Origin of the sequence: Streptomyces sp. NPDC051064 (assembly GCF_044455985.1) — a bacterium.
Lineage (GTDB): Bacteria > Actinomycetota > Actinomycetes > Streptomycetales > Streptomycetaceae > Streptomyces.
Genome location: NZ_JBITFK010000009.1, coordinates 1 through 416,329 on the forward strand (window position 1 = coordinate 1; position 416,329 = coordinate 416,329).

Sequence of the window (416,329 nt, forward strand, 5' to 3'; positions counted from 1 at the left end):
GAACGCCGACTACTACACCCGCCTGGAACAAGGCCGCGAGCGCAACCCCTCACCCCAGGTGGTCGACGCGCTCAGCCGCGCGCTGCGCCTCGACGCGGACGCCCGCGCGCACGTGTACCGGCTGGCCGGGGCCACGCCGAACGACCAGCCCTCCGTCCACGCCGCCGAGCGGGTCAGCCCGGCGCTGCGACAGCTGATGGACGGCTACCCGAACACTCCAGCGTTCGTCATGAGCCGGACCCTGGATCTCCTCGCCGTCAACGCCTTGGCCGATGCCCTCTACGCCCCGTTCGAGCCGGCGGACAACGTGGCCCGCATGACCTTCCTCGACCCCGCAGGCCGCAACTTCTACACGGACTGGGACCGGGCAGCACAGGCCACCGTCGCCAACCTCCGCGAGGCAACCGGATTCGACCCGGACAACCCACGGCTGCGCGAACTCGTCCGCACCCTCACTGAGCACAGCGCGGACTTCACCCGCCTGTGGAACACCCACACCGTGCGCGGCAAGACCCAGGACGCCAAACACTTCCTCCACCCGGACGTCGGCCCCCTCACCCTCACCTACCAGGCTTTCGACGTACGCGACGCCCCCGGCCAGCAGCTCGTCATCTACCACGCCGAACCAGGCAGCCCCAGTGCCCAGTCCCTCAATCTGCTCGGTTCCATCCACGCCACCCGGCGCCGGCCCGCCCCCCGGCCCCACCGCTGATCAACCGACGGAACATGGAGATAGGTCGGCAACAGTGCCCGGTCGATTTCGCCACTTCCTCGCCAAGCTGCTGATGACCGAGTGCGACAACCGGTCCCGCGGAGGACGCTCGATCGTGTCGACGTTTACGCCACCGGCCGCCCCGCTTCGGTGTCCAGTCCGGGAGTAGCGGCGCGATACGTGCCTACGGCTGTCAGTTGCGGGTGGTCCCCCGCCTGGCGGGTGGACACACAGGGGTTCCATGGCGCTGCTCACCGCCCTGGGCGGGTTGGCCCGTCCGCCCGATCTGCGGCCGGGGCCCGGAGTGTGTGCCGGGGCCGGCGCGATGGCCGCGGTGGCGTGGCTGCCGCTGGCCGCCATCTACGCCCGCGCCCTGCCGTTCAGCACTGACTATGGTCTGTGGCCCCTGCTCGTACTGGCGGCCACCGGTCTCGCGCTAGCTCTGCGGTCGAAGTCGTCGGGGCTGACCGAGACGGCGGTAATGCACGCAGCCTGCCCGCCGTTCCTTGCCTACGCCTACACCGGAGCCTGGGGGCAGCCGCTTCCCGTCCTGGCGATCGGCGCTGTTGTGCCGCTGGCGGGCGCGTTGGCAGCCTGCGCGCACGCACTTCGCCTTCGCGGCCGGCCCAGCCGGCGCTGACGCACCCTTCATCAGCTGCCGCTTCTTGACGATCTTCGGCTCGAAGGAACCCTCGCGGTCGCGGGGCACAGTTATCTCCACCGGGCCGACCAGTGAGCACGGCCTTGGCGCGGGTGCCGTTGCGGCTGTTGCCGCTGTTCTTCCCGGCGGGATCGTGTTTGTCATAGCCGAGGTGTTCTGTGATCTCACCCTCGAGAGCGGACTCCAGGAGCCGCTTGGTCAGCTGAAGGCCCTCGGCCTGAGCCCGGCCCACCAGCTCGTCAATCAGCCGGTCGTCCACAGGCTTCGACAGCACCGCCTCAGACGGCTCAGCAGACTTGGCCTCAGTCACCTCGCCGCTCGTCACCGATGCATCTTCCATGATCGGGAGTTACACCGAACGTTTCTCAGTCCCGCGCGTCGGGCTACGTGGCGGCGGGGAGGGCTCTGTGAGGCGGTCCGACCGGGTGTAGAGAGCCCGCACGAGTTCGGCGCGGTCCTGGGCGCAGCGAGCAGTGCGTTCCAACGGTGCGGCCAGTCGGCCGTCGGCTTCGCGGAGGACGACTTCGACGAGGGCGCCGCGGCCGTCGTTCTTCGGCAGGGCATGTCCGCTATCGGCGCGATCCAGCAGCGTCGGGGAAGGCCGGCCGAAGTCGGGGGGCTGGAGGCCGCGGCCTTCCGGTCGGGGTCGGCGGGTGTGGGTTCGCTCATGGGCAACGCCTGCGTTGCTGGGTGCGTCGGTGTCGTTCGGCGCTCGGAGGCTGGGGGCCGTTCCTCAAGGACATTGCAGGGAATTGCGGGACTTCACTCCAAGGCGTCGATCGCGGCCGTAACGCCATGATCGCCTCCTCAGCGAGCTGGTTGCGCAAAGTTGCGCATCGACCGTCCCGTGCCGTGCCGTCGGGGGGCAAGAGCACAGACAGCATTACGCCCGGTTCGTGTGACACCGCGGCGGGAGCGTCGTCGGTCTGTGGTGCTGCCGGGCCTGTCCGTGCTTCGGCGTCGATCAGATCGGATGCCTGAATATTCGAATGTGCTCCCACGCTCGGTGACGTGCGTCAGACCGGGTGAGCAGAAGCTGGGTGATTGGTTGATCGCGGCGGCCCCCAGGCTGCTTCCTGAACTCGTTGGTCAGGGTGTGCTGGGTTCGCCGGATCTTCCAGCTGTTCTTCGTTCTGGTCCTGTTGACGGCGAGCTACTCGCTGCGCGGGCAGAGCATGACGTGCACCGGAACGTGGTGATTGAGCTCATCGAGTCCCTGGGGCAGAAGGAGTTGATCGGGGTTGTTCTGGCGGTGGAGCGTCTGCGGCCTGACGATCTGAGTCGAATTCCGGTGGCACCCAAGTGGCTGGTCGATGTGGTGGTGCGCCGTGGTCTGAGCCTGACGGCCGCGCAGCGGCCGGTTGCTGTGATTTCAGGCAGTGTCCGTAGTTATCCGGGATCGGTGGTGATGGGCTCGAATTCTTCGGGTGGGAGGTAGTCGAGCGCGGAATGACCTGGTCGACCAGGGACATGAACGGGGGGATGCCGTGGTCGGCTCGCAGCGGCCGAAGGTCTTCGCGCGATGAACCCGTGTCGGCGCGCCGCGGGGACAAACCACCCAGCTGGTGCCACTCTGTGTGGCACCAGCTGGTGGGTCCATCCCTCTCTAAGGCGCCCATCGCGGCATCCAGGTGAACGCCAGTCCGCTCTGCGCGAAGAGCAGACCAACGGCCACACCGAACACCGCGCCCCCCGGAGAGGGATAGACTGCCCAACCGGTTGGATACTTACAGTCACGCAGGATGTGGCATATGCTGCAAGGGATGTGACAGGCAGTCACTCCATCGGCGGGCGCATATCGGGGGCGCATTCCAAGCTGAAGGTTCGTGACACGATCTGCTGAAACGTCCTGGTGGGTCGTGAGACCCGTGTGAGGATTCGGCCGTTCGTGCGGGCGTGACTACTCGGCCGTGGATCCTGGACGACGACTTGTGGGCCCTGATCGAACCGCTGGTGCTTCAGCGGCCGGAGAGGTCGCCGGGCATCTGCCGGCGGCGGGCCGTCGCTGTCTCCGAGGCATCCCCTGTTGGTTCTCCACAAGGTTCTCTACAACCACATAACCTGTGGTCGGTGATCTGGGCCCGCCGCGGACTTCGAGATGCCGAACAGCGGCGCCAGCTGGCGCTTCGTAAGGTCGTGCGCGAGTACGCCGCGACCAACAGTGCCCTGTCCCTTCAGGAACAGGTCTCAGGCCGACCCCCGCCCGCATCCGCGCCTTCGCGACCACCAGCTTCCCAGAACGCCGCGGACTCAGCGCGGTGGACGGAGCTATCCGGTCGGCTCCGACGGTCGCACCAGCCACAGCGAGATCATTGGGGCTGAAGCTGCTGGAACGGAGGTCCGCCGAGCGCGCGCAGAGGAAGCTCCGGCGCGAGGTCCACCGCTTCGCCCTTGCCCCCGAACACTGAAATCCGAGTCAGGCTTCGCCAACTGGAACAACAGCCCAAGGCCCTTCACCTGACAGAGAACCGCCGGCGATTTTCGAAAAGGTTGCCGCCCACTGCACAAAGAATTCTCGTCGCTGAGCTTGTTCTTCATCTACCAAGTCTTCCGGGTTTGCCGATGGCCTTGGGAGTCTCGGGGCGTTCGACGGTCTTGCCCCTGGCCTGGAGCTGGGGCTATGGGTGGTCCACCACTGGCGCCGGCAGGGGCCGGGATGGCCCCGGTGTCACGGCTGCGGTCCCGCTCGCCGGCTCTGCCGTTCCTCAGCCCAGTGACAGGTCGCCCTGATCGTCCTTGATCTTCACCTTGACCCAGGCAAGGCCGCTGCTGTTGCCGACGCCGACGACGTTGCACTTGAACTCCCGGCCCGCCTCGACGGGGATGGAAGCGGGGCAGCTGACATCGTCGATGGTCGGGGGCTTGGCGAAGGAGTCGTCGGATTCGACGTTGTTGAGCACGGCCCGCGCCAGCGCGTCCTGATCCAGAACGCGCTGCGGCTGCACGGCGGGACTCCCGGTCAGCAGCATGATGGTGAAAGTGAGCGCACAACAGGCGATCACGGCCAGGGAGAGCGCGATGACGGCACGGGCGAAGCTGCGTTGATCAGTCACGAGGACAGTCCTATCCGGCTGTCCGTGCTCATACAACCCGTGTGGTGACGTGAAATCGTCTCTCGCTCCCCCGCGGAGTGCTCCCGCACCACTGCCTGCGCGTCAAGGCTTGACTGAGTGCGGTGGCCGCGCCGATCAGGACGAAGGCCGTGAGGGTGAGTCTGCTGCCTGACGCTGTCCGGAGGGAAGCGTCACGCTTCCGGGGGTGAGTGACGATCAGTAAGCCCCCTTCACGGCTCAGCGCTTCCTCCTGAGTGTCTGACCGCCCGGCGCGACGAGTTCGTATTTCGTTCGAAGACGGTTGACGGCAAGGCCGTATGGGTTAAATTCTGCGGCTCTCTGGCCAATCTGATGAGCGCTGGTGACGTTTGCCTGGGCCCATCAAGTAATCCGCGCTGCCCTGTGGCCTGTTGAGCGGATGCTGCGGGTTACGTGTCCTCGCCGGCACGGGCCAGGGGCAGGTCGTCACCATCTGCCGTGCCCGCGTGGCGGCGCAGAGCCCACAATGCGACGGGTGGCCCGACCGCGACGAGCGCGGACGCAACGTAGAGGCCGGCCTGGTAGCCAGAGAGAAAGGCGTTGGCGGGACTGGCTCCTGCGGATGTCTCAGCGTGCTGCACAAAGGTGACAATCGCCCCTACGAGCGCGATGCCGAAGACTCCGGATGCCTCACGGATGGCGCTGAACAAGCCGGCGGCAATCCCGGAAAGATGGCTTGGAGACGATTCCAGGGCGCGGGTGGTCAGCGGAACAGCCAGAGCCGAACCGAAGCCGATGGATGAAAGGCCCGGCAGGATATGGAATAGGTTTCCCTCGGAACTTCCCCAGGCGATCATCAAAAGGCCGAGGCCCACCATAAGCAGACCCACAGCAGAGAGTCGCCCGTCCCCCCAGCGCCGCGCCATGCGGGCAATAAATGGTGCGGTAGCCAGTAGGGACAAGGCCACTGGGGTGAAGGTCAGTCCGGCTGACGTCGGACTGAGACCCAGGCCGTTCTGCAGAAATTGCGAGGTGAAGAAATAGACGCCGCTCACCCCTAGACCCCACAGCATCTGAGTGATGATTCCTCCGGTGAAGGGCCGCTGTCGAAAGAGTAGCCGCAGTGCAGAACTCCGACGTCGTGTCACCTCGCATGACAAGGCGACAATCGAGATGACGGCGACAATTCCAGAAATGGTCACCGGCAGGCCGGCAAACCCGTTTTCTGGACCTTCGATCAGACAGTAGGCGGTGGCCGCCAGCGAGAAGCACGCCAACGCGACGGTGCGGAGCGACACCGTGGCCAACGGAGTCTTCGGGACGCGGGGCTCGCGGCTGGAGCGGGGAACGGCTGCGGCACCGACGAGAAAACTCGCCAATCCAAGCGGCGTGTTCATGACGAAAAGCCACGTCCAGCCCAGATACTGCGTCATGATGCCTGAGATGACCGGACCGCAGGCCAGCGCCGAGGCCAGAGTAGCGGTCATGGCGCTGAAACCCGCGTTGCGTGCCCGGGGCGGAAGATCATGGGACAGGACCGCCAGGGAGGCGGGCAGGATGAGCGCTGCTCCGACGCCTTGCAGTCCGCGGAAGGCGATCAGCGTCTCCCCTCCGGTCGCTGTACTGCATCCGATCGAGGAGACGGTGAAGAGAGCGACGCCCAGCAACAGCGTCGCGCGCCGTCCGATGGTGTCGGCAAGGTGCCCCCCAAGAAGGAGAAAGCTGGCGAGTGCGAGGGGGTACACGGCTGCAACCCACTTCAAATCAGTACCGCCCAGCTCGAGTTCGGCGCGGATTTGAGGCAGTGCAACATTGACAATTGTGTTGTCCAGTGCCGTCATGAATGACGAAAAAAGGACAGCCATCATGATGGCTAAGGTACGCAGTCGACTCATAGCGCCTGTCTCGGACAGCCGGGGCATGGATGTTCAGTAGTGGGCTGCCTTCCCATCCTGGATACACCAGCCTCGTGGTGCATCAAGCGCAACCCGCTGAGAACGGCAATTACGGCATGCGGCGCGCTGTGAGCCCGCTCCACCTCGTGCCCTCTTCACGCTGGCTGCGGGCGGCTACCACCTCGGCGTGTCACTGGAAGCCCGGGACGACTTCGTGTTTGGCTGATCACGCGCTGCCATCGCCATTCGTGCGAAAGCGGTGAGTGGCGGCGATGGCTGCTATGTAGGCACGCCTGATGGCCTATCGGCCGAAGAGTCCAATCCTTGCACAGCGGAACGAAGGTTCGGTGACTCAGTGCTGTCAACCGTGAGGGAAACTATCAGCCACCATCTCGGTCGGGCCGCAACGCAAACGCCCGACGAGACAGCATTCACCTTCGTGGACTTCAGCACCGACTGCCACGGGGTCGCCTCCAGCCTGACGTGGCGCCAACTCGAGGACCGCGTGCGTGTCACTGCGGCAGGACTGCGTCACGCCGGAGCGGCCGGCGAGCGTGTGGCCATCGTGGCACCGCAGAGCCTGGACTACGTTGTCGGCTTCCTCGCGGCCACCAGTGCCGGCGCCATCGCGGTGCCCTTGTTCCTCCCCTCCCTGCCTGGTCACGCGGAAAAGCTCACCGCCGCGCTCACGGACGCCGACCCGGTGCTCGCCATCACCAGCCCGGAGCACCAGCAGGAGGTGGAGGAATTCTGCGCCGCTCACAAGGCCGGCACCCGCCTGCACGTGGTCACTGAACAGGAACTGCACCCAGTGGACCTGGTGCCGACGGACGGCGAGAACGTTGACGCGCAGCCCGACGACTGTGCCTACCTGCAGTACACGTCCGGCTCCACACGCATGCCGTCCGGTGTGGAGATCACTCACGCCAACGTCTGCGCCAACGCTCGTCAGGCGCTGGAGGCGTACGATATCCGCCCAGGGCGCAACTGCACTGTCGGCTGGCTTCCGCTTTACCATGACATGGGCTTGGTCTTGGCGATCGTCCTGCCGATCGTCGGCCATATCCACTCGGTGCTCATGGATCCTTTGGCCTTCGTGCAGCAGCCTGCCAGGTGGCTGCGCCTGCTCACCCAGCATCGTGGGGCCCTCACAGCCGCCCCCAATTTCGCTTACGACTACTGTGTGCGCCGCGTCTCGGACCTGGAACGCGAGGAGCTGTCGCTGGGCTCGGTCGCCGCCATGGTCAACGGCAGCGAGCCCATCGCAGTGCGGACGCTGCAGCGATTTCAGGAAGCATTCGCCCCGGTCGGCATGGTCAGGACAGCCATGCGCCCGTCCTACGGTCTGGCTGAGGCCACCGTGTTCGTCTCCGCATCGCCGGCCGGGGAGGAACCGGCCGTCACCTGTTTCGATCGGAACGCGCTGGCGGGCGGAACCGCCCGTGTGGTCGAGGTCGAAGACGGAGGAGCCGTGACCCGCCTGGTGGCTTGCGGACGGCCCACCGACCAGCAGATCGCCATCGTCGAACCGGGCAGTCGCGTTCGTCTGGAGGGTGGCCACGTGGGCGAAATCTGGCTTCGCGGACCCAACATCGGGCGCGGCTACTGGGGGCGCCCGGAACAGAGCAAAGACACTTTCCGCGCCACCCTCCACGGTGACGACCCAAGCGACCAGACGCTTCACTGGCTGCGCACCGGTGATCTCGGACTATGGCATGACAAGCAGCTGTACATCACCGGTCGTATCAAAGACCTCGTGATCATTGATGGCACCAATCACTATCCCCAGGACATCGAGCAAACCGTCGATTATGCCCACTCGGTGATCCGCCGTCACCACACTGCGGCATTCTCCGTAGCCGCAGACGACGGAGAGCACCTGGTCGTCGTCGCCGAATACGCCCGTGACTTCACTGAGCCGCCCGGCAGTGGCCTGGTGGAGCAAGCCAGGCGGGCCGTACGCGCGGCAGTTGCTACTGCCCACGCCGTTGCCGTGCACGACTTCATCCTGGTCCAGCCCGGCACCGTACCCCACACCACCAGCGGAAAAGTTGCCCGCAACGCCTGCCGTGAGCACTACCTCCAGGGCACTTGGATTGTCGACACGCAGGCAGAGAAGGGGGTCGGCACCGCATGACTCAGTCGGGCGGGCACCAGGAGCTGGGAGAGGACGCGCCGATTCCCACCTCAGACACGGCCAGTCGGCCTGGACCTGGCGCTGATGAGCTGCGAAGCGCGCTGCGCCGGCTCGCCGGAGAGATCTGCGGCATCCCCCAGGAGCAGCTTGAGGACACACGCCCGCTGGCGGAGTACGGGCTCACCTCCCGCGACGCGGTCGGACTGACTGGGCATCTGGAGCAGATGCTGCACCGGCCGCTGTCCGCCACCTTGCTGTGGGAACACCCCACCATCGAACAGATGGTTAGTGCTCTGATCACTGCGGGCCCGTCCGGAACGGTTCAGCACGACTCGGCACGCGATGCTGCAGCCCTGCCCTGCCCTGGTGACGACGCTGTCGCCATCGTGGGCATCGGCTGCCGCTTGCCCGGTTCCGTCTACGGACCGGACGCGTTCTGGGAGCAGCTGCTCACGGGCACGGACCTGGTGGGTGAGGTGCCCGAGGGGCGATGGAGGAGCTTCTCCGGGGCTGCGCCCGATGCCGTGGCCCTGATGGAGCACACCACGCGGTGGGGCGGGTTCCTCGACGACGTCCAGGGATTCGACGCGGATTTCTTCGGTATCACGCCTCGTGAAGCAGAAGCGATGGACCCTCAGCAACGGTTGCTGCTCGAGGTCACCTGTGAAGCGCTCGATCATGCGGGACTGCCCGCATATTCTCTGAAGGGCACTGATACGGGCGTCTTCGTCGGTCTCAGCGCTCTCGAGTACGGACATTTGACCACGTCCGACCCCGCACGCCTGACTCCGTGGACGGGCACCGGCGCCGCAGGCAGCATCGCCGCCAACCGCGTGTCATACCTGCTCGATCTGCACGGTCCCAGCATGACCATCGACTCCGCCTGCTCGTCGTCGCTCGTGGCCGTGCATCAGGCATGCCGCAGCCTGCGCAGTTACGAGTGCGACGCCGCACTGGCGGCCGGGGTCAATGTGCTGCTCTCTGCGGCGGTCACAGCCTCATTCGAACAGGCTGGTGCTCTGGCCGCGGACGGCAGGTGCAAACCCTTTGATGCTGCGGCGGACGGTATCACCCGTGGCGAAGGTTGCGGTGTCGTCGTACTCAAGCGCCTCGTGGATGCCCAGCGCGACGGAGACAGAGTCATCGCCGTCGTCAGAGGCACAGCCGTCAACCAGGACGGCCGGTCGGCGGGCATCATGGCGCCCAACCCGACAGCGCAAGAAGCGCTGCTGCGCGGCGCTTTGCGCGATGCACGGATCGAATCCGCCGACCTCGACTACGTCGAAACGCACGGAACCGGCACCTTGCTGGGAGACCCCATCGAGGCCAGGGCCCTCGGGGCGGTCGTCGGGCGCGGTAGAGAGCCCGGTCGGCCCCTGCTCATCGGATCAGTCAAAAGCAACCTGGGGCACCTCGAAGGTGCGGCGGGCATCATCGGATTGATCAAGACCGCGCTCTGCCTGCACCACAGCCGCATCCCGGCCAGCCTGCACTTTCGGAGTCCCAACCCTCACATCGATTTTACCGAGCTGGGCCTGCGCGTGGTCACCGAGCCGACTGTCTGGCCCGCCCGGCGTCACCACCCCGGACGCGCTGGTGTGTCCGCCTTTGGATTCGGCGGTACCAACGCCCACGCGATCCTCGAGCAGGCACCGTCGACCGTGCCGTGTCCCGCGGAGCCCCCGTCGGCCGACGACGAGGAGAACGGCGTCCCGCACATCCTGGTGGTGTCCGCCCGTTCCTCGGCCAGGCTTGCCGATGTAGCCGCGAGCCTGGCGCGGTGGGTGGCCGCCGACGAGGCGCCCGCGCTCACCGATATCGCCCACACCCTCGCACATCACCGCCGTGGCCAGTTCTGCGGAGCCGTTGTTGCGCGGACCCACCGTGACGCAGCTGCCAAATTTGCCTCGCTGGCCCGTGACGAGACGGTCCCCGGCGTGGTCGATACGTGCACCGAAGCCAGAGCAACACAGTCCTTCACCGCACCCCGACCGGTCTTCGTCTTCTCCGGCTACGGCTCGCAGTGGAAGGGCATGGGGCAGGGCTTGCTGAGCGGCGATCCCCTCTTCGCCGTCGAGGTGTCCGCGCTCGACCCGGCCTTCCTCACGGTAACGGGCTCTTCACTGACCGACCTGCTCACACGGTCCGATCCCGACCAGACAGTCGACCGGACCCAGCCGCTGCTCTTCGGAATGCAGCTCGCCCTGGCGCGGACCCTGCAGGCGTACGGTGTGCAACCCGCCGCCGTCATCGGCCATTCGATGGGCGAGGTCACCGCTGCCGTAGTCGCTGGTGCTCTGGATGCCTGCGACGGACTTCGCGTCATCGCCCGCCGATCAGCTCACCTCGCCGCGATCGATGCGGAAGACGCCGGTGCGATGGCCGCGGTCGACCTGCCGGCACAGTCCCGGACGGACATCCTCAGCCGCTTCCCCGGCGTCGAGATCGCGGTCCATTCCTCGCCGCAGCGATGCACCGTGGCGGGACCGGCCCAAGCCGTACGCGACCTGGTGGACGAGCTGACCGGGCAAGGCCACCTGGCCCGGCTGCTCGAGGTCGGCGGAGCCGGACATTCAGCCGCAGTCGACCCCATCCTGACGCCACTGCGCGAAGCCCTTACGCCGCTGTGCACGCACACACCCACCACACCCTGGTACAGCACCGTGCTGGAGGATCCCCGGGCACGCCCCGATGCCGATGCGAGTTACTGGTGCGCCAACATCCGCCGCCCGGTGCGCCTGCAACAGGCGGTGACAGCCGCCACCGAGGACGGCTGCAACCTGTTCGTGGAAATCTCGCCCCATCCCATCGCTGTCGTCCCGCTCACCGAAACGCTCAACGAAGCCCCGACGGGCGAACATGCCTTGGTCATTGCGACCTTGCACAAGAACGCGGACGAAGCAGTTGACATGCGCGCTGCGCTGACCAGGCTGCACTTCGCCGGCGTCACGGTGAACGCTGGGCAACTGTGGCCCACGGGTGCACGCACTGCACTGCCCACTCCCGCCTGGCGTCACGAACGCTTCTGGTTCGCCCGCCCCGCCTCCTCCACGACTGCCGGCGGCCATCCCCTGCTGGGCCAGCGCACCGACGATCCGAGGAACGGTGCTGTTCTGTGGCGAGGAGATATCGGCACACGCCAGCACGCCCCCCGGCGCCTGGTCCACGACAGACCGGTACTGACCCTTGCCGCAGCTGCAGAGTTGATGATCGAAGCCGGTCTGGACATGTGGGCAGGAACTGGCGTCGTCAGCCTCGGCATCGACGAACTGAAGATCCATCAGTGGCTCGCCGTCTCCAGTGACACCCCCCTGACCACGGTGTGGGAACCGGACTCCGCCACACGCGGGACCCTCACTCTCCACGCCCGCGGAATTGATACCACGTGGCGCTGCTACGCCTCAGCTCGCCTCGCACTTGACCCCGAGCCTGACAGCGACCGCCGCTCTGATCCGGAACGATCACCGTCCTCAGTCGAGCACTTCGCCCCGGACGACTTGCAGCAGATGCACGGGCCGGCCTACGCACACCTGCTGACTGCCCTGCTGGAAGCCCCTGCCGCTCCCCCTGCAGAGGGCACGCCACCAGACGGTGACCGCGCCGCGCAGCCCACCACTCAGGTCGTCCCGGTAAGCGTGCGGTCTTTGCGCATCACAGCGCCAAGCGCACTCGATCCCAGCTACGACATTTACTGCTCGCCCGCCGCCGACGTGGGCTCCACGGACTCCGAGGCGGGGTGGTGGAACGTCACCGCACAGGGGACCACGACCACGATCGTGGCCCGGAGCGTTGAGACGCGTTGCATCGAGCGACGCGATGTGCCCCGGCTTCTGGAAGCGTTCACCTACGACATCCAGTGGGAGAAGTCCACCGTCCCCTTGCCCTTGGGCCTGCGCCGCGCCCTGCTGATCAGTGACGAGCGCGAACCCGCCGCAAGCGGGCTCACCGCGTTGCTGCAGTCGGCCCTACAGGCCAAGCATGTGCATGTCACGCTGGTCGCCGGTCAGGACAACACCGCCGAAACCGTCTTCAACAGGTGGTTGCAGAGCGCATCGGACGGCCCGTGCGCCGTAGTTCTGATTCCCGCCCCATCAGAACGCGACGACATGCGGCCCCTACGCACGGCAGCATGGGTGGCCCGCTTCCTGGCCAACAGCACGCACCAGCACCCTCCACGCCTGTGGATGGCCACCGTGCTGGCGCAGGCGACAGCACCCGGGGAACCGGGAACACCCCACCTGGCTTGTCTACGTGGACTCGTCCGCGTACTGGCACTCGAGCACCCCCACCTGCAGGCCTCGCTGGTAGACATCGACAACCAGCCCGGAGCGGTCGGAGACCTCGTTCAGGAACTCCTCGCCAACGGCGTGGACGACGAAATTGCCTGGAGGTCCGGCACACGCCTCGCCGCCCGCCTCGCCCGCGCTGACCTCTCCGCACGACCCAGAGACCAGGTGGCATTCGCCCGTTCCGACGGCGCTTACATCATTACCGGTGGCCTGACCGGGCTCGGCCTGGCAACTGCACACCGGCTCGCCAGGCAAGGCGCTGGCCGCCTCATCCTCAACGGACGGCGAGCCCCCGGACCCGAGGCACAGAATGTCCTGGCTGACCTGCACGCGCAGGGCACCTCCGTCGCCGTTGTCCAAGGGGACGTCGCCGACCCGGATGTCGCCACGAGTCTGGTACAGGCCGCCGGCGCCGGGAGCTATACCCTGCGGGGAATCGCGCACTGTGCCGGCGTCCTGCACGACCGCATGATCACCGAGCTTGAACCGGTAGATATCGACACAGTCCTGCGGCCCAAGGTCATCGGCGCCCTGAACCTGGAGGCAGCCACCGCCGGCCTCGACCTCGACTGGTGGGTTACATACAGCTCTGCCGCTGCACTCCTCGGCTCACCCGGCCAGTGCGCCTACGCAGCCGCCAATGCCTGGCTGGACGCCATGGCTCACCACCGCCGGGCGTCGGGACGCCCGGCGACCGCCATCGCCTGGGGCCCTTGGGAAAACGTCGGTGGCGCGCCCAGCAACCCGGCTCTGGCCCTGGAACCCATCAACCTGGCCGAAGGGCTGGACGCCCTGCACGCTCTCGTCGCCCTCGACCGGGCATACACCGGCGTCGTCCACCTCGACACCGACCGTGTGCTGGCAGCATTCCCCGGCCTGTCAGCCATCCCCTTCTTCACCGAGCTTCTGCAGGACAGCACATCCGCCACCGACGACTGGGCCGGCCCCGCCGGCATCGGAGCCCTTGGCAGCTCTGCCACGGACAAGGTGTATGCACGGCTGGTCAAGAGGACGGCGGCGGTCATGGGTTTCAGCGCCCACGACCTCAACGAAACAACCGCGCTGACCGAACTCGGACTCGACTCCCTGATGACGGTGCGTATCCGCAACGCTGTCCGGCAGGACTTCGGCACCGATCTGCCCGCCCCACTCCTCTTGCGCGGGGCCAGCTTGCGAGAACTCGGCAACGCCGTTCTGAAGCAACTCGGCCTTGCCCCCTCTGCGCCGGACGCTGTCTCCGCGTCGGCGCAGCCCTACGCCACCAACGCTCCGCAGGTGTTGTCCGCCGCACCAGCACTGCCACACTCCATCGGCCCCCGGGACGCCGCCGAACGCCTGGTAGCGAGCGCTTGGGCCGAAGTCCTGCACCGCCCGCCCAGCGATATCCGCGAGGGCTTCGCAGCCGCCGGCGGAGACAAACGCGCAGCCCGAACCATGGTGGACGCCATCCGCCAGCGCTTGGGGGGCCAGGCCCGGCTGAACGTGACGGCCGACGCCATCTTGGCCCACCGCACCGTCGCAGCGGTCGCCGATCTGATCCGGCCGGCAGTCAATCAAACCGGCGAGTCGGCTCTCACCCCTCTTCGCCCCGCAACTGCCGGGTCGAAGCGGCCCGGGCTGTTCACCTTCCATCCCGCAGGCGGGCCGACCTCGGTCTACCTGCCCATGACACAGCTGTTCCCAGCCGACCAGCCCGTGTACGGGCTTGAGCGCGTCGACGCGCTGAGCACCATGGAAGAGAAAGCAGCCCACTACCTTTCGCTCATCCGCGACACTCAGCCTGAGGGGCCCTACCACTTGCTCGGGTGGTCCTTCGGCGGATGCCTCGCCTACGAAGCGGCCAGTCAACTGCATCAAGCAGGACAGGCCGTCGGGTTCGTGGGACTGATCGACACCATCCTGCCCGCCGCCCTGCCGGAACAGGAATCACCACAGTTCCTGCTCGATCGTTTCGGCCGCTTCGCCGAATACATCGAGAAGACGTACGGACACCACTTGGATCTGCCCTACGAGGAACTGGCGGCCACCCCGGACGAAGAGCAGATCGACGTGGTCATGCGCCTCGTCGCCGATGCCGGCCTCGATATGAGCCCAGGCATCCTGGAACACCAGCGGACCTCCTACATCGATGCTCGCATCGGCGAGCGGTACGTCCCGCACCCCTTCGACGGCCATGTCGTCCTCTACCGCGCCCAGCAGCACCAGCAGCTCACGACTGCCTTGGATCCGCGCTACCTGCGGCAGGAAGCAGACCTCGGATGGGCGTCGCTGTGCCAGTCCCTCGAGATTGTTTCAGTCGAGGGCGACCACCTGTCCGTCATCGACCCGCCTCACATCCAGACCATCGCACGGCACGTCACCCGGTCCATCGGGCTCCCCACCCAGTGACCTCGCCCCGTCGGGCTGCCCCTCGCGACTCGTCCACCGGATCCTGTCCCTCCTTCCCGGAGCAAGAAACCCTCATGGCCACACGCCCGACGCCCGTCCGCTCACGTCCGTTCAACAACCCCGCACGACGCCCCCGCTATCGCCTACTGGCCTGTTCAGTCCTGCTGGTGTCCCTGTGCACGGGCGGGCACACCGCGGCCGTGGCCGCAGATTCCCCGGTTGCCCGGGCCGAGGACGGCGCGTCGATCAAGGCCGTCAAACGTCTCGACGCCCGCACCTTGGACCTCACCATCTGGTCTCCGGCCATGCGCGCAAACATGCCGGTGCGCATCATCCTGCCGAAAGGCTGGCACGAGAACCCCAAACGCACCTTCCCTGTTCTCTACCTCCTGCAAGGAGCCAGCGACGACTACACCTCCTGGACACGGGAGACCGATGTCGAAAAGCTGGCCAAGAACACCGATGTTCTGGTCGTCATGCCCAGTGGAGGGCGAGCAGGCTTCTACGCCGACTGGTGGGATCATGGCAGCAGCACGGCTCCCCGCTGGGAGACCTTCCACACCGTGGAGGTGCGCCAGCTCATGGAACGCGCCTACCGCGCCGGCGGAAAACGCGCCGTCATCGGACTCTCCGAAGGCGGCCTTGGCGCCCTGAACTACGCCGCGCGCCACCCGGGCACCTACCGATTCTCCGGCTCCTTCAGCGGCATCGTCGATATCGCAGACCCCGTAATGCAGTTCGGTATCGCTGCCACCTGCTTGCGCGAGGGCACCGACCCTCTGCGCGTCTGGGGTCATCCGGATAAACAACGAAAGATCTGGGACGCCCACAATCCGTCCCGAATGGTCAGGAAGTTCCGCGATACGTGGGTACACCTGTACGCTGCAGACGGCATGCGCACCAAGCTCGACAAGACGACGGACCCTCTGGCCGGCCTGCTTGAACAGCCCCTCCCACAGCCAACCGGCCGGTTCGCGAAGAAGCTACGTCGCGCGGGGGTCAAGGTGACCACGAATATCTCCAGCGCAGGTACTCACTCCTGGCCGTACTGGGACCGCGAGTTGCACAACGTGTGGCCTTCGGTGCTGACCGCTCTCAACACCAAATGAGCCACAATCAAAATACCCGCGTGAATGTTCTCCCGTAATCGAGGTCACGACACGAGCTGGAACGACCCGGCCGGAACGTGACCGGCCGTTCACCGCGTCCTCGCTGTTGTTGCCCACCAGACCGGTAAAGGCCGGCAGGCCTTCATCAAAGGAACCACCAGCCTGCCGAAGCAAGCCGGGGGCATGGCTGACCGCAGCGAACAGTTCACCTGCGAAACAGGCTCAACCGCTCTTCACCCACCCGTGCACGGGCCTGCGGGTCGGTGACCCCGAGCCCTGGACGGGGAGCCAAGCACAGCACACCGACTTTTCCGATGTGCTGATTGGTCTGGACGCTCCTGGCAGCCGCCCCGACCTCGGCCAGTGTGTAAATCGTCGACAGGGCCGGACTCAGGTGGCCCAGTGCGAGAAGCCGGTTGACCTCCCACTGCTCATGGAGGTTTGCTCCGTGACTGCCGATGATCCGCTTCAGACGCATCCAGAGATAGCGGTTGTCGTACATGTGCTCGTAACCAGTACTGGACCCGCAGGTAATGACCGTACCGCCGCGCCTGGCCAGGAACACAGATGCAGCAAAGGTCTGCATGCCAACATGTTCGAACACGATGTGCGGATCCTCGCCAACCGCTGCCCGAACCGCCTTTCCCATCTTCCTCCATCCCTCCATTCGCTGCAGGAGCGTGTCGTCCCCGCCGAGGACATCCTGACGGTTGATAACGGCCTCGCAGCCCAGGGATCTGAGCACGTGCGACTTTTCAGCAGAGTTCACCACGCCCACCGGAATCCCGCCCCCGTTGCGCACCAGCTGGACGGCGTAGGAGCCCAGGCCACCGGTCGCGCCCCAGACCAACACGATGTCACCCTGCTTCATCTGGGCGCCCCTGTCACTCACCAGCATGCGGTAAGCAGTGCTGGCACACAGGGGGTTGACGGCCGCCTCCTCCCACGTCAGGGATGCCGGCTTCGGCAGCAACTGGCTTGCCCGAACGACAGCATAATGAGCCAGACCGCCGAAATTCGTCTCGAACCCCCACGCCTTCTGCCCCTGACCGAGCATGCCATCGCGATGGGTATCAGGATCCTGCTCGTCCACATACGCCGGCGCGATGACGACGTGATCACCGACCTTCCACTTACGCACAGAAGACCCTGTCCGGACGATGACGCCGGAAGCATCGGACCCCACAATGTGATATGGCAGATCGTGACGCGCCTCCCACCCACCTGCCTTCCCCATTTCCTCGAGGAATTGGAAGGTGGGCAGCGGCTCAAACATGGCCGTCCAGACCGTGTTGTAGTTGATCGAGCTCGCCATCACCGCGATCAAAGCCTCGTCCGGAGCGAGCTCGGGCATCGGAACATCTTTGACGAACAGGGATTTACGCACATCCTTGTCCTCGACACCCTCGAACATCTTGACATCACAGGCTTGCACGATCGCCGCAGAGAAGTATTCCGGCAGAGAAAGCGATTCGAGGACCGCCGCCTCCGCACCCGCTACGACTGCTTCGGACAGGTGCGATTCCATTGCGACTCCGATGCCGTCTCATCCGACCCAGCCCTGCACTGACCGGCTGAACTGGTCCTACCTTGTTCTCAAGAGAACCGCTGAACTACTCTGACGCAACCCCACACGGCTGCGCGGGTACTTCGACGCATAATCGCCAGAACAAGCGCCCCTCAGGGCCATCCGCCCCTGCCACGGGCCGTACCGTGTCACCGACGAAATATCGCATCCACGACGCAAGACGCAAGCACCGCAGGCCAGAATCACAAGGGCAACCACCGCTTCGGCGGGGCGGTCGTACGCCCCGGGCGTTCATGACCGCGGGCGCCCCCTCACCCGTTCAAGATCCCCCGGCCGAGATCTCGCTCACCCGCCCACCACCTCCCCGGACAGAACACCTGGTCCCCCAGTTCACCCGCATGGATCAGGCACGGAGCCGGCAGGCAGCCACTCCAACCCAGGGGCAGAAGATTCCTCGGCCATCGAGGGCCAGCCCCCTCGCCCGGCACAGCGGTTCTCCCCTACCTGCCGGCGCATCGCCCAGGTCTCGCAGTCTCCACTACAAGCAGGACAGCACAGCGACGTCTCCTACGGCGCCCAGATCATAGAAGCCGTCGAGAACGAGAAAAAACAGACCGCACCGCAGAGGGAAAGGGGTTCATAAACAACCATGCGCCGATACAAGCCTCTGATGATGATTGCCGGCACCACAAACGAGCCGGTACGCGATTGAGGTTGCAGCGGGTTCGGGTACCCGGGCTTGAGATCCCCCCATACGCCTGCCCATACGGGTGGACCGAGATACGCCGACGATGAATCCCCGATCCTCAGGCGCGTTTCTCGTAGCGGGTGGCAACGGCGCAAAAGCCTTTCAGGCGGTTGACGGCCCGTTCGACAGTGTTGCGTTTCTTGCAGCGCTCGCTGTCGAAGCCGGTGGGCCGGCCGCCCCGGGAGCCCCGCCTCTTGCGGTGTCTTTGCTGGTCGAGACGTTCGGGGATGGTGTGCTGGATTCCGCGTCGTCGCAGGTAGCGGCACCTCGCCAGGACGTGTAGGCCTTGTCCGCCAGGACCTGGCCGGGTCGGGTACGACGCCGGCCGACCCCGGCCCGCGGCACGCAGACCAGCCCCCATACCGAACAGACCACCCTCCGGCCCCCGAGACGGCCGACGACGTCGGCTGCCCTCGGCCGGAACATCCGCCACTGTCCGGCCGCGGCACCCGTGCATTTTCACGGCCGGGGCCTCTACACACCTGACTGAGCAGCACCGGATCACCCACGTCACCACCGACGACGAAAGGGCCACACGCCCCACAGTCACACGCAGGCTTCACGTGAAATGACCACTGGGGGCGCCCTGGTGTCCTGCCGCCTGGACGGAGACGGCGACGGCCTGGCGGGCAGGTAGCCGTCCGCCCTGCAGCCTGAGGGTCGGGTGGTGTCCGAAGACCGGCAAGGGTGAGCAGCAGGTGGAGGCCGGGCGTCCGTGCAGAGCACCGGCTTCCCGTGCGGCCGAACAGGGGTGGCCCGGCCGTCGGGCCGGGCCACCTGTCTGTCCGGCGGGGTCACGCGTAGGTGAATCCGCCGGGGACGGTGCTGGTGCCAGCTGCCGTGGTCACGACCACTGCAGCATTGCCCACGGTCCCCGCCGGTGTAACTCCGGCGAGCACCACGCCAGTCGGGTCGATGACGACGTTGGTCGCTGCCGCTCCGCCGATGGTGACGGTGGCACCCACCAGGTGGGAACCCGTGATGGCGAACGGAGTGCCACCAGCGGCCGGCCCGGAGGCCGGCGTGATGGACACGGCCGAGGGCAGGGCCGACCCGACGTAGGTGAATCCGCCGGGCACGGTGGTGGTACCGCCCGCCGTGGTCACCTGGACGGAAACAAGGCCCGCGGGCCCGGGAGGAGTGACACCCGTCAGGAGCACCCCCGCGAGCACGTTGACGTTGGTGGCGGGAACACCACCGAAGCTGACCGACGCGCCGGTCAGGTTGGCCCCGATGATCGTGAACGCACTACCGCCCGCCACGGGTCCGCTCGGAGGGGTGATGGCGAGCACGATGGGCGGCGGCGTGACGACCGCGACGTAGGTGTAGTTGGCCGGCGTGCTCGCCACGGCCCCGGCCGTGACAACGACCGGCACGTTACCGGCCGCGTGTGCCGGGGCGATGACGGTGAGCAGAATACCCAGAGGGTCCTGCGAGACGATGGTGGCGGGCGTACCGCCGAAGGTGACGGAGGTCGCTCCACCCAGGTTGGCCCCGATGAGCAGGACGACATTGCCACCGGTGGTCGGGCCGAACCCCGGGACGGCGGCGAACAGGTTCGGCTGCGTCAGGACAGGGGGAAGCAGAACTGCGACGGACATGAGTGTCTCCTTGTGGAGGAAGAGCCGGTGATGTGCTGCCGCTGCGTGTTCTACCGACACGCATGTTCCTGAGACACAACGGATACAGCCCAATACGGCCGTCGGTTGTGAACTGCGGTCACGGTGAAGGCCGACCACAGGCAGGACCGGACGATAGAGGCAACGGCGGAAAGCAGCGGCCTTCGGGCCGCCTTGCGACCTGCTGTACTCGCTGCTCGGGCGGCGCAGCTCCGACACGGGCTGAAACGCGCTTCAGGACAGGTCGGCGAAACAATGTCGCGCTGTCCGGCTGAATGGGCGGCCTGCCGGTATATCTAGTGATCCATAAGAGTGAAGTAACAGGCAAGAGCCAGGACCGAACACCGCTCGGATGGCGGAGCGCGCGCGTAAGGGCGGTTCGCCCCGGGCGCACCACCCTTTTCCGTACCGACGAGTGACCGTGAGGTTCGGACACCTCTTCCGCCACCCACACACTCGGCGCGGCCACGGCCCCCGGCCGAGCACGTCGAAACCCACCGAGGCAGTACCCGCTCGAGGCCCTACCTGTCCCTGACCTGGCAGGCCCTGTGCATCGACATCTCAGCAGGCCACTGCTGAGACCCCCGGACACCGTCCCTCATTCAACCGACCCGGGCCGTTCCGGACACCCGTGCAACCATAATTCGGCGCGAGCATGTCCACCTCCCTGGAACTCCACAGCGACACCAGTCACAGCGCAGGAGCAACAGACAAAATCAGCCTTGCACATCGAAACGAAACTCTGAGAAGTAGCCACCCCCCAGACCGCACCCAAAACCAGCCCCGCACCTACTGGTCAAGGACCACATGATCTCGACATGTCCGGCGTGATCACCACGTCACAGCCCTCCTGAACAGCCCCCGTTCAGCAGGTTGAGCCCACACCAGCTCGGCAGGCCGGCCACCACCCTCCGACACGAGGGAACACCCGCTCCGCAACAACCCGCCACAGAGTCTGCCGCTACAGAACCACGTCCTGCCGATCACCACCCACCAGCAGAAGTGGAAGCCGGCACGGCCGAACATCTGGCGCTTGACATCCTGATCCGGTCGACATGGCCTTCGACGACGCCCGAGTTCCAGGGAGGGTCAGGCCGGCGAACCCGCAGCCGGCCCGAACACGGCTTACGAACTCGCGCGGCTCCTGGCCCACCACAGCGACGACTGGATTCTCCACATCTTGTCCGAACTGTGCCTCGAACAGGATCGCCCGGCCGACGGCCTGGCCCACCTCGACGCCCTCGACGCTCAGCACGGAGGTGAGGACGAGTGGGAGCTGTACTGGATGCGATTGCCGCTCATCGCGGCCCGCAATGGGGTCGACGACGCGGTCGAACGGGCCCGAGCACACCCCGAAAACAAGTGGGGTGCTGCTTCGTGAGTGTCCGGCCGGGGCCCACCGGGGGCGGCCCGTCCGGTCGACGTGCGAAGGGCGCCGGACGGGCTCCGCATCCCATGATGCCCCTCCGGCGGCGGCATAGAGGCTTGGCAGAGCCGGGGGCTGCTCGGTGGTCTCAGCTCCGCTACAGAGGGGTCAGGATGAATGAGAAATCCGCCGACGCGAGTTCGAGCCGATACTGAGGCAGGACACCGGGTCCCACAGCGGCGGTGCCGAGGCCCTGGACGGCATGGTCGGTGTGGAGGTGGATCACCGGGCCCGGGACGAGATCGCTGTGGTGCCGTGCGGCGTCGAGCTGTCGGTCGGTCCAGCGGCGCGCGGCGAAATGGAACGAATCTTCGCCCACGACGCGCAGTCCGTTCCCGGCTCCGTCAGTGAAGGTGGCCCAGCGGATGTCCGCACGGTTGCCGTTCTCCTGGGGGCGCACGTAGGGCGTCTGCAACTCGTCCACGGTCGCGCGGAAACGTCCTACGCGAACCGCCTGACGCGAGTCGGGGTAGGCCTCGCCCGGGCCCGTACCGAACCACTCCACCTGGGACGACTCGGCGGGGATCTCCCAGTCGAGTCCGATGCGGGCCAGTGAACGGGACCCGTTCCTGCGGACCAGCTCCTGGTACTCCTCCGGCGGAAGTACCGGGTCCACCATGGCGTCGGGGAAGTCGTCGCCTCGCTCCGGCCAGTGGCCGACGGGTTCGGCGTGCACCCGCAGGCGCAGGCTGTCACTGTCGCTGTCCCAGCGGTAGGTGGTGAGGTAGCCGGAGTTGCCCGCGGCGGCGGCGCTGCGGACGACGACGGCCATGCCATGTGCGTCCGGTGTGACGGAGACGGTGCGGTGCCGCAGTCGGTCCAGCCCACGGCCCTTCCAGTAGGCGGCGTCGCGCTGGTGCCAGCCACGGTCGTTGTCGGTGGGGGCGCGCCACAGGTTCAGTCGTGGTCCGCGGAGGGGGAGTCCGCCGATGGAGAGCAGGGCTCCGGTGATCCGGTCGAAGCGGCCGGGGCCGAGCAGAATGTGCTCGCCCTCGCTGCGGGCCGGGCTCGGCAGTCCGATCGGTCGGCGGCGACCCGTCGCGGAGAGCTGGAGCTGTCCCCAGGCGACCACGTGACCTTCGGGAGCCCAGTCGGCGGGCTTGCTCAGCTCCGCCTGGACGGTGAGCCAGAGCTCGCCTCCGTCGTCCTCCCTGCCCGGCGGGTCCAGCCGAGGCAGTGGCAGTCGGCCGGCCTCCCCGGCCGCGAGCTCCGGTGTGGGCAGCACCCCGTGGCCCAGTTCGACCCCTTCGCGGGCCAGCGACCAGGTGAACCGAAGATGGGACAGATCCAGCACCTCGTAGCGGTTCTCCACCGCGAGGGTGTTGGCCTCCGGACCGGGGCCGATCCGGACGGGGGCGATCACCTTCGCGTACTCCGAGAGACCGGGGGAAGGGGTGCGGTCGGGGAGGACCAGACCGTCGCAGATGAAGTTGCCGTCGTGCAGGTCCTCGCCGAAGTCGCCGCCGTAGCCGAAGAACTCGCGTCCCTGGGCGTCGCGGGTACGTAGTCCCTGGTCCATCCACTCCCAGACGTAGCCACCCTGGACCCGCGGGTACTCGCTGCACAGTTGCAGGTATTCGGCGAGCCCGCCGGGCCCGTTTCCCATGGCGTGGGCGAACTCGGTGAGCAGGAAGGGCTTGCGGTTGCGCGGGTCGTCCGCCGGGTCGCCGGAGCCGGCGCGCGCCGGATAGGAGACCTCGCCCGGCAGCAGCTGTCCCCGGCCGATCCGGGCGACGGCGGCGGGCGGCCGGTACATCTCGGCGTGGACGTCGGTGTACTCGCCGAGCCGGTCGCCCCTCGTAGTGGACCGGGCGGGACGAGTCGCGCCGCCGAACCCATTCGGACATGGCCCGAAGGTTGCAGCCGTCCCCGGCCTCGTTGCCGAGCGACCACAGGATGACGCTTGGGTGGTTCTTGTCCCGTTCCACGGTCCGCTCGATGCGGTCCAGGTAGGCGTCGTGCCAGCGAGGGTCGTCGGAGGGGTTGCGCTGCCAGCGCTCCGGGGCGGCGTGCTCGAAGCCATGGGTTTCAAGGTCGCACTCGACCATGACCCACAGACCGAGCTCGTCGCACAGGTCGAGAAACGCGGGGTGCGGCGGGTAGTGCGCGGTGCGCACCGCGTTGATGTTGTGCTGCTTCATCAACTCCACGTCACGGCGCATGGCTTCGAGCGAAAGCGCACGACCGTGATCAGGGTCGAACTCGTGCCGGTTCACGCCGCGCAGCACCACCCGGCGGCCGTTGACCCGGAGCACCCCTGCCTCGTCGACGGCCACGCTGCGGAACCCGACCCGGATCCGGACGCGTTCGCTGCCGGTGGCCAGGTACGCCTCGTAGAGCTGCGGCTCCTCCGCGCTCCAGGGCCGTACCGCCGCGAAGGCGAACTCGGCCGCCGCCGACCGGTCGTGGATCCCGAGGGCCGGGATGTCGATCCGCACCGGCGCGTCCGCGTCGGCCTCCACCCGGAGCCGTCCCCCGCCGGTGTCCGCGTCGTAGTCGGCATGCACGAAGACGTCCCGGATGCCGCCCGTGGGGCGGGCCAGCAGGGACACGTCGCGGAAGATGCCGGACAGGCGCCAGGTGTCCTGGTCCTCGAGGTAGGTGCCTGCGGAGAACTGGTGCACCCGGACCGCCAGCACGTTCCGGCCGGGCCGCAGCAGCTCCGTCACGTCGAACTCGGTCGGCAGGCGGCTGCCGTAAGTGACGCCCAGCTCACGGCCGTTGAGCCAGACCCGGGAGCAAGAGTCCACGCCCTCGAAGCGCAGCACGGCCGGCGTGCTCGCCCAAGTGGCGGGCAGGTCGAAGATCCGGCGGTAGTCCCCGGTCTCGTTCTCGTCCGGGACGAAGGGTGGGTCGACCGGTATCGGGTAGGCGATGTTGACGTAGATGGGCCGGCCGTAGCCATGCAGCTGCCAGTGCGAGGGGACGCGAAGGGCGTCCCAGGAGCCGTCGTCGAAGTCCGGGGCTTCGAATCCGTCCGGTTCCGGGCGCAGGGCAGACGAGAACCGGAACGCCCAGTCCCCGTTGAGGTCGATTCTGGGGGCGTCGGAGTCCAGGGCCGCGCGCGGCGCGGCCCTGCCGTGGCCGGGTGCGAAGTCCTCGAAATAGCGTGCGGACATGCGGAATCCTCCGGCGCTCGTAGGTAATGTGCGCGACCGTACTATCGAAGGTTGCTTGCGGGAAGCGCCGACATCACACGGAGATGTTCCGGGGAGTAGTGGGCCGTGCTGCGCGAATCCGGCGTCGGGAGGCCCCCAGCCCGCGGCGGCAGGTTGTGTCGAAGGCATGCAGGTCACGCCTACAGCGCGGTGAAGCTCCACAGCAAGTTGCAACTGGACTGCGCTGCTGGACCTGATGGAGGTCCAGCGCCATCCGGACGCCATGCGTGGAGCCAGCGGCGCAGTCGAACAGCTCAACGCCCACCGAGGCCACCTACACGGTGCTGACTGAGGAGCGCTACAACTCCACTGACGGTCCCTCTGGTTGACGGGTTCCTCATACGCAGGGGGTTGACGTTGCACATGGGGCTTCTATGATTCAAGGCGTCCTGAGTTTCGTCCAATGTCCGAGATATCGAACCCATAGGCCATTGCGGGCCTCGGACTCCTTGCTCGGCTCCCCCTGACGCCACCGAAAGCTGGGGGCGCTCCCAGTGCTCTGCCGGTTCAGCGACAGCACCCGCAACGCGCAAGGAAGGCGCCATGGTCACGCACAGAACGTCAGGCTCGTCCGCGCCGGGAGACCCCCAGCCCCGACCAATCAGCGCTTCTCGCTCGCCGGCTGCTCCGGCGGCCACGTCCGGCTGATTGGCCAGCCAGCAGCAAGGGGCGCTGAACAGCCTCCCGGTCTCTTCCGGCCGGCCTGGTCCACCATCACCAGGAAGCGTACGGCGCCGAGTTGATCGCCCGGTCAGAAACATGCTGAGGACGAGCGTGTTGACCGTGTTGCGCTGCACCCACTCCACGGTCATGGTGCGGGCGAGGTACTCCGCCCCACCTTGGCGTTCTGGAGGCCGTGGAGCCCGGTGGGTATCCGAAGTCCTCGGGATTGACGCGTGGTCGGCCGCGACCGCTGGGTGAGGTACCCACTCGCAGAAGACCTGCACACCAGCAATCCCCTACCAGCGCATCGAACTTCGACGTGGCTGGGCCCCGCCTCGGGGCGCCTGTCCGGGGCGGGACGGCCATACTCAGTGAAAGGGATACGAATGCAGAGAGACGGCATGCATACCGGATTCAGCGCGTCCTGGTGGGGACGCGGGAGGCGTGCGGGAGTGCTGACCGCGGTGACCGCCCTGATGGCGGCACTCTTGACCGGGCTGGGCGCCGCCGGGACGGCACAGGCGGCCACTGTGGATACGAACGCGTCATACGTGCTGGTCAATCGTGGCAGCGGCAAAGCGCTCGACGTGGCCGGCGCGAACACCGCCGACGGGGCGAGTCTCACGCAGTGGACCCGGACCGGCAGCGCCAACCAGCAGTTCGAGTTCGTAGACTCGGGCGGCGGCTACTACCGGCTCAAGGCGCAGCACTCCGGCAAGGTGCTGGACGTACTCAACCACTCAACCGCCGACCACGCGGGCATCGCGCAGTGGAGCGATGCCAACGGCACCAACCAGCAATTCCGGCTGGCGGACTCGTCAGGCGGTTACATCCGGCTGATCAACCGCAACAGCGGCAAGGCCGTCGAGGTCGACAACGCCTCCACCGCTGATGGCGCCAAGGTCGTACAGTTCACCGACTGGGGTGGGGCCAACCAGCAGTGGCAACTGGTCCGCGCGGCAGGGGTGCTGGCACAGGCGCATACGGCGGGGCGGGTCAAGGACGCCGGAAACACCGTGCAGTACAGCTGGCCCGGCGTCTACTTCGAGGGCCGCGTCAGCGGCACCGGCGTGGGCGTCGTTCTCAACGACTCGGCCGCCGACTACGACGTCCAGGTCGACGGAGCCACCGTCGCCACGCTCGTCACCCCCGGCAACACCACGCACTGGATCAACGGCCTGTCGAACAGCACGCACACCGTCCGGCTCGTCAAGCGCAACGACACCCCGGGGGACACCAGCACCTTCGGAGGCTTCGTCGCCGCACCCGGCGGTGCCGTACTGAGCAGACCGGCCGCCCGCGATCGCCAGATCGAGTTCATCGGCGACTCCCTCACGGTGGGCTACGGCAACCTCTCGACCTCTCGTACCTGCACCTCGGACCAGGTCAGGCGGAACACCAACTCCGATGTGAGCTACGGCGCCCTCACCGCCCGGCGACTCAACGCCGACTACCAGATCAACGGCTACTCGGGCCGTGGCATGGTGCGCAACTACAATGGAAGCTCGCCGGACGTCACGTACCGGACCTTCTATGACCGTGCCCTGCTGAACGTGTCGGGCGACGTCTGGCAGAACCCGGGCACCTGGCACCCCCAGGTCGTAGTGATCAACCTCGGCACCAACGACTTCTCGACCGCCATCAACACCGGCGAGCCGTGGACGCCAGACAGCCTCGCGGCCGCCTACCGCAGCGCCTACGGCGACTTCATTCAGAAGCTGCGCACGCGCTACGGCGCCGACACGACCATCGTGGCGACAGGCGTCAACCCGTACGCCAGCCATGTCCAGCAGGTCGTCAAGGCGCGCAACGACGCCGGCGACAGCCGGGTCCGCTACTGGGGCCTCGACGACTCGGGCCTGGACTTCCTCGGCTGCGACTGGCACTACTCGGCCCACGACGACCGGCTCATCGCCGACCGGCTCACCTCGTACATCGCCGGTCTGCCGACAGGCTGGTGACGGCACCGACCTGAAGCGGTGAGGCAGGGCCGGCCCTGCCTCACCGCGTCGGCACAACGCGGCCACCCCCGGCCTTGATGTCACTGATCACCTCAGTCTTCAACTGTGGTTTTCGGCGGGGGTTACACAGTTCACCAGTGCAGACCCCCAGACCGGATCAGACAGAGACCGTCGTCGATCGCCCGGTAGACCATCTGCTTGGCCCTGTTGATGTACGCGGGGTCGATGGGGTAGTTCAGTGCCGTTGCCTGGTGGTCGCTCCATGTCTTGGGCACACGGATGCTGTTGAGTTCCGCCCGGCTGCCTCGCGGCCACGGCCGCCAAAACGTCGACGGGAACTGGGGCGGCGGCCGCGGACGCCTCGGGCGTGGCGTCGTCGCCGAACGTACCGAAGACCGTGCCGTACGAGCGCGCTCGCGACGACCGCGGCGAGCGGCACTCCCACGGTCAGCCGCAGTCTGCGGCGGCGGTGCTGTGGGGCCTGCTTGTTCTTCAATACCTAGCCGTTTGGAAGACCTGGCCGGTGCCTCCTTGTGAAGTTGTCGGCGAGAGAGCGGAAGTTGCCGTGTTTCACCATGTTTCGCTGACACGTTTCCGGCACGGAAATGCCCTGGTCGCCCGGTGAGAGCCGGGCAACCAGGGCGAGGGGCCGTTCGGTCAGGGCGTCGTTCCGGTGACCGAGCTTCCGGACTTGGTCACGTGGTACGTGACGGTGGCGCCGCTGTAGTAGTGGAAGGTCAGTGTCACTGGCGCGTCGGCGCGCAGCGCGTCCAGAAACTCGGAGGTGAGGATGGTCTTCCCGCCCGGATAGTCGGGCGAGAACGCCTTGTTGAACTCCTGGAACGGAGTCCAGGAGGTCTGGCCGGCGGTGCTGCCGTCGGCGTACTTGGCCTCCATGGTCGCCAGCACGTCACCGCGGTACTGCGTGGGAATGGTGAACGAGCCCGTCGTACCCGTGGACTTCGACAACACCGGAGTGTCGTAGGTGACGATGTCGATGTTCCAGGGCAGTCCGCGGGAGAAGCGTGCCTGGAGCGTCGCGTTGACTCCGTAGTCATGGCTGCCGGTCAGCCGGGTCAGTGCGGCGGCCGTGAGGGTGAGCTGGTTGCCGGAGAGGGTGTAGTCGCGTCCCGCGACGAGCTCGGTGTTGCCTTGCCACAGACCCCGGAAGGTGGTGCCGTTCGGGTTCAGTGTGAGCGACTGGGCCGTGATCGGGTCCGACTTCCGCACGAAGACCTTGTCGAAGGAGGCGGTTCCCGAGCGGGTGGTCCAGCTCGACTTGATCCAGGCGAACAGGGCGGGGTCACGCCACTGCAGGGTGGTGCGGTTGAGGTAGGAGAAGGGGTCCCACAGGGCAGTGGTGACTCCGGCGGCGCGTGCCGCGTTGCTGACCTCCTCGAAGTACTTCAGCGCCTCACCCCGCTCGACGCGCGGGGGATGGTTGTCGTCGGGCCAGCTGAGCAGCCCGTACTCGCCGAGGTAGACGGGGACGCCCTTGGCGATGAACGAGTCGTGCATGCGAGCGAAGGACTCGGTCAGGTTCTTCTGTGCGGCGGCATCATAGTGGGTGCCGCCCGCGATGTTCACGCTGAAGGGGTACCAGCCGTAGAAGTGCACGGTGGCGACCAGATTGGGGTCGTTCAGCGCGCTGATCGTGGCGTTCAGCTCGTCAATGGGCTTCTGGTCGGGCGTGCAGTACTGCGTGGGCAGGACGAGCAGGCGGTTGGTGTTCCCTCCGCCCGATGAGCGCACGATCTTGTGGAAGGAGGTGTTCAGCTCGTTCAGGAGCTGGGCCTTCTGCGTGTCCGTGGCGTCGTCGAAGATCGGCTCGTTGACGCTTTCGAAGAGCAGGCTGCGCGGTGCGTCCCGGAAGGTTGAGGAGATCTGGGTCCAGGAAGCGTCGAAGCGCGCGAGCACCCTGTCGTGGTCGGTGGCCATCTTGTTGATCCACTGCCACGAGTCGTGGTGGACGTTGAGCACGACGTAGAGGCCCTCGGCGAGCGCCTGCTGATGGCGCTGCTCGTCGTCGTGGGTCTGTCCAGCAGCACCGCGATGGCCACGGTCAACAGCGCGGCACACAAGGTCCAATCCAAGGTGAGGGTTCCGGCCGGCGCCATGGACGCCGTCGCCGAGATGCAGCCCAGCTGGAACCTGGGCAACACTCTGGACGCCTTTCCGAACGAGACGTCCTGGGGCAATCCGCCGGCCACCAAAGCACTCTTCGGCACCATCCGCGCACAGGGTTTCCGCAGCGTGCGCATCCCGGTGAGGGCAGCCAGGCGCCCGCGGCGACGGCCGCGGTGGTACTCCGGTTTCCGTATGTCCTTCACGCGTTCGTACCTTTCGGTCGTTCGTGCGGATGCTGGTCGGATCGGTGCTCGTGGTGCGACGGGCCGCCGTGGTGTCACGCGCGGTCCCGAACGATCCCGTCGAGGGAGGAGTCGACTCGCCCCTCGGCGGGATCGCGCTGAGGCGACCGGTTCAGCGGCCGTGGGGCTCGTAGTCGAACCAGTCGAAGTGGGCGGTGCCGCTCACCGCGTACATGCCGATGACGCGACCGGTGAAGCCGCCCGCGACCTCGGTCGACAGGTAGCGGCCGTCGAGGGTGGCGAGCGTGGTGAAGGTGCCGTCGGGCCGTTCGAAGCCGAGGGAGACGGCGTCGGGTCCGGTGCGGGCGTCGTGCGGAGGCGGCGGGTCGGTGATCGTGATGCCCAGGACGACCGGCCCTTCGGGCAGGGGCTCCGTGGCCACGACGGTGTGCAAGGTGCCGACGCGGGCGATCACCCGCACCTCGGTGTCGGACGCCTCGATCGCGTAGTGGTGCCGCTCGTCCAGCCGTACGGCCAGACCCCCGCATCCCTGCGAGGGATCGAGAAGGGTGCGCGCCCTGCACGCCAGGTGCTGCTGACGCCGGCCGGCGAAGATGACGTCGGCCTCGTCCAGGGAGCCGCCCCGAGCGCGGAGCGTCAGCCAGCCCGGGCGTTCCTTGGTGGTGAAGTGCCCGGCCGGGCGCTCACGCAGCGATATCCACGACGGGCGCAGTTCGCTCAGCTCGAAGTCGTCCCGCTGCTCCTCGACGGGACCGGGGGCAAGCGGCCAGGGGAACTCGGGCAGGTTCAGGGCGACTTCGCCGACGACCGGCCAGCCGTCCACCCAGGTCACGGGTGTCAGGAAGGTCTCCCGGCCGAGCACGTGCCAGCCCGGGGTTCCGCCGCCCGGCCGTACCCCGAGCATGACCATCCACCAGGATCCGTCGGGAGCTTGGACCAGATCCGCGTGCCCGGTGTTCTGTACGGGGTGGTCGGTACCGCGGTGGGTGAGGATCGGGTTGGCAGGGCAGGCCTCGAACGGGCCGCTGGGGGTGGGACCGCGGGCTATCGACACACCGTGGCCGTGCTCGGTGCCGCCGACGGCGATGAGCAGGTACCAGTACTCCCCGATGTGGTACAGGTGCGGCGCCTCCGGGGCCTTGGCGCCGGGCGCGCCCGACCACAGCTTCTTCGGCGGCCCGAACGTCTCCCCGGTCTCCAGGTCGATCCTGACCTGCGCGACCCCGGCGACGGTGCACCAGCAGGTGCCGTCCTCGTCCCAGGCCAGATCGGGGTCGATACCGGGTACGCCGGGGAGCCGGACGGGATCCGACCAGGGACCGGCGGGGTCGGTGGCGGAGACGACGATATTGCCGACGCCCTTGCTCACATTGGTGACGATCAGCCAGAAGCGGCCGTCGTGGTGACGCAGGGTGGGGGCGTAGATCCCGGCGGAGGACGGCATGTCGGACGGCAGGCTCAACTGGCTGGGCCTGTCCAGGGCGTTGCCGATCTGCGTCCAGTTAGCCAGGTCGCGGCTGTGGAAGACCGGGATGCCGGGGAAGTACTCGAAGCTGGAGCAGACCAGGTAGTAGTCCTCGCCGACACGGCAGATGCTCGGGTCGGGGTGAAAGCCGGGGATCACGGGATTGGTGGGGCGGGTGGTCACTGACACGCCACGAGTTCCTTTCGGGGACGGGAGATGCGCAGCGGAAGGGCGCGCCGGTCAGGCCTGGCGGCGCGGTTGGGCCGGTCGGACAACTTGCGGGAGTTACGAGCTGCGCAGCACTGCGCAACCGCCGGGGGTCAGTTCATGGGCGATGGTGTCGGTGAGCAGATCGTGGGCCGGGTCCGGCAGGCGTACGGCAGCCGTGCCGTGGTTGATCAGGATCTGCCAGCTGCGGCCGTCGGGCGCGTGCCGCGTGACGGCTTCCACGCCTGCGGGCAGTCCGGGGAGGTCGGGCGTGACTCCGGCCTCGTCGAGCAACCGGCGTACCAGAGCGCCGTAGTCGGCGTCCTCCAGGCGTGTCGAGAGATACCAGCCCTGTCCGCTGCCGAAGCGGTGGCGGGTCAGTGCCGGGCCGGTGTCGAGCATGCCGTGGGTGTACGCGGCGAGCGTCTCGGCGCCCTCCGTGTGCAGCAGTTCGCTCCAGGCGGTGGCCTGCGAGCCATCGGACAACTGGAACAACTCGCCCTGGCCCAGCGGGCGGTACTCCTCGACCCGGATGCCCAGCGCCTCGCGAAGCGGCTGCGCGGGGTAGCCACCGAGGCGGGCCTGCATCCGGTCGTCCACATAGGCGCAGGCGTATTGGACCAGCAGGGTGCCGCCGCCCTCGACGTAACGGCGCAGGTTGGCGGCTGCGGCGTCGGAGAGCAGGAACAGCGCCGGGGCCACGACCAGCCGATAGCGGTCCAGTCCTTGTTGGGGATGGGCGAAGTCGACGGTGACACCGGCGTCCCACAGCGCCCGGTGCGCCCTGCGCAGTGTGCCGGGGTAGTTGAGCTCGGCGGAGGGCAGCCCGTCGGTGTCCATGGCCCACCAGGCGTCGGAGTCGTGCAGCACGGCGACATCGGCGTGGACGGTGGAGCCGGCGAGTTCGCCGAGCCGCGCGACGGCCTCGCCGGTCCCGGTGACCTCGCGGAAGATCCGGCTGTCGGCGCCGACATGCGGCACCATCGCCGAGTGCCACTGCTCGGCGCCCGCACGGGACTGACGCCACTGGAAGAACAGCGCGCCCTCGGAGCCCCTGGCGATATGGCCCAAGCTGTGACGCAGGATCTCACCGGGCTCCTTGCCCAGGGTCCGGTCGCCGGCGTAGACGGTGTTGGTGCCCTGCTCCATCAGCAGCCAGGGGGCGCCCCCGGCGAAGGAACGGGCCCTGTCGGCGCCGAATGCGGTGTCGGCGGCGGCGTCCAGACCCGGCGCGACGGGGTAGTGGTCGATGCTGACGACGTCGACCTCGCGGCCGAAGGCCCACAGGTCGATGGTCTGGTAGCCGGGCAGCATCAGGTTGGTGGTCACCGGGCGGTCGCTGGCGGCGCGGATCGCGTCGCGCTGCTCACGGAAGGCCGCCAGGGTCTCGTCGGACCAGAAGCGGCGGAAGTCGAGCGCCTGCCCGGGGTTCTTGTGCCACTGGGTGGCGCGGGGCGGCTGGATCTCCTCCCAGGAGTGGTAACGCTGGCTCCAGAAGGCTGTCCCCCAGGACTCGTTGAGGGCGTCCAGGGACCCGTGACGGGCTTGGAGCCAGAGCCGGAACGCCTCGGCGGTGTGGTCGCACCAGCAGACTGACGCGTATTCATTGTGGACGTGCCACAGAGCCACCGCGGGGTGGTCGCCGTAGCGCTCGGCCAGTGCGCCGGCTATGCGGCGGGCAGCGGCGCGGTAGGCGGGCGCGGCCAGGCAGTAGGTGTCGCGGCTGCCGTGGGTGAACCGGGTGCCGTCCATCTGGACCGGCAGGGCGTCGGGGTGCGCGAGCGAGAACCACGGGGGCGGGGAGGCGGTCGGGGTGGCCAGGTCCACGGCGACGCCGCCTGCGTGCAGCCTCTCCAGGTGGGCGTCCAGCCAGGCGAAGTCGTAGCGGCCCTCCTCCGGTTCCAGCAGAGCCCAGGAGAAGACCCCCACCGTGGCCAGGTTGACCCTGGCCGTGCGCATCAGCTCGTCGTCCTGCTTCCAGATCTCCTCGGTCCACTGCTCGGGGTTGTAGTCACCGCCGAAGGCGAGACCACCGAGACGGTGCGTCAGCGCATCGGTGGCCGACGGGAGGGTGCTTCGTGAACGGGCGGCAGGTGAACGGGTGTTCATGGTCCGGTCCTCCGGTCAGGGCGTCAGCGGTCGGTTCTGGACGGTTCGGTTCACGCCGGGTAGGGCAGGTCGATCCTGGTGGTGTCAGCCGGATCGGTGTGAAGGGTGGCTTCGGGGGGTCAGGGCTTCGGGGTCAGCCCGCGCCCGTCCAGCCACTCCAGTTGCGCGGGCGGGTTGGATCCGTAGCCGCCGCCGTGGTCGCCGAAGGGCCATACGGTGATGGAGCGGTCCTCGCCGGCGTAGTGGTTGAAGGCGGCGTAGACCGTGGCCGGAGGACAGACCGGGTCCATCAGCCCATCGCTGAACAGAGCCGGTGCGGTGGCCCGCTGGGCGAAGTGGACGCCGTCGAAGTAGTCGAGGGTGGCGAGGGTCTGCTCGACCCGGTGCCGACTGTGCCAGCGCAGGTACTTGACGACTTCCATATAGGGGCCCTCGCCGCTGATCCGGACGGCGCTGCGGAGGTGGCACAGGAACGGCACATCCGGCATGGCCGCCGCGATGCTGTCCCCGCAGAGCCCGGCCGCGGCCAGGGTCAGCCCGCCCCCCTGGCTGCCGCCGGCCAGCACGATCCTGGTGGGGTCGAGGCCGGGGAGCTGCGCCACCGCCTCCACCGCCAGGGCACAGTCGGTGATCAGGCGGCGGTAGTAGTAGGTCTCAGGTGCTTCGATGCCGCGGGTCATCAGTCCCTCGACCCACTGGGTGCCCTCGCCCGCACCCGCACCCCGGTCCGGGGTGTCGTGGCCCTGGCCGCGGCTGTCGACGATCAGCTGGGCATAGCCGGCCGAGGGCCAGAAGAGGTGCTCGGTGGGCAGTCCCCGGCCGCCGCCGTAGCCCTGGTAGGTGACGACGACCGGCAGCGGGCCCTCGGCCCCGCGCGGGCGCAGCAGCCAGGCGGCAACCGGCTCGCCGTTCCAGCCGGGGAGACGGACGTCGTCCACTTCGACGGTCCGCAGCCGGAACTGCTCGGTCACCCGCTGCACCCGCACGTCTCCGGCCTGGGCCCGGGAATCGGCGAGGGTGCGCTCCCAGAACGAGTCGAAGTCGCCGGGCGCGGCCGACTGCGGCCGGTGGCCGACGAGTTCATCAAGTCCGAAGTCCGTCAACGGCATGGGTCTGCTCCAGGACGAGGTGGGTGGTGGGCCGGGCCCGCGTGGCCGCCGGAACCGGCGGGGTTGGTTGCTGGTCGACGGCCACGCGGTGCATCGGAGTTGCCTATCCGCCGACCTGCACGATCTTCTCGAAGAGGAACTCGTGCTTGAGGAAGGAGACGTCGTACTCATGGCCCGGGTAGGGCGGCAGCAGTTGCGACGCCTGGAACAGCCGCCAGCCGTCCCGCAGCGCGTCCGTTCCCGTGGCATACGGAGGCACATCGCTGTCGCCGGTGGTCGGCGAGGTGTCGCCGGTGCCGTCGTAGCGCGACCAGCCGACGACGCGGGCATCCAGGGAGGAGTCCGACAGGAACAGCACCAGCACCAGCTGACGCTGCGTCGAGGTAGAGGTGGTGGTCATATCGCTTCCTTCTGGGGGCGGTTGGCGGTCCTGGTCACCCAGTAGTCGAGGTCGAAGCCGTCGTCGCCGGTGAGCTCCCGCCACAGCAGAGACCGGTTGTAGAGCTCCAGTCGGCCTGTTGCCTGCTCGTACCAGGGGAAGGTCTCGCCCAGTGCGGCCAGGACCTCCGGGGCGTCCAGGTCCGTGGTGTCCCACAGCCGCTGTTGACGGACCGTCGGATTGAATCGGATCTTGAACATGTAGCGCGCCGTGTCGCTCTCGTTGCGACGGCCGCCGTGCCAGATGCCGTGGTGCACGAAGACCACGGTGCCGGCTGGGCAGACCAGCCGGTCCTGGCCGAGCAGGTTCTGGTAGCGGCCCGTGTCCGTCTCGTTGACGCGTCGCAGGTGGCTGCCGGGGACGCTGAGCGTGCCGCCCATCTCCAGCGTCACCTCCTGCGGGTAGTACATGAGCTGTACGTCGAAGGCGTCGGGACGGACGTCGATGATCGCGTCGGCGTGCAGCGACTGGGCCGCCCCGCCGCGAGGTTCGCGTATGTGCACCGCGTCGTGGTCGACGGTGGGATCGGGGCCCACGAGGCTGCGCAGCGCCCCGGCCACCTCAGGGACGTCGAGCAGCTTCCTGGCCAGGGAGTCGTCCGGGTAGGCCTTCGACAGCGGGGTGCCGTACGGGACGTGCGGGCCCAGCGTCACGGTCGCCATAGCCTCGGCGTTGAGCTCCGCCGGGACCACCGCGTCCAGACGCAGCGAACCCCGCGCCACGAACTGTGCCATCTGTACGGAACTGAGCAGTGTCTCGTGTTTATCCATACCTGCCTCGCTCGCTGGTTGTTGTTCTTCACTCATGGGTTTCAGGACTCCGTACGGGTCCTGAGCTCTCCCTGGCCGTGAGTACGGGCCGGAGCAGGACGACCTCCTCCTTGGGCCGGCCGTCGAGCTGGGACATCAGCAGGTCCACGGCGCGGCTGCCGAGTTCCCTGGCCGAGCCGGTGACGGCGGTGAGCTGGGGTGAGTGCTGCTCGGCGAGTTGCTCCGGGCACAGCACCACCACAGAGGCATCGTCAGGGACGACTCGCCCCGAGGTCCGCAGCAGGGACAGCAGCGGACCGATGGCGCCCTCGTTCTGGACCACGAAACCGGTGGTCCCCGGGCGGTCGGCGAGGATACGGGCAAGTGCTCCGGCGGTGGACTTGAAGGTTCCCTCGCAGGGGCGGTGGACCACCCGCAGTCCCTGGTGTCGAGCAGCTTCCCGGAATCCAACGATCGTCCGTTCCGCATAGCCGGAGTGGCGCTGGTACACGGTCGGTGCGTAGCCGATGAAGGCGACCTCCCGGTGTCCCAGGTCGGCCAGGTGCTCGGCGCAGAGCGCCCCGGCGCGGGCGAAGTCGTGGTCCACGCATACCAATCCGCTCGCGTCCGCGGGCAGACCGATCAGCGTGGCCTGGGAATTGTTCTCCCGCAGCACTGCGATGCGCGGGTCGTCGAGCTGGACGTCCATCAGGATCACGCCGTCGGCCAGCCCGCTTCCTGCCACCCGGCGCAGCCCGGCTGGGCCCTCGTCGTTGGTGAGGAGCAGGACGTCGTAGCCGTGCCGGCGGGCCGCAACGGTTACCGCGAGGGCGATCTCCATCATGACCGGCACATAGACGTCGGTGCGCAGCGGAACCACCAGGGCGATGATGTGCGACCGTTTGCCCGCGAGCGCTCTGGCACCGGCGTTGGGGTGGTAGCCCAGTGCTTCGATCGCCTTCTCCACCCGCTCCCGGGTGGGCGGAGAAATCGCCCGCTTGCCGCTGAGCACATAGCTCACCGTGCTCGATGAGACGCCCGCAACCTCGGCCACCTGGGCCAGTGTCACCATGCCGGTCAGCCCTTGACGGCACCGGTGAGCACCCCGGTGCGGAAGTGCTTCTGCATGAACGGGTAGACCATCAGGATGGGCACCAGTGTCAGTACCACCACGGCCATCTGCAGGGACAGCGGCGCGGCCTGGGCGTGCCCGGCGGAGGCGCCGTTGTCGACCGAGCCCGGCATGCCCATCCCCTGGGACACGTACTGCAGCAGCACGTACTGCAGTGGCCACTTTTCGCTCTCGGTCGGCATGTAGAGCATCACGTTGAAGAAGGAGTTCCAGTAGCCGACCCCGTAGAACAGGGTGATCACCGCGGTGACCGCCTTGGAGGTGGGCAGGACCACCGACCACAGGGTGCGCCAGTCACCTGCGCCGTCGATCTTGGCGGCGTCGATGAGCTCGGCCGAGGTGCTGGCGTAGAAGTTGCGCAGTACCAGGATGTTGAACACCGATATCGCGCTCGGCAGGATCAGCGCCCAGTACTGGCCGTAGCCGCCCAGGCCGGTGACCACCAGATAGGTGGGGATCATGCCGCCGCTGAGGAACATGGTCAGGACCAGAACCAGCAGGATCAGCCGGTGACCCAGTGACCCGGACCGGGACAGTCCGTACGCGCAGAGCACCGAGACCACCATGGATACCGCGGTGCCGATCACGGTGACCAGCAGGCTCACCACCAGGGCCTTGACGATCTGCGAGTTGGTCAGCATCTGTGTGTAGGCGTCCAGGGTGAGGCCGTCCGGCCAGATCACCAGGCCGCCGGCCCGGCCGATGGCGCCGGCGGTGGAGAAGCTGGTCAGCACCACCACCCACAGCGGCACCAGAACGGCGGCGAGCATCAGGAAGATGACCGTGCCCTTGCCGACCAGTCCGACCGCGCTGGGCTGCTCCTCCCACGGAGCACGCCCGGAGGTCGTCGCGGTGGGGTTGCGGCGCAGCCGCAGTGTCGTCGCCATGCTCATTTGCGGTACAACCCGTCTTCGCCGAAAACGTGCGCCAACTTGTTCGCGGCCAGGATCATCAGCAGCGAGATGACGCTCTTGAAGAGCCCTGCCGCCGCGCCGTAGCTGTAGTTGTTGGTGGCGAGGCCGTAGTAGAAGGAGAAGGTGTCCAGCACGTCGGCCGCACTGTGGCCGACCGCGTTGCGCTGGATCAGGAACTGCTCGAAACCGACGCTCAGCGCGTTGCCGAGCCGCAGCACCAGCATCAGCACGATCACTCCGCGCAGCCCTGGCAGGGTGATGTGCCACATCCGGCGCCATCTCCCGGCCCCGTCGACGGCCGAGGCCTCGTAGAGGTTGTTGTCGATGGCGGCCAGCGCGGCCAGGAAGACGATGATCCCCCAGCCGGCCTCCTTCCACACCGCCTGGGAGGTGGTCAGCAGCGCGAAGGTGTGCGGGTTGGTCATGAAGTCCCAGGTGCCCATGTCGTGCTGGCGGAGGAACTGGTTGAGGAGGCCCGCGCCGCCGATCATCTGCTGGAAGATCGTGATGGTCAGTACCCAGGAGAAGAAGTGCGGCAGGTAGACCACGGACTGGATGAAATTGCGCAGCCGTTCCTTGATCACCGTATTGAGCAGCAGCGCCAGCAGGATCGGGATGGGGAAGAACAGCACCAGTTGGACCAGGCTGAGGTACAGCGTGTTGCGCATCGCCGCCCAGAACATCGAGTCCTGGAACAGCATCTGGAACTGGTCGATCCCCGCCCAGCTGCTGTGCATGACGCCGACCAGCGGGTCGTAGTACTGGAAGGCGGTGATCAGGCCGAACAGTGGTGCGTAGTTGAAGACCAGCAGCAGCACCACGGCCGGAACGGTCATCAGGATCAGGGACTTGTCCCGGCGCAGTCGGGTCCGCCAGGGGAGTTTGGCGGGCACCGCCTCGGTGCCCTCCTGCGCTGTCTTGCGCCTGCCCCTGCGCGGCCTGTCCGCGTCGGGCTTGGTGGCAAGTGATACTGCCACTTCCTCTTCCTCTCCTCGCCGGGTCGGCCGACTACTGACCGGTGCCGAACTTGGCCAGGACGTTGTCCGAGTACCACTGGATCATCTGGGTACCTCCGCTGGACTTCCACGAGGAGATCGCGGCCTGCACGTCGGATACCTTCTTGATGCCGTGGTAGCAGTCCTTGATGACGTCCTCGACGGCCTGGCCGGCGTCGGCGACGGCGAAGCGCGTCGGGACGGTGATGTTCATGTTGAGGAACACCGGCTTGTACACATGCTGGGCGGCGGCGGCGTTCCAGGCGCAGATGTCCTTGGTGACCTGGCCGGCTCCCGGGTTGCTGATGACGGAGGAGGGGCTGGCCAGAGCCGTGTAGCCCGAGTTCGAGACGTACTTCTTGCCGGCCTCATTGGCGGTGGGGACACCGTTCACCATGGTGTAGTGGGTGCCTTCGACGCCGTAGTTGACCATGGTGTACTCGGCCGAGCCGAAAGGTGCCGCGAGGTAGTTGGCCACCTCCAACAGCTCCAGGATCTGGGCCTTGGAAAGCTTGGCGTTGAGGTAACTGGTCAACGTGGTGGTGGGGCCGAGGAAGGTGCTGGGCTTGGACGTGCCGTCGGCCGCGAAGATGTTGAAGGCGCCGCGGCGGTAGCCCTTGCCGGCCGCGGTACCGGTCTGGGAGTCGCCGAGGTTCCACGCGCCGAGGCCGTCCCCCGCGATCAGGGTGTGGCCCGCGTGGAAGCGGGTTTTGCCGCTGCCGTTGTTGCCGGCCAGCGCGTCGGGGTGCATGAGGCCGGACTTGGACAGCTTGTAGTGCCAGTCCAGGGCTTCCAGGAGCTGGTCCATCTCGTACTTGTGGACCAGCTTGCCGTCGGTGACGGTGAACTTGTAGGGCACACCCCAGAGCGGGCTCGCATAGGTCCAGATGTCGTCGAAGGCCCAGACGCCGCCCTTGGCATCGGTCAGCTCCTTACCCAGGTTGTAGAGGTCGTCGGCGGACTTGACCTGGTCTGCGGTGATGCCCTTGGCGTCGAGGATGTCCCGGCGGTAGAAGGTGGCCCCGGGGAGCGCGAAGCCGCTGGAAAAGCAGGGGATACCGTAGATCTTGTCCCGCCAAGCCCCGTTGGTCCAGCCCCCGGTGGGGATGGCGGCGAGGTTGGGGTACTGCTTGATCTTGTCGCCTGACAGATAGGGCGTCAGGTCGGCCAGCTGGGTGCCGACCAGACCGCCCACGTTGATGCTGCGGTACCAGGTGGGCAGCTGGATCCAGTCCGGCAGCTTCTTCGACGCCGTCATGGTCGGGACGATGGAGCCGTAGTTGATGCCATCGACGGGCTTCATCTTCAGGGTGACGCCCAGGGCCTTGTTCATCGCCTGGTAGAAGGAGTTGCCCGGATCCGGAACCGAGCCGAACAGCGGGGTGATCCCTGTGTAGGTTCCGCCCTTGCCGGGGACTCCGGAGACAGTCCTGACCGGATTGGCCGGGTAGGTGAGGTAGCCGGGGGCGGTCACCGTCCCGACCACGCCGTTCGCCGAGGGGATGTCCGGCTTGGCCGCGCTGCCCGCAACATAGGTGGGCAGGGCGGCCTTCAGGCCCTTCTTGCTGCTGGTTCCGCCCTTGCCGCCGGTGGTGTCGCTGCCGCCGCAGGCTGTCAGCAGCGGGGACAGGGCGGCTGCCCCGGCCACGACGGCGGCGCCGTTCACGAAAGTTCTGCGGTTCATTTCGTTGCGCATGGTGGGCGGCCCTTCGCCTGTTGGGGTGATGTGTCGAGCAGCGGTTCCGGGGGGTGGGAGGCGCACCCTCGGGAACGAAGTTTCGTTCCTGCGGAGTCGTCGAAGCGCTTGAATGTTGCCGAGAGGTTAAGGGCGGTCTCGCTCCCTTCACAAGAGATGCGCCAAGAAACGTGGCGTCAAAATTGAAGCTACGTTTCTTGGAAAGTTTCGCTTGACAGTGTCCTGTCCCCATGTCAGCTTCGAAGCGCGTCACCGCTGATTCCCCGCCTGCCAAGACCTGTAAGGGACTACTACCTGTGAGCACCGCTGCCGCCACGCTGCCCTACCGCGATGCCGGGCTCCCCCTGGGCGAACGCGTCGAGGACCTGCTCTCCCGGCTCACGCGCGAGGAGCGGATCGCGATGCTGCACCAGTACTCGCCGGCGATCCCCCGACTGGCCGTCGAGGAGTTCCGCACCGGCACCGAGACCCTGCACGGCGTCGCCTGGCTGGGCCGGGCCACCACCTTCCCGCAGGCCGTCGGTCTGGGCGCGACCTGGGACGGAACGCTGATCCACGAGGTCGCCGAGGCGGTCTCGGTCGAACAGCGGGCCTTCCACCATCACCGGCCCCCGGCCGTCGGCACCGGCCGCAACAGTCTGCAGGGCTGGGCCCCGGTGGTGAACCTGCTGCGCGACCCGCGCTGGGGCCGCAACGAGGAGGGCTACTCCGAGGACGCCCTGCTCTCCGCCCGACTCGGCAACGCGTTCTGCCGCGGGATGTCCGGCGACCACCCCGAGTACCTGCGCACCGCGCCGGTACTCAAGCACTTCCTCGCCTACAACAACGAGGACGACCGCTGCACCACCTCCTCCGGCGTGCGCCCCCGGGTGCTGCACGAGTACGACCTGGCAGCCTTCCGGCTCGCCATCGCCACCGGCGCCGCCACCGGCGTGATGTCCGCGTACAACCTGGTCAACGGCCGCCCCTGCCACGTCAGCCCGCTGATCGAGCAGCAGCTGCGCCGCTGGGCCGAGCCCTCGGGACATGACCTCTTCGTGGTCTCCGATGCCCAGGCGCCCTCCAATCTCGTCGATCCCGAGCACTACTTCGACGACCACGCCGAATCCCACGCCGCGGCCCTCAGGGCCGGCATCGACTCCTTCACCGACAACGACGCGGACACCCTGACCACGTTCCAGCGCATCAGCACCGCCCTCGAACGGGGCCTGCTCACCATGGACGACGTGGACCGCGCGGTCCACCGGCAACTGTCGATCCGCTTCCGACTGGGCGAGTTCGACCCCGAACGCGACCCCTACGCCGACATCGCCTGGGAGGCCGTCAACTCGCCCGCACACCAGGACCTCTCCCTGCGCGCCGCCACCGAGTCGGTCGTCCTGCTCAAGAACGAAGGGCTGCTACCACTGGCCGCCGAACGCCGCGTGGCCGTCGTCGGGCCACTGGCCAGCACCCTCTACGAGGACTGGTACAGCGGCAACCACCCCTACCGGATCACCGTCGCCGACGGACTCGGCGTCGAGGGCGTCGAGGGCGTGGACCGGATCGCCCTGCACGCCCAGGACGGGCGCACCCTGACCGCGGTGGGCACGGACGGCCTGCTCACCCTGACAAATGCCCAACTCCATGACTCCACCGCCCAGTTCGACCTCTTCGACTGGGACCAGGACGTGCTCACCCTGCGCTCGGCCGCCACTGGCCGCCACGCCTCACTGCGCGGTGCGGACCAGGGCGTGGCCGCCGACCGCGACCAGCCGGGCGAGTGGTTCGTCCACGAAACTTTCGCCTTGGACCGCGCCGAGGGCGGAACCGAACTGCTGCGCAGCGTGCTCACCGGCCGCTGGGCGCAGGCCGACGCCGCAACCGGCGTCATCACCATGACCGCGGACAGCGCCGACCAGGCACTGCGGTTCACCCGCAGCGTCGTCGTCGACGGTACTGCCGCCGCGGTCGCGGCGGCCCGGGCCGCAGACGTCGCGGTGGTCGTCCTCGGCAACGACCCGCACATCAACGGCCGCGAGACCGAGGACCGGGCCTCACTGCGGCTGCCGCCGGCCCAGGAGCGACTGCTGCGCGCCGTCTCCGCGGTACGGCCGGACACCGTCCTGATCGTGATGTCCAGCTACCCCTACGCCGTGGACTGGGCCGACGCCCATCTGCCCGCGGTCCTGTGGACGTCGCACGGCGGCCAGGAGACCGGCCGCGCGCTGGCCCGGGTGCTCCGCGGCGAGGCCGACGCCTCCGGGCGACTGCCGCAGACCTGGTACCGCGGCGACGACGAACTGCCCGGGCGCCTCGACTACGACATCATCAAGGCCGGCTGGACCTACCAGTACCACGATGCCGCACCGCTCTACCCCTTCGGCCACGGGCTCTCCTACACCTCCTTCGCGTACGGGGAACTCAGGGCCCGTACGAGCGAACTGGCCCAGGACGGGGAGATCACCGCGACCGTCACCCTGACCAACAGCGGCACACGGGCCGGCGTGGAGACCGTCCAGCTCTACGCCAGGGCCCTCGGCGCCCGCTATGCGGCGCCGCGGCTGAAGCTGATCGCCTTCCGGAAGGTGCGGCTGGCCGCCGGCGGGACAGTGGAGCTGGAGTTCCGGCTCCCCGCCGCGGAAGCGCTCAGCCACTGGGACGTGGCCACCGGCGCGTTCACCGTGGACCCGGGACGCTACGACCTGCTCGTCGCCCGGTCCGCCGCCAACCCGGTCGCCGGCGCCCGACTGACCGTCACCGGCCCGGCCCCCAGGCCGCGCGGGGTGCTCGGGCTTTCGCTGCGCGCCGTCGATTTCGACGACTACCAGGACATCGTCCTGACCGACGCCGACCGCACCGACGGCGACGCCGTCAGCCCCGACGGCAGCCGCGGCGAGCTGCTGTTCCACAACGTCGACCTGAGCAACACGCACACGGTCACCGCCGAGGTGTCCCGCACCGCCGCCGGCACCGCGATGCTCGAACTCTGGTCAGGCGAGAGACTGCTGATGGCCTTCACCGTGCCCTCGACGGGGGAACGGTACGCCTGGACGACCGTGACGCTCCCCCTCGCCGAGCGGGCCGAGGGGGTGCACGACCTGCGCGTCGTACTCACCGGCGAGCAGCGCCTGACCACGCTGTCCTTCGCCCCCTGAGGCCGGTGGCGGACCCGCTCCTGGTGAGGCCAGGCAGGGCTGCCGCCTCCAGCGCCCTGACCTCTCCGGTGCGGAGCCACTCCCCTGGCCCCGCACCGGAGTTGCCTTCCCCTTCAAACAATCCCCCCGCTCACCGCGTCCACGGAGGCCATCCGATGCCCGCACTACCGTCCCGCGTCCTGTTCGGCGCCGCGTACTACCCCGAGTACCACCGCATGGACCGGGTCGAGGCCGATCTCGACCTGATGGCGGAGGCAGGCTTCAACGTCATCCGTGTGGGCGAGTCGGTGTGGTCCACCTGGGAACCCGAGAACGGACGCTTCGACCTGGACTGGCTGCAGCCGACCCTGGACGCCGCCCGGACCCGCGGCATCTCCGTGGTGCTGGGCACCCCCACCTACGCCGTTCCGCCGTGGCTCGCCCGGCAGTACCCGGAGATCGCCGCCGAGGAAGCCACCGGCCGCCGTGCCAACTGGGGCGGTCGCCAGGAGATGGACTTCACCCACCCCGCCTTCCGCTTCCACGCCGAGCGGGTGATCCGACGCATCCTGGCCCGCTACGCCGCTCACCCGGCGGTGATCGGCTACCAGCTCGACAACGAGCCAGGATGCCGACTGCCGCACAACACCGGCGTCTTCCAGCGCTTCGTCGACGACCTGCGCTCCCGCTACGGCGACGTGGAGACGCTCAACCGCGCATGGGGCCTGGTCTACTGGTCGCACCGCCTTACCGACTGGGCCGACCTGTGGACGCCCGACGGCAACGCCCAGCCCCAGTACGACGTGGCCTGGCGTGCCTTCCAGGCGCGGCAGACCAGCGAGTTCATCGCCTGGCAGGCCGACATCGCCCGGGAGTACGCCCACCCTGACCAGTTCGTCACCACCTGCCTTCACTACAACCACGCGGCCCTGGACGACCAGCAGGTGGCGCAGAGCCTGGACGTGATCGCGGCCAACCCCTACTACGAGATGCAGGACGCGCTCGCCCTGCCCGCCGACCCGGACCGGCCCTCGCACTCCTGGCTGGCCGGCGGGGTCTGGGGGCTGCTCCAGGGCGCGGACCGGGCCTGGGCCACGCGCCAGGAACCCTTCCTGGTCACCGAGACCAACGCACAGAGCGTCGGCGGCACCTCCGACACCGTCCCGCCCTTCGACGGCCAGTGGCGCCAGGCGGCCTGGGCGATGGTGGCGCGGGGCGCGCGGATGGTGGAGTACTGGCACTGGCACACCCTGCACTTCGGCGCCGAGACCTACTGGGGCGGCGTGCTGCCGCACAGCGGCCGTCCAGGACGGGCCTACGCCGAGATCGCGCGTCTGGGGGCGGAGTTCGCGGCGGCCGGGGCGGCTGTCGCCGGGCTGGAGCCCGACTGCGACATCGCCATGGTGTACTCGTTGCCCAGCAAGTGGCTGATGCAGAAGCACCCGCCGCTGTCCGACGCCCACGGCGCTCCCGACGGCGGCTCTTACCACGGACTGTTCGACCCCTTCTACCGGGGCGCGGTCGAGTCCGGGCGGCAGGTGCGGATCCTGCACGCCCGCCAACTGCACGACCCGGCGGACCCGTCGGCGGGCCTGAGCCCCGAACTGGCTGCCCAGCGCCACCCGGTGCTGATCGCCGCCGGACTCTACCTCGCCGAGGACGACATCCTGGACTGGCTCCACGGCTACGCTGAGGCGGGCGGCCACCTGGTGCTCGGCCCCCGCACCGGCTACGCCGACGAGGAGGCCCGGGCCAGGCCCGAACCCGCCCCGGCCAGGCTCGCCGACGCGGCCGGGGTCAGCTACGAGGAGTTCAGCAACCTCTCCGGCGAACTCCCCTTGCACACCCCTGCCGGCAGCCCTCTGACTCTGCCGGCCGAGGCCCGGGCCACCCGCTGGGCAGACGCGCTGATGCCGTCCGACGCCGAGGTGCTGGCCGAGTACCGGCACCCGCACTACGGCCGCTGGCCCGCGATGACCAGCCGCGCCCACGGCCGGGGCCAGGTGACCTACGTCGGCACCGTCCCCGACCCGGACACCGCCCGCGCCCTGGCCCAGTGGCTGGCCCCGGAGCCGCGCGGCGGCTGGCAGCGGCTGCCCGCCTCGGTCACCGCCCTGACCGGCACTGCTCCGGACGGACGCCGCATCCATGTCGTGCACAACTGGAGCTGGGAGCCGGCCGTCGCCTCCGGCCCCTGCGGACTGGTGGACCTCCTCGCCGGCGGTTCCGACCCGGCAGCGAAGGCTGCCCTCCCCACCGGGGCTCCCGTCGAATTGGGGCCGTGGGATGTACGGGTCTTCGCCGCTGAGTGACAGACCGTCATCCCAACGTCCACTGCTGGTCGACGGCACCGGTGCAGGTCCGCAGCTGGACCATGGGTCCGCCGGGGCGGTGCCACCGCCCCGGCGCGCGGGGCAAGCTCCGCCGACGCGCGGATGGTGCCCGTCGACCGCAGTCGTCTGATGGGTGGGTACGCGCAGGCCGCACGGGTATTGGGCCGTGTGGCGAGGGTACGCAGGCGCAGGTGCTCCGGGGAGTGGTGGACGACGAGGCGTGCGTTCGGTCCAGCTTCGAGCTGATCCTCAGCGCCGCCAGACGGCTTCCACGTCCTCGCGACGGCGGTGGGCCGGCGACACCGAGGACACGGTCCGGCGTGAGCGGCCAGGCGTCGTACCGCTCGATGTCCGGCTGTCGGACGTCTAGCGATACGACCGTTACGGCGCGGGATCCGCGCCGTAACCCTCCCTGCCGCGACTGCGCCTCCGGTGGTCGTCCGCCCACTCCCCTTGGCGCATCCTGGTCCCGGCCTGTGCCTGGGACTGATCGCGTCCGCTCTCGGGCTTGCCACGCCCATGGTCGCCAGGTGTTCGACGCGCTCGGCGCGTCCTCCTCCCTGAGGGCCCCGGTAACCACGCTCCTGGTGCTGCTCGTGATCGGGAGCGCGTGCTGCTCCTCGACGAGGCCACCGCCCAGTTGGAAGGGCTGACCGAGGCAGCCGTCCGCGCGTGTATCCGCTCACGCGCGAACACCTGCGTTGTAGTCACGATCGCCCACCGCCTGTCGACCGTGCTCGACGCGGACACCATCGTCGTCATGGGAGCCGGCCGCATTCGCGCCCAAGGCTGCCACGAGGAACTCCTCGCAACGGACCAGTTCTACCGTGCCTGGTCCAGTCGCTGCGCATCGCCGCGCACGCCGGCCCGAGCGCAGCGGACAACGTCGCGACGTCAGCCGGGATCGCCCTGCCCGGTCCCTGCTGAGCGGGCGGGACCGCACCGGGCCGCGCGAACCCGGCGCGGACGGCTTGGCCGGGTCCATAGCATGCGCACGCACACCTACGAAACCACGCCGCCCTTGGCCCGGCTGCCTCACGGCAGGGGCCAGCGGGATACTCAGCCGTACCTCGCGCTTTCCCACACAAGCGACGCCCGAGAGAAAGTTTCCATATTGCCTCCTTTTCATTTCCCTGGAAAGATGTCTCGCGTCAAGCGGCGGTCAACGCTTCGGACACCACTCACGTCGGCCGTGACCTGCAATCCCGGGTCGGGTCCCGCCCGACGAGGCCGCCCGGACATCGTGACTGACGGGCCCCGGGGCAGCCCGGTGGCGCAAGGGAATCTGGAAGGGTGAACGTGACGACGGACTACCGAGCGGGCGAACCGGCGGCTGACGGACAGCGCTCGCAAGGAGAAGGGTCCGGCTCGGTCACGATCGCCTACATCGCGGAAGCCGCAGGCGTCTCCATCCCCACCGTGTCGAAGGTGCTCAACCGGCGCACGGGGGTATCCGACCAGACCCGCGCCCGGGTCGAAGCGCTCATCACTCTCCACGGCTACCGCAAGCCGATCGCCAATCGCAGCAATACGGTGGAGCTGCTGTTCCGCGAGCTGGAGAGCATGTGGGCGACCGAGGTCATCCGAGGCGTGGAACGGGTGGCCCGCAAGCACCGCTTCGGTCTGACGGTCACCGAGCTCGCCTCCCGCGACGGTCAGGCCACGACCGTGGACGACACCATCAACCGTCGCCCCAACTGCGTGGTGTCGGTCGCCCAACTGACGTCGGCCGAACGCGCGCAGCTGCACGCCAAGGGGATTCCCCTGATCGTCTTCGACCCGGTGGACGAACTCCCCGACGACGTTCCCTTCGTCGGCACCACCAACTTTCGAGGCGGCCACACTGCGACCCGGCATCTGCTGGAACTGGGGCACCGCCGCATCGCCATGATCACCGGTCCGGACCACCCCGTTTGCCTGACCCGCAAGGCTGGCTACCTCTCCGCGTTGGCGGATGCCGGCGTGACCGCAGACCCGACGCTGCTGGTCCAGGCCTCTCTGGTCCGTGAGCACGGGCACGCCGCAGCGCTGGAGCTCCTGGCCCGCAGCGACCGGCCCACCGCGATCTGCACCACCAACGACATGCAGGCGCTGGGCGTCTACCAGGCCGCCAGGGAACTCGGTCTCTCCGTTCCCGACGACCTGAGCGTGGTCGGCTTCGACGACCTGCCGATCGTCGCCTGGGTCGAGCCGCCGCTGACCACCGTGCATCAGCCGCTGACCGAGATGGCCGTCGCAGCTACGGAGCTGGCGCTCACGCTGGGCCGGGGCGAGGAGGTCTCGCAGGCCGGGGTCGAGATCGCCACCACGCTCACGGTCCGCGGGAGCACGGCTCCACCGAAGCACGGCATACCCCGGAAGGGTAAGGCGGGGTCGAAGTAGCCCGGTGCCGACGGGTGCGTTTCACCCGTCGGCACCACCGGTCAGCGGGTCAGCGGGTCAGCGGGTCAGCGGGTCAGCTGAGACTCCACTGCTGGTTGCTCCACCCGGTGCAGGTCTACGGTTCGACCTCTTCCGCGCAGCGTTTGCGGCCCTGTGCTCCTACGAGAAACAGATCTGGAGCGGCCGCGCAAACGCCGTCCTCATCACCTGTGCAACAACCTGCGCCCTGACAGCTGTGCAACCTGCTGGGAGACATGGTCGACGGCAAGATCACCAAGGCAACGCGGTGGTGTTGGAGGAGAAGAGGCCGGTCCTTGGCCGGCACGAGAGGGCAGTCGAGCGCTGCGAATATGGGCGGCTCTTGGGCGGGCACCCCGGACGATCGACGCGTACGCGCGGGGCTGGCTGAGTACCTGCTGGTGCAACTCCTCATCATGGAAGATGCGTCGATGACCAGCGACAACGTGGCTGAGGCCAAGTCTGCCGAGCCGTCTGTGGACGATCGGCTGATTGACGAGATGGTGGGCCGGGCTCAGGCCGAGGGTCTGCAGTTGACCGGCGAGGGCGGGCTGCTCCAGCAGCTGACCAAGCGGCTCCTGCGAGTCCGCTCTCGAGGGCGAGATCACCGACCACCTCGGCTATGACAAACACGACCCGGCCGTGAGCGATCCCGTTCACGGCAGTCACGCACACCGCGCGGACACCATCGCCCACCGGATACCCGGCAGGCCGACCGGCTTCACGCCGATTTCCGGTGGGGGCCCGCTCATCAGGCTGACGAAACGCCGGATCGCCAACCGGATCACGAACCCCTGCGCGGGGCAGGGACGGTCGGCCCGGCGAACGGGCCGACCGGTTGAGCCTGCTCACCCGACGGGTGCCTGCCGGCCGTGGTCCCTGACCGACTTCTCGACGGTGCGCGCACACGTGGTGAACATCTCGACCTGGTCAGGGGTCAGATCGCGTACGGAGATCTCCTCCAGGGCGCGCCACATGCCGGCGATGGGCTCCTGCAGGGCGCGGCCGGCATCGGTGAGGGTGACCACCATGACCCGTCGGTCGTGAGGAGCGGGCTCCCGGGCCAGCAGTCCGGCCTCCTGCATGCGGCGCAGCGACTTGGAGACGGTGGAGTGGTCGAGGCCCGCACGCTCCAGGAGTTCTGCCTGTGTCTGGCCGTCGCGGTCGTAGAGCTGCATCAGCAGCAGTTCCTGTCCCGGGTGCAGGTTCAAGGCGCGCAGCATCGCGGCGGCGTGGCCGCGGTGAGCGCGGGCGAGCTGAAAGATGGCGTAGCTCAACCGCCCGTCGCGCGCCGTGTTCGGCAGCTCCGCTGAGGTGGTGTCGGACATTGCTGCTCCCTGGTCACAAGAGTGGGTGATCGGTCAGTTGACGGTGAGGACGATTTTGCCGCGGTTGTGGCCGGCGTCGCTGGCCTGCTGCGCAAGGGCGGCTTGTGCCAGCGGGTAGGTGGCGCTGAGCGTGGTCACCAGGGTGCCGTCGGCGGCCTGCTGGGCGAGTTCGGCCAGCCGCGCGGCGGAGCGGCGCTGCGGACCCTCGGCGAAGACCACGCCGAGCTCGCGGGCGCGGAAGTCGGCAGTGGTGACGATCCGGCCGGTGCCGCCACGCAGGACGATGGAGTCCTCCAGTGCGCCTTTGCCCGCCGCGTCGAAGACAGCGTCCACCCCTTCCGGGGCGAGCTCACGGACCCGCTGGACCAGGTTGTCCCCGTAGACCAGCGCCGTCGCGCCGAGCGAGGTGACGTACTCCTGGTTTGCCGGTCCGGCAGTGCCGATGACGCGGGCGCCGCGTGCGACGGCAAGCTGGACGGCGATGGTACCGAGCGCGCCCGACGCTCCGTGGATCAGCAGCGTCTCACCCGAGGTGACATCGAGCAGGTCCAGCACGCGTTCGGCACCGTCGCTCGCCACGGGCAGGGCGGCGGCGTCCGCCCAGTCCAGACCCGCCGGCTTGCGCGCGAGAACGGCCGCGGGTGCCAGGGCGTACTGGGCGTAGGAGCCGGTGTCGGACCAGCCCAGAACCTCGTCCCCCACCTTCAGGTGATCGATGCCCTCACCGACGGCGTCGACCACACCCGCGATCTCCCCACCCGGCACGGCGGGCAGCACGGTCGGGAAGATGGCCTCCATGACACCGGAGCGGATCTTGCCGTCCACCGGATTGACACCGACAGCCCGTACACGCACACGGACCTGACCGGGGCCGGGCTGAGGAATGCCGATCTCCGCCTCGTACAGAACCTCGGTGCCGCCGAACCTGTCGAAAACAATGGCCTTCATGACTCTGGTCTCCTCGAGTACGACGCCCCACCGACCACTTCTGTGGCTAGCCACATAAAAGTAGCACCGATTAGGTGGCTAGCCAAGTAATCGTTCGAGAAGATCCCACCGCGTCACCCCTCCAGGCCTCCGCCGAGCCCGAAGCCGTTCCCGAGCTTCCGTGACACCAGCACGTACAGGAGCACCGCCGGGACCGAGTACAGGTTCGAGTACGCGGCCAGCCTGGCGTAGACGACCGATCCGTACCGACCGAAGAAGTAGACGACCGATCCGTACCGACCGAAGAAGGTGAACAGGCCGACGGCGGCAGGCTCCTTCTCCGGTGACTGGAGGAGCACGAAGGCAATGAACAAGTTTCCCCACGCTCCTATGAAGGTGAAAACCGCGACGACCGCCATCCCCCGGCGCCGCCATCAGGGGCAGCACCACGTGACGCAGAGACTGCAGGCTGCGTCCACCCAGGCGGCCCCTTCCAGCGGGAGGGGGCGCCTGCCATGAACCCTTGGTCAGCCAGAGCGGGAACGACGATCGTCATCGCGTCGCATTCCGGCTACGGCCACACCGCGCAGATCGCCACGGCCGTCGCGGACGGCGCGGGCTCCGTAGCCGGGACGCAGGTCCACCGCGTGGACGTCGCCTTCCTCAGCGGCAGACTGGGAGCTGATGGACGCGGGCAAGGTGAAGTACTTCGGCCTCAGCGAGGCCGGACCCGAGAAGCTCCGCAAGGCGCACGCCGTGCAGCCGGTCTCCGTCCTGCAGACCGAGTACTCCCTGTTCGAACGGGACGTCGAGCAGCTCTCCCCGTCCTGGACGAACTCGGCATCGGCTTCGTCGCCTACTCCCCCCTCGGCCGCGGGTTCATCACCGGCACCACCAAGCCCGCCGGCCAGTACGAAGCCACCGACATGCGCAACGTCGACCCGCGCTGGCAGCCGGGCAACTTCGAGAAGAACGTCGAAGCCGTCGACCGGCTCGCCGAGCTCGCGGCGGCCAAGGACGCCACCGTCACCCACCTGGATCTGAGACTCCCTGAAACGGATGCGGCGCTGGGCCAGGACTTCCGTACGCGGGAAGAGGATGACCAGCAGATCGAACCGCTCCCCAGGCTGTGAGCGGAGCAGGCAGTCACGTTCGAGGGTGCCTTCGACAATTCGACGGTGCCTTCGACAAGGTGACGGGTGCGGGCCTCGCGCCGCTGCCGGTGCAGCGCCCGATACCCGTGTGGTGCGGAGCCGACTTCCGCTGGTGGTACACAGCGGGTTCTCCTGGGGGCAGCGCCGGTGCACGTCGCAGCTCAGCGCGGTTGTCGAGGATACGTAGCGCAACTGGTGTGGCGGTATCGCCGAACGGCCGGGGTGAGCGCCACGGTGATCCGCGGGGAGATCCGTCAGTCGCTTGCCTGTCCGCCCCGGGGGTACGTCACCTCTACAGACGGATTGCCTACTGAGCGTTACGATCGGCACGACTGGAAGCGCGGCAGACACGATCGCCCTGGCGTGCCCCTCTCCACGAGCGCAAGCTGGTGAGTGAGTGAGCGAAGGGAGCCGGAACCATGATCACCGATCCCAATGGTCTCCTTGTCATCAACCCCGGGGAGGGGGAGAAGACGGATCTCGGCGGCCTGGGCGTCGAGTTCAAAGTCTGGGGCGACGCCACCCATGGCAGTCTCTCCATCGTGGAGCACCCGATGGAGCCCGGGCGCCTGGTGCCTCCCCATGTGCACGAGAACGAGGACGAACTGTCGTACGTCCTCGAGGGTACCTTCGGGGTGAGAGTCGGCGACCGGGTCGCCACCGCCGGGCCGGGGACCTACGTGTTCAAGCCACGCGGAGTGCCGCACACGTTCTGGAATGCGGGCAGCGAGCCCGCACGACTGCTGGAGGTCATCTGGCCTGCCGGGTTCGAGCGATTCTTCCAGTCGCTGGGGAACGCGGCAGAGACGGCGGACAGTCAGGAGGCGTTCGAGGCGCAGCGCGCCGAGTTGGGAGCCCGCTACAATGTCGGGTTCGTCCCCGACTGGGCCGACGAGCTCAAGAAGCAATACGGGCTCAAGCTCCTCGGCGAGCCGTGAGCTGAGCTTGAGCTGTCGTGGACGCCGTCCTCACCGCTCCGGTCGCCGAGGGAGAGCGGGCGGCGATCGTCGGCCACCCCGGCCTGCCCTCCTGTCCACCGATCCGGACCCAGCGGTGCGCGAGAGGATTGCCCACCGCGCGGGCCTCGGACAGGCGAGCGCCGCACGCTCGCCGCGGATCCTGGCCCGTAGGTCCGGCTGGCTCCCTCCGTGCACCCCGAACTGAGCCTCATCCCTGGCCGTCGGAAACGCGCCCAGCGGGCGCGTTTCTGGCAGTTCGACCCGGAAGGGAATTCGCATGACACCGCAGATCCTGCGCGCCGAGGACAGGGCGCCTGCGCCGTGGAGCAACGGCGGAGGCGTGACGTCGGAGGTCGCGGTTCATCCGACGGGCGCGTCGACGGACGACTTCGTGTGGCGTGTCAGCGTCGCCGACGTGGCGCGCGGGGGGCCGTTCTCCGCGTTCCCGGGAGTCGACAGGATCATCACCGTCGCCGACGGGCCGGGCGTGGCCCTCACCGTCGACGGAGCCTCGCACGTGATGGACGCGTCGTACGAGCCGTTCGCGTTGTCCGGTGACGCGGTCACGGAGTGCCGGCTGCTCGGCGGGCCGGTCGTCGCCTTCAACGTGATGGCTCGGCGTGCCGAGATGGCGGCACGGGTTCGCGTGGTGCGCTCCGACACAGCCGTGCGCCCCGTTGCCGGGACCCATGTGCTGGCAATCGTCCTGGACGGGGCCGCGGTGCTCCGGGGGGCTTCGGTCCGCCTCGGCTGCCTCGACGCGGTCCTGCTTTCGGATGGGGACTGCGTCAGCTTCGGCGTCGAGGGGGTTCTGGCGATCGTGGATTTCGTGGCCCGCCCCGGCGGCTGACTGAGCCGGCGTCAGCACCGGAAGGGCCGTGGCCTTCAGGACGGCAACGGGTTCCCGGCACCGCACCGGTGGGACGACGATGGGTGTGGCGAACTCCCAGCTGAGCCACGTGGTTCGATGGCTCTTGCGACGGTAGAGGTGCAGAGACGAGCTGAGCAGCGGGACGGGTCCGGTTCGGGGCCGAACGGTTTCGGTGGTCAGCTCCGCCAGGCCGGCAGGGCCGGCAGCGGACCTTGCGGCTCGACGGTCAGTGCGTGCCCGTCCGTCCGCCCGGTGAGCCAGCCCAGCAGCTCCGCCGCCGGGCCGTTCACGCGAGGTCCCGGGCCGTCGCCGAACACCCGAAGGACCTGGTCCTCGTCGGCGCACAGCACCATGGGCGGGGCGTCGGGGGTGGTGCGCAGTTTCGCGGTGGTCGTCTCCAGTTCGCGGGCGGTGAAGAAGGCGGGCCAGTGGGCCGGTCGGTGTCCGGTGGCCAGGTCGGTGTGGTGCACCTCCACCTCGCGCAGCATGCTGCCGACGACACCGCGCACTGGCCGCAGACCGGCCTCGAGCCAGCGCACCGGCACGTCCCAGGCGTCCTGAGGTTGGTCGTCGGCTGCGGAGAGGAAGCGACGCAGCGCGGCGTCCATGTCGTCGAGGAGGGCGCCGGCGGGCCGTCCGGCGCCCTCCTCGATCTCCCGCGCCCGCTGTTCGTCGTTGGCGTACTGCGGCAGGTCCGTGCCCGTACGGGCGGAGGTGAGCAGCCGGGTGCGTGAGTCGGCACTGCGGGCGAGGTGTGTCAGGACGTGGGCGCGGGTCCAGCCGGGCAGGAGGGAAGGAGCGCGTACGTCCTCGTCCGACAGCGTGGCCGCCGACAACAGCAACCGGTCGGCACAGGTGCGCAGCAGGGGCAGGAGCTCGGCAGGGCTGTCTTCTTCTTCGTGCGGCATGGGTCTCCGATCGGTGTCGACTTGTCGCCTTACCTGTTCCCAGCCTGCGTCGCCTTGCACGCCGACCACCGGTGTTCGGCGGCCCGCTCACCGGCGCCTCGATGCATGCACCGGCCGCGTGCGGCCCGTGCGGTGTCCTGCGCTGCGGTCAGCTCGCCGAGCGCGGGTACGAGGACGTACGGTCGGTGCACGCCTTCGCCCTCCACTCGATCTTGTCTGGCGTCGACAGAATGTCGGTGACGAGACAGGCGGCCGCGAAGACGATCGCCCGCACCGGAGGAACGCAATCACGTGGTGCGCCGGCCTGACTCGGCCGACGTCGGCGGACGCGACTTCGCGTCACCGAGCGCGGACTCGCAATGTTCCGACAGGGCGAAGCGATGTTCGACGAGATGCGTGAGTAGTGGGAGAAGCAGGTGGGTACGGCGTCACTCTGTAGGCGAGGAGCCCCTCCGACCACTGGTCGGGGACGGTGATCCGCCTCGATTCACCGGGCTGGATCGCGCCTGTTGCTCCCGGGTTGACCGCCCACCATCTCCTCGAGCCGCCGACCAGCCAGGGCATCAGCATCGGAACCCCACCTGCCCTGGCCCGCAGCGCCTGGCGCGCGCCGTCGCTGCGCAGCCGGTGTCGTCCGCGTACCTTCCGTACGAGGGAGCTCCGACTTGCGACCTCATGCGCCTGAGCTGCGGGCCGTGCAGTGTGGGATCACTGCCCCTGGAGTGAGCCGATCTCAGCACCGGACAGGACCCCGGCCCAGGTGTGCACTTCGTCGACGTCGCCGTGGAGGTAGTGCGCGCCGTTCCCGTCCGTTGCGGAGTCTCGGCCGACCTGAAGGAACCTCACGGCCTCCCAGACATCGGCTGCCGCGTAGGGCGCGCTGTCGGCGACTTCACCGTCGACGTAGAGCTCGACCCGGCTGGCCTTGGCGTCGTACTGGAGCAGCAGCGTCCGAATTCCGCCCGGCGCCGGCGCAATGAGGTCCGTCGTCTCGGCGTCCGGCTCGTCGGCGTGGGCAAGACTGGCCCGCCATGTCCGGTCCGCGGACTGGTAGCGGAGGGTGAAAGCGTCCGTCCGCAGGCCGGTCTGGGAGAGAACCGCCATGTCCCGGTCAGGAACGCCGCGCAGACGGACCTTCGCGGAAACGGCCCAGCTCTGGCCCGTGTTGAGCGGCGGAATGTCGCTCTCGAGGTAGTCGCCGTCGCCGTCCAGACTGACGCTGCCGCTCCCCGCCAGTGGGGCGTCGGTGGTGACGTGGGTGTCGCCGTAGAGGATGAAGTCCGCCCGGTGGTCCACCTCGGGGATGACCTTAACTCCGTCGCCCCACTCCTCGACAGCCTCCATCTGCCAGTAGGCGGTGGGCCGCGGTTTGCGGCGACCGAGCTCGGCGATCTCGGCGGGCTGGACAGCGGAGTCCCAGACCCTCACGTCCGAAAGGTCTCCCTCCAGCCTGCGGGAGAAGTCGTAACCATCCCGCCCCATCACGAAGGTCCACAAAGCGGTGTCCTGCGGTACCCATGCTTCCTCGACGGCCACCAAAGCACCGTCCACGTAGAGCCTGGCGGTGCCTGCCACAGGGTCGTAGGCCCCGGTGAGGTATGCCCACTCTCCCGCCTGCGGGGTGCCACCAGTGACCTGTGTCTGGCCGACCTCCGAGGGCAGGGCGAAGCTCCAGGTGGGGTTCTTGCCGGCAGTGGTGGTCATGCCGAGGGTGAAATTCGGCGTGCTCGAGATGCCGGACTGGCCGATGGCGATCATGTCGTCGTCGGTATTGTCCGGGCGCACCCACACGCCGGCTGTGAAAGCGTGGGTCGTGTCCACTGCAGTGGCGTCCGTGTTCACGTAACTGTAGGAGCCGCCGTCGAAGGAAGCCGCTCCAGGCATCCTCCCGTCGGGCCCTTGGTCCCCGAACCAGACACCGCTGCCTGCCTGCCCCCGGTAGGGTCCCGCCCAGGGAGCGGCCGTAGAGGAGCGGTAGGGGTCGTCCAGTCTCCAGGCGGCAACGGGCAGGGTCTCCGCCGCGACCGCCGACGTTGGCGCGGCGAGCGAGGTCTGGGATGGTACGTGGTTCTCGGTGGCGGACGCCCAGGGCGTCGCCATGGCGGTCGCCGACGCGAGTGCGGCGACCAAGGCGGTTCGCGCCATGAATCTGATGTGCAAGGTCCCTCCCCATGAGTGATGAGAGAGGTCAGGCACTCCTCCGACGCGCCCCCGGCGCCGAAAGCCGCTGGCGCGGCCCCCAGGCATCCGAAGTCTCGAACCGGGCAATTGGACCGGTTGAGCGACACACGCCGGCCCCCGGCCGACCCCCCGTAACACCTCAGCTTACGAGTTGGTGCGTGATAGCGGATGGGCCGGTTGCGGTGTTCGTGCTGTTGACTGGCATGATCTGGGCGTGGCGATCATGGCCAATCGGGCGGTCCTTGCACCTCGGCTGTCACCGGCGTCTCCCGGCGCCATCTGGTGCGTTTGATCGAGGAGTTGGCCCAGCCCTGGCAGGCCTGCGTTGAAGGACGGCGGCATGCCGCTCGAGGCGGAGAGCGCAAGCGGGCTACGGGGGCCGGTGCCCGGCACCAGTTGGTCTTTGTCGGCCGGCTGGTGGCCACGCTGATCCATCTGCGGCACGACCTCCCGCACGCCGTGCTGGGCCTGCTGTTCGGTGTCGACCGGCAGGGACGCACCCCATGGACCGACGCCCTGCGGCCTGGACGAATACATGATGCGACCGCCGCACGCAACGAAGGACCGCCGCGACCGCCTGCCGCCACCTATCGGGCCATCGCCGGCCTCGTCTCCGACCTCACCGCAAGAATCTGAACGACAGTCCCACAGCAGGTCAGCACGGCCCATCCGCTATCACGCACCAACTCGTTAGAACGGGAGTAGCTCTGGAAGTCGATGGCGCACACGGCCGGCGCCTCCTCCCGGCCCCGCCAATTCCCCCATAGCTGTTCAGAGGAATGCCCCTTTGACGCCGTGCCCCAGTGGATTCGGGGCTTCTGCTCCTGCGCGACCTGCGAGAACTACACCCCGGCGCCGTCGGCAACTCCCTGTAGTGGCAAATGCTGTCCCAGGCCGCGCAGGCGGCCAGGGGCACCCGGCTGGAGGAATGGGCCGCCTATGACCGATCGAAGGCTATAGGAGCCGAGGTCCACATCAGGTGCGGGCCCCGTTGTGCGCTCGGTGTGCAGTGCAAGGTTGCTCCGATGATCAGTGACCGTCCAGACCTTTTCCTGGGCAGGACTCGGTTGGACGTCCGGCTTGGGGGGCCTTTCCGGCTGCTCAGCACCGCCTCGCGCACCGCGTGCAAGCCAGTCAGATCGCCCGGTGGGGCCCGCAGATACCACGGGCCGGCGAAGCCGACAGCGGGGCGCCCCCCACACGCGTCAGGTGACCCACCGGCGCGGGTCCGCTGATACGTCGGCGCCTCGTACCGCGAAGTACAGCGGCCTCGCCCGGGACCAGGAGTGTGTCTGCGCTGATGATCGCAGTGGCCAGGGACCTCGGGACAACTCTCAGGACGAGCCCGGGGCCGAGGGCGCGCGCCCGAGTGCCTGGGCACGGAACGCCGCCGGGGTCGCGCCCGTCCGCAGCCGGAAGAACTTGGTGAAGTCACTCGCGTCCACGAAGCCCAGCCTCCCGGCGACCTCCTTCGCCGGGAGGCGGCTGTGCTGGAGGAGGCGCTTGGCCTCCAGCAGCACTCGCTCGTCGACGAACTGCTTCGCCCCGGCCCCCGTCACCGCACGGGTCGCGCGGGTCAGGGTGCGGGTGCTGTAGCCGAGCGCCGCCGCGTAGTCCTCGACCCGCCGGGTCGTCGTGTAGTCGCGCTCCACCGCGTCGTGAAACCTGCGGAACGCCTCGCTCACCGGGCCAGGCGGTGGTGCCGTGCCCCGCACTGTCGCGAGCCGCAGGGCCAGCACCGACACCAGGTGTCGCAACACTTCGACGTGCGAATCGAGGGGCAAGGTGGCCATCGCGGCGTACTCGTACGCGAGGTGGTCCAGGGCGCGGCCCAGCGCCTCCGCGTCTGTTCCGACGGGCAGCAGCGGTTCCTGCTGGTAAGGGGGGTCCATGCGCGCGGCGGCCACGGTCGCCGGGGGCAGGAAGCCACGCTGGAACAGGACCATCACCCCGTCCGCCGCCACGAGGTCCGAGCCGAACCGCTGCACCTGCCCGGGCCGGATCCAGAGCCAGGAGCCGGGCGGCAGATCGTGTTCGACGAAGTCCACCGCCATCCGCAGCGGGCGGGCGCGGACCGCGATCAGCTGGTGGAAGGCCGGACGCAGCGGGGCGTACGGGTCGTTGCCGTGCCGCCGGGACCGCTCGTAGAGGCCGGCCAGTTCCATCACCTCGACGCCGGTGGGCGCACCCACCGTCGCTGTGTAGTCCAGATCCCTGACCTCAGGGTGTCCGTTTCTTCCCATCGTGAGTCCCGAGCGTACCGCTGCCCCTCCCGAACTGCCTACTAGCGTGGAAAACACCGACCACGCAGGAATTCGCGCAGGTCACCGAGGGCATGAGGAGTGAGCAGTGCGGCTGATCGTGGGCATGACGGGGGCGACAGGGGCCGCAATCGGCGTGCGGTTGCTGGAGAATCTGGCTGAGTTGCCGGACGTCGAGACCCATCTCGTCCTGTCCCGCTGGGCGCGCGCCACGATCGAGCTGGAGACCGGTCGTCCGGTGGCCGAGGTGAACGCGCTCGCGGACGTGGTGCACAGCCCGGACGACCAGGGGGCGACCATCTCCTCCGGTTCGTTCCGCACGGATGGCATGGTCATCGTGCCCTGTTCCATGAAGACCCTGGCGGGCGTCCGGGCCGGTTACGCGGAAGGGCTGGTGGCCCGCGCCGCCGACGTCGTCCTCAAGGAGCGGCGCAGGCTGGTCCTGGTGCCGCGCGAGACGCCGCTGAGCGAGATCCACCTGGAGAACATGCTCGCGCTGGCCCGGCAGGGCGTGCGGATCGTGCCGCCGATGCCCGCCTTCTACAACCACCCCCGGTCTGTCGACGACATCGTCGACCACATCACCGCGCGCATCCTCGACCAGTTCGACCTGTCAGCCCTGGCCGCCAGGCGCTGGGAAGGCATGCGCGCGGCCCGCGCCGCCGCGTCGCACACCGCTCCCTGAGGCCGCCCAGCTCTCACGCCGAGCCCTCCCCTTACGAAGTCATCCACCGACCACTGCTTTGGAGCCCTCATGCCCTACGACGATCTGCGCAGTTTCCTCGCCACGCTGGAGAAGGAGGGACAGCTGCTGCGCATCAACGAAGAAGTGCTGCCCGAGCCCGACCTGGCGGCGGCGGCCAATGCCACGGGACGCATCGGGGAGAACGCCCCGGCCCTGTACTTCGACAACGTCACCGGCTTCACCGACGCCCGCATCGCCATGAACGTGCACGGTTCCTGGGCCAACCACGCCCTGGCACTCGGCCTGCCGAAGAACACACCGGTGAAGGAGCAGGTGGAGACGTTCGCCGCCCGCTGGGACGCCTTCCCCGTGGCCCCCGAGCGCCGCGAGGACGCCCCCTGGCGCGAGAACACTCAGGAGGGCGCGGACGTCGACCTGTTCTCCGTGCTGCCCCTGTTCCGCCTCAATGACGGCGACGGCGGCTTCTACCTCGACAAGGCCGCCGTCGTCTCCCGCGACCCGGAGGCCCCGGACGACTTCGGCAAGCAGAACGTCGGGACCTACCGCATCGAGGTCATCAGCGCCAACCGGCTGGCCTTCCAGCCCGTCCCGATGCACGACATCGCCCAGCACCTACGCAAGGCGGAGGAAAAGGGCGAGGACCTGCCGATCGCGATCACCCTCGGCAACGACCCGGTGATCACCGTGGTGGCCGGCATGCCGATGGCGTACGACCAGAGCGAGTACGAGATGGCAGGCGCACTGCGCGGCGCTCCGGCCCCCATCGCCACCGCGCCGCTGACCGGCTTCGACGTGCCGTGGGGCAGCGAGGTCGTCATCGAGGGCGTCATCGAGTCCCGCAAGCGACAGATCGAGGGCCCGTTCGGCGAGTTCACCGGCCACTACTCGGGCGGGCGCCGTATGCCGGTCATCCGCGTGGACCGGGTCTCCTACCGCACCGACCCCATCTTCGAATCCCTCTACCTGGGCATGCCGTGGACCGAGGTCGACTATCTGGTGGGGCCCAACACCTGCGTCCCGCTGCTGAAGCAGCTCCGCGCCGAGTTCCCCGAGGTGCAGGCCGTCAACGCCATGTACACGCACGGCCTGATGGTCATCATCTCCACCGCCAAGCGGTACGGCGGTTTCGCCAAGGCCGTCGGGATGCGGGCGATGACCACCCCGCACGGCCTGGGCTACGTGGCCCAGGTGATCCTGGTGGACGAGGACGTCGACCCCTTCAACCTGCCGCAGGTGCTCTGGTCCATGTCGGCCAAGGTCAACCCCAAGGACGACGTGGTCATCATCCCCAACCTGTCCGTGCTGGAGCTGGCGCCCGCCGCGCAGCCGGCCGGCATCACCAGCAAGATGATCATCGACGCCACGACGCCGGTCGCCCCCGACGTGCGCGGAAACTTCTCCACGCCGGCCAAGGACCTGCCGGAGACCAAGGAGTGGGCGGCAAAGCTCCAGAAGCTGATCACGGACCGCGGCTGAGCCGCACGGCCCACCGACCCCTGTCTCCCCTCCCCCGGAAGGACCTGTTGTGAACTCCCCCGTCATCTGCCCCCGTTGTGCCTTCGAGACGGTCACCCAGCTCGCCACCTCGCCCGTGCCCAGCGTCTGGGACGTGCTCCAGTGCCAGCAGTGCCTCTACACGTGGCGCACCAGCGAACCGGCCCGGCGCACCCGGCGCGACGCCTATCCGGAGCAGTTCAAGATGACCCTCGCGGACATCGAGAACGCCATCGAGGTCCCGGCGGTCCCGCCGCTGCGCACCGCGGGCTGACGGGTCGGAGCGACCGGTGCCCGTCTCTTCGGACATCTCCCCCCTCCCCCCGTAAAGCTCTCACCCACCAACGCCCCGGACACACAGCCAGGTTGTAGGGACTCACTCTGTCACTCAGGCGGTGCATTGTGCCGGGGCAATTGTCCGGGCCTACCTCGGTCGCGTCATCACTCACGTGGCCGGGCGTCGATGGCGCCCCCTGAGTCTGCGCGCGACTACGAGACCCTCGACGCCGGCTCCGGAGCCATGATCCACATCGCTTCGATCGACAACCTCGCAAAGCACATAACGGACGAAACCACCACCAACCTGGCGAGGGGTCTACTAGGGCATAAGCAGCAATTCGACTCCATCGAACGCCCTCTGAAAGAAGTATGCGCGTGCCGACGCCGTCCGCGTGATCTGAGGACGGGATGGCGTGCGATGTCCATCGCCGTGCCGGCCGGCGTCAGCCGCTGATGCTGGGAGCACCGGTCTCCAGGTGGCCGGTGAACCTGCGGGACCACGTGGCGTCGGAGTCGACCGTGACGGTGAAGTCGTACCAGCCGTTCTGGTAGGCGACAGCGTTGAAGAAATCATCCATCGAGGAGTCGGCCACGACGGTGTAGGTCCATGGGCCGTCGGCGCGGTAGTGGTTGGAGGTGATGGTGAACTTCACCGGGACTGAGCCGGAGTTGGCCAGCTTGAAGTAGAGGGCGAGCTTGCCGGTGCCGGGCTCCGTGGCGTACCGGGTGCTGACCTCCACCGACTTGCCCGCCTTGGTGGCGTCGCCCAGAAAGCGGCGCAGAAAACGGTTGGGGCCGACCATGGTGAGGTCGTACTTCCCGTCTCCGGAGCCCGCGCCGATATTGAAGAAGTCGGTGGCGGTGCCTCCGGCGTCCACCGTGTACTGCCACGGCGTGGTGTCGCGGTAGGCGTTGGGGTGGATGGAGAAGTGGGCCGCCCGCGAGGCCGGCGTGCCCTGGTTCGCCATGGTGAACCAGGCGAGGATCTTCCCGGAGGCTCCGAACTCCAGACGGTCCATGTACCCGTTGGGCTGGTAGGGCAGCGCCCGGGACGGACGGCTACCGGACTCCTGCTTGGGCAGGGCGTTGGTTGTCGGAACGGGGTTGGGCAGCGGGCCGCACGTCGAGGATCCGATGACACTCGTCGTGGGGAGGGAGACGGCGCCGTAGATCGGGTGGGCGAAGTCGAAGACTCCGGTCAGGTCTCCGCTCACCTTCCGCCGCCAGGCGCTGATGTTGGGACAGGCTGCCGACTTGCCGAGAGCGGACGTCCACGTCTCCAGGAAACGGAGGACCGACGTGTGCTCGAAGACCTCCGAGGAGACCCATCCACCGCGTGTCCACGGCGAGATGACGGTCATCGGGACGCGGAAGCCGAAACCGTACGGCACGCCGTTCAGGAATTCGCCTGCGGTGCCGGCGGGCGGTGCCGGAGGCGGCACGTGGTCGAAGCAGCCGTCGTTCTCGTCGTAGTTGAGGAACAAGACCGTGGCGTCGAAGACGTCCGGGCTCGCCGCGAGGGCCCGATAGACCAGGTCGACGAAGTGGGCGCCGTCGCCGGGCGGGGCGTAGGGGTGCTCGGAGAACGCCTGATTCGGGACCACCCAGGAGACCTGCGGCAGTGTGCCCGCGAGAACGTCCGCTTTGATGGCGGCGGCTATGTCGTCCGGGGTGGAACCGGTGACCTTCGGGACAGAGGACATGCCCCGGTCGTACAGCGGATCGCCGGCCTTGGCGGTCGCGAAGGTCTTGAAGTAGGCGCAGCCGTTGTCCCCGTAGTTGTCCTGGGCGTTCTGGTAGACCTTCCAGGTCACTCCGGCCGTCTGCAGGGCCTGGGCGTAGTTCTGCCACGTCAGGCCCGACTCGTCCCCGCCATCGTAGCTGGAGGCGTCGACCTTGCCGCTCCACAGGTAGGTGCGGTTGGGGCCGGTGGCGCTGAGGGTGGAACAGAAGTAGGCGTCGCACACCGTGTAGGCGTCGGCGAGCGCGTAGTGGAAGGGAAGGTCCGAGCGGTCGAGGTAGCCGAGTGAGCGGACGCTGCCGACGCCGGAGACCCAGTTGTCCATACGGCCCTTGTTCCACGCGGAGTGCTGGGAGGACCAGGAGTGCGGCAGATCGCCGTTACACTGCGCCAGGATCTCGCCGTCCTGGCCGCCGGCGGCCGGGGTCGCACTCAGCTTCCAGGGGTACTGGCCCCCGGTGCCGTAGGGCTGGTCGAAGACGGAACGGTTGCCCTTGACGGTGATGCCGCTGCGGTCGTCGAAGCCGCGCACGCCCTTCAGCCGTCCGAAGTAGTGGTCGAAACTGCGGTTCTCCTGCATCAGGATCACCACGTGACGCACGTCCTTGATCGTGCCCGTGGAAGTGGTGCCGGCCGCCACGGCCGGACGCGATCCCGCACCCAGCGTCACGCCGGCCGCCACGGAGGCGCCGAGTCCCACGAAGCCCCTACGGCTGATCGGTGTCATTCGCCCTGCCCTCGTCGTCGCGAGTGCCCCTGAGGCACGCTGCGCGCAAGGGTGCACGAGCCGGAGGGACACTACCGGACCAGCGGATGATCCCCAGGTGAACGGCCCCAGGCCCGCCGGTGCGCGGAGGTGGCATGCCGTCAGGCAATCCTGATGCGCCCTCGCCCGATGGAGGGCGTGCCCCCGCAACCGTGGAGGTGCGAAAAATCAGGACCATGCGCGCGAGCCCAGGCTCCGCTGACTCCTGACAGAAAGCCGAGTGCGACGAGGAGGTGAGTAGATCGTGGCGGAACCGCTGAGCTTCGGCCGTGACCTCGGCATCGAGCCGCGAGAAGTCGGCGAACTCCACATCGGAGAAGGCGATATGCAGGCCATGACCGCGCCGGCCCCCGCCGCTGAAGTAGGCATGCCCCAGCGCGCGGGCAAAGATCACCATCTGCTGCTCGCCCGCGCTGACGTCCCGAGCGGCGAACAGTTCACGGGCCACCTCTCCCGGCAGGAACTGGCGGGTGATCAGGGCGGTCAGCAGCAGCCCTGTCACCGCTGCTGAACACGAGTCTTCACTGAGGCGGGGCACTCGGATGAGTCAGCGCAAAGGCCAGCCAGGCGAGGGCGCAGACGCCGGCCGACAGCAGCAACAACCATCCCGTGTCGGCGGCTGCTGCGGCGCCCATGAGGGCGGCCCCGAGGGTGGCGCCGACCTGGCGCACGGCGTTGAGCAGGCCACCGGCCGCGCCGGTCGTGCCGGACGGGGCGGCGCTGATGATGGCCGCGACGAGGGCCGGTAGAACGGAGGAGATGCCGAAGCCGGTGAGCAGCAGACCCAGCGCGAGCCAGTGATAGGCGCCTTCGGCCAAGACCGTGCGGGCGAGGACCGTGCTGCCCGCGGTTAAGAGTGCCAGCCCGGCAAGGATCGGGCGACGGGGGCCTGTCCGGGCCACGATCTTGCCGGTCAGCGGCGGATTGGCGGCGAAGGGGACGGTCAGCGGCAGGAACGCCAGCCCCGCATCCAAGGCGCTCAGGTGCCGCTCGCGCTGCAGTAGCAGGGGCAGTACGAACAGGGCGCCGGCCAGGGTGAAGTTGGCGATCGCGGCAGCCAGCAGGCCAGCACGTACCCGGGCCGAGCGGAGCAACACCTGGTTGATGACCGGCGCCGGGCTTCGGCGTTCGAGCATAGAAAACGTCAGTACCGCTGTCACGAGTCCGGCCGACGACCAAACGGTATGGGTCCAGGCTCGGGCGCCCGCGGCGATCAGGGCGTCCGTGAGCAGCGCCAGCAGGTCGTGGTCTGGTTCACGGCGTACCACTTTCGTCGCCACCGGGCTCCGCCGGTGCCGCGGCCTGTGGCCGGGACGTAGGATCGATTGCCGATATCGGTTTCGTCACTGCCGGAGGTGGACGGTGCGGGAGTTCCAGCGGGGCGCGGTGCGGCTGCACATCCTTCATCACGCCGCCGAGGAGGAAATCCACGGCGCGTGGATGACCGAGGAACTGGCCTCTCACGGCTACCAGATCAGCCCCGGCACCCTGTATCCCACGCTGCACCGACTGGAGGCGGACGGACTGCTGGTCTCCGAGCAACGGGTGGTCGACGGCCGCACTCGGCGCGTCTACAAGGCGACCGAAGCCGGGGAGCAGGCCCTGGCCGAGGACCGGCGGGCACTCAGGGAGCTGGCCCGTGAGGTTCTGGGCGACGAGGCGCCGTAGCGTACTGGCACGGTCCACGGCATGCTGGATTTCCGTATCAGGAGCGGCGCGGAGTCACCAGGCCGGATTCGTAGGCGAGGACCACGAGCTGGGCGCGGTCGCGGGCGTGGAGCTTGGCCATGGCCCGGTTGATGTGGGTCTTGGCGGTCGCCGGGCTGATGACCAGGCGGTCGGCGATCTCGTCGTTGGACAGACCGTGTGCGGCCAGGGCGACCGCCTCACGTTCGCGGCTGGTCAGCTCCTGCAGCGCGCTGCCGATGCGGGCGGGCGGCGGCTGGGTGACGTATCGATCGATGAGCTTGCGGGTGATGGCGGGCGCGAGCAGGGCGTCGCCGCGGGCGGCGACGCGTACGGCGTGCAGGAAGTCCTCCGGCAGGATGTCCTTGACCAGGAAGCCTGCGGCGCCGGCGCGCAACGCGTCGAAGACGTACTCATCCATGCCGTAGTTGGTCAGCATGATGACGTGTACGTCGGCCAGGGCCGGGTCCGCGGCGATGCGCCGGGTCGCTTCGATGCCGTCCATGAGAGGCATCTGGATGTCGATGAGAGCGACGTCAGGCAGCCGCTCCTTGACGAGGACCAAGCCCTCTTGGCCATCGGCGGCCTCGGCCACCACCTCGATGTCGTCCTCGAGGTCGAGCAGCGCGCGGAAGCCACTGCGGATGAGCGGCTGGTCATCGATCAGCAGGACCCGGATCACGAGGCTCCGTTCGTGGGGAGTTCGGCCTGGACGGTGAAGCCGCCCGCGCTGAGCGGCTCGGTGCGCAGGCGGCCGCCCAGGGCCGTGACGCGTTCGCGCATGCCGAGCAGCCCGAGCCCGGGCATCGGTGAGGGGTGCAAGGTGGCCTTTCCGTTGTCGTCGACGCGGATGGCGAGAGCGTCCGGCCGGTAGTCGATGAACACTGAGGCAGTGGTTGCCGCGGCGTGCCGGGCGACGTTGGTGAGCGACTCCTGAACGATCCGGTAAGCGGTACGGCTCACTGCGGCGGGCACCGCGTGCGGATGTCCTTCTATCGTCAGCGTCGTCTCCAAGCCGGTCCCTTCGAACCGCTTCACCAGGTCGGGGACGTGGTCAAGTCCGTGCGGCGGGGTGGTGTCGTCGTCGCGCAGCGCCTCGAGGGTCGCGCGCAGCTCCCGGCTCGCTTCCCGGCCGGCTTCCTGGATCGCGAGCAGGGCCTCCGGCACCTGCTCGCCGCGGCGCCGGGCCACGTGGACGGCGACCTCGGACTGCACCTTGATGACCGAGATCTGGTGGGTGAGAGAGTCGTGCAGCTCCCGCGCGATGCGCAGCCGCTCCTCGTCGGCCCGGTGGCGCGCGGTCTCCTCGCGGGTGCGCTCGGCTTCGTCCGCCCGCTGTTCGGCCTGCCGCACCGCCTCCCCGGCGGCGAAAGCGGCGATCAGCCAGGCGAGCTCGAGGGTGTTCCGAGCCTGCGCCACGACTTCGCGCAGGGGCCCATCATTTAGGACCAGCGCCGTGAGGTGGAGCACGGCCAGCAAGCCCACGGAGACAGCCAGGGTGACGGCACGGTGCCCGGCGCGTACCGCGCCATAGACCGCGACCAGGTAGGAGACCGCGAGCACCTCGAATCCGGTCCCCAGGTAGCCCACCGCGCACAGCCCGGTGACGGTCAGGACCACGAGCGGCGCCCGGCGCCGCGCGGCCAGGGCCAGCCCGCCGGCCGCCAGCAGCGCGGAGCCGAGCAGTTCGCGTCCCCCGGACGGGTGCGGCCCGGACAGCCCGGTGCCCAGCAGCAGCGCCGCCACGCCCAGGGCGGTTGCCCAGTCGGTGACTCCGGCCGGAACAGCGAACCGTCCTTTGTCCATGGGTGCACCGTAGCCGGACGCGGTTGTGGGCGAGTCCGGCTCGTGGACGAGCGGTCGGCTACCGCGTGTGCGGTACCCGCGCGTCGCCTGCCGCCGCCGCGGTATACGGATGCCGCGGTGGCGGCAGCGGGAAGTGCCTGCATCTGCTGGACGACCGGCAGGAGGGCCGGCGCGCATGCTCGCAGGGCACATCGAACTTCGGAAGCGGCGACGGAGAACAAGGAGAGCGGCATGAACGCTTCAACAGCATTGCTGGCGGCAGCCGAGGGCGGGATCATCGGCGACGGGCGGACCGGCGCCAACCTGGCCCTCGGAGCGGGGGCGCTCGGGATGGCGATCGGCTGGCTGGCCCTGGCCCGGGCCGGCGGCCGGATCAGCACCGGCAACGCGCGCACCGGTGGGATGGCGGCCATCGCGGTGGGAACGGTCGGCACAGTTCTCGCGGTGCTGCACCTGGCCACCGCCAGCGGCGGCCCCGGCACGGGCAACGGACTCGTCGGCGCCATCGTGGCCGTCCCGCTGGGGCTGGGCGCCGTACTCCTCGGCCGCCGGGCTCTGACCCGCTGCCGCCGCGCCGACCGACCCGCCGATCGGATGACCGTCTGACCGCCACCCGGTCACGACGTGCGTGCGGCCACCGCGCGCCGGACCCCGTAGGCGGCGACACCGACGGCCAGCACCGCAGCCCCGGAGACCACCGAGGACAGAGGGAGGGCGAAGGCCAGGAGCAGGCAGCCGGCCATCCCGACAACCGGGACGACCCGCGCCGGGCGGCCCTCGTCCGGCGCGAGGGTCCAGGCGGAGGCGTTGGCGACGGCGTAGTAGACCAGGACTCCGAAGGAGGAGAACCCGATCGCCCCGCGCAGGTCCCCGGTCGCGGCCACCACGGCCACGACGGCGCCGACGAGGAGCTCGGCGCGGTGCGGAACCTGGAACTTCGGGTGGACGGCGGCCAGGGCGTGCGGCAGGTGCCGGTCGCGGGCCATGGCCAGGGTGGTGCGGGAGACTCCGAGGATCAGCGCGAGCAGTGAGCCGAGCGCGGCAACGGCGGCACCGACGCGGACGACGGGGACGAGCCAGCCGGCGCCCGCGGCCCGGACGGCGTCCGACAGCGGCGCGGCCGCCTCGGCCAGCCTGGCCGGCCCCAGCGCCATCAGAACAGCGACGGAGACGAGGGCGTAGACGACCAGGGTGATACCCAGCGCGATCGGGATCGCCCGCGGAATCGTGCGGGCCGGGTCGCGGACCTCCTCGCCCAGAGTGGCGATGCGCGCGTACCCGGCGAAGGCGAAGAACAGCAGGCCCGCCGCCTGGAGCACCCCACCGGCGGTGGCGTCGGAGCCGACGGCCAGCCGGGCCGCGTCCGCCGCGCCGGAGGTGAGGGCGGCGACCACCACAGCGGCGAGGACCGCCAGGACCACGGCCACGATGACCCGGGTCAGCAGCGCGGACCTCTGCACCCCGGCGTAGTTCACCGCCGTCAGGGCCACCACGGCGGCGACCGCGACGGCGTGCGCCTGGCCGGGCCAGACGTACGAGCCGACGGTGAGCGCCATCGCCGCGCAGGAGGCCGTCTTGCCGACGATGAAGCCCCAGCCCGCCAGGTAGCCCCAGAACTCGCCGAGCCGCTCACGGCCGTAGACGTAGGTGCCTCCCGACGCCGGATACCGGGCCGCGAGCCGCGCGGAGGAGGTGGCGTTGCAGTAGGCGACCACGGCCGCCAGGGCCAGACCGATCAACAGCCCGGAACCGGCGGCGCGTGCGGCCGGGGCGAGCGCGGCGAAGATTCCGGCGCCGATCATCGACCCCAGACCGATCATGACGGCGTCGGGCACGCCGAGCGTCCGCCGCAACTCCTCCGGGACGCTGTCGGCGGTCGATGGCTTGCTCATGGGCACACTCCTCAGCGACACGACGTCGCATGCCTTACGGCTTCCGATATCGGTAGACGATATATGAGCGCGGGATGAGGCCCATGCCAGAACCCGACACTGCGCGACTCGCATGAACGGTCCTTCGCCCGAGCGAAATCCATGACGGCATCCCGGTGATCGCGAAGCGCCGGTTCGGTTCGCAGAACTCGTTCTCACTCAAAGGTGGGTTCGGGGACGTCTGCGCATCGTTTGTGACCGCACCCGGGGCGTAACGGCCCCTTGTGGCACGCCCGCAGTCCATAGTGGCGCGTGAACGCGGGCAGGAGCCCTTCTACAGCCACATGTCACTCCGTCCCTCCGGTGTAGCCGACCCGGGCAGCGACGTGGGCACCGCGTGATCCCCTACAGAGACCGGCTACGGCTTGGCGAACGCTTCGGCGTACGAGAAGACCGATAGACGCCCGGGGCCCGTAACGGGACGTACTCGTCTGCCACAGCAGGCTCACCAATAGAATCTGATCTCGACCAACTACAGGCGGGCCAGCCACGGACCTGTAGGCTCCGCGCCCGTGGACGACATACGGCGGACAACCATCACCTTCAGTGGAATTCTGACGCGGGAGGAGTTCGACGAGGCCCTCGCAGCAACCGGGTGGTTCCGACACCTGCGGTGGCTCATCGTCGTGGCCGCGGCCACGATGGCGGTGCTGAGCTTGAAGCCCTCCGCTGACGGCGGGCCGATCAACGCGGGTCTGCTGATGCTCTCTCTTGTCTACGGTGCGCTCGGCGTGTTCCTGCCCCCGATGCTCGCCGGCCGTATGTTCCGTGCCGACCAGGCCACGGGCGAGAAGCAGGCCGTCATCGATGACGCCGGTTGCGTCGTCTCGCGCGGCCCCAAGGAACTCATGCGGGTGCCGTGGCGCAGCATGTACCGCTGTCACGAGACGGAACGGGTCTACGTGGTGACCGGCCGCCTCGGCTGGAAGGTCGGCCTGTTGATGGTGCCCAAGCGGCTACTCACGAAAACCAGCGAGACCGAACTGGTGGGCGTTCTGCTCGAAGCCGGCGTCCCCCGCTCGAAGAGCAAGCGGACTCACGGCCGTTAGCTCTCCCCGCCGCCGGGCCCGGGTTACAGAGATCCGCCCAGGGAGAAGGGTCGTCGGCCGGGATCTCCTCGGCCAGTTCTACTCCAAGTACCGCCTGCTCGACGGGGCTGACGACTGATCGACGCCAGGGAAGGGCCCTCGTCCGCAGTGACCCACGCGGCCGGCAGGCCGGCTGCCAGACAGCGGCGAACAATCCCCCGGGCGAGCTCGCCCTTGGCGGCAAAGCCGCGTTCGTCAGGGATCTTCACCGTCCGGCACCGATCACGGTCGGAGGTCCAGGGCTTCGGCAGGTAGAGCTCCCGGTCGCCCAGGCCCGGCTTGAACCGGTGGTGTAGGTGGCGAACACGCCGATCTGACAATTGTCAATCTTCCCCGGGGCCTGTGTCTGAATAACTGTCAGAGTTGATCTGTGCGGGTCTCGTCGTGTGACGGTAGGCGGGTTTGTAGTTGGGTGAGGGTGCGGGCCGGACTCCGGGTAACGGAGAGACCGCGATGCGGTGCAGGTCCAGGAGCCGGTGGCCATCCTGGAACTGGTTGGACAGGTTGGTGCGGTGGAAAGTGGCAGACCGTGATCTCGAGTCCGCTTTCCAGGGCGACGGCAGCGAGGTGCTTCTTCCATGTCCAACGGCGGGGGTCGTTGGAACCACCGCAGTCTGCGGTGATCAGCAGCCGGCCGGCGTCCGGGTGGTCGCCGCGTCCCCGCTGCTGCCACCATCGGCGGATGGATTCCACCGCGAACTCGGCCGTGTCGTGGTCGGTGCCGACGTTGACCCATCCAGTGTTGCGGGCGATGTCGTAAATCCCGTAGGGGATGATCACGGGCTGGTCACTGGTGATGAACGTGTGGCAGTCCACACGGATGGGCGTCTTGCCCGGCCGCCAGATGCGGCCAGGCCGGTCGCGATTGCCGAGCCACTCCTTGGCCTTGGTGTCGACGCTGATCACCGGCTGGTTGTCTTCGAGGAAGGCCGTGGCGGTGGCGTTGATGCGCGAGAACTGGGCGTCGCGGTCCGGATGACTGGTGCCTTCTGTGGTCTTGGCGGTGCCCTGCAGGCTTTATCCCAAGGCGTGCAGCAAGCGTCCGACGGACGCCGCGCTGACGGGGTGGCCATGAGTGGTCAGCTCCGATGCCAGGGACCGCAGCGAGAGCGTGGTCCAGCGCAACGGCGAGACTGGATCGCCCCGGGTGTGTGGCTCGATCAGCGCCTCCAGCGCGGGCAGCAGACCGGGGTCAGTGACCGTCACCGGCTTACGGCCGGCTCCTGGAGCTCGAATCCGCCCAGCAGGCAAAGGGCGCCCGGACAGCTCGGCAATCCCGCGTGCGATCGTGGCCGCACTGGCTCCAGAAGCGGCCGCCACCATTGTGATCCCGCCGTGGCCAAGCGCGATGGCCTCGCTGACCAGGTAGAACCGCCGGCGCCGCTCATCGACATGAGGAAGGAACTGATCAAACTTCGCCCTCAAAGCCACAACCGAAGCCCGAGCGGCCGTACGTGCACTCACACCTCAGCGTCCCCTCAACACCCGTACACCGAGCAGTAATTGAAATACAGGCCCCGGCGGTACCGGAATATTGCCGTTGCACCCCGGCGGAGACGGTGCCCTTTTTGATGAAGCCGGTGTCGTCCACGATCAGCACACCGTCCGGCTGACCGAGCCGCTCGGCTACGTAATCCTGCAGGTCGTCGCGGATCTCATCCAGATCCCACTGGCACCACGACAGCAGCCGCTGCAGCCCGGGTATGGGGTGTCATGGCCCGCGTGCTCGGCCAGCTGCCAGCTGTTCTTCCGGCCCACCGGCCCCAACAGGCCGCGCACGTAGTCCCGCCTCCGCCGCCGCGGCTCGACGCGGCCGAACCGCTCGCCCACCCGCAGCAGCAACGACTCCAACTCGCCGTCCCACAGACCTACTTCAAGATCGCTCTCCGTTTCCATAACCGGTTCAACGCACCCCGATCGGGTGAGTAACGAACCACCGCCACCCTGACGGGTCGTCAGCCAACTAGACTCCGAAAGGGCCCTTGACCAGCGCGTATGGAGAACTGCAACTGGAGTACTAAGGACTCCTGACGAGTGGTGGACGTGACCTGGTCAGAGGCCGGTGTCGCGCACGAGGCCGCCGGGTGTCGGGACGCAGTCAGCCGCGTAATCGCACACGATAAACCCGGCGACGTCGGCAAACCTCTCCGCGATACTTGTCGCCCATGGATGAGGTCAAAGTCGTTGTCGCCCATTCCGAGCGCGCGACTCTGCGCGTCGGCGACGTGTTCCTGAAGGTGGACGCCGATCAGGCGCGCATCGACGTCGAGGTCGAGGCGATGTCCCTCGCGCCGGTCCCGACCCCGAAGGTCCTGTGGCGCAGGCCGCCCGTGCTCGCGATCGCCGCACTCCCAGGGACGGCGCTTGGGCGCCTCGGCGGGCCGTCGACCGGGTCGCCGGCGGCGTGGGCCGCGGCGGGCGCGGCCATCCGGAAGCTGCACGACGCGCCGCTGCCGCCCCGGCACGGCCGGGCGGGCCGGAGCAGCGGCGCGCTGGCGGCGGAACTCGATGACGAGTGCGAGTTGCTCGTGGCGAACGGCGTCCTGCCCGCCGACCTGGTCACCCGCAACCGCCAGGTCGCCGAGGCCGCGCTCCGGCCGTGGACTCCGGCGTTCACGCACGGCGACCTGCAGATCGCGCACGTCTTCGTCGACGGCGACGAGGTCACGGGCATCATCGACTGGTCCGAAGCGGGCCAGGGGGATGCCCTGTACGACCTCGCCACCTTCGCACTCGGACACGAGGAGCACCTCGACGAGGTCATCGCCGGCTACGGCACCGACGTCGACCTCGAGGTGATCCACGCGTGGTGGTCGTTGCGAAGCCTGCTGGCAGTTCGCTGGCTGATCGAGCACGGCTTCGACCCGTCCGCGCCGGGCTGTGAGGTCGACGTGCTGAGATCCCGGATGTGAGGTTGGGGGCCCGAGTGCCACGAATGCGTGCTGACGCATCGAGCACGCCGCCCCCTGGGGCGCATCGCCTGCCCCCTTATGCTCGACAGAGGGCGGTGCGCAGTCGTCGCCAGCAGATGACGGCGCAGCCGAAGGTGACGCAGGCGGGCGATTTCAGCACAGCGTGTGCCCTCACACCCGTGGCTGCTCGAGGTCCGGTCCCGCCTGACGCTCAGGCAGGCAGGGTTGAGTGGCTGTTAGAGGTCCTAACAGAAGTCACGGATGATGTGACTGTCGGCTTGGATGCTCGTTGGGTTGTTCGTGGGGAAGAGAGAGTCGCGTCCGTGGGTCGTCTCGGATGAACTGTGGTCGCTGATCGAGCCGTTGTTACCTGAGCCGGGGCCGAAACTGGTGGCCGGTCGGCCGAGAGTTCCGGATCGCCAGGCGCTGTGCGGGATCCTGTTTGTGCTGCATACCGGGATCCAGTGGGAGTATCTGCCGCAGGAGCTGGGCTTCGGTTCGGGCATGACGTGCTGGCGTCGACTTGCGGCTTGGAACGAGGCCGGCGTCTGGGATCGGCTCCACCTCGTGCTGCTGGCAAAGCTGCGAGCGGCGAAACAGCTGGACTGGTCGCGGGCGGTGATCGACTCCTCCCACGTGCGGGCCGCTCGGCGAGGCCCAAAAGCGGGCCCAGCCCGGTCGACCGCGCACGGCCGGGCAGCAAGCACCACATCCTCGTCGACGGGCAGGGCATCCCACTGGCAGTGTCTCTGACCGGCGGAAAATCGCAACGACGTCACCCAGCTGATGCCCCTCCTGGCAAAGATTCCCTCCGTCCCCGGACTCGTCGGACGACCACGCCGACGGCCTGACATCCTCCTCGGCGACCGCGGCTACGACCACGACAAGTACCGCCGTCTGGTCTGGGCGCAGGGCATCAAACCGGTCATCGCCCGCCGCGGAGTACCGCACGGCTCCGGCCTTGGTGTTCACCGCTGGGTCGTCGAGCGCACCATCGCCTGGTTCCACGGCTTCCGACGCCTCCGTGTCCGCTGGGAAAGACGCGACGACATCCACGAAGCCTTCCTCGGCCTCGCCACCTGTCTCATCACCCACCGACACGTCCAACGCCTCTGCCAGGATTTTTGATCCTCAATTCGGTCGACAGCTCGGCACGTCCTCAGCAACGATTCGGTGCCGTCGAACCTTCACCAGGAGCCATCCGTGTCATCCAGGACCGCAGACATCGACTTCACCTTCGCCCGCGAGCTCACGGTCCGCGCCACCATCGGGGCCCTGGCCGCCGCAGGTTGGGTGCTGGAGGAGCCGCTCTCGTACATGGTGAACGACGACGACGACCTGTACGACTGGCGGTCTACGACCCGCGACCACACGCAGGAGGTCTTGGCCGACCTTGACGCACCAGAGCATGTGAACCACCACGTCGCAGTCTGCATCTACCACGGAGCGGCGAATACAGGCGGTCAGCTCCTGTTCTTTCCCGGCCGCATGACCTGCAGCTTCATTCCGACCATCAACCGGCGGCGTCTACCTGGCTCAGTCGACTTCACCGACCTGAGCTGGTACATGCACACACTCGTGCCGCCCTTGCTCATGATCGGGCTGAAGAGCTACGAAGCATGCGACATCGGCCACTGAAGCCGCCAAATTGATCAGCTCTCGATCCATGCAGAGCCTTTGTTAGGACCTCTTAGGCGAGTGGGACGAAACGGTTGAGGAGGAACCGGGTCTTGCTGTGCGGTTCGATGACGGTGGACTCAACTCTGTAGCGACCCGCATCAAGATCGTGCGTGATGCCCTCCATGAGGGTGCCCACCTCGGTGCCCAGGTAGGCGGAGTCAAGATGACGACAGGTCCGGTGGTCCTCATCTCCGGCCCGTCGATCCACTCCGTTGCGGCCGGCGAGTCGGTGATCAAGTCGGCGACCCCCTCCTCGGTTACCGCGTAGCACCATCATGTGATGACTGCGTGCTCGGGCAGGACAGTCGTGGACATCGGTTCGTCTCCGAATACGAGGGCTTGGTCGACGCCCACCAGCATCAAGACGGCGACCCCGTCGACGACGTCGCAGGCCCGGTCGTAGTCCTCGCCCTCGGTGCCGGTCCCCTGCGGCAGTGCGGTCGATGGAACGGCGGCAAACGGGCCACCGTTCGTCTCCATGCCAGTCCAGAGTCATTTTCGTCCTCGGGGCAGTTCAGCCGTTTTTCGTGTCAGCGTATGGCTCCATCAAGGGTGCGTGCTCTCACCGCTTCGGCTGTGGGAGGCCCCCATGACGAGCCAAGTCGCGGGCTGGAGACAGGTGCCGTGGTGTGGGCAGTGCTCTCGGCTGCCCACAATTCTCGCGGATCACGCGTTCGGGCAGAGGTCGCGGACAGAGCGGTGCCTCGGCGACGTCCGTCACCGACCGCGTGAGCCCTTGAGCACCTGCAGCAGACCGCACAGGGGGTGGCCCGGCCGGCGGGCGGTGCCCACGCACAGGAAAGCCCCGAAGTCTCGTTCCGTCGGTGTTCACAACCGTGCTTCGCAGAATGCAGGAGTCAACCAGGAGCTTCCTCTACGCCGGCGGCCTTACCCGTAGGCCGTCCGTCCTCAGCAGTCGGCCGATCGTGTCCGAGTCCAGCGCCGCGTTCGCAGCCGCATCGTGGGCCAACTCCTCGTCGTCGAGGAGTACTGCCAGCCGGGTCTGTGGAAGATTCGGGTGGCGCGTCGCCGCAGCCCTCACGGCATATTCCGGGTCCTGGGTGAGCCGCGCCACGGCTGACGGCTGAGTTTCGGGGTCGCGTGCGGCCAAGGCCCGGACCTCAGGGTCCTCGTGGTCGGCGAAGGCGGCCAGTCCGTCGGTCGGGAAGTTCGGCCGGGTGGTGAGGTGGCTGCGCTCGGGGCCGGTGTACTCGAGGAAGCTGCGCAACAGAAGTGCCGCGGGGGCGTCTGGATGGTTCTGGGCCAGCAGGACGCGTACGCCGAGGTCGTCGTCGGCGGCCAGCCGTGCGACGAGGTCCGGTGGCAGCAGGTGGTCCCTGGCTGCCTGTCGGCGCAGCAGTGGGTGGCTGGAGAGCGCGTTTCGGCGGGCGGTCACGGGATCCCGGGGAACCTCGGGCGCAGGGCGGAAAACGGAGGGATGGTCCGGCGACGAGTGCGCGGCGCTCGTCGGGTCCGAGGTCTGCGCGGTGCGCGATCAGGCCCCGTATCTGCGGAACCGGATCGGCGGCCAGGAGGACCACTGCGTCGGGAGGGAGGGTGGGGTTGACGGCGATCATCGCCTTGTCCTCCTTGCCGACAGGCCTGGCCAGGACGCCGTCCACTACAGCTCTGCTGAGGGCGCGGTGGAGCAGCATGTCAGTACGGGCGTGGCACGGTCGGTCAGGGAGCGCGCTCTCCACCCACGCCGGATCCTGCAGGCGCGCATGCCGCTGCGCCGTCTCCCGGACCCCGTCGTCGGGGTCTGCGAGCAGTGCGGCCCGCATGCCTGCGGATAGTGACGCCCACCCACCGACCCCCCAACAGCGGACCTTCGCGATCGGATGTGTGGGCATGGATTCGCGCAGCCTGGTGGAGATCTGCTGGTAGAAGGGGCCGCCCAGGAGTTCGTCGTCATACGTGCTGATCATGTGGACGACGGCCTCGTCGGGCAGGGGCCTGGGCCGGGCGGGGGCGGCCACCCGCGGTCCCTCGGCCAGGTGGGCGCGGACAAACCACTCGGGATCATCCAGCAGTCGAACTCGCTGGGCCGGATCGACATGGGGGTTACGGGCGAAGAAGCTGCGGGTGTAGGTGTCGGGGTGCTCGATCACCGCGTCGACGACGGCGTCGGGCAGGGTCCGGTCCCGGCACAGCACCATGCGTACGGCCAGCGGGGTGTCGGAGAGCAGCCGCAGGAGGACGCTCTCCGATACGGACGGGTTGAGAGCCAGTCCGGCGAGCCGACGGGTGGGGAGATCGGCGTCCGTCCAGATCTGCTCAGGCGTAGGCATGCCTTGTACCCCCAAGGTGTCAACTGGCCTCGTGACGACTTGATCACGACCTTATCCGCCTTGCACAGCGACAAGCCGAGCGTGGGGTAGCGCCGTCCAGGGCCCGTCCAGACGTTCGCGCGCGTGCGAGGCGGGCTTCCCGGGTCCGACGCGCATGGAATACATGCCATGCGAACCGCAGAGTTCACCTCACGTAGGCCTGGTCAGCGCCGAACCGTGGTCACTGAGGTTCCAGGCCTCTTCCGGCCCCACTCTCGCCACCTGAACGCGACAGGGGCGTCCTACGCCTACCGCCTTCGTGTCGCCGCACTGAGCGGCCCCGCCAAGGCGACAGAGTGACAGCGGATACGCGCTCAGCTTGCCGGCCAGTCGAGCGCCGACCCGCTGCGGCTTCCGGAGGGCACCCCATCGAGCTCCCGGCCGTCGCGGCACCAACTGCCGCTTCCCAGCTTCAGCCAGCGGCAACACGCTGTGGCTTCCGGGCCCATGGGCCACACCCCCTACGCAAACCGGAAGCCACAGCACAGCACCACGGCGCCTGTCACAAGCAGCACCGGGAACGGGTGTGCCGGAGTTCAGGGTGCACCGTCACGGCTGCCCTGTGGGGTGGCGGTGTTCAGCGCTGGGCTGCCGCAGCCGCAGCCGCAGCCGCAGCCATGATGCGGTGCAGGACGGGGACCGGGATCGCCGGATTGGTGACCGCCGCGCATGCCGTGTCGCGGTCGTGCAGCAGCCCGGCAAGAACGCGGGCCGGCAGCCGGAGATGGCGCATCGCGGTCTCACGGACGTGGGCGGCTGGGTCGTTCAGCAGCCGCACCGCGTCGGCCGGTGACAGCCGGGTGTCCTCGGCCGCGCGGCGGCGCACCTCGGCTTCCGGGTCGCGGGCGAGACGTGCAACGTCGGCAGGCGTGGACAGCGGATCGTCCAGGGCCAGGCGGCGCATCCTCCCACCCGGGTCGCCGGCATAGCGCAACAGTCCCGCACGGGGGAAGTTTGGGTGGCTGCGGGGGCGGTCGGGGTGGGTGAAGCTGCCGTCCCACCATCGCCAGACCTCGAGCAGCATCTCGGCCGGCGCGTCATCGCACGATTCGGCGAGAAACAGGCGGACCGTCCGGTCCTCGTCCCGCGCCAGACGCTCCACGACCTCCGGTGGAAGATGCCTGGCACGGGCCACACTTCGGCGGATGAGTGGATGGGGCGATACGGCTAGGCGGCGCATCGCGTCGGCGTCATCGTGCAGGCCCTCGACCCAGGGCAGAGTGCGCGACATCGACGTCGGGTCGAAGTCGTAGCGCACCGCGGCACGCTGTTCCTCGTTGAGGTCGGACCGCAGTGCCACCGCCGAGCGGATGTCGTCGTACCGGTCCTCCGCCAGAACGGCGACGCTGTGTGCACTGAGCCGCGCGTTGGCGGCCAGCGCTCGACGTACCTCCGCGTCCCCGCCCCGGGCCAGCTCCGCCTCCAACTCGGGCGAGAGACGGCACTGTTCGAGCGCGCGCCGGGGCTGGGGCAGCACGGCAAAGACCTCACGGGGCATGGGGACCGTGGTGTGGTGGGCGAGCAGCGCCGCCGTTCGGACTGCGTCGTCGGTGTCGGCCAGCAGTCGCGCCCGCAGCGGCGCTGCGAGGTCTTCCCACCGGGCGCAGGCAGTCTCCCGCACCCGGGCATCGGCGTCGGCCGCTAGGTTGGGGAGGTGGTGTGCGGGGAGCCCCGGGAGTTCGGCGGCCTGAGCGCGGGAAGGGCCGGACAGGAGGTCGTCGTACAAGTCCCCGGGAAGTTCGAAGCCCCAGGCGCAGGCACGCTCGGCCCAGAGAACGCGCCGACTCGGCAGCGGTTCGGCGCGGATCAGGCGTATCCACTGATCGGCCGTGAGCTTGGGCCGGAAGGTGTCCGCGGGCCTCGAGCGCACCTGCGGATCGGGATGCGCCACGGCGGCGTCGAGTACGGCGGGCCGGTCGCAGCCGTGCAGGAAGCCCACCTCCACATCCAGCAGCCGGATCAGCAGCTCGTCCGGCGCGGCCGGATTGAACCCGATCCCCTCCGCCCAGTGCAAAGGCCATGCCGGCCGGCCGGGCACCGCTGCCCACACCTCGGCGCGCTCGGCCTCCGTCTCGCGCCCGGCCTCCGCGGCGGCCTCCTCAAGCCGCTCCGGCAGTCGGTCGAGGGCTGTCACCCGAGGCCCGTCCGCGCCGGGCACCTCCGCCAGCAGCACCTGTCCGCCGAGGGAGAGCGCCACGAACCCGGGGCCGCCGGTCAACCCCGGCACACTGTCGCCGGCGTAGCGGACCCGGGTCCACCAGGCGTCGTTGCCGCCGATCCGATGTCCGAGGACGGCCACCAAAAACTCGTCGGTAGCATCTGCAAGGCGGCGCCACCACACGGCGTCGACCGCTTCCCGGACCGCGCCATCCGGCGCCGCGATCCCCCGCGCGATCCGCCAGCCGGCCTCCGGCGGGAAGAGGCTGCCCGGGCGCACGTCCTCGACGACCGTGAGTCCGGCGTGTCGGAGCAGTTCGTGGAGTTCCTCTCGGCATTGCACGCGGTCATGATCCCCGCCGACTCGCGGTGGGACAAGGCCCGCGGCCCAGCCGCCACCAGCCCCCACCCGCGTACACGTCATTGGCCGCGATTCGTTCGGTCCCGCCCGAGCGGCTCGATTTGGCCCCACCAGGGTCTGCCCGGCGGATCATGTGACTTTTCGACTGACTGTCGGTGTCTGAGGCCTGGGCCCGGGGGAACCGACGAATCGAGTGGCCGCTTCTGGAGCCATACCTGCCGCTGTCAGGAGGTCGGGACCCGTAACGACGAAGGAACCTTCGTCTTCCACGGCACAGTTACTGTGGCCGCCACCCGTCTCTGGATCAGACCGTGAACCGAAGAAGCGTCGCCCATCATGTGCACCCCGGCCACCGACGGTACCCACGAGCATGGTCTCTCAGCAGGGCAACGACAGAGTCCGGTCATCACACCACGCACCGCTGACATCACAGTCACTCAGCTCTTCACGGAAGTTGAGCCAGAACCCTCGTTGGCTCTGGCACAACTTCTGTGGACCGACCACGCTGAGTAATCGGTTTGGGATGGTCGTCCTGGCTGTCTAGGCTCCGAGGCATGGGGGACCGGTGTTGGTGATTGAGTTGGCGGAGGAGGTCCCGCGTGCCGCAATTCAGCGACTGCACGAGTTTCTGGTTCGTTCCTCGGCCCGTTTTGAGGAGAAGCGGCTCGGCGAGTACGACCTGAACATCCACGCGGAGAGCCTCGGCATCAAGGACACCGGGGGTGTCGACGGGCGTCGGCCCGTGCTGGTCTCTCTCATGGGGCCCGGTATCGGCGACGAGGCCATCTTCGAGGCCGAACACGCTGACGAAGTTGACCAGGAGCCCCTCATCGGCTTCACCCCGACCTACGCTGTCGATGTCATCGCGTTCTGCAACCGTCCAGTGGACCACATCGTCACAGTCCTGCTGACAGCCGCCGTCATGGACGTGATCGGCGGAGTCGTCAACGCCGAACTACTGGAAGACCAAGTGCCGATCGTCGCCGGCCTCCCGGGCATCGTCGCAACGATGACCGATCCGTGGCCTGCCGCGTACGGCTCGGCGGAATTTCTCAGAGCTTGGGTCCAACAACCCGGCTTCCGGCTCCTGAATTAGCCGGAATCTATTCCCTCGGGTCAGGCGAGTAGTACCCGCTTGCGCAACAGCCTGAAGCCGGCTCGGCCGAACATCTGGCGCTTGAGCATTTTGATCCGGTTGACATGGCCTTCTACGACGCCTGAGCTCCAGGGCAGTGTGAGGCCGGCGATGACGGCGTCGCGGTCGCGGTCGATTCCCTTGGCGAGGGTGTGGAGGCTTGGAAGGTCGTCCTGCCTAACCGCGTCGAGGCCAGTCCGGCAGGTGCTGGCCCTGGCGTTCGGTGAGCATGGTCGCGAAGGACCGGACGTGCCGAGTGAGGGCGTCGAGTTCGGGGCAGTTGGCATGGACGTTCTTGAGTTGGAGCTGTTCGCTTTCGGTGAGGGATTCCGGGCGTCGCAGGATCCATCCGGCGACGGTCCGGGGCGAGGGCGGGCGCGCGGTCACGGATCGTGGCGAGGTGCGCTTCATACGTATGTAGGCGCGAACGCGCTGGTAGCTGCCTTTGTAGCCGAGCGGGACGATCTCCTCCCAGAGCTTCCAGGCGTTGCTGCATCCCTCGTTCCAGCGCTCGTCGAGGTAGGGCTTGTACTCGTCGAGGACTGATTTCCGGTTCTGCCACTGGCCGGTGAACAGCTCCTCCGGCACCGCAGCGTCAGCGAAGCGTTGGACGGTTCGCCAGGTCATGCCGAGCTGACGCTGGATCGAACGGCGGCTATGGCCGGCTTCCAGCAGGGCATGGATGGCGGCGTGCCGGGCCCGCGTTCGGTCGGCGAACCGGTGGCCGGTCGGCCAGGGCGAGTCTGCCGACTCCACCTCCGGACTGGGTTCGGCCTCGTCCTCGGGCGCTTCTGGGACGAGAACCCGCAGGCAGTGTCGATGCTGGGCGACGCTTCGCTCCGCGGCTTCGCTGAGGTTGTGCCACAAGTGCCAGCGGTCGGCGACTTGGACGGCCTGGGGTGCCCCGGCGGTGGCGCCCTCGGCGAAGAACGGGGCCCGGTCCCGGCAGACGACCTCAATTCCGGTCCGCTGGGCCAGCCACGCGGCCAGGCTCGACGCCTCCCGGTCAGGCAGCAGATCGACCGGGCGACGGGTTTCGACGTCCACGAGGACGGTCCCGTAGTGGCGGCCCTTGCGGGTGGCGTACTCATCGACGCCGACCACCCGCGGCGCCGGGACTTCCGGCTCGGGCAGCGCGTCGACCAACCGCAACACCGTGCTGCGGCTGACCGGCATCCCGAGGACACCGGTCAGGCGAGCACCGGCCCGGCCCGCGAGCGCGAGACCGACCGCGGCCAGCACGGACCGCAGCCGCTCGGTCCGCTGACCGTGCCGACGCGTCAGCCCGGGAACCTGCTCCACGAAGGTCCGCCGCTTGCACGCGGCATCCTGGCAGTTGAACCGGCGGACTCTTAACCGCAGTAGAACACTCCGCCCGGCGCTGGGTACATCAGCAGGAAACCGCAGGTAGGAGCCGTGAACACGGCTCGACCACGTCCCGCACCCCGGGCACACGGCACCTGCCGCAGTGCAGCACACGTCAACGTGCACTATCCCGATGTTCACGTCCACCGACAACACCACGACGTCGCCGACGGACGGCAGTAAACAGCTCCTTCACCTGGAGCACGAGTTCATCCACGGCCTCGAACTGTCAGCCACACCGCACAGGCCACCGCTCGTTTTCAGGCAACTTTTCGAGCCGCCCATACGACCTCAGCTGTTACTCAGCGTGCAAGAACCACAAAACCTGAGCCAGAGCCCATTTTTTCGGGTTCTGGCTCAACTTCTATGGTGCAGCCGCGCTGAGTGACCGGTCCTGGATGGATACAGCCGAACGTCTCGCGCTCCTGGAACGCCCCGTACTCGGCGTCCCGCTGCTCCCATGCCACCCGGAGTTGATCGCGGAGCTGGCGACACGCTGGGACGCAGGTCGAAGCACCCGACACGAGCGACGGCACGGAGCTCGGAAGCGGAATGCCGGCGCCGGTCCGAAGTACACGCTGGTCTTCACCGACCGGGTCCTGGTGACGCTCGTCGTCCACCTGTGTACGGGACTGTCCCACAAGGCACTCGGGGTGATCTACGAGGTGGGTTCTTCCACCATCGGGCGGGCGATCAGCGAGATCCGTCGTCCGTTGGCGGCCGCGCGTGGATTCGCGGTGCCGGACCAGCCCGGCTTCGGCTGCGGACACTGGAGGGACGTGTTCGCCCCTGCCGCGGCCGACAACGTCCGTTGGACGCCCAGCATTCCTTTCTCCCCCGATGAGCTCGGCTTTTGCGGCCCGCCGCAACAGCGTGGCCGGATGCGGTGCCACTCAGCAGAGTGGCTCTCACCGTGCACAACAGTCCTAGGGGGAAAACGTGCAGAAGAACCTCAAGACGCTCGCCGTGGCCGCCAGCGGTCTTGCTCTGGCGCTCGGCGGATCGACAGCGGCTGTCGCCGCTCCGCAGGGCGACGTGAGCGCCCAGGTCAGCTGCTACGACGGGGCCTCGTCCTTCTCGAAGGCATCCGGCCGGTACACGACGAGCGTCTTCAAGACGTCGACCAGGTGCAACGACATCAACCTCAAGATGGGCTCCAGCGGCCGCTACGTGAAGGTGTGCTTCAAGCTCAGCAGCGGCTCCTTCGACTGCCAGAGCGACTACGAGTGGGCTCCTTCGGGCTCCTGGAAGGTGATCGCCACCGACGTCCGCGACTCGCAGGAGTTCGTGTTCTTCTTCGAGACCACCAGCTCCGCGTCGGGCTCATACGCCGCCTGACCGCAACAACCGCACTGACTTATCAGAACGTAAGGGGCGGGCCCGCCGGTGAACAGCCGGCGGGCCCGCTTCACGCTCGTGCCGAAGGCGACGGACTACAGCGTGTCTCCCTGGTGTTGTCCGCCGTGCGAAGCTGTTCGCCATGGCACCTTCGATAGTCCGTGGACTTGCCCTGCCGGCCCCGCTGACGTCCCTCATCGATCGCGGCCTCTGGCGTCACCCGGGCGATGCGGTGCTGGCGAAGGTCATCCCGTGGTTCAAGGACCCACTTGCCTTCGTGTCGAGCCCGAGCAGATGGCGTACGCGTCCCAATCAATAGACATGTTCGCCGATGATCCGCACTCCGCCTTCTTTCGCCAGGCACCCGGAAGCAGGGGCGCCGCCCCGCTCGAACTGCCTTGGCTTGACGTTGAACAGGCAGTGCTGATCGCCACCACCCGCAACCCGGCGATGACGGCGCCTTGGCTCTCGACTACCGGACTGACCCCTCAGACCCCCGCATCGTCGGCAGTGAATTCTGGACGGACCCCCTTCTGTGCCAGTGGCGGGTCGTAGCACCTACCTTCTCGGGCTTCGTCTCGAGCTTGGGCCTGTAGCTTCCGCTGTCATGTCACTGGCGCGCCCGGATAAGGACGGCAGCCAGGTGGAGTGCGGCTGGAGTGCGGCCTGGTAGGCGATGGCATACTCGGTCTTCCGAGGCCGTTTCGAGGAACACGAACGCTTGCCATCACGGCCTCGAAGGCCGGGGCATCCGACACAGTTTCCACACGATGGCCTCCAGAGTGCGGCGGTGGTCTGCCCACCGCGCTCCTCGGACCGGACCAGCCGGCATGAGCGGCTTGCTCCGGTCCTTCATCACATCAGTGATCATTAATCGAACAGACACAGCGATCAGCGGCCTGCTCATCAGAGAGACACGTCCTTGGTGCTGGTCACTCCTTCGGGCTCACGGCGCGCAGCAAGGACGCCCCCGCCGGGGTGAGGGTGTGCAGCACGGTCTGGCCATTCCGGATGGTGGTGATGAGGCCTGCGTCGCGCAGCACGGTGGCGTGTCTGCTGGCTGAGGATGCCGAGACTCCGGCGGCACGGGCGATCTCGCCGGTCGTGGCACCGGTGGACGCGGCGCGCAAGGCGACCGCTCGAGCGCGCCCGAGCAGGGTGATCAAGGGCTTCTCGGGGGCATCGACGCCACGCGGGGCACCCGGGGGGCTCGATTCATGGAGGAGCGAGTACCAGAGCACGGGCGGCATTTCCGGGTCGGCGAAGGCGACCGGCTCACCCCAGTTGAAGTACGAAGGGACGAGGGTGAGCCCACGTCCGTTCAGATACAGGTCCCGGTCCTCGACCTGCCTGGGATAGACGACCTCCAGGACCGGAGGGCGCCAGCGCAGCATCGGTCCGAGTCCCGAGAGCATGCCCTCGACTCCGCCGTCCAGAACCCCACGGGCACGCGCCGCTCGCTCCGCCTCGATCCGGGCGTGCGCCTGATCCTCGTACGGGGCGATCACCGCGTCGTGGTACGCCCGCAGCATCCCCACGAACTCCTTGCGCGCCTCCAGCTGGGCCAGCTGCCCGGCCCACGAGGGAGCACCGACGGTCCGGTCGAGGATGGTCACTTCCTTCAGGACTCGTCGCGCAGGCGTGGCCAGAATTGATTCCAGTGCGGCGTCCAAATCACCTACTGCGTCAGCGGGCGTCAGAAAGTCCGGAAAGTAAGCAGCCCTTGGATACAACGGCAGGAAGACGCTCCGCAGGACTCGCCCCAGCCCCCTCTCCCGCGTCTGCTGCCTTGCCATGCGGTACCACCCGGCGTAGGCCCACCGCCCTCTGCGGGACTGTAATCGGTGCATACTCGAGGCGACTTCCCAGAGAGGATCAGGCGCGGCGGCAATCCTGGTTCTCGCCAGATCTGCATCGCTGAAATGAATGCGGAGCATGTCATACCCCGTTCGGTATGGTCGGGAGGGAGATCGTAGGTCGCGGAGATCAATACGCGATAAACGGGGGGTCAACGGCCACGAGTCGCCTGTTTAGTTCTGCCTGGGCTGCAATGGATCGTGCCACCGTTTGGGCGTTCGTCGAATGTTCCGGCCGCCGGCGCCAAAAGCCCACGATGGGGCGCGTACGATTCACCGCTCGAACTGCAACTGCAAGGCACACAGGAGACATGAGCGCCGCGCGCGGCGGTCAGGAAGGCCTCCACCGCCCGGCGCGGGTCGGACCCGTCGGGGTCCGAGGGCGGCGTCGTGCCGCGGACTCTCAGCCGGGCCCCGCTGGCCATTCTTGGCAGCCCCGGGCGTGCGATCGACGATCGGTGCCATCTCCTCGAACGAAAGCCCCAACATGTCGTGGAGCACGAACGCCAGCCGCTCTGCCGGGCTGAGCGATTCCAGCCCCACCATCCGGTGCTCCAGTGGCTCCTCACCTCGCCGTTTCCGGAGACGGAGCATGTCCAGACAGACCCGGCCGGCCCCGATGCCTGGCAACACCTGCGGACACGATCGCCCGCATGGTGCTGTCCTACTGACGACGCCTTGCCACCTGAAGCTCAGGGGACCTGAGGCTCCTGCTCCGGCGGGCCTCAGCTCTGCCGGAGCAGGACCACGACGATCCGGCCCCACCGTGCATCACCTCCCCGTCCGGTACGCACCCCCAGAGCTCCAGCAGCTCTTCCACGATCCCGGGCAGTTCGGAGAGCCACGCCGCTCCGCGTTCCCCTTCGCGCTCGACGGTGCTGCGCGCGAAAGCCTCTGGTGTCTCGAACATCCGGGAACCTTACGCACCAGTCCTGGGCGGCCGCCAGGAACCCGAGCGGGGTCGAAGAGACGGCCGAAGCGATCCTGTCTGCGACTGGTCCGGCTCGGCGGTCAGACGCGTGGACCGAGGAACAGGCCACCGCTCGCATCGATGACCTGACCGGTGATCCAGCGGGCGGCGTCGGAGGCGAGGTAGGTGACCACGTCGGCGACGTCGTCGGGCCCGCCCAGCCGGTCGAGCGCCGTCATGCCGGCGATCTGTTCGGCGAGGCCCGGCACGTCGAAAACGGCTTCGTTGGTCGGCGTCCTGGTGGCTCCGGGAGCGACCGCGTTCACCGTGATCCCTCGCGGACCGAGCTGGTTGGCGAGGGTTCTGCTCATCGTCTCGACCGCGGCTTTCGTCATGGCGAAGGATGTCTGGGCCGGGTTGGCCATCCGGGTCGCCACCGACGAGATCGTGATGATCCGGCCCCTGTCCCCCAGCAGGGGCAACGCGCGCTCGATGATGAAGTACGGCGCTCGCACGTTCACCGCGAACAGGTGGTCGAACTCCGCCCGTGTCGTCGCGCCGAGCGGACCGGCCGGTGGGGCCGCCGCGTTGTTGACCAGGATATCGAGCGGCCGACCGGCCAGGCCGGCCTCGACACCAGCGAAGAGCGTCTCGACATCGCCGTCCGCACCCAGTTCGGCCCTGACGGTGAAGGCGGTCCCACCGGCGCGTTCTACCGCCTCGACTGTCGTCGCCGCCCCTCTCTCGTCCGTGCCGAAATGCACGATGACCAAGGCACCTTCAGCCGCGAGCCGGGCTGCGATCGCCTGCCCGATGCCACGTGAAGCACCTGTCACCAGAGCTGTTCTGCCGACCTGACCACTCATTCCGTCCACCTCGTTTGTTAGTCACTAACATTACGGTAGTGTCTAACACATGAATGAGCGGAAACCGACCCTGCGGAAGCGGCAGCGATCCGAGACCCGGCGCGCGATCCAGGCGCACGCGGTGCGGCTGTTCACCGACCGTGGCTACGACGCCGTGACGGTGGCCGATGTCGCCGACGCCGTCGGCGTTTCGGCTATGACCGTGTACCGGCACTTCCCCACCAAGGAGGACCTCGTCCTGGTGGACCAGCCTGCACTGCTCATCGCCGATCGGGTCGCCGCGTCGTCCGCGACGGACCCCCTGGTGCGCCGCGTCGGCGGTGCGCTCGTCGAGGCGGCCGCGGCACTGACCGGCGGCGACGGGGACGAACCGGCGGCCGACGAGCAATTCCTGCTGGACTGCCTCCGGCTCATGGTCTCGACGCCTGCGCTTCGGGCCCGGCACCTGGACAGCCAGTACGCACTGCAAGAGGCCGTCGTCGACGCCCTCGGGGGCACGACCGACCCTGAGGCCACGTTCCGCGCACGGGCGGCGACCGGCGCATGCCTGGCCGCGATGCACACGGCATTGACGCGCTGGGTCGATGACGACGGACGGACGGGACTGCCCGACCTGATCGCGCGGGCCCTCGCCGCTTCGTTCGGCCACGACGTGATCGCCACCGGCCGTACGAGCTGAGGCGGCCGGCGACCGTTGTCGGGGCGGGTCCGATGCGGCCCACCGCCTCCACCTCGACGCCCCCCTCTCACGACCTGGAGCTGTCATGACCCTGGCGGAACGCGCGATCCACCCCCACAATGCACATGGGAGCGCTCCCATGTGCCGGAGTGCCGATCTCCCACGCCCACCGCCTCTGTCGACGAAAGGCCCTCCCGGTGAATGCCTCACCACCCTCCGCACGGCCCGTGCGCAACCGCCCCCGGTACCGGAGACGCGTGTTCGGGATGTCGGCTGCCGCCTTACTGTTCGCGGCGGCGCTGGCGGTGCCCGGCACGTCCGGTGCCCTGGCAGCCGAACCCGGCCCCGAACAGATCACCAACGGCGACTTCGCCGCCGGTACCGCCCCCTGGTGGTGGACGGCGAACGCTCCGGCGGCCGTGTCGGACGGCCGGCTGTGCGCGGAGGTGCCCGCCGGTACGGCCAACGCCTGGGACGTCATCGTCGGCCAGAACGATGTCCCGATCGTCGCGGGCGAGAGCTACGAGCTTTCCTACACGGCCACTTCGACCGTCCCCCTGACCGTCCAGACCCGGGTCCAGGAGGCGGCGGAGCCGTACACCACGGTGCTCTCCACCGCAGACCCGGTGGGTACGGAGGTCACACAGGTGACTCGTACGTTCACGGCCTCGGTGGACCTGCCGGCCGCCTCGGTGCAGCTGCAGATCGGCGGGGGTGAGCGGGCGACGGACTTCTGTCTGGACGACGTATCGCTGCGGGGCGGGGCCGAACCTCCCGTGTACGTACCGGACACCGGCTCGCCCGTACGCGTCAACCAGGTCGGGTACCTGCCCCACGGTCCCAAGAGCGGCACCGTGGTCACCGACGCCGACGCGCCGCTGACATGGACGGTGAAGGCCGGGGACGGCTCGACGGCCGCCACCGGTACGACGGTTCCGCACGGAGAGGACCCCAGCTCGCGTCAGCGGGTCCACACCTTCGACTTCGACGGCCTCACCACGGCGGGCGACGGCTACACCGTTGAGGTCGACGGTGAGGTGAGCGAGCCGTTCTCGATCCGTGGCGACCTGTACGACGGACTGCGCTCCGACGCGCTGGCGTACTTCTACCACAACCGCAGCGGCACCCCGATCGAGGCGGACCTCGTCGGTGAGGAGTACGCGCGCCCGGCCGGCCACATCGGTGTCGCCCCCAACAAGGGCGACACGGACGTGCCCTGCCGGACGGGGGAATGTGACTACCGGCTGGACGTGTCGGGCGGCTGGTACGACGCGGGCGACCACGGCAAGTACGTGGTCAACGGCGGTATCTCGGTGGCCCAGCTGATGTCCACGTACGAGCGCACCCTGACCGCCCCGAACGCCGAGTCGGCAGAGCTCGGCGACGGTGAGCTGCGGGTGCCCGAACGCGACAACGGAGTGCCGGACATCCTGGACGAGGCGCGCTGGGAGATGGACTTCCTGATCAAGATGCAGGTCCCGGCCGGCGAGCCGCTGGCGGGGATGGCGCACCACAAGATGCATGACGCCGAGTGGACCGGGCTGCCTATGAAGCCACATCTCGATCCGCAGCAGCGTGAGTTGCATGCGCCGTCGACGGCGGCCACGCTGAACCTCGCCGCCTCGGCCGCCCAGTGCGCCCGGCTCTACGCCCCCTTCGACGAGGACTTCGCGGACCGCTGCCTGCGGGCCGCGGAGACCGCGTGGACCGCGGCGGAACAGCACCCGGACGTGCTCGCCGACCCGAACGACGGCACCGGCGGCGGCGCGTACAGCGACAACGACGTCTCGGACGAGTTCTACTGGGCGGCCGCCGAGCTGTTCACCACGACGGGCAAGGACACCTACCGCCAGGCGGTGCTCTCCTCCGACCTGCACGGTGACACGGACGCGGTCTTCCCGGCCGGCGGCGGCATCTCGTGGGGATCCACCGGCGGACTGGGCGTGCTCACCCTGGCCACCGTGCCGAACGGTCTGACGTCGGCGCAGCTCGGCGAGGTCCGCTCGGTGGTCACCGCGGCCGCCGACCGCTACGCCGCTCAGTCCCGCGCGCAGGTGTACGGGCTTCCGTACGCCCCCAAGGGCGAGGACTACGTCTGGGGATCCAACAGTCAGGTCCTGAACAACATGACCGTGCTGGCCACGGCACATGATCTGACCGGTGACTCCGTCTACCAGGACGCCGTGCTGCGGGGCGCCGACTACCTGCTCGGCCGCAACCCCCTCAACCAGTCGTACGTCACCGGCTACGGCGAGCGGGACTCCCGGAACCAGCACCACCGTTTCTGGGCGCATCAGAACGACCCCGCTCTGCCGCACCCGGCAGCCGGTTCCATGGCGGGCGGCCCCAACCTGACCGCGGGAGCATCCGGCGATCCGGTGGCGGCGGAGAAGCTGAGCGGCTGCGCCCCGGCCATGTGCTACATCGACGACATCGGCTCCTGGGCGACCAACGAGATCACCATCAACTGGAACGCGCCGCTGGCCTTCATCGCCTCCTACCTGGACGACGCGGGCGATGGGCAGGCCGACCTGGCCCGTACCTGCAAGGTCGCGTACTCCTCACACCCGTGGAACAGCGGCTCGACGGTGACGGTCCGCGTCGAGAACACCGGCCCGGAACCGGTCTCGCCGTGGTCGCTGACGTGGCTGTTCTCCGGCGAGCAGCGCCTGAGCCACACATGGAGCGCGGAGTTCGGCCAGTCCGGCCGGACGGTCAGCGCGAGGCCGCTCTCGTGGAACCGGGCCCTGGCCCCGGGCGCATCGGTCGACTTCGGCTTCAACACCTCGGCCGCGGGCCCGGCGCCGGATCCGAGGTCGTTCAAGTTGAACGGCCGGGCCTGCACGTCGGGCTGATCGCGATACAGGTGCGTACGAGCCCGGGGGCGGTGACCCTTCGCGGGATGCCGCTCCCGGGCGTACCGGGCGCGGTACCGGGCGCGGTCCCGCGGTGCGGCAGCTCAGCGGCGGGCCGGTACGCCTCGGGCGCGGTCGGTCCGATGCGACCGGCGAGCCGGGGTCCCCTCATCAGGAGCCTCGGGCCGGGTGTCTCTCCTGGCGCCGGGCGGCCGGCCGGTGACGCGGTTGAAGGCCCGGCCGACGTCGGGGAACCGAAGGGGTTGGCGTGCGGGGCCGCCGGAACCGGGTAATGTCTTTGTCATGTTCTTCCAGACGCCGATTTGCGAGTGAGCGCGTGATGGGCCCCTGCTGACGTCTTTCGACGTCGTTGCCCGTCCCCCACCGATGAATCCGTAGATCAATTCACATCATTACCCGGGAGAACCCATGACCGTGAGCAAGAACATCAACAACCCCGTGGGGATGGGCGGCGGCCAGCGCAAGAGGCTGTCGCGCGCCGAACGGCAGAACAACGGTCCGCACCGCAACCTCGACCGCCAGGGTGCAGCCGACCAGAAGGCGGAGCTGGTACGCAAGATGCGCGAGAAGGCAGGCGCAGCTGAGGGCGCCGGGCAGGCGGACGACGACACCGCACAGAGCTGACGCACCGCCGCCGCAGGGCGGCACCGCACAGCAGCAGGGCCCGGTCCGCGACGCGCGGTCCGGGCCCTGCTGCCGCCGTCGGCGATGGTGACCGCACGGCCCCCCACCACCTGAGGGTCGGTGGAGTACCGACAGTTCTCGAACAGCTCGGCCATCGTGCACATCGGCGCCCGCGTCCGCTCCCCTTCCAGCACATCGGCGATGAGCCGCTGAGCCGTCGCGTCGAGCCCGGTGGTGGGCTCGTCGAGCAGCAGTAGATCCGCCTCCTGGGCCAATCCCTGTGCGACGAGAGCGCGCTGGCGCTGGCACGACAGCTCCCCCAGCTGCCGATGGGCGAGGGCGCTGATGCCGAGCCCGCTCATGCTCGCCTCCACGGCGTCCCGGTCCCGCCGGGACGGCCGTCGCCACGGTCCGCTGTGGCTCCGCCTCCCCATCGCCACCGTGTCCCGCACCGTGAGCGGCAGCACATCGGCCGCCCTGCTACGCTGCGTCACGAACGCCACGCGCCTGTCCGTAGGGTGCTGATGCTGTCGCTGGGCGTGATCATCGTCTCGTGCCCGGAGTCGTTCGCGGTCGACCTGACCGGCTTCCTCTTCGGAGATGTGCTCGCCGTGCGCCCTGCAGACCTTGCCTACCTCGGAGGCGCGCTGGTCATCGCGCTGGTGGTCTCCGTACTCGGCTACGCCGATGTCCACCCCACCGGCCGGGCGAACGCGAGACACGGCCCGGGCCCGACGTCCGGCACCGCTCGCGCGGCCCCGGGGCTGTCCCTCTGCGGCAGGCGCCAAACGTCCTTCTCCGTGGCGTATACCACGTCACCGGGTGGATTGCCCCGAGGATCGATCAGGGAAGCCATATGACGCCCAAGATCAGCTCGAAAGGTGGCATGCTCTCGTGACGCTCGTAGCGCCTCCCCCCATACCCAGAGCAGCAGGCTCGGTCCCGCTGCTGGGTCACGCGGTACAGCTCGTACGCGACAACCTCGGCTTCATCGCCTCACTCCGTGCCGATTACGGCCCGCTGGTCGAGATCACTCTCCAGCCCGGCACCCGCACTCTGATCGTCCAGGACCCCGACCTCATCCGCACCATGCTGACCGACCTCGGTCCCGGTCTCGACAAGGGACGCTTCTTCGAGAAGATGGGTCAGCTGCTGGGCGACTCCGTCGTCACCGCCGCGGGCCAGGAGCATGTCCGCAAGCGACGCCAGCTCCAACCCGCCTTCGCCCGGCCGGAGATCGCCCGGTACGTCGACATCATGAGGGACGCGACGACCACCGCCGTCGACTCGTGGGCCCCTGGCCGTCAGCTCGACGTCCGCGAGGCCATGGTCGAGCTCTCCCTCGAGATGCTCGCCAAGACCGTCTTCGCCGGCAGCCTGGATGACGCGACGTTCCGTCAGTTGCGCAAGGACCTCTCGGTCGTCATGAACGGTGTCGGGGCGCGCGTCATGCTGCCCGACTGGGTGGAGAAACTCCCCCTGCCCTTCAACCGCCGGTTCACGGCAGCCCGGGACGCGGTTCGGGCCACCATCGACCGTGCCGTGGCCGAACTCCACGAATCGGGGCAGGAATCCGGTGACATGCTGTCCCTGCTGCTCCGCACCACGGACGAGGAGACCGGCCTTCCGCTGACCGGGCACCAGATCAGTTCGGAGATTCTCACTCTGGCCGTGGCGGGCACGGAGACCACCGCCTCGGTCCTGGCCTGGGCGCTCCACGAGATCGCCCGGGACGCCGATGTCGAACGAAGGGTTCTGGACGAGCTCGACACAGTCCTCGACGGCCGGCCCATCGCGTTCGAGGACCTCCCCCGTCTGCCCTACCTCGGCCGCGTCATCCAGGAAACGCTGCGGTTACACCACACCGGATGGCTCGTCACCCGTCGCACCGTCACCCGGACACAACTGGGGCCGTGGTCCATACCCGCCGGCACCGAACTGGCCTACTGCCAGCACGCGTTGCACCGCGACCCCGCTCTCTTCCCCGACCCGCTCACCTTCGACCCGGACCGCTGGCTGCAAGAAGCGCAGGCCGAGGCTTTCACGCCCGGGGCGTTCCTCCCCTTCGGTGCCGGCAAGCACAAGTGCATCGGAGACCGGTTCGCCCTCACCGAGCTGGTCACCGCCATCGCGACGATCATCAGGCGAGTGCGGTTCGATCTCCCGCCGGGCCGGACGGTCCGGCCCGTGGCCCGGGCCACCGTGCGGCCCAGCACCCTGCTGATGACCACACACCGGCGAACCGGCTCCACGGACCAGGACTGACGGCACCGAGGACCTTCCGGCTCCGGCCGGGACCGGGAACGTCCCGGGCCCGGCCGGCCGGGAGCGTGGCCCTCAGGCGGAACGGCCTCTATCGAATCAGGTTCTAGTATCCTGATTCAATATTCGCCTACCGGCAGGGGGCTCCATGTCCAGGACCGGGGAAGCAGCGGAAGCGGAGCAACTTCGTTACGCATGGCGCGTGTTGTCCGTTGTCAGCATGGCGAGCATTCTCATCGCACTCGGCAGCAGCTCGCTGAACGTCGCGCTCCCGGACGTGGTGAGGCACTTCGACGCCGGTGCTGCGGCCGCGAACTGGATCCTGTTGTCCTACATGCTGGCCAACACGGTGCTCCTGGTCGTGTTCGGCCGGCTGGCGGACATGTTCGGGCGGCGCACCATGTATCTGCTCGGGCTGGCCACGTACACCGCCGCCAGCCTACTTCTCGGTTTCGCCCCGGGGGCGTGGTTCCTGGTGGGCCTGCGGGTGGTCCAGGCCGCCGGGGGCGCGATGCTGCTGGCCAACAGTGCGGCGCTGCTGGCCGACGCGTTCCCGCCCCGGCACATGGCGCGTGGCATGGGGGTCTACATCGCGTCGTTCTCCGTGGCGCAGCTGGTGGGCCCGACTCTGGGCGGATATCTGACGCACCGTTTCGGCTGGGAGTGGGTGTTCTGGTACAACGTGCCGATCGGCCTGGTGTGCCTGGTCCGGGGTGCCGTGGTGTTGCGCAGGGTCGGCGGCCGAGGCGGTGACCGCGGCATCGATCTGCCGGGGAATCTGCTCGTCCTGGTCGGTCTGGGAGGCCTGTTGATCGGCCTGTCGGAGGTCGGCGACCGTAGCTGGGGCGATCCGGTGGTGGTCACCTGCCTGGCACTCTTCGCGCTGCTGGTGCCGTTGTTCCTCGTGGTGGAGCGGCGCAGCGCCCGTCCGGTGGTGGATGTCGGGCTCTTCCGGGACGTGCCGTTCGCGCTGGGCCTTTTGACGTCGTTCCTGAACGCGGTGTCCCGGATGGCCGTGGTCCTGCTGATCGCGCTTTTCTACCAGGCGGTGCACGGGGAGGACCCGGTGTCGGCCGGATTGAAGGTCCTGCCGCTGCCGGTCGCCGCGATGATCGCGTCGGCGTGCTCGGGAATGCTGCACTCGAGGCTGGCACCGCGCACGATCGTGCTGATCAGTACGTCGGTCGGCACTGCGGGGCTGCTGGTTCTTCTCCTGGAGATGTCCGTGGGTGTGGGCTACGCGCCGATCGCCTGCGGGCTGGTGCTCGTCGGGGTGGGCTCGGGGATGTTCATGCCGGCCAACACCACGGCGATGCTGGACGGTATCGCGCCCGACCGGATCGGGATCGTCAACGCGATGCGTCTGATGATCCAGAACACGGGAGTGGTGGTGAGTACGGCGCTGGCCATGTCGCTCGTCACCCGTGCGCTGCCGGCAGGGCTGCGCGACCGGGTCTTCGACGGAACGATCTCCCGTGTGGCTCCGCACTCACTTGGACAGCTGGTCACCGGCTACCGGCTGGCCCTGCTCGTGATGGCGGTCATCTCCGCGCTGGCGGTGCTCGCCTCGCTCGGCCGGCCGCGGTCGGCGGACGATCCCGCCGAGGCTGCCGACCGCACGAGGCGAAGGTCCCCCGCGCCGGACGGTGTCAGTCCGCCGCCGCCCCCGGGGTGACCGGCTCAGGAGCCTTTGCCGGCGCCACGGCGGCGCGTCGCCACGGCCCGTGGAAGAACAGCGTCGCCGGGAGGAACAGCACCATGCAGCCGAGCGCGATGACCATCCACAGGTGCCAGCTCGCGTGCTCGACCACGCGTGGCACGGCGAACAGCGCGAGCACCGCCACGGCCTTGGACGTGAAGCCGAACAGGCCCCACGCGCTGCCCTGAAGCCGGGGGTCGATGTTCTCGGCGTCCTCGGAGAAGTTGGCCATCCAGGGACCGTAGGCCACGCCCATCGCACCGCCGAGCAGAGCGCCGGTGATCATCAGGTGCGGATGCGAGACGTCTTGGCGCCCCATCAGGTGCACGAGGTAACCGGTGACCGCCACCGCCGCGAGCGTTCCGCCCACACAGAGGGGTTTGCGCAGTTGCAGACGGTCGGAGATCCGGCCGCTCACCACGACCGTGACCAGATTGAGCACCCAGAAGACCGACATGATCCCGGCCGCGGTCGACGCGCTCAGGCCGAACGAGTCCCCGAGCATGAGCGGCCCGTACAGAGAGAGCGTAAGGAAGAGCACGAGCCACAGCCCGATGCCGACGACGTGCGCCACCATGTTGCGGTGGGCAAGGAGGCCACGGGCCCTGGGCGGTGTGGTGGGGCCGGCCGTGACGATCGCCCGCTTCTCCGTCTGCTGGATGCGTCCGCGCAGTTCGGGAGAGAGGTCGGCGATGTTGTAAGCGATCACCAGAGAGGCGGCCAGGGACACCACGGCCATGATGACGAACTGGGAGCGCCACGAGTCGTGGAAGAGCGGCAGGGTGGCACTCGCGATCGCGGCGGCCAGGAAGTTGGCGCCGACCGGGCCCCAGGTCCAGAAGCCGAAGGCCTGGGCGCGCCCCATGCGTGGTGAGAAGTCGCGTACGAGCGGCGCGGTGCCCGCGAGCGCCATGCCGTCGATGACCGAGAGCGCGACCCGGGCCAGGAGCAGTTGTGTGGGTGAGTGCACCGTGGTCATCAGTACGCAGCACACCGTGGTGAGCAGCATGAGCGGGATGAGCAGACGCACCCGGCCCAGTGTGTCGGTGAGCCGGCCGCCGGCCATGGAGGCGAGGGCACCGGCGACGGTGGCCAGCGCGGAGACGGTGCCGTAGGTGGACAGCGACATGTCCAGGTCTTCGAGCAGCAAGGGGGCGACGGGGGCGATCTGCCCCTCGTACGATCCGATCAGGACGGCGAGCACGGCCATGCTGAGGATGCGTATCCGGCGTCCGCCGGTGGGGTACTCGTCGAGTTCGCGTACGTAGGAGAGCCTCATTGCCCGGGCCTTTCTGCGAGTGGTGTTCCGCCTCTGTCCGTCGAGCGAGGTGCGGCGTCCTTCGAGCGGCCGTGACCGGCGTGAGGGGACCGAAGGCCGCCGCGGTCGCAGCAGGCGACCGCGGCGGCCTTCGGGTGGCGCCGCGAGGGTGGTTCAGTTCCAGGTGATCAGTGCGTCCAGTGCCTCGACCTCGCTCCCCCGGACGAGGAGGGGGTTGACCTCCAGCGATTCCAGCCGCGGGCCGAGGCTTCCGGCGAGCTCCCCGATCCGGGCGATCACTTCGGCGACCTTGTCGAGGTCTGCGGGCTCCGTCCCGCGTGCCCCTTCGAGCAGTCGGGCGCCACGGAGTTCGCCCAGGGCGCGGCGGATGCCGACGGTGTCCACCGGCATCATCCGCAGCACCGAGTCGCGCAGTACCTCGACCCAGATCCCGCCGAGAGCGACGGCCATGGTCAGTCCCCATGCCGGATCGCGGACCACACCGACGAGCAGTTCCACTCCGCCGCTGCGCTGCGGCTGCACGAGGGTGCCGGCACCGGTCAGTCCGCGGTCGCGCAGGGCGGCACACACCTCGCCGTGAGCCTCGCGCACGGCCTCCGGTCCGGTCAGCCCGAGCCGCACCCCGCCGATGTCGCTCTTGTGCCCGAGTCCCTCGGCGACGGCCTTCAGCACCACGGGGTACCCGAATGCGGCAGCCGCCTCGACCGCCTCGTCCTCGGTGGCGGCCAGGGCGGAAGGGACGACCGGGACACCGTTGTCCGAGAGCAGCCGGGACGCCCGGTGCTCCGCCCAGAGCCCTGTGGTCTCGCCCCGCACGACAGGTGGCACGCCCTTGTCGGCCGGGGCGGTCCCGTCGGTCTCGCCCAGGGCGCGGGACCAGCGGACGGCCGCACCGATCGCGGTCATGGCGTGCTCGATCCCGCCCACCACGTACGGGAATCCCGTCTCCCGCTGGACCTGGCGGCCCACCTCCGTGATGTCGGTGAGCACGTTGCCCGCGACGATCACCGGCCGCCGCGCGTCGCGGATGCGCTGCGCGGTCGCGGCGAAGTGCTGCAGCGTCAGGTTCAGGTCGGCGGGTGGCAGCCGCGGCAGGTCGGTCAGGAGCATGACCGCGTCGACGCCCGGATCGTCGGCCACCACCTCCAGGGCCCGGCTGAGGAGCGTGCGGTCCACGACCACATAGCCGGTGACGTCCAGCGGATTCTGGACGGTGGCGAAGTCCGGCAGGATCTCCTTCAGCCGTGCCACCGTCTCCGGGGCGAACGGAGGCAGTTCCAGTCCTTCCTGCTCGGCACGGTCGGCTATGACCTCGCAGGCCCCGCCGGAAGGGGTCACCACGGCGATCCGTGGTCCCCGTACCGGACCGGTCTGGGCCAGCAGCCCGGCCGTGATGATCAGGTCCTCCAGGGAGCGGACGCGTACCACCCCCAGCTGCCGGAACGCCGCGTCGACGACCGCGTCGTCCCCGACGAGGGCTCCGGTGTGGGCTTGGGCGGTGTGCGAGGCGAGTGCGCTGGATCCGATCTTGAGTGCCACGATCGGTTTGCCGGCCCGGGCGGCGCGGCGGGCGGCGCGGGCGAATTCCTCGGGGCGGCGTACGGACTCCAGGAACAGCGCGATCACCCGGGTGGCGGGATCGTCCACGAGGTGGTCGATGACGTCGGTGACCGAGACCATCGTCTCGTTGCCCATCGAAGTGAGCAGGCTGAGACCGACGTTGCGGGCCTGGGCGAAGGCGAGGATGGAGCTGGCCAGTGCCCCGCTCTGCAGCACCACGCCCACGGGGCCGCTGATCAGCGGGGGCGGGATCGGCAGTCCGTACGGGGTGGTTCCCTCGGTGGCGTTGATGTATCCGTTGCCGTTGGGGCCGAGCACGGTCAGCTGGTTCTCACGTGCGAAGGCGAGGATCTCCTCCTCGAGACGTCTGCCCTCCGGTCCGGTCTCGCCGAAGCCCGCGGTGAGCACGACGTAGCTGCGGATTCCCAGACCCGCGCCCTCTCGCAGTACCGGCAGCACCGCGGGTGTCGGAACCATGACGTAGGCCATGTCGACCGCTTCACCGATGTCCGTGAGGCTGCGGTGGGCGCGCCGGCCGTGCACCACCTCCGTACGGGGATTGACGAGGTGGACCGGGCCGCGGAAGCCGTTGGTGCGCAGGTTGTCGAACGTGGACAGCGACCACCCCGATTTGTCCGTCGCACCCACCAGCGCGATGGAGCGGGGCGCGAAGAGGGCGTGCATCGCCTCGGTGCGGATCTGTGTCGTGGCCGTGCTCATGCGCTCTCCTTCACTCGGAAGCACGGCAGCGCGGGGGACTCCTCGCCGCCCAGCCGGGTGATCTCCAGCTCCACCCGGTCACCGATCCGGACCGGAGCGCCGCTCACGATCCGCGACATCATCCGTACGCCCTCGTCGAGGTCGATGAGGGCGACGGTGTACGGCGGATCGCCGGCGGACGGGCTGAAGGCCCGGTGCGCGACGGTGTACGAGTAGACGGTGCCTGTCCCCGGGGAGGTGACCCAGTCCAGCCGCTCACCGAAGCAGTGCGGGCACAGGGCCCGGGGGTAGAACACGGCACGGTCGCAGTCCGCGCAGTGCTGGAGACGCAGCTCACCGGCTGCGATGCCGTCCCAGAACGGCTGTGTCTCCGCATCCGGCACAAGATCCCCCACGGTGATCAGCTCCTTCCGAGTACAACGGTGGACGTGGACGAGAGGACCCCACCGGTGCCGTGCACCAGGGCCAGTTGTGCCCCGTCGACCTGTCGCGGCGGGTCGGAGGCGAAGTCGTGCCGCAGCTGCCGGGTCGCCTCGATGAGCAGGAAGATGCCGTACATGCCGGGGTGCGTGTAGGACAGTCCGCCGCCGTTCGTGTTCATCGGCATGTCGCCCCCGGGGGCCGTGCGGCCCGAGGCGACGAACTCCCCCGCCTCGCCCGGCTTGCAGAACCCCAGGGACTCGAGGGTGAGCAGCACGGTGATGGTGAAGGAGTCGTAGATCTCCAGCAGGTCGAGATCGTCGTGGGTGACGCCGGCCGTCTTCATCGCGGCCGGGCCTGAGTGCACCGCTCCGGTGACGGTCAGGTCGGGCATCTGGGCGATGGAGCTGTGCGTGGTCGTCTCGCCGTGGCCGAGCACCTCGACCGGGTGGGTGTCGACGTCGGGCCAGCGGTCCTCCGCGGCCACGACCACCGCGCCGCCGCCGTCGGTGACCAGGCAGCAGTCCAGCAGGTGCAGCGGATCGCTGATCATCGGGGAGCCGAGCACATCGTCGACCGTGATCGGCTCGCGGTGGTAGGCGTCCGGATTGAGCGCTGCCCACCGCCGGGCGCTGACCGCGACCTCGGCCAGTTGTTCGCCCGTGGCGCCGTACTGGTGGAAGTAGCGGTTGGCGGCGAGCGCGTAGGCGCCGACCGGTTGCGGCAGCCCGAAGGGCCGGTCGAACTGCTCGGTCAGTGTCGCGGGCGGCCTGGGGGCGGTGCGCGAGCGGTTGCTGCGCTGGGTACTGCCGTAGGTGATCAGCGCGACGTCGATCAGCCCGGCCTCGACGGCCGCGGTCGCATGGCCGAGGTGCGCCTCGAACGACGACCCGCCGATGTTGGTGCCGTCCAGGTAGTCCGGTCGCAGTCCCAGGTATTCCGCCAGGGTCAGCGCCGGCGCCCATGACCAGTTCCCTGCCACGAAGAGCGCGTTCACGTCCTCGGGGCGGAGCCCGGCCTCGGTCAGGGCCGCCTTGCTCGCCCTGGCCTGCTGCGAGAGCACGGTCAGGTGCGGGGTCCTGCCCACCTCCGACTCGGCCACCCCGACGATGGCGGCGCGCCTGCGTCCGGTCATTCGCCGATCCCGCCCAGCCGCACGTGGCCCTTCAGAAGGTTGCGGGCGATGGTGCGGCGCTGGATCTCGTCGGTCCCCTCGAAGATCCGCAGGAGCCGCAGCTCGCGGTACCAGCGCTCGATCGGCAGCTCCTTGGTGTAGCCCATGCCGCCGTGGATCTGCAGGACGCGGTCCACCACCTGATTGGCCATCAGTGCTCCGTTGAGCTTGGCGATGGAGGAGGCGTGCCGGGCGTCCATGCCCTGCTGGACCCGCCAGGCGGCGTACAGGGTGAGCCACTTGGTGGATTCGATCTCGACCTGCGAGTCGGCTATCTGCCATTGGATCGCCTGGTAGTCGCCGATCGGATGACCCATCGAGTACCGGATCTTGGCGTAGTCCACGGCCATCTGCAGCATGCGCTCGGCGGAGCCGATCGCCCGGGCCGGGATCATGTAGCGCCCCTGGCCGATCCAGCGCAGCGCGAGCGCGAATCCCTGGCCCACCTCACCGAGTACGTTCTCGGCGGGGACGCGTACGTCGTCGAACACCAGCGCCGCAGGACCCCACTGGCCCATCGTCGGGATCGGCTCGGACTTCCAGCCCATGGCCCGGTCGACGAGGAAGCACGTGACCCCGCCGTCCGCGCCTGCGTCCGGGTCGGTGACGGCGAACACCATCACGAAGTCGGCCTCGTTGCCGCCGGTGATGAACGTCTTCTCGCCGTTGATCACCCAGTCGCCGCCGTCACGAACGGCGCGGGTGCGGATGTTGCGCGCGTCCGAGCCGGCTCCCGGCTCGGTGATGGCGAAGCAGGAGCGGCGCTCGCCTTCGATGGTCGGGACGAGATAGCGCTGCTTCTGTTCGTCGTTCGCGCTGTAGAGGATGTTGTCCGCCGAGCCGCCGAAGCTGAACGGGACGAACGTCCTTCCGGTCTCCATGGCGAGGATCGCGGACATGACGGCGCCGAGGTTCATCCCTCCGTACTCCTCGAGCGTGTTCATCCCCCAGAAGCCGGCCTTGCGAGCTTTGGCCCGGAGCTCGTCGAGCACATCGAGGGTGATCGCCGGGGCGCCCGCTCGTTCGTTGCGCAGTACGTCCTGTTCCAGTGGCATCACCTCCTTGGAGATGAAGGTGCGCACGGTGTCCCGGATCTGACGTTCCTCGACATTGAGGGAGAAATCGACCATCGAGAGGTGTCCTTTCCTGTTCGGGCGCGCGAGATGAGCAGCTGCACCTTTTTAGAATCGAACTCTAGGAACCAGTTCAGACTGTGCCCGGCCAGAGCGGCGTGTCAAGACACCTGTCACCACCAAGAGGGTCCGGATGTACGGAGCTCAGACGGCATGTGGTGGCACGGGAAGGGTGCGCCGGGGAAACGTCGCCGTCACGGCGGCGTGCCCAATTCTAAGATTGGATTCGGTACGGTGACCGTGTCGACGGCCGTCGACCGCACGGGAGGAGGGTCGTCATGGCGCGAAAGGCGGGCAACGCCGCGTCCGGAGGAAACGCCTGGCAGTGGAGCCGCACGGCGGAGACGCGGCGTGTGCTGCTGAACGCCGCCCGCGAGGTGTTCTGCGAACAGGGCTTCGCCGAGGCGAGTGTCGCGGCGGTGGTGGAGCGTGCCGACTCCAGCGTGGGCAGTCTGTACCACCACTTCGGGGGCAAGACCGAGCTCTTCCTCGCCCTCTGGGAGGAGCACCAGGCCGCCCATGAGCAGAACGCGGTGACCGCGGTCGCCGCGGCGCGGGCCAAGGACAAGGACAAGGACGAGGACGCGCTGGAGCTCTTCATCGCCGGGGCCCGCGCCTTCCTGGAGGGCTCCTGGGAACGCCGCGATCTGGCCCGGCTGTTCATGGACGGCGACGCTCCGCCGGGCTTCGAACTGGTCAGACGCACGCGCAGCCGGGAGTGGGTCCGGCAGAACGGGGTGCTGCTCGGCGCCGGCATCGATTCGGTCGGACGGCTCACCGTCGCCGTGCTGACCACGATCATCGGCGAGGCGGGACGCGAGATCGCCACCAGTTCGTCGAAGCGCCAGGCCAACAAGATCACCGAAGCCGCGATCGTCCTGATCCGCCGGCTCGGCTCCACGAGCATCGACACCTGACCCGGTCAGGCCGACAGAAGGGAAGCACGCGTGGCAGGGACGGAGCAGGAGGAGGCGTTCTTCACTGGCGCGGGTGGCGAGCTGGTGCCCGCCACCCACGCGCGCGGCTGGTGGACGCCGGGCATGATGCACGGGCGGCTGCTCGGGGGCCTCGCGGCCAGGGCGCTGGAGGCGGAACACGCCGCGGAGGGGCTGCACTTCACCCGGCTGACCGTCGACCTGTTCCGCAACGCGCCGATGGCGCCCGTGCGGGTCGAGACGCACCGGGTGCGCGACGGACGCCGGATCAGGGTCGCCGACGCGACCGTCCACGGTGCGAACGGCGTCGTCGCGCGGGCGAGCGCCGTCCTGCTGCGCCGCAGCGAGCAGCCGCCCGGCCGGGTCCCCGCTACGCCGCCCTGGGATGCTCCGCCCCCCGAACAGCTCTTCACCCCACGCGACGGGGCGTGGACGGCTTGGATGTTCGACGAGCACAACGAGTCGGCGAAAGGCGGCTGGCACGGCGACGTCAAGCGCCGGGCATGGCTTCGGGAGGCGCGCGAACTTGTGGCGGGCGAGCCGCTGTCACCGTTCGTACGGGCCGCACTGGCCGCGGACACCGCGAGTCCGCTCGTCCATGCGGGCGACGCGGGTCTCCAGTACATCAACGCCGACTACACCCTGTGCCTGAGCCGGCTGCCGCTCAGTGACGTCATAGGCCTGGAGTCCGGCGCCCACACGAGCGAGGAGGGCGTGGCCGTCGGGCACTGCACGCTGCACGACTCGGCGGGCCCGATCGGTTACTGCATGACCACCGCGGTCGCCAACCCGCAACGCCCCTGACCCTTGCCGCGCGGCGCCGGTGCCGCCTTGCCGCGGGCGGGCACCGGGGCTGTGCCGGCACGGCAGGCGAGGCGAGTCAACGGGGCGGTCCGGGCGCCGCGCGGACGGTGACCCGTCCGCGGTCGATCACGACGGTCCCGTCCGCCTTGGTGGTACGGAACCGTGCGGTGTCTCCGTCCTTCCATACGGAGACGGTCAGCGGCTCGCCGGGGAACACCGGGTTGCTGAAGCGGCCGGACATCGAGGCGAACCGGGACGGATCCGATTCCGCCAGGCTGTGCAGCAACGCACGCCCGGTGAACCCGTAGGTGCACAGGCCGTGCAGGATCGGCCGCTCGAAACCGGCCTTCGCCGCGAAGGCGGGATCGCTGTGCAGGGGGTTGCGGTCACCGGACAGCCGGTAGATCAGCGCCTGTTCGGGTCTCGTCGGGTAGGTGACCGTACGGTCCGGCGCACGGTCAGGTTCCGGCCAGCTGGACTGCGGGCCCCGCCCGCCGCCGAACCCGCCCTCCCCGCGGATGAACACGGAACTGCGCGACGTGATCAGCGGCTCGCCGGTGCCGGGGTCCACGGCCACCGCCTCGCTGGTCACCAGAGCGCCGGAGCCCTTGTCATGGATCCCGGTGACCTTGGATGTGATGCGCACGCTCCCGGCCGGTGCGAGCGGCCGGTGCAGGTCGAACGACTGCTCGGCGTGCACCAGCATCGCCGGGTCGAACACGCCGATGCCGGGGCCGCCGCCTCCCTGGGCGGCCAGTACGGCGAACGTCGGCAACACCTGCTGCTCCACGCCCCGGGTGTTCTCCGTGGTGAAGGGGAGTTCCCGCAGCGGATCGTCCAGCCCGGCGCCGACCCCCACCGCGTACAGCAGGGTGTCCGCGGAGGTCCAGGACCGCTCCACGGGCGCGGACTCGACTCCGATCACGCTGTGGTCGAGGGCCATGTCAGGAGCCCCCTGCCGGCGACAGGCCGTTCTGAAGCGCGTTGGGGCGGGCCTTGCCGACGATGGCAGGGATCACCTCGTCCAGCTCGGGCAGTTCCCAGCGTGCCTCCTTGTCGATCCCGGGCCCGGCGTGCCAGCCCTCCGCGACGCTGATCGTGCCGCCCCGCACGTTGAACACGCGCCCGGTGACACCGCGAGCGGCGGGGCTGCCGAGCCAGACCACCAGAGGGGCTACGTTCTCCGGAGCCGACGCGTCGAAGGCCTCCGGCGCCCGGGCAGGCCGCTCCGGGCGAAGGCCCTCTGTCATACGGGTGAGCGCCGCGGGCGCCACGGCGTTCACCGCGACGCCGTAGCGTTCCAGTTCGCGCGAGGCGATCACGGTCAGTCCGGCGATCCCGGCCTTGGCCGCGCCGTAGTTGGCCTGGCCCGGATTTCCGTAGAGGCCGGACGAGGACGTCGTGTTGATGACGCGCGCGTCGATCCGGACGCCGGCCTTCACCCGAGCCCGCCAGTACGCCGCCGCGTGGCGCAGCGGAGCGAACGTGCCGCCCAGGTGCACCCGTATCACGGCGTCCCACTCGGCGGCGGTCATGTTCACCAGCATCCGGTCGCGCAGGATCCCGGCATTGTTCACGAGTACATGCAGGTCCCCGAAGCGTGCCACCGTGGACTCCACGAGTCTCCGCGCACCCTCGAAGTCGGAGACGTCGTCGCCGTTGGCGACGGCCTCACCACCCGCCTCGCGGATCTCACGGACCACTTCGTCCGCCGGCCCCGAGGCGGCCCCGGTCCCGTCGACCTCCGAGCCCAGATCATTGACCACCACCTTCGCACCCTGCCGCGCGAATTCCAGCGCGTGGCCGCGGCCGATGCCGCGGGCCGCCCCTGTGACGATCACGACCCGGCCGTCCATGACGCCGCCCATAAGCCTCTCCTGTCCGTAACTCCAGCCCGGCCCCGCGGAGTTACGCAGCCGACCAATGTTGGAATCACTTTCTAAAAAGAGTCTCGATGCGGTGGATCGCTGTCAACCCTTCGCGACAGGGCCGCAGTGGCCGGTCGACACCGAGGGCGGACGGAGGGCGGACGGCAGCGACTCGCAAACGGACCCACAGTTCCATTAACCTCGACGATCTGTTACGGTTCCCCTGAACTTAACGGAACCATATTCCCATTAGGAGTCGTCGTGAACATCGTGTCCGTACGCCGCGTCGCCGCACCTCTCTTCGCCGGATCCCTCGCCTTCGGCATCCTGGCCGCCCCGGCCGAGGCGGCACCCGTCGCCTGGACCGCGGCCTGGGGCGCTTCCCCCCAGCTTCCCAGCACCGGCTTCACGCCCAACTGGTCCCAGGAGGGCTTCTCCCACCAGTCCGTACGCCAGGTCGTCCGTGTCACCAAGGGTGGCAGCCTGGCCAGGATCCGGCTCTCCAACGCGTACGGGACCTCGCCACTGCACATCACGGGGGCGGTGATCGCACGCACCACCCGGGGCGCGGCGGTCGAGAAGGGGTCCGTCCGCCCCCTCACCTTCAACGGCGAACGTTCGACGTGGATACCGGCGCACGGGGAACTCCGTAGCGATGCGGCTCAACTGGGCCTGGAGAGCCTGGCGTCGGTGACCGTCACTCTCTATTTCGCGGGGACCACGGGCCCTGCCACCTTCCACTCCCAGGGCTGGGCCGACACCTACCGGGCAGAAGGTGATCACCGCGCCGACACGACGGGCGCCGCGTACACCGGTACGACCCAGTCCTGGTACTACCTCTCCGGTATCGAGGTGGGCGGCGCGTCGAACGCGTTCCCCTCAGGGGCGGCCCGGAAGTACGCCCGAGGCGCGGGCGACGGAGGCGGCGTAGCGGTCTTCGGTGACTCCATCACCGACGGCTTCGGCTCCACGCCCAACACCGACCGGCGCTACTCCGACGCCCTCACCGAGCTGACGGGGCGGCCCGTCGTCAACCAGGGCATCGGCGGCAACCTGGTGCTCAACGACTCCGCCTGGTTCGGCGAGCGCGCCACCGCCCGCTTCAGGCGTGACGTCCTGGACCAGCCGGGCATCTCCACGGTCGTCGTCCTCGAAGGGGTCAACGACATCGGCTTCAGCGAAGCCGCCAAGGGGCCGAATCCGCCCGCCACCTACAAGCCCGCCCCCGTGGTGTCGTCCCGCCAGCTCATCAGCGCCTACCGCACGCTGATCGACGCCGCGCACGACAAGGGCCTCGACGTCATCGGGGCGACCCTGCTGCCCTTCAAGGGCTCGGACCACTGGGGCCCGCACGCGGCGCAGGTCAGCAACGAGGTCAACGACTGGATCCGGCACTCGGGCGAGTTCGACGCGTACGTCGATTTCGACCGGGCGCTCGCCGCCCCCTCGGACCCGGACCGCCTCGATGCCGCCTACGCCTACAAGGACGCGCTGCACCCCAACGACGCCGGCTACCGGGTGATGGCGAATGAGGTGGCCGATGTCCTGGACAGGTGACACCGAGTGGCCGCAAGCCGAGGTCAGGCGGCGAGAGCCCTTCGGAGCGCTGCGAGTCCGTCCGAGAGCCGTAGGTGCGGCCCCTGTCGTCGAAGTCCGCCGTCCAGAACCCGGCGGGGATCCACCCATCCAGCGCGGCGACGTCCTCAGCGATACGGCTGGGCCTGGTGGCGCCGGGAACGGGTGGGCCATGGAGAACTGCAGGGCAGCAGCCTTGACACCGACGCCGTACCGCTGCGCGAGGGCCTTGATGCGCTCCACCCTGCTGATGATCCCGGCGGGCGCCTCCTGGTACTCGAAGTGCGTCCCGCCGGCCAGGAACCCCGAGCTGTAAGGACCGCCGACGACGATGTCGACGTTCCGCTCGGCAGCCGCGGGCAGCAGACGCTGCAGAGCCCGGCCGTGGTCCAGAAGGGTGGAGCGGCAGGCGAGGAGGAAGGCGTCCGGGGTGGGTCGTCGAGATCGAGGGTGAGCTCGAGCGGCTCCACCCGGTTCACACCCAGACCCCAGGCCTTGCTGACGCCCTCGGCGCGCAGCTTCCCCAGCCTGCGGAAGGGGCCTGTGCGGGCGGTCTCGTACTGGCGAGCCATTCGTCACCGTAGAAGTCCTGCGCGATGTCGTGCACTGTTCGGCTTCGGCACCGCTCCGCTGGCGGAACTCACGGCCGACCGCCTCGTTGAACCCCCGGGCTCGGCCGAGCCCGCAGGACGACGCCGTAGAGCAACGGAGACATGATGAGCAATGAGCTGGATCCCGCGGTGGCAAAGTTCATCGACGCGGTGAACGCCGGTGACCGCGATGCTCTCTTCGCGTCACTCACCGATGATGCGACGATGAGTGACGACGGGAGCGAGCGTGACATCGCGGACTGGACCGACAAGGAGATGTTCAGCAGCAACGGCCGGATGAAGGTCGAGTCGGTCAAGGACAAGGGGCGCTCGCTGGTGGTCGACTTCACCAATGACACCTGGGGCACCATGCGAACCGCCTGGCGATTCACCCTGACCGGCGGCCGGATCAGCCACTTCGACACCGGGCAGGCCTGAACCCGGTCGACCGCCGGGACTTGCCCGGCCGGGCGTGCGACGATCGTGGGGACCAACGGCCGACGGCGTCCGGGCCTTTCGCGAACGGAGCCAGGTGAAGGACGACAAGATACGCGCGCCCTCCTCGTCTACGAACGCGACGATTCCCCGCTCGCGCGACGCCGCAACGAGCTGAGCATCGCGCGGCTGCGCGCGGGTGGACCACTGCTGCCGGCGCTGGAGCCGCCTCCTCCTCCGCCTCCGGGCCCGCCGCCGCGGAACAAGGGTTGCGGACGCTGCTGCTACGGAATCCATGGTTCCGGGTCGGCCGCCTTGCCTTCGGTCTGGCCGCACGGAGCTTCGGGAGAGCGCGGGCTGGACGAGGGGCACCGGCTGAGGGGGCGTCGGGACGAGGTAGCTCCCTGACGCCCCGCCAGTCCCCGAAGGTCTGTCCCGCAGATCTGTCCGCACACGGATGGGGGTACCTCCCAGGCGAAGCCCCGGGGGACACGCTCGCCGCCGGCACCGAACAGGTGTCGGGGTTCGAGATGCTGCGGGCGTTCAGACCGCTCTACGGCGCCCCGGCACAAACTGAATGCAGAGCCAGGACCAGGGCCGTCGTATGGACGCGGTCGAGGCGCCATTCGCGCCGGACATGCACCGCGGCGGCGGTCAGCGTGGCGCGGCAGGAAGGGGCCGCCCGTGGCGCCGCCGATGCGGCGATCGCACGGACCAGGGCGAGGTTCAGCCGGTTGATCTTGTCGTGCACCGCGGAGAGGTCCGGGATCTCCTCCGGCGCGTGCGCCGGGTTCGCGTCCCAGCGGCTGTGCAGAGCTCGCTGCACATGCTTGTTCGCCTCGATCTGGTCCCGGAAGATCTTCACCGTCGCCACCGCATCGGCTGGCACTTCGCGCGCCTGGCGCGCCGCCGCGTCGAGGACCTGCTGCTCACGGACGGGGGCGTCCACGGGTTCGCCCGTCCCCCACTTGGCCGCGGCGACCAGTTCGGCCGTGCCGAGGCGCTGGGCCGAGAGGTCGGCGAGTGGGCGGAGCTCGCTGTACGATCCTCGGCCGGTCGTGGGGGCAGGTACCGCGGCTGTGGCCGAGCCGGTGCAGACGACGGCCGCGACCGCACCGGCGGTCGCCGCGCGCCATGCGGACGCGATCGGTTCCATGCGCCGATCGTACGGTCCCGCGTCGGTTTCCCTATGCTCCGCGCGGAGCGTACGGACGAGATGGCACACAAGTGGTCCATGTCCTCCTCGGTGGCCGGGACATGGCCGTCGGCGGCCTCAGAAGCAGAGCCGCTGCACGTCGTGACGGGCGATCAGAGGTCGCTGTCGATCCCGGTGACGGCCGGCGGACCCAGCGGTGCGTCCTCTTCGGAGAAGCCCGTCTCCCGCAGGGCGGCCGACACGAGGCGCACCGCGTCCATTTCCGCCTCGTACCGGTCTGGCGCATCGACTTCCAGCCGGATGGAGAAGGTGGCGTCATCGCCGAGGCTGAGCAGGTCGAGGCCTTCCTTCTCGCTCACGTCCGTGTGCTGGGCGCTCAGTTTGCGCTCCAGGGACGCACGGCGGGATTCCGTGATGTCTGTGACGAATGTGCCCGGCACGGTGATCACAAATGTGGTCATGGCAGCTCCTCACGGGTGCGCGATCGTTCTACGTCCCTTGCGGATACCCCTGATGTGCCGCGGTCACCGGGGACGCCTCGCGCCCAGCTCTCGCACGCGCCGGCCGGGCGCCGGGACCATCCGTACGATGCCGCGGACGAGTGTGTCGATCAGGTCGTCGGAAGGTGCGTCGCTTCCGTGCGTCAAGAGCCGGGCGAGGGTGTGCACCAGAGCGGGCGAGGCCATGACACGACGGCTGAGGAGCGGCCGGTATCCGTAGCGGGCGAGCACCAGCTCGGCGACGGTGTTGCCGAGCCGGTAGTAGCGTCCCCAGCGGCGGTTCACCTCATTCGCGTACTGCTGCAGAGCCTGCTCACGCCCGGGGCCGGCCGGACGGTGCAGGGCGAGAGCGACGGTCTCGGCCGCGACCTCGCCCGCCTCCATGGCCTGGACGATGCCCTCGCCGCTCCATGGACTGACCATGCCCGCGCTGTCGCCGACCAGGAGCAGACCGCGACGGTACTGAGGTCGGCGGTTGAACCCCATGGGCAGCGCGGCGCTGCGCAGTGGCGAGTCGGCGTTCTCCTCCCGCAGATCCCAGTGCTGGGGCACCCGGGTCAGCCACCGGTCCATGGTGGCCCGCAGGTCCACGGATCCGTGACCGCGGTGCGGCAGCGCGCCCAGGCCGACGTTCACGCGGCCGTCGCCGAGTGGGAAGATCCATCCGTATCCAGGCAGGTCACGGCCGGTACGGGAACAGAGGAGGTCGGCCCAGAGCTCCAGGTAGGGGTCATGGGTGCGGGCTTCGCTGCGGTAGTACCGGCGGGCGGCGGTGGCCATGGGCCTGTTCGGGTCGCGCTCCAGGCCCATGGCGAGGGCGGTCCGGGCGGAGGCGCCGTCGGCGGCGATCACCACGGGGGCGTGGTAGTTCCTCGGCTGCTTGTCGGCTCCCGCGACCGTACTCACGCCGACGATGCGGCCGGCACGGTCGGTCAAGGGGCCCGTCGCCTTGGTCTCCAGACACAACCGCGCTCCGGCGGCCACGGCCTGCCGGGCCAGGATGTCGTCGAAGTCGTGCCGGGAGCGGGTGAGGCCGAAGTCCGGGTGGCTGCCGGAGCGAGGCCAGTCGATGTGTACCTGGCGCCCTCCGCAGACCCACCGCATGCCTTTGGTCCGCATCCAGCCGGGAGCGTCGATGTCGACGCCCATGCGCACCAGCTGCTGAACACCTCGCGGTGTGAGACCGTCCCCGCACACCTTGTCCCGGGGGAAGCTGCCCTTCTCAAGGAGCAGTACGTCGACGCCGGCCCGGGCCAGGTGGAGTGCCGCCGCCGAACCCGCGGGCCCCGCACCCACCACGATCACCTGTGCCTGGTGGTCGTCGCTCCCCGCACCGTCGTCTGACTCCACGTGCTGACTCCTCGTTGAGCGTGGCCGGTGCCGGCGAGTTGGGTGTGTGCGAGACGCCAGGCCCCCGGATCGTGCTCCCCGAGGGCCTGGGCGATCTCGACCTGCGTTGTCAGGCAGCCGTGATGTTCTCCGCCTGCGGGCCCTTCTGGCCCTGGGTGACGTCGAAGGTGACGGCCTGGCCTTCCTGGAGCTCACGGAAGCCAGTCGCGTTGATGGCGGAGTAGTGAGCGAAGACGTCCGGCCCGCCGCCGTCCTGCTGGATGAAGCCGAAACCCTTTTCGGCGTTGAACCACTTGACGGTTCCGCTGGCCATGCTGGTGCCTTCCCTTTGATATCCGGATCCGCACCTCGCGGTCCCGGAGGCGCCGTGGGTCCGCACCCATACAGCAAAGCGCCCGCACCGAAGCGCGGGCAGGTACGGCGAACCACGACATCTGGCAGTGACGCTACATGGCGAAACCGGCCCCCACCAGAGAGCAACGGCACGATGTGCGCGTCCGGTGGGCTCCGCTCACTCCTACGGAGCGATTTGGGCGTGAACTGCGGATGTGAGTCACCGGATTGCTCACGTCGGGAAGCCGCGGACGATCCAGGTCCGGTTCCTGGTGATCGCTGCCCTCCAGGCACAACTTCGGGCCAACATCGCGCAGTCACCGCGGCGCGGAAAGTCCGCACACCGGGTGCCGTACGCTCCGGCTCCCCGCGTTCGAGCACATGGACGAGGCCCGTATCCGTGGTAATTCGGTATCCCCTGAGGGGTTACCCACGTTGGTGTCGGTAGCATCAGCCGCCCTAGGTATTTGAGACACACAGCGAAGGACGAGGACTGCATGTCCGAAAACACTCCTACATCCGGCATCAGCGCAGACTACGCACAGCGGATCACCGACGATCTCGCTGCGAACCGAAGTGAGCAGGACCGGACGCGCACCGAGCTGACCCGACTGCAGGACGAGCTCATCCAGTTGGAGGAGGGTGAGCGCATCCTGGTCAAGATGCAAGAGGTGCTCGGCGGCACCGGGAAGCCTGCTGCGCGCAAGGCCAAGGGCGACAAGCCGGCGGCCTCCGTCCCGGCCGCGCGGCGCGCCAAGGGCAGGACCGCGGCCAAGAAGAGCGGCAGCGGCTCGAAGCCTCAGGCAGAGAAGCAGACGTCCACCCCCGACCGGACCACGGCGCCCAAGAAGGCCGGGGAGCCGACGTGGCGCGAGTTGGTCACGGGGTATCTCGCGGATCAGAGGGAGCCGAGGTCCGCCGCCGAGGTGGCAGCCGCCCTGAGCGAGGCCCACCCTCAGCGGACGACCCAGGTCACCGTGGTGCGCAACACCCTTGAGCAAGGGGTCGCGCACGGGCTGCTGGAGCGCTCGAAGCAGGGTCGCTCCGTCTACTACAGCCCTGTCTCTGCCGCGAACGTCGGCGGCGCCGGTACCGCGGCCGAGTAGCCGCGCCTCAAGGGCTGAGGACCCATGCGTCCCGGCCCGTCCCCCAGGCCGTTGACCGCCTGTCCGGTGGTCCGACCGCTCCAACTCGGACATCCGGGCCCGGGCGGTCCGGCACGCACACCTGCGGCGTTGTCGACGAAGCGGCGGCCGGGGAGGCGCGTCTCCCCGCCTCCCGGCTGCCTCGTCCCCACCCTGACTCGCGGCCGTCCCCGCGGGGAACAGATGCCTAGCGCCGTTACGTCCGGCCTGATCCAGAAGAAGCGTGCACCACACAAGATTGGGAGTGTACGTTCGTACGCTCTGACTGTACGGTCCTCCGTATGACTGTTGACGCGCCGAGCCGGCCCGCCCTGGCCGAGCGGCAGGCCCGGGTAGCCGTTGCCGTGCTGTTCTTCACCAACGGGGCCCTCTTCGCCAACCTGCTGCCGAGATACCCGCAGATCAAAGCCGATCTGGACATGAGCAACGCCGTTTACGGGCTGGCCGTCGCGGCCTTCCCGGCGGGGGCCATCGCCGCCGGTCTCGCGGCGGGCGCCGCCATCCGCAGACTTGGTTCGGCGCGGGCGGCGGTGCTGGGCACCCTGCTGACCGGTGCGGGCATTCTCGCCGCGGGCCTGGCCGACTCGGTCGCACTCTTCGCGGGAGCGCTGTTCCTGGCCGGCGCGATGGACGCTGTCACCGATGTCGCGCAGAACGCCCATGGACTGCGGGTGCAGCGCCGCTACGGACGCTCCATCATCAATTCCTTCCACGCGATCTGGTCGATCGGCGCCGTCGCCGGGGGGTCCATGGCCGCCGCCGCGATCGCGCTCGGTCTCCCGAGGGGCCAGCACCTGACGATCTCTGCCGTGGTGTTCGCGGTCGCGGCGTGCGTCGCTCTGCGGTACTGCTTGTCCGGCCCCGAGAGCGAGCCGGCCACTGCGCCCGAGTCCGACGGCCGCGTGTACCGCGCTGCGGGCCATGAGGCCACGGCCCGGCGGCGCACCATCTCCGTGCTGGCTGCCCTCGTCCTCATCGCGACGGCCGGGACCCTCGTCGAGGACGCGGGCAGTTCCTGGGCGACGCTCTACCTGTCCGGATCGCTGCACGCATCGGTCACTCTGGCGGCCTTCGGCTATATCGCCCTGGTGGGAGCCCAGTTCATCGGCCGCATCATCGGCGACCGGCTCGTCGACCGGTTCGGCCAGCGCACCGTGGCTCGGGCCGGCGGCCTGATCACGGCAGCCGGCATGGGCCTCGCACTGGCGGCGCCCTCGGTACCCGGCACGATCCTGGGTTTTGCCGCGGCCGGGTTCGGCGTGGCGACACTCGTACCCGCGGCCATGCACGAAGCCGATGAACTGCCCGGCCTCAAGCCCGGCTCGGGGCTGGCCATCGTCTCCTGGCTCATGCGCCTGGGCTTCCTGGCCTCGCCCCCGATCGTCGGGCTGGTCACCGACGCCACGAGTCTCCGGGTGGGCCTCCTGGTGGTGCCACTCGCCGGGCTGCTCGCGCTCCTCCTCGCAGGAGTGCTGCGGAACGGGGACACGAGCAGCCGGTTGAGCACGTAGCGGATCCGTCTCCGCCCGTCGTCGTCAGTGGCGCGGCGCCGGGTACGCCCTGGGCAGAGGCATGCCACGAGCGGCCATGATGTCCCGTACCCGGTCGGGGTAATCGGTGATGACTCCGTCGACGCCGATGTCCATGAGCGCCTCGACGGTGGCCGGGTCGTCACAGGTCCAGGGGATGACCTCCAGTCCGCGCCGGTGCGCGTCCCGGATCATCTTCCTGTCGGGGTAGAACCGGAAGCCGGGGTCCGCGACCGTTCCGTTCTGCGGGAATCCGTAGTTCGGGGACAGCGCGGTCACCCCGGGGACGGACGCCGCTGCCCTCACGAAGTCACCGTCGTAGTCGTCGGCGTCGATGCCGCCGAGCCAGGGGGAAGCGCCGGGCTCCCCCACTTCGAGGAAGTCGTAGTTCGTCAGCGCCACCAGAGGGTATGCGGGCGCGAGCTCGTGCATCTCCTTGAGCGCCCCCCAGTCGAAGGACTGGACGGACACCTGCTTGCCGATGCCCGACCGGCGGATCTCTTCGTGGACACGGCGCACGAACAACTTGCGCGGAGCGGTCTGCTCCGGCGCCCCGGCCTCCACCTTCGTCTCGATGTTCAGCTTGATCCGCTTGGCGCCGTAGTTCTTCACCAGGTCGAGGACGTCCTTCAGTTCGACCATGCGGTGGCCCTTGATCTGTTCCTGCTCAGGGAAACCGGGCAGCTGCTGGAAGCCGCAGTCCATGCTCTTGATCTGTTCGAGCGTCAGGTCCTTGATGTACTTGCCGACATACGGGTACATCGGGTCGCCGGGTGTGAGCGGGCCGGTGTCCTCGCACTTCTGGGCGCTGACCTGACGGTCGTGAGTCACCACCACCCTCCGGTCCTTGGTGACCTGGGTATCCAGCTCCAGAGTGCTGACGCCCATGCGTATCGCTTTGGCGAAGCCCTCGAGGGACGCCTCCGTGGTCAGTCCGAGGCCTCCGCGGTGGGCCTGCAGGTCGAAGGCGGCCCTGCGAACCGGTTCGTGCTTGAGGGGAGCCGTGGCCGCCTGCGCGGTCGCCGGGACAGCGAGCGCGGGCAGAAGGGCCAGGCCGGCGACTGCGTGCCTCAGGGACATGTATGCCTCGTCTGTTGCGTCGAACTGGACGCCGCGAAGCCAATCCTGGGGGTTCGGCCCGCACGCGGCCCCAAAGCAAGGACATGATGAACGTACGCGTAACGGTCGCTTCCGAGGAAGCCCTGGGCCCTCCGCGACGCCGGCCCCATGGCCCCGTTCGGGTGAATTCCTGGCAGGCGGGGAATAGCGGGTTCAGGTGGCTGTTGACATCACCATGACTTCTGAGACGCGTGAGACATTCGGACGGGTCGGCATCTGGAGCGGTGCGCTGCACGCGTCACGCACGGATGACGCGGGCAGGGACGCGATCGCGGAAGCGGCCGCCGAGCTGGAAGAGCTGAAGTACGGCACTCTCTGGATCGGAGGCAGTCCCTCGGTCGACGACGCCGCGGCTGTCGTCGCCGCCACCCGCACGGTCACCGTGGCGACCGGCATCCTGAGCATCTGGGACCACTCCGCCGAGGAGGTGGCGACGCGGGTCGCCGAGATCGACGCGAGCGCGCGCGGACGGTTCGTGCTCGGCCTGGGCGTCAGCCACGGCCCGATGGTGCCGCAGTACAAGAAGCCGTACAGCGAGATGGTCACCTATCTCGACTCTCTCGACGCCGCGAACCCGCCGGTGGGGCCGGGACGCCGGGTCCTCGCCGCGCTCGGCCCGAAGATGCTGAAGCTCGCCACCGACCGGGCGCTGGGAGCGCACCCCTATCTCGTCACCGCGGAGCACACCGCGGAGGCGCGTACGGCGCTCGGCCCCGACGCGTTGCTCGCCCCGGAACTCTCGGTGGTCCTCGACACCGACACCGACCGGGCCCGCACCACCGCACGCAGCATGCTGGCGATGTACCTCCAGCTGCCCAACTACACGGACAACCTGCTTCGCCTGGGGTTCGCGGAGAGCGACTTCGACGGCGGCGGCAGCGTCCGTCTCCTGGACGCGCTCTTCGCCCTGGGCGACGCCGGGCGTGTGAAGGCCAGGACCCAGGAGTACCTCGACGCGGGCGCCGACCACGTGGCGCTCCAGATCCTCACCGCCGAAGACGGCGGCAGCGGCCTGCCGCGGGCCGAATGGCGCGAGCTGGCAGAGGCGTTCGGCGACGAGCTGTAGCGGGCCGCTCTCGCGTAGGGACGCCGGGCGTCCTCCCGGTTCGAGGGGAGGTCCCGGCTACGCGCGACTCGCAGAGCTCCGTGAACCCGGCGCTCAGGCGAGTGTCATCTGGACGGCCGGGATCGAGGAGGGTTGGAGACCTCCGAGCGGCTCAACCTCGTCGACGCCATCCTGGACCGCCAGAACCGCAACGCCCTCTGTTGGCACCCGTCGTACGACGGGTCGCCCCCACGCGGTTCCCGGGCGCACCGGGTCACAGGACTCTGCGCATGCAGACCCTTGGCCATCGGTCCAGGCCGTGAGCGGCCTCCAGTCGGCGGATTTACCGCAGGTCGGGGCCGATCTCTCTGTCGTCGAGCGAGTGGAAGCCGCAGCGCGCGTAATAGGGCGCGTTCCAGGGGACATCGGCGAACGTGGTGAGGGTGAGAGCCGGCGCGCCGCAGGCCGCGGCATGACCGGCGAGGTGGTCCAGCAACCCGCGTCCGACAGCGCGACGTGCCTGATCCGGGTGGACCGACACCTGCTCGACGTGGAGGTTCCCGTCCACGTGTTCAGCGATGAGGTAGGCCACTGGAGCGTCCTCCGGATCGACGGCGACCCAGGCCGTCCCGTTCCTCAGGTAGCGCGCCAGTTCACCGACCAGGAGTGGCTCGTCCTCGGCGATCTCGGACATGCCGATGTCACGGAAGCACTGTCCGGCGGCTCGCTCGATGTCCTGGAGAAGCGGAAGCTCTTCGACGGTCACGGGGCGGATACGCATGGGGACATTGTCCCCGGCGCCCCGGTCTCCGCGTGCGCCGCCCCGGGCGGACGAGCACGCCGGGCGACGGTCATCGTCGGCCGGCGCGCGGCCCGTTACCGATGCCTGCGACGTGCAGAGCCAGCAGGAGGAGGCCGATGAGAATGACGTCGTGCGTGTCGGCGCCACCGTGCGCCGCCCCACGTCGGCACGCACAGGTTTCGTCGCGACCTGCTGAAGCTGTTCGAGGCAAACGCGCATGGCCCGGCGCACCGCGCTTCCGTGGCATCGGACCCTGGCCATCTCCTGAGGGTCGAGCTCGGCCCGGCCGTCCCGGAACGACACGTAGCGGTGCACGTCGACGCCGTCAGCCCGTCAGCCCGTCAGCGGCATCAAGCCGTGTACTGGTAGGCCGGGTAGGTCAGGTAACCGGCGTCGCCGCCCTGGTAGTACGTGGTCTCGTCGACGGGGGCGATCGGCAGCCGGGAACGCAGCCGCTCCACGAGGTCGGGGTTGGCGATGAACGCGCGGCCGAAGCCGATCAGGTCCGCCCCGAGCTCGAGCCAGTGGTCCGCTTCGGCCCTGCCGGTCTGCTTCGGCCCCATGGGGAACACAGGATTCATGATCAAGGTCCCGGGCCATGCCCGCCTCAGATCCAGCAGCACTTCTTCGCCTGCCGTGGCCTCGAGGTGTACGTACGCGAGGTCCAGCCGCGCCAGCTCGGCAAGCAGCGCCTTGTTGAGCTCAAGGGCATCGGTCTCCTCGACGCCCCAGAAGCCGCCGCCCGGGGACAGGCGTATGCCGGTCCTCGCGCCTCCGACCGCCTGCACCGTCGCGGAGACCGCCTCGACGGCGAACCGGATCCGGTTGGCCACCGAGCCGCCGTACGAGTCCGTACGCAGGTTGGCGTTCGACGAGAGGAACTGGGAGATCAAGTAGCCGTTGGCGCCGTGGAGTTCCACACCGTCGAATCCCGCGTCGATCGCACGGCGGGCGGCGCTCGCGTACGCCAGGGCGTGCTCCCCCACCTCGGCGGTCTCCAGTTCACGCGGGAGCGGGGCGGGCTGGGGGCCCGTGGGGGTGAACACGTCGCCCACCGCGGGGACCGCGGAGGGCCCGACCGGCTGCATACCGGTGGTGTCCGGGTGCGACACCCGGCCGCCGTGCATGATCTGCGCGAAGATACGGCCGCCGTTCGCATGCACCGCGGACGTCACCGGACGCCACGCGGCCACCTGCTCATCGGTGTGCAGTCCCGGTGTGCCGGGATTGGACTGACCGATCAAGCTCGGCTGCACCCCCTCGCTCACGATGAGTCCGGCCGTCGCCCGCTGGGCGTAATAGGCGGCCATGGAGGAGGTCGCGAGACCGCCCGCGGCAGCCCGTACCCGCGTCATCGGGGCCATCACCATCCGGTTGGGCAGCGTCAGATCACCGAGCTGATAGCTGTGGAAGAGGCCGGTCATGTCAAGAACTCCCCTGCGTCGATACTCCGCACCCGGCTGCCGGGCACATCGATTACGCTAAAACCTCACATCAATGTCAGAGGCAAGGCTTGTGACGCACACCACAGACCACAGGGGGTCTCATGCGGATCGGGGAACTCGCGTCACGGACCGGAGCGAGCGTCCGGTCCCTGCGCTACTACGAGGAGCAAGGACTGCTCACCAGCGTCCGCAGCAGCAGCGGGCAACGGCACTACACGGACGACCAGCCCGAGCGGGTCGGATTCATCCAGCGGATGTACGCGGCAGGCCTCTCCAGCCGCACCATCGCCGAGCTGCTCCCCTGCGTCGACTCGCCGAGCCAGGACAACTCCGACTCCGCGCTCGAGCGGATGGCGCTCGAACGAGACAGGCTCACCCGGCATATCGCCGACCTCGCGTCCACCCGGGACGCGCTCGACGGACTCATCTCCACGGCTCGTGCCTACCGGGAACAGCTTCAGGGAACAGCGACCGGCTGAGGCGCACGGAGGCCACGCCGGCCGATGCGTCCTGGTCGCCGTCACCCGCCTCCACAGCGACCGGCCGGAGAAGCGGCGCGGCACCCTGGTCGTCATCCCGGGTGGGCCCGGCTCGTCCGGAGTGCAGCGTTACAGACGGCTCTGGGCGAGGCGTACGACCTCGTCGGCGGGATCGGGGAGGACACCGCACGGTCCCTCCGGACCGCCGAGTCCTGCGCCACCAACGGGGGTGCGGTGCTGCGGTCGTTCACGACCAGGAACGAGGCCCGTGACCTCGACCGCCTCCGACAGGCCCTGGGCGAGCGGAAGCTGTCGGTGTGGGGCACCTCCTACGGGGCGTATCCGGCGCCGTGTACAGGCAGACCCAGCCCGGTCGCGTCGACCGCGTGGTCCTCGACAGCACGGGGGCCCCGATCCCGCACGGGTCGTACGTGGGTGGCTGGAGAACATGTCGCGGGGCTACGCCGACCGCTGCGCGGACTTCGCGGCCCGGTCGGCCGGTCCCGCCCGTGAGGCGGAGGGGCTGCGGCCGGCTCAGCGCGCCGAGGACGTGGAACCACTCTTCCTCGGGCTGGCCGACCAACTGGACCGCGCTCCGCGCGACTCGGGGACGCCGGGCGACCCGCTGACCGGCAACGGGCTGAGGCAGGCGTTCCAGTACGCCCTCTACAGCGACGCCGCGTTCCCGGCGGTGGCCCGCCTGGTCCAGGAGGCCCGACGCGCGGAGGCCGACCGACCCTGCCGCCGGACCTGGCCCAGGTCATCCCGGACGAGGACGCGTCGCTCATGGTCGCGGTGATCTGCAACGACGTGCGCTGGCCGGGTCCCGCTGCCGGGTACGCGGAGCGGGTCGACGCCGACCGGGCCAGGTATCCGCTGACGGCCGGGACGCCCCGCAACATCACCCCGTGCGCTTTCTCGAAGGACGCCCCGGCCGAGAAGCCCGTTGGATCACCGACGAGGGCCCGTCGAACATCCTGATGGTGCAGAGTCTGCGCGATCCGGCGCCCCCCCCTACGCCGGTGCGCTGAAGATGCGTGCGGCGCTCGGCGACCGCGCCAGGATGGTCGCCGAGCGCCGGGGTGGGCACGGGATGCATCTGGGTAACCGCAACAAGTGCGGCGACAGCGCCGTGACCCGGCGCGCTGCATACGGGAGGGCACCCGGCACCGCGGTGACGGGCCCGGCAGTGGAGGCGGACGGCTCAGGGGCTGTCCGCCTCCCAGGCCCAGCGCCTCGGATCGCCGGTCACAGGCCCGTACACGGCACGTCCTCCCGCACCGAACTTCCCGAGCTCCGTGCCCAGTGCGGCCCCGACGGCGAGGCGCTCCTCGGGCCAGCCGGTCACGTCCAGGAGCAGCCCGTCCAGTGGGCCGCCCACCAGCTCCACGTAGACGTGCCCGGCCCGCGGCCCCGGGTCCGGGTCGTCGTGGTCGGCGCCGTAGACGCGGCGCCTCATCAGTTCGTCCATGGCTCCAGCATCACAGCCACCACCGACAATCCCCTCGGCGAGCCGGCGCCACATGGCGGCTCGTCACCTGAGTGTGGGCGGGCGCCAGACCGTGGCCGTGTACTCGATCTCGTACGGGCCGCTGGGCCTGCGGTCGAACCAGACCGTCGCCCCACCGGGTACGTCGATGTCGAGAACACCGTCCGCGGCTGTCACGCTCCCACCCTCCTGGAGCTCGGAGGTCCACCGGCCGGTGCCCGAGCGGAAGGTATCCCGTGCGATCGGGGTCCAGGCGCGGTCCTGGCCGGTGTCCGTCCGGATCGCCGGCCGGGGCGGCCACGGCACTCGCCGCCGCGATTCTGCGGCGCCCGGAGCGGACGGGGAGGATGCTGGGTCCTCCGAAGATGGAAGGCGCTGTCCACGAAGATCCACAGTGCCGCCGCGCATCCATGGTGTCGACGTTTTCCCGCGCGCTGCCACGCGATCGCAATGCGCCGCTCACATTGGACAGTCGTGGGGCCGCGGCCCGGAAGCTGCGCGGGCTTCTCGGCGCGGGCGCGCAGCATGGGGGCGGTACCGGCCGCCGCTCGCGTCGTGTGGCAGCGTGGAGGCGCGCCCTCCGAAACATCCGGTGTGGTTCACCGTCACAGGGAGGGCGCAGCACGAGACAGAGGAGAGAACATGTCGAAACCTCCGCTCCCCGAGGCCGCGGTGGCGATGCTCCGCAAGCCCAACCCGGCTGTGATCGCCACCCTTCGCTCGGACGGACAGCCGGTGTCCACGGCCACCTGGTACCTCTGGGAAGACGGCCGGGTGCTGGTCAACATGGACGAGGGGCGCAAGCGCCTGGAGCACGTACGTCGGGATCCCCGTGTCACCCTGACGGTGCTCGACGACTCCGACTGGTACACCCATGTGACCCTGATCGGGCGCGTCGTCGAGATGAGCGACGACGAGGGTCTGGCCGGCATCGACCGGCTGTCCCAGCAGTACCTCGGCCAGCCCTACGCGGACCGTGACCGTGCCCGGGTCAACGCCTGGATCGAGATCGACCGCTGGCACGGATGGGGCGGCTTCCGGGACAGTTCCCAGGCAGCGACCTGAGGTGTTCTGTCCAGGGCCCGGGCCGAAGGGCACTCCGGGCGTCCCGGCGCCGAGGCCCGGGCTCCCCGGCGGAGTAAATGGTCGAAGTACAGGCCTTGCTGGCGTTTCGGCGTGCGATGCGGCTCCCTCGTGGGTGACGGTGGACCTCCAGGCGCACCGGCTCTGCTGAGGAGGCTCCATGAACTGGACACTCGAGGTCATTCCGATCCCCGTCACCGACATGGACCGGGCGAAAGCGTTCTACTCGGAGAAGGCGGGTTTCACGCTGGACCTGGACGACGAGGTCGCCCCCGGTATGCGCATCATCCAGATGACGCCACCGGGGTCGCGGTGTTCGATCGCCATGCTCAAGGGGATGCCCGCCTTCCCCGGAGAGAAGGTGATGGCTCCCGGCACGCTGCACGGTCTCCAGGTCTGTGTGACGGACATCGAGGCGGCACGCGAGGAGTTGGCGGGCCGGGGCGTGGACGTCTCCCCCATCCGGCATGTCGGCGCGACGGGCTGGGAGGAGGGCAAGGGGGACACCTGGAACTCGTTCATGTCCTTCGCCGATCCGGACGGCAACGGATGGGTGGTCCAGGAGGCACCCTCCGAACTGTCGGCCCGCTGACACTTCGCCGGTGTGGGCCGCGCAGCCACCCGCCCCGCACCGGGGCGGGCTCGCGACGTCGCCCGCTCCTCGTACGTCAGGCGTTGGGGTCGAAGGGGATGCCGGCAGGAAGGGCCTTTTGCAGATGGGCGGCGAAATTTCCGTCCTTGAGGCCGAAGACCGCGCTCCCGAAGTCCGCCTGGACCAGCTTGTCCCGCAGGCCGGCCGGGTAGCCGTTCCAGCCGACGAGAGCCGGGAACCGCCATTCGCCGTAGTGGTTCTCCGGTGGCTCGTCGCCGGAATTCGCGGGGCGGAAGCAGTGGGTGCTCACGCCGTCCTTGTGATAGACGATCTTGGGGTGGGTCCCGTCCCACCGGATCCGGTCACCGGCGTAGACGTCGAAGTCGCCGTGGGCAGAGGTGGATACGTAACGGGCCTCGTTGTTCTGGACCCACACCACGACGTGCTCCCAGTCGTGCCGGTGCCCGCCGAGCCCGCTGCCGGCCACCGCCTGGTCCTTCTCGAAGTAGAGCCCGTACATGACGGCGCACCACCCGTTGTTGCACATGGAGCGTGCGTAGCCGTTGGTGTTGTCCAGGTCCACGGCGTCGCGGCAACTGCCGTTGACCGCCCCGGTGGTGTTGAGGCCGGGTGCGATCGTTCCGTCGGGACCGATCGCCGGTGTGGGGTAGCAGCCGTCGGTGTCGTAGTCGTACGCCGGCTGGAACGCCTGCTCCATCGCGTCCGCGTTCGCCGCCAGCGCGGCCGGCGGGGCGGCGAGCGCGCTGCTCGCGGAGGTGATGACCAGAGCGACGGCACTGGCCAGGACGAGTGCTGCCTTGCGGATCGGTGCGCTGCTTCTCACTGCGTCCTCCCGGTCGGCGCGTGAATGTGGGGGCACGCGCGCTACGCCTGACATGCCCATCACAAGCGTGTTGAACCCTGGAGGTTCACCGGGTCATGCGTCGAAGGGCAACGCCTCAGCGCGTGCGTTCACCCGAGGCCGTCGTCGCCCCTGACGTGCGGGCCAGGGCGGCCTTGCCCGGGCGCAGGGTCCACGGCACCGGATCGGTGTTCATCAGCCAACCGTCGGCGATCAACCGGCGGATGACGTGGATGCGCAGCTCCCGTGACATCTTCCCCCAGCCCAGCGCCTTGCAGAGCTGCTTGACGGAGGGCCCGTGACCGTGCGCGGCGCGGAAGGCGGCGGCGAATTCGGCGGCGGCGGGCCCCTGGTCGGGGTACTTGGCCTCCCAGGCGGCGTAGGCCGCGCGTACCTTCTCCTCGAACTGGGCGGGAACCGCCGTCCGCATGAAGGCCTCCGAGACCCTGGCCGTGGCCAGGGAGCACTCGGGGCAGCGCTCAACCGCTTCGACGTGCCGCCGCAGGGCCACGCTCGCCCGGTCCTTCCACGCGTCCCAGCTCAGCCGCTCCGTCTCCGGCTCGTCGCGGGTCCTGGGCGGGGTGTCCGACGGAGGACGCGTTCCCGACAGGTGACGGACGGCTTCGGAGAGCAGATACCGCTCACCGTCCAACTCGCACAGGAACCCCTTGGCGAGCAGTTCGGGCAGGGCGGCCCGGCAGTCGTCGGGCAGGTGGACAGGCAGCGTGCCGTGCTCGTCGGCCGGGCCGTGGGCGGCCAGGAAAAGAGCGGCCAGTCGCGCGGCGGTCGAGGTCTTCTTGACCGGCTTGGCGGCCATGGTCCGGACCGTCCAGCCCGACACCTTGGACCGCATCACCTTGCCGAAGGGCAGCCGGGGATCAGGCCGGTCGGCGAGGTCCGGCACGGTGACGGCCACGGGGGTGACCATGTCCTCGCCGAGCAGGGCCTCCTGCCCCTGCCACCCCAGTGCGGCGAACGAGGTGACGGCACCCTCCGGGTCGGTGAGCCGCAGCGCACGCAGGTCCTGCCCGGTGAGATTGCCGATTCCTCGCCGGGCCGCCCGGATGGAGACGACGACCGCGAGAAGCTGTGCATCGGCTCCCTGTAGCGGCAGCGAGCCCACATAGGCCATGAGCGCGCGGGCGGCTTCGCCCTGGCGGGGCGTCAGCAGGAAGGGCTTCGGCTTCGCCACCGGCGCGGTCGGGGCGGCGGGCGAGCTGGAGAAAGATGTGGGCATGTCCTGCACAACGCGCGCGAAGGGCCGAGGTCACCGTTCGTACTGAAGTACGCCCCCGGTAAACGATATGTACGCAATCACGGGACCCCGAGCGGATGCCCCGGGCGTGGCTGGCATCGGCCGGCATGCACCGGAGCGAGAAGCCAGGAGGCAGTACCGTGTTCGCCTTTCTCATGAAGCCCCGCTCACTCAGGAGGCTGTCCACGGTGACGGCTACACCGCCACCATCCCCCCACACACGGAACGGTCACGAAGATCCCCGAACGCGACCTCGAATCGCACCTCTCCTTCGCGACCTTCACCTTCCGCGACATCGTTCGACGACTCGGTCCGCGCAGCCCCTTCAGCAACCAACACGTGCGCTACACCGGCTCGCACGACGACGCGGCACTGAACGCCGGGGTCGAGCGGTTCTCCGCCCATGCCTCCGCGTGCGCGACCTGTCGTACGACAGTGATGTGACCGGGGCGGTATCCGTCCCGGTGCTGACCATGCACGCCATCGGCGACCCCACCGCCTTCGCCGAGCACGAGGCGGCGGGAGGGCGCTCACCGCGACCGTCACCTCGTGCAGACCTTCACCCAGGAGCGCGAGCACAGCGGTCTCAGCACGGCGGAGTACGCCGCCGCGGTCTCGGCGCTGTCCGGGTGGGTACGGACGGGCCGTAAGCCGACCCCGTCGTCCGCCGCGTCCTCCTGCCCCGCCTTCGACGCCGATCACGGGACCGGGTGCTTCTTCCGGCCGGACCATCGTCCCGCCGTGGGGATCGCGCCCTGAGGCGTGGGATCCGGGGGCCCCGGTGTGCGCTCGCCCCGAGCGCGACGGCTCCGGGAACGCACATCGGTGGCGCACCACGATGCGGTACGCCACCGATGAGTCCGTCGGTGCTGTGCTCAGCCGTTGTCGACCTGCTCGTCCGTGATCGTGCCCTTGGCCGCGTCCACGTCGAAGGTGGTCTTCTTCCAGTCCTTGGAGACCACGTCGACCTGCCAGACAAGAACATTGCTGTCGTTCTCGTCGAGAGCGATCGAGGTGACCTTGCCGGGCTTCTTGTCCGTGGCGACCTTGGCGGCCTGCTGGGGCGTCTGCGTCGCCTTGGAGAGCTGGTCCGCCAGCCCCTGCTTGTCGGAGGCGCTCTGATCGGCGTCCGGCGCGGAATCGATGACGGCTCCGGACACCGCGTCGATGGTCACGTTGTGGGCGGTACCGTCCTCCTCCACGACCTCCGCGACCCACTTCGGGCTGGTGGGGCTGCCGGTCGGGCTCGGGCTGCCATCGGGACTCGGGCTGGTGCCACCGGTCGGGCTGCCGGTCGGGCTCGGGCTGCCGGTCGCGTCGTCATCGTCCTCGTCGTCGAGGCCTTCGAGGTCCAGATCGGTCAGCTTGCCACCGGACACCTCGCCGACGGCCGTCGTGGCGGCCTTGTCGAAGGTGACCTTGACGGTCGACAGCAGTTCCTTGCGCTCGGCCTGGTCCTTGGTCAACTGGGCCGTCTCGGAGGGGCTGCCCGAACCGTACCCGGAAGGGCTGGTCGTCTGATTCGGAAGGACCTTCGCAGCCTCGGAAGTCGCCGCGGCGGTCTCGTCACCGCTGTCCTGACCACAGCCGGTCACGAGGGTGGCGGCAAGAGCAGCGGCGCACAAGGCGCCGCCGGTGACGCGGAGCCGACGGTTACGCGGGGAAACGGTCTTGTTTCGGCGGGGCTCAAATCTCATGCTTGCATGCCTAGCCGTCGGTGCCGACAGTCATGTTGTCCGACCGGCGGGTGTCACCCGATCGACGGTGCCGTCCGCCCATTCGGCGTGTCGTGCGGTGCCCCCTCCCGGCGTCCCCGCGGACAGCCGAATGGCGCCGGTTCGACGGAACCGGCGCCATTCCTACGGGAGCTGTGCGGCGTCAGGCGGTCAGCTGCACCTGGGCCGGCCCTGGCGCCGGGCCCAGCGAGCCCGCCGACGGGACGGCACGCAACTGGGCCGCCGCGGCAGCCAGGGCGTCGGGCACGGTCCTGGTCCCGGTGGTGACGCAGAGGGTGTAGGAGACGTCTTCGAGTCGACGGCTGCTCTCGGAAGTGCCCAGCCGTGCATGGGAGCTTCGCAGTGTCTCGTAGCGCTTGACGAGATTCCGCAGCGTTGCGGGATTGGCCATCAGCACGGCAGTTCCTCTCCACAGGGCGGCCGGGAGCCCGTGGGCCCCGCGCCAACGAAGTCCGATCGCGCCGGCGGTGCCGCCTGGCGTCACGGGCGGCCGTGCGAAGCTGACAGCACGCGTCCGATCCCTTGCAGATGATGGTCACCCCGCCTCACCCATTCCGCATCCGCAGTCACGGACGGTCACTCGGCCATGCTCCCGGAGCGCCGTGAGCTCCGGTGGGAAACAATGGAGGTGACGGGCGCACGGCTGCTGCCGGGCCCGGTCGGGAGGTGAGTCATGGATTACCCGGAGAGTTACGAGCTCATATTCCAGGCGGGCGGAGCCGAGGACGACGTGGTCGTCGTCCATCTCACGGACCGTTCCGGCGCGGGTGGTTACCCGGTCTACGCGGACGAAACCGGCATCGTGCGTGCCGAGATCAGCGAGCGCGGCGAGGTGCGCATGCAGGCGAGCGGCGGCCATCAGGTCCTTGGGGCGCCTCTGCTGGCCCGGCCGCTGAGCCCGCGAACCGCCACCCACGGCACCGACTGAGGCGTCCCGGGCCGTCGTATCGCCGTTCCCTGAGTCCGTTCATGCCCACTCTTCGCCCGAATGTGTTTACTTTCCTGAGGTGCGACCGTAGTCTGCCGGTGAACCAACAGACTCGGGCATGAAACGGAAACGTAACCACATGTACGCACCGGAGCGGCAGCAAGAGATTCTCCGCATCGCCGGCGAGAGCGGGCGCGTCGATGTGCTGTCCCTGGCCGAGGAGTTCCAGGTGACGGCGGAGACGATTCGGCGTGACCTCAAGACGCTCGACCGGGCGGGACTCCTCCGCCGCGTGCACGGCGGTGCGATTCCGGCCGGGCGGCTCGGCTTCGAGCCGGATCTCGCCGAGCGCGACACCGTGGCGGCCGACGAGAAGGACCGCATCGCCGCCGCCGCCCTGGGCGAACTCCCGGCCGAGGGCAACATCATCATCGACGCCGGGACGACGACCGTCAGGCTGGCCGGCGCCGTCCCCCTCGACTCGTGCCTCACCGTGGTCACCCATGCCCTGCCGGTGGCCGCTCGTCTCTCCGACCACCCGGGGATCGCGCTGCACCTGGTCGGCGGCAGGGTGCGGCATCGCACCCGCGCGGCCGTCGACGCCTGGGCGCTGAGCGCGTACGGCGAGATCAACGCCGATGTCGTCTTCCTCGCCACGAACGGCTTCTCTCCCGACGGCGGCCTGACCACTCCGGATCTGGCCGAGGCCGCCGTGAAGCGTGCCGTGATCGCGGCGGCCCGCAGGGTGGTGCTCCTCGCCGACTCGGGCAAGTCCGGGCAGCAGCACTTCGCGCGCTTCGGCGATCTCTCCCACGTCGACCTGCTGATCACCGATACGGGGCTGAGCCCCGAGGACGCCCGGGCCATCGAGAGCCGGGGCACGGAAGTGGTACGCGCATGATCCTGACCGTCACCCCCAACCCGAGCCTGGACCGCACGTACGAACTCCCCGGGCTCACCCGTGGCGCCGTCCTCCGGGCCACCGCGGACCGTGTCGATCCCGGCGGCAAGGGCGTCAACGTCTCCCGCGCGGTCGCCGCCGCCGGGCACCGTACGGTGGCTGTCGCGCCGCTGGGCGGCCCCGAGGGAGCGCTGCTGGCCCGGCTGCTCGGAGAACACGGCATCGAGTCCGCCGGGGTGCCCATCGCCGGCAGCACCCGTATCAACATCACCCTCGTCGAACCCGACGGCACGCTCACCAAGGTGAACGCGGCGGGTCCCGAGCTCGCCCCCGCCGAGGCCGAGCGCCTGCTGGAGACCGTCCGGGCCCGGTCGGCGGGCGCGGACTGGATCGCCTGCTGCGGAAGCCTGCCGCGCGGACTGCCGCCCCAGTGGTATGCCGAACTGGTCGCCCGCAGCCACCGGGCCGGGGTCCGGATCGCGCTCGACACCTCCGGCGCCGCGCTCGTCGCCGCGTTGAGTGAGCGGCCGGACGTGATCAAGCCGAACGTCCAGGAGCTCGCCGAGGCCGTGGGCCGTCCGCTCGCGACGGTCGGTGACGCGCTCAAGGCGGGGCAGGAGCTGTGCGAGCTCGGAGCACGTTCGGTGCTCGCCAGCCTGGGCGCCGTCGGGCAGCTGCTGGTGGAACCGTCGGGAGCGCACTTCGCCGTGGCGCGGGTGAACGCCGTCCGGAGCGACGTCGGTGCGGGGGACGCCTCGCTCGCGGGGTTCCTGTCCGCCGGCGGAACAGGCCGGGCGGCGCTGTCGGCCGCGGTGGCGCACGGCGCCGCCGCCGTGCAGCTGCCCGGAAGCGCCATGCCGACGCCCGCCGACCTCGATCCGTCCTCGGTGGTCACCACCGCGGACATCCCCATGGACCTGCCTCTCACGGAGCAGGCCGCATGACCGCCCTCCTCCCTGTCCAGTCGTACGAAGCCCCCGTCCCCCGCCCCGTTTCCGGGCGGTCCACGAGCAAGGAGCCCCGCGATGAGTGAGCTCATCACCGCGGAACTGGTCGATCTCGATCTTTCCGCCGAGACGAAGAGCGCGGCCGCCCGTTCACTGGGCGGACGGATGGTCGAGGCCGGCCGCGTCACGGACCTCGACGGTTTTCTCGCCGACGTGGCGGCCCGCGAGGCCCAGATGCCGACCGGCCTGGACGGCGGCATCGGCATTCCGCACTGCCGGAGCGAGCATGTCACCGAGCCGACGCTGGCCTTCGGCCGCAGCGCCGCGGGCATCGACTTCGGTGCTGCGGACGGCCCCGCGGACCTCGTCTTCCTGATAGCCGCGCCCGCGGGTGCGGACGACGATCACCTCACCATCCTGTCGAGCCTGGCTCGCCGGCTGATGGACCCCGGATTCACCGGCGCCCTGCGGGCGGAGGGTGATCCCGCCGCCGCGGCGGCCCTGATCCGCGGCGAAGAGGTCCCCGCGGCGGTGCCGGCCCCGGAGGACACCGAGGCGGAGAAGGAGACGGCCGAACCGTTCCGCATCGTCGCCGTCACGTCCTGTCCGACCGGAATCGCGCACACGTACATGGCCGCCGAGTCGCTGGAGGCGGCCGCGCGCGCCCAGGGTGTCGTCCTGGACGTCGAGACGCAGGGGTCCGCCGGCTTCGAGCGGCTGGATCCGGCGGTGATCGCCGCAGCCGACGCAGTCATCTGGGCGCACGACGTCGACGTACGGGAGAAGGCCCGGTTCGGCGGCAAGCCGGTGGTCGACGCCGGGGTGAAGGCCGGGATCAACCGGCCTGCCGAGCTCATCGCCGAGGCCCGGCGCAAGGCCGAGCGCGGAGAGATCAGCGGGGTCGCCGAAGGTCCCGACGAGCCGGGTTCCGGCACGGGCGGTTCAGCGGGGGCGTCCGGTCACTTCGGTGTCAGGCTCCGTACCTATCTGATGTCCGGCGTCAGTTACATGGTGCCGTTCGTCGCCGCCGGGGGGCTGCTCATCGCCCTCTCGTTCGCGATCGGAGGCTACGAGATCGCGAGCGCGAAGTCGGTGGCCGACCACTTCGTCTGGGGCGAGGCGGCCAGCTGGGCCGCCCTGCTCAACCAGATCGGCACCGCGGCCTTCGGCTTCCTGGTCCCGGTGCTGGCGGGGTACATCGCCTACGGGATGGCGGACCGGCCCGCGCTCGTCCCCGGATTCGTCGGTGGCGCCATCGCGCTCTCCATCGACGCGGGCTTCCTCGGCGGTCTGGTCGCGGGACTGCTGGCCGGTGCGGCGGTGATGGCGATCCAGCGGGTGAAGGTGCATCCCACGCTGCGCGGCATCATGCCGGTGCTGGTGATCCCCCTGCTCGCGTCGATCGCGGTCGGCTTCCTGATGTTCATCGTGGTCGGCAAGCCGATCGCCTCCCTCCAGAACGCCCTCACCGACTGGCTGAACGGGCTGTCCGGTTCCAACGCGGTGATCCTCGGCGTCGTCCTCGGCCTGATGATGTGCTTCGACATGGGCGGCCCGCTGAACAAGGTCGCGTACGCCTTCGCGGTCGGCGGGCTGGCCGACCCGACGCCGGGCAGTCTCAAGGTCATGGCCGCGGTGATGGCGGCCGGCATGGTGCCTCCGCTGGCGATGGCCCTCGCGACGACCGTACGCCGCGGGTTGTTCACCCGGACCGAGCGGGAGAACGGCAGGGCGGCGTGGGTGCTGGGCGCTTCGTTCATCACCGAGGGCGCGATCCCGTTCGCCGCCGCGGACCCCCTGCGGGTGATCCCTTCCGTGATGGCCGGCGGGGCTGTCACGGGCGCGCTGTCCATGGCGTTCGGCTGTACGCTCCGTGCCCCGCACGGTGGTGTCTTCGTCGTGCCGCTCATCGGCGAGCCGTTCCTCTACCTGCTGGCGATCGCCGCCGGCACCGCGGTGTCCACCGCTCTGGTCGTCACCCTCAAGGGCGTGCGGCGGAGCCCTGAGGCCTCCGCCACGGCCGACGACGGGTCCGATGTCGCCGTGGCCGCCTGAACCCTTCCTCTCCCCGAACACACCCTCTTCAACCCTGGAGTGAACCCGTGTACCAGCGCACCGTCTCCGTCGGATCCCGCAGCGGCCTGCACGCCCGTCCCGCCTCGCTCTTCGTCCAGGCGGCCATGCGGCAGCCGGTCCCCGTCACCGTCGCGCGTGAAGGCAGCGCCCCGGTCGACGCCCGGAGCATGCTCTCGGTGCTCGCCCTGGCCGCGCAGCACGGCGATGCGCTCGTTCTGTCAGCCGTGGGCGAAAGCGCGCCGGACGCGGTCGAGGAGCTGGCTAGCCTGCTGTCCCAGGACCTCGACAGCAAGGGCCCCGACAGCAAGGACTGAGCATGACGGAGACCTGGGACCCGGCCGGTGAGGGCGTGATGCGCCTGCCCTCGGACCGGCTGGTCCGTGGCCGCGGTCTGAGACGTCCCCTCCCCGCGGGACCGGAACCCACCTTCGCGGTCCATCTGCTGGGCGGTCCTCCGCCCACGGTGGCCTGGGAGTCGCGGTGGCTGCGCTGGCCCGATTTCCGTCTGCCCTCGGACAGGGGCGCGGCGTTCGCCGCGCTGAAGGAGGCGTGGAACAGGGCGCCGGGTGAGCGGGTCGAGGTCGCGTGCGCGGGCGGCCGCGGACGGACCGGTACTGCTCTGGCCTGCCTGGCCGTACTGGACGGGGTCCCGGCGGAGGAAGCCGTCGCGTTCGTCCGCCGGAACTACCACCCCAAGGCTGTGGAGACGCCTTGGCAGCGGCGGTATGTGGTGCGCTTCGCGGGAGACTGATTCACCTGCCACGCCGGCGGCGCGGTCACTACACCGTGTGCGGAGCCGGAACCGTGGCTCCGCCGCCGGCGCGTACCGCCTCGACGACGCTCTGGTGGAGGGCCCTGCTCGCTTCCTCGGACGGGCAGGGCACCGGACTGCCGGCCAGTGTGAACCAGTCCGAGGCACCGCTGTACTGGACAGCGACCTCGGCCTGATTCTCGGTCCACGTCGTGTGTACGGTCAGATCACCGCTCACGACACCTACCTCTTCAGTGCGCACTCCGCCGGTTCCCGCGAAGACACCGAGGGTGGTCCACGATGCCCAGTTCATGACGCGTCGCCTTTCGGGACAATGACAAGCCTGTCAAGCGGACTTGTCTTGAGTATGGCACCAGGAACCATCACCCGCACGGGTGTGTCCGTGAGTATCCGACCGGTGACGCCCGGGCGCCGGTCAGGGGTGCATGGAGGCACCCTTGAGGATCTTGTCGACGGCGTTGCGCGGGCCGTACACGGCCAGGCCCACCAGATCCATCGCGTCCCTGCGCACCGCCCGGACGGCCGCCCTGTTGGCCTCGTCATGGCCGGTCGCGAAGAGATCGGAAGTGAACACGGCAAGGGTCACGCCCCTGCCGACCGCCTTGGTGTGCGCGGTCGTCAGGAGCTCCTTGGACCCGGCGAACACGAGAACGGGCTGCCGGAACATGGGCAGGTAGGGAGTGTCGTCGGCGTCGGCGTACGGTTCACCGATCACCTCAGGGACCTGCGTGCCGAGGCCGCTCACCAGGAAGGCGGTGACATTGAGGCGCTGCCAGGTCTCGAGGTCGTCGCGGAGCAGCACGGCGATCTTGGTGTCGAAGCGTACGGGGGCGTTTTCGTCGGTCATACCAGGAGTCTGCCGAGCCCGGCAGGCGGCCGTCTTGTACGAAGTTTGCACGTCGCCGGGGTCCCGGCACGCTCTTGTACGCTTCGTACATGGGTGCACGTCCGGACATCACCGCGTGGCGTCCTCGCGTCGAGGGGATCGACGAGGTCTTCCACGCGCACTTCGCCGACCACGCCTATCCCATGCACACGCACGATGCGTGGACGCTGCTCATCGTCGACGAGGGAATGGTCCGCTACGACCTGGACCGCCATGAGCACGGCGCGCCCAGCTCGGTCGTGACGCTGCTGCCTCCGCACGTGCCGCACAACGGCGACGCGGCGACCCCTGGAGGGTTCCGCAAGCGTGTTCTGTACCTGAACACCGCACAGATCGACCCGGATCTCGTCGGGCGCGCGGTCGACCGGCCCGTGCTGCGGGATCCGCGGCTGCGCCTCCGCGTCGACCAGCTGCACCGGACGCTCGAGCGCCCCGGGGACGAGCTGGAGGCCCAGAGCCGTCTCGCGCTCGTCTCCGAGCGTCTCGCGGGGCACCTGCGCGACGAGCCCGTCGCCCCACAGGTGCCCGACAGCCGGATCGCGTACGCCCTCCGGGATCTGCTCGACGAGCACTTCGTGGAAGGGCTGACGCTCCGCGAGGCCGCAGAGCGTCTGCACGCCCATCACACGCATCTGGTCCGTGCCTTCAGCAGGGAGTTCGGCATGGCTCCGCACCAGTACCTGACGGGGCGTCGCGTCGATCTGGCCCGCCGCCTGCTGCTCGGTGGGATGCGCCCGCCGGAGGTCGCGACCTCGGTCGGCTTCTACGACCAGGCCCACTTCTCCCGGCACTTCAAGCGTGTGGTCGGCACGAGTCCGGGCCACTACGCGCGCACCGGTTCCGCGTCCTACTGACGGCGTTCCAGCGCACCACGGACGAACGCGGCCTGCCCGGCGTGCTGCAGATCGTCGGCGATGACGCTGATCAGCCGCACGCCGAGGGTCACCGGCGGCGACCATGCGTCGTCCACGACGCGGTCCAGGGACCGGCCGTCGAGTCCTCGGACGAAGCCGAGGGTCTGCTCGTTCACGGCGTCGAAGTAGCCGAGGAGGAGGTCGCCCGACGCCACCGTCACGGAGCCCACCTGCGCGCTGCTGTGGCCGTAGCCGGTCGAGCCCTTCTCGAGGGGCAGTTCGAAGCGGGACGCCCAGTCCTTCGCGAGCCAGACCTGCTCGGTGCCCGCCGCGTCTGCGACGTGGTCGTCCTGGACGCGGGTGAGATGCCACACGAGCCAGGCGATGGAGTTCGCGTCGTCGTCGAGCCTGGCGTTGAGGTCCTCGGGCGGGAGACCCTCGACCGCAGCGTGCACCGCTTCATGGATGCGTTCGAACGCATCGGCGAGAATGCCTGCACTGTTCATACGACCACCATGGCCGCTCTGCGGACGGGGCCCCGACTTCGACACGCGGCCGTCACGTTCGAGGGCGCCCCGGCGATGCGCCGCTCCCCCGTCAGACGAGCAGACGCAGGAGGTGCGCGCAGGCGGCCGCCTCGTCCGGGTGCCGGGCGATCACCTCGTAGGTGCCGCGCTCGTACGCGCCGGTCTCCCACACCCCGTCGGGCGCCTTCCTCAGGAACAGGAAGTCAGGGGGTGTGGGGGCCGGTTCGTGAACGCCCTCGATCCGGTAGTAGCCGTCGTCCACGCCCGCGGTGTGAAGGGCGGCGCGCAGTTCCTCGCGTTCCACGGCGGTACTACGCGCCGACGGGGGTGAGGTAGGCGTGGTCCAGCAGCCACTTCACGTTGAGGCGCTGGCCCGCGCCCGGGTCGAGGAAGACGGCGTCGAGCTTGATCTGCTGGCCTCCGCCGGGCTGCTCGAACCACGGTGCGATGCTGCCCTGCCAGACCCAGAACGGCTCGGCCACCTTGTAGACGCGATAGTCACAAGGGGCCGCGGCGTCACGGGTGTTGAGGTTCTGCGGAGGCAGGGCACGCTCCTTGTAGGCGTCGCCGGCCGGTGCGAGGTAGGCGCCGTACTCCGATCCGAAGCGGTCCAGGCGCTGGCCGGTACGCAGCTCGGCGGGCTCCTTGTCGACCTCACCGTTGACTTCGGCGAAGCCGTCGTTGGGCGGATACTTCCAGCTGCCCGTGTCCGCCGGTCCCTGCCAGTACTTGTTCAGGAAGGCGGAGGGAGACAGGCCGCCCGTGCGCTGGTACCCCCTGAGCAGCGGGCCGACGGGTGCCTGCTTGGTGGAGGGGAGCCACTGGGGGCCCAGCCGCGCGTCCCCGACGAACTCGCCGGTGCAGGGATCGTGGGCGACTGCCGCCGTGCGGTTCTCGTGCGGTGCGGCGTTGGCGGCGGGAGCGGCCGCCAGGCCTGCGGCGATGCCGACTGCGGCAAGTGCGGTGCGGATACGGTTCATTCGGGGATCCCCTCGGATGACGATGAGTGCTCGTCGAGCTCACGTAGGGTAACCGAACGACTTCTTACCGGCGTTGCGCCATGCCGTTCTGTGCCCGGCCGGGGGGATTTGGCCTGACACCGCCTCCTCAGCGGGCCGTCCCGTCGGGTACGAGACCGTCGGCGGCGAGCCCCTGCAGAACGGCCTCGCCCAGCGCCTGGACCGCGGACATCGGGCGGACCATCACGGTGAACTCGTTGATCCGGCCGTCCTCACCGAACTGGAGGAGGTCGATCCCGTGGATCTCCTTGCCGTCCACCGTCGCCCTGAACAGCAGGATCTCCGAGGGCTCCTGGTCGCCCCCCGCGCTGGTGGAGGCCTCGCCCTCGAAGTGCCCGACGTAGCGGAAGTCCTCGAACGTGCGAAGGAGGACGCCGAAGAGACCGAGCACCATCGGCCTGCCCTCGAAGGGCGTGAATTTCACCGGGCTGAAGAGGCGTACGTCCTCGGTGAACAGCTCTTCGAGTGCCGCGTGGTCCCCCTTCTCGACAGCTGCCCTGAAGCGTTCCGTGGTTTCGGCGGTCATGGTCATCACTCCCCGGCTCCTGACGGTCGCTGAGGCGACCGTTCGTTCAGGCGAGTGTGGCGCAGGGCCGCCGCGCCGGTTCGGGCGGGGCGGCCGGGACAGCGAGGAGGTCAGCCGCGCGGATCGGCGAAGCGGACGGTGACCCTCTCGAATCCGAGTGAACCGAGCAGTCCCTGGAGCATCGAGGTGGTGTTCTTCTCGGCCCGCTTCGTGAGGCCGCTCTCCTCGGCCGCCTCCCCGATGTGCCGCGCGGCCAGCTTGTTGACCGCCTGCTCGCTGCCGGGATTGTCGGAGAAGAGGTCGCCGAGCCGGTCGAGGAGGCCGCGCTGCTTGGACACGGCGTAGGAGCGGTCCGGGTCCAGGGCGGGCTTGCCCAGCACCGCGTGGGGCAGGACGAGTTCGGCCGTGGTGCGGTCCTCGTCGACGGTCACCCCGTCGGCCCCGACCTTGCCGAGATCGACGGAGGCTCCGACGGTGCCCGCGCCGACGTACAGCGTCCGGGTGCCCCGGATGGCGTCGGGCAGGAACTTCGCGTCCTTCTCCAGGTCGACGACGACCTGGAAGTTGCCCGAGGCCGCCTCGTACGCGCTCATGTCCTGGATCGACTTGAGCACCGCGGGGCCGGAGCGGTCGGTGGTCTCCTCGCCGAAGAGGCTGCCGAACCCCGGCAGCAGGCTGAGCCGGGAACCCAGGAGAAGCAGGACCAGCGCCACGGCGCACACGCCCGCGAACGGCAGGCATCCTCGTGTGCGGGCGCGGCGGCGCGGCGTGCCACCGTGGGCGGGGTCCCCGGCGCTGTCTGTCCTTACGTCAGTGGACGTCATACCTTCCGTGTGACCCCGTCCAGGGGTTTCAGTCCGCCTGGGCGGCCGACTACGCCAGATCCTGTACGGGCGGCGGGGTCCTGGGCGGCCTCAGGCCCCCGTGGTGCCGTCCAGCCGCTCCCTCAGCAGGTCGGCGTGGCCGATGTGGCGCGCGTACTCGGCGATCATGTGCACGTACACCGTGCGCAGCGAGTAGACCGAGCCGCGCCGGGTGAAGGTGGTGTCGAGCGGCGCGTCCGCCGCCGCCTCGTCGGCGAGGCGCATCTCCTCGACGAGACGGGCGTAGTCGTCGGGGGCGCCATCCGGTGAGAGGTCCTCGAAGTCGGCGTCCTTGCCCTTCTCCGTGTCGTACATCGAGGGAAGAGCCAGCCCGGCGAGGCCCTCGCGGAACCATATGCGTTCCACCTTGGCCATGTGCCGGACGAGGCCGAGCAGGGTGAGGTTGGACGGCTCGACCGTCTGCTCGGCGAGCTGGCCGCCCGTCAGGCCGGAGCATTTCTGCAGCAGTGTGCTGCGGTAGAACGCGAGGAAGGCGGTCAGTGTCTCGCGCTCGCCGCCTGTGAGCGGTCCGATGGTGCGGGTAGCTTCAGGAGCTGTCCATGTCATCGCATGATCATGCCTCGCACGGGCAGGTTCGCGCGAGGCCCTGTGCGGGACCGGGCGGCACGCGGATCCGGGGCGTGGGCCGGGTATTCACCGCGCGGATTCACCTCATCCAGAGAATCGATTTCCGGGATCCCCGGAAACGGGCCAGGCTGGTCCCGTCACGGCAGGAGGATCCTTCATGACGAAGTCGTCGTCACCGGCTCCGCCCGACGACACCGCCGCTCTGCACCCACGTGAAAGGACCCTCTCTGTGGACACCGCCATACCCCTCCCCCGCCGCACCCGTGTCGGGATCGTCGGAGCGGGCCCTGCCGGCCTGCTCCTGGCCCGGCTGCTGAACGGGAACGGCATCGACTGCGTCGTCCTGGAGAGCCGGGACCGCGCGTACGCCGAGCACCGCCAACGCGCCGGGATCCTGGAGCAGAGCACGGTCGACGCGCTGCGTACGAGCGGTGCGGGCGAGCGTCTGGACCGGGAAGGCATCGCGCACGACGGAGTCGAGCTGCGCTTCGACGGGCGCTCGCACCGGGTGGACTTCCCGTCGCTGACGGGTGGCAGCCGGGTGTGGGTGTACGCGCAGACCGAGGTCGTCAAGGACCTGATCGCGCTTCAGCTGGCCGACGGAGCGCCGTTGCTGTTCGAGGCGGAGGCCCTCTCGGTGGAGGGGGTGGACACGGCACGGCCGGTGATCCACTACCGGCACGACGGCCGTGCGCGGACACTGGAGTGCGACTACGTCGTCGGGTGCGACGGCTTCCACGGGGTGACCCGGCGGTCGGTCCCACAGGGCGCGCTGAGGTCGTACGAACGGACGTATCCGTACGCGTGGCTGGGCATTCTGGCGGACGCGCCCCCGGTGTACGACGAGTTGATCTACGCGCACTCCTCACGTGGCTTCGCGCTGGCCAGCATGCGCTCACCGGAGGTGAGCAGGCTCTACCTCCAGGTCCCCGGGGGCGAGGATCCGGCCGCCTGGCCCGACGAGCGGATCTGGGACGAGCTCGACGTCCGGCTGGCCTCGGCGGGCAGCAGGAAGCTGGAGCGCGGACCCATCACGGCCAGGTCGGTGCTGCCGATGCGCAGCCAGGTGACAGAGCCGATGAGCCACGGCCGCGTCTTCCTCGCCGGCGACGCTGCGCACATCGTGCCCCCGACGGGCGCGAAGGGGCTGAACCTCGCGGCCGCCGATGTCGTCGTGCTCGCCCGCGCGTTCGAGCACCTTGAGCGCGAGGGATCCTCCGAACTGCTCGACGCGTACTCGGACACCTGTCTGCGCAGGGTGTGGCGTGCCGAGCACTTCTCGTACTTCATGACGACGACACTGCACGCGCATCCGGACGGGAGCCCGTTCGACAACCGTCTCCAGCTGTCGCAGCTGCACCGGATCGCGGACTCCCGCCACGCGGCTGCGGAGTTCGCCGAGAACTACACCGGCGCTTTCTCTCGGTGAACTCGGTCAGGGGCGAAACGGTCACAGCTACCGCACTTGGTCCCCGTGGTCGGTCATTGCCGTGCCGGGCCCTTCCCTGAGCGAGCGCTGGTACTGGCCGGGTGTCCGGCCGACGAGCGTGGTGAACGCGTCGATGAAGGCACTCGGGTTCGCCCATCCGCAGGCGGTCGCCGTGTTGATCACCGAGACCTCGCCGGCGAGCAGCAGCAGAGCGTGGTGAACGCGGAGCTGGGTGCGCCATTGGGGAAAGCTCATTCCGGTTTCCTGCTGGAAGAGCCTGCTGAGCGTACGTTCGCTGGCGCCGACTTCATGGCCGAGCCGGCCGAGCGTGAGAGGTTCCGCCATTCCCTCCTCCACGAGAGCGGCAACGGCGCGGAGCCGGTCGTCGTGGGGCTCGGGAAGATGCAGCGGTTGCTCGGGCGCGGTGGTGATGTCGTCGATGATCACCCGGCGCAGACGTGAGCGTGCGCCTGCGGAGCGGCGCTCGGAGCCGGTCAAGGTCAGGGTGGCCTCGCGCGCGAGCGGCGTCATGACGAGCACCGCGGGATGCGCGGGCAGCAGTGCGGCCAGGCTCGGCGCCATGAAGACGATGCGCATGTCGGTACGACCGTGGGCGCGATGCTGATGCTCGAAGCCGGCGGGGATCCAGACGACCCGGTTCGACGGGGCGATCCATGAACCCACCGAGGTCACGAGCGAGAGCACGCCGGTGGCCGGATAGACCAGGTGGCCGCGAGTGTGCTGGTGCTCGGGGGTCTGCTCGTCGTGTCCGAGCTGGAGGACGTGCTCGCGGAGCGCCTGATCGAACCGCGTCGACTCATGGCGGGTTTTGGGCATCTTCTGTCAGGTTACCAGTTGTCCGCCTCCGCAGCCCTCGGATGGACTGTGGCTGTAGCCCGCCGCCGCATGGCCGGCGACGACCTCGCGCTACGCCATGGCCCTCCCCGGCCGACCGGGGACCGAAAGGACAACCGACGTGACCCAACTCCTCCAAGAACCGACGCCGGGGACACGGCGTGGCAGAGGCACCCGCGGCAGGATCGGCACCGCCGTGCTGGCGGTCGGCCTCCTCGCCGCCGCGTTCAACCTGCGGATCGGTGTCGCCTCGGTCGGCCCGGTGCTCTCGGAGGTCCAGGCAGCCCTCGGCCTTTCCGAAGTCGTCGTCAGTCTCCTGACCACCATTCCCGTCGTTGCTTTCGGGGCGTTCGCCTTTGTCACCCCGGCGCTGAGCCGCCGCCTGGGCCTGCACCGGCTCCTCGGAGCGACGATGATCGCGCTCGCTGCCGGCATCGCCCTGCGCCTCCAGCCCGGCCTCGCCGGGCTCTTCATCGGCACCGTCATCATCGGTGCGTCGATCGCGGTTGCCAACGTCATCATGCCGGCCGCGATCAAGCGGGACTTCTCGCACCGTGTCGGACTGATGATGGGTCTGTACTCGACCGCGCTCTCCGCCGGCGCGGCCCTCGCCTCGGGCGCCACGGTGCCGTTGCTCTCGTCGGCCGGTGGCGCTTGGCGGCCCACCCTGGCGCTCTGGGCGATTCCGGCCCTCATCGCCTTCATCATCCTCATCCCGCAGCTGCGGCGCGCTCCCGTCCGTGCTCCTCGGCCCCATGACGTCGCCGATGCCCCCTCCGAGGCCGGCGAGCCCTCCGTCCGCGCTCTTACGCGCGATCCGGTCGCCATCGCCGTGACCGCTCTCATGGGTCTCCAGAGCATGAGCTACTACGCTGCTCTGACCTGGATTCCGACCCTGTTCCAGGACGCGGGTATGGACGCGCATGCGGCCGGCTGGATGCTGTCGTACTCGGCCTTTCCCGGGATCGCCGCCTCGCTCGTGACGCCCGCGATCGCCAGGCGGACCCGCCCGGCGTGGCTCCCCGTGGCGGTCGCCGTCGCGTTGACCGGTGCAGCCTTCGCCGGTCTGGCAGCGGCCCCCATTCCGGGGGCGTATGTATGGCTGACCATGCTCGGGCTCGGCCAAGGTGCTTCCCTCAGCCTGTCCCTCACCTACATCGTCTGGCGCTCACCGGATGCCCGGCACACCGGCCACGTCTCGATGATGGCCCAGGGCCTGGGTTACCTCGTGGCCGGGCTCGGCCCCATCGGCCTCGGCGCGCTCCACACCGCGACACGGGGCTGGAGCATCCCGCTCATGGCGCTCGTCGCCTTGCTCGTCCTGCAGATGTGGGCCGGCGCGCTCGCGAGCCGTGACCGCCATGTTCTCGACGGCCACAGGCATACGCCCTGATGGGATCCCGGCCGCCGACTGCGGACGGCGGCCGGGATCACCGGGTACTGCGGTCACTCACTCCAGGAGGTCTGCATACGCCCCCAGAGCCAGTGCGACGTCGGTCTGTGCCCAGAACCGGTGATAGGTGAAGACCGGTGCGGTCCCGCCGTCCAGATAGGCCTGCACCTTGGGCCAGTTCGGGTCGTCCTTGTAGAATGACCGGATGGAGAGGAACGTCGAGTCGTTGTCGACGGTGTCCCCGTTGGGCATCGCGCCCGTCCAGCCGTTCGGGACGTGGACCGGGTCGTCGAACCGGTTGTAGTCGGCCCGGGTCTCGGGAACGGCGATCCCGGCATCGTCCTGGTAGTGGCTCCACATGCCGTCGAGCAGCCCTTCGGCCGTGGCCTTCGCCTCGGCGTCACCGGACTTGGCGGCGTAGTAGGTCAGTGTCCTGGCATAGGCACCGGCCACCCCGACGTCGTTCGTGTAGTCGGCGACCGTGACGTGGAGCCCGGAGTTCGCGCCGGGGCTCGACGCGTTCCAGGTGTCCGGCGCGCCCGACCACTTGAGGGTGGAGGGCATGAGGTAGGTGCCGTCCGGGTTGATGGTCGTCTCGGACAGGGCCCAGTCGACCCACTTGTCGAGTACCGCCTTGGCCTGTGCGTCTCCGGACTCGTGGTAGTACTCGGCGACGCGCTCCATCGACCATGCCTGGAAGCCGAACCACTGGTTGGACGGCGGGTCGTGGTAGACGGGCTTCTCGTCGTAGAACATGCCGTAGAAGGTCGGCGTCCCGGCCGGCGGCTGGGCGTAACTTCCCTTCCAGCTGTTGGTCGCGCCGCCCGCGATCGCCCCCTCGTCGGACTGGAGCCACTGATAGAAGTCCATCTGACGGTCCAGGCTCTTGGCCCAGTCCTGCTGACCCGTGGCCGACTTGGGCTTGAGATCGGCGACGGAGCTCAGCGCGTAGGCCGCCATCGGGTTCTGGTAGCCGCCGTGTGCGTGACTGGATCCGATCCGCCAGGACCAGCCCGCCGAGGTGTCGGTGGCACCGCCCCAGGCGTAGTACCAGGACATCAGGTAGTGCGCGCTGTCCTTGCCGCTGCCGGCGGGGCAGGTGGTAGGGCCGACGCAGTTGCCGACCTTCTTGAAGTACTTGTCGAACATGGAGTAGCGGAGGTAGTCGCCCATCTTCGCCGCCTTGGCGACGGTCGCGGAGACCTCACCCGACTTGCCCTGCTCCTTCGCCCAGGTGTCCGCCCAGTACGCGGCCTGTACGGCACGGGCGTCCGCGTCCGGAGCGTTGGTGAACTTCCACTGCTTGGCGTAGGAGGCGTCCCCGGTGAACAGGTCCAGGTAGCCGTTGTCCCCGCCGTAGGTGAAGTTGTCGCAGGTGGGGTGGGTGACGGTCTCCCAGACCGACTCCTGCGGCCCCCGCTGGAAGGTGTTGATGTACGACGGCCCGGTCTCGGTGGGACCGGCCGAACACTTACCCGGCGTGTTGCCGTAGCCGTAGACGTTGTCGACGTCCTGGATCCAGTGCATGCCGTAGATGTCGTCGGTGCCGTACGCGCTCTTCAGCTCGGCCGCGATCGGGTCGGAGCCGGAGGTCGCCGATCCGTCGAGGACGGCCGGGTACTCGTTCGGGGTGTCGTGCTCGGGCGCGTAGGTGGCGGGCTTCGACGCGTTGTAGAAGGAGTTCGTGGGCTGGTCGGCGTGCGTGGGGATCATGTACTTCTCCATGGTGTCCCACGCACCGTTGAACTTCGTCCAGTCCCCGGTGAGCTTCCCGTACATCGCCTGGAGCCAGATCAGATAGCTGTACGCCTCCGACGTCGTCTCGTGTCCGTGGTCGGGAGCCTCCACGATCAGCGTCTCGACGGAGTGGTAGGGGATGCCCTCCGAGGAGAAGTAACCGTTCGCCGGGTCGGTGATCTTCCCGTACAGGTCGAGGAAGCGGGCGTCGTACTCCTTCGCCTCCGCGAGCTGGGTGACGGTGACCTCGGACTTGGCGTGGCCGGGGGCCGTCACGGTGAAGGTCGCGGCTCCCGTGCCGGATCCGTCGGCCGAGACCGTCACCTTCTGAGGTGTGGACCAGTTCGACGGGGTGAAGGTGAGGCTCGCGCCACCGGTGACGCTCAGACCGGTGTTGCCGGCGCTCCGCGCCACGGTGGCGGTGACGGACGAGGCGGGGGCAGTGGACAGCGAGACCGCGAAGGTCCCCGACTTCCCCTGCTGCACGCCCAGTTGGGCGGGGGTGGCGACGACGGCCGGACCCGCTGCGACGGTGATGCCGGCCGGGGTCGATTCCGCGGAGGCGCCGAGGCTGTCGTACGCCCTGGCGTACACGGAGTGGCCGCCGGCGGAGAGCCTTTCGGCGTTGAACGTGTAGGGGGACGTCGTGTCCGTGCCGAGCAGCGTCGTGTTGTCGTAGAACTCGACCTTGCTGATCCCCGCGCCGTCGGCGGCCGCGGCCGTCGCGGCCAGGGGAACGGTGTCTCCGGCGGAGAAGACGGCGCCCGCCGCCGGACTGGTGAGGACGGCGATCGGCGGCTGGTGGGCACCGACGCATGCCGTGCCGTTGACGGCGAAGGTGGATGGCGCGGCGTTGGTGCCGCTGTAGCTGAACTGCGCGCCGGTCGTGGCGGCGCCCCCGGCGGCGATGGTGCCGTTCCAGCTCGCGTTCTTGACGGTGACCGTCCTGCCGGACTGGGACCAGGTCCCGTTCCAGCCGTTGGTGAGCTTCTGGCTGCCGGCGTAGTCGTAGCTCAGGGTCCAGCCGTCGATCGCGGTCGAGCTCCTGTTGGTGACGGTGAGTTCGGCACTGAAGCCCGAACCCCAGTCATTGGTCTTGTAGTCGACGCTGCATTGGACGGCGGCGGCCTGGGCCGGCGTACCGGCTGCGGCGGTCATCCCCAGAGGGAGGGCCAGCGCGGCCACCAATGCCGTCCACAACCGTCGGTTTCCGGCTCCGGTTCTGCGTGGTCTTCCGGGTAACCAGGTTCTTCGTGCGCGTCCCGATGGCATGCGCAGTACCTCCTCGCGGCTCGGCGACATGGGGGGTGTGCGGGGCTGAGCACAAGCCTTGAACCAGTGGGAGCGCTCCCAGCATGGGGACGAGGAAAAAGAGAGTCAAGAGACTTGAAGAGTCGAATTATTTCGATACCAAGAGATGAGAACTGGTGTGTTGACCGACACCACTTGACGCTCTAACGTCAAGCCACACCAGTGGGAGCGGTTCCACCAGTCGACGTGCCGTAGGGGGCACGCCCGATCTGCAAGGAGTCGCTCATGCTTCATCCCCCGCACGTGTCGCACCTGTTCAGGCTGCTCCCCGGAGCAGTGATCGGCGTGGCCGGAAGCGCCCTCCCGACCACGGCCACGGCTTCCGGATCCACCCTCGTACGCACGGTGGAGAACAGCACCGCGCAGCATCGGGCCGGCGGTTTCCGGGGATCGGGCATCGCATCGGGCAACGGCCTGAACGGGACTCACGCGAACGGTGCGGGCTCCGCAACGGACTTCCTGGGCCCCGGAGCTGGTCGAGCACACCTCCGTGCCGACGGGCGTCGGCCGGACCCCGCACCGCCCCTGTGCCCCCCGACGAGGAGTACCGGCTTGGCCTGAACCCGAACACATCTGTGTGAACGAGGACCGCTCGAACTCCCCGCTCGACCCGGCGGGCCGAAGTCCCCTCGCCACAGGCGAGTTCGGCCAGAACACTGCCTCCACCGGCTCGTCCGGCCGGGCCGCGCAGGGTTCGTCGACCAGGAACTCTCTTCCCGGACGGACCTGGGAACCACTTGGCACCGCTCCAGCGCCCGTCCTTGATCAGCGACTACGACGGTACCCCCCACCCCGTACGGAATCGGGCTGCGTGATCACCTGCGCGCCCTCGACAGCTGAGGAAACGGAAATCGTATGAGCCGCACGAGCCGCACCACCCTGCGCCGATCCCGAACGGCGCTCATAGCCGCGGGAGCACTCGTCGCCGCAGCCGCAGGATCCGCCGCCGCGGTGGCACCCTTCGGAACCTCCGCCGCAGCGGCCGCAGGCTGCTCCGTCGATTACAAGATCCAGAATCAGTGGAACGGGGGTCTCACCGCCTCGGTGACCGTCAAGAACCTGGGCGACGCCCTATCCGGCTGGCAGCTGCAGTGGTCGTTCGCCGGCGGTGAGAAGGTCAGCCAGGGGTGGAACGCCACCGTCTCGCAGAGCGGCACCGCCGTCACCGCGAAGGACGCCGGCTACAACGCCGCACTGGCCACCGGGTCCTCCGCCACCTTCGGCTTCAACGCGACCGGGAGCGGCAACAGCGCGGTGCCCGCGACGTTCAAGCTGAACGGCGTCACCTGTGACGGAGGCACCACCGGACCGACCGACCCGCCGGACCCGACCGACCCGCCCACCGATCCCACCGACCGGGTCAACAACCCGTACGAGGGCGCCAAGGTCTACGTCAACCCGGAGTGGTCGGCCAACGCCGCCGCGGAGCCGGGCGGAAGCCGGATCTCCAACCAGCCGACGGGTGTCTGGCTCGACCGCATCGCCGCCATCGAGGGCGCCAACGGCGGAATGGGCCTGCGTGACCACTTGGACGAGGCCCTCACGCAGAAGGGCTCCGGCGAACTCGTCGTCCAGCTCGTCATCTACAACCTGCCCGGCCGCGACTGCTCGGCGCTCGCCTCCAACGGTGAGCTCGGCCCCACCGAGATCGGCCGCTACAAGAGCGAGTACATCGACCCGATCGCGGCCGTACTCGCCGACGAGAAGTACGCGGGTCTGCGCATCGTCACCACCGTCGAGATCGACTCACTGCCGAACCTCATCACCAACGCCGGCGGCCGCCCCACCGCCACGCCGGAGTGCGACGTGATGAAGGCCAACGGCAACTACCAGAAGGGTGTCGGCTACGCGCTCAACAAGCTCGGCGACACTCCGAACGTCTACAACTACATCGACGCGGGGCACCACGGCTGGATCGGCTGGGACGACAACTTCGGCCCGACCGCCGACATCTTCAAGCAGGCGGCGACCACCGAGGGCGCGACCGTCGACGACGTGCACGGCTTCATCACCAACACCGCCAACTACGGCGCGACGAAGGAGGATCACTTCTCCATCGGCGACTCCGTCAACGGCACGTCCGTGCGTCAGTCGAAGTGGGTCGACTGGAACCGCTACACGGACGAGCAGTCCTACGCCCAGGCCTTCCGTGAGAAACTGGTTTCGGTGGGCTTCAACTCCGACATCGGCATGCTGATCGACACCTCGCGCAACGGCTGGGGCGGCGCGAACCGGCCGACCGGTCCGGGCGCGAAAACCAGCGTCGACACCTATGTGGACGGCGGCCGGTACGACCGTCGCATCCACCTGGGGAACTGGTGCAACCAGTCCGGAGCCGGTCTCGGCGAACGGCCGAAGGCGGCGCCCGCCGCGGGCATCGACGCGTACGTCTGGATGAAGCCCCCGGGGGAGTCCGACGGCTCCAGCAAGGAGATCCCGAACAACGAGGGCAAGGGCTTCGACCGGATGTGCGACCCGACGTACACGGGTAACGTCCGCAACGGCAACAACATGTCCGGCGCGCTGCCCAATGCCCCGGTCTCCGGCAAGTGGTTCTCCGCCCAGTTCCAGGAGCTCATGAAGAACGCCTACCCGGCGCTCTAGGCTCCACGCCGGCGGGCTCCGGGCGCTCCCCCGCCCGGGCCCTCCCGCCGGCTGCGCCACCTGTCGAGCAGAGCGCGTCCGCGAGCCACCGGCGCGGACGCGCTCCGCCGGGTGGCGGAACCGGACCCGGAGCTGCGGGCGGCCTTCGCCTTGGTCCCGGACTTCGACGCGGCGCCGGGCTCGGCCTTGGTACCGGGTTTCGTCCTGCTCCCGCTCTTCGACGCCGCACCGGGCCTCGCCCTGCTCTTGGCGGCCGGCCCCGCGTCGGCCGGCGTCCGCGGTCCCGACTTCGCCTCGTCCACCGCGGCCGGCTCGTCCGAGAGCGCGTGGTAGCGGTGGCTGATGCGTCGCCCCACGAGCGCGTAGCCCAGCAGCGCGCCGGCCGTATTGAGGATCACGTCGTCGATGTCGAAGGCCCGTCCCGCCACGAGCGCGCCCTGTACGAGCTCGACGACCGCCATGACCAGCACAGTGAGCACGGTCATCCGGATCATCCGGAGCCGACGCGGCACCAGAACCGGCAGCAGCACGCCGAACGGGGCGCCCAGCAGCAGGTTTCCGCCCGCCTGTTTGCACGCTGCGAGAAACGTGTAGTCCTCCGCGTACTGCCGCAGGGACCGCCCCGGCTTCAGATTGGACGTCACGATGTCCTCCGACGCGGGTGACGGTGTGAGCGTCACCTTCGCCAGGACCACGGAGAACGCGACGAGGGCCACGAACGCCGCCGCCAGCACCACCGCGCGCAGCAGTAGATTCCCCACGCCTCTGCGTCGTGCACTACGATCCGCGTCTGCTGTCATGGCGGAACGGATGCCCCCAACCCCGTCTGCCACACCCCCGGGTGGGTGCGACCATGTGCGCATGAGCGCACAGAAGAAGGACGAACTGCTGGCGGAAGCCGTTCGGCTGCGGGAAGAGGGCCATCCCGAACAGGCCAGGGAACTCCTCCTCTCCCTCACGGCCTCGTTCCCCGACACGGCGGACGTCGCCTACCAGACCGCCTGGGTCCACGATGTGCTCGGCCTGGAGGCCGAGGCCGTCCCGTACTACGAGCGGAGCCTGCAGGGCGACGGCCTCACCGAAGAGGAACGCCGGGGTGCACTGCTCGGTCTGGGCAGCACCTATCGCGTCCTGGGCAGGTTCGGTCAGGCCGTCGAGACGCTCCGGCGCGGCGTGTCGGAATTCCCGGACGACGGGGCGCTGAGGACCTTTCTGTCCATGGCCCTGTTCAACACCGGCGAGCACCACGAGGCCATGCAGCTCCTGCTGCGGCTGCTGGCGTCGACGAGCGACAGCCCGGGCGTGCAGCGGTACCGGCCTGCCATCGAGCACTACGCGGCGGATCTCACGCAGACCATGTGAGCCCGTGCGGGTGGGGACTTCGAGCGGGGACCGGTGAGCCCCGGCAGCCTGCGATCGCGCGGCTCGCGGAAGGGGCGGCCCAAGGAGAAGCCCCGGCCGGATCGGGGGAATCCAGCCGGGGCGGCTTGTGTGCGGAGGTGAGGGCTGACTGCCGTCCGACGGCTTTCGGCCGCTCACCCCCGACGCATAGATGAACGATAAACCACCACTCGGCGTTCCCGTGAATCCGCCCCCGTCGTGTGATCCACACCACGACCTCGCAGGCCGGGGGCCCACGGCTACCGGAAGGTGCGGCAGCCGATCGTCAGCGGGCCTCACGGAATGTGACATGACGCCCGGCAGCCGGGTCGAACTTCCGCAGTTCCAGCCGGTCAGGGTCGTTGCGCCTGCTCTTCCGCGTCACATAGGTGTGGCCGGTTCCGGCCGTGGACCGGAGCAGGACGATGGGCCTGGTCTCACTGCGCGCCATGGGACCTCCAGACAGGGATTCCGACCTCACTCCCCAGGGTGGGAATGAGTGTCGTTTTCGTTTCTGGTTCGCACAACACGAACACGTGCTCCACCATTCCCTCCGCCGGACACCCCGGACAGCGGGCCGCGGACCCCTCTGCATGTGGATCTCGAACGGACGGCCGACGTACATCCAGCCGCGATGTCGTACGTTTCATCGACCCCGCGACGGCGCCGGCGGCACGAGCCGTTGATCCACGGCTCGCACGACTCCGCATATGCCCAGATCCCGGCCGGTGCGAGCCGCGCGGGGTCGCACGCGCGGGCGTACGCCGAGTGGCTCGCGCCCGGCGACTTGCGTCAACTCCCCGCCAGAGGAAAGGGTGTTCGGCGGACCCTCGCTCCACCCAGCCGATGGCATATGCCGGAAGCAAGCACGTATCGAGTGTTGCCAAACCCCTTACGTGGCCCCGCAGCCTATGCAACAGTCGTATCCGGTCCACCCCCACGAACCGGCCGTTCCGCCTGTATCGGAGTACCAGATGCCGTCCCATCTGTTTGCGGACCCCCCCGCCCCACAGCCGCCGGTGCGGGACGCCGTCGACGCCCTGATCAACCGGACCCGGATGCTGCGCGGCGACATGGACGCGGTCCGGCGCAACACCTCCGTGATCGACGACGACGATCCCCAGCAGCGCTGGCAGCGGGCGCTCTGCGACCTGGCCGTCCATCAGCTCGACGACCTCGGCGAGCATCTGGGACAGCTGAGGGACGGCATCCCCCGTGTCACGGCCGCGGAGCCCGCGGGAGAGCACCCCTCCGCGCCGGCCGGACCGCCGACCGGTTCACTCCTCAGCAGGGTGGGCAGCGCCGAGTGGAACCTGCTCACGGACGAGGTCAGCTGGTCCGACGAGCTGTACCAGATCTTCGGCAGGGACCCAGGGGCAGGAGGGCTGTCGCTGGACGAGCTGCCGTCCGTGCTTCTCGCGGAGGACCAGCCTCTCCTGACGTCGATGGTGACCGACTGCCTGGTGGACGGACGGCCGATAGACGGCGAATTCCGGATCCTGCTGCCCGACGGTGGAATGCGCACGCTGCACATGATGGGCGAACCCGTTCTCGACGCGGACGGCTGCACGGCATCCATGTGGGCGGTCCTGCGCGACGTCAGCACGTTGCGGCGCAGCCAGCACCTCGTGGGCCGGACCCGGGACACGGCGCGGCGGCAGGAACAGATGGCCCGGGCCGAGCACCGGATGGCGGTGGAACTCCAGGAGGCCGTGCTTCCGCCGTGGCGCGGCTCGCTGCCGATACCCGGTCAGGGCGCGAGCGGCCTGGACATCGCCGCGCACTACCTGCCCTCGGGGTCGAGCGACCTCATCGGCGGCGACTGGTACGACGCGCTGCCGCTCCCTGACGGCAGGACCCTGCTCACCGTCGGCGACCTCACCGGCCACGGGATCCCGGCCACCTCGGCCATGGCGATGCTGCTCGGGGCGCTGCGCGGCATGGCCGTGGCGGGCGTCGGCCCTGGACCGGTCATGGGCCATCTGAACCAGCTGATCGAGTGCTCGGCGCAGCCCGCTCTGGGCAGCGCCGTGTGCTGCCGCTTCGACCCGGCGACCGGCACGCTCGTCTGGGCACAGGCAGGGCACCCCGCGCCGCTGCTGTTCCGCGACGGAGTGGGGCGTCCTCTGCCGGCGCCTGACGGAGTGCTGCTCGGGGCGGCATCCGGAGTCAGCTACGAACAGGACGAGGTGCACCTGTTCCCCGGCGATGTGCTCGTACTGCACACCGACGGACTGACGGACCGGAGCGCCGGCCCGGACATGCTTCTGGGGCTGGCGCCTCGGTTCGCGCAGGCCCGCACCGCGCAGGACTGCGTACGGGCCGTGGTCGAGGAGCTCGGATCGGCCGAACGGCTCGACGATGCCTGCGTGTTGGTGGCCCGCGTCGAGGCATGAGCGAGCCCCGGCCGGCCTGCGGAAGGTCCGCTGCGATGGCGGCCCGGATCAGATCTGGGAGCCCTTGGCCTTCTTCTTGGCTCCGCTCGGGGGCAGGGCGCGCTCGATCTCCTCGCGCAGGTCCTCGATCTTGGCGTAGCCCGCGAACTGGCCGGTGAGCCGGTACATCTCGCGCAGCCGGTCCCAGGTCCGGTGCGAGGACGTCTCCCCCATCGACACCAGGGCCAGCCGCGCGTAGCGATCGGCCTGCTCGGGGTCGTCGGCGATGAAGCACGCCGAGGCGAGTGAGATGTAGTCGAAGATCTTGGACCGCTGGCGGCCGTTGATCCGCAGAGCAAGCGCCTGCTTGGCGTGGCGCTGGGCGGTGGAGGCCGCACCGGGGTCGTGCTCGGCCAGCGTACGAAAAGCCAGTGCCTGCATCCCATGCATGTCCGCCTCGTCGAACATCTGCATCCAGCTCGGCGGCGGCACATCGCCCTTGTCCGAGACGAAGAGCTCCTCCGCCTCGCCGAGGGTGCGCCGCATGGCCTGCCCACGTCCCATCGACGCCTGTGCCCAGGCCTCGATGGTGTGCAGCATCGCCCTCGTACGCGGCAGGGTCTCCTCCCCCGAACCGGACTTGGCGAGCTTCATCAGGTCCAGGGCGTCGTCGGGCCTGCCCAGGTGGACCATCTGGCGGGCGGCACGAGAGAGCGCCTCGCCCGCGCGGGGACGGTCGCCGCCCTCGCGCGCCGCGTGGGCGGCGATCACGAAGTACTTCTGGGCGGTGGGCTCGAGGCCGACGTCGTGGGACATCCAGCCGGCGAGGACCGCGAGGTTGGCGGCGACGCCCCAGAGGCGTCGCTGCAGATGCTCGGGGTGGTTGTAGGCGAGCATGCCGCCCACTTCGTTGAGCTGGCCCACGACGGCCTTGCGCTGGAGCCCGCCGCCTCTGGAGGCGTCCCAGGCCCGGAACACCTCGACCGAGCGCTCGAGTGCCTCGATCTCCTCGGACCCGATGGGTGCGGCCTCGTACAGGTCGAAGCCGGCGTTGTCGGCGTACAGGGGGTCGTTGAGCCGGGAGGCCCGGGCCGCCGGAGCGGGATCTGAATGCAGCCAGTCGTACATGGCGCCGGTGAGAGCTGAGCCAGCGGCGAGCGCGGCGCCCGCGCCCACCAAGCCGCGTCGGTTGAGCATGAGGTCCATTCCCGTGAATTCGGTGAGGACCGCTGCCGTCCGTTCGGGCGCCCACGGCAAACCGTCGGGATTGTCTTCCGTCCCGGCTTTTCGCCGCTTCCCCACACGCCCGCGCCGGCCGAACCCGAGGTCCTCTATGGTCACGACACGGCCGAGCCGCTCGGTGAACAGAGCTGCCAGCACCTCGGGCACGGGATCGCGGGGGGACTCCCCCATGTCGATCCAGCGCCGCACCCGCGAGGTGTCGGTGGCGAGTTGGAGGTGGCCCATGGCCGCCGCCTGCCTGTTCACCATTCTCGCGAGTTCGCCCTTGGACCAGCCGGCCAGGCCGAACAGGTCGGAAAGACGGGTGTTGGGTTCTCCGGTCACGTCAAGCCCCCAGGTTCTCGGCTGACTTGACCCTAGCCCCCCGGCGGATGCCGGGCGAATATTCGCCAGGGTTCGCCAGAGGTCGCTAGATGTTGTGCCACCCGCGGGCCGGTGTCAGGTAGGAAAGCGCCACCCCGCCCGGCAGCCCTAGGTACTCCCCAGGGTGCCGAACGGCCGCCGGCCGGGGCGGCGCACGTAACTTGTCGGCGCACGAAGGGATCTGTCTCGCCCATGTACACAGCATCGTCCTCCGTGTCCGCCCCGCCCCGGCCGCTCCGTCCCTCGGGGGCGGGCGGCGGGCCGTATCTCGACCCCCGCGCCGCGTCACCGGCGTCCGGCACGGGTCGGACCCGGCGGACGGCGGGGCCGGGCTCCCAACCGCTCAGCGGAAGACTGGACCTGTCCGGCGCTCAGGGTGCGCAGCTGCGGATGGCCATCGCCTCCGTGCACCGCATCTGCCCGGAGTTCAATCCCGTGCAGGTGCTGCGCCGCAGCGGGCGCTCGGTGCTGATCGTGGGCACCACCGGCCGAGCGACCGCGGTGGCCAAATGTTTACTCGATCACTCCCCCGCGTGGACGGAGCGGTTCCGGCACGAAATAGCGGCATACCGCGCCTTCGTCAGGCACCGCCCGCCGGTCAGGGCCCCGCGGCTCATCGCAGCCGACCCGGAGAACTGCACCCTGGTGATCGAGCGGATGCCCGGACGGGTCGCGGCGCTGACGAGGCATCCCGCGGAGGCGCCGCCCCGTGCGGATCTGCGGGCCGTGCTCGGAGCCGTCAGCCGGATCAATGCCTGGAGGCCGCCGGCCGGGCTGTTCGACGCCCCGCTGGACTACGCCTCACGCATCGCCCGCTATCACGAGCTGGGTCTCTTCACCGATCGTGATCTGGGTGACCTGCAGAAGCTGCTGCACGGTCTGGCCCACGCGGGCGGCCGGCAGGGCATGGGTCAGTTCTGTCACGGCGACGCCCTGCTCTCGAACATCCTGCTGCCGCCCACCGGGCCCGTGCTGGTCGACTGGGAGCATGCCGGCTGGTATCTGCCGGGATACGACCTGGCGACGCTCTGGGCCGTGCTCGGTGACGCACCGGCGGCGCGGCGCCAGATCAGCCAGCTGGCACAGGCGGCCGGGGCTGCCGCCCGTGACGCCTTCCTGGTGAACCTCATGATCGTGCTGACCCGGGAGATCCGTACGTACGAGACGGCTGTCCAGCGGGCCATGCGCGAAGGGGCGCCGGCCGGGGGCGGCCAGACACGGCAGGGCCTGCTGACCTCCGGCGAGGAACAGAGGCTCCTGCTGCGCAGGCTGCACGACGACTGCGCGATGGCCCGGCGGGCCGTGCGCGCCGCTGTGGGGACACGCTGACCACGCCGGGTACACCGGCCTGACGGACGGGGATGCGCGCTGCGGGACCGGTGCCGACACACGGGTTCCGCAGCGCGCCGTTCGCTGTCTCAGCAGTCGCTCACGATCCGGCTCGCACCACGTCGACGTCGGACGCCTTCACGAAGCCGATCCGGTGGCCGATCTGGACCGTCACGTACTTCTGGCTTCCGCGGAAGTATGTGTGGTCGTACGGCTTCGAGGCGTCGATCGTCGGCGCGTAGTAGTAGCCGGTGGGTGCCTCGCCCCCTCCGGGGAAGGCCTGCCCCGCCTTGATGGTGTAGACGAGCGGGCTGCCCACGGTCGGCTTGGCGAAGTCCGTGGGGTACTCCGCCTTCTCCGGATAGGCGACGCCGTACACCGGCACTTCCTCCTTGCCGGCCTTCGGCCGTACGACGCGACCGGATGTGGGGGTGACGGTCCGGGTCCCGGCCGGGGTGCGGAACCACGCCTTCTCCCCGTACCACCAGATCGCCGTCCAGCCGGGTGCCTTGTCGGCTACGACGGCCTGCTGAGTGGCGCTGATCTTGCTGCCCCAGTCCGCCGCGCAGTTCGTCCCGGGCGAGCCGTCCGGGTGCAGCCCCGGATCGGAGAAGAGCGGGGAGTCCGCGGACGGTCCGGTGTGCAGTGGGACCGCGCTGCTGCCTTGCCGGGGCAGGTCGACGCTCTTCTCGCAGTCGCGGAACTCCTGCTGGTTCTTGGTGAAGTCCGCGCTGACGGTGACCAGTTCACTGCTTCTGGGGGCGCTCGGCACGGTGGGCTCGCCCAGCAGCCCCATGAAGCGGTTCCAGTCCCAGTAGGGGCCCGGGTCCCAGTGCATGTTCTGGGTCCCCGCCGCACTGGTGGGCGGCACGCCGTCGTGGCCGAGGATGTGCTGCCGGTCGAGCGGGATGTCGTACTTCGCCGCCAGGTGACGGACGAGGCGTGCGGTCGAGCGGTACATCTCGGGGGTGTACCACTTGGCGCCCTCGGCCGCGACGCCCTCCTGCTCGATGCCGATGGAGTGGGAGTTGAGGTACCAGTTGCCCGCCTGCCAGGCGACGTCCTTGTTCTTCACCATCTGTGTGACATGACCGTCGGCCGAACGCACCACGTAGTGGGCGGAGGTCTGGTTGGCCGGGTTCTGGAAGATCTTCAGGGTGGTGTCGTAGTCGACCTCGGTGTCGTGCAGGACGATGAACCGGATGGCGTTGCTGTCGGGCCGGTTCGCCGTGTCGTAGTTGCCGTAGGTCTCCTTGTCCGCCGGGTCACCGGTCTGCTGGTAGGCCGCGGGGACCCAGTCGCAGGCGAGCCCGCTCGGGCATTCCGGTCGTACGGTGTCCGCTCCTGCCGCGGCCGGGGAGAGGAGCGCCATGCTCAGCGCCCCTGCCGTGGTCAGTGCGAGCGCGAGTCTGATCCTCTGCTTCGACGTCATGACAACCCTTCTTGGCCCGGTGGCAAAGCGGTTCCCGGGGGAACGCTCCCCGCGTTCATCCGTCGGCGCACACTCTGTGGCGGGAGGTGTTGGTGAGTCAAGAGTGCAGTGTGCCGCCGGTCATGGGTTTGTGTGACTATTTCGCGCTGTGCGTGCCCCGTATGGCCGAGGGGTAGTGCTGGCGCCGACAGGACCGGTCCATATGGATCGCGCGAAGTTCTCGGAAAGGCCGGACGCACATGGCACAGCCCTTCTCACTGCCGGACTTCTACGTGCCGTACCCGGCGCGTCTCAACCCTCATCTGGAGGCTGCCCGGACCCATACCCGGGAGTGGGCGCGCGGAATGGGGATGCTGGAGGGCTCCGGTATCTGGGAGGAGAAGGACCTCGAGTCCCACGACTACGCGCTGCTCTGCGCGTACACCCACCCGGACTGCTCGGCCGAGGCCTTGTCCCTGGTCACCGACTGGTATGTGTGGGTCTTCTTCTTCGACGACCACTTCCTCGAACTGTTCAAACGCACTCCGGACCGTGAGGGCGGGAAGCGGTATCTGGACCGGCTGCCCGCCTTCATGCCGATGGAGCGGGGCGCGGCGACACCGGAGCCGGACAATCCGGTGGAGGCGGGGCTGGCCGATCTCTGGGCGAGGACCGTGCCGGCCATGTCCGACGCCTGGCGGGCGCGGTTCGCCGAGGCGACGGAGAACCTGCTCAACGAGTCCCTGTGGGAGCTCTCGAACATCCACGAGGGGCGGATCGCCAACCCCGTCGAGTACATCGAGATGCGCCGCAAGGTCGGCGGGGCACCGTGGTCGGCGGGGCTGGTGGAGTACGCCGCGAACGCGGAGGTTCCCGACTCGGTGGCGGGTTCGCGCCCGCTGCGCGTGCTGAGGGACGCCTTCTCCGACGGGGTGCATCTGCGCAACGACCTGTTCTCGTACCAGCGCGAGGTCGAGGACGAGGGCGAGAACAGCAACGGTGTCCTGGTCCTGGAGAGGTTCCTGGGCTGCTCGACCCAGGAGGCGGCCGAGGCGGTCAACGATCTGCTCACGTCGCGACTGCAGCAGTTCGAGAACACCGCCCTCACCGAACTCGGGCCGCTCTGCGCGGAGAAGGGTCTCACCCCCGACGGGGCGGCCGCTGTCCTGGCGTACGTCAAGGGGCTTCAGGACTGGCAGTCCGGCGGCCATGAGTGGCACATGCGCTCAAGCCGCTACATGAACGGCGGCGGCGCGGGTGAGGGCGTCCCCGGTTTCGGAATGGCCGCGGCCTCGCTGCGCCTCACCCCCCGGTCCGAATCGCTCCGGCTGCGCAGCCATACACACGTGCCGTTCCAGCGCGTAGGTCCCTCGCTGCTGCCCGACTTCGACATGCCGTTCAGCACGACGCTGAGCCCACACCTGGACGGGGCGCGCGTACGGATCGTGGACTGGTCGCGCCGGATGGGGCTGCTGGAGGCCCAGCCGGGTGTGCCCGGTTCGCACATCTGGGACGAGGAGCGGCTCGTCGCGACCGATCTGCCCCTCTGTGCGGCGGGACTGCATCCGGACGCCACCCCGGACGAGCTCGACCTGTCCTCGGGATGGCTGACCTGGGGAACGTACGGCGACGACTGGTTCCCCGTGGTGCACGGCCGGACGCGTGACCTGGCGGGGGCGCGGCTGGCCAACGAGCGGCTGTCGCTGTTCATGCCGCTGGACGGGTCGTCCGTGCCCGAGCCGGTCAACGCACTGGAGCGCGGCCTGGCGGACCTCTGGCAGCGGACGGCGGGGCCGATGGACGAGGGCGCGCGCCGCACCTTCCGGGAGGCGGTGGAGTCGATGACGGCGAGCTGGCTCTGGGAGCTGGCGAACCAGGCGCAGAACCGGATTCCCGATCCGGTGGACTACATGGAGATGCGCCGGGCGACGTTCGGCTCGGATCTCACGATGAGCCTGTGCCGGCTGGGACACGGCAGGAAGGTGCCGGACGCCGTCTACCGCAGCGGCCCGATGCGTTCCCTGGAGAACGCGGCGGCGGACTACGCGTGCCTGCTGAACGACCTGTTCTCCTACCAGAAGGAGATCGAGTACGAGGGTGAGGTGCACAACGGCGTCCTGGTCGTGCAGAACTTCTTCGGGGTGGACTATCCGACGGGTGTCGCGATCGTGCACGACCTGATGAACTCACGGATGCGCCAGTTCCAGCATGTCGCCGAGCAGGAACTGCCGGTTCTCTACGACGACTTCGACCTGGATGCGGAGGCGAGGGAGGTCCTGGCCGGTTATGTGCTGGAGCTCCAGCACTGGATGGCGGGGATCCTGATCTGGCACCGGGACTGCCGGCGCTACCGCGAGGAGGATCTGCGCCGGGGCACCGGGACCCCGTGGCACATCAGTGGCCCCACGGGGTTCGGGACATCGGCGGCGCGGGTCACACGACTGCTGACGCAGGGACGTTTCAGCCCTGCTGGAACAGCTCCGCGGGAAGTGGCTTCAGCAGGGCGTACAGATCGTCGGTGATCGGCCGGTCCCAGCTGGCGATGGTGACGAGCACGCCGTCGCTGCGGTCGAACTGGACACAGGAGATCCGGCTCTCGGAGAGCTTGACGCGGCGCACGATCAGCAGGCTGTCACCCTGCATGACGGGCACGTCCTCGGTGCCGGTGACCTCGACCGGCTCGTCGTTCTCGAGCGCGAGGAGCAGCTGGGCGACCTCGAAGGGCACCTGGCCCTCCTCGGTCTCGCGGGCCGGTGAGCCCTCCGGCAGATTACCGATGATCATCGCGGGGCCGCGTCCGCCGAACAGGTCGTAACGCAGGAACACGCCCTGACAGCTCCCGTCGGGAGCGGGGAGCAGACCGGCGCCGAGGTTGCCGGGCCAGTCCCCCGGGTCCATGGCCAGGACGTCGAAGTCCGGGCCCGCGGGTGTGGCGGCGCTACGGCGGCGGAGGAAGGACATGGGGGCCATGTTACGTGTCCCGGCTCACGTTGCGGAGCCGGGCACTCCTACGCGGACTCCGCGGCCAGCGCTTCGAGCGCCCGGACCGCGTCGGCCGCACGTGCGTACGGCACGAACAGGTGGTCGTGGTGGAATCCGGCGACGACGTTACAGCTGATCCCCTCGTCCGTGAGGGCCAGGGAGACCGCGGCGGTCAGCCCGACGGCGTCCAGCGCGGAATGCACACGGAGAGTGATCCACGCGGCGACGAAGTGGTACGCGAGCCCTGACTCCTCGGCCTGTGCCTGAGGGACGACGAGCGTCAGCCCTTCCTGCTCGGCGACGGTGACCACCGGGGTGACACCGGTGGGCGCCTCGCCGCCGGGAAGAGTCGTGTAGACGTAGCGGCCGGGCCTGAGCTCCGGTCGCATGCCCCGCAGCAGTGTTCGAAGATCGCGCTCGCCCGTCATGGGCCCACGGTACGGCTGCGGAAGCCGGGGGCGCGGACGCAGTAAGCCATTCAGGCACGCCATGTATCCATACGCTCACCTTGCGTGGCACCGGCGGTTGATCGCCCATAGCTTCGGCTCATGAGCAGAAGACACATGAAATGCCTGGCGGGTATCACCGTCTCCACAGCCACGGCCCTGGGTCTCGCGGCCGTTCCCTCCGCCGCGTCCGGGCACAGTGACCTCGTGGTGCACCCGGGCGAATCGATCCAGAGCGCGGTGGACGCGGCCCGGCCCGGAGACACCGTCGTCGTCCTGGCCGGCACCTACCGCGAGAGCGTCCTGATCAGCAAGCCCGGCCTGACCCTGCGCGGCACCGGTGAGCGGACGGTGATCGCCCCGCCGGCCGCGAAGGGAGCCAAGACCGCCAAGAAGGTCAAGGCCGCCAACGCCTGTGCCGCGGGCGGGAACGGCATCTGCGTCATCGGGACGAAGAGCCGCACGGTCGACGATGTCCGCATCCGTTCACTGACCGTCTCCGGCTTCACCAAGAGCGGTATCTGGGCGTCCTGGACCGACGGGCTCTCCGTCCGCAGGGTGGCAGCCGGCAAGAACGGCACCTGGGGCATCGCCCAGGAGCATTCCACCCGCGGTGACTTCCGGCACAACACCGCCACCGGCAACGGCGACGCGGGCATCTTCGTCGCCAACTCGGTCAGCGAGGAGGGCGGAGCGACCGACACCGGCGGGACCCTGGTCGTCGACAACTCCGTGAGCGGGAACCGCATCGGCGTCACCGCCCGCCGGGTGAGGAACCTCGTCATCGACGGCAACACCCTGACGGGCAACTGCAGCGGGGTCTTCGTCGTGGGCGACGAGTCCAAGCCCGCGGCGGGGGCGATGACCATCAGCGGCAACCGGATCGTCAAGAACAACAAGTTCTGTCCGGCCACCCCGCGTCTGTCCGCGATCCAGGGTTCCGGCATCGTCCTCACCGGCAGCGAGGCCACGACCGTACGTTCCAACGTCATCCGCGACAACGTCGGCTCGACCCCGCTCTCCGGCGGCATCCTGCTCTTCAAGAGCTTCGTGGGCGCGCTCAACACCGACAACACCATCAGCCGCAACCTCGTGCAGGGCAACAAGCCGGCCGACCTCGCCAACCGCGACACCTCGGGTACCGGCAACACCTTCGTCAGCAACACGTGCGGGACGTCCGTCCCGGCCGGGATGTGTGCCGGATGACGGCCCACCGCCGCACAAGGAGAAACGAGACGGTATGACCACCGTGAGTCCCACCCCCGACACCGCCCCCGTCGCGGCCCCTCTCACCGCGCCCCCGGTCTCCGCCGCCCAGAACCCACCGCCGTCCATGCGGCTCCGTGAGCTCGCGTTCGGGGCCGCCTGCGCCGCGGCCGTGCGCGCGGCGGCGAGGCTGCGTGTGGCCGACGCGCTGGGCGAGGCACCGGCATCGGCGGCCGAGCTCGCCCTGATCGTGGACGCCGAGCCCGTACCTCTGCGCCGGCTGCTGCGCGCACTGTGCTGCTACGGGATCTTCGAGGAGGCGGCGGACGGGAAGTTCGTCCACACCGAGATGTCCCGGCTGCTGCGCGAGGACGACCCGAACAGCCTGCGTTACATCTCCCTGTGGTGTACCGAACCCTGGACCTGGGAGGTCTGGCCGCGGCTCGACGACGCGGTGCGCTCCGGCACGAGTGTCTTCCCCGAGACGTTCGGCAAGGGCTTCTTCGAATATCTCCACCAGGACGCGGGCGAGTCCGCGCAGGTGTTCAACCGGGCGATGACCACCTCCAGCGTGCAGTCGGCGCAGGATGTCGCCGACCTCCTGGACCTCACCGGGGTGTCCTCGGTCGCCGACATCGGCGGCGGCCAGGGACATGTTCTCGCGAGTCTGCTGGAGAAGCACCCCTCGGTCCAGGGAACGCTCCTGGACCTGCCGGGTGTCGTGGCCCGTGCGGACGCCAGGCTGCGGGACGGCGGCCGCCTCGCGGACCGCGTACGGATCGTGCCCGGCGACTGCCGTGAGGACATCCCGTTCGAGGTGGACCTGTACATCATCAAGAACATCCTCGAATGGGACGACGAGAGCACCCGCAGGACCCTGCGGAACGTGGTTGCCGCGGCCCGCTCCGGCGCCCGCGTGGTGATCATCGAGAATCTCGTGGACGACACCCCGTCGATGAGGTTCACCACCGCCATGGACCTGCTGCTCCTGCTCAACGTCGGGGGTGCCAAGCACACCCGGGAGAGCCTGGTCGGGCGGATGTCCGACGCCGGCCTGCGGGTCGGCGAGGTCCACCCGGTCAACGCGTATCTGCACGCCTTCGAATGCGTCGTGCCGTAGCGCGGGGCACACGCGGAGCCGCCCCGGGTCCGGCACCTGAGTGCCGGACCCGGGGCGGTCATCTGTGTGTCAGGCGGATCCGTCGCTCTGCCACCGGTAGAACTGCTGCGCCATCGCGTCCTTCGGACCGCGCCAGGTCTCCGGGTCGTACGGGCTCACGAAGGCGGTCAGCCGGTCGCTGATGGCCTTGAACTCCGGGTGCTCCGTCACCTTGGCGATCTCCGGGCCGGGGGGCCGTTCGGATTCGATCAGGTGGAGATACACGTCGCCGAACTGGAACAGGGTGCGCCTGTTGACGCCGACGAGGTGCGGCAGCTCGGTGTTGTCCGAGGCCGCGAACAGCTTCGCGATGTCCGGCGCGGACTTCGGCGCCATCCGGGCGACGATCAGTGCGTGGTGCATCTGGCTGCCTTTCGGGACATCAGTTGGCGGGGACCGAGGCGGAGCGCCGCTCGCGGTCGCGCTGCTCGATCTTGTCGCGGATGAGCTCCAGCTGGACGCGCGAGTTGCGGTTGATGTTGTCGGTCATCCACGCGTCGTCGACCGGTGCGTCGGGGCGCATCGCGAAGTCCTGGCGCCACAGCATGCGCGTGCCGCCCGGGACCTCCGAGTACTCCCACCGGATGTCCATGTGCTGGAACGGTCCGGTCTCGACGCGCCGGGCACGTACGTTGCGTCCCTGGCGGTCCGTGGTGCGCTCGGAGACCCAGCTCCAGACCTTGCCGTTGTCGTCGGGGTGCATGGTGAGGCGGAAGGTCGTCTTCTGGCCCTCCCGCTTCATCACCTCGACGGACGCGTACTCGCTGAACAGCTGCGGCCAGTTCTCGAGATCGTTCGTCATGTCCCAGACGAGGTCCAGCGGGGCGGCGATGGTGATGTCGTTCTCGGTGTGTCCAGTCATGTCAGGCTCCTGTCACGAGAGAGTTGTTCACGAGGTCGAGGAACTCGCCGGGCGTCTTGCACCGGTCGGCGTCGACCGGCAGCGGGTGGCCGTACCGGTTCTCCAGCGCGGCCACGATGCCGAGCAGGCCGAGCGAGTCCAGGCCGTACGCTTCGAAGGCGGAGCCGGGGCGGCTCGCCATCTCCGACGGGTCGACCGTCAGGCCGGCGCCGCTCTTCATCAGCGCGGCCAGTTCTTCGTACGTCAGCTGAGCGGTCATGAGGGGCTACTCCTTCTCAGAGCGAGGTGTCGGTGGGGCGGCGCAGCACCAGGGCCGAGTTCGAGCCCATCAGCCCGCGGCTCAGGACGAGCGCGGTGCGCAGTTCGGCGGGACGGGCGCGCCCGGTGACCACGTCCAGGTCGTGACACACGTCGAAGACGTTGGGCGTCGGCGGGACCATGCCGTGTTCCATGGCGAGTACCGCGGCGGAGGTGTCGAGCACGGGTGCGCCGCAGTAGGCGCGGCCGGTGCCGGTCTTGGGCGCGGTCACCGGGACCCGGCGTCCGTGCGCGCCCAGGGCATCGGCGATGGCGAGTGCCTCGGCCCGGTCCGCCGCAGGCACGCCGAGCGCGTCGGCGAACACGACGTCGATCTCATCCGGCGCGCAGTCCGCCTCGCGGAGCGCGCCTTCGATCGCCCGGGCCAGTCCAGCTCGGGACTCCTCCCAGCGAGCCGCGCCGGTGAAGGTCGCGGCGTGGCCGGCCAGTTCGGCCCGGACCTTCGCGCCGCGTTCGCGGGCCGTCGTCTCCGCCTCGACCACCAGCATGGCGCCGCCCTCGGCGGGCACGAATCCACAGGCGTCCGCGGTGAACGGCCGGTAGGCGCGGGTGGGGTCGTCGCAGAGGCTGAGGTCCTCGTAGCCGAGCTGGCAGACCACCGAGTACGGCGCGAGGGGTGCCTCGGCCGCGCCGACCACGACGGCGTCCGTTCCCCGCCGGATGGACCGCGCGGCGTGCATGAGCGCGTCCAGGCCGCCGGCCTCGTCGCTGGCGACGACGGCGCACGGCCCCTTGAAGCCGCCGCGGATCGAGATCTGGCCGGTGCTGGCCGCGTAGAACCAGGCGATGGACTGGTACGGGCCGACGAACCGGGAGCCCTCGCCCCACAGCCGTTGCAGCTCGCGCTGGCCGAACTCGCCTCCGCCGGAACCGGCGGCGGTGACCACGCCCACCTTGAACGGCGCGCCCTCGTAGTCCGCGCGTCCGAGCCGCGCGTCGGCCAGCGCGAGATCGGCCGCGGCCATCGCGTAGTGCGTGAAGCGGTCGGTCTGGACGAGGAAGCGCTCCTCGATGAAGGCGACCGGGTCGAAGTCCCTGACCTCGCCCGCGACGCGCAGCGGGAGGTTCTCGCAGCCCTCGCGGGACACCAGGTCAAGGACGCTGACCCCTTCCTGGGTCTGCTTCCAGAAAGCACCGGCGCCGGTCCCGTTGGGGGCGACGACACCGATCCCCGTGATGACGGAGCGGCGGTGTGCCGGGGTGTTCATGGGGTCCTCCCGCCTGATCTGGTCATGGCTACGGCGGACTGGAATCCGCCGAAGCCGCTGCCGACCGAGAGCACGCTGCGCAGCTTGAGGGGCCGCGCGGTGCGGGGTACGTAGTCGAGATCGCACTCGGGGTCCGCGGTCTCGTAGTTGGCCGTCGGCGGCACCGTCTGGTGCTTGAGGGCCAGGACGCACGCGGCGATCTCGATCGCGCCGATGGCGCCGAGGGAGTGGCCGACCATCGACTTGATGGAGCTCATCGGAACCTTGTACGCGTGCGCGCCCAGGGCCCGCTTCACCGCTGCCGTCTCGTGCCGGTCGTTCTGCTTGGTGCCCGAGCCGTGCGCGTTGACGTAGTCGACCTGCGATCCGTCGAGCCGGGCGTGCGCGAGGGCGGTGTTGATGGCCTCGGCCATCTCCAGTCCCTCGGTGGTCAGCCCGGTCATGTGGTAGGCGTTGCCGAATGTGGCGTAGCCCGATATCTCGCAGTAGACGGTCGCGCCGCGGGCGCGGGCGTGCTCCAGTTCCTCGAGGATGAGGACGGCGCCGCCCTCGCCCATGACGAAGCCGTCCCTGTGGGCGTCGAACGGCCTGGAGGCGTGCTCCGGGTCGTCGTTGTTCGCCGAGGTCGCCTTGATCGCGTCGAAGCACGCCACCGTGATGGGGGTGATCGGTGTGTCGGACGCTCCGGCGACACAGATGTCCACGCGGCCTTCCTCGACGGAGTGGAAGGCGTACCCGATCGCGTCGAGGCCGGAGGTGCAACCGGTCGAGACCGTCTGCACGGGCCCGTGCGCGCCGACCTCCTCCGCGACCGCGGAGGCGAGGGTGCTGGGCGCGAACGCGCGCTCCAGGTGGGCGCCCGCCGGCCGGTGGTCGACGTCCCAGCGCGCACCGCTGCCGCTGACCGCGACGTAGTCGTGCTCCAGGCGCGTGGTGCCGCCGACCGCGGTCCCGAGGGAGACCCCGATACGCCAGGGGTCCTCCTTCTCGAGGTCCAGTCCGGCGTCGCCCAGCGCCTCCCGGGCCGCCACCAGGGCGAACTGGATGTACCGGTCCGAGCGGGCGATCAGGTCCGCGTCCAGACCGTGGGCGACGGGATCGAAGTCGCACTCGGCGGCGATGCGCGATCGGAACTCCGCCGGGTCGAACAGTGTGATCCCGCGTGTCGCGGTACGGCCGTTGGCGAGCAGGTCCCAGAACGCCGGGGCTCCGATGCCACCGGGCGCGACGACGCCGACCCCGGTGACGGCCACGCGCCGGGTCATGAGGCCGCCCCCGTTCGTTCTGGCGGCGCGTAGCCGTCACTGGGGTCCGCGGTCTCCGTGACCTCGGTGTCCACGTGCCCGAGTTCGGGCCGGGGGGCGAGCGGGCCGAGGTGGAAGACCATGCGCGCCTCCACGTCACCCACGTTGCGGAAGCGGTGACGGACGTGCGGCGGGATCAGCAGGCCCTGGTCGGGCCGCATCGGGTGTGATTCGCCGTCCAGGTCCACTTCGAGGAGCCCGTCCACGACGTACACGAATTCCTCGGAGTACGGGTGGTAGTGCTCGCCGATCCGGTCTCCCGGGGCGACGATGGCCAGCCCCATGAAGCCGCTGGTGGCGCCCACCGCCGTGGGTGTGAGCATGGCGCGCAGGTCGCCTCCGCGCCTGCGGTTGGGCTGAGTCTCGCTGAGGTCCACGATGCGAGGCCGGTGGGTGGTCATGGCTGTTCTCCTCCAGGCACGTTGTGCGGTGTGACGGCAGCAGGGGGTGGCCCCCGCTGCCGGTGACGCGTCAGGACTCGGTGGCCCGACGGTCGGTGATCAGGTTCATCTCGGCCTGCGCGAGGAAGCGCGCGGCCTCCTGGTCGGTCGTCGGCATGCCGTTCGCACCGCCGTCGAGCAGCCGGTCGAGCATGGCCGCCTTGCGGTGGCCGCCGATGCCGAGTGCCTGTGAGGGATGGGCGTCGAGCGGGCCGCTCACCTCGAGAAGCCGCACCACGATGTCGTCGCGCTGGAAGATTGTGCTGCTCTCGATGGGGCTCGACGCGTCGTTCGCCGCTTCCTCGTCCTGGCCGGCGAGCAGCCGGGCCAGTGCCATGCCGCAGCCTTCCTTGGCCTGGTAGAACAGCGAGTGCCGCTGGACGCCCTCGGGGGCGTGCCGGCCCGCTGTCACGTGGTGGACGGTGGGGAGCGCGGCCCTGGTGAAGAACATCCGGGCGGAGTCGGGGTCGCTGAGGTCGCGGTCCTGCTCCAGGTACGGGTTGATGGCCTCCTCGACGGCCCTGACCTCGGGCTGGCGGGAGACGTGGCGCAGAGCCGCCATGAGGTCGCCCTCGACCTCGACCGCCCGCACGACACGGTTTCCGTGCATGAAGAGCGAGGTACGGCGCAGCCGGGTGTTCTCGTCGACGCGGGACTGTGGGGAGTCGTAGTCGGCGAGGATCTTGGCGACCATCTCCTCCGATCCCGGCTTCACCGTGAAGGTGAGCGCGTGGCGTACGACGCCGTCGCCCAGTCGCGGCGCGGCCTGGAGGCGGCCCTTGGCGGACTCGGGTGTGCCCTCGAACGCGGCACCGGTCTCCCGCAGCACGCTGAAGCGCAGGGAGCGTGTGTCGCGTACGCAGCTGTGCAGGGGCTGCACCGTCGCCACGTGCTCCTCGCTGTTCACCCAGGCGAGGAAGGGCGGCGCGCTCTCCCACTCACTGGTGATGAGCCACTGCGAGGGGTTCTCGATGGACTGGCACAGCTGGTCGCTGATGTGTCCGGGGATCGAGGCCACCTGGTTGCGCATGTGTTCGTACGCCTCGAGGAACTGGTTCTGGGCGCCGTCGTGCAGGTCCAGCAGCAGTATGACCCGGAGCCTCGAACCGTCGAAGGCGGACTGAGATATCCGTTCCGAGAGGGTTGTCATCTTTCGCTCTCCTTCGAGACGGCGCGGCGGCCACGTCCCGTGGCCTCTCGTCATCCGTCGGTTTCGGTGGAAGCGGCGCAGGTCGCCCGTCGGCATGAAGTCCACCCCCACATCGCGAGCATCGCTCCCGCGACTGATCGTGGAACGCTGGTACGAGCGGCGCGAGATTTATGAACCGTTCAGGTGAGGCGTCGGCCGAAGCCCGGCCGAAGGCCTCCCGCGAGGGCATGGACACTGCATCCGTCACGTGAGCTGGAGCAACTGATGAACGAGAACGTCGACCTCCGCGTACCGGTCCTCATCGTGGGCGGCTCCCTGGTGGGCCTGTCCGCCTCCCTCTTCCTGAGCCGGCTCGGTGTCCGCCACCTGCTGGTGGAGAAACACAGCAGCACCTCGACCCACCCGCGAGGGCGGGGGAACAACGTCCGGACGATGGAGGTGTTCCGGACCGCGGGGGCGGAGCAGCTGATCCGGGACGCCGCATCCGTGCTGGCGGACAATCACGGAATCCTTCAGGCAGGGTCGCTCACCGGCGACGACCAGGAGTGGCTGTTCAAGGAGATCGACCCGGGCGGCGGGATCGCCAGGTTCAGCCCGAGCGGCTGGTGCCTGTGCAGCCAGAACGACCTGGAGCCGGTGCTGGTGTCCCATGCCCGGGCGCAGGGCAGCGAGCTGCGGTTCTCCACCGAACTGCTCAGCTTCGAGCAGGACGCGGACGGGGTCACCGCCGTGGTCAAGGGCCGGGAGACCGGGGAGCACACCACGGTGCGCGCCGACTATCTCGTCGCGGCCGACGGGCCCCGCAGTCCGATCCGGGAGCAGCTGGGCATCGGCCGGACGGGACCCGGGGACCTCTTCCACAACGTGAGCATCACGTTCCGCTCGCGGCGGCTCGCCTCCGTGGTGGGCGACCGGCGCTTCATCGTCTGCTACCTGACCACCCCGGACGCGGACGGGGCGCTGCTGCCCGTGGACAACGAGGAGCAGTGGGTGTTCCACGCGCCGTGGCAGCCCGAGCGGGGCGAGACGCTGGAAGACTTCACCGACGAGCGGTGCGCGGAGCACATCCGCAGGGCGGTCGGTGCGCCGGACCTGGACGTCGAGATCACGGGCAAGGCGCCGTGGCACGCCGCCGAGCGGGTCGCCGAGCGGTACGGTTCCGGCCGGGTCTTCCTGGCCGGGGACTCGGCGCACGAGATGTCCCCCACCGGGGCGTTCGGCTCCAACACCGGTATCCAGGACGCGCACAACCTGGCGTGGAAGCTGGCTGCCGTGCTCGATGAGGCGGCGGGGCCGGGGCTCCTCCAGACGTACGAGGCGGAGCGGCTGCCCGTGGCGAAGGCCACGAGTGCGCGTGCGTCGGCCCGTTCGGGAGAGCACAGCCACCCGGGGTACGCCGGATCACCCGGCCCGGGCGGCGGCGGCCGCAAGGGCGGCATGCTCACGGTCGCACTCGGCTACCGCTATGTGCGCGGCGCCGTGCTGGACGTCGACCCCGGCCTTCCGGTGGTGCCCGAAGGCATGAGCCTGACGGGTGAACCCGGCACCAGGGCACCGCACATGTGGCTGCGGCGGGACGGCGGGCGTGTGTCGACGCTGGATCTCTACGAGAAGTCGTTCGTGCTGCTGTGCGATGCCAGGTATCCGGACTGGCGTACGGCGGCGGAGCAGGTGGCCAAGCGTCTGTCGGTCCCGCTGGAGGCCTTCGGGGTCGGCGCCGTCCCGGGCGCCGACCTGCAGTCCGAGGAGGGGGCCGACTGGGCCGCCGCCCATGGAACGTCCGCCGAAGGCGCCGTGCTGGTGCGGCCCGACGGCTTCGTGGCCTGGCGTTCGCACGGCGCGGCGGCGGACCCTGAGGCGACGCTGTACGAGGTCATGGTGACTCTGCTCCACCGCGGCTGACGCGGCGGGAGGTGCGGCCGGCGGGCCCCGTGGGGCCCGTCAGCCGACGCCGAATGACCTGAGGGCCTCGATGAACGCCTTTGGATTGTCGGCGTGCACCAAGTGGCCGGCGTCGACGGAGGCGAACCGTCCTCCGGGTATCTGCTCTGCCATCCAGGCCAGTTGCCCCTGGTCGACATGGCTGCGGGACCCTCCGACGACGAGTGCCGGGGCGGTGATCTCGCCCAGGCACTCCCGTGCGGCCGGGTCAGGGGCGTTGAGCTGGGCGTCGATGGACGGTACGACCTGCCAGTCGAAGCCGAGCTCGCCCGGCGGCCGTTCGGGAGGCGCACGGGGCGGGTCGAGCGGGAGCAGGGGCGGGGCGTCCTCGACGACCAGGGCCCCGACCAGTTCCGGGTGCCGCTCGGCCAGCAGCAGGACCGCCGCTCCGCCCATCGAGTGCCCGATCACCGTGGCACCGGAGAGATTGCGGGCCTCCAGGAAGGCGTGCAGGTCGTCACGGAAGAATTCGAAGGAGTAGCGGCCCGGCCAGTCGCTGAGGCCGTGGCCCCGGAAGTCGAGTGCGTATACCCGGTGGCGTGCAGCGAGCTGTTCGGCGATGCCCGTCCAGTCCAGGCTGCTCCCGCCCCGCCCGTGGGCGAGGACGACGGCCGGGGCCGAGGGGTCGCCCCAGGTGCGGTACGCGAGCCGGATCCCGCCCGCCTGCACACTGCTGACGTCGGGCTCGAGGAAGGCCGTGACGGCGCGGACGAAGGCACCGGGGTCGTCCATCCACGGAAAGTGGCCGGCGCCCCGCTGGACGACGAACTCCGAGTGGGGGAAGAGCGCGGCGAGTTCCGCCGCGCGGTCGGGGCTGGGGCCTCCGTCGTACTCCCCCGCGAGGACGAGCACGGGCGCCGGCAGCTCGCGGAGTGCGGCGACCGCGGCGTCGGTCTCGAGGCCGCCCTCCGGGTAGTAGAGCGCCCCGGCCAGGGCGTTCCGCTGCGCGGGGGATTCGGCGGCATGGGCCTGGGCCGCGGCGTCCCAGCGCCCGTACATGAACGGCCGGATCCCCGCCCACGCCTCGGGCGTGGCGCGTCCGGCCTGGATCTCGTCCAGCGCGGCCCTGGCCTCGGCGTACCAGGGCTCGTGGGCGCGCAGCGCTGCGGCGTCGCGCCGGTCCTGGTCGGTGGCGGGAAGGCCCAGGGTGCTCGTCCCGGGCGTGATGAGCGTGAGGGAGCGCAGTCGCCGGGGGTACTTCGCGGCGTAGAGCGCTGCGAGTTCACCGGAGGCGGAGTGGCCCAGCACATCGGCCTGTTCGAGGCCGAGGTGCGCGCGGAGTGCCTCTACGTCCTCGACGAGACGGTCGATCCGGTAGGTCGAGGGATCGTCCGGGACGGCGGATTCCCCGGTGCCCCGCAGATCCAGCAGCACCAGCTGCCGCACCCGGGACAGGCCACCGAGGTCGCCGAGATAGCGGGCCGCCCGCATGGGTCCGCCCGGCAGGCAGATCAGCGGTTCACCCTCGCCCACCAGGTGGTAGGCGAGTCCGGTTCCGTCGTACGTGCTGAAGATCGGCATGGCAGTCATCCAAACAGTGCGGGCGTCCCGTTGCAGGTGCGTACGCCCAGAGCGAATCAGGTGACGGCGGCATCCGACAGGAGCCGTGCGGCCGCCCTCCGGGCCTGGTGTGCGGGCTCGGGCGTTCCGGAGACTGCCGCGGTGACGATCGCGCCTTCGGCGAGCAGCACGTAGGCGACGGCGGATTCCTCGGGCTCTCCCGCGGCCACGACCAGGCTGGTGACGTAGGCACGGAAGGCTTCCTTGTGGAGGCGCGCGATGCCGGCGACGGAGGCGTCCGTCGCACCGATCTCGCCGAAGCTGTTGGTGAAGGCGCAGCCGCGGAAGCCGGGCTCGGAGAACCACAGGTGCAGCCAGTCGAAGACCGCGAGGACCCGGTCCCGGGGCGGGCCCGGGCGGCTGTCCACGTATGCGGCCAGTTGTGCGCGCCACCGGGTGTCCCTGGCTTCGAGGCAGGCACGGACAAGCGCGGACTTGGAGGGGAAGAGCGCGTACAGGCGCTTGAGCGAGACGCCCGAGGCGGCGCGGATCTCGTCCATGGAGACCACTTGGATGCCGCGGGCGTAGAAGAGATCCTCGGCGGCTTCCAACGCCGCGGACCGAGCTTGTGCGGGATCCACCGTGATTCCCTCCGTCGCCGTATGTGCGTGCACGGGGTGCCCCGTGTGCGTGTCCGCCCTGTCGGCGGCCTTGCGGGAGAACGCACGTTCTCCTACAGTACGGCACCATGGGGAGAACGAACGTTCTCCCCATGTCCGGGAGAGTCGTATGAACGCACAGCCGCTCGTTCCGCCGTTCACGCAGGAGTCCGCGGCCGCAAAGGTCCGCCGCGCCGAGGACGCCTGGAACACCCGGGACCCGGAGAAGGTGGCGCTCGCCTATACACCGGACTCCCGCTGGCGCAATCGCGCCGAGTGGGTGACCGGACGGCAGGAGATCATCGGCTTTCTGACACGGAAGTGGGCCCGGGAGCTGGACTACCGCCTCGTCAAGGAACTGTGGGCGCATGACGGCAGCCGGATCGCCGTGCGTTTCGCCTACGAGTGGCACGACGACGGGGGCCGCTGGTACCGGTCCTTCGGCAACGAGAACTGGGAATTCGACAGTGACGGACTCATGCGGGTACGCCACGCGTCGATCAACGACGTCCCGATCGAGGAGTCCGGGCGCCGGTTCCGCTGGACGCCCGGACGGCGGCCGGACGATCACCCCGGGCTCACCGAGCTGGGCTTCTGACCAGGAGTTGTCCACAGGCGGCCCGCACCCCTTGCCAGAACCCCCCACCTCCTGAATTACTGCTCCCAGGAGGCGACCGAATGGTCGGTCGCCGGTGGGCGAGGGGATGATCCGTATGACCGCGCTGCTCGACGCCGGTGAGCGGCTCGGCCGCGACGAGCTCGAGTCCCTGCAGCTGGAGCGGCTCCGGGCCACGCTGCGGCACGCCTACGAGAACGTCGCCTTCTACCGCGCGGCGTTCGACAGAGCAGGGCTGCGCCCCGAGGACTGCCGCACGCTCGCCGATCTCTCCCGCTTCCCGTTCACCGTCAAGGCCGACCTCCGCGACAACTACCCGTTCGGGATGTTCGCCGTTCCCGAGGACCGGGTGCGGCGGATCCACGCGTCCAGCGGCACGACCGGCCGGCCCACGGTGGTCGGGTACACGGAGCGCGACCTGGACACGTGGGCGGACGTGGTCGCCCGGTCGATCAGGGCGGCGGGCGGGCGGCCGGGCCACAAAGCCCACGTGGCCTACGGATACGGCCTGTTCACCGGCGGTCTGGGAGCGCATTACGGGGCGGAGCGCCTCGGCTGCACCGTCATTCCGGCGTCCGGGGGCATGACGGCGCGTCAGGTGCAGCTGATCCAGGACTTCCGGCCGGAGATCATCATGATCACGCCCTCGTACATGCTGACCCTGCTGGACGAGTTCGAACGCCAGGGAGTCGATCCCAGGGCGACATCGCTGAAGGTGGGCATCTTCGGCGCCGAGCCGTGGACCGAGCAGATGCGCGGCGAGATCGAGGAGCGGTTCGCCATCGACGCCGTCGACATCTACGGGCTGTCGGAGGTGATGGGCCCCGGGGTGGCTCAGGAGTGCGTCGAGACCAAGGACGGGCTGCACATCTGGGAGGACCACTTCTATCCGGAGGTCGTCGACCCGTTCACCGGTGAGGTACTGCCGGACGGGGAGGAGGGCGAGCTGGTCTTCACCTCGCTCACCAAGGAGGCCATGCCGGTGATCCGCTACCGCACCCGTGACCTGACGCGGCTGCTGCCGGGGACGGCCCGTGTCTTCCGCCGGATGGAGAAGATCACCGGTCGCAGTGACGACATGGTGATCCTTCGCGGGGTGAATCTCTTTCCCACACAGATCGAGGAGATCGTGCTGCGGACTCCGGGAGTGGCTCCGCACTTCCAGCTGCGACTGACCCGGCAGGGGCGGATGGACGCGCTGACCGTACGGGCGGAGGCACGGGCCGGCGCCTCGACGGCCGAGCGCGAGGAGGCCGCCCGGTCCATCGCGGCGGCGGTGAAGGACGGGGTCGGCGTGAGCGTCGGGGTGGAGATCGTCGATCCGGAGACGCTGGAGCGGTCGGTCGGCAAGATGAAGCGGATCGTCGACCTGAGGGAGGCCCGCTGAGGGGCCGCTATGGATGGTTGTGGGCGGCCGCCGGTTGAGCGAGGTCGCCGGGGGCACGGTGCGGCCCGGGGTGTTCAGCGCGAGGCGGTCATGGAGGCGAAGACCACGACGTTGTCCTGGTAGCCCGTCTTCTTGTTGTAGGCGCCCCCGCAGGTGATCACCCGTAGTTCGGGCCGGTCGGAGGGGCCGTAGACCCTGTCGTCCGGGAAGTTCGTCTTGTTGTATACCGCGACGGCGTAGACGGTGAACACGGCCGTGCGCCGGTCTGCCCGGACGACCTCGATGGTGGCGCCCTTGCGCACGGATCCCAGCTTGTGGAAGACGCCGGGCCCGAGACGGGTGTCCACATGCCCGGCCGCGACGGCCGTGCCAACGGCGCCGGGCACCGTCCCGCCCGCGTACCAGCCGGCGAGTACGGGGTTGTTGTCGGGCGGAGGCTCCAGCGCTCCCGCCGTGTTCAGCGCGAGCTTCATCATGGGCGCGTCCACCTCGAGAACCGGGATCCGAAGCCGGAGCGGAGTCGCGGGCGGAAGCGGCTGTACGGAGGGGGACGGGGCGGAGGCGCCGCCGCCGGCCGCCGGGCTCGTGGAGGCCGGACGGGCGGGGGCTTGATCCGGCGGGCTCACCGGCATGGGGGCCAGTGGGCCCGGGCGGGCGACCGACGGAGCCGGAGGCGCCGGTGCCATGGCGGGGCGGCGCATGTAGGAGGGCGGCCGGGGCACGGGCCGTTCCGGGGCCAGGTAGGCGAGAGCCTGCGCGGGCCTCGTGGGGCGGGCGGTGGACGGGGCCGACGTGGCAAACGGCGCGGCGGCGGGAGCGGCTGTCCCGGCCGCCGGTGGCTGGGGCGGGCGGTCGTCGCCCATTCCGCTGATCACCAGGGCCGTACCCGCCACCAGGGCCCAGACGAGGTGCTTCACCGCTGGGAACGACGGCGGTGTCGTGCTGTTGGTACTCCCGGATTCCATCGCGTGCCTCTGCTTCGCAGCGGGTGGGTGGGGGGTACCGCGGGCCGGGAGCGTACGGCTTCCCGGCCCGCGGACGTGAGCCGTGCGGTCAGGGGCGCGCCGCGGCGGTCCGGCGGCGCATCCTGACCACTCCCCCGGCCGCCGCCGCGGCGAGCAGCACACTGCCGGCGGCGAGCTGCGCGTTCTGGTCGGTGGGCGCTCCGAAGCCGGCGTCGACCCCGCCGGTCGGTGCGCGGTCGGAGATCTGGTAGGTGTCCGTGATCCTGGTCCGGGGCGGGCACTTCACGGTGACGGTGTCGGTGCCCGGCCGGGTCCCCGCCGGGATGTCGAACACGCCGACCAGCACCCCCGCCCGGTCACCCTCGAAGAGGTGAAAGGCCCCTCCTGCCTCCGACGTGCCCTTGCCGTAGGTCTCCTTGCCGCAGGCTCTGGTGACGACGGTGACCTCTGAGCCTGGTGAGGCCTTCGCCGGGCTGATGCGAATGGTCTTTTCACCTGAGGGGTCGGCCGCCGCTCCGGCGGCCGGGGCCGCGAGTGCGAGAGAGCCGACGGCCAGACAGATACCCGCGCCGATGCGTGTGTTGCGCATGTGGATCCTCCAACGGGAGCAGGGTCCGGCCGGTCTGCGCGGCACCTCTGCTGTGTTCCGCTTCCGAGGCAACCGACAGCCCGTCACCCGCGCAACAGGAGGTCCTGCCGCACACGTCACCCGGCCAGGCTCCGGGGTCGGCGGACGGACGACCGTTTCCGCAGGTCACCGGATTCGGGAGGAGAGCTGAAAGGGGATCACACCCGGGACGGCGAACGGGCTAAGACGCACTCTCGGCCGATGGCTCCGCGGCTCCGCGGGAAGGGGCCGCTGCCGCCGGTCGGACCGCGGGCCCGCCCTGCCGACGGCTCACCATCTCGGTGATCCAGACGGGCGCGTACGGAGAGGTGCAGCCCGGAGAGGTCGGGTAGTCCTTGAGCACCTCCAGGCGCTCACCGATGTCCATCGCACGGGCTCGGTGATCGGCGTGTTCGATCCCGATCTGCGCCAGGCAGTGGTTCATCGCCCACTGCAGGCGGGGCGGGGCGCCTTGCATCCGTGCCTCGATGACGTCGAGCAGTCCCGCGAGGTCGAGCCCCTCGGGCTTCTTCGCCACACGTTCGGTGGTCAGCGCCCACCCGGCACTGGCGACCACCGGGTCCGGATCGGCGGACCAGGCCAGACGCAGCTCTTCGGCGTGCGGGTTCTTCTTCACCACGTAGTTCACGAGCCAGCCGTGCACCTTGGGTGTGCGCGCCTGGCGCAGCATGGCGTCCAGTTCGTCACGCCCGAACGCCTTCGGGCGGCAGATCAGGAGCGCCAGCAGCCTCGCCGCGGTGTCATCCGTCTCCCAGAGCCGGCATGCGAGTTCCTGCTGCGTCTTCAGCCGCTTCGCGAGCGCGCGCAGCTTGCCGAGGTTCACACCGTGATCGTCGCCGTGTCTCTCGTTCACCTCGCGTGTCTTCGAGTCCTCGAGCTCGGCGAGCTCGGCCATCACCTCGGCCACCGTCGTCCCGGCCACGCCACTCTCCTGTCCCTCACGTGAAGGTCTCAGCCTACGAAGGGAGCCGGTCCTCCCTCGTACCCGCCGGCGGCGGAGCCGCTGCGGCGTCCTTCTCCGAGAAACGGTCCCGCAGCTCCCTCTTCAGGATCTTGCCGCTGGCGTTGCGTGGGAGTTCGCCGACGAAGAGGACCCTCTTCGGTGCTTTGAAATGGGCGAGTGCCGAGCGGGTGTGCTCGATCAGTTCCGATTCCGAGGTTTCGCCCCGGAGCACCACGATCGCGGTGACGGCCTCGATCCAGCGCGCGTCGGGCAGCCCCACCACGGCGGCCTCGGCCACCGCGGGGTGCGTGTAGAGGGCATCTTCCACCTGCCGGGAGGCGACGAGCACACCTCCCGAGTTGATGACGTCCTTCACCCGGTCGACGACCGTGAAGTAGCCTTCCGGGTCGCGCACGGCGAGGTCACCGGAGTGGAACCATCCGTCGCGGAAGGCCTCTGCGCTCTCCTCCGGTTTGTTCCAGTAACCCTGGCACAGCTGAGGAGAGCGGTAGACCACCTCACCTGCCGTGCCGTCAGGCACCTCCTGGCCGTCCTCGTCGACCACCTTCGCCTCGACGAAGAGCACGGGTCGCCCGCAGGAGTCCATCCGCCCTTCGTGCTCGTCGGGTCCGAGGACGGTGGCGAGGGGGCCGATCTCGCTCTGCCCGAAGCAGTTGTAGAACGCCAGCTCCGGCAGTTGCTCGCGCAGGCGCTCCAGGACGGGCACGGGCATGACGGATGCGCCGTAGTACGCCTTGCGGAGCGCTCCGAGCTCGCGGGTGGCGAACTCCGGATGGTTGGCGAGTCCGATCCAGACGGTCGGCGGCGCGAAGAGGCTGTCAGCCTGACCAGCTTCGACCAAATCGAAGATCCGGCCGGCGTCCGGGGCGTCGAGGATGGTGTTCTCGGCGCCCACGGCGAGATATGGCAGCAGGAACACATGCATCTGCGCGGAGTGGTAGAGGGGCAGTGAGTGCACCGGCCGGTCCGTGGCGCGCAGGTCCAGGGCGGTGACGGCACTGACGTACTCGTGGACCAGTGCGCCGTGCGTCATCATCGCGCCCTTGGGCTGGGCGGTCGTGCCGGAGGTGTAGAGCAGTTGCACCAGGTCGTCGGCGCCGGGTTCGCGTGCGGGGGTGAAGGCGCGCGGGGTGTCCAGCTCGCCAAGGAGGGAGCCCGGCGCGTCGCGTAGCGGCCGTACGTCGTGGCCCGCCGGGACGCGCGGGGCCAGTCCGGGGTCGGTGAGGACGAGTGCGCTGCCGGACTGGCGGAGGATGTACGCCAGGTCCTCGCCGGTCAGGTTCTGGTTGACCGGCACATGGACCAGCCCGGCACGGGCGCAGGCCAGATAGGCGATCAGGTACACGTCCGAGTTGTGGGCGTAGGAGGCCACCCGGTCGCCGGGGCGGAGTCCGTGCGCGGTGGTCAGCACGGCAGCCGCTGTACTGACCGCCTCGTCCAGGGCCGCGTAGGTCCAGGACCGCTCGGCGTACCGCACCGCGGCGCGTTCCGGGGTGCGCCGTGCGCTGCGGGTCAGGACGCCGTCCACTGTGCTGCTGCGTACACCTGTCATGGCGCGATCCTGGGTGGCCGGCCGTCGAGGGTCAAGAGCCCGGAACGCCCGTGTCGGCGTGGACCGGCTCCATCTCCTGACGTTACGTCAGATTCTTTGTTCCGCGAGGGGGCCCTCGGGCGGCAGTGGTGACAGTAATCTCTGCTTCGGCAGGAAGTTTCATGACCGTACGAGATTTCGAAAGTTACTTTCGCGCGGGTGCTTTCGGCGTGAGGGGAAGGGGTTCCGGATGGCCGGAGACGTGTCGGGACGGGGAATGAGCCGCCGGAGGCTGGGCGGCGGGATACTGGCGCTGGGCGGGGCGTTCACTCTCGCCCCGATCCCCTTCGCGGGGGCGGCGGGAGCGGCGGCCGGTGCCGAGCGGGGCGCGGGGCCGCTGGGCGGCGGAGCATCGGAGACCGGGACGGGTATGGGATCAGGGAGGGGGCGGCCGACACTGCGCCGTGGGTCGGCCGCACGTGCGGGGCTGCTGCCGGACCAGCTCGACCTGCTCGTCGCCGATGCGGAGAAGTACCTCGCCGACTCCCCCGCGCACCCCTGGTACGCGGGTGCGGTCCTGCTCGCGGGCCGGGGCGGCACCGTGGCCCTTCACCGGCCGATCGGCCGCGCGGTGCGCTATGCGGCGTACGACGAGAAGACCGACACCGGGGTGGAGTTCCCGCCCGGCCAGCAGATCGCGATGGCCGAAGACACGGTCTTCGACCTGGCCTCGGTGTCCAAGCTGTTCACCTCGATCCTCGCCGTGCAGCAGATCGAGCGAGGCGCGCTGGAGCTCGAGGCGACCGTCGCGACCTACCTCCCCGATTTCGCCGGCGGCGGCAAGCAGGACATCACGGTCCGTCAGCTGCTGACGCACACCTCGGGCTTCCGGTCCTGGATCCCGCTCTACAAGGAGCCGACCCGTGAGGGGAAGCTGCGCCTGCTCTGGGACGAGGTGCCGGCGTCGGCTCCCGGTACGGCGTATCTCTACTCCGATCTCAATCTGATCTCGCTGCAGCTGATCCTGGAGAAGATCACCGGATGCACTCAGGACGCCCTGCTCCGCGACGAGATCACCGCTCCGCTCGGGATGCACCGCACCCGCTACAACCCGCCCGCCTCCTGGAAGCCGAAGATCGCGGCCACCGAGGACGCCCGGCTGCCCTGGTCGGGGCTGGAGCGCGGGCTGGTCTGGGGCGAGGTCCATGACGAGAACGCGTACAGCCTGGGCGGGGTCGCCGGCCACGCGGGTGTCTTCTCGTGCGCCTGGGATCTGGCCGTGCTGGCCCGCACGCTGCTCAACGGCGGAAGCTACGGCACCTCCCGGATCCTGTCCGAGGAGTCCGTGGAGCTGCTGTTCACCGACTTCAACACCGCGTTTCCCGGCGATGAGCACGGCCTGGGCTTCGAGCTCTACCAGCACTGGTACATGGGCGCGATGGCCACCCCGCGCACGGCGGGCCACACCGGATTCACCGGCACGAGTCTGGTCCTCGATCCGACGACGGACTCGTTCCTGATCGTTCTGGGCAACTCCGTCCATCCGGTGCGCACATGGCGCTCCGGCAGTGCTCCGCGGGTGGCGGCGGCCAACCGGATGGCGCGGGCGGTGCCCGTCCGTCCGGCCCGGGGCCGTACCGCCTGGTTCTCCGGTATGGCGAGCGCCGCCACCGCGACGCTCACACTGCCCGCGGTGCGCCCCGTATCCTCCCGCCCGGCGCTGAGCTGCGCGTTGTGGTGGGACACCGAGCCGGCTTCGGACGTGCTCCGCCTTGAGGCGTCGTCGGACTCCGGGACCACATGGCGGCCCGTCCCGTTCACCACCGTACCGACGCACGATGACCGGCCCGGGGAGTCGCTGTCCCACCCGGACGGATCGGCCTCCGGCTGGTCGGGACGCGTCTGGCACCGGCTGGAGGCGGACCTCGAAGCATGGCGGGGCACCGAGGTCCGGCTGCGCTGGCGCTACGTCACCGACCAGTTGTACGTCGGGCGCGGTGTCTACGTGGACGACGTCCGGGTGGAGGACAGCGGCCGCACGCTCTTCGACGGGAACAGACCTCGCGACGCCGGACGCATCGAGGCCGAGGGATGGGCCGTTTCCTCCGACTGAGCCGGCCCGCCTGGTTGGATGACCGGCATGAAGGGAACCCAGTCCACAGACACCCCGTGGGGCGTGTCGGTGTTCGGAGCGGCGAGCGTCGACGCCGCACCCGGCCTGGCACGCCTCCACGTCACGCCGGAGGCCGCCGTGTCGACCTCGAGGCTGAACCTGTCGTCGCAGTGGAGCACGGCAGTGAGCGCACGTTCCTCGGTTACGAGTGCACGGCCTCCTTCGTGATCGAGCTGCGCGAGCTGGATCTCCGGGAGACCGTACTCATCGACGTCGTCGACGCCGGGACCAACGAGGTCAAGGGTGTCGAGTTCGACATACCCGCGAAGAGGGAACTGCGCGCCCGTGCGCGCACGGCGGCCGTGGCCGCGGCGCAGGAGAAGGCGGCTCTGTACGCGGAGGCGGCCGGAGCGCAGCTCGGGCCCGTCATCCACATCAAGGACGTGGACGCGGAACAGGTGCAGAGCTACCGCAGCCACAACAGCCACCGGAGCGGCGGCGGCGAAGGCGATCTGTCACCCGGCAAGGTGACCGTCTCGGCTGGGGTCGTCCTCGGCCTCTCACTCATCGGCGGCTGAGGACACCCGCGCCGGGAAATCCGCACCGGCGCGAGACCAAGCGCGGGCCTCCCCCGGGGGCCCGCGCTTCCTCATTTCCCGCCGGATCCGGAGCATCTTCCCCGCCATGGGAGCGGTTCGAAAGTTTCGCCATGATGTCTGAACGTATTTCGTCATGCCCGAGCTCGATTGCCGGAGTCTTCGCGAATCCGACCCCGAACAGCCTCTCTGATTCCCCGTACATGCAGGCAGAATGGCCAACTGCCCTCAAATGAGCGGGAGTTCACTCGGAAATATTTCGGAAATGCAGCGTTGACGCGACTTCTCACGGGGCGCATACTCTCCCTCGCTCCCCTTGTTCCGCAGCTCGTCCTTCCGTCGACGGACGCCCCACCGGCGTGTACGCCGATGGCTCGACAGCACATCGAACGGTCCGAATCCCCCTGTCCGGGCGTCCAGTTCGACCCGCCCGGCAACCGGAAGAAGAGGCTGGAAACGTGATGGCCCAGATTCCCCCAGGCGGCGCCCCCGCCCGCTCGCACCTGCCGGCCCGTGCCAGACGGGCACTGTCCCTCGTCACGGCGGGCGTCCTCGCCGCAGCCGGTGTCGTCGCGCTCGCCGGCAACGCCCATGCCGTCGGAGCTCTCGGCGACGCCGCGGCGGCGAAGGGCCGCTACTTCGGCACGGCGGTGGCGGCCAACCACCTCGGCGAGGCGGCGTACGCGTCGACGCTCGACGCCCAGTTCGACTCGGTGACGCCCGAGAACGAGATGAAGTGGGACGCCGTAGAGAGCTCCCGCAACTCGTTCAACTTCTCGGCGGCCGACCAGATCGTCAGTCATGCGCAGAGCAAGGGGATGAAGGTCAGGGGCCACACCCTCGTGTGGCATTCGCAGCTGCCGGGCTGGGTGAGCGGCCTGGGCGCCACGGATCTCCGCTCCGCCATGAACAACCACATCACCCAGGTGATGACCCACTACAAGGGCAAGATCCACTCGTGGGACGTGGTGAACGAGGCCTACCAGGACGGCAACAGCGGGGCCCGGCGCAGTTCGCCGTTCCAGGACAAGCTCGGCAACGGCTTCATAGAGGAGGCGTTCCGCACCGCTCGTACGGTCGATGCCGGCGCCAAGCTCTGCTACAACGACTACAACACCGACGGTCAGAACGCGAAGAGCAACGCGGTCTACGACATGGTGAAGGACTTCAAGCAGCGCGGTGTCCCGATCGACTGCGTGGGCTTCCAGTCGCACTTCAACAGCAACTCGCCCGTCCCCTCCGACTTCCAGGCCAACCTGCAGCGCTTCGCCGACCTCGGTGTCGACGTGCAGATCACCGAGCTGGACATCGAGGGCTCCGGATCGGCTCAGGCCGCGAACTACACCAGGGTGGTGAACGCCTGCCTGGCCGTCACGCGGTGCACGGGCATGACCGTCTGGGGGGTCACGGACAAGTACTCGTGGCGCAGCAGCGGCACCCCGCTGCTCTTCGACGGTGACTACAACAAGAAGCCGGCCTACGACGCGGTGCTCGCCGCGCTCGGCGGCTCCGGCGGAGGCGGGAACGACGGCGGTGAGGACGGCGGCGGCACCGGCGCCTGCACGGCGACGTACACCCAGACCTCGACGTGGAACGGGGGCTACAACGGCCAGGTGACCGTCAAGGCCGGCGGGTCGGGCATCAGTGCCTGGACGGTTCCGGTGACCGTGCCCTCGCCCCAGAAGGTCTCCGCCGTCTGGAACGGCACGGCCACCACGTCGGGCGACGTGATGACGGTCAAGCCCGCCTGGAACGGGACGCTGGCGGCAGGCGCCTCGACGAGCTTCGGGTTCACCGTCACGACGAACGGCAACACCTCGGCACCGGTCGTGGGAGCCTGCACCGCTTCCTGACCACCCCGCACCACCTCCTCGTCACCAGGAGGGACCCCGGCCGGAACCGGGCGCGGCGGGGCCGCACCCCCTCCGTCCCCTCCGTCCCCTCCGGCCGGACGGGACGGGGCGTGACGAGCCCGCACTCGCTGCCCCGTCCTCCCACGACGCCCCGCCCCGCCCTGTCGGCCGACGGGGCGGGGCGGGGCGTCGTCCGTCCGGTCACCCTGGGCCCGCGCGGCCGGCTCCCGTGGCGGTGAGTGCCGGCGAGGTGGTGGACGGGGAAGGGACGGTGGAAGCCGACGGGTCGGCGGATCCGGCCGGAATCCCGGCCCCGCCCGGTACCGGTGCCGGTGCCGGTGCCGTCGCTTCGCGCACCACCAGCCGGGGCAGCGGCCGGCCTGCACGGCGCGACCCTGAACCTCACCCTGAAGAGGAGCTAGACCCTTGCTGTTCGACATGCCCCTGGAGAGGCTGCGGGAGTACCGGCCGGAGCCCGAGGAGCCCGCCGACTTCGACACGTTCTGGGAGAAGACGCTCGGCGAGAGCGCACGTCACGGCCTGGACGCCGAGTTCGTCCCGTACGACGCCGGGTTCGCCACCGTGGACGTGTACGACGTGACGTTCACCGGCTGGGGCGGGCAGCCGGTGAAGGCCTGGCTGATGCTGCCGCGCGTCCGCTCGGGTCCGCTGCCGGCCGTGGTGCAGTACATCGGGTAGAACGGCGGCCGGGGCATCCCGTACTCCTGGCTGACCTGGAGCGCTCTCGGCTACGCCCATCTGGTGATGGACAACCGGGGCCAGGGCGGCGGCGGAAAGAACACCGCGGACACCCCGGACCTCGGCCCGGACGGACACGGCTCCTCCTCCCCCGGCTTCCTCACCCGTGGCATCGAGGACCCGTCCCGGCACTACTACCGGCGCCTCATCACCGACGCCGTGCGCGCGGTCGACGCGGTGAGGGCCCACGAGGCCGTGGACCCCTCGCGGGTCGCGGTGCTCGGCGGCAGCCAGGGAGGCGGACTCGCGCTCGCCGTCGCAGGGCTGCGTGACGACGTGACGGCGGCCGTGGCGGATGTGCCGTTCCTCTGCCACTTCCGGCGCGGCTCGCAGATCACGGACTCGGGTCCGTACGCGGAGATCGCGCGCTGGCTGTCCGGGCACCGCTTCCGGATCGAGGAGGCGATGCAGACCCTCTCCTACTTCGACGGGGTCAACTTCGCGGCGAGGGCCACGGCCCCGGCGTGGTTCTCGGTGGGCCTGATGGACCGGATCTGTCCGTCGTCGACGGTGTTCGCGGCGTACCACGCCTACGCGGGCCCCGCCGAGCTGGAGGTGTTCCCGTACAACGGTCACGAGGGCGGCGCCGAGTACGACCTGCCGCGCAAGCTCGGGGCGCTGCGCGGGGTGTTCGGTCAGTAGGGGCTCCGGTCACCGGCCCAGCGCCGCCATGGCGGCGTTGTGGCCGGGCACCCCGCTGACCCCGCCGCCGCGCACGGCGCCCGCCCCGCACAGCAGGACGTTGGCGTGGGCGGTCTCCACGCCCCAGCGGCCCGTCTCCCCGGTGACGTAGGGGAAGGAGAGGTCCCGGTGGAAGATGTGGCCGCCGGGAAGCCTCAGGTCGCGCTCCAGGTCGAGGGGTGTCTTCGCCTCGATGCACGGCCGGCCGTCTGCGTCGAGGGCCAGACACTCGGTGACAGGCTCCTCGAGATGGGCGTCGAGTTCGGCCAGGGTGGCCCCGAGCAGGGCTTCCCGCGTCGCCCTGTTGTCCGCCGCGAACAGCCGGGCGGGGGTGTGCAGGCCGAACAGGGTGAGGGTCTGGTAGCCGCGTGCCGCGAGGTCGGGGCCGAGGATCGAGGGGTCGGTCAGCGAGTGGCAGTAGATCTCGGAGGGCGGGGCGCCGGGCGGACGTCCGGCCGCCGCCTCACGATAGGCGGTGGCCAGTTGCTCGTACCCCTCGGCGATGTGGAAGGTTCCGGCGAACGCCCGGTGCGGGTCGACCGAGTGGTCACGCAGCCTCGGCAGCCGGGTGAGCAGCATGTTCACCTTCAGCTGGGCGCCCTCGGCCGGGGCCGGCGGCACCTCTCCGAGGAGCTCGGCCAGCGCCTGCGGCGACGCGTTGACCAGGACCCGGCGCGCGCCGACGACATGTTCCCCGTCGGGCGAGCGGACGGTGACCTCGGCGCGGGTGCCGTCGGTCTCGATACGGGTCGCCTCGTGCAGCACGCGGATCTCGGCTCCCGCCGCGCGGGCCGCACCGGCCAGGGCGTCGGTGAGCGCGCCCATGCCGCCGACCGGGACGTCCCAGTCCCCCGTGGAATTGCCGATCACGTGGTAGAGGAAGCAGCGGTTCTGGACCAGGGACGGGTCGTGGGCATCGGCGAAGGTCCCGATCAGCGCGTCGGTGAGCACGACTCCGCGGACGAGGTCGTCGGCGAAGTTCTCCTCGACGGCGACGCCGATGGGCTCCTCGAACAGCATGCGCCAGGCATCCGAGTCGTCCACACGTGCCCTCAGGTCCTCGCGGGCCGGCAGGGGTTCGGTGAGCGTGGGGAACACCCGCTCGGCGACGCGGCCCGTCATCCCGTAGAAGCGCTGCCAGGCCTCGTACTCCCGGCCGTCGCCGGTGAGCGCGGCGAAGGACTCCCGGGTGCGGTCACCGCCGACGAGCAGTCCGGTGGGCCGGCCGCCGCGCACCGTCGGGGTGTACGAGGAGACGGTCCGCTTCCGTACGGCGAAGTCGAGGCCGAGCTCGCGGACGATCTTCTGCGGGAGGAGCGAGACGAGGTAGGAGTAGCGGGAGAGCCGGGCGTCGATCCCTTCGAAGGGGCGGGTCGACACGGCCGCTCCCCCGGTGCCGCCGAGACGCTCGAGGACGAGTACGGACTGCCCGGCGCGGGCGAGGTAGGCGGCGGCGACCAGGCCGTTGTGGCCGCCGCCGACGATCACCGCGTCGTAGGAGGGGTGCGCGGGGGTGCCGGGTGAGGACGTCTCGTCTGCGGGCATGCCCCTTCGTAACACGGGATGATCGCCTCTGGACAGGGGTCACGGGTCGGGGCGTGGACGGCGAAAACCCGTGGGGCCCCGGCGAGCTCTGTGGCAGGGTGCTGCCCGGACCCCCGTCTTCCCGCGCCCGGCACAGGAGAAATCGTGAACGCACCCGCCCGTCTGATCCCGTTGCTGGAGCAGTTCGACTGGGCGCGCGAACGGCTCACCCGACGGCTCTCGGGTCCGTTGGTGGACAGCGGCAACGGCACGGACGTGGAGGTCCCCGCGCTGACCGACGAGGAGTACCGGTGGGAGCCGGTGCCGGACTGCTGGTCGGTCCGCCTCCGGAGCGCGGGTCCCGGGCGGGGCGCGACCGTCCTGACCGGTGCGGGTGAGTGGGGACGCGACACGGCGCCCTTCCCGCATCCGTCACCACCGCCCTTCACCACCCTCGCTTGGCGGCTGAGCCACCTCAGCGAGCTGCTGGCGCTGCGCGCCGATCACACGGCGGGGAGCCACAGCCTCACCCGGGAGGACTACCGCGTGGTGGGGGACGCGGCGGGGGCCCTCGATGACTTCGGCGCGTCGGCGGACGCGTGGCGTGCGGCCCTGCTCGGCGCCGACGACGCGGCCCTCGACTCGGTCGGGTACAGCACCTATCCGTACGGCAGCGACCCGGAGGACCCCTTCCTGGACACCGTGTGGTGGGTCAACCAGGAGCTGCTGCACCACGGAGCGGAGATCGCACTGCTGCGGGACCTCTACCGCGTACGGAGCGGCCTGGCCTGACGGCCCGTCGGCCCGCCCGGTCCCCGCGTTCAGTGCGGCGGCATCCCGCGCTGCCTCCGGAGGTCGGCGACCCGCCGGTAGAGGTCCACCGCCTCCGTACTGCGGCCGAGCTGTTCCAGGCAGTGCGCCTCGTCGTTGCGGCCGGCGAGGGTGTCGGGGTGGTCGGCGCCCAGCACCCGTTCGCGGATCTCGGCGACCGTGCGGTAGTCGGTGAGCGCCTCGGCCCAGCGGCCGAGCCAGCCCAGCCCCACGGCCACCTCGCGGCGGCTGACCAGGGTGTCGGGGTGGTCGGGGCCCAGGGTGTGTTCCCGGATCGCGCAGACCTCGCGTGACTCGTCGAGCGCCTCCTCCCAGCGCGCCATCCGCCCCAGGTTGACGCCGAGCCCGTGCCGGGCGCGCAGCGTCTCGGGGTCGGCCGGGCCGCCGACCCGGGTGCGGTCCTCGACCAGGGCGCGGTAGAGCTCCAGCGCCTCGGCGCTGCGGCCCAGCCTGCCGAGGCTGATGCCCACCTCGTAACGCGCGGACAGGGTGTCGGGGTGGTCGGGGCCGAGCGCTGCGGCGCGGCCCTGCGCCACGTCGCGGTAGGTCTGCAGGGCCTCGGTCCAGCGGTCCAGGCGGCCGAGTGTGTACGCCACTTCGTACAACGTGACCAGGGTGTCCGGGTGCGTCGCGCCGAGCAGACGGCCGCGGGCCGCCGCAACCTCGCGGGCCATGCGGTACGAGTCCTCCAGGCGGCCGAGCCTGCTGAGGTTGAAGGCGAGATTGTGGCGGCAGCGCAGGGTGTCGGGGTGCTCCGGCCCCATGGAGCGCTCCCGCGAGGCGAGCACCGAGGCGTAGACCTGGTGGGCCTCGAAGTGGCGGCCGAGCTGGCCGAGGACGTACGCCGTCTCCTGCCGGGCCGCGAGGGTCTCGGGGTGGTCGGGGCCCAGAGTGCGTTCGCGGCCGTCGGCGACCCGGGCGAACTCCCGCAGCGCGTCGGCGGCCCGTCCGGTGCGGCTGAGGGTGAATCCGACCTCGTACCTGCTGGCGAGGGTGTCGGGGTGGTCGGGACCGAGAGCCTGTTCGCGTTCGGTGGCGACCGCTCGGTGTACCTCGCCGGCCTCCTCCCAGTGCCCCAGCCGCGCCAGGTCGAGTCCCGCGCTGTGCCGGCCGGCCAGGGTGGCGAGCAGTCCGGGCGGCGGGGTGGGGCGGCCGCCGGACTGTGGCCCCCCGGCGGGAGCATGACCGGTCCCGGTGGTCCATGCCCCGGTCAGCGCGGCCGCGTGGTCGATGGCGGCCGTGCCCGTGTACGACGCGCCGGTCGCCTTGTGACCGGTGGTCATGTCGCGCGTCCAGGAGGGCAGTCGGGGCGCGCTGCCACCGGGGTGCTGGACCGGGACGGGAGGGGCGAGCCGGACCTGTCCTGTCTCCGGCTGCTCACCGGTGCGCCCGAGTGCGATGCGCTGCCGAAGGTCGCGGGCGTCGGCCGGTCGTCCACCGGGCGTCTTGGCCAGCAGGTCCAGGACGACCCTGTCGAAGAATTTCGGGAGCTCGGCCCGGTGGGTGCGCGGCGGCTCGGGAGCGGTGTCGCGGTGCCCGACGAGCACGGCCCAGGCGTCGTCCATGTCGAACGGCGGTACGCCCGTGGCGATTTCGTACAGCACGCAGCCCAGCGAGTAGAGATCGCTGCGGTGGTCGACCTCCCCGCCGCTGATCTGCTCGGGTGACATGTAGTGCGGGGTACCCATGGCGATGCCGGTACCGGTGAGGCGCGAGCTGAAGCCGATGTCGTGGCCGAGCCTGGCGATGCCGAAGTCGCAGATCTTCACTGCACCGTCGTCGAGCCGCATGATGTTCGCGGGCTTGAGGTCGCGGTGCACGATGCCCTGCTGGTGGGTGTAGCCGAGTGCGTCGGCGACCTGGTCGGCGATGTCCACGACGTCGGCCACCGGCAGCGGGTGCTGCTTGTTGTCCTCCAGAAGCTGGCTGAGGTTGCGTCCCTCCAGGAGCTCCATGACGAGGTAGAGGACGCCGTCCGACTCACCGAAGTCGTGGACGACGGTGACCCCGCGGTGCTGGAGTGCCGCGGCCACCCGCGCCTCCCGGCGGAAGCGCTCGCGCAGTATGCGGGTGAAGGCCTGGTCGTGCTGGGGCCCCATCGGTTTCAGGCACTTGACGGCCACCTGCCGGCCCAGCGATTCGTCGCGCGCGCGCCACACCTCGCCCATGCCTCCGCGCCCGATCAGATCGAGCAGCCGGTACCGGCTCTGGATCAGCCTGGTGTCCGCCATCGCCTGTTGTCGCCCCCGTTTGCTTCGCTGCCCGCTACCGCTGCTGCGCCCTCCCCGGCCCGTCCAGTATGGCTCCCTGTCTGCGGAGTTTGTACGGGGCGGGTCGGCTCCCCGGGCCGAGTCGTGCCATCGCCTTCACAATGTGGCCGGGCGGCAGTCGCCAGCGGAGGCGGGCGGGGACGGCGCGCAGGGCGGTTCCCATGGTGCGCAGGCGGCGGTCGACCGCTGCCGGGGGCGGTGCGGCCCTGCCGTACAGCTCATGGGCGTACGCGGGCAGGGAGTCGTAGGCGAGCGCGGCCACGCGTCGCCAGAGCAGGGCGCGCGCCGGGACCAGCAGGGCGGGTACCGGCGGGTTACGCAGGAAGGCGTCGACGTCCGACGCCTCCCGGCCCGCGGCGAGTTGGGGCCTGACCTGTTCGAAGTAGGCGGCCAGGGCAGCGGTCGTGGCGGGGACGTCGGACGGATCGAGACCGACGAGACGGGCACCCTCACGCTGCTCGTCCACGTAGCGGTCGGCCTGGGCGTCGCTGAGCGGGAAGCCGGAGCGGCGTTCGACCTGGAGGTAGGAGTCGACCTCGGCGCAGTGCACCCAGAGCAGCAGCTGGGGTTCGTCGATGCCGTACACCTCGCCGGTCACCGGGTCGGTGGCCTTGAGGAGCCGATGGATCTTGCGGACGCGCGCCCCGTACTTCTCGGCGTCCCGCGTGCTGTCGTAGGTCAGGGCGCCGACGAAGTCGGCCGTACGCAGCAGACGGCCCCAGGCGTCCTGGCGGAAGTCGGAATTCTGCGTGACGCCGCGCACGGCGCGCGGGTGGAGCGCCTGGAGATGGAGGGCGCGGACACCGGCCACCCACATCATGGGGTCCCCGTGCATCTGCCAGGTGACGGAGCCGGGGCCGAACAGTCCCGGGTCTCGATCGTTCATCGGCTCGTGCCTTCCCGTTCGGCGGCGGAACCGGGCCTCTGGGCCGGGTCGTCGTGCCGGGCGCGGACGTGCCGGGAAGATCGTGACTCGTAGGATGACGTCCCGGCGCTGTTACATGCATACCGCAAGCGCGCACGTCCCGGGGAGGGGTGGGGCCGTGCCCAGGTGGGGGCTGGTGGTGGAGCAGAACCTCGGGTTCTGCCGCCAGGGCGGATGTGCAGCGGCTCCCTAGCCCGCGGCGGAGCTGCCCGGCTCCCCCGGCGAGCGAGCGGGAGGAGCCCGGAGTGCGGGAGCCCGCGCCACGGAAGGGGAAGCCCCCGGAGCCCGAACCCGGACCACCGCCCGACTGGGACGCGCGGGTGCCCGAGGTGCCGTCCGGGCTGGGCCGGGACGACCTCCCCTGACGCCGGTCAGCGCTTGACGGCCCGCAGCACCACGAACTTCGGGTCGCCCGCGACGGTGACGCAGTTGCCGAAGATCCGGCGCAGCTGGGTGTGGTAGGCGAGGTGCCGGTTGCCGACGACCCACAGCTCCCCGCCCTGGCGCAGCGCGGCACGCGCTCCGTGGAACATGTTCCGGGCCGTGGCGTCCGTGACCGCCTGGTGCGAGTGGAACGGCGGGTTGCAGAGGACCAGGTCCACGCTTGCCGGGGACATGTCCGCCATCCCGTCGCCGACCACGAACTCGGCCTTGGCGTCCGCCCCCACGTTGTCGTGGAAGGTCGCCTCGGCGGAGGCGACGGCCTGATACGACTCGTCGACGAAGGTGACCGTGGCGTCGGGGTTGGCGAGCGACGCCGACGTACCCAGGACGCCGTTTCCGCAGCCGAGGTCGACGACGCGGTCGGACCCCGTCCGCTGCGGGAGGTGCTTCAGGAAGAAGCGGGTGCCGATGTCCAGGCGTTCGGCGCAGAAGATCCCGGCGTGATTGGTGACCGTACGGCCCGAGACCGCGCCGACGTCGTCGGGCAGGTCGTAGCGGTGGGGCCAGGGGCTGGGGGTCCTGGGCAGGGACGCGTCCGGGGTGCAGAAGATGAGGCGCGCCTTCTTCACCGCGAGGGAGGTGCGCGTGGGGCCGATGATCCGCTCGAACAGCTTGAGGGTGGAGGTGTGGATCTCCTTCACCATGCCGGTGCCGATGACGACGGTCCCCGCGTGCACGGCGGGCGCGAGCCTGTGGAGCTGGTCCTCCAGGAGCGCGAGGCTCTTGGGGACCCGCACGAGCAGCAGATCGACGCGGTCCGGCGGGGTGTCGCGGACCGACAGCATGCGCACCGAGTCCGGAGCGGCGCCGTTGCGCGCGAGATTGGCCTGGGTGGCCCGCCGGGCGAGGTACGAGTCGGTGATCTGTACGGGGCTGTGCGCGGCCAGCACGGTGGCGAGAGCGCCCCAGCGGTCGCCGACGACGGCCACGGTGCCGGTCGGGCGGACCGGTTCGCTCCCCTCCGCTCCCTCCAGCCGCCGCAGCAGGTACTCGTCGGCGGCGTCCCACGCACGGAACGGGTCGCGCGGGTTCTCGGGAAAGCGGGCGAGATCGAATTCGCCCTGTGACGTCGTCAAACGGTTCATATTGCGTTCAGGCTAACCGAGTGGCGGGGAGCACTCCGCACGCTCCCCGCCCCAACGGTGTCCCACGGGTCCTAGGGGAGCCGCTTGTCCATGGCGGAGCGGCCTTCCTCGGACAGCCTGCGCTGTGCCCACTCCAGGCTCTCGGGGGTCAGATCCCGCCCGGAGGCGAGCACCAGATCCTCCGCGGTGGGCTGATCGCCGCCTCCGGTGTGCAGCAGACGGTCAGGGGTCACCCCCCGCACTTCCGGCACGGATACGGATACGGATTCGGACTCTTCGCTCATACCGCCTCCTCGTCCTTGCGGCAATTCTCGCGCCGGGGCGACATCCCCGCATCCGATGCCCCGGCACGGCCGGAAGAGGTGTCACTTGACCTGCACATGATGAATACGCAACGTTCACACGACCGGCACCGTGCGTGTGGAAGGCTCCCGACCGAGCAGTCAACGTCCGGCCATCACGACAGCGTTCCGCCACCCCGGAGAGGACACCCCACATGTCCAGTCGTCGCCGTTTCTACGCGCGTCCACTACTCGCCACAGCCGCATCGATCGTCGTTCTCACAGGCGTCGCGGCCACCGCGCCCGCCGCGACCCCCACGACCGCCGGATCGTCTTCCCCGGCCGCCACGCTCGACGACACCTACTACCAGGACGCTCTGGGCAAGACGGGCACCGCTCTCAAGAGCTCGCTGCACTCGATCATCAGCGAGCAGACCACGCTCTCCTACAGCCAGGTCTGGGACGCGCTCAAGGCGACCGACGAGGACCCCGCCAACTCCTCAAACGTGATCCTCCTCTACACGGGCCGCTCCCAGTCCAAGAGTGAGAACGGGGGCGACACCGGCGACTGGAACCGGGAGCACGTCTGGGCCAAGTCCCACGGCGACTTCGGCACCGCGACCGGCCCCGGCACCGACATCCACCACCTGCGCCCCGAGGATGTCCAGGTCAACTCCACCCGCGGCAACAAGGACTTCGACAACGGCGGCAGCGCCGTCTCCGGGGCGCCCGGCAACTACACCGACGGTGACTCCTTCGAACCGCGCGACGCGGTCAAGGGTGATGTCGCCCGGATGATCCTCTACATGGCGGTGCGGTACGAGGGCGACGACTCCTTCGCCGACCTGGAGCCGAACGACAGCGTGAGCAACGGGTCGGCCCCGAACATCGGGCGGCTCTCCGTGCTGAAGCAGTGGAGCCAGGAGGACCCGCCGGACAGTTTCGAGCAGAACCGCAACGAGGTCATATTCGACCAGTTCCAGCACAACCGGAACCCGTTCATCGACCACCCCGAGTGGGTCGAGGCCATCTGGTAGAAGGCCGGCAGGGGGCTATCGGGCTCCGCCGGCCACGTCCGGGGCCGCCGGTACGGCGGCTCCGGGCCCCTCCGGCTCCACCGCGGGCCGCCGCCCCCGCTCGATCATGCCCAGCGCCACCCCGGCGATGATGACGGCGCCGCCCACCGCCTGGGCCGGCCGGACCGACTCCCCGTTGATCACGACGGCGCCGATCACGCCGAAGACCGGTACCAGATTGAGGATGTTCACGGCGACGCTCGACGCCATCCTGCGCAGGCCGTAGTTGTAGAGCAGGAAGCCGCCGACCGAGCACGCCACGGCCAGATGGACGAGCAGCGCCGAGGCGGTGAGATCCGGCACGCGCCACTCACCCGCCTCCAGCAGGGAGGCGGCGAGGAAGCCGCCCGCACCCGCCAGGGTCTGGTAGTACGTGACGCTCAGGGCGTCCAGGCCCGCACTCGCGCGCTTGCCGAGCACGTTGTAGCCGGCCCAGGCCAGCCCGCCCAGCAGCAGGAGGACGTCTCCCGCCCACCGTGAACTCCCGCCGACCTGAGCCCCGTTGCGTACGACGAGGAAGGCGCCGACGGTGGCCAGCAGGACGCCCGCCAGGCGCGGCAGCGGCATCCGGGCACGGAGGACGACCAGTTCCAGCAGCATCGTCATCAGCGGATAGGTCGCCACGATCAGCGACGCGTCGGACGCCGTGGACAGATCGACGCCCACGTTCTCCAGGACGAAGTAGACGGTGATTCCGAGGAATCCGCTCAGGTGAAGCTGCCACCGCTGCCGCGCGTCCGGCCGTGCCGGACGACGCCGGCTCAGCCGCACCATGACGCCCAGCAGCAAAGCCGCCAGGGTGAATCTGATCGCGCCGATGCTGAGCGGCCCCACATCGTCCAGCAGTTGCTTCGTCACCGCGTACGAACTGCTCCAGAACAGCGCGGCCACCACGACCGCGACCACCGCCCGCACCCCGGGCCCTCCCTCATGCATCCGAAGTCGCCTCTCTCCCTCACCGGAGACACCGGTCCCCGAACCAACATCGGTCGATCGCGGAGGAGGCTAACAAGATCACCGATGATGTCGCTTAGAATCCGAATTACCTTCGGAAATCGGCAGAGTGAGGCGATCGTGGACGAACTAGATTCGGCGTTGGTACGGATGCTCCAGGAGGACGGTCGGCGCACCAACCGGGACATGGCCCAAGCGCTCGGCATCGCGCCTTCCACCTGTCTGGAGCGGATCCGGTCACTGCGGGAGCGCGGGATCCTGACGGGGTTTCACGCCGAGGCCGACCTCGCGGCGATCGGCCGGGGACTGGAGGCGGTCATCGCCGTACGGGTCCGCCCGCCGACGCGAGCGGTGATCGAGGCCTTCCAGGCCTTCCTGGAGCGGATGCCCGAGGTGATCTCGCTCTTCGTCCTCACCGGGAACGACGACTTCCTTGTGCACGTCGCCGTCCGGGACACCGACCATCTGCACGCGGTGGTCCTCGACAAGCTGACGAAGCGTCCGGAACTCGCCGACGTACGGACATCGGTGGTCTACGCGCACAAGCGCAAGACGGTCGTCGGGCCGATGTGAGGCTCCGCCCCCTCGCCGGGAGGGGCCGCGCCCGGCTCAGCCCGGTCCGGCCATGGCCTGCGCGCCGTGCTCGACGGCCTCCTCGCGGGTGGCGAAGCGCGGCAGGTCCTGGCCGGTCCGCTCCCGGACCAGATCCGGCGGCCCCAGCCGGTCGCCCGGGTCGACGACGGCCGCGCGCCGCCCCTCCCGGGCGAGCCGGGACAGGCCGGAGTGCAGCAGAGCGAGGGCGAGGGAATCGGCGCCGGTCACCTCCCGCAGGTCGAGCACCACCGCCCCGGCCCGCTCCGGGCCCGACTCGTCCAGCGCGTACAGCACGCGCTCGGCGGCGGTGAAATCGAGCGCCCCCTGGGCGGCGACGACGCCCACGCGCTCGTGCAGCGCCCGCTCCCGCCTGCCGGAGGGCGCCGAGGGCAGCACATCGGCGGTGGTGACCAGCGTGACGGTGGACCCGGGCAGCGCCGGGTTCCTCATGAGGTGGAGTCCGAGGCGTTCCGAGAGTTCGCCGAGCGCCGCCCGGCCGCGTACCGACGTGCCTGCCCCGTCGAGCAGCGGACTGTAGGCGGCCAGGCCGAAGCGGGCCGGTCCGGCGGCGATCAGCCCGCCGGACACACCGCTCTTGGCGGGCAGCCCGACCCTCAGCAGCCAGTCGCCGGAGCCGTCGTACATCCCGCAGGTGGCCATGACCGCGAGGACCTGCGCCGCGACCCCCGGGGAGACGACCCTCTCCCCGGTGACCGGATTGACACCGCCGTGCGCCAGGGTGGCGGCCATCACGGCGAGGTCGAGGGCGGTGGCCCGCACCGCGCACTGCCGGAAGTAGGTGTCCACCGCGGCCACCGGGTCGACGGGCAGAGTCCCCGTGCTGCGGACGAGGTAGGCGAGCGCCCGGTTGCGGTCCCCGGTCGCGGCCTCGGAGGCGTACACGTCCTCGTCGACATCCAGCTTCCGCCCGGCGAACCGGCTCAGACAGGTCAGGACGCGCTGGAAGGCGGGCGCCTCGCGGCTGTCGGGGACCAGGGCGGTGGTGACGATGGCGCCGGCGTTGACCATCGCGTTGGCCGGCCGGCCGGTGCCGGGTTCCAGGCTGATGGCGTTGAATGCCTCGCCGCTCGGTTCGGCGCCCACCCAGCGGCCCACCTCGTCGAGGCCGAGGGAGGCGAGGGCGAGGGCGTAGACGAAGGGCTTGGAGACCGACTGCAGGGTGAAGGGGGTGTCCGCCGCACCCGCGCTGTAGGCGTGCCCGTCCATGCTGACGAGGGCGAGCCCGAAGTCGTCGGGGTCGGACCCGGCCAACTCCGGGATGTAGGTGGCGCGCCGCCCTTCGCGTACGCCGGCGAAGCGTCCGTGGAGCTCGCGCAGCGCGTCCGTGACGGCCTCGGAAGCGCTCATCGGGGGCCCGCCGGATGCCGCCCGGGGCCACCGGCGGGCCGTGCGAGGAGCGGCCCCTCCGTCATCATTCCGCGTCGTCGCCGAAGATCTCGCGGAGCTTGGCCTCACGCTCCGCGTCGAGGTTGCTGTGCAGCAGCTCGGCGCCGCCACCGGGCAGCGACTCGCTGATGCGGCTGGGCACCTCGTCCATGGTGAGCAGGAACAGCGCCGAGGTCCCGGGCGTCACCCTCTCCTTGACCTCGGCGATGAACTCGTCGTCGATGCCCACGTCCGCGAGCCTTCCGCCGAGCGCACCGGCGGCGGCTCCGATGGCCGCGCCCAGCAGAGGCATCAGGAAGATGAGCCCGAAGAGCATTCCCCAGAAGGTGCCGCTCAGCGCGCCCGCGCCGACGAGGTTGATCAACTGCTTGGTCTTCGGCTTGGAACGCCCGGCCGGCCAGGTCACGACCGCGGCGTCGAGGATCTTGACCAGGCCCTCCTTCTGGAGGGACTTCAGAGCGGTCTCCACGTTCTCCGCGGCTTCGGCCGTCCGGAACTTCCACACCGTGAGCGTTGACATCGCACCTACCTCCGAAAACACAGGGGACAATTCGCCCATATTAGGATCAAAAGGTATGAATTGACTCGTCGAACGACCGCTCCGCACGAGGGGCGGCTCCAGCACCGCGGACCCCGAACCCTCCGGGAGGGAACGATGGATACGGACGCCCTGACGCCCGGCCTGCTGCAGGAACTTCGCGCGACCAGGCCCTATCCGGCTCTGTCGCTGACGATGCCGACCCACCGACGCGCGCCGGACAACGCCCAGGACGCCGTACGGCTGCGGAATCTCGTGACCGAGGCCGGCAACCGGCTGGACGCCGACCCCCGGGTGACCCACGAGGCCCGGGCAGCGGTGAAGGCGCAACTCGACCGCGCGGTGGCCGAGGTGGACCAGCGCCGCGCCCTCGACGCCCTCGTCATCCTCGCCGACACCGACGAGTACCAGATCTGGCAGCTGCCGCGCACCGCCCCCGAACGAGTGGTCCTGAGCGACAGCTACCTCACCCGCAACCTGGTCGCGGCGAAGGCGGGAGCACAGCTGTTCTGGGTCCTCACCTTGTCCGCGGAGCACGCCTCCCTGTTCTCCGGGACGAACGACGGCCTGCGGCCCGAGAAGAGGGACGGATTCCCGCTCACGGCCCCCCACGAGGAGCCCAACCCGCAGCGCGAGGAGCGGATCGGCGACACCCCGAGCACCTACAGCAGCGAGGACGCGCGCAACTTCCTGCGCACGGTCGACGAGTCGCTGCGCGCGGTCCTGGCGGCGGACCCGCGCCCGCTGTTCCTGGTCGGCCTCGCACCGGCGCTCTCCCTGCTCGACGAGGTGGGCGAGAGCGCGAAGCCGGCCGTCGGCAGGGTCGCGAAGGGGACGACCGCCGACACGACAGCCCCGGAACTGGCCAAGGAGCTGGCACCGGCACTGGCGGACTGGCGGAAGCAGGCCGCGGCGCGGATCAAGGGCAGGCTCGACAAGGCCCACAGCAGCCGCTCCTTCGCCGGCGGACTCGACGAGGTGTGGCTGGCCGTACGGGAGGGCCGGGCGGGCCTGGTCGCCGTCGAGGAGCACTTCGAGCAGACGGTCAGGGTCACCGACGGACACCTGGAGCCGGTGGGTCCTGACGTCACACCGTCGACGGACGGCCAGGTCCGGGAGGACATCGTCGACGAGCTCGTCGAGTCGGCACTGGACAAGGGGTGCGAGGTGGCCTTCGTCGCCGACGACTCCCTCGCGGACCACAACCGGCTCGCAGCGGTCCTTCGCTTCTGACCGCGTGTCCCTACGTGATGATTATGTGAATTTTGTCTAGGTTTGGCACTCCGAAGTTGATCTCGACGCGTTGATCCCATTGATCACGTCGTGCACGAAGGAGAGCCATTCATGGACCGATTCAGGCGCGCATCGGCGGCGGCCCTGCTGACAGCGGTGGCACTGGCCGGCGCGGTGGGCGGGGCCGCGGCGTCGTCCGGGGTCCCCGCCCCGCCGTCCGGGGAGCGCGCGCAGGACATGGCGGCCCGTCCGGCCCTCTCCGCCCACGCGACCGCCCGCACCGTGACGGCATGGGAGGAGTTCCGCATCCACGGCTCCGCCCGGAACGTCGGCGCCCGCACCCCGGTCACCCTTCAGCAGAAGCAGGGCAAGCGCTGGGTGTCCCTGCCCGCCACGATGAGGACCGCCCCCAGCGGCGAGTACACCCTCCGCGTGAAGCTGGGCATCAAGGGCGAGAACGCCCTCCGGATCGTCGGCGGTGGCGCTGTCTCGCCGGTCGTCCGCACGACCGTGAACTGAGCCTCCGCCTCACGCACTCCGGCCGGCCCGCGGGGAAGCGGGCCGGCCGGAGTGCGTCGCCGGGGCACACCGCCCCCGCGTTCAGCCCTCCCAGGTCCAGTCGGCCACCTCGGGCAGGTCCGTTCCGTGCTCCCGGATCCAGTCGTGGTGGCGGGTGCGTACGTCCGCCATCGCCTGCCGGACGGCGACGGCGCGGACCCCCAGACCGGGCACCCGGTCGACCACATCCATGACCAGCCGGTAGCGGTCCAGGTCGTTGCGGACCACCATGTCGAACGGCGTGGTGGTGGTCCCCTCCTCCTTGTAACCCCGGACATGCAGATGGGCGTGGCCCGCTCGCCGGTACGCGAGCCGGTGCACCAGCCAGGGATAGCCGTGGTAGGCGAAGATCACGGGCTTGTCCCGGGTGAAGAGGGAGTCGTACTCCGCGTCCGGCATCCCGTGCGGGTGCTCCTCGTGAGGCAGCAGCCGCGTCATGTCGACCACGTTGACCACACGCACGGCGAGCTCCGGGAGGTGACGCCGCAGCAGCCCGGCCGCGGCCATCGTCTCCAGCGTGGGTACGTCCCCGGCGCAGGCCAGCACGACGTCGGGCTCGCGGCTGCCGTCCTCGGTGCCGGCCCATTCCCACACCCCGGCTCCCCGGGCGCAGTGCGCCCTGGCCTCGTCGAGGGTCAGCCAGTCGAAGCCGGGCTGCTTGCCGGCGACGATCACATTGACGTAGTCGCGGCTGCGCAGCACATGGTCGGCGGTGGACAGCAGCGTGTTGGCGTCCGGCGGCAGATAGACCCGGACGACCTCAGGACTCTTGTTGAGGATGTGGTCGACGAACCCCGGGTCCTGGTGCGAGAAGCCGTTGTGGTCCTGACGCCAGACGTGCGAGGTGAGCAGGTAGTTCAGGGAGGCGATGGGCGCGCGCCAGTGCAGCCTGCGCGAGGTGCGCAGCCACTTGATGTGCTGGTTGACCATCGAGTCGACGATATGGGCGAAGGCCTCGTACGAGGAGAACAGCCCGTGCCGCCCGGTGAGGAGATATCCCTCCAGCCAGCCCTGGCAGAGGTGTTCCGAGAGCACTTCCATCACCCGGCCGTCGCGGGCCAGATGCTCGTCGGTCGGGAGGATCTCCGCCTGCCATGCCTTGCCGGTGGCTTCGTAGAGCGCGCCCAGGCGGTTGGACTCGGTCTCGTCGGGGCCCACCACACGGAAGTTCCTGCGGTCGGCGGTGGCCGCCATGACGTCTTCGAGGAGTCCGCCCAGGACCCGGGTGGGCTCGTGCACGCCGGTTCCCGGCTTGTCGACCCGCACCGCGTGGTCCTCGAGCGGAGGGAGCGGCAGATCGCGCAGGAGCAGCCCGCCGTTGGCGTACGGCGTGGAGCCGAGCCGGGCGGCGCCCTCGGGGACGCAGTCCAGGACCTGGGCGGTGGGGCGGCCCTCGGAGTCGAAGAGCTCCTCGGGCCGGTAGGAGCGCATCCACTCCTCCAGCTGGCGCAGGTGGTCGGGGTTGTCCCGGACCCCGGGCAGCGGGACCTGGTGAGCGCGCCAGGTGTTCTCGACGGGGAGGCCGTCCACCTCCTCGGGCCCTGTCCAGCCCTTGGGGGTGCGCAGCACGATCATCGGCCACCGGGGCCTCGCGGAAACGCCCTCGGCGCGGGCCGCTCGCTGGTACTCCTCGATGCGGGCCACGGCGAGATCCATGGCGGCGGCCAGCGCGCGGTGGACCGCTGCGGGCTCGTCGCCTTCGACGTAGACCGGGTCGTGGCCGTATCCACGCAGGAGCGCGTCGAGTTCGTCCTCGGGCAGCCGGGCGAGCACCGTCGGGTTCGCGATCTTGTATCCGTTGAGATGGAGGATCGGCAGGACGGCACCGTCGTGGACGGGGTCGAGGAACTTGTTCGAGTGCCAGGACGCGGCCAGCGGCCCCGTCTCCGCCTCTCCGTCCCCGACGACGCAGGCGACGAGCAGCTCCGGGTGGTCGAAGGCCGCTCCGTAGGCGTGGGTGAGCGCGTATCCCAGCTCGCCGCCCTCATGGATGGAACCCGGGGTCTCCGGGGCGACGTGGCTGGGCACACCGCCGGGGAAGGAGAACTGCTTGAACAGGGCTCCCATTCCGGCGCGGTCCCGGCTGACGTCGGGGTAGGTCTCCGAATAGCTGCCCTCCAGCCAGGAGTTGGCGAGGACGGCGGGGCCGCCGTGGCCGGGTCCCCAGACACAGAGGGCCTGCCGGTTCCGTGCCTTGACGACCCTGTTGAGATGGGTGTGGACCAGGTTCAGCCCTGGCGAGGTGCCCCAGTGGCCGAGGAGCCTCGGTTTGATGTGCTCGGGGGCCAGTGGCTCCTCGAGGAGGGGGTTGGCCATCAGGTAGATCTGGCCGACGGCGAGATAGTTGGCGGCACGCCAGTGGGCGTCGAGTGCGGCGGTCTCGGTGTCGGACAGGGTGGTTGCCCCGGCCGGTGTTCGGGCATCGGTCATCAGGCGTCTCCCTGGGGCAGGACTAGCGGGCGTCCGGGTCGGGGCCGTACCAGACGGTGGTGGCGTTGCAGAACTCGCGGATGCCGTGTCCCGCCAGCTCCCGCCCGTAGCCGGAGCGCTTCACCCCGCCGAACGGCAGCGCGGGGTGGGAGGCCGTCATGCCGTTGAAGAACACCCCGCCGGCCTCCAGGTCGCGCACGCAGCGGTCCATCTCCCCCTGGTCACGCGTCCAGACGTTGGAGCTGAGCCCGAAGGGTGTGTCGTTGGCGAGATCCACGGCCTCGTCGAGGTCCGTCACCCGGTAGAGCGTGGCGACCGGGCCGAAGGTCTCCTCGCGGTGGATGCGCATGTCCGGGGTGATCCCGGTGAGCACGGTGGGCTCGTAGAACCAGCCGCGGTCCAGCCCGTCGGGCCGGCCGCCGCCGCACAGCGCGGTGGCACCCTTGCCGAGGGCGTCCTCGACGAGCTCCTCCAGGTCGGTGCGGCCCTGTTCGCTGGAGAGGGGCCCCACGTCGGTGGACTCCTCCAGCGGGTCGCCGACGGTCAGCGCGCGCATCCCGGCGGTGAACCGCTCGGTGAAGGCGTCGTAGACGTCCGCGTGGACGATGAAGCGCTTGGCGGCGATACACGACTGGCCGTTGTTCTGGACGCGGGCGGTCACCGCGGTCCCGGCGGCCTTCTCGACGTCCGCGGAGGAAAGGACGACGTAGGGATCGCTTCCTCCGAGTTCCAGCACGGTCTTCTTCACCTCGTCGCCGGCGACGGAGGCGACCGAGCGGCCCGCCGGTTCGCTGCCGGTGAGTGTCGCCGCGGCGACCCGGGGGTCACGCAGGACGGCCTCGACGGCGCCCGAGCCGATGAGGAGCGTCTGGAAGCAGCCGGCGGGGAACCCGGCCCTGGTGAACAGGTCCTCGATGTACAGGGCGGTCTGCGGCACGTTCGATGCGTGCTTGAGGAGGCCGGTGTTGCCCGCCATGAGGGCCGGCGCGGCGAAGCGCATGACCTGCCAGAGCGGGAAGTTCCACGGCATCACAGCGAGCACGACGCCCAGCGGCCGGTGGTGCACCCGGGCGCGGGAGGCACCGGAGTCCTTGACGTCGGTCTCGTCGGGGTGCTCGTCGGCCAGCAGGCGCTCGGCGTTGGCCGCGTACCAGCGCATCGCCTTGGCGCACTTGGCGGCCTCGGCACGGGCGGCCTTGACCGGCTTGCCCATCTCGGTGGTCATGGTGCGGGCGATGTCCTGCTGGTCCTCGTCGAGGAGATCGGCGGCCCGGTTCAGCAGGCGGGCGCGCTCCGCGAAGTCCGTGGTGCGGTAGCTGCGGAACGCGCGGTGCGCGGCGGCGAGCCTGCGCTCGGTCTCCCGCTCGTCCAGCGCGTCGAATGTCCTGAGCGTCTCGCCATTCGCGGGATTGACCGTCGCGATGGGCATGGCAGTGCCTCCTTGCGTTGTTCTTCGACCGTGCCGCGCCACGCCGCAGCGCGCAACGCGACTCCTCACGCACACGTACCCGGCCGGCGCGGATCATGCGTGCCGCGGGCACACCGTCCGCGCCGGCCGGGCCGGCACCGGGCTGTTCGTCACACGAGTTCGGCCACCGGGCCGCTTTCGACCGCCGGGCTGCTCCCGGCAACCTGGCCGCCTACGTCCACAGGGCCGCTGAGGAACGTACGCCCGCCGGGGAGCGGCGTACGCGGCAGCAGTCCGGTGGTGCACGGCGTCTCGGCGTAGCGCGTGAACCACACGACCTTGCCTTCGGTGGTCCGGCAGGTGCCCCAGCTGTCGCTGAGGGCCATGACCCGGCTGAGGCCGCCGCCACCGCCGTCGAGCAGCCGGGGCATCCGGGAATCGTTGTCGGCCACGGACACCGTCAGGTGCCGGCCGCTCCAGCGGAGCTCGACGACGCAGTGGTTGTCGTCGCCGACATGTCGCTGGACGTTCGTCAGAAGCTCCTCCGCGGCCCGGCACACCGGCCGGACGTGCAGGTCGAGACTCCAGTGACGAAGGTGTGCGGCGACTATGCGCCGCAGCTGGGAAATGCGCTCTGCCGACACCTGCAGTTCGACCAGATAGTGCCGGTCGAGTGGAACGGTCATCGTCGAGGCTCCTCACCGCGAGGCTCACGTGCTTCACCCCGTTCGAACCAACGACCCCCGAACACGAAGCGTGAGCAGTAATCACTTCTGGGTCACTCATCAGGGTGACCCGAGGGGGCCGGTTGCGCAACCGAGGGAGCCGGGCACCGGACATCACGGCAGGTAGGGCAGCAGTTTGTCCGGGGTGAGGGGCAGTTCGCGCACCCGGGCGCCGGTGGCGTGACGCACGGCGTTCCCGATCGCGGCCGCGGTTCCGACGATGCCGATCTCGCCGATGCCCTTGCTGCCCATCGGGTTGAGGTGCGGGTCGTCCTCGTCGATCCAGTGCGCCTGGATGTCGGGGACGTCGGCGCAGGACGGCACGTGGTACGAGGCCAGGTCGCTCTCGGTGAAGTCCCCGAAGGCGGGGTCCATGGTGCTGCCCTCGGTGAGGGCCATGCCGAGGCCCATGACCATCCCGCCGATGAACTGGGAGCGTGCCGTACGGGAGTTGAGGATGCGTCCGGCGGCGTACACGCCGAGCAGTCTGCGCACCCGGACCTCGCCGGTGAGGGAGTCGACCGCCACCTCGGCGAAGTGGGCGCCGAAGGCGTGCCGTGCGTACGGGGATTCCTGCGCCGTCTCCTCGCCGGTGTCAGCGGTGACGGTGACGCCCTCCGGCGGGAGCGGGCCGGTGCGCCCTTCGAGCCGGCGCACCAGGGCGGTGGCCGCCTTGTGCACCGCGGAGCCCCAGGAGGCCGTGCCCGAGGAGCCGCCCGCGACGGGTGCACCGGGCAGATCGCTGTTGCCGATGTCGATCGTCACGTTCTCCTGGGGTGTGTCCAGGACCGAGGCGGCGATCTGCGCCAGGACGGTACGGGCGCCGGTGCCGATGTCGGTGGCGTTGACCCCGACGCGGTAGGAGCCGTCGTGAGCGGCCTGCGCCGAGGCTGCCGCCTTCGACACGAGTACGGGGTATGTCGCGCAGGCGACCCCCGTGCCGAGCAGCCAGGGCCCGTCCTCACGGGTGGCGGGCTGCGGGTCCCGGTCGTGCCAGCCGAAGCGCCGGGCGCCCTCACTCAGACAGGCGGCGAGGTTGCGGCTGCTGAACGGGCGCCCGCTGTCGGGCTCGGTCTGCGGTTCGTTGCGCAGCCTGAGCTCGACGGGGTCGAGGCCGAGGGCGTTCGCCAGTTCGTCCATGGCCGACTCCAGGGCGTACATCCCCGAGGCTTCCCCCGGTGCGCGCATCCAGGACGGGCTGGGCACGTCGAGTGCCGCCACCCGGTGCTCCGTGCGGCTGTGGGGCGAGGCGTACATGATGCGGGCGGGTACGGCGGCCTGCTCGACGAACTCCTTGATCCGCGAGGTGTGCGTGACGATCTCGTGGGAGACGCTGGAGAGGACGCCGTCGCGGTCGGCGCCCAGCCGGACCCGCTGCAGGGTGGGGGCCCGGTGCCCGACGATCGCCGGCATGTACCGCCGGGGCAGGGCGAGCTGGACCGGGAGACCGGTGTGGCGCGCGGCCATCGCGGCGAGGACGGCCTGGGGGCGTGGAGTGCCCTTGGAGCCGAAGCCGCCACCGACGTGTTCGGAGATGACGGTGATGCGGTCCGGGTCGAGCCCGAGGGCCGAGGCGAGGCTTTCACGGACGGCGGTCGCTCCCTGGCTGGAGTCGTGGACGGTCAGGTGTCCGTCGGCCCACCGCGCGGTGGAGGCGTGCGGCTCCATGGGGTGGTTGTGCAGCCCCCGCAGTGTGTAGGTGGCGTCGATCCGCACGGGTGCGGCGTCGAAGGCGCGCACGGCGTCGCCGCGTTCGCGAAGAGCCGGGTAGCCGCCGTTCGCCTCCTCCGGGGTGTAGAGGCCCGGGTGGTCCCCGGTGAGGACGACATCGTGCCCGGTGGAGGCGTATTCGACGTGCACGGCCTCCGAGCCGGCCCGCGCGGATTCCAGGCTCTCCGCCAGGACGAGGGCGACGGGCCAGCCCCGGTGCGGCACCCGGTCGTCCTGGAGCACGGCGAGGATCGGGTCGTCGGGCTCCTTCAGCCGCGGCGCGTTGTCCTGGGTCAGGACGGTGTGCACCCCCGGCACCGCGAGCGCGTCGGCGGTACGGATCGCGGTGACGCGCCCGCTCGCGACGGTGGCGGGGACGATCCAGCCGTACAGACAGCCCGGAGCGGTGTGCTCCGCGGCATAAAGTGCGGTGCCGGTGACCTTGTCCCGGCCCTCGCGGCGGACTACGGGCGCGCCCAGCGCCCGGGGGGAGTCGCTCATGACGGAAGTCCTCGGTTCGTGGGGGTGTGCGGGGCGACGGCGGGTCAGCCGGCCGCGGCCTCGGTGGTGAGTTCGGCCAGGGTGCCGACGGCCAGCCGGCGGGCCAGGTCCACCTTGAAACCGTTGTCGCGCAGGGGTCTGGCCGCCGCGAGTTCGGCGTCCACCGCGCGCGTGAAGGTGTCCTCGTTCGCGGGGGCCCCGCGCAGCATGTCCTCGGCCACCCGGGCACGCCACGGCCGGTGCGCGAGCCCGCCGAAGGCGAGCGAGGCATGGTCGACGCGGCCGTCGCGCACACTCAGCACGGCCGCGAGGGAGGCCAGGGCGAAGGCGTACGAGGCGCGGTCCCGGGCCTTGCGGTACAGGGAGACGGCGCCGGCGGGAGGTGGCGGCAGCACCACTTCGGTGATCAGCTCCCCCGGGCGGATCACGGTGTCCTGGTCCGGGTTGTCGCCGGGCAGCCGGTGGAAGTCGGTCACGGGCACGGTCCGCTCTCCCTCGGGTCCGTGCAGCAGGACGGCGGCGTCGAGGGCGGCGAGGGCGACCGCCATGTCCGAGGGGTTGGTGGCGACGCAGTCCTGCGAGTGACCCAGCACCGCGAGATCGCGGTGTGCTCCCTCCCGGGCCGGGCACCCGGAGCCGGGTGTCCGTTTGTTGCAGGGCTTGGTGACGTCCTGGAAGTACGGGCACCGGGTGCGCTGGAGCAGGTTCCCGCCGGTGGTGGCGGTGTTGCGGAGCTGCCCGGACGCACCGGCCAGCAGGGCCTGCGACAGGGCGGGATAGCCGCTCCGTACGTCGGGGTGGGCGGCGAGGTCGCTGTTGCGCACGGTCGCGCCGATCCGGAGACCGCCGTCGTCCGTCCGCGTCACCCGGTCCAGCGGCAGCCGGCTGACGTCGACGAGCAGGCCCGGCGACTCCACCCCGAGTTTCATCAGGTCGACGAGGTTGGTTCCGCCGCCGAGGAACCGTGCGCCGGGGTGTCCGGCGCCCGCCCGGACGGCTTCGGTCACGGTGGCGGGGCGCAGATAGGCGAAGGGTTTCACGGGGCCACGTCCTTGATCGCCTCGACGATGTGGGGGTAGGCGCCGCACCGGCAGAGGTTGCCGCTCATCCGCTCGCGGATCTCGTCCGCGTCGAGCGAGGCCGGTCCCCCGGCGGCGAGCGCCGGCCGCGGGGTGGCGTGGGAGGGGAAGCCGTCCTCGGCCTCCTGAAGCATGCCGGCCGCCGAGCAGATCTGCCCCGGGGTGCAGTAGCCGCACTGGAGCGCGTCCCTCTCCAGGAAGGCCGCCTGCAGGGGATGCAGCCGGTCGCCATCGGCCAGCCCTTCGACGGTGGTGATGTGGGTGTCCTCCTGGGCGACGGCCAGCAGGAGACAGCTGTTGGCGCGCCGGCCGTCGACGAGCACCGTGCAGGCTCCGCACTGGCCGTGGTCGCAGCCCTTCTTCGCGCCCATGAGTCCGAGGTGCTCCCTCAGGGTGTCCAGCAGGGTGGTGCGGTGATCGAGCGTCAGCGTCCGTGCCGTGCCGTTGACGTGCAGGGTGAAGGTGGAACAGTCGTCGGGTGTCGGCACCTGCGCCGCATCCGCGTCGACGGTCCCCGGGGTGGCATTCATGTACGCGTTACCTTCCGGGTTCGGTTCGTGCGGGCGTCACGCGGGACGGTGGCTCTCCAGACGCAGGCGGATCTCCTGCTCCTGGTCGCCGGCCGCTGTTCCTACGAGCTGGACGGTGAACGAGTCCGCCAGCCGCTTGCGGAGCTGGTCGACCGCCCAGTAGCCGCCCTGCGCCTCGACCATCACGGGCTCGGAGAGCCGCGCGGGTCCGGGGCCGGCCTTCGTCTCGGTGACGTCGACGGTCGCCGTCCACACGGTGGGGCGCGTGTCCGACTCGTCCTCCGGGGCGTCGCCCGCCGGACGGTCGGAGACGAAGGAACGGCGCAGCACGTCGAACACGGTGCGCGCGTCCTCCTTCGGGCAGCCGGTCACCGCCACCACGACATCGCCGCTCTCCTGGTGTTCCTGTGTCTGTTCCTGCGTGCTGTTCACCCTGGGTTCCTTTCACTGGGAGCGCTGTGAGCGCTGCTCGGCGGCCTCACGCTGGGGGCCGACCGTGTGTACGGGGTCCTCGGCGGAGGCGATTCCCGCCGCGAAGACCCCGAAGCGTGTGCAGGCCGAGCCCGCGAGCAGCGCGAGGCCCGCGGCTGCGGCGACGGGGCGGCTGCGGTGTCCGAGCAGGAGGGCCGCCGCCGCGCCGGCCGCGGTCAGCCCGCGTGCCGCGCGCATCAGCGTCCCGGCACGGCCCTCACGGCAGGTCACCGCGACGGTGCCGAGACGGTGTTCCATGGCCCGGCTCGCGGCGCCGTCGGCGACGGCCGCGAGTACGGAGGCGTACCGGGCCGGGGCGTTCTCGTGGACGGGCCCGGCGACCAGGGCCATTCCGGCCGCCGCGGCGGTGGCCGACGCCGCGAAGAGATAGGGGAGCTCGCGGTGTGCACCGTGCCAGGCCGGTACGGCGGTGTCGGCGGCCAGGACCGCGGTGTACGTCGCCAGGACGGGCCCCAGGACAGCGGCGGCCGCGGTGGCCGCCGCACCGGTCCTGGGCAGCCGGTCGGTGACCGCGGTGAGGGCGGCCGCACCCGCGGCCGGTCCGTAGCCGGAGAGCAGCCAGGAGCCCATGCTCATCGGGGAGGTCGGCTTGAAGACGCGGAACATGTAGGGGAACCGCGACGGGCGGCCCAGGTCGTGGACGAGCGCCGCCGCGGAGAGGCTGACGGCCGCGAGGGAGGACACTTTCAGGGCCTTGGCGGTGGTGCCACGGCCGGTCAGCTGGGCTCCGGCGGCGACCACGGAACCGGCCCCCGCCAGTCCGCCGAGGAAGAAGTATCCGGCGATGTCCCGGGCGGACCACGACGGTGCTTTGATGACGGGCCTGCCGTAGTAGGAGACGGGCTCGGCACGGCCTGCCTTCCTGCTGGGCGTGCTGCTGGTCATGTCCGGCCGCTCCTTCGGGTGAGTACGGGAAGGGCGAACGAGAGGGCGGCGCCCGTGGCCAGCGACAGTGCGGCGATGCCCGCGTGACGCCACATGGCCGGCAGGTCCCGGGTGGTGACCACGGGGTCCGGGGGCAGGCCGTACACCTCGGGCTCGTCCATGAGGAGGAAGAACGCCCCGTCTCCCCCGACCCCGTTGTCCGGTTCATGGCCGTACAGCCGTGCCTCGGTCACCCCGGCCCCGTGCAGCTGCTCCACCCGAAGCGCGGCGCGTTCCCGCAGTTCGTCCAGCGGGCCGAACTGGATGGACTCGGTGGGGCAGGCCTTGGCGCAGGCCGGCTCCTGCCCGGCGCCGAGACGGTCGTAGCACATGGTGCACTTGAACGCCCGGCCGTCCGCGGGGCGTTGCTCGATCACGCCGTAGGGGCAGGCGGGCACGCAGTAGCCGCAGCCGTTGCAGATGTCCTCCTGGACGACGACCGTGCCGAACTCCGTGCGGAACAGCGATCCGGTCGGGCAGACGTCCAGGCACGCGGCGTGGGTGCAGTGCTTGCAGACGTCCGAGGACATCAGCCACCGGACGCCGGAGGCGTCCTCCGGCTGCCCGGGGCCCGGCTCGACGAGCGGCAGTTCCGTACGTCCGGCGGGCACGGGCTGTTCGATGAAGGCGACGTGGCGCCAGGTGGAGGCGCCCAGGCCGCCGGTGTTGTCGTACGACATACCGGTCAGCGAGAGCCCGTCCTCGGGGAGGGTGTTCCACTCCTTGCAGGCGACCTCGCACGCCTTGCAGCCGATGCAGACGGAGGTGTCGGTGAAGAACCCCACGCGCGGCGGGGCGTTCTCGTGTCCGGCGTCGCCCGCCGGGTCGGGCTCGGGCCCGCTGAAGAGGTTGTTCCTCACGGCGTCTCCTGCGTTCCGGTGGTCTCCGTGATCCCGGCCCGGCGGCGGTACTCCGCGACGAGTTCGGGCAGTGCGGGTCCCCTGGGCCTGCGTCCGGGCCGGATGTCGGCGGTGAGCGCCTTGTCCTCCTGGATCAGGGCGTTGGGGTCGAGCGCGATGGCCACCAGTTCGTTGGCCGCGTCGCCGGTGGAGATGCCGTTGGGGCCCCAGTGGAAGGGCAGGCCGATCTGGTGCACGGTCCGGCCCCTGACGGTCAGGGGCGTGATCCGGCGGGTCACCATGACGCGGGCCTCGACGGCGTTGCGCGCCGTGACGATCGTGGCCCAGCCGCCGTGCTCCAGCCCTCTCTCCGAGGCGAGCAGCGGCGACACCTCGCAGAAGAACTCCGGCTGCAGCTCGGACAGATAGGGCGACCAGCGGCTCATCCCGCCCGCCGTGAAGTGTTCGGTGAGGCGGTGGGTGGTGACGACGTACGGATACACGTCCGCGCCCGGCTCGTCGCCGCTGGGGTGGTAGCGGTTGCCCTCACGGGGGTGCAGCTGCCTGACCGGCGAGCGGGAGCGCGAGGGGTGGAGCGCGTTGGTGAAGGGCGAGTCCTGCGGTTCGTAGTGCGTGGGCAGCGGGCCGTCCTCCAGGCCGGCGGGGGCGTAGAGCCAGCCCTTGCCGTCGGCCTGCATGATGAACGGGTCGTCGCCGCGGAGCGCGTCGGGCCCCTCGGCGCCGGGAGGAGGTACGTGTCCGGGGGCACGGTCCGGGACGAAGTCCGGGACGTCGTGCCCGGTCCACCGGCCTTCGACGTCGTCCCACCAGACGTAGGCCTTGCGGTCGCTCCACGGGCTGCCGTCGGGGGCCGCCGAGGCCCGGTTGTAGAGGATGCGCCGGTTGGCGGGCCAGGCCCAGGCCCATTCGGCCGCCACCCAGTCCTGTTCCGTGTGGGGCTTGCGGCGGGCGGCCTGGTTGACTCCGTCCGCGTACACCCCGCAGTAGATCCAGCACCCGCACCGGGTCGAACCGTCGTCCTTGAGCTCGGTGTAGGCGGAGAGCGGGGCGCCGTCCGGGCCGTGCCCGTTGATCTCGGCCAGGACCGCCGCCGACACCGGTTCGTCGAGCGGCCCGTCGACGGGGTAGTCCCAGGTCAGGTCCTGGACGGCCCTGTCCATCGGATCGGTGGACGCCGCGAGCCGCTCCTTGACGCGCCGGCCCAGGTGGTACATGAACCAGAGGTCGCTGCGCGCGTCGCCCTCGGGCTCGACGGCCGCGTGGTGCCACTGGAGCCACCGGTTGGTGTTGGTGAAGGAGCCGGACTTCTCGGTGTGCGCGGCCGCCGGGAAGAAGAAGACCTCGGTGCCGATCTCCCCGGTGGTCATCTCCCCGGTCTCGGTCTCCGGGCCGTCCTGCCACCAGGTCGCGGACTCGATGAGCGAGAAGTCGCGGACGACCAGCCATTCGAGCTGGGCCATGCCGAGCCGCTGCAGCCGTGTGTTGGCTGACCCGACGGCAGGGTTCTCCCCCATGAGGAAGTAGCCCTTGCACTCCCCCGCCAGTTGCGCCATCACCGTCTCGTACGTGCCGTGGGAGCCGGTGAGGCGGGGCAGGTGGTCGAAGCAGAAGTCGTTCTCGGCCGTCGCCGCGTCGCCGTAGTAGGCCTTGAGCAGGCTGACGAAGTAGGCGCGCATGTTGCCCCAGAAGCCCTTGTCGGTGCGGCTCGCCCGGATGAACGCGTCGAGGTTCTCGTGGGCGTGGGCGTGCGGCATCGGCAGATAGCCCGGCAGCAGGTTGAAGAGGGTCGGGATGTCGCTGGAGCCCTGGATCGACGCGTGTCCGCGCAGGGCCTGGATGCCGCCTCCGGGCCGCCCGACGTTGCCGAGGAGCAGCTGGAGGACGCTCGCCGCGCGGATGCACTGGGCGCCGGTGGTGTGCTGGGTCCAGCCGACGGCGTACGCGAAGGCGGTGGTCCGCTCCCGTCCGGAGTTGGAGGTCAGCGCGTCGCAGACCTCCAGGAAGACCTCGCGCTTCACCCCGGTGATCTCCTCGACCATCTCGGGGGTGTAGCGGGCGTAGTGACGCTTGAGGATCTGGTAGACACAGCGGGGGTCCTGAAGGGTTTCGTCGCGCGGCGGCCACGCGCCCGCCTGCGCGCCTCCCGACCCGTGGGTCTCGGACTCCGCCGCGGCGTGGACCCGTTCGTGCGCGTCGTCGTCTCCCGCGCGCTCCCCGTACTGCTCGTCCACGTCCCCGGAGGGCGCCTGCACCTCGGTGTCCCGGTACTGCCAGGTGCGGGGGTCGTAGTGGCCCCGCTCCTCGTCCAGGCCGGAGAAGACGCCGTCGAGGTCCTCGGTGTCCCTGAAGTCGTCGCCGACCAGCGTGGCGGCGTTGGTGTAGTTGAGGACGTACTCCCGGAAGTCCTTCTCCTCGCTGAGGACGTGGTTGATGATGCCGCCGAGGAACGCGATGTCGCTGCCGGCCCGGATGGGCACGAAAAGGTCGGAGAGTGCGCTCGTGCGGGTGAAGCGCGGGTCCACATGGATGATCCGGGCGCCGCGCGCCTTCGCCTCCATCACCCACTGGAAGCCGACCGGGTGGGCCTCGGCGAAGTTCGACCCCTGGATGATGATGCAGTCCGCGTGCTGGAGGTCCTGCATGAAGGTGGTCGCTCCGCCCCGGCCGAACGAGGTGCCGAGGCCTGACACGGTGGAGCTGTGGCAGACCCGCGCCTGGTTCTCCACCTGCACGATGCCGAGCCCGGTGAAGAGCTTCTTGATCAGGTAGTTCTCTTCGTTGTCCAGGGTGGCGCCGCCGAGGCTGGCGATGCCCAGGGTGCGTGCCGTACGGAGTCCTTCGTGCTCCCACTGCCAGGTCCTGCGCCGGGTCTCGACGACACGGTCCGCGACCATGTCCATCGCCGTCTCCAGGTCGAGCGGCTCCCAGTCGGCTGCGTACGGGCGCCGGTACAGCACCTGGTGGCGGCGGGCCGGGCCGGTGGTGAGCTGGAGCGTCGAGGAGCCCTTGGGACACAGCCTGCCGCGACTGACAGGTGAGTCCGGATCGCCCTCGATCTGGACGACGCGGTCGTCCTTGACGTACACCTGCTGGCCGCAGCCCACGGCGCAGTACGGGCAGACGGACTTGACGACGCGGTCCGCCGTGGCCGTGCGGGGCCGGGCCTCTTCCGTCTCCCGCGACACCACCGCCCGTCCTCTGCCCAGAGGATCACCGCCGGTCAGCTGCCGGAACACGGGCCAGCGGCCGAGCGGGTTACCTGCTCCCATCGCATTTCCTCCAGCGGTCCGGGGACTGACTCCAGGCTCACCCCACGGCTCCGTGTCGGCGACACGAGCGGTGTTCCGACGGGCAGGGCCGCGAAAGATCTCGTACCCGGTGTGCGGCGGGGAAACGTGACCGCCCGCCCGCGCCGTGAACCGGGCCGCCGCCTACAGTTCGCGGAGTGCCGGCAGGAGCGTGCTCCGGGCCCAGTCGATGAAGGGCTGCTGGTGGGCCCCGCCGATCTGGACCAGAGCGACCTCGGTGAAGCCCGCCTCGCTGTAGGGACGTACGGCCTCGACGAACGCCTCGACGTCCGAGCCGCACGGGATCGCTCCGGCGATGTCGTCCTTGCGGACGAACTGGGTCGCCTGCTCGAAGGCGGAGGGGCCGGGCAGCTCCGAGTTGACCTTCCAGCCGCCGAGCGACCAGCGGAACTGGTCGTGGGCGCGGGCGACGGCAGCGTCCCGGTCGGTGTCGTAGCAGACGGGCACCTGTCCCACGCGCGGCTTGCCGGCCCCGCCGTGGCGGTCGAACGCGCTCAGGAGTTCGCTCTTGGGTTCGGTCGCGATGACCAGGTCGCCCAGAGTTCCCGCGAGTGCGCAGGACTTCTCCCCGGAGACCGCGATGCCGATGGGGACACGCTTGTCGGGCAGGTCCCAGAGCGTGGCGTTCTCCACGTCGAAGTGGGTGCCGTGATGGTTGACGTAGCCCCCGTCGAAGAGGGCGCGGATGATCTGGACGGCCTCTTCGAGCATCTCCAGCCGCACATGGGCGGAGGGCCATCCCGCGCCCACGACGTGTTCGTTGAGGCTCTCCCCGGAACCGAGGCCGAGACGGAAGCGGCCCTCGGCGAGGAGTTGGAGCGTCGCCGCCTTCTGCGCGACCACTGCCGGGTGGTAACGGGTGGTCGGGCAGGTCACGTACGTCATCAGCGGGATCCGGGACGTGGCCTGCGCGGCGGCTCCCAGGACCGACCAGGCGTAAGGCGCGTGTCCCTGGGAACCCAACCAGGGGAAGTAGTGGTCGGAGGTGACGGAGAAGTCGAACCCGGCGTCTTCCGCCGCGACCACGTCCCGGACGAGGGCGCGGGGGCCCGCTTGCTCGGTCATCATCGTGTAGCCGATCTGAACCATATGAAACTCTTTTACCGTGACATCGCCATAAAACATGAATTCATGTCAATGGCTGTCTGTGATCGACTCCCCGGGGTATGCGCCATGCATGGACGTAACGCATGGAGCATGGGAATCGCTCGCCAGCACCGGCGACGGTGGCGGGCCGGGCGCGGTAGGCGTAATCATCGGCATCGTCGGTCTGCTGGTGGTGCTTCTGCTGATCGGAGGATTCTGGTTCGGGATGCGCCGCCGGGACAAGGAGTCACGGCCGCCGCGCCCCGATGAGCAGCCGCCGCGTCCGGATCACCGGACGGAGATCCAGGAGAGCGGCCGGCACAGCTCGGACAACTTCCCCGAGAACGGCCGGGCCATGTCGCCGTACGAGCTCGGCGGCCACGGCAATGAGGTGATCCCGCCCGACACCGCCCCGGACACCACCCCCGACCCCGAGCGCCCACGCGACTGACGGAGGCGCAGACGGTTGGGGGGAAAGATGAACCGGTCGAAGTCCGACCGCAGGACCCGGATCACGGTCCTGGTCGCGCTCGCGGCCAATCTTGTCATCGCTGTGGCCAAGGGGGTGGGGGGATTCCTGTCGGGATCCCCCGCCCTCCTGTCCGAGGCCGCCCACTCCGTGGCGGACAGCGTGAACGAAGTCTTCCTGCTGGCCGCGCTGAGGCGCAGCCGCCGCCCTCCCGACGCCCATCACCCCTTCGGGTACGGCAAGGAGCGCTACTTCTGGTCGCTGCTCGCGGCCGTCGGGATCTTCGTCGTGGGGGGCTGTTTCTCGTTCTTCCAGGGCTTCGAGGCACTGGGCCGGGACGAGCAGGAGTCACCCGAGGGATACACCGTGGGCCTGATCGTCCTCGGGGTCGCTTTCCTCGCGGAAGGCGGCTCCCTGGTCCGCGCCCTGCTCCAGCTCCGCGGGGAGAAGGGCGCCGCCCGTGACCCCGCGCTGAGGACGGTGATCGCCGAGGACAGCACTGCGGTGCTGGGTGTGGTGCTGGCCATGGCGGGCATGGTGCTGCACCTGGTCACCGGAGACGTCGTGTGGGAGGCGTCGGCCTCGCTGGCGATCGGCCTGCTGCTGGTCTACGTCGCCTTCCGGCTCGGCAGGGACGCGCGCGACCGGCTGATCGGCGAGTCCGCCGAACCCGGGCTGCGCCGGGGCGTGGAGGACCTCCTCGCCTCCCAGTCCGAGATCGACAACGTCGCGGCCCTGTTCACCATGGGCCTCGGTCTCGACTCGGTGCTGGTGGCGGCCAGGATCGACCTGGCGCCCGGCATCGACAGCGAGGAGGTCGAGCGGGTCGCCGTGCGCATCAAGCGGTCGATCTCCCGGGCATGGCCGGAGGCGGAGCACGTCTTCCTCGACATCACGAACGCGCCGCCCCGGGGCGGGGTGTGACCGAGGCCGCCGCCGCGTGTTGCGGGAGTCGCCGAGGCGGATGAGGCTGGTCCTGGCCGCGCGGCACCGAAGAAGTCATGCCGCAGAACCGATAAGGCAGTGGACCATGACTCCTAGCGATCCGCGGGGCGCGCCGGAACCGGCAGTGCTGAGCGGTGCGAGCGCCCCCTGCTGGGTCCATCTGGTGACCCGCGACCTCGAGGACGCGCGGCGCTTCTACGGCGCCGTTCTCGGCTGGACCTTCCGTCCCGGACCGCTGGGCAGGGACTTCCTGATGGCGCGCTCCGACGGTGTGCCGGTGGCCGGCATCGGCGCGGTCGCGTCCGCCTATCAGGTGGGCGTGGCCTGGATGCCCTACTTCTCGGTCCGGGACGCCGATGTCGTCTCGGACCGCATCCGGGAGCGCAGCGGCACCGTGGCCGTGGGCCCGCTGACGGTCGGGCAGGGACGTGCGGTCCTGGCCGCCGACCGGGACGGAGCGTCTTTCGGCGTCTGGGAGTGGACAGGCCGCGCGGCCACCCTCGCGCCGTCCGGGAACCGGGCACACGCCTGGCTGCGGCTGCGCACCAGGGACGCCTTCGACGCCGCGATCTTCTACGGCGAGGTCCTCGGCTGGGAGAGCGGGGAGCCCGGCGGCTGCGAGGTGGCGTACGTGAAGGAAGAGGTGCTCGTACGCTGCAACGGCCGCCCGCTGGCCCGGATCAGCTCCGGTGCCGTGGAGGCCGCTCCCGATCCGCAGGTGCGTCCGCACTGGCAGGTGCAGTTCCCGGTCCCCGATGTGGGCGCGACCGTCCAGGCGGCGGAGCGGAACGGGGGGACCCTCATGGAGCGGCGCGACGTGCGGTTCGGCGACGAGGCGACGCTGAGGGACCCGGACGGCGGGCTCTTCACCGTGACGGACGTACGCGGCCCGGCGGGCGTGGACGAGGACTGACCGGGGTCAGGGACGCGGGTCCGGGTCCCCGGCGTCAGATGCCTCTCCCCCGTCGACGGGCCGCCGGCCGTTGTCCCGGGCGATGGCCCAGAGCGGGAACACGAACCAGCAGACGAGGAACCACAAGGCCATCCCGCCGACCAGCCACAGTGCCGCCACGTTGTGCAGCGCCACCCTCAGGATGAGCAGCAGCGTGCTGCACATCGTGCAGAAGAGCAGGCCGAGGCCCAGCTTCGTGAGGCGTGAGGCCCAGGTGACCGTCTGCGGCTTCATCCGGCGGCCGGTGAGCAGCCGGTGGTACGACACGGGCCCTATCAGCGCGGCCGCGGTCGCGGACCCCAGCATGACGGTCACGACGTAGATGTTCCGGTCGAGGGTGGAGAGATCGGCGAAGCGGGGCTGGAAGACCACCGCGAGCAGGAAGCCGAACAGGATCTGAACCCCGGTCTGCGCGACCCGGAGCTCCTGGAGCAGGTCGCCCCACCGCCGGTCCGCCCGCTCCTCCTCGGTCTCGTGGCGTCCGCTGCGAGGGTTCGTACCGCTCCCGCCGCTGCCCACCGGTCTCTGTCCCATGGATGCCTCCCCCACCTCGTAGAGGTGGTACTGGTGCCCCGCGAAGCGGCCGTGAATCCTGGCTCACCCGCGTTGCCGGGCGGCCGGTCAGGTGCGGGGCGGCTCGCCGGCCGGTGCTCTCCATGGTGGCAGCCACCGGGAAAACCACCACAGCGGCAGCGGGAGGGGCGGCAACGGCCGCAGGCCAAGGCCAGACCTCGACGCACCGTGACTACTCGCTTAGGATCGTCGTACGGCATCGCGCGTCGGTCACCGGCTGGGTGAGGCGTGGAGGTAGCCCGTGAGATGCCTGTTGGAGGCATTCCACAGTGTCAGTCGAGTTGAATCACACCATCGTTCACAGCCGGGACAACCGCGAGTCCGCCGAGTTCCTGGCGCACATCCTGGGTCTCACCGTCGGAACGGAATGGGGACCCTTCATCCCGGTCGTTCTCGCGAACGGCGTCACGCTGGACTTCGCGACCGTTCCCGCCGATTCGCTCACGGTGCAGCACTACGCGTTCCTCATCTCGGAGGCGGAGTTCGACACGGCCTTCGAACGCATCGAGGCGCAGGGGATCACGTATTACGCCGACCCCCACAAGAAGCACCCCGGCGAGATCAATCACAACGACGGCGGGCGAGGGGTGTACTTCCCCGATCCGAGCGGTCACGGGATGGAGATCATCACCCGCCCGTACGGCGGCTGGTCGTAACCGGCTCCGCCCCCGGCTCGCATGAACGGCCCGGCCCCGAGTCGGGGCCGGGCCGTTCGGCTCAGAGACCGCCGTCGGTCCTCAGCGTCAGCTCGGGCCGGTCCCACATCACCGCGGGAGGGCGGGCCGCGACGGTGCCGGTGCGTTCGGCGCCGACGCTGTGGTAGAAGCCCTCGGCCGGCGGGTGCGCGACCACACGTACGGCGGGGACACCGGCACGGCGCGCCTCCTCGCGCAGGTGGCCGACGAGGAGCCGCCCGATACCCCGCCCCTGGGCATCGTCGGCGACGAACATCAGGTCGAGCTCCGGAGGGGAAAGGACCAAGGCGTAGAAGCCGAGCACGCGGCCCTCGTCGTCCACGGCCACATGGACGACGTGGGCCTCGATGTAGTCGGGGCCGACCTTGTACCCCGCGACCATGGGCGCGTACGGACCCTCGTAGGCGCGTGATGCGGTGACCAGACGGGTGAGCCGCCTGGCGTCCCGCGCGACGGCTCGTCTGACGTGGACGCCGCCGCGCCGGTCCGTAATGCTCGGTCTCATGAGGTGAGTATTACGCACTCCCGGCGCCGGGAGCACATGATGCTCAGCACACGTTTCGTCCGGCGTGCCACTCGGCCACGATCGCGTCGATGTCGAACGGCTCGAGGTTCAGCGGCGGGCCCTCCGGAGGCCGGGCGAGCGCCTCGCGGATCCTCTCGTTCGTCTCGGCCAGGATGCGCCGGACCTCGGCCTCCGACCGTGCCTGCGACGCCTCCTGCCGGGCGTCCTCGGCCGCCTTCCGCAGCGTCAGGGAGGGCGGGAGCGCCGACAGCCCCTCGCGCTCCATCTTCGCCTTGATCCACCACATCGGGTCGTACGGCCTCTCGAGACCGGCAATCGGCTTGCCGGCACCCGGCAGGTCGGTGAAGGCGCCCCGCTCCTCGGCCTCGCGGATCTGCCGGTCGACCCAGGTCTCGAAGTCGACCCCTGCTGGTTTGCGCTCGGTCACCGCACGCCCCTCTCGCAACTCGTCCCGGACGGCACCGTGTTCGGTACGGCACGTCCGGGTCCCCGCATTCCAGGTTACCGGGGAGCGTTCTCGCATGAACGGCGTCCAGGGGGTAACACGCCTGTTGCACACAGCCCGGCCTGTACACCGAACCGGGCCCGAAACGGAAGGGGTTGACGAGAGTGAAACAGCACGACGCACCGACCGCGAACCGACGGGAGCGTCGGCCATGACGACCGTGGTGATCATCGTTGCCGTCGTCCTCGTGGCCGCGCTCGCCTTCTTCCTCGTCCGTGGCCGCAGGACCGGCGGGCGTGGGCTGCAGCGCCGCTTCGGACCCGAGTACGACCGGACGGTCGCCCGTCACGACGGCGACACCGCGGCGGCCGAGCGCGAGCTCTCCGAGCGGGTGAAGCTGCACGGCTCCCTGTCGGAGCGGCCCCTGCGCCCGGAGGCCCGTGAGGCGTACGCCCGCCGCTGGGCAGAGGTACAGGAACAGTTCATCGACTCCCCCCGGGACGCGGTCGTCGAAGCCGACGCGCTCCTGGCACAGCTGGCGCACGACCGGGGCTTCCCGGACGGCGACAGCTTCGAGGAGCAGACGGCCGCCCTCTCCGTCCACCACGCCCACCAGGTCGACGGCTACCGCAGGGTGCACACGGCCGTACGCGGCCAGGGCGGCACGGAGGAGATGAGGAAGGCCCTGATCGAGTCCCGGGCCCTCTTCGACGTACTTCTCGCGGACGCACCGGCCGAGCCGGCCCGGACGGACCGGCACGAGGCGAAAGGCAGTGCAGCAGCATGACGAACCGTACCGAGCACACGACGGAGCCCGTCTCCGCCACGGAACCCCCGCCCGTCGACGCCCCGGTGACCGCACCCGGGAGGGCGCCCGGATCCGCACGGGGCACAGCCCCGGGAACGGCGGCCGGACCCACGCCCGGAGAGAGCTTGGACCGTGAGCGGAGGAGCGGAGGACCGGGCGATCTCAGCGTTCCGCCCGCCCCGCGGACGGCCCCTGCCGTGCCACGGGCCGAGCGGACCGGCCACCACGAGACCACCGGCACCGAGCCGCTGGTCCCCCGGGACCACCAGGACAGGCTGGCGCTCCGCATGCAGCAAGCGGTCACCGACTTCGTCGAGAGCCCCCGGCGGGCGGTCGAGGAGGCGGACAGCACCTTCGACCAGATCGTCTCGGGCCTGACCGAGGCCCTCGCGGAACGCGGGCGCGTCCTGCGCGCGAGCTGGCAGGAGCAGCACACCGAGGCCCAGACGGAGGAGCTGCGCATCGCGCTGCAGCGCTACCGCGACCTCAGCGAACAACTGCTGAAGATCTGAGCGGCGCGGCCGCCGCACACCGGCCCGGTGCCACGTCCCCCGGCGTGGCACCGGGCCGGCCCGTGCCCGGGGCGGCGGTCAGGTCGGGCTGGTCAGGCCGGGACGGCCAGGTCGACGCGCAGCCGCTCGGCCACCGCCGAAGGGAGGCGCAGCGCCTCGCCCAGATAGCCGTCGAGTCCGCCCCAGCGCTCGTCCATCGCGTCCAAGGCCGCCTCGAGATAGCGGGGCCTGGCCTCGATGACGGCGGACGCGATGTCCGGGTCCCCGCCCTCGTCGAGAAAGCGCCGCACCGCGGGCCCGAACGCGGCGCGCACCGCACGGTTCACCGCGAGGAACTCCGCACGTACGACGTCACGGGACGCGCCCGCCATCATCAGCAGCAGCGCGGTGGCCCAGCCCGTCCTGTCCTTCCCGGTCGCGCAGTGGAAGAGCAGCGGTCTCGCGCGCGGATCCGCGACCGTGTCCAGGAAGGCGCGGTAGGCGGCCGCCGCTCCCGGGGAGAGGACCATCTTCCGGTAGGTCTGGGCGAACAGTTCCTCCGCCTTCCCGCCGCCGAGCAGACTGGCTGCTCCGGCCGGGTCACTGAGCAGCGCCTTGAGCCGTGCCGGCGTCACGCCCGGGTTGTCGCCGAGGACGTCGGCGACGAAGAGCCGCGCGCCCGTCGGCAGCCGGTCCGGCGCCCATCGGCGCTCGTCGGCGGTACGCAGGTCGACGACGGTGCGGATGCCGAGCGCGGCCACCGCCATGTCGTGCTCCGCGTCGAAGTCGCTCAGCTGGCCCGAGCGGAGCAGGATTCCCTGTCGCAGGCGGCGGTGGCGCCCCAGGGCGATGCCGCCCAGATCGCGCAGGTTGACAACGGTGGAGGCGGGGACGGCCCGGGCGGTCTGCACGATGAACTGCCTCTTTCCCGACAGACTGCAGGTCGGAATCAACGTCGCACGGCGTGCGAATATCGACAAAGGGAACGTGAGGTACCGGGACACCGGCGGAGGGAAGTCAGTCGGCGAGAATCCTTGTCTTCTGTGCCACGAATTCCGCGTCCGTGAGAACGCCGCGCTGCTTCAGGTCGGCGAGCCTCTCGAGCAGCGTGATGACATCGTCCCCGCCGTCCGCCGGGACGCGCTCGTGCGCCAGGAGAAGGCCACCCGCCTCTTGGACCGCCCGGGTGAGCGGCACCGACCAGAGGTCCTCCCACACGATCAGCGCGGCAGAGCTCTCCTCAGGCAGGTGTTCGAGCACATCGAGACCTGTGATCCGTGGCAGCCCGGCATCCCGGTCGCCCGGCGGTTCGAACGACACAAGCCCCTGGGGGTCCATCTCCCGCAGCTCGACGTACTCGAGGGCGCCGCCCGCACCTCTGTGGGCGAAGGCCAGGTCGAGGATGCGTACCGCCTCGGACGCGACGGCGTCGGCCAGTACGGGCGCGATCGCGTCGGCGAAACGGCCGCCGGGAAAGGTGACGACGAGGTACTCCACGGGTCCCACGGCCATGGTGCGTCCTTCCCCTGCGGTTCTGGATCGACAGCAGCTTAACTTCGGGCAATCCGTTACGCACTGTGAAAATAGATGGCAGAGCAGACATGGGCGGAAGGCGCGCCGCCGTCCGCGCTCGGCGCTCGGCGCTCGGCGCTCGGCGCTCGGCGCTCGGCGCTCGGCGCTCGGCGCTCGGCGCTCGGCGCTCGGCGCTCGTGGGATGGTGGTGGTGTGACCTTGGAAGACCTCGTCCGGCTGCGCCGGGCCCGTGACCGGATGGACCGCGACTACGCGGAGCCACTGGACGTCACCGCGCTCGCCCGCGTCGCCCTCATGTCGCCGGGCCATTTCTCCCGCAGCTTCCGCGCCGCGTTCGGGGAGACCCCGTACAGCTACTTGATGACGCGCCGGATCGAGCGCGCGAAGGCACTGCTGCGGCGGGGCGACCTCACGGTGACGGAGGTCTGCTTCGCGGTCGGCTGCACCTCGCTGGGGTCGTTCAGCTCGCGGTTCACCGAGTTGGTCGGCGAGAGCCCCAGCGCGTACCGGACGCGACCTCATGACGCGGGCGCCGCCGTCCCGGCCTGTGTCGCCAAGATCCACACAAGACCGGTCAGGAATGGAGAAGCGAGAGCTTTCCGCCGCCCGTAGCGTTGTTCGCATGGAAATCAACCTTTCGACGTGCTTCATCGCCGTCGACGACCACGACAAGGCGCTGGCCTTCTACCGGGATGTCCTCGGCCTGGAAGTGCGCAACGACGTCGGCTTCGAGGGGATGCGCTGGGTGACCGTCGGCGCGCCGTCCCAGCCCGGTGTGGAGATCGTCCTCGAGCCGCCGCTCGCGGACCCGAACGCCTCCCCCGCCGACAAGGCGACCATGGCGGAACTGCTGGCCAAGGGCCTGCTGCGCGGTGTCATCTTCAGCACCGACGACTGCGACGCCACCTTCGAGCGCATCCGTGCGGCGGGAGGCGAGGTGCTCCAGGAGCCGGTCGACCAGCCGTACGGCGTCCGCGACTGCGCCTTCCGTGACCCGTCCGGCAACATGCTGCGCTTCAACCAGCCCCGCGGCTGATTCCGCCCCGGGACGAGACCGTCCTCTGATAGACAACGACCGTCGCCGCGACGCGCCGGTGACGCCGACGGTGACCGCGCAGGCGGCCCGTGTGACAGATGGAGAAACGACAAGCATGGCCACGAGGACGGACAGCCGGTCGCCCGCGCCGCACGTTGCCGACAACCACGATCTGATCCGTGTGCACGGCGCGCGCGTGAACAATCTCAAGGACGTCAGCGTCGAGATCCCGAAGCGCCGGCTGACGGTGTTCACCGGTGTCTCCGGCTCGGGCAAGAGTTCCCTGGTGTTCAGCACGATCGCCGCCGAGTCGCAGCGGATGATCAACGAGACCTACAGCGCCTTCCTGCAGGGCTTCATGCCGACGCTGGCGCGCCCCGAGGTCGACGTGCTGGAAGGACTCACCACGGCGATCATCGTCGACCAGCAGCGGATGGGAGCCGACCCGCGTTCCACGGTCGGCACCGCCACCGACGCCAACGCGATGCTGCGCATCCTCTTCAGCCGGCTCGGCAAGCCGCACATCGGTCCGCCCAGCGCGTACTCCTTCAACACCGCGTCGGTCCGGGCGAGCGGCGGGATCACCGTCGAACGCGGCGCGGCCAAGACCAAGACCGTGAAGGCGACCTTCCACCGCACGGGCGGCATGTGTACGCGCTGTGAGGGCCGGGGCTCGGTCTCCGACATCGACCTCACCCAGCTCTACGACGACTCCAAGTCGCTCACCGAGGGCGCGTTCACCATCCCCGGCTGGAAGTCGGACAGCCAGTGGACCGTGCAGGTCTACGCACAGTCGGGCTTCGTCGACCCGGACAAGCCGATCCGCGAGTACACCAAGAAGGAACTGCAGGCCTTCCTCTACGGGGAGCCGGTCAAGGTCAAGGTCAACGGCGTCAACCTCACCTACGAGGGGCTGATCCCCAAGATCCAGAAGTCGTTCCTGTCCAAGGACAAGGAGGCGATGCAGCCGCACATCCGGGCGTTCGTGGAACGCGCGGTCACCTTCACCACCTGCCCCGAGTGCGACGGCACCCGGCTCAGCGAAGCCGCCCGGTCGTCGAAGATCGGGCGGATCGGCATCGCCGACGCCTGCGCGATGCAGATCAGCGATCTGGCCACCTGGGTGAGCACGCTCGAGGAGCCGTCGGTCGCGCCCCTGCTCGCCGCACTGCGGCACACACTCGACTCCTTCGTGCAGATCGGTCTCGGCTACCTCTCGCTCGACCGTCCGGCGGGCACGCTCTCGGGGGGTGAGTCGCAGCGCGTCAAGATGATCCGTCACCTCGGCTCCTCGCTCACGGACGTCACCTACGTCTTCGACGAGCCCACCATCGGCCTGCACCCCCATGACATCCAGCGGATGAACGAACTGCTGCTGCGCCTGCGGGACAAGGGCAACACGGTGCTCGTCGTGGAGCACAAGCCGGAGACGATCGCGATCGCCGACCATGTCGTCGACCTCGGCCCCGGCGCCGGTACTGCGGGTGGCGCCGTCTGCTTCGAGGGAACCGTCGAGGGCCTGCGTAAGAGTTCCACGGTCACGGGCCGCCACTTCGACGACCGGGCCGCCGTCAAGGATTCGGTGCGCAAGCCCACCGGCGCGCTGGAGATCCGCGGGGCTTCGCTGCACAACCTGCGGGACGTCGACGTCGACATCCCGCTCGGGGTGCTGACCGTCCTCACCGGCGTCGCCGGTTCCGGCAAGAGTTCGCTGGTGCACGGCTCGATCCCGGCCGGCGAGAACGTGGTGTCGGTCGACCAGAGCCCGATCAAGGGCTCCCGGCGCAGCAACCCGGCCACGTACACCGGACTGCTCGACCCCATCCGCAAGGCGTTCGCCAAGGCCAACGACGTGAAGCCGGCGCTGTTCAGCGCCAATTCCGAGGGTGCCTGCCCCACGTGCAACGGCGCGGGCGTCATCTACACCGACCTGGGGATGATGGCCGGCACCACGACGATGTGCGAGGACTGCGAGGGCAGGAGGTTCGACGCGTCGGTCCTCGAATACCACTTCGGCGGCCGGGACATCAGCGAGGTGCTCGCGATGTCGGTGGCCGAGGCCGAGGAGTTCTTCGGCACCGGCGAGGCGAGCACGCCGGCCGCACACCGCATCCTCGGCCGGCTCGCCGACGTGGGGCTCGGCTATCTGACCCTCGGCCAGCCGCTCACCACGCTCTCCGGCGGCGAACGGCAGCGGCTCAAGCTCGCCACCCACATGGCCGAGAAGGGCGGTGTCTACGTCCTCGACGAGCCGACGGCGGGTCTGCACCTCGCCGACGTCCAGCAGTTGCTCGGTCTCCTCGACCGGCTCGTCGACTCCGGCAAGTCGGTCATCGTCGTCGAGCACCATCAGGCGGTCATGGCGCACGCGGACTGGATCATCGACCTCGGGCCGGGCGCGGGACACGACGGGGGCCGGATCGTCTTCGAGGGCACACCGGCCGACCTCGTGGCCGGCCGCTCGACCCTCACCGGCGAGCACCTCGCCGCCTACGTCAAGGCCTGACCTGCGCGGCCCTGCGTCGGCCCGGGTGCCGGCGCGGGGCCGCGCGTCGGTTCAAGATCCGCCGGACAAGGCAGCACCACCCAGCGGATCCTGCACATTTCGGAGAGTGCAAGGTCACAGCGAGTGGCCCTGCTGCTCATCGGAGTGCTGACCTAGCATCTGAGCATGACGGTCCTGCCTGCTGACGGGCTTTCCCAGGCCGCCGAGTTCCCCGATCCTTCCCACGACCAGTGGCAGAGCCTTGTCGAAGGCGTACTGCGCAAGTCGGGCAAGGAAGTCACGGGCTCGGCCGCCGAGGAAGCGCTGTCCACCGCGATCGGGGACGGGCTCACAGTCCGCCCCCTGTACACCTCCATCGACGTATCGGCGGACCCCGGTCTGCCCGGCTTCGCGCCCTTCACCCGGGGGAGCAGGCCGACGGGGAACACCACGGACGGCTGGGACGTGCGCCAGCGCCACGCTCTGGCCGATCCGGTGCGCCTCAACGAGGCCGTGCTCGGCGATCTGGAGAACGGCGTCACGTCGCTCTGGCTGGCCGTCGGCGGGCCCGGTGGGGTCCCGGTGTCCGGCCTCGCCCGCGCACTCGAGGGCGTCTATCTCGATCTGGCTCCCGTCGTACTCGACGCGGGCGCCGATCCCGGGCCCGCCGTCCGTGAGTTGCTCGCGCTCTACGAGGCCCGGGGCATCGCGAAGGAGACGGCACGGGGCAGCCTCGGGGTGGATCCGCTCGGGCAGGCCGCGCGCACGGGCACGGAGCCTGAGCTGAGCGACGCCGTCCACTGGGCGCGGCTGTGCTCCCGCGAGTATCCCGGGCTGCGCTCCCTGGCCGTGGACGCTCTGCCGTACCACGAGGCGGGCGGCTCGGCCGCCGAGGAGCTGGGGCTCTCGCTGGCCACCGGTGTCGCCTACCTCCGTGCGCTGACGTCGTCGGGGCTCTCCGTCGAGGAGGCGTGCGCACAGATGGAGTTCCGGTACGCCGCCACGGCGGACCAGTTCCTGACGATCGCGAAGCTGCGCGCCGCACGCCGGCTGTGGGCCCGTGTCGCCGAGGTCTGCGGGGCCCCGGACGCCGGGGCGCAGCGGCAGCACGCCGTGACCTCGTCGGTGATGATGACGCGCCGTGATCCATGGGTGAACATGCTGCGGACGACGCTGGCCTGCCTGGGCGCGGGCGTGGGCGGAGCCGAATCCGTCACCGTACTGCCGTTCGATCACGCACTGGGTCTGCCGGACGCGTTCGCCCGGCGGATCGCCCGCAACACCTCGACGATCCTGATGGAGGAGTCGCATCTGGCCCGGGTCACGGACCCGGCGGGCGGTTCCTGGTACGTCGAGCGGCTGACCGACGAACTCGCCGCTGCCGCCTGGGCGTTCTTCCAGGAGGTCGAGCGGGCCGGCGGCCAGGCCGCCGCCCTCCGGTCCGGCATGGTCCGGGAGCGGCTCGCGGCCACGTGGGCGGCCCGGAGCAGGGATCTGGCCCGGCGCAAGGAGCCGGTGACCGGAGTCAGCGAATTCCCGTCCCTCGACGAGCGGCCCGTGGAGCGCGAGCCCGTGCCCGCCGCGCCGCGGGGCGGCGGGCTGCCCGAGGTCAGGCGCGATGAGGCGTTCGAGGCGCTGCGGTCCAGGTCGGACGCTCACCTCGCGGCCACGGGGAGCCGGCCGAAGGTGTTCCTCGCCGCGCTCGGGCCCGCCTCGGTGCACACCGCTCGGGCCTCCTTCGCCGCGAACCTCTTCCTGTCGGGCGGCATCCAGCCCGTCCACGAGCCTGCTTCGGTGGACGCGTCGACCGCTGCCGAGGCCTTCACGGCCAGTGGGGCGACGATCGCCTGCCTGTGCTCGGCCGACACGCTCTACGCCGAACAGGGCGAGGCCGTCGCCGAGGCCCTCAGGGCCGCGGGCGCCGAACAGATCTTCCTGGCGGGGCGGCCCGGCGAGTACACCGGGGCGGACGTGCATGTGTTCGCCGGCTGCGACGTGGTCTCCGTCCTCTCCTCCGAACTCGACCGCATGGGAGTGGCGTGATGCAGACCCCCGAGACCACGACGTCCCCCGGGACGCCCGTGCCGGACTTCTCCGAGGTGGCGCTGACCGGCGAGCCCCCCGCCGAGGTCTCCGAGGACCAGTGGCAGGCCGCGGTGAAGGAGTCGGCCGACCGGTCCGAGGACGAGCTGCTCTGGGAGACCCCGGAAGGCATCGAGGTCAAACCCCTCTACACCGGGCAGGATCTGGAGGGCCTGGACTTCCTCGGGACCTATCCGGGCATCGCGCCGTACGTGCGCGGCCCGTACCCGACGATGTACGTCAACCAGCCCTGGACGATCCGTCAGTACGCCGGATTCTCCACGGCCGAGGAGTCCAACGCCTTCTACCGGCGGAACCTCGCGGCCGGACAGAAGGGCCTGTCCATCGCGTTCGACCTGCCCACCCACCGCGGCTACGACAGCGACCACCCCCGGGTGACGGGTGACGTCGGCATGGCGGGCGTGGCGATCGACTCGATCTACGACATGCGCCAGCTCTTCGACGGCATCCCGCTGGACCGGATGTCGGTGTCCATGACGATGAACGGCGCCGTGCTGCCCGTGCTCGCGCTCTACATCGTGGCCGCGGAGGAGCAGGGGGTCGCCCCCGAGAAGCTGGCCGGGACCATCCAGAACGACATCCTCAAGGAGTTCATGGTCCGCAACACCTACATCTATCCGCCCGGCCCCTCGATGCGGATCATCTCCGACATCTTCGCGTTCACCTCGCAGAAGATGCCCCGCTACAACTCGATCTCGATCTCCGGCTACCACATCCAGGAGGCGGGAGCGACGGCCGACCTGGAGCTGGCGTACACCCTGGCCGACGGGGTGGAGTATCTGCGGGCCGGTCAGGCGGCGGGCCTGGACGTGGACGCGTTCGCACCGCGCCTCTCCTTCTTCTGGGCGATCGGCATGAACTTCTTCATGGAGATCGCGAAGCTGCGGGCGGCCCGGCTGCTCTGGGCGAGGCTGGTCGGGGAGTTCGGCCCGAAGAACTCCAAGTCCCTCTCGCTGCGCACCCATTCGCAGACTTCCGGCTGGTCCCTGACGGCGCAGGACGTCTTCAACAATGTGACGCGCACCTGCGTCGAGGCGATGGCGGCGACGCAGGGGCACACGCAGTCGCTGCACACCAACGCGCTCGACGAGGCGCTCGCGCTCCCGACGGACTTCTCGGCGCGGATCGCCCGCAACACCCAGCTGCTGCTGCAGCAGGAGTCCGGCACCTGCCGGGTGATCGACCCGTGGGGCGGCAGCGCGTACGTGGAGAAGCTGACCCACGACCTGGCGCGGCGGGCCTGGCAGCACATCGAGGAGGTCGAGGCGGCCGGCGGCATGGCCAAGGCCATCGACGCGGGTATCCCGAAGCTCCGGATCGAGGAGGCCGCGGCGCGTACGCAGGCCCGGATCGATGCCGGGCGCCAGCCCGTCATCGGCGTGAACAAGTACCGGGTGGAGACCGATGAGAAGATCGATGTGCTCAAGGTCGACAACTCCTCGGTGCGCGCCCAGCAGATCGAGAAGCTGCGCCGGCTGCGCGAGGAGCGCGACGAGACGGCCTGCCAGGATGCCCTGCGCGCCCTGACGGCCGCGGCGGAGCGGGACCCGGGGCCGGGGCTCGAGGGCAATCTGCTGGCGCTGGCCGTCGACGCGGCCCGGGCCATGGCCACGGTCGGCGAGATCTCCGACGCGCTGGAGAAGGTGTACGGCAGGCACGCGGGCCAGATCCGTACGATCTCGGGGGTGTACCGCAAAGAGGCAGGAGAGTCCCCGTCAGTGGACCGCACGCGCACACTGGTCGACGACTTCGAGGAGGCGGAGGGGCGGCGTCCGCGCATCCTCGTCGCCAAGATGGGCCAGGACGGTCACGACCGCGGCCAGAAGGTGATCGCGACGGCCTTCGCCGACCTGGGCTTCGACGTCGATGTCGGCCCGCTGTTCCAGACGCCCGGTGAGGTCGCCCGGCAGGCGGTCGAGGCGGACGTGCACGTCGTGGGTGTCTCGTCGCTCGCCGCCGGTCACCTCACGCTCGTGCCCGCGCTGCGCGAGGAGCTGGCCGCCGAGGGCCGGGAGGACATCATGATCGTGGTGGGCGGGGTGATCCCGCCGCAGGACATCGAGGCGCTGCACGAGGCCGGTGCCGCCGCGGTGTTCCCGCCCGGCACCGTGATCCCGGACGCCGCCCACGATCTGGTCACGCGGCTCGGTGCCGCGCTCGGCCACGAGCTGTGAGCCGCTGACGGATGGCGCGAGACATCGACACCGACGCATACGCCAAGGGGGTGCTCGCCGGGAAGCGTGCGTTCGTGGCACGCGCGATCACCCTGGTCGAGTCCACCCGCCCCGATCACCGGACGGCGGCGCAACAGCTGCTGAGCGAGCTGCTGCCGCATTCGGGGCGGGCCAGGCGCATCGGGATCAGCGGGGTGCCGGGCGTGGGGAAGTCCACGTTCATCGACGCGCTCGGCACCATGCTGACGGGGCTCGGTCACCGGGTCGCCGTGCTGGCCGTGGACCCGTCGTCCAGCCGTACGGGCGGTTCCATCCTGGGTGACAAGACCCGGATGGAGCGGCTGGCGGTGGACGCGCGGGCGTTCGTACGCCCCTCCCCCACCGCGGGAACCCTCGGCGGGGTGGCCAAGGCGACCCGCGAGTCCATCGTGGTGATGGAGGCCGCCGGCTACGACGTGGTGCTGGTGGAGACGGTCGGCGTAGGGCAGTCGGAGACGGCGGTCGCCAACATGGTCGACACGTTCCTGCTGCTCACCCTGGCGCGCACGGGCGACCAGCTGCAGGGCATCAAGAAGGGTGTCCTGGAGCTGGCGGACGCCATCGCGGTCAACAAGGCCGACGGCCCGCACGAACGCGACGCCCGCTCCGCGGCACGTGAACTGGCGGGTGCGCTACGGCTGATGCACCCCGTGGACGCGGCCTGGACTCCCCCGGTGCTGACGTGCAGCGCCAGGGAATCGACCGGTCTGGACGCGCTGTGGGAACGGCTGGAGCAGCACCGTGCCCTCCTGGAGTCCACGGGGCGGCTGTCGGTCAAGCGCCGTGAGCAGCAGGTGGACTGGACCTGGGCGATGGTCCGTGACGAACTGCTGGACAGCCTGCGCAGCCACGCGGCGGTGCGTACGCTCGCCCCCGAGCTGGAACAGCGTGTCCGTGGGGGCGAGTTGACGGCGACGCTGGCTGCCGGGCAGATCCTGCGGGCGTTCCGCGGGGAGGACTGAGGGCCGACCGGCCCTGACACGGTTCGAGTCCTTCGTGACCGACCTGAACTCCACCATGGACGCCCGCCTCGCGGAACGGAGCACGAGGACCCCGCGTCCCCCGGCGACTGACCGCCGGGGGCGCACGGGCCCCCGCCCGGCAGACGGGCCGCCGAGTCCGGCCGTCACGCCCCGGGGGTACAGGGCCTTCCCCTCCCCGACCTTGCGTGGTATGTTGCCTTCAGCACACGTGAACGCCCGACTCGGGTGCCGGTGCTTCTCCCCCGCTGTTACGCCCGTCCTTCGACGACCGGCGATCCAGCTTCTCGCACCATCTCTTCCGTCCGGTCCGGGCTTCTCATCCCGTCGCACGAGGCGTGATTCCGCCGCCTTGCCTTCGCCGGACCTCTCATTCGCGATGTCCGCGAAAGGACCCACCATGACCAGCACACTCGAACGCCCCGCAGTCCGGCAGGATCAGCCCGTCCGCACCGTCGGTGTCCTCGACACCACGAACAACGGACACGGCGTACTGCGCACCGACGGCGGCCATCCCTCACCCCGCGACGTCCAGGTGTCGCCCGCACTGATCCGGCGGTACGGCCTGCGCAAGGGCGATGTCGTCGACGGGACGTGCGAGCACCCTCGCGCCCTGACCGGCGTCGACTCCGTCAACGGCCGTGCGGCGCACGAACTCCGGGGCCGTCCGCACTTCCGTGACCTCACCCCGCTCCACCCCCGGGAGCGCCTGCGCCTGGAGAGGCCGGACGGGGGCCCGGCCCCGCGGATCATCGATCTCGTCTCCCCCGTCGGCAAGGGGCAGCGTGGCCTGATCGTCGCGCCTCCCAAGACCGGCAAGACCGTCCTTCTGCAGCAGATCGCCGCGTCGGTCGCCGTCAATCATCCCGAGTGCCACCTGATGGTGGTCCTCCTGGACGAACGCCCCGAAGAGGTCACGGACATGCGCCGTTCCGTGCGCGGGGAGGTGTACGCCTCCACCTTCGACCGGCCCGCCAAGGAGCACATCGCGCTCGCGGACCTCGCCGTGGAACGCGCCAAGCGGCTGGTCGAACAGGGCCGCGACGTCGTCATCCTCCTCGACTCGCTCACCCGGCTGTGCCGCGCTCACAACAACAACGCCGGGGCCGGCGGCCGCACTCTGAGCGGCGGCGTGGACGCGTCGGCGCTCATCGGTCCCAAGAAGCTGTTCGGCGCGGCCCGGCTCGCCGAGGAAGGCGGTTCGCTCACCATTCTGGCCACCGTGCTGGTGGACACCGGCTCCCGCGCCGACGACTACTTCTTCGAGGAACTCAAGAGCACCGGCAACATGGAGCTCCGCCTCGACCGTGCGTCCGCGGACCGGCGGGTCTTCCCCGCGGTCGACATCACGCCTTCGGGCACCCGCCGCGAGGAACTCCTGCTGCCCTCGGGAGAACTGGCCGCCGTACGTGGACTCAGGCGCGCCCTGCGGTCGAGGGACGCCCAGACCATGCTCGAAGCGCTGCTGGACAAGATCCGCAGGACGCCCGACAACGCCGCCTTCCTCCGGCAGGTCCAGCACACCGTCCCTGACGCGTGATCAACACGGTTGCCCGCGCCGGTCGCGAAGGCGGGCGCGCCGGGCACGCCCGCCCGGCCGCTCAGCCCGTGGCACCCAGCGCGTCCGAGACCAGGGCGCGTGCCTCGTCCTGGACCCTGGCCAGGTGTTCGGCGCCCTGGAAGCTTTCCGCGTACACCTTGTAGACGTCCTCGGTGCCGGACGGGCGGGCCGCGAACCACGCGCTGTCGGTGCAGACCTTGAGCCCGCCGACGGCCGCGCCGTTGCCGGGCGCCTCGGTGAGCACGGCGGTGATCGGCTCACCGGCCAGCGTGTCCGCGGAGACCTGTGCCGGGGAGAGCCTGGCCAGCACCGCCTTCTGCTCACGGGTCGCGGGGGCGTCGATCCGGGCGTAGGCCGGATCGCCGAACCGGGCGGTGAGTTCGCCGTAGTGCTGGGAGGGGGTCGAGCCCGTGACGGCCGTGATCTCCGAGGCGAGCAGGGCGAGCAGGATCCCGTCCTTGTCCGTCGTCCACACCCGGCCGTCGCGGCGCAGGAAGGACGCTCCGGCGGACTCCTCGCCGCCGAATCCCAGGGTGCCGCCGAACAGCCCGTCGACGAACCACTTGAAGCCCACGGGGACCTCCACCAGTCGCCGTCCCAGGTCCGAGGCGACCCGGTCGATCATGGAGGAGGAGACCAGGGTCTTGCCGATGCCGGTGCCGGCCGGCCAGTTCTCCCGGTGGGAGTAGAGGTAGCGGATGGCGACGGCCAGGTAGTGGTTCGGGTTCATCAGCCCGCCGTCCGGCGTGACGATGCCGTGCCGGTCGGCGTCCGCGTCATTACCGGTGGCGATGGTGTACGCGTCGCGCTGCTCGATCAGCGAGGCCATGGCGTAGGGCGAGGAGCAGTCCATGCGGATCTTCCCGTCCCAGTCGAGCGTCATGAAACGCCAGGTGGGGTCGGCGAGCGGGTTGACCACCGTGAGATCGAGCCGGTGGCGCTCGGCGATCCGCCCCCAGTACGCGACCGAGGCTCCGCCCAGGGGATCGGCGCCGATCCGGATGCCGGCATCGCGTACGGCGTCCAGGTCGAGGACGGCCGGGAGATCGTCGACGTAACCGGTCAGGAAGTCGTGCCGCCCGGTGGTGTCGGCGGCGAGCGCCCTGGCGTAGGGAATCCGACGGACCTCCTTCAGCCCTCCCTCGATCAGGGCGTTGGCCCGGTCCTGGATCCAGGAGGTGGCGTCCGAGCCGGCCGGCCCGCCGTGCGGCGGGTTGTACTTGAAGCCGCCGTCGGCGGGCGGGTTGTGCGAGGGGGTGACGACGATGCCGTCCGCGAGGCCGCTCTTCCGGTCCCGGTTGTACGTGAGAATCGCGTGCGAGACGGCTGGGGTGGGGGTGTAGCCGTCGTCGCTGTCGATCAGGACGGTGACGCCGTTGGCGGCCAGCACCTCGACGGCCGTGATCCGGGCGGGTTCGGAGAGCGCGTGGGTGTCGGCCCCGAGGAACACCGGCCCGTCCGTGCCCTGCCGCTCCCGGTAGTCGCAGATGGCCTGGGTGGTGGCGGCGATGTGGTCCTCGTTGAACGCAGCCGCGAGCGCCGATCCCCGGTGCCCCGACGTCCCGAAGGCCACACGCTGGCCGGGCTCACCCGGGTCCGGGTGGACCGTGTAATAGGCCGTCACCAGCCGCGCCACGTCCACCAGGTCTCCGGGCTTCGCCGGCTGACCGGCCCGTTCGTGAACCATCGATTCTCCTCTGTCCTCATCGGCCGTTCGCGGACCGCCACCGGGCGGACGATCATCACGAGTTGTACCCGATACTGCCTCCTCGGCCGTACACCCGGGTACGCGGCCTGACCGGCAGTACACCCGGCGCACGGCGGATCCCGGGGCCGTTTCGCCATGGTTGGCCGGTTCGCACGGAAAGGGCGCCGAGACGCGGCGGGGCCCGGAGAATGCCGCACCGAACAGCCGGAACGCGGGCAGCAATTATTCCTGCACCCAACGGGACGAGAATTGCGGCGCATTAACACCTGACGTATCCGGAGCCCTGGGGATACGCCGTCGGAATACTCCCTCGGGATACGAGCGGAGGCGCACGGCACATCATGCGGCACAGCGGCGAACAAAGGCGCACATAGTCGTCTGACACGCCGCAGAACCGAGGAGCGGGAGCTCGGAGGCTTTGCCATGGGTAATCCATTCGGACACGAGCGCGAGTCATGCGTGTTTTCGCACGCATGGTCTGCCACAGTGCAGTTCGGTTTTACCCACTTGATCTCCGCCGCCATATTCCTTGCCGCCGGTGTTTACCCGAACCGGCTCTTCGGGGGCATGTGAAAGAGAGCCGTGCGTGCTGCAGAAGAGTTGCACCGAGGAAAGACAACTGACAGTCCTTCACCTGGTCCAGCCGGTGGAGGGAGGAGTCGCCCGGGTCGTGACCGACCTCGTCGCGGCACAGGTACGGGCAGGGCTGCGGCCCGTCGTGGCCTGCCCGCCGGACGGGGCCCTGGCGGCCGGCGCGTCCACCGCCGGGGCGCGGGTGTGTTCCTGGCCGGCGGAGCGCGCCCCCGGCCCCCGGCTCGGCCGGGAGGTCCTCACGGCCGGCCGTCTGATCCGTGCGTGCGCTCCCGACGTGGTCCATGCCCACAGCGCCAAGGCGGGACTCGCCGGGCGGCTGGCCGTGCGCGGCCGGGTACCGACGGTCTTCCAGCCGCACGCCTGGTCGTTCGAGGCCCTGGAAGGCCGGGCCGCCGGACTGGCAGCGGCGTGGGAGCGGTTCGGGGCGCGGTGGAGCGACCGCATCCTCTGCGTCAGCGAGTCCGAGCGCGTGGCCGGGCAGCGCGCGGGCATCACGGCGCGCTGGTCGGTCATCCACAACGGCATCGATCTCGGCCGTTTCCGGCCTGTCTGCGGGGACGCCGCCGCATCGGCCCGTGGATCGCTCGCGCTGCTCGAAGGAACCCCCACCGAGGTGCCGCTGGTCGTGTGCGTCGGACGCCTGAGCCGGCAGAAGGGCCAGGACGTGCTGCTGCGAGCATGGCGCACGGCGGGGACGGGTGGCGCGCGGCTGGTCCTGGTCGGCGACGGGCCGTACGGGGACGAGCTGCGCCGCACCGCGCCCCCCGGCGTTCTGTTCGCGGGGGAGAGCGCGGACGTACGGCCGTGGCTCCACGCGGCGGACCTTCTGGTCCTCCCTTCGCGGTGGGAGGGGATGGCGCTGGCCCCCCTGGAAGCGATGGCCTGCGGCACGCCGGTCCTGCTGACCGAGGTCGACGGGGCCAGGGAGAGCCTGCCGCCCGGACACCTGCCCCACTGCCTGGTACCGCCCGAGGACCCCGCGGCTCTCGCGGCAGCGCTCACCACGCTGCTGGGCGACCCGGCGCTGCGGGCGCGGCTGGGCCGCACCGCGCAGAGCCGCACCCGGGAGGTCTTCGACGTGACGAAGACCGCTGGAGCGGTCCTGCGCCTCTACGAGGAACTTGTCGGCCAGTCCCGCCCCACGACGAGGAAGCGCACCGAGCGATGACGACGGAGAGTGCACCTGTCCCCCGAGCCGCCCAGGCAACCGCCGTACGGCGCGCCGCTACCGCGATCCGTCCGCCGCGCAGCGGCAGGGAGGACGCTCCCGCCCCACGGACCGCGCCACGCCGACGAGGCCGGGCCCCGGCGGCGCTCGTGGCCTCCGACGTGCTCGCACTCGGCCTGGCCGTGGCCCTCATCGCCCCCGGGCCCTGGCCGGCGGTCGCCACCCTGCTGCAGGCGGCCGTGCAGCTGCTCCTCAACGCGTACCGGGGTCTCTACCGCACCGGACTCTCCCCCTCGGCTCTGGCCGAACTGCCCGCGCTGGCGGGGCTGGCCGTGGTGCAGTGGTACGTCGTCGCCGAGGCGGTGTCCGTGTACGACCCGCGCCTCGCCGCCGGGTGGACGGCGCTCGCCTGCGCAGCCGGCCTCCAGACCCTGGTGAGCTGCGGGGCACGCGCCGTGGTCCACCGGTCCCGGCTGTGGTCGGCCGCACGTAATCCGCGGTCCACCCTGGTGGTGGGCGACGGTCCGTTCGCCGACCGGGTCGTCGCCGTGCTGCAGGAGCACACGCGGTACGGGATGCGGCCGGTCGGCCGGGTGGCGGGATCCGGCCCGGACGTCGACGAGATGGCGGACGCGCCGGCGGGCCGGGCCCCGCTGCCCGTCCTGACGTCGGTGCGGGACGCCGGCCGGGCGGTCATGCGGAACTCCGTGCAGCACGCCGTCTTCACGGTCCCGCCCGAGGCCGCGTCCGACGGGGCGGAGCTCTTCGCCCTGTTCGCGCGGCACGGCTGCCGGGTGTGGCTGATCACCGATCAGGCGCCGGTCGCCCGGTACCGGACCGCGCCCCGGCCGGACCATGTGTGGGGTTTCGCTGCCCACTCGCTGCATGCCGGAGCGCACCGTCCGGTGGCGCACCGGGTGAAACGGGCCATGGACGCCGTCCTGGCCATGGTGGCCCTGGTCGCGGCGTCCCCGGTGATGGCCGCCTGCGCGCTGGCCGTGCGCCTGTGCGACGGCCCGGGCGTCATCTTCCGCCAGGAACGGATCGGCGGATACGGGCGGCCGTTCGTCCTGCTGAAGTTCCGCACGCTGCACCCGGCCGACGCGCACGAGTCGGCCACCCGGTGGAACGTCTCGTCGGACCGGCGCATGAGCCGCGTCGGCAAGTTGCTGCGCAGGACGTCGCTCGATGAGCTGCCGCAGCTGTGGAACGTCGTACGCGGCGACATGAGCCTGGTCGGCCCGCGCCCCGAACGCCCCTACTTCGTGCAGCAGTTCAGTCTCGCGCATCCCGGTTACCGGTCCCGGCACCGGATGCCCGTCGGCATCACGGGACTGGCCCAGGTGCACGGCCTGCGAGGCGACACCTCGATCGAGGACCGGGCGCGCTTCGACAACCGGTACATCGAGACATGGTCGCTCTGGCAGGACATGTGCGTACTGGCGCGTACGGTCGGCTCGGTGTTCCGGCTCGGAGGCAGCTGAACCGTGACCCTCACCGTGGCCTCGCCGCCCGTCGTACCGGCCGCCCAGGAGAAGGCGCCGCCTCGCGGATGGGGCGGTCGTTGGCCGTTGCTGCCGCTGATCGCGACCGTCCTGCTCGTTGCCGTCCCAGCCGATGAGACGTCACCCTGGACGGTGGCGGGCGTGCCTGCGGCCGATCTCCTCTCGGGAGTGGCCGTCCTCGTCTGCGCGGGCTGCCTGCTGTTCCTGCGGCGGCGTCCGCTCTCGCCGGCCGCGGCGGTCGTGCTGGGACTCCCGGCCGTCGGCCTGGCCCTCGCCACGGTCACCGCCACGGACCCGGTGGCGGCCCTGCCGGGGTTCGTGCGGTACCTGCAGATCTTCGTCCTCGTACCGGCCGCCGTCCTTTTGCTGGTCAGGGACGCCGCGGGGTTCCGGGCAGTCGCGGGCGCACTCGTCCTGCTGGCGGTGGTCCAGGGTGCGACGGGGGTGCACCAGTACGTCACCGGCACCGGTGCTTCCTACATGGGGGAGGACATCCGCGCCGTCGGCACGTTCGGCCCCAGCGATGTGATGGGTATGGCAACGGTCGTCGGCTACGGCCTGGTGGCGGCAGCCGCGTACGCGCTCCGCACCCCGGCCGGCACGCCTCGCCGGCTGAGGCCGTGGGCTCCCGTGACCGCCGCGCTGCTGCTCGTCCCGCTCACGCTGTCCTTCAGCCGGGGGGCGTGGATCGCGACGGCCGCCGGGGCCCTCGCCGTGATCACGCTGACCGGGCTCCGGCAGGCCGTCCGCGCGCTGGCGGTGCTAAGCGCCGCCGGGGTCGTCCTGGTGGGTGGTCTCGGCGTCGGGTCCGAGATGATCTCGCAGCGGCTCACCAGCATCACCGAGGTGACCAGCGCCCCCGACCGGTCGGTCAACGACCGCTACGCCATGTGGGCCGCCGCGGCGGGTATGTGGCGCGAGCGGCCCGCGACCGGCGTCGGCCTGAAGGGCTTCCCGGCCCACCGTGACGCGTACGCCTCGATCGGGCTCTCCGCGGGCAGTGACACGGCGGGTGCCGGTCAGGAGTTCCGTAAGCAGCCGCTGCTCTCCCCCCACAACATGTATCTGCTGGTACTCGGCGAGCAGGGGCTCATCGGCTTCACCGCGCTGGTGGGCTCCTGGGCGGCGCTCCTGGTCGGCGGGGTGCGCAGGCTGGTGCTCGCACGGGCACGGGGGGCCGCGGCCGTCGACTGCGGTCTCGCCGCTGTCGGGCTGATGACCTGGCAGACGGTCGACTTCCTGTACGCGGACATCGGGGGCCCCTCGACCGTCCTGACCGGGATCGTGCTCGGCCTCGCCGCGTGGTGGGCGCTGGCCGAGCCGGAGAGGACGTCCGACGCGTGAGCGGGACCGCCACGGAGGCGATGGTCACCGGACCGCCGGCGCCCGACGCTCCGGTACGGCCCGGGCGCTTCCTCGCCCGGGCGGCGGGCGGCGCCGCAGGACTCACCGTGATCGCCGCGCTGCTGGGACTCTTCCGCGACCAGGCCCTCGCCCGGCTGTTCGGCGCCAGCCACGCCAGCGACGCCTTCCTGATCGCGTGGACGGTCCCGGAAATGGCGGCCACGCTGCTGATCGAGGACGGCATGGCGCTGCTGCTCGTGCCGGCGTTCAGCCTGGCCCTGACCCGACGTGCGGCCGGCGGCCACGCCCGGGACCCGGTCCGCGTCCTGGTGGCCGACACCCTCCCCCGGCTGTTCGCCGCGCTGGCCTGCGCGGGAGGGCTGCTGGTCTGGGGGGCGCCCTGGGCCGTCGCCGTCCTGGCTCCCGGGCTGGACGATCCCCGGCTCGCGGTGGACTGCACACGTCTGACGGCCGTCACGGTCCTCACCTTCGGCGTCACGGGGTACTTCAGCGCGGCGCTGCGGGCGCACGGCAGGTTCCTGGCGCCGGCCGGTGTCTACATCGCGTACAACGTCGGCATCATCGGCATGACGCTGGCGCTGCACTCCGTCTGGGGGGTGCGCGCCGCGGCCGCGGGGGTCGCCGTCGGCAGCCTGCTGATGATCCTTACCCTGCTGCCCACGTTCCTGCGGCTGATGCCCGCGCGGCGCGGGAAGCGTGCGTCCCACGAGCGTGGTTCCGGTTCCGCCCTTCTCGGGGCGACGGTCCTGGCGCCGGTCGTCCTGTTCGTGGTGAGCCGTCAGTCGCAGGTCTTCGTCGAGCGGTTCCTCGCGTCGTCGCTGCCTGAGGGGGCCATCTCGCATCTGAACTACGCGCAGAAGGTCGCGCAGCTGCCGATGGTGTTGTCCATGATGATCTGCACGGTGACCTTCCCCGTCGTCGCGCGGGCCATCGCGGCCGGGGACCGGGAGGGCGCCCGGCAGCGGGTCGAACGTGATCTGGCCCTGGCCGGGACCGTGGTGCTGCTGGGCACGGCGATGGTGCTCGGCTGTGCGCCCCGTATCGTCGAAGTCCTCTTCCAGCGCGGCGCCTTCGACGCGGCGGACACCGCCGCCACGGCCGGTGTCATGCGGGTCTACGCGCTGGGCCTGCTCGGTCACACGCTGGTCGGCGCCCTGTGCCGGCCTTTCTTCTCGGCCGGCCGGCCGACCTGGTACCCGCTCGGCGCGATGGCCGCGGGACTCCTCGTCACCACTGTTTCCGGGGTGCTGCTGACCGGCCCCTTCGGTGTCAATGGCATCGCCGCAGCCAATGCCGTCGGCATCAGCACGGCTGCCCTGCTGATGCTGCTGGGGCTGGGCTCGCGGGCGGTGGCCGTACGGCCCGGGGCCGTCGTCCTCTCCCTCGCCCGGCCGGTGGCCGCGGCGGCGGTCGCGGCGGCCGCGGGCCGGCTGACCGCGGAGCTGGCGCCGGGACCGGTGCCGGGTCTGGCGGCGGGCTGTCTGCTCGTACCCCTGGCGTTCCTTCTCACCGGGCTCGTACTCCGGGCCCCGGAAACCGTTCATCTGCTGGCACTTATCCGACAGAGGTTCCCTCATGACCGCTGACACCTCGGCGCCCCCTGCCCGGACGCTCCCTCCCAGGTCCCGGCCGTGGATCCTGACCTATCACTCGGTGAGCGACCCCACGGAGGATCCGTACGGCATCACCGTCTCCGCCGACCGTCTGGACGAGCAGCTCACCTGGCTGCGGCGCCGGGGGCTGACCGGCGTCGGGATCGAGGCGCTGCTGCGCGGTCGGGCCGCCGGGAAACAGGGGCTGGTGGGGCTCACCTTCGACGACGGGTACGCCGACTTCCTCGACGATGCGCTCCCGGTGCTGCGCGCCCACGGCTGCACCGCGACCGTGTTCGTCCTGCCCGGACGGCCCGGCGGCTCCAACGTCTGGGATCCGCTCGGCCCGCGCAGGCCGCTGCTGACCGAGGAAGACGTCCGTACCGTCGCCGCGGCGGGTATGGAGGTCGGCTCGCACGGAATGCTCCACCAGGATCTGACGGCGCTTTCGGACGACGAACTGCGCGAGGAGACCCACGGCAGCCGGGAGGCGCTGCGCCGCATCACCGGGCAGGCGCCGTCCGGGTTCTGCTATCCGTACGGCACGGCCGACCGCCGGGTGGCCGAGTCCGTGCGGGAGGCGGGATACGCGTACGGATGCGCCCTCGTGCCCGGCTCCCTGTCGGGGCCGTTCGCCCTTCCCCGTACGCATGTCAGCCACGCCGACCGGGGCGCCCGTCTGCTGGCCAAGGAGGTACGGCACCGGCTGCGGCACCGCTCCCCCGGCGCCGGGCGGCCGGGGGGTGACGCCGGGTGAGGGCGCTGCACGTCATCACCGGCCTCGGCGTCGGCGGGGCCGAGCAGCAGCTCCGGCTGCTGCTCCGCCATCTGCCGGTGCACTGCGACGTCGTGACGCTCACCAACCCGGGAGCGGTCGCGGAAGGGCTCCGCGCCGACGGCGTCCGTGTCCGGGACCTGGGGATGAGGAACAACAGGGACCTCGGCGCCGTACCCCGGCTGGCCCGGCTCATCCGCCGCGGCTCGTACGACCTCGTGCACACGCACCTCTACCGGGCCTGTGTCTACGGACGGATCGCGGCTCGCCTCGCCGGGACCACCGTGGTGTCGACGGAGCACTCGCTCGGCCGCGCGGAGATCGAGGGGCGGCCCCTCACCCGTGGCAACAGGGAGCTCTACCTGCGCACCGAGCGGCTCGGGGCGGCGACGGTCGCGGTCTCCGACACCGTCGCGGGCAGGCTGCGCGACTGGGGGGTGCCGGCCGCCCGGATCCACACCGTCCCCAACGGCGTCGATGTGGCGGCCTTCCGCTTCGACAGCGCTCAACGGCACGCCACCCGGGCCCTCCTGGGCCTGCCCGACGCGGCGTTCGTGGTGGGGGGCGTGGGCAGGCTGGTTCCCGGCAAACGCTTCGACCTGCTGATCCGTGCCGTCGCCGCCCTCCCCGGTGCCTGGCTGGTCCTGGCCGGGGACGGCCCGGAGGCCGAGGCGCTGCGCGCTCTCGCCGCCCGGCTCGGGGTGGCCGGCCGTGTCAGGTTCCTCGGCGAGTGCGGCACCTCGGGGGCCGGCCCCGGCATCCCCGCCGTGCTCAGTGCCGTCGACACGTTCGTCTCGGCGTCCCGCGAGGAGTCCTTCGGTCTTGCCGTCGTCGAGGCCCTGGCGGCCGGGCTGCCGGTCATGTACGCGGCCTGCCCCGCCATCGAGGACCTCCCGGCGGGCCGGGTGCCGGGCGCCGCCCGTATCGGATCCGGCGCCGGCGCGGCCGATCCCACGGACGAGCTGACGGCCGCGCTCCGGCACCGCATGGAGAGCGGTGCCCGGAGGCTGCCGCCGCCCCCCGCCGTGGACCACTACGACATCAGGCTCAGCAGCCGGCGCCTCATGGACGTCTACGCACAGGCCGTCGACACCACAGCAGTCCCCCCGACCGAGAGAGCACAATCATGACCGACTCGCCCGAGCAGCAGCCGGCCGTCCCCGGACGGTTCCGCAGGCTCCGCCCCGCATTCGTACGGACCGGGTGGTGGTTGCCACTGCCCGCCGGTGTCCTGCTCGGAGCCGCCTGCGGATTCTCGTACGGTCTGCTCGCCACGCCCGAGTACGCAGCCACCAGCTACGCCATGGTCACCGCCGGGAAGGACATCGATCCGGCCGCCGCGCTGGGTTACGCGCAGTCGTACGGCCGCCTGGCCACCAGCGACGCCACCCTCTCCTACGCCAAGGGCGCCGCCGGGGAGCCTGTGCGCGAACTGCGTACACACGTACGGTCCGAGACGTCTCCCGACTCGCCCATGATCTCGGTCACCGGCACGTCGGCCGACCGGGACCGTGCCGCGGACATCGCCAACGCGGTGACGGAGGCGGTGGTCGTCAGCAGCGGGCACGTCGCGAAGGACACCGGTGTGAAGCTGGTCAAGTTCTCTCACGCCGTACCTCCCGTCGACCCCGTGTCCCCGTCCGCGCCGCTCGGAACGGCCGTGGGCGCCAGCGCGGGAGGACTGGCCGGCGGACTGGTCCTGCTCGTCCGCCCCCGCACCGGACGCCGGGGCGCCACGGCCCAGGTGCCGGGCCCCGCCCAGGGCGGCACCACCGGCGAAAGGGAGCTCGTGCGATGAACACGGACCGACACGGGCGGCTCACCGTCACCCTCTGCAGGGACCTGCCGGACTTCGCGGACCTCGCCGCGGAGTGGGACGCGCTGCACCGCCGGTGCCCCACCGCGACGCCGTTCCAGAGCCATGCGTGGCTCCACTCGTGGTGGCTCTCCTACGGGGTCCCCGGCCGTCTCCGGGTCCTCCTCGCGCGCCGGGGAGGACGGCTGATCGGGGCGGCGCCACTGATGCTCGTGCACCGCCCGATGCCTCTGCTGGTGCCGATGGGCGGCGCGATCTCCGACTTCTTCGACATCCTGGTGGACGGCGAGGACGCCCCGGCAGCGGTCACCGCCCTGGAGCACGGGCTCCACCGGGCCGCCGCGCACACGGTCGTGGACCTGCGGGAGGTGCGGCCCGACGCCTCGGCGCACCTGCTGTTCGAGGCGTGGTCCGGTGCTCGGAGCAGCCGCACGGACTCGACCTGCATGGAGCTGCCCGCCGAGCCCATCGACGCCCTCATCGGGCGGATGACCGGTTCCCGCGCCCAGCGGACGCGGGCCAAGCTCCGCAGGATCGACGCGCTCGGCATCGAGTGCCGCACCGCTCCCGTGCACCGGGTGGCGGGGGCCGTCGGGACCCTGTTGAGGCTGCACGAGCTCCAGTGGCTCGGCAGAGGGGTCAATCCGGAGCATCTACGGCCCCGGTTCTGCGCGCATCTGGTGCGCTCCACCCGCCGGATGGTGCGCGACGGCGAGGCCTCGGTCAGGGAGTTCCTGCTCGACGGGGAGGTGGTGGCCGCCGACCTGTCGTTCCGGTCGGCGCGGCTGACGGGGGGTTACCTCTACGGGGCCGATCCCCGGCTCAGGGAGACGAAGGTGGATGTGTCCACGATGCTGCTGCGTGAGATCGCCCGGGAGGCCGGGGCGCTGGACCGCGGTGTGCTGAGCCTGCTGCGCGGGTCGGAGCAGTACAAGAACCACTGGGGTCCCGTGCCGGTCGTCAACCGGCGCCTGATGCTGGCCCGTCCGGCGCTGGAGCCGCTGCTGCGGCTGCGCGAGACGCAGGTGACCGTCCGGGGCCGGGCGGCGGAGACGGTGAAATCCCGCCTTCCCGCAGCGCGGGACTGGCGCGGCCGGCTCAGCGAGCTGCCGGCGGCAGGGGCCGCGTTCATCGGCCTGAGTTGAGCCGTGATGATGAGTTTTGCGGCGATCCGTTACCGTCTGCCGAGTTTCGCGTTGTCAGGGCATACCGGCCGCACGCTCGGCGGCCGGCTTCGACCCTCTCAAGGAGAACTGATGTCGCGTATCTCGAAGGTGGCCGCCGTCATGGCAGGTACCGGTGCCCTGATCGCCGGCGGTGCCGGCATGGCTACCGCCGACTCCGGGGCGGAGGCCGTCGCGGCCCACTCCCCCGGTGTCCTTTCGGGCAACGCCGTCCAGGTGCCGGTCCACATCCCGGTCAACGTGTGCGGCAACACGGTGCACGTGATCGCTCTGCTGAGCCCGGCGTTCGGCAACACCTGCGCCAACGTGTCGGACAGCCACGAGGACAAGGACAAGGGCGAGTACGGCTACGGCCACTGATCTCCCCCGCGCACCGTCCGGGCCTTCCCCCTCCGCGCGCGACGCGGAGGGGGAAGGCCCTGCCCCGTTCGGCAGGCGGCGCTCAGACGTACCGGTAGAGCCGGCTGTGGTCCATGAGCTGTGAGGGCGCCACGTCCCACGGCGGCATGGGCCGGTCGTACGCGAAGATCCGGTCCCCCTGCGGGTCCTCGGCGGGGAGCGCGCGGGCCGGCAGGTAGCGGGAGCGCGGATGCGCCTTCTGCCAGCGGGTCCACAGCAGGTCGATGAAGGCGTGGTGCAGCCAGAAGACGGGGTCGTCGGGTGACGCGGCGCCCGCCATCGACCCGCCGATCCAGCGGTGCACCTGGTTGTGGTTGGCCACGCCGCGGCCGCCCCTGATGCCCCACCCCTCGATCCTGTTGCGGAAGCCGGTGGTGCTGACGCTGTTCCATGGCGCGGCGTCGTACACCGGGTCGCGGAGCGCACGCTCCACGTCCGCCGGCCGGGGCAGTGTGACGGGCGCGGAGGGCCGGCCGAAGTTGCGCCGCAGGAAAGGGTCGTCGGTCACTCCGGCGCGGATCCGCCAGTTCCCCTGCCGGTAGGCGAACGGTCCGGTCATGACCTGCCGGTCGCCCGGCCTGCCGTTGCCGCCGATGAAGTCCTCCGCCCAGAGGGACGCCTTCGCCGTGTTGTCGCGCGTCCAGTCCCAGTACGGGATCGACACGCGGGAATCGACGGCCCGCAGCGCCTTCTCGAACTCCAGGAGGTACCTGCGGTGCCAGGGAAAGAAGGACGGGGTCATGTGGGCGGGCCGGGGCCCGCTCTCCGAGTCGGTGACGTAGAACTCCCGGTGCAAGCTGACGAAGTCGTCGTAGCGGCCCGATCGCTTGAGCTCCAGGATCGCGTCGACCAGACGCTTCTTCTCGGTGCGCGTGAGATCGCGCTGGTTCTTGCGGCTGTACACGCGTGCTCGTCCTTAAGGGCTCAGATGGTGTGCGGGGAGGCTGGCGACAACTGGGCGGTGCCGAGTTCGTCCACCGCCGCGCGGGCCGTCTCGCGGAGTGTGGGGAACGACTCGTAGTGGTTGACGGCGCTCAGATAGCTCCCGTCGGCGCGCCTCATCACGTGCAGCGCCCTCCCGTCGACACTGACCTCGGTGCCGGACACCGCGGCGACGGCTCCGGCCCCGCCGGCGTACGGCTGTGCGCCGGCCGGCACCACGGCCGTGGCCGTGCCCCGGATCTCGCGGCCCTTGTACAGCTCGGAGAAGCGCTCGGGCCCCACTGCTCCGCGCTCCTGGGCAGGGCTCCCGGGATCCGGGTCCTCGATGATCACCGGGGCGAGCGCGCCGCCGGTGCCCGCGATCACGGCCGCGGTGAAGGCGGTGCGCAGCACCGCCCGGCGGGCCGGCCGGGGGGCGCCGGGCGGCTGCCCGATCGTGGCGTCGGTCGGATTCATGGTGGGTCTGCCTCCCTCTCGTCCGCTCCTGCGAGGTGTCCCGAGTGGGCAACGAGACGGAGCGTGAACGGTTCTCGTCCACAGGGCATCACGCGACCGTGGGAATTCCGCGGTGCGGTACGGCCGTGTCGGCCGCCCGGCACCGTCCGCCGGGTCAGCATGGCCGTCCGAACTTCCGGAGGTTGTGCATGAACGCGCCGACACAGGTGCCCACGGTCCGCGTGCGAGGAACGGCCGGTGCCGATCTGGCGGATCCGGCGTTCTGGCGACTGCCACGGTCAGAGCGGCTCTCGGAGTTCGCCCGGCTGAGGGAGCTCGACGCACCGGTCCGCTTCACCCCTCGTACGGGGTCGCGTACGCCCTTCTACGCGCTGGTGAAGCACGCGGACGTGAGGGCGGCGAGCCGGCAGCCGCAGGTCTTCGCCAGCGCCCCCGGCGTCACCACTCCGGAACCGGCGCCCTGGGCCAAGGCGGTGTTCGGCAACTCCATGGTCAATATGGACGGCGTTGAGCACGCGGCGCTGCGCAGGACCATCTCCCGCGCCTTCACACCGAGGCTGCTCGCGGCCGCCGAGGAGAACATCGGCGCCGTCGCCCGGCGGCTGGTGGACGAGGTGATCACGGAAGGACCGGGCGACTTCATGCGCTCGGCACCTTCGCGTATGCCCTTCGAGGTGATCTGCGACCTCATGGGTGTCCCCGCGCGCCACCGGGCCCGCATCGCGGCGCGCATCGACCACGCGTCGGAGTACGTCGGTGTACAGAGGCGTGGCCGTGCGCGGCTCCGTGTCCCGGGGCGCGGCCTGCGCTCCCTGGCCCGCATGCAGCTGGAGATGGCGGGCATCGCCCGTGAGCGGCGCCGTGTCCCGGAGGACGACGTGATCTCGGCGCTCGTCCGCGCGGATGTCGGCGGACAGGCCCTGTCCTCGCGCCAGCTCGGCGCGTTCTTCTCGCTGCTGCTCGTGGCGGGTGTGGAGACCACCCGGAACGCGATCGCCCACGGTTTGGTGCTGCTCACGGCGCATCCGGAGCAGCGGGCCCTCCTGGAGTCCGACTTCGACCGCTACGCCGACGGCGCGGTGGACGAGATCGTCCGTCACTCGACGCCCATCATCCAGTTCCGCCGGACGGTGGCGGCCGAATGCACGCTCGGCGGCCACACCTTTCTGCCCGGGGAGAAGGTCGTGCTCCTCTACGCGTCCGCCAACCGCGACGCGTCCGTCTTCGACGACCCCGGTGCCTTCGACATCACCCGGTCGCCCAATCCGCACCTCGGATACGGAGGCGGAGGCCCCCACCACTGCCTGGGTGCCCATCTGGCGAAACTGGAGATGAAGGCGCTCTTCCGCGAAATGCTCACCCGCCTGGGAGGCGTCCGGACTTCGGGTGAACCGGGCCTGGTCCATTCGAATTTCGACAATCGCGTCCGCTCGCTGCCTTTCACCTTCGAAATGTGTCACCCGAATGGTCCGCTCTGAACCTGCGCGTGTCGCGAATGGGCTATTCACGGGCGGCCCCACAGCCCATCGTTGAATCTTTCTCCTTAGGGTCGGCAGGGTCGGGGACAGGACGCAACCCAAGGAGAAGCCGTGGCCGTACAGCGCCGTCTCATCACATTCGGCGTCGGGGCGACCGCGCTCTGCCTCCTCGTCGGCGGCGCGGTCCTCGCCGACCGTGACACCGCGGACATCCAGGCCGGCAAGGGCACGGCGCAGCAGGCACCGGAGCCGGGGACGACGACCGCCATCGGCGCCTATCTGGACTACGGGCCGAAGGGCGTGCAGCGGATGGGAGAGCTGTCCCGCTGGCTCGGCGGTACGGAGCTGCGTGTCGGACACAGCTATCTGCCGGGCGACCTGTGGGAGAACATCGAGGGCCGCCCCGGCTTCCTCGCCTCGTGGGCGGCCTGGCGGAATGCGGCCGAGGACCGGATGTTCGTGCTCAACACGCCGATGCTGGAGCGGAACGAGGAGCACGTCTCCGACGAGGAGGTCCGCGGTCTGCTGCGGGCCGGCGCCGAGGGGCAGTTCGACGAGCACTTCCGCCGGCTGGCCGAGCGCCTGGTCCTGCTGGGCGTCCCGGACACGGTGATCGTCCTCGGCTGGGAGATGAACGGGACGACGTACACGCACCGGTGCGGTCCCGATCCCGTCGCGTGGAAGGCGTACTGGAACCGCATCGTCACGACGATGCGGTCCGTGTCCGGCCAGGAGTTCCGCTTCGACTTCGCTCCGAGCAGGGGGCGGGACGCCGTGCCCTGGACGGAGTGCTATCCGGGCGATGACGTCGTGGACATCATCGGCATGGACTCCTACGACCAGCCTCCGGCGCGGACCTTCGACGAGCAGGTGAACGAGCCGTACGGTCTGCAGAAGCAGGTCGACTTCGCGGCCGAGCACGGCAAGCCGATCTCGTTCCCGGAGTGGGGGCTCTTCCGCAACGGCGACAACCCCGAGTACATGCGCCGCATGCTGGAGTGGATGGAGCGGCACAAGCCGGTCTACCAGACGATCACGGACTACTGCCCGCACGGGGTGTGGCAGTGTGCCGACAACCCCGAGTCCTCCCGGGTGTTCCGCGAGATGCTGAGCGGGCTGCCGGATGCGACCGGGCCCTCGGCTCCCGCGCCGGACCCGAGCGGGACGCCGGAGACGCCCAAGCCCGACAAGCCGACGCCGACGACGCCCACGCCGGACACGAACGACTCCGGCTGGTGCTTCACCGTCCCGCTGAGCGACTGGTTCGGCCAGTGGCTGGGCGACCGCGAGTTCTGCCTGCGCGACTGAGGGCAGGATACGCGTCCCGGGAAAGCGTTCCCGGGACGCGACGGCGTACCGCGCGACGGGACCGGAGGAGCAGGCGATGCGGGTAGCGGTGGCAGGCGGCACCGGAGCGGTGGGCCGGCCGGTCGTCGAGGAACTGGCCGCGACGGGGCACGAACCGGTCGTGCTGGCACGCTCGCGCGGCGTGGACCTCGTCTCCGGCGCCGGACTGGACGCGGCGCTGGCCGGAGCGGAGGCGGTCATCGACGTGAGCAACAGGTCGGTCCTCGGCCGCGGCAAGGCGGTCGCGTTCTTCGGCTCGGTCAGCCGCAACCTGCTGGACGCGGGCGCACGTGCCGGGGTGCGCCACCATCTGGCGCTGTCGATCGTCGGCATCGACCGGGTCGGTCACGGCTATTACCAGGGGAAGCTCCGCCAGGAGGAGGTCGTGAAGGGCGGGCAGGTGCCCTGGACGGTTCTCCGGGCCACGCAGTTCCACGAATTCGTGCTCCAGACCCTCCAGCAGATGCCGAAGCCGCTCGCCGTGGTCCCCCGGATGAACACCCAGCCGGTGGCGGCGCGGGAGGTGGCGCGCCATCTGGTGGAACTGGTGCTCGCTCCCCCTCGGGGCATGGCGCCGGAGCTCGCCGGACCGAGCGTGGAGCAGCTGGTCGACCTGGTGCGCAGGCTGCTCGAGGCCCGCCACGAGCGGAGGCTGGTGGTGCCGGTGAGGCTGCCCGGCGCCGTCGGAGCCGCGATGGCGGGCGACGGCCAGCTGCCGGCCGGGCCGGGGCCCCGGGGCACGGAGACCTTCGACGAGTGGCTCGCCCGCACTGTCACGCGGGGAGCATGACAGGAACCCGTCCCCCGGGCGCCCGCGCCGTCGCTCACCACCCGGTCCACAGCAGGTGGTTGACGAGCAGCGCGAGGACGGCCTGGGCGGCGAGCCAGCGGCGCGTGCCGATGTCCGGAAGCAGAGCGGCGGCGGGCATCAGCCAGACGACGAACGGCTGCCAGATGCGTTCCGTCTCCGCCTTGCTCATCCCGGACAGGTCCGCGGCGGCAATGGCCAGGAGCGCGGCCAGGATGAGTAGCGCCAGTCGCTGGGCGGCCGTGGTGGTGCCCGGACGCAGTCCGCGTACGGCGGCGGGGGCGGACACTGCCGCACGGCGCAGACCGGCGACGGTGGCGAGTCCCGCGGCGAGTGTGGTGCAGGCGAGGTTCGCCCAGACCCAGTAGGAGTAGGGGCGGGTCCCGCCCGCGCCCTGGTAGTAGCGCTCGACGAGCAGGTGGTAGGCCTCCCACCAGTTGAAACCCGCCAGGGCGAAGGCCACGGGTACGACCGGTGCGCCGAGCGTGAAGGGGCCGAGCGGGCGTGCCGTCCGGGTCAGCACGAGGACGGCTGCCAGCAGGACCGCGATGAGCGTCAGACCGTAACTGAGGTAGCAGGTCAGCCCGAACAGCAGTCCGGAGCCCAGCGCGGCGGCTGCCGGGTGCCGGGCCGTGCGGGTCGCGGCGAGCGCCAGCAGTGCCACGGACCACGCCGCGACGGCGGCGAAGTAGCCGTCCGCCGAGGTGCCGGTCCAGACGGCGAAGGGGGCGAGGACGAGGAACGGAGCCGTGCGCCGGGCGAGGTGTTCACTCGTCAGGGCACGCAGCGCGACCATGACGGCCGCCGCGGCTGAGCCGCCGAGCACGATGCACCACATGCCCGCCCAGGCGCCGCCGCCGAGTCCCGCGCGGTCCAGGCCGACGAAGGTGAGCGTGGCGCCCGGCGGGTGGCCGGCGACGTGGGCGGGCCAGTTGCCCGGCGGACCGATCACGATGTGGTCGGTGAAACCGCGCAGGGCGGCGCCGATGTCGTCGAAGCGGTCGATCACTCGCAGGTATTCGTGCCTGGTGGTCAGCCTGCGCGCGACCCCCCGGTACCAGCCCTCGATGAGGGCGAGCGAGAGGATCCACGCCACCGAGCCGGCCCAGCAGGTGAGCAGCAGCCGCCGCCAGGGGAGCCCGGCCGCGAGCCGTGGCCCGTAGGCGACGACCGCCACCGCCACCGCCACGGCGGCCGGGGTACCGGGGCCGAGGTGCGGATCCCAGGAGGCCAGGAGGGGCGGCCAGTGGACCTGCAGGCTGCCGTCACCCTCCTGGATGACCCATCCGACCGCTATGGCCACGGTCACCAGCAGGATCCCCGCCACGGCCGCCCTCAGGTCCTGACGGTGGCCGGCGGGCCCTGCGGCGGGGGTGGGCACCGTGGGTTCGGGGGGCCGGATGCGGTCACTGCGTTCCTCGGTCGTCACGCAGGCACGCTACGCATCAGGGTGGCGCCGCGGGCGGTGCGACGCCGCCGCGTCACACAACCGTCAGATCCTGCGGCGGGTGATCCGCCCCGCACCGCCGACGTCAGACTTTCGTCAGGAGTCGTACACCCCTGGGAGCGGCGTCTCCGGCATAACGTCGGCACATGCGCGACAGACGCCGGCGAACCGGTGCACACCTCCCCTCCCCCGGACTCCCTCTTCCCACCGAACCCGCCTTCTGGCGCAGTCCGGTGCGCGGGGTCCGGTTCACGGCCGTACTCGGCCTGGTACTCCTCGCCGGCATCACCCTGCTGTTCGTCACGGGCCTTCTGTCGTACGCCGCGTACAACCCGGACCTCGCGGCCGTGAACGACAAGACACCGGCCAAGGGATGGCTGGGCTTCTACCTGTTCGACTGGCCCACCGGGCCTCACTGGCTGTACCGGCTGACCCAGGGGATCCACGTCACCCTCGGGATCGTTCTCGTGCCCGTGCTCCTGGCCAAGCTGTGGTCGGTGATCCCGAAGCTCTTCGCGCTGCCGCCGGCGCGGTCGGCCGGGCATGCCCTGGAGCGCCTGTCGCTGCTGCTGCTCGTGGGCGGGGCGCTCTTCGAATTCGTCACGGGACTGCTCAACATCCAGTTGGAGTACCTGTTCCCCGGATCGTTCTATCCCCTGCACTTCTACGGAGCGTGGGTCTTCTTCGCCGCCTTCCTCGCCCATACCTGCCTCAAGCTCCCCCGGGCGCTACGGGTCCTGCGCCGCGGTCTCCCCACGGCGGAGAGCGACGAACTCGCGTCGCCGCGTCCCGCCCCGCCGACCGTCTCCCGGCGCGGCGCCCTCGCCGTCGTGGGGGCGGGGTCGCTGCTCCTTCTCGTGACCTCCGCCGGCCGGAGCTTCGACGACGGGCTGCGGCGGACCGCCCTGCTGACCCCGCGCGGCGGCGCCGAACCCGGCCCGGGGCCCAACGGCTTCCAGATCAACAAGACGGCCGCGAAGGTGGGCATCGTTCCGGCCGACACGGGGGAACGCTGGCGGCTCACCGTCGTCGGGCCGGCCGGGGAGACCCGGCTGTCCCGGGCGGAGCTCCTGGCCATGGAACAGCACAGCGCGGCGCTGCCCATCGCCTGCGTGGAGGGCTGGTCGACATCCGATCAGTGGTGGCGCGGGGTCCCTCTGCGCGATCTGGCCGCACTCGCCGGCTTCGCGGACGGCCCTCCGGGGGTGCTGGTGGAGTCCCTCCAGCGAAGCGGGCCGTTCCGGAGCGTGGCGCTCAGGGACAACCAGGTGCGCGACCCGCGCTCACTGCTGGCGCTGGACGTCAACGGTGAGCCCCTGTCACCGGACCACGGCTATCCGGCGCGCGTCATCGTGCCGGCCGCCCCCGGCGTGATGAATACCAAATGGGTGAGCCGCCTGACGTTCGGAGAGCTGTGATGCGGATTCTGCGCCGCTGGTACGGGGAAGGGCCGCTTCACCTGCTGCTGATGGTCTCGTCGTCGGCCCTGGCCGGTTACGCGGGGGTGCGGCTGCTCGACGGGGACACACTCATGATCCTGGTGTGGTTCCTCGGCGCCGCGTTGGTGCACGACCTGGTGCTGGTGCCGCTGTACTCGGCGGCGGACCGGGCCCTGCGGATCCCCCTCGCCCGGCGGCCGTCGCTGGTGAACTTCGTACGCGTACCGCTGCTCCTGTCCGGGCTGCTCCTGCTGATGTGGTTCCCTCTGATCACGCGTCACGCGGAGCGCTACGAGCCCGCCAGCGGGATGTCCCCTGACAGGTTCCTCGGGAACTGGCTGCTGATCACGGCCGCGCTGTTCGCCGTGTCGGCGCTCTGGCTGGTCGTACGGACCGTCCTGGCGCGGCGCAGGGCGAGGAACGGGCGGCCGTCGGCCTCCCACTGATCGACTGGCTTCCAGTCCTCCGACCGGGCGTACCCGAGCAGCGCGGACACCCCGGCACGGGCCCAGGGGAAGTGGGGCGCCGCACCGGCGTGCCCCCCGCCGTCGTCGATGCGTACCTGGACCTGCTCGTCCACGTCATGGGGTGCGGCCTCCGTGATGAGCAGTCCCCCTGGCGCCAGCACGGCGGCGACCCGGCGGAGCAGGGCCCGGGGGTCACCGCCGATCCCGATGTTGCCGTCGATGAGCAGAGCCGTCCCCCAGCGGCCTTCACCGGGCAGCGGTTCGAACACGCTGCGGCGGAGCGCCGATCCTCCGATCCGCTGGGTGCGTCCGATGGCGGCCTCGCTCACATCGATGCCCAGCGCGCGGTGTCCGCGCGCGGCCAGCGCTGCCACGAGTCGTCCTGGTCCGCATCCGATGTCGATGACCGGCCCCTCGCTTCGGTGGAGCGCCGACAGGTCGGCGGCGTCGGCGTCAGCGCACCAGCGTTCGATGTCCAGCGGCAGGAGCCATCCGTCCTTCCGCCGGAGGAAGAGCGGGCCGCGGCCGCGGGTCAGCGCTCGCGCGTACGGATCGGCCGCCCAGGGGGCGGGGGACGGGCCTGCCGGCGGCAGCACCGTGCTCATCGGACCGCCGCCCCGTCCAGGCGGGTGAGGGCGTCGGCGAACCGGCCGTGGGGCGCGGCGGCGGCGACGTGCAGCGCGTCCTCAGCGGTGTCCACGTCGCGCAGCTGCGGCAGGTCCCGCACGGTGAGGCCCGCGCCGGTCAGGCGCGCCCGCTGGATCTCGCCCGTATCGGGGCGGGACATCGGCACGCCCCGTACGACGCCGGGGTCGGGCGCCGCCAGGCCCAGAGCCCAGAAGCCGCCGTCCTCGGCCGGTCCGAACCAGGCGTCGCAGCCGTCCCAGCCACCCGGGGAGAGCGCGGGCGCCAGCAGGGACGGGGTGATCTGCGGGGTGTCCATCCCGATGAGGAGGGCCGGCCCGGTACAGGTGCCGAACGCCGCCGCGATGCGCTCGTCCAGGGCGCCCTCGCTCTGCGGCAGCACGTCGTAGCCCCGTGGCATCCAGGGGCCGGGGCGCCCTTCGAGCACCAGGACCCGTCGCAGGGCGGGCAGGGTGAGCACGGTCCGCAGGGTGTCTTCGAGGGCCGCGGCGGCGAGCTCCGCGGCCTCGCCGGGGCTGAACGGCGGCGTGAGCCGCGTCTTGACCCGGCCCGGAACCGGCTCCTTGGCGATGACCAGCAGCGTCGTCGCCCCGGCAGGTGGCATCCGTGCACTCATCGGGACGCCTCCGCCGTGACGCTCCGCAGGGCCGGCGGCTGCGGCTGCCGCAGCACCGCACGCATGTCCCGCACCGCGTGCCAGGTGCCCCGCCACGTGCCGGTGACCTTGGATTTCCCTGTTCGGGGCAGGTACGGCACATCCGTCTCGGCGACGCGCAGTCCGGCGTCCGAGGCGCGCACCACCATCTGGAGCGGGTAGCCGCTGCGACGGTCCGTCAGGTCGAGCGCCAGCAGCGCCTCCCGGCGTACGGCCCGCATCGGACCGAGGTCGTGCAGCCGGAGGCCGGTACGGCGACGGAGCATGCCGGACAGGGCGATGTTGCCCAGTCTGGCGTGCAGGGGCCAGGCGCCGCGGGTCGTGGGGCGGCGCCGGCCGAGAAGGAGGTCGCTCTCCCCCTCGGCGATCCGCCGGACGAAGCCGGGGAGCAGGGCCGGGTCGAGCGAGCCGTCGCAGTCGCAGAAGCAGACGTACTCCGCCTCGGCGGCGAGCAGCCCGGCGTGGCAGGCGGAGCCGAACCCGCGGCGCGGTTCGCGCACGACGGTCGCGCCGAGCGAGCGGGCGACGTCCGCCGAGCCGTCGGTGGACCCGTTGTCGACGACGATGGCCCGCCACCCGTCGGGAACACGGGCCAGTACGCGAGGCAGGGCCTCGGCCTCGTCGAGGCAGGGCAGGACGATGTCGGCGCGGATGGGATCGGCGAGTTCCGCCGGTGCAGATTCGGTCACGTCGATCACCCTACGGAGGGGAATCCGGCATTTCGGGCTTCAGGTTCTTACGAAACGTGGACGTCGACCGTGTGGCGGCCGGAGGCCGTCCGGACGGACGGCCGGTGATGCCACAGTGGGCACCATGCAGAACATCTCCTCCCCTCCGCGCCGCCGTGCCGAATCAACGGACGCACGCGGGGACGGCATGTCGCACGGCCGGATCCTCGTCGTGGACGACGATCCGACGGTCGCGGAGGTCGCCGCCGGGTATCTGGGACGCGCGGGCTACGACGTCGAGCGGGCGGACGACGGCCCGGCGGCACTGGAACGCTTCGGGGCCCTGCGGCCCGATCTGGTGGTGCTCGACCTGATGCTGCCCGGTATGGACGGCTTCGAGGTGTGCCGCCGTATGCGCGCGCAGGGGCCCGTGCCCGTCATCATGCTCACCGCGCGAGGGGACGAGGACGACAGGATCCTCGGTCTGGAGACCGGCGCGGACGACTACGTGACCAAGCCCTTCAGCCCACGTGAGCTCGTGCTGCGTGTGGACGCGGTGCTTCGCCGGGGCCGGCGGGCGGAGGTGTCCTCGCCCACCCGGCTGGGCGGTGCCGGGCTCTGCCTGGAGCCGCTCGCCCGCCGTGCGACCCGTGACGGGAGGGATCTCGCTCTCACACTCCGGGAGTTCGATCTGCTCGCGTTCTTCCTGAGCCACCCGGGACAGGCCTTCGCCCGTGAGGAGCTGATGCGGGAGGTCTGGGGCTGGGACTTCGGCGACCTCTCGACGGTGACGGTCCATGTGCGCAGGCTGCGCGGCAAGGTCGAGAGCGACCCCGCCCGTCCCACTCTGATCCAGACGGTGTGGGGCGTCGGTTACCGCATGGATCTGCCGGACGACGACGCTCCCGGGAACTGAGTACATGTCCGACCTCCTGCTCATCGCCCTCCTCGCCTTTCTGGGCGCCGCCGCGGCAGGGCTGCTGGGCGCCTTGGCCCTGCGGCTGCTCCGGCACCGCCCCCTGGCGGTCTCTCTGGCCGTCGTCGCCGCGGTGGCCGTGACGGCGATGCTCGCCGGGACCCTGACCGTGGCCTGGGCGATGTTCCTCTCCCCGCACGACCTGACGGTGGTGACGACCGTCGTCGCCATGGCCGCCGCCGTCTCCCTCGCGACAGCGATGCTGCTGGGCCGCTGGGTGGCGGCCAGGAGCCGGGACCTCACGCTGGCCGCCCGCGACTTCGGCGAAGGGGGGACGTTCGCGGCCCCGGAGGGGCAGGCCACCGCGGAACTCGCCGCGCTCACCCGTGCACTGGCGGCGACGAGCGCGAAGCTCGAAAGCTCCCGGGAGCGCGAGCGCGCCCTGGAGAGATCACGCCGGGAGCTCGTCGCCTGGATCTCGCACGATCTCCGGACCCCGCTGACCGGGCTGCGCGCCATGTCCGAGGCCCTGGAGGACGGCGTGGCCCCGGACTCCGGCCGCTATCTGCGGCAGATACGCAGGGAGGTTGAGCGCATGAACGACATGGTCGGTGATCTCTTCGAACTCTCCCGGATCCACGCCGGGTCGCTCACGCTGACCCCGGCCCGGGTGTCCGCCCACGACCTGGTCGGCGACGCGCTCGCCGGGGCCCATCCGCTGGCCCGTGAACACGGGGTCCGCCTCGTCGGTGACCGGGTGGACGCCGTCCCCGTGGAGGTCGACACCAAGGAGATGAGCCGGGTCCTGGGCAACCTCCTGATCAACGCGATCCGGCGCACCCCCGCCGACGGAACGGTCGCGGTGGCCGCGCAGCGCTCACCCGACGGTCTCGTGCTCTCGGTGACCGACGGGTGCGGCGGGATCCCCGAGGAGGACCTTGCGCGCGTGTTCGATACGGGATGGAGGGGCAGCCCGGCCCGTACGCCGCCTGCGGGGGCGGGCCTCGGACTTGCCATCGTCCGTGGGATCGTCGAGGCGCACTCCGGCCGCGCGGACGTACGGAACGTGGCGGGTGGCTGCTGCTTCGAAGTCACCCTTCCTGCCGCTTCGGGCTGAGCCGCCCCCGGCCATGCCTCACCGACCCCCTTTCGCCCGCAGCGGCGCCGTGGCGAATTCCCGCATCCCCTCGCCGAACTCCGTCTCAGGCTTCCAGCCGAGCTCGTCGCGGAGGCGGCGCGAATCCGCGGTCACATGGCGGACGTCCCCGAGCCGGTACTCACCGGTGACGACGGGGGCGGGGCCGCCGTGGGCCGCCGCCAGGGCCCGGGCCATCTCGCCGATGGTGTGCGGTGTGCCGCTTCCCGTGTTGTAGGCGTCGAAGCTGCCCGGCTCGCGCTCCCCCAGCGCCGCGAGCGCCACGGCGTTGGCCGCCGCCACGTCCCGTACGTGCACGAAGTCGCGCCGCTGGCCGCCGTCCTCGAACACCCGGGGGGCCTCGCCCCGGGCCAGGGCCGAACGGAAGAAGGACGCGACACCCGCGTACGGGGTGTCCCTCGGCATCCCGGGGCCGTACACGTTGTGGTAGCGCAGCGCGACGGCCCGCCCGCCCGTCGCGCGTGTCCAGGCGGCGGCGAGGTGTTCCTGTGCGAGCTTGGTCGCGGCGTAGACGTTGCGGGGGTCGCCGGCTGCCTCCTCGGTGACCAGACCGGGGACGAGTGCCGCGCCGCAGGCCGGACAGCGCGGCTCGAACCGTCCGGCGTCGAGGTCTGCGACAGCCCTGGGGCCCGGCCTGACGCAGCCGTGCCGGGGGCAGTCGTAACGCCCTTCGCCGTAGACCACCATCGAGCCGGCGAGCACCAGGTCCCGGACCCCGGCCGCCGCCATCCCGGCGAGCAGCACGGCGGTGCCGAGGTCGTTGCACCCGACGTACTCCGGGGCGTCGGCGAAGTCCTTGCCGAGGCCAACCATCGCCGCCTGGTGGCAGACGGCGTCGACCCCGGACAGCGCTCCGGCCACCGCATCCCGGTCGCGTACGTCCGCGACGATCGTCCGGACACCCGGCGGCGGGGGGTGGCCGGCCGCGGGGGTCCCGGACCGGGCGGGTCCGTGGGCGGAGGGCAGCAGTGCGTCGAGGATCACCGGCTCGTGCCCGCCGGAGGCCAGAGTCCGGACGATGTACGACCCGATGAACCCGGCTCCGCCGGTGACCAGTACACGCATGGCCGCCACGCTAGGCCGCCCGGAGACGGGAAAGGCGGTGCGGCACGCGGGCGTCACCGGACCGTAAGACCCTGGGCGGCGGGAGACGCGCGGACGGCCGCCGACGACTCGGTGGTGCGTCCCCCGACGCGTCGCTTCCCGATCACACGGGTCTCTTCGATACTGGGTGCCGTACGCACCTGACCGGTGGACCGGATTCACGCCCACGGCCGGCCGGAATCACCGGCCTGCCGTCGCTCTCCCAGGAGGAACCGTTGCGCATGCTCATCAACGTGCCGGAGACCGTCGTCGCGGACGGACTCCGCGGAATGGCCGCCGCCCATCCGGAACTCGTCGTGGACCCCGAGAACCGTCTCGTGGTCCGGCGCGACGCCCCGATGGCCGGCAAGGTGGGGCTCGTGTCCGGCGGCGGGTCAGGGCACGAGCCGCTGCACGCGGGGTTCGTCGGGCCCGGGATGCTGTCGGCTGCGTGTCCCGGGGAGGTCTTCACCTCGCCGGTGCCTGACCAGATGGTGCGGGCGGCGGCCGCGGTCGACGGCGGTGCGGGCGTGCTGTTCGTCGTGAAGAACTACACGGGGGACGTGCTGAACTTCGACATGGCCGCCGAGCTCGCCGAGGACGAGGGCGTCCAGGTGGCCCGGGTCCTCGTCGACGACGACGTGGCGGTGTCCGACAGCACCTTCACCGCGGGGCGGCGGGGCACGGGGGCGACGCTGTTCGTCGAGAAGCTCGCCGGCGCACTCGCCGACGAGGGTGCGCCGCTGGAGCGGGTGGAGTCCATGGCCCGGCGGGTGAACGAGTCCTCGCGGAGCTTCGGGGTGGCGCTCAGCTCCGTCACCACCCCGGCGAAGGGCACGCCGACCTTCGATCTCCCTCCGGGCGAACTGGAGTTGGGGATCGGCATCCACGGTGAGCCCGGCCGGGAACGCCGCCCGATGATGACCTCCGGGGAGATCGCCGACGTCGCGGTCCACGCCGTGCTGGAGGATCTGCGGCCCAGCGGCCCCGTGCTGGTGCTGGTCAACGGGATGGGCGCGACGCCGCTGCTGGAGCTGTACGGCTTCAATGCCGAGGTGCAGCGGGTGCTGTCGGAACGGGGCGTGACGGTGGCTCGTACGCTGGTGGGCAACTACGTGACGTCGCTCGACATGGCAGGCTGTTCGGTGACGCTCTGCCAGGTGGACGAGGAGATGGTACGGCTCTGGGACGCGCCGGTACAGACGCCCGCGCTCCGCTGGGGCCGGTGAACGGAACATTTCCACCGTGTGTGAGGAACAGGAGAACTTGTGCTCGACACCGATTTCTTCCGTCGCTGGATGGCCGCCACCGCGGCTGCCGTCGACCGTGAGTCGGACCGGCTGACCGAGCTCGACGCCGCGATCGGGGACGCCGATCACGGGAGCAACATGCGGCGCGGTTTCGCGGCGGTGAGCGACGTCCTCGACAAGGAGGCCCCGGCGGCGCCCGGGGCGGTGCTGACGCTGGCCGGCCGTCATCTGATCTCCACGGTCGGCGGGGCGTCGGGGCCGCTGTACGGAACTCTCCTGCGCCGTACCGGAAAGACGCTGGGCGACGCGACGGAGGTGACCCCGGCTCAGCTGGCGGAGGCCCTCGGGGCGGGCGTGGCCGCGGTGGCCCAGCTCGGCGGGGCGCAGGCGGGCGACAAGACGATGCTCGACGCGCTGCTCCCGGCCGTCGAGGTGCTGGGCTCCTCGTTCGAGGAGGCCCGCGACGCGGCGCTGGCCGGTGCTCTGGCGACCGTGCCGCTCCTGGCGCGCAAGGGCAGGGCCAGCTATCTGGGCGAGCGCAGCATCGGGCACCAGGATCCGGGGGCCGCCTCGGCGGCGCTGCTCGTCGGGGCGCTCGTCGAGGCCGCGGAACCGAGCGCCGGGGGCGGCGCATGAGCGACGCGCAGCAGGTGGGGATCGTTCTCGTCTCGCACAGCGGACCGGTGGCGGAGGCCGTCGTCGAGCTGGCCAGGGGGCTCGCGGCCGGTGGCGCGACGGCACCGGTGGCGGCGGCCGGGGGCACCTCGGCCGGAGGCCTGGGGACGAGTGCGGAGCTGATCGCCGAGGCGGCGAGGACGGTCGACAGGGGTGTCGGGGTCGCGCTGCTCGTGGACCTCGGGAGCGCGGTGCTCACCGTGAAGTCCATGCTGGCGGAGGGCGACGAGCTGCCCGACGGGGCACGTCTGGTGGACGCCCCGTTCGTGGAGGGCGCGGTCGCCGCTCTGGTGACGGCGTCGGCGGGGGGCGACCTCGACACCGTGGAGGCGGCGGCCACGGACGCCTACGGCTACCGGAAGGCATGAGGACAGCTGCGCCGGCGCCCCCGTGGGGTGGAGCGCCGGCGCAGGTCCGGCAGCCGGGCTCAGGTCACCGTGCGGGACGCGCCGTCGACCGCTCGGCGCCGGCGGTGTCGACGGTCGAGGAGAAAGAGGTGACGGCGAGGCCGGCTCCGCCCTGCCACGGTTCGAACCCGGCCTGGACGCTGGTGAGATACCAGGAGGGCTGCGCCATGCCCCGGGTGACGGTCTCGTCGACGAAGTCCATGACGTCGAAGCTCCAGCTCGCGATCGCGGAGGGGGCCACGAACGAGATCACGTCGTTGCCGCCGTTGTTGCCCGTCCACACCTCCCAGCCGCGTCCGGCGACCGTGGCGGACCCGGTCCGTGAGCCCACCGGCTGGACGGGTCCCACCCGGTTGAACCAGATCATGATCTCGGTGCGGTTGACGCCGTCCGTACGGGGCGTGGGGTCGAGCCAGATGTCGTAGGCCGCGTCGTAGACCGCGTTGTCGACGTACTTGTACGTGATGCTGGTCGGCGCGCCGCCGACCGAGCTGAGCTGGGCCGGAAGCTTCGTCCCGGGTGAACAGCTCGTGTAGTGGCAGCCGTTGAAGACGGAGGGGTACGACTTCGGCGCCCCGTCGGTCGGCACCGAGCCCTCGGCCCGGGTCACCTCGAAGCCGTTCGCCGTCACGTTGACGCACTGCTCCTCGGCGATGCCCCAACGGTTGTTCTGCACCACGTACCGGCCCTGGACGACGGCCGAACCGTACTGCTCGCAGAGCGGGGTGTCGGCGTGCGCGGGTGCGACCGCGGTGGCGAGGGCCGCGCACGAGGCCAGCGCCACGCAGGCCGCGCCGGCTTTGGTGCTCATGGACCGGAGAAAGCGGATGGGGCTCTTCATGATGTCCCTTCGGTAGGGCCGAGGCGCCTGGGACGACCCGGCAGGGCCGGACTGGGAGCGCTCCCACTCCATTCCAGCGTGGAACCTATGGGGCTGGTGTGATTCCACGCAAGGCTCGGTCACCACCAAATCCCAACACCCTGCGCGTGCCGGAACACCACGGGGAAACACCGCACGGCTCCAGGGCCAGGGCCGGGAGCCGTGCGGTGGCGCGGAGCGCGACAGAGCGTCAGGCGGCGGGCGCCACCGCCCCGGCCCCGATCCGGATCTGCGCCTGCCGGGTGACACCGTTGACGGTCACGGCGAGCGTGACGGCGCCCGGCCGTAGGGCGGTGAGCGTGCCCGTGGCGGGGTCCAGCGTCGCGATGTGGCGGCGGGCGTCATCCGCGTCCCCGACGCGGACGTTGGGCGAACCGGTCCAGTCCGCGCTGAGCGGGAAGCCGACGGGCACGGTCCGCGTGCCCTGGGTGACGTGCGCACTCACCTTCGTCCGCTCCCCCGCGACGAGCGTGGAGGGGGCGTCAAGGGCCAGTGCGTCCACGTGCGCGCGCGTCTGCGCGGAGACCCAGTCGGGTCCGCCCCGCCACGGCCGGTGGCGCGCCGCCGACTGTTCGCCGGGCGAGACGCGGTCGGCGCCGATCAGGGACCAGCCGGTGAAGCCGCCCTCGTCCGCGGGGCCTGCCGGCGACTTGCCGGAGTTCCCGTTGACCAGGTACGGGACCCCGTCCACGTGCGAGGCGTGGAAGACCCCGACGTGGCTGCCGATGAGGGCCGCCCCCTTGCCGGTCGTACGCCGGAAGTCCGCGAGCCACCGTTCGACGAGGGCGGCTTCCTTGCGGTCGCTCAGCTGGCTTCCCTTCTGCACGGTCGGGTCGCGCGGGGGCACGTGCTCGATCAGCATCACGGAGCCCACGGACCGGTCCTTCGCCGCCGCGTCCAACTGGGCGCGCACCTCCTCGATCTGGGCGAAGCCGCCGCCGCGCAGGCTGAGACTCGACGTGTCGAGCGTGAGGACCCGGGTTCCCTTGTGGTCGAACGTCCGCCGGGCCGGGCCGAATTGCTCGATGAAGTTGTCGATCTTCCCGCCCATCACCTCGTGGTTGCCCGGTACGTAGTACCAGGGCAGCGAGTCGCCGAGCTCCTCGTCGAGGACCTGGTGTGCGAAGGCGAGGTCGGCGGGCGACCCCTCGTCGACGAGGTCGCCGTTGACGACCAGGAAGTCGGGCCGCGCCGCCTTGATCTCGCGCAGGGTGCGACGGGCCTGCCGGACGATGGCGCTGTCCGGTTCGCGCGCGACGAACTGGGCGTCCGACATCACCGCGAACTGCCAGTCCCGGGCTTCGGTGACGGCCGCGGGGTCGATCAACGGGTCCGCCGGTCGCGCCTGTTCGGGCAGTTCGACGGTGGGCGGCACCTGGGCGGTCAGGCCGTCGATGACGATCTCGCCGGTGTACTGCTTGGCCGCGGCGGTCTCCGCGAGGTAGAAGCGGGACAAGGACAGCGGCATCACGGCGCCGGCCGGCACGGCGAAGGTGACCTGCCGCCAGCCGGTCCAGGTGATGTACGGCCCCCGCAGCAGCTGGTCGGAGCCTGCGGCGTCCTTGAGGTGCAGGGTCGGCCAGGCGCCGTTGCCGTCTCCCTTGATCCAGAGCGTGTACGCCTGCGGCTGGCCCGGCACGACGACCGGCTCCGGCGGGGTGGCGTAGGCGGCGCGTGTCGCCGTCGAGCGGGTGAAGTCGTAGGTGAGCCGGAGACCGGTGCCGGTGTGCCCGTCCGGCGTCGCGGCGAGCGAACCCTCCGCGCGGGCCTGGCTGAACTTCCAGGATCCGGCGTCCTCGAAGTCCGACACGGTCTGCTCCGTGAGACCGACGCTCACCGCGAGGAGCGTACTGACGCCCGCCACGGTGGCCTTGATCTGTCCCGCTCCGGAGCCGGTGAGTGACCTCACGGTGAAGGACCCGCGGCCGTCGTCGTCGACGGCGAACAACGTGTGGTCGTAGTCGAGGGTGATGTCCCCCGGCTCGACGGGAGCACTCGTGCCGTGGGCGTCGAGTCCTACGATGCCGAAGACGCCGGTGGCCTCCTTGTCCGCCAGGCCGACACGCTCGGTGGTGGAACGGATCCGGGCCAGCCGGTCGAGGACGGTGAGCCGGGTCACGCCGTGGGCGCCCGCCCGTTCCGCCCGGACCTCGGTCGTTCCGCCGCGGCGTGCGGTGAACGTGCCCCGGGCGTCGACGCTGCCCACCGCCCCGTCGACGGCACGCCAGCGCGGTGCGCCCGCTGCGGGGCCGTACGTCTCGTCGTATCCGGCCGCGGTGAGCCGGCGGGTCAGGCCGGGGAAGACCCGCTCGGGGTGACCGCCGGCGACCGGGTCGTCGCCGGGGGCGGCGCCGGCCGGCGTACGGGTCCCGACCCAGAATCCTTCGAGCCGTCCGCTGCCGTCGGGGGCGGTCAGGGCGAGACCGTTGGGGACGGTGCGCTCACTGCCGTCGGACGGGCTGTTCTCCACCTGGAGCGCGTCGCTGCCCGGCTCGCGGGCGACGAGCGTCGACGAACCTCCGCCGTCGAGGTTCAGAGCGCTGTACGAGCCTGCCCTGCGCATCATCTCGCCCAGCTCGGTGAGGGTGACACCGCCGCTGTCGGTCTGCCGGCCGTCGACGGTGATGACCTGCATGGTCCGGCCGTCCTCGGAGAACCCGACAGCGGTGCGGGGCGCCGCGGTGTTGTTGCCCTCACCGTCGTGGTTCTGCGCCGCCCCGTCGACGACGAGCAGCTCCCGGCCGCCCACGGCGGTGCGTGGCACGGCCCCGCCGTCGGTGCGTGCCCGGTATGCGATGCCGGCCGGGTCGCCGGGCTGCAGCGCGGTCAGCAGGGCGGCCCCGGCCTCACGGCCGACGAGGACCACCGTGTCCTCGGGCACGGGTCCCGATCCCGGGGTGTCCGACACGGAGACGACCTTGCCGTCGCGCACGGCCACTTCGGCGACGGGCCGCGCGTCGTCGACGGTCAGCGCGCGGTCGGCGCTGCCCCAGGCGGAGGTGTAGGCACCCACGCCCTGGGCCGGTACGTTCGCGGCGTTGTACGCGGCCAGTGGGTGCGCTCCCGAGGGGAGGGTCAGCGTGCCGTCGAAGTACAGCTCCAGGATCCGGCCCGCGTTCTGCGGCCCGATGCCCACCGCGCGGTTGACCCCCGGGGCCGGGGAGTGGACCGTTTGGCCGTCCTGGACCCCGGGGCCCTGGGGCGCTCCGGTCTGGTTGATGTCGAAGAAGTCCGCGTTGATCGCGGCGACGGTACGGCGGCCCGGCCCCGGATCGTGCCCGGCCGCGAGCTCCGAGACCGTACGCCGGTCCGCGACCTTGCCCGAGGAGAGGTAGTCGGCGCGCACTCCGCTGCCGTCCAGGTCGACGGAGAGGGTGTCGACCCGCAGCCACTTGTCGGACTCGAGGCGGTCGTACGAGCTCAGACGTACGCCGGGGGCGACGGGGCGGGAGGCACGGGCGGTCTCGATGCCGTCGCCGTCCACGACGGATCTCGCCTCGCCGGACGGGCCGCTCGCGGGCGGTGGCGCGACGGGTCTGAGGATCTCGGCGGTGGTGTGAGGGCGGGGGTCCGGGGTGGAGTCGGCTGCCGCGGGTGCGACGACCCCGAGCGCCGTCGCCGCCACGGTCGCCAGCAGCACGAACGGCCGCAGGGCGCTGCGGAAGGTGCCAAGGCCCACAAATCCTCCTGGTGCAGAGCGGATTACGCGTGGAAAGCGCTGTCGGCGGACAGCATGACGGCGCTCGGTGGGACGCACCAGAGGACAACGGGGACATCAGGAGGAACAGGACGCGGCGAAGGGGTGACCCCGGGAGGTCCCGCGCCGCGCCCCCTGCGGGTCCCTGGACCGGTGGCCTTCCGCCCCATCGCCCCGCACACTTGACGACATGTCGACAGTCAAGCGCAGCGCGGGACTTCTGCTCTTCCGGATCGTCGCGGGCGACGACGGCCGACCGGACGCAGAGGTCCTGATCGGCCATATGGGCGGACCGTTCTGGGCTCGTCGCGAGTCGGCGGCCTGGTCCATCCCCAAGGGCGAGTACGAAGCCGACGAGGAGCCCGCCGCCGCCGCGCGCCGGGAGTTCGAGGAGGAACTCGGACTGCCCCTCCCCGACGGCGCCTGGGTACCGCTGGGAGAGACCCGCCAGTTCGGCGGCAAGACCGTGACCGTATGGGCAGTGGAGGCCGAGGTGGACCCTGACGAGGCGACCCCGGGCACGTTCACCATGGAGTGGCCGAGGGGGTCCGGTGTGCTGCGGGAGTTCCCGGAGATGGACAGATTCGCCTGGTGCGCACCGGACGACGCGCTCGAGCGGCTGGTGGCGGGCCAGCGGGTCTTCGTGGAACGGTTGCGTGCCCACGTACGCGAGAGCCGCGCCCACAGGGGTGTGACATAGCGGACCGGAGGGGCTCTGTCGGCATTTCCGGGCGTGGCGCGGCTTCGTCCCGCGGGTCTTGGTGCGCTGGACGTCGGGGCGGTCAGCGGTCCTGTCGACCGGCGGCGCGCAGGTGTGCGATGCCCGCGTCGAGGGCGGCCTCCAGGTGGGTGGAGGCACCCGTGATCATGAGGATCAGCACCCCGCCCTGGATGCCGGCCAGCAGGGCCGCTGCCTCCCGGTCGGCGTCCAGGCCAGGGGCGGTCCCGCCCTCGGCCTGCAGATGGCGGATACCCGCGGCGAGCTGCCGCTGCCACCGGTCGAGCAGTTCACCGGCCACGGCCCCGGTGGCCTCCGTGGCCCCGCCGATCTGAGCGAGAGCGGTGTGCAGGGGGCAGTCGCTGCCCTGGGTGCGGTAGCGCGCGAGGACCTTCTCGCGCCACCGGTACCAGGCGTCCCAGGACGTGAGGGAGCCGAGCTCCGGCTGCTGGTCCTCGATCACCCGGTCCGCCTCGTGCCGGGCCACGGCCAGGAGCAGGTCGTCCTTTCCACCGGGGAAGTAGTGGAAGAGCTGGCTCTTGCTGGTCGCGGTGCGGGCCATGACGTCCTCCAGCCTCACCGCGAACACCCCCTGTTCGCGGATCTGCCCGGCGGCGCCCTCGACGATGCGCTGCCTGGTGGCGGCGCCCTTGCGGGTCAACGGCACGTGTCCGCAGCTTCGACGGCGGCCGCACCTGGGCCGACGGCAGCCGGCTCGGCGACACGACGGTCCCGTCCGGCCGGAGCGGCTGGCGGACCCAGATGTACAACGCGCTCCGTCCCCTCACCGCTCGCCCGGGGGCACGCTCATCGCCAGGAGCGCGGTGTCGTCGTCGAGTCCCTCGCCGAACGAGTCCAGCAGTGCGGTGAGCGCCCTGACGGCACCGGGCGCAGAGGTGGGTGCGAGGGACCGCGCGAAGTCCAGGAGTGCTTCGTCGCCGTAGCGTTCACCCGGGTCCCAGGTACGGGCCTCGGTCAGGCCGTCGGTGTAGAGCAGCAGGGTGTCACCGGGACGCAGGTCCAGGGTGGCCGTGGTGAACTGCGCGTCCGCCACGACCCCGACCAGCTGGCCGCCCGGGGTGGGCAGGTAGTCGGCGCTGCCGTCGGCCCGGAGCAGCACGGCCGGAGGGTGGCCACCGCCGGCCAGGACGACATGGAATCCGACGTCGTCCTCCTCGGGCGTGAGCAGGCCGAAGATCACGGTGCAGAAGAGTGGTTCATCCTCCTGGACCTGGTGGTTGAGCGCGGTGTTGAGGTTGGCCAGGACTCTGGCCGGTACGGGATCGGAGACCGCCGCGGCTCGCAGGGTGTACCGCGCCAACGACGTCACCACGGCCGCGTCCGCGCCCTTGCCGCGCACGTCCCCCATGAAGAATCCCCAGCCTCCGGCCAGCGGGAACAGATCGTAGAAGTCGCCGCCCACCTCGTCGGGGGATGCGAAGTGGTAGTGCGCGGCGGCTTCCATGCCCGGAACCGGTTCGATGGCCGGCGGGATCAGGGTGCGCTGCAGGGTCGTGGCGAGGCGTTGCAGGCGTTCGCGGTCGTGCTCGGCCTCCTGCCGGGCCCGCAGGAGTTCACGCTCGTAGGTACGCCTGTCCCGGGCGTCGAGGAGGGTGGTGCGGATCAGCAGTGGTTCGCCGTCGTCGTCCCGCTTGACGGTGGAGGTGACCAGGACGGGCAGCCGGGTGCCGTCCGCGGCCTTGAGTTCCAGGGCGACGCCGTTGACCTCGCCCTGCATCCGCAGCAGCGGTGAGAAGTGCGTCTCGTGGTACAGCCTGCCGCCGATGGTCAGCAGGTCGGAGAAGTGTCTGTGGCCCACCAGGTCCTCGCGACGGTGGCCGAGCCATTTCAGGAGCGTTCCGTTGATCTTGGCGATCCGCCCGTCCATCAGTGTGGAGAGGTAGCCGCACGGCGCGTTCTCGTACAGGTCCTCCACGCTGTCCTCCAGCAGAGCGGAGAACGCCGGCGATTCCTGGTCACGGTCCTCCGCCGGCCACGATCCGTCGCTCCCGTCGCCGCCCGGGTGCACGGTCACGGCCCCTGCACGAAGGCGATGATCGCCTCGGCAGTCTCCTCGGGGGCACTCAGCTGGGGGCAGTGGCCCGTCGAGTCCAGAGTGACCAGCTCGCTGCCGGGGATCTGTGCGTGGACGAAGGCGCCCACCTCACGCGGGGCGATCGTGTCGCGCGCGCTCTCGGCGATGAACGTCGGGACGGTCACCTTGGGGAGATCCGCCCGGTTGTCGGACAGGAAGGTGGCTCTCGCGAAGACCCGGGCGATCTCGGGATCCGTTCGGCAGAAGCTGTTGGTCAGCTCCTCCCCCAGTTCGGGGCGGTCCGGGTTTCCCATGATCACCGGTGCCATGGTCGCGGACCAGCCCAGGTAGTTGCTGTCCAGTGACTCGAGCAGTTCGTCGATGTCCTGCTCACTGAATCCGCCCCGGTAGTCGCCGTCGTCGATGTACGACGGCGAGGGGGTGAGGAGGATCAGTTTCTCGAACAGCCCGGGCTCCTGCACGGCGGCGAGCACACCGATCATGGAACTGACCGAATGCCCGACGAAGGTCACGGGCCCGAGGCCGAGCTCCTGGCAGATGTCGATGACGTCCTGCGCATAGCCGTCCAGGGTGGAGTACCGCTCGGGGCTCCAGGCCGACGCATCGGAGGCCCCCGCCCCCACATGATCGAACAGGACCACCTGGAAGCGCTTCTCCAGCGCGGGCGCGACAAGACGCCAGAGATTCTGATCGCAGCCGAAACCGTGGGCGAGCATCACCACCGGGCCGCTCTCCCGGCCTGTCACCCGTACCCGGTTTCTCTTTCGCACGTCCATACGGACATCCTGACACCCCCTGCACCTCGCGGCCTGGTCTGCCGGGCGACCGGCGCCCACCAGGGCGGATCACGATTCCGTGGCGGGCAGGCGGTGTCCGTGAGCGTCTGCACACTACGTACGCGAGGGGGCCACCGCCTCCGAGGCGTGGATTCCCGGGTCCGTCACCGCGCGGCCCGACCGGAGTTCCAGGCGTTCGCCGGTGAAGCGGCCGCGGAAGGCCCTGTCGTGCGACACGACCACGACCGCGCCTTCGTACCGGTCGAGCGCGGCCTCCAGCTCCTCGACCAGGTCGAGCGCGATGTGGTTCGTCGGCTCGTCCAGGATCAGCAGGTCCGCCGGGCGGGTCACCAGCCGTGCCAGGGCGAGCCTGCGCTGCTGGCCGATGGAGAGGGCCGCCACGGGCACGGTCAGGTCTTCCGGACGGAAGAGGCCGAGGGCCAGGAGTTCGTCCTCGTACTCGTCGGGGAACCCCGGGCGTCCGGCGGCGAAGGTGGCGAGCAGGGTGCGGCGGGTCGGCCGCGCGGGGAGTTCCTGCGGGAGGTAGCCGATCCTGCCCCGGCGTCGGACCGCTCCGGCGTCCGGTGCGAGGTCACCGGCCAGGACGCGCAGAAGTGTGGTCTTCCCCGCGCCGTTGGGCCCGGTGACCAGGAGCCGTCGGCCCGGCTCGACGCGCAGGGAGGGCAGGTCCAGACGATCGCCGACGAGGACCGCCTCCAGCTCGGCCAGGGGGGACGTGTTGCCGTCCCCGTCCGCCGGGGAGCCTGCCCCGCCGGCCAGAGCGAGGTCGGCGGTGAAGCGCAGCGGCCGGGGTGGCGCCGGGACGGGTGAGCGGCGCAGCGCTTCGAGGCGGGTCCTGGCGGACCTGACCTGGCCCGACAGCTTGGCCTCGTGCGACCTGCGGTGCTTGCCGAAGCCCTGCCCGGGGTCCTTGCCCGTCCCGGCGAGGCGCTGGCCGGCCGCGCTCACGAGTTCTTCGGTGCGGGCCAGTTCGGCCAGCCACTCCTGGTGCTCCTGGGCCCAACGGCGGCGCGCGGCGGCCTTCGCCCTGCGGTAGCCGTCCCATCCGTCGCCGTACCGGGAGACGCTCCGCAGGTCGCGGTCGACCTCCAGGATGACGGTGGTGATCCGCTCGAGGAACGCCCGGTCGTGGGTGACGGCGACAACGGTGCCCCGGTGGGCGCGGAGGTGGTCCTCCAGCCAGGCGACGGCGGCCGCGTCGAGGTGGTTGGTGGGCTCGTCGAGGAGCAGGAGTTCCGGTGCCGCGGCCAGCATGCAGGCCAGGGCCAGCCGGGACTGCTCACCGCCGGACAGCGTCCCGAGCGCGCGGCCCCGGGACAGGTGGCCCAGCCCGAGGCCGTGCAGTGCGGCGTCCGTCCTGGCGTCCGCCTGGTATCCCCCGCGCTCCTCGTACGCCGCCAGCAGGTCCCCGTACGCGGCGAGCTGCGCGTCGGTGGGGTTCCCTTCGGACATCTGCTCCTCCGCCGTGCGGATCAGCCGCTCGAGGGCCCGGAGGCCGGCGAGGGCCGTGTCGACGGCGTCCTGGACCGTGCTGCGGGGGTCGAGGGTGAGGATCTGGGCGAGATACCCGGTGCCGCCGGGGAAGCTGACGGTGATGTCACCGCTGTCCGGGGTCTCGGCTCCGGCCATCAGGCGGAGCAGGGTGGACTTCCCGGAACCGTTCTCGCCGACGACGCCGGCCTTCTCCCCGGGCCGGACGGTGAGGGACACGAGGTCGAGGACGGTCCGGTCGCCGTACGCCTTCGAGACGTCGGTCATGGCCAGTTGGGCGCGGGGGTGCTGAAGAGGCATGGGTGCTTTCCCTGAAATGACAGGTCCTCGGCAGCGCGCACACCGACGTCAGGGACGGAGCGCGCCTGCGGGACGGGGTGTCGGACAGCGGAGAGGACTGCGGCCGATGGCGTGACCGGGTGGGTCACGCGGCGACGGTCAGCGTCGCGCGGCGGCGTCCTGGCCGGGAATCAGAGAAAGAAGTAGTACGAACCCATGGCAGTCATTCTAACCATGCCGCGGCGGCCCCCCGGTGGACCCTGGACGGTCCACCGGGGCCGAGCGGGGTCAGCCTGTCGACTCGTCCGGGGTGGGGTGTTCCGGGTGGACGCCGGCATTGAGGGCGCCGCTGCGGCCCGAGCCGGCCTCGTCGGGGTCCGGCCTGTCGGCGTCGGAACCGGCTTCCGTATCCGCTTCGGGGCGTTCCGCGCCCGGCGGGAGGATCACGTCGAGGGCGTCCTCGCCCTCCTGCGCCTGCTGGTCGGGCATGTCGGCGGGTACCGGCGGCGGGCAGCCCGTCGCCCCCGTGTAGGCGGTTCCCTGGGGCCTGCGGTCGGTCATGTCATCGCTCCCGTCGGTATATGCCCATGCTGGTACGGGCGGGCCGGTCTCGCACCCTCGCGTACCCCCTGCGTCCCGCCCGACGCACACCCGGTCCGCCCGTTCCCCGCAGGTCAGCCGCGGCTGATCTCGAAGTGGTCGACGCGCTCGCCCGACTCGGCGAGCGCCGTGACCTTCATCCGGGGGTGCCTCCCGGCCTCCACCTCCACCGCGAGGAACGAGAAGCCGGTGTAGCGCACCCGGGACCACTCCACGGTCTCGGTCGCCTTTCCGCCGCCCTTGACCACGTGGTAGGTGTTCACGCTCTCGAGGTCCGAGACGTGGCCCTCGTAGCTGTCCGGTGCCGGGAAGTCGTACAGCGCCTTGCCCGCCCCGCCGGCTGTGACGTACACGATGCCGTCCCGCGTCGGGTCGGTGCGCTCCCCGATCGGGACCGCGCGGCGGACCGTGTTCCTGAGGATCGCGTCGGTGCGCTCGTAGACATGGTTGTGGCCGTTGATGACCAGGTCCACCTGGTGCTTCTCGAAGAGCGGCACCCAGGCGTCGCGCACCCCGCCGTCCGAGGCGTGCGCGTTGGTCGTGGAGAACGCGCAGTGGTGGAAGAACACCACGACGAAGTCGATGTCGTCCCGGGCCCTCAGCTCTCCCAGGCGCCGGTCCAGCCAGCGCGTCTGCTTGCCGTCGCTGATACCGAAGTTGGCCGGGATCTCGTACGAGACGTCGTTGGCGTCGAGCGCGATCACGCCCACGTTGCCGTGCGTGAAGGAGTAGGCGCCGGGCTGGCCGACCGGATCCGGGCCGTTGTCCGGCAGCGTCCATCGGGCGTTCTGGCCGCCGTAGCCGTCGGGCGAGTACCAGGCCTCCATGTCGTGGTTCCCCGTGGTCACCATCCACGGCACGGTCTTGGACACCGTCTCGGTCTGGGCCAGGAACTGGTCCCAGGTGCGGGCGTCGTAGGAGTCGGTGGCCTGCCCCGAGCCGGACGGGTCGGCGTAGCAGATGTCGCCCGCGTGCAGGTGGAAGGACGGGTTCTGGCCCAGGATCAGCTGGTCGTTGCCGAGCGCGTGGTAGCTGACGCCCTGGTCGCCGAAGGCCGTGAAGGTGAAGGAGTCGGCGCGCGCGGGCGCGGTGGTGAGGGTGCCGAGCGTGCCGAGGTTACGGGTGTCGGCCGGGTCGAATCCGTCGTGCCCGACGCCGTAGTAGTACGTCGTGCCGGGCTTCAGCCGCTCCAGGGCCGCGTGCACGTAGAACTGCTCGGCGGCCGCGATCTTGCCGTCGTTCAGCAGAGGCGTCGTCAGGTGCCGTATCTCCGCGTCGATCTTGCGGCTGAGCGCCCACGGCTTGAGGCCGATCCGGATGTACGGCCGCTTCACGGCGAAGGGGACCTGCCAGGAAACCGTCATCTGGGTCTTCGCGTCGGCCCCGTAGGCGAGGTGGCGGCCGAAGGGGGCCACCAGCGAGCCGTCCACCTGCGTCGAGCGGACCCGCGACGTGATCACGTCCGGAGCGGCGGCGTACGCGGGCGGAGAGACGAGGCCCGAGGCCAGGCCGGTGCCCGCCACGGCCGCGGTCGCCATGCTCGTACGGAGAACACCGCGCCGAGTGAGCCGGGCGCGCAGGTATTCGTGCTGCTCGGCCATGCTCATGCGGTCGGCGAGCTTCTCGGGGATTCCGAAACGGGGGATGTCCATGGCCGAAAACATCCACGGAATTCCTGACGGCACGCCATCGGATGAGTGAACGCTACACGTACAGAACCCCATGAGTCCCTATGGTGAACATGACGTGTCGTCGGGTGGGACGAGGGGTGGAAACCCGGCACGGTACTGCGGTCGGTGCTCCGTGGCTTCCCACCACTTTCGAGTGACATTCTGTCATGCTTCATATACCCAGAGTTAAGATGTTCCTGCCGGTGAGCGACGCGCGGTGGGCGGCATGGCGCCAGGCACAGTCGATCAGCCGGTCGTCCATCGTCATGGCTCACCGTAAGGAAATCCCGTGAAGCTCTCCCTGCCCCGTTCCCCTCGTGCGGCCCTCGCACTGACGGCGGGCGCGCTCGTCGCGGCCGCGACCGTGGCGTCCGCGGCTCCGGCCTTCCCCGAATCCGCACGCGGTCCGGAGGTGCGGCAGGCGGGCACAGTCTCTGCCGCACAGTGCGGGTTCTTCCGGTACAGCGTCCGCGAGTCCCAGTTCGCCGCGTACAACCACTGCGGTGAGACGACCGTGCTGATCCATGTCGACGTCAGAGGGGGCGGAAGCGGGAACGACTTCCATCTCTGCGTCGGCCCCGGCCCCACGCAGCTGCCCGGTGCCGGTCCGAACTACCTCAACGCGTACTACATCGGCGGCGCCGGATGCCGGGTCGGAGTCCGGAGCGGACACACGCCGCACTGAGGCGGATCGCGACGGCGCGCCACGGTGGGCCGGGGCCGTTCAGGACACCTCGAGGAGGTCAGCCCAGACGCACGGGCAGCGCGTTCGAATCCGTACGCGATGAACGACCCCACCTGGGCGGCGGGGACGGACGGGTCGGCGAGGTGCAGGGAGGGGAAGCGGCCCGGGTCGCGTTTCCGCGCAAGATGTCCTCGAACCTCTTCCTGGCCGACGGCGCCGTCGTCGGGCGGGCGCTGGTCCAGTTCGCCACACCGCCGACGGCTTCACCGCGCACCTGACGGGCTACTTCCCCGTCACGTGCCCGGACGAGGTCCTGGACCACCACCTGCAGCACTACGCCGTCGAGTTCCGGACCTGGATCGTCGCCGCCGCGGCCGCCCGCGCTTGAGATCCCCGGCCGGACGCCGGGGCCGCCCCGGCGTCCGGCCGGCAAGCCGCGCTGACCGCCCATCACTCGCCGCATCCGGCTCGCAGGACGGTACGGCCTGCCTCCCCACAGGCACCCGATCCCCCACCTGACGGTTCTCGGGCACCCAGAACGTACTCCAACCCGCCACGCATCCACCGCTGCTCGATTGGCTTCAACACGCCCATCCAACAGGGAAGTCAACGGCGTTCCGCTGCGGCCAGCCCCACGGGGAGCGCACCGCGATGTCGAGGACGTCGTGGGTCACCCCCCGGCGGGGCCGGAAACTCGGTGAGTACCTTCGCGGCCTGCGAAGACAGGCCCTCCACGGCTCACTGGTCACGGGCGGGCACCCCGTCAGGCGCGGCCGCTCATACTCTGACCAGCCGCTCGGTGAAGGCGTTCCCGAAGACACCGTGGGGATCCAGGCGGTCGAGCATCCCCACGGCCTCCGCCCACTGACCCGGGCCGAACGAGGCCGGGACGGCGGTTCCGATGACCTCCGGATCCGCCCACGCCTCCGTGTCCGTGTACGCCCAGCCCTTGGACCACTCGACGCGGGTGAGGGCGTAGTCCCCGTCGAACGTGGCGAACAGGAAGCGCTCCAGGTCCCGGTAGAACGCGTGGGCCCCGGGGGTCGTCGGCTGGGTGAGGACGTCGATCCACACCGCGCAGTCGAACTCCGGCCGGTCCACGGGCGGCCGTACGACGGAGAGCAGGGGCGGCCTGGCACCGGGAGCCGCCACCTCCTCGGGCCGGTCCAGTCCGCCCACACGGATCTCGACCTGGCCGTTGACGGGGAACTCTCCGCGTGCGGCCCGTGTCTTGAGCTGCTCGCTGTAATAGGCCGCGAACTGCGAGACGACGCGCTGCACGTCGGCGCGCCGCGTGAGGACGGCATACCCGTTGGCGGTCTCCCGGAGTGTCGTGGGGCGGATGTAGAACTGCAGGTTGTGTGCCGCGCCCCACAGGTCCGTGGCGAAGGTGGCGGCCAGCCCGGTCGCCGCCACGGTGTACTGAGCGGCGCCGAAGGCCGGGGCCAGATACCAGGCACCCTCCCCCAGCATGCGACCGACGATGCGGGCGACGGGCGTGGGGACCGAGTCGCTGAACGGATAGTTGTACGGGTGGTACACCGTCCTGGCCGTGGCGGGACGCTCGGGGCTGAGGCTCCACACCTTCAGCCACGGCTTGTCCGTGAAGGCGAACCAGATCGCCTCCACCCGCCCCGAGCGGTCCAGGAAGTCGGCGAAGGTGTTGCCCCGGGCCGCGAGCGCGCTGCCCGGGGCGGCGAACAGTTCGTCACTGGTGAGGTCGACCCGGCTCCGGCACCGCAGGGGGACCTCCTCGCCGGCCTGGAGGACCACTTCGAAGACGAGGGACCGGCCGATGTGCGCGGCCAGCGCCTCGCACTCCTTGTCGGATCCCCGGTGGAAGGTACGCACCACGTACGCGGACCGGGCGGTGTCCCAGACGACGGCGGTGAGCGACAGGACGAGGTTGCTCAGGGTGCCGTAGGTGTGGCCCGGACGCGCGGTCTCCCCCACCGCGGGCACGCTGGTGCCGTGGGCGTCGATGGCCAGCGTGCCGCCGAGCGTCAGCTCGCCCGGTGCGGGGGTGTTGGTGACAGCCAGCCCGTGATCGGCGAGGAAAGCCGTGAGCGTCTCCAGGGTCACCCCGGTCTGAGCCCGGACGGCACCGGGAGCACCGGCCGGCGGATCCGCGAGTTCCATGTGTGTCAGGTGCTTGGTGGTGTCCAGCAGCAGCACCTGCCGGTCCGATTCGGTGGGCCCGGTGATGGTGAGGGGTGACCAGTTGTGCGCCTTGCCACGTGCACGCAGGCGCCAGCCGTTGGCGTGCGCCCAGTTCGCGAGATCGGCGAGGTCCTGACCGGTTCGGGGAGCGCAGGCCCACAGTCCGGCGTGGGTGATCTCGCCGGCCCAGTTGATGTAAGGGGTGCGGTACGCCTCCAGTCCGGAAGGCAGTTCGGGAGGCTCCGACGGGATGAGGGACGGTGCCGCCACGGCGGGCGGCCCGGCCGCGGCATGCACCCCTGCGGGAATCCCGAGGGCTCCGCCGACGACAGCCGCCGCACGCAGCACGCCGCGCCGGGAGGGAGGGAGGGTCGGTGACGTGAAGTCAGGAGAATCAGGCATGGCAATGAACCTAGGCGGCTCCCACGGTGCGCTCGCGCTTACGCCGAAATGCCCGCAGGACTTTCACCGGGGGGTGTATGGACGGGCCCGACCGCATCACCCGCCGGCGCCCGGGGCCGACCGTGCGGGGGCCCCACTTCTTGGCGAGCAGCTGATCGCACACGCGGCCCCGGCCCGCAAGAACGTCACCGCCAGCGCCATGCGGATCGACGATCTCCTCGTCGACGGCCGCCGCTTCGCCGCACGCTGCTGCCTCAGCGCGCAACACTGTCCCATGGGTAACTCCTGCGTGCGGTTCACGGGCCATGGCGACGAGACCGGCTGCTTCGCGGGGTGCTACTCGGTGGAGCTGGTACTCGCGGGATCCTGGGGGGACACGGCCGCGCACCCGCCGTCCGGCGGCCTGCTCAGGATCAGCACGGCGACGTCGTCGCGGCGTACCCCGCCGGAGAAGCTCTCCAGGTCGGCCTGGAGGGCTTCGAGAGCCTGATCCGGCTCACGCCCCGCCCATAGGCGGAGCCGCTCGTCGAGCGGGTAGAAGGCGCCCGCCTCGTCGCGCGCTTCCGTCACCCCGTCGGTGAAGACCAGCAGAGCGGCATCCGGCGGAAACCCGATCCACTCGGCCGCGCGCGCATCGCCGCTGAGGTCCGCCATCCCCAGCGGCACGGACGTCCGGTGCAGGGCGACCACCGACGCTGCCCCGTCGCACAGCAGCCGCGGCGGCAGATGGCCGCAGTTGACGGCCCGCACCCGCTCACCACCGTCGAAACCGAGCAGCAGGGCGGTGACGAAGCGTTCGTCCTCACCGGTCTCGGCGGAGAAGGCGTTGTGCCGGACGACGGCGTCCTCGACGGCGTCGGCCACGGCGGTGAGCTCGGGCTCCCTGATGGCTGCCTCCCTGAACGCTCCGAGGGCTGCGAATCCCGCCCCGATCGCGGGCAGCCCCTTGCCCTGCACATCGCCGATGATCACGCGGGTCCCATGGGGCGACTGCACGACCTCGTAGATGTCGCCGCCGACGAAGCGGTCCTCCTCGATCGGCTCGTAGAGCCCGTGGGCACAGACCTGCCGTGTGACGACGGGGAGCGGGCGCAGTATCTGGCGCTGTAGCGCGACGGCCGCCGAGCGCAGCCTCGCCACCTCGGTGGCGTGCCGGATGCGTGCGGCACAGGCGACGACGCCCAGGGCGCTGGCGAGGACGGTGAAGCCGATGAGGAAGACCACGTCCCAGAAAGCCCCGGTCGAGGCTATCCGGGATCCGACGACGACCAGCGTGACCCATACCGCCATGGCCGCGGTCTGGCGCACCGTGCAGAAGACCGACGCCAGCGCCGGCAGCACCACCATGAGCGGGATGAGAGGGAGGTCGTTGCCGGTGAGGGAGTCGAGGAGGACGACCGCGACGGTCAGCAGGAGGAGCCACAGAGCGAGCGCCCAGTTCCCGATCCGGGAGGCGCCCGCCTCGGTCTCCCCCGGATCGACGCCGGGCAGCGGAAGGCTGCGCGCCGCCGACGGGCGCCGGAGTCCCATGACCACGGCACGCCTCCCGCCTGTTCGTCCCTAACGCCCCACGTGTTCCAAGCTACCCGTCCCCTGGCCCCGGGTCCTGGCGTCGGCGTGCGGCTCCGCCTCCGCCGGGACGAGGGCCGAGAGGAAGGCGGTCCTGCGGCGCAGGGTGAAGCCGAGGGATTCGTAGAGCCGGATTGCGGAGGTGTTCGACGCGGCGGCGTGCAGGAAGGGTGTCTCGCCCCGCTCCCTGATGCCGTGGGCGACCGCCCTGACGAGGCGCGTCGCGAGTCCTTGACCCCGTACGGAGCTGTCTGTGCAGACGCCACTGATCTCCGTCCAGCCGGGTGGGTGCAGCCGCTCCCCCGCCATCGCGACCAGGACTCCTGCGCGGCGGATCCCGAGATAGGTACCGAGCTCCACGGTGCGCGGCAGGAACGGGCCGGGGCGGGTGCGCTCGACCAGGTCCAGCATGTCCGGCACGTCGGCGGGGCCGAGCAGCACGGCCTCCGGATCGGGGGCGGTGTCCACCGAGTCGTCCACCAGCTGGACACCCTCGGCCTGGAAGACGATCTCCCAGTCGGCGGGCGGGGGCTCGCGGAAGGCGGTGAGAGTGACGGGCGCGCCAGGCCCCGCGAGTGCGGCGACGTCGGCCCAGTCCTGGGCGTCGGGCGCGTCCGGCAGAGCGAGCCAAGGGGTGACGTCGGGGCGGTAGCGCAGGATGCGGCCGCGCCGCTCGGCGAAGTGGGAGTGCGGGCCGGTCAGCGAGGCGCGGGCGGGGTTGTCCAGCGGATGGGGCTCTTCGGTCTCCGCACCGGGGCCGGGCACCCTCGCGGTGGACGGCTCCGTCGTACGCGGCGTGGACGGGTGCGTGCTCCGTGACGTGGGCGGGTTCGTGAGCGGGGATGTGGCCTCGGGCATGGACTCTCTCACTCCGTCGGTGTCGGCGGCCGGGGACAGGGTTGGAAGGCCGGCGGGCCCGCTTCTATTCCCGGGCGGCCGGACCGTTCACACACATGCAATCAACGCGCTCACCAGGGCGTCCTGCCGCCGTGGTGTCGCAAAGGAGCCGGGCGGACCGGTGCCTGGGGCGGGGCGTACGAACACGCGGCCGGTCCGGCGAATCGCGCACCACTGCGCGGGATACGGCCCCAACGGACCTCGGCCTGTGGCACTCTGGATACGATCGCCCCACCGGGCTCCCCCGTACCGGTGGGGCGGTTCTGCGTCCCCCCGCAGAGCACGGAGCTCCGCCGTCGTGACCCGGAGGATGATCACGGTCATTTTCGGCCAATCCGGGCATGACTGTGGCTCAAATCGACTTTCGCCCGCATGAGTTGCGGACCATCGGGCAGGCGCATACACCTCAGGGCCCGCAATCTGAGGAGCGTGACGGGATGACCCTGCACACTGCACAGACCGCCGCCGCGGAACGGGCAGGTGCCCCGGACGGGCTCCCCTGGATCGAGGACGCCGGACAGGTCGCCCCCCGGGACGCACGGAAGCTGTCGAAGCTCTTCTTCGACGCCCTGCGGGAGATCGACGAGGGCACTGCCGAGTACCAGTACGCCCGGAACACCCTCATCGAGATGAACCTCTCCCTCGTACGGTTCGCAGCCGGACGCTTCCGTAACCGGGGCAGCGGCGACATGGAGGACATCGTCCAGGTCGGCACCATCGGTCTGATCAAGGCGATCGACCGCTTCGACCTCTCCCGCGAGGTCGAGTTCACCTCGTTCGCCGTGCCCTACATCGTCGGTGAGATCAAGCGCTTCTTCCGGGACACCACCTGGTCCGTGCATGTGCCGCGGCGGCTGCAGGAGTTGCGGGTGGATCTCGCGAAGGCGAAGGAGGCGCTCGCGACGGGCCTCGACCGTGATCCCACGGTGCGGGAGCTCGCCGAGTACCTCGGCCTCGACGAGGAGGAGATCGCCGAGGGCCTCGTCGCGGCCAACGGCTACACGGCGGGGTCGATCGACCTGCCGGCCGACGCCGCGGAACCGGTGGGCCGCGCGTCGGGCGGGCGCACCATGGCGGATGTCCTGGGTGAGCCCGACCCCGCGATGGAGACGGTGGAGAATCTCCAGACGCTCGCCCCGCTGCTGGGTGATCTCGACGCGCGTGAGCGCCGCATCATCGACATGCGGTTCGGCCAGGAGATGACACAGGCTCAGATCGGCGAGGAGCTCGGCATCTCGCAGATGCATGTCTCCCGGCTGCTCAGCCGCATGCTCAGCAAGCTGCGCAGCGGGATGTTCACACAGGACTGACCCACGGCCGACGCCGGGCCGGCTCCGTCGGTGACGGGGCCGACCCGGCGTTGTTGCGGCGGCATGCAGCTTCGTGGCCACGTGCGCGACCGGGCCGGGTGCGCAGACCCCTCCCGGTGGCGAAGGCCCTGGACGACGTCCTCCTGCGCACCCGGTGCGTTCGGTCGAGGTCAGCACCGACGGTGGCGCCGCGCACGGCTGCGCGACGAGCCCCGGGCCGGGAGCGGGGTCCGGTGGACCGCCGGCCGGGTTCCGACGGCGCCCGGCCCGGGGGTGCTGCTCGCGCGGGCCGCGGACCGGGCGGGACGCACCCAGTCGGAGACGACGGCTTACAACACGCAGGGCTGTCTCTTCGACGCGCCGGTGAGGCACCCGGTGACCGTGGTCCGACCGACGAGGGCTGTCAGGACCGGCCCGCGTAGTACGTGGCGATCATGTCCTGGCCGCCGTGTCCGGCCGCCTCCGCCCGGGTGAACCGCTCGGCGGAGGCGGCGACCAGGTCGAGCGTCACTCCGGAGGCCTCGGCCGCGTCGAGGATCAGCCGGGAGTCCTTGAGCGCGGTGGAGAGCGCGAAGCTCGGGCTGAGATCGCCGGAGAGCACCGCCGCGGACTTGCCCTGGAGATACGGCGTGTCCAGCGGGCCGCCCTTCATGGCGTCCAGGAAGAGCTGCGGGTCGAGCCCGAGTCCCTCCGCGAGGTTGAGGCACTCCGCCACGCTGTTGACCATGTTGATCACCCAGGTGTTGGCGACGAGCTTGAGCCGGGTGGCGGCCCCCGGTTCCTCTCCGACCCACACGGTGCGCCGGCCGATGGCCTCCAGGACGGGCAGTGCGGTGGCGCGGGCGCTCGAGGGGCCCGAGACGAACACGGTGAGCGTGCCCTGCTCCGCGGGCTGCTTCGTGCCGGAAACCGGGGCGTCCAGGTAGACCAGCCCCAGCCCGGCGGCCCGGTGGGCGAGGTCGGTCGTGGCGTCGAGGCCCACGGTGGCGCTCTGCAGCCAGACCTGCCCCGGACGCAGACCGGGCGTGGCGGCGGTGAGGGTCTCCGCCACGGCTCGGCCGTCGTTCAGAGCGGTGAGGACGACGTCGGCTCCGCGTACCGCTTCCTCGGGCGTGTCCGTCACGGTGGCGCCGTGGGCGGCCAGCGGTTCGGCCCTGGACCGTGTGCGGTTCCAGACCCTGACGGGGAGCTGCTGCCTGAGCAGGCTGCCGGCCATCCCGGCTCCCATGATCCCGGTGCCGAGGACCGCGACGGTCGGCGTGCCGGGGGCGGCGTCGGCGGGGGATGCGGTGGTCATGGGGAGGTTCCCTTCGTCGGTGCGGGATGGTCTCGGGACCGGTGGGTCTCAAGACTGCCGCAGGGCGCTCTCCAGGGCGGCGCGGTGCACGGCTCTGGCGAGTCGCGCGCCCCAGCGCGAACGCGGTCCGGCGAACGGCTCACCGGGCTGCCCTCCCGGGTCCGGCGCGGCGACGCACACCGCGTCGGTCGGGGTCCCGGAGCAGTCGAGTCCGGCGTCCACGAGCGCCTGGACCTTCGCCTCGGTGGCGGTGGCCACCGCGTTGACCAGGGCGGCGTCGGAGAGCGCCACGGGGAGGGTGACGACGATGTTGACGGTCCCGGGCGGCCGCGGGCCGTCGGTTCCCTCGGCCGGGGCCGCGGCCCATCCCCGTACGCCGAGGCCGCTGGTGACGGTCGCGGTCACTCCGCCGTCGTCGGCGACGGTGTACGCGGTGACATCGGCGGCGGTCATGAGTCCGGCACCCGGCCCGTCGAGCGCCTCGGTCGCCGCGATCTCGGCGAGGTGCCGGTCGGGGTCGAGCCGGGGGTAGCCGCCGGGCACCTGGGCGTTCAGGATCCAGGCCCGCGGGCCGATCCCGCCGCCGAGCACGGCACTGCTGCACACCCGCCACCCGGGCCCCAGCCGCCAGACCATATGGTGCAGCCCGAGGCCGTCCTCCTGCCGGGCCAGCAGCTCGCCCCGCTGCCGAGGCGGACGGATGACTACGGATCCGATGACGCACCCCCGTGACAGGCCTGCCGACCGTCGGCAGCGGCGTCGATCATACGGGCGGGCCAGGACCGCACACCCGGCGCACCCGCGAGAGTGCTCACTCGAATGGCGTAACGCGTGTGGCGGGGCCGATAGCCGCGTGAATCGGGGCCACCGCCCCTCCCCGGTGTCCTGGGCCGCGCGCCGCTCAGGCCGGGAAGTTGCACCGTCCAACCGGGTGAGGCGCGATGGAAGCCGGACGCGCCTCACCTGCTGGACCCAACCGCAGGACGCGCCCGGGCGAGGAGGAATCGGCCATGGGAGCCGCTGACGGTTTCACGGATTCCGGAGAACTCGACGGTCTGACCGTCTACGACAGCGACGGAGAGAAGGTCGGCACAGTGGGGCGGGTGTACGTCGACGACGACACCGGCAAGCCCGACTGGATCACGGTCAAGACCGGCATGTTCGGCATGAAGGAGAGCTTCGTTCCGCTTGCCGGCGCCCGCCGGGTGGGCTCCGACCTGCACGTCTCGCATCCGAAGGACCGCGTCAAGGACGCCCCGCGGGTGGACGCGGACGCGCACCTCTCCGTATCGGAGGAGGAGGAGCTCTACCGGCACTACGGGATGACCAGGAAGGCCACCGGACGCGCCGGAGCGGGCGGCGACGCGCGCACGACGTCCGGGACCGGAACGGGAGCCATGGGTGCCGCGGGGGCAGCCGGTGCGGCCGGCACCGCCCGCACGACCTCCGGCGGCCAGGCGAAGGCCACCGGCACCACCGCCGGCATGGGCACCACCGGTGCCGGCGCGGGCAGGCACCGCGACACGGAGACCTCCTCCACGTCCCGCCCGCTCGCCGGAGCCGGAGCCGAGCGGTCCGCCGCGGGTGCCGGCGGCCGTGAGGAGATGGTCCGGTCCGAGGAGCAGCTCCAGGTCGGCACGGAGGAGTACGAGAGCGGGAGGGCACGCCTGCACAAGTACGTCGTGACCGAGAACGTCACGCGGACGGTGCCGGTGTCCCACGAGGAGGTGCGCGTGGTGCGCGAGCCTCTGCAGCCGGGCGAGAAGGTCACAGGTGTGAAGGGCACGAACGACCTCGGCGAACAGGACGTCGAAGTCACCCTGCACGCCGAACGAGCCACCGTCCGCAAGGAGGCTGTCCCCGTGGAACGGGTCCGTCTCGAAACCAGCAAGGTCACCGAGCAGAAGGAAGTCTCCGCCGAGCTCCGCAAGGAGAAGATCGACTACGCGGACGGCAAGGACGACATGGGCAGCGGCAAGGACATGGGCGGCGAGTTCGGCCAGGGACGTCGTCGCTGACCCCTCACACAGCGGCGAAAGGCCGCGCGACAGTAGCGAGGGGCGGACCCGGGTGGTTCACGGGCCCGCCCTCTCGTGGCGCTGCCGCCGGTGGACGGCCTCTCCCGGCAGGAACCGCACGGAGGGGCGCCCGTCGGGCCCTTCCGGCGTGACCACCGCGCGTACCCGGTAGACATCGGCGATGAGTTCCTCGGTGATCACCTCCGAGGGCGTTCCGCCGGCGACCACCCGGCCTTCCTTCATGACCGTGACCCGGTCGCAGAACATGGCGGCCAGATTGAGGTCGTGCAGCGCGACCACCGCGGTGACGGGCAGCGCGGCGACCAGGGAGAGCAGCTCCAGCTGGTGCTGGATGTCCAGGTGGTTGGTGGGTTCGTCCAGCAGGAGTTCACGCGGCTGCTGGGCGAGGGCGCGGGCGATCTGCACCCGCTGCCGCTCGCCGCCCGACAGGGTGTGCCAGGACTGTGCGGCGCGGTCGGCGAGCCCGGTGCGCGCCAGTGCCTCGCGTACGGCGGCGTCGTCCTCGGGTCCGGGCGCGGACCACGCCCGCCGGTGCGGGATGCGGCCGAGGCGTACGACGTCCAGCACGCTCAGGTCGACCTGGGTGACCGCGTGCTGGTCGACGACGGCCACGCGACGGGCCACGCCTCGCCGGCCGGTCTCGGCGAGCGGGCGGCCGTCGAGGGTGACGACGCCCGCGCCCGGGGCGACTACGCCCGCCATCACCCGCAGCAGCGTGGTCTTGCCGGAGCCGTTGGGCCCCAGGAGCCCGACGGTGGTGCCGGGCGGCGGCGCGATGCTCACTCCGTCGAGGACGATCCGCCCGCCGGCCTCCCTGCTGACCCGGTCGGCCCGCAGGCCTTCGCCGGGGGCCGCTGTCCGGTTCACGCGCTCCTCCGGGTGCGGTGGAGGATGAGGACGAAGACGGGCACCCCGATGAGGGAGGTGACCACACCGACCGGGACCTCCTGCGGGTCGAGGACGGTCCTGGCCAGGGTGTCGACCCAGACCAGGAACACGGCCCCGGCGAGAGCGGTCACCGGCAGCAGCCGCCGGTGCCCCGAACCCGTCAGCGCCCGGGCGGCGTGCGGCAGGACGAGGCCGACGAAGCCGATGGCGCCCGCCGAACTGACCAGCGCCGCCGTCAGGAGCGCGGTGGTGCAGAGCAGCACGATCCGGGTGCGTCCCACGTGCACCCCGAGGGCGGCCGCGGCGTCCTGGCCGAAGGCGAAGGCGTCGAGCGTACGGGCGTGGCCGAGGCAGATCAGCAGCGTCACGGCCAGCACGGCCGAGCACATCCACACATCGCTCCAGCCCACCCCGCTCAGCGAGCCGAGCAGCCAGAAGAGCACGCCCCGGGTCTGCTCGGCGTCGGCGGCGGTCATCACGACGAAGGACGTGAGCGCGGAGAAGAGCTGCATGGCGGCGACCCCGGAGAGGACGACCCGGTCGGTGGATCCGCCGAGGGTGTGGCTGAGCAGCAGGACGAGGGCGAACGAGCACAGTGCCCCGACGAACGCACCGCCGGAGACCGACACCGCTCCCCCGCCGACACCCAGGACGACGACCACGACCGCCCCGGTGGACGCCCCGGAGGAGACGCCGAGGACGAAGGGGTCCGCCAGCGGGTTGCGCAGCAGCGACTGCATCACGGTGCCGCACACCGCGAGCCCGGCCCCGCACACCGCGGCGAGCAGGGTGCGGGGCATGCGCAGGTTCCAGATGATGCCGTCCCGGATCGGGGTCAGCCGCCCGTCTCCCAGGCCGAGGTGCGAGGCCACCGCGGACCAGACGTCCGGGACGGAGATACGGGCGGGTCCGATCGTGACGGCGACCGCGACGGACAGGACGAGCAGGGCGACCCCGGCGCTCCACAGGACGCCGTCGCGCAGGACCCGGACTCCGGGGGCCGTCCGGACCGCGGGCGGCTGCTCCACCCGTACGTCCGGGGCGCGTTCGCTCCTCGTCACCCCGCGAGCCCGAACGAGCGCAGCCCGGCGGCGACGCGCTCCACGCCCTCCACGGTCCGGATGGTCGGATTCATCGCCTGGCCGCTCAGCAGGACGTACCGCTTGTGCCGGACGGCGTCCATGTTCTTCGTGGCGGGGTTGGACTCCAGGAACTCGATCTTCTTCGCTGCGCTCTCGGCCGTCTGCGACTTCCGGGTCAGGTCCCCGATGACCAGCACGTCGGGGTTCCGGTCGGCGACCGTCTCCCAGTTGACCTGGGGCCATTCCTCGTGCGTGTCGTCGAAGACGTTCTCCGCGCCGAGCTCCTCGGTGATGATGCCGGGGGCGCCGCAGCACCCGGCCAGGTACGGGGCCTCGGAGTTGGCGAACCAGTAGAGCATCGTGGTGCCGGACGCGTCGATGTCCGCGGTCGCCCTCTCGATGCGGCCACGGAGGCTCTTCACCAGCTTCTCGCCCCGTTCCGGGACGCCGAACACCTTGGCCAGGTCGCGTACTTCGCCGTAGACGCGGTCCATGGTCAGGGGCTTGGAGCGTGAGCCGTCGCTGCTGCCGGTGTTGTCCTTGCCCGCGCAGTCGGAGGGTGCGAGGTACGTCGGTACGCCGAGCTCCTCGAACTGGTCGCGGGACGCCACCCCGCCTTTGCCGAGGGTGGACTCGAACGAGGCGCTGACGAAGTCGGGTTCCTCGGCGAGGACCTTCTCGGAGGAGGGCTGGTTCTCGGCGAGGCGCTTCACCGTGGATTCGTCCTTCTCCAGGCCCTTCATCACCGGGTCCGTCCAGGTCGCGGTGGCGGCCAGCCTGTCGGCGAGGCCCAGGGAGAGCAGGATCTCCGTCGATCCCTGGTTGAGGGAGACGGCGTGACGCGGTGCCGCGTCGACGGTCACCGTACGGCCGCAGTTCTTGAGCGTCACGGGAAAGCCGTCGCCGGCGGCGTCCCGTGCTGCGCCGTCGGGAGTGTTCCCGCCTCCGCCGCAGGCGGTCAGAAACACAAGTCCCGCGATGAGCAGGGCTGTTCGGCGTACGGTGCTGGCTATGAGCGGCACGGAGTCCTCGGCATTCTCTGGGCTCATGCGCGGAGCCCGTACGGAGTTCCGCTCCCGGTGCGGAAGCGGTTGCCAGCAGGTCTTCGGACTCGGGTTCGTCCGGACGAGGCGCCTTCCCGGTGCACCCGAGGGTGTTCCAGTGGCTGTGGCCCCGCCCGTCCCCCTCACCGCTGCGCGTCAGCTCCGGATTCTCACCGGATTCCCTGACTCCACGTGGAGTGTGACTGGCGCCTGCAAGCTATCACGCGGCGCGCCGGCGGCCTCGGGGGCCGTAGCCGGTACGGCGGGGGCTTCTCCCCCTCCGTACCGGCCGGCCGTCGCGCGGGTCAGCGCTTGGGGTGAACCGATTCGCCGCCATCGGCCTGCGGCTTCCCGCCGCGGCGGGCGAGCACGGACGTGGTGCCCCAGTAGGCGAGCAGGACGGTGCGCAGTCCCAGGATCTCCAGGTGCTCGCCCAGGCGGCAGCGGACGGCCCGCCCCTTGCCTCCGGCGCTCATCGGGCGTCCGCCGGGCGGGTGTTCCACGGGCCCCCGGGGTCGTCGTACGCGTCCGCGTAGCCGGGTCCGGCGATCGGCCAGTCGGCGAGCAGTTCCTCGGGCAGCGCGAAGGAGTCGGCCAGCTCCGGGGCGTGCGCGGCGACGGCCGTGAGGAGCTCCTCGACGGCCTCGGGCAGGGCGTCCACCTGAGCGGCGCTCAGGAGGCCGGCGGCCAGCAGGTCACCGCTGTTGCGGGACACCCATTCGAGGGCGAACAGCCGCTCCAGGTCCCCGAGCCGGTCCCTGGCCGCCCCCTCGGGCAGCGTCGCGCGGGCCTCGGCGTAGGCCTCGGCGGCCTGCCGGTACGCGTAGGCCTCGACCCCGCGCATTGCGGGACCCGAGGCCGCGTTCCACCGGCCGAGGGTGTCGGCGTCGGGTGCCCGCAGCGCGCGGGCCCTGGCCCGGGCGAACCAGATGTCCTGGACCGAGGCGAGGAGCCGGCCCAGGAAGTACGGGTCGGCGAGGTCACCGGGGTGCGGGGCCCGGTCCGGGGCGTCGTCACCGCCGGGCTCGGCGGCCAACAGCATGTCGGCCGCCGCCTTGGCGTACAGGGCGATGTTGTCGCCCTCCGCGGTGATGGCCCCCTCCACGCCCGTGACGAGTTCGGTCATGCCGTTGTTCTCCAGCAGCGCCTGCGCGCCGCAGCGTTCACGGCTCTCGACGATGACGTCGCGGGCCCGCCAGGTGATCCACGCCTTGGCGACATCGACCAGACGTACCGCGTCCGTCCGGGCGTCCTCGTCCGTACAGGCTTCCCAGCGTTCCTGCGCCCTGCGGTACAGCAGGCTCATGGCGAAGACCATGGCCATGGCCGAGGCGAGCGGTCCGTGGTGCGTCCGGTGGGCGTTCACCGGCACCGGTGGGGCGCCCCGTGAGCCGGAGATCATCCGGTGGCCGCCGTAGCGTACGGCGACGGCCAGGGTCGCGCGGGCCGAGCCCGCCGCGCAGGCGCTCATGGAGATCCGGCCGGGGGTGACCCGCCCGATCGAGGTGAGGAAGCGCCGCCGCCTGTCCCCCCGTCCCGTTCTGAACTCCCCTGGCGCGTCGCCCTCCTCGGCTGATCCCAGCAGGGCGTCCCGTGCCACGAAGAGCCGGTCGAACGAGGTCAGGCAGTGGTCCACCGGGCTGCCCATCCGGGCCGGGAGCCGCCGTACCCGGATACCGGGCAGCGCCTGCGCGTCGTCGGTGAGCGGCACCAGGAAGAGGCGTACCCCGTGGTCGGAGCCGTCGGCCACCAGGCGGGCGGCGACCAGACCGGACTTCGCTCCGCCCGCCGGGCTGGTGTTGGGCATGAACTTCTGAGCGCCCGGGTTCGGGGTGTGCAGGACGAAGCCGTCCCGCTCACGGTCGTAGGTGGCGGTGGTCTCCATGGCCGCGGCGTTGTTGCCGTGTGCCACTTCCGTACAGAGGAAGGTGCCGATGCGCCGCATCGACAGATAGTCCGACAGGTCGCGGCGGCCGGCGCAGTCGTGGTCGAGGAGGCTGCCGAGGAAGAGGTTGTAGTGGATGCCCGCCACGGTGGTCAGCGCGGGGTCCACCGGGCCGAGCCAGGCGTGCAGGGCGGCCAGCGCGCGGGGGTCGGCAGCAAGGCGTGCTCCGCTGTCGAGGGAGAGGTTGAGGATCCGCAACCGGTCGTAGGCGAGGTCCAGTCGCTCTTCGGGCGTTCCGCCGGCGGGGCGGCGGAACGGTTCTGTGCTGATCAGCCGCTGCCAGAATCCGTGCTCGCGGCGGTATTCCGGGCCGAGGACGACGGCGGTCAGCAGTTCGGTGGTGGAGGGTGGGGCGGTGTCGGTAAGGGTCACGGTCATAACGAAATCAACGACCGTGGTGCGGGCGAGGACACCCCTGGACGGTCTACGGCTCCGGGACCGGCACGCCGGTCAGGGCCGCCGCCAGCTCCTCCTCGTCGGGAGGCAGGGCGCCCGCCCGTCCGACGGTCACAGCGGCCGACGCCACGGCGTGGCGCAGCACGTCGCCCAGGACGGCGGCGTCCAGCGAGCGCAGCCGGGCGCGGGCCTGTCCTCCGAGCAGTCCGTACGAGGCCAGGGCGTGCAGCGAGGCGGACATGAAGGCGTCGCCTGCGCCCACCGTGTCCGCGACCCTGACGGGTGGCGCGCCGGCGCTCACGGCCCCGCCCGGCACGAAGGCCGTCGCCCCTCCGGCGCCCCGGGTGACCAGGACGACCGCGGGCCCGGAGCGCAGCCACCGCTCGGCGGCCGTCTCCGGCGCCTCGTCCGGGTACAGCCATCTCAGGTCCTCGTCGCTGGCCTTGACGATGTCGCTGAGCGCCACCCAGTGCTCGGCGCGGCGTACGGCACGGGCGTGGTCCCCCATCAGTCCGGGCCGGACGTTGGGGTCGTAACTGACGGTCGCCGCCGCGCGGAGTGACCCGACGAGGTCCAGGACGGTGTCCGCGCCGGGGTCCAGGGCGGTGGCGAGGGACCCGGTGTGGACGTGCCGGGGCGGCTCCCCGGTCCACGCGACCGGGCCCAGCGTCCAGCTGATCTCGAAGCTGTACGTGGCCCGGCCCGCCTCGTCGAGGTCCACCGTGGCGGCGGGAGTGGGCGCGCCGCTGCCGTCGTCGAGGACCCGCACCCCGGCCGAAGCCAGGTGCTCCTCGATCAGCCGCCCGTCGGGGTCCGGGCCGAGCTGGGTGATCAGGGTGGTGCCCCGGCCCAGTCTGGCCAGACCGTACGCGACGTTCGCGGGGCTGCCGCCGGGGTGGGTCCGGTCCGGCGCGCCCGGCAGCCGGACGATGTCGGCGACGCATTCGCCGATGACCAGCAGGTCGGGGCTGTCGGGCATGGGGCGGGTCTCCTGGAGAGCGGGCGGTCGTGGTGAGGGGACGAACTGCCGCCGATTCTGCCCGGGTGCGGGGAGCCGTGGTGACCCGGGGCTCAGGAGGCGTCGCCACGCCCCTCGTCGCCGTAGCGCCGCTCGAACTTGGCGACCTGGCCCTCGGTGTCGACCACCCTCGCCTTACCGGTGAAGAACGGGTGGCTCTCGGCGGAGATCTCCACGTCGATGACCGGGTAGCTGTTGCCGTCGTCCCAGTCGATCGTCTGCTCGCTCGACGCGGTGGACCGGGTCAGAAAGGCGTACCCGGCGGAACGGTCACGGAAGACCACGGGACGGTACGACGGGTGCTTGTCCTGCTGCATCTCTGCTCCTGGAAGTACGGGGATCTCGCGTCCCGGCTTCGGGCCAGCGTCCCGAACGGCGGGGGCGGGCGCGATTCGGGACGTCCGTACGGAGCAGCGGATCAGCCCCCGTCCCACCCGGGAGCGGGGACGGCCTTCGGAGCGGAGGCCGTGCGCCGGGTCCACAGCAGTGCTCCGGCCAGCAGCACCACGGCACCGAGCAGCCAGGGCAGAGGCCCTGCGGGCAGTGCGCCGATGACCAGGCCGGCGGCCGCCCCCACGAGTTGCCGGGCCAGCGACTGCACGGAGAGGGCCGTCGCCCGGCCGGAGGTGTCGACGCGGCGGTGCAGGAGGTCGTTCTCGGTAGGCCCTGCGGCGCCCAGGCCCAGATAGACCAGTCCGTATCCGACGACGGCCATGGTCAGCGCGGGCGGCCCGGTGGCGGACACGGTGGCGCCGAGCGCCAGCAGACCGGCCACGCTCGCGCCGAGGCTCGCCAGGACCGCGCGTTCCGCGTCTCCCGCGAGCCGGGCGACGAGCGGGGCCAGCCGGCTGCCGAGCGCCGAGCACGCGAATCCGGCGGCGGCCAGGCCGGCGAAGAGGACCGCACCGGACTCCGCGGTCCCGGTCAGCGCGGCGGCGCGGCCCGGGGTGAGCAGTTCGAGAGCGGCGAGAGCCGTACCCGCGGCGCCCGTGGTCATCAGGATGCGCCGGATCAGCGCGTCCCCGGCGCCGAGCCTGAGCCCCGCGGCGACAACACCGGGAACGCCCCGCAGGACGCCGCGCAGGGTGGCCGCGGGGCGGGGCGGCTCCGTCAGGACGGTCAGGACGTAGCCGACGAAGACGACGTCGATGACCACACCGAGGAGCACGGGTACGGAGAGAGGCAGGACCAGGTCCGAGGTGAGCGCCCGCAGCCGGGCTCCCGGGTCCGGGCCGAGACCGAGCAGCCAGGGCAGCGCCCCTCCGAGGAGGACGCCGAGCGCGACGGCGCCGGACGAGGCGGCGCTGCCGCGCGCCAGCCCCTTACGGAGATCGGCGTCGGGGCCGGAACGGGCGTGCACGGTGTCGACGTACCAGGCTTCGGCGGGCCCGCTGGACAGGGCGCGGCCCGCGCCCATGAGGGCCGCGCCGAGGGCGATCACCCATGGGGCGGTGCCGAGGCCCATGAGCGTGAGGGCGCAGGCGTTGAGCAGACCGGCGCCGGCCAGGACGGCGCGGCGGCCGATGACGTCGGAGAGACCGCCGGTGGGGAGCTCCAGAGCGGCGGCGGTCAAGGAGTGTGCGGCGAATGCGGCGGCGACGGCGGTGAGGGCCAGGCCGCGCTCGGTGAAGAGCAGCACCATCGGCGCCATGACGAGGCCTGCGGGGAGCCAGAAGAGGAAGGACACGGCGACGAACCTGCGGCGCGCCGTGCGTTCGTCGGGCGTGGCGGCGGTGGCCTTCCCGCATCCCGGCGGCGGGGTCACCGGGCTCTTCCGGCGGCGGGCGCGGCGTCGGCGGCGGGCGCGGCGTCGGCGGCGGGCGCGGCCGGCCCGTCCGGGGCCAGCGGGAGTCCGGCGGTGAGCAGCACGACCTGCCGGGCACGGGGGTCGTGCTCGTCGCGTGCGGTCAGCTCGGCGAGCTTCTCCGCCATCGCGTCGCGGAGTTCGCGGAGGGACTCCGGCGTCAGCCGCGGCATCAGGTCGTCGATCCCCGAGGAGTCGTGCCATTCCTCGCCGAGGCGGCCCGCGTCGATGTCCGCCTCGTGCTGCTCCATGGACTGCTGCAGGTGCTCGAGCTGGCGGCGCCGGCCCAGCACCAGCATCGCCCGGCCCGCGGGCGTCGCCAGCATGGCCGCGTTGTCCGCGGAGGTGACGGAGTGCACGGCCTGCCAGCGGCGCTCACGACCGTCGCGGTGCTCCGCCTCCGCGACGAAGGCGTACTTGGCGAGCACCCGCAGGTGGTAGCTGGTCGAGGCGGACGACTCCCCCGTGCTGACCGCCAGCTCGCTCGCGGTTGCGGGACCGTGCAGCCTGAGGAGGCCCAGCAGCCTCAGCCGCAGGGGGTGCGTGAGGGCCTTCAGGGCCGCCGGGTCCCGCTCGGGATCGAGCAGACGGTGCGTCGCGTCGCTGTCCATGGCGGCAGCCTAGAGCGCATCCGAATTCTCCCAAATAGTTTTTGCAGAATATTTTTGGGAAACTTGCTCAGTCTCCTGAGGCCTCCTCCACGGCCTCCGCGACGAGCTCGAGGAAACGCGCGTGAGCCTGTGGACTGCACAGCGGTTGGGGGTTCCACGGCACGGTCCGCGCGCCGCGCCCGGCGGCTTCCCAGGCGGGGGCGGTGATCTCGTCGAGCGGGACCGCGTTGGACCGGATGTCCGTCAGGACGATGGCGGGCTCCAGGGCCGCGGCCTCCGCCCAGTCGACGGTGGCCCAGTTGACCCCGGCTCCCGCCGGCGGGGACACCAGGCCGACCCCGAGCTCGGCCAGCACCCGCAGTTCGGGCCACATCTGGGGGCGGGCGACATACGCCTGCTCCGGACCCGCGGGCGAGAGGGCCACCACCCTGGGACCGGCGGGGTCACGGGCAGCCGCGCCGAGCCGCTCGCGGGCAGCCCGCAGCTCCTCCGCGACATCGGGGCCGGAGGCACCTCCGAGCGAGCGCGCGAGTTCGGCGAACCGCTCGGCGACCCGGTCCAGGGTGCGCGCCTGGCCCACGTCGATCACGACGACCGGGACGCGCTCCTCCAGGTGCTTGGCGGTGTCCGCGTCCAGTCCGTAGATCTGGCCATGGCCGTAGCTGACGGCGACGACCAGGTCGGGCCTGCCGCGTAACAGCGTGTCGACGTCCAGGTCGTCACCCGCGCCCCGGTAGTCCACGGAGTCCAGCGGGAGGGTGCCGGTCTTCGCCCGGTCGGGCTCCGCCCCGTCGTGCCCGGAGCCGAAGATCCCCTCCGGGCGTATCCCGTGGTCCCACAGCGTCGCTCCCGCCTGGACGTACGCGAGCACCCGGGACGGCCGTCGGTCCGCCACCACCAGCCGGCCCCGGTCGTCCGCGAAACTCCACGCGCTCTGCCGCGTCATACGACTCACCCTTCCGAACCGGCGGCCCGGGCCCTCTCCCGGGCTCGCCACCCACTTCCTGCCCAGCCCGCCGGCTCCACACCCTCCGTGGTGCGCCCCAGATAGGTGAGCGGCCCGGGGTCGGGTACGTCGATCACCTGGAATCCGAGCCGGTCGTAGAACGCCCTGGCAGGGGCGTTCGCCGTCAGCATGGACAGATGGACGGCCCGGACCCCCTTCCCGTGCAGCGCACCCAGGAAGGCGCCCATCAGCTCCCTGCCGTACCCCTTGCGCTGCCACGGCGGCAGCAGGTCGATGTGCAGGTGTGCGGGGTGTTCGGCCAGCTCCGGAAGGATCATGCGCTCCGGGCGGTACAGGAGCGCCGTCATCGCGTCGGTGAGCGTCTCGGGTTCACCATCCGGCTCGGGGAAACGGTCCGTCACCAGGGGGAGCCAGACCTCCCTGAATGCACCGGCGAACCACCGCGTGTCCGCGGTCCCCAGGACGTATCCGACCGCGCGCCCGGAGCCGTCGTCCAGGACGAAGGTCAGCTCCGGTTCCAGGTGGGCGTACGGCTCGGCGAACAGTGCGGGCATCAGCCCCGGATCCGGGTAGAGGTGGGTACTGTCCCCGCCGTTGTCGGCCGTGCGGACACAGATGTCCGCGAGGGCCTCGCGGTCGGCGGGGCGATAGGGGCGTACGTACGCGGTCGCGGTCATCGCCCCATCCTTCACCCCTGGGAGCGCTCCCACAAGGCCCGGAGGCGCATCAGGACACCTCACGCTCCTGGACGTCCGTGCGGGCGAGTTCGACGTTGAACTGGGCGCCGGTCAGGAGCGCCAGGTTGGTGAACCAGATCCAGATCAGGAAGACCACCACGCCTGCCAGTGAGCCGTACAGCCGGCTGTAGCTGGCGATGTGGGTCGCGTACAGCGCGAAACCGGCAGAGGCGATCAGCCACAGGAGGGCCGCGAGCACCCCGCCGGGCAGCGCCAGCCGCACACGTCGCGCGGAGCGCGGTCCGGTACTGAAGAGGACCAGGATGAGGCAGGCGACCAGACAGAGCAGGACGGGCCACTTCAGCCCCTCCCACAGCGTCTCGCCGGCCTGCGCCAGTCCCGCCCGACGGCCGAGCCAGCGCGCCAGGGGACCGGTGAGCACGAGGGCGAAGGCGCTGGCCATCAGCAGGACGAGCAGCCCGATGGCCGAGACCACGATGATGTGCGCCTGGCGCAGCGGCGGCCTGGTGTCCTTCACCCGGTGCATCGCGTGCATCGCCCTGCGGAAGACGGCCAGATAGCTGGACGCGGACCACACGGCGCTCACGCTGCCGGTGGCGACGAGCAGCCAGACAGCGGTGCGTTCCCGGGTGGCCGCCTCCAGGGGCCGGCGCAAGGCCGCTCCGGACTCGGCCGGCGCGAAGGCCGTGATGTCGGCGATCAGGGCGTTGGTGGCGCCGGGGTTGGCCAGGCCGATGACGGAGACGGTGACGAGGAGGGCCGGGAGCAGCGCCAGGATGGCGTAGTAGGTGAGGGCGGCCGCCCAGTCGGAGAGGTCGTCGTTCCACAGTGATACGGGGGTCCGGCGCAGAGCGGTGCGCCAATTCCTCCGCGCGGGGCGCCCTGCCGGGGGTGCGGTTCGTTCCGCGACTGGGCCGTCGGTCCTGCTGGGCACGCGGTTACTCCGGGGGACGTGGGAAAGGCGGATGGCCGGGACGCCTCACGGCGGCCCGGCTGCTCCCTTTCTCTCATGCCTCGGTCCCGCGGATGTACTCCGGGCACGGCTCAGTCGTTGACGGCGGTGAGCAGCACCACCGCGTCCTCCAGGGCCAGCAGTCCGTGCCGCTCCTGCGGGATGGGGTGCAGCCGGCCCGCCGCGAGCTCCACGTCCCCGGATCCCGCGGTGAGCCGGACCGCGCCGCGCAGCACCTGGAGTGACGCGGCGGGAGGCGCGTTGTGCTCGTCGAGGGCGGACCCCTCGGTGAGCGCGATCACCGTCTGCCGCAGGGGTTCCTGGCGCAGCAGCAGGTGCGCGCTGCGCCCGTGCGCATTGGCGCGGGCTGCGGCCAGGTGCTCGTCGGCGAGAGCGTTGAGATCATCCATACGACCACTGTGCCGCAGTCCCCGCTCCCCCGCTATCGCGTCCGGCGCAGCCAGGCCGCCGTATCGTCCGGCAGCAGGCCGGAGGGGTCCAGAGGGCCGCTGGTCAGCAGCATCTCGTCGTGGTCGGGCAGCGGCATGGTGCTCCCCGAGAGGTTGACGACGCAGATCAGGCCGTGGGTCCGCATGAACGCGAGGACACCCGGTGACGAGGGCAGCCAGTTCAGTCTGCCGTCGGCCGTCTCACCGGGGGCGGCGGCGAAGCCCGGTTCGACGCGGCGCAGTCGCAGCGCCTCCCGGTAGAGGGTGAGCATGGAGCCGGGGGCGGCGCTCTGCCCTTCGGCGGCATACGAGGACCAGTCCGCCGGCTGCGGCAGCCAGGGTTCGACCGTGGACCCGAAGCCCGCGTACGGCTCCTCCGCGGACCACGGCAGCGGCACCCTGCAGCCGTCCCGTCCCGGGTCGATGCCGCCCGAACGCAGGTGCATGGGGTCCTGGATCCGCTCGCGGGGGATGTCGGCCTCGGGCAGTCCGAGCTCCTCGCCCTGGTAGAGGTAGACGGCCCCCGGCAGCGCCAGGGAGAGGAGGGCGGCCGCCCGTGCCCTGCGGGTGCCGAGCTCCAGGTCGGTGGGGGTGCCGAAGACCTTCGCCGCGAAGTCGAAGCCGGTGGCCTCCCGTCCGTAGCGGGTGACCGTGCGGGTCACGTCGTGGTTGCACAGCACCCAGGTGGCGGGAGCTCCCACCGGGGCGTGCTCGGTGAGCGTGTCGTCGATCGTGGAGCGCAGCAGCCCGGCATCCCAGGGGCAGGCCAGGAAGTTGAAGTTGAACGCGGTGTGCAGCTCGTCGGGCCGCAGATAGCGGGCGAAGCGCTCGGAGTCGGGGAGCCAGACCTCGCCGACGAAGATGCCGTCGTACCCGTCGGCGATGGCACGCCATGAGCGGTAGATGTCGTGGAGTTCGTCGCGGTCGATGTACGGGTGGGGGTCGGTGTCCTTGACGAAGTCGGGCAGGGCGGGGTCCTTGGCGAGCAGGGCCGCCGAGTCGATGCGCACACCGGCGACGCCCCGGTCGAACCAGAAGCGCAGGACGTCCTCGTGCTCCTGTCGGACCGCGGGGTGTGCCCAGTTGAGGTCAGGCTGTCCCGGGGCGAACAGGTGCAGGTACCACTGACCGTCCCCGACCCTGGTCCAGGGGGTGCCGCCGAATTCGGAGACCCAGTCGTTGGGCGGGATCTCCCCCTGGGCGCCACGTCCCTCCCGGAAGTGGAAGAGCTCGCGCTCGGGGCTGCCGGGGTCGGCGGCCAACGCCGCCCGGAACCAGCTGTGCCGGTCGGAGACGTGGTTGGGGACGATGTCGATGATGGTGCGGATGCCCAGGTCACGGGCCTCGGCGATCAGCTTCTCCGCCTCGGCGAGATGGCCGAAGGCGGGGTCGATGGCGCGGTAGTCGGCGACGTCGTAGCCGCCGTCGGCGAGCGGGGAGAGGTACCAGGGGGTGAACCACAGTGCGTCGACGCCCAGTTCGACCAGGTAGGGCAGCCTGGCCCGTACTCCCGCGAGATCGCCGGTGCCGTCTCCGTCGCCGTCGGCGAAGCTGCGTACGTAGATCTGGTAGATGGCGGCGTCGCGCCACCACGGTGCGGTGGCCTCGGTCGGAGGGTTGGCTGCCACGTGGCGTTCCTTTCGGGCAGGAGGTACTCCGCCCCCGGCCCGTACGCGGGGCGTGCGGAGGGAGGGCCGGTGGCGGAGTGCTGGTGGGAGGCGGTGGTCCGGAGGGGCGTCGTCAGCCCTTCAGGCCGCCCGCGGTGAGGCCGCTCATGATGTTGCGCTGGAAGAGCAGGAAGATGAGCAGCGTCGGGACGGACGCGATGGTGAGCGCGGCGATGAGGACGTTGGTCGGCACGCCGTTGGACAGCGAGTAGATGCCGACGTTGAGGGTCTGCTTTCCCGGGTCGGGCAGGGTGAGCATGGGCCAGAGGAAGTCCTTCCAGACTCCGACGACCGCGAAGATGGAGACGACGCCGAGGATCGGCCGGGAGATCGGCAGGATGATGGAGCGCAGCGTGCGCAGGGGCGAGGCGCCGTCGATGGCCGCCGCGTCGAGGAGTTCGCCGGGGATGGAGTCGAAGAACCGCTTCAGCAGGAAGATGTTGAAGGCGTTGGTGACCGACGGCAGCCAGATCGCCCAGGGCGAGTTGAGCAGGTTGCGTTCGAAGATCGGTACGTCGAGGACCGTGAGGTACTGCGGTACGACCAGGACGGTCGCCGGGATCATCAGGGTGGCGAGCATCATGCCGAGGATGACCTTGCCGAAGACCGGCCGCAGCTTGGAGAGCGAGTAGGCGGCGGCCACGTCGAGGACCAGCTGGAAGGCGAGTGCCCCGAAGGCGTAGTAGAGCGTGTTGAAGAGCAGTCGGGCCAGGTCCATCACGTTCCACGCCTGGGAGTAGTTCTCCGTGTGGACCGAGGAGGGGAAGGCGGTGGGCGGGCTCTGGACGACTTCCTGGGTGGTCTTGAGGCCGCCGGTGACCATCCAGTACAGCGGGCCGAGGAACGCGAGGGTGAAGGCCGCCGCGATCAGGGCGAAGACGATCCAGTAGACCGCCTTCCCCCGGGGCCGGCCCAGCTGAGCCGGTGAGATCAGGGTCCGCTGGCGGCCCTGGTCCGCGTCCCGGCGACGGGCCTTGCGGCTGCCGGGACCGCCGGGTCCGCGCCGGGAGACAAGCGTGTTCGATGCCATCGTCGTGCTCCCGTCCTAGTCTTCGCTGGTGCGGCTGAGGCGTACGTACACCGCGGAGAAGCCCGCGAGGACGACGAGCAGGAGGAGGCCGAGGGCCGCCGCTCCGCCGTAGTTGTTGAAGTTGAAGGCGTACTGGTAGATGAGGTAGACGACGGTCGTGGTGGAGCCCTCGGGCCCGGCGCCGTTGGTGAGCAGGAACGGCTCGGTGAACACCTGCATCGTCGCGATGATCTGCATGAGCAGCAGGAGCGACAGGATGAGCCGGGTCTGCGGGATGGTGACGTGCCAGATCTTGCGGAGCAGCCCCGCGCCGTCGAGCTCGGCCGCCTCGTAGAGCTCGCCCGGGATGCCCTGGAGCGCGGCGAGGTAGATCAGCGTGGCCCCGCCCATGTTCATCCAGGTCGACGCGATGACGACGGAGAGCATGGCGGTGTCGGGGTCCTGGAGCCATTGCTGGGCGGGCAGATGAAGGAACTCCAGGATGCGGTTGAAGAGTCCGTAGCCGGGGTCGTAGAAGTACTTGAAGAGCAGCACGGAGGCGACCGGCGGGAGCATGACGGGCAGGTAGACCAGCAGGCGCAGATACCCCTGCGCGTGCCGGAATTCGTTGAGCACGACGGCGACGACGAACGGGACCGCGAAGCCCAGCAGGAGCGCCAGCACGGTGAAGAGCAGGGTGTTGCGCCATGCCTGCCAGAACGCGGGGTCGTTGAAGACGTAGGTCAGATTGGACCAGCCGGCCCAGGTCGTCGTGCCGTCCTCGGTCTTCTGGAAGGCCAGGAGGAATTCCCTGACCATCGGATACCAGGAGAAGAAGGAGAAGCAGAGGACGGCTCCGATCAGGAAGCCGTGCGCCGAGATGTTGCGGCGCAGGGCGCGCAGGAACTCCTCGCGGGCGGAGTCCGGCCCGCTGGGGCTCTGGTGGTGGTGCCCGGGGGGCGGCGCGCTCGCCTTCCCGGTGGACAGGGTGGGGGCCGACATGGTGTCTCCTCGGTGCCGGTGCAGTCGCTCGCAGACGGACGGTCCGGATGCGGGGCCGGGCCCGCCCGGCCCGGCCTCCGCACGTCCGCTACTGGTTGGCCAGGACCTGGTTGACCTGCTGCTCGGCGGTGTCGAGCAGCTTGTCGATGTCGGCGTCCTTGTTGGTCAGGACCGCGGACATCGCGTTGTCGAGGATCTTGTAGATCTCCTGGGCCTTCGGCGGCTCGGCCTTGCCCTGGACGGGCTTGTCCATGAAGGCCTTGAAGTTCTCGACGGGCATGGTGGCGTTGGCGACACGCTCGGCGTCGTCCGTCGTCTTGCTCTCGCCGAGGAAGAAGTTGGGCTGCGGAAGTCCGACGGGGAGGTTGTCGGCCTTCCTGCGGCCCCAGTCGAACTGCCCCTTCTTCGGCGTGAGGTTCTGGAAGTTCAGCCAGGCGACGGCAGCCTTGATCTTGTCGGGCGAACTGCCCTTCTTGATCATGTAGTTGTTCCCGCCGAAGAGCGTGCCCTCGGCGCCGGGGATCGGGCCCATGCCGAAGTTCTCGTACTCCGCGCCGAGCTGCTGCACCATGTACGTGATGTCGTCGGGCGCGGCGAGGAACATGCCGAGCTTGTCGGTGGCTATCTGCTTCTGCAGATCACCCCACTTCAGCAGCTGGGTCTTGCCCATGCTGTCGTCCTCCCAGCGCATGTCGTGCAGCTGCTGGAGGACCTGCTTGCCCTTGTCGTCGTTGAACGCGGCCTTCTTGCCGCTCGCGTCCACGACGTCGCCGCCCAGGCCGTACTGCGTGGCGGTGAAGTGCCAGCCGCCGTTGTTGCCGGCGCTGTACTCGCCGAATCCGGCGATTCCGTTGCCCAGTGCCGCGATCTTCTTGCTCGCGGCGCGGACCTCGTCCCAGGTCGCCGGCGGGGTGTCGGGGTCCAGCCCGGCCTCTGTGAACAGCTTCCGGTTGATCATGAGGCCCATGGTGTAGTTGCTGGTCGGCAGCGCGTAGAGCTTGCCGTCCTTGCGGGCCACGTCGAGCACCTGGGGCTGGATGTCCTTGAACGCCGGGACGGACGTGCCGTTGACGTACGCGGAGATGTCCTCGGCGCCGTCGTTGTCCAGCACCTGCTGGAGATCGGTGAAGTACGCGTAGAACACGTCAGGTTGCGACTTGCCCTTGAGCATGGCCGTGAAGCGCGGCGGCTCCAGGCACTGACCGGGCGTCGACTTTCCGTCGATCCTGACGTTCGGGTACTTCTTGTTGAACGTCTTGACGTCCTCGTTCCACTCGCGCAGTTCCGCGGCCTTCGCGGCCGGCGGCATACAGTCGATCGACAGCGTCACCTTGGCCTTCGGGTCGAGCGGCGCGGCCGGATCGGAGGAGCCGCTGCCGGAGTCGTCGTTCCCGTCGCCGCTGCTGCTCGTGCCGCAGGAGGCAAGGGCGGTCAGGGCGAGCGCGGTGACGACGGCGGCCGCGGAGGCACGGCGGGTACGGCGAAACCCAGCACTTCTCATCGGTGGTCCCCTTCGGGCATGAGCACGGAAGGCCTCGGCCGACTGTCTGCCGGGGCGCGGCATACTCAACCACCGGCGACAAGTGAGCGCAATATCTCGCGCAGTTTTCGTAAATGTTTGACAGCGCTCCGCATGTGATGAGGCGCCGGGTATCAGCATCCCGGCGCCTCGATGGAGCACTCCTGTACGGCTCGACCCGGACGAGCAGGGCGCAGCGCGCCGCCCGACCGACCTCCGGGGTAACGGCCCGTCAGGGACCGTCTGAGAGTGATCGGCGGCAGGCAGTCCGCAAGAGACGGACTTATGACTGCAAGAGGTTACGTAGCCGCGGGGTGCCTCCCGGGGGCCGTTTCCGGCACCCGGGGAGCACCCCGCCCGCCCGCTTCGACCTCCTTACGGGGTGATGTTGATCTTGAAGGTGGAGGTGGTGTTCTTCACGTCCTGGGCGTTGCCGCTGAACTTCAGCCCGTTGAAGGTGACCTCACCGACGGCAGGTCCCTGCCCCGCCTCCGGCATCTCGTTGGCCCACAGACCGAAGCCGGACTTCGCGTCGAACGCGTCACCGCTCTTGCGCGCGCCCGAGATCGTGATGTCGGTGAGCACGGTGTCCTTGATGGGGAACTGCGGCCGGCCTCCCACGTAGTTCGTCTGGAACATGATCCCGCTGTACGTCGGGTCGACGATGTCCACGTTCGAGATCCGGATGCCCTGGAAGACCTTGGAGGCCGAGAACAGCCAGATCCCGGGGAAGGTCTGCGTCCCCCAGAAATGACCACCGGCCCGCACGACCGAGACGTTCTCGATCGCCGTGGGGCCGGTCCCGAACCCGTTCATCGGGTAGCCGAAGTCCAGCGAACTCACGGTGATCCCGGAGTACACCAGGGTGTCGGCGATGTGGATGTTGCGGAAGGTGTTGTCGTAGCCGCCGTACACGGCCACTCCCGCCGCCCGCCACGTGAGGATCGACGTCAGGTTCTCGTACACGTTGTTCTTCATGTCCGCGCCGCCGGAGTCGATCGCCGAGAACAGTGCGAAGCTGTCGTCCCCGGTGGCCCGCGCCTCGTTGTTCGTGACGTGGTTGTCCGTGGAGCCGTTGGTCATGTTGATGCCGTCGGCGAACATGTTGCGGATCCGGGAGTTCTTGATGGTGATGTTGTCGGTGTTGGCCCCCCAGTAGAGGCACACCATGTGTTCGTTCCAGATGTTGTCGATCACGATGTCCGAGACGTTGGAGAAGTCGAACACCTTGCCCGGCCCGTCGATCCGCGATGTGTAGTTGCCGAAGTAAGCGAAGTCGGAGAACGACGAACCCTTCGCACCGGCCTCCGCACGGAATCCGATGTCGGTGTTGTCCTGCGTGGACGGGGCGTGGAACCGGGTGAACCACGGCCCGGCACCGGCCACCTTCACGGCCTTGCCGTAGACCTGGAACTTGCTCGAGGTGGAGTAGTCACCGGCCGGGAGGTAGACGCCTACCAGGGTTCCGGTGGTGTCCATCCGGACCTTGTCCAGGGCGTTCTGCACGTCCTGGTGGGTGAAGCCGGCGGGCACGGTGTACCGGGCGGGATCGGGGTTCGCCTTCTGGGCGGCCTGCTCCAGGCTGACGAAGTCGATCGCGTACGTGCTGGTGTTGGCCGCGTCCTTCTGCAGCCGGATCTTGCTGCCCGCCGGGACGGTCTTCCCCAGCATGACGTTCGCCTCGTCGTAGATGTGCCGGGGTGCGCCCGAGCCGGGGTCGTTGCCCGGTCCGGTCTCGTTCCCGTACAGCCAGGCGTACTTCGAGGTGAGGTCGATCGCCTTGAGGAAGGTGCCGTCCACGTAGACGTTCAGCTTCGAGTCGATGCCGCCGCCGCCCGCGGAGTCCGGGATGGAGAACCGGGTGACCAGGGTGTTGGTGCTCGCCCGCGTCGTGAACTCGACGTAGTTTCCGGTGCTGTCGAGCGTCACGGCCTTGCGGCCGGACGCCTCGCCCGCGATGTCGCCGACGGTCCTGTTGGGGCCGACGACCTTGGCTCCGCCGCCGGTGACACCGTCCTCCGCCTCGTACATGTCGTACGGCATGTTGGCGCCGCGCCCGACGAAGAGCGATTCGGTGCTGGTGTTGTTCGCGCGCTTCACCGGCAGTTCGTTGGCGTCGTCGGCAAGCACCACCTTCACCGTGTACGAGCCGTTGGCAGCCGTCCAGGTGCCCAGGGAGACCGGTGACGTCGTGGAACCCGCCGCGATGGCGCCGTTGTGCGCGCCGGTGAGGGTCTTGACCGTTGCTCCCTCGGAGTCGATCAGGCTGAGGGTGATCCCGTGGCTGCCGCTCGCGGACGCCACGGAGCCCTGGTTCTTCACGGCGACGGAGAAGGTGACCGTGTCGCCGTTCGAGGGGCCCGACGGGGAGGTCGTGACCGCGCTCGCCACGAGGTCGGAGCTGGACACCGGCTTCACGACCAGCGGGGTGCCGCTGGTGAAGCGGTTGTTCGTCTCGTTCTGCTCGATGATCTCGCCCGCCGGGTCGACGACCGCCCCGAGCGTGTAACTGCCTGCGTCGCGGGTCCCGATGGACGCGGTGACCTGGGCAGAGGCGCCTGCGGCAAGAGCGCCCACCGAAGCGGTGGCGACCTTGGATCCGCCGAGCTCGAAGTCCAGCTTCCCGGCGGGAGAGGCGACCGCACCGGAGTTGCGGACGGTGGCCGACAGGGTGACGGCGTCCGATTCCACGGGGACCGAGGGCGAGGCGGCGACCGCCGTGACCTGCAGGTCCGGGTTGGGGGCCGGAGCGCCCAGCACCTGGAACTCGGCGACCTGACCTGCGCCGGATCCGGTGTTGGAGGTGAACTTCAGCTGGACGTCGGCCACCCGGGCGGTGACCGGGATCGTCACCGTGTTGCCCGTCGCCGGGTTGAACGCGTAGTCCTTGGCGGCGGCCAGGCTCGTGAACGAGGTGGCGTCCTGCTCCCGTCCGAGTACCTGGATGTTCTGGGTGCGCGCTCCCCAGCTGCTGTCGGGGTTCAGCTTGACGACGACGCTCTCCGTGTCGGCGTCGGCACCCAGCTTGACCGTCAGCGTGTTGGGGTAGCTGCCGCCCGCGCCCTCCCAGTATGTGCTGAGGGAGTTGTCGTTGGCGTTGGCCGCGACGAACGTGTGGACCACCGAGGACGCGGTGATCGGCTTGGAGACGGCGAGGTTGGACGCGGCACTCGTGGATCCGTTGCGCGTCACGGTGTTGCTGGCGCCGGAGACGTTGCCCGCGGCGTCCTTGGCCCGCACGACGTAGCTGACGGTCGTGGCGGCGGACTGGGTGTCGGTGTACGTGGTGACGTCGCCGGCCACGCTCTTGCGGAGCACGTTGTTGGCATAGACGTCGTAGCCCGTGACACCCTTGTTGTCCGAGGAGGCCGTCCAGGTCAGCTTGATCAGGCCTGTCGACGGCTCCGTGAAGGCCAGACCGGACGGCGCGGTGGGCGCCTGCGTGTCACCGGAGTCGCCGGCGCGGGTGACGGTGTTGCTGTTGCCCGACTGGTTACCCGCCGCGTCCTTGGCCCGGACGTAGTAGGAGACGGTCTCGCTCGCCGGGCGGGTGTCGGTGAAGGTGGTGACGCCGCCCGCCACACCGGTCAGAAGCGTGTTGTCGGCGTAGACGTCGTAGCCCGTGACACCGGTGTTGTCCGAGGATGCCGTCCAGGTCAGCTTGATCTGGCCTGTCGACGGCTCCGTGAGGGCCAGACCGGACGGCGCTGTGGGCGCCTCCGTGTCACCGGTGGCCGGGCCGTAGATCTCCAGTTCGGAGAGCTGGGCGGCAGGCTGGACGGAGTTGGCGGTGACGAGCACCCGCACGTAGCGGGTCGTGGTCGCGTCGAAGGAGATCGTCGCCGACTGCCCGCCCGCGGCGTTGAAGGTGTACTCCTTCGACGCGGTCAGGTCGCTGAACTCCGCTCCGTCGGCGCTGCCCTGGATCTTCAGGGTCTGGGAGCGCTGCTCCCAGCCGTCGGGCAGCCGGAGCACGACCCTGTCGACCCGGACCGAGGAACCGAGGTCGGCCTGGATCCACTGCGGGAGGTCGTTGTTCCTGCTCTCCCAGTAGCTGGCCCGGTTGCCGTCGTTGCCGTTGGAGGCCACATACGTCTCGGTGTAGCTGCTCGCCCTGAGCGCCCTGCCCGCTGCGAGATTGGCCGAGGACTCTCCTGCGGCCCTGACCTCCAGCTCGGAGAGCTGCGCGTTCTGCCACCCCGTGTTGGCCGTGACGTTCACGCGCACGAACCGCGTCTGGGTCGCCGGGAAGGCTATCGTCACGGCGTTGGAGGTGCCGGGGCTGAAGGTGTACGTTGCCGAGCTCTTCAGCGTCGAGAAGCTGGTGCCGTCGGCGCTTCCCTGGAGCGAGAGGGTCTGCTGTCTGCTCTCCCAGCCCGTGGGGAGCTTCAGGGTCACCTCGTCGACCCTGGCGGCCGACCCGAGGTCGGTCTGCACCCACTGGGGCAGGGTGCCTCCGGTGCCTTCCCAGTACGTCGACCGGTTGCCGTCCGTCACGTTCCTGGCGGCGTACTCGCCGCCGGCACTGCTCGCCGCCGCGGTCCGGCCTGCGGCGATGTTGGGGCCGTCGGCCGCCGCTGCGGTGAGCGACGGCCATCCGATCATCAGAAGACTGGTGGCGACCATGGCGGAAAGCGTCCGCCACCTCCAGCGTTGGGCTCTCATAAGTCCCCGATCTCCAGCCTCGGCGCGGGACACGCCGAGGGCGCGGCTCTGTCGGCACAGCTCTGCGGCACTTGTTTCTGCGCACACCGAGCTGAGTTTTGCGCTTGGCGGTCAGAGAGTTGCAGAGAAATGCGAGAGCGTCCACGGTTGGGACAGAAGCCGGAGCACGGCGGGGCGCCACGGGGAGTCGCACAAGGGCCGTTCCAGAGGGCCAATTTGGAGAGGAAGGCATGGCGGGATCACGCTCCCTGACACATCCTCAAGAGCGTAAGTTATTTGCGTAACACTGCAAGCAGCCCGAAAGTGCCTGTTCCACAGCACAGCGAAAAGCGGGGCCCGCAGGACGCGGACCCCGCTCCGGTGGACCGGCCGGGGGTCTAGAGACCGCCGACGTAGAGGAGCCGGTCGGGCGAGCCGGCACCCAGGCCGGCCAGGACGTCGGGGGTCGCCTCCGCGGCGAGCCAGTCGGAGACCTCCTGCGGCGCCGCGTCGGGGTGCTGCTCCTTGTAGAGCGCGGCGGCACCGGCGACGTGCGGACTGGCCATGGACGTTCCGCTCAGGGTCGTGGAGCCGCCGCCGAGGTTGGCGGACACGATATCCACGCCCGGGGCGTACAGCCACACACAGGTACCCCAGTTGCTGAACGTCGCCTGCCGGTCCTGGTCGTCGCCGGCCCCCACGGCGAGCACGCCGTCGGCCCGCGCCGGGGAGACGTCACAGGCGTCCTGGTTCTCGTTGCCCGCCGCGACCACGGGCAGGGTGCCCTCCGCCGCGAGCGCGTCGAACGCGTCGTCGACGGCCGACGACGCGGGTCCGCCGAGGGAGGCGTTCACGACGGCCGGCTGCTCGGCGTTCCGGGCGATCCAGTCGAGGCCGGCGATGATCCCGGCCCAGGAGCCCGAGCCTTCACAGTTGAGCACCCGCACCGGCACGAGGGAGGCCGCGGGCGCGACCCCGTACGTCGTACCGGCCACGGTCCCGGCCACGTGCGTGCCGTGGCCGTTGCAGTCCTCACCGTTGCGGCCGTCACCGATCGCGTCGTACCCGGAACCCACCCGGCCGCCGAACTCGCCGTGGGCGGATTCGATGCCGGTGTCGAGGATGTACGCGGTCACACCCTGACCCGTGCCGTCCACGTCGTACGTGCCGTCCAGCGGCAGGTTCCGCTGGTCGACGCGGTCCTGGCCCCAGCTCCCGGCGACGGCCCGCTTCCCGGCCGCCTCGGCGGCGGGCGGCGAGACGGAGGCCTCGCTGTTCTCCTCGACCGCCTGGACGCCCGTCGCGCCGCGCACCTTCTCGAGCTGCGCGGGTGTCAGAGACGCCGCGAACCCGTGCAGGACCTTGCTGTACGTGAAGAGGGTACTGACCCCGATCTGCTCGGCCATGGCAGCCGGCGTCTGCTCGGGCGAAACGGTGACGATGTACTGACCGGGGACGGCCCGGGCCGACTTCTGCACCGGCACGAGAGTCTCGCCGGCGTCTGCCGTGGCCGTGGTGGTGCCGATCAGGGGGGCGATCAGCAGTAGAGCGGCTGGTGCCCAGCGGGCGCGCAGGCGCATGCGTTCTCCCTTGAGGTGGAGGAGCGGATCGCGGACCTGTCAGGTCCGCGAAGTGCGAACACCTGACCTTTCGTCCACATCTCCGGCGAGCCTGAGCCGCGTCAGCCGGACAGCGCAACGATCGGCGCCGGGGCAGGCCCATTCGGCCCCATCGCATGAAAGGTTTCAAGACCTCCTTGCGAGCGAAGATAGACCCGGCCCAGGAGGGCGTCAATGCCACAGACAGCAGGCATACAACTATCAGTCCAGAAAAGGCATTATCGCGGAATAACTCTTGACAGTGAGCGGTCAAAACCCTAGCTTCACCGAAACTGAAACGATTCACCACCGCATCGTTACGGAGCCGCGTTGTGATCAGCAGAAGACGACTGCTCAGCACCACCGCCGCCACCGCCGCGCTCGCCGCGGTGTCCGCACCTCCCGCCGGTGCGTCAGGACCCGCGCGGGCCGCCGCGGGCGGCCGGGCTCGCGTCACCGAGCCGACCGTCGAGTACGTACGCAATCCGCTGGGCCTGGACACCCCGCGTCCACGACTGAGCTGGCCGGTCGCGTCGGACGGCGCGGGCCGGAGCCAGACCGCCTACCAGGTGCGCGTGGCCACCTCCTCCGACCGCCTGGGGAAGCCCGACGTCTGGGACAGCGGCAGGGTCGAGTCCGCACAGTCCCTGCTGGTCCCGTACGCGGGCCCCGAGCCGGTGTCCCGCACACGCTACTTCTGGTCCGTGCGGATCTGGGACGCGGACGGCCGGGCCTCCGCGTGGAGCGAGCCGTCCTGGTGGGAGACCGGTCTCCTGGACGCCTCGGACTGGTCGGCCGGGTGGATCGCCGCGCCCGAGGCGCTGACCGGCACGCCCGCTCTGGACGACGCGTCGTGGATCTGGTTCCCCGAAGGTGATCCCGCCGTCGGGGCACCCGCCGCCACACGGTGGTTCCGCGGCCGGGTGGAGGTTCCGGAGGGTGTCACCCGCGCCCGGCTGGTCATGAGCGCCGACGACGGGTTCACCGCCCGGGTGAACGGCGTGCAGGTGGCGCACACGGAGGCCGACGGCCCCGCCGAGAACTGGAGGCGTCCGGTCCTCGTCGATGTGTCGGACCATCTCGCCCCCGGCGTCCAGGTGATCGCCGTGTCGGCGACGAACGCGGTCAGCGGACCTGCCGGGCTGCTCGGAGTGCTGGAACTGACCACCGCCGACGGCGTGGTCACGTCCGTCACCGACGCGGGGTGGCGGGCCACCGACGAGGAACCGCCGGGAGACTGGCACTCCCCCGGCTACGACGACACGGCCTGGCCCGCCGCCAAGGCCCTCGCCCGCTGGGGCTCCGGCCCCTGGGGCGAGGTGAAGGTGGCGTACTCCCCCGCCACCCAGCTGCGCCGGGAGTTCGAGCTCGGCCGCAAGCGTGTCGCACGGGCCAGGCTCTACTCGACCGCCCTCGGCCTGTACGAGGTGTCCCTCAACGGCGAGCGCGTCGGTGAGGACCGGCTCGCCCCGGGCTGGACGGACTACAACAAGCGCGTCCAGTACCAGACGTACGACGTGACCGGTCTGCTGGCGCGGGGCGCCAACGCGCTCGGGATCACGCTTGCGGCCGGGTGGTACGCGGGGAACATCGCCTGGTTCGGGCCGCATCAGTACGGTGAACGGCCCGCCGCGCTCGCCCAGCTGGAGGTCACCTACGCCGACGGGTCGACCGAGCGCGTGGTGTCGGGGAGCGACTGGCTCACCGCGGCGGGACCGGTCACCGGGGCGGACCTCATGGCGGGTGAGGACTACGACGCCCGGCTGGAGACCGCCGGATGGACACGCGCCGGCTTCGACGCGGCCGGCTGGCTCACCGCCGACAGCGTCGACGGGGTGACCGCGGCGCTCGTGGCCGAGGTGGACGGCCCCTGCCGTGTGGAGCGTGAGCTGACCACCCGTGAGGTGACCGAACCGGAGCCCGGTGTCTTCGTGTTCGACCTCGGCCAGAACATGGTGGGGACCGCGCGCCTCACGGTCTCCGGACCGGCCGGCACCACGGTGCGGCTGCGGCATGCCGAGGTGCTGAAGCCGGACGGCACGATCTACACGGCCAACCTGCGCACCGCCCGCGCCACGGACACGTACACGCTCAAGGGAGGCGGCCGGGAGACCTACGAGCCCCGCTTCACGTTCCACGGCTTCCGCTACGTCGAGGTGACGGGATATCCCGGCACGCCGGGCCGCGACGCGATCGTGGGCCGTGTCATCCACACCTCGGCGCCGTTCACCATGGACTTCACCACCGACGTCCCCATGCTCGACCAGCTCCACCGCAACATCACCTGGGGGCAGCGCGGGAACTTCCTGTCCATTCCGACGGACACCCCGGCCCGCGACGAACGGCTCGGCTGGACCGGCGACATCAACGTGTTCGCGCCCACCGCCGCATACACGATGGAGTCGGCGCGCTTCCTCACGAAGTGGCTCCACGACCTGCGCGACGCCCAGACCTCCGACGGCGCCTTCACCCATGTCGCCCCGGACCTCCCGGGCGTCGGCAACGGCGCGGCCGGCTGGGGCGACGCCGGGGTGACCGTGCCGTGGGCCCTGTACCAGGCGTACGGGGATGTACGGGTGCTGGAGCAGTCCTGGTCCTCGATGACCGACTGGCTGGAGTATCTGGAGGCGCACAGCACCGGGCTGTTGCGCCCGGCGGATGGGTTCGGCGACTGGCTCAACATCGAGGACGAGACGCCCAAGGACGTCATCGCCACGGCCTACTTCGCCCACAGCGCCGATCTCGTGGCACGGACGGCCGAGGCGCTGGGCAAGGACCCCGCCCCGTACCGGACGCTCTTCGGCCGGGTGCGCGGCGCGTTCCGCGCGGCGTACGTCTCCGCGGGCGGCCGGGTGAAGGGCGACACGCAGACGGCCTACGTGCTGGCGCTGTCCATGGATCTGCTGACGGAGGACGACCGGGGACCGGCGGCGGACCGTCTCGTGGCGCTCATCGAGGCGAAGGGCTGGCATCTGTCGACGGGGTTCCTCGGCACCCCTCGGCTCCTGCCCGTGCTCACGGACACCGGCCACACGGATGTCGCCTACCGGCTGCTGCTCCAGCGGACCTTCCCGAGCTGGGGCTACCAGATCGACCGTGGTGCCACCACGATGTGGGAGCGCTGGGACTCGATCCGGCCGGACGGCTCCTTCCAGGACGCCGGGATGAACTCCTTCAACCACTACGCGTACGGCTCTGTCGGTGAGTGGATGTACGCGAACATCGCGGGCATCGCCCCGGGCGCCCCCGGCTTCCGGAAGATCCTCGTGCGCCCCCGGCCGGGCGGCGGGGTGACCCGGGCCGAAGGGCGGTTCGACTCACGGTACGGGCCTGTCGCCACGCGCTGGAGGAAGGACGCGGACGGCTTCGTCCTCAGCGTCGCACTGCCGGCGAACACGACGGCCGAGGTGTGGGTACCGGGCGGCGACGAACGGAGTGCCGGCCGGGGCCCGGCGGACTTCCTGCGGCTGGACGACGGGTGTGCGGTCTTCGCCGTGGGGTCGGGCACCCACCGGTTCACGGCCGCCGGCTGAGCACACGCGTGCCCTGTGGGACCCGTCCCACAGGGCACGCGGAGCGCTCTTCGCCAAACGAGAGGCCTAGCCAACGGCCTCGGTGAACGGCGTGGTCCCGGCGGCCACTCGGAGCACCGCGACCCCCCGTGACGGAAGGACCAGGCCTCCGCCGGTGGCCGGCGGGGGCCCGGCAAGGATCTCTCCCGTCACCGTGGCGAAGGCGACGGGCTCGTCCGTACGGTTGACGAGGAACCAGTTCGCGTGGGTGCCGTCGGTCCGCACGGTCAGCTCCACCAGCCCTCGGACGTCGGCGGGAAGCTCGCTGAGCACTCCGGCGCCGGACAGCAGGGGCCCCAGCACGTCGGGCAGCCCGTGGGAGCCCAGCCGGGTGGAGACGTAGGCGGCGGAACCGCCATCCGCCAGGGCGCGCCGGGTGACGGCGGGGCGCCCTGCCTGGTCCCCGGTCACGTAGCGCGCCTCCACCGTGACCTCGGGGTCGGTCAGGTCGATCCGGTCGGTCCACAGCGTGCCGGTCAGGCCGTTGTCGAGCCGCACGTCCTCGCCCTCGCGCAACGGGCCGAACTCCTCGATGCGGATACCCAGCAGATCGCGCAGCGCGCCCGGGTATCCGCCGAGGTGGACGTGGTCGTTCTCGTCGACGACACCCGAGTAGTAGGTGGTGGCGAGGTGACCGCCGCCGCGCACGTAGGAGTCCAGGCGCCCGGCGAGCTCCAGGGGGACGACGTGCAGGAGGGGGGCCGCGACGAAGTCGTAGCCGGTGAGGTCGGCCGCGGTCGTGACCACGTCCACCCGGACGCCCAGGGACAGGAAGGCCGAGTACCAGTCGAGGGCCTCCTGCCGGTAGCGCACCAGGGAGGACGGCTGGGAGTCGCGTTCGACGGCCCACCAGGATTCCCAGTCGTACACCAGGGCGGCGCGAGCCGGCTGCCGCACGGAGCCGGTGACCGGTGTGAGGGACTCCAGCGTCCGGCCGAGGGCGGTCACCGAGCGGAACAGCTCACTGTCCGGGCCGGCGTGGGGCACCATCGCGGAGTGGTGCTTCTCGGCGCCGGCGGCGGACTGGCGCCATTGGAAGAAGCAGACGGCGTCGGCCCCGTGGGCGACGTGGACCAGGGAGTCACGGGCGAGTTCCCCCTGGCGCTTGGCGACGTTGACGGGCTGCCAGTTGACCGCGCTCGTCGAGTGCTCCATCAGGAACCAGGGCCTGCCCCCGGCGATGGAGTGTGTGAGGGCGGCGGAGAACGAGAGCTCGTCGAGGCGCTGCGGCCCCGGGTGGGCGTAGTGGTCGTTGGAGACGAAGTCGATCTCCGCCGCCCAGTCGGGGTAGTTCATGCCCTGGGTCCCGCTCATCACCATGAAGTTGGTGGTGGCGGGGATCTCGGGGGTGATGCGGCGCAGGATCTCGCGTTCGGCCCGGAGGTATTCCTTCAGCGCGTCCGACGAGAAGCGCTTGAAGTCGAGCTGCTGCGTCGGGTTGGCGTGGCTGGCGGCCAGTCGCGGCGGCTGGATCTGTGACCAGTCCCCGTAGTGCTGCGACCAGAAGGAGGTGGCCCAGGCCCGGTTGAGCTCCTCCAGTGTGACGTACCGGGCGCGCAGCCAGTCGCGGAAGGCCTGGGCGGCGTCGTCGGAGTAGTCGTAGATGTTGTGGCAGCCGAGCTCGTTGGAGATGTGCCAGGCGACCACGGCGGGGTGGTCCGCGTAACGGGTGGCCATGGCCTCCACCAGCCGCAGGGCGTATCCGCGGAAGACGGGTGAGGTGGGCCGCCAGTGCTGCCGCGAGCCCTGGGAGAGCGTCTCCCCCGTGCGGGTGACCGGCAGGATCTCCGGGTGCAGGGTGGTGAGCCAGGGCGGCGGCGAGGCGGTGGCGGTGGCGAGGTCCACGTCGATGCCGTTGCTGTGCAGCAGGTCGAGCACCTCGTCCAGCCAGTCGAAGTCCCACCGGTCCTCGGCCGGCTGGAGACGGGCCCAGGAGAAGATGGCGACGGAGACGATGGTGACCCCGGCCTCGCGCATCAGCCGGACGTCTTCCTTCCACACCTCGCGCGGCCACTGCTCCGGGTTGTAGTCGGCCCCGTAGGCGAAGCGCGCGGGGCGGTCGTCGGAGGGCGGGCGCAGCCAGTGGCGCTCGGAGGCGGGGGTCATGAAGATCCTTTCGGATGCGAGGTGCGGGTACGGCACGGGGCGGCCGCCCGTCGGAGGGCGACCGCCCCGTGCCGGTTCAGCGGCCGGAGGTCACTTGTTGACGCTGAAGCCCTGATCGTTGCCGTAGGTGACGGCAGCCTTCTGCCATTGCTTCAGACCGTCGGCCAGGGTGGTGTCGGAGACGTACGCCTTGCCGACGGAGTCGTTGAAGACGGAGTTCGCGTACACCTGGAAAGGCAGGTAGGACCAGTCGTCGGGCACCTGGCTGGCGGACCGGGCGAAGATCTCGTTCGCCTTCTGGCCGCCGAAGTACGGGAAGGAGGTGTCGAGGAACGAGGGCGAGGACAGGTCTGCCGTGGTGGCGGGGAAGGCTCCGCCCTTGAGGCGGGCCTGGACGCCCTCGGAGTGGTTGGCGTACTCGTTGAACGCGTACGCCAGGTCCTTGTTCTTGCCGGCCTTCATCACCGCGAGAGCGCTGCCGCCGTTCTCGGAGCTGACCTCCTCGCCCTTCTTCCACTGCGGGAGCGCGGCCGCGCGCCAGTCACCCGAGGCCGACTCGACGCCCGAGACGAAGTTGGCGGGCATCCAGGCGCCGGTGGAGAGGGTGGCGATGGTGCCGTCCGCCAGACCCTTGTACCACTCGTCGCTCCAGTTGGTGACGGGCGCCAGGAGCTCCTCGTCGATGAGCTTCTGCCAGACCTTGGTGTAGGCGACGACACCCTTGTCGGCGGTGAGGTCGACCGTCACGTCCGTGTCGCGGTTCTTGAACGGCGTCCCGCCGGCCTGCCAGATCATGCTGGTCGTGAAGCCGGCGTCGCCGGTGTCGTTGGTTATGTACGCCTTCGGGTCCGCAGCGTGCAGGGCGCGGGCCGCCTCGAGGTACTCGTCCCAGGTGGTGGGGACGGCGATCTGGTGCTTGTCCAGCACCTTCTTGTTGTAGAAGAGCGCCATCGGGCCGGAGTCCATGGGCAGCGCGTACACGGCCTCGTCGACGGCGACGGAGTTCCACGGTCCCGGCGAGTAGTCGTCCTTGAAGTCCCCGGCGCCGTAGCGGCTCAGGTCCTCGAGGGACTCGCCGAGGGCGAACTGTCCGACTGCGTAGTACTCGACCTGCGCGACGTCCGGCACGCCGGAGCCTGCCTGCACGGCGTTCTGCAGGGCGGTGTACTGGTCGTTGCCCGTACCGGCGTTGACCAGCTTGACCTTGACCTTCGGGTACTCCTTCTGGAAGTCGCTGACCACCTGCTTCAGCGTCGGCTCCCATGCCCACACCGTGAGGGAACCGCCCTCCTTGAGGGCCGCCCGGAGTTCACCTCCCGATACGGTCTTGTCCGACGAGGCGGAATCGCCGTCGGAGGACCCGCACGCGGTGAGACTCAGCGCGGCCGCGCACAGCAGGCCGACGCCACGCATCGCGCGTCTGGTCATGGTTCTCATAATTGCTTCACTCCGTTGTGGTGAGGGTGGTGCACGAACCGTGGAACGTCCGCACGGGGGTGCGGGGCTGGAGAGGGGTGGGACGCCGCGCCGGTCGAGGGCCGGGGGGAACCGGTCCCGGAGCGCGGAGATTCGGTGGCCGACGAGGCCCGGGTTCCGTTCACCCCTTGACGCTGCCCGCGGCCAGGCCGGACTGCCAGTAGCGCTGGAGCAGCAGGAAGGCGATGACCAGCGGCACGATGGTCAGCAGCGACCCCGTGATGACCAGGTTGAAGACCGGCTGGCCGCCGGCGGTGGACGCCTGTTCGTTCCAGGCGTTCAGGCCCAGGGTCAGCGGATACCAGTCCGGATTCTTGATCATGATCAGGGGCAGGAAGTAGTTGTTCCAGGTCTGCACCATGGTGAACAGCAGGACCGTCACGATGCCCGGGGCCAGCAACGGGAGCGCGACGCGGAAGAACGTCCGCAGCTCGCCGGAACCGTCCATCCTGGCCGCTTCCAGGAGCTCGGTGGGGACGGCCTCGGCGGCGAACACCCACATGAGGTAGAGCCCGAACGGTGAGATCAGGGACGGGATGATGACGGCCCATGGTGTGTTGGTGAGCCCCATCTTGCTGAACATCAGGAACGTCGGGACGGCCAGCGCGGTGGCGGGCACGGCGACCGCGCCGATGACGGTGGCGAAGACGGCGCGCTTGCCCGCGAAGTCGAACTTGGCCAGGCCGTAGCCACCGAGGACCGCGAGGAAGGTGGCTCCGCCCGCGCCCACCACCACGTACAGCAGGGTGTTGAGGAACCAGCGGACGAAGATGCCGTCGTCATAGGTGAGCGTCTGCGAGATGTTGTCCCAGAGGGCGAAGTCGCCGCTGAACCAGAGCCCGAAAGAGCCGAAGAGGCCCTTCTGCGTCTTGGTCGCGTTGACGACGAGCCAGGCCAGCGGCATGAGGGCGTAGAGCGCGGTCACGCCCATGAGCACCGTGAGCAGCACGCTGCGGCGCGGCCGGTCGGCGGAACGGCGTCTGCGCGCGGCTCGGCTCGGCGGCTGGGCACGGTGGGTGGTCGGCCGGGGCGTCTGTTCGGCGGTGAAGGAAGGGGCGCTCATCGTTCACGCCTCCTTTCGCATGCCGCGCAGCTGGACCGCGTAGGCGATGATCATCGTGACGACTCCCATGACGAGGGAGACCGTGGCCGCGTAGTTCTGCTGCCGTCCGGAGAAGGACAGCGTGAAGGTGTAGAAGTTGGGCGTGAAGTAGGTGGTGATCGCGTTGGGCGCCAGGTTCTGCAGGATGCTGGGCTCGTTGAAGAGCTGGAAACTGCCGATCACCGAGAAGATCGTCGCGATCACCAGCGCACCGCGGATCGCGGGGATCTTGACCGCGGTGATGATCCGCCACTGTCCCGCTCCGTCGATCTCGGCGGCCTCGTAGAGGGACTTGGGGACGACGCGCAGCGCGGAGTAGAAGATCAGCATGTTGTAGCCGATGAACTCCCAGGTGACGATGTTGCCGATGCTCGCCAGCACCAGGGAGGGGGAGAGCGGGTCGGGCAGCGACACGCCGAAGGCGTCGTTGATGTTCCCCACCAGCCCGAAGCGGGTGCCGTAGATGAAGCCCCACATCAGCGTGGCGACGACGGCGGGTACGGCGTACGGCAGGAAGACCGCGATCCGGAAGAAGCTCTTCCCGTAGATCCTGCCGCTGTCGAGGGCCAGGGCTATGAGCAGGGCGAGGCCGAGCATGACGGGCACCTGCACCGCGAGGAAGAGGGTCACCCGGCCCACGGCTGCCCAGAACTGTTCGTCCTCGAAGGCCCGTCGGAAGTTGTCCAGGCCGACGAACGACGTGCCGCCCACCAGTTGGTCCCGGAAGAAGCTCAGATACAGCGAGTAGGCGATCGGGGCGAGGAACACCAGGGCGAACACGGCCATGAAGGGCCCTACGAAGATCCAGCCGACCCGCCCACGCCGGCTGCGGGAGCTTCTGGCCGGTGGGCGGCGTCCGGTCGTGATCGGCGTAACGGCCGTCATGGGTACTCCTGTTGGTCCGGCGTTGTGCATGGCCCCGGCCGGATGGAGACACCGGACATCGTGGAGGCGCTGTGCTTGAGGAGGCCGATGTCCACGCGGGCACCTGTACTGATGTTTACGTAAACATTTATCGGTGAAGTGATGTCTACACGTCTCTCACCCCATGGTCAAGGCTCGGTTTCCCTGCTACGCCGACCAGTTGGGTCCCGACAGACCCTCCGGCGGTCCGAGCGTCAGCCTCCGCGCGTGCCCGCGTGTCGGCGCCGGGTGTCCGGAGTGGTAGAAATGCCGTTGGTCCGAGCCCTCGGTCCGCACGCGATGTCGAGCCACACGCGCAGCAGAGACAGGGCCGGTCCCGATCGGAACACCCTCACAACGCGCGGCCGAGGACGGCCCCGCGGCCGGAACAGCGCGCCCACACGGCGAAAGGCTCACACGACCACGACGGAGGCTGACGTAGTGCAGGGAAAGGAACAGGCCATGGACCGGCCGCCCCGCAAGGAAGCCTCGATGGCCGACGTCGCGCGCCTGGCCGGAGTCTCCTCGCAGACGGTCTCCCGTGTCTCCAACGGGCACACGGTGGTGTCCGAGGAGACACGCGAACGCGTGCTGAACGCCATGAAGGAGCTGAAGTACCGCCCCAACAGCGCCGCGCGCGCCCTGAAGAGCGGGAAGTTCCGCACGCTGGGCGTCATCCTGTTCAACCTGGCCACGACGGGCAACGTCCGCACGCTGGAGGCCATTTCCGCCTCCGCAGCGGACGAGGGCTACGCGATCACCCTGCTGCCCGTCGCGACGCCCACCAGCACGGGAGTCAGGGGCGCCGTGACCATGCTCGGCGAGCAGGTCGTGGACGGTATCATCGTGATCATGGAGGTCCGCCTCCTGGACGCCGCCATATCGCTGCCGCCGCACACCCATGTGGTGGTGGCCGACTCCGATGCGGGCGACCGCTACAGCGTCGTGGACACCGACCAGTCCGGGGGCGCCAGGGCAGCCGTGCAACATCTCCTCGACCTCGGGCACCGCAGCGTGGCGCATGTCGCGGGCCCGCCCGAGTCGTTCGCCGCACAGCGCCGCGCCCAGGCCTGGCGGCAGACCCTGGAGGAGGCGGGGCGCCCTGTTCCGCCTCCGGTGGACGGCGACTGGTCGGCGGCCTCGGGGTACGAGGCGGGCCTCGCGCTCGCGGCGGACCCGTCCTGCACGGCGGTCTTCGCCGCCAACGACCAGATGGCGCTGGGCGTCCTGCGAGCCCTCCAGGAACGGGGCAGACGTGTGCCCGAGGACGTCAGCGTCGTCGGCTTCGACGACATCGCCGACTCCGCCTCCTTCCTCCCGCCGCTGACCACCGTCCACCAGGACTTCGCCGAGATCGGCCGGCGGTGCGTGGACGGCGTCCTGCGGCAGATCCGCAACGAGACGACGGAGCGGGGCACCACCCTGGTCCCGACCCATCTGGTCGTCCGGGGGAGCACGGGCCCGTCGCCTCACGGATGACAAAGTGCCCCGGCGCGCGCCCCTGCAGGACATGAACTGTCCTGCAGGGGCTCTAGCGTCGGTCCCATGACCTCATCGCGAGCGCGGGAACGGACGGAGAACGCTGTGCCCGAGGACGGGAAGGCGGACGCCACCGGGGAAGCGGGCGCGGAACCGCTCTTCTTCGAACGGGTCGAGCTCCTGGATGCCTGGCTGGAGGAGCACCACGGGGAGCGGACGGAGCTCTGGCTGAAGATCGCGAAGAAGAGCTCCGGCATCACGTCCGTCACGGCGTCCGAGGTCCTGGACGCCGCACTCTGCTCCGGATGGATCGACGGGCAGCGGAAATCCCTGGACGAGGTGTACTACCTGCAGAGGATCTCGCCCCGCCGGCCGGGCAGCTCCTGGTCCCTCGTCAACGTACGCAAGGTGGAGGCGCTGACGGCGGCAGGCCGGATGCGGGAGCCCGGGCTCGCCGAGGTGCGGGCGGCACGGGAGGACGGGCGGTGGGAGACGGCGTACCCCTCGCAGAAGGAGGCCACCGTGCCCGCCGACCTCGCCGCCGCACTGGCCGCCGCCCCGAGAGCGGCCGAACGCTTCGAACAGCTCAGCAGGACGGACCGTTACCTCGTGATCCTGGAACTGCTCAGGGCGAGGACACCGGAGCTCCGGGCCGCCCGCCTCGACCGTCTGGTGACGAAGCTGGCGGCGGGCGAGCACACTCCCTGACCGCGGTACTCCCCGCCGCCTCTCAGACGGTACGGATACCGAGGAGTTCCGGCTTCGTGGCCAGCACGGCGAACCGTCCGGCCGGATCCTCGACCAGCCGGCGGGCCGTCAGGTCGAGGATGCCGCCCACCCCTGTGATCTCCGCGGCCACGGTGCCGTCCTCCTTGAGGATCCGCTGCCGGATCTCGAAGGTCTTCCCCGCGCCGTAGAAGAGCTCGCAGCTGACGCGCACCCTGTCCCCGCCCCGCAGCTCCCGCAGGTACTTCACCGTCACTTCCAGCTGCACCGGGCCGATTCCATGGGCGAGCAGCTTCTCCTGGGCCACCCCCGCGTCCCGCAGGAGCTCCCACCGGGCATGTTCGGCGTACTGGAGATAGACCGCCTGATTGAGGTGGCCCTGGGTGTCGAGCTCGTATCCGCGCACCGTGACATCGACGAAGAAGGTCATGAACAGCGGAACACGCGCGTCCCCCTCCCTCATTCCTCTCCGTCACGGAGTGTGCAGCCCCTTTACGGACCTGTCATGCCCCGGTAACTTCCTGGATGCAAGAGATTGCAGAAAGGTTCTGACGGAGATTGCCGTCAGAAGCACTGCTCGCCCGAACCCCGAGGCGCGTCCGGGTTCTCCGGCGGGATCCTGGCAGCCGCTCGCGGAGCGGCTGTGCTGTCGGCAGCCGCGGTCCACCCGCCCGCGGCCCTCCCCTGGAGACACACGAATGAGACGCACCCCTGTCCGGCTGCTCGGACGCCCCGCGGCGGCCGCAGCCGTCGCGGCGACGGTGATGCTGGGGCTCCTGACCCCGGCGCCCGGCCCTTCCGGACCGGAGTCGGCCGTGCCGGCGGCCGCCTCGGAGTCCACCGCCACCGTCTTCTACTACACGAAGACCAAGAACTGGTCCGCCTACCGGCTGCATTACGCGCCCGACGGCGGCTCCTGGACCACCGTTCCCGGGGTGGGCATGGAAGCCGCGTGCACGGACTGGGTGAAGAAGACCGTCCCACTGGGCAGCGCGTCCGGCCTGGCCGCGACGTTCAACAACGGCGCCGGCGTCTGGGACAACAACGCCGGGAAGAACTACGCCCTGGGCACCGGCGCCATCACCGTCAAGGACGGCGTGGTGGCCCACAGCGACCCCTGCGCCGGCACCGGTACGGAGCCCGAGGAGGAGGCCCGCACCGCCGCGGTCTACTACTCGACCGCGACAGTCGGCTGGACGACCACCAATCTCCACTACCGGCCGACGGGCGGGTCCTGGACCACCGTGCCCGGCGTGGGGATGGAACCCGCGTGTACCGGCTGGGTGAAGAAGTCGGTGGACCTCGGCACCGCCTCGTCCATGCAGGCCGCCTTCAACAACGGCAACGGCGTCTGGGACAACAACAACGGCGCCGATTACACGGTCCCCGCCGGTCTCACCACGGTGAAGGACAAGAAGGTCACGGCCGGCGCGGGGGACCCGTGCGCCGCCGCGACACCTGACACCCAGGCCCCGACCGCCCCCGCGAAGGTGTCGGCGAGAGCGGACGGAGTGTCCGTCGTGCTGACCTGGGACCCGTCCACCGACGACCGCGGCGTGACGAAGTACCAGGTGACACGGACAGGTGGCACCAAGGGCACGGCAGTGACCGATGTCGGCTCCACGGTGTACTCCGACACCGGGCTGGAGGCGAATACGGCTTACAGCTACACCGTCAGGGCGGTCGACCTGGCGGGGAACGTCTCGGCGGCCTCCGCCACGGCCACCGCGACCACCGGGGAGAAGCCCACCGCCCCGGCCTCCGGGAAGCCGCTCGGCACCGATCCCCGCAAGGATCCGATCTACTTCGTCCTCACCGCCCGTTTCAACGACGGTGACACGGCGAACAACCGGGGCGGCAGCCAACACGGGAAGTCGGGCAACGCGGCCAACGACGACCCCATGTTCCGGGGCGACTTCAAGGGCCTGGTCGACAAGCTCGACTACATCAAGGGCCTCGGCATGTCGGCCGTCTGGATCACCCCCGTGGTCCTCAACCGGTCCGACTACGACTACCACGGCTACCACGGCTACGACTTCTACGAGGTCGACTCCCGGCTCGAATCCGCCGGGGCCTCGTACCAGGACCTCATCGACGCGGCCCACGCCAAGGGCATGAAGATCTACCAGGACGTCGTCTACAACCACTCCTCGCGCTGGGGTGCCAAGGGCCTGTTCACCCCGAAGACGTACGGGGTCCGCGACACCCAGTGGAGCTGGTACTACGACGAGAAGAACGACGGCTTCGAGTACGACGGCCTCACCGTCGAGCCGAAGTCCGGGAAGTCGTACTACAACGGCGACCTGTGGTCCACCGCCGAACCCTCCGGCAACACCTGCGTCAATTGGGGAACCCCCACCCAGTACACCTCTCCGGAGGGCTACCGGATCTACAACTGCCAGTGGCCGAACCCCACTTCGGGCATGTTCCCCAAGGCGTACTACCACAACTGCTGGATCGGGAACTGGGAGGGCGAGGACTCCCGCAGCTGCTGGCTGCACGACGACCTCGCCGACTTCAACACCGAGAGCGCACCCGTGCAGAACTACCTGATCGGCGCCTACGACAAGTACATCGACATGGGCGTCGACGGATTCCGGGTCGACACGGCCGTCCACATCCCCCGCACCACATGGAACCGCCGCTTCCTCCCGGCCATCCAGGAGCGCGTCACCCAGCAGTTCGGCACCGAGGCCGCGAAGAACTTCTTCGTCTTCGGTGAGGTCGCGGCCTTCGTCAACGACAAGTGGAACCGCGGCTCCGTCAACCACTCCGCCCAGTTCTACACCTGGAAGGAGCGCAAGGAGTACAGCGCGGACGACGGGAAGGCCGCCCTGGAGATGTACGACTACGAGCAGCAGCAAGGCACCGGTTCCCAGCCGACCTCCACCAACGCGTTCCTGAACGGCAACACGTACCACGCACCGGACCACAGCCGGTTCTCCGGGATGAACGTCATCGACATGCGCATGCACATGAACTTCGGTGACGCCGGCAACGCGTACAACAACGGCAAGGACTCCGACGACAGTTACAACGACGCCACCTACAACGTCGTCTACGTCGACAGCCACGACTACGGTCCCAACAAGAGCAGCGAACGGTACGCGGGCGGCACGGACGCCTGGGCCGAGAACATGTCGCTGATGTGGACCTTCCGGGGCATCCCCACGCTGTACTACGGCTCGGAGATCGAGTTCCAGGCCGGCAAGAAGATCGACTGCGGGCCCACCTGCCCGCTGGAGACGACCGGCCGGGCGTACTACGGCGCCCATCTCGCGGGCGACGTCGAGGCGTCGGACTTCGGCACGGTCGGATCGGCGACCGGTGCGGTCGCGGACACCCTGGCGAGGCCACTGGTCAAGCACGTCCAGCGGCTCAACCAGATCCGCCGTGCGGTGCCCGCCCTGCAGATGGGGCAGTACTCCACGGAGGGCATCACCGGCTCGATGGCGTACAAGCGCCGCTACACCGACACCGCGAGCGGCACGGACAGCTTCGCGCTCGTGACGGTCTCGGGCGGCGCCACGTACACGGGTGTCCCCAACGGCACGTACAAGGACGCCGTGACCGGCGACACCCAGGTGGTGACGGGAGGCACGCTCGCCGTCCCGGCGCCGGGCAAGGGCAATCTGCGGGTGTACGTCCTCGATCTCGGCGGGAAGAACGCTGCCCCGGGGAAGATCGGTGCGGCAGGTCCCTATCTGAAGTGAGCCAGGGTGTGACGGACGCGCGGGGGCACGCGTCCGTCACACCGGCCCTGCTCTCACCGGCCGGAGTCCACCCGGCGCAGGGTGCGCAGGAGGTACTCCTTGCGGTTCAGCGGGTCGCGGTCGGTCCTGGGCCTGCGCGGCACTGGTCCGTCGACCGGCCTGTAGTCCTCGAACGCCGACTCCAGCACCCCCTCGCCGCGTGTCATCCCCGGGAGCAGCTGCTGCAGCTCGTGCACCCGGGCGGCGGGGATCACCCCCTCCACCGTGCAGACGCCGTCCTGCGTCTCCGGGGGCCCGGGGACGGCGCGCAGCCGCGCGAGGACCGGCACGAGCGGACCGAGGGCGTCGGCCGGGAGCTCGGCCCGGAAGCGGTGCATGGGCTCGTACACCGTGGTCCCGGCCTGCTTCAGCGCGTCCATCAGCACCAGTGGCGTCAGGTTGCGGAAGTCGCCCGCCGTGCTGGACATGCTCTTGTCGAACACCGCGTGAGAATGGCTCTGCCGGGGCCAGTATCCGGAGTGGGTCATGGTGACCGTGCAGTCGGTGACCTGCCATCCGTGAATTCCCTGGCCGAGTGTGTCCAGCACGGTCTCCTCCACCGCCCGCATCAGGGAGTACGGCATGGAGCCGAGCTCCACCTCCCGGCGGAATTCCACCCCGCTGCCGAAAGCGGCGGGCTCCACCCGGAGGCCGACGGTGGCGAGAAAGGGGTTCGGCTCCTTGTCGATGAACTCGACGGCCTCGCCCGTACCGGACGGCCGTTCCAGACAGATGGTCGTCGTCTCCCTGAAGCTGACCTCGATGCCGTACTCGTCCGCGAGAGTCGCCTGGATGACCTCCTTCTGCACCTCGCCGTAGAGCGACAGGGACACCTCCTGCCGAAGGTCGTCGGTGCGTACGCCGATCAGCGGATCCTGCTCCGCCAGGTGCCCGAGCGCGATGTGCAGCGCTCCCCTGTCCTGACGGCGGCGAGGGGTGACGACGGTCTCCAGGGTCGGCGGAGCGAAGTGGGCGCGCGCCGGCCGCGCGGTCCCCGGTTCGCCGATCCTGTCCCCGATCCGGACGGTGTGGAGTCCTCGCAGCCTGCCGATCCGGCCGGCGGGGAGCGAGGACCCGCGGACATCCTCCCCCTGGTCGAAGACGGTGATGGCCGAGATCTTGCCCTCGCGGCCCTCCTTCTCGCCGTCGCCCCGCAGCCGGACGCGTTCACGGGTGCGTACCGTCCCCGAGAACATGCGGGCGTACGCGATCTTCTCTCCCGCCGGGCCGCGTTCGACCTTGAAGACCGCTCCCGAGGCCGGGCCTTCGGTGTCCTGGTCCGTCACCGGCAGGAACTCCGCGATACCGGCTGTCAGTTCGGCTACGCCCGCGCCGGTGGCGGCGGAGCCGAAGTAGACGGGGTGCACCAGCGCCTGCCGGGTCTGCGCCGCCAGCCGGTCACGCAGCCGGTCGTACGGCACGCCGGCCACGCCTTCGACGTACGCCGCCAGGAGTTCGTCGTCGTGCGTGGTGAGCAGGTCGGTCAGGGCGGTGGTGAAGTCCCGGTCCGCGGCGGTGAACGGCCTGGTGCGGGCCCGCCTGGTCCCCAGGCCGTCGGCCGGGCCCATGGCGACGACCGCGGGTGACAGCCGGCGTGCGATGTCGGACAGGACGCCTTCGTACCGGGCACCGGCACGGTCGGTCTTGTTCACGAACACGAGCGTGGGGATCCGCAGGCGGCGCAGCGCCCTCATCAGGATCCGGGTCTGCGCCTGGACGCCCTCGACGGCGGACACGACGAGTACAGCGCCGTCGAGCACGCCGAGGACCCGTTCCACCTCGGCGATGAAGTCGGGGTGTCCGGGGGTGTCGATGAGATTGACCGTGACGCCGTCGACGGCGAAGGACACCACGGCGGATTTGATGGTGATGCCGCGCTGCCGCTCCAGGGCGAGGGTGTCGGTCTGTGTGCTGCCGTCGTCGACGCTGCCGACCGCGTCGATGACTCCGGCGGTGTGGAGCAGCCGCTCGGTCAGGCTCGTCTTACCGGCGTCGACATGCGCCAGAATTCCCAGGTTCAATGTGTGCACTGAGCTTCGGGTCCTTGAGATAGGTGTGAATTCCTGTCTGGGTGGACACAGAAGCTCGGCGCATGGACATCTCCCTGTTCGGTCGTTCGGTGCCGGGATTACAGCAGGGCGCCTCGCCGAGGGGCAATCGATTAATTCAGCAGGTGCGGGAAGCGCAGTTCGGTGCGGCTGCGCGCGGTGTCGCCTGGGCGCAGCACGGTGGTGGGCAGGTCCGGCCGGTTGGGTGAGTCGGGCAGGTGCTGGGTCTCCAGGCAGATCGCGCCGTGCCGTTCGTGGCGGCGGCCGGTGCCGTCGGTGAAGGATCCGTCGAGCTGGTTGGCGGTGTAGACCTGGATGCCGGGCTCCGTGGTCCACACCTCCAGGACCCTGGCCGCGTCCGGAGCGGTGAGGCGTGCTGCGCGTCGCAGGCCGCCGCCGGCGTCCCGGAGCACCCAGCAGTGGTCGAAGCCGCCCGCGGCGCGCAGCTGTGCGTCCTCGGTGCCGAGGCGTTCCCCGAGGAGCCGGGGCACGGTGAGGTCGAACGGTGTTCCGCGGACCTCGGCCGGCGGTCCCAGGGGGATGCCGTCGTCGTCCACCGGCAGATAGGAGTCGGCGTCGACCTCCAGGTGGTGGCCGAGCACGTCGCCCTGGCCGGCCAGGTCGAAGTAGGCGTGGTTGGTGAGGTTGACGACCGTGGGGCGGTCGGTGACCGAGGCGTAGTCGACGGCCAGGGTGCCCGCGGTGTCGAGGGTGTACGTGACCGTGGCGTCCAGGGCCCCGGGGAAGCCCATGTCACCGTCGGGGCTGTGCAGGGTGAGCCGGACGGAGACGGTGTCGCCGGTCCGGTCCGGGGCCGCTTCCCACACCTTGGTGTGGAAGCCCTCGGGCCCGCCGTGCAGGGCGTGGCCACGGTCGTTGGCGGGGATGTGGTGTTCGGTCCCGTCCAGGACGAAGCGGCCATGGGCGATGCGGTTGGCGTAACGGCCTACGACGGCACCGAAGTAGGGGTGCTTGGCCGTGTAGTCGTCGAGCGTCGCGAGCGACCGGACGACGGAGGCGGCGGCGCCCGTGGTGTCCGGCACGGCGAGGCGGTGCAGGGACGCGCCGTAGGTCAGGACCTCGGCTCGGACTCCCGTACCGCTGTCGAGGGTGTACAGGTCGGTCCGGGTCCCTTGGACGGAGCCGAACGGGGTGCGGTGCACGGTGGGGCGCGGCATCAGAGATCCTCGGTGTGGCCGGAGTGGGGGCCGGCCGTGGTGGATTCGCGGACGACGAGGCGGTAGCCGGGGCGTGGCCTGCGCGGTTCGGCGACGGGCTTCCCCGAGAGCTGTTCGACGAGGCTGTCGACGGCGAGCCTGGCGATGGCTTCCTTGTCCGGAGCGATGGTGGTGAGCGAGGTGGTGGTGTAGCGGCTCTCCTCGATGTCGTCGAAGCCGACGACGGCGATGTCGTCCGGGATCCGCAGGCCGCGTGCGGTGATGGTCCGCATCGCGCCGATGGCGATGAGGTCGTTGTACGCGAACACGGCGTCGGGCCGGTGCCCCTGGTCGAGGAGCTGCGCCATGCCGGTGGCACCGTCCTCGCGGCCGTAGCCGTCGGTGACCACGACGAGGGATTCGTCGGGGGTGACGCCGGCGGCCTCGAGTTCCTCGCGCCAGCCCCTCAGGCGCAGGTGCGCCGGCTGGCGCTCCTGGCCGGTGCGCGACCCGAGGAAGGCGATGCGCCGGTTGCCCTGGTCGACGAGGTGGCGCACGGCCGCGCGGGCCGCCGCCACGTTGTCGATGGCGATGTGGTCGTACGGCGCCTCGTACTCGCGCTCGCCCAGCAGGACCAGTGGCGCCGTCTCGGTGCGCGCCATGAGGTCCTCGGTCTCCAGATGGATGGGGCTGAGGATGAGACCGTCGATCACATGCGACCTGAATCCCTGGCTGACCAGGAGTTCCTTCTCCCTGAGGCCGGCGGTGTGGTCGACCAGGACGGTGTAGTCGTGCCGGGCGGCCGCGTCGATGACCGCTCCGGCGAGCTCCGCGAAGTACGGGTTGCCGAATTCGGGGACGGCGAGGGCGATGATGCCCGTGCGGCCCTTGCGCAGGTGGCGGGCGGTGAGGTTTGGCCGGTAGCCGAGCTCGTCGATCGCCTGTTGCACCTTGGCGCGCATGGCGGGTGTGACGTGCTGATAGTTGTTCACCACGTTCGACACGGTCTTGATGGACACGCCCGCCCGTTGTGCAACGTCCTTGAGGCTGACGCCCACGGCACTCCTTGGTTCGGCTCGGCTTGGCTGTTGATCCGGCCTCAACGGCCGGCTCGTCGTCAGGTGCTTCTGCGACTGCGCGCGAGATAGCGCTGGGCCACCACGACAACGATAAGGAAGCCGCCGCTGACGACCGACTGGTAGGAGGAGTTGAGCGAGCCGATCTGGTTGATCAGGTTCTGGATGACGGCCAGCAGCAGGACGCCCCAGAGGGTTCCGCTGATGGATCCCGCGCCGCCGATGAGCAGGGTGCCGCCGATGACGACGGCGGAGATCGCGTCGAGTTCCATGCCCACGCCGACGATGGTGACGCCGGAGGACAGCCTGGCCGCGTTGAGGGCGCCGGCGAGTCCTGCGAGCAGACCGCTGAGCGTGTAGACGAGGATCTTCGTACGTGCGACGGGGAGACCCATCAGGGTGGCGGCGTCGCTGCTGCCGCCCACGGCGAAGAGGGTCTGCCCGAACGAGGTGCGCTGCAGGACGAGTCCGCCTGCGCCGAAGAGCACCAGGGCGATGATGATCGGGTAGCCGAAGCCCCAGACGCTGCCCTGGCCGAGTTCGCCGAAGGCGGAGTCCTTGGGCACCAGATAGGTGGTGGCGCCCTCGTCGGTGAGGGCGAGCAGCAGGCCGCGGGCGCCCAGCAGCGTGGCGAGGGTGACGATGAAAGGCGCCATGTTGCCCCGGGCGATCAGGAAGCCGTTGAGCAGGCCTGTCCCGCCGCAGACGACGAGGGGGAGCAGTAGCGCGGCGAGGAATCCGTACTGCGAGGCCCAGGCGGCGAGGACTCCCCCGAGGGCGAAGACCGAGCCGACGGACAGGTCGATCCCGCCGGTGATGATGACCATCGTCATGCCGAGTGCGACCACGGCGAGGAACGAGGCCTGGATGGTGACACCGCGGGCGTTGTCCAGGGACGCGAACGTCGGGTAGATGAACGAGGCGGCGATCACGACGGCGAGCAGGACCGCGAGTACGCCCTGGCGTTGCAGGAGTTCCGCGGCGCGCTGCCGGCCGGTCTGCCCGGGGCCTGCGGCGGGAGGGGCCTTGGGCGTTTTCGGCGCGGCCGGGGCCGGGGCGGCGGTGACGGGCTTGGTTTCGTTCATCGGGACCGACGCTCCCGGGCGACGTAGACGGCGGCGATGATGATGGCCGCCTGGGCGATCTGTGCGGTGGAGTCGGGCAGGTCGTGCTTGACGAGCGTGGCGCGCAGGAGCTGCATGAGCAGGGCGCCGGCCACGGTGCCGAGCACCCGGACGGAGCCCCCGTTGAGGGGGGTGCCGCCGACCACGACCGCCGTGATGGCGGAGAGTTCCATGAGGGTGCCGAGCGAGGACGGGTCACTCGCGGTCAGCCTGGCCGTGGCGAGGATGCCGGCGAGAGCCGCGAGCACTCCGCAGAGCACGTACACGCCGATGAGGACCCGCTTGACGGGCAGCCCGGCGAGCGCTGCGGCGGAGCGGTTTCCGCCGACGGCGACGATCTGCCGGCCGAAGGTGGTGCGCTGCACCAGGAAGGCGACGGCGAGAGCCAGCACCCCGGCGATCAGGACGACCAGCGGAATGCCGAGGAAGGAGCCGGTGCCCAGCGACAGCAGGTCGGGGTTGACGATCTGCTTGAGCTGGCCGTCGGCCATGACCAGGGCGAGCCCGCGACCTCCGACGAAGAGCGCGAGCGTGGCCACGATGGGCTGCAGTCCGACGAGGGAGACGAGGGCCCCGTTGACGGATCCGACGACCGCGCCTGCCAGGAGGGCGACGACGAGCGCGGGGACGAGCCCGTAGCCGAGGTAGAGCGGGAGGAAGGCGGCGGCGAGCGCCATGGTCGAGCCGACGGACAGGTCGACGCCCTCGGTGCCGATGACCAGGGCCATGCTTAGGGCGACGATGATGATGGGGGCGACCTGGACGAGCTGGGTGCGGAAGTTGTCGGCGGTCATGAAGTGGTCGGTGAACAGGGCGTTGAAGAGCAGCACCACGGCCACGGCCACGTAGACGCCATAGCGCTGGTACCAGGCGGGGTCACGCAGCCGGGCCAGTGGGCTCACGGACTTCCGGGGCTTGTCGCTCTTCGCGGGCGGGGCGACGGCGGTCTGGGTCATCGGGGGTCCTCCTGGGCGGCCGGGGCCCGGTCCGCCGGCTCCGGTGCGTGGTCGGCGAGCACTTCGAGCAGCCGGTCCTCGGCCACGTCGTCGCCCGACAGCTCACCCGCGACCGCTCCGCCGCGCAGGACGACGATCCGGTCGGCGCCTTCGATGAGCTCCTCGATGTCGGAGGAGATGAGCAGGACGGCGAGGCCTTCGCGGGCGAGGTCGTCGATGAGGCTCTGGACCTCGGCCTTGGCTCCGACGTCGATGCCCCGGGTGGGTTCGTCGAGCAGCAGGACCTTGGGCTCCAGGCAGAGCCAGCGGGCCAGCAGGACCTTCTGCTGGTTGCCGCCGGAGAGTTCCCCGACCTGCTGCTCGGGGCTCGACGCCTTGATCCGCAGGCGCTTCATGAAGATGTCGACGATCCGGTCCTGCTTGGCGCGCGACACGACACCGGCCCGGGAGAGGCGGGGCATGGCCGCCAGGACGATGTTCTCGCGGACGGAGAGGCCGGGCACGATGCCTTCGGCCTTGCGGTCCTCGGGCAGCAGGCTGATGCCGGCGCGGATGGCGGCGGCCGGGGTGAGGCGCTTCAGCCTGGTGCCGTCGACGGTGAGTTCGCCGGCGTCCAGGGGCAGGGCGCCGGACAGCGCCTTGGCCGTCTCACTGCGGCCGGAGCCGAGGAGGCCTCCGAGGCCGAGCACCTCGCCCGCGTAGAGAGACACGGATATGTCGTGGAGCTGGAGGCGGCTGGAGAGGCCGGTCGCGGTGAGTACGGGGGTGCGGGCCGCCTCGTGGCCCTCCGCCGCGAAGTTGGTGACGCCGGAGCGGCGCACCTCGGAGAGGTCGCGGCCGAGCATCATGGACACCAGTTGCATCCGGTCGAGGCCGGCGAGCTCGCCGGTGTGGATGTGGCGCCCGTCGCGCAGGACGGTGACGCGGTCGCAGATCCGGTAGAGCTCGTCCATGCGGTGGCTGACGTAGAGGACGGCGATGCCTTTGTCCCGCAGGTTGCCGATGACCCGGAAGAGGGTCTCCACCTCGCGTGGTTCGAGCGAGGAGGTGGGCTCGTCCATGATGACGACCTGCGCGTTGACGGACACCGCCCGTGCGAGGGCGACCATCTGCTGGGTGCCTACGCCGAGGGTGTGCAGGGGGCGCCGGGCGTCGACGCGTACGCCGAATCCGTCGAGCAGTTCGCTCGTCTCCCGGTGCATGCGGGAGAAGTCGATGAGGCCGAACCGGTTCCGCGGTTCCCGGCCCAGGAAGATGTTCCGCGCCACGCTCATCAGCGGGACGAGGTTGACCTCCTGGTAGATCGTGGAGATACCGGCCTGCTGCGCTTCGAACGGCCGGGCGAACCGGACCGGTTCACCGGTCATCCGCAGTTCACCGCCGTCCGGCCGGTACACACCGGTCAGCACCTTGATGAGGGTGGACTTGCCCGCGCCGTTCTCCCCGACGAGCGCGTGGGTCTCCCCCGCACGCAGGGAGAAGCTGACGTCGTCGAGGGCGACGACACCGGGGAACCGTTTGCTCACCGAGCGGGCTTCGAGCACGGTGGAGGAGGTGTCTCCGGCCGCCTCCTGTACCTGCGGTACTGCTTCGGGTGGTGCCATGGGTCTTCTTGGCCTTCCGCTGTCCAAGGGGGAGGGCCCGGGAGCCGCCGTGGCCTGGTGCGAGCGCCACGGCGGCCGGGGGCCGATGCGTTCGGGAGCGGATCAGTACGCCCCGCCGAGCGATTCCGTGGCGTTGGTCTCGTCGTAGGCGCGGTCGGTGATGATGACGTTCTCGGGGATCTCCTCGCCGCCGTAGAACTTCTGGGCGGTCGCGAAGGCCAGCGGGCCGAAGCGGGGGTTGGACTCGATGACGGCGTTGTACTCGCCGTTGACGAGGGCCTGCACGGCGTTGCGGGTGCCGTCGACCGAGACAATCTTGACGTCCTTGCCGGGCTTCTTGCCGGCGGCCTTCAGCGCCGTGACGGCGCCGAGGCCCATCTCGTCGTTCTCCGCGTACACGGCGGTGATGTCGGGCTTGGACTGGATGAGCTGCTCCATGACCTGCTGGCCCTTGTCACGGGCGAACTCGCCGGTCTGCTGGGCGACGATCTCGATGCCGGGCGCCTCGGCCTTGATCTGGTCGACGAAGCCCTTGGTCCGGTCCGTGGTCACGTTGTTGCCGGAGGCGCCGAGGAGGATCGCCACCTTGCCCTTACCGTCCGTCGCCTTGATCATCGCGTCGGCCGCCCGCTTGCCCTGCTCGACGAAGTCGGAGCCGAGGAAGGCCACATAGTCCTTGCAGGCCGTGGAGTTGACCTTGCGGTCGATGGTGAGGACGGGGACCTTCTTCGCCGCGGCCGCCTTGAGTGCCGGCTCCAGACCGTCGGAGTTCAGCGGCGCGATGATGAGGAACTGGGCGCCCTGCGAGAGCATGTCCTGGATGTCGCTGATCTGCTTGGACAGCTGCGACTGCGCGTTGGTGGTGAGCAGCTTCTTGACGCCGATCTTCGCCGCCTCGTCCTTGATCGACTGGGTCTCGGCGATACGGAACGGGTTGGCCTCCTTCTCCGACTGGGAGAAGCCGACCACGGCGTTCTTGAGGTCGATCTTGGGTGCGCCGTAGCTCTGCAGCGAGCAACCGGGGCCGGAGGCGGCCTCGGGGGACTTGGCCGCCTGCGCTCCCTGGCTGCTGTCACCGCCCGCGCTGTCCGAGGTCTCCGACTTGGAGCAGCCGGAAACGGCCAGCGTGGCGGTGGCGGCGATCAGGCAGGCCGCGGCGAGAGTACGGGATCGACGCTGGATCATCATGCGCGGGACGCTCCTTGGCGAGGTGACGGCACACCGTTCGGCGTGCGGTCGGGCATGGCGGGACGATGCGTCAACCGCTCGGCGGCGGATGACGCTGTATCCCTCACGACCCGTTCCGAGCTGCGAAAACTGTGGTCGTGAGGGCTTGTGCGGCCTCTCGGCGGCTCGGTTTACAACGTTATATAGGCGAGGCGCGGCAGGCGGCAAGAGAGTTGTCGATGCGTTTCCAAAATGTGTCGCCCCGGGGTGCGCCCTCACACCCGCCGATCACCGGGCCGGTTCCGCGCCAGGCGCCGCACCAGGTGCTGCGCCACCTCTGGACACCGGCTTGACCGCGTGCTGTCATACCGCCGACATCAATTTTCCAACGTTGCACATGAGGTGTCGTTCCGTCAGCTGCGGACGCGGTGCTGGGCGTGGACCTCATGTCCACCGCCGACAGCGCCCACGTCGTCCGGTACGACGACAACGGGACCGCGGACCATCTCTGGCAGCTGCTCTGAGCGGCGGTCCGCCGACGTGCCACCCCCCGCGCCGGCCGGCGCGGGGGGCTCCTCCTCCTGAAGGAGTACCTGGAATGCGATCCGCACCCGCACCGCGCCGCAGTACCTGGTGGAGACGGTTGACCGCCGGCAGCGGCCTGCTGGCACTGCTCGCCACCGCACTCGTCGGAGCCGGTACCGCCCCGGCCGCCGCCGCACCCACGGCCTGGGCACCGAAGCCGGCACCGATGACGACGCCCTGGACCGGCCAGGTGTCCGTCGACAATCCGCTCCCCGAGTATCCGCGCCCGCAGCTGACCCGCCCCGACTGGGCCAATCTCAACGGCATCTGGGACTTCGCAGTGACCGGCCGCGACGCCGGGCAGCCCGCGGCGTTCTCCGAGCAGATCAGGGTCCCGTTCGTCGCGGAGTCCTCGCTCTCCGGCATCAAGCGCAAGATCACGGAGAACGACAAGCTCTGGTACAAGCGCACCTTCACCGTGCCTTCGGACTGGAACGGCCGCCGCACCGTGCTCAACTTCGGCGCCTCCGACTGGCAGAGCACCCTCTGGGTCAACGGCACCCGGGTCGGCGTCCACAAGGGCGGCTTCGACTCGTTCTCGTACGACATCACTCCCCAGCTCAACGGCGGTACGAACACCGTCGTGGTCTCCGTGTACGACCCGACGCAGACCGGTGGCCAGGCCGTCGGCAAGCAGCGGATCAACGACGTGAACCCGCACCCGGGCGGCGGGATCTTCTACACCGCGGCCTCGGGGATCTGGCAGACGGTCTGGCTGGAGCCCGTCGCCGCGTCGCACGTCACACGCCTGGACATGACCCCGAACCTCGGGAACAGCACCCTGCGGGTGAAGGTGCAGGCGGCAGCAGCCGCCGGCCGGAGCGCGAGGGTCACCGTCACCAGCGGTGGCACAGTCGTGGGTACGGCGACGGGTGCCCCCGGCGCGGACATCTCCGTACCGGTGCCGAACCCCCGGCTGTGGAGCCCGGACGACCCGTTCCTCTACGACGTACGCGCCGAACTGCTCGACGGGGCAGCCGTGGTGGACACGGTGGGCAGCTACGCGGGCATGCGGTCCGTCGGCACCGCGAGGGTCGACAACATCCTGCGCCCGGTCCTCAACGGGAAGTTCGTCTTCCAGACCGGCACGCTCGATCAGGGCTACTGGCCCGACGGCATCTACACGGCGCCCACCGACGCCGCTCTGAAGTCCGATCTCCAGGCACACAAGGACCTCGGCTTCAACATGGTCCGCAAGCACATCAAGGTCGAACCCCAGCGCTGGTTCTACTGGGCGGACAAGCTGGGTCTCCTCGTCTGGCAGGACATGCCCGCTATGGACACCGGGAAGACCCCCGACGCCGCGGCACGGACCCAGTGGGAGGCCGAGTACCACGCGGTCATCGACCAGCACCGCAGCTCGCCCTCGGTGGTCATGTGGGTGAACCAGAACGAGGGCTGGGGACAGTACGACCAGGCCAGGATCGCCGACGAGGTGAAGGCGTACGACCCGTCGCGGCTCGTCAACAACATGAGCGGGGTCAACTGCTGCGGTTCGGTGGACGGCGGCAACGGCGACGTGATCGACAACCACATCTACGTCGGCCCCGGGAACACCGCGCCGACAGCGACCCGGGCCGCTGTCCTCGGCGAGTTCGGCGGACTGGGCTACAAGGTGCCGGGCCACGAGTGGTATCCGGGCGGCGGATTCAGCTACGAGGACCAGGCCAGCCTCTCCGCCCTCGACAACCGCTTCGTGGGCCTCCTCGACGCCATCCGCGTCGGCCAGCTGCCCGCCGGGCTGTCCGCTTCGGTCTACACGGAGATCACGGACGTCGAGAACGAGGCGAACGGGCTGCTCACCTACGACCGCCAGGTGGTCAAGGTGGACACCGCCCGGGTGAAGGCCGCCAACCAGGCCCTGATCCAGGCGTCGAGGACTCCCCCGCCGCCGGTCACCCTGCCCACCGGGAACAGGTCGCTCCGGGTCACCACTCCGGGGCACACGAACAAGTACCTGCGCCATTCCCAGGAGCTCGCCTACACGGCCGTCGTCGACAGCGGCAGCACCGCGCTGCTGAAGAACGACGCCACGTGGAAGGTCGTCACCGGCCTGGCGAACAGCAACTGCTATTCGTTCGAGTCCCGCAACTACCCCGGTGAGTACCTGCGCCACCGGGACTTCCGGGTCCGCCGCGACGCGAGCGACGGCTCGGCCCTCTTCAAGGCCGACGCCACCTGGTGCGCGGTGGCGGGTCAGGGCGGCGTACGGCTGTCGAGCGCCAATCTGCCCGGCAGCTATCTGCGCCACATCGACTCGGAGGTGTGGCTGGCCACTCCGGGCGGCGGTCACGCATGGGACAACGCGGCGACCTTCACCGAGGACACGACGTGGGCGGTGGACGCCCCCTGGGCACCCTGAGGTGAGCCGCCGGGCCCGGCGGGCCGGCCGCCGGGCCCGGTGGTGTCACGCGTCGCCCATGAGAACGGGCCGAGATGTCCCCACGCCTCGGGTACTTGCGCTCGGCGAGGGAGACACAGCGCGGGTAGGAGTCGCGGGGCGGGAACATGCCGTGCCCGCGGAGCTCCCGGCAGCGCGGCCTGTGCGCCCACTGCCGGGAGCGGTTCCGCGGGGTTGCTCCCTACGGCTGTTCGCCGTCGTGGAGCGCGGTCACCTCCTGGTCGGTGAGCGCCTTGTCGTACACCTTCACCTGGTCGACGGAGCCGTTCCAGAAGTCGGTGTTGCCGCCGGACCACTTGGCGCGGCCCACGGACAGCGCGCCGGTGCTGACGTCGGCGGTGCCGGCCGCCGCGGTGGAGGCGAGCCTGCCGTCGACGTACAGCTTGATCTCGTCACCGCTGCGTACGCCGACCAGGTGGTACCACCGGCCGAGCTCGGGCTTGATCTCCAGCCGCGCGCGGTGGGCACCCGGGGTGGAGAACGCGAACCCGCCCTGTCCGTACTGGAGGTAGAACGGGTTCTCCTGACGCCGGCCGTCCTGGCTGACGACGGTGCCGTAGTTGCCCGGAAGCGCGTCCAGCGACGCCCAGGCCGACACGGTGTAGTCACCGGTGGTGTCGACGACCGGGCCGTCGGTCTGCGCGTACTGGCCTTCGCCGTTGAACTTCAGCGCCGAGCCCTGCACTCCCGGTGTCCAGGACGCGCCCTCGGAGAGGGTGAGGTCCTTGTGGTTCGGGCCGCTGTCGGCGGCCTTGGTGCCCTTGTTCTCGTCGAGGGACCAGGCACCGCCGCCCTTGACCTCGTCCCGCTCGCCCGCTGCCGCGCCGGCGGCGATGACCTCCTGGTTGATCTTCCGCACCTTGGCGGCGTCGACCTTGATCTCCCGGCGGTCGTACGTCCAGAGGCCGTTGAGCTCGTTCTCCAGGTCGGTCACCTGGGTGTAGATGGAGCCGGAGAGTTCGGCGCCGGCCGCCTCCAGGTAGTACGTACGGGTGTTGTCGACGTACTTGGCGGTCAGGGCGTCCTTGTCCGCGACACCGCTGTAGATCGCGGTGGGGGCACCGGGCCACATGCGGCCGGGGATCCGCAGGGTGAAGCCGCCGTGCTCACCGTCCATCGCGGCACGCGTCTCGTCGGGGAAGGCCGGGTCGGTGTTGTTGTAGTCGTGGTGGTCGATGATGTCGCCCTTGCCGGAGTCGCCCTTGGAGTTGCAGCAGTTGACACCGCTGTGGGCGCTGACGACGCGCGAGGGGTCGGCGGCCTGGACCTTCTCGGTGATCTTGCCGGTCTCGGTACGGTCCCACTCACCCCAGCCCTCGTTGAAGACGATCCACGCACCGATCGAGGGGTAGTTGTGCAGCTGCTCCATCATCTCGGCGCCCTGGTCGAGGAAGGCCTTGCGGCCCTTCTCGCCGGTGAGGTTGCCGGAGACGAAGTCCTGCCACACCAGGAGGCCCAGTTGGTCGGCGTGGTAGTACCAGCGCGCCGGCTCGACCTTGATGTGCTTGCGGACGGAGTTGAAGCCGAGGTCCTTCTGCGCCTTCAGGTCGAAGACCAGGGCGTCGTCGCTGGGCGCCGTGTTCAGACCGTCGGGGTAGAAGCCCTGGTCGAGCTGGGCGAGGGAGAAGAACGGCTTTCCGTTGAGCACCAGCTTCTGGTAGCCGCCGACCTCGGCGACGCCGAAGGAGCGCATGCCGAAGTAGCTGTCGACGACGTCCTTGGAGCGGCCGTCCTTGAGGGTGACCTCAAGGTCGTACAGGTACGGGTCGTCCGGGGTCCACAGGTGCTGCTCGGCGACCGGCAGGCTGAGCTCGCTGTTGGCACGGCCGGTGACGGCGCCGACGACCTTGCCCTTCGTGTCGCGGGCGACAGCGGTGACACGGGCGGACTTCGAGGCGTCCTCGGAGTTGACCGTCAGGGCGAGGCGGCCCTTGTCGATGTCCGGCGTGGTCGTCAGGGAGTCGACGGCGGCCGGAGCGACGGGCTCCATCCAGACGGTCTGCCAGATACCGGAGGAGGCGGTGTAGAAGATGCCGCTGGGATTCGCGGACTGCTTGCCCGTGGGCTGGTCGGCCCCGGTGGTGTCGGTGACCGCGACGACGATCTCCTGGGGGCCGCTGCCCTTGACGGCGTCGGTGATGTCGGCGCTGAAGGCGGTGTAGCCGCCGGTGTGCTCGGTGACCTGCTTGCCGTTGACCCAGACCCGTGCCTGGTAGTCGACGGCGCCGAAGTTGAGCTTCAGGCGCTCGCCCTTGCCCCGCTTGCCGACCGACCAGCTCTTGGGCACCGTGACGAGCTTGCGGTAGAACATGTGGTCTTCGTGGCGCTCGAGTCCGGAGAGCTGTGACTCGACGGGGTAGGGCACGGTGATGCGCTCGTCCAGGGCCTTGCCGAAGACCGGCTTCTCACCGGCTGAGGCTCCCGCGAACTCCCACTGCCCGTTGAGGTTCTTCCAGTCGTCGCGCACCTGCTGCGGACGGGGGTACTCGGGCATCGGGTTCTTGGGGTCGACCTTGTCACCCCACGGCGTGGTCAGCCGGTGCGTGGAGAGGTTCTTCGCCCTCCGGCTGATCTCAGGGACGGTCTCGTCGCCGTTCTTCAGGCCGCCCTCACCGTCGTAGACGACCTTGACCTGCTGGCCCTTCTGGACTGCCGCGTCCAGGGTGACGACGAGCGCGTTGCTGTCGTCCGACGCCTTCACGACCGACTTCACCGGCATCGGCGTCGTGTCCGCCTCGATGGCGAGGTGGTCCTTGACGTCCGTGATGCCGCTGACCTCGTGGTCGAAGGTCGCCTGCACCGTGAGGCCGTCTTCGGCCACGGTGAGCCCGACCGGGTAGACCTCGAAGTCGGACGGCGGGGTGAAGGCCGACTCGGGCACGATCTGCTTGGCGAGCTTCGCGCTCGACCAGCGCAGGAACATGTTCGCCCCGCCGGTGTCCTGGAACATCTCCAGCCGGAACGTGTGCGGCTCACCGGCCTTCAGCGCGACCGGAGCGCTGGTCTGCTCCTTGTCCCAGTCCGGCTCCCAGTGGTCGATGACCGCCTTGTCGTCGATGAGGAGCCGGAAGCCGTTGTCCCCGATGGCGGAGAAGGTGTAGTCACCCGTCTCCGGGGCCTCGATCTGCCCCGTCCAGCGGGCGGTGGTGTGCTCGGTCCTGCCGGTGGCCGACTCGAAGGCACCGGTCAGCCCGGGGAAGTTGATGTCCGGGTCGAGCGCGGTCGCGCCGAGCTTCGCGAAGTCACGGGCGCCCGGGGCGGACATGGCGAAGTACTCGCCCTTGAGACCGTGAACCTCGGTGGAGGGGTCCTCCTTGGTGAACGCCGAGGCGGTGGCGGCGTCCGCCGCGGGAGCCACGGCGGCGGCCGGGACCAGGGTGGCCCCGAGCGGGAGCAGCAGCGCCGCCGTACAGACGAGTGATCTGAAAAGCGTGCGGGGGCGGGCTAGTTGTCGTATCAAGGCGTCGTCCTCGTCGAAGAAGCCGGAGTGCCCCGAACCGTGGAGCACTGCACATAGTCGAACATTGAGCCACAGCCTCAAACAGCTGACAACGGTCGTGCACGGAGAATTTTCAACGATAGAAATGGGGGACCCCTCCCGCCCTCCGCGCCGGGCAGGCGAAGCCCGGCGGGCGGCGTCGCGCCGCCCACCGGGCTCCGGGCCAGGGCCGGTTGGTGTGCTACTGCGGAAGACCCGCAGGTCCTGTGGCCCAGGACGTGTTCGGCCGTTCGGCGAGCCGGTAGGTCAGCGACCCCCCACGGGTGACCAGCCGGGCGTCCGTCCACGACCTGTCGGCCGTCCGCCCGTCGACCTTCACCGCGTCGATGTACGGATGTGTCGCATCGGCCTCCGGGGCGCTGATCCGGATGTCACCGCCCTGCGGCCGGTCCAGCACCGCGGTCGGGAACAGCGGCGCTCCCAGCAGCATGGTGGCGCTGCCGGGCGTCTGCGGGTAGAGGCCGAGGGCCGAGAAGACGTACCAGGCCGACATGGTGCCGAGGTCGTCGTTGCCGGGCAGGCCTCGCGGGCCGGTCCCGTAGACCGTGTTCACGATCTCCCGTACGGTCTCCTGGGTCTTCCACGGCTGCCCCAGCGCGTTGTAGAGCCAAGGGGCGTGGATGCCCGGCTCGTTGGTCGGGTCGTAGCGCAGCGCGTCGCCGCCCTTGACCGACCAGGAGCCGTCCGCCTTGTGGAAGAAGCCGTCCAGCCGCTCGGCCGCCACGTCCCGGCCGCCCATGGCCTCGGCCAGCCCCTGCACGTCCTGCGGGACCATCCAGGTGTACGTGGCACTGGTGCCCTGCGCGAAGCCCCGGTCGCTGCCCGGACTGAAGGGGGTCACCCAGGAGCCGTCGAGGTTGCGTGCCTGGATGTAGCCGGTGGTCCCGGCGCCGTCGCCGGCCCCGGGGTTGAAGACGTTGCGCCACCAGAGGCCGCGCTCGTCGAAGGCGTCGGCCTCCTCGTCGCGCCCGAGCAGCCGGGCCCACCGGCCGAGTGCCGCGTCGGCGACCGCGTCCTCCAGTGTCTCGGCGGCACCGCCCCAGCAGTGGCAGACGTCCTGGGCCGCGTAACGGGACTTCAGGTACTGGGCGAGATTGGGCCGCTGGCCGGTGCACTGGCCGGGGCATCCCGCGTCGGAGAGGCCGTCCGGGTGGGGCACTGTGGCCTGCAGTGCCAGGGATTCGAAGGCACCCTCGTAGTCGAAGTTGCGCACGCCCATCGCGTAGAACGTGGCGAGGGTGGCGGCCGTGGGATCGCCCGTCATCACGTGTGTGGCGCCGTTGATGTGCACCCAGCGGTCCCAGACGCCGCCGTTCTGCCGGGCGAAGTTGTAGAGCGACTGGGCGAAGTCGCCCGCGATCCTCGGTTTGAGGAGGGCGAGGAGCTGGATCTGGGCGCGGTACTGGTCCCAGCCGGAGAAGTTGCTGTACTGGGCCTTCTGACCGCGCGTCACGCGGTGCGGCTTCCCGTCCATGCCCGGGTAGCGGCCGTCCCTGTCGCTGATCAGGTTCGGCTGCATCAGCGAGTGGTACAGCGCCGTGTAGAACGCGGTGCGCTGCGCGTCGCTGCCGCCGCCGATGCGCGCGGAGCCGAGCTCGCGGTCCCAGGCGGCGGATCCCGCACGGGCCACGTCGTCGACGCTCGCCCTCGGGGCGATCTCCTGGCGGAGGTTGGCCTCGGCGCCGGCCTGGCTGACGTAGGAGATCCCGATTCTCATGCGGACGTCGTCGTCGGCCGCCGTGTCGAAGCCGACCCAGCCGCCGGAACCGCGCCCGGCGCGGTCGGCTCCGGTGGCGTATCCCTCGCCGCCGCTTCCGCTGGTGGCGCCCGGAGCGAGGGTGCCGTCACGCCAGGTGCCCGTGGTGGAGAAGGCGCGGTCGAAGGAGGCGCTGAAGTAGAGCCGGTAGTAGCTCTTGCGGTTGTTGGTACCGCCGTTGGCGCGCCTGCCGCAGAACGCCCCGGTGAGCACCGAACCGGTCACCTTGCGGTGGGCGGTGTCGATCTCGATCTCGGCGTCCTCGCTGCCGTTCAGCGAGTTGGACACCCGGAACAGCAGATTGGCGGGCTTATCCGCCGGGAAGCTGAAGTCGGCCACTCCGGCACGCTCGCTGACGGCGAGGTCGGCGGTGGCGCCGGAGTCCAGCCCGACGGTGTAGCGGCCGGGAACGGCGCGCTCGTTGTCGTGCGAGAAGCCGGACGCGTAGACGGCGTCCTTCGTGTCGGCGGACGGCGAGGAGGTGACGTCGCCGACGAACGGCATGATCGGCACGTCACCCGCGGCGCCGGGGTTGCACCCGGCCCCGTTGACATGGGTGAGGCTCAGCCCGCGTGTCCGGGTCACCCCGTACTCGTAACCGTTGGCCGCCCCGGTGCTCGTCTGGTCGCCCGTGGTGCTGGTCGGGGACCAGGCGATCATGCCGTACGGGCGGACCGCGCCGGGATAGGTGTTGCCGCCGTTCGCCGTGCCGATCATCGGGTCCACGAAGGCGGTGGGGCGCGCGACCAGCGCGTCGGCCTCGGCGGCCGGCGGCATGAAGGCGCCGGCGAGCGCGCCGGTCAGGGCGATCGCGGCGGCCCGTGCGGCGAGACGCCGGGCCGGGGACGGTCTGGAGGGCATGTTCTCGGGTACCTCCATCAGAGGGGGACAACGTTGTCAACACCGTCCGTACCGCGGCGCTGCAGCGTTGATCGATTCGCGGCCGAGCGTAGGTGCCCGGGACGCGTCAGGGAATGCCGCGGACGGATCCGGTCGGTGAACGAGTGATGAACGGGGCCCCGGGGCCACGCTTTGACACGATGGAGACCGCTGGAGAGGCACTGAACCGCAGCAGAGGAGCACCGTGATCCGCTGGACGTACGCCTTCATCGACCGGCCCGCAGCCGTCGCCGGCCGCGCCGAGGCCTTCTGGAGCGCGGCCACCGGCACCCAGGTCTCCACGCCGTGGGGGGCGCGGGGCGAATTCACCACCCTGCTCCCGGACGGAGCCGACGCCTGCCTTGCGGTGCAGGCGGTGGGAGGTGAAGGCGGGGCCCATCCCGATCTGGCGGTGGACGACATGGCCGCCTTCACCGCACAGGCCCTTCGACTGGGCGCCCTGGCGGAGGCCCGCCACCCGGAACTGACCGTCCTGCGCTCCCCCGGCGGCCAGCCCTTCTGCGTCGTGCCCTGGCGGGGCCAGCGGGCGCGGCCGCCGGTCCTCACCGGTCCCGGCGGTGCCACGAGCAGGCTGGACCAGATCTGCCTCGACGTGTCACCGGCCGTGTTCGACGCGGAGATCGCGTTCTGGGCGGCGCTGACCGGCTGGGACGCGCGCCCGGGCGTCCACCGGGAGTTCCATGTGCTCCGCCCGTCACAGGACCTGCCCGTCCACCTGCTTGTCCAGCGCCTGGACGAGCCCCGCCCCGCCTCGGCGCATCTGGATCTCGCCTGCGCGGACCTGGCGGCCGGCCGGGCGCAACACGAAGGGCTGGGCGCCGAGTTCGTGCGCGACGGCGACGGCTGGACGGTGATGCGGGACCCGGCGGGCGGGGTCTACTGCCTCACCGGGCGTGATCCCGTGACCGGCGAGTAGGGCCGGGCGGCGCCGCCCGGCCCCTCGGGCGGGGCCGCAGCGTCCGCCCTTCACTCCACGTAGACCGTCAGGTAGCCTGACGTTTTAATCGGAGCCGATCCCGGAGGTTCGCCATGACCATGGAGTTCGCCACCCAGTACCGCACCCGCTCCCACATCCCCCCGGAGCCGGGAAAGCCCTATTTCATCGAGAAGGGCATGGGCGACCGGGCCCATCTCTTCACGGACATGTTCACCATCTACGCCGGTGGCGAGCAGACCGAGAACACTTTCAATTTCTTCACCTGCGACGGACCCAAGGGCGACATCATCCCCGCCCACTCCCACCCGGACACCTACGAGGTCTTCTACATCGTCGACGGCGCCGTGCGCCTGTTCGTGGAGGACCTGGAGGGTGAGCAGCACGAAAAGCTGCTGACGGTGGGGGACTTCGGCTTCGTGCCGAAGAACTGCCCGCACGCCTACCGCATCGAGCGCCACCACAGCCGGATCGTCGGCGTGGCCGCCGGCCCGGGCGGCACCTTCGAGCGGTTCTTCGAGAACCTGGGCACGCCCACCGACGAACTCGCCATGCCGCAGCAGCCGTACATCCCCGCAGGGGAGAAGTTCGCGACCGTGCCGCGGAAGTACGACGTGAACTTCCTGCCCGACCACAAGTGGCGCACCCAGGACTGACCGGCCACGCCGTCGCCGATCAGCCGGACCCGCCCCGTCTCCCGTCCTGAGGCCCCCCGCCCGCACGCACCGAAAGTCAGGTCCATGCCACCGCCCTCCGATCCTCCGTCCGTCCCCTTCGTTCCTCCCGCCCCGCCGGACCCGGCCACGCTTCCGCTGCCGTCCCCCTCACGCCCGGCGCCCGGCGTGAGGCTGCTGCGCGGAGCGGTCTACCAACTGCTGGAGGGACGCAGGGCGCTGGAGCTGGACGTATGGCTGCCGGAGGAGGCCGGTGCTCACGTCCCCCTCATCGTGTTCGTGCACGGAGGCGGCTGGCACACCGGTCTGCGGGACAACATGGGGCCCCGCTTCCGCTCCTGGCGGCCGGGGCCGTTCGCCCGTCTCGTCGAGGCCGGCTTCGCCGTCGCGTGCCTCGACTACCGGCTCAGCGGCGAAGCCCACTTCCCCGCGCAACGGGACGACGTCACCGCCGCTCTGCGCTGGCTGCGCACCCGCGCGGACGAACTGGGCGTGGACGCGTCCCGCAGCGTCCTGTGGGGGGAGTCGGCGGGCGCGCACCTGGCAGCCCACGCCGCTCTCTCTGCGCCGGCCGAGGGAATCGATCCGGTCCGCGGCTGCGTGTGCTGGTACGTCCCCAGCGATCTGGTCGCCCTCGCCGGGGACCATGGGGGCGGCTACGACGCCCACGACCCGGCCACCTACGAGGCGCGCCTCCTCGGAGCGGCGGCCGGTGCCGACCCGGAGAGGGCGAGGGCGGCGAGTCCGGTGGCCCATGTCACCGCGCATGCCCCTCCCTTCCTCCTCCTGCACGGGACGGCCGACACCGCCGTCCCCACCCGGCAGAGCGTCCGGCTGGCCGACGCGCTGCGGGAGGCGGGGGCGTCTGTGGAGCTGCGCCTGATCGAGGGGGCCCAGCACCTGTGGATGGGTGTTCCCGACGAGCGGGTCACCGAGTGTTTCGAACGTTCGGTGGAGTTCACCCGCGCGCGTACGCGCTGATCACGGGCGCGCGGAGGCGGACGCGGGGGTGCCGGGCGGGCGCAGCCGGTCGTTATGCTCGGAGCCCCCGCCTGCCCATCGAGGAACCATGACCGCCGACGCCGCACCGAACATGCCCCAGCTCCTCAGCGAGGCCAAACGCTGGTTCGACGACGCCCTGCTGGCCGGCATGACGGCCGCCGGTGAGCAGCCCGTGACCGCCGCGCAGGCCGCGGTCTTCGCGACGCTCGATCCGGACGGCACGTCGATCTCCGAGCTGGCGCGGCGGATGGGCGTCACCCGTCAGACGACGCACCAGGCGGTACACAGCCTGATCGGCCTGGGCCTGCTGGAGCAGACGCCCGATCCCTCCTCAGCCCGGTCGCGGATCGTCCGCACCACCCCGGAAGGTGCCCGGGCGCACGAGCGGGCACAGATCATGCTCGCCCGCATAGAAGCCGTCCTGGCCGAGCGCATCGGTCCGCAGGCCGGTCTCCTGCGCGACATCCTCACGCGGTCCTGGGGCGAACCGCCCCTGCTGTCGACGGGCCCCTGAGCCGCGGGCCGGCGGGCCGTTCCCCTGAACAAAGGCGCGGCCCGCCGGTACGTCACGGAGTGGTGATGCTCGGCCGCGGCGCGGTCGCCATCCCGCTGCCGATGGCGAAGCTGGGGTGCGGCGGCTGGTTGTACGCGGTGTTCTGCCAGGCCAGCGCGGTCCGGTACATGGTGTCGTGGAGCAGAGTGGTGATCTTCGTACCGGTCTCGTACGGCGTGGAGTAGATCCGCAGCGCGGTGTTGTTGGTGGTCGGCCAGACGACTTCCTCGCGCCAGTCGCCGAAGAGGTCGCCGGAGATCGCGGGCGTGGCCTTGGTGCCGTTGCCGGAGTGGACGGAGGCCCCGGTCATCAGGCGGGTGTCGGCCGAGGTGCCGTACTTGTCGATGTGGGTGGCGTCGAGGAGTTCACGGGTCGTGTCGCCGTCCCACCAGGACAGAAAGTTGGAGCTGGACGGCTTACGGCTGGTGACCACGTCGCCCTTCGGTCCGCGTACGCCGGAGACGGCGGAGGACCAGGACTCGGCGCCCGCGCTGCCGGACCAGATGTCACCGGACACGCCGCGTCCGTTGTCCCCGCTCGCCGGGGTGGACCAGAGGATCTGGCCGGACTTGGCGTCCGCCATCCATGAGGACGGCTTGGAGCTGTCCTCGTCGACCTTGAACTCCTCCAGGCCCGCCCTGGAGGGGTCGAGGTCCCCCACGTGCATGGCGTCGCCGTGGCCGTTCTTCGTGGTCCACAGTCCGCTGCCGTTGTCGTCCACGGCCATGGCGCCGTAGATGATCTCGTCCTTGCCGTCACCGTCGGCGTCGGCGATGGACAGCTGGTGGTTGCCCTGGCCGTCGTATCCCTTGCCGGAGTTGGTCGAGCTGTTCGTGTCGAAGGTCCAGCGCCGGGTGAAGGCGCCGCCCCGCCAGTCCCAGGCGGCGATGACGCTGCGCGTGTAGTAGCCGCGCGCCATGATCAGGGACGGCCTGGCGCCGTCCAGGTAGGCCGTGCCGGCGAGGAAGCGGTCGACCCGGTTGCCGTAGGAGTCGCCCCACGAGGACACCGTGCCGCGTGCGGGGACGTAGTCGACGGTGCCCATCGCCGCCCCGGTCCTCCCGTTGAACATCGTCAGGAACTCGGGGCCGGACAGGATGTATCCGGAGGAGTTGCGGTGATCGGCGGAGGAACTGCCGATCACCTTGCCGGCACCGTCGACGCTGCCGTCGGCGGTCTTCATGGCCACCTCGGCCTGGCCGTCACCGTCGTAGTCGTACACCTGGAACTGGGTGTAGTGCGCGCCCGAGCGGATGTTGCGTCCTAGGTCGATCCGCCAGAGCCGGGTGCCGTCGAGGCGGATCCCGTCGATGATCGTGTTGCCCGTGTAGCCGGACTGGGAGTTGTCCTTGGCGTTGGTGGGCTGCCACTTCAGTACGAAGTCGAGGGCGCCGTCGCCGTCCAGGTCACCGACGGACGCGTCGTTGGCCTCGTAGGTGTAGGCGACCCCGTCGGGTGTCGTCCCGCCGGCGGGCGGGCTGATGGGCACGTCCTTGTATCCGGTGCGGAACTGGATCGCGTGAACGGAGTCGCTCTGCTCCACGCCGTCGACGACCGCGCGCACCGTGTAGTCGGCGGTGGCGGGCGCACCGGAGTGGAAGTAGTTCGTCGAGGCGGTGACCGGCGAGGCGTTCACCTTGGTGCCCGCCCGGTAGACGTTGAACGACACGTTGTCGGGGTCGGTACCGAGCCAGCGCCAGCTGACGAGGTTCCCGCTGTCGGTGTGCACGCTGACGACGCCGCGGTCGAGCGCCTCGGCCTGCCGCGCGGTGGCGGCCTGCGAGGCGGGGCCGAGTGCTACGAGCGCGCCGGCGGCGAGCAGCCCGGCCGCCAGGGCGCCGACCAGTGCGCGCGTACGGGTGATGCGGCGTCTGCGGCGGGGGCGGGAAGCGGTGTGGGGAAGCAGAGGCTCCACGGGAGGCACCTTCTGGCAGGGGATGGCTTACGCCCCCTCAGTTGCTCCCGGATGCCGAAAGGTTGCCGCCTGTCTCCTTCTCCGTCATGGCAGGCCGCCCCCGCACCGCACCGGCCGCGGCGTGCAGTGAGCGCAGGGCGAGCAGCAGGAACCCGATGTCGTCGAGGTAGACGGGGTCCGGCAGAAGGTCCACGGGCGACACCGTGTAGATCACGGCCGCCCAGACGAGCGCCTTGTTCCGCAGGGGGACACCGGCGTCGATGAGAAGCCTTCTGGCCCGGATCACCCGTACCAGCAGGACGAGGGCGGCACCTGCCATGAGCAGGAGTACGAGCGCGCCGATGATGAGCCAGACCGAGGTGTCCATGGCTCATCGTCTCCCGGCCGGGCGGCCGGAGCGCGGAGGCTTCACCCGTGGCTCCTGGCCTGTTGACGGGCGCGACGGCGCTTCAGGGCACGGCGCTCGTTCTCGTCCGTGCCTCCCCACACACCCGAGTCCTGTCCGTACTCGAGCGCCCACTCCAGGCACTGTTCCCGCACGGGGCAGGTCCCACAGACGGCCTTGGCCTCCTGGGCCTGCACGAGTGCGGGCCCGGTGCTGCCGATGGGGAAGAACAGATCGGGGTCCTCTTCGCGGCATGCCGCGTGCATGCGCCAGTTGTCCATGTCTCTCACTCCTTCTCGCTGGGAACGGTCCGTCGGTCTCTGCTGGATCGCGCCTGGTTTTCGGGTACCGCACTGTGCGCGTGACCGCCATACGGCGATCGAAACCCCAACAGGCCCGGCCTTCAGGGGTTTCCGGAACCCGGTCCGCCTTCCGGCAGCGGCGAACCCGGGTGCGGGGCAGCCGCGCACGCGCTGTCCAGCCGGATGCGGTAGTGCATGACGACGGCCGGTTCGTCGATGATGTCCACCCGCGCACCCGCGGTCTCCATGACCGCGCGGTCGCCGATCTCCGGAGCCGGTACGCGCAGCAGGTGCAGCGGTGGCACACCGGTCATCGGGTGCGGCGGGGCGTCGAGGGGCATCACCTGCACCGTGAGGTGCCGGCGGTGGGCCGCCTCCTCCAGCACCGCCCGTTGTCCGGCCATCACGGAGGGTCCGCCGACCGTCGTATGGAGGGCGGCGGCGGGGAGCAGGGCCCAGAGGGCCGCGCCACGCGCCTCGAGACGGCGCTGCCGCTCCGCCAGCAGTTCGATGTGCCGGTCGCGCCGTGGGAGCGGATCGGCGGTCAGGCTGCGGCACAGGGCCGCCTCGTAGGCCGGGGTGCGCAGGAGCTCGGGGACCAGAGCGGGGTGCCAGGTCCGGACGAGCGCGGCGGAGGACTCGATGCCGATGACCTCCTGCTGCCACGGGTCCATCGCGTCCCGCCACGCATGCCACCAGCCCGGCAGGTTCGCGGCCGCGATGCCCGCCATGATCGGCTCGGCCTCCTCGGCGGACACGGCGTAACGCTCGAGGAGGACCCGGACCTGATAGGCGTCGAGCCCGGTCTCGGCACGCTCGATGCGCCGGACGGTGGCGGGGTGGGCACCGAGTGCCACCGAAGCCGCCTGGAGGCTGACGCCCGCTCGTTCCCGGAGCATCCGCAGTCGCGCCGCCAGGACACGGTGTTCAACGGTGGGGCCGGACCGGGGCCTCATCCACGTCCCTTCCTGGCAAGCTCCGACGGGGGGCGGTCACAGCGGCCCCGGCGCCGATTCGGAATCATCCTGACATTCCGCCTCTTGCAAAGTATGCACTTTGCACGGAGAGTACGTACATGTCGGAAATAGTTGCGTGCGCGCGTTCCGCCCCGGAGGAACCGGGCGGGCGGAGCGCACAGAGCTGGTGGATTCCCCGCCTTCCCCGGGCCGTCCCGATGGCGAGGCACCGCGTGCAGGAAGCCATGCAGAGCTGGGGAGAACCCGACGAACGCGTCGAGACGGCTGCCCTGGTCGTGACCGAGCTGGTCACGAACGCGGTGGAGCACACCGCGGGCCGGCGGATCCGGTGCCGCCTCCTGCGGACGCCCGGCCGGGTGCGCATCTGCGTGTGGAACCGCGGCCGGCGGCACGTGCCGAAACTGCCCGGTCCACGGAACCGGCCGTCCGGCCCCCCGGCGGAGAGCCCGCGCGGCGCGGATGGTCCCGGTCCGGTGGCTTTCGGGGGGCCGGACGGCACGGACGACGGCTTCAGTCTCGCGTCGGTGTCCGAGGACGGCCGGGGCCTGATGCTCGTGGACGCGCTCGCGGCGCGATGGGGCACGCGCAGCAGCGTGTCCGGCCGACTCGTCTGGGCCGATGTCTGAAGCTTCGGGACGCGGATCCGGTGGTCCACGCGCGATGGGCGGCTTCAGCCGCGTGAGGGCCGAAGATCGGGACCTGCGGCCGGAGCACCAGGTCCTGTCCGGCGGATCATCCCGGCCCGTCGGCGCTGAATCGCTGCATCGGCCCGTCGGACCAGGAGTTGGGTGAGGCAGGTCGGGCCCGGCGATAAATACCTCGACACGGGTCGCGGTGATCAGGGACGCTTCGCGCGATGACCAGAATCGATGACACGCCACCCGCGTGGGACGAGCGCACCCAGCTCACCACGTTTCTCGACTACACACGTGACACCGCACGCGCCAAGTGCCAGGGCGTCTCCGCTGAGAACGCCCGCAAGGTGCTCCTGCCGGGTTCTCCGCTCATGACCATGAGCGGAGTGGTCAACCACCTCCGCTGGGTCGAGTACTACTGGTTCCAGGTGGTCTTCCTCGGCGAGGAGGACCGGGGCCCCTGGACCGAGGATGACCCCGACCGCGAGATGCGTATCGCCGTCGACTTCCCGCTTACGCAGTTGCTCGACGAGTACGCCGAACAGAGTGCCCTCTACCGCGAACTGGTCGCCGGGAACGACCTGGACAAGCAGGCCCAGGGGGCCGTCCGCAGCGGCCTGCACGTCGACCTGCGCTGGATCCTGCACCACCTCACCGAGGAGACAGCCCGCCACAACGGCCACCTGGACATTCTGCGCGAGATGCTCGACGGCACGACCGGCGACCAATGAGGGGGTGAGGACCGGACGGCGGGGTGGGCCCCGCGGACCTCGCCCGCCCGCTCCAGCAGGGCCGAAGACGGGGGCGTCGGCCCCGTACGTGTCCGCATCGCGCGTACGCGGTGCCTCGGTCGCCGTCAGCGCGACGGTGTGCAGGGCGGGACGCGAGTGCAGGAAGTCTCCGGCGCGGGAGTGAAAGCTGTCGAGTCTTCGGTGAGGTGCCGGTCGTCCGGACTCATGCCTCATGATCCCGTGCGCTGCCCGCGTGCGCGTGTGGTTTTCCGCCGGCCGGCTTCGGCCTCGCGATGGAGCCGCCATCGAGGAGGGCCGGGGCCTGTCCTCGATGGCGGCAGCCTGGCCATGACCGGCTAACGTCCGCCGGCGGCCCGGCGGCCCGGCCTCACCTCAGGTGCCGGCCGAAGAACCGGTCCCCGTCCTCCACCTCGAACCACGGGGTGCCGGTGTGCCCGCCCGCATTGGCGTGCAGGGTCTTCTCCTTGCTGCCGAAGGCGTCGAACAGGTCCAGGGCCCGCTGCCGCGGGTTCCCCTCGTCGTCCCACTGCAGCAGCATCAGCAGCGGAATGGTGACCTGACGCGCCTCCTCGCGCTGGGCGCGGGGCACGAAACCCCCGGCGAAGAAACCGGCGGCCGAGATGCGCGGCTCGACCGCCGCCAGCCGGACGCCGAGGGCCATCCACCCCGAGTACCCGACCGGGCCGCCGATCTCGGGCAGCGAAAGGAGGGCGTCCAGGGTGGTCCGCCACTCCGGGGCCGCGTTCTCGACCAGCGGGCCGACGAAGGACTCGAAGATGTCGTCGACCGGCTCGCCGGCCCGCATCGCCCGCCGGAGTTCGGCGCGAGCCTGCTCGTCGGCGGCGGAGCGGGGCCGGTCACCGCACCCGGCGGCGTCGATGGAGGCCACCGCGTAGCCGCACGCCGCGGAGTACCGGGCCCTGGCCACCAGCCGGGGCTCCCCCTTGGGCAGGCCGTTGTTGTGGGCCATGAGGATCAGCGGGGCCGGTTCGGCGGACTCGGGCGTCCACAGGGTGCCGGGAATCCCGCCGAGGGTGAACGCGCGCTCGATGACCCCGTCGTCGAGGCGCTGTTCGGAAGTGAAGCGCATGGTCGTGCCTTTCGGGAGTGCGTTTGATCGGCGCTCCCGGACGACCTATCGCCCGACCGTGACCCCGGAGGGGAGCACCCATGTCGAAACTGCGTCCACGGGTACCACCTCCTCGTTCTCTCGCACGGCCTCGGGGAGGCTAGCAGCCGGTCGCCGTGGTTCGCCATCGGGTTTCGCGCGGGCTCCGTGGCCCGGATGCCACGGAGCCACTCCCCCGGCCGGGACCGCTCAGGCCGGCGCGGTCCGGCACTCCGGGTGACCCCAGCCGTTGGGGTTCTTGGCGATCATGTCCTTGGCCGCGTACGGCTTCCCGCAGTGGCACCGGCCCGCGAACTTCGCCCGGATCGTGGCGGCGGAGCGCGCCCGGCCCGTGGAGCCACCGGTGGACCCACTCGTGGACCCGCCCTTGGCGGCGCCCGCCGTGCGGCTCTTCGTCGAGCGGGCGGGCGCGGGCACCGGCATGTCCGCCGTGCCGTACGCGGTCCCCGCCGCCTGCTGGGAGACGGCCACCTCGCTCGCGGCCTGGTCGGCCAGAGCGTTGAGCGGGTCGCCGTCCACCTGGTGCGCCGGCACGTAGCGGAAGGAAACCGCGCGGCTGCTCAGCAGCTCGTCGATGCCGACCACCAGCTCCCGGTTGGCGACCGGCTTGCCCGCCGACGTCTTCCAGCCGTTGCGCTTCCACCCCGGCAGCCACTTGGTCACCGCGTTCATCGCGTACTGCGAGTCCATGCGCACCTCGACGGGCACGGCCGGATCGGTCGACCTCAGAAGTTCCAGCAGGGCGGTGAGCTCGGCGACGTTGTTGGTGGCGGTGCCCAGCGGGCCCGCTTCCCACCGCTGGGGGTTCCCCTGGTCATCGGCCACGACCCACGCCCAGGCGGCAGGTCCCGGATTGCCCTTCGATGCCCCGTCACACGCGGCGATGATGCGCTCGTCCATGCCCCTGATCATGCCAGCCCGGAAGCTCAGGGCACGATCGAGTCGATGTAGCCGCCGTCCACCCGCATGGCCGCGCCCGTGGTGGCCGATGCCTGCGGGGAGCTGAGGTGGACGACGAGGTTCGCGAGCTCGTGGACGAATTCCTCGACACCACCGGTGTGCGTGGGCGCAGGCCCGGTGGCCATGGCGCGGCTCGGGGCTCCCGGCCCGTGAAAACGGCCGGGAGCCCCGTCGGGTGACTCAGAGAACGCCGGACTCGGAGACGGCGATCTTCGCCTTGGTCTTGCCGGTCGAGGAGCCGTACGACTCGATCTTGCGGACGAGCTCCATGCTCGCCTCGTCGGCGACCTCGCCGAAGACGACGTGCTTGCCGTCCAGCCACGGGGTGACGACGGTGGTGATGAAGAACTGCGAACCGTTGCTGTTCGGGCCCGCGTTGGCCATCGAGAGCAGGCCCGGCTTGTTGTGCTTCAGCGTGAAGTTCTCGTCGGCGAACTTCTCGCCGTAGATGCTCTTGCCGCCGGTGCCGTTGCCGTTGGTGAAGTCACCGCCCTGGAGCATGAAGTCCGGGATGACGCGGTGGAACGGCGAGCCCGCGTAGCCGAAGCCCTGCTCACCGGTGGCCAGCGCGCGGAAGTTCTCCGCGGTCTTGGGGGCCACGTCGTCGAAGAGGTTGAACACAATCCGCCCAGCGGGCTGGTCGTCGATGGTGATGTCGAAAAACGCCTTGATGGTCATGAGTCCATCCTGACATCATCCGGCACCTCTCGATGCACAGGCCCCGCCCTGCGGCGGCCGCACGCCGCACGCGTACGGCGTACCACGGGGGTGAGCCGTGGTACGCCGTTTCAGTCAGGGAGAACGCCGCTTCCCCCTACCGGTGCCGCTCAGCGGTTGCCGCGGTGGCCGCCGCCTCGGTGGTGCCGGCCCCAGGACTCGGAGTCGACCCTGTGCCCGCGGTTGTCGCGGAGCGTGGCGGTGTCCCTGCTGTCCCACACGTAGTGGCGGCGGTCCTGGTACACGTCGTGCCGGGTGTCACGGCCGACACCGGTGTGGACGCGGACGGAGGAGCGGCCGGCCAGCCGCAGGTCGAACGTGTACGAACGGCGGCTCTCGTCGGTGAGCGTCCAGCCGCGGAGGTTGACGGAGTGGCGGCTGGTGTTGGTCACGGTGACCCACTCGGCGTTCAGGCTCCGGTTGGAGCCGTTGTCGCGGCCGGGGCCGTCGTGCTGGATCTCGCCCAGGACGACCGCCGAGCGCTGGGCCGGCCGGTTGTGACCGTGGTCCCGGCCATCGGCCGTTGCCGGAAGGGCGGCTGCGGCGAGCAGGGCGCCTGAGGCGAGGACGGTGGCGGTGATCCGTCGTGCGGAACGGGACATGGAAACCCCTCATCATGCGGGCCCGGAATGGAGCGCCGGGCGTTTTTCCGACCCCGGCGTCGTGCCGGGAACGCAAACTTTGTCCCGCTTTCGACGTGACCGAAAGGCGCCCCGGTTCGTGTGACAAAGTACGGACATTTCCGTCACACACGACTGCACCCGGCACGGATTCCGGCAGTCGTAGACCTGTCAACCGTTGATCGCTGCACCGACCCTTTCGGGGGGCCGTTCACCTGGTCATGGCGCCCCGTTCACCCCGGCCCCGCTCCCCCGGGCGCCCCTGTCGGGAGCTCGCCGATCCGTGTAACAGGAGCGACAGCGCTTACCTGAACAGACATTCCATTACCGACGGGAAAGGAGCTCGTGCGTTCGAGCCTTCAGCATCCATCGCGAAGGGGCGAGCCGGACGCGTTGACCTCCACCGGTGACGAAAGCGTTGACGGGTGTCATCGGATCCAGCGCCATCGTCCTGGCCAGCAGGACGCCGACGGCCAGCGGGAGCAGGGTCACGGCCAGCGCCGTGCCGGCGCTGGTCAGGTTCTGGATGCGGGGGCGCGTCGGCGCTTCGGGGAGCATGGCCCCATTCGACCAGCGGCGGCACGTGCCGGGATCGGGTCACATACTCAGACGTCCCCCTCCCCGTACTCAGTGCGGCCCGTGTCCGCGCCGGGGCGGAGCGGGTTTCAGCCGTCCGGTCCCCGCCTGCCCGAGGCGTCGGCCCGGCCACCGGCCCCGAGGAGGCCCGTGGGCTCGAACCGAGCCGTCCGCGCCAGTCCGGGGAGCTCGCGCTTCGAGAGCGCCGTGACGACCGGAGGCATCGCGGCGCGCACCAGCTGTGCGGCGCGGAGCCACGCCGGCAGGTACGCGGCGGCACTGCGGCGCTCGACCGCCCGCGCCATGCGGCGCGCCACGGTCTCCGCCGGGTAGACCTTGCGCGCTGGCCTGGGCATGTGTCCTCTCAGCTCGCGCAGTACGGGGTGCTGGTCGGCATCGCGGATCATGTCGGTGTCGGTCCAGTTCAGGTAGCCGATGCCCACCCCGACGTGCTCATGGGCGAGCTCGGCACGCAGCGAGTGCGCGAACGACTCCACGCCGGCCTTGGAGGCGCAGTACGCGCTCATCATGGGCGCAGCGCCGATGGAGGCCAGCGAGGCGATCTGGAGGTAGTAACCCCGTGTGACGCGCAGCTGGGGCAGGAAGACCCGTGCGGTGATCGCGCTGCCGATCAGGTTCACCTCGATCACGCGCCGCCAGGTCGCCGGGTCGGACTCCGCGAAGGGGCCGCCCTCGGCCAGGCCCGCGTTGGCGACCACGACCGAGGCGGGACCGAGCCGCTCCCGTACGTCGTCGGCCACCCGCGCCATTCCCGCCTCGTCGGCGATATCGGCCTCCCAGCACCGCGCCGGGCCCGGAAGCGAGTCCCGCACCGCGGCCAGACCGGCTTCCTCCCGGCCGAGCAGGGCCAGCGTGGCGCCGCGGTCCGCCAGCTCGCGTGCGATGGCCGCGCCGAGGCCCCGTGCGGCGCCGGTCACGACGGCGACGCGGCCTTCCAGAGGACCAGGTGTGCCCGTCATACGCGTCTCCTCGGAATCGACCGCGTCGGCGCCGTCCCGTCGGCTCGCGGACGGTGTGTCCACCCAAGCACTCCTCTCGGCCGGGCGCTCGGCGAGACGAACCGGGCCTGCCTCTACTCCGGCGGGGAGGGCGGGCCCCAGTGGGAGAACCGGGGCAGCCACTTCACCCGGTAGCCGGGGTGCCCGGCGTGCTCGGCGGCCATCTGCCGGACGACGAAACCCAGGCCGACGGCGCGGCCCGAGGTGAAGTCCTGGGCAGGGCGGTCGGTGTCCAGGACCGCGATCTCCTCGTACTCGTCCAGGAGGACCCTGGTGGTCTCGATGCGTCGCAGGGTGCGTGCCGGGTCCTGGAAGGCGATGTGCCGGTCGTAGGCTCGCGAGCGTACGACGAACGCGATGCCGCTCGTGCGGTCGTGCACCTCACCGGGTGCCTCGGCCGGAGTCCGCCAGCCGCCGCCGCCCGCTTCCCGCGCGATCTGCTCCTCCTCGGCGAGGCGTGCCCGCACGAAGGCCAACAGGTCCGAGTTGTCTGCCATCTGGTTCCGAATCCTTCTCCGTCACAGACCGTGGCGGAGATCCACTCACCGCCGCGGACCCGTTCTGCCCGACCAGCAGAGGATGCCTCACCCGCGTGCCCGGGGCGCAGTCGGCACGGGGCGCGTTCCGCATGACGGACACCGCCCGGGGCTGTGACCGGCCTGATTCAGCGGGACGGATCCCGCCGGGCGGCCATGAGCAGCGCGATGTCGTCGGGCCGGTCCTCGTCCTGCCGGGCCTGTCCGATGACGCGGTCGGCCGTCTCGGCGAGCGGCATGTGGCCCACCGCCTCCAGGGTGCTGCGCAGCCGCTCGATGCCCTCGTCGATGTCCGTGCCCGCCTTCTCCACGAGCCCGTCCGTGAAGAGGGCGAGAACGGCTCCCGGGTCGAGACGCAGTTCCGTGACGGGGTACGAGGCGTCCGGGGCGACGCCGAGCACCACACCTCCGGGGAGGTCCAGGACCTCGGTCCTGCCGTCCGGGTGCCGCAGGACGGGCTGGGGGTGACCGGCGCGTACGGCCCGGGTGACACCGGTCGCGGGGTCCAGCAGCACGTAGCAGCAGCTGGCGAACTGCCCGGGATCGAGGCCGATGAGCAGCCGGTTGGTGGCGCTCATGATCTCCTGCGGTTCGTGCCCGATGAGCGCGAAGGCCCGTACGGCGCTGCGCAGTTGCCCCATGGTGGCCGCTGCCGCGACACCGTGCCCCTGGACGTCCCCGATGACGAGGGCGAGTCCGCTGCTCGTCTCGATGACGTCGTACCAGTCGCCCCCGATCTCGATGTCCTGGGTGCCCGAGAGGTAGCGCCCGACGGTGTCGACGTGGTCGACGACGGGCAGCCGGTGGGGCAGGAAGGCGTCCTGGAGGCCCCGGGCGAGCGCGGCCTCGGTGTCGTAGCGCTGGGCGCGCTGGAGTGCCTGGGCGATGAGCCCCGCCAGCGCGGTGAGCACGGTGCGTTCCTCGGGGCTGAAGCCGCGGGGCTGGTCGAATCCGAGGATGCACGAACCCACGGCCCGGCCCGACGCGATGAGCGGCAGGAAGGCGCGGGCGCCGACGCTGGCGTCCATGGGTGTACCGGGGTAGGCCTCGGCCAGCTGCTCCATGGACTCGAAGAACAGCGGCCTGCCCGTCGTGAGCGTCTCCACCCCGGGGATGCGGGCGTCGAGACCGACTCCGTCGAACTGGTCCAGGAACCCCTTGGGGAAGCCGGTCTCCCAGGCCAGGTAGAGGCGCCGCTCGTTCTGGAGGTAGATGGCCAGCTGTCTGCCGCCGAAGGCCGGCAGAAGCTCCTCCGTGACCACGGCCGAGACCTGACGCGCCGTGACTGCCTCCGTCAGCGCGATGGCCAGGGCGACAGGCCGGTACAGGACGGCCGAGCGGTCGGCCGGGGAGCCGAGCTCCCCTCCCGGGGTGGCGCCGGACTCCGGTGTGCGGCCGGGCCGGCCCGAGGGGCTGAAGGTGACCGTGACCCCGTCACGGCCGGGGAACATCGCGACGGACAGCCAGTCCTCCGGGGTGCGCCGGGCGAGGAAGTACACGGGGTCGTCCGAGAAGAGCGCGGCGCGCCGCTGGTCCTCGTAGGCAGGGTTCGCGAGCCAGGGCAGCGCCTCGCCGAGGGGCCGGCCGGTCAGTTCGGCCCGGGCGTGGCCGAGGAGCTGCTCCGCAGAGCGGTTGACGTAGGTGATCCGTCCGAGCCGGTCGTACGTGAGCATGCCGCGCGGGATCCGGTCGGCCGCGTCCGGTACGACCGGTCCGGCCCCCTGGTCGAACAGGACGCCGGTCAGCCGGCCCGTCCGGCCGTCCAGGTCCCCGGTGCCGGAGAGCTCGACCAGGAGCGGACGGCCGTCGGGGCTCCAGAGCCGCATCCGGCGCACATGGGGCTCCGCCGACCGCGCGGCTCTGCTCGCCAGCGTCCACAGCCCGTACACGTCCTCGGGCAGCAGCCCGGCCGTGAGCGCCTCCATGGAGCGCACCGGCCCGTCCGTGGGCTTCTGGCCCAGGATCGTGTGCGTACGCTCGTCCGCGGTGACCGTCCCGCTGTCCATGTCCCACGCGAAGTGCCCGACGCGCATCTGCCGCGCCGTGTCCGAGGGAAGCCGCAGGGGCATGGGCTCGCCGTCCCACTCGGCCGGCCTGTCCTGCGCGGCGATCTCGGCGCCGAGCTGCCGGGCCAGTGCCTCCAGCCGACGGCGGTCCGCGCCGCCGACCGGCACGCCCCGGGTGGCGTAGCGCAGCACCACGAGCACGCCCACGGGTGTGGTCCCGCCCGGCACGGGCACGTAGAGGGACCCGAACGGGAACGGGAGGCCGGCCATCAGCTGCGGGAACCGGCGCATGGCCTCCTCGGCGTCGCCCAGATACACCGGCCGGTTCGACCGGTAGGCCTCGGCGACCGGGAAGGGCCGGTTCACGTGCATCCGCCACCAGGGGCGCATCAGCGGGACGGGCAGTCCCGCGAGCACCGCCATCAGCAGGAGCCCCGGGGTCCGGGAGCGCAGATAGACGCCGCCCGCGTACCCCCCGACGGCGTCGACGGCGCTCACCACGGCCTGGGCGAGCACCAGCGACAGTCCGTCGGGCGTTCGGCTGCCATCGGGGCTCCAGGTCACACAGCCAGGATGCGCACCCGTGCGCGGGTGCGCATGTCCACCCCGGCGGCGCTCCCCGTCAGATACCGGCGGGGGCCCAGGGCTCCGTGCCCGCCCGTGCGCACACCGAGGCGGCCGTCTCGGAGGCGAACGACAGCATGTCCCTCACCTCCTCCGGGTACGGCGTCGCCGTGAAGGAGCCCAGGGCCCCCATGCGGCTCAGCAGGCCCGCGGTGAACGCGTCCCCCGCGCCGATCGTGTTGACCACCTCGACCGGGGTGGCCGCGACGGAGACGGGCGGTGCGGTCGCCGTGTACGCCGTGCTGCCCCGGGCGCCCCGGGTGAGGACCACCAGCCGCCCTCCTGCCGCCAGTTCCCGGCAGGTCTCCTCCGGATCGGCTCCGGGCCACAGCGTCTCCAGGTCCGCGTCGCTGACCTTCACGACGTGGGCCAGTCCGCACAGTTCGCGCAGCGCCGCCGAGCCGTGGTCCGCACCCAGGGTGCGGTCCCGGCGGACGTTGGGGTCCACGACGAGCAGGGAGTGCTCGGCGGCCGCGGCGGCGGTGTCCCGCACGGCCGATGCCGCGGGCCCGACGACGGCCGCGAGCCCGCCCGCGTACACGGCCCCGAATCCGGCGGCCCGCGTGGACAGGTCAGGCAGCCGGAACGTGGCCGTGTCCTGGAGGTGGAAGTGGTAGCCCGTTTCCCCGGCCCCCGGCTCGGCGACGGCCAGTGCCGTCGGCAGGCCGGAGCGTTCACAGAGGGTGAGGTCCACCCCGGCCGCCCGCAGCCGCTCCTCGATCATGCGGGCGAAGCCGTCGCCGCCCAGCCCCCCGGCGAACGACACCGGGGAGCCGAGCGTGGCCAGCCCGACGGCGACGTTGGCCGGGGCCCCGCCGAACTGGGCGGCCCGCAGGCCGCCGTCCCCGGCCACGGGCACGAGGTCGACGAGGGCCTCTCCGAGTACGAGGACGGCGCCGGGCCCGCCCGTCACGGCTCGACCACGATCTTGCGGCCGATGCCCGCCTTGAAGCGGTCGACGGCCTGCGGGTACCGGTCGAGCGGCAGCCGGTCGCTGATGAAGACGGCAGGGTCGAGGACCCCGGTGGCGAAGAGCGCGGCGGCGCGTTCGTAGCTGTGCAGGACGGCCATCGAGCCGGTGATGGTGATCTCCTGGTTGTAGATGCGGTACGGCTCGATGACGGCCGTCGTCGCGTAGTCGGCGACCCCGAACTGGAGGAAGGTGCCGCCCTTGGCGACCCGTCCCAGGCCGTCCTGGATGGCGGCCGCGTTGCCCGTGGCGTCGATGACGACGTCCCAGCCGCCGGGCCGCTCCAGTTCGTCGGCCCCGGCCGCCGACCGGGAGCAGCCGAGGAGGCCTGCCGTGGCGAGGCGCTCCGGGTTGACGTCCAGGATGTCCACGCCCGCCGCGCCGGTGCGCTTGGCGAGCTCCAGCATCATCAGGCCCATGGTCCCGGAGCCGTAGATCAGCACGTCGGCTCCGAGGGTGCTGCTCAGTACGTCGTAGCCCCGGACGGCGCAGGACAGCGGTTCGATGAGGGCCGCGTCCTTCACGTCGACGTGCTCGGGCAGCCGGACGCAGTTGGCGACGGGGGCCACCGCGTACTCGGCGGCGCCGCCGGAGACGGTGACGCCGATGGCGGCCCAGCGTTCGCAGAGGTTGCCGCGTCCGCTGCGGCAGTAGCGGCACTCGTGGCAGTGCAGCGAGGGGTCGACGGCGACGCGGTCGCCGATGGCGAGCTCCGTGACGTCACGTCCGACGCCCACGATCTCCCCGGCGAACTCGTGGCCGGGGACGAGCGGCAGGGAGGGCGCGAACTCGCCCTGCAGGATGTGCAGATCGGTGCCGCACAGCCCGCAGGAGGCGACGGACACGACGACCTCGCGGGGGCCGGGCGTGGGGTCGGGGACGGTGGTGACGGAGATCTTCCCGGGTGCTTCGACGATGGCTGCCCGCATTATTTCACTGCTCCGAGAGACAGGCCCTGGACGAGTTTGTCCTGGGCGGCGTAGCCGGCGGCGAGCACCGGCAGGGACACGACGACGGACGCGGCGCACAGCTGGGCCAGGAAGAGGCCCTGGCTGGTGACGAATCCGGTGAGGAAGACGGGTGCCGTCTGGGCGACGACGCCGGTGAGCACCCGTGCGAAGAGCAGTTCGTTCCAGCTGAAGATGAAGCAGATCAGCGCGGTGGCCGCGATCCCGGGGGCGGCCATCGGTGCGACGACCCGGGCCAGGACGGTCGGCAGCCTCGCGCCGTCGACCTGGGCGGCCTCGATGACCGACACCGGCACGTCCGCGAGGAAGGACTGCATCATCCAGACCGCGATCGGCAGGTTCATCGAGGTGTAGAGCAGGACGAGGAGCCAGATGTTGTCCAGCATCCCGGCGTTCTTGGCGAACAGGTAGACGGGGAGGAGCCCGGCGACGACGGGCAGCATCTTCGTGGACAGGAAGAAGAACATCACGTCCGTCCACTTGCGCACCCGCCGGATGGAGAGGGCGTACGCCGCCGGGAGCGCCAGCAGGAGCACCAGGACCGTGGAGAAGAAGGAGGCGCCCAGGGAGTTGAGCAGGGGCGGCCACGGGGTCACACCGGTGTCGGCGCCGAAGAAGGCGCGGTAGCCGTCGAGGGTGAGCGGCGCGAAGAGGGAGGGCGGGTTGGTGGCGGCGTCGGACTCCGCGTGCAGCGAGGTCAGCAGCATCCAGAGCGCGGGCAGGCAGAAGGCGAGTCCGGCCGCCCAGGCCAGCAGGCCGAGTGCGGCGGAGCGCCGTCGGGCCCGTCGCAGGACGCGTCGCGCGGACGGGGTGGGCGCGGGGACGGTGGCGGTGGTCATGCGCGGTTCGCCTCCTCACTGAAGAGGGACGAGACGGTCCGGAGCGCGAAGGTGGCGATGATGATCGTGCCGATCACCACCACGACTCCCGCGGCGGACGCCAGTCCGTATTCGTGGGCCTGGTAGAAGGTCTGGTAGATCGTGTAGGGAAGGTTGGCGGTGTCGAGTCCGCCCGCGGTGATCGTGAACACCGCGTCGAAGTTCTGCACGATGTAGACGGCCCCGAGCAGGACACCGAGTTCGAGGTACCTGCGCAGGTGCGGCAGCGTCAGATAGCGGAAGGTCTGCCAGGCGCTCGCACCGTCCAGGCGCGCGGCCTCGACGACCTCCGCGGGCCGGCTCTGGAGGCCGGCGAGCAGGATCAGCATCATGAACGGCGTCCACTGCCAGACCAGCGCCGCGATGACGGCGAGGAGCGGCATGTCCGCGATCCAGTCCGGCTGGCTCGGGCTGGTGTCGCCGAAGAGGTCTCCCACCCAGCTGAGCGCGCCGTTGAGGAGGCCGTACTCCGGGTTGTACAGCGCGTGCTTCCACAGGAGCGCGGCGGAGACGGGCACGATCAGGAACGGCGTGATGAGCAGGGTACGGACCATGCCCCGGCCGAAGAACGTACGGTCCAGGAGCAGGGCGAGGGCCAGTCCGATGACGACGGTGGCGAGGACGACGCCCACGGTCAGCAGGATCGTGGTGAGGACCGAGTCGCGGAGCGCGGCGTCGGTGAAGACGGACGCGTAGTTGTCGAGCCCGTTGAAGGCGCGTTTGTCGGGGCTGAGGGAGTTCCAGTCGAAGAGCGAGATCACCAGGGTCGCCACGAACGGCAGTTGGGTGACGACGATCAGGAAGACCAGCGCGGGGAGCAGCGGAGCCCTGGTGGCCCAGGCCCGGGCGCCGCTCCTCCTGCGGGCCGGGGCCGCGGGTGGCCGGGGTGGTGACTGGGGTGTGGTGCCGACTGCTGTGGTCATCGGTACTCCTTGGCAACCTGTTCGGCCAGCTTCTGGGAAGCGGCCAGCGCCTTGTCGACGGACTGGCGGCCGGCGATGGCCGCGCTGATCTCCTGCGCGACCCTGGTGCCGAGATCGGTGAACTCGGGGATGCCGACGAACTGGATCCCCGGCACGGGGCGCGGCTGGGTGCCCGGGTTCTTCGGGTCGGCCCCGGAGATGGCCTGCTCGGTGACGTCCGCGAAGGCGCCTGCCGCCTTGCGGTATTCGGGGTTCTCGTAGGTGGAGGCGCGTTTGCCGGCCGGGGCGTTGGACCAGCCGCTGCTCTCACCGACGAGCGACTCGTACTCCTTGCTGGAGGCCCAGGAGACGAACTTCCACGCGTCGTCCGCCTTCTTGGACGCCTTCTGGATGCCCCAGGCCCAGGTGTAGAGCCACCCGGAGCTCTTGGTCTCCTCGACCGGCGCGGGCACGTAGCCGATCTTCCCCTTGACCGGGGATCCCGCCGCCTCCAGCGAACCGGCGCCCGCAGTGGCGTCGTACCACATGGCGGTCTTGCCCTGCGTCATGTTGTTGAGGCACTCGGCGTATCCGGACTGGGAGGCGCCGCGCTCGCCGTGCTTGCGCACGAGGTCCACGTAGAACTCGGTGGCCTTCTTGAACTCGGGTGAGGTGAGCTGGGGTTTCCAGTCCTCGGTGAACCAGGTTCCGCCCATGGTGTTGACGACGGTGGTCAGCGGGGCGATGAGCTCGCCCCAGCCGGGCAGTCCGCGCAGGCAGATGCCCTTCATGCCGGACTCGGCGCCGTCCGCCCGCGCCGCGAGTTCCGCCACCTCGGTCCAGGTGGGGTGCGCGGGCATCGTCAGCCCCTTCGCGTCGAAGACGTCCTTGCGGTACATGAGGAAGGACGACTCGCCGTAGAAGGGTTCGGCGTAGAGCTTGCCCTCGGCGGTGAGTGACTCCCTCAGGGGTTCGAGGATGTCGTCCTGGTCGAAGGCGGTGTCCTCGGCGGCGTAGGTGTCGAGGGGGTGCAGCCACTCGTTCTTCGCGAAGAACGGCACTTCGAAGTTGCTGATGGTGCCGACGTCGTACTGGCCCGCCTGGTTGGAGAAGTCCTGACTGATCTTGTCGCGGACGTCGTTCTCCGGGAGCACCGTGAAGTGGACCTTGATACCGGTCTCCTCGGTGAAGTGCTCGGCGGTGAGCTTCTGCAGCTCCAGCATCTGGGGGTTGTTCACCATCAGTACGTTCAGTGCGTCACCCCCTCCGAACGCGGTGCCGCCTGCTCCGGCGCACCCGGCGGCGAGGAAGGCCATGACTGCCGTGCCCGCGACCGCACGCACGCGGGTCCCACGGCGTCGTTGCTGGTGGGGCATAGATTCTCCTGATCGGTCGTAGCGGCTCGCGGATCGGTGCCGTGCCATCCGGCTCTTTTCTTTCCTGACGGTTCCGGGCATGGCGGGGCTGCCCTCCGGCTCTCCTCGACGAAGACGAAGACGAAGGCGACGACGACGCGAGGACGGGGGTGGGAGCGGGGGACGATGAACGGGGTACGGGGACGAAGGGGTCGGGGGCGGCGGGGCGGTCCCGCCGTCGTGTCAGACGCGGATGACGTTCGGGCCGAGCAGGGAGTAGCGCTGGGCCTCCGCCGAGGGCAGACCGGTGTCGGTGACGACGGCCTCGAAGTCGCCGACACCGGCGAAGCGGCAGAAGCTCACCGCTCCGAACTTCGAGTGGACGCCGGCGAAGACACGGCGGCGGGCGCTGCGCATGGCCTGCGCCTTGACCTCGCCGACCGCCGGGTCCGGGGTCGTCAGCCCGTACTGGCGGGAGATGCCGTTCGCACCGACGTACGCCAGGTCGATGACGAAGTCGGCGAGCATACGGGTCGCCCAGTGGTCGACGGTCGCCATGGTGCTGCCGCGCACCCGCCCGCCGAGGAGGAGCACGGCGGTCTTCTCCGAGTCCGCCAGGACCGTGGCGACGGCCAGGGACGCCGTGACCACCGTCAGCGGCCGGTCGCGGGGAAACGCTTCAGCGATGAGCTGCGGGGTGAAGCCCTCGTCGACGAAGACGGTCTCGGCGTCACCGAGCAGCTCGGCGGCGGCCGTCGCGATCCGTGACTTCTGCGGTACGTGGTGCGTGGTGCGCATCGCCAGGGTGGTTTCGAACCCGGCGCTCTCGACCGGGTACGCGCCACCGTGCGTACGCCGAACGAGCCCGTGCTCCTCCAAGGTGTGCAGATCGCGCCTGATGGTCTCCTTGGCCACCTCGAACCGTTCGGCCAGCCGGTTCACGTCGACCGAACCGTCCCGTCGGGCCGTCTCGAGAATTCCCCGGCGGCGTTCCTCGGTGCCCACGACACATCCCTGCGCTAGTGCGAATCAGCCGTGGGCCCGGCGTCCGTTCGGGCCCACGCACTGTTTGTACAAGCAGAAACGGCTGTACGACCAGCTTCTTCGCGCCACGGCCTCTGCCCGTTCATGCCCGTTTCCCCACGGGCCCCCACGCTGGTAGTGCGCGCTCCGGCGGTAACGGGGTGCCCGTACAACGCCCGCTTCGCCCGTGATGGCGCCCGTTTCGTGCCCGTCAGCGGTCACACAGGCGTGGGGGCCACTAGCACAGCCCTCCCGTGGTCGCGGCGAGAACAGCTGAGAAATGTCTGGTTGCACACCTCAAGGCGCGATTTCGGCCAACATTCCGGGCCTCGGGAGTACGCGGACAACCTCCGGCCGTGTTCGCCCTCTCTCATGGGCAAAGCGACTCCACCGCCCCGACGGGGCACCCGGACATCGGAGAACGATGAGCAGCAGAACCCCCCGCAACCGCCTGTGGCGTCCGGCTGTCGCCGCAGCCGCGGCGATCACCGTGACCGCCGGCGTCGTCGCCGCGGCCCCCGACAGCAAGCGGGCGACGTCCGCCCCCCAGCTCGGTCTGGTCGCCGCCTCGAAGTCGGTGACGCTCGACTCGTGGAAGGAGGACCCGGGCGTCTACCTGGACCTCGGGACGTATCTCACCGCTTCCGGAGCCCCGCTGGAGCTGCGGGTGACCCGTAAGAGCTACAAGGACCCGGTCGTCGCCACCCAGGTCATCCACGAGGGGAACAAGACCCGGACCAAGGCCCTGCCCAAGGGCCTGGTGAAGGACTTCTCGGGGCTTCCGGACTTCGTCCGGATCACGGTCCGGAACGCCGCGGGCAAGGCCGTGGTGAACCGTACGGAGTCGTTCTGCCCGAACAACGCGTCGGGCCGGATCCTGCCCGACGCCCCGTCCACGTCGAAGTATCCCGAGAGCTGCCCGACGAATCCCTTCACGCTCGGATCGGTGTGGGGCGTCGAGAAGGGCTGGGCGTCCAACACCTACGCGGGCTACTACGCGGCGCCGGTCGCCCTGCCGGCCGGGACGTACACCGCGGAGGTGGCCGTCACCCAGCGCTACCGCGATCTGTTCAAGATCGCTGACAAACCGCAGACCGTCAAGGTGACCGTGCGCGAGCGCAGCTGGGAGGAGGAGAGCCCCGCGGGCGCGCGTTCCGCGTCGGAGCACGCCGCCCATGGGGCCGGGCACTCGGGCCACGCCGGCCACACCGCAGCACGCACTCCCGCCCCGGTGACCGCGACCACCGGTGCGGGCCCCTCGTACAACGTGGGCCACGGCCCCCTCCCGCCGGCGCCCGCCGCCGTGCCATGGGCCGCCAAGCGCGAAGGTCTCCGGTCGGCGCAGGGTGACGGGCCGGGGCGGACGGACGGCTCCCGTCAGGCGCCCGCGGCACAGCCGAACGCGCAGCGTCCGACGGGCAGGGCGGCCGTTCCGGACGTCCCCAAACCCGACCTGCGCTCCCTGCCCGCCTACGGGATCACCATCGGACAGGGCGACGCTGACGCGCCGGGCAAGGACTATCTGGCCTTCAGCGCCAACGTGTGGAACGCGGGCCCCGCACAGCTGGTCGTGGACGGCTTCCGCAAGCCGGGCAACGAGCTGATGGACGCCTACCAGTACTTCTACGACGCCTCGGGCAAGCAGGTCGGCTACACCCCGACCGGCACCATGGAATGGGACCCCCGTCCGGGTCATGAGCACTGGCACTTCACCGACTTCGCGAGCTACCGGTTGCTGAAGGCGGACCAGAAGGAGACCGTCCGCAGCGGCAAGGAGGCCTTCTGCCTGGCCAACACCGACGCGGTCGACTACACGGTGAAGAACGCCAACTGGCACCCGGACAACACCGATCTGTCCACGGCGTGCGGCCAGGAGAACTCCATCTCCGTACGGGAGGTGCTCGACGTGGGTTCCGGTGACACGTACACCCAGGACCTTCCGGGCCAGTCCTTCGACATCACCGGCCTGGCGAACGGCACGTACTACATCCAGGTGCTGGCGAACCCGGAGAAACGGCTCAAGGAGACCGACCTCGGCAACAACAGCGCCCTGCGGAAGGTGGTCCTGGGCGGCAAGCCCGGTGCCCGCACGGTGACCGTGCCCAAGCACCACCTGGTCGACGCACCCTGAGACCCGGCCTGTGCGCGGCCCCCGGGACATGTTCCCGGGGGCCGCAGCCGTCGCCCGTGGGAGGTCAACCGCAGCCTCCCACCCGTGAGTTGCTGTGGCAGACTTCGCAGGCGGAGCGGTTCACCTCATCTGCGACGGAGCGCGTCATGACGACTGGGACACCCCGGCCCCCGATCGACACCAGCAGGCCTCACTCGGCTCGCGTGTACGACTCGCTGCTCGGTGGCAAGGACAACTACCCGGTGGACCAGGCGGTGGCACGGCACCTGCCGGCCGAGGCGAAGGCCGGCGCGTTCCAGAACCGTGCCTTCATGAACCGCGCGACGGCCTGGCTGGCCGGCGAGGGGATCAGCCAGTTCCTCGACATCGGCACGGGGATCCCGACCGCGCCGAATCTGCACCAGATCGCCCAGGAGATCGATCCGCGGTCGCGGGTCGTCTACTGCGACAACGACCCGCTCGTCCTGCGCCACGCGGAGGCACTCCTGATCGGCAGTCCGGAAGGGGCCACGGACTACGTTCACGCGGACGTGCTCGAACCGGCCACGATCATCGAGGCGGCCCGCGAGGTCCTGGACCTCGACCGGCCCATCGCCCTCTCGCTCCTGGGTCTTCTCCACTTCCTCCCGGACGACCAGGACCCGCGGGCCATCGTGCGCACACTGGCTTCCGCCCTGGCGCCGGGCAGTTACGTGGTGCTGTCGCAGGGAGCCTCGGACGTGAATCCCGAGCGCGGCGAACAGGGTGCGGCCGAGTACGGCAAGGGGGGTATCCGGCTCGCTCTGCGCACCCGCGCCGAGTTCGCCGGCTTCTTCGAGGGCCTGGACATCGTCGAGCCGGGTCTGGTGACGGCTCCCGAGTGGTTCCGCGGCACGTCGGCCCCCGAGCAGGAGTTCAGCGGCGTCTACGTCGCGGTCGCGCGTATCCCGTAGTCACGGTCCGGAAGGGGACGTATCCATGACCGAGGACCCCCAGCACGCGGCAGCCGAGGCGTTCGACGCCATCGGAGCCGACTACGAGACGGCCTTCGCCGGCTCGGCCGCGCACCACGACTCGCTGAACCGGCTGCTGGAGCGGCTGGCGCCGCACAGCAGGATTCTGGACGTCGGCAGCGGGACGGGCCGGCCGACCGCCCACACCCTGGCGGTCGCCGGGCACGAGGTGCTGGGTGTCGATGTCTCGCCCGTCATGGTGGACCTGGCGTCCCGCCGGGTTCCCGGGGCGTCGTTCCGCCGGGCGGACATCCGGGAGGTCCCCCTGGAGAAGGAGAGCTTCGACGCCGTCTGCGTCTACTTCTCGCTCCTGCAGATGTCGCGCGACGAGCAGCGTGCGCTCGTGCACCGTCTGGCGGAAGCGCTCAGGCCGGGCGGTCATCTGGTTCTGGCGACCGTGCCGCTGGATGTGGAGGGCGTGAGCACCGTCTTCATGGGCCAGGAGGTGCGGGTGACCAGCTTCGGGCCCGACGCGCTCAGGACGCTCGCGACCGATGCCGGGCTGACCGTCGTGCACGAGACCGGAACGGTCTTCACTCCGGACCGTCCTGGGGCGGTGCCCGAGCCCCATCTGTTCCTGGACTGCCGTCGGTGACCCGCCGGTGTTCCGTCACCCGGGGCCGTTGATCTCCGGCTGCAGCAGCTGTTCCGTCCAGATGACCTTGCCGTCGTCGGTGTAGCGGGTGCCCCAGCGTTCGGCCAGCTGGGCGACGAGGAACAGGCCCCTTCCCCCCTCGTCCATGCTGGCCGCCTGGCGCAGATGGGGCGAGGTGCTGCTGCGGTCGGACACCTCGCAGATCAGCGTCTTGTCGCGGATCAGCCGAACGCCGATCGGGCCGTTGGCGTAGCGGATGGAGTTGGTGACCAGTTCGCTGAGGATCAGCTCGGTCGTGAAGGCCTCCTCAACCAGATCCCACTCGTTCAGCTTGCGGGACACCTCGGAGCGCACGCGCGCGACCGCGGAGGGAGCGGAGGGCACGTCCCACTCGGCCACGTTCTCGGGGGCGAGACGGCGGGTGCGTCCGACGAGCAGCGCGATGTCGTCGCGGGCCTTGGCGGGCACCAGGACGCGGAGGACGGCCTGACAGGTCTCCTCCGGTGTCCGGTCGGGGTGTCCGGCCAGGGTCTCGCGCAGCATTCCCAGCCCTTCGTCGATGTCGCGGTGCCGGTCCTCGACGAGCCCGTCCGTGTAGAGCACCAGACGGCTGTTCTCCGGAAGCTCCAGGTCGAGGGTCTCGAAGGGCATGCCGCCGAGCCCCAGCGGCGGGCCGCCGGGGACGTCGGCGAACACTGCCTCGCCCTCGGGGCTGACGATCACCGGCTGGAGGTGGCCGGCGCGGGCCATGGTGCAGCGTCCGGACGCAGGGTCGTAGATCGCGTAGAGGCAGGTGGCCCCGGTGACGCCGCCTCCCTCCGAGCCCTCGGCCGACTCGTCCTGGTCGATGCGGGCGACGAGCTCGTCCAGGTGCCACAGCAGCTCGTCCGGAGGCAGGTCCAGGGTGGAGAAGTTGTGGACCGCCGTGCGCAGACGGCCCATGGTGGCGGCTGCGTGCAGCCCGTGCCCGACCACGTCCCCCACCACGAGGGCGACCCGGGCGCCGGGCAGCGGGATGATGTCGAACCAGTCGCCGCCGACACCGCCGAGCCCGCCGAGCCCCGCCTGCGCGGGGAGGTACCGGTAGGCGGCGTCGATGGCGCTCTGGTCGGGGAGCCCTTGCGGCAGCAGGCTGCGCTGCAGGGTGACCGCCACGTTGTGCTCACGGGAGTAGCGGCGCGCGTTGTCTATGCTCACCGCGGCGCGGGCGACGAGCTCCTCCGCGACGGACAGGTCCTCGTCCTCGAACGGCTCGGGGGTCTGGGATCGCCAGAACAGGGCCGCGCCGAGAAGCACGCCCCTTGCCCGCATCGGGACGGCCATCATCGAGTGGAATCCGCTCTCCACGATGCGCTCGGCGCGTTCCGGGTTCTGCTCCTGCCAGCCGGCACGCCGCGCCAGATCGGTGTCGAGGACGGCTTCACCCCTGAGCAGGCCGGCCCCGAGGTCCGTGGTCTCGAGGAAACGGACCACCGAGCCCAGCGGGTGGAGCCCCGTGTCGTCGCGGGGGCCGCTGAAGGCCGATCGGCGCAGGCCGTCGGTGGTGGCCCGGGCGGTCGTGGGTTCCTCGCCGCGCAGCACGCCCTCGGCCAGATCGACGGTGGCGTAGTCGGCGAACCGCGCCGTGGCGAACTCCGTCAGCTCCTCGCACGTCCGTACGACATCCAGGGCGGTGCCGATCTCCGTGCCCGCGTCGTAGAGGAGCTTCAGCCTGCCGCGCGCCACGGCGGCTCTGCCCGTGAGCGCCTGCAGCTCCGTGGTGTCACGCAGGGTCGTCACGCTCCCGGGCGGCCCGCCGTGCCTGTCCGTGGCCCGCTGGCTGATGGCCAGGATGCGGTCGCCCACGGAGTGCACCTCGTCGGTCGCGCTGCGCCCCGAAGTCAGCAGTCCGGTGGTGACCGGGTCGAGCCCGAGCTCCGCCACGGGGGTGCCCTGGATGTCCGGGGGCAGGTGCAGGAGCCTTCGCGCCTCGTCGTTGGCCAGCAGAAGCCGCCCGCCGCCGCCGACGATGAGCACGCCCTCCCGCACGGCGTGCAGAACGGCGTCGTGGTGCTCGTACATCTGGGTCATCTCGGTCGGGCCGAGCCCATGGGTCTGGCGTTTCAGGCGTCTGGTGACGAGTGCGGTGCCTCCCATGGTGAGCAGCAGAATTCCCGCGGCCGAGCCGAACAGGAGGGGGAACTGGTCCTCGGCGGCCCCGCTGACGCTCTTGATGGTGATGCCCGCGGACACCAGGCCCAGGACCTGGCCTTTGGCACCCTTCACCGGCACGACGGCCTGGATGAGCGGTCCGATGGTTCCGTGGACCTTCTCGGTGACGACACGGCCCTCCAGGGCGGGTCCCACGGTGCCGACGAACTTCTTGCCGATCCTGTCGGGCAGCGGATGCGTGTAGCGGACGGAATCGAGGTTCATGACGACGATGAAGTCGACCCCCGAGCCCTTGCGCGCCGCCTCTGCCTTGGGCTGGAGTACGGCGGTGGGATCGGGGGTCCGCAGAGCGGCCTCCATGCCGGGGGCGTTCGCGAAGGTCTCGGCCACGGCGACCGAGCGATTACGGGCTTCCCGTTCGCTGTCGGCCCGCGACTGCAGCACGAGCGCGGCCACGGATGCAGCGACGATCAGCACCACGATCGCCACCTGCAGGAGAAAGACCTGACCAGCGAGGCTTCTCATCCGGAGAAACGAACGCGGGCGGCCGTAGCGTCCGGCCATGTCCCCCTTTCTACACGGCTTCCCGCTTCCTCGCCGCCCCGCCGTACGCGCGGGGCGGCGAGGGAGGTGACCGTGGAACCAGGGCGGGGCGGCACCCGGACAGAGTGGCAGGGGGCGGCCGGAGGCCCGTCAGGGACAGCGGCTACTGCAGGGCGCGCACCGCGGCGGCGAACAGCCGGGGCATCCGGTGGGCGGCGGGCACGATCAGCCCGGCGGTCCAGGGGTGTCCCGCGGCACCCAGCAGCGCACCGGTGAGCAGGCGGTGCCGTCGCGTCAGCCGCGCCCACTGCGCGGGGTACGCCTCGGGCCGGCCCGCGGCGAGGCAGTCGACGGCCGCCGAGGCGGTCGCCGCGGCCAGGGCGATGCCCTCGCCGGTGAGCGCGTCGACGTAGCCCGCCGCGTCACCGGCCAGCAGGACCCGGCCGGCCCTCGGTGCGCTCGCGCTCCGGCGCAGCGGGCCGGCGCCACGTACGGGGCCCGCCTCCAGTCCGCGGAGCCTGCGGGCCAGGGCGGGGAAGGCGGAGAGGTGCTGCTCGTGGGAACCCTGGTGGCGGCTGAGCACGGCGACGCCCACGAGTCCCTCCCCCACCGGTGTCACATAGGCCTCGCCCGACCGCGACCAGTGGACTTCCACGAGGTCCGTCCAGGGGGCGGTCCGGTAGTGCCGGCGCAGCCCGTATCTGCGGGGTGCCGAGCAGGGGCGTTCCAGGCCGAGCGCACGGCGCAGCGGTGAGTGCAGGCCGTCGGCGACGATCAGCCAGCGGGCGGTCAGCCCCGCCGCCGTGACGCTGTCGGGCCCCTGGCGTACCTCCGCCGCCCGGCCGGCGACCACGCGTACCCCGAGATCCTGGGCGCGCCGGTGCAGGGCGGCGTGGAGCTCTGTGCGCCGGACGCCGAGCCCGGGGCTGCCCCGGAAGGCCGCCTCGGCCTGTCGGGGACCCTCGACGTACCGGATCCCCCGGAGTTCGCTGCCGGCCGGAGTGACCCCCAGGGCGCGCAGCGCCGCCACTCCGCTGGGCATGATTCCCTCACCGCAGGCCTTGTCCACGGGCATGGGCCGGGGTTCGACCACCACGGCCTCCAGGCCTGCCGCGGCGGCCCGGATCGCCGCCGCGAGGCCTGCCGGTCCGCCGCCCGCCACCAGGATGTCGATCACGCGCGTGCGTCCGCTCCGACGAGACGGGCCAGCGCGCCGTCCTCGCACCGGATGCGTACGGTCATGAGCGCCGCGTTGCCCACGGTGAACAGGACGGCGGTCACCCAGGCGCCGTGGACCAGCGGCAGGGCGGCTCCCTCGGCGGCCACCGCCACGTAGTTCGGATGGCGCAGCCACCGGTAGGGCCCGCCGGTCACCAGGGGCAGACCGGGGACGACGATCACCCGGGTGTTCCAGCGGCGTCCCAGCGTGCGGACGCACCACCAGCGCAGTCCCTGCGCGGCGGCCACCACCGCGACCATGGCCCAGCCGGACCAGGGCACGAACGGGCGGCCGGCCAGCCATGTCTCGGCGAGACACGCGGCGAGCAGCCCGGTGTGCAGGGCCACCATCACCGGGTAGTGTCCACGCCCCGCTTCGGTGCCGCCCCGGGCCAGGCTCCAGCGGGCGTTGCGCAGCGCCACCGCGAGCTCGGCCAGTCGTTCGGCCGCGACGGCCAGCACGAGGGCCGTGTACCAGATCATGTGTTCCTCCGGACTACCAGCGCAGCAGCACCAGTTCGCAGCAGAAGCCGGGGCCCATGGCCATCAGCAGACCGGGCGTTCCGGGCTCGGGTCTCCGCTGCTCCATCGTGTCCCGCAGGACGTGCAGGACCGAGGACGACGACAGGTTGCCGACCTCTGCCAGTGAACGCCAGGTGACGTCCAGGGCGCCCTCGGGCAGGGACAGGACGTCGGTGACGGCATCCAGGACCTTGGGGCCGCCGGGATGGCAGACCCAGCGGGCGACGTCCTTCGGTTTCAGCCCGTGCTCCTGCAGGAAGCCGCTGACGTCCTCGGCCAGATATCGGCGTACGACGTCGGGGACGGCCGGGTCGAGGACCACCCTGAAGCCGGAGCCGCGGATGTCCCAGCCCATGACGTGCCCGGTGTCCGGGTACAGGCGGCTGCGGGTGTCCACCACCTCCGGGCCGTCCACCGGCGTCCGGTGGCCGTCGCCGACGAGGACCGCCGCCGCGGCGCCGTCGCCGAACAGCGCGGTGGCCACCAGGTTGGCGGGACTCGCGTCGTCCCGCTGGAAGGTCAGGGAGCAGAGCTCGACCGAGAGCAGCACCGCCACCTGGCCGGGCCGGCCGTGCAGGTAGTCGTGCAACCGCGCCACCCCGGCGGCTCCGGCGACGCAGCCCAGCCCGAAGACCGGGAGCCGCTTCACGTCGGGGCGAAGACCGAGACGCCCGACGAGCCGTGCGTCGACGGAGGGGGCGGCGATCCCCGTGACCGAGGTGAACAGCAGCAGGTCCACATCGGCGGGGCGCAGTCCGGCCTTGCGCAGCGCGCCTCGGACGGCTTCGGCTCCGAGGTCGACCGCCGCTCCGATGAACACGTCGTTCGCGGCCCCGAAGCCGTCCAGTTCGCCGTAGCGCTCCAGGGGCAGCACCGTGTTCCGGGCGCGCACGCCCGCGTTGGCGTGGATCCGGTCCAGCACGCGGCGGTCGGTGCCGGTGGGCAGACAGGTGCGCGCCACCATGTCGGTGACGTCGCCCTGGGTGTGGCGGTGCGGTGGCAGGACTCCGTGCACGGCCGCGATCCGGGTCACCCTGGCCACCGCTTGGGAAAGGTCATGCCCCACATCCTGCCTACAGAACGGGGCAAATCGGAGCACATGCCACGCGCGGCTGCCGTGTTCCTACGCCTCGGTGTCCTTACGATCGCCCCGTGGACACCACGGACCGGCCCTCGGCGCACGCGCCCGCCCTCCGCCCGTACGGCCCGTGGGCGGGGCTCGCGCTGTCCTGCCATCCGGGCCCGGTGGTGGCGGTGACCGTGCTCGTCTCCGCGCTGGCCGTCAGCTCGGGTCCGGGGAGCGGCCGTAGGGTGCTGGTCTTCGCCGCCGTGCTGACCGGGCAGCTCTCCGTGGGGTGGTGCAACGACGCGATCGACGCCCTGCGCGACGCCGAGGCCGCGCGGCCGGGTAAGCCGGTGGCCCGGGGCGCCGTGAGCCGGAGTGCCGTGTGGGGCGCGGCGTTCACCGCGCTGCTCCTGTGCGCGCTGCTCTCGCTCGCGTGCGGTGGAGCGGCGGGTGCGGCGCATCTGACCGGGGTCGTCGCGGCGTGGGCGTACAACCTGAGGCTCAAGGGGACGGTGGTGTCCTGGCTTCCGTACGCGATCGGCTTCGGCGCCCTTCCGTGTCTGGTCACCCTGAGCCTTCCGGGGAGCCCCTGGCCCGCTTGGTGGGCGGTGACGGCGGGTGCGCTGCTCGGTGTCGCGGCCCATCTGGGCGACGTGCTGCCGGACATCGAGGAGGACCTGCGGGCGGGCATCCGCGGTCTGCCCCAGCGGCTGGGCCCGGCCCGCACCCGGTTCCTGCTGCCCCTTCCGTTGGTGGCGGCCACCGCGGTGCTGGTCCTGGGCCCCGCGGGGACGCCGAGCGGACGGGGTGTCGCCGTTCTCTCCGGTGTGGCTCTCTGCACCGTGGCGGCGACGACGGCGTACGCAGGTCCACGGCCGGTCAGGGCGTGGCGCAAGGCCGCGCTCGCGGGGACGGTGCTGGTGGCCGCGGCGGATGTGGCGCTGCTGCTCGCGCGGGGCACGGAGATCGCCTGACGGCCCGGACGGACGTGGTGCCGTCCGTACGGGCCGTCAGCTGTGGCGCGACCGTTACTGGCCGGCGAGACCGGTGTGCGCGATCCCGCGCACGATCTGCCGCTGGAAGAAGGCGAAGACGATCAGGAGCGGCATCCCCGCGATCACGAGCGAGGCCATGATCTGCGCGTATCGCACACCGAAGGTCGACTGGACGTTGACGAGGCCCACGGGCAGGGTCATGCCGCCCGGATCGGTGGTCACGAGGAACGGCCAGAGGAAGTTGTTCCAGGTGGAGATGAAGGTGAAGATCGCCACGGCCGCCAGCACGGGCCGGGACAGCGGGATGACGATCGTCCAGAACACCCTCCACCGGCCGGCGCCGTCGCAGAAGGCGGCCTCCTCCAGTTCCCGGGGCACGCCCTCGAAGAACTTCACCAGGATGAACACCATGGCGGGTACGGCGACCTGGGGCAGGATCACGCCCCAGTAGGTGTCGACGAGGCCGAGCTGGACCATCTCCCGGAACAGGGGCGCGATGAGCACCTGCGGGGGCACCATGATGCCGGCGAGCACCAGACCGTAGATCAGCCGTCGGCCGCGGAAGTCGGTGCGGGTGAATCCGTAGGCGGCCATCGCGCAGGTCACGACGGTCAGCAGCGTGGTCATCACGGAGATGTACGCCGAGTTCATGAGCCAGACCATCAGGTCGCCGGACTCCCAGACCTTGGTGTACGCGTCGAAGGTGACGCGCGAGCCGATCCAGGACAGCGGTGTCTTCGTCGTGTCGCCCTCCGGCTTCAGGGAGGTGGCGACGGCCCAGGCGAGCGGCAGGAGCCAGGCCGCGGTGAGAAACAGGGCGATGACGAGGAGGACGATCCTGCCGGGCGTCCAGCGCGGGCGGCGGCCCCCGGCATCGGCGGACCGCTCCCGCCGTGGGGTGGGGCGGGTGGTGACGGTGGTGGAACCGCTCACTTCGCGGCCTCCTCAGCTCGGCGCCGGGACAGCAGCGGCTGCACCAGGGAGACGGTCAGGATCAGGGCGAAGAAGATGTACGAGACGGCGGAGGCGTAGCCGATGCGGTAGCCCGTGAAGCCCTGCTGGTAGACGTACTGGAGGATCGGCCGGGTGGAGTCGTCGGGACCGCCGCCGGTCATGAGGTAGACCTGGTCGAAGATCTTCAGCGAGGCCAGCACCTGGAGAACCACTACCAGTCCGGTGGTGCGGCGGAGCATCGGCAGGGTGATGTGCCAGAGCTGCTTCCCCGCGCCCGCCCCGTCCAGTTCGGCGGCCTCGTACAGATGCGCCGGAATGGCCTGCAGGGCGGCGAGATACAGCAGGAAATTGAAGCCGACGGTCCACCAGACGGTGGTGGCCACGATACTGAGCATGGCGTACCGCTCGTCGGTCAGCCAGCCGATCTCCGGCTTCAGCCCGACGGCGGCGAGCATCTGGTCGGCGAGGCCGAAGTCGGACGGCAGGATCATGTAGAAGAACAGCAGGCAGACGACCCCGGACGGCAGCAGGAACGGTGCGAACCAGCTGAGCCGCCACAGCCACTGCACGACGCGCAGCTGATGGGCGAGCAGCGCCAGGACGAGACCGACGACGACGAGCGGGACGGTGGACAGGACCGTGAACCAGACGGTGTTCCACAGCGAGGACCACACCTCGGGGTCGCGCACGGCCTCGGCGTAGTTGTCGAGGCCGACGAACTCCCCTTCGGCGCCTGTGATGTTCTCGCTGGTCAGGCTCATGCCCAGGCCTGATATCAGCGGCCAGAGCAGGAACATGGCGTACACGAGGAGGAAGGGCGCGATGAACACCAGGCCGTGTTCGGTCCACTTCCTGTGCACGGCACGGGCCGGACGCCCGGCCGCACCCTCGGCGGGCTTCGCCACAGGTGCCGGCGCCGCCGCGGTGGTGGAGGTCATGACGCGGCTCCCGGGAGGGGGTTACGGGTGTCGAGGAGTGTCCGCAGCCGGGCCTTGGCCTCGGTCAGGGCGTTGCGCGGGCTCCTGGAGCCGGTGAGGACCCCGGAGAACACGGCTCCGAGCTCGATCCACAGCCGGGAGGCGGAGCCGGTGAACCACGCGGGCTCGTCCAGCGCCACGTCGTCGATCACGGTGCGGTACTCGGACTGCGGCTTCAGGGCGAGGTAGGCCGGATCGTCGAGCACCGGCAGATAGGCGGGCACGTGCCCGCCCTCGGCCCAGGCCACGGAGTGCTTCAGCATCCAGGCGACGAGGGTATGGGCCGCCTCGTTCGGGGCTCCCCCGCGGTCCGCCTGGTGCGGCAGGACGAAGGCGTGGCAGTCGGCCTGCGTGGCCGCGGTGCCGAAGAGCGCGGGTATGCGGGTCATGGAGAACGGGAGCCCGGTGGTCTTGAAGGTGCTGATCTCCCATTCACCGTTGAGGTGGAAGGCGGTCTTCCCGCCGTTGAAGACGCCGATGGATCCCACGTAGTCGACGCGGCGCACCATCAGCCCCTCCTCGATGAGCCGGGCCAGGTACTCCAGTACCCGCAGCGCCTTGGCGTCGTCGAGCGCGAGGCGCTTCCCGTCCGCGGAGAGCACCTTGCCGCCGGTCTGGGCGTAGAAGCTGGAGAAGAGACGCCAGGGGGTGATGCAGTCGGGCCCGAGCGTCTCGGTCACGAGCCCCGGCTGCCCGGTCGCCTTCTTCGCGGCGCGCAGTGCGTCGGCGAAATCCTCCGCGCCGCTGATCGGCTTGAGCCGGCCGCCCGACATGAGTCCGGCCTTCTCGCAGACCTCGGTCTGGTAGTAGAGGACGAAGGGGTGGGTGTCGAGCGGTACCGCGTACTGCTCGCCGCCCACCTGGCCCCGGCGCCAGATGTCCGGCGGGAAGTCCTCCTCCCGTATGCCGCGTTCGGCCAGGAGGTCGAGGTCGAACGGGTCGAGGAGCCTGCCGGGGGCGAAGCCCGCGAGCCGGGCGAGGTGCAGGGCGGCGAGTTCCGGGGCCCGTCCCCCTGCGCCGGCCATGCCGAGCTTGGTGTAGTACGGGGCGCCCCACTGCAGGGTCGAGGACTCCAGGGCGATCTCCGGGTGCCCGGACCGGAAGTCGTCCAGCATCCCCTGCATGTTGACGCCGTCGCCGCCGCCGAACAGGTGCCAGTACCGCAGCAGGGTCTGTCCCGGACCCGCGGCGGTCGCCGGTGCGGCGCATCCGGACAGGGAGCCCAGGGCTCCGGCGGCGGCCAGGGCACCGGCACCGCCCGCGAGGGCTCGGCGCCGGCTGAGGAGGGGTGGTTGCATGGCGGCTCGTCTCGGCTCGTCTCTGAGGTGCGGGGACGCGTGAAGGGAGGCGGTACGTTCGATATTTCGACGTGTGACCGCCACTTCGGACGGGACCGTAGGCCCGGGGAAACGTCGCGTCAATGACTCGCGCTGAAATCGCGAACGATGTTCGACATCACGAACAGACACCTCTTCCCCGCCCGTGGCGCCGGCGGACAGGAACGCGTGCGCACGGGCACGCGAGAGGAGATGTCGCGGGGATGCGCACACATTTCTTACCGGGGGGTAGGCCCACCCGGCCGCCTTGCTATACCTTCCGTCTAACAAGGAGGGCGGAAGGCCGTCCGGCCGGGCCCGGCGCCGGTCCCTTGCTCACGGCTGCCGCCATCTCCGGTCGGCAGTCCGGCATATGACGGCCCGTCACCGGCATCGCACATGTGACAGCGCCAAGGAACATCACTGACGAACCGAGGAGCCGCACCATGGCAAGCAGCACTGTTCGGCCGGATGCCGAAGACCGGCCGCCCGAGGACCATCTCACCCGGCGCCTGCTCGACTCGGCGGCCACGCTGGCGTACGACCCCGCCACGGAGGTCGACTGGGACACACCGCTGGACAAGGACTTCCACGGTGCGAGCCCCGAGTGGAGCACCCTGTACGGCACCGCGTACTGGGGCGAGCTGACCGAGGACCAGCGCAAGGAACTGACGCGCCAGGAAGCCGCCTCGGTGGCCAGCACCGGCATCTGGTTCGAGATGATCCTCCAGCAGATGGTCCTGCGCGACGTCTACGCGAAGGACCCCACCAGCGCGGACGTCCAGTGGGCACTGACCGAGATAGCCGAGGAGTGCCGGCACTCGATCATGTTCGCCCGCGGCGCGCAGAAGCTGGGCGCCCCGCCCTACCGGCCGCACCGGCTCGCGGTGGAGCTCGGGCGGGCGTTCAAGACGCTCGCGTTCGGCGAGGCGGCGTACGCGGCGATCCTCGTCGCCGAGGAGGTCCTCGACGTCATGCAGCGCGACTGGATGCGGGACGAGCGGGTCGTGCCCTTCGTGCGCACCATCAACAACATCCATGTCGTCGAGGAATCCCGGCACATGAAGTTCGCCCGCGCGGAGACCCGCAAGCACCTCAGCGGCGCGGGCCCGGTGCGACGGCGGATCAACGCACTGGTCATCGCGATCGCGTCGTACGTGATCGTCACCAGCATGGTGAACAAGGACGTCTACGCCAACGCCGGACTCGACGGCAAGCGCGCCCTCGGCGAGGCGAAGGCCAACGAGCACCACAAGTCGATGATGCGCTCGAGCTGTTCGGGCCTCATGGAGTTCCTGGCCTCGGCCCGGCTGCTCACCAAGCCCGCCCTGGCGTTCTACAAGCGTGCCCATCTGATCTGAGCGGACGAGATGACCTACGCCATCACCCAGACGTGCTGCGGCGACGCCACCTGTGTCTCGGTGTGTCCCGTGAACTGCATCCACCCGACCCCGGAGGAACCGGACTTCGGCCGGACGGAGATGCTGTACATCGACCCGAAGTCCTGCATCGACTGCGGCGCCTGCGCCGACGCCTGCCCCGTGGAGGCCGTCTTCCCGGTGGACAGTCTCCCCTCCTCGCAGAAGGAGTACGGCCCTCTCAACGCGGCGTACTTCGCGGACCGGGAGCCCGCGCCGGCCCCCGGGGGGCCGAACTTCCACGTGTGGGGGGAGCCGTCCTTCGACCGCAGCCTGCCGTCGGACTTCGGGCCGCTCCGGGTCGCGGTCGTGGGCACGGGACCGGCGGGGATGTACGCCGCCGAGGACCTGCTGCTGCACACGGGCGCCGAGGTCACGCTGATCGACCGGCTGCCGGTCGCGGGCGGGCTCATCCGCTACGGTGTGGCGCCCGACCACCTGTCCACGAAGAAGGCCGGAGACACGTTCGCCAGGTTCCACACGCATCCGAGGGTGCGTATGTGCCTCGGCCTCGAGGTGGGCAAGGACATCACTCCGGAGGAACTCGCCGCACACCACGACGCGGTGATCTACGCCGTCGGCGCGTCGGCCGGCCGCCGGCTCGGGATACCCGGCGAGGACCTGCCCGGCAGCATCTGCGCGACGACGTTCGTCTCCTGGTACAACGCCCACCCCGAGGTCGCTCCGGACGCCGTGGACCTGTCCGCGGAGCGGGTCGTCGTGGTCGGCAACGGAAACGTGGCCCTCGACGCGGCGCGGATCCTGGTCTCGGACCCCGACGCGCTGGCGGCCGGGGACATCGCCGGCCACGCGCTGGAGGCCCTGCGCGCGGGCTCGGTGCGCGAGGTGGTGCTGCTCGGGCGGCGGGGACCCGAGGGCGCGGCGTACACCAGGTCGGAGCTCCTCGCGCTCAAGCACCTGCCCGGTGTGGAGCTGGTCGTCGACGGCCACGACCCGAGGACCGGTGCGGCGATCGACGCGGCGAAGCCCGGTGAAAGGGCCGCGCTGCTGGCGGACGTCGCCCGCGAGGAGGTGGACTGGTCGCGCCCGCCGCCCGCGGGGCGCCGTATCGTGTTCCGCTTCCACTCCGCGCCGGTGGAGGCGCTCGGTGACGGCGGTGTCCGCGCGGTGCGGGTGAGCGGCGACGACGGCCGGGAGATACCGGCCGGGCTGCTCCTGCGGGCCGTCGGTCAGCGTGGACTGCCGGTCGCCGGGCTGCCGTTCGACGAGGCGACGGGCACCGTTCCGCATGACGGCGGCCGGGTGACGGGCCGGCCGGGGACGTACGTCGTGGGATGGATCAAGCGCGGCCCCTCGGGCGGCATCGGGGCCAACCGGACCTGCGCCGCCGAGACCGTGGGCACGCTGCTCGACGATGCTGTCGGCGGCTCTCTGCCCACGCCGAAGCAGGGGGCCAAGGCGTTCCAGCGCCTCGTGCGGCGCCGTAACCGGCGGATCGTGGACGCCCGTGGCCTGGCGGAGATCGAGCGTGCCGAGCTCGCCCGGGGGCGCCGCGACGGCCGTCCCCGGGTCAAGCTGGCGACGCTGCCCGAACTGGTGGCCGCGGCGCGGGGCGGCCGGTCGCGGATCCCGGGCTGAACACCCGTCCCGGCCCGTCGGCTTCACCGGCGGGCCGGGTGGCGGGGACGTAAGGCCGGCGCGAACGGCCGGGGCGGAGGACCGTACCCGCCCCGGAGGACCAGCCCGGGAGGAGCCCGCCTCAGAGAGGAGCGCCCACCCCTCCGACCGCGTCGTGAGGCCGGCCGGGCGCGTCCCTCTGCCCTCGCTCCACGACCGAGTCGAGGATCTCGCCGACCCTGATCGCGGTGTTCGACAGCAGGGACGACGTGATGCCGTGGGTGTGCTCCGTGCCGCCCTGCAGATAGACGCCGCACCGCAGTCCGGGATCGGTCGCCACGCGGTAGTCGCGCTCGACACGGACCCTCCCCTGGTCGTCGAGCAGGCAGTGCTCCGCGATGTCGCCGAGCAGGCCGAGCGCGTCGGCGGGCAGATAGCCGGTGGCGTAGACGACCACATCGGCGTCCAGCGTCGTCCGTTCCCCGGTGACCAGCGATTCGACCGTGGTGCGGACCGCGTCGGGTGTCTCGACGGCGTCGACGACCCGGGAGACGTTGAGGAAGCGCAGCCGCTCGGTCCCGAGGACCTTCTCCTGGTAGGCCGTGCGGTAGAGGTCGTCGATGAGGTCGATGTCCACCACGGCGTAGTTGGTGTTGCCGTGATAGCCCATCAGTCTGCGTTTGGTCTCGTCCGGGGCGGTGAAGTACTCGTCGACCGCGTCCGGGTCGAAGATCCGGTTGGCGAAACCGCTGTCGTCGGCGGGGCTGTAGCCGTAGCGCGAGAAGACCGCGCAGACCTCGGCCTCCGGGAAGCGGCGGTGCAGATAGGCCACGTTCTCGGCCGCGCTCTGACCCGCCCCGACGACGACGAAGCGGGACGGCGGCTCGGCCCCGTCCAGGCCGTCCACCCGGGCCAGCAGGTCGGAGGTGTGCCAGATCCGGTCCGTACGCTTGATCCCGTCGGGCATCTGCGGCCGCAGGCCCGTGCCGATCACGAGGTTCCGCGCCCGGTGGACCACGGTCTCCGACCCCGAACGGGAGGTCACGTCCACGTACTCCACGACACCTTCGTGCACGACCGGCCGGACATCGGTGACCTCGTGCCCGTAGGACACCATGTCGTCCACCCGGGCGGCGGCCCATTCGAAGTAGGCGTGGAACTCGACCCGCAGCGGGAAGAGGCTCTTGCCGTTCACGAAGTCGACCAGACGCCCCTGGCTCTGCAGGTAGCAGAGGAAGCTGAACTCGCTCGACGGGTTCCGCAGCGTCACCAAGTCCTTGAGGAAGGACACCTGCATCGTGGCGTCGTCGATCAGCATCCCGCGATGCCAGCCGAACCGCGGCTGCTTCTCGAAGAAGTGAGCGGTGACGGCCTGCTGCCTGCCGACGCGTTCGTTGCGCTCCGTGAGCGCTATCGCCATGGCCACATTGGACGGTCCGAAGCCGATTCCTATGAGGTCGTGGACCGGTGGTGCGTCGTCGGGTGAAGCCTGTGACATGTCACTCCCATCGGGCGGGGGCAGCCGCTTTGGCGGACGTGGGGAAAGCGGAACACAGCACACCGACTGAGCGGCAGCCGGGGTGAAACTTAGGTAAAGCTAACCTCATCATTGCACTCTGTCGACAGGGCAATCCGGACGGACACCGGGTGATCCGCAGTCAACTCGCCCTGAAGCGATAGGCATTGCATGCTTAGGTTAGCCTTGCTTTACTAAGCGTCATCGTCGTTCCGAGGAGGAACCTGTGCGGGTCGTCATGTTCGGCTATCAGACCTGGGGGCACCGGACCCTGCGAGCTCTCCTGGACTCCGCACATGACGTGGCGCTGGTGGTGACGCATCCCAGGAGCGAGCACGCGTACGAGAAGATCTGGAGCGACTCGGTCGCCGACCTCGCCGAGGAGAACGGCGTGCCCGTCCTGATCCGCAACCGGCCCGACGACGAGGAGCTGTTCACCCGTCTCAAGGAGGCGGAGCCGGACATCATCGTGGCCAACAACTGGCGTACGTGGATTCCCCCGCACATCTACGGGCTCCCCCGGCACGGCACACTCAACGTGCACGATTCGCTGCTCCCGAAGTACGCGGGTTTCTCGCCCCTGATCTGGGCACTGATCAACGGTGAGCGCGAGGTGGGCGTGACCGCGCACATGATGGACGCCGAACTCGACGCCGGCGACATCGTGGTGCAGCGCGCGGTGGAGGTCGGACCTGCCGACACGGCGACGGACCTGTTCCACAGGACCGTCGAACTCATCGCCCCCGTCACCACGGAGGCACTCGACCTCATCGCCTCCGGACACACGGAATTCACCCGGCAGGACCGGTCCCTGGCGAGCTTCTTCCACAAGCGCGCCGAGGAGGACATCCGCATCGACTGGAACTGGCCGGCCGAGGACCTCGCGCGGCTCGTGCGTGCGCAGTCCGCCCCGTACCCCAGCGCGTTCACCCACCACAGGGGCAGGCGTCTGGAGATCGTGACGGCGGTCGTGTCCGAGGGTCGCTACGGCGGCACGCCCGGAAGGATCTTCTACCGCGAGGGCGACGGAATGGTGATCGTCGCCGGGGCGGACGCCCGGACCGGCCGCAACCGCGGTCTGGCCGTCACCCGGGTGCGTACGGAGGACGGCCAGGAGCTTCCCGCGGCCGAGTACTTCACCTCGATGGGCGGCTACCTCACCGGCCGGCCCTGACCTCCCGGTCTCCTGCCGGCCGTCGTCACGTCAGGACGAACCATGCACCAGCCGAGCGTGCCGGGGACGGCGCACGGGCCCCGGGCCGCGGGCGTGACGCCGACGGGCGTGCTGAGCCTCAACGCCTATCTCATGTACGCGGCGGGCAAGGCCGCACGCCGCAGCCTCACCGCCACGCTGACGGCTCACGGGCTGCGGCTGTGGCACCTGACCATCCTGGCCATGCTGGACGAGACCGGCAGGCTGTCCAAGGGCGATCTCGCCTCACGACTGGACATGAACCAGAGCGATCTGACCAGGACCGTCACGGACCTGGACGCGGCCGGATACGTCGTGTGCGCCCGCGACCCCTCGGACCGCCGCCGGATCGAGGTCGCCCTGACAGCGGCGGGCAGACGCGCACTGGCACGGCTCGACGCCGAGGTGTCCGCCACCGAGGCGGACCTGCTCGCCCCGCTGAGCCCCGAGGAACGCGAACTGTTCGCCTCCCTGCTGCGCCGCGTCCACTCGCACCTGGAACGGGACCGGGCGGCCGACGGCCCCACGGACACCGTCGCCGGACCGCGGGGATCGGGGGAGGACGGCGGGCATGACACGCATCCCGGCACCCTTCGGCACATGGGCTCCCGCCCCCCTCGGTGAGGTGGACGCCCTGTTCCCTGATCCAGGACGAGCAGGACTTCGCCGCGGCGCTGCCCGTGCGCACGTGACCGCAGCGGCGGTGGCGCTCGCCGCTGCGGTCACGGGGACGTACGGGCGGTCCCTCAGGCTCCGGCCGTCGACTGCGCCTCGGCCGCCGCGCGGTAGAGGCGGCGCAGCCGCACCACGCCCAGGTCGTGCTGGTAGAGGTTCTCCTGCTGGTCGGCGTCCGCCGGCATGGCCTCCAGCATGACGCGGTCCTGTTCCAGGACGTCCCAGTGGCGCTGCTCGATCAGCGTCCGGTACAGGAAGCGCCAGGAGGCGCGCTGCCAGTCCTCGACACGGCGGTAGCGCCAGAAGAAGACGCCGCTGCGCCGCTCGTCCACCGGGCAGACCATGCCGACGATGCCGAAGGGACCACCGGGACCGGCCGACGGCGGGTACGGGATCGAGAGGTCGACCCAGTCCACTCCGGTGCGGCAGAGCTCCACCCAGTCGAAGTTGACGCCGCGCTGGTCGGTCTTCTCGAAGAAGTAGCCGCGGTCGGTCTCCCGGATGCGGAACCTGGCCGTCGTGTCGCCGTCGAACATGGTGTGCGAGTCGTGGTGCAGGAACGCGCCGTGCATGGGGTCGAGCAGGTTCTCCACGGCGTACCGCCAGGGCGCGTCCCATTCCGCGTAGCAGAGGAACGCGTCCACGCCGGGGTCGGTCAGCGGCTCCGGCAGGGTCAGCTCGACGGGCTCGGGGTGCTCCTCGTCCCCGAAGTAGGCGAGGATCGCGCCCGCGACCTCGCGCACCGGCAGCGAGGTCACCAGCTTCTTGCCCTCCAGGCTGCAACCGGGCAGCCCGGGCACGGAGGAGACGGTGCCGTCGGACTCGACCTCGACGCCGTGGTACCAACAGGCGACCCGGTCACCGAGGTGCTTGCCGAGCGAGAGCGGGGCACCGCGGTGCGGGCAGCGGTCGGCGAGCATCGACAGGATGCCGTCGGAGCGCCGGAACAGCAGCCACTGCTCGCCGAGCGCGGTCACCTTGCGCATCGCACCGGGGGCCACGAAGTGCGAGGGGACGACCGGGTGCCACTGGTTGCGCAGACCGGTGGCGTAGATGTGGTCCGCGGTGGCGGAGGACGACAGCGTCATGGTCAGGCTCCCAGTCGGTTCATCTCGGCGCGGAAGGATTCCTCGGTCCACGGGCTGCCGTCGGCGGCGTGGACCTGGCGGGCGTTGAGCCCGCGCACGACGTCGGCGAGCTCGTGGCCCTCGCGGGTGTAGACCTCTTCGAGGGTGGCGGCGAGTGTGCACTCGTAGGGGGTCGGCTCGTGCGTACGGGACTGGTGGACGTCCAGGTAGGGCCAGGTGTCGGTCACGGTGTCTCCTGAAAGTGCGGGGGAAGTGTCAGAGGTCGAGGACGAGCCGGCCGGAGGCGCACCGCGAGACGCAGATCATCATCGTGGTGTTCGCGGCCCGTTCGGCCTCGCTGAGGAGGAAGTCACGGTGGTCCGGCGTGCCTTCGAGCACCCGGGTCTCGCAGGAACCGCAGATGCCGTCGCGGCACGAGTTGTTCACGGTGAGGCCGGCGCTCTCGGCGGCCTCCAGGACGGAGGTCCCGGCACCGACGGTGAGCGTCGTCCCGGAGGTGCGGCACTCGACCTCGAACGCCTCGTCGTCGCCGGTGCGTTCCACCGTCGGCGCGGCGAACCGCTCCAGGCGCAGCCGGTCCGCGGGGCAGCGCTGTTCGACGGCCGCGAGCAGAGGCTCGGGCCCGCAGGAGTACACCAGGGCGTCCTCGGGCAGCCCGGCGAGCGCGGAGTCCAGGTCGATGTGACCCTGTTCGTCCTGCGGGACGAGCGTGACATCGCCGCCCAGCGCGGCGAGTTCGCCGGTGAACGCCATGGAGGCCCTGCTCCTGCCGCCGTAGACCATGCGCCACCGGGCTCCCCTGTGGGCAGCCTCCCGGGCCATCGCCAGCAGTGGGGTGATGCCGATTCCGCCGGCGACGAACACGTAGGAGTCAACGTCTTCCAGCACGAAGTGGTTACGCGGCCCGGAGACCGTGATCTCCTGGCCCGGCCGCAGCTGGGTGTGCACGAAACGTGAACCGCCTCGCGAAGCGAGTTCGTTGAGTACACCGATGCGGTAGACGTCCGGGGTGTGCGGGTCGCCGCACAGGCTGTACTGGCGGACCTGGCCGCCGGCGTGGACGTCGAGGTGCGCGCCGGGGGTCCAGGCGGGCAGGGGTTTGCCGTCACGGTGGGTCAGTTCGACGGACAGGACGCCTTCGGCCTCCCAGGTCATACGACGGACGGTCAGCCGCAGCGAATCCTCGCTCATGGTCTGTTGCCTCCTTGCCGGCGGTTCGGTCGGCCGGGTTACTGGCCCGGGATCCTGACGGGCGGGGTGAACGGGTTCTTCATCGGGCCGAGGGTGTCGAGGTCGACCTCGACGAGCGTGGGGCCGTCCGAGGCGATGGCTTCGTCGAGCACCGGGCCCGCGTGCTCCTCGGCGGAGATGCGGGCGTACGGCAGGCCGCAGGCGCGGGCCAGGAGCTCGAAGTCGGGGGTGGTGAGGTCGACCCCCGAGCGGCGCTCGCTGTGGTGGTCCTGCATGTTGCGGAGGACTCCGTAGCCGCCGTCGTTGAAGACGATCAGGGTCAGACGGGGCCGTTCCTGGGCGAGGGTGAGGAGTTCGCCGAGGTGGACGGCGAGTCCGCCGTCGCCCGCGATCACGACGGTGGGCGTGCCGGGCCGCGCGAGCGCCGCGCCGATGCCCATGCCCAGTCCCTGGCCGATGCCTCCGCCTCGTGGGAAGACGTTGTCCTTCGGGTCGTACATCTCCAGGAGCCGGTTGCCCCAGCTGCTGGAGGGGATGGTGACGTCGCGGGCGACGACGGCCTCGCGGGGAAGAGCGGCGCGGATCGCGTCGCAGATCGCGGCCTGCGGGCCGATGTTGTCGTGCAGGATCGCGCGTACCTCGGTACGTACGGCTCCGACGCGGTCCGTCCAGCCGGGCTCGGCGGTCACGGCGTGCGGAACCAGGGCCGTCAGGGCGCCCGCCGCGTCACCGTGCAGCGCGTGGGTGACCGGGTGGACCCTGCCGAGGGCAGCCGCGTCGACGTCGATCTGGATGTGGGCCCCGGGGAGTTCCAGGGTGTAGTCCGCGGTCTCGTTCGACCGGAAGTGCGTGCCGATGGTCAGGAGGACGTCCGCGTCCTTGAGGAGGGCGCGCACCGCCGGTGTGGTGGCGAAGTTCCCGATGACCTGCGGGTGGTCCTCGGGGACGCTGCCGCGGCCGGAGTTCGAGGTGATCAGTCCGGCGCCGGTCGCCTCCAGCAGCCGGGCCAGCTCGCCGCGGGCGGTGTTCGCGCCGCCGCCGGCCCAGACGAGCGGGCGGCGGGCGGAGGCCAGGAGGACTCCCGCGGCAGCGAGTTCGCCCTTCATGGGAGCCACCGGGGCGCTCTCCGCGTACTCGGCGGGTTCGTCGGTCTGCGCGGCGTACTGGAGGTCGATCGGCCACTCCACGCTGGCGGGGCCGCCGGGCGCGGTCAGGGCCGAGCGGGCCGCCTCGCGCAGGATCCGGCCCGCCTGTGTGGCGTCCGGCACGCTCGCGGCGTACGCGGAGACGGCCTGGAGCATGCCGAGCTGGTCCTTGGTCTCGTGGATGAATCCCCGGCCGCTCCCCAGGAACTCGCTCTCCACCTGACCGGTGACGTGCAGCACGGAGCTGCCCGCGCTGAGCGCCTCGATCAGCGATCCGGCGGCGTTGCCCGCGCCGGTGCCGGTGGAGGTCAGGGCGCAGCCGAGGGAGCCCCGGACGCGGCCGTAGGCGTCGGCGGCGTTGACGGCTGATGCCTCGTGCCGCACGGGCACGAAGCGCAGCTCGCGGTCGACGGCTTCGACGAGCGGCAGGTTGTGGACGCTGACGATGCCGAAGACGGTGTCGATGCCGAGTTCGCGCAGGACGGTGACGAGGAGATCGCCTCCGTTGTCGTGACGCATGGTGGTCTCCTCAGAGGATGGAGCGGCCGACGCCGCCGCAGACGTCGATGCTGGTGCCGGTGATGTAGGAGGCGCGGGGCGAGAGCAGGGCGACGACCGCGTACGCGACCTCCTCGGCCCGGCCGAGGCGGCCCAGCGCGATGCCCCGGTCCTCGGCGAGTTCCGTCTGCCATTCCTCGTACGACAGGCCGGAGTCCGCGGCCGCGTGGCGGCGGGTCCACTGGCCGGTGTCGACGAGCCCGAGGCAGACGGAGTTGACCCGGATGCCGTCGGCGGCGAGTTCGACGGACAGGGACTTGGAGAGGTTGAGGATGCCGGCGCGTGCGGCGCTCGTCGTGATCAGCCGGGTCTCGGGCTGCTTGGCCAGGACCGCGTTGATGTTGACGACACTCGCCGCTCCGGACGCGGCCAGATGGGGGCGCGCCGCCTGGAGGGGGTTCAGCACCCCGGCGAACTTGAGCTCCAGTTCGTCGCGCCAGTCCTCGGCGGTGGAGTCGTCGAGTCCCTTCATGCGGGACTGTCCGGCGTTGTTGACCAGCCCGTCGATCCCGCCGAACTCCTCGGCGGCACGGCGGACGAAGCCGCACACCGCGTCGGCGTCCCGTACGTCGCAGACGCCGGTCAGCAGGCGGCCGTTCGCGGCGCCGAGGCCGGCGGCCGCCTCGGCGAGCCGGCCGGCGTCGCGGCCGCAGGTGGCGACGCGGGCGCCCTCGTCGAGCAGGGCGCGGACCGTGGCCAGGCCGACGCCCGAGCTGCCGCCGGTGACCACGATGGTGCGGTCGGCGAGGCCCAGATCCATAACTCGTGTCTCCTGCGGTTCAGTTCATGGTGAAGCCGCCGTTGACGGCGATCACCTGTCCGGTCAGATAGCGGGATTCCTCGCCGAGCAGGAAGGAGACGATCCCGGTGAGGTCGTCCGGCTGCTGCGGGCGGGAGATGGCCCGGTTCATGCGGTAGAGGTCGTGCCGTTCGGCGGGCACGGTCTCGGTCGCCTCGCACTCGGTGAGGCCGGGGGCCACCGCGTTCACGGTGATCCCCCTGTCTCCGACTTCGCGTGCCATGGCGCGGGTCAGCGCGATGACGGCGCCCTTGGAGGCGATGTAGTGGGCGAGGCGCGGGGAGCCGTAGAGCGCGGCGTCCGAGGCGAGGTTGACGATCCGGCCCGGCTCGGTGAAGAGCGGGTACAGGGCCTTCGACACCAGCCAGGGGCTGCGGGCGTTGACCGCCATCAGCCGGTCCCACACCTCGATGTCGATGTCCTGGAACTCCTTGCCGCCCACGCCGTTGGCGAGCGCCGCGTTGTTGACCAGGCCGTACAGCGGGCCGAGCTCGCGAACGGCGTCGGCGAGCGCCTCCACGGAGGCGGGGTCGGCTACGTCGCAGCGTACGAAGTGGGCGTCGATCCCCTCGGCGCGCAGGCCGGCCGCGGCGTGCTCGCCCCGCTCGTGTTCCAGCTCGGCGAGGACGACCCGGAAGCCGTCGGTGCCCGCCCGGCGGGCCATGGCCAGTCCGAGGCCACGGCCCGCTCCGGTGACGACGACGGTGCGCCGGCCTGCCGGGGGCTGGTCAGCCACGGGTGACGCCGTGCATCGGCGAGTACTCGGGGTAGGTCGGCACCTGCGGCTTCCGGGTACCGATGACGACGCAGAACAGGGCGTCGGTGTCGCCCTCGTTCTTGAGCGACCGGGTGACACCGGCGGGGACGACGATCATGTCGCGGTAGCCCAGGGTGCGGTACTCGGCCTCGTCGGCGCCGCGGTGGATGCCGACCTTGACCTCGCCCTCCAGGACGAAGAAGGCCTCCTCGACGTCGTGGTGGGTGTGGGCCGGGCCCTCGGCGCCGGGCGGCAGCAGCATGTTGGAGAAGGTGAAGCCGCCGGAGGGGAGGATCCGGCTGTCGCTCTCGTGGTTGCCGGTGGCGCCGGAGCCGACGTAGCGGATCTGTCCGCGGCGGAACTGCGGGCCCGCCTTCTCCTGGAAGGACAGGGTGTCGAAGTCGGCGACCCGGGAGGCCTTGGTGGCGATGAGGGAGTCGGTGTACGCGGAGAGGTCGTCGCCGTTGTCGTACGCGTCGGTGGTCAGGGGCATGGTGAAGGCTCCTATTCGGGGATGGCCGCGGTGATGCGGAGGTGGGAGAGCACCCAGGCGTCGAAGTGGCCCGGCTGCTCCTGGTTGGCCAGGTGACCGGCGTCCTTGACGATCACGTAGGCGGTCCTGTGGATGGCCCCGGCGACGGCCTGGCTCGCCTCGATTCCGGTGACCCGGTCCTGTTCGCCGCAGAGCACGAGGGTGGGGGCGGCGATCGAGGGGAGTTCGGCGCGCAGGTCGGCGGAGGCCATGGACTCGGCGGCGTAGGCGTAGCCCGGCAGGCGTACCGAGGCGGCCATGGTGTCGACGACGCGGGCCACCAGTTCGTCCGGCGCGTCGGGCGACACCAGCCGTGGGCCACGTGCTTCGGCGAAGGCGCGGGGGCCCAGCTCGGCGAGGTCGGCGGCCCTGGCGCGCATGCCGGCCGCCTTGGCCTCGTCGGTGCCCGAGCCGGGGCTGGAGTCGGCGATGATCAGTGAGGCGACGAGCTCCGGGTGCCGGGTGGCGAGGCGCAGCGCGATCACACCGCCCCAGGAGACGCCGAGGACGTGGGCGGTGGTGGCGCGCTCCCGGATGAGGGCTGCCGCCGCGTCCGCGTAGTCGTCGAGGCTCATCGGCGCGGCGGGGTCGGGTGACTTGGCGTACCCGGGGGCGTCCCAGGCCACGACCCGTACGTATGCGGAGAGTTCGGCGACCTGCGGGGCGAAGGCGGCCGAGGACGATCCGATGCCGTGCAGGCACAGCAGCAGCGGTCCGTGGTCGCCCGCCTCCTCGACGTGGACGTGGGCGGCGCTCACAGGATCTGCCCGGTCCGGCCGGCGAGGGCGGCGAGGCTGCGCAGCACGGCGTACGGCACCACCTGGCTGGTGGCCGGGTTGACGGGGTCGGGCAGGTGCGCGACCTCGAAACGGTAGGAGCCGTGGCCGCCGGACGCCTCGATCACATGCCGCGTGTGGTGCGCCGCCGGGTCGGCGACGACCTGGACCCGCACAGCGTCCAGGTCGCCGACGGCCAGCGCGACCGAGGCGGCCACGTTCGTCGACTTGGGGAATTTGACCGGGACGTCGCGGGCGGTCCCGGACATGACCTCGACCGGGCCGGTCGCCGACCGCATGCGTTCCAGCAACTCCTCGTCCATCCAAGGCTGTTCGAGGGTGGAGGGCAGCTTGGTGGTGGTCAGCCGGACCTCGTCGAGCGGGCCGAGGGTGCGCACCGCCTGGAGCAGGTCGAGTCCTCCGACGGCGCCGCCCGTGAAGTACACCCGGCCGGGGCCGGCCGCCAGCAGCCGCTTGGTGAGCTCGTCGTCGGTCAGTGCGCCGGTGGAGGCGATGAGCAGGTCGGTGCCGGAGGCGAGGACCCGCTCGCCCCATTCGCGTACGACGCCCTGTCCCGCGGCCTCGACGACGAGGTCGCAGGACTCCATCGCCTCCTCGAAGGTGGCCTGCCGCACGGGGGCGGCCTCGCCGAGCGGGCGGTTGTCGACGACGCAGACCAGCTCGGCGCCGGGCACACGCCCTTCGGCGAGCGCGGTGCCGACGACGCGGCCGATGGCGCCCCAGCCGACGACGGCGACCTTGCGTACGGTGCTCATGCGGTGGCCTCCTGGGCGTCTACGGGAACGAGCGGCCCGGCGCCCTGGGCGTCGGGGGTGGCGAGAGGGCCGGGGTCCGGGGAGCCGGCCATGCTGCAGCGGATCTCCTTCGACGGCGCGCCGGCCGTCCCCCACAGGTCGGAGAGCTCGGGGACCCGCCGCCACACCCGGGCGATCCAGGCGTCCTCGACGATCTGGGCGACCTCGGAGGTGTATTCGCAGACCAGACCGGAGGGGTCGGTGAAGTAGGAGAAGGTGTTGTTCCCCGGGCCGTGCCGGCCGGGGCCCCACCGGGGGGTGATGCCGTGGTGCCGCAGCCGTCCGAGACCCCGCATGAAGTGGTCGACCGAGGTCATCTCGTAGGCCACGTGGTTGAGCGAGGTCCACTCCGCCTGGTTGAAGGCGATGCAGTGGTGGTCGCTGTTGCAGCGGAGGAACGCCATCTGGTGCTCGGACCAGTCGGAGACGCGCAGCCCGAGCACGTCGCAGTAGAAGGCGACCGCGGCGTCGATGTCGGTCGTGTTGAGCACGGCGTGCGTCACTCCGACGGGGACGGCGCCGTCCCTGCCGCGCGGCACGACGGCGTCGACCTGGGCGCTGATCTCAATGAGGCGGCCCTCGGGGTCGGTGAACCGCAGTCCGTAGCCGCCGCCGGCCTGGTCCAGCGGGCCGGGTCCGGTGACGGGCACCAGAGAGCGGGCTTCGAGGCGGCGCGCCGCCTCGTCGACCTCGGCGGGTGTGGCGACGGCGAAGGCGATCCTGCCGAGGCCGACCCGGTCCCGCTCGGTCAGGTGCAGGACGTGGTGCTCGTCGCTCGTGCCCCGGAGCCAGCGGGCGCCGGTGTCGGACTCGACGGTCTCGAGGCCCCAGACGTCCTCGTAGAAGTCGGCGGCCTCGGTGAAGGCCGGGGTGTGCAGCTCGACGTAGCGGAGCGAGCGGAGCCGGGCGATCGGACCGGGCGGTATCGGGTGCATGGGGTCCCTCCAGGACTGGCAGGTGTGCCGGGTCAGTTGGCCCACGGAAGCGGGTGGTCCGAGATGCCCCAGTACAGGGACTTCTGGCGCTGGTAGGCGCGGATCGCGTCGCGGCCCTTCTCCGTGCCGAGGCCGCTGTCCTTCCACCCGCTGAAGGGGGTGGAGGCGCTGAACTGCTTGTAGGTGTTGATCCAGACGGTTCCGGCCTCGATCCGGCGCGCCAGCGCCCCGGCGGCGCGCAGATCGCGGGTCCAGATCCCGCAGGCCAGGCCGTAGACGGAGTCGTTGGCCTGGCGGACCAGGTCGTCCTCGTCGTCGTAGGGCAGGGCGACCAGGACCGGACCGAAGATCTCCTCCTGGCAGGTGCGCGAGGTGTTCGGGAGGCCGTCGAGGACGGTGGGCAGGTAGTACGCCCCGTCCTCGTACAGCTCTCCCTCGGGGGCCGCACCGCCGCACAGCACGCGGGCCCCTTCGGACCGGGCGAGGTCGACGTAGGCGGCGACGGAGTCGCGGTGGCGGTGGTGCACCAGGGGGCCCACCTGGGTGGCCGGATCGGTGCCGGGGCCGACGCGCAGCTTGCGTACGCTCTCGACGAGTTCACCGACGAAGGAGTCGTAGATCTCGCGTGCCACGAAGAGCCGGGATCCGGCGATGCAGGACTGGCCGCTGGACGAGAAGATCCCGAACAGCACGCCGGCCAGGGCCTGTTCGATGTCGGCGTCGGCGCGCACGATCGTCGGCGACTTGCCGCCCAGCTCCAGTGAGGCGGGGATCAGCCTCCGGGCGGCGGTCTCGGCGATGGACCGCCCGGTCTCCGTGCCCCCGGTGAACCCGATGCGGCCGACGAGGGGGTGGCGCACCAGGGCGTCGCCGACCACCCGGCCGCTGCCGGGCAGCACGGAGAGCAGTGCGGCAGGCAGCCGGAACTCGTCGAGCGCCTGGAAGACGATCCGCCCGAGCGCCAGGGAGACCAGGGGGGTCCAGGCCGCGGGCTTGAGGATCACCGCGTTGCCGGCGGCGAGCGCGGGAGCGATCTTCTGCGCGTCACTGGCGACCGGGGAGTTCCAGGGGTTGATCGCGCCGACGACGCCGATCGGCTCGTGCGTGCTCACCGTGACGTACGGGCCCCGGGACGGGGTCACCGACTCCTCGGCCGTCTCCAGGACGGCCGCCATGTAGCGGAAGGTGCCTGCCGCGCTGAGCGCGAGGGCCCTGGTCTCGGTGAGGGTCTTGCCGGTGTCGGCGGTCTGCAGGGCGGAGAGCTCGTCGGCGGCCCGCTCGGTGAGCTCGCCGATCCGGTGCAGCAGCCGGGCCCGCTCATGGGCGGGCAGGTCGCGCCAGGCCGGGTCCGCCACGGCCTGCGCCGCGGCTTCGGCCGCTTCGGCGACCTCGTCCGCGGAGGCGGAGCGGACGGTGGCGAGTACGCGGCCGGTCGCCGGGTCGACCGTGTCGACGGGCTCGCCCGCACCGCGCCGCCACTGGCCCGCGATCAGGATTTCGGTGGGGAACTGCATCACGGGTGGACCTCCGGACGAGGCGGAAAGGGGGTGGACTCCGGGTGCGGACAGGCTCGTTGGGTTGCCGCCACCGGACTGCCGAAGCGCTAGAAATCTAAGCGCTTAAGTTTCTCGACACAAGACCCTGAGGTGAAATCGTTGCCCGGGAGGTCTTGAGCACCACTTCCATGCGATCGATGATGGTGGCCGAGTCGCGGGGAGCAATCTTCCTAAGCTCTTAACTATTGACCGCTTAGGTATAGCCCCCTACTGTCTCCGCAACTCATCTGCCCGCGGAAGGACCCCTCCATGACGACTGTGGCCGGCAAGCCCGCTCTCGGCTCGATCGCCGCGAGACTCGAACGACTGCCGCACTCGCGCTGGCACATCAAGGTCCGGTTCCTGATCGGCGCCGTCACCTTCTTCGAGGCGTTCGACCAGCTGCTGGCCGCGTCCGCACTGCCCGTCCTGATGAAGGAATGGCACCTGTCCACCGGGCAGGCCACCTTCGCCGTCACCTCCGCCTCCATCGGCATGCTGCTCGGCGCCCTCGCCGCCGGCTGGCTTGGCGACCGCATCGGACGCGTGCGCACCGTCGCCCTGGGGGTAGGGGTCACGGGCCTCGCCAGCCTCGCCGTGGCCTTCTCCGGCAACATCGAGACGTTCTCGCTCTTCCGCTTCCTCCAGGGCCTCGGGATCGGCGGCGTCGTACCGGTCGCGGCGACGTACATCAACGAGATCGCCCGGTCCGACAAGCGGGGCCGCTTCGTCCTGCTGTACGAGATGATCTTCCCGGCCGGACTGGCGGCCGCCACCCTGCTCGCCGTCTGGGTGGTCCCGGCCTTCGGCTGGCGCGCGATGTTCCTCGTGGGCGCGCTTCCCGTGGTGATCGCCGCGATGCTGCCGCGCCACGTCGAGGAGTCCCCGCGCTGGCTGCTGTCCCGTGGACGTACGGCCGAGGCCGAGGCCGCGATCTCACGGATCGAGGCGGAGGTCGCCCGCGCGACCTCCGAGGAGCTCCCCGCGCCGACTCCGTCCGTGGACACGCCGGACGAGCCCAAGGGCACCCTCATGGACCTGTTCCGGGGACGCTATCTGCGGCGTACGGCGGTCCTGTCGGGGCTTTGGTTCGTGGCGTACTACGTGAACCACGGCATCTCCACCTGGCTGCCCTCCCTCTACACGAAGGAGTTCGGCCTGGACCTCACCACGGCGCTCGTCTACACCCTGGTCAGCAACGTCACCGGCCTGCTGGGCACCTTCGTGGTGGCCATGCTGATCGACCGAATCGGCCGCAGGCCCGCTCTGATCGGCGCTTTCGTCGGCACCGTGCTCTCACTCGCCGTACTGGCGCTCGCCGGCGCGACCTCGGGCGGCCAGGTGGCCCTCTTCGCCTCCTGCACGACGTTCTTCCTGTACGCGATCAACGCGGGGCTCTACCTCTACTCCCCCGAGCTGTACCCCACGTCCAACCGGGCCAAGGGCGCGGCGTTCGGTGGCCTGTGGAACCGGTGCGGCGTCATCCTCGGCCCGGTGGCCGTCGGCGCGGTCATGGGGGCGGGCGGCGGACTGGGGCTGGTCTTCGCGCAGCTCGCCGTCGTGGGCGCGGTGGGCGCCGTGATCGCGTGGTTCGCGGTCGAGACCAAGGGCAGGACGCTGGAGGAACTCAACTCCTGATCACACCGGTTCGGGGCCGGTGGCCCGGAGCAGCGCTCACTGCTACAGGACCGGCACCTACATGGACTACCTGGTGCCCACCTCCTCGAAGATCCCCGACCTCGACATGGACGAACTCTTCACCGCGAGCCCGATGAACGACCTCGGGGTCACGCGAGGGCACCGTCACGCGCGACGAGACCGCTCGCTCGATGCACCTCGACCTCAGCGGCAGCGAGACCCGGGGCGCGGGAACCGCGTCCGCGACGGTGACCGCGACCCTGACCGAGGGCCCCGACGGCACCCGGGTGCACGTGCGGACCGACCTCGACATCCCGCCGTACCCGCGGCCGCCGTGCTCTTCGCCGTCGTGCTGGTCAGGGCGGCGAGGCGGCGGTCCCGCGGCTGATCCTCCCATCACCTCAGCGGTAAGATTCTCAGTGCCGTGAGAAGCCGGGGGGGACGCCGGCCGACGCCGTACGAGGGGATGAGATGGCAGCATCAAGGCCTGGGGACCAGGACGCCGTGGCGAAGGTGGTCGAGGACTGGGCGCGGGAGCGGCCGGAGCTGGACACGAGCCCGCTCGAGGTCCTCGCCCGGCTCCACCGCTCCTTCCTGCGCTACAGCACCGGACTCACCGAATCCATCGAGCGGCACGGCCTGTCCGTCGCGGGCTTCGACGTCCTCACCGCGCTGCGCAGGTCCGGGGAGCCCTACCGGCTGACAGCCGGGCAGCTCGCCGACTCCGGGCTGGTGTCGTCGGCGGGGGTGACCCTGCGGATCGACCGCCTGGAGAAGGACGGCCTCATCGTCCGCGAGCGGGACACCCAGGACCGCAGGGTCGTCTACTCCCGGCTGACGGAGAAGGGCCTCGCGACCGTGGACACGGCGTTCACCGAGCACCTGGACAACGAGAACCGGATGCTCGGAGGGCTCTCCCCCTCCGAGCGCCGGCAGCTCGCGCGGCTGCTCCGCAAGCTGGAGATCTCGATCCTCGACGCCGACGAGGAGCGGGCCGGCGCGGCGGAATGACCTCCGGGCCGGCATGGCTCTCCCTCCCCGCCCGAACGTCGCCGTCCGGGCCTTCAGCCCTTCAGCCGCTCGCACAGCTCGTCGTCGTCGGCGACGAACCAGGTCTGGGTCCCCCGGTTGCACTCGCGGACGAAGTCCCGGAGTGAGGAGCTCTCCTCCGTACGGCCGGAGACATCGCCGAGCACCACCAGTCCCACGCCGTACTGCACGAACTTCTGGACGATGTCGCCCGCGACGCGGGTCTCCAGCCGGAAGAATCTCTCGTCGAGACGCCCGACGGGGATGACGGCCCACCGGGCGCCCTGGTAGCCCGCGTCACCGATGAGATCCAGGGCCTCCCTCTCCCCGCGGATGGTCTCGCCCTGGGCGGGGCATATCAGGACGGGCACGTCATGGATGGTCTGCAAGGTGCTCATGGGCGACCAGACTAGACGTGTCGGGACGAGCAGCGGGCGACGCCGGAGCCGTTGCTGCGACGGGCGAGACCGGCAGACCCGCGCCAGGTGTCCGAGTGGCGCGGAGACGGCGCTCGCTCGGCGCGGAAGGGGGCTCGTCGGGCCCGCGATGAGCCGGGGCCGGCCGTCAGTCGTTCGCGTGGGAGCACCGGCTGCCCTCGGCCCGCCTCGGCACCCGCATCCGGCGCATGAGGTCGCGCGTCCCGCGTCGGTCGAGCGTGGTGCGCCAGACGACTCCCGGATACCGGGCTCGCAGGTGGGAGAGCGCCCTGGTGGCCAGCCCGCTGCGATGGAACTGCTTCTCGATGAGCACATCGGTGATGACCGCCTCCGCGCAGGAAGCGCAGAGGCGGAAATCCACGTGGCCCACCACCTTGCGCACGTGTACCAGGAGCAGACACTGCGTGTCACCGGCGCCCCACCCGGGCGACTGCACCAGCTCGACCTCGCTGTAGGCGAGCATGCGCCGGTGCCAGTCGCCCTTGCGGTGCCTGAGCAGTCGGTGGCGGCCCCCGCCACCGTGGTGCGCGGGGTGTTCCACGTCGTCCGGCCCACGGAGGGGCGCGCCGTGGAGCGTGTCCGTCTTGGCCTGTGCGTCGCTTCCCTGCATGACTCGCGCCTGCCCCGCCTGCCGCGACCGATGCGTCCGGCGGGCGCCGGACACGAAGGGGCTCCGGCCGGACGGCCTTCAGGTGCCGGGACCGGGGTCCGGCCGGACGGGCTCGGTGATACCCGCTCTGGCGGCCTCCAGTTGGGCCGCGAACGCGATCCCGAGGAACAGGACGATGCCGGTCAGGTTGGCCCACAGCAGCAGCGCCACGAATGCGGTCAGTGGCCCGTAGACGGCACCGAACGAACCACTTTTGCCCACGTAGAACGTGAGCAGCCAGGTGGCCGCGACCCACAGGACCAGATGCACGGCGGAGCCGAAGACCAGCCACGTGTAGCCGGGCTGCACACGCCGGGGTGACCAGCGGAAGATCACGGCGGAGGCCAGTGCGGCGCAGACCGTTCCGGCCGGTATCTCGAGGACATCCCACCAGCCGAGCCAGGACCGCGACCAGCCGAGGGCCTCCACCACCGAGTCCCCGACGGCTTCGCCGGCGACCAGCACGAGGAACCCCAGCATCAGCGGCAGCCCCGCGGCGACTGCCAGCAGCAGCCCGCGACCGTACTTGGCGAGGAAGGGGCGATCGCGCTCGATGCCGTAGATGCGGTTGCAGCCTCGTTCGATCTGGCCCATCGCGGAGGCGAGATTGAGCACGGCGAAGCCGAGGCCGAGCCACATCGCCAGCGCGCCTGCCGTCGTGGAATCCGCGCTCCGGCGGGTGTCCCGCAACGCTCCTTGCACGAGTTCCACGCTGGCGCCGGGCACGATCCTTCCGAGCGTCAGCTCGATCACGCGGCCGATGCTCTCGGTGTGCACTGTCGTGGCCACGCCCACCAGCGCGATCACGAAGGGCACCATGCCCACGACCACCTGAAATCCGAGGGACCTCGCGAAGCTGAATCCGTCGGCGTACCGGAACCGTGCGAAGGCGTCGAGGAGCAGCTTGCGCCCGCCGTAATGGCGCAGCGCGCTGAGAGCTTCGTCCCCCGAGAGCTCCTCCCCGATCATGTCCCGCGTCTGCGGCACATGGACGACTGTCCCCATGAGACCTCTCCTCCGACTGTCGGTTCTGCTGTCCGACCCGCCCGCACAGTAGTTCGTGCAGAGACAGCAGAGCCATCAGCCCCTGGACCTGCGAACCTCGTGGGCGGACGGCAGAGGCGGGGTGGTCATCGTCGGACGGCTCCGTGGTCCGTCCGCCGCGGGAAGAGACGGGCCAGTTCCTCGGCCAGGGCGGTGAGCTGGGCGCGCCCGGGGTGTCCGGCGAAGGCCGCGATCTGGAGAAGGGATCCGCCCCCGCGCACGGTCAGCAGCTCGGTGTCGAGCAGCCCTGGGACGATCCGGCGGATCGCGTCGGTGGCGGCGGGTTCGGCGAGCAGCTCCGCCAGAGGCGTACGGAGATTGAGGGCTCCTTCGGGGAACTCGTCGGAGCGGGCGGCCGGTTCACGGGTCGCCTCGGCGCGCTCGCGCTGGGCGGCCACCAGCAGGTGGGCCTCGGTCACCTCGTCGGGGTCCTGCGGCAGGCCGAGACGCTCGTACTGGTCGTGCGGTGCCTCGCTCGCCTTCAGCCGCTCCACCAGCAGCCTGATCATGCGCAGTTCGGCAGCGTCGTCGACGAGGGGCTTCTCCTGCTGAGGGTCCGTGGCCAGGTCGAAGAGGAGACTGCCGAAGCGCTGCGGCCCCAGCAGTGGTGAGGGGTTGGCTGCGATCCTGAGGGTGCGCACGCCCTTGGTGAAGCCGAACGGTTCGGCGAGGGTCAGATCGGACAGCTCTCCGGGGGTGAAGCGGCCCCGGATGCGGGTGGGCATCAGGGTGTGTTCGTACAGCGGCTGGTTGGTGTCGTCATGGCAGGCCCGCATGTAGACGTACCGCCCGTCGGTGACGTTCACGTGTCCGCCGAACATTCCGAACAGCGCCGATTCGCGCGGCTGTCGGGCGTCGGGAGCTTCGCGCAGCGGCCGTCCCTGCATGTCGGGGGTCCGTTCGACGCCGAAGAAGTCGAGGAGGGTCGGCGCGAGGTCGATCGTCTGGACGAGCGCGCCGTCGCGGCTGCCGGCACGGTCCGGGCGGCGCGGGTCGTGGACGAAGAGCGGGGTGTGGACCAGTTCGTCGTACCAGGGGGTGACGACCTTGGCCCACCAGCCCTTCTCGCCCAGCAGATAGCCGTGGTCGGTGCAGACGACGAGCATCGTGTCGTCCCACAGGCCGTGGGCGTCCATGGCGTCCAGGACCCGGCCCAGCGAGTGGTCGCACATGGAGAGCAGCGCGGCGTACTCGTAGCGGGCGTGTTGCACCTGGTCGTCCGTCTCGGTGACCCGGTTGTAGTCGGGCCAGTCGAAGTGCGGGCCCTCGTAGTCGTGCGGGTAGAGGTCCTTGTAGTGGTCCTGGGTGAAGAAGGGTTCGTGCGGGTCGAAGGTCTCGATCTGGACGAACCAGTCGTCCTCGGCGTGGTTGGTCCGCAGGAATTCGAGCCCGGCGTCGAAGGTCAGGGTCTGCGGCTGCTTCGCCTCGCTGTCCAGGTGCTGCCGGTTGACCCAGTCCTGGCGCCAGAGGTCGTTGCGGGTGGTGCGCAGGTCCTCGGGGATCTCCGGCTCGGCGACCTGTCCCTTCCAGGCGTCGCCCTCCTGTCCGCGGAAGAACTCCCAGGAGTTGTAGCGGCCGTGGTAGGTGGCGCCGCCGTCCTCCCAGTAGTGCTGGTGGTCGCTGACGAGGTGGGTGTAGACGCCGTGCCGCTTCAGGATCTCGGGCATCGAGTCGTCGAACGGCTCCAGCGGGCCCCAGCCGCGGTGCAGGAAGTTGTGGCGGCCGGTGTGCAGTTCGCGGCGGGCCGGCATACAGGGCATCGAGCCCGCGTAGCAGGTGTCGAACGTGACCGTGCGCTCGGCGAGGCGACGGAAGTTCGGGGCGTGGATCCAGTCGGCGCCGTAGGGCGGCAGCAGGTGCCGGTTGAGGCTGTCGAACATCACCATGATTGCCTTCACGAAGGGGTACGTCCTTCCGCGGCGGGGGCGGGTGCGAGGTCGCGGGCACAGCGGAAGCCACCGTGGCCCGTCGAGGAGTCGGGGGTGTTGTGGGAGCGTGCGGCGACCCTGTAGCGGTTGCAGTACGAGGCGTGGCACAGGTAGGAGCCACCGCGGATGACGCGTTCGCCCGGCCCGAAGGCGTCGGCGCACCACTCCCAGACGTTGCCCGAGGTGTTGTGGAGGCCGTAGCCGTTGGGGTCGTACGCCGTGACGGGCACGGTTCCCGTGCGGCCGCCGGGCCGCTCCGAGCGGTGCGGGAAGCGGCCCTGCCAGGTGTTGCACATCTCGCGGCCACCGGGGGTGAGTTCGTCACCCCACGGGTAGCGCGCGCCCTCCAGGCCGCCGCGCGCGGCGTACTCCCATTCGGCTTCGGTCGGGAGCCGGACACCGGCCCAGGCGCAGTAGGCCAGTGCGTCGTCGTGGGAGATGTGGACCACCGGGTGGTCCGTCCGTCCGGCGAGATCGGAGCCGGGCCCCTCGGGGGCGTCCCAGGACGCCCCCGAGACCCCGAGCCACCACGGGGCCCCGGCCACCCGGCCGAGGACGCTGCCTGCGGCGGCCGGGTGGACGAGCAGGTGGAACACGTAGGAGCTGCCGTAGCGCTCGGCGTCGGTGCGGTAGCCGGTGGCCTCGGTGAAAGCCGCCCAGTCGGCGTTGCTGACGGCGGCGGTGTCGATCGCGAAGGGCTCCACGCGCACCTCGCGCACAGGGCCCTCCCGGTCGGCGCGGTAGCCCTCGCCGAACGCGTCGCCCATCCGGAAGACGCCGCCGGGGAGTTCGGCCATCGCCCGGTGGGCCGCCGGTGCGCGGCGTGCCGACGGCAGGGGCAGCAGGGCCGTTCCCCGCCCGCCCGTACAGGGGCGTCCCGGGGTGCAGCAGGCGCTCACGCGAGGACCTCCGTCCGGTGGGATCGCGGTGCCCGGGGCACGGGTTCGGGCGCGGCGGCCAGGAGCGCGCGGGTGTACGGGTCGCCCGGGTTCTCGCAGATCTCGTCGGCGCTGCCGCTCTCCACGATCCGGCCCCGGTGCATGACGGCGATGCGGTGGCTGACCTGCCGGACCACGGCGAGGTCGTGCGCGATGAAGACCAGTGCGAGGCCCAGGTCGCGCTGAAGGTCGGTGAGGAGGCCGACGATCTGCGCCTGCACCGAGACGTCGAGCGCGGACACGGGTTCGTCGCAGATGAGGACGGACGGTGCGGGGGCGAGCGCCCGGGCGATGCCGATGCGCTGGCGCTGGCCGCCGGAGAAGGAGCGCGGGTGCCGGTCGGCGACGGCCGGGTCGAGGCCCGCGAGCCGCAGGAGTTCCGCGACCCGTGCATCCCGTTCGTCCCGCTCGCCGATCCCGAAGGCGAGCAGGGGTTCTGCGACGATCTGCCCGACCGTCATCCGGGGGTTGAGCGAGGCGTAGGGGTCCCGGAACACCATCTGGACCTGGCGGCGCACCGCGTGGAGCTCGCGGCGCGAGGGCCGGGTGACGTCCTCGCCACCCAGAAGTAGCCGTCCGCCGTCCGCGGGATGGGCGTGCGCCAGTACGCGGGCCAGGGTGGACTTCCCGGAGCCGGACTCGCCGACGATGCCGAGGGTTTCCCCGGCGGAGCGGGTGAGCGACACCCCGTCGAGTGCGGTGAACCCCCTACGTCCCCGTATCCCGCGCCCCTTATACGTCTTGCGCAGTCCCTCGGCCTCCAGGACGACGGCTCCCGGTGCGGGGCAGTCGATCCGGGAGGGGTGGGCGGGTGCGGGCAGGGATTCGGTGCGCCCGGCGGCGGGCGGACAGGCTGCCCGCACCCCGTCCGCCAGCTCGACGAGCGGGGGTGCCGTGGTGCGGCAGCGGTCCTCGACGAGCGCGCAGCGGTCGGCGAAGGCGCAGCCCTCACCGAGCAGGGCAAGGTCGGGCGGGCTGCCGGGGATGCCGGTGAGCCGGGTGCCCGAGGGGGCGGAGAGGCGGGGCACGGCGGCGAGCAGGCCGGCGGTGTACGGGTGACGGGGCCGGGTGAGCACCTCGGCGGTGGGCCCGTCCTCGACGACTCCGCCGCCGTACATGACGAGGACGCGTTCGCAGGAGCGGGCGACGACGCCCATGTTGTGGGTGATGAGGACCAGCGCGGTGCCGGTCTCCCGGTTGAGGTCGGCGAGCAGGGTGAGGATCTGGTCCTGGACGGTGGCGTCCAGCGCGGTGGTGGGCTCGTCGGCGACGAGGATGTCCGGCTCGCCGGCCAGCGCCATGGCGATGAGGATCCGCTGGCGCTGACCGCCGGAGAACTGGTGCGGGTGGTCGTCCACGCGGCGGTGCGGTTCGGGGATGCCGACCCGGTCCAGGAGTTCGACCGCGCGGTCCCTGCGGGAGGACCGGTCGTGGTGGCCGTGGGCGCGGAGCACCTCGTCGAGGTGGCGGCCGGCCGTCATCACGGGGTTGAGGGCCGTCATGGGGTCCTGGAAGATCATGCCGATGCGGGCGCCACGCACGGCACGCATTTCGGCGTCCGTGGCGTCGGCCAGGTCCTGGCCGTCCAGCAGGACCGAACCGGTGGTGATGCGGCCGGTGCCGGGCAGCATCCGGGTCAGGGCGAGTGCGGTGGTGGACTTGCCGGATCCGGACTCGCCGACGACGGCCAGTGTCCCGCCACGGCGCAGGCTGAAGGAGACGCCGCGCACGGCACGCAGGGCCGTACCGTCGTCGGCCGTGAACTCGACGCCGAGGTCGTGGACTTCGAGCAGATGCCGGTCGGTCATCGGCGTACCTCCCGGTTGAGCGCCTCGGCGACGAGCGACAGTCCGAGGACGAGCGCGGTCACGGTGATCAGGGGGCCTGCCGCGAAGTGGGGGGCCTCGGCGAGGTAGGGCAGGGACTGGCTCAGTACGGCCCCGAGGGTGGGTTCCGGCGGCCGTACGCCCACGCCGAGGAAGCTCATCGCACCCTCGATGAACACGGCGACGGTCAGTGAGACGGCGATCTGGACGATCAACGGGTCCGCAGCGTTCGGCAGGATGTGACGGAACAGCACCCGTCGCCCGGAGCTCCCGCCGACCCGGGCGGCGGTGACGTACTCCCGCTCCCGCTGGACCAGGACCGAGCTGCGCAGCAGCCGGCCGAAGACCGGGATCTCGGCGAGGGCTATGACCAGGATGACGGGGGTACGGCCGGGGCCCAGGATCGCGGTGACGGCGAGGGCCAGGATCAGCCCCGGGAAGGCGAGTACGAGGTCGAAGACGCGCTGTACGACCGTGTCCGCCACCGGATGCGAGGCGGCGAGGAGCGCGGCCAGGCAGCCGAGTACGGCACCGAGCGGCACGGCGACCGAGATGATGCCGAGGTCGGCACGGATGCCGTGGAGGACCCGGCTGAGCAGGTCCCGGCCGAGGTCGTCGGTGCCCAGGGGATGCCCGGAGGTGCCGAACGCGGCGAGGCTCTGTGCGCTCTGCTCGGTGGGCCCGTGCCCCGCGAGCAGTGGTGCGAGCAGGCCGGCGAGGACGACCGCGCCGACGAGGACGAGGCCGGTGCGGGCACGTGCGGTGGACAGCGCGACGCGGTACGGGTGGCGTGGACGGGTCCGGCGGCCGGGCTTACGGGTGGCGGCGGGAGGGGGCGGTCCGGTGAGGACGGGGTCGGTCGTTGTGGTCATGGGTCACTCCCACCTGATCCGGGGGTCGAGCCAGGCGTAGACGAGGTCGGTGAAAAGCTGGACGAGGACGAACACGGCGACGAGGAGGAGCAGGAGGTCCTGGACGACGGGGTAGTCACGGCGGACGAGCCCCTGTTCGGCGAGCTGGCCGAGGCCCGGCCAGGCGAAGATCGCCTCGACGAGCACGGCTCCGCCGAGCAGGTGCCCGGTCTGCATGCCGAGGAGGGTGACGACGGGCGGGAGCGCGTTCGGCAGGGCGTGCCGCCACAGCAGCCTGCGCGGCGCGACACCCGCGGCAGTAGCGGTGCGGATGTACTCCTCGGCCAGCGCGTGCTCGATCCCGTCCTTGAGGTAGCGGCCGAGGACGGCGGCGCTGGGGAGGGCGAGGCAGAGCGCGGGCAGCAGGAGGTACTGCACCGCGAGGTCGGGGGCGGTGAAGAAGGCGATCCGACCGCCCGGGGGGAGCACGCCCAGGATCACGGCGAACAGGAGTACGAGGACGACACCGCTGATGAAGGGCGGCACGGCGAGTGCCGCTGTCGTGGTCACCCGGATCGCGGAGCGGACCCAGCGGCTACGGGAGGTGGCCCCCAGGACGCCGAAGGCCGTGCCGAGCAGGACCACGAACAGCAGGCCTGCCAGGGTGAGTTCGACGGTGGCGCCGAGCCCGTCCCGGATCAGGTCGGACGTCTGTCCGCCGATCGCGTACGAGGGGCCGAGGTCGCCCGTCACCAGCGAGCCGATCCAGTGCGTGTACTGCGTGAGGAGCGGCGCGTCGAGGCCGAGCCGGTCCCTGATCGCGGCGACGGTCGCCGCGTCCGCGTCGGGCCCCGCGAGGGTGCTGGCGGGGTCGCCGGGGACGAGCCGCAGGATGGTGAAGATCAGGAAGGAGGCGACGAGCAGGACGAGGAGGGCGGAGGGAAGTCTCCGGAGCAGGTAGCCGCGCATGTCACACCAGGTAGGCGTTGTCGAGGTTGAGGTAGGAGAACTTGTTGAGCGTGACGCCGTGCAGCCCGGCGGCGGAGACCTGGACCTGGCCCCGTACGACGAGGTCGATGATGAAGGCCTCGTCGAGCAGGATGCCGGAGATCTTCTCGTGCAGGGCGTTCGCCGCCGCCGCGCTCGTCTCGGGCTTCGTCCAGGCCTCCCGCACCACCGTGGTGTACGCGTCGGACCGGTAACGGGAGGTGTTCTTGGCCTCGTTGAACGGATAGGCGCTCACCGCGAGCGTGGAGGGCTGGATCTGGGCGAAGCCGTGCCCCATGGTCCACAGGGCGGGCATGTCCTGGGAGATCAGCTTCTTCTGCCCGGTGGCGGGGTCGGTGGGCTGGAGCGTGACGTGGACGCCCACCTGTTCGAGGTCGTACTGGAGGGACTCGGCGATCGCGGTCTCGCTCGGCAGCGCGAGGTGCAGCAGGGGGAGTTCGAGCTTGGTGTGCCCCGTGGACCGGAGCAGCTCCCTGGCCTTGCCGGGGTTGTGGGAGTAGTGGGTGCGGTGGGCCTCGGTGAAGGCGGGCGAGGACTTGGGCCAGGGGGCGGCGGAGGCGAGACCGTAGCCGCCGAGGGTCTGCGCGAGGAGCCGGTCGCGGTCGACGGCCCAGGCGAGGGCATGCCGGACCGCCCGGTCGTCCAGCGGCGCGACGGTCGTGTTGACGCCGAGGTAGATGGCTCCGGCGCCCGTGTCGTAGTCGGTGACGGAGAGCCGCTTGTCGCTCTTGACGGTGCCGAGGTTCTTGCCGGGCACGTTGAAGGAGAGCTGGGACTGGCCGGAGCGCAGGGACGAGATCAGCGCGTCGGCCTGCGGTATCACGCGCAGTTCCACGCCGTCGAGATAGGGGCGGCCCGGCTGCCAGTAACTGTCGTTCCGCGTCAGGCTCAGCCCGGAGCCGGGGCTCCACTTCTTGAGCCTGAACGGCCCGGTGCCGATGAGCTTCCTGCCGGTGACGGCGTCCTCGACCGTCTCCGAGTCAGCGATGATCATGAACTCGAAGAGGTCGAAGAGGTTGTTCACGGGGTGCGCCAGCTTGAGCACCAGCTCGTGGTCACCCCGTTTCTCGAATCCGGTGATCGTCCCGGCGGTGCTGCGCAACTGCGCCGCGCGCACCGGGTTCTGGAGGTTCTTCACCGCGAAGACGACGTCGTCGGCCGTGAACTTCCGGCCGTTGTGGAAGGTGACGTCGTCGCGCAGCCGCAGCGTGATGCTGCGCCCGTCCTCGGCGTACGTCCAGGAGGCGGCCAGCTCCGGCTGCGGGCTCAGCCGGTCGTCGTAGCGGGTCAGCGTGTTGAAGATCAGCCGGTGCTGCAGGGACTGCTGACTCTGCGAGAAGAGCAGGGCGGGCGCGAAGTCGGCGTTGACGGCGACGTCGAGAATGCCGCCTCGTTCGGGTGAGGCACCCGCGCTCCGGGCGTCGGACGAGGCCTCCGAGACCGCCGAGCGGCAGCCCGCCAGGCCCAGTCCGAGAAGCAGGGTGCCGCCGCCCGCGGCGCGCAGCGTGGAGCGCCGGGACGGTCCGGTGGACGTGGACGGGTACAGCTCGGTCATCGAAGCCTGCCTGTGATGGTGAGAGAGAGGGCGGTGGAGCGGGGCACGCGGGCGCTTTGCTTCCGCTGCAGCACGAATTGAGGGTGCGGGGGCCCGGCTCGTAGGAGGCGCGTTCCCGTACGGGGACACCAGGCCGCTGATCAGGCCTTGAAGGATCGGTCGAGCCCGGGACAGCCGCGTCGGCCGGGAGCATCGCCGAGCCGGTGCGACGGCGTCAGCGGCGCCCGTTGCGGGCCGGAGAGGAGAGGGTGGTGATCAGTCGCGGACAGCACAGACCGCGCTGGCCTGTCGACAGAGGTCGACGTGCCTGCGGGAGACAAGGCGCATATCCGGGTTCACGGGAGCAATATGACAGTGGCTCCGCCGGACGGTCAACCCGCCATGTCCGCATCCTGGTACGCGTCCCCTCCCCCGCCCCTCACCCCCTGAGCTCACGCTCGACTGCCGCCAAAGGGCTTCTGAACAGCGGGTTCAGCAGGATCGTGCCTGCCGCCACAGGCAATGCGGCCGTCCCGGCATGCGGACTGACGATGCGTTCGGGGTCCCCGCAGACATGGGAGAGATCGACCGCAGCACCCCGGATCTCCTCCAGGTAGTCCGGGTTGAGGAGGCTGGAGTGTTCGGTGACCACGACCAGGTCGGGGTTGAGGACGTCGAGCAGCAGGGCCGCCGCCCGGCCGACCGCACGGGCCCGCTCACGGAGCAGCCGGTCCGCCCGCCGGTCCCCCGCCGCTGCCGCGTCCACCACCAGGAACGCGTCCGGTTCGGGCACGATGCCCCGGCGCACGGCGGTCAGCGCGATCGCGGTGTTGGACGCCGTCGCCTCCAGACATCCGGTTCTCCCGCATGTGCAGGGGGTCGTGGAGTCGGGTACGGGCAGGTGGGCCACGTCGCCCGCGCCGGATCCGGGTCCCTGGTGGACCACCCCGGCGATCCCCAGGGCGGCGTCGACCACGTTGCCGACGAAGAGATGGACCAGGCTGCGGCGGGCCGCAGGCCGGCCGAAGAGGATCTCCGACTGGGCGATGGCCCGGGCGTGGTTGTCGAGCCGCACATCGACTCCGCCCAGACCACGGGCGAGTTCGGCCGCCAGCGGACGCTGGTGCCAGCCGAGCGCGTCGTGCCGGACCGCCGTCCCCAGGGCGGGGTCCACCCAGCCGCCGAGCGCCGCCCCCACGCCCAGCATGGGCCGTCCCTGGACCGTGTCGTCGAGGAATCCGCGCATGGCGTGGATGATCCGGCGCGACAGGTCCCCGGGAGCGATGCCATCGTGCGGGAGGTAGCGCCGCGCGAGGAGCCGGCCGCGCAGGTCCATGAGGCCGAACGTCGAGGCGGGCACGCCGATATGGATGCCGCCGGCCACCGGGCCCGCTGTTCCGTGGGGCTCCCCGGCCATCCCGGTGTGCAGGTCGATCGGGATCTGGGGCCGGCCCACGCCGCTGCTCTCCACCAGCTCGGGCAGTTCCCTCACCAGGCCGAGGCGGACGAGGTCGGTGCACTGGCGCGAGACGGCGGCCGGGCTGAGCCCGCAGAGATCGGCGATCGTCCGGCGGGCGACGGGCCCGTGATCGAGCACCGTGCGCAACACCGTGGCGGCGTTGGTCTCGCGGCGGCCGTCGCCGGTCGCCCTGGTCTGCTGGGCGGCTGCCATGGGGCTTCCTTCGATCCTGCGACGCCAGGGCGTCGCAACATTACGGCGGCGTGAAATCAGTCCGGGCCTTGTGCCCGGTTCTCCGGCGGGCTGCGCACCACGTACGCGACCGGAGGAAGGACCGCAGGTCGGACACGGTTTGACGGGGCTTCACCGGAGGCCGTGCGTGCGTTGTGGGAGTGCTGATTCAACCATCGCCGGACGGCCTCCGGGGCACCGGCCGGTGCTTGACGCCCGCCGTGCGGCGCTGCGAGTCTCCGGGACATGTCCGCGACGGCCGTTCCCGATGCGCGGCCCGCCCACGCCGGCCGCCCCACCACGCCGATGGCGTGTCCGGGCCGCTGTAAGGCTGCCTGAACCTGCCCCTCCGGTCCGTCCGTACGGCCGGGACGACCGCGCCCCGCACCACGGTCCAGCCACACTCCTAGCGCCCACACATCTCGCGCCCAGCGCTCGGCCGATTACTTCCTCTCCAAGATTAATCAATGACCGGTCTTGGACGATCTCGAAAACCGAAGGGAATCCCGTCATGTCCTCAGCAACCACCGCCCCCGCCTCCACCCTCACCGTCCAGAAGATCGGCGGCCGGCTCGGCGCGGTCATCTCCGGGGTGCGCCTCGGCGGGGACCTGGACCCGGCGACGGTCGCCGGGATCCGGGCCGCACTGCTGGCCCACAAGGTCGTCTTCTTCCGTGGCCAGGACCATCTGGACGAGGAGAGCCACGAGGCGTTCGGTCGACTGCTGGGCACGCCGATCGCCCACCCCACCGTGCCCTCCGCCGACGGCCGTTACTCGCTCGGCATCGACTCCGACCACGGCGGCCGGGCCAACCAGTGGCACACGGATGTGACCTTCGTGCCGGCCTATCCGGCCTTCTCGATCCTGCGTGCCGTCGTCATCCCTCCGTACGGCGGCAACACCCTCTGGTCCAACACGGGTGCCGCGTACGCCGAACTGCCCCAGCCGCTGCGCGTGCTCGCCGACAGCCTGCGCGCGGTCCACTCCAACGACTACGACTACGTGGCCGTGCGTCCCGAGGCCCGCCCGGAGGCCCTCGCCCAGTACCGCAAGGTGTTCACCTCGACGAAGTTCCAGACCGAACACCCGGTGGTCCGCGTCCACCCCGAGACCGGCGAACGCGTCCTGCTCCTCGGCAACTTCGTCCAGCGCATCAGCGGGCTGACCGGCCGTGACTCCCGCGCCCTCCTCGACCTGTTCCAGTCCCACATCGAGCGTCCGGAGAACACCGTGCGCTGGCAGTGGCAGACCGGCGACGTCGCCATCTGGGACAACCGCGCCACGCAGCACTACGGCGTGGACGACTCGGACGCCCACGAGCGCAAGCTCCGCCGCGTCACCATCGACGGCGACATCCCGGTCGGCACCGACGGCCGCTCCTCGACGCTGATCAGCCCCGAGGAGGTGCCCGACCCCTCGTTCGGCATCGCCTCCGGAGCCTCGACCGCCGAGGCCGCCGGAGCCCCGGAGAAGACGCACGCATGAGCGGGCACGGTGACCCACCCGCCCCGGCGGACGGTGCCCCGGCACCCTCCGCCGGGGCGCCCCCGCAGGTGATCGTGATCCTCACGGACCAGCAGCGCTGGGACACGGCCGGAGTGCACGGCAACCGCGCGGGGGTGACGCCCGAGTTCGACAGGATCGCCCGCGAGGGAACCCTGTTCGAGCAGGCGATCACACCCAACCCCGTCTGCGCGCCGGCGCGTTCGGCCCTGCAGACCGGGCGATACCCCACCGCGTCCGGCGTCTTCCGCAACGGGCTGCCGCTCCCCGAGGACGTACCCACCCTCGCCGGGGCGTTCGCCGAGGCCGGGTACACGACGGGCTACATCGGCAAGTGGCACCTGGCGGGCGAGGACGGTCCGGACGGCCCCGTACCGCCCGGGCGACGGGGTGGTTACGAGAAGTGGCTCGCCTCGGACCGCCTGGAGTTCACCTCGGACGCCTACCGCACGGTGGTGCACGACGAGGACGGAGAGCCGGTCCGGCTTCCCGGGTACCGCTCGGACGCCCTGATCGACGCCGCCATCCGCTTCGTGGCCGACCACCACGACCGCCCCTATCTGCTCTTCGTCTCCCTGCTGGAGCCCCATCACCAGAACCCCACCGACGACTACCCGGCGCCCGCGGGCTACCGCGAGCGCTATGAGGGCGCCTGGCTCCCGCCGGACCTGGCGGCACTCGCGCCGGGCGCTCCGCAGGGCGGCGCGCACCGTCATCTCGCCGGATACCTCGGCCAGATCAAGCGGGTCGACGAGGGGGTGGGCCGGCTGCGCGACACGCTCAGGAGCCTGGGCACGGAGGACCGCACGGTGCTGGCGTGGACCGCGGACCACGGCTCCCACTTCCGTACGCGCAACAGCGAGTACAAGCGCTCGGCCCATGAGTCGTCCGTGCGGGTGCCCCTGGCACTCACCGGTCCCGGATTCACCGGCGGCGGGCTCGTCCGGCATCCGGTCGGCACGGTGGACCTGATGCCAACGCTGCTGGAGGCCGCGGACATCGCCGTACCGGACGGCGTCCAGGGGCGGTCCCTGCTGCCGCTGACCGGCGGCGGCCATGACCCCGGCCGGGCGGGGTCCGTCCTCGTCCAGATCAGCGAGGACCGGGTCGGCCGTGCGGTGCGCACCTCACGGTGGAAGTACGCGGTGGACGCGCCAGGGGCGGACGCCTGGAACGAGCCGGACGCGAGGCTCTACACGGAGACCGAGCTGTACGACCTGGCGGCCGACCCCTACGAGCTGGACAACCTCGCCGGGCTCGCCTCGCACCGAGGAGTCGCCGACGGGCTGCTGGCGGAACTGCTGGAGTGGCTGGAGCGGATCGAGGGTGTGAAGCCCGTGATCGAGCTGGCCCCTGCCCGGCCGGCCGGGCAGCGTCGCGCGGAGCCGTTCCCGGCCGAGGTGCCCTGGGAGGGGGTGAGGTTCGGTCACCGCCCCAGTCCCTGAAGGGGGCGCTCTCCTGGCCAGGGCACATCAATTCGAGCGGGCCGAGCCCACGGGCGGCACCGATTGCGTGATCAAAATCCGGTGCGGTTAACATATGAGCACCGCCTAGCTCGAAAGATGGACTTGTGACTGCCACCGAGGACTCGTTCACCAATTGGAAGACCCGTGAGGAGATCGCGGAGTCGATGATCCCGATCATCGGGAAGCTGCACCGGGAGCGGGACGTCACGATCCTGCTCCACAGCCGCTCCCTGGTGAACAAGTCGGTGGTCAGCATCCTCAAGACCCACCGTTTCGCCCGGCAGATAGCCGGCGAGGAGCTCTCGGTCACCGAGACGCTGCCGTTCCTGCACGCCCTCGCGGCGCTCGACCTCGGCCCGTCGCAGATCGACCTGGGCATGCTGGCCTCGACGTACCGGTCGGACGACCGCGGCCTGTCGGTCGGCGACTTCACCGCCGAGGCCGTGGCCGGCGCCACGGGCGCCAACAAGACGGAGCGCCGAGAGGCGCGTGACGTGGTGCTCTACGGGTTCGGCCGTATCGGCCGCCTCCTGGCCCGCCTGCTCATCGAGAAGACCGGCTCCGGCAACGGCCTGCGGCTGCGCGCCATCGTCGTACGCCAGGGCGCCGGGCAGGACATCGTGAAGCGCGCCTCGCTGCTGCGCCGGGACTCCATCCACGGCCAGTTCCAGGGCACGATCACCGTCGACGAGGCGAACAGCCGGATCATCGCCAACGGCAACGAGATCCAGGTGATCTACTCCGACGACCCGACGGCGGTGGACTACACGGCGCACGGCATCAAGGACGCCATCCTCATCGACAACACGGGTCGCTGGCGCGACCGCGAGGGGCTGTCCAAGCACCTGCGCCCCGGCATCGCGAAGGTCGTCCTGACGGCGCCCGGCAAGGGCGACGTCCCCAACATCGTGCACGGGGTGAACCACGACACGATCAAGCCGGACGAGCAGATCATCTCCTGCGCCTCCTGCACCACCAACGCGATCGTCCCGCCGCTGAAGGCGATGGCGGACGAGTACGGCGTGCTGCGCGGTCATGTGGAGACGGTCCACTCGTTCACCAACGACCAGAACCTGCTGGACAATTACCACAACTCCGACCGCCGGGGCCGCTCGGCGCCGCTCAACATGGTCATCACCGAGACGGGCGCCGCCTCCGCCGTCACCAAGGCGCTGCCCGACCTCGACGCGAAGATCACCGGCAGCTCGATCCGGGTCCCGGTGCCGGACGTCTCGATCGCGATCCTGAACCTGCAGCTCGCGCGCGGCACCAACCGCCAGGAGGTCCTCGACTACCTCCGTAACGTGTCGCTGACCTCGCCGCTCAGGCGCCAGATCGACTTCATCACCGCCCCCGACGCGGTCTCGAGCGACTTCATCGGCTCGCGCCACGCCTCGATCGTCGACGCCGGAGCCACCAAGGTCGAGGGCGACAACGCGATCCTCTACCTCTGGTACGACAACGAGTTCGGCTACTCCTCCCAGGTCGTCCGGGTCGTCCAGCACGTCTCCGGGGTCGAGTACCCGACCTACCCGGCACCGGCGGTCTGATCCGAGCGGAAGACCCTACGGCTCCCGGTGCCACGAGGCGGCACCGGGAGCCGTCGCCACGGCCCGGTCAGGCGGTCCCGCTGCGGTCGGCGGTGACCGCCACAGTGGTGGAGGACATCGTGAGGATCGCCTCGTACGCATCCCCGGTCCGCTCGGCCGCCGGCCGGCTGAACGGTGAGCCGGGAACCTCCCGCCGGCAGGCCGTCACGAAGGCGTCGCTTCGCCGGATCACGGGGCGCGCCGCATCACGGCTTCACGAAGGGGCAGCGCTGAGCCGGCATCCGCGCGCGTGGCGGGCCGGTCTCAGACCAGGTCCTCCGCCTCCGGCAGCGGCTGTTCGGCCCAGATGGTCTTGCCGGTGCTCGTGTAGCGGGTGCCCCAGCGCTCGGTGAGACTCGCGACGAGCAGGAGCCCGCGTCCGCCTTCGTCGAAGATCCGGGCGCGGCGCAGATGGGGGGCGGTGCTGCTGCCGTCGAAGACCTCGCAGATGAGCGCGGTGTCCCGGATGAGGCGGAGCCGGATCGGTTCGGCGCCGTAGCGGATGGCGTTGGTGACCAGTTCGCTGACGACCAGCTCGGTGGTGAACACCGCGTCGTCCAGGCCCCACGCCGTGAGCTGGGCGGCGGCACGCTTACGGGCGTCCGAGACGACGGACGGGTCGGCGGGGAGGTCCCACGCGGCGTAGTGGCCCGCGTCGAGTCGCCGGGTACGGGCCATCAGCAGGGCGACGTCGTCGTTCAGCTGCTCGGGAACCAGCGCGTCCATCACGGTGTCGCAGGCTTCTTCGAGGGAGTACGTGGAGCGGCCGAGCAGGTCGCGGAGCTCGGCGAGGGCGTGATCGACGTCCCGGCCGGCCGTCTCGATCAGGCCGTCCGTGTACAGGGCGAGCCGGCTGCCCTCGGGCAGCTCGAACTCGGTCCCCTCGAAGGTCAGGCCGCCCACGCCGAGCGGTGACCCGGAGGGCAGCGGCAGCTGTCTGACGGTGCCGTCCGGGCAGGCCAGCATCGGCTCGGGGTGGCCCGCCCTGGCCATCGTGCAGAGCCCCGTCGAGGGGTCGTAGACGGCGTAGAGGCAGGTGGCACCGGCTACCTGCGCGCCCTCGGAGCTGTCCGCCGGCTGTTCACGGTCGAGCGTGAGCACCAGGTCGTCGAGCTGGGTGAGGAGTTCCTCGGGTGCGAGGTCGACATCGGCGAGGGTCCGTACCGCGGTGCGGAGCCTGCCCATGGTGGCCGAGGCGTGGAGACCGTGGCCGACGACGTCGCCGACCACCAGCGCGACCCGCGCCCCCGACAGCGGGATCACGTCGAACCAGTCCCCTCCGATGCCCGCCCCGGTGGTGTTCGGGAGATAGCGTGCCGTGACCTCGACCGCCTGCTGCCGGGCGGCCCGGCGCGGCAGCAGGCTGCGCTGCAGGGCGAGCGCCGTGGCCCGCTCGCGGGTGTAGCGACGGGCGTTGTCCACGCAAACGGCCGCACGCGAGACGAGTTCGGCGGCGAGCTGCAGATCCGCGGCACCGAACCCGCCGGGGGTCCGGTGCCGGCAGAACATGGACGTACCGAGAGTGATGCCACGGGCCCGCAGCGGAACCAGCAGAATCGAGTGGATCTTGTTCTCACGGAGGCTCCGCGCCCGCGCGGGATCGACCATTCTCCAGCGCCGCAGCGCCTCCTCGTCGACGGTGAAGCGCGCCGGTTCCCCGAGGACCAGTGCGCGGCCCACCTCGGAGTCCCGGTCGTACGCATGGATCTCACCGAGCGGGATGACCGACTCGGGGCACCCTTCGAGCACGGACTGCTGAGCCACGCGGTGGAAGCTGATCGTGTCCCTGTGGAGCACCGAACGCGCCTCGTCGCCCGTCAGCACCTCGGAGAGCAGGTCGACGGTCACGAAGTCGGCGAAGTCCTCGACGGCGAGCTCCGCCAGCTCCTCGGCGGTGCGCCCCACATCGAGCGTGCTGCCGATGCGCCGGCTGGCCTTGTTCAGCACGGCCAGCCGCCTGCGCGCCAGGAACTGCTCGGTCGTATCGAGTGTCACGACGGACACTCCCTGGACCTCGCCGGCGGCATCCCGAACGGGCGACATCGCCGCCTGCAAGATGTGCTCGCTGCCCGCCACCACGAGATGCGTCTCGTACGGCTCGCCCTCGCCCGTCCTCAGCACCCGGTCGATGGCTTCGGTGAGCCCTTTCCCGCCTTCGAGGAACAGTCCGGGCTCGACCTCCCCGGGCAGGAGCCCGATCAGCGACGCTTCGGTCTTGCTGACCGAAGCGGCCGCTGCCGCATTGGCCATGGCGAGCACTTGGTCCCGCCCGAAGTAGGCCACGGGCACCGGCAGCTGTTCCAGGATCTGACAGCGCACCTCGTCGGACGGCACGCAGGTGGGCCTCCTCTCACCCACGGCCTCCGGTGTGGGCTCACCACTGCCGGCCGACGGGCCCGCGCGGCCCGTCTCGTCCATGCTCATGGGCTCATCACTCGTCCTCCCCGCCTAGGCAGGTCGCCCACGAACACCCATATGCGACCTTTGTTCAAGAATGCCTTTGCGGGTTCCCGCTCTCAACCGCCGACTCCCCCGACGCAGCCGATTGGCTCAGCGGCCTTCGACGGCGAGCGGGCCGCCCGCGTGGAACGCCAGCTTCGCGAAGCGTTCGCCGATGCGACGGTGCGTGGCGGCGTCGGGGTGCAGGGCGTCGGGGAGCGGCAGCTCCGCGGAATCGGCCTCGCCGTAGAGTTCGCGGCCGTCCAGGTGGTGCAGATGCGGGTCCTCGGCCGCCCGCTGCTCGACGATGCGGGCGAGTTCCTCCCTGATGACGGTGAGCGTGAGCTTTCCGGAAGCCGTTTCGGCCGGGTCTCCCGTGGCTCTGAACTTCAGCTTCCCCTCGCTGAGGGCGCTGAGGTCAGGTGTGCTGGGGCCGGGGGTCTCCTCGTGGATGGGACAGAGGATGGGCGAGACGACCAGCAGCGGGGTGGTGGGGTGTCCTTCGCGGATCGTGTCGAGAAAGCCGTGGACGGCCGGGGTGAAGGCGCGCAGGCGCATCACGTCCGTGTTGACCAGGTTGATGCCGACCTTGACGCTGATCCGGTCGGCGGGTGTGTCACGCAGGGCGCGGGCGGTGAACGGGTCGAGCAGGGCACCGCCGCCGAACCCCAGGTTGACCAGCTCCACCCCGCCATGGGCGGCGGCCAGCGCGGGCCAGGTGGTGGTGGGGCTCGCGACATCGGAGCCCTGACTGATGGAGCTGCCGTGATGGAGCCAGACCGTCCGGCCCCGGTGCGGGACCGGCTCGACCGGGGCGTCGGTGCGCAGGGCGACCAGCTCGGTGGTCTCGTTGTGCGGCAGCCAGATCTCGAGGTCCTTCAGGTCTGCGGACAGACCGCTGAAGCGGAGGGTGCCCACCGGCCCGGGCCGGACCCCGGCCGATCCGGTGGCCATGTCGATGGTCAGGGTGTTGCCACCCGTCACAGTGGCCTGGTCCGCGAGGCGGCCGTCGACCAGCAGGTCGTAGACGCCGTCCGGCCGGGGCGGGGCTCCCACGTACACCCTCTTGGTGGGCAGGGTGTCCAGCTCCACGACGGTCGCCCGCGTACGCACGACGAGGCGCACGCCGGAGGGCTGGGCCTCCGCCATGGCCAGCTGGCCGTCGGTGTTCTGGACGCGCGCACGGGCGGGCAGCCGGTGCGGCAGCAGACCGCGCTCGGTGCGCTCCAGGTCGAGGGCGCCGCGTAGGAGGTCCTCGGTGAGGTCCGTCGTCATCAGCTGGGGCCGGGTGCTCATTGTTCGTACCTGTTCCGTTGTGCGTCGGCTCGGCCGGGAGGGGCCGGCCGGATTCAGGGCGCGGGCCAGTTGCGCAGCAGGGCGTCGAGGGCATCCAGGACCCGTGACCAGGTCTCCTGCGTGCCGGGGGCGCTGTGGCTGAAGCTTCCGCCCGATTCCAGGCTGATGTAGCCGTGGAAGACGCTGCCCAGCAGCCGGACCGCATGTGTCTGGTCGGGCTCCGTGAGGTCGTAGCCACGCAGGATCGCCCGCGTCATCTGGGCGTGCCTCGCACCGGCACTGGCGGCGGCCGCCTCCGGGTCGAGCCTGAGCTGCGCGGCGGCGTAGCGGCCGGGGTGCTCCCGGGCGTAGTCGCGGTAGGCGTTCGCGAACGCCTCCAGCGCGTCCTTGCCGGCTCGCCCGGCCAGAGCGGCGGCGACGCGGTCGGCGAGTTCCGCCAGGGCCAGCAGGGCGATCCGCGTCCTGAGGTCCTGTGAGTTCTTCAGATGCGAGTAGAGGCTCGCGTCCTTGACGCCGAACTGCCGGGCGAGTGCCGCGACGGTCACGTTGTCGAAGCCGACCTCGTCGGCCATGTCCGCTCCGGCCTGCGTCAGACGTTCTGCGGTCAGTCCTGCTCGTGCCATGGTCACCCTTCCTCCGCCGGATTCGATTATGCATTTACCTAGGGGCATTAGGCAAATCATCGAAGCGCCTAGGAATCAATCCCACAGCGGGGGCGTGTGCGCACCCCCGCGACGTAGCGCTCCGGGTCCGCGCCGAGGACGAGGTTCTGGACGATCACGAGCGCGGAGAGCCGTTGGCGGAGCTCCAGTTGGAGAGCGCACCCGTCCGGGGAGAGGCCACCCCCCAGGTCGCCGACCGGGGATCCGTCCGGCTTTCCGAGGCCGGGGGCGACGATTCCCGCAGCCGGGACGGCGGTGAGCGGGGCGCGGCCCGGAATTTCAGCCCGCGAAGCCGCCCACCCTCGCGTACGGACCACGTCAAGAAATGCACCCCGCCCGTATGGAGCCCGTCAAAGGCGCTCAACACCCGGCAGGCCGTGCAGTTTGCTTTTCTTCGGCCGCACCGGCCGATTCCATTCCTTTCACTTCATACAGGAGCTCACGATGGCCGATCCGGCCTTCGTCGCCACCACGATCGCGGTTTTCGCACTGGTGGCTCTCATAGCAAGGGGGGTGACGAAACTGTGACCGCCGAGAACATCGCCGGCCTGGTCGTGGCCGTCTCTCTGCTGGTGTACCTCGTCCTTGCGCTCGTGTACCCGGAGAGGTTCTGAAGCTCGATATGAGCCCTGTAACAGCTGGTGTGCTTCAGTTGCTCGCGCTGATTTCCGCGCTCGCCCTCGCATACCGTCCGCTCGGTGACCACATGGCCCGGGTCTACTCCTCGGAAAAGCATTACCGGCCGGAAAAGTGGATTTACCGTGCCGTCGGAGCCGATCCGTCGGCCTCGATGCGCTGGCCCGCCTATCTGCGCGGCGTACTCGCTTTCTCCGCGGTGAGCGTCCTCTTCCTCTACGCGCTTCAGCGTCTGCAGGGGGCTCTGCCCGGTTCGCTCGGCTTCGTGTCGATCGACCCGGACCAGGCGTTCAACACCGCGGCGTCCTTCGTGGCGAACACCGACTGGCAGTCGCACTACGGCGAACAGGCCATGGGCCACGTCGTGCAGACCGGCGGTCTCGCGGTGCAGAACTTCGTCTCGGCCGCTGTCGGTATGGCCGTGGCCGTGGCCCTCGTACGCGGGTTCTCGCGCTCCCGCACCGGCGAGCTCGGAAACTTCTGGACGGACCTGGTGCGCGGCACCGTACGCATCCTGCTGCCGATCGCCGTGATCGGCGCGGTCGTCCTGGTGGCGTGCGGTGTCATCCAGAACTTCTCCGGCATCCACGAGGTCGGGCAGTTCACGGGCGGCACGCAGCAGTGGAACGGGGGCGCGGTCGCCTCGCAGGAGGTCATCAAGGAGCTGGGGACGAACGGTGGCGGCTACTTCAACGCCAACTCCGCCCACCCCTTCGAGAATCCGAGCCCCTTCTCCAACCTGTTCGAGATCTTCCTGATCCTCCTGATCCCGTTCGCGCTGACCCGCACCTTCGGCCGCATGGTCGGCAACCTGCGGCAGGGCTACGCGATCCTCGCCACGATGGCCACCATCTGGATCGGCTTCACGGCCCTGATGATGTGGACGGAGTTCGCCCACCACGGCCCGGCTCTTGACATCGCCGGCGGTTCGATGGAGGGCAAGGAGACACGGTTCGGTATCGGCGGATCGTCGATCTTCGCCGTGGCGACCACCCTCACGTCGACCGGTGCGGTGAACTCCTCCCACTCCTCGTACACGGGGCTGGGAGGCGGCATCACCATGCTCGGCATGCAGTTGGGAGAGATAGCGCCCGGCGGTGTCGGTTCCGGTCTCTACGGCATGCTGGTCATGGCGGTCATCGCCGTGTTCATCGCCGGCCTCATGGTCGGCCGTACACCCGAGTACCTCGGAAAGAAGATCGGCACCCGGCAGATCAAGCTCGCGGCGTGCTACATCCTGATCACGCCGGCGCTGGTGCTCTGCTTCACCGCTGTGGCGATGGCTCTGCCGACTCCGGCCGACTCGATGACCAACAGCGGTGCGCACGGGTTCTCCGAGATCCTCTACGCCTACACCTCCGGCGCCAACAACAACGGCTCCGCCTTCGCCGGGCTCAACGCCGACACCCAGTGGTTCAACACCACCATCGGCATCGCGATGCTGCTCGGGCGTTTCCTGCCCATCGTGTTCGTCCTGGCACTGGCCGGCTCGCTCGCCGAGCAGCACCCCGTCCCCGCCACAGTGGGCACCCTGCGGACCGACAAGCCCCTCTACGCGGGCCTGCTGGTCGGCACGATCCTCATCCTCACCGGTCTGACCTACTTCCCGGCCCTGGCGCTGGGGCCGCTCGCCGAAGGACTCGCCTCATGAGTGCCGTCACCCCCACCCGTGCCCCGCACGAAGACCTGTCCGGCGACGGCGCCGCGTCCGGCCGTGTCGGCGGGGGGCTCTTCGACCCGAAGCAGCTGATCAGGTCCTTCCCGGACGCCGTGAGGAAGCTCGACCCGCGCGTCATGGTCAAGTCCCCGGTCATGTTCGTGGTGTTCGTCGGCTCGGTGGTCACCACCCTGCTGGCGCTCCAGGATCCGGGGGACTGGTTCGGCTGGGCCATCACGGCCTGGCTGTGGCTGACCACCGTCTTCGCCAACCTCGCCGAGGCCGTCGCCGAGGGGCGCGGCAAGGCCCAGGCCGACACCCTGCGCAAGGCGAAGACCTACACGGTCGCCCGCCGGCTGAACGGCCGTGACGAGGTGGAGGTGCCCGGCACCGAGCTGCGCGTCGGCGACCTGGTCGTCTGCGAGGCCGGTGACATCATCCCCGGCGACGGTGACGTCGTCGCGGGCGTGGCGTCCGTCGACGAGTCGCCCGTCACCGGCGAATCCGCCCCGGTGATCCGGGAGTCGGGCGGCGACCGCAGTGCCGTCACCGGTGGCACGAAGGTGCTCTCCGACCGGATCGTCGTGAGGATCACCACCGAACCGGGGAAGACCTTCATCGACCGGATGATCGCCTTGGTCGAGGGCGCCGCCCGGCAGAAGACCCCCAACGAGATCGCGCTCAACATCCTGCTCGCCTCGCTGACCATCGTCTTCCTGCTCGCCGTCGTGACCCTCCAGCCGTTCGCGATCTACGCCGGCGCCAGGCAGTCCATGATCGTGCTGGCCGCGCTGCTGGTCTGCCTGATCCCGACGACCATCGGCGCCCTCCTCTCCGCGATCGGCATCGCGGGCATGGACCGTCTCGTCCAGCGCAATGTGCTGGCCATGTCGGGGCGAGCGGTGGAGGCGGCGGGTGACGTCTCGACGCTGCTGCTCGACAAGACCGGCACGATCACACTCGGGAACCGGCAGGCGGCAAAGTTCGTGCCGGTGAGGGGTGCGGCCGAGGCGGAGCTGGCCGATGCGGCGCAGCTGTCCTCGCTGGCCGACGAGACTCCCGAAGGCCGCTCGATCGTGGTCCTCGCGAAGGAGAAGTACGGTCTTCGCGAACGCCACCAGGGCGAGCTCACCCACGCCGCATGGGTCGCCTTCACGGCTCAGACCCGTATGTCCGGGGTGGACGTGGACGGTCTCAAGGCCCGTAAGGGGGCGGCCGGTTCGGTCGTCGCGTGGGTACGGGAGCGGGGCGGCCACCTCGCCGACGACGCCGGTGCGCTCGCCGGCCGGATCTCGGAGGCCGGCGGCACCCCGCTGCTCGTCGCCGTCGAGGATGCGAAGGGCGCCCGGATCCTGGGCGTCATCCATCTGAAGGACGTCGTCAAGGACGGCATGCGGGAGCGGTTCGACGAACTGCGGCGGATGGGCATCAGGACCGTCATGATCACGGGTGACAACCCGCTGACCGCCAAGGCGATCGCCGACGAGGCGGGAGTCGACGACTTCCTCGCCGAGGCCACCCCCGAGGACAAGATGGCCCTCATCAAGCGGGAGCAGGCGGGCGGCAGGCTCGTCGCGATGACGGGGGACGGCACCAACGACGCCCCGGCGCTCGCCCAGGCGGATGTCGGCGTGGCGATGAACACCGGTACCTCGGCCGCCAAGGAGGCCGGGAACATGGTGGACCTGGACTCCGACCCCACCAAGCTCATCGAGATCGTCGCGATCGGGAAGCAGCTCCTCATCACGCGGGGCGCCCTGACCACCTTCTCCATCGCCAACGATGTCGCGAAGTACTTCGCGATCATCCCGGCCATGTTCGCGGTGGTCCACCCGGGCCTGGAAAAACTGAACATCATGGGCCTCGCGTCACCCGAGTCCGCGATCCTGTCCGCCGTCATCTTCAACGCGCTGATCATCATCGCCCTCGTACCGCTGGCCCTCAAGGGGGTCAGGTACCGGCCGGCCGGCGCCGACGGGATGCTGCGCCGCAACCTCGGGATCTACGGACTCGGCGGCCTGGTCGCACCGTTCATCGGCATCAAGATCATCGACCTGCTCCTCTCCCTCGTTCCCGGGCTCTCCTGAACCAGAAACGGCTGATCAGCCATGAACACCTCTCTCAAGAACACCGCCCGCCTCGTAGGGGCGGGGCTGCGCGCCCTGCTCGTCCTCAGCGTCATCTGCGGCGTCCTCTACCCGCTCGCCGTGACAGGCGTCGCCCAGGCACTCTTCAGCGAAAAGGCCAACGGTTCCGAGATCAGTGACGGGAACGGCCGGACCGTCGGGTCGTCCCTGATCGGGCAGACGTACAACCTGCCGAAGCAGAACCCCGACGACGCGGACGAGGTGGCGAAGCCGGACCTGAAGTGGTTCCAGCCCCGCCCGTCGAACGGTCTGGGCAGCAACAGCGTGAACCTTCAGTACTCACTGATCCTCTCAGGTGCCACCAACCGCTCGGCGGACAACGCCGCCCTGGTCACGTGGGTCACCGAGGCGAAGGCGGCGGTCGTCGCGGACAACTCCACCCCGTCCTACAAGGTGCGGCCCCAGGACGTGCCGGCCGACGCGGTCACCTCCTCCGGCTCGGGGCTCGACCCGGGCATCTCCCCGGCGTACGCGAAACTCCAGGTCCACCGGGTCGCCGAGAAGAACAACCTCCCCGTCGAACAGGTCGCGAAGCTGGTGGCCGATCACACCGAGGGCCGCACCCTCGGGTTCATGGGCGAGCCCCGGGTCAACGTCCTGGAGCTCAACACCGCGCTCAAGGACGTGAGCGAGGGCTGACACAGCTCGGCGGCCAGCGGCGGCGGGTGCGGCCCGGACCCCCCCCCCGCGCGGGGCCCCCCCCCCCCCCGGGCGCCAAGCCCGGGCGGGTAGGGCGCGCCCCCCATAACCCCCCCGCCCCACCCA

General features: G+C 70.4%; 342 protein-coding genes, 23 pseudogenes and 1 riboswitch. Of the genes and pseudogenes, 140 read left to right on the forward strand and 225 right to left on the reverse strand.

Translation table 11 applies throughout. The features are described from left to right. Both ACIBCU_RS28845 and ACIBCU_RS28850 read left to right on the forward strand, forming a co-directional pair. On the forward strand, window positions 1-712 hold a 712-nt coding region (locus tag ACIBCU_RS28845; RefSeq protein WP_399235002.1), incomplete at its 5' end, for a helix-turn-helix transcriptional regulator. A 241-nt stretch (window positions 713-953) separates the two neighbouring features. Continuing rightward, on the forward strand, window positions 954-1,352 hold the full coding sequence (locus tag ACIBCU_RS28850; protein WP_399235430.1) for a hypothetical protein: 399 nt from the start codon (window positions 954-956) through the stop codon (window positions 1,350-1,352). A 15-nt stretch (window positions 1,353-1,367) separates the two neighbouring features. Here ACIBCU_RS28850 and ACIBCU_RS28855 read toward each other — a convergent pair. Next, a pseudogene (locus ACIBCU_RS28855) lies at window positions 1,368-1,713 on the reverse strand (transposase); the annotation flags it as partial. A gap of 633 nt (window positions 1,714-2,346) precedes the next feature. On the opposite strand from ACIBCU_RS28855, the gene ACIBCU_RS28860 reads away from it, so the two are divergent. Further along, window positions 2,347-2,811, forward strand: coding sequence for a hypothetical protein (locus tag ACIBCU_RS28860; protein ID WP_399235005.1), 465 nt, complete (start codon window positions 2,347-2,349; stop codon window positions 2,809-2,811). Between the two features lie 1,267 nt (window positions 2,812-4,078). Here the strand turns inward: ACIBCU_RS28860 and ACIBCU_RS28865 are convergent. Beyond that, window positions 4,079-4,426, reverse strand: coding sequence for a DUF4333 domain-containing protein (locus tag ACIBCU_RS28865; RefSeq protein WP_399235007.1), 348 nt, complete (start codon window positions 4,424-4,426; stop codon window positions 4,079-4,081). 428 nt (window positions 4,427-4,854) lie between these two features. Then, the gene (locus ACIBCU_RS28870; protein WP_399235009.1) at window positions 4,855-6,273 is read right to left on the reverse strand and encodes an MFS transporter; all 1,419 of its coding nucleotides are present in this window, start codon (window positions 6,271-6,273) and stop codon (window positions 4,855-4,857) included. Window positions 6,274-6,667: 394 nt separating this feature from the next. On the opposite strand from ACIBCU_RS28870, the gene ACIBCU_RS28875 reads away from it, so the two are divergent. From ACIBCU_RS28875 to ACIBCU_RS28885, 3 genes are all read left to right on the forward strand, one after another. Further along, window positions 6,668-8,437 (forward strand): fatty acyl-AMP ligase, encoded by a 1,770-nt coding sequence (locus ACIBCU_RS28875; RefSeq protein WP_399235412.1) that lies wholly within the window; start codon window positions 6,668-6,670, stop codon window positions 8,435-8,437. Then, complete coding sequence (locus ACIBCU_RS28880) at window positions 8,434-15,114, forward strand: SDR family NAD(P)-dependent oxidoreductase (protein WP_399235011.1); 6,681 nt, start codon at window positions 8,434-8,436, stop codon at window positions 15,112-15,114. The genes ACIBCU_RS28875 and ACIBCU_RS28880 overlap by 4 nt, the downstream gene beginning before the upstream one ends. A gap of 200 nt (window positions 15,115-15,314) precedes the next feature. Continuing rightward, complete coding sequence (locus ACIBCU_RS28885) at window positions 15,315-16,223, forward strand: alpha/beta hydrolase (RefSeq protein ID WP_399235013.1); 909 nt, start codon at window positions 15,315-15,317, stop codon at window positions 16,221-16,223. Between the two features lie 205 nt (window positions 16,224-16,428). On the opposite strand, the gene ccrA is transcribed toward ACIBCU_RS28885, so the two are convergent. The 3 genes and pseudogenes from ccrA to ACIBCU_RS28900 all read right to left on the reverse strand — a co-directional run bounded on the left by ccrA (window position 16,429) and on the right by ACIBCU_RS28900 (window position 20,100). Beyond that, the gene (gene ccrA, locus ACIBCU_RS28890) at window positions 16,429-17,751 is read right to left on the reverse strand and encodes a crotonyl-CoA carboxylase/reductase (protein ID WP_362942462.1); all 1,323 of its coding nucleotides are present in this window, start codon (window positions 17,749-17,751) and stop codon (window positions 16,429-16,431) included. Between the two features lie 806 nt (window positions 17,752-18,557). Then, window positions 18,558-18,847: pseudogene (locus ACIBCU_RS28895) on the reverse strand (IS5/IS1182 family transposase); the annotation flags it as partial. A 446-nt stretch (window positions 18,848-19,293) separates the two neighbouring features. Further along, window positions 19,294-20,100, reverse strand: a complete 807-nt coding sequence (locus ACIBCU_RS28900; protein ID WP_362942459.1) for an IPT/TIG domain-containing protein — start codon at window positions 20,098-20,100, stop codon at window positions 19,294-19,296. 1,198 nt (window positions 20,101-21,298) lie between these two features. On the opposite strand from ACIBCU_RS28900, the gene ACIBCU_RS28905 reads away from it, so the two are divergent. Next, entirely contained in the window at window positions 21,299-21,499 is a 201-nt protein-coding gene (locus ACIBCU_RS28905) for a hypothetical protein (protein ID WP_362943554.1), read from the forward strand. 142 nt (window positions 21,500-21,641) lie between these two features. Here ACIBCU_RS28905 and ACIBCU_RS28910 read toward each other — a convergent pair. Further along, window positions 21,642-24,663 (reverse strand): annotated as a pseudogene (locus ACIBCU_RS28910) (glycoside hydrolase family 2 TIM barrel-domain containing protein). A 1,178-nt stretch (window positions 24,664-25,841) separates the two neighbouring features. Here ACIBCU_RS28910 and ACIBCU_RS28915 point away from each other — a divergent pair. Continuing rightward, on the forward strand, window positions 25,842-27,326 hold the full coding sequence (locus tag ACIBCU_RS28915; protein WP_362943557.1) for an RICIN domain-containing protein: 1,485 nt from the start codon (window positions 25,842-25,844) through the stop codon (window positions 27,324-27,326). 131 nt (window positions 27,327-27,457) lie between these two features. Here ACIBCU_RS28915 and ACIBCU_RS28920 read toward each other — a convergent pair whose 3' ends face one another. Beyond that, window positions 27,458-27,601: a hypothetical protein gene (locus tag ACIBCU_RS28920; RefSeq protein WP_362942047.1), complete on the reverse strand. Its 144-nt coding sequence runs from the start codon at window positions 27,599-27,601 to the stop codon at window positions 27,458-27,460. Window positions 27,602-27,983: 382 nt separating this feature from the next. After that, window positions 27,984-29,405: a cellulase family glycosylhydrolase gene (locus tag ACIBCU_RS28925; RefSeq protein ID WP_399235016.1), complete on the reverse strand. Its 1,422-nt coding sequence runs from the start codon at window positions 29,403-29,405 to the stop codon at window positions 27,984-27,986. Between ACIBCU_RS28925 and ACIBCU_RS28930 the strand changes: the two are divergent. After that, window positions 29,337-29,594 (forward strand): annotated as a pseudogene (locus ACIBCU_RS28930) (cellulase); the annotation flags it as partial. The gene ACIBCU_RS28925 and the pseudogene ACIBCU_RS28930 sit on opposite strands and share 69 nt — an antisense overlap. A 213-nt stretch (window positions 29,595-29,807) precedes the next feature. Here the strand turns inward: ACIBCU_RS28930 and ACIBCU_RS28935 are convergent. The 9 genes from ACIBCU_RS28935 to ACIBCU_RS28975 form a co-directional block, all read right to left on the reverse strand. After that, window positions 29,808-31,310, reverse strand: coding sequence for a glycoside hydrolase family 43 protein (locus ACIBCU_RS28935; protein WP_399235018.1), 1,503 nt, complete (start codon window positions 31,308-31,310; stop codon window positions 29,808-29,810). Between the two features lie 96 nt (window positions 31,311-31,406). Next, complete coding sequence (locus tag ACIBCU_RS28940) at window positions 31,407-33,437, reverse strand: beta-galactosidase (RefSeq protein ID WP_399235020.1); 2,031 nt, start codon at window positions 33,435-33,437, stop codon at window positions 31,407-31,409. Between the two features lie 119 nt (window positions 33,438-33,556). Then, entirely contained in the window at window positions 33,557-34,546 is a 990-nt protein-coding gene (locus ACIBCU_RS28945) for an acetylxylan esterase (protein WP_399235022.1), read from the reverse strand. A gap of 103 nt (window positions 34,547-34,649) precedes the next feature. Further along, entirely contained in the window at window positions 34,650-34,946 is a 297-nt protein-coding gene (locus tag ACIBCU_RS28950; protein WP_362942025.1) for a hypothetical protein, read from the reverse strand. Then, a complete protein-coding gene (locus ACIBCU_RS28955; protein WP_362942022.1) occupies window positions 34,943-35,755 on the reverse strand; it encodes a phytanoyl-CoA dioxygenase family protein in 813 nt (270 codons plus the stop codon). The genes ACIBCU_RS28950 and ACIBCU_RS28955 overlap by 4 nt, the downstream gene beginning before the upstream one ends. Before the next feature lie 28 nt (window positions 35,756-35,783). Then, window positions 35,784-36,806, reverse strand: a complete 1,023-nt coding sequence (locus tag ACIBCU_RS28960) for a LacI family DNA-binding transcriptional regulator (RefSeq protein ID WP_362942019.1) — start codon at window positions 36,804-36,806, stop codon at window positions 35,784-35,786. A gap of 5 nt (window positions 36,807-36,811) precedes the next feature. Beyond that, entirely contained in the window at window positions 36,812-37,753 is a 942-nt protein-coding gene (locus tag ACIBCU_RS28965) for a carbohydrate ABC transporter permease (protein WP_362942016.1), read from the reverse strand. Window positions 37,754-37,755: 2 nt separating this feature from the next. After that, entirely contained in the window at window positions 37,756-38,757 is a 1,002-nt protein-coding gene (locus ACIBCU_RS28970) for an ABC transporter permease (protein WP_399235026.1), read from the reverse strand. A gap of 31 nt (window positions 38,758-38,788) precedes the next feature. Then, window positions 38,789-40,459, reverse strand: coding sequence for a Tat pathway signal sequence domain protein (locus tag ACIBCU_RS28975; RefSeq protein WP_362942013.1), 1,671 nt, complete (start codon window positions 40,457-40,459; stop codon window positions 38,789-38,791). 308 nt (window positions 40,460-40,767) lie between these two features. On the opposite strand from ACIBCU_RS28975, the gene ACIBCU_RS28980 reads away from it, so the two are divergent. The 3 genes from ACIBCU_RS28980 (at window position 40,768) to ACIBCU_RS28990 (ending at window position 48,302) form a co-directional block, all read left to right on the forward strand. Beyond that, a complete protein-coding gene (locus ACIBCU_RS28980) occupies window positions 40,768-43,608 on the forward strand; it encodes a glycoside hydrolase family 3 C-terminal domain-containing protein (protein WP_399235029.1) in 2,841 nt (946 codons plus the stop codon). Window positions 43,609-43,763: 155 nt separating this feature from the next. Further along, complete coding sequence (locus ACIBCU_RS28985; protein ID WP_399235032.1) at window positions 43,764-45,899, forward strand: beta-galactosidase; 2,136 nt, start codon at window positions 43,764-43,766, stop codon at window positions 45,897-45,899. 1,320 nt (window positions 45,900-47,219) lie between these two features. Next, the gene (locus ACIBCU_RS28990; RefSeq protein ID WP_399235414.1) at window positions 47,220-48,302 is read left to right on the forward strand and encodes a LacI family DNA-binding transcriptional regulator; all 1,083 of its coding nucleotides are present in this window, start codon (window positions 47,220-47,222) and stop codon (window positions 48,300-48,302) included. Window positions 48,303-49,168: 866 nt separating this feature from the next. On the opposite strand, the gene ACIBCU_RS28995 is transcribed toward ACIBCU_RS28990, so the two are convergent. The 3 genes from ACIBCU_RS28995 to ACIBCU_RS29005 all read right to left on the reverse strand — a co-directional run bounded on the left by ACIBCU_RS28995 (window position 49,169) and on the right by ACIBCU_RS29005 (window position 50,949). Then, complete coding sequence (locus ACIBCU_RS28995) at window positions 49,169-49,648, reverse strand: MarR family winged helix-turn-helix transcriptional regulator (protein ID WP_399235034.1); 480 nt, start codon at window positions 49,646-49,648, stop codon at window positions 49,169-49,171. A 33-nt stretch (window positions 49,649-49,681) separates the two neighbouring features. After that, window positions 49,682-50,596 (reverse strand): NADP-dependent oxidoreductase, encoded by a 915-nt coding sequence (locus ACIBCU_RS29000; protein ID WP_362942002.1) that lies wholly within the window; start codon window positions 50,594-50,596, stop codon window positions 49,682-49,684. 113 nt (window positions 50,597-50,709) lie between these two features. Continuing rightward, complete coding sequence (locus ACIBCU_RS29005; protein WP_399235037.1) at window positions 50,710-50,949, reverse strand: hypothetical protein; 240 nt, start codon at window positions 50,947-50,949, stop codon at window positions 50,710-50,712. Window positions 50,950-51,253: 304 nt separating this feature from the next. Between ACIBCU_RS29005 and ACIBCU_RS29010 the strand changes: the two are divergent. The 3 genes and pseudogenes from ACIBCU_RS29010 to ACIBCU_RS29020 form a co-directional block, all read left to right on the forward strand. Further along, window positions 51,254-51,618: pseudogene (locus tag ACIBCU_RS29010) on the forward strand (aldo/keto reductase); the annotation flags it as partial. A gap of 530 nt (window positions 51,619-52,148) precedes the next feature. After that, window positions 52,149-52,667 carry a cupin domain-containing protein gene (locus tag ACIBCU_RS29015; protein ID WP_362930787.1) on the forward strand — a complete coding sequence of 173 codons (519 nt, stop codon included), beginning with the start codon at window positions 52,149-52,151 and terminating at the stop codon, window positions 52,665-52,667. Window positions 52,668-52,965: 298 nt separating this feature from the next. Next, window positions 52,966-53,538 (forward strand): HutD family protein, encoded by a 573-nt coding sequence (locus ACIBCU_RS29020; RefSeq protein ID WP_399235040.1) that lies wholly within the window; start codon window positions 52,966-52,968, stop codon window positions 53,536-53,538. Window positions 53,539-53,735: 197 nt separating this feature from the next. Here ACIBCU_RS29020 and ACIBCU_RS29025 read toward each other — a convergent pair whose 3' ends face one another. Both ACIBCU_RS29025 and ACIBCU_RS29030 read right to left on the reverse strand, forming a co-directional pair. Continuing rightward, on the reverse strand, window positions 53,736-54,467 hold the full coding sequence (locus ACIBCU_RS29025) for a maleylpyruvate isomerase family mycothiol-dependent enzyme (protein ID WP_362930791.1): 732 nt from the start codon (window positions 54,465-54,467) through the stop codon (window positions 53,736-53,738). A gap of 708 nt (window positions 54,468-55,175) precedes the next feature. After that, the gene (locus ACIBCU_RS29030; protein ID WP_399235042.1) at window positions 55,176-56,612 is read right to left on the reverse strand and encodes a LamG-like jellyroll fold domain-containing protein; all 1,437 of its coding nucleotides are present in this window, start codon (window positions 56,610-56,612) and stop codon (window positions 55,176-55,178) included. A gap of 259 nt (window positions 56,613-56,871) precedes the next feature. Between ACIBCU_RS29030 and ACIBCU_RS29035 the strand changes: the two are divergent. Continuing rightward, window positions 56,872-57,212 (forward strand): annotated as a pseudogene (locus ACIBCU_RS29035) (hypothetical protein); the annotation flags it as partial. Window positions 57,213-57,982: 770 nt separating this feature from the next. Here ACIBCU_RS29035 and ACIBCU_RS29040 read toward each other — a convergent pair. Next, a complete protein-coding gene (locus ACIBCU_RS29040) occupies window positions 57,983-58,840 on the reverse strand; it encodes a helix-turn-helix domain-containing protein (RefSeq protein ID WP_399235044.1) in 858 nt (285 codons plus the stop codon). Window positions 58,841-58,997: 157 nt separating this feature from the next. Between ACIBCU_RS29040 and ACIBCU_RS29045 the strand changes: the two genes are divergently transcribed. The 4 genes and pseudogenes from ACIBCU_RS29045 to ACIBCU_RS29060 all read left to right on the forward strand — a co-directional run. Further along, complete coding sequence (locus ACIBCU_RS29045) at window positions 58,998-59,594, forward strand: non-oxidative hydroxyarylic acid decarboxylases subunit B (protein ID WP_399235047.1); 597 nt, start codon at window positions 58,998-59,000, stop codon at window positions 59,592-59,594. A gap of 69 nt (window positions 59,595-59,663) precedes the next feature. Next, window positions 59,664-61,091 carry a non-oxidative hydroxyarylic acid decarboxylases subunit C gene (locus tag ACIBCU_RS29050; protein ID WP_399235049.1) on the forward strand — a complete coding sequence of 476 codons (1,428 nt, stop codon included), beginning with the start codon at window positions 59,664-59,666 and terminating at the stop codon, window positions 61,089-61,091. 49 nt (window positions 61,092-61,140) lie between these two features. Further along, window positions 61,141-61,383, forward strand: coding sequence for a non-oxidative hydroxyarylic acid decarboxylases subunit D (locus ACIBCU_RS29055; protein ID WP_362930799.1), 243 nt, complete (start codon window positions 61,141-61,143; stop codon window positions 61,381-61,383). Window positions 61,384-61,590: 207 nt separating this feature from the next. Further along, a pseudogene (locus ACIBCU_RS29060) lies at window positions 61,591-61,711 on the forward strand (IS5/IS1182 family transposase); the annotation flags it as partial. 120 nt (window positions 61,712-61,831) lie between these two features. Here ACIBCU_RS29060 and ACIBCU_RS29065 read toward each other — a convergent pair. Next, entirely contained in the window at window positions 61,832-63,856 is a 2,025-nt protein-coding gene (locus tag ACIBCU_RS29065; RefSeq protein WP_399235052.1) for a phosphocholine-specific phospholipase C, read from the reverse strand. Between the two features lie 283 nt (window positions 63,857-64,139). Between ACIBCU_RS29065 and ACIBCU_RS29070 the strand changes: the two genes are divergently transcribed. Beyond that, on the forward strand, window positions 64,140-64,406 hold the full coding sequence (locus ACIBCU_RS29070; RefSeq protein ID WP_399235054.1) for a hypothetical protein: 267 nt from the start codon (window positions 64,140-64,142) through the stop codon (window positions 64,404-64,406). 10 nt (window positions 64,407-64,416) lie between these two features. Here the strand turns inward: ACIBCU_RS29070 and ACIBCU_RS29075 are convergent, their stop codons facing one another. Then, window positions 64,417-65,175 (reverse strand): MFS transporter, encoded by a 759-nt coding sequence (locus ACIBCU_RS29075; protein WP_399235056.1) that lies wholly within the window; start codon window positions 65,173-65,175, stop codon window positions 64,417-64,419. A gap of 82 nt (window positions 65,176-65,257) precedes the next feature. Between ACIBCU_RS29075 and ACIBCU_RS29080 the strand changes: the two genes are divergently transcribed. Next, a complete protein-coding gene (locus tag ACIBCU_RS29080; protein WP_399235058.1) occupies window positions 65,258-65,563 on the forward strand; it encodes a PadR family transcriptional regulator in 306 nt (101 codons plus the stop codon). 37 nt (window positions 65,564-65,600) lie between these two features. Here ACIBCU_RS29080 and ACIBCU_RS29085 read toward each other — a convergent pair whose 3' ends face one another. Then, window positions 65,601-66,263: a response regulator gene (locus ACIBCU_RS29085; RefSeq protein ID WP_399235060.1), complete on the reverse strand. Its 663-nt coding sequence runs from the start codon at window positions 66,261-66,263 to the stop codon at window positions 65,601-65,603. Beyond that, on the reverse strand, window positions 66,260-67,387 hold the full coding sequence (locus ACIBCU_RS29090) for a sensor histidine kinase (RefSeq protein WP_399235063.1): 1,128 nt from the start codon (window positions 67,385-67,387) through the stop codon (window positions 66,260-66,262). The genes ACIBCU_RS29085 and ACIBCU_RS29090 overlap by 4 nt, the downstream gene beginning before the upstream one ends. A gap of 231 nt (window positions 67,388-67,618) precedes the next feature. Between ACIBCU_RS29090 and ACIBCU_RS29095 the strand changes: the two genes are divergently transcribed. After that, the gene (locus tag ACIBCU_RS29095) at window positions 67,619-67,993 is read left to right on the forward strand and encodes a DUF6223 family protein (RefSeq protein WP_399235065.1); all 375 of its coding nucleotides are present in this window, start codon (window positions 67,619-67,621) and stop codon (window positions 67,991-67,993) included. Window positions 67,994-68,004: 11 nt separating this feature from the next. On the opposite strand, the gene ACIBCU_RS29100 is transcribed toward ACIBCU_RS29095, so the two are convergent. Then, window positions 68,005-69,279, reverse strand: a complete 1,275-nt coding sequence (locus tag ACIBCU_RS29100; protein WP_399235067.1) for an APC family permease — start codon at window positions 69,277-69,279, stop codon at window positions 68,005-68,007. A gap of 551 nt (window positions 69,280-69,830) precedes the next feature. Between ACIBCU_RS29100 and ACIBCU_RS29105 the strand changes: the two genes are divergently transcribed. Further along, window positions 69,831-70,367: a hypothetical protein gene (locus ACIBCU_RS29105; protein ID WP_399235069.1), complete on the forward strand. Its 537-nt coding sequence runs from the start codon at window positions 69,831-69,833 to the stop codon at window positions 70,365-70,367. A 23-nt stretch (window positions 70,368-70,390) separates the two neighbouring features. Here the strand turns inward: ACIBCU_RS29105 and ACIBCU_RS29110 are convergent, their stop codons facing one another. The 3 genes and pseudogenes from ACIBCU_RS29110 to ACIBCU_RS29120 all read right to left on the reverse strand — a co-directional run. After that, a complete protein-coding gene (locus ACIBCU_RS29110; RefSeq protein ID WP_399235071.1) occupies window positions 70,391-70,615 on the reverse strand; it encodes a hypothetical protein in 225 nt (74 codons plus the stop codon). A 301-nt stretch (window positions 70,616-70,916) separates the two neighbouring features. Continuing rightward, window positions 70,917-71,870 (reverse strand): annotated as a pseudogene (locus ACIBCU_RS29115) (ISAzo13 family transposase); the annotation flags it as partial. Between the two features lie 52 nt (window positions 71,871-71,922). Further along, window positions 71,923-72,302 (reverse strand): annotated as a pseudogene (locus ACIBCU_RS29120) (transposase); the annotation flags it as partial. 269 nt (window positions 72,303-72,571) lie between these two features. Between ACIBCU_RS29120 and ACIBCU_RS29125 the strand changes: the two are divergent. The 3 genes and pseudogenes from ACIBCU_RS29125 to ACIBCU_RS29135 all read left to right on the forward strand — a co-directional run bounded on the left by ACIBCU_RS29125 (window position 72,572) and on the right by ACIBCU_RS29135 (window position 74,956). Beyond that, window positions 72,572-73,318, forward strand: coding sequence for a phosphotransferase family protein (locus ACIBCU_RS29125; protein ID WP_399235073.1), 747 nt, complete (start codon window positions 72,572-72,574; stop codon window positions 73,316-73,318). 282 nt (window positions 73,319-73,600) lie between these two features. Continuing rightward, window positions 73,601-74,446: pseudogene (locus tag ACIBCU_RS29130) on the forward strand (IS5 family transposase). Window positions 74,447-74,521: 75 nt separating this feature from the next. After that, window positions 74,522-74,956 (forward strand): hypothetical protein, encoded by a 435-nt coding sequence (locus ACIBCU_RS29135; protein WP_399235075.1) that lies wholly within the window; start codon window positions 74,522-74,524, stop codon window positions 74,954-74,956. A gap of 315 nt (window positions 74,957-75,271) precedes the next feature. On the opposite strand, the gene ACIBCU_RS29140 is transcribed toward ACIBCU_RS29135, so the two are convergent. The 3 genes from ACIBCU_RS29140 to ACIBCU_RS29150 form a co-directional block, all read right to left on the reverse strand. Continuing rightward, complete coding sequence (locus ACIBCU_RS29140) at window positions 75,272-75,478, reverse strand: Imm21 family immunity protein (protein ID WP_399235077.1); 207 nt, start codon at window positions 75,476-75,478, stop codon at window positions 75,272-75,274. 394 nt (window positions 75,479-75,872) lie between these two features. Continuing rightward, entirely contained in the window at window positions 75,873-76,394 is a 522-nt protein-coding gene (locus ACIBCU_RS29145) for a hypothetical protein (RefSeq protein ID WP_399235079.1), read from the reverse strand. A 1,511-nt stretch (window positions 76,395-77,905) separates the two neighbouring features. After that, window positions 77,906-79,828, reverse strand: coding sequence for a hypothetical protein (locus ACIBCU_RS29150; RefSeq protein ID WP_399235081.1), 1,923 nt, complete (start codon window positions 79,826-79,828; stop codon window positions 77,906-77,908). Window positions 79,829-80,411: 583 nt separating this feature from the next. On the opposite strand from ACIBCU_RS29150, the gene ACIBCU_RS29155 reads away from it, so the two are divergent. After that, entirely contained in the window at window positions 80,412-80,942 is a 531-nt protein-coding gene (locus ACIBCU_RS29155; RefSeq protein ID WP_399235083.1) for a DUF6368 family protein, read from the forward strand. A 20-nt stretch (window positions 80,943-80,962) separates the two neighbouring features. Here ACIBCU_RS29155 and ACIBCU_RS29160 read toward each other — a convergent pair whose 3' ends face one another. Further along, entirely contained in the window at window positions 80,963-81,268 is a 306-nt protein-coding gene (locus ACIBCU_RS29160; protein WP_362930823.1) for a transposase, read from the reverse strand. Next, on the reverse strand, window positions 81,159-82,505 hold the full coding sequence (locus ACIBCU_RS29165; protein ID WP_362930825.1) for an ISL3 family transposase: 1,347 nt from the start codon (window positions 82,503-82,505) through the stop codon (window positions 81,159-81,161). The genes ACIBCU_RS29160 and ACIBCU_RS29165 overlap by 110 nt, the downstream gene beginning before the upstream one ends. A 780-nt stretch (window positions 82,506-83,285) precedes the next feature. On the opposite strand from ACIBCU_RS29165, the gene ACIBCU_RS29170 reads away from it, so the two are divergent. Next, entirely contained in the window at window positions 83,286-83,684 is a 399-nt protein-coding gene (locus ACIBCU_RS29170) for a hypothetical protein (protein ID WP_399235086.1), read from the forward strand. A 760-nt stretch (window positions 83,685-84,444) separates the two neighbouring features. On the opposite strand, the pseudogene ACIBCU_RS29175 reads toward ACIBCU_RS29170, so the two are convergent. The 4 genes and pseudogenes from ACIBCU_RS29175 to ACIBCU_RS29190 form a co-directional block, all read right to left on the reverse strand. Beyond that, window positions 84,445-84,570, reverse strand: a pseudogene (locus ACIBCU_RS29175) (IS5/IS1182 family transposase); the annotation flags it as partial. A 46-nt stretch (window positions 84,571-84,616) separates the two neighbouring features. Continuing rightward, complete coding sequence (locus tag ACIBCU_RS29180) at window positions 84,617-85,621, reverse strand: ArsR family transcriptional regulator (protein WP_399235088.1); 1,005 nt, start codon at window positions 85,619-85,621, stop codon at window positions 84,617-84,619. Between the two features lie 236 nt (window positions 85,622-85,857). Continuing rightward, a pseudogene (locus tag ACIBCU_RS29185) lies at window positions 85,858-86,152 on the reverse strand (sigma factor-like helix-turn-helix DNA-binding protein); the annotation flags it as partial. A 399-nt stretch (window positions 86,153-86,551) separates the two neighbouring features. After that, window positions 86,552-87,316 (reverse strand): SDR family oxidoreductase, encoded by a 765-nt coding sequence (locus ACIBCU_RS29190; RefSeq protein WP_362930833.1) that lies wholly within the window; start codon window positions 87,314-87,316, stop codon window positions 86,552-86,554. 49 nt (window positions 87,317-87,365) lie between these two features. Between ACIBCU_RS29190 and ACIBCU_RS29195 the strand changes: the two genes are divergently transcribed. The 3 genes from ACIBCU_RS29195 to ACIBCU_RS29205 all read left to right on the forward strand — a co-directional run bounded on the left by ACIBCU_RS29195 (window position 87,366) and on the right by ACIBCU_RS29205 (window position 91,495). After that, the gene (locus ACIBCU_RS29195) at window positions 87,366-87,995 is read left to right on the forward strand and encodes a TetR/AcrR family transcriptional regulator (RefSeq protein ID WP_399235090.1); all 630 of its coding nucleotides are present in this window, start codon (window positions 87,366-87,368) and stop codon (window positions 87,993-87,995) included. Between the two features lie 266 nt (window positions 87,996-88,261). Next, window positions 88,262-90,850, forward strand: coding sequence for a glycoside hydrolase family 9 protein (locus tag ACIBCU_RS29200; RefSeq protein WP_399235416.1), 2,589 nt, complete (start codon window positions 88,262-88,264; stop codon window positions 90,848-90,850). 429 nt (window positions 90,851-91,279) lie between these two features. Continuing rightward, window positions 91,280-91,495: a DUF6243 family protein gene (locus tag ACIBCU_RS29205; protein ID WP_362930839.1), complete on the forward strand. Its 216-nt coding sequence runs from the start codon at window positions 91,280-91,282 to the stop codon at window positions 91,493-91,495. A gap of 188 nt (window positions 91,496-91,683) precedes the next feature. Here ACIBCU_RS29205 and ACIBCU_RS29210 read toward each other — a convergent pair. Beyond that, window positions 91,684-92,016: pseudogene (locus tag ACIBCU_RS29210) on the reverse strand (ATP-binding cassette domain-containing protein); the annotation flags it as partial. On the opposite strand from ACIBCU_RS29210, the pseudogene ACIBCU_RS29215 reads away from it, so the two are divergent. The 3 genes and pseudogenes from ACIBCU_RS29215 to ACIBCU_RS29225 all read left to right on the forward strand — a co-directional run. Continuing rightward, window positions 92,014-92,178: pseudogene (locus tag ACIBCU_RS29215) on the forward strand (metal ABC transporter permease); the annotation flags it as partial. The pseudogenes ACIBCU_RS29210 and ACIBCU_RS29215 sit on opposite strands and share 3 nt — an antisense overlap. 211 nt (window positions 92,179-92,389) lie before the next feature. After that, window positions 92,390-93,760, forward strand: coding sequence for a cytochrome P450 (locus ACIBCU_RS29220; RefSeq protein WP_399235093.1), 1,371 nt, complete (start codon window positions 92,390-92,392; stop codon window positions 93,758-93,760). 145 nt (window positions 93,761-93,905) lie between these two features. Further along, complete coding sequence (locus ACIBCU_RS29225; protein ID WP_399235096.1) at window positions 93,906-95,432, forward strand: MFS transporter; 1,527 nt, start codon at window positions 93,906-93,908, stop codon at window positions 95,430-95,432. On the opposite strand, the gene ACIBCU_RS29230 is transcribed toward ACIBCU_RS29225, so the two are convergent. The 5 genes from ACIBCU_RS29230 to ACIBCU_RS29250 form a co-directional block, all read right to left on the reverse strand. Further along, the gene (locus ACIBCU_RS29230; protein ID WP_362930845.1) at window positions 95,407-96,735 is read right to left on the reverse strand and encodes an MFS transporter; all 1,329 of its coding nucleotides are present in this window, start codon (window positions 96,733-96,735) and stop codon (window positions 95,407-95,409) included. The genes ACIBCU_RS29225 and ACIBCU_RS29230 overlap by 26 nt on opposite strands. Window positions 96,736-96,888: 153 nt before the next feature. Next, window positions 96,889-99,015: an acetate--CoA ligase family protein gene (locus tag ACIBCU_RS29235; RefSeq protein WP_362930847.1), complete on the reverse strand. Its 2,127-nt coding sequence runs from the start codon at window positions 99,013-99,015 to the stop codon at window positions 96,889-96,891. After that, the gene (locus tag ACIBCU_RS29240) at window positions 99,012-99,410 is read right to left on the reverse strand and encodes a Zn-ribbon domain-containing OB-fold protein (RefSeq protein ID WP_399235099.1); all 399 of its coding nucleotides are present in this window, start codon (window positions 99,408-99,410) and stop codon (window positions 99,012-99,014) included. The genes ACIBCU_RS29235 and ACIBCU_RS29240 overlap by 4 nt, the downstream gene beginning before the upstream one ends. A gap of 5 nt (window positions 99,411-99,415) precedes the next feature. Continuing rightward, window positions 99,416-100,570, reverse strand: a complete 1,155-nt coding sequence (locus ACIBCU_RS29245) for an acetyl-CoA acetyltransferase (protein WP_399235101.1) — start codon at window positions 100,568-100,570, stop codon at window positions 99,416-99,418. Next, entirely contained in the window at window positions 100,567-101,739 is a 1,173-nt protein-coding gene (locus tag ACIBCU_RS29250) for an acyl-CoA dehydrogenase family protein (protein ID WP_399235103.1), read from the reverse strand. The genes ACIBCU_RS29245 and ACIBCU_RS29250 overlap by 4 nt, the downstream gene beginning before the upstream one ends. A gap of 281 nt (window positions 101,740-102,020) precedes the next feature. Between ACIBCU_RS29250 and ACIBCU_RS29255 the strand changes: the two genes are divergently transcribed. Together ACIBCU_RS29255 and ACIBCU_RS29260 are read left to right on the forward strand one after the other, a co-directional pair. Continuing rightward, entirely contained in the window at window positions 102,021-102,659 is a 639-nt protein-coding gene (locus tag ACIBCU_RS29255; RefSeq protein ID WP_399235105.1) for a TetR/AcrR family transcriptional regulator, read from the forward strand. 30 nt (window positions 102,660-102,689) lie between these two features. Next, window positions 102,690-103,481, forward strand: a complete 792-nt coding sequence (locus ACIBCU_RS29260; protein ID WP_399235107.1) for a thioesterase family protein — start codon at window positions 102,690-102,692, stop codon at window positions 103,479-103,481. Between the two features lie 76 nt (window positions 103,482-103,557). Here the strand turns inward: ACIBCU_RS29260 and ACIBCU_RS29265 are convergent, their stop codons facing one another. Continuing rightward, window positions 103,558-104,424 (reverse strand): MaoC/PaaZ C-terminal domain-containing protein, encoded by an 867-nt coding sequence (locus ACIBCU_RS29265; RefSeq protein WP_362930859.1) that lies wholly within the window; start codon window positions 104,422-104,424, stop codon window positions 103,558-103,560. A 1-nt stretch (window position 104,425) separates the two neighbouring features. Further along, on the reverse strand, window positions 104,426-105,349 hold the full coding sequence (locus tag ACIBCU_RS29270) for an SDR family oxidoreductase (RefSeq protein ID WP_362930861.1): 924 nt from the start codon (window positions 105,347-105,349) through the stop codon (window positions 104,426-104,428). A gap of 261 nt (window positions 105,350-105,610) precedes the next feature. Here ACIBCU_RS29270 and ACIBCU_RS29275 point away from each other — a divergent pair, with 261 nt between their 5' ends. Then, the gene (locus ACIBCU_RS29275; protein WP_399235110.1) at window positions 105,611-106,906 is read left to right on the forward strand and encodes an SGNH/GDSL hydrolase family protein; all 1,296 of its coding nucleotides are present in this window, start codon (window positions 105,611-105,613) and stop codon (window positions 106,904-106,906) included. A gap of 97 nt (window positions 106,907-107,003) precedes the next feature. On the opposite strand, the pseudogene ACIBCU_RS29280 reads toward ACIBCU_RS29275, so the two are convergent. Next, window positions 107,004-107,531, reverse strand: a pseudogene (locus ACIBCU_RS29280) (aldo/keto reductase); the annotation flags it as partial. A gap of 106 nt (window positions 107,532-107,637) precedes the next feature. Here ACIBCU_RS29280 and ACIBCU_RS29285 point away from each other — a divergent pair. Further along, the gene (locus tag ACIBCU_RS29285) at window positions 107,638-107,952 is read left to right on the forward strand and encodes a nuclear transport factor 2 family protein (RefSeq protein ID WP_362930865.1); all 315 of its coding nucleotides are present in this window, start codon (window positions 107,638-107,640) and stop codon (window positions 107,950-107,952) included. Between the two features lie 550 nt (window positions 107,953-108,502). Here ACIBCU_RS29285 and aroQ read toward each other — a convergent pair. From aroQ to ACIBCU_RS29305, 4 genes are all read right to left on the reverse strand, one after another. Further along, entirely contained in the window at window positions 108,503-109,105 is a 603-nt protein-coding gene (gene aroQ, locus ACIBCU_RS29290) for a gamma subclass chorismate mutase AroQ (RefSeq protein ID WP_399235113.1), read from the reverse strand. A 152-nt stretch (window positions 109,106-109,257) separates the two neighbouring features. Then, a complete protein-coding gene (locus ACIBCU_RS29295; protein WP_399235115.1) occupies window positions 109,258-109,566 on the reverse strand; it encodes a hypothetical protein in 309 nt (102 codons plus the stop codon). Window positions 109,567-109,629: 63 nt separating this feature from the next. Then, window positions 109,630-110,955, reverse strand: a complete 1,326-nt coding sequence (locus ACIBCU_RS29300; RefSeq protein WP_399235117.1) for a geranylgeranyl reductase family protein — start codon at window positions 110,953-110,955, stop codon at window positions 109,630-109,632. 109 nt (window positions 110,956-111,064) lie between these two features. Beyond that, the gene (locus tag ACIBCU_RS29305; RefSeq protein ID WP_031096051.1) at window positions 111,065-111,268 is read right to left on the reverse strand and encodes a cold-shock protein; all 204 of its coding nucleotides are present in this window, start codon (window positions 111,266-111,268) and stop codon (window positions 111,065-111,067) included. Window positions 111,269-111,785: 517 nt separating this feature from the next. On the opposite strand from ACIBCU_RS29305, the gene ACIBCU_RS29310 reads away from it, so the two are divergent. Then, a complete protein-coding gene (locus tag ACIBCU_RS29310) occupies window positions 111,786-112,394 on the forward strand; it encodes a hypothetical protein (RefSeq protein WP_399235120.1) in 609 nt (202 codons plus the stop codon). A gap of 320 nt (window positions 112,395-112,714) precedes the next feature. Continuing rightward, window positions 112,715-113,944: an MFS transporter gene (locus ACIBCU_RS29315; RefSeq protein WP_362930875.1), complete on the forward strand. Its 1,230-nt coding sequence runs from the start codon at window positions 112,715-112,717 to the stop codon at window positions 113,942-113,944. 24 nt (window positions 113,945-113,968) lie between these two features. Here the strand turns inward: ACIBCU_RS29315 and ACIBCU_RS29320 are convergent, their stop codons facing one another. Further along, complete coding sequence (locus tag ACIBCU_RS29320; RefSeq protein ID WP_362930877.1) at window positions 113,969-115,042, reverse strand: glycerophosphodiester phosphodiesterase family protein; 1,074 nt, start codon at window positions 115,040-115,042, stop codon at window positions 113,969-113,971. A 214-nt stretch (window positions 115,043-115,256) separates the two neighbouring features. Between ACIBCU_RS29320 and ACIBCU_RS29325 the strand changes: the two genes are divergently transcribed. Beyond that, the gene (locus ACIBCU_RS29325; protein WP_399235123.1) at window positions 115,257-116,147 is read left to right on the forward strand and encodes a TIGR03620 family F420-dependent LLM class oxidoreductase; all 891 of its coding nucleotides are present in this window, start codon (window positions 115,257-115,259) and stop codon (window positions 116,145-116,147) included. Between the two features lie 253 nt (window positions 116,148-116,400). Here the strand turns inward: ACIBCU_RS29325 and ACIBCU_RS29330 are convergent. Beyond that, window positions 116,401-116,907, reverse strand: a pseudogene (locus tag ACIBCU_RS29330) (GNAT family N-acetyltransferase). A gap of 371 nt (window positions 116,908-117,278) precedes the next feature. Continuing rightward, on the reverse strand, window positions 117,279-118,352 hold the full coding sequence (locus ACIBCU_RS29335) for an alkene reductase (protein WP_362930883.1): 1,074 nt from the start codon (window positions 118,350-118,352) through the stop codon (window positions 117,279-117,281). Between the two features lie 122 nt (window positions 118,353-118,474). Here ACIBCU_RS29335 and ACIBCU_RS29340 point away from each other — a divergent pair, with 122 nt between their 5' ends. The 3 genes and pseudogenes from ACIBCU_RS29340 to ACIBCU_RS29350 form a co-directional block, all read left to right on the forward strand. Continuing rightward, window positions 118,475-118,852 (forward strand): MerR family transcriptional regulator, encoded by a 378-nt coding sequence (locus tag ACIBCU_RS29340; RefSeq protein WP_399235126.1) that lies wholly within the window; start codon window positions 118,475-118,477, stop codon window positions 118,850-118,852. A 448-nt stretch (window positions 118,853-119,300) separates the two neighbouring features. After that, window positions 119,301-119,651, forward strand: coding sequence for a hypothetical protein (locus tag ACIBCU_RS29345; protein WP_399235128.1), 351 nt, complete (start codon window positions 119,301-119,303; stop codon window positions 119,649-119,651). A gap of 264 nt (window positions 119,652-119,915) precedes the next feature. Beyond that, window positions 119,916-119,960 (forward strand): annotated as a pseudogene (locus ACIBCU_RS29350) (hypothetical protein); the annotation flags it as partial. Between the two features lie 96 nt (window positions 119,961-120,056). On the opposite strand, the gene ACIBCU_RS29355 reads toward ACIBCU_RS29350, so the two are convergent. Further along, window positions 120,057-120,323, reverse strand: a complete 267-nt coding sequence (locus ACIBCU_RS29355) for a hypothetical protein (protein ID WP_362930887.1) — start codon at window positions 120,321-120,323, stop codon at window positions 120,057-120,059. 63 nt (window positions 120,324-120,386) lie between these two features. Continuing rightward, window positions 120,387-120,518, reverse strand: coding sequence for a hypothetical protein (locus ACIBCU_RS29360; RefSeq protein WP_399235130.1), 132 nt, complete (start codon window positions 120,516-120,518; stop codon window positions 120,387-120,389). Between the two features lie 465 nt (window positions 120,519-120,983). Between ACIBCU_RS29360 and ACIBCU_RS29365 the strand changes: the two genes are divergently transcribed. Both ACIBCU_RS29365 and ACIBCU_RS29370 read left to right on the forward strand, forming a co-directional pair. Then, window positions 120,984-121,406 (forward strand): PPOX class F420-dependent oxidoreductase, encoded by a 423-nt coding sequence (locus tag ACIBCU_RS29365; protein ID WP_362930997.1) that lies wholly within the window; start codon window positions 120,984-120,986, stop codon window positions 121,404-121,406. 178 nt (window positions 121,407-121,584) lie between these two features. After that, window positions 121,585-122,016: a VOC family protein gene (locus ACIBCU_RS29370; protein ID WP_362930891.1), complete on the forward strand. Its 432-nt coding sequence runs from the start codon at window positions 121,585-121,587 to the stop codon at window positions 122,014-122,016. A gap of 76 nt (window positions 122,017-122,092) precedes the next feature. Here the strand turns inward: ACIBCU_RS29370 and ACIBCU_RS29375 are convergent, their stop codons facing one another. Together ACIBCU_RS29375 and ACIBCU_RS29380 are read right to left on the reverse strand one after the other, a co-directional pair. Continuing rightward, window positions 122,093-122,860, reverse strand: coding sequence for an NPP1 family protein (locus ACIBCU_RS29375; RefSeq protein WP_362930893.1), 768 nt, complete (start codon window positions 122,858-122,860; stop codon window positions 122,093-122,095). Between the two features lie 115 nt (window positions 122,861-122,975). Beyond that, window positions 122,976-124,115, reverse strand: a complete 1,140-nt coding sequence (locus ACIBCU_RS29380; RefSeq protein ID WP_399235132.1) for a hypothetical protein — start codon at window positions 124,113-124,115, stop codon at window positions 122,976-122,978. 246 nt (window positions 124,116-124,361) lie between these two features. Here ACIBCU_RS29380 and ACIBCU_RS29385 point away from each other — a divergent pair. Then, window positions 124,362-124,874 (forward strand): annotated as a pseudogene (locus ACIBCU_RS29385) (hypothetical protein); the annotation flags it as partial. Window positions 124,875-125,008: 134 nt separating this feature from the next. Here ACIBCU_RS29385 and ACIBCU_RS29390 read toward each other — a convergent pair. Both ACIBCU_RS29390 and ACIBCU_RS29395 read right to left on the reverse strand, forming a co-directional pair. Further along, window positions 125,009-125,830 carry a PepSY domain-containing protein gene (locus tag ACIBCU_RS29390; RefSeq protein ID WP_362930897.1) on the reverse strand — a complete coding sequence of 274 codons (822 nt, stop codon included), beginning with the start codon at window positions 125,828-125,830 and terminating at the stop codon, window positions 125,009-125,011. A gap of 181 nt (window positions 125,831-126,011) precedes the next feature. Further along, window positions 126,012-126,266: a DUF5133 domain-containing protein gene (locus ACIBCU_RS29395; protein WP_362930899.1), complete on the reverse strand. Its 255-nt coding sequence runs from the start codon at window positions 126,264-126,266 to the stop codon at window positions 126,012-126,014. 276 nt (window positions 126,267-126,542) lie between these two features. Here ACIBCU_RS29395 and ACIBCU_RS29400 point away from each other — a divergent pair, with 276 nt between their 5' ends. From ACIBCU_RS29400 to ACIBCU_RS29425, 6 genes are all read left to right on the forward strand, one after another. Further along, window positions 126,543-126,797: a DUF6296 family protein gene (locus ACIBCU_RS29400; RefSeq protein WP_362930901.1), complete on the forward strand. Its 255-nt coding sequence runs from the start codon at window positions 126,543-126,545 to the stop codon at window positions 126,795-126,797. A gap of 139 nt (window positions 126,798-126,936) precedes the next feature. After that, window positions 126,937-127,698, forward strand: coding sequence for a DeoR/GlpR family DNA-binding transcription regulator (locus ACIBCU_RS29405; RefSeq protein ID WP_362930999.1), 762 nt, complete (start codon window positions 126,937-126,939; stop codon window positions 127,696-127,698). Further along, window positions 127,695-128,642 carry a 1-phosphofructokinase gene (pfkB, locus tag ACIBCU_RS29410; protein ID WP_362930903.1) on the forward strand — a complete coding sequence of 316 codons (948 nt, stop codon included), beginning with the start codon at window positions 127,695-127,697 and terminating at the stop codon, window positions 128,640-128,642. The genes ACIBCU_RS29405 and pfkB overlap by 4 nt, the downstream gene beginning before the upstream one ends. Before the next feature lie 81 nt (window positions 128,643-128,723). Continuing rightward, complete coding sequence (locus ACIBCU_RS29415) at window positions 128,724-130,700, forward strand: fructose-specific PTS transporter subunit EIIC (RefSeq protein WP_362930905.1); 1,977 nt, start codon at window positions 128,724-128,726, stop codon at window positions 130,698-130,700. A gap of 47 nt (window positions 130,701-130,747) precedes the next feature. After that, a complete protein-coding gene (locus ACIBCU_RS29420) occupies window positions 130,748-131,035 on the forward strand; it encodes an HPr family phosphocarrier protein (protein WP_362930907.1) in 288 nt (95 codons plus the stop codon). Window positions 131,036-131,037: 2 nt separating this feature from the next. Continuing rightward, window positions 131,038-131,472: a protein-tyrosine phosphatase family protein gene (locus ACIBCU_RS29425; RefSeq protein ID WP_399235136.1), complete on the forward strand. Its 435-nt coding sequence runs from the start codon at window positions 131,038-131,040 to the stop codon at window positions 131,470-131,472. Between the two features lie 28 nt (window positions 131,473-131,500). On the opposite strand, the gene ACIBCU_RS29430 is transcribed toward ACIBCU_RS29425, so the two are convergent. Both ACIBCU_RS29430 and ACIBCU_RS29435 read right to left on the reverse strand, forming a co-directional pair. Then, window positions 131,501-131,785 (reverse strand): hypothetical protein, encoded by a 285-nt coding sequence (locus tag ACIBCU_RS29430; protein ID WP_362930911.1) that lies wholly within the window; start codon window positions 131,783-131,785, stop codon window positions 131,501-131,503. A gap of 123 nt (window positions 131,786-131,908) precedes the next feature. Then, entirely contained in the window at window positions 131,909-132,340 is a 432-nt protein-coding gene (locus ACIBCU_RS29435) for a DUF2000 domain-containing protein (protein ID WP_362930913.1), read from the reverse strand. 89 nt (window positions 132,341-132,429) lie between these two features. On the opposite strand from ACIBCU_RS29435, the gene ACIBCU_RS29440 reads away from it, so the two are divergent. Continuing rightward, window positions 132,430-133,233 (forward strand): AraC family transcriptional regulator, encoded by an 804-nt coding sequence (locus ACIBCU_RS29440; RefSeq protein ID WP_362930915.1) that lies wholly within the window; start codon window positions 132,430-132,432, stop codon window positions 133,231-133,233. On the opposite strand, the gene ACIBCU_RS29445 is transcribed toward ACIBCU_RS29440, so the two are convergent. From ACIBCU_RS29445 to ACIBCU_RS29470, 6 genes are all read right to left on the reverse strand, one after another. Next, window positions 133,227-133,739, reverse strand: coding sequence for a DUF664 domain-containing protein (locus tag ACIBCU_RS29445; RefSeq protein ID WP_362930917.1), 513 nt, complete (start codon window positions 133,737-133,739; stop codon window positions 133,227-133,229). The two genes, ACIBCU_RS29440 and ACIBCU_RS29445, sit on opposite strands and share 7 nt — an antisense overlap. A 91-nt stretch (window positions 133,740-133,830) precedes the next feature. Beyond that, window positions 133,831-134,064 carry a hypothetical protein gene (locus ACIBCU_RS29450; RefSeq protein ID WP_399235140.1) on the reverse strand — a complete coding sequence of 78 codons (234 nt, stop codon included), beginning with the start codon at window positions 134,062-134,064 and terminating at the stop codon, window positions 133,831-133,833. Window positions 134,065-134,071: 7 nt separating this feature from the next. Continuing rightward, entirely contained in the window at window positions 134,072-134,740 is a 669-nt protein-coding gene (locus tag ACIBCU_RS29455) for a TNT domain-containing protein (protein ID WP_399235142.1), read from the reverse strand. Between the two features lie 127 nt (window positions 134,741-134,867). Next, complete coding sequence (locus ACIBCU_RS29460) at window positions 134,868-135,305, reverse strand: nuclear transport factor 2 family protein (RefSeq protein ID WP_399235145.1); 438 nt, start codon at window positions 135,303-135,305, stop codon at window positions 134,868-134,870. Between the two features lie 110 nt (window positions 135,306-135,415). Next, on the reverse strand, window positions 135,416-136,129 hold the full coding sequence (locus ACIBCU_RS29465; RefSeq protein WP_399235147.1) for a DUF4230 domain-containing protein: 714 nt from the start codon (window positions 136,127-136,129) through the stop codon (window positions 135,416-135,418). Window positions 136,130-136,219: 90 nt separating this feature from the next. Then, window positions 136,220-136,735 carry a DinB family protein gene (locus ACIBCU_RS29470; protein ID WP_362930927.1) on the reverse strand — a complete coding sequence of 172 codons (516 nt, stop codon included), beginning with the start codon at window positions 136,733-136,735 and terminating at the stop codon, window positions 136,220-136,222. 250 nt (window positions 136,736-136,985) lie between these two features. On the opposite strand from ACIBCU_RS29470, the gene ACIBCU_RS29475 reads away from it, so the two are divergent. Further along, window positions 136,986-138,185 (forward strand): 4-hydroxybenzoate 3-monooxygenase, encoded by a 1,200-nt coding sequence (locus tag ACIBCU_RS29475; protein ID WP_362930929.1) that lies wholly within the window; start codon window positions 136,986-136,988, stop codon window positions 138,183-138,185. Window positions 138,186-138,212: 27 nt separating this feature from the next. On the opposite strand, the gene ACIBCU_RS29480 is transcribed toward ACIBCU_RS29475, so the two are convergent. Then, window positions 138,213-139,022, reverse strand: a complete 810-nt coding sequence (locus ACIBCU_RS29480; RefSeq protein WP_399235150.1) for an AraC family transcriptional regulator — start codon at window positions 139,020-139,022, stop codon at window positions 138,213-138,215. A 139-nt stretch (window positions 139,023-139,161) separates the two neighbouring features. Between ACIBCU_RS29480 and ACIBCU_RS29485 the strand changes: the two genes are divergently transcribed. Further along, entirely contained in the window at window positions 139,162-140,433 is a 1,272-nt protein-coding gene (locus ACIBCU_RS29485) for an MFS transporter (RefSeq protein ID WP_362930933.1), read from the forward strand. A 57-nt stretch (window positions 140,434-140,490) separates the two neighbouring features. Here the strand turns inward: ACIBCU_RS29485 and ACIBCU_RS29490 are convergent, their stop codons facing one another. Next, a complete protein-coding gene (locus tag ACIBCU_RS29490; RefSeq protein ID WP_362930935.1) occupies window positions 140,491-143,328 on the reverse strand; it encodes a glycoside hydrolase family 48 protein in 2,838 nt (945 codons plus the stop codon). A 1,008-nt stretch (window positions 143,329-144,336) separates the two neighbouring features. Here ACIBCU_RS29490 and ACIBCU_RS29495 point away from each other — a divergent pair. Next, the gene (locus ACIBCU_RS29495; protein ID WP_362930937.1) at window positions 144,337-146,085 is read left to right on the forward strand and encodes a glycoside hydrolase family 6 protein; all 1,749 of its coding nucleotides are present in this window, start codon (window positions 144,337-144,339) and stop codon (window positions 146,083-146,085) included. Here ACIBCU_RS29495 and ACIBCU_RS29500 read toward each other — a convergent pair. Next, the gene (locus ACIBCU_RS29500; protein ID WP_399235153.1) at window positions 146,082-146,846 is read right to left on the reverse strand and encodes a VanZ family protein; all 765 of its coding nucleotides are present in this window, start codon (window positions 146,844-146,846) and stop codon (window positions 146,082-146,084) included. The genes ACIBCU_RS29495 and ACIBCU_RS29500 overlap by 4 nt on opposite strands. Before the next feature lie 100 nt (window positions 146,847-146,946). Here ACIBCU_RS29500 and ACIBCU_RS29505 point away from each other — a divergent pair, with 100 nt between their 5' ends. Then, entirely contained in the window at window positions 146,947-147,447 is a 501-nt protein-coding gene (locus ACIBCU_RS29505; protein WP_362930941.1) for a tetratricopeptide repeat protein, read from the forward strand. Window positions 147,448-147,751: 304 nt separating this feature from the next. On the opposite strand, the gene rpmG is transcribed toward ACIBCU_RS29505, so the two are convergent. Continuing rightward, window positions 147,752-147,916, reverse strand: coding sequence for a 50S ribosomal protein L33 (gene rpmG / locus ACIBCU_RS29510; RefSeq protein WP_362930943.1), 165 nt, complete (start codon window positions 147,914-147,916; stop codon window positions 147,752-147,754). 523 nt (window positions 147,917-148,439) lie between these two features. Here rpmG and ACIBCU_RS29515 point away from each other — a divergent pair. Continuing rightward, entirely contained in the window at window positions 148,440-149,861 is a 1,422-nt protein-coding gene (locus ACIBCU_RS29515; RefSeq protein WP_399235155.1) for a PP2C family protein-serine/threonine phosphatase, read from the forward strand. Between the two features lie 48 nt (window positions 149,862-149,909). Here ACIBCU_RS29515 and ACIBCU_RS29520 read toward each other — a convergent pair whose 3' ends face one another. Beyond that, the gene (locus ACIBCU_RS29520) at window positions 149,910-151,406 is read right to left on the reverse strand and encodes a hypothetical protein (RefSeq protein WP_362930947.1); all 1,497 of its coding nucleotides are present in this window, start codon (window positions 151,404-151,406) and stop codon (window positions 149,910-149,912) included. 231 nt (window positions 151,407-151,637) lie between these two features. Here ACIBCU_RS29520 and ACIBCU_RS29525 point away from each other — a divergent pair, with 231 nt between their 5' ends. After that, the gene (locus tag ACIBCU_RS29525) at window positions 151,638-152,774 is read left to right on the forward strand and encodes an aminoglycoside phosphotransferase family protein (RefSeq protein ID WP_362930949.1); all 1,137 of its coding nucleotides are present in this window, start codon (window positions 151,638-151,640) and stop codon (window positions 152,772-152,774) included. Between the two features lie 100 nt (window positions 152,775-152,874). Here ACIBCU_RS29525 and ACIBCU_RS29530 read toward each other — a convergent pair whose 3' ends face one another. Then, a complete protein-coding gene (locus ACIBCU_RS29530) occupies window positions 152,875-154,206 on the reverse strand; it encodes a peptidoglycan recognition family protein (protein WP_362930951.1) in 1,332 nt (443 codons plus the stop codon). 239 nt (window positions 154,207-154,445) lie between these two features. Between ACIBCU_RS29530 and ACIBCU_RS29535 the strand changes: the two genes are divergently transcribed. Beyond that, window positions 154,446-156,707, forward strand: a complete 2,262-nt coding sequence (locus tag ACIBCU_RS29535; RefSeq protein WP_362930953.1) for a family 2 encapsulin nanocompartment cargo protein terpene cyclase — start codon at window positions 154,446-154,448, stop codon at window positions 156,705-156,707. Here the strand turns inward: ACIBCU_RS29535 and ACIBCU_RS29540 are convergent. Then, complete coding sequence (locus tag ACIBCU_RS29540) at window positions 156,646-157,146, reverse strand: hypothetical protein (RefSeq protein WP_325748050.1); 501 nt, start codon at window positions 157,144-157,146, stop codon at window positions 156,646-156,648. The two genes, ACIBCU_RS29535 and ACIBCU_RS29540, sit on opposite strands and share 62 nt — an antisense overlap. A 47-nt stretch (window positions 157,147-157,193) precedes the next feature. Further along, window positions 157,194-157,595 (reverse strand): ACT domain-containing protein, encoded by a 402-nt coding sequence (locus ACIBCU_RS29545; RefSeq protein WP_399235159.1) that lies wholly within the window; start codon window positions 157,593-157,595, stop codon window positions 157,194-157,196. A gap of 120 nt (window positions 157,596-157,715) precedes the next feature. Between ACIBCU_RS29545 and ACIBCU_RS29550 the strand changes: the two genes are divergently transcribed. Both ACIBCU_RS29550 and ACIBCU_RS29555 read left to right on the forward strand, forming a co-directional pair. Then, window positions 157,716-158,819: a right-handed parallel beta-helix repeat-containing protein gene (locus tag ACIBCU_RS29550; protein ID WP_362930957.1), complete on the forward strand. Its 1,104-nt coding sequence runs from the start codon at window positions 157,716-157,718 to the stop codon at window positions 158,817-158,819. A gap of 34 nt (window positions 158,820-158,853) precedes the next feature. After that, complete coding sequence (locus tag ACIBCU_RS29555) at window positions 158,854-159,939, forward strand: methyltransferase (RefSeq protein ID WP_362930959.1); 1,086 nt, start codon at window positions 158,854-158,856, stop codon at window positions 159,937-159,939. A gap of 69 nt (window positions 159,940-160,008) precedes the next feature. On the opposite strand, the gene ACIBCU_RS29560 is transcribed toward ACIBCU_RS29555, so the two are convergent. From ACIBCU_RS29560 to ACIBCU_RS29590, 7 genes are all read right to left on the reverse strand, one after another. Next, on the reverse strand, window positions 160,009-160,341 hold the full coding sequence (locus ACIBCU_RS29560) for a TcmI family type II polyketide cyclase (protein ID WP_362930961.1): 333 nt from the start codon (window positions 160,339-160,341) through the stop codon (window positions 160,009-160,011). Between the two features lie 19 nt (window positions 160,342-160,360). Beyond that, on the reverse strand, window positions 160,361-160,840 hold the full coding sequence (locus tag ACIBCU_RS29565; RefSeq protein ID WP_362930963.1) for an SRPBCC family protein: 480 nt from the start codon (window positions 160,838-160,840) through the stop codon (window positions 160,361-160,363). A gap of 1 nt (window position 160,841) precedes the next feature. Then, complete coding sequence (locus ACIBCU_RS29570; protein WP_362930965.1) at window positions 160,842-161,099, reverse strand: acyl carrier protein; 258 nt, start codon at window positions 161,097-161,099, stop codon at window positions 160,842-160,844. 16 nt (window positions 161,100-161,115) lie between these two features. Next, entirely contained in the window at window positions 161,116-162,366 is a 1,251-nt protein-coding gene (locus ACIBCU_RS29575) for a ketosynthase chain-length factor (protein ID WP_362930967.1), read from the reverse strand. Beyond that, window positions 162,363-163,631: a beta-ketoacyl-[acyl-carrier-protein] synthase family protein gene (locus ACIBCU_RS29580; protein ID WP_362930969.1), complete on the reverse strand. Its 1,269-nt coding sequence runs from the start codon at window positions 163,629-163,631 to the stop codon at window positions 162,363-162,365. The genes ACIBCU_RS29575 and ACIBCU_RS29580 overlap by 4 nt, the downstream gene beginning before the upstream one ends. After that, entirely contained in the window at window positions 163,628-164,071 is a 444-nt protein-coding gene (locus ACIBCU_RS29585) for a cupin domain-containing protein (RefSeq protein WP_362930971.1), read from the reverse strand. Before ACIBCU_RS29585 ends, ACIBCU_RS29580 begins: the two co-directional genes overlap by 4 nt. A gap of 70 nt (window positions 164,072-164,141) precedes the next feature. After that, window positions 164,142-165,260: a TcmI family type II polyketide cyclase gene (locus tag ACIBCU_RS29590; RefSeq protein WP_362930973.1), complete on the reverse strand. Its 1,119-nt coding sequence runs from the start codon at window positions 165,258-165,260 to the stop codon at window positions 164,142-164,144. Between the two features lie 264 nt (window positions 165,261-165,524). Here ACIBCU_RS29590 and ACIBCU_RS29595 point away from each other — a divergent pair, with 264 nt between their 5' ends. Continuing rightward, the gene (locus tag ACIBCU_RS29595; RefSeq protein ID WP_362930975.1) at window positions 165,525-167,162 is read left to right on the forward strand and encodes an FAD-dependent monooxygenase; all 1,638 of its coding nucleotides are present in this window, start codon (window positions 165,525-165,527) and stop codon (window positions 167,160-167,162) included. A gap of 39 nt (window positions 167,163-167,201) precedes the next feature. Here ACIBCU_RS29595 and ACIBCU_RS29600 read toward each other — a convergent pair whose 3' ends face one another. Continuing rightward, entirely contained in the window at window positions 167,202-168,722 is a 1,521-nt protein-coding gene (locus tag ACIBCU_RS29600; RefSeq protein ID WP_399235164.1) for an alpha/beta fold hydrolase, read from the reverse strand. A 56-nt stretch (window positions 168,723-168,778) separates the two neighbouring features. Further along, complete coding sequence (locus ACIBCU_RS29605; protein WP_362930979.1) at window positions 168,779-169,342, reverse strand: TetR/AcrR family transcriptional regulator; 564 nt, start codon at window positions 169,340-169,342, stop codon at window positions 168,779-168,781. 148 nt (window positions 169,343-169,490) lie between these two features. On the opposite strand from ACIBCU_RS29605, the gene ACIBCU_RS29610 reads away from it, so the two are divergent. Both ACIBCU_RS29610 and paaK read left to right on the forward strand, forming a co-directional pair. After that, window positions 169,491-169,958 (forward strand): DUF1348 family protein, encoded by a 468-nt coding sequence (locus tag ACIBCU_RS29610; RefSeq protein ID WP_399235167.1) that lies wholly within the window; start codon window positions 169,491-169,493, stop codon window positions 169,956-169,958. Between the two features lie 115 nt (window positions 169,959-170,073). Beyond that, on the forward strand, window positions 170,074-171,363 hold the full coding sequence (gene paaK / locus ACIBCU_RS29615; RefSeq protein ID WP_399235170.1) for a phenylacetate--CoA ligase PaaK: 1,290 nt from the start codon (window positions 170,074-170,076) through the stop codon (window positions 171,361-171,363). 74 nt (window positions 171,364-171,437) lie between these two features. Here paaK and ACIBCU_RS29620 read toward each other — a convergent pair whose 3' ends face one another. The 4 genes from ACIBCU_RS29620 to ACIBCU_RS29635 form a co-directional block, all read right to left on the reverse strand. Then, window positions 171,438-172,328 carry a class F sortase gene (locus tag ACIBCU_RS29620; RefSeq protein ID WP_399235172.1) on the reverse strand — a complete coding sequence of 297 codons (891 nt, stop codon included), beginning with the start codon at window positions 172,326-172,328 and terminating at the stop codon, window positions 171,438-171,440. 88 nt (window positions 172,329-172,416) lie between these two features. Further along, a complete protein-coding gene (locus tag ACIBCU_RS29625; protein WP_362930987.1) occupies window positions 172,417-172,917 on the reverse strand; it encodes a sortase in 501 nt (166 codons plus the stop codon). Window positions 172,918-173,137: 220 nt separating this feature from the next. Continuing rightward, the gene (locus ACIBCU_RS29630) at window positions 173,138-173,851 is read right to left on the reverse strand and encodes a DNA alkylation repair protein (protein WP_399235419.1); all 714 of its coding nucleotides are present in this window, start codon (window positions 173,849-173,851) and stop codon (window positions 173,138-173,140) included. A 61-nt stretch (window positions 173,852-173,912) separates the two neighbouring features. Beyond that, entirely contained in the window at window positions 173,913-175,472 is a 1,560-nt protein-coding gene (locus ACIBCU_RS29635; RefSeq protein ID WP_399235174.1) for an acyl-CoA synthetase, read from the reverse strand. A gap of 229 nt (window positions 175,473-175,701) precedes the next feature. On the opposite strand from ACIBCU_RS29635, the gene ACIBCU_RS29640 reads away from it, so the two are divergent. From ACIBCU_RS29640 to ACIBCU_RS29655, 4 genes and pseudogenes are all read left to right on the forward strand, one after another. After that, window positions 175,702-177,564, forward strand: coding sequence for a serine hydrolase (locus tag ACIBCU_RS29640; RefSeq protein WP_362930993.1), 1,863 nt, complete (start codon window positions 175,702-175,704; stop codon window positions 177,562-177,564). 170 nt (window positions 177,565-177,734) lie between these two features. Next, window positions 177,735-178,142 (forward strand): SIMPL domain-containing protein, encoded by a 408-nt coding sequence (locus tag ACIBCU_RS29645; protein ID WP_399235177.1) that lies wholly within the window; start codon window positions 177,735-177,737, stop codon window positions 178,140-178,142. 479 nt (window positions 178,143-178,621) lie between these two features. Further along, the gene (locus tag ACIBCU_RS29650) at window positions 178,622-180,013 is read left to right on the forward strand and encodes an endo-1,4-beta-xylanase (RefSeq protein WP_399235179.1); all 1,392 of its coding nucleotides are present in this window, start codon (window positions 178,622-178,624) and stop codon (window positions 180,011-180,013) included. 438 nt (window positions 180,014-180,451) lie between these two features. Further along, window positions 180,452-181,414 (forward strand): annotated as a pseudogene (locus tag ACIBCU_RS29655) (acetylxylan esterase). A gap of 9 nt (window positions 181,415-181,423) precedes the next feature. On the opposite strand, the gene ACIBCU_RS29660 reads toward ACIBCU_RS29655, so the two are convergent. After that, window positions 181,424-182,998 (reverse strand): phytoene desaturase family protein, encoded by a 1,575-nt coding sequence (locus ACIBCU_RS29660; protein ID WP_399235181.1) that lies wholly within the window; start codon window positions 182,996-182,998, stop codon window positions 181,424-181,426. Window positions 182,999-183,142: 144 nt separating this feature from the next. Between ACIBCU_RS29660 and ACIBCU_RS29665 the strand changes: the two genes are divergently transcribed. Beyond that, the gene (locus ACIBCU_RS29665) at window positions 183,143-183,769 is read left to right on the forward strand and encodes a DinB family protein (RefSeq protein ID WP_399235183.1); all 627 of its coding nucleotides are present in this window, start codon (window positions 183,143-183,145) and stop codon (window positions 183,767-183,769) included. A 29-nt stretch (window positions 183,770-183,798) separates the two neighbouring features. On the opposite strand, the gene ACIBCU_RS29670 is transcribed toward ACIBCU_RS29665, so the two are convergent. The 4 genes from ACIBCU_RS29670 to ACIBCU_RS29685 form a co-directional block, all read right to left on the reverse strand. Further along, window positions 183,799-186,039, reverse strand: a complete 2,241-nt coding sequence (locus tag ACIBCU_RS29670; protein ID WP_399235185.1) for a tetratricopeptide repeat protein — start codon at window positions 186,037-186,039, stop codon at window positions 183,799-183,801. A 34-nt stretch (window positions 186,040-186,073) separates the two neighbouring features. Continuing rightward, window positions 186,074-186,964, reverse strand: a complete 891-nt coding sequence (locus ACIBCU_RS29675) for an oxygenase MpaB family protein (protein WP_362942094.1) — start codon at window positions 186,962-186,964, stop codon at window positions 186,074-186,076. Window positions 186,965-187,374: 410 nt separating this feature from the next. Continuing rightward, window positions 187,375-188,532: a methyltransferase gene (locus ACIBCU_RS29680; protein ID WP_399235187.1), complete on the reverse strand. Its 1,158-nt coding sequence runs from the start codon at window positions 188,530-188,532 to the stop codon at window positions 187,375-187,377. 71 nt (window positions 188,533-188,603) lie between these two features. Next, window positions 188,604-188,816: a hypothetical protein gene (locus ACIBCU_RS29685; RefSeq protein ID WP_362942088.1), complete on the reverse strand. Its 213-nt coding sequence runs from the start codon at window positions 188,814-188,816 to the stop codon at window positions 188,604-188,606. A gap of 212 nt (window positions 188,817-189,028) precedes the next feature. On the opposite strand from ACIBCU_RS29685, the gene ACIBCU_RS29690 reads away from it, so the two are divergent. Continuing rightward, on the forward strand, window positions 189,029-189,850 hold the full coding sequence (locus tag ACIBCU_RS29690) for an endonuclease (protein ID WP_362942085.1): 822 nt from the start codon (window positions 189,029-189,031) through the stop codon (window positions 189,848-189,850). A gap of 15 nt (window positions 189,851-189,865) precedes the next feature. Here ACIBCU_RS29690 and ACIBCU_RS29695 read toward each other — a convergent pair whose 3' ends face one another. Further along, window positions 189,866-190,825, reverse strand: coding sequence for a DMT family transporter (locus tag ACIBCU_RS29695; RefSeq protein WP_362942082.1), 960 nt, complete (start codon window positions 190,823-190,825; stop codon window positions 189,866-189,868). 138 nt (window positions 190,826-190,963) lie between these two features. Between ACIBCU_RS29695 and ACIBCU_RS29700 the strand changes: the two genes are divergently transcribed. Beyond that, window positions 190,964-191,416: an Lrp/AsnC family transcriptional regulator gene (locus tag ACIBCU_RS29700; protein ID WP_356707269.1), complete on the forward strand. Its 453-nt coding sequence runs from the start codon at window positions 190,964-190,966 to the stop codon at window positions 191,414-191,416. A gap of 36 nt (window positions 191,417-191,452) precedes the next feature. Here ACIBCU_RS29700 and glsA read toward each other — a convergent pair whose 3' ends face one another. Then, window positions 191,453-192,805, reverse strand: coding sequence for a glutaminase A (glsA, locus tag ACIBCU_RS29705; protein WP_399235191.1), 1,353 nt, complete (start codon window positions 192,803-192,805; stop codon window positions 191,453-191,455). 64 nt (window positions 192,806-192,869) lie between these two features. Next, window positions 192,870-193,364, reverse strand: a complete 495-nt coding sequence (locus tag ACIBCU_RS29710; RefSeq protein ID WP_362942076.1) for a DUF1269 domain-containing protein — start codon at window positions 193,362-193,364, stop codon at window positions 192,870-192,872. A gap of 135 nt (window positions 193,365-193,499) precedes the next feature. Here ACIBCU_RS29710 and ACIBCU_RS29715 point away from each other — a divergent pair, with 135 nt between their 5' ends. Continuing rightward, window positions 193,500-194,615, forward strand: a complete 1,116-nt coding sequence (locus ACIBCU_RS29715; RefSeq protein WP_399235194.1) for a chemotaxis protein — start codon at window positions 193,500-193,502, stop codon at window positions 194,613-194,615. 111 nt (window positions 194,616-194,726) lie between these two features. Beyond that, a complete protein-coding gene (locus ACIBCU_RS29720; RefSeq protein WP_362942070.1) occupies window positions 194,727-195,134 on the forward strand; it encodes a hypothetical protein in 408 nt (135 codons plus the stop codon). Window positions 195,135-195,215: 81 nt separating this feature from the next. Here the strand turns inward: ACIBCU_RS29720 and ACIBCU_RS29725 are convergent, their stop codons facing one another. The 11 genes from ACIBCU_RS29725 to ACIBCU_RS29775 all read right to left on the reverse strand — a co-directional run bounded on the left by ACIBCU_RS29725 (window position 195,216) and on the right by ACIBCU_RS29775 (window position 210,229). Beyond that, window positions 195,216-197,603 (reverse strand): phosphoketolase family protein, encoded by a 2,388-nt coding sequence (locus ACIBCU_RS29725; protein WP_362942067.1) that lies wholly within the window; start codon window positions 197,601-197,603, stop codon window positions 195,216-195,218. A 22-nt stretch (window positions 197,604-197,625) separates the two neighbouring features. After that, complete coding sequence (locus tag ACIBCU_RS29730; protein ID WP_362942065.1) at window positions 197,626-199,032, reverse strand: NADP-dependent succinic semialdehyde dehydrogenase; 1,407 nt, start codon at window positions 199,030-199,032, stop codon at window positions 197,626-197,628. A 149-nt stretch (window positions 199,033-199,181) separates the two neighbouring features. Beyond that, window positions 199,182-199,697 (reverse strand): ATP-binding protein, encoded by a 516-nt coding sequence (locus tag ACIBCU_RS29735; RefSeq protein ID WP_362942062.1) that lies wholly within the window; start codon window positions 199,695-199,697, stop codon window positions 199,182-199,184. Between the two features lie 153 nt (window positions 199,698-199,850). After that, window positions 199,851-201,947, reverse strand: a complete 2,097-nt coding sequence (locus ACIBCU_RS29740; RefSeq protein ID WP_399235197.1) for a xanthine dehydrogenase family protein molybdopterin-binding subunit — start codon at window positions 201,945-201,947, stop codon at window positions 199,851-199,853. 44 nt (window positions 201,948-201,991) lie between these two features. Further along, a complete protein-coding gene (locus ACIBCU_RS29745; RefSeq protein WP_399235198.1) occupies window positions 201,992-202,987 on the reverse strand; it encodes an FAD binding domain-containing protein in 996 nt (331 codons plus the stop codon). After that, the gene (locus ACIBCU_RS29750) at window positions 202,984-203,556 is read right to left on the reverse strand and encodes a 2Fe-2S iron-sulfur cluster-binding protein (protein ID WP_362942053.1); all 573 of its coding nucleotides are present in this window, start codon (window positions 203,554-203,556) and stop codon (window positions 202,984-202,986) included. Before ACIBCU_RS29750 ends, ACIBCU_RS29745 begins: the two co-directional genes overlap by 4 nt. A 36-nt stretch (window positions 203,557-203,592) precedes the next feature. Then, complete coding sequence (locus tag ACIBCU_RS29755; protein WP_362942050.1) at window positions 203,593-203,988, reverse strand: hypothetical protein; 396 nt, start codon at window positions 203,986-203,988, stop codon at window positions 203,593-203,595. Window positions 203,989-204,000: 12 nt separating this feature from the next. Then, window positions 204,001-204,933, reverse strand: a complete 933-nt coding sequence (gene nrfD / locus ACIBCU_RS29760; protein ID WP_399235201.1) for an NrfD/PsrC family molybdoenzyme membrane anchor subunit — start codon at window positions 204,931-204,933, stop codon at window positions 204,001-204,003. Next, entirely contained in the window at window positions 204,930-205,832 is a 903-nt protein-coding gene (locus ACIBCU_RS29765) for a 4Fe-4S dicluster domain-containing protein (protein WP_362931942.1), read from the reverse strand. The genes nrfD and ACIBCU_RS29765 overlap by 4 nt, the downstream gene beginning before the upstream one ends. Further along, on the reverse strand, window positions 205,829-209,101 hold the full coding sequence (fdh, locus tag ACIBCU_RS29770; RefSeq protein WP_399235203.1) for a formate dehydrogenase: 3,273 nt from the start codon (window positions 209,099-209,101) through the stop codon (window positions 205,829-205,831). Before fdh ends, ACIBCU_RS29765 begins: the two co-directional genes overlap by 4 nt. Window positions 209,102-209,263: 162 nt before the next feature. Beyond that, the gene (locus ACIBCU_RS29775; RefSeq protein WP_399235205.1) at window positions 209,264-210,229 is read right to left on the reverse strand and encodes an LLM class F420-dependent oxidoreductase; all 966 of its coding nucleotides are present in this window, start codon (window positions 210,227-210,229) and stop codon (window positions 209,264-209,266) included. A gap of 88 nt (window positions 210,230-210,317) precedes the next feature. Here ACIBCU_RS29775 and ACIBCU_RS29780 point away from each other — a divergent pair, with 88 nt between their 5' ends. The 3 genes from ACIBCU_RS29780 (at window position 210,318) to ACIBCU_RS29790 (ending at window position 212,553) form a co-directional block, all read left to right on the forward strand. Continuing rightward, the gene (locus ACIBCU_RS29780; RefSeq protein ID WP_362931948.1) at window positions 210,318-210,677 is read left to right on the forward strand and encodes a DUF6479 family protein; all 360 of its coding nucleotides are present in this window, start codon (window positions 210,318-210,320) and stop codon (window positions 210,675-210,677) included. A 27-nt stretch (window positions 210,678-210,704) separates the two neighbouring features. Then, window positions 210,705-211,619, forward strand: coding sequence for a cation diffusion facilitator family transporter (locus tag ACIBCU_RS29785; protein WP_362931950.1), 915 nt, complete (start codon window positions 210,705-210,707; stop codon window positions 211,617-211,619). A gap of 106 nt (window positions 211,620-211,725) precedes the next feature. Then, window positions 211,726-212,553 carry a VOC family protein gene (locus ACIBCU_RS29790; RefSeq protein ID WP_362931952.1) on the forward strand — a complete coding sequence of 276 codons (828 nt, stop codon included), beginning with the start codon at window positions 211,726-211,728 and terminating at the stop codon, window positions 212,551-212,553. Between the two features lie 6 nt (window positions 212,554-212,559). On the opposite strand, the gene ACIBCU_RS29795 is transcribed toward ACIBCU_RS29790, so the two are convergent. Continuing rightward, window positions 212,560-213,126, reverse strand: a complete 567-nt coding sequence (locus tag ACIBCU_RS29795) for a DUF6328 family protein (RefSeq protein ID WP_362931954.1) — start codon at window positions 213,124-213,126, stop codon at window positions 212,560-212,562. Window positions 213,127-213,434: 308 nt separating this feature from the next. Between ACIBCU_RS29795 and ACIBCU_RS29800 the strand changes: the two genes are divergently transcribed. Then, window positions 213,435-213,821 (forward strand): VOC family protein, encoded by a 387-nt coding sequence (locus ACIBCU_RS29800; protein WP_399235210.1) that lies wholly within the window; start codon window positions 213,435-213,437, stop codon window positions 213,819-213,821. A 61-nt stretch (window positions 213,822-213,882) separates the two neighbouring features. On the opposite strand, the gene ACIBCU_RS29805 is transcribed toward ACIBCU_RS29800, so the two are convergent. Beyond that, the gene (locus ACIBCU_RS29805) at window positions 213,883-214,365 is read right to left on the reverse strand and encodes a GNAT family N-acetyltransferase (RefSeq protein ID WP_399235212.1); all 483 of its coding nucleotides are present in this window, start codon (window positions 214,363-214,365) and stop codon (window positions 213,883-213,885) included. 43 nt (window positions 214,366-214,408) lie between these two features. Continuing rightward, the gene (locus ACIBCU_RS29810) at window positions 214,409-214,813 is read right to left on the reverse strand and encodes a DUF1992 domain-containing protein (RefSeq protein ID WP_399235214.1); all 405 of its coding nucleotides are present in this window, start codon (window positions 214,811-214,813) and stop codon (window positions 214,409-214,411) included. 229 nt (window positions 214,814-215,042) lie between these two features. Here ACIBCU_RS29810 and ACIBCU_RS29815 point away from each other — a divergent pair, with 229 nt between their 5' ends. Together ACIBCU_RS29815 and ACIBCU_RS29820 are read left to right on the forward strand one after the other, a co-directional pair. Next, entirely contained in the window at window positions 215,043-215,618 is a 576-nt protein-coding gene (locus tag ACIBCU_RS29815) for a hypothetical protein (protein ID WP_399235217.1), read from the forward strand. Further along, window positions 215,615-216,151 (forward strand): hypothetical protein, encoded by a 537-nt coding sequence (locus tag ACIBCU_RS29820; RefSeq protein ID WP_399235219.1) that lies wholly within the window; start codon window positions 215,615-215,617, stop codon window positions 216,149-216,151. Before ACIBCU_RS29815 ends, ACIBCU_RS29820 begins: the two co-directional genes overlap by 4 nt. A 92-nt stretch (window positions 216,152-216,243) precedes the next feature. Here the strand turns inward: ACIBCU_RS29820 and ACIBCU_RS29825 are convergent, their stop codons facing one another. Both ACIBCU_RS29825 and ACIBCU_RS29830 read right to left on the reverse strand, forming a co-directional pair. Continuing rightward, window positions 216,244-217,041 (reverse strand): tyrosine-protein phosphatase, encoded by a 798-nt coding sequence (locus tag ACIBCU_RS29825; protein ID WP_362931965.1) that lies wholly within the window; start codon window positions 217,039-217,041, stop codon window positions 216,244-216,246. 106 nt (window positions 217,042-217,147) lie between these two features. Further along, entirely contained in the window at window positions 217,148-217,642 is a 495-nt protein-coding gene (locus ACIBCU_RS29830; protein ID WP_399235221.1) for a DUF6325 family protein, read from the reverse strand. A gap of 213 nt (window positions 217,643-217,855) precedes the next feature. On the opposite strand from ACIBCU_RS29830, the gene ACIBCU_RS29835 reads away from it, so the two are divergent. From ACIBCU_RS29835 to rho, 7 genes are all read left to right on the forward strand, one after another. Then, on the forward strand, window positions 217,856-218,275 hold the full coding sequence (locus ACIBCU_RS29835) for a helix-turn-helix transcriptional regulator (protein ID WP_362931969.1): 420 nt from the start codon (window positions 217,856-217,858) through the stop codon (window positions 218,273-218,275). A 10-nt stretch (window positions 218,276-218,285) separates the two neighbouring features. Beyond that, window positions 218,286-218,699 (forward strand): VOC family protein, encoded by a 414-nt coding sequence (locus ACIBCU_RS29840; RefSeq protein WP_362931971.1) that lies wholly within the window; start codon window positions 218,286-218,288, stop codon window positions 218,697-218,699. A gap of 115 nt (window positions 218,700-218,814) precedes the next feature. Next, window positions 218,815-221,205, forward strand: coding sequence for an excinuclease ABC subunit UvrA (locus ACIBCU_RS29845; RefSeq protein ID WP_362931973.1), 2,391 nt, complete (start codon window positions 218,815-218,817; stop codon window positions 221,203-221,205). A gap of 165 nt (window positions 221,206-221,370) precedes the next feature. Further along, window positions 221,371-223,227: a methylmalonyl-CoA mutase small subunit gene (gene mutA / locus ACIBCU_RS29850; protein ID WP_399235224.1), complete on the forward strand. Its 1,857-nt coding sequence runs from the start codon at window positions 221,371-221,373 to the stop codon at window positions 223,225-223,227. Further along, entirely contained in the window at window positions 223,227-225,461 is a 2,235-nt protein-coding gene (gene scpA, locus ACIBCU_RS29855; RefSeq protein WP_399235226.1) for a methylmalonyl-CoA mutase, read from the forward strand. Before mutA ends, scpA begins: the two co-directional genes overlap by 1 nt. A gap of 11 nt (window positions 225,462-225,472) precedes the next feature. After that, window positions 225,473-226,462 carry a methylmalonyl Co-A mutase-associated GTPase MeaB gene (gene meaB, locus ACIBCU_RS29860; protein ID WP_362931978.1) on the forward strand — a complete coding sequence of 330 codons (990 nt, stop codon included), beginning with the start codon at window positions 225,473-225,475 and terminating at the stop codon, window positions 226,460-226,462. Between the two features lie 397 nt (window positions 226,463-226,859). Beyond that, entirely contained in the window at window positions 226,860-228,020 is a 1,161-nt protein-coding gene (gene rho / locus ACIBCU_RS29865; protein WP_399235229.1) for a transcription termination factor Rho, read from the forward strand. Window positions 228,021-228,081: 61 nt separating this feature from the next. Here rho and pgm read toward each other — a convergent pair whose 3' ends face one another. After that, window positions 228,082-229,728, reverse strand: a complete 1,647-nt coding sequence (gene pgm / locus ACIBCU_RS29870) for a phosphoglucomutase (alpha-D-glucose-1,6-bisphosphate-dependent) (protein WP_399235231.1) — start codon at window positions 229,726-229,728, stop codon at window positions 228,082-228,084. Between the two features lie 607 nt (window positions 229,729-230,335). Here pgm and ACIBCU_RS29875 point away from each other — a divergent pair. The 9 genes from ACIBCU_RS29875 (at window position 230,336) to ACIBCU_RS29915 (ending at window position 240,108) form a co-directional block, all read left to right on the forward strand. Beyond that, a complete protein-coding gene (locus ACIBCU_RS29875; protein WP_399235233.1) occupies window positions 230,336-231,511 on the forward strand; it encodes a glycosyltransferase family 4 protein in 1,176 nt (391 codons plus the stop codon). Continuing rightward, window positions 231,508-232,995: a sugar transferase gene (locus tag ACIBCU_RS29880; RefSeq protein ID WP_399235235.1), complete on the forward strand. Its 1,488-nt coding sequence runs from the start codon at window positions 231,508-231,510 to the stop codon at window positions 232,993-232,995. Before ACIBCU_RS29875 ends, ACIBCU_RS29880 begins: the two co-directional genes overlap by 4 nt. 3 nt (window positions 232,996-232,998) lie before the next feature. Further along, on the forward strand, window positions 232,999-234,360 hold the full coding sequence (locus ACIBCU_RS29885; protein WP_362931988.1) for an O-antigen ligase family protein: 1,362 nt from the start codon (window positions 232,999-233,001) through the stop codon (window positions 234,358-234,360). Then, the gene (locus ACIBCU_RS29890) at window positions 234,357-235,967 is read left to right on the forward strand and encodes a lipid II flippase MurJ (RefSeq protein ID WP_399235238.1); all 1,611 of its coding nucleotides are present in this window, start codon (window positions 234,357-234,359) and stop codon (window positions 235,965-235,967) included. The genes ACIBCU_RS29885 and ACIBCU_RS29890 overlap by 4 nt, the downstream gene beginning before the upstream one ends. After that, complete coding sequence (locus ACIBCU_RS29895; protein ID WP_362931992.1) at window positions 235,957-236,730, forward strand: polysaccharide deacetylase family protein; 774 nt, start codon at window positions 235,957-235,959, stop codon at window positions 236,728-236,730. Before ACIBCU_RS29890 ends, ACIBCU_RS29895 begins: the two co-directional genes overlap by 11 nt. After that, window positions 236,727-237,878: a glycosyltransferase gene (locus ACIBCU_RS29900; protein WP_362931994.1), complete on the forward strand. Its 1,152-nt coding sequence runs from the start codon at window positions 236,727-236,729 to the stop codon at window positions 237,876-237,878. Before ACIBCU_RS29895 ends, ACIBCU_RS29900 begins: the two co-directional genes overlap by 4 nt. After that, on the forward strand, window positions 237,875-238,546 hold the full coding sequence (locus tag ACIBCU_RS29905; protein ID WP_362931996.1) for a lipopolysaccharide biosynthesis protein: 672 nt from the start codon (window positions 237,875-237,877) through the stop codon (window positions 238,544-238,546). Before ACIBCU_RS29900 ends, ACIBCU_RS29905 begins: the two co-directional genes overlap by 4 nt. Next, entirely contained in the window at window positions 238,543-239,709 is a 1,167-nt protein-coding gene (locus tag ACIBCU_RS29910; protein WP_362931998.1) for a GNAT family N-acetyltransferase, read from the forward strand. The genes ACIBCU_RS29905 and ACIBCU_RS29910 overlap by 4 nt, the downstream gene beginning before the upstream one ends. Before the next feature lie 111 nt (window positions 239,710-239,820). Further along, a complete protein-coding gene (locus tag ACIBCU_RS29915) occupies window positions 239,821-240,108 on the forward strand; it encodes a chaplin (protein ID WP_362932000.1) in 288 nt (95 codons plus the stop codon). 82 nt (window positions 240,109-240,190) lie between these two features. Here the strand turns inward: ACIBCU_RS29915 and ACIBCU_RS29920 are convergent, their stop codons facing one another. Further along, entirely contained in the window at window positions 240,191-241,051 is an 861-nt protein-coding gene (locus ACIBCU_RS29920; protein ID WP_399235242.1) for a tyrosinase family protein, read from the reverse strand. A gap of 20 nt (window positions 241,052-241,071) precedes the next feature. Then, complete coding sequence (locus tag ACIBCU_RS29925; RefSeq protein ID WP_362932004.1) at window positions 241,072-241,545, reverse strand: tyrosinase family oxidase copper chaperone; 474 nt, start codon at window positions 241,543-241,545, stop codon at window positions 241,072-241,074. Between the two features lie 188 nt (window positions 241,546-241,733). Here ACIBCU_RS29925 and ACIBCU_RS29930 point away from each other — a divergent pair, with 188 nt between their 5' ends. From ACIBCU_RS29930 to ACIBCU_RS29940, 3 genes are all read left to right on the forward strand, one after another. Further along, window positions 241,734-243,023, forward strand: coding sequence for a cytochrome P450 (locus tag ACIBCU_RS29930; protein WP_399235244.1), 1,290 nt, complete (start codon window positions 241,734-241,736; stop codon window positions 243,021-243,023). A 111-nt stretch (window positions 243,024-243,134) separates the two neighbouring features. Further along, window positions 243,135-244,331: a glycosyl hydrolase gene (locus tag ACIBCU_RS29935; RefSeq protein WP_362932008.1), complete on the forward strand. Its 1,197-nt coding sequence runs from the start codon at window positions 243,135-243,137 to the stop codon at window positions 244,329-244,331. 76 nt (window positions 244,332-244,407) lie between these two features. Further along, on the forward strand, window positions 244,408-245,160 hold the full coding sequence (locus ACIBCU_RS29940) for an SDR family oxidoreductase (RefSeq protein ID WP_399235247.1): 753 nt from the start codon (window positions 244,408-244,410) through the stop codon (window positions 245,158-245,160). A 34-nt stretch (window positions 245,161-245,194) separates the two neighbouring features. Here ACIBCU_RS29940 and ACIBCU_RS29945 read toward each other — a convergent pair whose 3' ends face one another. Beyond that, window positions 245,195-246,607 carry a hypothetical protein gene (locus ACIBCU_RS29945; protein ID WP_399235249.1) on the reverse strand — a complete coding sequence of 471 codons (1,413 nt, stop codon included), beginning with the start codon at window positions 246,605-246,607 and terminating at the stop codon, window positions 245,195-245,197. 164 nt (window positions 246,608-246,771) lie between these two features. Here ACIBCU_RS29945 and ACIBCU_RS29950 point away from each other — a divergent pair, with 164 nt between their 5' ends. Next, window positions 246,772-248,043, forward strand: a complete 1,272-nt coding sequence (locus tag ACIBCU_RS29950; RefSeq protein WP_399235251.1) for a molybdopterin-dependent oxidoreductase — start codon at window positions 246,772-246,774, stop codon at window positions 248,041-248,043. Between the two features lie 310 nt (window positions 248,044-248,353). On the opposite strand, the gene ACIBCU_RS29955 is transcribed toward ACIBCU_RS29950, so the two are convergent. From ACIBCU_RS29955 to ACIBCU_RS29965, 3 genes are read right to left on the reverse strand one after another with little or no spacing between them, the layout of a single operon-like run. Then, a complete protein-coding gene (locus ACIBCU_RS29955; protein WP_362932016.1) occupies window positions 248,354-249,136 on the reverse strand; it encodes a class I SAM-dependent methyltransferase in 783 nt (260 codons plus the stop codon). Continuing rightward, window positions 249,133-249,792: a DUF2064 domain-containing protein gene (locus tag ACIBCU_RS29960; protein ID WP_399235253.1), complete on the reverse strand. Its 660-nt coding sequence runs from the start codon at window positions 249,790-249,792 to the stop codon at window positions 249,133-249,135. Before ACIBCU_RS29960 ends, ACIBCU_RS29955 begins: the two co-directional genes overlap by 4 nt. Next, window positions 249,789-250,526, reverse strand: a complete 738-nt coding sequence (locus tag ACIBCU_RS29965; RefSeq protein WP_399235421.1) for a glycosyltransferase family 2 protein — start codon at window positions 250,524-250,526, stop codon at window positions 249,789-249,791. The genes ACIBCU_RS29960 and ACIBCU_RS29965 overlap by 4 nt, the downstream gene beginning before the upstream one ends. Before the next feature lie 181 nt (window positions 250,527-250,707). Between ACIBCU_RS29965 and ACIBCU_RS29970 the strand changes: the two genes are divergently transcribed. After that, the gene (locus tag ACIBCU_RS29970) at window positions 250,708-251,415 is read left to right on the forward strand and encodes a response regulator transcription factor (RefSeq protein WP_362932121.1); all 708 of its coding nucleotides are present in this window, start codon (window positions 250,708-250,710) and stop codon (window positions 251,413-251,415) included. A gap of 4 nt (window positions 251,416-251,419) precedes the next feature. Then, the gene (locus tag ACIBCU_RS29975; RefSeq protein WP_362932020.1) at window positions 251,420-252,532 is read left to right on the forward strand and encodes a HAMP domain-containing sensor histidine kinase; all 1,113 of its coding nucleotides are present in this window, start codon (window positions 251,420-251,422) and stop codon (window positions 252,530-252,532) included. Window positions 252,533-252,550: 18 nt separating this feature from the next. Here the strand turns inward: ACIBCU_RS29975 and ACIBCU_RS29980 are convergent, their stop codons facing one another. Continuing rightward, a complete protein-coding gene (locus tag ACIBCU_RS29980; protein WP_399235255.1) occupies window positions 252,551-253,636 on the reverse strand; it encodes an NAD-dependent epimerase/dehydratase family protein in 1,086 nt (361 codons plus the stop codon). A 254-nt stretch (window positions 253,637-253,890) separates the two neighbouring features. Between ACIBCU_RS29980 and dhaK the strand changes: the two genes are divergently transcribed. The 3 genes from dhaK to ACIBCU_RS29995 are packed head-to-tail and all read left to right on the forward strand — an operon-like array spanning window position 253,891 to window position 255,947. Continuing rightward, window positions 253,891-254,883 carry a dihydroxyacetone kinase subunit DhaK gene (dhaK, locus tag ACIBCU_RS29985; protein WP_362932024.1) on the forward strand — a complete coding sequence of 331 codons (993 nt, stop codon included), beginning with the start codon at window positions 253,891-253,893 and terminating at the stop codon, window positions 254,881-254,883. Between the two features lie 39 nt (window positions 254,884-254,922). Further along, window positions 254,923-255,540, forward strand: coding sequence for a dihydroxyacetone kinase subunit DhaL (dhaL, locus tag ACIBCU_RS29990; RefSeq protein ID WP_362932026.1), 618 nt, complete (start codon window positions 254,923-254,925; stop codon window positions 255,538-255,540). Next, window positions 255,537-255,947 (forward strand): PTS fructose transporter subunit IIA, encoded by a 411-nt coding sequence (locus ACIBCU_RS29995; protein WP_362932028.1) that lies wholly within the window; start codon window positions 255,537-255,539, stop codon window positions 255,945-255,947. The genes dhaL and ACIBCU_RS29995 overlap by 4 nt, the downstream gene beginning before the upstream one ends. A 91-nt stretch (window positions 255,948-256,038) precedes the next feature. Here ACIBCU_RS29995 and ACIBCU_RS30000 read toward each other — a convergent pair. Both ACIBCU_RS30000 and ACIBCU_RS30005 read right to left on the reverse strand, forming a co-directional pair. Next, window positions 256,039-256,797: pseudogene (locus ACIBCU_RS30000) on the reverse strand (glycosyl hydrolase family 5); the annotation flags it as partial. Between the two features lie 259 nt (window positions 256,798-257,056). Further along, entirely contained in the window at window positions 257,057-260,545 is a 3,489-nt protein-coding gene (locus tag ACIBCU_RS30005; protein ID WP_399235258.1) for a phosphodiester glycosidase family protein, read from the reverse strand. 208 nt (window positions 260,546-260,753) lie between these two features. Between ACIBCU_RS30005 and ACIBCU_RS30010 the strand changes: the two genes are divergently transcribed. Beyond that, entirely contained in the window at window positions 260,754-261,263 is a 510-nt protein-coding gene (locus ACIBCU_RS30010; RefSeq protein WP_399235260.1) for an NUDIX domain-containing protein, read from the forward strand. An 82-nt stretch (window positions 261,264-261,345) separates the two neighbouring features. On the opposite strand, the gene ACIBCU_RS30015 is transcribed toward ACIBCU_RS30010, so the two are convergent. From ACIBCU_RS30015 to ACIBCU_RS30040, 6 genes are all read right to left on the reverse strand, one after another. Next, entirely contained in the window at window positions 261,346-261,948 is a 603-nt protein-coding gene (locus ACIBCU_RS30015; protein ID WP_362932034.1) for a TetR/AcrR family transcriptional regulator, read from the reverse strand. A 117-nt stretch (window positions 261,949-262,065) separates the two neighbouring features. After that, entirely contained in the window at window positions 262,066-263,316 is a 1,251-nt protein-coding gene (locus ACIBCU_RS30020; RefSeq protein ID WP_362932038.1) for a SpoIIE family protein phosphatase, read from the reverse strand. Continuing rightward, on the reverse strand, window positions 263,313-264,113 hold the full coding sequence (locus tag ACIBCU_RS30025) for an alpha/beta fold hydrolase (RefSeq protein WP_399235264.1): 801 nt from the start codon (window positions 264,111-264,113) through the stop codon (window positions 263,313-263,315). Before ACIBCU_RS30025 ends, ACIBCU_RS30020 begins: the two co-directional genes overlap by 4 nt. A gap of 114 nt (window positions 264,114-264,227) precedes the next feature. Then, entirely contained in the window at window positions 264,228-265,925 is a 1,698-nt protein-coding gene (abc-f, locus tag ACIBCU_RS30030; protein WP_399235266.1) for a ribosomal protection-like ABC-F family protein, read from the reverse strand. Between the two features lie 267 nt (window positions 265,926-266,192). Continuing rightward, the gene (locus ACIBCU_RS30035) at window positions 266,193-266,465 is read right to left on the reverse strand and encodes a hypothetical protein (RefSeq protein ID WP_362932044.1); all 273 of its coding nucleotides are present in this window, start codon (window positions 266,463-266,465) and stop codon (window positions 266,193-266,195) included. A 113-nt stretch (window positions 266,466-266,578) separates the two neighbouring features. Beyond that, window positions 266,579-268,156, reverse strand: a complete 1,578-nt coding sequence (locus ACIBCU_RS30040) for a purple acid phosphatase family protein (RefSeq protein ID WP_399235268.1) — start codon at window positions 268,154-268,156, stop codon at window positions 266,579-266,581. 307 nt (window positions 268,157-268,463) lie between these two features. Between ACIBCU_RS30040 and ACIBCU_RS30045 the strand changes: the two genes are divergently transcribed. Continuing rightward, on the forward strand, window positions 268,464-268,859 hold the full coding sequence (locus tag ACIBCU_RS30045) for a DUF6355 family natural product biosynthesis protein (RefSeq protein ID WP_362932048.1): 396 nt from the start codon (window positions 268,464-268,466) through the stop codon (window positions 268,857-268,859). 777 nt (window positions 268,860-269,636) lie between these two features. Here ACIBCU_RS30045 and ACIBCU_RS30050 read toward each other — a convergent pair. The 3 genes from ACIBCU_RS30050 to ACIBCU_RS30060 form a co-directional block, all read right to left on the reverse strand. Continuing rightward, complete coding sequence (locus ACIBCU_RS30050) at window positions 269,637-271,421, reverse strand: cholesterol oxidase substrate-binding domain-containing protein (protein ID WP_362932052.1); 1,785 nt, start codon at window positions 271,419-271,421, stop codon at window positions 269,637-269,639. 336 nt (window positions 271,422-271,757) lie between these two features. Then, a complete protein-coding gene (locus ACIBCU_RS30055) occupies window positions 271,758-272,951 on the reverse strand; it encodes a PP2C family protein-serine/threonine phosphatase (protein ID WP_399235423.1) in 1,194 nt (397 codons plus the stop codon). 30 nt (window positions 272,952-272,981) lie between these two features. Continuing rightward, window positions 272,982-273,848 carry a GNAT family N-acetyltransferase gene (locus ACIBCU_RS30060; RefSeq protein ID WP_399235271.1) on the reverse strand — a complete coding sequence of 289 codons (867 nt, stop codon included), beginning with the start codon at window positions 273,846-273,848 and terminating at the stop codon, window positions 272,982-272,984. A 476-nt stretch (window positions 273,849-274,324) separates the two neighbouring features. On the opposite strand from ACIBCU_RS30060, the gene ACIBCU_RS30065 reads away from it, so the two are divergent. Both ACIBCU_RS30065 and ACIBCU_RS30070 read left to right on the forward strand, forming a co-directional pair. After that, complete coding sequence (locus ACIBCU_RS30065; RefSeq protein ID WP_399235273.1) at window positions 274,325-275,197, forward strand: RNA polymerase sigma factor SigF; 873 nt, start codon at window positions 274,325-274,327, stop codon at window positions 275,195-275,197. Window positions 275,198-275,348: 151 nt separating this feature from the next. Further along, window positions 275,349-275,584 (forward strand): annotated as a pseudogene (locus ACIBCU_RS30070) (sulfite oxidase); the annotation flags it as partial. Window positions 275,585-275,600: 16 nt separating this feature from the next. Here the strand turns inward: ACIBCU_RS30070 and ACIBCU_RS30075 are convergent. After that, the gene (locus tag ACIBCU_RS30075) at window positions 275,601-276,494 is read right to left on the reverse strand and encodes an NAD(P)-dependent oxidoreductase (RefSeq protein ID WP_399235275.1); all 894 of its coding nucleotides are present in this window, start codon (window positions 276,492-276,494) and stop codon (window positions 275,601-275,603) included. A 48-nt stretch (window positions 276,495-276,542) separates the two neighbouring features. Then, window positions 276,543-277,130, reverse strand: coding sequence for an adenosylcobinamide amidohydrolase (locus ACIBCU_RS30080; protein ID WP_399235277.1), 588 nt, complete (start codon window positions 277,128-277,130; stop codon window positions 276,543-276,545). A 374-nt stretch (window positions 277,131-277,504) separates the two neighbouring features. Between ACIBCU_RS30080 and ACIBCU_RS30085 the strand changes: the two genes are divergently transcribed. Then, window positions 277,505-278,512 carry a PRC and DUF2382 domain-containing protein gene (locus ACIBCU_RS30085; protein WP_362932062.1) on the forward strand — a complete coding sequence of 336 codons (1,008 nt, stop codon included), beginning with the start codon at window positions 277,505-277,507 and terminating at the stop codon, window positions 278,510-278,512. A gap of 57 nt (window positions 278,513-278,569) precedes the next feature. Here the strand turns inward: ACIBCU_RS30085 and ACIBCU_RS30090 are convergent, their stop codons facing one another. The 19 genes from ACIBCU_RS30090 to ACIBCU_RS30180 all read right to left on the reverse strand — a co-directional run bounded on the left by ACIBCU_RS30090 (window position 278,570) and on the right by ACIBCU_RS30180 (window position 301,807). Beyond that, the gene (locus ACIBCU_RS30090) at window positions 278,570-279,400 is read right to left on the reverse strand and encodes an ABC transporter ATP-binding protein (protein WP_399235279.1); all 831 of its coding nucleotides are present in this window, start codon (window positions 279,398-279,400) and stop codon (window positions 278,570-278,572) included. Then, window positions 279,397-280,482, reverse strand: coding sequence for a FecCD family ABC transporter permease (locus ACIBCU_RS30095; protein ID WP_399235281.1), 1,086 nt, complete (start codon window positions 280,480-280,482; stop codon window positions 279,397-279,399). The genes ACIBCU_RS30090 and ACIBCU_RS30095 overlap by 4 nt, the downstream gene beginning before the upstream one ends. After that, entirely contained in the window at window positions 280,479-281,552 is a 1,074-nt protein-coding gene (locus tag ACIBCU_RS30100; protein WP_399235283.1) for an ABC transporter substrate-binding protein, read from the reverse strand. The genes ACIBCU_RS30095 and ACIBCU_RS30100 overlap by 4 nt, the downstream gene beginning before the upstream one ends. A 29-nt stretch (window positions 281,553-281,581) precedes the next feature. Then, window positions 281,582-281,769, reverse strand: a riboswitch (cobalamin riboswitch). A gap of 82 nt (window positions 281,770-281,851) precedes the next feature. Further along, window positions 281,852-282,022 (reverse strand): hypothetical protein, encoded by a 171-nt coding sequence (locus tag ACIBCU_RS30105; protein WP_362932068.1) that lies wholly within the window; start codon window positions 282,020-282,022, stop codon window positions 281,852-281,854. Beyond that, window positions 282,019-283,869, reverse strand: coding sequence for an acyl-CoA dehydrogenase (locus ACIBCU_RS30110; protein WP_399235286.1), 1,851 nt, complete (start codon window positions 283,867-283,869; stop codon window positions 282,019-282,021). Before ACIBCU_RS30110 ends, ACIBCU_RS30105 begins: the two co-directional genes overlap by 4 nt. A 46-nt stretch (window positions 283,870-283,915) precedes the next feature. Next, the gene (locus tag ACIBCU_RS30115) at window positions 283,916-284,866 is read right to left on the reverse strand and encodes a carbohydrate kinase (protein WP_362932072.1); all 951 of its coding nucleotides are present in this window, start codon (window positions 284,864-284,866) and stop codon (window positions 283,916-283,918) included. 92 nt (window positions 284,867-284,958) lie between these two features. Beyond that, window positions 284,959-285,222 carry a type B 50S ribosomal protein L31 gene (locus ACIBCU_RS30120; protein WP_099171537.1) on the reverse strand — a complete coding sequence of 88 codons (264 nt, stop codon included), beginning with the start codon at window positions 285,220-285,222 and terminating at the stop codon, window positions 284,959-284,961. Between the two features lie 101 nt (window positions 285,223-285,323). Beyond that, window positions 285,324-286,670 (reverse strand): MFS transporter, encoded by a 1,347-nt coding sequence (locus tag ACIBCU_RS30125; RefSeq protein WP_399235289.1) that lies wholly within the window; start codon window positions 286,668-286,670, stop codon window positions 285,324-285,326. Further along, the gene (locus ACIBCU_RS30130) at window positions 286,667-287,320 is read right to left on the reverse strand and encodes a helix-turn-helix domain-containing protein (RefSeq protein WP_399235290.1); all 654 of its coding nucleotides are present in this window, start codon (window positions 287,318-287,320) and stop codon (window positions 286,667-286,669) included. The genes ACIBCU_RS30125 and ACIBCU_RS30130 overlap by 4 nt, the downstream gene beginning before the upstream one ends. A gap of 67 nt (window positions 287,321-287,387) precedes the next feature. Then, window positions 287,388-288,266: an ABC transporter substrate-binding protein gene (locus tag ACIBCU_RS30135; protein ID WP_399235291.1), complete on the reverse strand. Its 879-nt coding sequence runs from the start codon at window positions 288,264-288,266 to the stop codon at window positions 287,388-287,390. Between the two features lie 5 nt (window positions 288,267-288,271). Then, window positions 288,272-288,964: a GNAT family N-acetyltransferase gene (locus ACIBCU_RS30140; protein ID WP_362932079.1), complete on the reverse strand. Its 693-nt coding sequence runs from the start codon at window positions 288,962-288,964 to the stop codon at window positions 288,272-288,274. Window positions 288,965-289,013: 49 nt separating this feature from the next. Further along, complete coding sequence (locus ACIBCU_RS30145) at window positions 289,014-289,919, reverse strand: YihY/virulence factor BrkB family protein (protein ID WP_399235293.1); 906 nt, start codon at window positions 289,917-289,919, stop codon at window positions 289,014-289,016. Window positions 289,920-290,029: 110 nt separating this feature from the next. Further along, complete coding sequence (locus ACIBCU_RS30150; RefSeq protein ID WP_362932083.1) at window positions 290,030-290,347, reverse strand: cupin; 318 nt, start codon at window positions 290,345-290,347, stop codon at window positions 290,030-290,032. A 32-nt stretch (window positions 290,348-290,379) separates the two neighbouring features. After that, on the reverse strand, window positions 290,380-292,014 hold the full coding sequence (locus tag ACIBCU_RS30155) for a glycoside hydrolase family 13 protein (RefSeq protein ID WP_399235295.1): 1,635 nt from the start codon (window positions 292,012-292,014) through the stop codon (window positions 290,380-290,382). A 112-nt stretch (window positions 292,015-292,126) separates the two neighbouring features. Beyond that, window positions 292,127-293,083, reverse strand: coding sequence for a carbohydrate ABC transporter permease (locus ACIBCU_RS30160; RefSeq protein ID WP_362932087.1), 957 nt, complete (start codon window positions 293,081-293,083; stop codon window positions 292,127-292,129). A 15-nt stretch (window positions 293,084-293,098) separates the two neighbouring features. After that, window positions 293,099-294,064: a sugar ABC transporter permease gene (locus ACIBCU_RS30165; RefSeq protein WP_362932089.1), complete on the reverse strand. Its 966-nt coding sequence runs from the start codon at window positions 294,062-294,064 to the stop codon at window positions 293,099-293,101. An 88-nt stretch (window positions 294,065-294,152) separates the two neighbouring features. After that, the gene (locus tag ACIBCU_RS30170; protein WP_399235298.1) at window positions 294,153-295,565 is read right to left on the reverse strand and encodes an extracellular solute-binding protein; all 1,413 of its coding nucleotides are present in this window, start codon (window positions 295,563-295,565) and stop codon (window positions 294,153-294,155) included. A 393-nt stretch (window positions 295,566-295,958) separates the two neighbouring features. Then, window positions 295,959-300,248, reverse strand: coding sequence for a discoidin domain-containing protein (locus ACIBCU_RS30175; protein ID WP_399235300.1), 4,290 nt, complete (start codon window positions 300,246-300,248; stop codon window positions 295,959-295,961). A 377-nt stretch (window positions 300,249-300,625) separates the two neighbouring features. Continuing rightward, window positions 300,626-301,807 (reverse strand): S8 family serine peptidase, encoded by a 1,182-nt coding sequence (locus ACIBCU_RS30180; protein WP_362932095.1) that lies wholly within the window; start codon window positions 301,805-301,807, stop codon window positions 300,626-300,628. Window positions 301,808-302,157: 350 nt separating this feature from the next. Between ACIBCU_RS30180 and ACIBCU_RS30185 the strand changes: the two genes are divergently transcribed. After that, window positions 302,158-305,358 (forward strand): alpha-L-rhamnosidase, encoded by a 3,201-nt coding sequence (locus tag ACIBCU_RS30185; protein WP_399235302.1) that lies wholly within the window; start codon window positions 302,158-302,160, stop codon window positions 305,356-305,358. A gap of 66 nt (window positions 305,359-305,424) precedes the next feature. Here ACIBCU_RS30185 and ACIBCU_RS30190 read toward each other — a convergent pair whose 3' ends face one another. The 4 genes from ACIBCU_RS30190 to ACIBCU_RS30205 form a co-directional block, all read right to left on the reverse strand. Then, complete coding sequence (locus ACIBCU_RS30190) at window positions 305,425-307,503, reverse strand: beta-galactosidase (RefSeq protein WP_399235304.1); 2,079 nt, start codon at window positions 307,501-307,503, stop codon at window positions 305,425-305,427. Window positions 307,504-307,593: 90 nt separating this feature from the next. Then, entirely contained in the window at window positions 307,594-308,940 is a 1,347-nt protein-coding gene (locus ACIBCU_RS30195; protein ID WP_399235306.1) for an ABC transporter substrate-binding protein, read from the reverse strand. Between the two features lie 160 nt (window positions 308,941-309,100). After that, a complete protein-coding gene (locus tag ACIBCU_RS30200; protein WP_362929666.1) occupies window positions 309,101-310,042 on the reverse strand; it encodes a carbohydrate ABC transporter permease in 942 nt (313 codons plus the stop codon). A 3-nt stretch (window positions 310,043-310,045) separates the two neighbouring features. Continuing rightward, window positions 310,046-310,966, reverse strand: coding sequence for a sugar ABC transporter permease (locus ACIBCU_RS30205; protein ID WP_362929664.1), 921 nt, complete (start codon window positions 310,964-310,966; stop codon window positions 310,046-310,048). A gap of 480 nt (window positions 310,967-311,446) precedes the next feature. On the opposite strand from ACIBCU_RS30205, the gene ACIBCU_RS30210 reads away from it, so the two are divergent. Together ACIBCU_RS30210 and ACIBCU_RS30215 are read left to right on the forward strand one after the other, a co-directional pair. Beyond that, the gene (locus ACIBCU_RS30210; protein WP_362929662.1) at window positions 311,447-312,463 is read left to right on the forward strand and encodes a LacI family DNA-binding transcriptional regulator; all 1,017 of its coding nucleotides are present in this window, start codon (window positions 311,447-311,449) and stop codon (window positions 312,461-312,463) included. Between the two features lie 66 nt (window positions 312,464-312,529). After that, the gene (locus ACIBCU_RS30215; RefSeq protein WP_362929660.1) at window positions 312,530-313,171 is read left to right on the forward strand and encodes a YdeI/OmpD-associated family protein; all 642 of its coding nucleotides are present in this window, start codon (window positions 312,530-312,532) and stop codon (window positions 313,169-313,171) included. Between the two features lie 22 nt (window positions 313,172-313,193). On the opposite strand, the gene ACIBCU_RS30220 is transcribed toward ACIBCU_RS30215, so the two are convergent. Continuing rightward, window positions 313,194-313,619, reverse strand: a complete 426-nt coding sequence (locus tag ACIBCU_RS30220; RefSeq protein ID WP_362929686.1) for an acyl-CoA thioesterase — start codon at window positions 313,617-313,619, stop codon at window positions 313,194-313,196. Between the two features lie 268 nt (window positions 313,620-313,887). Here ACIBCU_RS30220 and ACIBCU_RS30225 point away from each other — a divergent pair, with 268 nt between their 5' ends. Then, complete coding sequence (locus ACIBCU_RS30225; RefSeq protein WP_362929658.1) at window positions 313,888-316,902, forward strand: carbohydrate binding domain-containing protein; 3,015 nt, start codon at window positions 313,888-313,890, stop codon at window positions 316,900-316,902. Between the two features lie 53 nt (window positions 316,903-316,955). Here the strand turns inward: ACIBCU_RS30225 and ACIBCU_RS30230 are convergent, their stop codons facing one another. The 7 genes from ACIBCU_RS30230 to ACIBCU_RS30260 form a co-directional block, all read right to left on the reverse strand. Further along, the gene (locus ACIBCU_RS30230) at window positions 316,956-318,971 is read right to left on the reverse strand and encodes a translation factor GTPase family protein (protein ID WP_362929656.1); all 2,016 of its coding nucleotides are present in this window, start codon (window positions 318,969-318,971) and stop codon (window positions 316,956-316,958) included. A 131-nt stretch (window positions 318,972-319,102) separates the two neighbouring features. Next, window positions 319,103-320,167, reverse strand: coding sequence for an aldose epimerase family protein (locus tag ACIBCU_RS30235; RefSeq protein WP_399235311.1), 1,065 nt, complete (start codon window positions 320,165-320,167; stop codon window positions 319,103-319,105). Then, window positions 320,167-321,204, reverse strand: coding sequence for a LacI family DNA-binding transcriptional regulator (locus ACIBCU_RS30240; RefSeq protein ID WP_362929652.1), 1,038 nt, complete (start codon window positions 321,202-321,204; stop codon window positions 320,167-320,169). The genes ACIBCU_RS30235 and ACIBCU_RS30240 overlap by 1 nt, the downstream gene beginning before the upstream one ends. A gap of 59 nt (window positions 321,205-321,263) precedes the next feature. Continuing rightward, entirely contained in the window at window positions 321,264-322,307 is a 1,044-nt protein-coding gene (locus tag ACIBCU_RS30245) for an ABC transporter permease (protein ID WP_399235315.1), read from the reverse strand. Beyond that, on the reverse strand, window positions 322,304-323,302 hold the full coding sequence (locus tag ACIBCU_RS30250; protein ID WP_399235317.1) for an ABC transporter permease: 999 nt from the start codon (window positions 323,300-323,302) through the stop codon (window positions 322,304-322,306). The genes ACIBCU_RS30245 and ACIBCU_RS30250 overlap by 4 nt, the downstream gene beginning before the upstream one ends. Beyond that, window positions 323,299-324,906, reverse strand: coding sequence for a sugar ABC transporter ATP-binding protein (locus ACIBCU_RS30255; protein ID WP_399235319.1), 1,608 nt, complete (start codon window positions 324,904-324,906; stop codon window positions 323,299-323,301). The genes ACIBCU_RS30250 and ACIBCU_RS30255 overlap by 4 nt, the downstream gene beginning before the upstream one ends. A 102-nt stretch (window positions 324,907-325,008) precedes the next feature. Then, window positions 325,009-326,094, reverse strand: a complete 1,086-nt coding sequence (locus ACIBCU_RS30260; protein WP_362929644.1) for an ABC transporter substrate-binding protein — start codon at window positions 326,092-326,094, stop codon at window positions 325,009-325,011. Between the two features lie 577 nt (window positions 326,095-326,671). Between ACIBCU_RS30260 and ACIBCU_RS30265 the strand changes: the two genes are divergently transcribed. Further along, entirely contained in the window at window positions 326,672-329,020 is a 2,349-nt protein-coding gene (locus ACIBCU_RS30265; protein ID WP_399235322.1) for an AbfB domain-containing protein, read from the forward strand. Window positions 329,021-329,081: 61 nt separating this feature from the next. Here ACIBCU_RS30265 and ACIBCU_RS30270 read toward each other — a convergent pair. The 3 genes and pseudogenes from ACIBCU_RS30270 to ACIBCU_RS30280 form a co-directional block, all read right to left on the reverse strand. Then, window positions 329,082-329,177, reverse strand: a pseudogene (locus ACIBCU_RS30270) (phytanoyl-CoA dioxygenase); the annotation flags it as partial. A 63-nt stretch (window positions 329,178-329,240) separates the two neighbouring features. Next, window positions 329,241-332,567: a LamG-like jellyroll fold domain-containing protein gene (locus tag ACIBCU_RS30275; protein ID WP_399235324.1), complete on the reverse strand. Its 3,327-nt coding sequence runs from the start codon at window positions 332,565-332,567 to the stop codon at window positions 329,241-329,243. 172 nt (window positions 332,568-332,739) lie between these two features. Next, window positions 332,740-335,175, reverse strand: coding sequence for a GH92 family glycosyl hydrolase (locus tag ACIBCU_RS30280; RefSeq protein ID WP_399235326.1), 2,436 nt, complete (start codon window positions 335,173-335,175; stop codon window positions 332,740-332,742). A gap of 223 nt (window positions 335,176-335,398) precedes the next feature. Between ACIBCU_RS30280 and ACIBCU_RS30285 the strand changes: the two genes are divergently transcribed. From ACIBCU_RS30285 to ACIBCU_RS30300, 4 genes are all read left to right on the forward strand, one after another. Further along, complete coding sequence (locus tag ACIBCU_RS30285; RefSeq protein ID WP_399235328.1) at window positions 335,399-336,130, forward strand: VOC family protein; 732 nt, start codon at window positions 335,399-335,401, stop codon at window positions 336,128-336,130. A gap of 113 nt (window positions 336,131-336,243) precedes the next feature. Beyond that, window positions 336,244-336,804, forward strand: coding sequence for a quercetin 2,3-dioxygenase (locus ACIBCU_RS30290; protein WP_362929634.1), 561 nt, complete (start codon window positions 336,244-336,246; stop codon window positions 336,802-336,804). A gap of 84 nt (window positions 336,805-336,888) precedes the next feature. Next, complete coding sequence (locus tag ACIBCU_RS30295) at window positions 336,889-337,803, forward strand: alpha/beta hydrolase fold domain-containing protein (protein WP_399235331.1); 915 nt, start codon at window positions 336,889-336,891, stop codon at window positions 337,801-337,803. A gap of 88 nt (window positions 337,804-337,891) precedes the next feature. Beyond that, entirely contained in the window at window positions 337,892-338,338 is a 447-nt protein-coding gene (locus ACIBCU_RS30300) for a MarR family winged helix-turn-helix transcriptional regulator (protein WP_399235333.1), read from the forward strand. 52 nt (window positions 338,339-338,390) lie between these two features. Here ACIBCU_RS30300 and ACIBCU_RS30305 read toward each other — a convergent pair whose 3' ends face one another. From ACIBCU_RS30305 to ACIBCU_RS30320, 4 genes are all read right to left on the reverse strand, one after another. Further along, a complete protein-coding gene (locus tag ACIBCU_RS30305; protein ID WP_399235335.1) occupies window positions 338,391-340,292 on the reverse strand; it encodes a rhamnogalacturonan lyase in 1,902 nt (633 codons plus the stop codon). 37 nt (window positions 340,293-340,329) lie between these two features. Continuing rightward, a complete protein-coding gene (locus ACIBCU_RS30310) occupies window positions 340,330-340,659 on the reverse strand; it encodes a YkvA family protein (RefSeq protein WP_362929626.1) in 330 nt (109 codons plus the stop codon). 41 nt (window positions 340,660-340,700) lie between these two features. After that, window positions 340,701-340,958 carry a WhiB family transcriptional regulator gene (locus ACIBCU_RS30315; RefSeq protein WP_362929624.1) on the reverse strand — a complete coding sequence of 86 codons (258 nt, stop codon included), beginning with the start codon at window positions 340,956-340,958 and terminating at the stop codon, window positions 340,701-340,703. 122 nt (window positions 340,959-341,080) lie between these two features. Continuing rightward, a complete protein-coding gene (locus ACIBCU_RS30320) occupies window positions 341,081-341,935 on the reverse strand; it encodes a Scr1 family TA system antitoxin-like transcriptional regulator (protein ID WP_399235337.1) in 855 nt (284 codons plus the stop codon). Between the two features lie 245 nt (window positions 341,936-342,180). Between ACIBCU_RS30320 and ACIBCU_RS30325 the strand changes: the two genes are divergently transcribed. Both ACIBCU_RS30325 and ACIBCU_RS30330 read left to right on the forward strand, forming a co-directional pair. Continuing rightward, a complete protein-coding gene (locus ACIBCU_RS30325) occupies window positions 342,181-342,582 on the forward strand; it encodes an ATP-binding protein (protein ID WP_399235339.1) in 402 nt (133 codons plus the stop codon). Window positions 342,583-342,812: 230 nt separating this feature from the next. Beyond that, complete coding sequence (locus ACIBCU_RS30330; protein ID WP_399235342.1) at window positions 342,813-343,322, forward strand: DinB family protein; 510 nt, start codon at window positions 342,813-342,815, stop codon at window positions 343,320-343,322. A gap of 388 nt (window positions 343,323-343,710) precedes the next feature. Here the strand turns inward: ACIBCU_RS30330 and ACIBCU_RS30335 are convergent, their stop codons facing one another. The 15 genes and pseudogenes from ACIBCU_RS30335 to ACIBCU_RS30405 form a co-directional block, all read right to left on the reverse strand. Continuing rightward, a complete protein-coding gene (locus tag ACIBCU_RS30335; protein WP_399235344.1) occupies window positions 343,711-344,433 on the reverse strand; it encodes a dienelactone hydrolase family protein in 723 nt (240 codons plus the stop codon). Between the two features lie 228 nt (window positions 344,434-344,661). Then, window positions 344,662-345,372 carry a ribonuclease H gene (locus tag ACIBCU_RS30340; protein WP_399235346.1) on the reverse strand — a complete coding sequence of 237 codons (711 nt, stop codon included), beginning with the start codon at window positions 345,370-345,372 and terminating at the stop codon, window positions 344,662-344,664. A 26-nt stretch (window positions 345,373-345,398) separates the two neighbouring features. Further along, window positions 345,399-345,581, reverse strand: a pseudogene (locus ACIBCU_RS30345) (oxidoreductase); the annotation flags it as partial. A 31-nt stretch (window positions 345,582-345,612) separates the two neighbouring features. After that, entirely contained in the window at window positions 345,613-346,110 is a 498-nt protein-coding gene (locus tag ACIBCU_RS30350; RefSeq protein WP_362929614.1) for a peptidylprolyl isomerase, read from the reverse strand. 149 nt (window positions 346,111-346,259) lie between these two features. Further along, window positions 346,260-346,751 (reverse strand): lamin tail domain-containing protein, encoded by a 492-nt coding sequence (locus tag ACIBCU_RS30355; protein WP_399235348.1) that lies wholly within the window; start codon window positions 346,749-346,751, stop codon window positions 346,260-346,262. Between the two features lie 342 nt (window positions 346,752-347,093). Further along, on the reverse strand, window positions 347,094-347,327 hold the full coding sequence (locus ACIBCU_RS30360; protein WP_399235350.1) for a hypothetical protein: 234 nt from the start codon (window positions 347,325-347,327) through the stop codon (window positions 347,094-347,096). Between the two features lie 107 nt (window positions 347,328-347,434). Then, a complete protein-coding gene (locus ACIBCU_RS30365; RefSeq protein ID WP_399235425.1) occupies window positions 347,435-348,325 on the reverse strand; it encodes an SDR family oxidoreductase in 891 nt (296 codons plus the stop codon). A gap of 113 nt (window positions 348,326-348,438) precedes the next feature. Next, on the reverse strand, window positions 348,439-348,861 hold the full coding sequence (locus ACIBCU_RS30370; protein ID WP_362929608.1) for a DUF6221 family protein: 423 nt from the start codon (window positions 348,859-348,861) through the stop codon (window positions 348,439-348,441). A 167-nt stretch (window positions 348,862-349,028) separates the two neighbouring features. Then, on the reverse strand, window positions 349,029-351,470 hold the full coding sequence (locus ACIBCU_RS30375) for a SpoIIE family protein phosphatase (RefSeq protein WP_399235353.1): 2,442 nt from the start codon (window positions 351,468-351,470) through the stop codon (window positions 349,029-349,031). A 58-nt stretch (window positions 351,471-351,528) separates the two neighbouring features. Continuing rightward, entirely contained in the window at window positions 351,529-352,443 is a 915-nt protein-coding gene (locus ACIBCU_RS30380) for a PfkB family carbohydrate kinase (RefSeq protein WP_399235354.1), read from the reverse strand. Continuing rightward, complete coding sequence (locus ACIBCU_RS30385) at window positions 352,440-353,429, reverse strand: zinc-dependent alcohol dehydrogenase family protein (RefSeq protein WP_362929602.1); 990 nt, start codon at window positions 353,427-353,429, stop codon at window positions 352,440-352,442. The genes ACIBCU_RS30380 and ACIBCU_RS30385 overlap by 4 nt, the downstream gene beginning before the upstream one ends. After that, window positions 353,429-354,307, reverse strand: coding sequence for a carbohydrate ABC transporter permease (locus tag ACIBCU_RS30390; RefSeq protein WP_362929600.1), 879 nt, complete (start codon window positions 354,305-354,307; stop codon window positions 353,429-353,431). Before ACIBCU_RS30390 ends, ACIBCU_RS30385 begins: the two co-directional genes overlap by 1 nt. Next, window positions 354,304-355,269 (reverse strand): sugar ABC transporter permease, encoded by a 966-nt coding sequence (locus ACIBCU_RS30395; RefSeq protein ID WP_362929598.1) that lies wholly within the window; start codon window positions 355,267-355,269, stop codon window positions 354,304-354,306. The genes ACIBCU_RS30390 and ACIBCU_RS30395 overlap by 4 nt, the downstream gene beginning before the upstream one ends. Beyond that, window positions 355,266-356,624 carry a sugar ABC transporter substrate-binding protein gene (locus ACIBCU_RS30400; RefSeq protein ID WP_362929596.1) on the reverse strand — a complete coding sequence of 453 codons (1,359 nt, stop codon included), beginning with the start codon at window positions 356,622-356,624 and terminating at the stop codon, window positions 355,266-355,268. Before ACIBCU_RS30400 ends, ACIBCU_RS30395 begins: the two co-directional genes overlap by 4 nt. 222 nt (window positions 356,625-356,846) lie before the next feature. Beyond that, a complete protein-coding gene (locus tag ACIBCU_RS30405; RefSeq protein WP_362929594.1) occupies window positions 356,847-357,608 on the reverse strand; it encodes a DeoR/GlpR family DNA-binding transcription regulator in 762 nt (253 codons plus the stop codon). A gap of 442 nt (window positions 357,609-358,050) precedes the next feature. Here ACIBCU_RS30405 and ACIBCU_RS30410 point away from each other — a divergent pair, with 442 nt between their 5' ends. From ACIBCU_RS30410 to ACIBCU_RS30420, 3 genes are all read left to right on the forward strand, one after another. Then, window positions 358,051-359,757: a lysyl oxidase family protein gene (locus tag ACIBCU_RS30410; RefSeq protein WP_399235358.1), complete on the forward strand. Its 1,707-nt coding sequence runs from the start codon at window positions 358,051-358,053 to the stop codon at window positions 359,755-359,757. 146 nt (window positions 359,758-359,903) lie between these two features. After that, a complete protein-coding gene (locus ACIBCU_RS30415) occupies window positions 359,904-360,689 on the forward strand; it encodes an SAM-dependent methyltransferase (protein ID WP_399235361.1) in 786 nt (261 codons plus the stop codon). A 25-nt stretch (window positions 360,690-360,714) separates the two neighbouring features. Beyond that, window positions 360,715-361,344 (forward strand): class I SAM-dependent methyltransferase, encoded by a 630-nt coding sequence (locus tag ACIBCU_RS30420; protein ID WP_362929588.1) that lies wholly within the window; start codon window positions 360,715-360,717, stop codon window positions 361,342-361,344. Window positions 361,345-361,359: 15 nt separating this feature from the next. Here ACIBCU_RS30420 and ACIBCU_RS30425 read toward each other — a convergent pair whose 3' ends face one another. From ACIBCU_RS30425 to ACIBCU_RS30440, 4 genes are all read right to left on the reverse strand, one after another. Beyond that, on the reverse strand, window positions 361,360-364,059 hold the full coding sequence (locus ACIBCU_RS30425) for a SpoIIE family protein phosphatase (protein ID WP_362929586.1): 2,700 nt from the start codon (window positions 364,057-364,059) through the stop codon (window positions 361,360-361,362). 142 nt (window positions 364,060-364,201) lie between these two features. Then, window positions 364,202-365,215, reverse strand: a complete 1,014-nt coding sequence (locus ACIBCU_RS30430; protein WP_362929584.1) for an FAD-dependent monooxygenase — start codon at window positions 365,213-365,215, stop codon at window positions 364,202-364,204. After that, window positions 365,212-365,739 (reverse strand): isoprenylcysteine carboxyl methyltransferase family protein, encoded by a 528-nt coding sequence (locus ACIBCU_RS30435; protein ID WP_362929582.1) that lies wholly within the window; start codon window positions 365,737-365,739, stop codon window positions 365,212-365,214. The genes ACIBCU_RS30430 and ACIBCU_RS30435 overlap by 4 nt, the downstream gene beginning before the upstream one ends. Window positions 365,740-365,752: 13 nt before the next feature. Beyond that, window positions 365,753-366,811 carry a type III polyketide synthase gene (locus tag ACIBCU_RS30440; protein WP_399235364.1) on the reverse strand — a complete coding sequence of 353 codons (1,059 nt, stop codon included), beginning with the start codon at window positions 366,809-366,811 and terminating at the stop codon, window positions 365,753-365,755. A 119-nt stretch (window positions 366,812-366,930) separates the two neighbouring features. Between ACIBCU_RS30440 and ACIBCU_RS30445 the strand changes: the two genes are divergently transcribed. Then, the gene (locus tag ACIBCU_RS30445) at window positions 366,931-367,818 is read left to right on the forward strand and encodes a UbiA family prenyltransferase (protein ID WP_362929578.1); all 888 of its coding nucleotides are present in this window, start codon (window positions 366,931-366,933) and stop codon (window positions 367,816-367,818) included. Window positions 367,819-367,872: 54 nt separating this feature from the next. Here ACIBCU_RS30445 and ACIBCU_RS30450 read toward each other — a convergent pair whose 3' ends face one another. Genes ACIBCU_RS30450 through ACIBCU_RS30460 form a run of 3 tightly spaced genes read right to left on the reverse strand, consistent with a single transcriptional unit; the run spans window position 367,873 to window position 371,068 of the window. After that, window positions 367,873-368,772 (reverse strand): carbohydrate ABC transporter permease, encoded by a 900-nt coding sequence (locus ACIBCU_RS30450; RefSeq protein ID WP_399235366.1) that lies wholly within the window; start codon window positions 368,770-368,772, stop codon window positions 367,873-367,875. Beyond that, window positions 368,769-369,731 (reverse strand): sugar ABC transporter permease, encoded by a 963-nt coding sequence (locus ACIBCU_RS30455; protein ID WP_362929574.1) that lies wholly within the window; start codon window positions 369,729-369,731, stop codon window positions 368,769-368,771. The genes ACIBCU_RS30450 and ACIBCU_RS30455 overlap by 4 nt, the downstream gene beginning before the upstream one ends. After that, window positions 369,728-371,068, reverse strand: a complete 1,341-nt coding sequence (locus tag ACIBCU_RS30460) for an extracellular solute-binding protein (RefSeq protein WP_362929572.1) — start codon at window positions 371,066-371,068, stop codon at window positions 369,728-369,730. Before ACIBCU_RS30460 ends, ACIBCU_RS30455 begins: the two co-directional genes overlap by 4 nt. 464 nt (window positions 371,069-371,532) lie before the next feature. Between ACIBCU_RS30460 and ACIBCU_RS30465 the strand changes: the two genes are divergently transcribed. Further along, entirely contained in the window at window positions 371,533-372,447 is a 915-nt protein-coding gene (locus ACIBCU_RS30465; protein WP_362929570.1) for a diiron oxygenase, read from the forward strand. Between the two features lie 9 nt (window positions 372,448-372,456). Next, window positions 372,457-374,103 (forward strand): FAD-dependent oxidoreductase, encoded by a 1,647-nt coding sequence (locus ACIBCU_RS30470; protein ID WP_399235369.1) that lies wholly within the window; start codon window positions 372,457-372,459, stop codon window positions 374,101-374,103. 121 nt (window positions 374,104-374,224) lie between these two features. Here the strand turns inward: ACIBCU_RS30470 and ACIBCU_RS30475 are convergent, their stop codons facing one another. After that, window positions 374,225-375,580, reverse strand: coding sequence for a lysine N(6)-hydroxylase/L-ornithine N(5)-oxygenase family protein (locus tag ACIBCU_RS30475; protein WP_399235370.1), 1,356 nt, complete (start codon window positions 375,578-375,580; stop codon window positions 374,225-374,227). Window positions 375,581-375,824: 244 nt separating this feature from the next. Between ACIBCU_RS30475 and ACIBCU_RS30480 the strand changes: the two genes are divergently transcribed. Both ACIBCU_RS30480 and ACIBCU_RS30485 read left to right on the forward strand, forming a co-directional pair. Next, window positions 375,825-376,772 (forward strand): methionyl-tRNA formyltransferase, encoded by a 948-nt coding sequence (locus ACIBCU_RS30480; protein ID WP_399235372.1) that lies wholly within the window; start codon window positions 375,825-375,827, stop codon window positions 376,770-376,772. 42 nt (window positions 376,773-376,814) lie between these two features. After that, on the forward strand, window positions 376,815-377,414 hold the full coding sequence (locus tag ACIBCU_RS30485) for a MarR family winged helix-turn-helix transcriptional regulator (RefSeq protein ID WP_399235374.1): 600 nt from the start codon (window positions 376,815-376,817) through the stop codon (window positions 377,412-377,414). Window positions 377,415-377,536: 122 nt separating this feature from the next. Here ACIBCU_RS30485 and ACIBCU_RS30490 read toward each other — a convergent pair whose 3' ends face one another. Genes ACIBCU_RS30490 through ACIBCU_RS30540 form a run of 11 tightly spaced genes read right to left on the reverse strand, consistent with a single transcriptional unit; the run spans window position 377,537 to window position 387,575 of the window. Further along, the gene (locus ACIBCU_RS30490) at window positions 377,537-378,553 is read right to left on the reverse strand and encodes a Rieske 2Fe-2S domain-containing protein (RefSeq protein WP_399235376.1); all 1,017 of its coding nucleotides are present in this window, start codon (window positions 378,551-378,553) and stop codon (window positions 377,537-377,539) included. 2 nt (window positions 378,554-378,555) lie between these two features. Then, entirely contained in the window at window positions 378,556-378,780 is a 225-nt protein-coding gene (locus ACIBCU_RS30495) for a recombinase-like helix-turn-helix domain-containing protein (protein ID WP_362929558.1), read from the reverse strand. A gap of 28 nt (window positions 378,781-378,808) precedes the next feature. Continuing rightward, window positions 378,809-379,744: a PDR/VanB family oxidoreductase gene (locus ACIBCU_RS30500; protein WP_399235378.1), complete on the reverse strand. Its 936-nt coding sequence runs from the start codon at window positions 379,742-379,744 to the stop codon at window positions 378,809-378,811. Window positions 379,745-379,782: 38 nt separating this feature from the next. Then, window positions 379,783-381,408, reverse strand: coding sequence for a thiamine pyrophosphate-binding protein (locus ACIBCU_RS30505; RefSeq protein WP_399235380.1), 1,626 nt, complete (start codon window positions 381,406-381,408; stop codon window positions 379,783-379,785). 10 nt (window positions 381,409-381,418) lie between these two features. Next, on the reverse strand, window positions 381,419-382,207 hold the full coding sequence (locus ACIBCU_RS30510) for an SDR family oxidoreductase (protein WP_362929553.1): 789 nt from the start codon (window positions 382,205-382,207) through the stop codon (window positions 381,419-381,421). A 19-nt stretch (window positions 382,208-382,226) separates the two neighbouring features. Further along, window positions 382,227-382,982: an SDR family oxidoreductase gene (locus ACIBCU_RS30515; RefSeq protein WP_362929551.1), complete on the reverse strand. Its 756-nt coding sequence runs from the start codon at window positions 382,980-382,982 to the stop codon at window positions 382,227-382,229. Next, window positions 382,975-383,496 (reverse strand): cupin domain-containing protein, encoded by a 522-nt coding sequence (locus ACIBCU_RS30520; protein ID WP_361581382.1) that lies wholly within the window; start codon window positions 383,494-383,496, stop codon window positions 382,975-382,977. Before ACIBCU_RS30520 ends, ACIBCU_RS30515 begins: the two co-directional genes overlap by 8 nt. Before the next feature lie 11 nt (window positions 383,497-383,507). After that, window positions 383,508-384,293, reverse strand: a complete 786-nt coding sequence (locus ACIBCU_RS30525) for an alpha/beta fold hydrolase (protein ID WP_399235383.1) — start codon at window positions 384,291-384,293, stop codon at window positions 383,508-383,510. Continuing rightward, on the reverse strand, window positions 384,290-385,087 hold the full coding sequence (locus tag ACIBCU_RS30530) for an aspartate dehydrogenase domain-containing protein (RefSeq protein ID WP_362929547.1): 798 nt from the start codon (window positions 385,085-385,087) through the stop codon (window positions 384,290-384,292). The genes ACIBCU_RS30525 and ACIBCU_RS30530 overlap by 4 nt, the downstream gene beginning before the upstream one ends. Then, window positions 385,084-386,061 (reverse strand): VOC family protein, encoded by a 978-nt coding sequence (locus ACIBCU_RS30535; protein ID WP_362929545.1) that lies wholly within the window; start codon window positions 386,059-386,061, stop codon window positions 385,084-385,086. The genes ACIBCU_RS30530 and ACIBCU_RS30535 overlap by 4 nt, the downstream gene beginning before the upstream one ends. Before the next feature lie 32 nt (window positions 386,062-386,093). Further along, window positions 386,094-387,575: an aldehyde dehydrogenase gene (locus ACIBCU_RS30540; protein WP_362929543.1), complete on the reverse strand. Its 1,482-nt coding sequence runs from the start codon at window positions 387,573-387,575 to the stop codon at window positions 386,094-386,096. Window positions 387,576-387,866: 291 nt separating this feature from the next. Here ACIBCU_RS30540 and ACIBCU_RS30545 point away from each other — a divergent pair, with 291 nt between their 5' ends. Together ACIBCU_RS30545 and ACIBCU_RS30550 are read left to right on the forward strand one after the other, a co-directional pair. Next, a complete protein-coding gene (locus ACIBCU_RS30545) occupies window positions 387,867-389,234 on the forward strand; it encodes an MFS transporter (protein WP_399235386.1) in 1,368 nt (455 codons plus the stop codon). 471 nt (window positions 389,235-389,705) lie between these two features. Further along, window positions 389,706-390,245, forward strand: a complete 540-nt coding sequence (locus ACIBCU_RS30550; protein ID WP_362929537.1) for a MarR family transcriptional regulator — start codon at window positions 389,706-389,708, stop codon at window positions 390,243-390,245. Between the two features lie 53 nt (window positions 390,246-390,298). On the opposite strand, the gene ACIBCU_RS30555 is transcribed toward ACIBCU_RS30550, so the two are convergent. The 11 genes from ACIBCU_RS30555 to ACIBCU_RS30605 form a co-directional block, all read right to left on the reverse strand. Further along, window positions 390,299-390,661, reverse strand: coding sequence for a DUF4180 domain-containing protein (locus tag ACIBCU_RS30555; RefSeq protein WP_399235389.1), 363 nt, complete (start codon window positions 390,659-390,661; stop codon window positions 390,299-390,301). 166 nt (window positions 390,662-390,827) lie between these two features. Then, window positions 390,828-391,310, reverse strand: coding sequence for a hypothetical protein (locus ACIBCU_RS30560; RefSeq protein ID WP_399235390.1), 483 nt, complete (start codon window positions 391,308-391,310; stop codon window positions 390,828-390,830). Between the two features lie 78 nt (window positions 391,311-391,388). Beyond that, window positions 391,389-392,354, reverse strand: coding sequence for a YihY/virulence factor BrkB family protein (locus tag ACIBCU_RS30565; RefSeq protein WP_362929531.1), 966 nt, complete (start codon window positions 392,352-392,354; stop codon window positions 391,389-391,391). 125 nt (window positions 392,355-392,479) lie between these two features. Further along, window positions 392,480-394,291: a sulfatase-like hydrolase/transferase gene (locus tag ACIBCU_RS30570; protein ID WP_399235392.1), complete on the reverse strand. Its 1,812-nt coding sequence runs from the start codon at window positions 394,289-394,291 to the stop codon at window positions 392,480-392,482. Further along, window positions 394,288-395,118, reverse strand: coding sequence for a formylglycine-generating enzyme family protein (locus ACIBCU_RS30575; RefSeq protein ID WP_399235427.1), 831 nt, complete (start codon window positions 395,116-395,118; stop codon window positions 394,288-394,290). Before ACIBCU_RS30575 ends, ACIBCU_RS30570 begins: the two co-directional genes overlap by 4 nt. A 98-nt stretch (window positions 395,119-395,216) precedes the next feature. Then, the gene (locus tag ACIBCU_RS30580; protein WP_399235394.1) at window positions 395,217-397,067 is read right to left on the reverse strand and encodes a dipeptide ABC transporter ATP-binding protein; all 1,851 of its coding nucleotides are present in this window, start codon (window positions 397,065-397,067) and stop codon (window positions 395,217-395,219) included. Further along, the gene (locus ACIBCU_RS30585) at window positions 397,064-397,957 is read right to left on the reverse strand and encodes an ABC transporter permease (RefSeq protein ID WP_399235395.1); all 894 of its coding nucleotides are present in this window, start codon (window positions 397,955-397,957) and stop codon (window positions 397,064-397,066) included. The genes ACIBCU_RS30580 and ACIBCU_RS30585 overlap by 4 nt, the downstream gene beginning before the upstream one ends. A 3-nt stretch (window positions 397,958-397,960) precedes the next feature. Further along, window positions 397,961-398,905: an ABC transporter permease gene (locus ACIBCU_RS30590; RefSeq protein ID WP_362929523.1), complete on the reverse strand. Its 945-nt coding sequence runs from the start codon at window positions 398,903-398,905 to the stop codon at window positions 397,961-397,963. A gap of 1 nt (window position 398,906) precedes the next feature. Further along, complete coding sequence (locus ACIBCU_RS30595) at window positions 398,907-400,499, reverse strand: ABC transporter substrate-binding protein (protein ID WP_399235398.1); 1,593 nt, start codon at window positions 400,497-400,499, stop codon at window positions 398,907-398,909. 255 nt (window positions 400,500-400,754) lie between these two features. Then, window positions 400,755-400,826: a putative leader peptide gene (locus ACIBCU_RS30600; protein ID WP_362929678.1), complete on the reverse strand. Its 72-nt coding sequence runs from the start codon at window positions 400,824-400,826 to the stop codon at window positions 400,755-400,757. 91 nt (window positions 400,827-400,917) lie between these two features. Next, window positions 400,918-402,150, reverse strand: a complete 1,233-nt coding sequence (locus ACIBCU_RS30605) for an ROK family protein (protein ID WP_399235400.1) — start codon at window positions 402,148-402,150, stop codon at window positions 400,918-400,920. Window positions 402,151-402,679: 529 nt separating this feature from the next. Between ACIBCU_RS30605 and ACIBCU_RS30610 the strand changes: the two genes are divergently transcribed. From ACIBCU_RS30610 to ACIBCU_RS30620, 3 genes are all read left to right on the forward strand, one after another. Then, window positions 402,680-403,654 carry a TauD/TfdA family dioxygenase gene (locus tag ACIBCU_RS30610; protein ID WP_362929517.1) on the forward strand — a complete coding sequence of 325 codons (975 nt, stop codon included), beginning with the start codon at window positions 402,680-402,682 and terminating at the stop codon, window positions 403,652-403,654. Next, window positions 403,651-405,117, forward strand: a complete 1,467-nt coding sequence (locus ACIBCU_RS30615) for a sulfatase-like hydrolase/transferase (RefSeq protein WP_399235402.1) — start codon at window positions 403,651-403,653, stop codon at window positions 405,115-405,117. Before ACIBCU_RS30610 ends, ACIBCU_RS30615 begins: the two co-directional genes overlap by 4 nt. 125 nt (window positions 405,118-405,242) lie before the next feature. After that, window positions 405,243-406,688 carry a glyceraldehyde-3-phosphate dehydrogenase gene (locus tag ACIBCU_RS30620; RefSeq protein ID WP_362929513.1) on the forward strand — a complete coding sequence of 482 codons (1,446 nt, stop codon included), beginning with the start codon at window positions 405,243-405,245 and terminating at the stop codon, window positions 406,686-406,688. 67 nt (window positions 406,689-406,755) lie between these two features. Here ACIBCU_RS30620 and ACIBCU_RS30625 read toward each other — a convergent pair whose 3' ends face one another. The 5 genes from ACIBCU_RS30625 to ACIBCU_RS30645 all read right to left on the reverse strand — a co-directional run bounded on the left by ACIBCU_RS30625 (window position 406,756) and on the right by ACIBCU_RS30645 (window position 411,441). Then, entirely contained in the window at window positions 406,756-406,920 is a 165-nt protein-coding gene (locus ACIBCU_RS30625) for a hypothetical protein (RefSeq protein ID WP_362929511.1), read from the reverse strand. Between the two features lie 71 nt (window positions 406,921-406,991). Continuing rightward, window positions 406,992-409,151 (reverse strand): SpoIIE family protein phosphatase, encoded by a 2,160-nt coding sequence (locus ACIBCU_RS30630; protein WP_362929509.1) that lies wholly within the window; start codon window positions 409,149-409,151, stop codon window positions 406,992-406,994. A gap of 126 nt (window positions 409,152-409,277) precedes the next feature. Continuing rightward, on the reverse strand, window positions 409,278-410,462 hold the full coding sequence (locus tag ACIBCU_RS30635; protein WP_399235405.1) for a GDSL-type esterase/lipase family protein: 1,185 nt from the start codon (window positions 410,460-410,462) through the stop codon (window positions 409,278-409,280). Between the two features lie 53 nt (window positions 410,463-410,515). Continuing rightward, on the reverse strand, window positions 410,516-411,085 hold the full coding sequence (locus ACIBCU_RS30640; protein ID WP_362929505.1) for a WHG domain-containing protein: 570 nt from the start codon (window positions 411,083-411,085) through the stop codon (window positions 410,516-410,518). 68 nt (window positions 411,086-411,153) lie between these two features. Then, window positions 411,154-411,441, reverse strand: a complete 288-nt coding sequence (locus tag ACIBCU_RS30645) for a hypothetical protein (RefSeq protein ID WP_362929503.1) — start codon at window positions 411,439-411,441, stop codon at window positions 411,154-411,156. A gap of 207 nt (window positions 411,442-411,648) precedes the next feature. On the opposite strand from ACIBCU_RS30645, the gene kdpF reads away from it, so the two are divergent. Genes kdpF through ACIBCU_RS30665 form a run of 4 tightly spaced genes read left to right on the forward strand, consistent with a single transcriptional unit; the run spans window position 411,649 to window position 416,203 of the window. Continuing rightward, window positions 411,649-411,738, forward strand: coding sequence for a K(+)-transporting ATPase subunit F (kdpF, locus tag ACIBCU_RS30650; protein ID WP_033304754.1), 90 nt, complete (start codon window positions 411,649-411,651; stop codon window positions 411,736-411,738). An 8-nt stretch (window positions 411,739-411,746) separates the two neighbouring features. After that, the gene (kdpA, locus tag ACIBCU_RS30655) at window positions 411,747-413,411 is read left to right on the forward strand and encodes a potassium-transporting ATPase subunit KdpA (RefSeq protein ID WP_399235408.1); all 1,665 of its coding nucleotides are present in this window, start codon (window positions 411,747-411,749) and stop codon (window positions 413,409-413,411) included. Beyond that, entirely contained in the window at window positions 413,408-415,504 is a 2,097-nt protein-coding gene (gene kdpB / locus ACIBCU_RS30660) for a potassium-transporting ATPase subunit KdpB (RefSeq protein ID WP_399235410.1), read from the forward strand. Before kdpA ends, kdpB begins: the two co-directional genes overlap by 4 nt. Window positions 415,505-415,525: 21 nt before the next feature. Continuing rightward, window positions 415,526-416,203, forward strand: coding sequence for a potassium-transporting ATPase subunit C (locus ACIBCU_RS30665; protein ID WP_362929497.1), 678 nt, complete (start codon window positions 415,526-415,528; stop codon window positions 416,201-416,203). Window positions 416,204-416,329 lie beyond the last annotated feature (126 nt).

What these genes read in the sequence shown, in the direction of transcription:
- ACIBCU_RS29580 (WP_362930969.1), bottom strand. Translation starts at nt 163,631, where the DNA reads ATGACCCGGCGCGTGGCCGTCACCGGGGTCGGCGTCGTCGCGCCCGGT.
- ACIBCU_RS30580 (WP_399235394.1), bottom strand. Translation starts at nt 397,067, where the DNA reads ATGACCGACCGGCATCTGCTCGAAGTCCACGACCTCGGCGTCGAGTTC.
- ACIBCU_RS29310 (WP_399235120.1), top strand. Translation starts at nt 111,786, where the DNA reads ATGTCCGAAAACACTCCTACATCCGGCATCAGCGCAGACTACGCACAG.
- ACIBCU_RS29440 (WP_362930915.1), top strand. Translation starts at nt 132,430, where the DNA reads ATGGGTGCACGTCCGGACATCACCGCGTGGCGTCCTCGCGTCGAGGGG.
- ACIBCU_RS30235 (WP_399235311.1), bottom strand. Translation starts at nt 320,167, where the DNA reads ATGCCGCGCCCCACCGTGCACCGCACCCCGTTCGGCTCCGTCCAAGGG.
- ACIBCU_RS30325 (WP_399235339.1), top strand. Translation starts at nt 342,181, where the DNA reads ATGCAGAGCTGGGGAGAACCCGACGAACGCGTCGAGACGGCTGCCCTG.
- ACIBCU_RS30560 (WP_399235390.1), bottom strand. Translation starts at nt 391,310, where the DNA reads ATGCAGGGAAGCGACGCACAGGCCAAGACGGACACGCTCCACGGCGCG.
- paaK (WP_399235170.1), top strand. Translation starts at nt 170,074, where the DNA reads ATGACCGCGCTGCTCGACGCCGGTGAGCGGCTCGGCCGCGACGAGCTC.
- ACIBCU_RS29050 (WP_399235049.1), top strand. Translation starts at nt 59,664, where the DNA reads ATGCCCTACGACGATCTGCGCAGTTTCCTCGCCACGCTGGAGAAGGAG.
- meaB (WP_362931978.1), top strand. Translation starts at nt 225,473, where the DNA reads ATGGCGCGAGACATCGACACCGACGCATACGCCAAGGGGGTGCTCGCC.
- ACIBCU_RS29635 (WP_399235174.1), bottom strand. Translation starts at nt 175,472, where the DNA reads ATGACAGGTGTACGCAGCAGCACAGTGGACGGCGTCCTGACCCGCAGC.
- ACIBCU_RS29390 (WP_362930897.1), bottom strand. Translation starts at nt 125,830, where the DNA reads ATGAGATTTGAGCCCCGCCGAAACAAGACCGTTTCCCCGCGTAACCGT.
- ACIBCU_RS30505 (WP_399235380.1), bottom strand. Translation starts at nt 381,408, where the DNA reads ATGCGTCACGACAACGGAGGCGATCTCCTCGTCACCGTCCTGCGCGAA.
- ACIBCU_RS29295 (WP_399235115.1), bottom strand. Translation starts at nt 109,566, where the DNA reads ATGACCACATTTGTGATCACCGTGCCGGGCACATTCGTCACAGACATC.
- ACIBCU_RS30635 (WP_399235405.1), bottom strand. Translation starts at nt 410,462, where the DNA reads ATGAGCACCCGGCCCCAGCTGATGACGACGGACCTCACCGAGGACCTC.
- ACIBCU_RS30595 (WP_399235398.1), bottom strand. Translation starts at nt 400,499, where the DNA reads ATGACCGAGCTGTACCCGTCCACGTCCACCGGACCGTCCCGGCGCTCC.
- ACIBCU_RS29065 (WP_399235052.1), bottom strand. Translation starts at nt 63,856, where the DNA reads ATGACACCGATCAGCCGTAGGGGCTTCGTGGGACTCGGCGCCTCCGTG.
- ACIBCU_RS30330 (WP_399235342.1), top strand. Translation starts at nt 342,813, where the DNA reads ATGACCAGAATCGATGACACGCCACCCGCGTGGGACGAGCGCACCCAG.
- ACIBCU_RS30535 (WP_362929545.1), bottom strand. Translation starts at nt 386,061, where the DNA reads ATGCACCCGATACCGCCCGGTCCGATCGCCCGGCTCCGCTCGCTCCGC.
- ACIBCU_RS30065 (WP_399235273.1), top strand. Translation starts at nt 274,325, where the DNA reads ATGACCCTGCACACTGCACAGACCGCCGCCGCGGAACGGGCAGGTGCC.
- ACIBCU_RS30200 (WP_362929666.1), bottom strand. Translation starts at nt 310,042, where the DNA reads ATGAGCGCCCCTTCCTTCACCGCCGAACAGACGCCCCGGCCGACCACC.
- ACIBCU_RS29685 (WP_362942088.1), bottom strand. Translation starts at nt 188,816, where the DNA reads ATGAGCGAAGAGTCCGAATCCGTATCCGTATCCGTGCCGGAAGTGCGG.
- ACIBCU_RS28955 (WP_362942022.1), bottom strand. Translation starts at nt 35,755, where the DNA reads ATGGATAAACACGAGACACTGCTCAGTTCCGTACAGATGGCACAGTTC.
- ACIBCU_RS29630 (WP_399235419.1), bottom strand. Translation starts at nt 173,851, where the DNA reads ATGGCCGAGCTCGCCGAGCTCGAGGACTCGAAGACACGCGAGGTGAAC.
- ACIBCU_RS30245 (WP_399235315.1), bottom strand. Translation starts at nt 322,307, where the DNA reads ATGAACGAAACCAAGCCCGTCACCGCCGCCCCGGCCCCGGCCGCGCCG.
- ACIBCU_RS30460 (WP_362929572.1), bottom strand. Translation starts at nt 371,068, where the DNA reads ATGCAACCACCCCTCCTCAGCCGGCGCCGAGCCCTCGCGGGCGGTGCC.
- ACIBCU_RS30110 (WP_399235286.1), bottom strand. Translation starts at nt 283,869, where the DNA reads ATGACCGTGACCCTTACCGACACCGCCCCACCCTCCACCACCGAACTG.
- ACIBCU_RS29830 (WP_399235221.1), bottom strand. Translation starts at nt 217,642, where the DNA reads ATGGCCGTGGGACCCGTGGAGTACCTCGTCGTCACCTTTCCCGGCGGC.
- ACIBCU_RS29315 (WP_362930875.1), top strand. Translation starts at nt 112,715, where the DNA reads ATGACTGTTGACGCGCCGAGCCGGCCCGCCCTGGCCGAGCGGCAGGCC.
- ACIBCU_RS29815 (WP_399235217.1), top strand. Translation starts at nt 215,043, where the DNA reads ATGACGACCGTGGTGATCATCGTTGCCGTCGTCCTCGTGGCCGCGCTC.
- ACIBCU_RS30355 (WP_399235348.1), bottom strand. Translation starts at nt 346,751, where the DNA reads ATGTCCCGTTCCGCACGACGGATCACCGCCACCGTCCTCGCCTCAGGC.
- ACIBCU_RS30280 (WP_399235326.1), bottom strand. Translation starts at nt 335,175, where the DNA reads ATGCCCTCCAGACCGTCCCCGGCCCGGCGTCTCGCCGCACGGGCCGCC.
- ACIBCU_RS28960 (WP_362942019.1), bottom strand. Translation starts at nt 36,806, where the DNA reads ATGGTGACACTGGCCCAGGTGGCCGAGGTTGCGGGCGTCTCATCGAGC.
- ACIBCU_RS29720 (WP_362942070.1), top strand. Translation starts at nt 194,727, where the DNA reads ATGGACCGATTCAGGCGCGCATCGGCGGCGGCCCTGCTGACAGCGGTG.
- ACIBCU_RS29000 (WP_362942002.1), bottom strand. Translation starts at nt 50,596, where the DNA reads ATGAAGGCCATTGTTTTCGACAGGTTCGGCGGCACCGAGGTTCTGTAC.
- ACIBCU_RS29715 (WP_399235194.1), top strand. Translation starts at nt 193,500, where the DNA reads ATGGATACGGACGCCCTGACGCCCGGCCTGCTGCAGGAACTTCGCGCG.
- ACIBCU_RS29460 (WP_399235145.1), bottom strand. Translation starts at nt 135,305, where the DNA reads ATGACCGCCGAAACCACGGAACGCTTCAGGGCAGCTGTCGAGAAGGGG.
- ACIBCU_RS30135 (WP_399235291.1), bottom strand. Translation starts at nt 288,266, where the DNA reads ATGACGCGGCAGAGCGCGTGGAGTTTCGCGGACGACCGGGGCCGGCTG.
- ccrA (WP_362942462.1), bottom strand. Translation starts at nt 17,751, where the DNA reads ATGGAATCGCACCTGTCCGAAGCAGTCGTAGCGGGTGCGGAGGCGGCG.
- ACIBCU_RS29980 (WP_399235255.1), bottom strand. Translation starts at nt 253,636, where the DNA reads ATGCGTGTACTGGTCACCGGCGGAGCCGGGTTCATCGGGTCGTACATC.
- ACIBCU_RS28965 (WP_362942016.1), bottom strand. Translation starts at nt 37,753, where the DNA reads ATGGCGACGACACTGCGGCTGCGCCGCAACCCCACCGCGACGACCTCC.
- ACIBCU_RS29020 (WP_399235040.1), top strand. Translation starts at nt 52,966, where the DNA reads ATGACACCGCAGATCCTGCGCGCCGAGGACAGGGCGCCTGCGCCGTGG.
- ACIBCU_RS28880 (WP_399235011.1), top strand. Translation starts at nt 8,434, where the DNA reads ATGACTCAGTCGGGCGGGCACCAGGAGCTGGGAGAGGACGCGCCGATT.
- ACIBCU_RS30465 (WP_362929570.1), top strand. Translation starts at nt 371,533, where the DNA reads ATGGCAAGCAGCACTGTTCGGCCGGATGCCGAAGACCGGCCGCCCGAG.
- ACIBCU_RS30640 (WP_362929505.1), bottom strand. Translation starts at nt 411,085, where the DNA reads ATGGCACGAGCAGGACTGACCGCAGAACGTCTGACGCAGGCCGGAGCG.
- ACIBCU_RS28860 (WP_399235005.1), top strand. Translation starts at nt 2,347, where the DNA reads ATGCCTGAATATTCGAATGTGCTCCCACGCTCGGTGACGTGCGTCAGA.
- ACIBCU_RS29445 (WP_362930917.1), bottom strand. Translation starts at nt 133,739, where the DNA reads ATGAACAGTGCAGGCATTCTCGCCGATGCGTTCGAACGCATCCATGAA.
- ACIBCU_RS30215 (WP_362929660.1), top strand. Translation starts at nt 312,530, where the DNA reads ATGACCTCATCGCGAGCGCGGGAACGGACGGAGAACGCTGTGCCCGAG.
- ACIBCU_RS29400 (WP_362930901.1), top strand. Translation starts at nt 126,543, where the DNA reads ATGGATTACCCGGAGAGTTACGAGCTCATATTCCAGGCGGGCGGAGCC.
- ACIBCU_RS29560 (WP_362930961.1), bottom strand. Translation starts at nt 160,341, where the DNA reads ATGCACCACGCACTGATCGTCGCCCGGATGGCGCCGAAGTCCGCGCCG.
- ACIBCU_RS29845 (WP_362931973.1), top strand. Translation starts at nt 218,815, where the DNA reads ATGGCCACGAGGACGGACAGCCGGTCGCCCGCGCCGCACGTTGCCGAC.
- ACIBCU_RS29775 (WP_399235205.1), bottom strand. Translation starts at nt 210,229, where the DNA reads ATGGTTCAGATCGGCTACACGATGATGACCGAGCAAGCGGGCCCCCGC.
- kdpA (WP_399235408.1), top strand. Translation starts at nt 411,747, where the DNA reads ATGAGCCCTGTAACAGCTGGTGTGCTTCAGTTGCTCGCGCTGATTTCC.
- ACIBCU_RS30335 (WP_399235344.1), bottom strand. Translation starts at nt 344,433, where the DNA reads ATGCGCTTCACTTCCGAACAGCGCCTCGACGACGGGGTCATCGAGCGC.
- ACIBCU_RS30130 (WP_399235290.1), bottom strand. Translation starts at nt 287,320, where the DNA reads ATGGACAGCGACGCGACGCACCGTCTGCTCGATCCCGAGCGGGACCCG.
- ACIBCU_RS29140 (WP_399235077.1), bottom strand. Translation starts at nt 75,478, where the DNA reads ATGGAGACGAACGGTGGCCCGTTTGCCGCCGTTCCATCGACCGCACTG.
- ACIBCU_RS29600 (WP_399235164.1), bottom strand. Translation starts at nt 168,722, where the DNA reads ATGCCGATCTTCAGCACGTACGACGGAACCGGACTCGCCTACCACCTG.
- ACIBCU_RS30340 (WP_399235346.1), bottom strand. Translation starts at nt 345,372, where the DNA reads ATGGACGAGCGCATCATCGCCGCGTGTGACGGGGCATCGAAGGGCAAT.
- abc-f (WP_399235266.1), bottom strand. Translation starts at nt 265,925, where the DNA reads ATGCCTCTTCAGCACCCCCGCGCCCAACTGGCCATGACCGACGTCTCG.
- ACIBCU_RS30575 (WP_399235427.1), bottom strand. Translation starts at nt 395,118, where the DNA reads ATGGCCGAACTCCCCGGCGGCGTCTTCCGGATGGGCGACGCGTTCGGC.
- ACIBCU_RS29585 (WP_362930971.1), bottom strand. Translation starts at nt 164,071, where the DNA reads ATGACCACCCACCGGCCTCGCATCGTGGACCTCAGCGAGACTCAGCCC.
- ACIBCU_RS29355 (WP_362930887.1), bottom strand. Translation starts at nt 120,323, where the DNA reads ATGGACGAACTGATGAGGCGCCGCGTCTACGGCGCCGACCACGACGAC.
- ACIBCU_RS29950 (WP_399235251.1), top strand. Translation starts at nt 246,772, where the DNA reads ATGCGCGACAGACGCCGGCGAACCGGTGCACACCTCCCCTCCCCCGGA.
- ACIBCU_RS29230 (WP_362930845.1), bottom strand. Translation starts at nt 96,735, where the DNA reads ATGAGGCTCTCCTACGTACGCGAACTCGACGAGTACCCCACCGGCGGA.
- ACIBCU_RS29675 (WP_362942094.1), bottom strand. Translation starts at nt 186,964, where the DNA reads ATGAACGATCGAGACCCGGGACTGTTCGGCCCCGGCTCCGTCACCTGG.
- ACIBCU_RS29735 (WP_362942062.1), bottom strand. Translation starts at nt 199,697, where the DNA reads ATGACCGTTCCACTCGACCGGCACTATCTGGTCGAACTGCAGGTGTCG.
- ACIBCU_RS29345 (WP_399235128.1), top strand. Translation starts at nt 119,301, where the DNA reads ATGTCGCGGGGCTACGCCGACCGCTGCGCGGACTTCGCGGCCCGGTCG.
- ACIBCU_RS28945 (WP_399235022.1), bottom strand. Translation starts at nt 34,546, where the DNA reads ATGCCGTTGACGGACTTCGGACTTGATGAACTCGTCGGCCACCGGCCG.
- ACIBCU_RS29255 (WP_399235105.1), top strand. Translation starts at nt 102,021, where the DNA reads ATGGCGCGAAAGGCGGGCAACGCCGCGTCCGGAGGAAACGCCTGGCAG.
- ACIBCU_RS30555 (WP_399235389.1), bottom strand. Translation starts at nt 390,661, where the DNA reads ATGAGCACCTTGCAGACCATCCATGACGTGCCCGTCCTGATATGCCCC.
- ACIBCU_RS30160 (WP_362932087.1), bottom strand. Translation starts at nt 293,083, where the DNA reads ATGGCATCGAACACGCTTGTCTCCCGGCGCGGACCCGGCGGTCCCGGC.
- ACIBCU_RS29090 (WP_399235063.1), bottom strand. Translation starts at nt 67,387, where the DNA reads ATGGACAAAGGACGGTTCGCTGTTCCGGCCGGAGTCACCGACTGGGCA.
- ACIBCU_RS29550 (WP_362930957.1), top strand. Translation starts at nt 157,716, where the DNA reads ATGAGCAGAAGACACATGAAATGCCTGGCGGGTATCACCGTCTCCACA.
- ACIBCU_RS29535 (WP_362930953.1), top strand. Translation starts at nt 154,446, where the DNA reads ATGGCACAGCCCTTCTCACTGCCGGACTTCTACGTGCCGTACCCGGCG.
- ACIBCU_RS30220 (WP_362929686.1), bottom strand. Translation starts at nt 313,619, where the DNA reads ATGACCTTCTTCGTCGATGTCACGGTGCGCGGATACGAGCTCGACACC.
- ACIBCU_RS29435 (WP_362930913.1), bottom strand. Translation starts at nt 132,340, where the DNA reads ATGACCGACGAAAACGCCCCCGTACGCTTCGACACCAAGATCGCCGTG.
- nrfD (WP_399235201.1), bottom strand. Translation starts at nt 204,933, where the DNA reads ATGACCAGCAGCACGCCCAGCAGGAAGGCAGGCCGTGCCGAGCCCGTC.
- ACIBCU_RS30605 (WP_399235400.1), bottom strand. Translation starts at nt 402,150, where the DNA reads ATGGCAGCCGCCCAGCAGACCAGGGCGACCGGCGACGGCCGCCGCGAG.
- ACIBCU_RS29590 (WP_362930973.1), bottom strand. Translation starts at nt 165,260, where the DNA reads ATGACAACCCTCTCGGAACGGATATCTCAGTCCGCCTTCGACGGTTCG.
- ACIBCU_RS29415 (WP_362930905.1), top strand. Translation starts at nt 128,724, where the DNA reads ATGAGTGAGCTCATCACCGCGGAACTGGTCGATCTCGATCTTTCCGCC.
- ACIBCU_RS29880 (WP_399235235.1), top strand. Translation starts at nt 231,508, where the DNA reads ATGACGACGGAGAGTGCACCTGTCCCCCGAGCCGCCCAGGCAACCGCC.
- ACIBCU_RS29125 (WP_399235073.1), top strand. Translation starts at nt 72,572, where the DNA reads ATGGATGAGGTCAAAGTCGTTGTCGCCCATTCCGAGCGCGCGACTCTG.
- ACIBCU_RS29960 (WP_399235253.1), bottom strand. Translation starts at nt 249,792, where the DNA reads ATGAGTGCACGGATGCCACCTGCCGGGGCGACGACGCTGCTGGTCATC.
- ACIBCU_RS29540 (WP_325748050.1), bottom strand. Translation starts at nt 157,146, where the DNA reads ATGTCCTTCCTCCGCCGCCGTAGCGCCGCCACACCCGCGGGCCCGGAC.
- ACIBCU_RS30250 (WP_399235317.1), bottom strand. Translation starts at nt 323,302, where the DNA reads ATGACCCAGACCGCCGTCGCCCCGCCCGCGAAGAGCGACAAGCCCCGG.
- ACIBCU_RS28915 (WP_362943557.1), top strand. Translation starts at nt 25,842, where the DNA reads ATGGCGGCACTCTTGACCGGGCTGGGCGCCGCCGGGACGGCACAGGCG.
- ACIBCU_RS30385 (WP_362929602.1), bottom strand. Translation starts at nt 353,429, where the DNA reads ATGCGGGCAGCCATCGTCGAAGCACCCGGGAAGATCTCCGTCACCACC.
- ACIBCU_RS30475 (WP_399235370.1), bottom strand. Translation starts at nt 375,580, where the DNA reads ATGTCACAGGCTTCACCCGACGACGCACCACCGGTCCACGACCTCATA.
- ACIBCU_RS30350 (WP_362929614.1), bottom strand. Translation starts at nt 346,110, where the DNA reads ATGACCATCAAGGCGTTTTTCGACATCACCATCGACGACCAGCCCGCT.
- ACIBCU_RS28950 (WP_362942025.1), bottom strand. Translation starts at nt 34,946, where the DNA reads ATGACCACCACCTCTACCTCGACGCAGCGTCAGCTGGTGCTGGTGCTG.
- pgm (WP_399235231.1), bottom strand. Translation starts at nt 229,728, where the DNA reads ATGGTTCACGAACGGGCCGGTCAGCCGGCGAAGCCCGGAGACCTGGTG.
- ACIBCU_RS29245 (WP_399235101.1), bottom strand. Translation starts at nt 100,570, where the DNA reads ATGACCGGACGCAGGCGCGCCGCCATCGTCGGGGTGGCCGAGTCGGAG.
- ACIBCU_RS28995 (WP_399235034.1), bottom strand. Translation starts at nt 49,648, where the DNA reads ATGTCCGACACCACCTCAGCGGAGCTGCCGAACACGGCGCGCGACGGG.
- ACIBCU_RS29740 (WP_399235197.1), bottom strand. Translation starts at nt 201,947, where the DNA reads ATGAGCGACTCCCCCCGGGCGCTGGGCGCGCCCGTAGTCCGCCGCGAG.
- ACIBCU_RS30470 (WP_399235369.1), top strand. Translation starts at nt 372,457, where the DNA reads ATGACCTACGCCATCACCCAGACGTGCTGCGGCGACGCCACCTGTGTC.
- ACIBCU_RS30115 (WP_362932072.1), bottom strand. Translation starts at nt 284,866, where the DNA reads ATGCCCGACAGCCCCGACCTGCTGGTCATCGGCGAATGCGTCGCCGAC.
- rpmG (WP_362930943.1), bottom strand. Translation starts at nt 147,916, where the DNA reads ATGGCGCGCAGTGAGACCAGGCCCATCGTCCTGCTCCGGTCCACGGCC.
- ACIBCU_RS29680 (WP_399235187.1), bottom strand. Translation starts at nt 188,532, where the DNA reads ATGAACCGTTTGACGACGTCACAGGGCGAATTCGATCTCGCCCGCTTT.
- aroQ (WP_399235113.1), bottom strand. Translation starts at nt 109,105, where the DNA reads ATGGAACCGATCGCGTCCGCATGGCGCGCGGCGACCGCCGGTGCGGTC.
- ACIBCU_RS30315 (WP_362929624.1), bottom strand. Translation starts at nt 340,958, where the DNA reads ATGGACAACTGGCGCATGCACGCGGCATGCCGCGAAGAGGACCCCGAT.
- ACIBCU_RS30080 (WP_399235277.1), bottom strand. Translation starts at nt 277,130, where the DNA reads ATGGTCTGGCGGCTGGGGCCCGGGTGGCGGGTGTGCAGCAGTGCCGTG.
- ACIBCU_RS30520 (WP_361581382.1), bottom strand. Translation starts at nt 383,496, where the DNA reads ATGCCCCTGACCACCGACGCGTACGACAACGGCGACGACCTCTCCGCG.
- ACIBCU_RS29725 (WP_362942067.1), bottom strand. Translation starts at nt 197,603, where the DNA reads ATGACCGATGCCCGAACACCGGCCGGGGCAACCACCCTGTCCGACACC.
- ACIBCU_RS30485 (WP_399235374.1), top strand. Translation starts at nt 376,815, where the DNA reads ATGCACCAGCCGAGCGTGCCGGGGACGGCGCACGGGCCCCGGGCCGCG.
- ACIBCU_RS30610 (WP_362929517.1), top strand. Translation starts at nt 402,680, where the DNA reads ATGTCCTCAGCAACCACCGCCCCCGCCTCCACCCTCACCGTCCAGAAG.
- ACIBCU_RS29530 (WP_362930951.1), bottom strand. Translation starts at nt 154,206, where the DNA reads ATGACGTCGAAGCAGAGGATCAGACTCGCGCTCGCACTGACCACGGCA.
- ACIBCU_RS30510 (WP_362929553.1), bottom strand. Translation starts at nt 382,207, where the DNA reads ATGGATCTGGGCCTCGCCGACCGCACCATCGTGGTCACCGGCGGCAGC.
- ACIBCU_RS29525 (WP_362930949.1), top strand. Translation starts at nt 151,638, where the DNA reads ATGTACACAGCATCGTCCTCCGTGTCCGCCCCGCCCCGGCCGCTCCGT.
- ACIBCU_RS29250 (WP_399235103.1), bottom strand. Translation starts at nt 101,739, where the DNA reads ATGGTCGATTTCTCCCTCAATGTCGAGGAACGTCAGATCCGGGACACC.
- ACIBCU_RS29620 (WP_399235172.1), bottom strand. Translation starts at nt 172,328, where the DNA reads ATGGAATCCGGGAGTACCAACAGCACGACACCGCCGTCGTTCCCAGCG.
- ACIBCU_RS29690 (WP_362942085.1), top strand. Translation starts at nt 189,029, where the DNA reads ATGTCCAGTCGTCGCCGTTTCTACGCGCGTCCACTACTCGCCACAGCC.
- fdh (WP_399235203.1), bottom strand. Translation starts at nt 209,101, where the DNA reads ATGGGAGCAGGTAACCCGCTCGGCCGCTGGCCCGTGTTCCGGCAGCTG.
- ACIBCU_RS30035 (WP_362932044.1), bottom strand. Translation starts at nt 266,465, where the DNA reads ATGACCGACCGCAGGCCCCAGGGAACCGCCTACACGGGGGCGACGGGC.
- ACIBCU_RS29820 (WP_399235219.1), top strand. Translation starts at nt 215,615, where the DNA reads ATGACGAACCGTACCGAGCACACGACGGAGCCCGTCTCCGCCACGGAA.
- ACIBCU_RS30010 (WP_399235260.1), top strand. Translation starts at nt 260,754, where the DNA reads ATGTCGACAGTCAAGCGCAGCGCGGGACTTCTGCTCTTCCGGATCGTC.
- ACIBCU_RS29425 (WP_399235136.1), top strand. Translation starts at nt 131,038, where the DNA reads ATGACGGAGACCTGGGACCCGGCCGGTGAGGGCGTGATGCGCCTGCCC.
- ACIBCU_RS29730 (WP_362942065.1), bottom strand. Translation starts at nt 199,032, where the DNA reads ATGCCCATCGCGACGGTCAATCCCGCGAATGGCGAGACGCTCAGGACA.
- ACIBCU_RS29555 (WP_362930959.1), top strand. Translation starts at nt 158,854, where the DNA reads ATGACCACCGTGAGTCCCACCCCCGACACCGCCCCCGTCGCGGCCCCT.
- ACIBCU_RS29930 (WP_399235244.1), top strand. Translation starts at nt 241,734, where the DNA reads ATGAACGCGCCGACACAGGTGCCCACGGTCCGCGTGCGAGGAACGGCC.
- ACIBCU_RS29910 (WP_362931998.1), top strand. Translation starts at nt 238,543, where the DNA reads ATGAACACGGACCGACACGGGCGGCTCACCGTCACCCTCTGCAGGGAC.
- ACIBCU_RS30665 (WP_362929497.1), top strand. Translation starts at nt 415,526, where the DNA reads ATGAACACCTCTCTCAAGAACACCGCCCGCCTCGTAGGGGCGGGGCTG.
- mutA (WP_399235224.1), top strand. Translation starts at nt 221,371, where the DNA reads ATGACGGTCCTGCCTGCTGACGGGCTTTCCCAGGCCGCCGAGTTCCCC.
- ACIBCU_RS30425 (WP_362929586.1), bottom strand. Translation starts at nt 364,059, where the DNA reads ATGGCCGGACGCTACGGCCGCCCGCGTTCGTTTCTCCGGATGAGAAGC.
- ACIBCU_RS30175 (WP_399235300.1), bottom strand. Translation starts at nt 300,248, where the DNA reads ATGAGAGCCCAACGCTGGAGGTGGCGGACGCTTTCCGCCATGGTCGCC.
- ACIBCU_RS30500 (WP_399235378.1), bottom strand. Translation starts at nt 379,744, where the DNA reads ATGAGCGAGGATTCGCTGCGGCTGACCGTCCGTCGTATGACCTGGGAG.
- ACIBCU_RS30300 (WP_399235333.1), top strand. Translation starts at nt 337,892, where the DNA reads ATGACCGCCGACGCCGCACCGAACATGCCCCAGCTCCTCAGCGAGGCC.
- glsA (WP_399235191.1), bottom strand. Translation starts at nt 192,805, where the DNA reads ATGAGCGCTTCCGAGGCCGTCACGGACGCGCTGCGCGAGCTCCACGGA.
- ACIBCU_RS29430 (WP_362930911.1), bottom strand. Translation starts at nt 131,785, where the DNA reads ATGAACTGGGCATCGTGGACCACCCTCGGTGTCTTCGCGGGAACCGGC.
- ACIBCU_RS30360 (WP_399235350.1), bottom strand. Translation starts at nt 347,327, where the DNA reads ATGCTCCCCGAAGCGCCGACGCGCCCCCGCATCCAGAACCTGACCAGC.
- ACIBCU_RS29200 (WP_399235416.1), top strand. Translation starts at nt 88,262, where the DNA reads ATGTCGGCTGCCGCCTTACTGTTCGCGGCGGCGCTGGCGGTGCCCGGC.
- ACIBCU_RS28870 (WP_399235009.1), bottom strand. Translation starts at nt 6,273, where the DNA reads ATGATGGCTGTCCTTTTTTCGTCATTCATGACGGCACTGGACAACACA.
- ACIBCU_RS29190 (WP_362930833.1), bottom strand. Translation starts at nt 87,316, where the DNA reads ATGAGTGGTCAGGTCGGCAGAACAGCTCTGGTGACAGGTGCTTCACGT.
- ACIBCU_RS29650 (WP_399235179.1), top strand. Translation starts at nt 178,622, where the DNA reads ATGGCCCAGATTCCCCCAGGCGGCGCCCCCGCCCGCTCGCACCTGCCG.
- ACIBCU_RS29405 (WP_362930999.1), top strand. Translation starts at nt 126,937, where the DNA reads ATGTACGCACCGGAGCGGCAGCAAGAGATTCTCCGCATCGCCGGCGAG.
- ACIBCU_RS29490 (WP_362930935.1), bottom strand. Translation starts at nt 143,328, where the DNA reads ATGACCGCCGCAGCCGGTACGCCGGCCCAGGCCGCCGCCGTCCAATGC.
- ACIBCU_RS29480 (WP_399235150.1), bottom strand. Translation starts at nt 139,022, where the DNA reads ATGCCCAAAACCCGCCATGAGTCGACGCGGTTCGATCAGGCGCTCCGC.
- ACIBCU_RS29545 (WP_399235159.1), bottom strand. Translation starts at nt 157,595, where the DNA reads ATGACGGGCGAGCGCGATCTTCGAACACTGCTGCGGGGCATGCGACCG.
- ACIBCU_RS30060 (WP_399235271.1), bottom strand. Translation starts at nt 273,848, where the DNA reads ATGCCCGAGGCCACATCCCCGCTCACGAACCCGCCCACGTCACGGAGC.
- ACIBCU_RS30420 (WP_362929588.1), top strand. Translation starts at nt 360,715, where the DNA reads ATGACCGAGGACCCCCAGCACGCGGCAGCCGAGGCGTTCGACGCCATC.
- ACIBCU_RS30120 (WP_099171537.1), bottom strand. Translation starts at nt 285,222, where the DNA reads ATGCAGCAGGACAAGCACCCGTCGTACCGTCCCGTGGTCTTCCGTGAC.
- ACIBCU_RS30100 (WP_399235283.1), bottom strand. Translation starts at nt 281,552, where the DNA reads ATGAGCCCAGAGAATGCCGAGGACTCCGTGCCGCTCATAGCCAGCACC.
- ACIBCU_RS30180 (WP_362932095.1), bottom strand. Translation starts at nt 301,807, where the DNA reads ATGCGCCTGCGCGCCCGCTGGGCACCAGCCGCTCTACTGCTGATCGCC.
- ACIBCU_RS30170 (WP_399235298.1), bottom strand. Translation starts at nt 295,565, where the DNA reads ATGAGAAGTGCTGGGTTTCGCCGTACCCGCCGTGCCTCCGCGGCCGCC.
- ACIBCU_RS29180 (WP_399235088.1), bottom strand. Translation starts at nt 85,621, where the DNA reads ATGCTCCGCATTCATTTCAGCGATGCAGATCTGGCGAGAACCAGGATT.
- ACIBCU_RS29160 (WP_362930823.1), bottom strand. Translation starts at nt 81,268, where the DNA reads ATGCCAACTGCCCCGAACTCGACGCCCTCACTCGGCACGTCCGGTCCT.
- ACIBCU_RS29470 (WP_362930927.1), bottom strand. Translation starts at nt 136,735, where the DNA reads ATGACATGGACAGCTCCTGAAGCTACCCGCACCATCGGACCGCTCACA.
- ACIBCU_RS29640 (WP_362930993.1), top strand. Translation starts at nt 175,702, where the DNA reads ATGGCCGGAGACGTGTCGGGACGGGGAATGAGCCGCCGGAGGCTGGGC.
- ACIBCU_RS29205 (WP_362930839.1), top strand. Translation starts at nt 91,280, where the DNA reads ATGACCGTGAGCAAGAACATCAACAACCCCGTGGGGATGGGCGGCGGC.
- ACIBCU_RS30455 (WP_362929574.1), bottom strand. Translation starts at nt 369,731, where the DNA reads ATGACCTCCACCACCGCGGCGGCGCCGGCACCTGTGGCGAAGCCCGCC.
- ACIBCU_RS30195 (WP_399235306.1), bottom strand. Translation starts at nt 308,940, where the DNA reads ATGAGAACCATGACCAGACGCGCGATGCGTGGCGTCGGCCTGCTGTGC.
- ACIBCU_RS29455 (WP_399235142.1), bottom strand. Translation starts at nt 134,740, where the DNA reads ATGAACCGTATCCGCACCGCACTTGCCGCAGTCGGCATCGCCGCAGGC.
- ACIBCU_RS30630 (WP_362929509.1), bottom strand. Translation starts at nt 409,151, where the DNA reads ATGAGCATGGACGAGACGGGCCGCGCGGGCCCGTCGGCCGGCAGTGGT.
- ACIBCU_RS29840 (WP_362931971.1), top strand. Translation starts at nt 218,286, where the DNA reads ATGGAAATCAACCTTTCGACGTGCTTCATCGCCGTCGACGACCACGAC.
- ACIBCU_RS30190 (WP_399235304.1), bottom strand. Translation starts at nt 307,503, where the DNA reads ATGACCCCCGCCTCCGAGCGCCACTGGCTGCGCCCGCCCTCCGACGAC.
- ACIBCU_RS29660 (WP_399235181.1), bottom strand. Translation starts at nt 182,998, where the DNA reads ATGCCCGCAGACGAGACGTCCTCACCCGGCACCCCCGCGCACCCCTCC.
- ACIBCU_RS29710 (WP_362942076.1), bottom strand. Translation starts at nt 193,364, where the DNA reads ATGTCAACGCTCACGGTGTGGAAGTTCCGGACGGCCGAAGCCGCGGAG.
- ACIBCU_RS30565 (WP_362929531.1), bottom strand. Translation starts at nt 392,354, where the DNA reads ATGGGGACAGTCGTCCATGTGCCGCAGACGCGGGACATGATCGGGGAG.
- ACIBCU_RS30025 (WP_399235264.1), bottom strand. Translation starts at nt 264,113, where the DNA reads ATGGACGTGCGAAAGAGAAACCGGGTACGGGTGACAGGCCGGGAGAGC.
- ACIBCU_RS30545 (WP_399235386.1), top strand. Translation starts at nt 387,867, where the DNA reads ATGACGACTGTGGCCGGCAAGCCCGCTCTCGGCTCGATCGCCGCGAGA.
- ACIBCU_RS30435 (WP_362929582.1), bottom strand. Translation starts at nt 365,739, where the DNA reads ATGATCTGGTACACGGCCCTCGTGCTGGCCGTCGCGGCCGAACGACTG.
- pfkB (WP_362930903.1), top strand. Translation starts at nt 127,695, where the DNA reads ATGATCCTGACCGTCACCCCCAACCCGAGCCTGGACCGCACGTACGAA.
- ACIBCU_RS29695 (WP_362942082.1), bottom strand. Translation starts at nt 190,825, where the DNA reads ATGCATGAGGGAGGGCCCGGGGTGCGGGCGGTGGTCGCGGTCGTGGTG.
- ACIBCU_RS28985 (WP_399235032.1), top strand. Translation starts at nt 43,764, where the DNA reads ATGCCCGCACTACCGTCCCGCGTCCTGTTCGGCGCCGCGTACTACCCC.
- ACIBCU_RS30050 (WP_362932052.1), bottom strand. Translation starts at nt 271,421, where the DNA reads ATGCCTGATTCTCCTGACTTCACGTCACCGACCCTCCCTCCCTCCCGG.
- ACIBCU_RS30290 (WP_362929634.1), top strand. Translation starts at nt 336,244, where the DNA reads ATGACCATGGAGTTCGCCACCCAGTACCGCACCCGCTCCCACATCCCC.
- ACIBCU_RS29340 (WP_399235126.1), top strand. Translation starts at nt 118,475, where the DNA reads ATGCGGATCGGGGAACTCGCGTCACGGACCGGAGCGAGCGTCCGGTCC.
- ACIBCU_RS29575 (WP_362930967.1), bottom strand. Translation starts at nt 162,366, where the DNA reads ATGAACACCCCGGCACACCGCCGCTCCGTCATCACGGGGATCGGTGTC.
- ACIBCU_RS29805 (WP_399235212.1), bottom strand. Translation starts at nt 214,365, where the DNA reads ATGAGACCGAGCATTACGGACCGGCGCGGCGGCGTCCACGTCAGACGA.
- rho (WP_399235229.1), top strand. Translation starts at nt 226,860, where the DNA reads ATGTCCGCGAAAGGACCCACCATGACCAGCACACTCGAACGCCCCGCA.
- ACIBCU_RS29365 (WP_362930997.1), top strand. Translation starts at nt 120,984, where the DNA reads ATGTCGAAACCTCCGCTCCCCGAGGCCGCGGTGGCGATGCTCCGCAAG.
- ACIBCU_RS29015 (WP_362930787.1), top strand. Translation starts at nt 52,149, where the DNA reads ATGATCACCGATCCCAATGGTCTCCTTGTCATCAACCCCGGGGAGGGG.
- ACIBCU_RS29780 (WP_362931948.1), top strand. Translation starts at nt 210,318, where the DNA reads ATGGACGTAACGCATGGAGCATGGGAATCGCTCGCCAGCACCGGCGAC.
- ACIBCU_RS29515 (WP_399235155.1), top strand. Translation starts at nt 148,440, where the DNA reads ATGCCGTCCCATCTGTTTGCGGACCCCCCCGCCCCACAGCCGCCGGTG.
- ACIBCU_RS30550 (WP_362929537.1), top strand. Translation starts at nt 389,706, where the DNA reads ATGGCAGCATCAAGGCCTGGGGACCAGGACGCCGTGGCGAAGGTGGTC.
- ACIBCU_RS30410 (WP_399235358.1), top strand. Translation starts at nt 358,051, where the DNA reads ATGAGCAGCAGAACCCCCCGCAACCGCCTGTGGCGTCCGGCTGTCGCC.
- ACIBCU_RS30310 (WP_362929626.1), bottom strand. Translation starts at nt 340,659, where the DNA reads ATGGACACCTCGGTCTGGCTCATCATCGGCGCGCTCGTACTCCTGCTC.
- ACIBCU_RS29505 (WP_362930941.1), top strand. Translation starts at nt 146,947, where the DNA reads ATGAGCGCACAGAAGAAGGACGAACTGCTGGCGGAAGCCGTTCGGCTG.
- ACIBCU_RS30370 (WP_362929608.1), bottom strand. Translation starts at nt 348,861, where the DNA reads ATGGCAGACAACTCGGACCTGTTGGCCTTCGTGCGGGCACGCCTCGCC.
- ACIBCU_RS29265 (WP_362930859.1), bottom strand. Translation starts at nt 104,424, where the DNA reads ATGGCCCTCGACCACAGCGTGATCGGAGTCGAGTCCGCGCCCGTGGAG.
- ACIBCU_RS30415 (WP_399235361.1), top strand. Translation starts at nt 359,904, where the DNA reads ATGACGACTGGGACACCCCGGCCCCCGATCGACACCAGCAGGCCTCAC.
- ACIBCU_RS29795 (WP_362931954.1), bottom strand. Translation starts at nt 213,126, where the DNA reads ATGGGACAGAGACCGGTGGGCAGCGGCGGGAGCGGTACGAACCCTCGC.
- kdpB (WP_399235410.1), top strand. Translation starts at nt 413,408, where the DNA reads ATGAGTGCCGTCACCCCCACCCGTGCCCCGCACGAAGACCTGTCCGGC.
- ACIBCU_RS29095 (WP_399235065.1), top strand. Translation starts at nt 67,619, where the DNA reads ATGAACGCTTCAACAGCATTGCTGGCGGCAGCCGAGGGCGGGATCATC.
- ACIBCU_RS29030 (WP_399235042.1), bottom strand. Translation starts at nt 56,612, where the DNA reads ATGGCGCGAACCGCCTTGGTCGCCGCACTCGCGTCGGCGACCGCCATG.
- ACIBCU_RS30105 (WP_362932068.1), bottom strand. Translation starts at nt 282,022, where the DNA reads ATGAGCGCCGGAGGCAAGGGGCGGGCCGTCCGCTGCCGCCTGGGCGAG.
- scpA (WP_399235226.1), top strand. Translation starts at nt 223,227, where the DNA reads ATGCAGACCCCCGAGACCACGACGTCCCCCGGGACGCCCGTGCCGGAC.
- ACIBCU_RS30260 (WP_362929644.1), bottom strand. Translation starts at nt 326,094, where the DNA reads ATGATGATCCAGCGTCGATCCCGTACTCTCGCCGCGGCCTGCCTGATC.
- ACIBCU_RS29790 (WP_362931952.1), top strand. Translation starts at nt 211,726, where the DNA reads ATGACTCCTAGCGATCCGCGGGGCGCGCCGGAACCGGCAGTGCTGAGC.
- ACIBCU_RS30390 (WP_362929600.1), bottom strand. Translation starts at nt 354,307, where the DNA reads ATGACCACCGCCACCGTCCCCGCGCCCACCCCGTCCGCGCGACGCGTC.
- ACIBCU_RS30320 (WP_399235337.1), bottom strand. Translation starts at nt 341,935, where the DNA reads ATGAGGCCCCGGTCCGGCCCCACCGTTGAACACCGTGTCCTGGCGGCG.
- ACIBCU_RS28850 (WP_399235430.1), top strand. Translation starts at nt 954, where the DNA reads ATGGCGCTGCTCACCGCCCTGGGCGGGTTGGCCCGTCCGCCCGATCTG.
- ACIBCU_RS30165 (WP_362932089.1), bottom strand. Translation starts at nt 294,064, where the DNA reads ATGTCGGCCCCCACCCTGTCCACCGGGAAGGCGAGCGCGCCGCCCCCC.
- ACIBCU_RS30075 (WP_399235275.1), bottom strand. Translation starts at nt 276,494, where the DNA reads ATGACCACCGCATCCCCCGCCGACGCCGCCCCCGGCACGCCGACCGTC.
- ACIBCU_RS29940 (WP_399235247.1), top strand. Translation starts at nt 244,408, where the DNA reads ATGCGGGTAGCGGTGGCAGGCGGCACCGGAGCGGTGGGCCGGCCGGTC.
- ACIBCU_RS29995 (WP_362932028.1), top strand. Translation starts at nt 255,537, where the DNA reads ATGAGCGACGCGCAGCAGGTGGGGATCGTTCTCGTCTCGCACAGCGGA.
- ACIBCU_RS29750 (WP_362942053.1), bottom strand. Translation starts at nt 203,556, where the DNA reads ATGAATGCCACCCCGGGGACCGTCGACGCGGATGCGGCGCAGGTGCCG.
- ACIBCU_RS29100 (WP_399235067.1), bottom strand. Translation starts at nt 69,279, where the DNA reads ATGAGCAAGCCATCGACCGCCGACAGCGTCCCGGAGGAGTTGCGGCGG.
- ACIBCU_RS29025 (WP_362930791.1), bottom strand. Translation starts at nt 54,467, where the DNA reads ATGCCGCACGAAGAAGAAGACAGCCCTGCCGAGCTCCTGCCCCTGCTG.
- ACIBCU_RS28900 (WP_362942459.1), bottom strand. Translation starts at nt 20,100, where the DNA reads ATGTCCGTCGCAGTTCTGCTTCCCCCTGTCCTGACGCAGCCGAACCTG.
- ACIBCU_RS29670 (WP_399235185.1), bottom strand. Translation starts at nt 186,039, where the DNA reads ATGGCGGACACCAGGCTGATCCAGAGCCGGTACCGGCTGCTCGATCTG.
- ACIBCU_RS30530 (WP_362929547.1), bottom strand. Translation starts at nt 385,087, where the DNA reads ATGAGCACCGTACGCAAGGTCGCCGTCGTCGGCTGGGGCGCCATCGGC.
- ACIBCU_RS30265 (WP_399235322.1), top strand. Translation starts at nt 326,672, where the DNA reads ATGCGATCCGCACCCGCACCGCGCCGCAGTACCTGGTGGAGACGGTTG.
- ACIBCU_RS30400 (WP_362929596.1), bottom strand. Translation starts at nt 356,624, where the DNA reads ATGCCCCACCAGCAACGACGCCGTGGGACCCGCGTGCGTGCGGTCGCG.
- ACIBCU_RS29570 (WP_362930965.1), bottom strand. Translation starts at nt 161,099, where the DNA reads ATGACCGCTCAGCTGACGTACGAAGAACTGGCCGCGCTGATGAAGAGC.
- ACIBCU_RS30210 (WP_362929662.1), top strand. Translation starts at nt 311,447, where the DNA reads ATGGACCGGCCGCCCCGCAAGGAAGCCTCGATGGCCGACGTCGCGCGC.
- ACIBCU_RS30590 (WP_362929523.1), bottom strand. Translation starts at nt 398,905, where the DNA reads ATGCGCGGCTACCTGCTCCGGAGACTTCCCTCCGCCCTCCTCGTCCTG.
- ACIBCU_RS29495 (WP_362930937.1), top strand. Translation starts at nt 144,337, where the DNA reads ATGAGCCGCACGAGCCGCACCACCCTGCGCCGATCCCGAACGGCGCTC.
- ACIBCU_RS29925 (WP_362932004.1), bottom strand. Translation starts at nt 241,545, where the DNA reads ATGAATCCGACCGACGCCACGATCGGGCAGCCGCCCGGCGCCCCCCGG.
- ACIBCU_RS29905 (WP_362931996.1), top strand. Translation starts at nt 237,875, where the DNA reads ATGACCGACTCGCCCGAGCAGCAGCCGGCCGTCCCCGGACGGTTCCGC.
- ACIBCU_RS29975 (WP_362932020.1), top strand. Translation starts at nt 251,420, where the DNA reads ATGTCCGACCTCCTGCTCATCGCCCTCCTCGCCTTTCTGGGCGCCGCC.
- ACIBCU_RS29465 (WP_399235147.1), bottom strand. Translation starts at nt 136,129, where the DNA reads ATGACGTCCACTGACGTAAGGACAGACAGCGCCGGGGACCCCGCCCAC.
- ACIBCU_RS30205 (WP_362929664.1), bottom strand. Translation starts at nt 310,966, where the DNA reads ATGACGGCCGTTACGCCGATCACGACCGGACGCCGCCCACCGGCCAGA.
- ACIBCU_RS29380 (WP_399235132.1), bottom strand. Translation starts at nt 124,115, where the DNA reads ATGCCCACATCTTTCTCCAGCTCGCCCGCCGCCCCGACCGCGCCGGTG.
- ACIBCU_RS29325 (WP_399235123.1), top strand. Translation starts at nt 115,257, where the DNA reads ATGACTTCTGAGACGCGTGAGACATTCGGACGGGTCGGCATCTGGAGC.
- ACIBCU_RS30490 (WP_399235376.1), bottom strand. Translation starts at nt 378,553, where the DNA reads ATGACGCTGTCGTCCTCCGCCACCGCGGACCACATCTACGCCACCGGT.
- ACIBCU_RS29610 (WP_399235167.1), top strand. Translation starts at nt 169,491, where the DNA reads ATGAACGCACAGCCGCTCGTTCCGCCGTTCACGCAGGAGTCCGCGGCC.
- ACIBCU_RS29970 (WP_362932121.1), top strand. Translation starts at nt 250,708, where the DNA reads ATGTCGCACGGCCGGATCCTCGTCGTGGACGACGATCCGACGGTCGCG.
- ACIBCU_RS30295 (WP_399235331.1), top strand. Translation starts at nt 336,889, where the DNA reads ATGCCACCGCCCTCCGATCCTCCGTCCGTCCCCTTCGTTCCTCCCGCC.
- ACIBCU_RS29270 (WP_362930861.1), bottom strand. Translation starts at nt 105,349, where the DNA reads ATGGGCGGCGTCATGGACGGCCGGGTCGTGATCGTCACAGGGGCGGCC.
- ACIBCU_RS29285 (WP_362930865.1), top strand. Translation starts at nt 107,638, where the DNA reads ATGATGAGCAATGAGCTGGATCCCGCGGTGGCAAAGTTCATCGACGCG.
- ACIBCU_RS30085 (WP_362932062.1), top strand. Translation starts at nt 277,505, where the DNA reads ATGGGAGCCGCTGACGGTTTCACGGATTCCGGAGAACTCGACGGTCTG.
- ACIBCU_RS29895 (WP_362931992.1), top strand. Translation starts at nt 235,957, where the DNA reads ATGACCGCTGACACCTCGGCGCCCCCTGCCCGGACGCTCCCTCCCAGG.
- ACIBCU_RS30540 (WP_362929543.1), bottom strand. Translation starts at nt 387,575, where the DNA reads ATGCAGTTCCCCACCGAAATCCTGATCGCGGGCCAGTGGCGGCGCGGT.
- ACIBCU_RS30040 (WP_399235268.1), bottom strand. Translation starts at nt 268,156, where the DNA reads ATGGACATCCCCCGTTTCGGAATCCCCGAGAAGCTCGCCGACCGCATG.
- ACIBCU_RS29320 (WP_362930877.1), bottom strand. Translation starts at nt 115,042, where the DNA reads ATGTCCCTGAGGCACGCAGTCGCCGGCCTGGCCCTTCTGCCCGCGCTC.
- ACIBCU_RS29785 (WP_362931950.1), top strand. Translation starts at nt 210,705, where the DNA reads ATGAACCGGTCGAAGTCCGACCGCAGGACCCGGATCACGGTCCTGGTC.
- ACIBCU_RS29595 (WP_362930975.1), top strand. Translation starts at nt 165,525, where the DNA reads ATGAACGAGAACGTCGACCTCCGCGTACCGGTCCTCATCGTGGGCGGC.
- ACIBCU_RS29625 (WP_362930987.1), bottom strand. Translation starts at nt 172,917, where the DNA reads ATGCGCAACACACGCATCGGCGCGGGTATCTGTCTGGCCGTCGGCTCT.
- ACIBCU_RS29305 (WP_031096051.1), bottom strand. Translation starts at nt 111,268, where the DNA reads ATGGCCAGCGGAACCGTCAAGTGGTTCAACGCCGAAAAGGGTTTCGGC.
- ACIBCU_RS29370 (WP_362930891.1), top strand. Translation starts at nt 121,585, where the DNA reads ATGAACTGGACACTCGAGGTCATTCCGATCCCCGTCACCGACATGGAC.
- ACIBCU_RS30225 (WP_362929658.1), top strand. Translation starts at nt 313,888, where the DNA reads ATGAGACGCACCCCTGTCCGGCTGCTCGGACGCCCCGCGGCGGCCGCA.
- ACIBCU_RS30585 (WP_399235395.1), bottom strand. Translation starts at nt 397,957, where the DNA reads ATGACCACAACGACCGACCCCGTCCTCACCGGACCGCCCCCTCCCGCC.
- ACIBCU_RS29955 (WP_362932016.1), bottom strand. Translation starts at nt 249,136, where the DNA reads ATGAGCACGGTGCTGCCGCCGGCAGGCCCGTCCCCCGCCCCCTGGGCG.
- ACIBCU_RS30615 (WP_399235402.1), top strand. Translation starts at nt 403,651, where the DNA reads ATGAGCGGGCACGGTGACCCACCCGCCCCGGCGGACGGTGCCCCGGCA.
- ACIBCU_RS29335 (WP_362930883.1), bottom strand. Translation starts at nt 118,352, where the DNA reads ATGACCGGCCTCTTCCACAGCTATCAGCTCGGTGATCTGACGCTGCCC.
- ACIBCU_RS30140 (WP_362932079.1), bottom strand. Translation starts at nt 288,964, where the DNA reads ATGACCGCGACCGCGTACGTACGCCCCTATCGCCCCGCCGACCGCGAG.
- ACIBCU_RS28940 (WP_399235020.1), bottom strand. Translation starts at nt 33,437, where the DNA reads ATGAACACCCGTTCACCTGCCGCCCGTTCACGAAGCACCCTCCCGTCG.
- ACIBCU_RS29235 (WP_362930847.1), bottom strand. Translation starts at nt 99,015, where the DNA reads ATGAGCACGGCCACGACACAGATCCGCACCGAGGCGATGCACGCCCTC.
- ACIBCU_RS30255 (WP_399235319.1), bottom strand. Translation starts at nt 324,906, where the DNA reads ATGGCACCACCCGAAGCAGTACCGCAGGTACAGGAGGCGGCCGGAGAC.
- ACIBCU_RS29225 (WP_399235096.1), top strand. Translation starts at nt 93,906, where the DNA reads ATGTCCAGGACCGGGGAAGCAGCGGAAGCGGAGCAACTTCGTTACGCA.
- ACIBCU_RS29195 (WP_399235090.1), top strand. Translation starts at nt 87,366, where the DNA reads ATGAATGAGCGGAAACCGACCCTGCGGAAGCGGCAGCGATCCGAGACC.
- ACIBCU_RS28975 (WP_362942013.1), bottom strand. Translation starts at nt 40,459, where the DNA reads ATGAACCGCAGAACTTTCGTGAACGGCGCCGCCGTCGTGGCCGGGGCA.
- ACIBCU_RS30365 (WP_399235425.1), bottom strand. Translation starts at nt 348,325, where the DNA reads ATGACGGGCACACCTGGTCCTCTGGAAGGCCGCGTCGCCGTCGTGACC.
- ACIBCU_RS29915 (WP_362932000.1), top strand. Translation starts at nt 239,821, where the DNA reads ATGTCGCGTATCTCGAAGGTGGCCGCCGTCATGGCAGGTACCGGTGCC.
- ACIBCU_RS30150 (WP_362932083.1), bottom strand. Translation starts at nt 290,347, where the DNA reads ATGGATGATCTCAACGCTCTCGCCGACGAGCACCTGGCCGCAGCCCGC.
- ACIBCU_RS29565 (WP_362930963.1), bottom strand. Translation starts at nt 160,840, where the DNA reads ATGACTGGACACACCGAGAACGACATCACCATCGCCGCCCCGCTGGAC.
- ACIBCU_RS30395 (WP_362929598.1), bottom strand. Translation starts at nt 355,269, where the DNA reads ATGACCACAGCAGTCGGCACCACACCCCAGTCACCACCCCGGCCACCC.
- ACIBCU_RS30055 (WP_399235423.1), bottom strand. Translation starts at nt 272,951, where the DNA reads ATGGGACTCCGGCGCCCGTCGGCGGCGCGCAGCCTTCCGCTGCCCGGC.